General features: G+C 45.2%; 427 protein-coding genes, 6 pseudogenes and 1 riboswitch (2 of these 434 cut by a window edge). Of the genes and pseudogenes, 265 read left to right on the top strand and 168 right to left on the bottom strand.

Features of this window, described 5'->3' with window-relative positions; genetic code table 11:
- Positions 1-387, bottom strand: partial view of a nucleoside recognition domain-containing protein gene (locus FGT79_RS04875; RefSeq protein WP_138751628.1) — the start only. The gene continues 873 nt to the left of window position 1, outside the view; 387 of the gene's 1,260 nt are visible here — the first part of the coding sequence; its start codon is at positions 385-387; its stop codon lies off the left edge, out of view.
- A gap of 173 nt (positions 388-560) precedes the next feature.
- On the opposite strand from FGT79_RS04875, the gene FGT79_RS04870 reads away from it, so the two are divergent.
- Positions 561-1,616, top strand: coding sequence for a S16 family serine protease (locus tag FGT79_RS04870; RefSeq protein ID WP_171056075.1), 1,056 nt, complete (start codon positions 561-563; stop codon positions 1,614-1,616).
- Between the two features lie 120 nt (positions 1,617-1,736).
- Here FGT79_RS04870 and FGT79_RS04865 read toward each other — a convergent pair whose 3' ends face one another.
- Positions 1,737-2,990 (bottom strand): nucleotidyltransferase, encoded by a 1,254-nt coding sequence (locus tag FGT79_RS04865; RefSeq protein ID WP_138751626.1) that lies wholly within the window; start codon positions 2,988-2,990, stop codon positions 1,737-1,739.
- Between the two features lie 161 nt (positions 2,991-3,151).
- On the opposite strand from FGT79_RS04865, the gene FGT79_RS04860 reads away from it, so the two are divergent.
- The 18 genes from FGT79_RS04860 (at position 3,152) to trmD (ending at position 19,920) form a co-directional block, all read left to right on the top strand.
- Positions 3,152-3,673: a YceD family protein gene (locus FGT79_RS04860; protein WP_138751625.1), complete on the top strand. Its 522-nt coding sequence runs from the start codon at positions 3,152-3,154 to the stop codon at positions 3,671-3,673.
- Positions 3,674-3,711: 38 nt separating this feature from the next.
- A complete protein-coding gene (gene rpmF / locus FGT79_RS04855) occupies positions 3,712-3,885 on the top strand; it encodes a 50S ribosomal protein L32 (RefSeq protein ID WP_006036546.1) in 174 nt (57 codons plus the stop codon).
- A 368-nt stretch (positions 3,886-4,253) separates the two neighbouring features.
- Complete coding sequence (gene fapR / locus FGT79_RS04850) at positions 4,254-4,850, top strand: transcription factor FapR (protein WP_171056192.1); 597 nt, start codon at positions 4,254-4,256, stop codon at positions 4,848-4,850.
- The gene (gene plsX / locus FGT79_RS04845; protein ID WP_138751623.1) at positions 4,834-5,823 is read left to right on the top strand and encodes a phosphate acyltransferase PlsX; all 990 of its coding nucleotides are present in this window, start codon (positions 4,834-4,836) and stop codon (positions 5,821-5,823) included. Before fapR ends, plsX begins: the two co-directional genes overlap by 17 nt.
- Positions 5,824-5,832: 9 nt before the next feature.
- A complete protein-coding gene (locus tag FGT79_RS04840) occupies positions 5,833-6,819 on the top strand; it encodes a beta-ketoacyl-ACP synthase III (RefSeq protein WP_138751622.1) in 987 nt (328 codons plus the stop codon).
- Positions 6,820-6,842: 23 nt separating this feature from the next.
- The gene (gene fabD / locus FGT79_RS04835) at positions 6,843-7,781 is read left to right on the top strand and encodes an ACP S-malonyltransferase (protein ID WP_138751621.1); all 939 of its coding nucleotides are present in this window, start codon (positions 6,843-6,845) and stop codon (positions 7,779-7,781) included.
- 15 nt (positions 7,782-7,796) lie between these two features.
- Entirely contained in the window at positions 7,797-8,546 is a 750-nt protein-coding gene (gene fabG, locus FGT79_RS04830) for a 3-oxoacyl-[acyl-carrier-protein] reductase (protein ID WP_138751620.1), read from the top strand.
- Positions 8,547-8,637: 91 nt separating this feature from the next.
- Complete coding sequence (locus FGT79_RS04825; RefSeq protein ID WP_053375686.1) at positions 8,638-8,871, top strand: acyl carrier protein; 234 nt, start codon at positions 8,638-8,640, stop codon at positions 8,869-8,871.
- 295 nt (positions 8,872-9,166) lie between these two features.
- A complete protein-coding gene (fabF, locus tag FGT79_RS04820; protein WP_138751619.1) occupies positions 9,167-10,408 on the top strand; it encodes a beta-ketoacyl-ACP synthase II in 1,242 nt (413 codons plus the stop codon).
- Complete coding sequence (gene rnc, locus FGT79_RS04815; RefSeq protein WP_138751618.1) at positions 10,398-11,102, top strand: ribonuclease III; 705 nt, start codon at positions 10,398-10,400, stop codon at positions 11,100-11,102. The genes fabF and rnc overlap by 11 nt, the downstream gene beginning before the upstream one ends.
- A gap of 256 nt (positions 11,103-11,358) precedes the next feature.
- On the top strand, positions 11,359-14,934 hold the full coding sequence (gene smc, locus FGT79_RS04810) for a chromosome segregation protein SMC (protein ID WP_138751617.1): 3,576 nt from the start codon (positions 11,359-11,361) through the stop codon (positions 14,932-14,934).
- 42 nt (positions 14,935-14,976) lie between these two features.
- Positions 14,977-15,984 (top strand): signal recognition particle-docking protein FtsY, encoded by a 1,008-nt coding sequence (gene ftsY / locus FGT79_RS04805; RefSeq protein WP_138751616.1) that lies wholly within the window; start codon positions 14,977-14,979, stop codon positions 15,982-15,984.
- Between the two features lie 165 nt (positions 15,985-16,149).
- The gene (locus FGT79_RS04800) at positions 16,150-16,512 is read left to right on the top strand and encodes a putative DNA-binding protein (protein ID WP_138751615.1); all 363 of its coding nucleotides are present in this window, start codon (positions 16,150-16,152) and stop codon (positions 16,510-16,512) included.
- A gap of 26 nt (positions 16,513-16,538) precedes the next feature.
- Positions 16,539-17,906, top strand: coding sequence for a signal recognition particle protein (gene ffh / locus FGT79_RS04795; RefSeq protein ID WP_138751614.1), 1,368 nt, complete (start codon positions 16,539-16,541; stop codon positions 17,904-17,906).
- 33 nt (positions 17,907-17,939) lie between these two features.
- Positions 17,940-18,212, top strand: coding sequence for a 30S ribosomal protein S16 (gene rpsP, locus FGT79_RS04790; RefSeq protein ID WP_138751613.1), 273 nt, complete (start codon positions 17,940-17,942; stop codon positions 18,210-18,212).
- A gap of 25 nt (positions 18,213-18,237) precedes the next feature.
- A complete protein-coding gene (locus tag FGT79_RS04785) occupies positions 18,238-18,468 on the top strand; it encodes a KH domain-containing protein (protein WP_138751612.1) in 231 nt (76 codons plus the stop codon).
- A gap of 174 nt (positions 18,469-18,642) precedes the next feature.
- Positions 18,643-19,167, top strand: a complete 525-nt coding sequence (rimM, locus tag FGT79_RS04780; protein WP_138751611.1) for a ribosome maturation factor RimM — start codon at positions 18,643-18,645, stop codon at positions 19,165-19,167.
- A 3-nt stretch (positions 19,168-19,170) separates the two neighbouring features.
- Positions 19,171-19,920, top strand: a complete 750-nt coding sequence (gene trmD, locus FGT79_RS04775; protein WP_138751610.1) for a tRNA (guanosine(37)-N1)-methyltransferase TrmD — start codon at positions 19,171-19,173, stop codon at positions 19,918-19,920.
- Between the two features lie 79 nt (positions 19,921-19,999).
- Here trmD and FGT79_RS04770 read toward each other — a convergent pair whose 3' ends face one another.
- A complete protein-coding gene (locus FGT79_RS04770; RefSeq protein ID WP_171056074.1) occupies positions 20,000-21,415 on the bottom strand; it encodes a CAP-associated domain-containing protein in 1,416 nt (471 codons plus the stop codon).
- Positions 21,416-21,616: 201 nt separating this feature from the next.
- Here FGT79_RS04770 and rplS point away from each other — a divergent pair, with 201 nt between their 5' ends.
- From rplS to FGT79_RS04735, 7 genes are all read left to right on the top strand, one after another.
- Positions 21,617-21,958, top strand: coding sequence for a 50S ribosomal protein L19 (gene rplS / locus FGT79_RS04765; protein WP_053375699.1), 342 nt, complete (start codon positions 21,617-21,619; stop codon positions 21,956-21,958).
- Positions 21,959-22,137: 179 nt separating this feature from the next.
- On the top strand, positions 22,138-22,749 hold the full coding sequence (lepB, locus tag FGT79_RS04760) for a signal peptidase I (RefSeq protein WP_246096308.1): 612 nt from the start codon (positions 22,138-22,140) through the stop codon (positions 22,747-22,749).
- Between the two features lie 9 nt (positions 22,750-22,758).
- Positions 22,759-23,625 carry a ribosome biogenesis GTPase YlqF gene (ylqF, locus tag FGT79_RS04755; protein WP_138751608.1) on the top strand — a complete coding sequence of 289 codons (867 nt, stop codon included), beginning with the start codon at positions 22,759-22,761 and terminating at the stop codon, positions 23,623-23,625.
- Between the two features lie 21 nt (positions 23,626-23,646).
- Positions 23,647-24,261 (top strand): ribonuclease HII, encoded by a 615-nt coding sequence (locus tag FGT79_RS04750; protein WP_138751607.1) that lies wholly within the window; start codon positions 23,647-23,649, stop codon positions 24,259-24,261.
- A 203-nt stretch (positions 24,262-24,464) separates the two neighbouring features.
- Entirely contained in the window at positions 24,465-26,342 is a 1,878-nt protein-coding gene (locus FGT79_RS04745) for a hypothetical protein (RefSeq protein ID WP_138751606.1), read from the top strand.
- The gene (locus FGT79_RS04740; RefSeq protein ID WP_138751605.1) at positions 26,339-26,647 is read left to right on the top strand and encodes an EscU/YscU/HrcU family type III secretion system export apparatus switch protein; all 309 of its coding nucleotides are present in this window, start codon (positions 26,339-26,341) and stop codon (positions 26,645-26,647) included. Before FGT79_RS04745 ends, FGT79_RS04740 begins: the two co-directional genes overlap by 4 nt.
- Positions 26,640-27,044 carry a YraN family protein gene (locus tag FGT79_RS04735; protein ID WP_138751604.1) on the top strand — a complete coding sequence of 135 codons (405 nt, stop codon included), beginning with the start codon at positions 26,640-26,642 and terminating at the stop codon, positions 27,042-27,044. The genes FGT79_RS04740 and FGT79_RS04735 overlap by 8 nt, the downstream gene beginning before the upstream one ends.
- A gap of 66 nt (positions 27,045-27,110) precedes the next feature.
- On the opposite strand, the gene FGT79_RS04730 is transcribed toward FGT79_RS04735, so the two are convergent.
- Positions 27,111-28,685, bottom strand: a complete 1,575-nt coding sequence (locus FGT79_RS04730) for a YifB family Mg chelatase-like AAA ATPase (protein ID WP_138751603.1) — start codon at positions 28,683-28,685, stop codon at positions 27,111-27,113.
- A gap of 348 nt (positions 28,686-29,033) precedes the next feature.
- Here FGT79_RS04730 and sucC point away from each other — a divergent pair, with 348 nt between their 5' ends.
- The 98 genes and pseudogenes from sucC (at position 29,034) to pduL (ending at position 126,958) form a co-directional block, all read left to right on the top strand.
- Positions 29,034-30,194 carry an ADP-forming succinate--CoA ligase subunit beta gene (sucC, locus tag FGT79_RS04725; RefSeq protein WP_138751602.1) on the top strand — a complete coding sequence of 387 codons (1,161 nt, stop codon included), beginning with the start codon at positions 29,034-29,036 and terminating at the stop codon, positions 30,192-30,194.
- A 59-nt stretch (positions 30,195-30,253) separates the two neighbouring features.
- Complete coding sequence (sucD, locus tag FGT79_RS04720) at positions 30,254-31,186, top strand: succinate--CoA ligase subunit alpha (RefSeq protein ID WP_138751601.1); 933 nt, start codon at positions 30,254-30,256, stop codon at positions 31,184-31,186.
- A gap of 272 nt (positions 31,187-31,458) precedes the next feature.
- Entirely contained in the window at positions 31,459-32,592 is a 1,134-nt protein-coding gene (gene dprA / locus FGT79_RS04715; protein WP_138751600.1) for a DNA-processing protein DprA, read from the top strand.
- Between the two features lie 28 nt (positions 32,593-32,620).
- Positions 32,621-34,729 (top strand): type I DNA topoisomerase, encoded by a 2,109-nt coding sequence (gene topA / locus FGT79_RS04710; protein ID WP_138751599.1) that lies wholly within the window; start codon positions 32,621-32,623, stop codon positions 34,727-34,729.
- 218 nt (positions 34,730-34,947) lie between these two features.
- Positions 34,948-36,267 carry an FADH(2)-oxidizing methylenetetrahydrofolate--tRNA-(uracil(54)-C(5))-methyltransferase TrmFO gene (gene trmFO, locus FGT79_RS04705; RefSeq protein WP_138751598.1) on the top strand — a complete coding sequence of 440 codons (1,320 nt, stop codon included), beginning with the start codon at positions 34,948-34,950 and terminating at the stop codon, positions 36,265-36,267.
- A 60-nt stretch (positions 36,268-36,327) separates the two neighbouring features.
- Entirely contained in the window at positions 36,328-36,873 is a 546-nt protein-coding gene (gene hslV, locus FGT79_RS04700; protein WP_138751597.1) for an ATP-dependent protease subunit HslV, read from the top strand.
- Between the two features lie 77 nt (positions 36,874-36,950).
- Positions 36,951-38,354 carry an ATP-dependent protease ATPase subunit HslU gene (gene hslU / locus FGT79_RS04695; protein ID WP_138751596.1) on the top strand — a complete coding sequence of 468 codons (1,404 nt, stop codon included), beginning with the start codon at positions 36,951-36,953 and terminating at the stop codon, positions 38,352-38,354.
- A 27-nt stretch (positions 38,355-38,381) separates the two neighbouring features.
- Positions 38,382-39,152: a GTP-sensing pleiotropic transcriptional regulator CodY gene (codY, locus tag FGT79_RS04690; protein WP_138751595.1), complete on the top strand. Its 771-nt coding sequence runs from the start codon at positions 38,382-38,384 to the stop codon at positions 39,150-39,152.
- A 216-nt stretch (positions 39,153-39,368) separates the two neighbouring features.
- Positions 39,369-39,776: a flagellar basal body rod protein FlgB gene (gene flgB / locus FGT79_RS04685; RefSeq protein ID WP_138751594.1), complete on the top strand. Its 408-nt coding sequence runs from the start codon at positions 39,369-39,371 to the stop codon at positions 39,774-39,776.
- A 2-nt stretch (positions 39,777-39,778) separates the two neighbouring features.
- Positions 39,779-40,228 (top strand): flagellar basal body rod protein FlgC, encoded by a 450-nt coding sequence (gene flgC / locus FGT79_RS04680; protein ID WP_138751593.1) that lies wholly within the window; start codon positions 39,779-39,781, stop codon positions 40,226-40,228.
- A 37-nt stretch (positions 40,229-40,265) separates the two neighbouring features.
- Positions 40,266-40,571 carry a flagellar hook-basal body complex protein FliE gene (gene fliE, locus FGT79_RS04675; protein ID WP_138751592.1) on the top strand — a complete coding sequence of 102 codons (306 nt, stop codon included), beginning with the start codon at positions 40,266-40,268 and terminating at the stop codon, positions 40,569-40,571.
- Between the two features lie 42 nt (positions 40,572-40,613).
- Positions 40,614-42,185, top strand: coding sequence for a flagellar basal-body MS-ring/collar protein FliF (fliF, locus tag FGT79_RS04670; RefSeq protein ID WP_138751591.1), 1,572 nt, complete (start codon positions 40,614-40,616; stop codon positions 42,183-42,185).
- 11 nt (positions 42,186-42,196) lie between these two features.
- Entirely contained in the window at positions 42,197-43,210 is a 1,014-nt protein-coding gene (gene fliG, locus FGT79_RS04665; RefSeq protein ID WP_138751590.1) for a flagellar motor switch protein FliG, read from the top strand.
- Entirely contained in the window at positions 43,203-44,042 is an 840-nt protein-coding gene (locus FGT79_RS04660) for a FliH/SctL family protein (RefSeq protein WP_138751589.1), read from the top strand. The genes fliG and FGT79_RS04660 overlap by 8 nt, the downstream gene beginning before the upstream one ends.
- Positions 44,029-45,354 (top strand): flagellar protein export ATPase FliI, encoded by a 1,326-nt coding sequence (gene fliI / locus FGT79_RS04655; protein WP_138751588.1) that lies wholly within the window; start codon positions 44,029-44,031, stop codon positions 45,352-45,354. The genes FGT79_RS04660 and fliI overlap by 14 nt, the downstream gene beginning before the upstream one ends.
- Before the next feature lie 8 nt (positions 45,355-45,362).
- Positions 45,363-45,809, top strand: a complete 447-nt coding sequence (gene fliJ, locus FGT79_RS04650) for a flagellar export protein FliJ (RefSeq protein WP_138751587.1) — start codon at positions 45,363-45,365, stop codon at positions 45,807-45,809.
- Between the two features lie 37 nt (positions 45,810-45,846).
- On the top strand, positions 45,847-46,752 hold the full coding sequence (locus tag FGT79_RS04645; RefSeq protein WP_138751586.1) for a MotE family protein: 906 nt from the start codon (positions 45,847-45,849) through the stop codon (positions 46,750-46,752).
- Positions 46,753-46,797: 45 nt separating this feature from the next.
- The gene (locus FGT79_RS04640; RefSeq protein ID WP_138751585.1) at positions 46,798-48,168 is read left to right on the top strand and encodes a flagellar hook-length control protein FliK; all 1,371 of its coding nucleotides are present in this window, start codon (positions 46,798-46,800) and stop codon (positions 48,166-48,168) included.
- A 35-nt stretch (positions 48,169-48,203) separates the two neighbouring features.
- Positions 48,204-48,731, top strand: coding sequence for a flagellar hook capping FlgD N-terminal domain-containing protein (locus FGT79_RS04635; protein WP_138751584.1), 528 nt, complete (start codon positions 48,204-48,206; stop codon positions 48,729-48,731).
- Positions 48,731-49,108: a TIGR02530 family flagellar biosynthesis protein gene (locus FGT79_RS04630; RefSeq protein ID WP_138751583.1), complete on the top strand. Its 378-nt coding sequence runs from the start codon at positions 48,731-48,733 to the stop codon at positions 49,106-49,108. Before FGT79_RS04635 ends, FGT79_RS04630 begins: the two co-directional genes overlap by 1 nt.
- Before the next feature lie 120 nt (positions 49,109-49,228).
- On the top strand, positions 49,229-50,047 hold the full coding sequence (gene flgG, locus FGT79_RS04625) for a flagellar basal body rod protein FlgG (protein ID WP_138751582.1): 819 nt from the start codon (positions 49,229-49,231) through the stop codon (positions 50,045-50,047).
- A 57-nt stretch (positions 50,048-50,104) separates the two neighbouring features.
- On the top strand, positions 50,105-50,332 hold the full coding sequence (locus FGT79_RS04620; RefSeq protein ID WP_138751581.1) for a flagellar FlbD family protein: 228 nt from the start codon (positions 50,105-50,107) through the stop codon (positions 50,330-50,332).
- Positions 50,329-50,793 carry a flagellar basal body-associated FliL family protein gene (locus tag FGT79_RS04615; RefSeq protein WP_138751580.1) on the top strand — a complete coding sequence of 155 codons (465 nt, stop codon included), beginning with the start codon at positions 50,329-50,331 and terminating at the stop codon, positions 50,791-50,793. Before FGT79_RS04620 ends, FGT79_RS04615 begins: the two co-directional genes overlap by 4 nt.
- A gap of 37 nt (positions 50,794-50,830) precedes the next feature.
- Complete coding sequence (fliM, locus tag FGT79_RS04610) at positions 50,831-51,832, top strand: flagellar motor switch protein FliM (protein ID WP_138751579.1); 1,002 nt, start codon at positions 50,831-50,833, stop codon at positions 51,830-51,832.
- Positions 51,822-53,081, top strand: a complete 1,260-nt coding sequence (gene fliY / locus FGT79_RS04605) for a flagellar motor switch phosphatase FliY (RefSeq protein WP_138751578.1) — start codon at positions 51,822-51,824, stop codon at positions 53,079-53,081. Before fliM ends, fliY begins: the two co-directional genes overlap by 11 nt.
- Positions 53,082-53,101: 20 nt before the next feature.
- The gene (locus tag FGT79_RS04600; RefSeq protein ID WP_028611027.1) at positions 53,102-53,464 is read left to right on the top strand and encodes a response regulator; all 363 of its coding nucleotides are present in this window, start codon (positions 53,102-53,104) and stop codon (positions 53,462-53,464) included.
- Positions 53,465-53,521: 57 nt separating this feature from the next.
- On the top strand, positions 53,522-54,121 hold the full coding sequence (locus FGT79_RS04595; RefSeq protein ID WP_171056073.1) for a flagellar biosynthetic protein FliO: 600 nt from the start codon (positions 53,522-53,524) through the stop codon (positions 54,119-54,121).
- 37 nt (positions 54,122-54,158) lie between these two features.
- Positions 54,159-54,866: a flagellar type III secretion system pore protein FliP gene (gene fliP / locus FGT79_RS04590; protein WP_246096306.1), complete on the top strand. Its 708-nt coding sequence runs from the start codon at positions 54,159-54,161 to the stop codon at positions 54,864-54,866.
- Between the two features lie 22 nt (positions 54,867-54,888).
- Positions 54,889-55,158 carry a flagellar biosynthesis protein FliQ gene (gene fliQ / locus FGT79_RS04585; RefSeq protein ID WP_138751576.1) on the top strand — a complete coding sequence of 90 codons (270 nt, stop codon included), beginning with the start codon at positions 54,889-54,891 and terminating at the stop codon, positions 55,156-55,158.
- Positions 55,159-55,169: 11 nt separating this feature from the next.
- Positions 55,170-55,967, top strand: coding sequence for a flagellar biosynthetic protein FliR (gene fliR / locus FGT79_RS04580; protein ID WP_138751575.1), 798 nt, complete (start codon positions 55,170-55,172; stop codon positions 55,965-55,967).
- A gap of 13 nt (positions 55,968-55,980) precedes the next feature.
- Positions 55,981-57,078: a flagellar biosynthesis protein FlhB gene (gene flhB, locus FGT79_RS04575; RefSeq protein ID WP_138751574.1), complete on the top strand. Its 1,098-nt coding sequence runs from the start codon at positions 55,981-55,983 to the stop codon at positions 57,076-57,078.
- A gap of 22 nt (positions 57,079-57,100) precedes the next feature.
- Positions 57,101-59,131, top strand: a complete 2,031-nt coding sequence (gene flhA, locus FGT79_RS04570; RefSeq protein WP_138751573.1) for a flagellar biosynthesis protein FlhA — start codon at positions 57,101-57,103, stop codon at positions 59,129-59,131.
- Entirely contained in the window at positions 59,128-60,333 is a 1,206-nt protein-coding gene (gene flhF / locus FGT79_RS04565; protein WP_138751572.1) for a flagellar biosynthesis GTPase FlhF, read from the top strand. Before flhA ends, flhF begins: the two co-directional genes overlap by 4 nt.
- The gene (locus FGT79_RS04560) at positions 60,330-61,199 is read left to right on the top strand and encodes a MinD/ParA family protein (RefSeq protein WP_138751571.1); all 870 of its coding nucleotides are present in this window, start codon (positions 60,330-60,332) and stop codon (positions 61,197-61,199) included. The genes flhF and FGT79_RS04560 overlap by 4 nt, the downstream gene beginning before the upstream one ends.
- A 26-nt stretch (positions 61,200-61,225) precedes the next feature.
- Positions 61,226-62,590, top strand: coding sequence for a protein-glutamate methylesterase/protein-glutamine glutaminase (locus FGT79_RS04555; protein ID WP_138751570.1), 1,365 nt, complete (start codon positions 61,226-61,228; stop codon positions 62,588-62,590).
- A 44-nt stretch (positions 62,591-62,634) separates the two neighbouring features.
- On the top strand, positions 62,635-64,701 hold the full coding sequence (locus FGT79_RS04550) for a chemotaxis protein CheA (protein WP_138751569.1): 2,067 nt from the start codon (positions 62,635-62,637) through the stop codon (positions 64,699-64,701).
- A gap of 13 nt (positions 64,702-64,714) precedes the next feature.
- A complete protein-coding gene (locus FGT79_RS04545; RefSeq protein ID WP_138751568.1) occupies positions 64,715-65,176 on the top strand; it encodes a chemotaxis protein CheW in 462 nt (153 codons plus the stop codon).
- Between the two features lie 3 nt (positions 65,177-65,179).
- The gene (locus FGT79_RS04540; RefSeq protein WP_138751567.1) at positions 65,180-65,800 is read left to right on the top strand and encodes a chemotaxis protein CheC; all 621 of its coding nucleotides are present in this window, start codon (positions 65,180-65,182) and stop codon (positions 65,798-65,800) included.
- Complete coding sequence (locus FGT79_RS04535; protein ID WP_138751566.1) at positions 65,797-66,291, top strand: chemotaxis protein CheD; 495 nt, start codon at positions 65,797-65,799, stop codon at positions 66,289-66,291. The genes FGT79_RS04540 and FGT79_RS04535 overlap by 4 nt, the downstream gene beginning before the upstream one ends.
- Position 66,292: 1 nt before the next feature.
- Positions 66,293-66,730, top strand: coding sequence for a hypothetical protein (locus tag FGT79_RS04530; protein WP_138751565.1), 438 nt, complete (start codon positions 66,293-66,295; stop codon positions 66,728-66,730).
- Positions 66,731-66,734: 4 nt separating this feature from the next.
- Positions 66,735-67,520, top strand: coding sequence for a FliA/WhiG family RNA polymerase sigma factor (locus FGT79_RS04525; RefSeq protein WP_138751564.1), 786 nt, complete (start codon positions 66,735-66,737; stop codon positions 67,518-67,520).
- Between the two features lie 15 nt (positions 67,521-67,535).
- Positions 67,536-68,942 (top strand): flagellar assembly protein A, encoded by a 1,407-nt coding sequence (locus FGT79_RS04520; protein ID WP_138751563.1) that lies wholly within the window; start codon positions 67,536-67,538, stop codon positions 68,940-68,942.
- Between the two features lie 37 nt (positions 68,943-68,979).
- Positions 68,980-69,303, top strand: a complete 324-nt coding sequence (locus FGT79_RS04515) for a hypothetical protein (protein ID WP_138751562.1) — start codon at positions 68,980-68,982, stop codon at positions 69,301-69,303.
- Positions 69,304-69,339: 36 nt separating this feature from the next.
- Positions 69,340-69,894 (top strand): DUF6115 domain-containing protein, encoded by a 555-nt coding sequence (locus tag FGT79_RS04510; protein WP_138751561.1) that lies wholly within the window; start codon positions 69,340-69,342, stop codon positions 69,892-69,894.
- Positions 69,887-70,453 carry a hypothetical protein gene (locus tag FGT79_RS04505; protein WP_138751560.1) on the top strand — a complete coding sequence of 189 codons (567 nt, stop codon included), beginning with the start codon at positions 69,887-69,889 and terminating at the stop codon, positions 70,451-70,453. The genes FGT79_RS04510 and FGT79_RS04505 overlap by 8 nt, the downstream gene beginning before the upstream one ends.
- Before the next feature lie 181 nt (positions 70,454-70,634).
- On the top strand, positions 70,635-71,333 hold the full coding sequence (gene rpsB / locus FGT79_RS04500) for a 30S ribosomal protein S2 (RefSeq protein WP_054028957.1): 699 nt from the start codon (positions 70,635-70,637) through the stop codon (positions 71,331-71,333).
- A gap of 143 nt (positions 71,334-71,476) precedes the next feature.
- Complete coding sequence (gene tsf, locus FGT79_RS04495; protein ID WP_138751559.1) at positions 71,477-72,127, top strand: translation elongation factor Ts; 651 nt, start codon at positions 71,477-71,479, stop codon at positions 72,125-72,127.
- A 103-nt stretch (positions 72,128-72,230) separates the two neighbouring features.
- Positions 72,231-72,959 carry a UMP kinase gene (pyrH, locus tag FGT79_RS04490; protein WP_138752926.1) on the top strand — a complete coding sequence of 243 codons (729 nt, stop codon included), beginning with the start codon at positions 72,231-72,233 and terminating at the stop codon, positions 72,957-72,959.
- Positions 72,959-73,513, top strand: coding sequence for a ribosome recycling factor (gene frr, locus FGT79_RS04485; RefSeq protein WP_138751558.1), 555 nt, complete (start codon positions 72,959-72,961; stop codon positions 73,511-73,513). The genes pyrH and frr overlap by 1 nt, the downstream gene beginning before the upstream one ends.
- A gap of 61 nt (positions 73,514-73,574) precedes the next feature.
- Positions 73,575-74,339: an undecaprenyl pyrophosphate synthase gene (locus FGT79_RS04480; protein WP_138751557.1), complete on the top strand. Its 765-nt coding sequence runs from the start codon at positions 73,575-73,577 to the stop codon at positions 74,337-74,339.
- A gap of 27 nt (positions 74,340-74,366) precedes the next feature.
- Complete coding sequence (locus tag FGT79_RS04475) at positions 74,367-75,161, top strand: phosphatidate cytidylyltransferase (RefSeq protein ID WP_138751556.1); 795 nt, start codon at positions 74,367-74,369, stop codon at positions 75,159-75,161.
- 15 nt (positions 75,162-75,176) lie between these two features.
- Positions 75,177-76,316 carry a 1-deoxy-D-xylulose-5-phosphate reductoisomerase gene (locus FGT79_RS04470; protein WP_138751555.1) on the top strand — a complete coding sequence of 380 codons (1,140 nt, stop codon included), beginning with the start codon at positions 75,177-75,179 and terminating at the stop codon, positions 76,314-76,316.
- An 87-nt stretch (positions 76,317-76,403) separates the two neighbouring features.
- Positions 76,404-77,678, top strand: a complete 1,275-nt coding sequence (rseP, locus tag FGT79_RS04465; protein WP_138751554.1) for an RIP metalloprotease RseP — start codon at positions 76,404-76,406, stop codon at positions 77,676-77,678.
- A gap of 10 nt (positions 77,679-77,688) precedes the next feature.
- Complete coding sequence (proS, locus tag FGT79_RS04460; RefSeq protein ID WP_138751553.1) at positions 77,689-79,137, top strand: proline--tRNA ligase; 1,449 nt, start codon at positions 77,689-77,691, stop codon at positions 79,135-79,137.
- Between the two features lie 43 nt (positions 79,138-79,180).
- On the top strand, positions 79,181-83,488 hold the full coding sequence (locus FGT79_RS04455) for a PolC-type DNA polymerase III (RefSeq protein WP_138751552.1): 4,308 nt from the start codon (positions 79,181-79,183) through the stop codon (positions 83,486-83,488).
- A 169-nt stretch (positions 83,489-83,657) separates the two neighbouring features.
- Positions 83,658-84,119 carry a ribosome maturation factor RimP gene (gene rimP, locus FGT79_RS04450; RefSeq protein WP_138751551.1) on the top strand — a complete coding sequence of 154 codons (462 nt, stop codon included), beginning with the start codon at positions 83,658-83,660 and terminating at the stop codon, positions 84,117-84,119.
- 39 nt (positions 84,120-84,158) lie between these two features.
- Positions 84,159-85,256, top strand: a complete 1,098-nt coding sequence (nusA, locus tag FGT79_RS04445) for a transcription termination factor NusA (protein ID WP_138751550.1) — start codon at positions 84,159-84,161, stop codon at positions 85,254-85,256.
- A 55-nt stretch (positions 85,257-85,311) separates the two neighbouring features.
- Positions 85,312-85,626: an RNase P modulator RnpM gene (gene rnpM / locus FGT79_RS04440; RefSeq protein WP_138751549.1), complete on the top strand. Its 315-nt coding sequence runs from the start codon at positions 85,312-85,314 to the stop codon at positions 85,624-85,626.
- A complete protein-coding gene (locus FGT79_RS04435; protein ID WP_138751548.1) occupies positions 85,613-85,945 on the top strand; it encodes a L7Ae/L30e/S12e/Gadd45 family ribosomal protein in 333 nt (110 codons plus the stop codon). Before rnpM ends, FGT79_RS04435 begins: the two co-directional genes overlap by 14 nt.
- Before the next feature lie 61 nt (positions 85,946-86,006).
- Positions 86,007-88,583, top strand: coding sequence for a translation initiation factor IF-2 (gene infB / locus FGT79_RS04430; RefSeq protein WP_425465005.1), 2,577 nt, complete (start codon positions 86,007-86,009; stop codon positions 88,581-88,583).
- Positions 88,584-88,590: 7 nt separating this feature from the next.
- On the top strand, positions 88,591-88,947 hold the full coding sequence (gene rbfA, locus FGT79_RS04425) for a 30S ribosome-binding factor RbfA (RefSeq protein ID WP_054028943.1): 357 nt from the start codon (positions 88,591-88,593) through the stop codon (positions 88,945-88,947).
- Positions 88,944-89,933, top strand: a complete 990-nt coding sequence (locus tag FGT79_RS04420) for a DHH family phosphoesterase (protein ID WP_138751546.1) — start codon at positions 88,944-88,946, stop codon at positions 89,931-89,933. Before rbfA ends, FGT79_RS04420 begins: the two co-directional genes overlap by 4 nt.
- 2 nt (positions 89,934-89,935) lie before the next feature.
- Entirely contained in the window at positions 89,936-90,850 is a 915-nt protein-coding gene (truB, locus tag FGT79_RS04415) for a tRNA pseudouridine(55) synthase TruB (protein ID WP_138751545.1), read from the top strand.
- Between the two features lie 44 nt (positions 90,851-90,894).
- Complete coding sequence (locus FGT79_RS04410; RefSeq protein WP_138751544.1) at positions 90,895-91,845, top strand: bifunctional riboflavin kinase/FAD synthetase; 951 nt, start codon at positions 90,895-90,897, stop codon at positions 91,843-91,845.
- Between the two features lie 203 nt (positions 91,846-92,048).
- On the top strand, positions 92,049-92,318 hold the full coding sequence (gene rpsO / locus FGT79_RS04405) for a 30S ribosomal protein S15 (protein ID WP_053375765.1): 270 nt from the start codon (positions 92,049-92,051) through the stop codon (positions 92,316-92,318).
- 150 nt (positions 92,319-92,468) lie between these two features.
- Positions 92,469-94,568 carry a polyribonucleotide nucleotidyltransferase gene (gene pnp / locus FGT79_RS04400; protein ID WP_138751543.1) on the top strand — a complete coding sequence of 700 codons (2,100 nt, stop codon included), beginning with the start codon at positions 92,469-92,471 and terminating at the stop codon, positions 94,566-94,568.
- A gap of 210 nt (positions 94,569-94,778) precedes the next feature.
- Positions 94,779-95,777, top strand: coding sequence for a polysaccharide deacetylase family protein (locus FGT79_RS04395; protein ID WP_138751542.1), 999 nt, complete (start codon positions 94,779-94,781; stop codon positions 95,775-95,777).
- A 125-nt stretch (positions 95,778-95,902) separates the two neighbouring features.
- Positions 95,903-97,171 carry a M16 family metallopeptidase gene (locus tag FGT79_RS04390; RefSeq protein WP_138751541.1) on the top strand — a complete coding sequence of 423 codons (1,269 nt, stop codon included), beginning with the start codon at positions 95,903-95,905 and terminating at the stop codon, positions 97,169-97,171.
- A complete protein-coding gene (dut, locus tag FGT79_RS04385) occupies positions 97,152-97,595 on the top strand; it encodes a dUTP diphosphatase (protein WP_138751540.1) in 444 nt (147 codons plus the stop codon). Before FGT79_RS04390 ends, dut begins: the two co-directional genes overlap by 20 nt.
- A gap of 134 nt (positions 97,596-97,729) precedes the next feature.
- Entirely contained in the window at positions 97,730-98,629 is a 900-nt protein-coding gene (dpsA, locus tag FGT79_RS04380) for a dipicolinate synthase subunit DpsA (RefSeq protein ID WP_138751539.1), read from the top strand.
- Positions 98,626-99,213 (top strand): dipicolinate synthase subunit B, encoded by a 588-nt coding sequence (locus tag FGT79_RS04375; protein WP_138751538.1) that lies wholly within the window; start codon positions 98,626-98,628, stop codon positions 99,211-99,213. The genes dpsA and FGT79_RS04375 overlap by 4 nt, the downstream gene beginning before the upstream one ends.
- Positions 99,214-99,227: 14 nt before the next feature.
- Positions 99,228-99,613 (top strand): annotated as a pseudogene (locus FGT79_RS04370) (Asd/ArgC dimerization domain-containing protein); the annotation flags it as partial.
- 59 nt (positions 99,614-99,672) lie between these two features.
- Positions 99,673-100,887 carry an aspartate kinase gene (gene dapG / locus FGT79_RS04365; protein ID WP_138751537.1) on the top strand — a complete coding sequence of 405 codons (1,215 nt, stop codon included), beginning with the start codon at positions 99,673-99,675 and terminating at the stop codon, positions 100,885-100,887.
- Positions 100,888-100,915: 28 nt separating this feature from the next.
- Complete coding sequence (gene dapA, locus FGT79_RS04360) at positions 100,916-101,791, top strand: 4-hydroxy-tetrahydrodipicolinate synthase (RefSeq protein WP_138751536.1); 876 nt, start codon at positions 100,916-100,918, stop codon at positions 101,789-101,791.
- 400 nt (positions 101,792-102,191) lie between these two features.
- Positions 102,192-103,871, top strand: coding sequence for a ribonuclease J (locus FGT79_RS04355; protein WP_138751535.1), 1,680 nt, complete (start codon positions 102,192-102,194; stop codon positions 103,869-103,871).
- 239 nt (positions 103,872-104,110) lie between these two features.
- Positions 104,111-104,860: a ClpP family protease gene (locus FGT79_RS04350; RefSeq protein ID WP_281285898.1), complete on the top strand. Its 750-nt coding sequence runs from the start codon at positions 104,111-104,113 to the stop codon at positions 104,858-104,860.
- A complete protein-coding gene (locus FGT79_RS04345) occupies positions 104,857-105,069 on the top strand; it encodes a YlzJ-like family protein (RefSeq protein ID WP_138751534.1) in 213 nt (70 codons plus the stop codon). The genes FGT79_RS04350 and FGT79_RS04345 overlap by 4 nt, the downstream gene beginning before the upstream one ends.
- 80 nt (positions 105,070-105,149) lie before the next feature.
- Positions 105,150-107,828 carry an FtsK/SpoIIIE family DNA translocase gene (locus FGT79_RS04340; protein WP_138751533.1) on the top strand — a complete coding sequence of 893 codons (2,679 nt, stop codon included), beginning with the start codon at positions 105,150-105,152 and terminating at the stop codon, positions 107,826-107,828.
- 118 nt (positions 107,829-107,946) lie between these two features.
- A complete protein-coding gene (gene sleB, locus FGT79_RS04335) occupies positions 107,947-108,732 on the top strand; it encodes a spore cortex-lytic enzyme (RefSeq protein ID WP_138751532.1) in 786 nt (261 codons plus the stop codon).
- A gap of 148 nt (positions 108,733-108,880) precedes the next feature.
- Positions 108,881-110,155, top strand: coding sequence for an EF-P 5-aminopentanol modification-associated protein YfmF (gene yfmF, locus FGT79_RS04330; protein ID WP_138751531.1), 1,275 nt, complete (start codon positions 108,881-108,883; stop codon positions 110,153-110,155).
- A gap of 2 nt (positions 110,156-110,157) precedes the next feature.
- Positions 110,158-111,444, top strand: a complete 1,287-nt coding sequence (gene yfmH / locus FGT79_RS04325) for an EF-P 5-aminopentanol modification-associated protein YfmH (protein WP_138752924.1) — start codon at positions 110,158-110,160, stop codon at positions 111,442-111,444.
- Positions 111,441-112,187, top strand: coding sequence for an elongation factor P 5-aminopentanone reductase (ymfI, locus tag FGT79_RS04320; RefSeq protein ID WP_138751530.1), 747 nt, complete (start codon positions 111,441-111,443; stop codon positions 112,185-112,187). The genes yfmH and ymfI overlap by 4 nt, the downstream gene beginning before the upstream one ends.
- 108 nt (positions 112,188-112,295) lie before the next feature.
- The gene (locus FGT79_RS04315; protein ID WP_138751529.1) at positions 112,296-112,547 is read left to right on the top strand and encodes a DUF3243 domain-containing protein; all 252 of its coding nucleotides are present in this window, start codon (positions 112,296-112,298) and stop codon (positions 112,545-112,547) included.
- 191 nt (positions 112,548-112,738) lie between these two features.
- Positions 112,739-113,506, top strand: a complete 768-nt coding sequence (locus FGT79_RS04310; RefSeq protein WP_138751528.1) for a DUF3388 domain-containing protein — start codon at positions 112,739-112,741, stop codon at positions 113,504-113,506.
- An 18-nt stretch (positions 113,507-113,524) separates the two neighbouring features.
- Entirely contained in the window at positions 113,525-114,424 is a 900-nt protein-coding gene (locus FGT79_RS04305) for a helix-turn-helix domain-containing protein (protein WP_138751527.1), read from the top strand.
- Between the two features lie 39 nt (positions 114,425-114,463).
- Positions 114,464-114,958 (top strand): YajQ family cyclic di-GMP-binding protein, encoded by a 495-nt coding sequence (locus FGT79_RS04300; RefSeq protein WP_053375785.1) that lies wholly within the window; start codon positions 114,464-114,466, stop codon positions 114,956-114,958.
- 241 nt (positions 114,959-115,199) lie between these two features.
- Entirely contained in the window at positions 115,200-115,343 is a 144-nt protein-coding gene (locus tag FGT79_RS30940) for a hypothetical protein (protein ID WP_171056072.1), read from the top strand.
- The gene (gene pgsA, locus FGT79_RS04295; RefSeq protein ID WP_138751526.1) at positions 115,340-115,915 is read left to right on the top strand and encodes a CDP-diacylglycerol--glycerol-3-phosphate 3-phosphatidyltransferase; all 576 of its coding nucleotides are present in this window, start codon (positions 115,340-115,342) and stop codon (positions 115,913-115,915) included. Before FGT79_RS30940 ends, pgsA begins: the two co-directional genes overlap by 4 nt.
- 92 nt (positions 115,916-116,007) lie before the next feature.
- Entirely contained in the window at positions 116,008-117,258 is a 1,251-nt protein-coding gene (locus tag FGT79_RS04290; protein WP_138751525.1) for a competence/damage-inducible protein A, read from the top strand.
- Positions 117,259-117,507: 249 nt separating this feature from the next.
- Positions 117,508-118,560, top strand: coding sequence for a recombinase RecA (recA, locus tag FGT79_RS04285; protein ID WP_138751524.1), 1,053 nt, complete (start codon positions 117,508-117,510; stop codon positions 118,558-118,560).
- Positions 118,561-118,639: 79 nt separating this feature from the next.
- Positions 118,640-119,344: a regulatory protein RecX gene (locus FGT79_RS04280; protein ID WP_246096147.1), complete on the top strand. Its 705-nt coding sequence runs from the start codon at positions 118,640-118,642 to the stop codon at positions 119,342-119,344.
- Positions 119,345-119,525: 181 nt separating this feature from the next.
- Complete coding sequence (gene rny / locus FGT79_RS04275) at positions 119,526-121,067, top strand: ribonuclease Y (RefSeq protein ID WP_138751523.1); 1,542 nt, start codon at positions 119,526-119,528, stop codon at positions 121,065-121,067.
- 90 nt (positions 121,068-121,157) lie between these two features.
- Positions 121,158-121,952 (top strand): TIGR00282 family metallophosphoesterase, encoded by a 795-nt coding sequence (locus tag FGT79_RS04270; protein WP_138751522.1) that lies wholly within the window; start codon positions 121,158-121,160, stop codon positions 121,950-121,952.
- A 137-nt stretch (positions 121,953-122,089) separates the two neighbouring features.
- Positions 122,090-122,350, top strand: coding sequence for a stage V sporulation protein S (locus tag FGT79_RS04265; RefSeq protein WP_006036664.1), 261 nt, complete (start codon positions 122,090-122,092; stop codon positions 122,348-122,350).
- 211 nt (positions 122,351-122,561) lie between these two features.
- Positions 122,562-123,503, top strand: coding sequence for a dipeptidase (locus FGT79_RS04260; protein ID WP_138751521.1), 942 nt, complete (start codon positions 122,562-122,564; stop codon positions 123,501-123,503).
- Positions 123,504-123,686: 183 nt separating this feature from the next.
- On the top strand, positions 123,687-125,444 hold the full coding sequence (locus FGT79_RS04255; RefSeq protein ID WP_138751520.1) for a 2-oxoacid:acceptor oxidoreductase subunit alpha: 1,758 nt from the start codon (positions 123,687-123,689) through the stop codon (positions 125,442-125,444).
- On the top strand, positions 125,422-126,288 hold the full coding sequence (locus FGT79_RS04250) for a 2-oxoacid:ferredoxin oxidoreductase subunit beta (RefSeq protein ID WP_138751519.1): 867 nt from the start codon (positions 125,422-125,424) through the stop codon (positions 126,286-126,288). The genes FGT79_RS04255 and FGT79_RS04250 overlap by 23 nt, the downstream gene beginning before the upstream one ends.
- 94 nt (positions 126,289-126,382) lie before the next feature.
- The gene (pduL, locus tag FGT79_RS04245) at positions 126,383-126,958 is read left to right on the top strand and encodes a phosphate propanoyltransferase (protein WP_138751518.1); all 576 of its coding nucleotides are present in this window, start codon (positions 126,383-126,385) and stop codon (positions 126,956-126,958) included.
- A gap of 157 nt (positions 126,959-127,115) precedes the next feature.
- Here pduL and FGT79_RS04240 read toward each other — a convergent pair whose 3' ends face one another.
- Complete coding sequence (locus tag FGT79_RS04240) at positions 127,116-128,609, bottom strand: MDR family MFS transporter (protein WP_138751517.1); 1,494 nt, start codon at positions 128,607-128,609, stop codon at positions 127,116-127,118.
- A gap of 186 nt (positions 128,610-128,795) precedes the next feature.
- Between FGT79_RS04240 and FGT79_RS04235 the strand changes: the two genes are divergently transcribed.
- The 5 genes from FGT79_RS04235 to FGT79_RS04215 all read left to right on the top strand — a co-directional run bounded on the left by FGT79_RS04235 (position 128,796) and on the right by FGT79_RS04215 (position 133,384).
- Positions 128,796-129,398, top strand: a complete 603-nt coding sequence (locus FGT79_RS04235; RefSeq protein WP_138751516.1) for a TetR/AcrR family transcriptional regulator — start codon at positions 128,796-128,798, stop codon at positions 129,396-129,398.
- 73 nt (positions 129,399-129,471) lie between these two features.
- Positions 129,472-131,064, top strand: coding sequence for a tRNA (N6-isopentenyl adenosine(37)-C2)-methylthiotransferase MiaB (gene miaB / locus FGT79_RS04230; RefSeq protein WP_138751515.1), 1,593 nt, complete (start codon positions 129,472-129,474; stop codon positions 131,062-131,064).
- A gap of 23 nt (positions 131,065-131,087) precedes the next feature.
- On the top strand, positions 131,088-131,582 hold the full coding sequence (locus FGT79_RS04225; protein ID WP_138751514.1) for a YlbF/YmcA family competence regulator: 495 nt from the start codon (positions 131,088-131,090) through the stop codon (positions 131,580-131,582).
- A 367-nt stretch (positions 131,583-131,949) separates the two neighbouring features.
- Positions 131,950-132,312, top strand: a complete 363-nt coding sequence (locus tag FGT79_RS04220; RefSeq protein WP_246096146.1) for an RNA polymerase sigma factor — start codon at positions 131,950-131,952, stop codon at positions 132,310-132,312.
- On the top strand, positions 132,293-133,384 hold the full coding sequence (locus tag FGT79_RS04215) for an anti-sigma factor (protein ID WP_171056071.1): 1,092 nt from the start codon (positions 132,293-132,295) through the stop codon (positions 133,382-133,384). The genes FGT79_RS04220 and FGT79_RS04215 overlap by 20 nt, the downstream gene beginning before the upstream one ends.
- Before the next feature lie 67 nt (positions 133,385-133,451).
- Here the strand turns inward: FGT79_RS04215 and FGT79_RS04210 are convergent, their stop codons facing one another.
- On the bottom strand, positions 133,452-134,066 hold the full coding sequence (locus FGT79_RS04210) for a biotin transporter BioY (protein ID WP_138751512.1): 615 nt from the start codon (positions 134,064-134,066) through the stop codon (positions 133,452-133,454).
- 122 nt (positions 134,067-134,188) lie between these two features.
- Between FGT79_RS04210 and FGT79_RS04205 the strand changes: the two genes are divergently transcribed.
- Both FGT79_RS04205 and FGT79_RS04200 read left to right on the top strand, forming a co-directional pair.
- A complete protein-coding gene (locus FGT79_RS04205) occupies positions 134,189-135,040 on the top strand; it encodes an ATP-binding cassette domain-containing protein (protein ID WP_138751511.1) in 852 nt (283 codons plus the stop codon).
- Positions 135,030-136,784 (top strand): ATP-binding cassette domain-containing protein, encoded by a 1,755-nt coding sequence (locus FGT79_RS04200; protein WP_138751510.1) that lies wholly within the window; start codon positions 135,030-135,032, stop codon positions 136,782-136,784. The genes FGT79_RS04205 and FGT79_RS04200 overlap by 11 nt, the downstream gene beginning before the upstream one ends.
- Here FGT79_RS04200 and FGT79_RS04195 read toward each other — a convergent pair.
- On the bottom strand, positions 136,761-137,357 hold the full coding sequence (locus FGT79_RS04195; protein ID WP_138751509.1) for an HAD family hydrolase: 597 nt from the start codon (positions 137,355-137,357) through the stop codon (positions 136,761-136,763). The genes FGT79_RS04200 and FGT79_RS04195 overlap by 24 nt on opposite strands.
- Positions 137,354-138,565: an MFS transporter gene (locus FGT79_RS04190; RefSeq protein WP_138751508.1), complete on the bottom strand. Its 1,212-nt coding sequence runs from the start codon at positions 138,563-138,565 to the stop codon at positions 137,354-137,356. The genes FGT79_RS04195 and FGT79_RS04190 overlap by 4 nt, the downstream gene beginning before the upstream one ends.
- A 171-nt stretch (positions 138,566-138,736) precedes the next feature.
- Here FGT79_RS04190 and lepB (FGT79_RS04185) point away from each other — a divergent pair, with 171 nt between their 5' ends.
- The 16 genes from lepB (FGT79_RS04185) to map all read left to right on the top strand — a co-directional run bounded on the left by lepB (FGT79_RS04185) (position 138,737) and on the right by map (position 160,335).
- A complete protein-coding gene (gene lepB, locus FGT79_RS04185) occupies positions 138,737-139,282 on the top strand; it encodes a signal peptidase I (protein WP_138751507.1) in 546 nt (181 codons plus the stop codon).
- A 207-nt stretch (positions 139,283-139,489) separates the two neighbouring features.
- On the top strand, positions 139,490-140,968 hold the full coding sequence (locus tag FGT79_RS04180; RefSeq protein WP_138751506.1) for a sensor histidine kinase: 1,479 nt from the start codon (positions 139,490-139,492) through the stop codon (positions 140,966-140,968).
- On the top strand, positions 140,946-141,635 hold the full coding sequence (locus tag FGT79_RS04175; RefSeq protein WP_138751505.1) for a response regulator transcription factor: 690 nt from the start codon (positions 140,946-140,948) through the stop codon (positions 141,633-141,635). The genes FGT79_RS04180 and FGT79_RS04175 overlap by 23 nt, the downstream gene beginning before the upstream one ends.
- Positions 141,636-141,660: 25 nt before the next feature.
- Positions 141,661-144,690: an efflux RND transporter permease subunit gene (locus tag FGT79_RS04170; protein ID WP_138751504.1), complete on the top strand. Its 3,030-nt coding sequence runs from the start codon at positions 141,661-141,663 to the stop codon at positions 144,688-144,690.
- A 271-nt stretch (positions 144,691-144,961) separates the two neighbouring features.
- Positions 144,962-145,300, top strand: coding sequence for a DUF3889 domain-containing protein (locus tag FGT79_RS04165; protein ID WP_138751503.1), 339 nt, complete (start codon positions 144,962-144,964; stop codon positions 145,298-145,300).
- A gap of 80 nt (positions 145,301-145,380) precedes the next feature.
- Complete coding sequence (locus tag FGT79_RS04160) at positions 145,381-145,692, top strand: heavy metal-binding domain-containing protein (RefSeq protein WP_138751502.1); 312 nt, start codon at positions 145,381-145,383, stop codon at positions 145,690-145,692.
- A 182-nt stretch (positions 145,693-145,874) separates the two neighbouring features.
- A complete protein-coding gene (locus FGT79_RS04155; protein WP_138751501.1) occupies positions 145,875-148,247 on the top strand; it encodes a hypothetical protein in 2,373 nt (790 codons plus the stop codon).
- 98 nt (positions 148,248-148,345) lie between these two features.
- Positions 148,346-149,278, top strand: coding sequence for an ABC transporter ATP-binding protein (locus FGT79_RS04150; RefSeq protein ID WP_138752922.1), 933 nt, complete (start codon positions 148,346-148,348; stop codon positions 149,276-149,278).
- The gene (locus tag FGT79_RS04145; protein WP_138751500.1) at positions 149,275-150,180 is read left to right on the top strand and encodes an ABC transporter permease; all 906 of its coding nucleotides are present in this window, start codon (positions 149,275-149,277) and stop codon (positions 150,178-150,180) included. The genes FGT79_RS04150 and FGT79_RS04145 overlap by 4 nt, the downstream gene beginning before the upstream one ends.
- 64 nt (positions 150,181-150,244) lie before the next feature.
- Entirely contained in the window at positions 150,245-151,984 is a 1,740-nt protein-coding gene (locus FGT79_RS30935; RefSeq protein WP_171056070.1) for a hypothetical protein, read from the top strand.
- A 14-nt stretch (positions 151,985-151,998) separates the two neighbouring features.
- A complete protein-coding gene (locus FGT79_RS04135) occupies positions 151,999-152,988 on the top strand; it encodes an AAA family ATPase (RefSeq protein ID WP_138751499.1) in 990 nt (329 codons plus the stop codon).
- Positions 152,985-153,992, top strand: coding sequence for a DUF58 domain-containing protein (locus FGT79_RS04130; RefSeq protein WP_246096144.1), 1,008 nt, complete (start codon positions 152,985-152,987; stop codon positions 153,990-153,992). The genes FGT79_RS04135 and FGT79_RS04130 overlap by 4 nt, the downstream gene beginning before the upstream one ends.
- 76 nt (positions 153,993-154,068) lie before the next feature.
- On the top strand, positions 154,069-156,051 hold the full coding sequence (locus FGT79_RS04125) for a vWA domain-containing protein (RefSeq protein ID WP_138751498.1): 1,983 nt from the start codon (positions 154,069-154,071) through the stop codon (positions 156,049-156,051).
- Entirely contained in the window at positions 156,035-158,923 is a 2,889-nt protein-coding gene (locus FGT79_RS04120) for a VWA domain-containing protein (protein ID WP_138751497.1), read from the top strand. Before FGT79_RS04125 ends, FGT79_RS04120 begins: the two co-directional genes overlap by 17 nt.
- A gap of 103 nt (positions 158,924-159,026) precedes the next feature.
- A complete protein-coding gene (locus tag FGT79_RS04115) occupies positions 159,027-159,338 on the top strand; it encodes a rhodanese-like domain-containing protein (RefSeq protein ID WP_138751496.1) in 312 nt (103 codons plus the stop codon).
- 250 nt (positions 159,339-159,588) lie between these two features.
- Positions 159,589-160,335, top strand: a complete 747-nt coding sequence (gene map / locus FGT79_RS04110) for a type I methionyl aminopeptidase (RefSeq protein WP_138751495.1) — start codon at positions 159,589-159,591, stop codon at positions 160,333-160,335.
- 99 nt (positions 160,336-160,434) lie between these two features.
- On the opposite strand, the gene FGT79_RS04105 is transcribed toward map, so the two are convergent.
- Both FGT79_RS04105 and FGT79_RS04100 read right to left on the bottom strand, forming a co-directional pair.
- Positions 160,435-160,875: a hypothetical protein gene (locus FGT79_RS04105; protein WP_138751494.1), complete on the bottom strand. Its 441-nt coding sequence runs from the start codon at positions 160,873-160,875 to the stop codon at positions 160,435-160,437.
- Positions 160,875-161,081 carry a helix-turn-helix transcriptional regulator gene (locus FGT79_RS04100; protein WP_138751493.1) on the bottom strand — a complete coding sequence of 69 codons (207 nt, stop codon included), beginning with the start codon at positions 161,079-161,081 and terminating at the stop codon, positions 160,875-160,877. Before FGT79_RS04100 ends, FGT79_RS04105 begins: the two co-directional genes overlap by 1 nt.
- 263 nt (positions 161,082-161,344) lie before the next feature.
- Between FGT79_RS04100 and FGT79_RS04095 the strand changes: the two genes are divergently transcribed.
- The 3 genes from FGT79_RS04095 (at position 161,345) to FGT79_RS04085 (ending at position 164,846) form a co-directional block, all read left to right on the top strand.
- Positions 161,345-161,749 carry a hypothetical protein gene (locus tag FGT79_RS04095; RefSeq protein ID WP_138751492.1) on the top strand — a complete coding sequence of 135 codons (405 nt, stop codon included), beginning with the start codon at positions 161,345-161,347 and terminating at the stop codon, positions 161,747-161,749.
- Positions 161,750-161,892: 143 nt separating this feature from the next.
- Complete coding sequence (locus FGT79_RS04090) at positions 161,893-164,157, top strand: heavy metal translocating P-type ATPase (protein WP_138751491.1); 2,265 nt, start codon at positions 161,893-161,895, stop codon at positions 164,155-164,157.
- Positions 164,154-164,846, top strand: coding sequence for a sulfite exporter TauE/SafE family protein (locus FGT79_RS04085; protein ID WP_138751490.1), 693 nt, complete (start codon positions 164,154-164,156; stop codon positions 164,844-164,846). The genes FGT79_RS04090 and FGT79_RS04085 overlap by 4 nt, the downstream gene beginning before the upstream one ends.
- A gap of 2 nt (positions 164,847-164,848) precedes the next feature.
- Here FGT79_RS04085 and FGT79_RS04080 read toward each other — a convergent pair whose 3' ends face one another.
- Positions 164,849-165,292: a hypothetical protein gene (locus FGT79_RS04080; RefSeq protein WP_138751489.1), complete on the bottom strand. Its 444-nt coding sequence runs from the start codon at positions 165,290-165,292 to the stop codon at positions 164,849-164,851.
- Positions 165,293-165,754: 462 nt separating this feature from the next.
- Here FGT79_RS04080 and FGT79_RS04075 point away from each other — a divergent pair, with 462 nt between their 5' ends.
- The 8 genes from FGT79_RS04075 to FGT79_RS04040 all read left to right on the top strand — a co-directional run bounded on the left by FGT79_RS04075 (position 165,755) and on the right by FGT79_RS04040 (position 175,991).
- Positions 165,755-166,855: a pyridoxal phosphate-dependent aminotransferase gene (locus FGT79_RS04075; RefSeq protein WP_138751488.1), complete on the top strand. Its 1,101-nt coding sequence runs from the start codon at positions 165,755-165,757 to the stop codon at positions 166,853-166,855.
- A gap of 142 nt (positions 166,856-166,997) precedes the next feature.
- On the top strand, positions 166,998-167,948 hold the full coding sequence (gene corA, locus FGT79_RS04070; RefSeq protein ID WP_138751487.1) for a magnesium/cobalt transporter CorA: 951 nt from the start codon (positions 166,998-167,000) through the stop codon (positions 167,946-167,948).
- A gap of 25 nt (positions 167,949-167,973) precedes the next feature.
- Positions 167,974-168,798: a hypothetical protein gene (locus FGT79_RS04065; RefSeq protein WP_138751486.1), complete on the top strand. Its 825-nt coding sequence runs from the start codon at positions 167,974-167,976 to the stop codon at positions 168,796-168,798.
- A 24-nt stretch (positions 168,799-168,822) separates the two neighbouring features.
- On the top strand, positions 168,823-171,351 hold the full coding sequence (hrpB, locus tag FGT79_RS04060) for an ATP-dependent helicase HrpB (RefSeq protein ID WP_138751485.1): 2,529 nt from the start codon (positions 168,823-168,825) through the stop codon (positions 171,349-171,351).
- Positions 171,352-171,408: 57 nt separating this feature from the next.
- Positions 171,409-171,699: a DUF1294 domain-containing protein gene (locus tag FGT79_RS04055; protein WP_138751484.1), complete on the top strand. Its 291-nt coding sequence runs from the start codon at positions 171,409-171,411 to the stop codon at positions 171,697-171,699.
- Between the two features lie 78 nt (positions 171,700-171,777).
- A complete protein-coding gene (locus FGT79_RS04050) occupies positions 171,778-173,853 on the top strand; it encodes a HelD family protein (RefSeq protein WP_138751483.1) in 2,076 nt (691 codons plus the stop codon).
- Between the two features lie 192 nt (positions 173,854-174,045).
- Positions 174,046-174,900, top strand: coding sequence for an EcsC family protein (locus FGT79_RS04045; protein WP_138751482.1), 855 nt, complete (start codon positions 174,046-174,048; stop codon positions 174,898-174,900).
- A gap of 8 nt (positions 174,901-174,908) precedes the next feature.
- On the top strand, positions 174,909-175,991 hold the full coding sequence (locus FGT79_RS04040; protein ID WP_138752920.1) for a nitric oxide synthase oxygenase: 1,083 nt from the start codon (positions 174,909-174,911) through the stop codon (positions 175,989-175,991).
- Positions 175,992-175,994: 3 nt separating this feature from the next.
- On the opposite strand, the gene FGT79_RS04035 is transcribed toward FGT79_RS04040, so the two are convergent.
- Positions 175,995-177,491 (bottom strand): phytoene desaturase family protein, encoded by a 1,497-nt coding sequence (locus FGT79_RS04035; RefSeq protein ID WP_138751481.1) that lies wholly within the window; start codon positions 177,489-177,491, stop codon positions 175,995-175,997.
- Positions 177,492-177,649: 158 nt separating this feature from the next.
- Here FGT79_RS04035 and FGT79_RS04030 point away from each other — a divergent pair, with 158 nt between their 5' ends.
- The 8 genes from FGT79_RS04030 to cysI all read left to right on the top strand — a co-directional run bounded on the left by FGT79_RS04030 (position 177,650) and on the right by cysI (position 187,163).
- Positions 177,650-178,777, top strand: a complete 1,128-nt coding sequence (locus FGT79_RS04030) for a glycosyltransferase family 2 protein (RefSeq protein ID WP_138751480.1) — start codon at positions 177,650-177,652, stop codon at positions 178,775-178,777.
- Positions 178,767-179,294, top strand: a complete 528-nt coding sequence (locus tag FGT79_RS04025) for a glycosyl-4,4'-diaponeurosporenoate acyltransferase CrtO family protein (RefSeq protein ID WP_138751479.1) — start codon at positions 178,767-178,769, stop codon at positions 179,292-179,294. The genes FGT79_RS04030 and FGT79_RS04025 overlap by 11 nt, the downstream gene beginning before the upstream one ends.
- 2 nt (positions 179,295-179,296) lie before the next feature.
- Positions 179,297-180,445, top strand: coding sequence for a DUF3900 domain-containing protein (locus FGT79_RS04020; RefSeq protein ID WP_138751478.1), 1,149 nt, complete (start codon positions 179,297-179,299; stop codon positions 180,443-180,445).
- A gap of 46 nt (positions 180,446-180,491) precedes the next feature.
- A complete protein-coding gene (locus FGT79_RS04015) occupies positions 180,492-180,851 on the top strand; it encodes a Lin0512 family protein (protein ID WP_138751477.1) in 360 nt (119 codons plus the stop codon).
- A 33-nt stretch (positions 180,852-180,884) separates the two neighbouring features.
- Positions 180,885-182,198: a hemolysin family protein gene (locus tag FGT79_RS04010; protein ID WP_138751476.1), complete on the top strand. Its 1,314-nt coding sequence runs from the start codon at positions 180,885-180,887 to the stop codon at positions 182,196-182,198.
- 52 nt (positions 182,199-182,250) lie between these two features.
- On the top strand, positions 182,251-183,039 hold the full coding sequence (locus FGT79_RS04005) for an undecaprenyl-diphosphate phosphatase (RefSeq protein WP_138751475.1): 789 nt from the start codon (positions 182,251-182,253) through the stop codon (positions 183,037-183,039).
- Positions 183,040-183,517: 478 nt separating this feature from the next.
- Positions 183,518-185,383 (top strand): assimilatory sulfite reductase (NADPH) flavoprotein subunit, encoded by a 1,866-nt coding sequence (locus tag FGT79_RS04000; RefSeq protein WP_138751474.1) that lies wholly within the window; start codon positions 183,518-183,520, stop codon positions 185,381-185,383.
- Between the two features lie 55 nt (positions 185,384-185,438).
- A complete protein-coding gene (gene cysI / locus FGT79_RS03995; protein ID WP_138751473.1) occupies positions 185,439-187,163 on the top strand; it encodes an assimilatory sulfite reductase (NADPH) hemoprotein subunit in 1,725 nt (574 codons plus the stop codon).
- Between the two features lie 145 nt (positions 187,164-187,308).
- On the opposite strand, the gene FGT79_RS03990 is transcribed toward cysI, so the two are convergent.
- Entirely contained in the window at positions 187,309-187,596 is a 288-nt protein-coding gene (locus tag FGT79_RS03990; protein WP_138751472.1) for a DUF3817 domain-containing protein, read from the bottom strand.
- 17 nt (positions 187,597-187,613) lie between these two features.
- Entirely contained in the window at positions 187,614-188,237 is a 624-nt protein-coding gene (locus FGT79_RS03985) for a TetR/AcrR family transcriptional regulator (protein ID WP_171056069.1), read from the bottom strand.
- A gap of 133 nt (positions 188,238-188,370) precedes the next feature.
- Between FGT79_RS03985 and FGT79_RS03980 the strand changes: the two genes are divergently transcribed.
- Both FGT79_RS03980 and FGT79_RS03975 read left to right on the top strand, forming a co-directional pair.
- Positions 188,371-190,593 (top strand): MMPL family transporter, encoded by a 2,223-nt coding sequence (locus tag FGT79_RS03980; RefSeq protein ID WP_138751470.1) that lies wholly within the window; start codon positions 188,371-188,373, stop codon positions 190,591-190,593.
- A gap of 344 nt (positions 190,594-190,937) precedes the next feature.
- Entirely contained in the window at positions 190,938-191,525 is a 588-nt protein-coding gene (locus FGT79_RS03975; protein ID WP_171056068.1) for a hypothetical protein, read from the top strand.
- Here FGT79_RS03975 and FGT79_RS03970 read toward each other — a convergent pair.
- Positions 191,509-192,921, bottom strand: coding sequence for a hypothetical protein (locus FGT79_RS03970; protein ID WP_138751468.1), 1,413 nt, complete (start codon positions 192,919-192,921; stop codon positions 191,509-191,511). The two genes, FGT79_RS03975 and FGT79_RS03970, sit on opposite strands and share 17 nt — an antisense overlap.
- 121 nt (positions 192,922-193,042) lie before the next feature.
- Here FGT79_RS03970 and FGT79_RS03965 point away from each other — a divergent pair, with 121 nt between their 5' ends.
- From FGT79_RS03965 to FGT79_RS03935, 7 genes are all read left to right on the top strand, one after another.
- Positions 193,043-193,483, top strand: a complete 441-nt coding sequence (locus tag FGT79_RS03965) for a DUF6376 family protein (protein ID WP_138751467.1) — start codon at positions 193,043-193,045, stop codon at positions 193,481-193,483.
- 31 nt (positions 193,484-193,514) lie between these two features.
- On the top strand, positions 193,515-193,781 hold the full coding sequence (locus FGT79_RS03960; protein WP_342778476.1) for a hypothetical protein: 267 nt from the start codon (positions 193,515-193,517) through the stop codon (positions 193,779-193,781).
- A gap of 162 nt (positions 193,782-193,943) precedes the next feature.
- Positions 193,944-195,494 carry a response regulator transcription factor gene (locus FGT79_RS03955; RefSeq protein ID WP_138751466.1) on the top strand — a complete coding sequence of 517 codons (1,551 nt, stop codon included), beginning with the start codon at positions 193,944-193,946 and terminating at the stop codon, positions 195,492-195,494.
- Entirely contained in the window at positions 195,491-197,227 is a 1,737-nt protein-coding gene (locus FGT79_RS03950) for a cache domain-containing sensor histidine kinase (protein WP_138751465.1), read from the top strand. The genes FGT79_RS03955 and FGT79_RS03950 overlap by 4 nt, the downstream gene beginning before the upstream one ends.
- A 162-nt stretch (positions 197,228-197,389) precedes the next feature.
- On the top strand, positions 197,390-198,730 hold the full coding sequence (locus FGT79_RS03945) for an ABC transporter substrate-binding protein (RefSeq protein WP_138751464.1): 1,341 nt from the start codon (positions 197,390-197,392) through the stop codon (positions 198,728-198,730).
- A 75-nt stretch (positions 198,731-198,805) separates the two neighbouring features.
- Positions 198,806-199,735 (top strand): carbohydrate ABC transporter permease, encoded by a 930-nt coding sequence (locus FGT79_RS03940; RefSeq protein ID WP_138751463.1) that lies wholly within the window; start codon positions 198,806-198,808, stop codon positions 199,733-199,735.
- Positions 199,732-200,544, top strand: coding sequence for a carbohydrate ABC transporter permease (locus tag FGT79_RS03935; RefSeq protein WP_138751462.1), 813 nt, complete (start codon positions 199,732-199,734; stop codon positions 200,542-200,544). Before FGT79_RS03940 ends, FGT79_RS03935 begins: the two co-directional genes overlap by 4 nt.
- A gap of 83 nt (positions 200,545-200,627) precedes the next feature.
- On the opposite strand, the gene FGT79_RS03930 is transcribed toward FGT79_RS03935, so the two are convergent.
- Complete coding sequence (locus FGT79_RS03930) at positions 200,628-202,097, bottom strand: SulP family inorganic anion transporter (RefSeq protein ID WP_138751461.1); 1,470 nt, start codon at positions 202,095-202,097, stop codon at positions 200,628-200,630.
- 268 nt (positions 202,098-202,365) lie between these two features.
- Positions 202,366-202,983 (bottom strand): DedA family protein, encoded by a 618-nt coding sequence (locus FGT79_RS03925; RefSeq protein WP_138751460.1) that lies wholly within the window; start codon positions 202,981-202,983, stop codon positions 202,366-202,368.
- A gap of 554 nt (positions 202,984-203,537) precedes the next feature.
- On the opposite strand from FGT79_RS03925, the gene FGT79_RS03920 reads away from it, so the two are divergent.
- From FGT79_RS03920 to fabI, 20 genes are all read left to right on the top strand, one after another.
- Entirely contained in the window at positions 203,538-204,944 is a 1,407-nt protein-coding gene (locus tag FGT79_RS03920; RefSeq protein ID WP_138751459.1) for an MDR family MFS transporter, read from the top strand.
- Positions 204,945-205,399: 455 nt separating this feature from the next.
- Positions 205,400-206,725 carry a 5'-deoxyadenosine deaminase gene (locus FGT79_RS03915; protein ID WP_138751458.1) on the top strand — a complete coding sequence of 442 codons (1,326 nt, stop codon included), beginning with the start codon at positions 205,400-205,402 and terminating at the stop codon, positions 206,723-206,725.
- A gap of 68 nt (positions 206,726-206,793) precedes the next feature.
- A complete protein-coding gene (locus FGT79_RS03910) occupies positions 206,794-207,894 on the top strand; it encodes an XdhC family protein (protein ID WP_171056067.1) in 1,101 nt (366 codons plus the stop codon).
- The gene (locus FGT79_RS03905) at positions 207,806-208,426 is read left to right on the top strand and encodes a nucleotidyltransferase family protein (protein WP_171056066.1); all 621 of its coding nucleotides are present in this window, start codon (positions 207,806-207,808) and stop codon (positions 208,424-208,426) included. Before FGT79_RS03910 ends, FGT79_RS03905 begins: the two co-directional genes overlap by 89 nt.
- A gap of 282 nt (positions 208,427-208,708) precedes the next feature.
- Complete coding sequence (locus tag FGT79_RS03900; RefSeq protein ID WP_138751455.1) at positions 208,709-209,866, top strand: BMP family ABC transporter substrate-binding protein; 1,158 nt, start codon at positions 208,709-208,711, stop codon at positions 209,864-209,866.
- 137 nt (positions 209,867-210,003) lie between these two features.
- Positions 210,004-211,539 (top strand): ABC transporter ATP-binding protein, encoded by a 1,536-nt coding sequence (locus FGT79_RS03895; RefSeq protein WP_138751454.1) that lies wholly within the window; start codon positions 210,004-210,006, stop codon positions 211,537-211,539.
- Entirely contained in the window at positions 211,536-212,666 is a 1,131-nt protein-coding gene (locus FGT79_RS03890) for an ABC transporter permease (RefSeq protein ID WP_138751453.1), read from the top strand. Before FGT79_RS03895 ends, FGT79_RS03890 begins: the two co-directional genes overlap by 4 nt.
- Positions 212,667-212,683: 17 nt before the next feature.
- Positions 212,684-213,613, top strand: coding sequence for an ABC transporter permease (locus FGT79_RS03885; RefSeq protein WP_138751452.1), 930 nt, complete (start codon positions 212,684-212,686; stop codon positions 213,611-213,613).
- Between the two features lie 21 nt (positions 213,614-213,634).
- A complete protein-coding gene (locus FGT79_RS03880; RefSeq protein ID WP_171056065.1) occupies positions 213,635-214,564 on the top strand; it encodes an FAD binding domain-containing protein in 930 nt (309 codons plus the stop codon).
- 24 nt (positions 214,565-214,588) lie between these two features.
- On the top strand, positions 214,589-216,868 hold the full coding sequence (gene pucD / locus FGT79_RS03875) for a xanthine dehydrogenase subunit D (RefSeq protein ID WP_138751450.1): 2,280 nt from the start codon (positions 214,589-214,591) through the stop codon (positions 216,866-216,868).
- A gap of 5 nt (positions 216,869-216,873) precedes the next feature.
- Positions 216,874-217,374, top strand: coding sequence for a (2Fe-2S)-binding protein (locus FGT79_RS03870; protein ID WP_138751449.1), 501 nt, complete (start codon positions 216,874-216,876; stop codon positions 217,372-217,374).
- Between the two features lie 79 nt (positions 217,375-217,453).
- Complete coding sequence (uraD, locus tag FGT79_RS03865) at positions 217,454-217,951, top strand: 2-oxo-4-hydroxy-4-carboxy-5-ureidoimidazoline decarboxylase (RefSeq protein WP_171056064.1); 498 nt, start codon at positions 217,454-217,456, stop codon at positions 217,949-217,951.
- 17 nt (positions 217,952-217,968) lie between these two features.
- Positions 217,969-218,922 carry a factor-independent urate hydroxylase gene (gene pucL / locus FGT79_RS03860; RefSeq protein ID WP_138751448.1) on the top strand — a complete coding sequence of 318 codons (954 nt, stop codon included), beginning with the start codon at positions 217,969-217,971 and terminating at the stop codon, positions 218,920-218,922.
- Between the two features lie 2 nt (positions 218,923-218,924).
- Positions 218,925-219,311, top strand: a complete 387-nt coding sequence (gene uraH, locus FGT79_RS03855) for a hydroxyisourate hydrolase (RefSeq protein ID WP_138751447.1) — start codon at positions 218,925-218,927, stop codon at positions 219,309-219,311.
- Positions 219,312-219,377: 66 nt separating this feature from the next.
- The gene (gene add, locus FGT79_RS03850) at positions 219,378-220,439 is read left to right on the top strand and encodes an adenosine deaminase (RefSeq protein WP_138751446.1); all 1,062 of its coding nucleotides are present in this window, start codon (positions 219,378-219,380) and stop codon (positions 220,437-220,439) included.
- A gap of 151 nt (positions 220,440-220,590) precedes the next feature.
- On the top strand, positions 220,591-221,535 hold the full coding sequence (locus tag FGT79_RS03845; RefSeq protein WP_138751445.1) for an ADP-ribosylglycohydrolase family protein: 945 nt from the start codon (positions 220,591-220,593) through the stop codon (positions 221,533-221,535).
- A 12-nt stretch (positions 221,536-221,547) separates the two neighbouring features.
- On the top strand, positions 221,548-222,084 hold the full coding sequence (locus tag FGT79_RS03840) for a hypothetical protein (RefSeq protein ID WP_138751444.1): 537 nt from the start codon (positions 221,548-221,550) through the stop codon (positions 222,082-222,084).
- Positions 222,085-222,150: 66 nt separating this feature from the next.
- Positions 222,151-222,609, top strand: a complete 459-nt coding sequence (locus tag FGT79_RS03835; protein WP_138751443.1) for a GNAT family N-acetyltransferase — start codon at positions 222,151-222,153, stop codon at positions 222,607-222,609.
- A gap of 130 nt (positions 222,610-222,739) precedes the next feature.
- Positions 222,740-223,807, top strand: a complete 1,068-nt coding sequence (locus tag FGT79_RS03830; RefSeq protein WP_138751442.1) for an ankyrin repeat domain-containing protein — start codon at positions 222,740-222,742, stop codon at positions 223,805-223,807.
- A 107-nt stretch (positions 223,808-223,914) separates the two neighbouring features.
- A complete protein-coding gene (gene fabI / locus FGT79_RS03825) occupies positions 223,915-224,691 on the top strand; it encodes an enoyl-ACP reductase FabI (RefSeq protein ID WP_138751441.1) in 777 nt (258 codons plus the stop codon).
- Between the two features lie 83 nt (positions 224,692-224,774).
- On the opposite strand, the gene nagZ is transcribed toward fabI, so the two are convergent.
- The gene (gene nagZ, locus FGT79_RS03820; RefSeq protein WP_138751440.1) at positions 224,775-226,037 is read right to left on the bottom strand and encodes a beta-N-acetylhexosaminidase; all 1,263 of its coding nucleotides are present in this window, start codon (positions 226,035-226,037) and stop codon (positions 224,775-224,777) included.
- Positions 226,038-226,252: 215 nt separating this feature from the next.
- On the opposite strand from nagZ, the gene FGT79_RS03815 reads away from it, so the two are divergent.
- Positions 226,253-227,449, top strand: a complete 1,197-nt coding sequence (locus FGT79_RS03815; RefSeq protein ID WP_138751439.1) for an oxalate decarboxylase family bicupin — start codon at positions 226,253-226,255, stop codon at positions 227,447-227,449.
- 50 nt (positions 227,450-227,499) lie between these two features.
- Here the strand turns inward: FGT79_RS03815 and FGT79_RS03810 are convergent, their stop codons facing one another.
- On the bottom strand, positions 227,500-227,862 hold the full coding sequence (locus tag FGT79_RS03810) for a winged helix-turn-helix transcriptional regulator (protein WP_138751438.1): 363 nt from the start codon (positions 227,860-227,862) through the stop codon (positions 227,500-227,502).
- A gap of 161 nt (positions 227,863-228,023) precedes the next feature.
- On the opposite strand from FGT79_RS03810, the gene FGT79_RS03805 reads away from it, so the two are divergent.
- The 5 genes from FGT79_RS03805 (at position 228,024) to FGT79_RS03785 (ending at position 231,732) form a co-directional block, all read left to right on the top strand.
- Positions 228,024-229,220 carry an MFS transporter gene (locus FGT79_RS03805; protein ID WP_138751437.1) on the top strand — a complete coding sequence of 399 codons (1,197 nt, stop codon included), beginning with the start codon at positions 228,024-228,026 and terminating at the stop codon, positions 229,218-229,220.
- A gap of 295 nt (positions 229,221-229,515) precedes the next feature.
- Positions 229,516-229,899, top strand: coding sequence for a zinc ribbon domain-containing protein (locus FGT79_RS03800; RefSeq protein ID WP_246096141.1), 384 nt, complete (start codon positions 229,516-229,518; stop codon positions 229,897-229,899).
- Between the two features lie 116 nt (positions 229,900-230,015).
- Positions 230,016-230,432 (top strand): MmcQ/YjbR family DNA-binding protein, encoded by a 417-nt coding sequence (locus tag FGT79_RS03795; RefSeq protein ID WP_246096139.1) that lies wholly within the window; start codon positions 230,016-230,018, stop codon positions 230,430-230,432.
- A 37-nt stretch (positions 230,433-230,469) separates the two neighbouring features.
- Positions 230,470-231,225, top strand: coding sequence for a phosphoribosylformimino-5-aminoimidazole carboxamide ribotide isomerase (gene hisA, locus FGT79_RS03790; RefSeq protein WP_138751434.1), 756 nt, complete (start codon positions 230,470-230,472; stop codon positions 231,223-231,225).
- A 60-nt stretch (positions 231,226-231,285) separates the two neighbouring features.
- Positions 231,286-231,732: a hypothetical protein gene (locus tag FGT79_RS03785; RefSeq protein WP_138751433.1), complete on the top strand. Its 447-nt coding sequence runs from the start codon at positions 231,286-231,288 to the stop codon at positions 231,730-231,732.
- Positions 231,733-231,783: 51 nt separating this feature from the next.
- Here the strand turns inward: FGT79_RS03785 and FGT79_RS03780 are convergent, their stop codons facing one another.
- From FGT79_RS03780 to FGT79_RS32205, 3 genes are read right to left on the bottom strand one after another with little or no spacing between them, the layout of a single operon-like run.
- Positions 231,784-232,005, bottom strand: a complete 222-nt coding sequence (locus FGT79_RS03780) for a hypothetical protein (protein WP_138751432.1) — start codon at positions 232,003-232,005, stop codon at positions 231,784-231,786.
- A gap of 27 nt (positions 232,006-232,032) precedes the next feature.
- Positions 232,033-232,248, bottom strand: coding sequence for a hypothetical protein (locus FGT79_RS03775; RefSeq protein WP_138751431.1), 216 nt, complete (start codon positions 232,246-232,248; stop codon positions 232,033-232,035).
- 17 nt (positions 232,249-232,265) lie between these two features.
- On the bottom strand, positions 232,266-232,817 hold the full coding sequence (locus FGT79_RS32205; RefSeq protein ID WP_281285897.1) for a hypothetical protein: 552 nt from the start codon (positions 232,815-232,817) through the stop codon (positions 232,266-232,268).
- A 150-nt stretch (positions 232,818-232,967) separates the two neighbouring features.
- On the opposite strand from FGT79_RS32205, the gene FGT79_RS03765 reads away from it, so the two are divergent.
- The 18 genes from FGT79_RS03765 (at position 232,968) to FGT79_RS03680 (ending at position 246,752) form a co-directional block, all read left to right on the top strand.
- Positions 232,968-233,363, top strand: coding sequence for a GNAT family N-acetyltransferase (locus tag FGT79_RS03765; RefSeq protein WP_138751429.1), 396 nt, complete (start codon positions 232,968-232,970; stop codon positions 233,361-233,363).
- 21 nt (positions 233,364-233,384) lie between these two features.
- Positions 233,385-233,750 (top strand): glyoxalase superfamily protein, encoded by a 366-nt coding sequence (locus tag FGT79_RS03760; RefSeq protein ID WP_425464984.1) that lies wholly within the window; start codon positions 233,385-233,387, stop codon positions 233,748-233,750.
- Between the two features lie 48 nt (positions 233,751-233,798).
- Entirely contained in the window at positions 233,799-234,260 is a 462-nt protein-coding gene (locus tag FGT79_RS03755) for an SRPBCC family protein (protein ID WP_138751428.1), read from the top strand.
- 50 nt (positions 234,261-234,310) lie between these two features.
- Entirely contained in the window at positions 234,311-235,042 is a 732-nt protein-coding gene (locus FGT79_RS03750; protein ID WP_138751427.1) for a ZIP family metal transporter, read from the top strand.
- A 113-nt stretch (positions 235,043-235,155) separates the two neighbouring features.
- Complete coding sequence (locus tag FGT79_RS03745) at positions 235,156-236,121, top strand: nucleoside hydrolase (RefSeq protein WP_138751426.1); 966 nt, start codon at positions 235,156-235,158, stop codon at positions 236,119-236,121.
- Between the two features lie 3 nt (positions 236,122-236,124).
- On the top strand, positions 236,125-236,637 hold the full coding sequence (locus tag FGT79_RS03740; RefSeq protein ID WP_138751425.1) for an acyl-CoA thioesterase: 513 nt from the start codon (positions 236,125-236,127) through the stop codon (positions 236,635-236,637).
- 323 nt (positions 236,638-236,960) lie between these two features.
- On the top strand, positions 236,961-237,380 hold the full coding sequence (locus FGT79_RS03735) for a BlaI/MecI/CopY family transcriptional regulator (RefSeq protein WP_138751424.1): 420 nt from the start codon (positions 236,961-236,963) through the stop codon (positions 237,378-237,380).
- Positions 237,377-238,234: a M56 family metallopeptidase gene (locus FGT79_RS03730; protein ID WP_138751423.1), complete on the top strand. Its 858-nt coding sequence runs from the start codon at positions 237,377-237,379 to the stop codon at positions 238,232-238,234. Before FGT79_RS03735 ends, FGT79_RS03730 begins: the two co-directional genes overlap by 4 nt.
- 58 nt (positions 238,235-238,292) lie before the next feature.
- Positions 238,293-239,027, top strand: a complete 735-nt coding sequence (locus FGT79_RS03725; protein WP_138751422.1) for a thioredoxin-like domain-containing protein — start codon at positions 238,293-238,295, stop codon at positions 239,025-239,027.
- Between the two features lie 155 nt (positions 239,028-239,182).
- Entirely contained in the window at positions 239,183-239,689 is a 507-nt protein-coding gene (locus FGT79_RS03720; RefSeq protein WP_138751421.1) for a MarR family transcriptional regulator, read from the top strand.
- Positions 239,686-240,255, top strand: coding sequence for a nitroreductase family protein (locus FGT79_RS03715; RefSeq protein ID WP_138751420.1), 570 nt, complete (start codon positions 239,686-239,688; stop codon positions 240,253-240,255). The genes FGT79_RS03720 and FGT79_RS03715 overlap by 4 nt, the downstream gene beginning before the upstream one ends.
- A gap of 35 nt (positions 240,256-240,290) precedes the next feature.
- On the top strand, positions 240,291-240,773 hold the full coding sequence (locus FGT79_RS03710) for a nitroreductase family protein (protein ID WP_171056063.1): 483 nt from the start codon (positions 240,291-240,293) through the stop codon (positions 240,771-240,773).
- 259 nt (positions 240,774-241,032) lie between these two features.
- Positions 241,033-241,707 carry a response regulator transcription factor gene (locus FGT79_RS03705; protein ID WP_138751418.1) on the top strand — a complete coding sequence of 225 codons (675 nt, stop codon included), beginning with the start codon at positions 241,033-241,035 and terminating at the stop codon, positions 241,705-241,707.
- Complete coding sequence (locus tag FGT79_RS03700; RefSeq protein WP_138751417.1) at positions 241,704-243,071, top strand: sensor histidine kinase; 1,368 nt, start codon at positions 241,704-241,706, stop codon at positions 243,069-243,071. Before FGT79_RS03705 ends, FGT79_RS03700 begins: the two co-directional genes overlap by 4 nt.
- Positions 243,072-243,321: 250 nt before the next feature.
- The gene (locus tag FGT79_RS03695) at positions 243,322-244,293 is read left to right on the top strand and encodes an alpha/beta hydrolase (RefSeq protein WP_425465004.1); all 972 of its coding nucleotides are present in this window, start codon (positions 243,322-243,324) and stop codon (positions 244,291-244,293) included.
- Positions 244,294-244,350: 57 nt separating this feature from the next.
- The gene (locus FGT79_RS03690; RefSeq protein ID WP_138751416.1) at positions 244,351-245,295 is read left to right on the top strand and encodes an alpha/beta hydrolase; all 945 of its coding nucleotides are present in this window, start codon (positions 244,351-244,353) and stop codon (positions 245,293-245,295) included.
- 398 nt (positions 245,296-245,693) lie between these two features.
- On the top strand, positions 245,694-246,344 hold the full coding sequence (locus FGT79_RS03685; RefSeq protein ID WP_138751415.1) for a response regulator: 651 nt from the start codon (positions 245,694-245,696) through the stop codon (positions 246,342-246,344).
- Between the two features lie 54 nt (positions 246,345-246,398).
- Positions 246,399-246,752, top strand: coding sequence for a c-type cytochrome (locus tag FGT79_RS03680; protein WP_138751414.1), 354 nt, complete (start codon positions 246,399-246,401; stop codon positions 246,750-246,752).
- Positions 246,753-246,822: 70 nt separating this feature from the next.
- On the opposite strand, the gene FGT79_RS32200 is transcribed toward FGT79_RS03680, so the two are convergent.
- Positions 246,823-246,945 carry a hypothetical protein gene (locus tag FGT79_RS32200; RefSeq protein ID WP_281285896.1) on the bottom strand — a complete coding sequence of 41 codons (123 nt, stop codon included), beginning with the start codon at positions 246,943-246,945 and terminating at the stop codon, positions 246,823-246,825.
- Between the two features lie 191 nt (positions 246,946-247,136).
- Here FGT79_RS32200 and FGT79_RS03675 point away from each other — a divergent pair, with 191 nt between their 5' ends.
- Genes FGT79_RS03675 through FGT79_RS03655 form a run of 5 tightly spaced genes read left to right on the top strand, consistent with a single transcriptional unit; the run spans position 247,137 to position 250,962 of the window.
- Positions 247,137-247,514 (top strand): hypothetical protein, encoded by a 378-nt coding sequence (locus FGT79_RS03675; protein WP_138751413.1) that lies wholly within the window; start codon positions 247,137-247,139, stop codon positions 247,512-247,514.
- Entirely contained in the window at positions 247,511-248,848 is a 1,338-nt protein-coding gene (locus FGT79_RS03670) for a right-handed parallel beta-helix repeat-containing protein (protein ID WP_138751412.1), read from the top strand. Before FGT79_RS03675 ends, FGT79_RS03670 begins: the two co-directional genes overlap by 4 nt.
- A complete protein-coding gene (locus FGT79_RS03665; protein WP_138751411.1) occupies positions 248,845-249,414 on the top strand; it encodes a nitrous oxide reductase accessory protein NosL in 570 nt (189 codons plus the stop codon). The genes FGT79_RS03670 and FGT79_RS03665 overlap by 4 nt, the downstream gene beginning before the upstream one ends.
- Positions 249,411-250,232 carry an ABC transporter permease gene (locus FGT79_RS03660; RefSeq protein WP_171056062.1) on the top strand — a complete coding sequence of 274 codons (822 nt, stop codon included), beginning with the start codon at positions 249,411-249,413 and terminating at the stop codon, positions 250,230-250,232. Before FGT79_RS03665 ends, FGT79_RS03660 begins: the two co-directional genes overlap by 4 nt.
- Positions 250,225-250,962, top strand: a complete 738-nt coding sequence (locus FGT79_RS03655) for an ABC transporter ATP-binding protein (protein WP_138751410.1) — start codon at positions 250,225-250,227, stop codon at positions 250,960-250,962. The genes FGT79_RS03660 and FGT79_RS03655 overlap by 8 nt, the downstream gene beginning before the upstream one ends.
- Positions 250,963-251,024: 62 nt before the next feature.
- Here the strand turns inward: FGT79_RS03655 and FGT79_RS03650 are convergent, their stop codons facing one another.
- Together FGT79_RS03650 and FGT79_RS03645 are read right to left on the bottom strand one after the other, a co-directional pair.
- Positions 251,025-251,513 (bottom strand): FixH family protein, encoded by a 489-nt coding sequence (locus FGT79_RS03650; RefSeq protein ID WP_138751409.1) that lies wholly within the window; start codon positions 251,511-251,513, stop codon positions 251,025-251,027.
- Between the two features lie 19 nt (positions 251,514-251,532).
- Entirely contained in the window at positions 251,533-252,948 is a 1,416-nt protein-coding gene (locus FGT79_RS03645) for a PepSY-associated TM helix domain-containing protein (protein ID WP_246096137.1), read from the bottom strand.
- Positions 252,949-253,174: 226 nt separating this feature from the next.
- Here FGT79_RS03645 and FGT79_RS03640 point away from each other — a divergent pair, with 226 nt between their 5' ends.
- Positions 253,175-253,735 (top strand): NADPH-dependent FMN reductase, encoded by a 561-nt coding sequence (locus tag FGT79_RS03640; protein WP_138751408.1) that lies wholly within the window; start codon positions 253,175-253,177, stop codon positions 253,733-253,735.
- Positions 253,736-254,600: 865 nt separating this feature from the next.
- Here the strand turns inward: FGT79_RS03640 and FGT79_RS03635 are convergent.
- The gene (locus FGT79_RS03635) at positions 254,601-255,143 is read right to left on the bottom strand and encodes a TetR/AcrR family transcriptional regulator (RefSeq protein WP_138751407.1); all 543 of its coding nucleotides are present in this window, start codon (positions 255,141-255,143) and stop codon (positions 254,601-254,603) included.
- A 164-nt stretch (positions 255,144-255,307) separates the two neighbouring features.
- Between FGT79_RS03635 and FGT79_RS03630 the strand changes: the two genes are divergently transcribed.
- Both FGT79_RS03630 and FGT79_RS32370 read left to right on the top strand, forming a co-directional pair.
- The gene (locus tag FGT79_RS03630) at positions 255,308-256,225 is read left to right on the top strand and encodes an alpha/beta hydrolase (protein ID WP_138751406.1); all 918 of its coding nucleotides are present in this window, start codon (positions 255,308-255,310) and stop codon (positions 256,223-256,225) included.
- Positions 256,226-256,594: 369 nt separating this feature from the next.
- On the top strand, positions 256,595-257,023 hold the full coding sequence (locus FGT79_RS32370) for an HTH domain-containing protein (protein WP_342778475.1): 429 nt from the start codon (positions 256,595-256,597) through the stop codon (positions 257,021-257,023).
- A gap of 305 nt (positions 257,024-257,328) precedes the next feature.
- Here the strand turns inward: FGT79_RS32370 and FGT79_RS03625 are convergent, their stop codons facing one another.
- The 11 genes and pseudogenes from FGT79_RS03625 to FGT79_RS03575 all read right to left on the bottom strand — a co-directional run bounded on the left by FGT79_RS03625 (position 257,329) and on the right by FGT79_RS03575 (position 270,223).
- Positions 257,329-257,589 (bottom strand): hypothetical protein, encoded by a 261-nt coding sequence (locus FGT79_RS03625; protein ID WP_138751405.1) that lies wholly within the window; start codon positions 257,587-257,589, stop codon positions 257,329-257,331.
- Positions 257,590-258,272: 683 nt separating this feature from the next.
- Positions 258,273-258,467 carry a helix-turn-helix domain-containing protein gene (locus tag FGT79_RS32480; RefSeq protein WP_138752913.1) on the bottom strand — a complete coding sequence of 65 codons (195 nt, stop codon included), beginning with the start codon at positions 258,465-258,467 and terminating at the stop codon, positions 258,273-258,275.
- Between the two features lie 546 nt (positions 258,468-259,013).
- On the bottom strand, positions 259,014-260,315 hold the full coding sequence (locus FGT79_RS03615; protein WP_138751404.1) for an IS1380 family transposase: 1,302 nt from the start codon (positions 260,313-260,315) through the stop codon (positions 259,014-259,016).
- Positions 260,316-260,890: 575 nt separating this feature from the next.
- Positions 260,891-262,174, bottom strand: a complete 1,284-nt coding sequence (locus tag FGT79_RS03610) for a hypothetical protein (RefSeq protein WP_138751403.1) — start codon at positions 262,172-262,174, stop codon at positions 260,891-260,893.
- A 190-nt stretch (positions 262,175-262,364) separates the two neighbouring features.
- Positions 262,365-262,746 (bottom strand): annotated as a pseudogene (locus tag FGT79_RS31775) (DUF6262 family protein).
- Positions 262,739-262,945, bottom strand: coding sequence for a hypothetical protein (locus tag FGT79_RS03600; protein WP_246096135.1), 207 nt, complete (start codon positions 262,943-262,945; stop codon positions 262,739-262,741). The pseudogene FGT79_RS31775 and the gene FGT79_RS03600 overlap by 8 nt, the downstream one beginning before the upstream one ends.
- Positions 262,946-263,155: 210 nt before the next feature.
- Complete coding sequence (locus FGT79_RS03595; protein WP_138751401.1) at positions 263,156-264,010, bottom strand: restriction endonuclease; 855 nt, start codon at positions 264,008-264,010, stop codon at positions 263,156-263,158.
- Positions 264,011-265,242: 1,232 nt separating this feature from the next.
- Positions 265,243-265,710, bottom strand: a complete 468-nt coding sequence (locus tag FGT79_RS03590) for a hypothetical protein (RefSeq protein WP_138751400.1) — start codon at positions 265,708-265,710, stop codon at positions 265,243-265,245.
- Positions 265,670-267,757 (bottom strand): tyrosine-type recombinase/integrase, encoded by a 2,088-nt coding sequence (locus tag FGT79_RS03585; protein ID WP_138751399.1) that lies wholly within the window; start codon positions 267,755-267,757, stop codon positions 265,670-265,672. Before FGT79_RS03585 ends, FGT79_RS03590 begins: the two co-directional genes overlap by 41 nt.
- Positions 267,758-269,044: a tyrosine-type recombinase/integrase gene (locus FGT79_RS03580; protein ID WP_246096133.1), complete on the bottom strand. Its 1,287-nt coding sequence runs from the start codon at positions 269,042-269,044 to the stop codon at positions 267,758-267,760.
- Between the two features lie 186 nt (positions 269,045-269,230).
- The gene (locus tag FGT79_RS03575; RefSeq protein WP_138751397.1) at positions 269,231-270,223 is read right to left on the bottom strand and encodes a DGQHR domain-containing protein; all 993 of its coding nucleotides are present in this window, start codon (positions 270,221-270,223) and stop codon (positions 269,231-269,233) included.
- Positions 270,224-270,352: 129 nt separating this feature from the next.
- Between FGT79_RS03575 and FGT79_RS03570 the strand changes: the two genes are divergently transcribed.
- A complete protein-coding gene (locus FGT79_RS03570) occupies positions 270,353-270,694 on the top strand; it encodes a helix-turn-helix domain-containing protein (protein WP_138751396.1) in 342 nt (113 codons plus the stop codon).
- Positions 270,695-270,728: 34 nt separating this feature from the next.
- On the opposite strand, the gene FGT79_RS03565 is transcribed toward FGT79_RS03570, so the two are convergent.
- From FGT79_RS03565 to FGT79_RS03505, 14 genes and pseudogenes are all read right to left on the bottom strand, one after another.
- Positions 270,729-272,633, bottom strand: coding sequence for a UvrD-helicase domain-containing protein (locus FGT79_RS03565; protein ID WP_138751395.1), 1,905 nt, complete (start codon positions 272,631-272,633; stop codon positions 270,729-270,731).
- The gene (locus FGT79_RS03560; protein ID WP_138751394.1) at positions 272,626-274,716 is read right to left on the bottom strand and encodes an ATP-dependent nuclease; all 2,091 of its coding nucleotides are present in this window, start codon (positions 274,714-274,716) and stop codon (positions 272,626-272,628) included. The genes FGT79_RS03565 and FGT79_RS03560 overlap by 8 nt, the downstream gene beginning before the upstream one ends.
- A gap of 1,970 nt (positions 274,717-276,686) precedes the next feature.
- Positions 276,687-278,105, bottom strand: coding sequence for a diadenylate cyclase (locus FGT79_RS03555; protein WP_171056060.1), 1,419 nt, complete (start codon positions 278,103-278,105; stop codon positions 276,687-276,689).
- A 580-nt stretch (positions 278,106-278,685) separates the two neighbouring features.
- The gene (locus FGT79_RS03550; protein ID WP_138751392.1) at positions 278,686-280,491 is read right to left on the bottom strand and encodes a hypothetical protein; all 1,806 of its coding nucleotides are present in this window, start codon (positions 280,489-280,491) and stop codon (positions 278,686-278,688) included.
- Positions 280,492-281,167: 676 nt separating this feature from the next.
- Positions 281,168-281,338: pseudogene (locus FGT79_RS03545) on the bottom strand (IclR family transcriptional regulator domain-containing protein); the annotation flags it as partial.
- 33 nt (positions 281,339-281,371) lie between these two features.
- Positions 281,372-282,204, bottom strand: a pseudogene (locus FGT79_RS03540) (radical SAM protein).
- A 4-nt stretch (positions 282,205-282,208) separates the two neighbouring features.
- Positions 282,209-282,496 (bottom strand): macro domain-containing protein, encoded by a 288-nt coding sequence (locus tag FGT79_RS32195; RefSeq protein ID WP_281285895.1) that lies wholly within the window; start codon positions 282,494-282,496, stop codon positions 282,209-282,211.
- Positions 282,497-282,500: 4 nt separating this feature from the next.
- Positions 282,501-283,127, bottom strand: coding sequence for a macro domain-containing protein (locus tag FGT79_RS32190; RefSeq protein WP_281285894.1), 627 nt, complete (start codon positions 283,125-283,127; stop codon positions 282,501-282,503).
- Between the two features lie 253 nt (positions 283,128-283,380).
- The gene (locus FGT79_RS03530) at positions 283,381-283,551 is read right to left on the bottom strand and encodes a hypothetical protein (RefSeq protein ID WP_212758501.1); all 171 of its coding nucleotides are present in this window, start codon (positions 283,549-283,551) and stop codon (positions 283,381-283,383) included.
- A gap of 43 nt (positions 283,552-283,594) precedes the next feature.
- The gene (locus FGT79_RS03525; RefSeq protein ID WP_246096132.1) at positions 283,595-284,566 is read right to left on the bottom strand and encodes a zinc-binding alcohol dehydrogenase family protein; all 972 of its coding nucleotides are present in this window, start codon (positions 284,564-284,566) and stop codon (positions 283,595-283,597) included.
- A gap of 13 nt (positions 284,567-284,579) precedes the next feature.
- Positions 284,580-285,206, bottom strand: a complete 627-nt coding sequence (locus FGT79_RS03520; RefSeq protein WP_138751390.1) for an ABC transporter permease — start codon at positions 285,204-285,206, stop codon at positions 284,580-284,582.
- Positions 285,203-285,973, bottom strand: coding sequence for an ABC transporter ATP-binding protein (locus tag FGT79_RS03515; RefSeq protein ID WP_138751389.1), 771 nt, complete (start codon positions 285,971-285,973; stop codon positions 285,203-285,205). Before FGT79_RS03515 ends, FGT79_RS03520 begins: the two co-directional genes overlap by 4 nt.
- A gap of 20 nt (positions 285,974-285,993) precedes the next feature.
- Positions 285,994-286,905 carry a glycine betaine ABC transporter substrate-binding protein gene (locus FGT79_RS03510; protein WP_138751388.1) on the bottom strand — a complete coding sequence of 304 codons (912 nt, stop codon included), beginning with the start codon at positions 286,903-286,905 and terminating at the stop codon, positions 285,994-285,996.
- Positions 286,906-286,914: 9 nt separating this feature from the next.
- Complete coding sequence (locus FGT79_RS03505; protein ID WP_138751387.1) at positions 286,915-287,559, bottom strand: ABC transporter permease; 645 nt, start codon at positions 287,557-287,559, stop codon at positions 286,915-286,917.
- A gap of 171 nt (positions 287,560-287,730) precedes the next feature.
- Between FGT79_RS03505 and FGT79_RS03500 the strand changes: the two genes are divergently transcribed.
- Positions 287,731-288,090: a winged helix-turn-helix transcriptional regulator gene (locus FGT79_RS03500; protein ID WP_246096130.1), complete on the top strand. Its 360-nt coding sequence runs from the start codon at positions 287,731-287,733 to the stop codon at positions 288,088-288,090.
- Between the two features lie 673 nt (positions 288,091-288,763).
- Here the strand turns inward: FGT79_RS03500 and FGT79_RS03495 are convergent.
- From FGT79_RS03495 to FGT79_RS03470, 6 genes are all read right to left on the bottom strand, one after another.
- Complete coding sequence (locus FGT79_RS03495) at positions 288,764-289,867, bottom strand: Gfo/Idh/MocA family protein (RefSeq protein WP_138751386.1); 1,104 nt, start codon at positions 289,865-289,867, stop codon at positions 288,764-288,766.
- Entirely contained in the window at positions 289,864-290,646 is a 783-nt protein-coding gene (locus tag FGT79_RS03490) for a sugar phosphate isomerase/epimerase family protein (protein ID WP_138751385.1), read from the bottom strand. Before FGT79_RS03490 ends, FGT79_RS03495 begins: the two co-directional genes overlap by 4 nt.
- 680 nt (positions 290,647-291,326) lie before the next feature.
- Complete coding sequence (locus tag FGT79_RS03485; RefSeq protein ID WP_138751384.1) at positions 291,327-294,974, bottom strand: fibronectin type III domain-containing protein; 3,648 nt, start codon at positions 294,972-294,974, stop codon at positions 291,327-291,329.
- A 101-nt stretch (positions 294,975-295,075) separates the two neighbouring features.
- Positions 295,076-296,719, bottom strand: coding sequence for a type 2 periplasmic-binding domain-containing protein (locus FGT79_RS03480; RefSeq protein WP_138751383.1), 1,644 nt, complete (start codon positions 296,717-296,719; stop codon positions 295,076-295,078).
- Between the two features lie 87 nt (positions 296,720-296,806).
- Complete coding sequence (locus FGT79_RS03475; protein ID WP_138751382.1) at positions 296,807-297,697, bottom strand: carbohydrate ABC transporter permease; 891 nt, start codon at positions 297,695-297,697, stop codon at positions 296,807-296,809.
- 24 nt (positions 297,698-297,721) lie between these two features.
- A complete protein-coding gene (locus tag FGT79_RS03470; RefSeq protein WP_246096128.1) occupies positions 297,722-298,684 on the bottom strand; it encodes an ABC transporter permease in 963 nt (320 codons plus the stop codon).
- A 248-nt stretch (positions 298,685-298,932) separates the two neighbouring features.
- On the opposite strand from FGT79_RS03470, the gene FGT79_RS03465 reads away from it, so the two are divergent.
- Positions 298,933-300,693 (top strand): cache domain-containing sensor histidine kinase, encoded by a 1,761-nt coding sequence (locus FGT79_RS03465; protein ID WP_138751381.1) that lies wholly within the window; start codon positions 298,933-298,935, stop codon positions 300,691-300,693.
- Positions 300,668-302,242 (top strand): helix-turn-helix domain-containing protein, encoded by a 1,575-nt coding sequence (locus FGT79_RS03460; protein ID WP_171056059.1) that lies wholly within the window; start codon positions 300,668-300,670, stop codon positions 302,240-302,242. The genes FGT79_RS03465 and FGT79_RS03460 overlap by 26 nt, the downstream gene beginning before the upstream one ends.
- Positions 302,243-302,299: 57 nt before the next feature.
- Here the strand turns inward: FGT79_RS03460 and FGT79_RS03455 are convergent, their stop codons facing one another.
- From FGT79_RS03455 to FGT79_RS03445, 3 genes are all read right to left on the bottom strand, one after another.
- Positions 302,300-304,669: an FAD-dependent oxidoreductase gene (locus FGT79_RS03455; RefSeq protein ID WP_246096126.1), complete on the bottom strand. Its 2,370-nt coding sequence runs from the start codon at positions 304,667-304,669 to the stop codon at positions 302,300-302,302.
- 651 nt (positions 304,670-305,320) lie between these two features.
- Positions 305,321-306,013 carry a hypothetical protein gene (locus FGT79_RS03450; RefSeq protein ID WP_138751379.1) on the bottom strand — a complete coding sequence of 231 codons (693 nt, stop codon included), beginning with the start codon at positions 306,011-306,013 and terminating at the stop codon, positions 305,321-305,323.
- Entirely contained in the window at positions 305,994-306,557 is a 564-nt protein-coding gene (locus FGT79_RS03445) for a sigma-70 family RNA polymerase sigma factor (protein WP_138751370.1), read from the bottom strand. Before FGT79_RS03445 ends, FGT79_RS03450 begins: the two co-directional genes overlap by 20 nt.
- Positions 306,558-306,931: 374 nt before the next feature.
- Between FGT79_RS03445 and FGT79_RS03440 the strand changes: the two genes are divergently transcribed.
- Both FGT79_RS03440 and FGT79_RS03435 read left to right on the top strand, forming a co-directional pair.
- Positions 306,932-307,528, top strand: a complete 597-nt coding sequence (locus tag FGT79_RS03440; protein WP_138751378.1) for an S-layer homology domain-containing protein — start codon at positions 306,932-306,934, stop codon at positions 307,526-307,528.
- Between the two features lie 153 nt (positions 307,529-307,681).
- Positions 307,682-309,793, top strand: a complete 2,112-nt coding sequence (locus tag FGT79_RS03435) for a heavy metal translocating P-type ATPase (RefSeq protein ID WP_138751377.1) — start codon at positions 307,682-307,684, stop codon at positions 309,791-309,793.
- Positions 309,794-309,888: 95 nt separating this feature from the next.
- On the opposite strand, the gene FGT79_RS03430 is transcribed toward FGT79_RS03435, so the two are convergent.
- The 8 genes from FGT79_RS03430 to FGT79_RS03395 all read right to left on the bottom strand — a co-directional run bounded on the left by FGT79_RS03430 (position 309,889) and on the right by FGT79_RS03395 (position 320,040).
- The gene (locus FGT79_RS03430) at positions 309,889-311,460 is read right to left on the bottom strand and encodes a glycoside hydrolase family 43 protein (RefSeq protein WP_246096124.1); all 1,572 of its coding nucleotides are present in this window, start codon (positions 311,458-311,460) and stop codon (positions 309,889-309,891) included.
- A complete protein-coding gene (locus FGT79_RS03425) occupies positions 311,444-313,045 on the bottom strand; it encodes a response regulator transcription factor (RefSeq protein WP_138751376.1) in 1,602 nt (533 codons plus the stop codon). The genes FGT79_RS03430 and FGT79_RS03425 overlap by 17 nt, the downstream gene beginning before the upstream one ends.
- Positions 313,017-314,789, bottom strand: coding sequence for a sensor histidine kinase (locus FGT79_RS03420; protein WP_171056058.1), 1,773 nt, complete (start codon positions 314,787-314,789; stop codon positions 313,017-313,019). The genes FGT79_RS03425 and FGT79_RS03420 overlap by 29 nt, the downstream gene beginning before the upstream one ends.
- Before the next feature lie 101 nt (positions 314,790-314,890).
- Entirely contained in the window at positions 314,891-316,237 is a 1,347-nt protein-coding gene (locus FGT79_RS03415; protein ID WP_138751374.1) for an ABC transporter substrate-binding protein, read from the bottom strand.
- A 77-nt stretch (positions 316,238-316,314) separates the two neighbouring features.
- Positions 316,315-317,151: a carbohydrate ABC transporter permease gene (locus FGT79_RS03410; protein ID WP_138751373.1), complete on the bottom strand. Its 837-nt coding sequence runs from the start codon at positions 317,149-317,151 to the stop codon at positions 316,315-316,317.
- 16 nt (positions 317,152-317,167) lie between these two features.
- The gene (locus FGT79_RS03405) at positions 317,168-318,100 is read right to left on the bottom strand and encodes a carbohydrate ABC transporter permease (RefSeq protein ID WP_138751372.1); all 933 of its coding nucleotides are present in this window, start codon (positions 318,098-318,100) and stop codon (positions 317,168-317,170) included.
- Positions 318,101-318,803: 703 nt separating this feature from the next.
- Entirely contained in the window at positions 318,804-319,496 is a 693-nt protein-coding gene (locus FGT79_RS03400) for a hypothetical protein (protein ID WP_138751371.1), read from the bottom strand.
- Positions 319,477-320,040 (bottom strand): sigma-70 family RNA polymerase sigma factor, encoded by a 564-nt coding sequence (locus FGT79_RS03395; RefSeq protein ID WP_138751370.1) that lies wholly within the window; start codon positions 320,038-320,040, stop codon positions 319,477-319,479. Before FGT79_RS03395 ends, FGT79_RS03400 begins: the two co-directional genes overlap by 20 nt.
- Before the next feature lie 1,107 nt (positions 320,041-321,147).
- Here FGT79_RS03395 and FGT79_RS03390 point away from each other — a divergent pair.
- Positions 321,148-321,537: a hypothetical protein gene (locus FGT79_RS03390; RefSeq protein ID WP_138751369.1), complete on the top strand. Its 390-nt coding sequence runs from the start codon at positions 321,148-321,150 to the stop codon at positions 321,535-321,537.
- 244 nt (positions 321,538-321,781) lie between these two features.
- Positions 321,782-322,429: an SIMPL domain-containing protein gene (locus FGT79_RS03385; RefSeq protein WP_171056057.1), complete on the top strand. Its 648-nt coding sequence runs from the start codon at positions 321,782-321,784 to the stop codon at positions 322,427-322,429.
- Positions 322,430-322,689: 260 nt separating this feature from the next.
- On the opposite strand, the gene FGT79_RS03380 is transcribed toward FGT79_RS03385, so the two are convergent.
- From FGT79_RS03380 to FGT79_RS32185, 13 genes are all read right to left on the bottom strand, one after another.
- On the bottom strand, positions 322,690-323,163 hold the full coding sequence (locus FGT79_RS03380; protein WP_138751367.1) for a hypothetical protein: 474 nt from the start codon (positions 323,161-323,163) through the stop codon (positions 322,690-322,692).
- 106 nt (positions 323,164-323,269) lie between these two features.
- Positions 323,270-323,713: an SMI1/KNR4 family protein gene (locus FGT79_RS03375; protein ID WP_138751366.1), complete on the bottom strand. Its 444-nt coding sequence runs from the start codon at positions 323,711-323,713 to the stop codon at positions 323,270-323,272.
- A gap of 88 nt (positions 323,714-323,801) precedes the next feature.
- Complete coding sequence (locus FGT79_RS03370) at positions 323,802-324,461, bottom strand: hypothetical protein (RefSeq protein WP_138751365.1); 660 nt, start codon at positions 324,459-324,461, stop codon at positions 323,802-323,804.
- Positions 324,413-325,744, bottom strand: a complete 1,332-nt coding sequence (locus FGT79_RS03365; protein ID WP_138751364.1) for a hypothetical protein — start codon at positions 325,742-325,744, stop codon at positions 324,413-324,415. The genes FGT79_RS03370 and FGT79_RS03365 overlap by 49 nt, the downstream gene beginning before the upstream one ends.
- A 67-nt stretch (positions 325,745-325,811) precedes the next feature.
- Positions 325,812-327,020, bottom strand: coding sequence for a leucine-rich repeat domain-containing protein (locus tag FGT79_RS03360; protein ID WP_425465003.1), 1,209 nt, complete (start codon positions 327,018-327,020; stop codon positions 325,812-325,814).
- 215 nt (positions 327,021-327,235) lie between these two features.
- Positions 327,236-328,003: an Imm51 family immunity protein gene (locus FGT79_RS03355; protein ID WP_138751363.1), complete on the bottom strand. Its 768-nt coding sequence runs from the start codon at positions 328,001-328,003 to the stop codon at positions 327,236-327,238.
- Between the two features lie 24 nt (positions 328,004-328,027).
- A complete protein-coding gene (locus tag FGT79_RS32475) occupies positions 328,028-328,846 on the bottom strand; it encodes a DUF5713 family protein (protein WP_425464983.1) in 819 nt (272 codons plus the stop codon).
- Positions 328,847-328,949: 103 nt separating this feature from the next.
- Positions 328,950-329,450, bottom strand: a complete 501-nt coding sequence (locus FGT79_RS03345) for an imm68 putative immunity domain-containing protein (RefSeq protein ID WP_138751362.1) — start codon at positions 329,448-329,450, stop codon at positions 328,950-328,952.
- A 148-nt stretch (positions 329,451-329,598) separates the two neighbouring features.
- Positions 329,599-330,315, bottom strand: a complete 717-nt coding sequence (locus FGT79_RS03340; protein WP_138751361.1) for a WGR domain-containing protein — start codon at positions 330,313-330,315, stop codon at positions 329,599-329,601.
- 44 nt (positions 330,316-330,359) lie between these two features.
- Positions 330,360-331,196: a hypothetical protein gene (locus tag FGT79_RS03335; RefSeq protein ID WP_138751360.1), complete on the bottom strand. Its 837-nt coding sequence runs from the start codon at positions 331,194-331,196 to the stop codon at positions 330,360-330,362.
- Positions 331,197-331,319: 123 nt separating this feature from the next.
- Complete coding sequence (locus FGT79_RS03330) at positions 331,320-332,312, bottom strand: hypothetical protein (protein ID WP_212758499.1); 993 nt, start codon at positions 332,310-332,312, stop codon at positions 331,320-331,322.
- 215 nt (positions 332,313-332,527) lie between these two features.
- On the bottom strand, positions 332,528-333,577 hold the full coding sequence (locus tag FGT79_RS03325; protein ID WP_138751359.1) for a hypothetical protein: 1,050 nt from the start codon (positions 333,575-333,577) through the stop codon (positions 332,528-332,530).
- Between the two features lie 194 nt (positions 333,578-333,771).
- The gene (locus FGT79_RS32185; protein ID WP_281285893.1) at positions 333,772-333,906 is read right to left on the bottom strand and encodes a hypothetical protein; all 135 of its coding nucleotides are present in this window, start codon (positions 333,904-333,906) and stop codon (positions 333,772-333,774) included.
- A gap of 235 nt (positions 333,907-334,141) precedes the next feature.
- Here FGT79_RS32185 and FGT79_RS32470 point away from each other — a divergent pair, with 235 nt between their 5' ends.
- Entirely contained in the window at positions 334,142-334,357 is a 216-nt protein-coding gene (locus tag FGT79_RS32470) for a transposase (RefSeq protein WP_425465002.1), read from the top strand.
- A 234-nt stretch (positions 334,358-334,591) separates the two neighbouring features.
- Here the strand turns inward: FGT79_RS32470 and FGT79_RS03315 are convergent, their stop codons facing one another.
- From FGT79_RS03315 to FGT79_RS31760, 11 genes and pseudogenes are all read right to left on the bottom strand, one after another.
- The gene (locus tag FGT79_RS03315) at positions 334,592-335,515 is read right to left on the bottom strand and encodes a hypothetical protein (RefSeq protein ID WP_138751357.1); all 924 of its coding nucleotides are present in this window, start codon (positions 335,513-335,515) and stop codon (positions 334,592-334,594) included.
- 164 nt (positions 335,516-335,679) lie between these two features.
- Positions 335,680-335,844, bottom strand: coding sequence for an Imm51 family immunity protein (locus tag FGT79_RS31765; protein ID WP_246096122.1), 165 nt, complete (start codon positions 335,842-335,844; stop codon positions 335,680-335,682).
- A gap of 210 nt (positions 335,845-336,054) precedes the next feature.
- Positions 336,055-336,267, bottom strand: coding sequence for a tetratricopeptide repeat protein (locus tag FGT79_RS03305; protein WP_138751356.1), 213 nt, complete (start codon positions 336,265-336,267; stop codon positions 336,055-336,057).
- A gap of 152 nt (positions 336,268-336,419) precedes the next feature.
- Positions 336,420-336,917 carry a DUF1854 domain-containing protein gene (locus FGT79_RS03300; RefSeq protein ID WP_171056056.1) on the bottom strand — a complete coding sequence of 166 codons (498 nt, stop codon included), beginning with the start codon at positions 336,915-336,917 and terminating at the stop codon, positions 336,420-336,422.
- A 1-nt stretch (position 336,918) separates the two neighbouring features.
- Positions 336,919-339,153, bottom strand: a complete 2,235-nt coding sequence (locus tag FGT79_RS03295) for an ABC transporter ATP-binding protein (RefSeq protein ID WP_246096121.1) — start codon at positions 339,151-339,153, stop codon at positions 336,919-336,921.
- A 37-nt stretch (positions 339,154-339,190) separates the two neighbouring features.
- Positions 339,191-339,634, bottom strand: a complete 444-nt coding sequence (locus tag FGT79_RS03290; RefSeq protein ID WP_138751354.1) for a S24/S26 family peptidase — start codon at positions 339,632-339,634, stop codon at positions 339,191-339,193.
- The gene (locus FGT79_RS03285; protein ID WP_138751353.1) at positions 339,627-339,905 is read right to left on the bottom strand and encodes a PqqD family protein; all 279 of its coding nucleotides are present in this window, start codon (positions 339,903-339,905) and stop codon (positions 339,627-339,629) included. The genes FGT79_RS03290 and FGT79_RS03285 overlap by 8 nt, the downstream gene beginning before the upstream one ends.
- The gene (locus FGT79_RS03280; RefSeq protein ID WP_246096119.1) at positions 339,902-340,696 is read right to left on the bottom strand and encodes a hypothetical protein; all 795 of its coding nucleotides are present in this window, start codon (positions 340,694-340,696) and stop codon (positions 339,902-339,904) included. Before FGT79_RS03280 ends, FGT79_RS03285 begins: the two co-directional genes overlap by 4 nt.
- Positions 340,697-340,796: 100 nt before the next feature.
- Complete coding sequence (locus FGT79_RS30925; RefSeq protein WP_171056014.1) at positions 340,797-340,943, bottom strand: hypothetical protein; 147 nt, start codon at positions 340,941-340,943, stop codon at positions 340,797-340,799.
- Positions 340,944-341,079: 136 nt separating this feature from the next.
- Positions 341,080-342,237 (bottom strand): nucleotidyltransferase domain-containing protein, encoded by a 1,158-nt coding sequence (locus tag FGT79_RS03275; RefSeq protein WP_138751352.1) that lies wholly within the window; start codon positions 342,235-342,237, stop codon positions 341,080-341,082.
- Between the two features lie 395 nt (positions 342,238-342,632).
- Positions 342,633-343,033: pseudogene (locus FGT79_RS31760) on the bottom strand (flavoprotein); the annotation flags it as partial.
- 117 nt (positions 343,034-343,150) lie between these two features.
- Here FGT79_RS31760 and FGT79_RS03265 point away from each other — a divergent pair.
- The 3 genes from FGT79_RS03265 to arsC are packed head-to-tail and all read left to right on the top strand — an operon-like array spanning position 343,151 to position 345,256.
- Positions 343,151-343,465 carry an ArsR/SmtB family transcription factor gene (locus FGT79_RS03265; RefSeq protein WP_138752902.1) on the top strand — a complete coding sequence of 105 codons (315 nt, stop codon included), beginning with the start codon at positions 343,151-343,153 and terminating at the stop codon, positions 343,463-343,465.
- Between the two features lie 50 nt (positions 343,466-343,515).
- Complete coding sequence (locus tag FGT79_RS03260; RefSeq protein WP_138751351.1) at positions 343,516-344,808, top strand: arsenic transporter; 1,293 nt, start codon at positions 343,516-343,518, stop codon at positions 344,806-344,808.
- Between the two features lie 25 nt (positions 344,809-344,833).
- Positions 344,834-345,256, top strand: coding sequence for an arsenate reductase (thioredoxin) (gene arsC / locus FGT79_RS03255; RefSeq protein WP_138751350.1), 423 nt, complete (start codon positions 344,834-344,836; stop codon positions 345,254-345,256).
- Between the two features lie 251 nt (positions 345,257-345,507).
- On the opposite strand, the gene FGT79_RS03250 is transcribed toward arsC, so the two are convergent.
- From FGT79_RS03250 to FGT79_RS03240, 3 genes are read right to left on the bottom strand one after another with little or no spacing between them, the layout of a single operon-like run.
- Entirely contained in the window at positions 345,508-347,535 is a 2,028-nt protein-coding gene (locus FGT79_RS03250; RefSeq protein WP_138751349.1) for a carbohydrate-binding domain-containing protein, read from the bottom strand.
- 36 nt (positions 347,536-347,571) lie between these two features.
- Positions 347,572-348,264, bottom strand: coding sequence for a DUF4956 domain-containing protein (locus FGT79_RS03245; protein ID WP_138751348.1), 693 nt, complete (start codon positions 348,262-348,264; stop codon positions 347,572-347,574).
- Complete coding sequence (locus tag FGT79_RS03240; protein WP_138751347.1) at positions 348,257-349,063, bottom strand: polyphosphate polymerase domain-containing protein; 807 nt, start codon at positions 349,061-349,063, stop codon at positions 348,257-348,259. Before FGT79_RS03240 ends, FGT79_RS03245 begins: the two co-directional genes overlap by 8 nt.
- 219 nt (positions 349,064-349,282) lie before the next feature.
- On the opposite strand from FGT79_RS03240, the gene FGT79_RS03235 reads away from it, so the two are divergent.
- Both FGT79_RS03235 and FGT79_RS03230 read left to right on the top strand, forming a co-directional pair.
- Positions 349,283-349,960 (top strand): response regulator transcription factor, encoded by a 678-nt coding sequence (locus tag FGT79_RS03235; RefSeq protein WP_138751346.1) that lies wholly within the window; start codon positions 349,283-349,285, stop codon positions 349,958-349,960.
- Between the two features lies 1 nt (position 349,961).
- On the top strand, positions 349,962-351,251 hold the full coding sequence (locus FGT79_RS03230) for a sensor histidine kinase (RefSeq protein ID WP_138751345.1): 1,290 nt from the start codon (positions 349,962-349,964) through the stop codon (positions 351,249-351,251).
- A 116-nt stretch (positions 351,252-351,367) separates the two neighbouring features.
- On the opposite strand, the gene FGT79_RS03225 is transcribed toward FGT79_RS03230, so the two are convergent.
- The 10 genes from FGT79_RS03225 to FGT79_RS03180 form a co-directional block, all read right to left on the bottom strand.
- The gene (locus tag FGT79_RS03225) at positions 351,368-352,135 is read right to left on the bottom strand and encodes an ABC transporter permease (RefSeq protein ID WP_138751344.1); all 768 of its coding nucleotides are present in this window, start codon (positions 352,133-352,135) and stop codon (positions 351,368-351,370) included.
- A complete protein-coding gene (locus FGT79_RS03220; protein ID WP_138751343.1) occupies positions 352,136-352,897 on the bottom strand; it encodes an ABC transporter ATP-binding protein in 762 nt (253 codons plus the stop codon). It lies immediately after the preceding gene.
- Positions 352,894-353,247 (bottom strand): DUF1048 domain-containing protein, encoded by a 354-nt coding sequence (locus tag FGT79_RS03215; protein ID WP_138751342.1) that lies wholly within the window; start codon positions 353,245-353,247, stop codon positions 352,894-352,896. The genes FGT79_RS03220 and FGT79_RS03215 overlap by 4 nt, the downstream gene beginning before the upstream one ends.
- Before the next feature lie 2 nt (positions 353,248-353,249).
- The gene (locus tag FGT79_RS03210) at positions 353,250-353,621 is read right to left on the bottom strand and encodes a DUF1048 domain-containing protein (RefSeq protein WP_138751341.1); all 372 of its coding nucleotides are present in this window, start codon (positions 353,619-353,621) and stop codon (positions 353,250-353,252) included.
- A 2-nt stretch (positions 353,622-353,623) separates the two neighbouring features.
- Positions 353,624-353,929: a PadR family transcriptional regulator gene (locus FGT79_RS03205; RefSeq protein ID WP_171056191.1), complete on the bottom strand. Its 306-nt coding sequence runs from the start codon at positions 353,927-353,929 to the stop codon at positions 353,624-353,626.
- A 330-nt stretch (positions 353,930-354,259) separates the two neighbouring features.
- A complete protein-coding gene (locus FGT79_RS03200; protein WP_138751339.1) occupies positions 354,260-355,477 on the bottom strand; it encodes a M20 metallopeptidase family protein in 1,218 nt (405 codons plus the stop codon).
- 318 nt (positions 355,478-355,795) lie between these two features.
- Positions 355,796-356,899, bottom strand: coding sequence for a Gfo/Idh/MocA family protein (locus tag FGT79_RS03195; protein WP_138751338.1), 1,104 nt, complete (start codon positions 356,897-356,899; stop codon positions 355,796-355,798).
- 90 nt (positions 356,900-356,989) lie between these two features.
- Positions 356,990-358,132 (bottom strand): NtaA/DmoA family FMN-dependent monooxygenase, encoded by a 1,143-nt coding sequence (locus FGT79_RS03190; RefSeq protein ID WP_171056055.1) that lies wholly within the window; start codon positions 358,130-358,132, stop codon positions 356,990-356,992.
- The gene (locus FGT79_RS31755) at positions 358,125-358,439 is read right to left on the bottom strand and encodes a hypothetical protein (RefSeq protein WP_246096117.1); all 315 of its coding nucleotides are present in this window, start codon (positions 358,437-358,439) and stop codon (positions 358,125-358,127) included. The genes FGT79_RS03190 and FGT79_RS31755 overlap by 8 nt, the downstream gene beginning before the upstream one ends.
- Positions 358,440-358,971: 532 nt before the next feature.
- Positions 358,972-359,397: a MarR family winged helix-turn-helix transcriptional regulator gene (locus FGT79_RS03180; protein WP_138751336.1), complete on the bottom strand. Its 426-nt coding sequence runs from the start codon at positions 359,395-359,397 to the stop codon at positions 358,972-358,974.
- Between the two features lie 267 nt (positions 359,398-359,664).
- Here FGT79_RS03180 and FGT79_RS03175 point away from each other — a divergent pair, with 267 nt between their 5' ends.
- Positions 359,665-360,018: a winged helix-turn-helix transcriptional regulator gene (locus FGT79_RS03175; protein ID WP_138751335.1), complete on the top strand. Its 354-nt coding sequence runs from the start codon at positions 359,665-359,667 to the stop codon at positions 360,016-360,018.
- Positions 360,019-360,115: 97 nt separating this feature from the next.
- On the opposite strand, the gene FGT79_RS03170 is transcribed toward FGT79_RS03175, so the two are convergent.
- From FGT79_RS03170 to FGT79_RS03160, 3 genes are all read right to left on the bottom strand, one after another.
- Positions 360,116-360,772, bottom strand: coding sequence for a TetR/AcrR family transcriptional regulator (locus tag FGT79_RS03170; protein WP_138751334.1), 657 nt, complete (start codon positions 360,770-360,772; stop codon positions 360,116-360,118).
- A gap of 123 nt (positions 360,773-360,895) precedes the next feature.
- Complete coding sequence (locus FGT79_RS03165) at positions 360,896-361,336, bottom strand: nuclear transport factor 2 family protein (RefSeq protein ID WP_138751333.1); 441 nt, start codon at positions 361,334-361,336, stop codon at positions 360,896-360,898.
- A gap of 82 nt (positions 361,337-361,418) precedes the next feature.
- On the bottom strand, positions 361,419-361,847 hold the full coding sequence (locus FGT79_RS03160; RefSeq protein ID WP_171056054.1) for an Rrf2 family transcriptional regulator: 429 nt from the start codon (positions 361,845-361,847) through the stop codon (positions 361,419-361,421).
- Between the two features lie 262 nt (positions 361,848-362,109).
- On the opposite strand from FGT79_RS03160, the gene FGT79_RS03155 reads away from it, so the two are divergent.
- Positions 362,110-362,679: a TetR/AcrR family transcriptional regulator gene (locus FGT79_RS03155; RefSeq protein ID WP_138751331.1), complete on the top strand. Its 570-nt coding sequence runs from the start codon at positions 362,110-362,112 to the stop codon at positions 362,677-362,679.
- Positions 362,680-362,783: 104 nt separating this feature from the next.
- On the opposite strand, the gene FGT79_RS03150 is transcribed toward FGT79_RS03155, so the two are convergent.
- Positions 362,784-363,335 (bottom strand): TetR/AcrR family transcriptional regulator, encoded by a 552-nt coding sequence (locus tag FGT79_RS03150; protein WP_138751330.1) that lies wholly within the window; start codon positions 363,333-363,335, stop codon positions 362,784-362,786.
- Between the two features lie 188 nt (positions 363,336-363,523).
- Between FGT79_RS03150 and FGT79_RS03145 the strand changes: the two genes are divergently transcribed.
- The 3 genes from FGT79_RS03145 to FGT79_RS03135 are packed head-to-tail and all read left to right on the top strand — an operon-like array spanning position 363,524 to position 365,820.
- Complete coding sequence (locus FGT79_RS03145) at positions 363,524-364,384, top strand: SDR family oxidoreductase (protein WP_138751329.1); 861 nt, start codon at positions 363,524-363,526, stop codon at positions 364,382-364,384.
- A gap of 35 nt (positions 364,385-364,419) precedes the next feature.
- Positions 364,420-364,764, top strand: a complete 345-nt coding sequence (locus tag FGT79_RS03140; protein ID WP_138751328.1) for a DoxX family protein — start codon at positions 364,420-364,422, stop codon at positions 364,762-364,764.
- Positions 364,765-364,776: 12 nt separating this feature from the next.
- Positions 364,777-365,820 carry an LLM class flavin-dependent oxidoreductase gene (locus FGT79_RS03135; protein ID WP_138751327.1) on the top strand — a complete coding sequence of 348 codons (1,044 nt, stop codon included), beginning with the start codon at positions 364,777-364,779 and terminating at the stop codon, positions 365,818-365,820.
- A gap of 119 nt (positions 365,821-365,939) precedes the next feature.
- Here FGT79_RS03135 and FGT79_RS03130 read toward each other — a convergent pair whose 3' ends face one another.
- Entirely contained in the window at positions 365,940-369,122 is a 3,183-nt protein-coding gene (locus FGT79_RS03130; RefSeq protein ID WP_138751326.1) for a galactose-binding domain-containing protein, read from the bottom strand.
- A 95-nt stretch (positions 369,123-369,217) separates the two neighbouring features.
- Between FGT79_RS03130 and FGT79_RS03125 the strand changes: the two genes are divergently transcribed.
- Positions 369,218-370,066 carry a helix-turn-helix domain-containing protein gene (locus FGT79_RS03125; RefSeq protein WP_138751325.1) on the top strand — a complete coding sequence of 283 codons (849 nt, stop codon included), beginning with the start codon at positions 369,218-369,220 and terminating at the stop codon, positions 370,064-370,066.
- A gap of 83 nt (positions 370,067-370,149) precedes the next feature.
- Here the strand turns inward: FGT79_RS03125 and FGT79_RS03120 are convergent, their stop codons facing one another.
- The 15 genes and pseudogenes from FGT79_RS03120 to FGT79_RS03050 all read right to left on the bottom strand — a co-directional run bounded on the left by FGT79_RS03120 (position 370,150) and on the right by FGT79_RS03050 (position 387,977).
- Complete coding sequence (locus tag FGT79_RS03120; RefSeq protein ID WP_138751324.1) at positions 370,150-370,893, bottom strand: sensor domain-containing protein; 744 nt, start codon at positions 370,891-370,893, stop codon at positions 370,150-370,152.
- 88 nt (positions 370,894-370,981) lie between these two features.
- On the bottom strand, positions 370,982-371,542 hold the full coding sequence (locus FGT79_RS03115; protein WP_138751323.1) for a hypothetical protein: 561 nt from the start codon (positions 371,540-371,542) through the stop codon (positions 370,982-370,984).
- A 149-nt stretch (positions 371,543-371,691) separates the two neighbouring features.
- The gene (locus FGT79_RS03110) at positions 371,692-373,947 is read right to left on the bottom strand and encodes an ATP-binding cassette domain-containing protein (protein ID WP_138751322.1); all 2,256 of its coding nucleotides are present in this window, start codon (positions 373,945-373,947) and stop codon (positions 371,692-371,694) included.
- 227 nt (positions 373,948-374,174) lie between these two features.
- Positions 374,175-374,573 (bottom strand): SRPBCC family protein, encoded by a 399-nt coding sequence (locus FGT79_RS03105; RefSeq protein WP_138751321.1) that lies wholly within the window; start codon positions 374,571-374,573, stop codon positions 374,175-374,177.
- A complete protein-coding gene (locus FGT79_RS03100) occupies positions 374,570-374,899 on the bottom strand; it encodes an ArsR/SmtB family transcription factor (protein WP_138751320.1) in 330 nt (109 codons plus the stop codon). The genes FGT79_RS03105 and FGT79_RS03100 overlap by 4 nt, the downstream gene beginning before the upstream one ends.
- Before the next feature lie 95 nt (positions 374,900-374,994).
- Positions 374,995-375,579, bottom strand: a pseudogene (locus FGT79_RS31750) (protein kinase family protein); the annotation flags it as partial.
- A gap of 229 nt (positions 375,580-375,808) precedes the next feature.
- Entirely contained in the window at positions 375,809-376,951 is a 1,143-nt protein-coding gene (locus FGT79_RS03090; RefSeq protein WP_138751318.1) for a Gfo/Idh/MocA family protein, read from the bottom strand.
- An 83-nt stretch (positions 376,952-377,034) separates the two neighbouring features.
- The gene (locus FGT79_RS03085) at positions 377,035-377,916 is read right to left on the bottom strand and encodes a TolB family protein (protein ID WP_138751317.1); all 882 of its coding nucleotides are present in this window, start codon (positions 377,914-377,916) and stop codon (positions 377,035-377,037) included.
- 53 nt (positions 377,917-377,969) lie between these two features.
- On the bottom strand, positions 377,970-378,488 hold the full coding sequence (locus tag FGT79_RS03080; RefSeq protein ID WP_138751316.1) for a VOC family protein: 519 nt from the start codon (positions 378,486-378,488) through the stop codon (positions 377,970-377,972).
- A 193-nt stretch (positions 378,489-378,681) separates the two neighbouring features.
- Positions 378,682-379,695 carry a LacI family DNA-binding transcriptional regulator gene (locus tag FGT79_RS03075; protein ID WP_138751315.1) on the bottom strand — a complete coding sequence of 338 codons (1,014 nt, stop codon included), beginning with the start codon at positions 379,693-379,695 and terminating at the stop codon, positions 378,682-378,684.
- A gap of 293 nt (positions 379,696-379,988) precedes the next feature.
- Positions 379,989-381,308 carry a DUF4179 domain-containing protein gene (locus FGT79_RS03070; RefSeq protein WP_138751314.1) on the bottom strand — a complete coding sequence of 440 codons (1,320 nt, stop codon included), beginning with the start codon at positions 381,306-381,308 and terminating at the stop codon, positions 379,989-379,991.
- A complete protein-coding gene (locus FGT79_RS03065; protein WP_138751313.1) occupies positions 381,235-381,837 on the bottom strand; it encodes an RNA polymerase sigma factor in 603 nt (200 codons plus the stop codon). The genes FGT79_RS03070 and FGT79_RS03065 overlap by 74 nt, the downstream gene beginning before the upstream one ends.
- Before the next feature lie 168 nt (positions 381,838-382,005).
- Positions 382,006-383,220, bottom strand: coding sequence for a chromate transporter (locus FGT79_RS03060; RefSeq protein ID WP_138751312.1), 1,215 nt, complete (start codon positions 383,218-383,220; stop codon positions 382,006-382,008).
- Between the two features lie 99 nt (positions 383,221-383,319).
- Entirely contained in the window at positions 383,320-383,874 is a 555-nt protein-coding gene (locus tag FGT79_RS03055; protein WP_138751311.1) for a DUF1697 domain-containing protein, read from the bottom strand.
- Between the two features lie 206 nt (positions 383,875-384,080).
- The gene (locus FGT79_RS03050; RefSeq protein ID WP_138751310.1) at positions 384,081-387,977 is read right to left on the bottom strand and encodes a galactose-binding domain-containing protein; all 3,897 of its coding nucleotides are present in this window, start codon (positions 387,975-387,977) and stop codon (positions 384,081-384,083) included.
- A 478-nt stretch (positions 387,978-388,455) separates the two neighbouring features.
- Here FGT79_RS03050 and nikA point away from each other — a divergent pair, with 478 nt between their 5' ends.
- The 6 genes from nikA to FGT79_RS03020 are packed head-to-tail and all read left to right on the top strand — an operon-like array spanning position 388,456 to position 394,685.
- Complete coding sequence (nikA, locus tag FGT79_RS03045; RefSeq protein ID WP_138751309.1) at positions 388,456-389,988, top strand: nickel ABC transporter substrate-binding protein; 1,533 nt, start codon at positions 388,456-388,458, stop codon at positions 389,986-389,988.
- A gap of 1 nt (position 389,989) precedes the next feature.
- The gene (gene nikB / locus FGT79_RS03040; protein WP_138751308.1) at positions 389,990-390,934 is read left to right on the top strand and encodes a nickel ABC transporter permease; all 945 of its coding nucleotides are present in this window, start codon (positions 389,990-389,992) and stop codon (positions 390,932-390,934) included.
- Positions 390,931-391,776 (top strand): nickel transporter permease, encoded by an 846-nt coding sequence (nikC, locus tag FGT79_RS03035; protein ID WP_138751307.1) that lies wholly within the window; start codon positions 390,931-390,933, stop codon positions 391,774-391,776. Before nikB ends, nikC begins: the two co-directional genes overlap by 4 nt.
- 4 nt (positions 391,777-391,780) lie before the next feature.
- The gene (locus FGT79_RS03030; RefSeq protein ID WP_138751306.1) at positions 391,781-392,590 is read left to right on the top strand and encodes an ABC transporter ATP-binding protein; all 810 of its coding nucleotides are present in this window, start codon (positions 391,781-391,783) and stop codon (positions 392,588-392,590) included.
- Positions 392,587-393,369 carry an ABC transporter ATP-binding protein gene (locus FGT79_RS03025; protein WP_138751305.1) on the top strand — a complete coding sequence of 261 codons (783 nt, stop codon included), beginning with the start codon at positions 392,587-392,589 and terminating at the stop codon, positions 393,367-393,369. Before FGT79_RS03030 ends, FGT79_RS03025 begins: the two co-directional genes overlap by 4 nt.
- Positions 393,366-394,685: an MATE family efflux transporter gene (locus FGT79_RS03020; protein ID WP_138751304.1), complete on the top strand. Its 1,320-nt coding sequence runs from the start codon at positions 393,366-393,368 to the stop codon at positions 394,683-394,685. The genes FGT79_RS03025 and FGT79_RS03020 overlap by 4 nt, the downstream gene beginning before the upstream one ends.
- A 202-nt stretch (positions 394,686-394,887) precedes the next feature.
- On the opposite strand, the gene FGT79_RS03015 is transcribed toward FGT79_RS03020, so the two are convergent.
- The 3 genes from FGT79_RS03015 to modA form a co-directional block, all read right to left on the bottom strand.
- Positions 394,888-396,387 carry a malate:quinone oxidoreductase gene (locus FGT79_RS03015; protein WP_138751303.1) on the bottom strand — a complete coding sequence of 500 codons (1,500 nt, stop codon included), beginning with the start codon at positions 396,385-396,387 and terminating at the stop codon, positions 394,888-394,890.
- A gap of 274 nt (positions 396,388-396,661) precedes the next feature.
- Positions 396,662-397,330 carry a molybdate ABC transporter permease subunit gene (gene modB / locus FGT79_RS03010; RefSeq protein ID WP_138751302.1) on the bottom strand — a complete coding sequence of 223 codons (669 nt, stop codon included), beginning with the start codon at positions 397,328-397,330 and terminating at the stop codon, positions 396,662-396,664.
- 2 nt (positions 397,331-397,332) lie between these two features.
- On the bottom strand, positions 397,333-398,196 hold the full coding sequence (gene modA / locus FGT79_RS03005; protein ID WP_138751301.1) for a molybdate ABC transporter substrate-binding protein: 864 nt from the start codon (positions 398,194-398,196) through the stop codon (positions 397,333-397,335).
- A gap of 163 nt (positions 398,197-398,359) precedes the next feature.
- Between modA and FGT79_RS03000 the strand changes: the two genes are divergently transcribed.
- Positions 398,360-399,310 carry a helix-turn-helix transcriptional regulator gene (locus FGT79_RS03000; protein ID WP_138751300.1) on the top strand — a complete coding sequence of 317 codons (951 nt, stop codon included), beginning with the start codon at positions 398,360-398,362 and terminating at the stop codon, positions 399,308-399,310.
- Positions 399,311-399,399: 89 nt separating this feature from the next.
- Here FGT79_RS03000 and FGT79_RS02995 read toward each other — a convergent pair whose 3' ends face one another.
- Positions 399,400-400,095 (bottom strand): type 1 glutamine amidotransferase, encoded by a 696-nt coding sequence (locus FGT79_RS02995; protein ID WP_138751299.1) that lies wholly within the window; start codon positions 400,093-400,095, stop codon positions 399,400-399,402.
- A 223-nt stretch (positions 400,096-400,318) separates the two neighbouring features.
- Positions 400,319-400,732, bottom strand: a complete 414-nt coding sequence (locus FGT79_RS02990) for a MarR family winged helix-turn-helix transcriptional regulator (protein WP_138751298.1) — start codon at positions 400,730-400,732, stop codon at positions 400,319-400,321.
- Between the two features lie 315 nt (positions 400,733-401,047).
- On the opposite strand from FGT79_RS02990, the gene FGT79_RS02985 reads away from it, so the two are divergent.
- Entirely contained in the window at positions 401,048-405,286 is a 4,239-nt protein-coding gene (locus FGT79_RS02985; protein WP_138751297.1) for a sulfite reductase subunit alpha, read from the top strand.
- A gap of 109 nt (positions 405,287-405,395) precedes the next feature.
- Here FGT79_RS02985 and FGT79_RS02980 read toward each other — a convergent pair whose 3' ends face one another.
- Both FGT79_RS02980 and FGT79_RS02975 read right to left on the bottom strand, forming a co-directional pair.
- A complete protein-coding gene (locus FGT79_RS02980; protein ID WP_138751296.1) occupies positions 405,396-405,644 on the bottom strand; it encodes a hypothetical protein in 249 nt (82 codons plus the stop codon).
- Between the two features lie 239 nt (positions 405,645-405,883).
- Complete coding sequence (locus FGT79_RS02975; RefSeq protein ID WP_138751295.1) at positions 405,884-406,825, bottom strand: ketopantoate reductase family protein; 942 nt, start codon at positions 406,823-406,825, stop codon at positions 405,884-405,886.
- Positions 406,826-406,989: 164 nt separating this feature from the next.
- Here FGT79_RS02975 and FGT79_RS02970 point away from each other — a divergent pair, with 164 nt between their 5' ends.
- Entirely contained in the window at positions 406,990-407,556 is a 567-nt protein-coding gene (locus tag FGT79_RS02970; RefSeq protein ID WP_138751294.1) for a TetR/AcrR family transcriptional regulator, read from the top strand.
- 117 nt (positions 407,557-407,673) lie between these two features.
- Here the strand turns inward: FGT79_RS02970 and FGT79_RS02965 are convergent, their stop codons facing one another.
- The 6 genes from FGT79_RS02965 to FGT79_RS02940 all read right to left on the bottom strand — a co-directional run bounded on the left by FGT79_RS02965 (position 407,674) and on the right by FGT79_RS02940 (position 416,547).
- Positions 407,674-408,804 carry a beta propeller repeat protein gene (locus FGT79_RS02965; RefSeq protein WP_138751293.1) on the bottom strand — a complete coding sequence of 377 codons (1,131 nt, stop codon included), beginning with the start codon at positions 408,802-408,804 and terminating at the stop codon, positions 407,674-407,676.
- 156 nt (positions 408,805-408,960) lie between these two features.
- The gene (gene metE, locus FGT79_RS02960; RefSeq protein WP_138751292.1) at positions 408,961-411,249 is read right to left on the bottom strand and encodes a 5-methyltetrahydropteroyltriglutamate--homocysteine S-methyltransferase; all 2,289 of its coding nucleotides are present in this window, start codon (positions 411,247-411,249) and stop codon (positions 408,961-408,963) included.
- 109 nt (positions 411,250-411,358) lie between these two features.
- Entirely contained in the window at positions 411,359-412,261 is a 903-nt protein-coding gene (locus FGT79_RS02955) for a LysR family transcriptional regulator (RefSeq protein WP_138751291.1), read from the bottom strand.
- Positions 412,262-412,411: 150 nt separating this feature from the next.
- A complete protein-coding gene (locus FGT79_RS02950; protein ID WP_425464982.1) occupies positions 412,412-415,264 on the bottom strand; it encodes a family 14 glycosylhydrolase in 2,853 nt (950 codons plus the stop codon).
- A gap of 168 nt (positions 415,265-415,432) precedes the next feature.
- On the bottom strand, positions 415,433-416,074 hold the full coding sequence (locus FGT79_RS02945) for a Bax inhibitor-1/YccA family protein (protein ID WP_138751289.1): 642 nt from the start codon (positions 416,072-416,074) through the stop codon (positions 415,433-415,435).
- A gap of 65 nt (positions 416,075-416,139) precedes the next feature.
- Positions 416,140-416,547 carry a TerB family tellurite resistance protein gene (locus FGT79_RS02940; protein WP_138751288.1) on the bottom strand — a complete coding sequence of 136 codons (408 nt, stop codon included), beginning with the start codon at positions 416,545-416,547 and terminating at the stop codon, positions 416,140-416,142.
- Positions 416,548-416,703: 156 nt separating this feature from the next.
- Between FGT79_RS02940 and FGT79_RS02935 the strand changes: the two genes are divergently transcribed.
- Positions 416,704-417,603, top strand: a complete 900-nt coding sequence (locus FGT79_RS02935; RefSeq protein ID WP_138751287.1) for a YihY/virulence factor BrkB family protein — start codon at positions 416,704-416,706, stop codon at positions 417,601-417,603.
- Between the two features lie 108 nt (positions 417,604-417,711).
- Entirely contained in the window at positions 417,712-418,551 is an 840-nt protein-coding gene (locus tag FGT79_RS02930; RefSeq protein ID WP_138751286.1) for an alpha/beta fold hydrolase, read from the top strand.
- A gap of 70 nt (positions 418,552-418,621) precedes the next feature.
- Here the strand turns inward: FGT79_RS02930 and FGT79_RS02925 are convergent, their stop codons facing one another.
- From FGT79_RS02925 to FGT79_RS02855, 15 genes are all read right to left on the bottom strand, one after another.
- A complete protein-coding gene (locus FGT79_RS02925; RefSeq protein ID WP_138751285.1) occupies positions 418,622-419,134 on the bottom strand; it encodes a hypothetical protein in 513 nt (170 codons plus the stop codon).
- A 145-nt stretch (positions 419,135-419,279) separates the two neighbouring features.
- A complete protein-coding gene (locus FGT79_RS02920) occupies positions 419,280-420,722 on the bottom strand; it encodes a bifunctional 2-methylcitrate dehydratase/aconitate hydratase (RefSeq protein WP_138751284.1) in 1,443 nt (480 codons plus the stop codon).
- Between the two features lie 23 nt (positions 420,723-420,745).
- Entirely contained in the window at positions 420,746-421,867 is a 1,122-nt protein-coding gene (locus FGT79_RS02915; RefSeq protein WP_138751283.1) for a citrate/2-methylcitrate synthase, read from the bottom strand.
- Positions 421,857-422,756 (bottom strand): methylisocitrate lyase, encoded by a 900-nt coding sequence (gene prpB / locus FGT79_RS02910; protein ID WP_138751282.1) that lies wholly within the window; start codon positions 422,754-422,756, stop codon positions 421,857-421,859. The genes FGT79_RS02915 and prpB overlap by 11 nt, the downstream gene beginning before the upstream one ends.
- Positions 422,757-422,784: 28 nt before the next feature.
- A complete protein-coding gene (locus FGT79_RS02905) occupies positions 422,785-423,927 on the bottom strand; it encodes an acyl-CoA dehydrogenase family protein (RefSeq protein WP_138751281.1) in 1,143 nt (380 codons plus the stop codon).
- A gap of 32 nt (positions 423,928-423,959) precedes the next feature.
- Complete coding sequence (locus FGT79_RS02900) at positions 423,960-424,823, bottom strand: 3-hydroxybutyryl-CoA dehydrogenase (protein ID WP_138751280.1); 864 nt, start codon at positions 424,821-424,823, stop codon at positions 423,960-423,962.
- A 4-nt stretch (positions 424,824-424,827) separates the two neighbouring features.
- On the bottom strand, positions 424,828-426,000 hold the full coding sequence (locus FGT79_RS02895; protein WP_138751279.1) for an acetyl-CoA C-acetyltransferase: 1,173 nt from the start codon (positions 425,998-426,000) through the stop codon (positions 424,828-424,830).
- 13 nt (positions 426,001-426,013) lie between these two features.
- Positions 426,014-427,153: an acyl-CoA dehydrogenase family protein gene (locus FGT79_RS02890; protein WP_171056052.1), complete on the bottom strand. Its 1,140-nt coding sequence runs from the start codon at positions 427,151-427,153 to the stop codon at positions 426,014-426,016.
- Positions 427,154-427,344: 191 nt separating this feature from the next.
- A complete protein-coding gene (locus tag FGT79_RS02885; RefSeq protein WP_138751277.1) occupies positions 427,345-427,971 on the bottom strand; it encodes a class I SAM-dependent methyltransferase in 627 nt (208 codons plus the stop codon).
- A 30-nt stretch (positions 427,972-428,001) separates the two neighbouring features.
- Positions 428,002-428,949, bottom strand: coding sequence for a TIGR03943 family putative permease subunit (locus FGT79_RS02880; RefSeq protein WP_138751276.1), 948 nt, complete (start codon positions 428,947-428,949; stop codon positions 428,002-428,004).
- Positions 428,946-429,854: a permease gene (locus FGT79_RS02875; protein ID WP_138752901.1), complete on the bottom strand. Its 909-nt coding sequence runs from the start codon at positions 429,852-429,854 to the stop codon at positions 428,946-428,948. Before FGT79_RS02875 ends, FGT79_RS02880 begins: the two co-directional genes overlap by 4 nt.
- A 67-nt stretch (positions 429,855-429,921) precedes the next feature.
- A complete protein-coding gene (locus FGT79_RS02870) occupies positions 429,922-431,493 on the bottom strand; it encodes an ABC-F family ATP-binding cassette domain-containing protein (protein WP_138751275.1) in 1,572 nt (523 codons plus the stop codon).
- A gap of 143 nt (positions 431,494-431,636) precedes the next feature.
- Complete coding sequence (gene nasC, locus FGT79_RS02865; RefSeq protein WP_138751274.1) at positions 431,637-433,787, bottom strand: assimilatory nitrate reductase catalytic subunit NasC; 2,151 nt, start codon at positions 433,785-433,787, stop codon at positions 431,637-431,639.
- Positions 433,772-435,922 (bottom strand): nitrite reductase large subunit NirB, encoded by a 2,151-nt coding sequence (gene nirB / locus FGT79_RS02860; protein ID WP_138751273.1) that lies wholly within the window; start codon positions 435,920-435,922, stop codon positions 433,772-433,774. Before nirB ends, nasC begins: the two co-directional genes overlap by 16 nt.
- A gap of 29 nt (positions 435,923-435,951) precedes the next feature.
- Positions 435,952-437,217, bottom strand: coding sequence for a molybdopterin molybdotransferase MoeA (locus tag FGT79_RS02855; protein ID WP_171056051.1), 1,266 nt, complete (start codon positions 437,215-437,217; stop codon positions 435,952-435,954).
- Between the two features lie 487 nt (positions 437,218-437,704).
- Between FGT79_RS02855 and FGT79_RS02850 the strand changes: the two genes are divergently transcribed.
- Positions 437,705-438,946: a nitrate/nitrite transporter gene (locus FGT79_RS02850; protein ID WP_138751271.1), complete on the top strand. Its 1,242-nt coding sequence runs from the start codon at positions 437,705-437,707 to the stop codon at positions 438,944-438,946.
- 46 nt (positions 438,947-438,992) lie between these two features.
- Here the strand turns inward: FGT79_RS02850 and nfsA are convergent, their stop codons facing one another.
- The 3 genes from nfsA to FGT79_RS02835 all read right to left on the bottom strand — a co-directional run bounded on the left by nfsA (position 438,993) and on the right by FGT79_RS02835 (position 441,522).
- Positions 438,993-439,751: an oxygen-insensitive NADPH nitroreductase gene (gene nfsA / locus FGT79_RS02845; RefSeq protein ID WP_138751270.1), complete on the bottom strand. Its 759-nt coding sequence runs from the start codon at positions 439,749-439,751 to the stop codon at positions 438,993-438,995.
- 161 nt (positions 439,752-439,912) lie between these two features.
- Positions 439,913-440,581: a ribose-5-phosphate isomerase RpiA gene (gene rpiA, locus FGT79_RS02840; protein ID WP_138751269.1), complete on the bottom strand. Its 669-nt coding sequence runs from the start codon at positions 440,579-440,581 to the stop codon at positions 439,913-439,915.
- Positions 440,582-440,631: 50 nt separating this feature from the next.
- A complete protein-coding gene (locus FGT79_RS02835; protein ID WP_138751268.1) occupies positions 440,632-441,522 on the bottom strand; it encodes a LysR family transcriptional regulator in 891 nt (296 codons plus the stop codon).
- 115 nt (positions 441,523-441,637) lie between these two features.
- Here FGT79_RS02835 and FGT79_RS02830 point away from each other — a divergent pair, with 115 nt between their 5' ends.
- The gene (locus FGT79_RS02830; protein ID WP_138751267.1) at positions 441,638-443,029 is read left to right on the top strand and encodes an MFS transporter; all 1,392 of its coding nucleotides are present in this window, start codon (positions 441,638-441,640) and stop codon (positions 443,027-443,029) included.
- Positions 443,030-443,199: 170 nt separating this feature from the next.
- Positions 443,200-443,493 (top strand): hypothetical protein, encoded by a 294-nt coding sequence (locus FGT79_RS02825; protein WP_138751266.1) that lies wholly within the window; start codon positions 443,200-443,202, stop codon positions 443,491-443,493.
- 52 nt (positions 443,494-443,545) lie between these two features.
- Here FGT79_RS02825 and FGT79_RS02820 read toward each other — a convergent pair whose 3' ends face one another.
- The 4 genes from FGT79_RS02820 to FGT79_RS02805 all read right to left on the bottom strand — a co-directional run bounded on the left by FGT79_RS02820 (position 443,546) and on the right by FGT79_RS02805 (position 448,877).
- On the bottom strand, positions 443,546-445,198 hold the full coding sequence (locus FGT79_RS02820; protein ID WP_138751265.1) for a GGDEF domain-containing response regulator: 1,653 nt from the start codon (positions 445,196-445,198) through the stop codon (positions 443,546-443,548).
- An 18-nt stretch (positions 445,199-445,216) separates the two neighbouring features.
- Positions 445,217-448,057 carry an ATP-binding protein gene (locus FGT79_RS02815; protein WP_138751264.1) on the bottom strand — a complete coding sequence of 947 codons (2,841 nt, stop codon included), beginning with the start codon at positions 448,055-448,057 and terminating at the stop codon, positions 445,217-445,219.
- The gene (locus FGT79_RS02810) at positions 448,050-448,415 is read right to left on the bottom strand and encodes a response regulator transcription factor (RefSeq protein WP_138751263.1); all 366 of its coding nucleotides are present in this window, start codon (positions 448,413-448,415) and stop codon (positions 448,050-448,052) included. Before FGT79_RS02810 ends, FGT79_RS02815 begins: the two co-directional genes overlap by 8 nt.
- Positions 448,416-448,610: 195 nt before the next feature.
- Entirely contained in the window at positions 448,611-448,877 is a 267-nt protein-coding gene (locus FGT79_RS02805) for a CD3324 family protein (protein ID WP_138751262.1), read from the bottom strand.
- A 600-nt stretch (positions 448,878-449,477) separates the two neighbouring features.
- Between FGT79_RS02805 and FGT79_RS02800 the strand changes: the two genes are divergently transcribed.
- Complete coding sequence (locus tag FGT79_RS02800) at positions 449,478-449,981, top strand: C40 family peptidase (RefSeq protein WP_138751261.1); 504 nt, start codon at positions 449,478-449,480, stop codon at positions 449,979-449,981.
- 44 nt (positions 449,982-450,025) lie between these two features.
- Here FGT79_RS02800 and FGT79_RS02795 read toward each other — a convergent pair whose 3' ends face one another.
- Together FGT79_RS02795 and FGT79_RS02790 are read right to left on the bottom strand one after the other, a co-directional pair.
- Positions 450,026-450,802 carry a Cof-type HAD-IIB family hydrolase gene (locus FGT79_RS02795; RefSeq protein ID WP_138751260.1) on the bottom strand — a complete coding sequence of 259 codons (777 nt, stop codon included), beginning with the start codon at positions 450,800-450,802 and terminating at the stop codon, positions 450,026-450,028.
- A 121-nt stretch (positions 450,803-450,923) separates the two neighbouring features.
- Positions 450,924-451,658 carry an RNA polymerase sigma factor gene (locus FGT79_RS02790; protein ID WP_138751259.1) on the bottom strand — a complete coding sequence of 245 codons (735 nt, stop codon included), beginning with the start codon at positions 451,656-451,658 and terminating at the stop codon, positions 450,924-450,926.
- Between the two features lie 164 nt (positions 451,659-451,822).
- On the opposite strand from FGT79_RS02790, the gene clpP reads away from it, so the two are divergent.
- Positions 451,823-452,407 (top strand): ATP-dependent Clp endopeptidase proteolytic subunit ClpP, encoded by a 585-nt coding sequence (gene clpP / locus FGT79_RS02785; protein WP_138751258.1) that lies wholly within the window; start codon positions 451,823-451,825, stop codon positions 452,405-452,407.
- On the opposite strand, the gene FGT79_RS02780 is transcribed toward clpP, so the two are convergent.
- Together FGT79_RS02780 and FGT79_RS02775 are read right to left on the bottom strand one after the other, a co-directional pair.
- Entirely contained in the window at positions 452,394-453,296 is a 903-nt protein-coding gene (locus tag FGT79_RS02780; protein WP_138751257.1) for an NAD(P)/FAD-dependent oxidoreductase, read from the bottom strand. The genes clpP and FGT79_RS02780 overlap by 14 nt on opposite strands.
- A 106-nt stretch (positions 453,297-453,402) precedes the next feature.
- Entirely contained in the window at positions 453,403-454,359 is a 957-nt protein-coding gene (locus FGT79_RS02775) for an EamA family transporter (protein WP_138751256.1), read from the bottom strand.
- Positions 454,360-454,633: 274 nt separating this feature from the next.
- Positions 454,634-454,744: riboswitch (purine riboswitch) on the bottom strand.
- Between the two features lie 168 nt (positions 454,745-454,912).
- Here FGT79_RS02775 and FGT79_RS02770 point away from each other — a divergent pair.
- Complete coding sequence (locus FGT79_RS02770) at positions 454,913-456,964, top strand: molybdopterin-containing oxidoreductase family protein (protein WP_138751255.1); 2,052 nt, start codon at positions 454,913-454,915, stop codon at positions 456,962-456,964.
- A gap of 48 nt (positions 456,965-457,012) precedes the next feature.
- Here FGT79_RS02770 and FGT79_RS02765 read toward each other — a convergent pair whose 3' ends face one another.
- The 4 genes from FGT79_RS02765 to aroC form a co-directional block, all read right to left on the bottom strand.
- Positions 457,013-457,618 (bottom strand): NAD(P)-dependent oxidoreductase, encoded by a 606-nt coding sequence (locus tag FGT79_RS02765; protein WP_246096112.1) that lies wholly within the window; start codon positions 457,616-457,618, stop codon positions 457,013-457,015.
- 154 nt (positions 457,619-457,772) lie between these two features.
- Positions 457,773-458,300, bottom strand: a complete 528-nt coding sequence (locus tag FGT79_RS02760) for a GNAT family N-acetyltransferase (RefSeq protein WP_138751253.1) — start codon at positions 458,298-458,300, stop codon at positions 457,773-457,775.
- A 151-nt stretch (positions 458,301-458,451) separates the two neighbouring features.
- Positions 458,452-459,420, bottom strand: coding sequence for a 2-hydroxyacid dehydrogenase (locus FGT79_RS02755; protein ID WP_138751252.1), 969 nt, complete (start codon positions 459,418-459,420; stop codon positions 458,452-458,454).
- Between the two features lie 113 nt (positions 459,421-459,533).
- Entirely contained in the window at positions 459,534-460,589 is a 1,056-nt protein-coding gene (gene aroC / locus FGT79_RS02750; RefSeq protein WP_138751251.1) for a chorismate synthase, read from the bottom strand.
- Positions 460,590-460,704: 115 nt separating this feature from the next.
- On the opposite strand from aroC, the gene FGT79_RS02745 reads away from it, so the two are divergent.
- Positions 460,705-461,373: the 5' portion of a LysR family transcriptional regulator gene (locus FGT79_RS02745; RefSeq protein WP_138751250.1), read on the top strand. Its footprint extends 213 nt past the window's final position; the window shows 669 of its 882 coding nt (coding positions 1-669); the start codon lies at positions 460,705-460,707; the stop codon falls past the right edge of the window.

Raw genomic sequence — 461,373 nt, 5'->3', positions numbered from 1 at the left:
CATAAATAAAGGATTCGGCATATGGGCTAGGGCTAGCAGCCGCTGGCCCTGTTGTTTTGTAACGAGCTTTCTTTTGCGCAGCGATGCCGTTGCCTCAGCACCTGATGGGTACCCGCCCATCCAGCCTAGAATGACTGCGTGAGAAGCTTCGCCTGGAAGCTTGAACAGACGGTTCATCACAGGCTGAGTGAGCGAGCTGACCGCATGTGCGAGGCCGAATGCAGAGATGAGCTCAAATAAGATGAGAAACGGCAGTAGGCCAGGGAACACAATGTTCCACCAGACAGTAAGTCCTTGCAACGAAGATTGAAAGGAAGCGTCCGGCTGGAGAATGATGGTACTGACAAGCAGAATGGACAGAAACGCGAGCATGACCGTTTTAGCCAAGGCGATACAACTCCTTTATTTGCATAAAACATGCATATGTGGCTGGGACAATCCTATACGTTCATTAGTACGCCTATTCGTCCTGTGATAGACCAATGACGTGCCCGGTAGACGGTTTGAACAACTACAAGGGAATTGAACTTGTAGAGGCTGAATGGATTGGAGAGTGGAGAATGCAGAGAAAAAAGTCGGATCAGCGCAGAATAGCTATTATTGCGGTTGCAACGGCGGCGTTTATGTGGCTATTGCTTTATGCACCGACACCCTATGTCGTATATGAGCCGGGAATAGCGGTTTCGGTTAAGCCGATGATTACAATTGAAACGGGGGATAGGCCGGGAAACGGTGATTTTTTGCTTACGGCCGTGAAGCTGACAGAGCCGAATATGCTTCGAACAATAGCATCTATGTGGGATGCGGATAAAGAAGTTCATCTGAGGCGAGATGTATTCCGTGGATATACGGAAAAGCAGTACGTAGAGCGTCAGCAGGTTATTATGCAAGGGTCCCAGAATAATGCGATAGAAGCCGCCTATCATTATGCGGGCTTGTCTTACGCGATAAAAGCAGACGGTTTACTGATCGCTGATGTTATGGCAAGCAATGATGGAAAACCAAGCGTATTCCAGACCGGTGATTTGTTGCTTGGTGTGCATGGCGAAGCAGGAGCTGAATCCGCTGAACAGTTGCTAGGCTCCGTGCAAAGCATGAATACATCAAAAGACGCAGCATTTGACGTGGCTAGAAAAGGAGAGCATGTGCAGGTCAACCTGCCAAAGGGAGCCCTAGATGACGTCGAGACGTCGGAGCAGCTGTTGAATGCGCTTGGTATAAAAAGTCTAATGGAGCTGCACAGTCTCGAACCTGATGATCCAGACAATAGGATTACGATTACAGCAGGAGATATTGGAGGCCCATCCGCGGGACTTGTGTTTGCATTGCAAGCTTTGGAATTGTTAACGGAAGGTGATCTGGCTGGAGGCAGCCGAATCGCAGCAACGGGTACCATCACGGTAGACGGTAAGGTTGGGGCGATCGGCGGCATCAAGCAGAAGATCGTTATTGCCAGCGAGAAAGGGGCAGCGTTGTTTCTTGTGCCTGCGGACAATTTCAAGGAGGCGGAAGCGAAAGCGATAGAGCTTGGCGGTTCGATAAAAGTTATCAGTGTTAGCACTCTAGAAGAAGCGATAGAGCAAATTAAAGTATTCAACGCATCAAGCGCCAAATAAGGTGAAACGGCTACCTCCGTCCTTTAGACGCTGAAGGAGCTTTGACGGTGAAATATAAGCCCTTTTTAAGCTAGCAAACTTATAAATTGTTATCTTTTAAAGACAAGTAGTCCCTTGCCACTAAAGTTCTTCCGCGAACATCGGTTTTTCGGTGAAATCGCGAAACATGGATGAGGCAGAAGTCTGACCAGGAACACCAAGCATATAGACGCTGCTTGCTTGCGTATCCAGTTCCAAATAACGATAAGGCTTAGTCGGCCTAGCAGCGCTGAGTAAGACGGGCAGCTTAGCTGATTTGCGCATGCGGCGCAATAAAAGCTTGCCTTTTTCAGAAAAACCGAGCACTCTTATATATTCAACGCCTGAAGCGAGCTTGTCTGAGGAGAAATCCTCCTTGCGATGTCCGAGCAGAATCGCAAGAAGTGATCGCTGCAGCTTCGTTCGGGTGTAGCGCTTGGTTTTCAATGCGCCAAGCAGGTCGTCGAAGCTTCTTGATGGAAGACTCGGCAAGGCATTGCGGATTCGGTATTCCAAGCCCTCCGTTATTTCATGCAGCGCAGACAGCTCCTGAGGGGAGCGGGTTACGATTGCGTGAAGTAAGGCGTTCGTGAAGGGCTCCCAGCTAATGGGGCAGCGACCCGCTGACCATTCCTCCTGAAGGACGTCTAGTGACGATTGAGGCATGTATGGCCGGGTTTCTTCAAGTGATTTCTGTTCAAGGAGAAGCTTGCGAATGGCCGTGGCGCTTGCGATTTGACTATCAGTCACCGTCTCCTGATTGTAAGCTGCTTTTTCTCGCGCTATGGTGAACGGCTCCATTTTTGCTTGCAATCGGCTGCGAGCAAGCAGATAATGGAGTCCTAAGGTATGATTCGGGAGTGCGAATGGAAAGGCAGCGTCTGAAGCATGTCCGAGCTCGGCCAAGTAGCTGCTAATTGCGCTGCTGTATGCACTCGGGTAGCTTATACCGGTCTGTAGCTGCTGCTTTAAGAGTGCTTTGAAGGCAGGCGGCTCCTCTGCAACGATGTCAGCGGCACGAAGCAGCGGGTCAAGCTCGCCGTTCTCTGTGCCGAAGCAGAAGCTGTCTACGACGCCGGTTGCTTCAAGCAGCGCTACGGCACCGTAAGCGAACCATTCGGCAGCTTGCGTGGCGTATGCGACCGGCAGCTCGATGACAAGGTCGCAGCCGCCCGCAAGCGCCATACGCGTTCGTGCCCATTTGTCGAGCAGTGCAGGCTCGCCGCGCTGAAGGAAATGACCGCTCATTACGGCAACGACCGCGCCTGCTTGCGTTATTTTTCGTGATTGTTGCAAATGATACAAATGTCCGTTGTGAAACGGATTGTATTCGACAATAAGCCCGACGGTACGCATTTTCTTAAACCTCTCCCTGTTAAATGTTGGTTGTTTAACTATAGCATAGAGGACAAGCTCAATCACGGCCTGCATGATGCAATATTGAAAAACAGTGTGAAAATGTTGACAAAACGGTAGTCTGATAGATATAATAATCTTTGTTTGTTTGGGGTGATCTGATGCAGTTTCATATTCAAGAAACAATGTCCAAAGGGTTGAAAACGACGATCGATGAACAACTCGATGTCAGTGACCTTTTTAAAGGACGCCAGGATGTTTATCGTACGGGACCACTTCATGTATCGCTTCAGGTTACAGGGCACGAAGGTTTTATCGAAGTCGACGGCAAGCTAGCCATCGACCTAGAACTAGCCTGCTCACGTTGCTTGGAACCGGTGAAGGAACATACGATCATTCGATTCTCGGAAGTGTTCAAGCGGGCGGATTCAAAGGAAGAGCGCGATGAAGACATGGAAGAAGAAGACAGTGATTTCATTGAAGTAGATGGGGATAGACTGAATTTGAGGCCTTATGTGGAAGAAGCGCTTCAGCTGTTCATGCCTTTCGCACCGCTCTGCAGCAATGATTGTAAGGGTCTCTGTCAGACTTGCGGACAGAACTTAAATGAGCACAAATGCAACTGCTCAACGGATAAGATCGACGTTCGTTTTGCAGCGCTAAAGGATCTATTTAAGGAATAAGCGAAGTATTGATTGATTTTTTGAAGGAGGTGTTAAATATGGCAGTACCTCAGCGTAGAACATCCAAGACTCGCCGTGATAAACGTCGTACGCATTTCAAACTTGCAGTACCGGGCATGGTGAAATGTGAGCAATGCGGCGAGCTGAAATTGGCTCACCACGTATGCAAAGTTTGTGGATATTACAAAACAAAAGAGATCATTTCCCAATAGTGAATTGATGTCAGAGATAGCACTTCATCATTTGATGAGGTGCTATTTTTATTAAAATAGAGGAAAGGATATGAGTTTGCTAATCCTTTCTCTATACATTTTGTCGAAACGATGGTGTTTATAGCAAGGTCGCCGTCAGGCGTTTCTTCTTAGGCGACAAGCTAGAATTACAGGATTATGTACGCTGGTTTTACTAACTTTTGATGCCGCATTGCGCTCGGGCGCAATTTTTTATATACTTTATTAGTACCAGGTGATAATATCAAGCAACATACATATACTAATCGTGCGAAAGTCTTGCGGGGCTGCGGTGCGGAAATGAAACAATCGTTACTAAATGGTAGAAGGTGGTGCCGGACATCGAACGAATGCCCAAACGGCAGCGTCATCAGCAGCTTGCAAGGTACATTGACGAAAATCCTTTTATAAACGATCGGGAGCTCACAAGACTGCTCAAAGTAAGCATCCAGACGATTCGGCTGGACCGCATGGAGCTTGGCATACCTGAGCTGCGCGAGAGACTCAAGCTGATGGCTGAGCGCTCTTACGATTCAGTCAGGTCGCTTCCTCTGCATGAGGTGATCGGCGATATCGTCGATCTGGAACTGGACAAGAGTGGTATCTCGGTATTTGAGATTCGCGAAGAGCATGTATTCTCGAGAACAGGCATTGCGCGTGGGCATCACGTGTTCGCGCAAGCGAACTCACTTGCCGTGGCAATTATAGATGATGAAATTGCGCTTACCGTGACAGCGGACATCCGCTTTATCCGTCCTGTAAAGCTTGGGGAGAAATGTATTGCGAAAGCATACGTGAGGTCCATATCGGGAGAGCGAAACAAAGCGAAGGTTGAGCTGTTCACCTATGTAGGCGATGAAATGGTATTTCAAGGTAATTTTGTGATTTATCGGTCCGCGGGAGACACAGATACTGAAGGAGGAGACACACGTGCGGATCGCTATTGATGCTATGGGCGGCGATAATGCTCCAGGATTAATCGTACAGGGAGCGCTGGAAGCAGCAGCACAATGGCCGGATACGGAATTGCTGCTTGTTGGCGACACGTCTGTGATTGAACCGTTGATAAAAGGGCAGAAGCCATCGAATATAACGATATGCCATGCTGACGAGATTATCGGCCCTGATGATGAGCCTGTGAAAGCGGTACGCCGCAAGAAAGGCGCATCTATGGTCGTAGCTGGACAGCTCGTTCGGGAGAAGCAAGCGGATGCGATGCTCTCCGCTGGCAATACTGGCGCACTGATGGCGACAGGCTTGCTAGTGGTGGGAAGAATGGACGGCATTGAAAGGCCGGCGCTCGCACCTATGATGCCAACGATGGATGATGTAGGCATTCTTACTTTGGATTTGGGCGCGAATATGGATGCGAAGCCCGAGCATCTGGTGCAATACGCCATAATGGGCAGCATTTATCGGACAAAGGTTCACGGTCTTGAGAATCCGAGAGTAGGACTGCTGAACGTAGGAACAGAAGCGATGAAGGGCAATGAGATGGCTAAGGCGGCATACGCGCTGCTTGAGCAGGCACCAGTTAATTTCATCGGCAACGTTGAAGCTAGAGATGTTCTCAACCGCAATTGCGATGTGCTTGTGTGCGACGGCTTTGCAGGCAATATTATGCTGAAAGCAATGGAAGGCGCAGCAGGTACCATCTTCACTTCGCTCAAAGAAGCGTTCAGCCAAACACTGCTGACGAAGCTCGCAGCAGCAGTCATGCTGCCTAAGCTAAGGCCGCTCAAGAAGCGAATGGATTACAAGGAGCATGGCGGCGCACCACTTCTAGGCTTGAATGGGCTGGTCGTCAAGTGTCATGGCTCGTCTGATGCTCTTGCAGTAAAGAATGCGGTTAGGCAAGCTAGAACCGCTCTCCAAGGTCAACTGATCGAAACAATTGCAGCAGAAATAAACGGGAAGTGAGTGTGCGAAATGGGTTTACATCCTGTAGGAATTATCGGTACAGGCAAATACGTTCCTGAACGTATTTTGTCGAACAAAGAGCTAGAAGCAATGGTTGAGACGAATGATGAATGGATCGTCACGCGTACAGGTATTAAAGAACGTCGTATTGCAGCTACTGAAGAAGCAACGTCCGATCTCGCTCTTCATGCATCGCGTGCGGCAATTGCAGCAGCAGGTCTTACAGCTGAGGATATTGATCTGATTATCGTTGCAACCATCACGCCAGACATGTTCTTTCCTTCGACAGCTTGTTTGCTTCAGGATAAGCTGGGAGCTAAGAAAGCTGCAGCATTCGATTTATCTGCTGCTTGCTCCGGCTTTATATATGGACTTGCAACTGGTTCGAGTATGATCGCAAGCGGCATGTACAAGCATGTGCTCGTCGTAGGGGCGGAGACGCTGTCACGCATAACGGATTACACAGACCGTAATACCTGTATTCTATTCGGTGATGGTGCGGGCGCTGTTGTTCTAGGCCATGTAGAAGAGGGACGCGGGTTCCGCTCCTTCGAGCTTGGTGCGGATGGCAGCGGCGGTGAGCTTCTCAAAGTAAGCGGCGGCGGGTCACGCATCCCTGCTACGGAAGAGAGCATTCAGACTAAGCAGCATTATATTTATATGGCAGGCAATGATGTATTCAAATTCGCAGTTAGAATTATGGGAAGCGTGGCTGAGGATGCGCTGCAGAAGGCTGGTATAGCCAAAGAAGATGTCGATCTTCTCGTTCCCCATCAAGCGAATATCCGAATCATTCAATCCGCACTGAACAGGCTGAATCTGTCTGAAGACAAAGCGATGATAAATTTGGACAAATACGGTAATATGTCATCCGCATCCATACCTGTAGCACTTGCGGAAGCAGTTGAGCAGGGACGGGTGAAGGAAGGCGACCGTATTGTGCTCGTTGGCTTCGGCGGCGGGTTGACTTGGGGCGCTTCTGTCCTAGTGTGGTAATAACAATTTAGGAGGAACCACTCTTGAGTAAAATAGCATTTGTTTTTCCAGGTCAAGGTGCTCAGTCCGTTGGAATGGGTAAGGATGCATTCGATACTTTCGACCAATCACGTGTGGTTTTTGAACAAGCAGATGAAGCACTCGGCTTCTCCCTTAGCAGCATTATATTTGAAGGGCCGGAGGACCATCTGAAACAGACTGCCAATACGCAGCCTGCACTGCTTACGGTGAGTGTGGCTTTGCTCGCAGCTTTGGAAGGGCGCGGCTTGAAGCCTGATTATGTAGCGGGACACAGCTTGGGCGAATACAGCGCTCTTGTTGCAGCGGGCGTGCTTTCATTCGAGGATGCTGTCCGCACTGTACGTGCGCGTGGACAATTCATGGAGCAAGCTGTTCCAAGTGGACAAGGTGCTATGGCTGCCGTGCTTGGCGCAGAGCGTGAAACGCTGGCTGCGCTTTGCGCGTCCATTACAGCGGCAGGTACGGCAGTTGAGCTTGCGAATGTGAACTGCCCTGGACAAATCGTTGTATCCGGCTCAGCAGCAGGCGTAGAAGCGGTCGTTCAGCGCGGCAAAGAAGAAGCTGGCGCTAAGCGGGTTATTCCGCTCGAAGTGAGCGGTCCTTTCCATTCCTCCCTTATGAAGCCTGCGGCGGATAAACTTCATACGCAGCTTGCAGATGTTCGTATGAACGATGCAGCTATACCTGTCATCGCGAATGTAACGGCCAAGTCGGTTGTTGCAGCCGATGAGATTCGCGGGCTGCTCGCTCGGCAGGTGTACTCACCAGTGCTATGGGAAGACAGCGTTCGTTATTTGATTGAGCAGGGCGTTGAAACTTTTGTTGAGATTGGGTCGGGAACGGTACTAGCTGGCTTGATCAAAAAGATCGATAAAAATGTACGCGTCATTTCGATCAACAGTGTAGCTGCTCTTGAAGCGCTGCAGGTGCATGAACTTTAGGATGGAGGCGATTGGATGTTTGCAAGCTTAGAAGGCAAGAAAGCACTCGTAACGGGCGCTTCACGAGGAATCGGAAGATCGATTGCTGTCGCGCTGGCAGAGGCGGGAGCAGACGTAGCCATCAATTATTCAGGCAGTGAGGCGGCGGCCGCAGAAACAGCTCAAGCTGTTGAAGCGCTTGGCAGACGCGCTATTATTATTAAAGCGAATGTCGGGAAGTCGGATGAGTTCGATGCAATGGTTAAAGAAGTTATCGAGCAATTTGGCGCCGTTGACATTCTAGTGAATAATGCGGGCATTACAAGAGATAATCTAATCATGCGAATGAAGGAAGACGAATTTGATCAAGTTATTGAGACGAACCTCAAGGGCGTATTCAATGGTATCAAAGCTGTCACGCGTCCCATGATGAAGCAGCGCTTTGGCCGCATCATCAACATCTCGTCTGTTGTTGGTGTGCTCGGAAACCCTGGACAAGCTAACTATGTGGCAGCGAAAGCTGGCGTAATTGGTTTGACTAAGGCTAGCGCACGCGAGCTTGCTTCCCGGGGCATCACTGTCAACTGTGTTGCCCCAGGATTTATTCAAACCGAAATGACGGATAAACTTCCGGAAGAAATGCGTCAGTCTCTTGCTGGCCAAATTCCGCTTGCCCGTCTCGGTGACCCGAGCGACATCGCAAATGCGGTTCGTTTTCTCGCTTCGGATGCTTCAGCCTACATGACTGGACAGACGATTCACGTAGACGGCGGCATGTATATGTAATGCTGATTTAATCCTTTAAGCGGAATTAAAACGGTTACGTATGGCATTTTATCTTTAATTCTCGTATAATACCATGGAGGAGGTGAACCGGATGTCCGAAGTAGTAGATCGCGTGAAACGCATTGTCATCGACCGACTTGGCGTTGACGAAGCTGAAGTTACACTAGAAGCTTCATTTAAAGATGACCTCGGCGCTGACTCTCTTGATGTCGTTGAATTGGTCATGGAGCTGGAAGACGAGTTTGATATGGAAATCTCTGATGAAGATGCAGAGACTATCACCACTGTGGGAGAAGTAGTTAAATACATACAATCTCATACGTAAGAAGGACAAGTCCCGTTTTTAATAAACGGGACTTCTCTCCATCTTGGCCATTTTATTATGACTAATAATGGAAGCGTTACAGCTTTTACATAAACAAGCATTTACAAGTGGCTTTAATCGCAGGGCATGTATACCTCCTTATATTTCAAGCGTAAAGGCGCTGCCGTACTTGAACGGAAATGTCTCTGATTTACCGAGAAATATAAGCAGGGTATACGCAAGAGGCATCATGGGCTTAGCGGTATGAGGCAAAGCCATATGCAAATAAAAAATGCTGGATATAGAGGTGAATCGAATGAAACAACGAGTTGTGGTTACAGGTATGGGCGTTATTACTTCGCTAGGTTCTGATTTGGAGCAATTCTGGGGAAACCTGTTGGAAGGAAAGTCAGGCGTATCGGTTGTTGAGGCTTTCGATTTCTCCGAATACCCTACTTATATAGCGGCTGAAGTTAAAAACTTCGTACCCGAGGAATATGGTTTAGACAAAAAGGAAGCGCGCAGAATGGATCGTTTCGTTCAGTTCGCAGCAGTGGCAAGTCAATTGGCCGTTAAAGATGCAGATTTGCAAATTGGTCAGAATGCCGATCCAGAACGTGTAGGGGTAATGGTAGGCTCAGGAATTGGCGGTCTTGGTACATGGGAAGATCAGCATAACATATTGCTGGAGAAGGGCCCTAAGCGCGTAAGCCCGTTCTTCATCCCGATGATGATCGCGAACATGGCTTCCGGCCAGGTCTCGATGCTTACAGGTGCTAAAGGTCCGAATAGTACAGCGGTTACCGCATGTGCGACAGGCACACATTCCATCGGTGATTCCTTCAAATTGATTCAACGTGGAGATGCTGATGTTATGATAGCAGGCGGCGCTGAAGCGACAATCAGACCGACTGGCATGGCTGGTTTCTGTTCTATGCGTGCAATGTCCGTGCGGAATAATGAGCCCGAGAAAGCAAGCCGCCCGTTCGATGTTGATCGTGATGGCTTCGTAATGGGTGAAGGTGCTGGCGTACTGGTACTTGAATCACTGGAACACGCGCAAGCGCGCGGCGCGAAGATCTATGCTGAGGTTATTGGCTATGGTATGAGCGGCGACGCTCACCACATGACCGAGCCTGATCCCGACGGTGCTGCACGCTGTATGGTGAAAGCGTTGAAGGATGCTGGAATCGAAGCATCTGACATTGATTACATTAATGCTCACGGTACTTCTACACCAGTAGGAGATCGCTCAGAGACGAAGGCAATCAAGAAAGCGCTTGGCGACCATGCGTATAAAGTAGCTGTCAGCTCGACGAAGTCGATGACGGGCCACTTGCTTGGTGCTGCTGGCGGCGTTGAAGCTGTTATTCTTGGCTTGACACTCAAAAACGGCATTATTGCACCAACCATCAACTTGGACAATCCGGATCCAGAATGCGATCTTGATTATGTGCCGAATAAACCGCGTGAAGCGAATGTGAGAACGGCATTGTCTAACTCATTCGGCTTTGGTGGCCATAATGCATCGATCGTGATGAAAGTTTATGAAGCGTGATTCCTTCTACGAGCTGCAGCAACGACTGCAGCTTAGCTTTAAGCGGACGAAGCTGCTGAAGCAGGCCTTCACTCATACTTCTTATGTGAATGAGCATAAGCGCGGCTCTGCCCAAGATAATGAACGTTTGGAATTTTTGGGCGATGCCGTGCTGCAGCTTCTTGTATCGGAATACTTGTTCGCTACTTATCCACAGAGGCCGGAAGGCGAGCTTACGAGAATGCGTGCTTCCATCGTATGCGAGCCATCGCTTGCACAGTTCGCGGAACGCTTGGAGCTTGGCTCACATGTGTTGCTTGGTCGGGGCGAGGAACAGCTAGGAGGCCGGCAACGGCAAGCGTTGCTGGCGGATTTATTCGAGTCCTTTGTCGGTGCGATATTTCTGGATGCAGGAATTGAGCAGACGAGGGCTTTCCTTAACGAGCACATGTTTCCTTTCGTCGAATCCAATGATTACGGCCTCCTAGTGAAGGATTCCAAGTCCAAGCTTCAGGAACGCTCTCAGCATCACGGTCTCGGCGCAGTCGAATATCGGATCATTGAGGAGCGGGGACCTGCACATGATCGTGAATTTGTTGTGGAGGTCTACCTCGGCGAGGAACGATTCGGCGTCGGCAGCGGAAGGACGAAGAAGGAAGCAGAGCAGCGCGCCGCAGCAGAAGCATGGCGCACGCTGTCACAGGAGCAAGCGTAAATCAGATCAGAGAGCATTCCACAGGTCATGCGACTTGCTGGGTGCTCTCTTTTTTGACTTACAGGAAAGGATATGATTTTACTCATCTTTCTCTATCCGTCTAAGCCAAACGTAAGCACAGCCGCCAGAGGACGGCTTTATCTGTTTACGCTTGCTAGAGAGAAGATGGGAAAGGCTGGGGTTGTAATTAGCGGCCGAAATGGTTATCAAGGCCCATAAGTTGTGGTACAATGAGGGGTGAGGTGAAAACCAAGACATGTTTCTGAAACGGATTGAATTATCAGGCTTTAAGTCTTTCGCTGATCGGACCGAAATGGAATTTGTAACCGGGATCACTGCGGTTGTAGGACCGAACGGCAGCGGTAAAAGTAATATTTCTGACGGCATTCGCTGGGTTCTTGGTGAACAAAGCGCTAAGAGTCTGCGCGGCGGCAAGATGGAGGATATTATTTTTGCTGGAAGCGATGCCCGCAAGGCGGTCAACTACAGCGAGGTTTCGCTTACGCTTGACAATTCCGATGGCGCACTGCCTCTTGAATACAACGAGGTTACCGTCACGCGCCGCGTGCACCGAAGCGGAGATAGTGAATATTTGATTAATAAACAGCCGTGCAGGCTGAAAGATATTACCGAGCTGTTCATGGATACCGGTATCGGTAAAGAGGCTTATTCCATTATTGGACAAGGTCGAATTGAAGAAATATTGAGTACCCGCTCAGAGGATCGGCGCGGAATATTCGAGGAAGCATCAGGCATTGTCAAATATAAGTCCCGCAAACGCGAGGCGCAGCGCAAGCTGGACGAAACCGAACAAAATCTGCTCCGTATTCATGATCTTGTGACTGAGCTTGAGGATCAGGTTACTCCGCTGCGCAAGCAGTCTGAGAAGGCAATCGCGTTCAAGGCGCTTAAGGAGCAGCTGAAGACGAAAGAAATTTCAATGTATGTACATAACATTGAACAGATTCACGGGTCGTGGACCGAAGCAAACGGTAAGCTGGAGCGATTGCAGCAGGAGCAGCTTCAGCTGTCAACCGTTGTCAGCAAGCATGACGCGCATTTGGAGAAGGATCGGCAGCAGCTGCGAGATCTCGAGTTAGAGCTTGACCAGTTGCATGAGTCAATGCTGCAAATTAGCGAGGACTTCGAGAAATGCGAGGGTTACGGCGAGGTCTTGAAGGAACGCAAACGTAATTTGGAGCAAAACAAGCAGAAGCTTGAGGAATCGATTGCAGGACAGGATGCCCGAATCGTTGCGATGTCGCAAGAGGAAGCGGAGTTCCGCAGCCGGGCCGCGGCATTGCAGCTGCAGCTAGCAGATCTGCGCTCCAAAATAGCAGACGAGGAGGCTCGTTTGCTCGGCGTGGCTGGAGGAGCTGTCGCGGATGCGGAGGAAACGCTGAAGAGCGAGCTGCTTGAAGTGCTTAGCGCCATGGCTCAGCACCGCAACGAGATCCGTTACGCTTCGCAGCAGCAGGAAACGCTGCAACGCCGGATGGAGCGTATTAGCGAGGATGAAACCAAATGGCTTGATCAACAGGCGAAATTGGATGAGAGACGATCGGCGCTAGCTGCATCACTTGAAGCGACGCTGGCACGCCTGGAGCAGGCAAGAAGCAAAACCTTGACGGAGTCGGAGCAGACAAGGACGATCTCACAGAGCCTGGAGGATGTCACGCAGGCGATTCGTAAGTGGGATCAGAAGCTGGACAGCCATATTTCTCGCCGCGATACGATGAAGGAAATGCAAGACGCGTTGGATGGATTCATGCAAGGCGTCAAAGAGGTATTGAAGGCTTCTAGACGCAGCAATGGCGGGATCAGCGGCGTACATGGCGCCGTCGCCGAGCTCATTCGCGTACCTGAGCGTATTGAAACGGCTGTGGAGACAGCGCTTGGCGGCGCTTTGCAGCATATCGTCATGGAGGATGAGAAAACGGCTCGTACTGCGATTGCTTTCCTGAAACAGCGGCAGCTTGGCAGAGCCACTTTCCTGCCGCTTGACGTCATTCGCGGCAGGCAGGTGCCTGAGCATGACAAGCGAACCGCCCAATCCATCGACGGATTTGTAGGTGTCGCAGCGGACCTGGTAAGCTCGGATGAGCGTTATTCAGCAATCGTTAACAGTTTGCTTGGCAATGTCTTGCTCGCTGAGACTTTGGAGCAGGCGAACCGTATCGCTTCGAAATGTCAATATCGATATCGTGTAGTTACTCTTGAGGGGGATGTCGTGAATGCCGGCGGCTCTATGACGGGAGGAAGCTTGCAGAAGAAAGGCGCAAGCCTGCTTGGACGCCAGCGTCAGATCGAAGCGCTTGATCAAGAGATCAATGATGCGCGCAGAACGGTGGAGCAGCTTCGCGATAAGCTTAGCGACCTGCGCAAGGAGCATTCCATTCGCTCGCATAACATTGAAGAGCTGCGTGCCGAAGGAGAGAAAAGCCGAATTGAGGAGCAGCAAATTCGTGCAGAGCTCCAGCAGCTTCATAATGAAGCGAAGCACTTGGAGGAGCAGAAGCAGTTGTATTCGGCTGATCGAAACACACATTTGTCTGAGCAGAAGGATGTTCAAGCATCGGCAGCGGCAGCGGAGCTACGGTTAGCGCAGCTTGTTATTGACGAAGCGCGCTTGCAGGAAGCGATTCGATTGGCTGAGGAGCGGCGCAAAGCAAATGAATTCGCGAAGGAAGAGCTGCAAGGTCAGCTTACCGACATTAAGATTGCCGCAGCGAAAACGGATCAAGAAAAGCTAAGCTTCGAGGATCAATCAGCGCGTGTTCGCTCTGATATTCAACGAGCGAAGCAGGAGCTCGAGAACTTGCGCCTGTTATCGGTGCAGCAGAATGAAGAGCTTGCTAGGCATGCGAATGAATCGGTTCAGCAGATTGAGCAGCTTAATGATCTGCGCATTAAGAAGCAGCAATGTGCGGAGCAAACCGACTTCAAGCGAGCAGCACGGGCGGAGCGCATCGCCGAGCTTGATCAAGGCGAGAGTGAAACCAAGGAGCAGCGTGCGCAGCTTAGGCAGGTCGAGGAGCAGATGAGGCAAACCGAAATTGCTGCGAACCGACTCGACGTGGAGCTTGATAATCTGCTGCGTAAGCTTAGTGAAGAGTACGAACTGAGCTATGAGCTCGCTAAGGAACAATACAAGGTACCCGAGGATGTGCTTGGCACTCAGAACGAGGTCAGAGACATTAAACGTCAAATTACATCGCTTGGCGACGTAAACTTAGGCGCAATTGAGGAATATGAGCGAGTCAGCGAACGCTTCGAGTTTCTGTCCGAGCAGAAGAATGATTTAATTGAGGCGAAAACAACGCTTTATCAGGTCATTCGCGAGATGGACGATGAGATGTCTAAGCGGTTTAGAACGACCTTTGAAGCCATCCGCGGTCACTTTGTTGTAGTCTTCGCTAAGCTATTCGGCGGAGGACGCGCGGATTTGGTACTTGTTGATCCAGAGCGTGTCTTGGATACGGGCATTGATATCGTTGCACAGCCGCCAGGCAAGAAGCTGCAAAACCTGCAGTTGCTCTCCGGCGGTGAGCGCGCATTGACGGCGATTGCACTGCTGTTCGCGATATTGCAGGTAAAGCCTGTTCCGTTCTGCGTACTGGATGAAGTTGAGGCCGCGCTTGATGAAGCAAACGTTTCGCGATTCGCACAATATTTGCGTGAATTCTCAGAACTAACGCAATTTATCGTCGTAACGCACCGCAAAGGCACGATGGAGGAAGCGGATGTGCTTTACGGCGTGACGATGGAGGAAGGCGGCGTATCGAAGCTAGTTTCTGTACGCTTAGAGGATGAAGAGCCGGTATCCGCATAAAGAAAAGGAATGCCTGCAACGTGAGGATGGGGAGTGGAAACGATGAGTTTTTTTAAGAAGCTGAAGGAAAGCATCGCGACGAAAACGGAAGCGGTAACGAATATTTTCAAGGAAGGTTTGGCCAAAACCCGCACCGCGTTTGTAGAGAAGGTAGAAGAGCTCATTACGCGCCGCAAAAAGATTGACGAGCAGTTTTACGAAGAATTAGAGGAAATACTGATCGGCGCGGATGTGGGCGTTAACACCGTTATGCAGCTAATTGATGATCTTCGCGTAGAAGTGAAGAAACGGAAGATAGAGGATGCTGCTGATTTGCAGCCTGTACTGTCGGAGAAGCTCATTAACCTCATGAAGGGCGATGATCAATCTGATCTGCGCATGGCACCGAGCGGCATTACGGTTATCCTATTCGTTGGTGTGAATGGTGTTGGCAAAACGACGACGATAGGCAAGCTTGCACATAAATTTAAAAGCGAAGGAAAAAGCGTGCTTATGGCGGCGGGAGATACGTTCCGTGCGGGTGCGATTGAGCAGCTAGAAGTATGGGGACAGCGCGTTGGCGTAGATGTCATTAAGCAGCAATCCGGTGCAGATCCGGCTGCCGTCATGTTCGATGCTGTTCAGGCTGCTAAGCAGCGCGGCGTAGATGTCCTTCTTTGTGATACGGCTGGACGACTGCAGAACAAAACGAATCTAATGGAAGAATTGAACAAAATATTCCGCGTCATTCAGCGTGAATTGCCGGACGCCCCGCATGAGGTACTACTCGTGCTGGATGCAACGACGGGTCAAAACGCGCTTAGTCAAGCGAAGCTGTTCGGCGAGAAAAGCGGTGTTACAGGACTTGTTCTGACAAAGCTGGATGGTACTGCGAAAGGCGGTATCGTAATTGCAATTCGTAACGAGCTAAGTTTGCCGGTTAAACTAGTTGGGCTTGGCGAGAAGATGGGCGACCTTCAGCAATTTGATTCGGAGCAATTCATCCATGCACTGTTTGCGGGCTTAATCCAGCGCGAGGATGCGGAAGAGGCAGAGAAGTCAGCAGAATAATACTTGTTAAATCGACCATTTCCCATCACGTGGGCGGCTTTATAAGGTGACAAGGGGAAAAGCTTGACAGGGGCCTATGCGTCATGTATGATAAAAGACGTTGTCAGGTGTAAAGGTGTTTACCTTGTCGGTATAACAAGCGACATAACAGGAGGGGCTGAGGGGATGAAAGCAAATGAACCAGATGCCTTGTCCAAGACAACCCGAATAAACTTGTTGTTCGACTTTTACGAGCCGCTCTTGACTGAGAAGCAGCGGACGTTTCTCAAATATTATTTCCATGATGATTTCTCCCTTGGTGAAATATCAGCGGAGTTCGGAATTAGCAGACAGGCTGTATACGAGCATATCAAACGTGCCGAGCAGGTACTGGAGAGCTATGAGAGCAAGCTGAGCCTGCTGGTGAGACATGAATCGCTTCAACAATTAACACTGCAGCTGGTAAACAGTGTGAATGAGCTTGCCATTGCCGAACAGGACAGGCAGTCGCTTATCCATACTATTGCCCAACTGAAGCTGAATGAATAATACATAATGAATGGAGGTGACGGTACATGGCAGCATTCGAGAGCTTATCGAGTCGACTTCAAAATGTGTTCAGCAAGCTGAGAGGCAAAGGTAAGGTTTCCGAGGAAGATGTTAGCGAAGCGATGCGTGAGGTGCGACTGGCTCTACTAGAGGCAGACGTTAACTTTAAAGTCGTGAAGGACTTTATCGCGAAGGTGAAGGAACGAGCTATCGGCTTGGATGTGTCCAAGAGCTTCACGCCCGGCATGGTCGTCATCGATATCGTAAACAAAGAGTTGACTGAGCTTATGGGCGGTACGCAGAGCAAGCTGGCGAAGGCGAACAAGCCTCCAACCGTCATTATGATGGCAGGCTTGCAAGGTGCTGGTAAAACAACGACGTCCGGAAAGCTGGCCAAGCTGCTTCAGAAGAGCAACAATAAACCGCTTTTGATTGCCTGTGATATTTACCGACCAGCTGCCATTAAGCAGCTTCAAGTGCTCGGCGAACAAATTAATGCGCCAGTATTCTCCTTAGGTGACCAGACATCACCTGTCGAAATTGCGCGTGCAGGACTACAGCATGCGAGAGAGAATGGCAATGATTATGTCATTATCGATACAGCGGGCCGTTTGCACATCGACGAAGAGCTGATGGAAGAGCTGAAGCAGATTCATCAGATTACGAAGCCGGATGAAGTGTTGCTCGTTGTGGATGCAATGACCGGTCAAGATGCGGTAAATGTAGCTCAAAGCTTCCATGAACAGCTTGCTTTAACAGGCGTTGTATTGACGAAGCTTGACGGAGATACGCGCGGCGGTGCTGCGTTATCGGTCAAGGCTGTTACCGGCTGTCCGATTAAATTCGCGGCAATGGGTGAGAAGATTGACTCCTTGGAGCCATTCCATCCGGAGCGTATGGCTTCTCGTATTCTCGGCATGGGCGACATGCTCTCTTTGATCGAGAAAGCGCAGATGAACATTGATGCAGACAAAGCGAAGGAAATGGAACGTAAAATGCGTACAGCAGAATTTACGTTTGATGATTTCCTAGAGCAGATGGAGCAGGTTCGCAATCTTGGACCGCTTGATCAAATTATGGATATGCTGCCCGGCATGAACAAGATGAAGGGCATGAAGGATATGAAGGTCGATGAGAAGCAAATCGGCCGGGTCGAGGCGATTGTTCGCTCCATGACGAAAGAGGAGAAACAGAAGCCGGAGCTGCTTAACCACAGCAGACGCAAGCGCGTTGCTGCTGGCAGCGGTACATCGATTGTCGAAGTTAACCGCTTGATTAAGCAGTTCGACGACATGAAGAAAATGATGAAGCAATTTTCATCCATGATGGGTCCGAAGGGCGGCAAGAAAGGCCTGAAGGGCTTGCTCGGAAAAAATATGAAATTCCCGTTTTAACGGCAGTTTACTCTTTGAAGGAGGTGAATTTTCATGGCAGTACGTATTCGTTTGAAAAGAATTGGTGCTCACAAAGCTCCATTTTACCGCGTAGTCGTTTCGGATTCCCGTTCGCCGCGTGACGGACGTTTTATCGAAGAAATCGGTACTTACAACCCGGTTACACAACCGGCTCAAGTTAAGATTGACGAAGAGAAAGCGTTGAAATGGTTGCAAACTGGAGCGCAAGCTTCTGATACCGTTCGCGACTTGCTTTCCAAAGCAGGTGTTCTTAAAAAGTTCCATGAGCTTAGGCAACAGAAATAACTGTTGAACAGCGGAGGGCCTTGAGATGAAAGAATTGATTCTTGTCATAGCGAAGGCATTGGTTGATCATCCTGATCAGGTGCAAATCAATGTGAAGGATGATGACCGTGGCACGATATACGAGCTCTCGGTTCACCCCGAGGATATCGGTAAAATCATCGGTAAACAAGGACGCATAGCGAAAGCGATGCGTACGGTAGTGACTTCTGCTTCCGTCAAATCGCAAAAGCGCGTCATCGTTGACATTTTGTCATGATGCACGAAAGGGAAGAAGGTTAGGATCAACGTCCTAGCCTTTTTCTTATGCAAGGGCGAATCAAGTTTATTCTACTTAACAAAGTACTTAACAAAGCGGCTTCGTCCCTTGTCATGGAACGAAGCCGTTTTTGCATGTATAATAAAGCTATATATGAATGAAGGGCTGGTTGTTATGAACGAGAAATGGTTTACGGTTGGCAAGGTAGTAAACACGCACGGTATTCGCGGAGAGCTGAAAATTTTATCACAAACGGATTTTGCGGAGACGCGTTTCGCAGCAGGCAACAAGCTGCTTATGAAAAGCGAAGAATCCGGAGCTTCGCTGGAAGTGAAAATTATAAGCTCACGGGCGAATAAAAATGTATACATATTGAAATTGGAAGGCTTCACTGATATTAATCAAGTCGAGAAATATAAAGGCTGGGTGCTGAAGATATCACAGGACAAGCAAGAAGCGCTTGACGAGGGCGAGTATTACTATCACGAAATTATCGGATGCCGTGTCGTTTCCGATGAGGGCGAGGAACTTGGCGTGATCTCAGAAATATTGAGTCCAGGTGCCAATGACGTATGGGTTGTAGACCGTCCTAAAGGCTCAGGCAAGCAGCTTCTGCTGCCTGTCATTGATGATGTGCTTCTGAAGGTAGACAAGAAAGAGAAAGTTGTGACGGTCCATTTGATGGAAGGATTGATTTAGTCGATGAAAATAGATGTGCTAACGCTGTTTCCTGAAATGTTCGATGGCGTATTTAACGCCAGCATTCTGGGGAAAGCGAAGGATAAAGGACTTGTCACACCGCAAGCAATTAATTTCAGAGCGTACTCCGGCAATAAACATAATACGGTGGATGACTACCCCTATGGCGGCGGCGGCGGCATGGTGTTGAAGCCAGAGCCTGTGTTCGCAGCTGTTGAGGATCTCAAGATTGACGGGGATATTAAGCCCCGTGTTATCCTGTTATGCCCGCAAGGTGCACAGTTTACCCAGCAGATTGCGGAAGAGCTTGCCAAAGAGGAGCATCTGGTGCTCATATGCGGTCATTATGAGGGTTATGATGAGCGTATTCGAGAGCATCTCGTTACGGATGAGCTGTCAATCGGTGATTATGTGCTGACAGGCGGAGAAATCCCTGCCATGGTGCTTATTGATAGTGTTGTACGTCTGCTGCCGGGGGTTCTGGGAAATGAGACGTCTGCTGTTACCGATTCATACAGTACAGGGCTGCTGGAGCATCCTCACTATACGCGGCCGTCTGAGTTTCGCGGCTGGGCGGTACCTGACGTGCTGATTTCAGGTCATCATGCCAACATTGAGGTATGGCGCCGTGAACAATCGCTGGTAAGAACGCAGGAGCGTCGTCCTGATCTTCTGGAAACTGCAGAGCTTACAGATAAGGAACGAAGATGGCTTTCCGATCGTCGGAAGCGAGCGGCGCAGCAAGCTGATTAATACTAAACCGAATAAGAACATAGAAAGCCGCAGCGGTTGCCCGCAGCGGCTTTCTATTGTTCATGATTATGAAGGTAAATTATGGCGTATAGAAGTTCTGGGTATAATAGACTTGATAGCTCCCGCCAACGGCAACGCCAGTCCCAAGCTTCTTTAGCTTGCTGTCTAGCAGCGTCTCACGATGGCCTGATTTGGAGTTTAACCATCCGTAATGTGCATGAATGCTTCCTTGATAGCCGGCTGCGATGTTCTCAGCTGCGGAATGATATTTAACCCCCTTTGCCTTCATACGGGCGAAAGGAGAGGTACCGTCGGGATTGATATGGTCGAAAAAGTCTCGTTTGCTCATATCTGCGCTATGTCCATGGGCCGCCGCTGCTGCCAGCTTGTCCCATTGTAAGAGCGGGATGTCGCGAACTGCGCGCTCTGCATTCGCCAGATCAAAGAGCTGCTGCTCGAATGCAGACTCAAGCTTGGTTGTATAAGCTGATTTGGTTGGCTTAGCTATAGTCTGATGCATCGTCAGCATTCCTGCGACTCTGTCAGCGTCATGTTTGTCAAAAAATAAAGTGACCCGCTCAGTACCTGAAGTATATGTATAGTAGTCATCTTTCTTTTCAGCACTAGAGGTGTTTTTGGCGAGCTTCTTCGCTGCTGCGAGGGTTTGTCCGATCGTTATGCCAGAAGAGCTTGTCCAGTCACTGCCGGAGTTCGAGAAGAGAGCGACTACGCGAGCATTATGTACACCGAACATCATGTAATGACGGTAGTCGTCATCGTAATAGACATGCCAAGAGAAGCTGTATTCGCTTGGGTCAATGCGTTTAGGCTTGCCCTGCGTCTTCTGAAGCTTGTCTAAGGTGTCGTTTAATACGATATTGCCGAGGGAGTCTGCCGATCTCACGATTTTTTTGTCTGACAGCTCATTCGAGTGTTGTTTGAGATTATAGAAGAAGGTCAACGCTTCAGCACGTGTCAACTTACCGTTTGGAACGAAGCCGGCAACGGTCGGGGAAGTACGTCCACTTGATATTTTCTCGTTAAGCAGCCATCCGATGGCACTAGTTTCTGTGAAAGAGCTGCCGGTTGCAGCCGATGCAAGCAGCAATGCCGCTTGACCACGTCTGAGGTCTTGATTGGACTGACCTGAGATGAGCGGCCAGCCGTGGCTGTTTGCGTAATCATAGTAAGGCTTCGACCAGACATCACTAGCAGAGGGAGATTCGTTAGCCAAACGATAAGTGCGAAGGAGCATGGCCAAAAATTCAGCTTCGTTGACGAGGTTATTCGGCTTAAAAGATCCATCACTATAGCCTTTTGCTAGCTTCTGATCAATCGCCCAGGATATGTAGGAGCCTGCCCAGTGTCCGTTAGTATCCTTAAAGGTCTGCGCTTCACCAAATATGCGAGTCGGTGCTGATAACACGATTAATAGAAGAACTACAAGTGTGCCCCCTTTTCTGATTGCTCTAGTGAAATGGGAATGATGCTGCAATTTAGTCACCTCTTCTGTCGGTGTTTGTCATATTTCAGTATACATGAAAAAGGAATAAAAAATCGTCTTGTATTATTGGGCTGTGTATGGTAAAATTTCTAATGTTGTTCGTAAAGTCGGACGGTCCGCTATCAGCGATGATCCGGTTCAGAGGAATTCGGTGAGCTTATAAGAACGTCTATGGTGGAAGGAGTGAATCAAATGAATCTTTTGCAAACAATTGCGCAAGAAAACCTGCGCCAAGGTCTACCGAACTTTCGTCCTGGTGACACGCTAAAAGTTCATGTAAAAGTTATCGAGGGAACACGTGAGCGTATCCAATTGTTCGAGGGCGTTGTTATTAAACGTCGCGGCGGTGGAATCAGCGAAACTTTTACAGTGCGTAAAATTTCCTACGGTGTTGGTGTGGAAAGAACTTTCCCGCTTAACTCGCCTAAAATCGAAAAAATCGAAGTGGCTCGCCGTGGTAAAGTACGTCGCGCGAAATTGTACTACCTACGTAGTCTTCGCGGAAAAGCTGCTCGTATTAAAGAAATTCGTTAAGAACAAACGACAAGAGGGGCTTGCGCAAACAAGCTCCTTTTCGTTATTTCTAAAGGTCGTTACATATTACAGCATATGGGAAGAAGGCGAGCAGAGTGGACTCTCAACAGCGTAATGACGAGCTGGTCAATGACCAGGATGTGAAGGATACGCAGAACCTTGCGAATAACGAGCAAACTATACCTAATCGCTCAGCAGTTCACGCTTCTGGGACTAAAAAGCAGGGCGGAGCTTATAAGGAAATCGTAGAATGGATTAAAGCATTAGTCATTGCGGTTGTTCTCGTTTTTCTTATACGTCAATTTTTGTTCTCGCCGTTTATCGTTGATGGACCTTCCATGCAACCAAACTTTGAGACGGGCGAACGTCTGATCGTGAACAAAATTTTGTATTCTATTCGTGAGCCTAAGTTTGGTGAAGTCGTCGTATTCGACGTGCCTGAGCAAGGACGGAAATTTATTAAGCGTGTTATCGGCGTACCGGGCGACAAAATTAAGCTTGATGGTGACGACTTGTATATTAATGATAAGAAAATTGAAGAGCCTTACATTAAAGAAGCCGTTGAAGCCGCGCATGCGAATGGCGAGCTTTATAATGAAAAGGGTTCGACTTCTGACGTAGCGGATCTAGTCGTTCCAGAAGATACGATTTTTGCGCTTGGCGATAATCGCAGTGATAGTACGGATAGCCGAGTAATCGGTTTTGTATCCGACAAAGAAATTGTAGGCCGTGCGGATATTATATTCTGGCCGCTGAATAAGCTGGAATTCATTAAGCACTGGACTAAATGAGGTGAGTAAATGACCATTCAATGGTTCCCGGGTCATATGACACGGGCGAAACGGCAAATACAAGACAAGCTGAAACTAATCGATCTTGCCATCGAACTGTTGGATGCTCGAGTTCCGTTATCAAGCCGCAATCCGATGATTGAAGAAATATTAAACGGCAAGCCTAGACTGATTGTTCTGAACAAATCAGATTTGGCAGATCCAAAAACAACTGAGCAATGGATGGCGTACTTCCGCAATGAAGGACATGAGTCCATCGCTATCGATTCTTCAACAGGGACGAAAGTAAGCGAGGTTCCGCTGAAGGCCAAACAGATTCTTCATGAGAAGATTACGCGTCAAATTAACAAAGGAATCAATCCGCGAGCGATTCGCGGTCTAATTGTCGGCATACCGAATGTTGGTAAATCAACGCTGATCAACAAGCTTGCCGGTCGAGCCATCGCCTTAACAGGTGACCGTCCAGGTGTTACAAAGGGCCAGCAATGGATTAAGGTTGGTACGGAGATGGAGCTTCTGGATACGCCAGGTATTCTCTGGCCGAAGTTTGAGGATGAGCTGGTCGGTTATCGTCTTGCGATGACTGGTGCAATCAGAGAGCAAATTCTAAATGTGGACGACATTGCGTTTTTCGCCATGCGCGAATTGGTGGATCGCTACTGGCCGAATATGAAAGAACGCTACGAGCTTGAGACACCTCCTAAGGATGCCAGCGATTCGGATGAGATTGTCCGTGTCATGGAAGATATCGGACGTCGGAGAGGCTGCCTCATTAGCGGTGGACACGTTGATTTGGAGAAAACATCGGGAATTATCTTACGTGATTTGCGTTCGGGCAAGCTCGGCCGAATCACGCTGGAAGCACCACCTTATTGATGTGAAACGGGGGAACGTAACGTGCTGCAGTACGAACAGTCGTTATGGCAAGAAGGCTATACTGCGTTAGCTGGCGTTGATGAAGTTGGTCGTGGTTGTTTGTTCGGTGATGTCGTAGCGGCGGCTGTCATTCTACCGCCAGGCTTGATTATCGAAGGTGTAAACGACTCGAAGAAGCTATCGGAGAAAAAGCGCGATCAATTATATGATGTGATATTGAAAGAATGCGTCGCTTGGTCGGCCGCACGGGTAGATGCTGAGACGATTGATCGGATCAATATTAAGCAAGCGGCTAGGCTCGCTATGAAGATCGCTGTAGAATCTTTAGAAGTGCCTTCCGATTATTTGCTAATTGATGCAGAGAAAGTTGATGTACAGCTGCCTCAGCAGTCGATTATCAAAGGTGATGCAACCAGCCAAACTATTGCGGCAGCATCCATTGTTGCCAAGGTTACACGGGACAGGCTTTGCAAGGAAGAGTGGGAGCTGGAGTATCCCGCCTATGGCATTGCGATTCACAAGGGTTATGCAACTAAGCTGCATAGGGAGCGATTGCTTGAGAACGGTCCCAGCCGCCTGCATCGAAAATCGTTTCTGGGCAACCTGTTCAGTGAGGAGCAGCTTTCCCTTTTTTAACATGGAGATGGAATAAAATAACGTTCAATCGATTGTGCGAGGCAAAGGTTGCCTAGTGTAATGGTTGAACGTTATTTTTTATCGCAAATTTATGGAGTAAATCGCTTCATGCTTTGGTTACAATGACCGATATAAGCGTTATGGACTTACGCAGTCGGTAAATAGATCAGATTGACGCTGTAGCAGCGGAGGCGGATAAATAGATGAATATTAGTCAAATGATGCGAAGCTTCTTAGGAGAGGCTTCTAGTGCAGATACAAGAGCGGTAGAGCTCAAGGTTGGACAAGTTGTTCGCGGTGTGGTCTTGCAAGTGTCGGATAACAACGAAGCGCTTGTTCAAATTAATGGTGTACAAGTACGTGCAAAGCTGGAGGCGCCACTTCAACCAGGTCAAACAGCAATGCTGCAGGTTCAGCCACAATCGAGTGGTGCACTTGTTATGCTGAAGCCCGTTGAGCCTGGTCAAGTAGGCTTGCCGGAGGATACTTTCAAGGAATGGGCTAAGCAGCTTGCCTTGCCAGAACAGAAATGGGCGGCTCAGATCGTTAAAGAGTTGCGCAAGGACGGTGTTATCTTAAACCGAGATGTAGCACAGGCCTTCCAGCAGGCAGCAGCAGCGATGCCATCTGGTGGTGACGCGGAGCAGTGGATGCAGGCTAGCGCGGCAACGTTTAAGCGAGGTTTGCCTATGACAGGAGCAACTGTAGGCGCAATGCAGCAGGTAATGTTCGGTCGGAGTACGCACGACCTGCTGGATACCCTTCAGCAGCAGCTTACAGCATTCGCAAGTGAACCTGCTCATGATACGAACGAAAGCAGAAGTGTCCAGCAAACTGCTGCTCGCATTCAAGCCCTGCTGAACGAAGGGATGGAGCTGCTGCGTGGAGCAACGACTGCCGCTTCAGCACCGAATAATTTAAATGAAGCGGGCTCGGAGTTGCCTGTTGGCAAAGCCCAAGCAGCTCCTGTTGGAAAACTGGACATCCAAAACCAAACGGCTCCAGCCGTCGTTAATACGTCCGGAGATGCGCAGTCTGGTGACGATGGACAGCCCCCAGTGTTGAAAGCAAACGTTAATCAGCCAAATTGGCTTGGTCAAATGATGAAATGGATGGGCGTTGACCATGAGTTTCAACTTGCCAAAGCAGCTGCGAGTGATCCGCAGACGAGTCAACCAGCACCAGCTGCGCCACAGGCGTCAGCTCCTTCGACAGCGACAGGTGCAACTGCTCCGCCGCCATTATCAGCGGAGCAAGCGAAGCCAGCTACAGCCGCACAAAGTACGGCGGCTTCGTCTGTCGTCACGCCACTAGTGGCGAGTGAAGATAAGCTGGAAACAACGCATACAGCTGCTAAGTCTGCTGCTTTGTCGGATGAAACGCCAGAGCAGCTGGCTGCCAGAGCCCCCGATGGAAGGCAAGGGATTGAGCGGGCTTCCGCCGCAGTTGTGTCTGTTATTGCGGACAGCTTGCAATCATCGGACGGATCGCAGCCTGTACAGCATGAATCTTTAAAAAGCGCGCTTCTGTCGCTTGTATCATCAGAGCACACACCTCCTGCTATTAAGGAAACTGCGCAGCAGCTGGTTCAGCAAATTACCGGACAGCAGCTTTTATTAACGCCAGAGCGCAACAATTCGGTGCTTACGCATGTGACCATGTTTATTCCGCTTAATAGCCAAGATGGACAACAAACCGCGTCGGTTCACATTCAGACGAGGCGGGGCCGCAAGGGAGAGCTCGACTCGTCTAATTGCAGGCTGCTATTTAACTTGTCGATGAGCACGCTTGGGGACACGATGGTTGACGTGAATGTAATGGACAAAATTGTAAGCCTTAATCTATGGAATGATCATCCTGCTATATCGACACTGGCAGAGTCTTCAAAGGCAGAAATCACAAACAGCCTGCAGGCTGCAGGCTACCAACTGCTATCGCTTCGGACAACACCGCTGCCTAAGTCAAATGATATGCAGCAGGATGAACCAACTGGGGCGGCAATAGCCGCGAAGAATCATGCGAGATCTGAATTATCAGCATTCTCCACGAACCGTTACAAGGGAGTGGATTATCGCATATGAGCAATGAAGAAGACAAAAAACCGCAGCAAGGAGTAATGAAAAAAGCTGTAGCACTCAAGTACCAGCCTGGGGAACGGTCAGCTCCGGTTATGGTTGCCAAAGGAAAAGGTCATCTGGCTGACCTCATATTGGAGCAGGCGAAGAAGAATGGCATCCCTGTCCAAGAGGACTCTTCCTTAGTTGAGGTACTCTCTAAGCTGGATGTGGATCAGGAGATTCCACCAGAGCTGTATACACTAGTTGCAGAAATATTAAGCTTCGTTTACCGATCAGATCGTAAAGCGAGGGATATGCTTAATGGCTGATCAAACCGCTCCTTCAGACGCACTTCGCATAAAGATTAATAGAAAGCTGACGGGTGAGCTTGGTGAAAAGGCGGCATGCGACTATTTGCTTGCTGCTGATTACGCGATATTGGAGCGCAATTGGCGTTGCCGCAGCGGAGAACTAGACGTTATTGCAGAGCTAGATGGCAGGTTTATATTTGTGGAGGTGCGCGCAAGAACAGCGGGGGGGAAATTCGGCACAGCAGCTGAGTCCGTTGATTATCGCAAGCAGCAAAAAGTACGGAATACAGCTCAAGTTTATTTGAAAAGCATTGGACGAATAGATGCGCCGCAGCGATTCGATGTCGTTGCAGTAACTATTAATCGCTTGGATGGCGGCATCGCCGAATGCCGCCATTACGAGGGAGCATTCTAGTCTATGAACAATAGAAGGCTTTCACTGTATGTCAGTAACAACAGTGAAAGCCCATTTGCTGTTTATCTAATGAATAATCTGATCTAATCCGCGAAATTGAATGGCTTCTGCAACATGCTCGGCTTCGACGGATTCGCTGGTTTCCAGATCGGCAATGGTACGAGCCAGTTTAAGTATTCGATCATAGGCGCGCATACTGATGCCGAGTACTTCAAAGGCATGATCAAGCAGGTGCAGCGCTTCTGGTTTTAAGCTTATCGCTTTGCGCAGGGCAGCTCCAGTCGTCGGATCACCGGCAGTTTGGATGCTGTTCTTTTCTGTAGTCCGGGCAAGTCGGAAGCTTCTAGCTTGTAAGACCAGCTCTTTCATTTGCTGTGTAGTTAGAGTGGGACTTGATGCTTGCTGCTCCAGCGAGATTGGACGCGGAACCTGCAGCTGCAGATCAATCCGATCGAGCAGAGGGCCTGAGATCTTGGAGCGGTAACGACTGATCAGAGAGGCACTGCAAGTACAATGTTTATCTCCATACTCGTAGCCATAGTAACCGCAGGGGCAGGGGTTATATGAAGCGGCTAACATGATATCGGCAGGAAATTGGAATACCGCTTTGGAGCGGGATATGGTTACGATACGATCCTCAAGGGGTTGCCGCAGCACTTCAAGCACTTGTCTCGGGAATTCCGGCAGCTCATCTAGAAACAGAACGCCGCGGTGAGCAAGAGTAACTTCACCGGGCTTCGGAATCGAACCTCCTCCGATCAAGCCCCCTGTTGAGATGGTATGGTGAGGAGCGCGAAAGGGAGCTTGAGCAATCAAGCCTTGTGAGCCGTCGAGCAGCTTGCCTGCTACGCTGTATATTTTGGTAACTTCCAGCGCTTCCTGCTCAGTTAATGGAGGTAGTATGCCTGGAAGGCGGCGAATCATCATGGTCTTGCCGGTGCCGGGAGGACCGCTCAGAAGAATGTTTTGCTTGCCTGCAGCTGCTATGAGCATGGCACGCTTGGCTTGGTGCTGACCAATCACATCGCCATAATCGCCGATTGACTCAAGCGCCGCAACGGATAATGGGCTATTCGTACTGCCATAAGCAGACATGTTCCCTAGTGGCACGCGAATATGCGTCCAATCTGCTTGCTTCTTCTTGTTCAAATCGAGCTCGTTCAAATGATTAAGGGCATACAGTTCCATACCCGATATCCAGACAGCTTCTTTGACATTGCCGCTTGGCAGCAGGATACGCTCAATGCCGCTGCGTTTTGCTTGCTCAATCATGGCTAATACACCGGGAACGGGACGGACGCTTCCGTTCAGTGATAGTTCTCCAATCAGCAGTGTACGCTCGAATGGAGCATCGTTTATTTGACCGCTGGCTGTTAGAATTCCAGCTGCAATAGCCAGATCGAAAGCGGTGCCTTCTTTGCGTAGATCAGCAGGAGCAAGATTAACAGTGATGCGGTCTAGAGGGAAGGTGAAGCCGCTGTTTTTCAGCGCTGCTCGAACGCGCTCGACTGATTCTCGTACAGCGGGGTCAGGCAGCCCAACAATGCTAATCTGGGGAAGGCCGCTTGAAATATCGACCTCGACTGAAATGCTTTTGCCATCTACGCCATATACGCTTGCACCTTGAATAACGCTGAACATAACAAATAGCCCCTCCATGTATGAGAATGAAGGTGCTTCCTAACCATTCTGATCCGTATTTATGAATTTGCCAATATCATAGATTAGAATGGATTCCATTGTCAATATTTAAAATAATCGGGTATGCAGCTTCTGTTTGGGTCATACTAGAGGGCGTAGTTTCCGTACCCATAAATGCCCGCAACAACAGGTTTAATTTATTTAATCTCAAATTGAGATGAAACCCATATCAAAAAAGCCGTATTAATTATGTATGAAAATAAGGTAACGAGTGGGGAAAGGTGCTACAATAATAGAGGTTTGTGTACATATGACTGATCTCAGTCTGTGAAATGGAGGATTTCAACAATGAATATCCATGAGTATCAAGGGAAAGCGGTCCTGAAACAGTATGGTGTCGTCGTGCCAGAAGGTAAAGTAGCCTTCTCCGTAGACGAGGCTGTTGAAGCGGCTAAAGCGCTCGGAACACCGGTTGTTGTCGTGAAGGCACAAATTCATGCAGGCGGCCGTGGTAAAGCGGGCGGAGTTAAAGTAGCAAAAAGCATCGACGAAGTTCGCACGTATGCCAGCGAAATACTGGGCAAAGTGCTTGTTACTCACCAAACAGGTCCGGAAGGCAAAGAAGTGAAGCGTCTTCTGATCGAGCAAGGCTGTGACATCAAGAAAGAATATTATATCGGCGTAGTATTGGACCGTGGTACAGGTCGGGTCGTTATAATGGCTTCGGAAGAGGGCGGCACGGAGATTGAAGAAGTTGCTGAGCATTCCCCGGAGAAAATTTTCAAAGAAATCGTTGATCCAGCAGTAGGCTTGCAAGCGTTTCAAGCTCGTAAATTGGCTTATGCCATTAACATTCCGAATGAGCTTGTTAACAAAACAGTTAAGTTCATGATCTCCCTCTACACAGCATTTGTAGAGAAAGATGCTTCCATTGCAGAAATTAATCCGCTTGTCGTTACTGGCGACGGACAAGTTATTGCACTTGATGCGAAACTTAATTTCGACTCCAATGCACTATATCGTCACAAAGATATCGTTGAGCTGCGCGACTTGGAAGAGGAAGATGCGAAAGAAATCGAAGCTTCCAAATACGACCTTAGCTATATAGCACTTGATGGCAACATCGGCTGTTTGGTTAATGGAGCGGGTCTTGCAATGGCGACAATGGATATTATTAAATATTACGGCGGCGACCCTGCCAACTTCCTAGACGTAGGGGGCGGTGCGACAGCTGAGAAGGTTACTGAAGCATTCAAAATCATTTTGTCCGATGAGAAGGTTAAAGGGATTTTCGTTAACATCTTCGGCGGAATCATGCGTTGCGATGTTATTGCTAACGGCGTTGTTGAAGCAGCGAAGCAAGTTGGCTTGGATCGTCCGCTCGTTGTACGTCTTGAGGGCACGAATGTAGAACTCGGTAAAAACATTTTGAAAGAATCGGGATTGAACATCGTGGCTGCGGATTCCATGGCGGACGGCGCGCAGAAGATTGTCGCTCTCGTGAAATAAGATAACTTGCTGTGTGGCAATGGCCGCATACGAATTCATTCAGGGGATGTGAGTTAAGAGTGAGCATTTTGGTTAATAAAGATACAAAAGTCATTACCCAAGGGATTACAGGCGCAACTGGCTTGTTCCATACAAAAGGCGGACTGGAATACGGTACGCAAATGGTTGGCGGCGTAACACCTGGCAAAGGCGGTACGAACGTTGACATTACACTTGAAAACGGCACACTCGTATCATTGCCTGTATTTAATACAGTAGCACAAGCAAAAGCAGCTACAGGCGCTAATGCTTCTGTTATTTATGTTCCGCCTGCTTTCGCAGCAGACGCGATCATGGAAGCTGTTGACGCTGAGCTTGATCTTGTCATCTGTATTACAGAAGGTATTCCAGTTCTGGATATGGTTAAAGTTAAACGTTACATGGATGGCAGCAAAACTGTTCTAATCGGGCCTAACTGCCCGGGCGTAATTACACCGGATGAATGCAAAATCGGCATTATGCCGGGATACATTCATACGGCTGGTCACGTTGGCGTTATTTCCCGCTCGGGTACGCTTACGTATGAAGCTGTTCATCAGTTGACGACTCGCGGCATTGGTCAATCCTCTGCAGTAGGAATCGGCGGCGACCCGGTTAAAGGTTCTGAGTTCATCGATATTCTGAATCTTTTCAACGAAGATCCAGATACCTATGCAGTAATCATGATTGGTGAGATCGGCGGAACGGCTGAGGAAGAAGCGGCTGAGTGGATCAAAGCAAACATGAAAAAACCAGTTGTCGGCTTCATTGGCGGCGCTACGGCTCCTCCAGGGAAACGTATGGGACATGCTGGTGCAATCATCTCAGGCGGAAAAGGAACGGCTGCTGAGAAAATCGCAACGCTTGAAGCTTGCGGTATTAAAGTAGCTCCAACTCCATCCGAGATGGGCTCGACACTTGTAAGTGTACTTGAAGAGCAAGGCTTGCTTGAAAAGTGCATTACACGCAAATAATTAAATCATAGCTATGAGGTAAGCAACCTCTCAACGACCCGAAAACGGGAGTTGGGAGGTTGCTTTTTTGTTTTAAATATAGAAAATGATAGGATTTCGCGATCCTTTCTCTTCATTTTTCGGGATGAAACGCGCCGCGCCGCCAAAGGTCGGAGCTGCCGTTTCTTCTTACATATTTCCATTATTTCATCGGCTGACTTGCATTCTTATGTCGTGTAACGCACAATAGATAAGAATGCAGGCCAGCCCAAGCAAAGAAAGGGTTGGTTGCTATGGTGCAAAATCAACATATTCGCAGACAAATGATTATCGCTTTTCACGAAATTCCGGGGATTGGATGGCATGCGATTCAGAAAGCCGTCCTGCATCAATTATGGAATAAACCATTATGGAGTATTGAGGATTTACTTGCCATAGGCTTGCAGCGCAATCAGGCGAAAGCTGCTGCTGAGCGTTATGCAGAGCGGCCGTGGATGCTGACTAAGGAACCGTCTGAAGCGATTGCGAAAGTAAATGCAGTCACATTGACGCCCTACGACGCAGCTTATCCCCAAATATTGAAAGAAATTGCGCAGCCGCCATGGGTTCTGTATGCAAGAGGTAGATTAGAGCTTCTGCATAGGCCGTCAATTGCAATTGTAGGAACTAGAGTGCCAACCGCATATGGCAGACAGACGACATCGTCGCTTGCGAGAGCGCTGTCTCAAACGGGCTTGACGGTTGTAAGCGGGCTGGCCAAAGGCGTGGACAGCAAAGCTCACGAGGCTGCGCTTGAAGAGGCCGGAGGGACGATTGCTGTGCTGCCTACACCGATAGACAGATGTTATCCGCCAGAGAATCTATCATTGTTTCATAGGATCGCAGAACAAGGACTGCTCATCTCTGAGACGCCGATCGGCACATCGCTGCATCCAGGTCAGTTTCATCAGCGAAATCGCATTATAGCCGCGTTGTCAGTCGGGACAGTTGTTGTTGAAGGCGCTACGAGAAGCGGCTCGCTTATTACGGCGCGGCATGCTTCAGACATGTCCAGAGAGCTGTTCGCCATACCAGGCCCGCTATCATCGCCTAAGAGTGAAGGGCCGAATGAACTGATTAAACGTGGTGAAGCGAAGCTTATAACAAATGCTCAAGATATTATCGATGAATTGAATTGGCTGCCGGCTGCTTTACTAGCATATAAGGAAGCAGAGAAAAAGAATGTTTCTGCGCCGAATACAAAGGGGAACCAATTATGTGTAGAAGAGAGCAAATTGATCGCTTTATTGCGAGATCAACCGTTATCGATTAACGAATTGCACGAGCTTTCTGCTATCCCGTTTGGACATTTGAGCGCACTTCTGCTAAATTTATGTATAAAACGAAAAATTGAATTGCAGCCCGGATCAATATATATTGCTTTATAGCTTGCAATGGAGAGAGGAGGCGCCTTACATGGCAGATTCTTTAGTTATCGTCGAATCACCCGCAAAAGCCAAAACGATAGGGAAATACCTTGGCAGCAAATATATCGTTAAAGCATCCATGGGACATATTCGCGATTTGCCCAAAAGCCAGATCGGCGTCGAAGTTGATAATGATTTTAATCCCAAATACATAACGATACGCGGTAAAGGCAGTGTCCTCAAAGAGTTGAAGGATGCCAGCAAAAAAGTAAAACATGTCTTTCTGGCAGCCGATCCGGATCGCGAAGGGGAAGCAATTGCTTGGCATTTGGCCCATTACCTGGAGCTGGATGAGACAGATACTTGTCGTGTTGTATTTAATGAAATAACGAAGCAGGCCGTAAAGGACGCATTCAAGACACCGCGCAAAATCAATATGGATCTGGTAAACGCGCAGCAAGCAAGGCGGATACTCGATCGACTAGTCGGGTACAAGATTAGTCCGCTACTATGGAAAAAAGTGAAAAAGGGCTTGTCTGCCGGTCGTGTCCAATCGGTTGCGGTTAAGCTGATCATTGATCGTGAGAATGAAATTGATGCGTTCACTCCGGAAGAGTACTGGTCAATTACCGCAAAGCTGAACCATTCGGGTATTGCGTTCGACGCCAAGTATCATTCCATTAATGGAGATAAAAGCGAGCTAGGCACGGAAGCGGAAGTGCAGAAGGTACTTCGCGCGATGAACGGCAGTCAGTTCTCTGTTTCTGATGTACGTGAGAAAGAAAGACTGCGTAATCCTTCGCCGCCGTTTATTACCAGCTCCTTGCAGCAAGAGGCAGCTAGAAAGCTAGGCTACCGTGCATCTAAGACGATGTCCGTCGCCCAACAGCTTTATGAGGGTGTAGAGCTTGGCAAAGAGGGAACGGTTGGTTTGATCACGTATATGAGAACCGATTCAACGCGTATATCGCCAATTGCGCAAGAGGAAGCAAAAGAATATATGACGCAAAAGTATGGTGCGGAATATGTTCCGGAGCAGCCAAGAGTGTACACAAAGAAAAACAGTAATGCGCAGGATGCGCACGAAGCGATTCGTCCGACTTCTGTTCTACGGGAACCTGAAATGATGAAACCGTTTTTAAGCCGCGATCAGTTTCGTTTATACAAGCTTGTATGGGAACGCTTCGTTGCGAGCCAAATGCAATCGGCAGTGCTTGATACAATGACGGTTGATTTGCAAGCAGGAGAAACGGTGTTTAGAGCAACTGGCTCCAAAATTAAATTTGCCGGCTTCATGAAAATTTATGTCGAAGGCAATGATGATGGAACCGTGGAAGAGCATAAGTTTCTGCCGCCACTCGCGTCTGGCGATGTGATGAGCTCCGAATCCATAGATCCCAAACAGCATTTCACACAGCCACCACCAAGATTTACGGAAGCGAGACTTGTGAAGACGCTGGAAGAGCTGGGTATAGGACGTCCTAGTACGTATGCACCAACGCTCGAAACGATTCAAAAACGCGGATACATTGCAATGGAAGAGAAAAAATTTATGCCGACTGAGCTGGGCGATTTGGTTATCCAGCTTATGGAGGAGTTTTTCCCCGAAATTCTGGATGCCGAGTTTACAGCTAACATGGAAGGCAATCTTGACCATGTAGAAGAAGGCACGGAGGACTGGGTGAAGGTTCTGGCTAATTTCTACGAATCTTTCGAGAAGCGATTGGAAGTAGCCGAAGAAGAGATGAAGGAAATCGAAATTCAGGATGAGGTTTCTGACGAAATATGTGAGAAGTGTGGACGTCATCTGGTTTACAAAATGGGACGCTTCGGTAAGTTTCTAGCCTGTTCCGGATTTCCTGAATGCCGCAATACGAAGCCGATCGTTAAGGATATTGGAGTCACTTGTCCCAAGTGCGCAGAAGGAAAGATTATTGAACGGCGCAGTAAAAAAGGAAGAATCTTCTACGGCTGCGATCAATATCCGGGCTGTGATTACGTCTCATGGGATAAACCGACGAATAAGCCGTGTCCGCAATGTGAAGATTCCAAGCTGGTTGAAAAGCGGAATCGCAGCGGAGTAAAGCTCATATGCGCAACTTGTGATTACTCGGAAGAGGTTCTTGATGAAGATGATCAAGGCACAGACATGGATTAAGAACGAGGTTATTGCGAAGTCATTGTTCTTAACCAATAAATGAAAAATCCTTATATCTAATCTCATTAAGCACACCGCCGCCGTCCTCCCTTGCATTAGGGAGGACACCGTTGTTCAACGGGCTGTTTATTCGCAGTCGTATGTTGCTGTACCATTTAGCATTAGACAAATGTTTATTAAATGTTAGGCGAATTATATCATGGAAGGATTGAAAGATTTTGTCACAACCACAAAAAGTAACCGTTATCGGAGCTGGCTTGGCTGGCAGTGAAGCAGCTTGGCAAATCGCATCACAAGGAGTACCCGTTGTCTTATATGAAATGCGTCCGGTCACGAAAACACCGGCTCACCATACGAATCAATTCGCAGAGCTGGTATGCAGCAATAGCTTGCGTGCAAATGGACTTGCAAACGCAGTTGGTGTATTGAAGGAAGAAATGCGCCAGCTTGATTCCTTAATCCTGAGTTGTGCAGATCAGCACGCTGTACCAGCAGGTGGCGCATTGGCAGTTGACCGCGACGGATTCTCCGGAGAGGTAACACGCCGTCTGCATGACCATCCCCTTGTCGAAGTTCGCAATGAGGAAGTAACCGAGATTCCAACTGACGGTATTGTTGTTATTGCTACAGGTCCACTGACTGCACCTGGACTATCTGCGCAAATTCAAGCTCTGCTTGGCGAGGAATACTTTTATTTCTACGATGCGGCTGCTCCAATCGTGGAGAAAGATTCCATCGATATGAACAAAGTTTATTTGGCTTCACGTTACGATAAAGGGGAAGCCGCATACTTGAACTGCCCCATGACGGAGGAAGAATATGATATTTTCCACGAAGCACTTATAACGGCCGAGAAAGCGGAAGTTAAAGATTTTGAAAAGGAAATCTATTTCGAAGGCTGTATGCCAATCGAGATTATGGCCAGCAGAGGTAAGCAAACTGCGTTGTTCGGACCGATGAAGCCAGTAGGCTTGATTAACCCACATACGGGTAAGCTTCCCCATGCGGTTATTCAACTACGCCAAGATAATGCAGCAGGCACTCTTTATAATTTGGTCGGATTCCAAACCCATCTGAAATGGGGAGAGCAGAAGCGGGTATTCTCATTGATTCCTGGCCTAGAGAATGCAGAATTCGTGCGGTTCGGCGTCATGCATCGCAATACGTTCATTAATTCGCCGCGATTGCTTAAACCGACTTATCAGTTGAACAACCGTGAAACGTTATTTTTCGCGGGTCAAATGACCGGTGTGGAAGGTTATGTGGAATCAGCAGCTTCGGGTCTGATTGCAGGCTTTAATGCAGCGAGGTTGGCTCGTGGGCTGGAGCCTGTTGTGCTGCCAGAACATACGACTCTTGGAAGCATGGCTAACTATATCACGACAGCAGATTTCAAACATTTCCAGCCGATGAATGCCAATTTCGGTCTATTCCCGCCGCTTGAAAAAAGAATGAAGAGCAAGAAGGAAAAAAATGAAATGATCGCGAATCGGGCGCTTGCAGGGATAGAGCAATTTAAAAAGGAACATTTGCAGTAATGGCTCGTAATGTAAGCATGGAAGCTGATTTCATATACGGAACTTTGAGGAGGCAATGCAATGGAAATGCAATTTCACGCTACTACGATTTGCGCCGTTCGCCATGAAGGCAAAGGGGCAATTGCTGGGGATGGTCAAGTCACATTCGGCAATAGCATGGTTATGAAAAACTCGGCCAAAAAAGTAAGAAGACTTTATCGTGGTCAAGTAATCGCAGGGTTTGCAGGCTCTGTTGCAGACGCAATTACCTTATTTGAGAAGTTCGAAGCGAAGCTAGAAGAGCATCACGGCAATTTGCAAAGATCAGCTGTTGAGCTGGCGAAGGAATGGCGCTCAGACCGCGTTCTTCGAAGACTTGAAGCGATGATGCTCGTAATGGACAAAACAGGCTTGCTCCTCATATCGGGGAATGGCGAGATTATTGAACCGGATGACGGTATATTGGCAATTGGTTCTGGCGGCAGCTTCGCCTTATCAGCTGCTCGTGCACTTCAACGGCATGCACCACAAATGAGTGCTAGTGATATTGCAAAGTCATCGCTTGAAATTGCAGCGGAGATTTGTGTATTCACGAATCACAACATCATTGTAGAAGAGATCGAGTAAACGCAATTCGTTTTCTGTATAGATGACCAAGCTTCGGAAAGCCATAGTGATGATCTAAAAATCGGAGGGATTTTATAATGGGAAATGATGCACTGACACCACGTCAGATTGTAGCGGAGCTTGATAAGTATATCGTTGGACAAAAGCCGGCGAAACGTTCAGTAGCCATAGCGCTGCGCAATCGTTACCGCAGAAGCTTGCTTGATGAGACGCTGCGCGATGAAATCGTTCCGAAAAATATTTTGATGATCGGACCAACCGGAGTAGGTAAAACAGAAATTGCACGGCGGCTGGCAAAGCTGGTTAAGGCACCTTTCGTTAAGCTTGAAGCTACGAAGTTTACCGAAGTAGGCTATGTAGGCAGGGATGTTGAATCAATGGTGCGTGATTTGGTGGAAACGGCGATTCGAATGGTCAAGACGGAGAAAACAGAAAAAGTAAAGGATCGGGCTGAGATGCTCGCTAATGAGCGTATCGTATCGTTGCTCGCTCCTTCTGCAGCGAAAGCCAAGTCCTCTAAAAATCCATTCGAAATGCTATTCGGTAACCAACAGCAATCGGATGATGAGCCTAAGGAAGAGCCAGAAATTGAGAACGCCCTTCATCAGAAACGCTCAAGTGTGAGAGAACAGCTTGCAGCAGGCAAGCTTGAGAATGAGGTAATCGAAATTGAAGTAGAGGACTCTTCTCCGAACATGATGGATATGCTCTCCGGTCAAGGTCCTGAAGGCATGGGAATGAATATGCAAGAGCTGTTCGGTCAACTCATGCCTAAGAAGCCCAAGAAGCGCAAGCTTCCTGTGAAGGAAGCACGGAAGGTGCTGACCCAGGAAGAAGCGAACAAGATCATTGATATGGACGATGTCATTACTGAATCCATTACAAGGGCGGAGCAATCCGGTATTATTTTCATAGATGAAATCGACAAAATTGCAAGCCCATCTCGCGGCTCTGGACCAGATGTATCGCGTGAGGGTGTGCAGCGTGATATTCTTCCTATTGTCGAAGGTTCAACCGTAATGACAAAGTATGGACCAGTTAAAACAGATTATGTGTTATTTATTGCTGCTGGCGCATTCCATGTGGCCAAACCTTCGGATTTGATCCCTGAGCTTCAAGGACGTTTTCCGATTCGGGTGGAGTTAACCAGCTTGAGCTTGGAGGATTTCGTTAGCATCCTTAAGGAACCGAAAAACGCATTGACCAAACAATATTCGGCTTTACTCGAGACTGAAGGGATTGAAATATCCTTCTCAGATGAGGCGATTCACGAGCTTGCTTCAATTGCAGCAGACGTAAACCGTAATACAGAAAACATTGGAGCTCGTCGTTTGCATACCATACTAGAGAAGCTGCTCGAGGATTTATCGTTTGAAGCGCCTGAGTTATCACTCGAGAAGATGACGATTACACCAGAATATGTGAGAGAAAAACTCGGAAGCATTGCACAAAATCGCGATTTGAGTCAATATATACTGTAGTTGCTATGAGTTTTGGGAGGCATTAGAATGACTTTACTTACAAAAACAAGAACGTTGAATCGATTGCTGCAGCGCGCGGCCGGCAAAGCGCTCAGCTTCCGAGAAATGGCGGAGGTGCTATGCACCACGATTCAGACGAACGTGTTCGTAGTCAGCCGTAGAGGAAAGATACTTGGCTGTTCAGCAGTGGACGCATACGATCATGATTTCATGCGTGCATTATCAGCAGAGGAGCTGCGGTTCCCTCAGGAGAGCAATGTTCGTTTTCTGGATATGCAGGAATCAATGACGAATGTGAAGCCGGATGCGGGGATTTACGAGACGTTCCCGCGTCTGGGTGATCAAGAAATTATGACGGTTGTACCTATAATTGGCGGAGGAGATCGTCTAGGAACGCTTGTGTTAACGCGTTTGTCAGGTGCATTCGATGATGATGACCTTATTCTAGCAGAATACGGTTCGACCATAGTTGGCATGGAGATTTTGCGTGAACGGACAGAGGAGATCGAGCAGGAGGTTCGCAGTCGTGCAGTCGTGGCGGTTGCTGTAGGATCATTGTCCTTTAGTGAGCTTGAGGCAGTTGAGCATATCTTTGAAGAGCTTGACGGCAAGGAAGGCTTACTTGTCGCTTCGAAAATTGCGGATCGAGTAGGGATTACAAGATCGGTTATCGTAAACGCATTAAGAAAGCTTGAAAGTGCCGGAGTGATCGAAACAAGGTCGTTAGGGATGAAAGGCACATATATCAAAATCCTAAATCATCAATTATTGCAAGAATTAGACAAAATGAAGTCATGAACATAGGTCAATACGATCAATTTAGCCCTATCTTATAAAAAAGATAGGGCTTTTTTCTTATTGTAATAAATTAGGAAATTGTTGAATATTATCATGTCGGCAAAAATCGACACTTCAATCTCATTTTTTTAATTTTTACTGTCGAACAAAGAAGGAATGAGCAGTAATCTGTTGAATAGGTAAAAGAGATCTCCTAGGTGAAAGTGGTGAAACTACGTGAATTTGTTGAATGGCGCTTCCTTTAAAAGAATGGAAGGCGCGCTTCAGGCATCAGAAATGCGGCAACGCGTCATTTCAAACAATGTGGCAAACGGTGATACGCCGCATTTCAAACGGTCAGAAGTTCTGTTTGAGGAGTTACTAGAGCAATCGATGGGCAATCAGCAATTGTCTGGTAAACGAACCGATCAAAGGCATATTGCGATTGGATCAGCTTCTTCTACTCTACCTGTACCCAAATTAATAACCGATGAAACAACTTCGATGAACAACAATGAAAATAATGTTGATATCGATCGAGAAATGTCTTTGCTGGCCAAAAATCAACTCAGCTATAATTTTTATGTCCAACAAATTAATCATGAGGTTAGAATGATGCGTACAGCAATTGAAGGGAGAGCTTAAAGATGAAGTTGTCAACAGGGTTTGATATAAGCGCCTCAGCATTGTCAGCGCAGCGTTTGCGAATGGATGTCATTTCATCTAACATAGCAAATGCTGAAACGACAAGGGGCAGTTTTGTTAACGGACAATTTCAGCCTTATAAGCGGAAGATGGTTGTTATGGAGCCGTTGCAGCAATCCTTTTCAAGTGTGCTTTCTCAGCAAATGAGTGGTAGTTCTAATTTACAAGGCGTTAAAGTTACAAGAATTAAGGAAGATCAATCGCCAAATAAGCTCATATATAATCCGACTCATCCTGACGCAGACGCTAATGGTTATGTAAATATGCCAAATGTCGATGTTACGAAAGAGATGGTCGATATGATAGCAGCGACTCGTTCATACGAAGCAAACGTAACTGCTCTGAATGCAACGAAATCGATGTTCGTGAAGGCACTTGAGATTGGCAAATAAATCGTACTACCATCTTTGAAGCATAGGAGGAATATTGATGATCCAATCGATGTCACTAGGCCCGGTTCAACCAGTCAAACTAATAGAAGCAAATCCCATCCAAGAAGCGACGCCGGCACAGCTGACACAATCTTTCGGCCAATATCTACAAACGGCTATTGAAAATGTAAGCAACCAAGAACAAAACGTCCATAAGCTTAATGATAAATACTTACTAGGCCAAGTAGATGTTACAAAGGTTCTTATCGCTACTGAGCAGGCGCAGCTGAGTTTACAGCTTACCTCACAAGTCCGCAACAAAGTGGTTGAAGCATATCAAGAAATCATGCGGATGCAAATCTAAACGTATTTTTGATCTAGCATAGTATTTGGGTGAGGTGACAACGTGAACGAGAGAATCGCCCAATATAGAGGAAGGCTCACTCAATTCTGGGGCCAAATGGGCAGAAAACAAAAAATTTGGTTGGGGGCTTCTATTAGTGGATTGTTGTTAGCAATAATATTGTTAACAATCGTATTTACGAGAACCGAATATGAAATTGCATTTCAAAATTTAGACACAACAGACGCCGCTGCAATTATGACTTACTTGGATGGGAGCGGGATCCCTTACGAGCTGAGCAATAACGGGAAGAGTATCTCAGTACCTAGCAAATCAGCTGCAAAAATTAAGGTCGCTGTTGGATCAGAAGGAATGGTTCAAAACGGGTCAATTGGTTTTGAAGCATTCACCTCCAGCTCGAGCCAATTTGGCACGACCGAAAATGAATTCAATGTCAAATATTTAAATGCACTAAATGGGGAAATTCAACAGCTGCTTAACGCAATGCAGGGAGTTGACAGCACGAAGGTGCTCGTGAATTTGCCTGAAGAAAGTGTGTTTCTCACACCTGAAGATGCAGAACAAGCTTCTGTTTCGGTCATGATGAAGTTTATGTCTGGATACCGTCCTAGTCAAAAGGAAATTGACGGCTATTACAATTTAGTGAAAACCGCTGTTCCAAAACTAGCAATCAAAGACATCACAATTATGAGCCCACAAGGAGAATTAACTTATTCTGAGGTTGATGGTGGACTTGCGAATAGCACGGATGCTGTAGATTCTCAATTCAGTATTCAAAGGAAGTATGAGACAGAGCTCAAAAATAACATCCAGAAGTTTCTAGGGCCTATTGTCGGAGCTGACAATCTAGTTATTCAAGTTTCAAGCAGCATGAACTTCGATAAAAAAACGTCGCAGGAAGCTGTAGTTGTACCTTTGGATAACAACGATAACAACGGAATTGTTGTGAGTGAAGAGATCACGAACAATACTTCAACTGGAAGTTCTGGGGACGCTGGCGGCGTTGCAGGTACCGGTGAAACAGATGTGCCTGGTTATGAAGCATCTACAACTGGCGAGAACTCATCGGAGTCAAATTCTCAAATCAGAAATTATGACTTTACGAGAATTAATAGCAATATCGTATCGGCACCTTTTGTGTTAAAAGACCTTTCTATTAGTATCGGCATCGAAGCAACACAAATTGAGGATGAAGCTACTAGAACGGCAATTATGGCTTCATTGACTGCACTGGTGCGCGCTCAGCTTGCTAATTCTGGTCAAGATCTTACGAATGATCAACTGATTGAGAAAAAAGTTTCACTTATCGCAAGTACTTTCTCAGGCAACACGTCGAACAATCAAACGAATCTATTGAGTACACCTTGGTTAATCGGAATCGGTGTTGCAGCGCTGGCTATCATCGGCGGGCTTATCTTCATTCTGGCGCGTAGACGTAAAAAGGCTGTAGAGGAAGAAGTTGAGTTGGCTGCTCCATCTAAATTGGAATATCCAACACTTGACTTGGAAAGTGTGAACAATGACAGTCAGGCTCGCAAAAATCTTGAAACACTTGCCAAAAAGAAACCGGATGAGTTCGTTAATCTTCTTCGTACATGGCTTGCGGATGAATAGAGGTGGTTCATATGTCAAAATCGATGCAGGGCTTGTCGGGTCGTCAAAAAGCGGCTATTTTACTAATTACCCTTGGACCTGAAGTATCCGCTCAAATCTTTAAGCACTTGCGCGATGAAGAAATTGAACAGCTAACGCTGGAGATTGCCAACGTCCGCAAAGTAGACAGCTCGGATCGTGAAACGATTCTTAGTGAGTTTCACCAAATATGTATGGCACAGGAATACATTACACAAGGTGGTATTTCTTATGCCAAGGATATTTTGGAGAAGGCACTCGGTGAACAAAAAGCACTTGAGGTCATAAATCGATTAACAGCTACACTGCAAGTTAGACCTTTTGACTTTGCTAGAAAAGCTGAGCCAACTCAAATTCTGAACTTTATTCAGAATGAGAATTCACAAACTATTGCGTTAGTATTGTCATATTTGCAATCAGAGCAATCATCACATATTCTTTCATCGCTTCCTCAGGAGAAGCAAGCCGAGGTGGCAAGAAGAATCGCTTTGATGGATAGTACATCTCCAGAGGTTATCTCTCAGGTTGAGCGTGTGCTAGAACAAAAACTTTCAGCTACGGTTACTCAGGATTACACAAATGCAGGCGGTATCGATTCTATCGTGCAAATTCTGAACGGCGTCGATCGCGGAACAGAGAGAACGATTCTGGATGCACTCGAAATTCAAGATCCAGAGTTGGCAGAAGAAATCAAAAAGCGGATGTTCGTATTCGAAGATATTGTCAACATCGACAACCGTTCAATCCAACGTATTATTCGCGATATCGAGAATGCAGATCTGCAGCTTGCTCTTAAAGTTGCGAGCGAAGAAGTGCGGGAAGCAATCTTCCGCAATATGTCAAAGCGTATGGCCGAGACTTTCAAGGAAGAAATGGAATTTATGGGTCCCGTGCGGTTGCGTGACGTGGAAGAAGCTCAAACTCGTATCGTAGCTACAATACGCAGATTAGAAGAGTCTGGTGAAATCATCATCGCTCGTGGCGGAGGAGACGATATCATTGTCTAATTTGATCAAATCATCGAGTGTGATTACTCTTGATCAATTGAAGCAGCTTGAATGGCTGCATCAGCGGAATTTTGAAATCGACGAAGCACTTGTTCAGGGAGAGAATATCGAGCCTGAGCCTGATGAAGAGACCATTACGTTGCGAGACCAAATCTTGAATGACGCTCAGCTGTATGCGGAAGAAAGATTGCAAGAGGCTGTGGCAGAGAGCGAAAGACTTCTCACTGAAACCGGGCAGCAAATTGAAGTATGGTGGCTTCAAAAACGAACAGAAGACGAAACGGCTTCTGAGCAATCCAGAAAAGCGGGATTTGAGCTCGGTTACGGCGAAGGTTCAGCACAATCTGAAGCTGAACTCAGAGGCGTATGGGAGCATAAGATTGCAGAAGCATCCGAGGTGCTTAAAACGGCATTTGACATGCGAGAACAAATCATCCAAGAGGCAGAGCCGTTTTTAGTTGAACTGAGCTGTGCAATTGCAGAGAAGATCATTGGGCAGCAGTTGACTTTAGCGCCTGACATGGCACTTGAGCTCATTCGCAAATCGTTGTCACGCAGGAGAGAACAAGGCGTCATTACTCTTTGTGTTGCTCCGAGTCAGCTTGCTTTCGTGCAAGCAGCAAGAGAAGAGCTTCACTTCGCAATTGATTCACAGGCTGAGCTGCAAATACTTCCAGATTCGACTGTGAAGGACAATGGATGTGTTATCCGCTCTTCATTCGGGAGCATTGATGCACGGATTGACACGCAGCTCTCTGAGATTAAGCGTGAGCTGATTCATCTTGCTCACCATAGCAGCGAAGAGAAAGGTCAAACCGATGATAGTGAATAATTTGGATGTTCTGAAATACATAGAGCATTTGCATCCGCTCGATCCTGTCAGAGTGAATGGGAAAGTGACACAGGTTATTGGACTTACAGTTGAATCAGAGGGCCCGGATGCTAGCATCGGAGATGTCTGTTTTATCTATCCGTCCAAAGGTGTAAAGCCGATCAAAGCGGAGGTCGTCGGCTTTCGGGAGAATAAGGTCATTCTGATGCCACTAGGTGATTTGCATGCGATTAGTCCAGGCTGTGATGTCGTTGGCACTGGAAAACCGCTTACCGTTCAAGTAGGCTCAGAGCTGCTTGGAAAAGTGCTTGATGGCTTAGGGAACCCACTCGACGGTTCATTCCTGCCTAGAAGAATGCCTCATTATTCCACACATAATGAGCCAAGCAATCCACTTAAACGACCAAGGGTAGTGGAACCGCTAGGTATTGGCGTTAGAGCGATTGATGGGCTGCTTACTGTTGGACGAGGCCAGCGTGTCGGTATATTTGCTGGATCCGGTGTTGGTAAAAGTACCCTGCTCGGTATGATTGCGCGTAACACCTCTGCGGATGTCAACGTCATTGCACTTATCGGTGAGCGTGGCCGTGAGGTTCTGGAGTTTATTGAGAAAGATCTCGGTCCAGAAGGCTTAGCACGATCTGTTGTCATCGTAGCCACATCTGATCAGCCGGCGCTTATTCGTATGAAAGGTGCTCTTATTGCAACATCCATTGCTGAGTATTTCAGGGATCGCGGCTTGAACGTTATGCTGATGATGGATTCGGTTACGCGTTATGCAATGGCTCTTCGTGAGGTGGGTCTTGCAATAGGCGAGCCTCCGGCTACTCGAGGTTATACGCCATCGGTTTTTGCTGCATTGCCGAAGCTGCTTGAGCGTGCTGGAACTGGACCAAGCGGTTCGATTACAGCCTTCTATACTGTACTGGTAGACGGTGATGATATGAATGAGCCAATCGCAGATGCTGTTCGGGGAATTCTGGATGGTCATATCGTATTAAGCCGTCAGCTCGCACATAAAGGTCATTTCCCTGCAATCGATATTCTCGCTTCTGTTAGTCGGGTTATGAAGGAAATCGTCACGGAAGAGCAACAGGATGCTGCGAACGAACTAAAAAAATTATTGGCTATTTATAGAGATTCGGAAGACTTGATCAATATTGGGGCGTACCAACGAGGTTCAAATGCAGAAATTGATACTGCCATGGAATTTATTGAGTCTATTCAGAGCTATACGAAGCAGAAAACCAATGAAAAGGTTAGCTTAGAGGAAGCGCAGACTCATTTAATTAATCATTTTCATAGGAGTTGAACCTTTAAATGGCATCGTTTCGGTATACATTTCAGAGGGTTGTCGATTTAAAGGGAAGTGAGAAGACTCAAGCAGAGTGGATTCTATCGGCTGCGATCGGCGCATTGGCTGCTGAAGAGCTGTCACTTGAGCAATTACGAGCTAAGCAGCAGGAATGGGAAATGAAATTACATGACGCTGCTCGTATTGCAGTCCCGCTTTCTGAATTGCAAGTCATTCAGCAATACTTGGATTTCTTGGTAACCTGTATTACGAACAAATTGAAAGACGTATTGCATGCACAAAAAGCGGTGGAGCAAAGCAGACTTAACCTTTCAGACAAAATGAAAGATGAAAAAGTGTGGCTTAAAGCAAAAGATCATGCGCGTGACCGATTCCAGTATGCACTTCAAATTAAAGAGCAGAACGAGCTGGATGAGATGGCAAGCGTCCGTTTCATGATACCAACCCCATAAAGTGATGCGTCATACCGGCTAGAGGGAGTGAGTGGAATTGGCGGGTACGGATAATGAGAAGCAAGGCTACAGCACGCTTGAAAGAATGATGTTTTTTATGACGCCGGTTTTATTTGCAATTGTACTCATTGGCGTATTGTTTACATTGTTCAACAATGACTTCCGTAATAAGATGTTAACGGCTGGAAACTCAATTCCTATATTAAAAGACGTATTGCCGGAACCAAAGGTTGCAGGCGGTACAATTAACGATGATGAATTGAAAGCTTCGAACATGTCTGCTAAAATTGCAGATTTGCAAGCTCAATTAACTACGATTGAAAATGAATTGGCTTCGGCTAATCAAGCAAAGACAACACTTGAGCAGGAAGTCAAAGATTTGGAAGTCGACAATACGCAGCTCAAAAGTTCGAATGAAGCTGATGCGCTTGATGACGAGCAGTATCAGGCTAAGATTAAAGAGCTTGCAAGCATGATTGCCAAAATAACACCAAGCAAGGCTGCTCCGATTATTCAAAGCATGACGCTTGATGAAATGGTGTTAGTATTTGCGAATATGCGCGCGGAAGACCGTGTCCGTATCATGGAGAAAATGAATCCGCAGACAGCGGCAAATGTAGCGATGAAGCTCAAGGATAATGTTAGTGCGAAGGATCTGCAGATTGCTGCCCTTCAAGCAAGACTAGAATCCGAGAAAACGACAACTGCCAAGCCTGCTTCATCTGTTCTGGATCAAGACCAGCTGAGTGCAACCTTTACAGCGATGGATGCCAAAAGCGCCGGCGAGCTGCTGATCAAAATGGTAGATGTCAGTGCAAGTAAAGTACTTCGCATTCTTAATGCGGTCGACAATGAAACCAGATCTGCGATTATCTCTGAAATGTCTGGCATTAATGAACAGGTAACCGCACAGCTTGTCACGAAGCTAATGTCTGGAAGCTAGCCTCTTTTGGATTAGGAGTTTATTATCAGAAAGGAGGTGAAAACAATGGAAATGGCAATATCACAAACCGCAGCTGTACAGCCGCAAGCGCAAGTAGTTTCGCAAGCACAAGCAAGCAAATCCACACAAGGCGCTGGTTTTCAGAAGACGCTGGTACAGCAAATCAACAGTGAGTCTACAAGTAGTTCAGGCCAAGCACAGGCAGCACCACTGGTTGCCCCTGTGAACAAGGCTGCAGTGATTGAGGGAGAAGTAGGAGCAGTAGCACCTTCACTAACAGATCTTATGTTGATCATTGATGAATTGCTGAACAAACTGGATACATTGGAGACGGATGAGGCTGATGTAACGGTCGAAGATGAAGAGCAATTGCAGCAATTAACGGACTTGCTTGATCAAATGAATGCTTTGCTTGCTTTGCTCGGATTACCGCTTCCGGTGATGAGCCAAGTAACGAGTGAAGAACAATTGGGAGAGTCAGGCTTTGCAATCACGCAGCTATCGAATCAATCGGGCGTTGTTAAAAGTAAACTTCAAGATACACTTGTTCAGATGCAAATTATGTTGAATCAAGGTTCTTTGAAGCTTATTGGACAGCAAGAGCCGTCAACAATGATTGCACAACAGCTACAAGCGTTAACAGCGATTCTGGAAGGCGAGCCGGTGGATACGACGAAATCACAAACGAAATCGACGGCCTTTGCACAACAACTTTTTTCCGCACAAGCAGCACCGCAAGCTGATTCAGGAACAATGCTGCAACGTTTATCACAGCAGACAGCTCATCCAGCCTTTTTGACAACAGTCGCGCAAGCGATGGGTCAAAGCGTTGATTCAGATGTTGTAGTTTCTGACTTTGATGTTAATCAACCCGTTCATCTGAACACGACTCATTCGGAAACGACGCGAAGCTTAGCGCCTTTAGTTGCTAACGCCACTGCTACGACTTCTTTCGTAGTAGCAGAACAATTCGCGCAATCAATGACTGGAATGATCGTTCAGAAATTTGATTTAACGACTGTCAATGGCATTTCAGAAGCTAAGATCATGCTTTTCCCAGAGCATTTGGGACAGGTTGATGTACGCATAACGATGCAAAACGGATTATTGACGGCTATTTTCCAGACAGATACCGCTATGGCCAAAGATATGCTTGACAATCAAATGGCGCAATTGCGTTCGGCACTTCAAGCACAGGGACTAATGGTTGATAAACTAGAAGTTTCGCAAGGTCAATCTGCTACGCAGCTGTCTCAGCAGCAACAAGGACAAGGAAGCAGTCAGCAGCAAGCTTCGAATCGTCAAAACTTTAGTCATGATGAGGCTGCAAATGAAGGTCAATTCGAGACAGAGATGGTTCAGCAAGCTACAATCCAAGGTCTTGGTTTCGGAAGAGGCATTAATGTGAAAGCATAACGATGTTCAAGTACCGTCCAATTGAACGGAGGTGATTGGAAATGACAGATAGCGTTTCAACTCGCGCCGTTTGGCCAAATTACAGCCAAGCAAATGTACAAGCTGCTGCCAACAAAAAAAGCTCTGATACGTTAGGTAAAGATCAGTTTTTAAGTATTCTGGTCACACAGCTAAGGAATCAAGATCCGATGCAGCCGTTGCAGGACAAGGACTTTATTGCGCAGATGGCACAATTTACTTCTGTCGAACAACTCATGAATATGTCAACGGAGCTTTCCTTAATGCGTCAGAACATCGGTTCAGCGTCAAGCTTAATCGGTAAATCGATTGAATGGAACGAATATAACGATGCTGGTGAGGTTCAAACCGTTAAAGGTGTAGTTGATTCCATTATTTCGAAGGATGGTATTCTTTATGCGAGAGTTGGCGGAGCTGAGGTTGCACTTGATTATGTAACTTCGATTTCGGAAACGAAAAGCAGTGAAGAATCTACGAACAGTGAAAGCGGAGCTAGCAGCGATTCTTCTGAATCAGTGAATGCTGAGGAAGGAGCTGGTAGCTGATGAATGACGGCGTCAAAATCGGCCATATTTTCCCAGTGAAGACCACACCTCTTCAAGCGAGCAAAACGGCATCCAGTCGTAGTCAGCAGTCGACAGATTTCCAAGATATGCTGAATGCCAAAGTGCTTAAATTCAGCCATCATGCTGAGGTGCGAATGCAGCAGAGGGGCATTAACTTGCAGCCTGAGTCACTGACCAAAATTATGAATGCGGTAGAAGAAGCAGCCTCCAAAGGTGCACAGGATTCCTTAATTGTATTTCGTGATATTGCAATGATCGTAAACGTGCCAAGTCGCACAGTTGTTACTGCAATGGATGGCGGACAAATGAAGAGCAATGTATTCACTCAGATCGATAGTGCTATTATTTTATCGTAAACAGGCTGGACCTATCAGGAAGCCTCAAGCTGTGGACCGATTGAAGCAGCTGAAATGATAGTGCATACATCTTTTTCAAGTAAGAGGATTTCAATCCATATTCCAGGAGGAATAACTAACATGCTAAGATCGATGTATTCGGGCGTTTCCGGTATGCGTGGCTTTCAAACAAAACTTGATGTAATTGGTAACAATATCGCGAACGTAAATACGGTTGGTTTCAAAGCAGGCCGAGTAATGTTCAAAGATATTCTAAGCCAAACAGTTGCTGGAGTCACAGCACCAGAAGAAGGCGTCCGAGGCGGTGTCAATGCCAAACAAATCGGCTTAGGTGTATCCATCGGTTCAATCGATACGGTACATACAGCGGGAAGTGCCATGACAACAAACCAAGCAACGGATCTTCGTATTGATGGAGATGGATTCTTTGTTGTCAGAGCAAGCGACGATTCCGAAATGCTGCTTACGCGTGCCGGAAACTTCACACTTGATGCCAATAGACAGTTGGTTACGGCAGACGGCTACTTTGTTCTCAGCGTCGATCAGGAGCCAATCGTGCTTGATGAAGCCATTACTGCGTTCTCTATTGGTCAAGATGGTACGATTATGGGTGTTACTGCTGATGGTACTGAAGCTGTTGCACAGCTTGGAGTAGCAAAAGTAGTCAATCCGAGTGGTTTAGAGAAACTTGGCGGCAATATGTACCGCGTAACGGCGAATGCTAACCCTGACGCTTCGATTGAGGATTTCATCACATTCGCAGGCGATCCGGAGATTGGTACAGGAGCTATTATTGCTGGGCAGCTTGAAATGTCCAACGTAGATCTAACAGCTGAATTCACTGAAATGATTGTGGCTCAGCGTGGTTTCCAAGCGAACTCGCGAATCATCACAACTTCAGATGAGATTCTGCAAGAGGTTGTAAACTTAAAACGATAGGTAATTCATAACGAGCGGGAGGCTTAGTGCCTCCCCTAGGTGTGAGGGGGGTAACTAATGATTACCGTAACGCGTTTAAATGGAACCAAAGTAACAATAAATGCCTTACTAATTGAAGTGATTGAAGAAGCAGCAGACACGGTTGTAACACTTACAACTGGTAAGAAATTAGTCGTTACGGAGAAAACAGCGGAGATACTGTTGCTTAATCAACATTACCTTAGCACAATTGGCCTCATTGCGGCGGCCCAAAAGAGTGAGCAAACGGAGGGTCCCTCATCATGAAAAAAATGCTTCCTTGGTTAATTACCATTCTGCTTTCTATCACATTGATAGCGGTTGTTGCTATCATATTATTTAAATCATTTTTTGCAGATCCAAAAGAACAGGCTACAGAAACAAAAACGATTGAGGTTAAGGTTTTATCCGCAGACGAGCGGGTTGAAGTTACTTCAGAATTAAAAGATTTCAGAAGAAATCTTAAAGATCCAGAATATGTTGTAGTGCTTAGCTTTGCATTCCAGCTAGATGGGAAGAAAGCAAAGGAAGAGTTCGATAAGATTATGGAAATTGAAGTAAGGCCTATTATTAATCGGGCTTTGGCTGATATGACCGCTGATGATCTGAAAGGCTCTCAAGGAGAAGATGCGCTTGAATCTAAGCTGCTGAATCTCATTACACCAATCGTGCCGAAAGGGAAATTGGTTAAAGTAGAAATCACAAACTTTATTATTACTGAAATTTAACTGACTACGCAGACATTCCTCGAAGGAGGTGAGATATTTGGTTGATGTTCTATCGCAAAATGAAATAGATGCGCTGTTAGCAGCTTTAGATTCCGGCGAAATGGACGCAGAAGATCTGAAAAAAGAAGAGACAACACGCAAAGTCAGCTTATACGATTTCAAGCGTGCCGTTCGTTTCTCTAAGGATCATATTAGAAGCTTAACAAGGATTCATGAGAACTTCGCGCGATATTTGACAACCTATTTCTCAGCGCAACTTCGCACATTTGTTCAAATCAATGTCGTGCAAGTCGAACAATTGCCGTATGATGAATTCATTCGTTCGATTCCTAAGATGACGATTTTGAATATATTTGAAGCGGAGCCGCTCGAAGGACGAATGGTGCTGGAGGTTCATCCGAACGTAGCTTACGCAATGCTCGATCGCATGCTTGGCGGACAGGGGGTAGCACCCTCCAAAATCAACAATTTAACGGAGATTGAGACCATTATCATGGAACGGATCTTCAGTAGAACGTTTGAAAGTCTGCAAGAAGCATGGAAAACGATTATCGACATTTCGCCAAGGCTTGAAGCACTGGAGACAAATCCGCAGTTTATGCAGATAGTTTCTCCGAATGAAACGATAGCGCTAATATCCTTCAGTACCAAGATTGGCGATACGACAGGCATGATTAATCTCTGTATCCCCCATGTTGTTATTGAACCGATTATGTCAAGGTTATCCGTTCACCATTGGTTTGTTTCTCAGAAGAAGGCTCGGGCACCAGAGGAAGTCGAGATTCTCGAGCAGCGTGTTAATAAAGCTAAGCTGCCTATCGTTGCTGAGCTTGGTGAATCCTCACTTACGATTAAAGAGTTCTTAGGTCTGAACATCGGTGATGTCATATCACTGAATAAGTCAGTAGATGACGGTCTGAGCATTAAAGTAGGGGACAAGCTGAAGTTTATCGGAAGTCCTGGCTCAGTGAAGGGTCGGATAGCTGTTCAAGTAGATGAGATTGTCGTTGAGGGAGTGGAAGAAGATTATGACGAGTAAGGACTATTTGTCACAAGAGGAAATTGATGCGTTGCTCCGTCAGTCCTCCAATGATCCGGAAGCTGAGCAGTCTTCTGAGGTCGGTGCACAGCTTTCGGATTTCTTATCTGAAATGGAACAATCTGCACTTGGCGAGATAGGAAACATTACATTCGGCAGTGCAGCAACAGCGTTATCCACCTTGCTGGGCAAGAAAGTGGATATAACGACTCCACAAGTAACGATTGTGAGAAAAGATGAGCTGGCTGATATTTTCCCTAAACCGCATGTTGCTGTTAGTGTGCAATATGTGGATGGGTTTCAAGGCATTAACTCCTTGGTTATTAAAACAAAGGATGCTCAAATTATCGCGGATCTGATGCTTGGTGGTGAAGGTAACAATATTACCGTTGAAGAGCTTAATGAAATTCATATCAGTGCTGTGCAAGAAGCGATGAATCAAATGATGGGATCCTCGGCTACATCGATGTCGACGATTTTTAATCGGTTTGTTAATATCTCGCCTCCTGGCATTGATATTCTGGATGTGAACAATGGCGATGGGATGGAGCACTTGCCGCCTGTTGATCTGTTTATTAAAATTTCATTCCGTTTAACGATTGGTGATCTCATTGATTCTACTATTATGCAGTTGCTTCCAATACCGTTTGCGAAACAAATGGTTGATATTCTAATGGGTGTGGTTGATGAACCGGCAGTTGTAGCAGCACCAGCAGCTGTAGCTGCGCCGCCAGTTGCGCAGCAGCAAGCAATGATGCAGGAAACGGCAGCAACTGCGCATATGAACGCTGCGCCGCCGCAAATGCATGCAGCACCGCCTATGCAACAGCAAATGGCTCCTACACAGTACCAAACGCCTGCAGCGGGCTATGATATGTCAATGCAGCCGCCAGGGCCGCATACATATGGTCATGCTGCTAATCGAAACGTAAATGTACAGCCCGTCCAATTTGCTAATTTTGGCAATGCGCCATATATTCAGCCAGATGAGACAAACCTCAATTTACTTCTCGACATACCGCTAAAGGTCACTGTAGAATTAGGAAGGACCCAAAAGCAGATAAAAGATATTTTGGAGCTGTCGCAAGGTTCTATTATTGAGCTGGACAAGCTAGCTGGTGAACCAGTGGACATCTTGGTAAACAACAAGTTGATCGCTAAAGGCGAGGTTGTTGTTATCGATGAAAACTTTGGTGTGCGAGTAACGGATATCGTAAGCCAATGGGACCGCATTCAAAAATTACAATAGCATCCTAGGAGGATAAAAAGATGGCAAACCGCATTCTTATCGTAGACGACGCAGCTTTCATGCGCATGATGATTCGTGACATTTTATCAAAGAACGGCTACGAAGTCGTCGGTGAAGCCCAAGATGGCGCTCAGGCGGTTGAGAAGTACAAGGAGTTAAAACCCGATCTAACAACAATGGATATTACGATGCCTGAAATGGACGGAATTTCCGCACTTAAAGAAATTAAAAAGCTCGATGGCAATGCAAAAGTAATTATGTGTTCAGCAATGGGTCAGCAAGCAATGGTTATTGATGCGATTCAAGCAGGCGCAAAGGACTTCATCGTCAAACCGTTTCAAGCTGATCGCGTAATTGAAGCGATTAAGAAAACACTCGGATAACGGTTAGATATTATGCTTAACTTAACTTCGCGCATTTCAATGGTGTCTGCTCTTGGGATGGCGATATGGCCTCGATTTGCGGCTGCTGCTGCCTTAGACGGCAGCAGCGCAAACAATGACGAGCAAATCGTGTTTACGGGATCTAATCATCTCGCAGGCAGTCTAGTATGGGTTATCGTGTCGCTAGCTATCGTTATCGTATTAATTATTTTTGTAATCAAATTTCTGTCTCAGCGCAACCGCATGTGGGGAACGAACCGATCGCTTCGTTCGCTCGGCGGCATTGCGCTCGGACAAAACAATTCTTTGCAAGTAGTCGAAATTGCTGGACGGATTTACATAGTTGGTGTAGGCGACAGTATTACACTTATTGATAAGGTTGACGATCCTGAGCAGGTTAGTGCAGTAATTGCTGCATTAGAGCGACAGAAGGATGCTGGATGGAGCAATGACCTTGTAGGGCAAGTCATTAGCAAGCTCAAAAACCGCAATCAAAAGAATGAATCAGAGCCAATAAACGAGCAATGGAACAAAACGTCCTCTTTTCAAGATTTATTGCAAAACAAACTTAGTCAGCAAGCTGATCGTAAACAGCAATTGGAATCGCTATTGCATGACTCAAAATCAAATGAACGGTTGATGGATGATGAAAAATAAGTGGTGGATATCAATCGTCGCTGTACAGCTGCTTGCGATGTTCGTTCATAATCAAGCATTTGCAGAGCCGTTACCCGATATATCCATCAATATTGGTGACGGGAATGGTGAAACACCCGATACAAGCGCATTATCCATTCTTCTTCTGATTACAGTGCTAAGCGTTGCTCCGGCTATCATGGTGATGATGACAAGCTTTACAAGAATTGTAATCGTACTGGGTTTTGTTAGAACTTCACTGGGTACACAGCAAATGCCGCCAAACCAGGTGCTTATCGGATTGGCGATGTTTTTAACTTTTTTCATAATGGCTCCAACTTTCTCACAAGTGAATGAGGTTGCACTTCAGCCTTATTTGAAAGGTGAGATTACACAAACGGAAGCCTTTAAAGAAGCTTCTGTGCCGATGAAAAAGTTTATGTTCTCGCATACGCGCGAGAAGGATCTTATGCTGTTCATGAATTATACAAAAACCGAGAAGCCTGCTTCATTCGAAGAGATTCCCATTACCGTATTAATACCAGCGTATGCGATAAGCGAATTGAAAACAGCGTTCCAAATGGGCTTTATGATATTCATTCCGTTCCTGGTCATTGACATGATCGTAGCCAGTACCTTGATGGCGATGGGGATGATGATGCTACCGCCGGTTATGATATCTCTGCCTTTCAAATTATTGCTTTTCGTACTAGTAGATGGCTGGTACTTGATCGTTAAATCATTATTGTTCAGCTTTAACTCGTGATAGCAGCAGGGAGGGACGTTCGATGAGTACTGATTTCATTATCGGGTTAGCCGGAGAGGCTGTATTCGTGGTTTTGAAAGCCAGTGCGCCAATGCTCGTTCTTGCTTTGGTCGTAGGTCTAATCGTAAGTATTTTTCAAGCTACAACTCAGATTCAAGAGCAGACGCTCGCATTTGTTCCGAAAATTGTAGCTGTTTTTGTTTCCATCATCATTTTTGGTCCATGGATTCTAAATACGGTTGTCGATTTCACATACAATCTGCTGAATAATCTTCATAATTACATCGGTTAGGTTGTGAGTGAATGAACGCGATCGTACAAGGTTTTCCTATTTTTTTGTTAATCTTTTGTCGAATTACTGCGTTTTTCGTCGTCGCGCCTGTCTTTTCTTCGCGAGGTGTGCCGAATGTTTTCAAAATAGGACTCGGTTTTTTCATTTCATTTATCGTTTTCCTAACGTATGGAATGAAACAATCGATTGTGCCTGATGCAGAATATGTACTCATTCTGTTTCGTGAAATTTTGACTGGTGTGTTAATGGGGTATGTGGTTTATTTATTTTTCACAGTGGTTCAAACGGCCGGAGCTTTCATGGATTTGCAGGTTGGATTCGCAATGGCTAACATTGTTGATCCTCATACAGGTACATCTGCACCGCTGCTTGGCTATTTTAAGTACATGCTGCTTATCACTATTTTCCTCATGATGAACGGTCACCATTTCTTGCTGACAGCACTTATGGACAGTTATCAATGGATGCCCTTGGATAATGAATTGTTCAGTCGATTCATGAGCGGCAGCGTTACGGACTACTTGAGCCGGGCAGTCGGCAATACCTTCTTACTTGCCATACAAGTAGCATCACCGCTTATCGTGGCTATGTTTCTAACAGATGTTGGGCTAGGCTTCTTAACGAAAACGGCACCGCAGTTCAACGTTTTTGTCATTGGAATTCCACTCAAGCTGATCATTGGCTTGTTTTTGATAGTGCTGTTAATGCCATCTCTGACAGCGATATTCGAAACCTTATTCTCAATTATGTTCGATTCATTAGAGCAATTATTCGGTGTCGTACAAGGACCGCCGTCTGAAGGGCAATAGGAGGGATGCTTCTGTGCGAAATTACCGTCTAGAGCTTGATCTCCAGCTTTTCAGTCAGGAAAAGACAGAACAGGCCACACCTAAGAAAAAAAGCGAAGCAAGAAAAAAAGGCCAAGTTGCCAAATCATCTGATTTGGCTGGTTCCTTAATATTGATGTTTGTGTTTATGGGTTTTATGATGCTGGGCGGTTATTTCAAAGAGCATATTATGATGTTGTTTGGGAATTTATTTGAAAATTGGATCACGATGGACATTACTACAGGCAATGTAATGACGTTATTTAATGAAATAGCGATCGAGTTGCTGCTCATTTTGATGCCAATATTTGCTATTACAGTGGTGATAGGCATTATGGGAAATGTTATACAGTTTGGATTTTTATTGACTGGTGAGCCACTAAAAATGCAGCTTAACAAAGTCAATCCGATTAACGGCTTTAAACAAATTTTTTCAGCTAAAACGTTAGTTGAGTTTTTGAAAAGTATACTGAAGCTGCTTATTATAGGCGTACTCGTATTTATGGCTATCTCCAAAGAATGGGAACGAATACTGTTGCTTGCAAGTCTACCGATTCAACAAATATTTACCTTTACTGCGGGATTGACTTTAAAGCTTGGGATTGAGATTGGAGCAGTATTGACTGCTCTCGCATTGGCTGATTATTTCTATCAGCGATATGAACATAGTAAAAGTTTGAAAATGTCCAAACAGGATATTAAGGATGAGCATAAAAAATCTGAAGGTGACCCGTTAATTAAAGGTAGAATTCGTGAGCGTCAAAGAAGGATGGCGTTTCAACGAATGATGCAGGAAGTACCTAATGCGGATGTCATCATTACCAACCCGACTCACTTTGCTATTGCATTGAAATATGATGCATCTAAGATGGAGGCTCCAAAGATCATTGCAAAAGGTATGGATCACGTAGCACTTCGAATTAGGGAGATAGCTAAAGAAAACGGCGTTGTTATGATGGAAAATAAACCACTTGCCAGGGCGCTATACGAACGAGCTGAAATAGGGGATGTTATTCCTCCAGATTTGTTCCAAGCTGTGGCTGAGGTGCTAGCATATGTATATAAAATGAAAGGGCGAGTAAAATCATCTTAACACTACGGGAGGAGACGGCGTCATGAAAGCAAGGGACTTTGTAGTACTATTTGGCGTAATTGGTATTGTACTCATGATGATAATCCCGATCCCAGTCCTACTACTTGATATACTCATTATTCTAAACATTTCTATTGCCTTGATGATTTTGCTGATTGCGATGAATACAAAGGAAGCATTGGATTTCTCCATCTTCCCTGCAATTCTATTAATTACTACCCTATTCCGTCTTGCTCTAAACGTTTCTACTACTAGAAATATATTATCCCATGCAGAGGCTGGGGAAGTAGTCGCAACGTTCGGAAGCTGGGTTGGCGGAGGACAGATTGCGATAGGGTTTATCGTCTTTCTTATCCTGGTTGTCGTTCAATTTATTGTTATTACAAAAGGTTCAGAGCGTGTAGCAGAGGTAGCGGCAAGATTTACACTCGACGCGATGCCTGGTAAACAAATGAGTATTGATGCAGATTTAAACGCTGGTTTGATCAATGAGCAGCAGGCCAGAACACGCCGTTCCAAAATCGAAAGAGAAGCTGATTTCTACGGAGCTATGGATGGTGCGAGCAAATTCGTAAAAGGGGATGCCATTGCTTCCATCATCATTCTTGTAATCAACCTTGTCGGTGGATTTATTATTGGTATGGCGATTCACGATTTAAGCTTTGGTGAGTCGTTGTCTACTTTCTCCATACTGACTATTGGTGACGGACTTGTGAGCCAGATCCCTGCCCTTCTTATTTCAACCGCTGCAGGCCTTATCGTTACTAGAGCAGCATCAGATGGCAACTTGGCAGAGGATGTAACCAATCAGCTGTTCAAATATCCGAAGTTGTTGTTTATAGCAGCTGGAACCATTGGCTTGCTCGGCCTTACGCCGATTGGTCCGATTAGGACTTGGCCATTTGCTATTATGCTTGCGGTTGGCGGCTGGTATATGCAGAAAGCGATCAACAAGCAGCACGAACAAGAGGAGATGCTCGTTGAAGAACAGCAGATTGAAGAGGTTCGGAGCCCAGAGAGCGTCATAAGTTTATTGCAAGTAGATCCTATTGAGTTTGAGTTCGGGTATGGTCTTATCCCGCTGGCAGATACCCAGCAGGGCGGAGATTTACTGGATCGGATTATTATGATACGGAGGCAGTGTGCATTAGAGCTTGGACTTGTCGTACCGGTCATTCGAATTCGGGATAACATTCAATTAAAACCAAATGAATATGTGATCAAAATCAAAGGAAATACGGTTGCTCGCGGCGATTTGTTGCTGAATCACTATTTGGCAATGAGCCCTGGTTTCGAAGATGAGTCCGTTATTGGAATTGAAACGATGGAGCCTGCGTTCGGATTGCCTGCCATATGGATTGATGAGCCGATGAAGGAGAGAGCAGAACTTTCCGGCTATACCGTTGTTGACCCACCTTCTGTTGTTGCAACACATCTTACAGAAGTGATTAAGCGTCATGCACATGAGCTTATTGGGCGCCAAGAAACGAAGCAACTGGTTGAGAACGTGAAAGAATCATATCCAGCACTTATCGACGAGCTTATTCCTTCTATTCTAACCATAGGTGAAGTCCAGAAGGTTTTGTCAAAGCTATTGCGTGAAAAAGTATCGATTCGCGATCTGGTAACGATTTTTGAAGCATTGGCTGACCATGGAAATTATACGAAGGATCCCGATATTTTGACAGAATATGTCAGACAGTCTTTATCTAGACAAATTACGCAGCAATTCTCTTCGGGAAGTGATACGCTAAGAGTAATTACAGTTGGGCCTCAGCTTGAGAAAAAAATTGCAGAGTCCGTTCAGCAATCTGATCAAGGCAGCTACATTGCTCTAGACCCTGTGTCCACACAACAGATTTATCAGAAGCTGAATGAGCACGTCAATCGTCAGATTCAGTCCGGACAGCAGCCTGTTGTACTCGCATCACCTACCATTCGGATGTATTTGAGGCAGATTGTAGAGAGAACGATGCAGGACGTACCGGTGCTTTCTTATAGTGAGCTTGAACCTAATATTGAGGTTCAAAGCGTCGGGGTGGTGAATTTATGAGAGTAAAGCGATACGTTGTGAATGCATTGCCTGAGGCTGTGTCGTTAATCAGAAGCGAGCTTGGCAAAGATGCCGTTATTCTGAACACGAAGGAAATCAAGGTCGGCGGATTTATGGGCATGTTTCGCAAAAAAAAGATGGAAGTCATTGCTGCCATTGAAACGAACCAAGCGAATGCACCTGTTCAACCACAGCGTGCAGTGAATTCACAGGTGGATGCTGCAGTTGAGCAGATCCTGCAGACGGTACAGCGAACGACGGCAACAGCAGTCATGGACCCGCCGCAGCCGACAGCTGTAGATAAGGAAAAGCTGCGTAATGAACGAGAACAATTTATTATTGATGAAATAAGAGATTTAAGAGAGTATATGGTTACTCTTACAAAGAAGCAAAAACAAGACTCAGGGATGACGGAGCATTTGCTCGCATTGAAAGAACATCTCACTGAACAGGAAATGGACATGCAGTGGATTGAACGCTTGCTTCAAGAACTCCTAGACAAACAAGAGGAGGAAGGAATTTCCTTTAATGAAGAGCAGGTTTGGGAGAGGGCCTTTATTCAACTGGAAGCATGGCTAAAGCCCTATAGTGGCAGCGGAATTAGCAATCATGTGAAGGTTGTACATTTCGTAGGACCTACAGGAGTCGGAAAAACAACAACGATTGCGAAGCTCGCAGCTGAGCAGACCATAAAGCATGGTAAAAAAGTTGGCTTCATTACATCCGATACTTATCGAATCGCCGCTGTGGATCAGCTTCGAACATATGCGAATATTTTGAACGTTCCGTTAGAGGTCGTTTTCTCACAAATGGATTTACCGCGTGCCTTCAAACAGCTTGAAGAGCGTGAACTCATTTATATGGATACAGCAGGCAGAAACTTCCGAAGTGAGCTGCATGTGTCCGAGGTGAATAGCTTGCTTCAAACGACTGAGCCAAGTGAAACGGTACTAGTGTTAAGCATGACAGGAAAAACACGTGATATGGCTGCTGTTGCTGATCATTTCTGCAAGTACGGCGTTCAGAAGGTGCTTTTCACTAAACTTGATGAGACATCGGTATATGGTGCAATCTTTAACCTTATTATGAATTTCGAACTGCTGCCAACTTATATGGCAAGCGGCCAAACTGTTCCCGATGATATTGAAAGCTTTAAGGTTGAATCTTATATTCGTCAGCTTCTAAGGAGTAATGCTTCATGATGGACCAAGCTGAAGCATTGCGTAATTTGGTTAAGCGGCAAGAGGATCAAACCGATGCGCTTACAACTCGGGTAGTAACGGTTACTAGTGGGAAAGGCGGTGTAGGGAAGTCGAATTTCAGCCTGAACTTCGCATTGTCTCTGCAGCGCTTGGGCAAGAAAGTACTTGTGTTTGATGCTGACATTGGTATGGCTAATATTGATGTGCTGATGGGTGTAACATCAACTTATAACTTATATCATCTGCTCAAGCAAGAAAAGACGATCTGGGAAATTGTACAGGAAGGGCCGGAAGGTCTTCATTTTATTGCAGGCGGTTCTGGTTTTCGCGACTTGATGGATTTGTCCACCGAGCAGTTGGATCGGTTCGCGGATGAAATTAGTAAGCTTCACGGCAGATATGACGTAATACTATTCGATACTGGGGCAGGATTATCGAAGGAAACGGTTAAGTTCATAACGGCTGCACAAGAAACAATTGTCGTTACGACTCCAGAACCGACATCGATTACAGATGCCTATGCTTTAATTAAGATGGTGAAAGGCATGGAAGTGGATGTTCACTTCAAATTAATCGTCAACCGAGCTTCTGATGCGAAGGAAGGGAAGCAAACCGCTGATAAAATCAGTATGGTATCACAGCGGTTTCTACAGTCTGAGCTTCCTCATCTCGGTATATTGCCTGATGATCCTAACGTATCAAAAGCGGTAAAACGTCAAGTGCCATTCACAGTTGCATATCCCGGAACTGAAGCTTCAATTGCTATTGAACGAATCGCAAAACGATTTCTTGAACTACCACAAACTGGAGCAGTTAGCGGCGGTGTCAAAGGATTTTTGCACAAAATGTTCAGACTCTCAAGATAATCCTTTGGAAGTGAGGAGGAAAAAATATGGTTCCTTATCGCGTGCTTGTTGTTGATGATTCCGGATTCATGCGGAAGATTATAAGTGATTTAATTATTCAAGATCCTAAGTTTACGATAGTCGCTACTGCGGTCAATGGCCAAGAAGCTATTGAGGCAGTGCGTGAGTTGAAACCGGACGCTGTTACATTAGATTTGGAAATGCCTTTAATGAACGGCATAGAAGCTTTGCAAGCCATTATGAGAGAAAATCCTACTCCTATCATCATGTTGTCGGGCATAAGCGAGGATAATACTAGAGAAACGATCAAAGCGCTTCAGTTCGGCGCCTTCGACTTTATTCGTAAGCCATCAAGTGCAGTCTCCAACGATATTCATCAGGTTGGTGAGGTATTGCTGGAGAAATTGCGAATTGCAGTATTAACGAAACGGCATCAGCCGGTAATAACCATTAACGAGAAATCCAAACCTATTACGATTGAGGTAGAGGTTGAAGAAGCGAAGAAGCAAGTTTCTTCAGATATGCCGAAGCCATTGCAGCCGGTGAAGCCAATCCTACCTGCTCAGGCTGCAGAACCTCCTAGCCGGGATAAGCCATTATCTCCGAAGCCTGTGGAGAAGCTAGGGACGCAGCGTTCGCCATCTTCAATACATACGAAAAAGTCAATGATTCCTGAGGCTGCCGCTCCAAGTAAAGATAAACCGGCCATTACTACACGATCTCCGGTAGATAAGACGTCCATAGCTGTAGTTAAACCGATTGTAACTGAGCCGCCAGTCGTCAAAAAAGGAAAAGTGAGCGGTACGACGGCTGCCTTCAAACATATCGTAGCCATCGGTACTTCGACAGGCGGACCGAGGGCGCTACACGAGGTTATCACCTCATTACCTGGTGATTTCCCTGCACCTGTTCTAATCGTACAGCATATGCCACCTAAGTTTACGAAGTCTTTGGCACAAAGGCTGGACAGCTTCAGCGAGCTTCATGTTGTAGAGGCAGAGCAGGGCGAGAGAGTGGTTGTTGGTAAGGTGTATATTGCACCAGGTGCTTTTCATATGGAACTTGCCAAAGATGCCTCAGGTTATTATATTGCACTGACGGAGCAGCCTCAGCGAAATGGTCATCGACCCTCCGTTGACGTTCTTTTTGAATCCTTACTGCCGATTCGCGATTTGAAGCGCCATGCTGTCATTATGACGGGAATGGGTAGCGATGGGGCGAAAGGAATGAAGCAATTGGTTCAGTCGGGAGTTGAAACGACCATCGCTGAAGCCGAAGAAACCTGCGTCGTCTACGGTATGCCGAGATCGGCAGTAGAAGCAGGCTGTGTCAGCCAAATCGTACCGCTGCAAAACATAGCTTCACAACTTGTGCAAGCTGTGCTGAAATAAATAGGCTTCAAACGCTAGAACATACTAACAGGAGGTGCTAGGAAATGGATATGAATGCCTATTTATCGATGTTTATCGATGAATCTAATGATCACCTGCAATCCCTGAATGAAAATTTGCTTCGTTTGGAAAGCGAGCCTGAAGAGCTTAGTATCGTTCAAAATATATTCCGTTCAGCTCATACGCTGAAAGGGATGTCTGCTACTATGGGGTTCGAAGATTTGGCTGCGCTCACGCATGAAATGGAGAACGTACTTGATCTTGTCCGTAACAGCAAGCTCAAAATGGACAGCTTTATATTTGATACTTTGTTTAAAGGGCTTGATGCTCTTGAAGCGATGGTTCAGGATATCGTTGGCGGTGGGACAGGGAAAGCTGATGTTACATCAATCGTTGCTTCCTTGCAGATCATTCTAAAGAGCGACTATAGCGCAAATAATGCTTCAGCTGCTCCAACTACAGCAGCAGATTCGAGTAACGTATCAAGCGCCTCAGGGGCGATGCTGCTTGATGAGTTCCAATCTTCAATTCTTCTTCAATCTATTGAAACTGGTTTAAATGTGTATCATGTTCAAATCACAATCCGTGATAATTGTATGCTCAAAGCAGTTCGTGCTTATATGGTCTTTGATCTACTTGAGCGTAATGGCGAGGTCATTAAATCAGATCCGTCCGTTCAAGATATTGAGCAGGAAAAATTCGATTTCACATTTACTGTTTTTACAATCTCTACACTAGCCCAAGAAGATCTACAGACGCAGTTGCTTAATATCTCAGAAATTGAATCTGCAGATGTGACATTGCTGGATGCCGAATCTTTAGCAGTGCTTAGCCAGTCCAGCGCGGCTGCAGCTATTGAGGTTGTAGAGGCAGCGCCAACTGCAGCACCAATCGTTGTAAAGACAGAGGCAGCACCGAACGAACGAGTTGCCAAGGCACCAGCTCCTGCATCACCACCAGGTGGTAGAACCATTCGAGTTGATATTGAAAGACTTGATACGCTGATGAATCTATTCAGCGAGCTGCTTATCGACCGTGTAAGATTAGAACAGCTTGCTAGTGAAATCAAGCGAAATGATCTGACTGAAACCGTTGAACATATGACACGAGTTAGCTCTGACTTGCAGAGCATCGTACTGAAGCTTCGAATGGTACCGGTAGATTCCGTATTCAACCGCTTCCCGCGGATGATTCGAGATCTGGCTAAATCATTGGACAAAAAGATTGACCTTGTTATTACAGGTGCAGAAACAGAGCTTGATCGTACGGTTATCGATGAGATTGGCGATCCGCTTGTACATTTGTTAAGAAACTCAGTCGATCACGGGATTGAAACGGTTGATGAGCGTATTGCCGCAGGAAAGTCTGAAACAGGAACGATTTACTTGCGTGCTTATCACAGTGGGAATCATGTATTCATTGAAGTTGAAGAGGATGGCCGTGGCATTCATCATGAGCGCGTGCTCAAAACAGCCATTAAAAATGGTGTAGTCACCGAGGAACAAGCGAAGCTGTTATCCGCTGATGAAATTAACATGCTTATATTCGCAGCAGGATTCAGTACAGCTGATAAAATATCCGATATATCTGGACGCGGGGTTGGTCTTGACGTTGTTCGCTCCAAAATCACTTCTCTCGGCGGCAACGTGACGATTGATTCTGTCTTTGGTAGGGGAACTAAGTTTTCCGTACAGCTGCCGTTGACTCTCTCTATTATTTCTGCCATGTTGATTAAGCTTGGCTCTGAGAAATATGCTATTCCTTTATCCTCCATTGTTGAGACTGGCATTATTCGCAAGGAACAAATCTTGCACGTACATGGTAACAAGATGATCGAGTTCAGAAACGTTATTATTCCACTCGTTTCGCTTAGCAAAGTGCTTGAATCTCCTGATTTTAATGAGGATGTTGAAGATGAGACCGAAATTGTAGTCGTGCGCAAAGGTGAGAAATGGGCTGCAATCACGGTCGATGAGTTTATTGGTCAAAGCGAAATCGTATTAAAAACGTTAGGTAAATACTTGACGAATATTGAAACGATTTCTGGAGCAACTATATTGGGCGACGGTTATGTCGCACTCATCATTGATCCAAATGCACTAATCAAATAGGGAGGTTTTTAGTATGGGAGAAGAATTAAAGGTAATCGTGTTTGCGCTGGGCAACGAAGAGTACGGTATCGAAGTAGATAAGGTTCGAACGATTGAAAGATTGTCTCCGATTACTCGCGTACCTAAAACGGCCGCTTTTATAAAAGGTGTTATTAATTTGCGCGGTATTGTTGTACCCGTAATCGATCTTCGAGGACGGTTTAATCTTATTGAAACAACACCTACTGAAAATTCAAGAATTATCGTAGTAGCCGTGGCAGATATGGAAGTTGGATTCATCGTTGACTCAGCAAACGATGTAATCGATATTGATACGGATGCAATCGACTTGCCGCCTGAGATCGTAGGCGGCATTAAAGCAAAATACTTGAGAGGCATTGCAAAGCTTGGTGAAGGTCGACTTCTCATCATGCTTAACTTGTCCGAAGTGCTGAATAAGAATGAAATCATTCATATTGAGCAGATCGAGGCCTAAAGCGTGAGTTTATTTAACCGTTTTGAAGCGTTTGAACTAGATGTATTGAAAGAAGTCGGCAATATTGGAGCAGGTAATGCTGCTACTGCGCTTTCACGTTTACTAGATAAACCGGTCGACATGGCCGTACCTAAAGTAAGCTTGCTCCCGTTCGAAGAAGTTGCTGAACGCGTGGGTGGTTCGGAGCAAATTGTTATTGCTGTTTTTCTCCGTGTTGAAGGAGAGGCACCAGGTAATATGTTCTTCATCATAGAGGAAGCTTCTGCCAAGCGGATACTACGTCAGCTAGTTTCTATAGATATTGAAGAGCAAGAGGGATACTCCGAAATGGAGCTGTCAGCGCTCTGCGAGATCGGCAACATTCTTGCAGGCTCATATTTGTCCTCTCTTGCTGATTTTACCCATCTCACGATGGCGCCATCTGTCCCTGCAATTGCAGTGGATATGGCTGGAGCCATTCTCAGCTATGGTTTAATGCAGTACGGTGAGATGGGAGACTCGGCCCTGCTAATTGAAACGACATTTCTAGAGGATCGACAATCACTGGAGGGACACTTCTTCCTTATACCAGATCCAGAGTCGTTTGAGAAAATTTTCAGGGCTTTGGGAGTCGTTAGCGAATGATACAACATAATTTGGTCAAAGTTGGCATGGCTGATTTAAATATTGCAACAGATGGAGCGATACTCAAAACAACCGGCTTAGGTTCTTGTGTGGGTCTTACTTTGTATGATCCCATACGAAAGGTAGCCGGAATGGCACATGTGATGCTGCCATCTTCAGAAATTGCCCGTGAGACCAAAATGAATGTGGCTAAGTATGCAGATACAGCCATCCCTGAGCTGCTTGACCGTATGTTGGCAGCAGGTGCCCAAATGATCAGCATGAAAGCAAAAATGGCAGGCGGTGCTCAAATGTTTGCTATGTCAGGTCACACCGATTCGTTAAGAATCGGTCCGCGTAATGTGGAATCCTGTACGGCGATGATGCTGAAATTTAAAATTCCGATTATTTCCCAAGATACAGGTGGAAGTTTTGGAAGAACGATTGAGTTTGACAGTATCAACGGAATGCTCTCAATAAGAAGTGTTCAGTTTGGAACAAAGGAGATTTGATATGCTGGGAACATGGCGATGGAATGTCGTATTTGGAATACTCGGCACCGTGCTGACAGCAGCTTTCTCTATCGGTAATAATCCGATTGTGGTCATGCTGCTAAGAAGTATGTATGCTTTCATCGCTTTTTTTGTTCTTGCGTATGGAGTAAGAGCCGTATTGGCCTACATTCTTCAGCCTCCTGCATTGGTAGGCGATACATCCGAGGATGAGGATGGAAAAGGAACACAATTTGATTTGAGAACCCCAGACGAGTCGGCGGATTTGAATGATTTGTTAAAATCACAGCAGCAGGATGGAGGAACACTTCCGACCACGGATTCCTCAAATCAGCCTGCTGCAGATTTCAAACCATTGACTCCGCCTCAATTGAGATCTACTAAAAATACACAACCTGAAGAATTGGTTAAAGCCATTCGTCACCTGACAGGAGAGTGAGTCGATGACTGAGCAGAAACCCCCTCATTTGACAAACTTGCAGATGTGGCAAGCCTGGAGAGAACAAGGCGATTTGGAAGCAAAGAAAAATCTGATTGAGCAATATTTGCCATTAGTAGATTATGTTACAAATCGAATGGCCATCGGTCTTCCCAAAAACGTCATTAAAGATGATCTTGCAAGCAATGGTGTTATGGGACTGATTGACGCCATTGAGAAGTTTGACTATTGTCGGGGCTTGCAGTTTGAAACCTATGCTTCATGGCGAATTCGTGGAGCAATTATCGATGGACTCCGTCAAGGGGATTGGGTACCGCGCTCTGTTAGGGAGAAGGCCAAAAAGGTAGAAGAAGCTTATCAGCATCTAGAACAGCAATACTTGCGCTCGGTCACCGATGCGGAAATTAGCCGCTATCTGGAGCTAACAGAGAAGGAATTTACAAATATGCTGCAGGATATTGCGGTTACAACTGTTTGCTCGCTAGAAGATCCAATAAGGGAAGAAGAGTCGGAGACAAGAATGTCATTGCTTGTTGATGACAAAGCCAAAAATCCTGACCATAAAGTACATGAGTTTTATATTAAAGAATCGTTGGTAAAAGGCATTGATCGATTAACGGAGAAAGAACGAACGGTCGTATCTTTGTTTTATTATGAAGAATTATCACTAAGTGAAATTGCTGAAGTAATGTCACTATCACCGTCGAGAATTTCCCAGCTCCATTCGAAAGCCATCCTACGGCTGCGAGGAGCATTGGCTAAGCATAAAGATCAACTCATGCAACATTAAGAGAGGAGGAGTCAGGTGGATAATCTACAATTAGAATCATACCTAAGCATCCAGACATCAGCCGATAAGCTGTCTGCCTTCATTACATTTAGCAGGATTACGGATGAATTCGAGTGTAACGGCGATGAGCTTGAACGGTTTCTAAGAAGCAAAGGAATCGTCTATGGTCTTCGAAAAGAAGTTCTTAATCAGATTGGCACTAATCCTCTCGCTTATTGTAAAGAACAAACGCTTGTTGCGCAGGGAGAGTCTCCCTCGCCAGGCAAGGATGGTTTCGTCAAGCTAGTCTACGATATGAAAGCAAGCAGTCATGCCCCGGCGGAGTTAGAAGGTGGCAAGGTTGATTTCAAAGAGGTTGTACAGTTGAAAAACGTTAAGCGGGGCCAGCTCATAGCTGAACGCTTTGATCCAGCACCAGGTCCCGTTGGGAAGACCGTCACAGGTGAAGATATACCGTCGAAGCTAGGGAAGCAAGTTCGATTCAAAGTAGGCAAAAACGTCGTGTTGAATGATCAACAAACGGCGATGTATGCCGCGATCGATGGTCTGATTTCATTGACGGATAAAGATAAAATTAATGTTTTTCCTGTATATGAAGTCAATGGTGACGTTGATTACAGCGTCGGAAACATTGATTTCGTGGGAACGGTTGTCATTAGAGGCAACGTTCTTAGCGGTTTCCGTATTAAAGCCTCGGGTGATATTCGAGTAATTGGTGGTGTTGAAGGAGCTGAGATCGAATCAGAAGGCTCCATAGAAATCACTGGCGGGATATTAGGCGGTAATAAAGGCTTTGTCAAAGCGGGACGGAATGTACGCAGCAGCTTCATTCAAGATAGTAATGTAATGGCTGGAGAAGAAGTACTGGTCTCGCAAAGCATCATGCATTCCCAAGTAAGGGCTGGGAAAAATGTTGTTTGTTCAGGCGCCAAAGGACTCATTGTTGGTGGTTTAGTCCAGGCAGGTGACCTAGTTAGTGCACGAACAGTAGGTAATTCCATGTCTACAGCTACAACGATTGAAGTTGGAGTCAATCCAGAATTCCGAACGGAGCTGCTCGATCTTAGAGCTAGAGTTAAGCAGTACATGGAAAATTTGGATAAAACAGATAAAGCGCTTACTATTCTAGATCAATTGGCAGCTTCCGGTCAGCTTTCTCCAGAGAAGCTTGCACTGCGAATAAAACTCACAGCTTCAAAACGGCAATTGGTGCTCGAGAATGACGCAGTGAGATCGCGAATTCTTGACATTGAACGCACCCTTGAAGATACGGACCGCTCTAGAGTAGATGTCAGCAACATCGTATTTGGAGGTACAAAAATTGTTATCGGCAGATACACCAAATTCGTAAAGGATTCTTCCCAGCGTGTTTCCTTTCGTTATGCCGATGGAGACATTGTATTGATCCCTTATAAGAGTTAGTTAAATGAAGTTCAATGACCCATGGGGGTGAGTTGATATGACTTTCAAAACAATTGACTTGCAGATGTCAGTGCCGCGGACGCAGGAGTTCAGTGGACAGCATGGACAAGCCATTCATAAGCCGGTAGCGGATCAGAATGCGCTTGCAGCCCAAACAACGAAAGAAACCGAGCTTCTGCGCGGTAAGAATACAGCAGTTGAACAATCGAATGGAGCTCACATTCACAGTGAAGAGGATAGTCAAGGCAATGCCTATCAGAAGGCGAAGCAAAAGCGCTTGAAGCAGAACTCCGATCAAGAAGAACAAGAGCATCCGCCCGTTCATCCATACAAAGGACATCGGTTGGATATTAAGCTTTAGCACAAGAGGTAATTTTAGAGAGGCAGGCTAAAAACGATGCAGCCTTACTTGCCATATATTCTTTTACTCGGAGCGGTTGTCATTGTAGGCGCCTTAGTGATGCCCCGCAAGAAGCAGGAGGCGGCAATGCCGCCGCAAACCATGGAAAACATGGAGAACGCGCTAGAGCAATTTATGGAGAATATGGAGAAGGACAATGAAGAGCTTGTCCTTCTTGTTAGAAACGCCCAGCAAGAATCGAAATCAGACGCTCTGCTTAAAGAACAGCGTATTGCACAATTGGAAGCGAAATGCGAGCAGCTGCAGGATACGCTTGATAAAGCTAGCCGAAGCACAGTTCCTCCTACTCCGGCTGCTTCTTCTATTCCAATCGTAATTAATCAGACACAGACACCTGTGTTTATGCCTGCCGAACTGCCAACTGAAGAAGTAACGAATGGAAATACGATACAGGCGCGTTATAAGGACCTCTTTTTGTTATATGAACAAGGCAAATCTATTGAGATCATTTCCAAAAAACTTGGCATGAATAAAGGTGAAGTGCAGCTCATCATACAGCTTGCTAAGCAAGAGGAGGCATCCCATGCTTAGAAATCGGCTTTTCTTAATCGGATTAGGTATGGGGATTATTATCGGTGCCTTATTGTTTCAATTAATGCTATCTGGTGAGCAGAGCAGAGCTCGGCTAGCTCAAAGGGATGCGGGACCGGATGAAAAGCAGTACACCCAAGTTGAGGTGGACGCTTTGATAAAGGCTGAACGTGATTCCGTACGGGATGATCAGAAGACGACTACAGAGCCGGAAACGTCGCCTGAAGTGAAGCCGACGCCTTCACCAGAGGTAGATGCTAACAAGGAAAATGAGGCTGCTGAAGCTGTGCCAGAAGAGGTAAAGCCAGCCGCTCAGCATGTTGTTAGAATTAAAGCAGGGCTTGGCTTATCCAAAACAGCTGAGCTTCTTGCATCTCATCAGATTATTAATAACGAAGCTGCATTTGTATCTTCCATGAAAAAGTCTAAAAAACTGGTTCGCGCCGGTTATTTTTTATTTTATGAAGGAAGTACCGTTGAACAAGCGATTACCATCGTGACAAGCCAACCGCTTACGGAACAGGAAGCCGCTTCCTGGACTGATGGGAATCAAGAGTAAAACGATCTTTTGTGAAACGAATGTTGCGCGGAGTTTGTATTTATGGTATATTAATTCACGGTGTTAAAAACGCACGCAGGTCAATTTTGTCAAACGGTGCTTCCGCCCGGCGGAAGTTTTGATGAAAGATGCGACTAGCGGAGGAGCACTAAAAAAACCATTATTAGGAGGTGTTGAAGAAATGGCGGTTATTTCCATGAAACAGCTACTAGAAGCTGGGGTACACTTCGGTCATCAGACTCGTCGTTGGAACCCGAAGATGGATCGTTATATCTTCACAGAAAGAAACGGGATTTACATTATCGATTTGCAAAAAACGGTTAAAAAAGTTGACGAAGCATACAACTTTGTTAAATCGATTGCTGCAGACGGCGGCACTATGCTGTTCGTAGGTACAAAAAAACAAGCACAAGATTCTGTTAAAGAAGAAGCAGAACGTTGCGGTAACTTCTACATCAACCAACGTTGGTTGGGTGGAACGCTTACTAACTTCCAAACGATTCAAAAACGTATCGACCGTTTGAAACAGCTTGAAAAATGGGCTGAGGATGGTACTTTCGAGGTTCTACCTAAGAAAGAAGTAATCATTCTTAACAAAGAAAAAGACCGTTTGGAAAAATTCCTTGGCGGTATCAAAGGTATGAAAGGTTTGCCAAGTGCGTTGTTCATTATTGATCCACGCAAAGAGCGTATTGCAGTTGCAGAAGCTCGCAAACTTGGAATTCCAATCGTTGGTATCGTTGATACGAACTGTGATCCGGATGAAATCGACTACGTGATTCCAGGTAATGATGATGCAATCCGTGCTGTTAAATTGTTGACGTCCAAAATGGCTGACGCAATTGTTGAAGCTAATCAAGGCGAACAAACAACAGCTTAATTTTAGACTTTAACTTTTCAACAAAGGGTGGTCAGATGGTGATAAACCTCTCACTGCCCTTTTTTCGAATGTAAATCATTAAAACCAACATTAATTATTTGCGAAGCTACATAGACTTCGCGAAACCTATAGGAGGGCTTACAATGGCAGTTAGTGCTAGCGCGGTAAAAGAGCTTAGAGAAAGAACTGGGGCTGGAATGCTTGATTGCAAGAAAGCTTTGGATGAAACAAACAACGATGTTGAAAAAGCGATCGCGGTACTTCGCGAAAAAGGTTTGGCGGCTGCAGCTAATAAAGCTGGTCGTATTGCAACTGAAGGTGTAGTAGAATCGTACATTCACGCAGGCGGCCGTATTGGCGTTATCGTTGAAGTAAACTGCGAGACTGACTTTGTTGCGAAAACAGATCAGTTCCGTGAGTTTGCTAGAGACGTAGCTATGCAAATCGCAGCAGCTAACCCGAAATTTGTTAGCCGTGAAGAAGTTTCTGCAGAAGAGCTTGATAAAGAGCGCGAAATTTTGAAAAATCAAGCACTTAACGAAGGCAAGCCTGAAAAAATCGTTGAAAAAATGGTTGAAGGCCGTATCTCGAAATACTATGAAGAGTTCTGTCTTCTTGAGCAATCGTTCATTAAAGACCCAGACAAAACGATCTCTGTATTGCTAAATGAAAAAATTAGCAAAATTGGTGAAAATATTTCCATCCGTCGCTTCGTTCGTTATGAGCTTGGTGAAGGTCTAGAGAAAAAAGTAGACAACTTCGTAGAAGAAGTTATGGCTCAAGTTAAACATTAATCCGAACGCACAGGCGGGGCGGGGCGTCCGCCCCGCCTGCTTGTATAAATAGAACATATTTGAAGGACCTCAGTTCATGAGGTGCATGATGGAGGTATTAACGTTGGAGCAGCCTGTGTATAAACGTATCGTTCTGAAAGTCAGCGGTGAATCATTGTCTGGTCAAGAGGGCTATGGAATTGAAGCAACAGTCATATCATCCATAGCAGATCAGGTGAAAGAAGTTGTAGCACTTGGAATAGAGGTAGCCATAGTAGTCGGTGGTGGCAACATTTGGCGCGGTATAGCTGGTTCAGCAAAAGGCATTGACCGTGCAACAGCTGATTATATGGGTATGTTGGCTACACTTATGAATTCACTAGCACTTCAAGATGCGCTTGAACAAATCGATGTACCGACTCGTGTACAAACATCGATCGCGATGCAACAGATCGCTGAACCATACATCAGACGTCGTGCCATCCGTCACTTAGAAAAGGGACGCGTCGTTATTTTTGCAGCTGGAACAGGCAATCCATTCTTCTCCACGGATACGACAGCAGCATTGCGTGCAGCTGAGATTGAAGCGGAAGTCATATTGATGGCGAAAAACAAAGTGGACGGTGTTTATTCTGCTGATCCATTTAAAGATAGTACGGCTGAGAAGTTTGAAGAGCTTACTTACTTGGATATGCTTAACCGTAATTTAGGTGTCATGGATTCAACCGCAGCATCGCTTTGCATGGATAATAATATTCCTCTTATCGTATTTGCGATTACAGAGAAAGGGAATATTAAACGCGTCGTGCTGGGTGAAAAAATCGGAACGATTGTGAGAGGAAGTGCAAAATAATGCCACAGGAATTGAAAAATAACGCTGAAGAACGTATGGATAAAGCGATTTCTGCGTTTAAACGTGATTTGTCTTCGTTGCGTGCAGGTAAAGCGAGTGCAGCTTTACTAGACCGTATTCAAGTTGAATATTATGGAGCTATGACCCCTGTTAATCAACTAGCTAATATCAGTACGCCTGATTCCCGCACGTTGTTTATTCAACCATGGGACAAATCATCGATGTCGGCTATTGAGAAAGCGATTATGAAATCAGACCTGGGTCTAACGCCATCTAATGACGGTGCGTCGATTCGTCTTTCAATTCCGCCGCTTACAGAAGAGCGCCGTGGAGAACTGGTGAAAACATCGAAAAAATTAGGTGAAGAAGCCAAGGTAGCGATTCGTAACATTCGCCGTGATGCCAATGATGGTATTAAAAAGCTGGAGAAAACGACCATTTCCGAAGATGAGTCTCGCGGACATCAAGAGGATATTCAAAAAGCAACGGACAAGTTCATTGCTGAAGTAGATAAAGTACTTGTTTCCAAGGAAAAGGAAATTATGGAAGTATAATAATCTCTAAGCCCCTCCGATAGGTGGGGTTTGGTTTTGATTTCGGTTGGGAGGAAGTAAGATGATTGAGCGACTTTGGGCCAAATTAGGCAAATCGTCCTTACAGCCGACTAATTCTGTGGCTTCAGAAAACGTGCCTGAACACGTTGCGATTATTATGGATGGGAACGGTCGCTGGGCTAAAGGTCGCGGGTTGCCAAGAATAGCAGGTCATCATACTGGGATGAAAGCGGTCAAGCGCATTACTATGGCAGCAGATCGGCTAGGCATCAAATATTTGACCCTATACGCGTTTTCCACAGAAAACTGGAAGAGACCGAAGGATGAAGTAGACTTTCTAATGAAGCTGCCCCAGCAATTTCTTGAGATTGAATTAGAGGAATTAATCGCAAATAACGTACAGGTTAGGATGATGGGGTATAAAGAAGGCCTACCTTCTTATACATTAAGCGCTCTCGAAGAAGCCATTGTGAAAACCGCAGACAATACGGGACTTGTTCTTAATTTTGCACTCAATTACGGAAGTCGAATGGAAATGCTAGAAGCAATAAAAACGATTGCCTCTGACGTACAGAATGGACAGCTCGCTATTGATGATATTGACGACAAGATCATGTCAGAACGCTTACTTACGAATGGCTTGCCGGACCCGGATTTGCTTATTCGAACAAGCGGAGAATTAAGATTAAGTAATTTCATGATGTGGCAGCTTGCCTATAGTGAATTATGGTTTACGGATGTGTATTGGCCGGAATTTACGGAAGCACATTTTCAAGAAGCGATTTTGGAGTATCAGCGCCGCGCGCGTAGATATGGTGGATTGTAGCTTCAAGCAACGGAGTGTGACTTTTCATTGAGACAACGAATTATTACGGGTGTAGTAGCAGGTGTAGGTTTCATAGGTTTAACCGTCGTTGGCGGCTGGTTGTATACCGCACTTCTGGTCTTGCTTGCCATTATAGGCTTTACTGAATATGCGCGCATGAATGGTGTAGCATGGTCGCATCCGTCTTCATTGCTCGGATATGCGGGTGTGCTACTGTTTGTGCTTCCGTGGTCGGAGTGGGGAATAAGTATTCCTTCCACTTTGACTATTCTTTGGTTATTAGCCTTCTTATTGCTGGCTCTCACCGTGATTACTAAAAATAGAACAACAATAGATGGCGCCGCACTTATGTTGCTAGGCGCTTTATATGTAGGTTACGGCTTTGCAGCTATGATTGAGGCGCGTCAAATCGACACTTATGGTTTATTATGGACGATTCTTTCCTTCAGCTGTATTTGGGCGTCGGATATTGGTGCTTATTTCACTGGACGAGCAATCGGTAAGACGAAACTCTGGCCATCCATCAGTCCCAATAAAACAATTGAAGGTGCTTTGGGAGGCGTTTTGCTGTCATTAGTGGTTTCAGCTGTATTTGCATTATGCTTGCCTGATTTCATTTCACTTCCGAAAGCTTTGCTGATTGGGTTCATTGCGGCAGTAGCAGGTCAATTTGGAGATTTAATTCAATCAGCATATAAACGAGTACGAGATATTAAGGATACGGGTACGCTGCTTCCTGGGCATGGCGGTGTCCTTGACCGCTGCGACAGCTGGCTTATCGTATTTCCGCTATTAGTGCTTACCGAGCTGCTACCTGTATAAGTCAGGAGGATTGGCATGAAAAAAATTAGTGTTTTAGGTTCTACTGGTTCTGTCGGAACGCAAACTTTAGATGTAGCCGCTCATGATCTAGAAGGGTATCAAATTGTGGGGTTGTCGGCGGGTTCGAACGTTGACTTGCTTATTGAACAAGCCAATCGATTCAAGCCGGAGATTGTAAGTTTGGCATCCAAGGCGGATGCTGACGCAGCACGCATCCATATGCCAGCAGGTACAAGAGTTGTGTATGGTGAAGAGGGGTTAATTGCTGTTGCTGCAGAGACGGACGCGGATGTTGTCGTTACGGCTATAATGGGCAGTCGAGGGCTTCCTGCTACATTAGCGGCAATCGATGCTGGCAAGACAATCGGCCTAGCCAACAAAGAAACGCTTGTAACTGCAGGTCATATCGTAATGGAGCGAGCGAGACAACGCGGTGTATCGGTATTGCCGATAGATAGCGAACATTCGGCTATATATCAGTGTTTGAATGGGGAGGAACGCAAATCCATTCAGCAAATTACATTGACTGCTTCAGGCGGATCGTTTCGCGATCGTACGAGAGAACAGCTTGAAGGTGTTACGGTAGCAGAAGCTCTTAATCACCCGAACTGGGCAATGGGAGCCAAAATTACGATTGATTCGGCAACGATGGTCAATAAAGGCTTAGAGGTAATAGAGGCGAAGTGGCTATTCGATGTTACATATGATCAAATTGATGTCCTGATTCATCCGGAAAGCATTATTCATTCCTATGTTGAGTTTATTGACAATAGTATAATTGCACAGCTGGGTATGCCTGACATGCGTGTCCCGATTCAGTATGCGTTATCCTATCCAGCGCGGAAGCCAACACCTACTGAACGGTTAAAGCTATCTCAGATCGGCAAGCTGCATTTCCGCGAGATGGATTTCAACAGATATCCATGCCTAAGACTGGCTTTCGATTGCGGAAGACTAGGACAATCTGCGCCAGCTGTATTTAATGCAGCGAACGAGATTGCGGTAGCGCGGTTTCTGAAAGGTGAGATTACGTTCCTCGATATCGAACGAATACTTGAAACGGTAGTGTCTGAGCATAAGGTAATCGATATGCTTGATGTGGAGACGATTGCGGAAGTAGATGCTTGGGCACGCAGAATGGCTGAATCCGTTTAAATTGGCCGAAAACCGGTTCTCTTGTATCGAACAGGAGAATAATGATAATCTATGTACAGGCCGTAATGAACAGGAGGCTTCAGCTTAATGCACATGATTCAGGTTGTGTTTTTAACGATACTCGTCTTTTTTGTCATCGTGACGATCCATGAATGGGGTCATTACTATTTCGCCAAGAGAGCAGGCATTTTGGTTCGCGAGTTTGCCATCGGCTTCGGGCCGAAGCTGTTTTCAGTCAAACGCGGTGAAACACGATATACGCTTCGATTAATCCCGGCGGGAGGTTTTGTCCGCATGGCAGGCGAGGATCCGGAAATTGTGGATGTTCAGCCAGGCCAGACTGTAGCGGTACGGGTGAAGGACGATAAAGTAACTCGAATCTATTTGGATCGCCTTGATGAACGCAGTGGTGTCATTCGGGGTGAAATTGTTACCATTGATTTGGAGCACCAGCTTTCAGTAACATTAGACGTTGAAGGCGATAACGAAACATTCAAGGTACACCCTGCCGCGTTGATGATAACAAAGGGCAAGGAAACCCAGATTGCGCCAATAGACAGGCAGTTCGGAAGCAAAACAGTTCCACAGCGTGCGCTTGCTATATTTGCTGGCCCGATGATGAACTTTATTCTTGCATTCGTTCTATTCGCAACCTACATTCAGATGGCTGGTGTTCCGGTTGATAATCCCGACAAGCTGCTCGTCAGCCAGATTGCGGAGGATATGCCGGCATCGAAGGTTGATCTGAAGGAAGGCGACGTAATCGATGCAATCAATGGCGTAAAGATTGGGGCAGATTTCGATAAAATGATTGAAATCATCGGGAAATCCCCGAATGTTCCAATGCGTATTGATATCATTCGTGACGGGAACCCGCAACAGGTCGTCATCACTCCTGTAGCAAATGAGGCAGGTGTAGGTAAAGTCGGCATTAGCGCAACAGTACCAAGCCGATCAGCAACTTTTGGAGAAACTTTCTCAGGGGCAGCTAGACTGATGAAAAGCATGACGATTAGCATTTTTGACGGCTTCAAAAAGCTGATATTCGGAGAATTCAAGCTTGACGATCTTGGAGGACCAGTTCGTACGATGCAGTTCACAAGCCAAATTGCACAACAAGGTATTGTGCAGTTGACATCTTGGACAGCACTGCTGAGCTTGTACTTAGGTATTTTCAATCTATTGCCGATACCGGCACTTGATGGCAGTCGGCTTATATTCCTTGGAATAGAAGCCATACGTCGTCGTCCAATTGATCCGAATCGCGAGAGCATGGTTCATTTTGTTGGTTTTGCGCTCATTATGGTGCTTATGCTCGTAGTAACCTATAATGATATTTTACGCTTGGTAAAAGGGGAGTAAGTGGTCGCATATGGCTAAAGATAAGCAATTCGTAACTGAAATCACGCCGCAGAGCGAGGATTTCTCAAGATGGTATATTGATGTCATTAAAAAAGCTGAGCTTATGGACTATTCGCCTGTAAGAGGCTGTATTATTTTTCGCCCAGAGGGCTATGAGCTATGGGAAAATATTCAGCGTGATCTAGATCGACGCTTCAAGGAAACAGGACACCGCAACGCTTATTTTCCATTGTTCATTCCGGAGAGCTTTTTCCAGAAAGAGAAAGAGCATGTAGAAGGTTTTAATCCTGAGCTGCCTTGGGTAACAGAAGCTGCAGGAGAGAAGCTTGAGGAACGTCTTGCTATTCGTCCTACGTCGGAGACGATGTTTGGCCACATGTATTCGAAATGGATTCAGTCCTACCGTGATCCTCCCCTGCTTATCAACCAATGGGCTAACGTAGTCCGCTGGGAAAAACGTACAATGCCTTTCCTGCGCACAAGCGAGTTTTTGTGGCAGGAAGGTCATACGGCGCATGAGAACGAAGAGGAAGCTCGTCAAGAAACAATGCAAATGTTGGATGTCTATACGCAATTCGTAGAAGAGTTTTTGGCTATTCCGGTCATCAAAGGGGAGAAAACGCCTTCTGAGAGATTTGCTGGAGCCGTGGATACGTATTCGATCGAAGCGATGATGAAGGATGGCAAGGCCGTACAGGCTGGAACATCCCATTACCTCGGAACAAAGTTTGCTGTCGCTTTCGATATCAAATATCTTGACCGCGAGAACACCTTGCAATTTGCACATACGACCTCGTGGGGCGTAAGTACAAGACTGATAGGTGCATTGATTATGGTTCATGGTGATGACAGAGGACTTGCTTTGCCGCCTAAGGTTGCGCCAACACAAGTTATTATGATTCCAATCGGCCCTGCCAAAATGCGCGAGCAAGTCGTTGGACGTGTGGACGAGCTTCATGCACAGCTTAAAAAAGCTGGCATAAGAGTTCGTGTTGACGATCGTGCCGATGTCAGTCCAGGCTGGAAGTTCAATGAATATGAAATGCGCGGTGTCCCGCTACGTCTAGAGCTTGGGCCTCGTGACATGGAGAATGGGCAAGTGGTGCTCGTTTCCCGCATTACAGGTGAAAAGCGTGTCGTACTCCAAGACAACCTCATTGCAGAGGTTGAAGCTATGTTGGAGGAAACACATCATGAGATGTTCAACCGAGCGAAGCAGTTCCGGGTTGATAATTCTCGGACGGTCGATACGCTTGATGAAATGAAGAGCTTCCTAGAAGAGCAGCGCGGCTTCGTAGAAGCAGGCTGGTGTGGATCTGCTGCTTGCGAGAAGCAGGTTAAGGAAGAAACCGGAGCGACTAGCCGGAACATTCCGTTCGAGCCTTCGGTTCACAAAGAAACCTGTTTGGTGTGCGGCGACTCCGCAAAACATACCGTCGTATTTGCTAGAGCTTATTAAGGACTGAAGCTAGTTCGGTTCGGATCTTAAGGGGTTGATTGATTTGGGCCAAACCGCGGATAACAGGCAGCGCTTCGAGATGCTCTTGCAGCAATCGGGGCTGCCGAAAGAACTTATACATTCTTATTTTCAAGATGGTTATATCGAGCAAGTAATCGTTAGCAACAGTAATCGTGAATGGACGTTTTGCATACGCAAAACGTCCATGGTTCCTTTACAGGCCTTTAATGGGCTATGCCAGGCAGCTCGCGTCAAGTTTGAGCATATTGCCGACGTCAAGTTTATTCTCATTTATGACGAGGTAGTAGAAACCGAATCGATCATCTCGCAATATTGGGGTATGTTCATGGAATGGGCTCAGCGTGAGATTGCATCCGTAAACGGCTGGCTGCAGAAGGCTACGATAGAGGTTGAAGGCGAGACCTTAATCTTGTCACTGCTCGATAACACGGGATTGGAACTCGCGAAGAAAAAGAAGCTGGATGAGGAAATCATCCGTTTCTACAATGAACATTTTCAACGTGCATGCAAGGTCAAAATGATTATTAGCGAGTCAAGGCAAGACATCCTTGATGAATACGCGCTCAAAATCGTACAAGAAGAACGTGAATACGTACAGGAGCTTATGGCGAACGCCCAAACGGAATCTGATCTAGTGGACGATGCCGAGATTAGATTAGCGGTTGGTTACGATATTCGCGAAGAGCCTGTTCCGATGATGAACATTGTTGAAGAAGAGAAGAAAGTGACGGTTCAAGGCTCTGTTTTTGGATTGGATGTGAAGGAGCTGCGTAACGGCAGCACGTTATTTACATTCAATCTCACTGACTTCAGCGATTCGATTGCGATGAAGATGTTCGCGAAGACGAAGGATGACGTTAAGATTCTAAATCAGCTTGCCAACGGGAAATGGGTAAAGGCTCGCGGTAGAATCGAATATGACCGTTTCATGCAGGAGCCTGAACTCGTCATGATGCCGAATGATCTGCATGAGGTGAAAGCTCCGCCTGAGCGCATGGACAAAGCGGAAGAAAAACGTGTGGAATTCCATCTTCATACGACAATGAGTGCAATGGATGCTGTTACGCCAGTGGATGTGTACATCAAGACAGCAGCCAAATGGGGACATCCAGCGATAGCGGTATCTGATCACAGCAATGTGCAGTGCTACCCCGATGCCAACAAGTCAGCGAAAAAGCACGGTATTAAAGTGTTGTTCGGCGTAGAGGCTAATGTCGTTAACGATGCAGTTCCAATGGTGCTGCATTCAAGGCCTGAGCCGCTGGCAACTGCGACTTATATTGTATTTGATATCGAGACGACGGGCTTGTCCGTTATTAATAACAAAATTATCGAGCTTGCTGGTGTCAAAATGCGTGAGGGAAAAGAAATCGATCGCTTCTCGACGCTGATCGATCCGCATGAAAAGATCCCCTACCATATTCAGCAGTTAACCAACATTAATGATGATATGGTTAAGGGACAGCCTGAAATTGAACCGATGCTTCGCGAATTTATACAGTTTATTGGCGATGATGTGCTAGTAGCGCATAATGCGAGATTCGATATTGGCTTTATTCAAGCTAACTGCAAAGCATTCGGGATGCCAGAAGTGAAAAATCCAGTGCTGGATACGCTGGAGCTAGCTAGATTTATTTTCCCAACGCTTAAAAATCACCGCTTGAACACGTTGTCGGATAAGTACAAAATCAGCTTGGAGAACCATCACCGCGCGGTCGATGACTCCTTGGCATTAGGCGGAGTACTGTACGGCTTGATTGCGGATGCAGCAGAGCGCAATATTACGAATCTGCATCAGCTTAATGATTATGTTGGAATTGACCTTTCGAACTCGCGTCCTTTCCATAGCAACGTTTATGCACTGAATGCCGTAGGCAAGAAAAATTTGTTTAAGCTCATCTCGTTGTCGCATACGCAGCACTTCAAACGTGTTGCGACGATGCCAAAAACGAAGCTTACGGAGCATCGCGAAGGCTTGCTAGTCATTTCGGGGTGTGAGAAGGGTGAGTTTTTCGAAACGGTTCTAAACAAGTCGTACGAAGAAGCGTTAGAGGTAGCGCGATTCTACGATGTGCTCGAAATCCAGCCAATCGATTTCTACATGCACCTCGTTGAAAAAGGGCTGGTCGGCAGTCGAGCAGAGATTGAGCAAGCCCATCGTCGTATATGTCAGATCGGAGATGAGCTGGGCAAACCGGTCATTGCGACAGGAAATGTTCACTACTTGAATCCAAGGGACAAAATGTATCGTGATATTACCATTCATGGTATTACGGGTTTTAGCCCACTGAAGAGCATACGCAGGCCGGATGCTCATTTCCGGACGACGGAGGAAATGCTGGAGGAGTTTGCTTTTCTGGGAGAAGCAAAAGCTCGCGAAGTTGTTATTACCAATACGGTAGAGCTTGCAGAGCGGTTTGAACCTTTTGACATGTTCCCTAAAAGCTTGTTTGCTCCAGATATCGAAGGTGCGGACGATGAAATTCGCAATACCTGTTACGATACAGCGAAGTCTATGTATGGAGAGAACTTGCCGCAGGTTGTAATTGACAGGTTGGAGAAAGAACTCATTCCGATTATCAAATTTAAATTTTCGGCGAACTACTTGATCTCAGAGAAGCTAGTTAAGAAATCCAATGCTGACGGTTATCTTGTTGGCTCGAGGGGCTCTGTCGGTTCATCGGTCGTAGCGACGTTTCTTGGTATCTCGGAGGTTAATCCGCTGCCTGCCCATTATTTGTGCAAAAACGCGGATTGCCGCCACAGTGAATGGTTTCTTGACGGAAGCATACCGAGCGGCTTTGACCTTCCTGACAAGCCTTGTCCGAATTGTGGAAAGCCATTGAAAGGCGAAGGCCAGGATATTCCATTCGAAACCTTTCTGGGATTCAAAGGCGATAAGGTTCCCGATATCGATCTTAACTTCTCAGGTGATTATCAGCCAATTGCCCATAACTATACGAAGGTATTATTCGGTGAGAAAGCGGTGTTCCGTGCAGGCACAATAGGTACAGTCGCTGAGAAGACGGCATATGGCTTCACTAAGAAGTACGAGGAAGAGCACAACAAGAAATGGCGGGGAGCGGAGCTTGCCAGACTAGCGAGTGGCTGCACCGGTGTGAAGCGAAGCACGGGCCAGCATCCCGGCGGTATTGTTGTCGTTCCGGATTATATTGAAGTTGAAGACATTACTCCGGTGCAGTTCCCCGCTGATGATGTGAATGCAGAGTGGAAAACAACTCACTTCGATTACCATGCATTCGATGAGAATCTGCTTAAACTCGATATACTTGGTCATGATGATCCGACTATGATGCGAATGCTGCAAGATTTGACAGGTGTCGACCCGTTATCGATTCCGATGAATGACCCTAAGGTGATGAGCATGTTCAACTCAACTGCCGCACTCAATATTCCTGGGGAAAAAATACGATCTTCAGTTGCTACCTACGGTGTACCGGAAATGGGTACCAAGTTCGTACGGCAAATGCTTCAGGAAACGCAGCCTTCGTCATTCGCGGATTTACTGCAAATTTCCGGATTATCGCATGGTACCGGTGTTTGGCTTGGCAATGCACAGGAGCTTATCAAAAACGGAACTTGTAATATTAAGACGGTGATTGGATGTAGGGATGACATCATGCTATTCCTTATCTACAAAGCGGGTATGGATGCGAGTCTTGCCTTCAAAATTACGGAAAGCGTTCGTAAGGGCAAGGGACTTACACCTGAGTGGATTGACGAAATGAAGCGCTGCAAAGTACCGCAATGGTATATTGATTCTTGCTTGCGTATCGAGTATATGTTCCCGAAGGCGCATGCTGCTGCTTATGTTATCTCAGCTGTACGTACGGCGTTCTTCAAGCTTTACTATCCGATTGCGTATTATGCAACTTACTTCACAGTTCGGGCAGATGATTTCGATCTAGAGCTACTTTGTCAAGGCTATGAAGCTATTCTTCGTAAGCTGGTTGAAATTGAAGCAAAAGGTTTCAATGCGCTTCCGAAAGAGAAGAACATGGTTTCTCAGCTTGAAATGTCATTAGAAATGACAGCTCGGGGCTTTTCGTTCAAGCCAATTGATCTATATCGTTCTGATGCAACAAAGTTCCAAGTAGACGGTGATTCACTTATTCCTCCTTTCGCTGCAATTGCTGGTATTGGCGATAATGCCGCTCGTAATATTGCGGCTTCCAGAGAAGATGGAGAGTACTTGTCCATTGAGGATTTCCAGATGAAATCCAAAGCGACCAAGACGATTATAGAGGTGCTTGGAAGCATGGGCTGCTTCCGTGGATTGCCTGAATCTAACCAGCTTTCGTTGTTCTAGAAATGGCTGCAATAGAAAAGATTTCTTGTCACTATAGTGCGGTTATGTTATAATTTTTGTGGCAATGATGATGATAAAGACTTTGATGCAGAAGAGTGGGGAAACCCACTCTTTACGTTTTGTAATTGGCAAAATGGCATAGTGCGTATAAACAGGAGGTCAACTGAATTTGAGTACATCCACAATCAAAGCCGCTGTCCAGGAACTGGCTCTGCCTTTCCTCAGCAGCAATGGATTTGAACTGGTTGATATTGAGTATGTGAAAGAAGGAAGCAACTACTTTCTTCGTATATTCGTGGATAAAGAAGGCGGCATCGATATAGATGATTGCGGCCGTATTAGCGAATTTATGAGTGAACAGCTGGACGCGAGCGATCCGATTACTGATGCTTATTTCCTTGAAGTATCTTCACCTGGAGCAGAAAGACCGCTTAAGAAAGAAGAAGATGTTCGTAAAGCTATCGGTAAACACGTTTACATAACGACATATGAACCGATCAGCGGCGCTAAAGAATTTGAGGGGCTGCTGCTTGCGTTTGACGGGGTAAATGCGGTTGTGCGTACTGGCAAGAAGGAATATACGATTCCTTATGATAAGGTGGCTGGAGCTAGACTGGCTATCGTATTCTAAATATTTGCTTTTATTATTGAAAGGGGGAAATTCAGTCCAATGAGCATGGATTTTATTGAAGCACTACAAGAAATAGAAAGAGACAAAGGGATTACGAAGGATGTACTCCTGGAAGCCATTGAGGCTGCACTTATCTCCAGCTACAAGAGAAATTTCAATACCGCACAAAATGTACGTGTAGACATTAACCGCCACACTGGCGTAATTAAAGTATATGCGCGCAAAACTGTTGTCGACGAAGTGCTTGATCCGCGCCTTGAAATTACGGTGGAGGCATCTCGTGAAATTAATCCGCATTACCAACTCGATGATATTGCGGATATCGAAGTTACACCGCGCGACTTCGGCCGTATCGCAGCACAAACGGCAAAGCAAGTTGTAACGCAGCGCATTCGCGAAGCAGAGCGCGGACTGATCTACAATGCATTTATCGACAAAGAAGAAGACATCGTTAATGGTATCGTGCAGCGTCAGGATGTTCGCAATTTATTCGTAGATTTAGGCAAGGTAGAAGCAGTACTGCCTCTAACTGAGCTTATGCCTACTGATAAATTCAAGCATGGCGACCGTGTGAAGTCCTACATCACGAAAGTAGAGAACACGACAAAAGGTCCTCAAATTATTTTATCCCGTACGCATCCTGGTTTGCTCAAACGCTTGTTCGAACTTGAAGTGCCGGAAATTTATGACGGCGTTGTTGAAATTCGTTCGGTAGCTCGTGAAGCAGGCTTCCGCTCCAAGATTGCGGTTCATTCTCGCAATACCGAAGTTGATCCGGTAGGATCTTGCGTCGGTCAAAAAGGACTACGCGTTCAGACGATCGTAAACGAGCTAAAAGGCGAAAAAATCGATATCGTTCGTTGGTCTGAAAGCGTGGATGAGTATGTTGCGAATGCACTCAGCCCATCTAAAGTGCTTGAGGTTATCGTATTCGAATCAGAGAAGATGGCTCGCGTTATCGTTCCTGATTATCAACTATCGCTTGCGATTGGTATTAAAGGTCAGAATGCTAGGCTTGCTGCTAAGCTGACAGGCTGGAAAATCGATATTAAGAGTGAGACGCAAGCAGAGCAAGAATATGGTCGGCCGAAATCTTTGACTACGATTATGCATCAGGATTCGGTATCCATCGATTAGTTCATGACCATTATTAATCATAGCGTCAATTCAGCTGGCAGAGGAGGGGTGTACAATGAGACCGAGAAAAGTACCGCTTCGCAAATGTGTCGCTTGTCAGGACATGTTGCCGAAGAAGGAACTCATCCGGGTTGTGCGGACACCGGCCGAAGAGGTGCAGATTGACCTGACTGGCAAAAAAGCTGGGCGCGGCGCTTATTTATGCGGCAAAGTGAGCTGCTTTAAACTGGCGAAAAAATCCAAGGCGCTTGACCGTGCATTGAAGCAGCATGTTGGCGAACATATATATGACCAGCTTGAACAGGATTTTGTAGCGGTAGAGGAGCAGTTTATCGCGAATAAGGAGTTGATAAGCGATGAATCAGAATAAAAGCTTATCACAGCTTGGCATGGCGATGCGTGCAGGAAAGCTGATTACAGGGGACGAAATCGTTCTTAAAGCCGTCAGAAACAAAAAAGTATTTCTTGTTATTATCGCAGGAGATGCTTCAGACAATACGAAGAAAAAATTTCGTGACAAATGCAACACCTACGGAATACAACTCGCCGAAGCATTCGACCGTGAGCAGCTAGGAAAGGCGATCGGTAAGCCGGAACGGGTTGTGCTTGCTGTAACCGATATGCAGTTCGGAAAAATGATTGCGAATCATCTGAGCCATAATACGGAGGTGGATCATATTGGACAATAAACAAGACAGCAAGGATAATAAAGATAAGCTGCGTGTTTACGAGTATGCCAAGTCACTTAATATGAGCAGCAAAGAAATTATTACGATTCTAAAACGACTGGATTTGCCAGTTAACAACCATATGAGTGTTATGGAAAACGAAATGGTAAACAAAGTCGAAGGCTTTTTCCGCAATATTAAGCAAAATGCTGCCGTCAAACGGGCGCAGGAAACGACGAGCGTTTCAGTTTCCTCTGCACAACCTACTGCCAACAAGCCGCAATCGCCGCAGCAGGACCGAAAGCCGCAGCCGGTTCAGGAAAACAAAAATACTATTCAAGACAGACAGGGGCCTATGAATTCTATTAATACGAAACCACAAACCACAGAGCAACAATCCGAACAACGACCAGCAGGACAACAATCGAGTCGTCCTGCGCAAGCATCCAGCAACAATCGCCCATCACAGGGAAGCAGCAATGCCAGCCGCCCTTCACAAGGCAGCAATAGTTCGAGCCGTCCAAGCCAAGGTGGACAAAGCAGTCGTCCTCCACAATCTGGAGGTAGCTCTAGCCGACCTGGACAAGGTCAAGGCGGGCAAGGAAGCCGCCCGGCATCATCTGGTCAGAATCGTCCTCCGCAAGGCGGACAAGGCAATACAGCTAGCCGTCCAAGCGCACCGCGTCAAGACGCTGCCAGCCGTCCTGCTTCATCGGGCCAAAGCCGGTTTGATTCCAAGCCAGCACAGGGTCAATCACGCGGGAACGATAACCGAAATGCAAGACCAGGTCAGAAACGCTTTGAAGATGGCAAACCAGGCGGCTTCAGAGGCAATAATGGCCGTGGTGGTCAAAAAGGACGCGGTGGCAAGTTCCAACAACAGCCGCCACGCGAGAAAATTGACAACACTCCGAAAAAAATTATTGTTCGCGGCACAATGACAGTCGGCGAGCTTGCTAAATTACTGCACAAGGATGCTTCTGAAGTTATCAAAAAATTGATTTTCCTTGGCGTAATGGCAACAATCAATCAAGAAATCGACATGGATGCAATTCATTTGATCGCAACTGACTATGGTGTTGAGGTTGAAGTAAAAATTCCTGTTGAGGAAGATTCCTTCGAGACAGTTGAAGAGACAGACGAAGACGAGAATTTGGTAACACGTCCACCGGTTGTTACGATCATGGGTCACGTTGATCACGGTAAAACGACGCTGCTTGATGCGATTCGCAAAACGAACGTTACTGGCGGAGAAGCTGGCGGTATCACGCAGCATATCGGTGCATACCAAGTCGAAATCAACCATAAGAAAATTACATTCCTAGATACACCGGGTCACGAAGCGTTTACGCTTATGCGTGCGCGCGGTGCACAGGTTACAGATATTACGATTATCGTTGTTGCAGCCGATGACGGCATCATGCCTCAAACGGTTGAAGCGATCAATCATGCGAAAGCTGCAGGCGTACCTATTATCGTTGCCGTTAACAAAATCGATAAGCCTGATGCAAACACAGAAAAAATTAAGCAAGAAATGACCGAATATGAATTGGTTCCGGAAGAGTGGGGCGGCGATACGATTTTCGTTGAGGTTTCCGCTAAGCAAAGAATCGGTCTTGAAGGTCTTCTTGAGATGATTCTTCTTGTCGCAGAAGTAAATGACTACAAAGCAAACCCTAACAAGCGTGCTCGTGCAACGGTTATCGAGGCTGAGCTTGATAAAGGTAAAGGACCGGTTGCACGTATACTCGTTCAACATGGTACTTTGAAAATCGGCGACGCGTTTGTAGCCGGCAATTGCTTCGGCCGTATCAGAGCGATGGTGAACGATAAAGGCCGTCGTTTAAAAGAAGTTGGCCCTTCAACTCCAGTAGAAATTACAGGATTAACAGAAGTACCGCAAGCTGGCGATCCTTTCATGGTATTCGAGGATGAGCGCAAAGCTCGTGCAATTGCTGACCGTCGTTCGATTAAACAACGTCAATCCGATATGGGTGCTAATACGCGTGTAACGCTTGATGATTTGTATAACCATATCAAAGATGGTGAAATTAAAGATCTGAACGTTATTATCAAGTCCGACGTTCAAGGTTCTTCCGAAGCGCTTAAAGGTTCATTGGCCAAAATCGACATCGAAGGCGTACGCGTTAAAATTATTCATAGCGGCGTTGGTGCGATTACGGAATCCGATATCATTCTGGCATCCGCTTCGAATGCGATTGTAATCGGTTTTAACGTAAGACCTGATCCGCAAGCAGAAGCAACAATCGCTCAAGAGAAAGTCGATGTTCGTATGCACCGCGTCATTTATAACGTGATCGATGAAATTGAGCAAGCGATGAAAGGCATGCTGGATCCAATCTTCAAAGAAGTTGTAATCGGTCAAGCCGAGGTTCGTAACGTATTTAAAGTAACAAAAGTCGGCGCAATTGCTGGTTGTATGATTACTTCTGGTAAAATTACACGTTCGGCAGAGGCTCGTCTGATTCGCGGAGGCATTGTGGTCTTTACAGGTAAGATTGAATCTTTGAAACGCTTCAAAGACGATGCCAAAGAGGTTGCTCAAGGCTACGAGTGCGGTATTACACTCGACCGTTACAACGATGTTCGTGAAGGCGATACAATTGAAGCATTTGTTATGGAAGTAGTAGAGAGGTGATTATAGTATGGCAAAAATCCGGGTAGGACGGGTAGGCGAGCAAATTAAAAAAGAGCTTAGCCAAATCATACAGACAGAACTTAAAGATCCAAGAATCGGTTTTATTACGGTTACAGGTGTTGAGACGTCCAGTGACCTTTCTCAAGCTAAAGTATATTTAAGTGTACTTGGCAGCGAAGAACAGAAGGAAGCTACGCTCAAAGCGCTTGCGAGCGGTACCGGATTTATCCGTACTGAGCTTGGCAAACGCATGCGCCTACGTCATACACCGGTGCTGTTGTTCAAATTTGACAGCAGTATCGAGTATGGCAGCAGAATTGAAGCTTTGCTTGAAAACATTAACAACGGGAATTCAGCTCGATGACGGAACAGAGCAGCTATTCAAAGCAGCTTGATGATGCGCTGGCATTCATGAAATCTAACGATGATTTTCTCGTTGTATCTCATGTTCAGCCTGATGGAGATGCGATAAGCTCTACAGTCGTTGTTGGCTGGCTTCTTCAAAAGCTCGGTAAAACGTTTGTACTGATCAATGAGAGTGAATTGCCCTCACGGCTAAGCTTCCTTGATCAGTATGAAACGATTGTTCATTACAAAACTTCTGTTCCTGATCGCAAATTTGATGCCGTTATTTCCATTGACTGTGCAGATTTCAAACGGATAGGAGAGGTAGCGGGCAGCTTTGCATCTGATGCAAAGCTGCTTAATATCGATCATCATCCGACCAATAATGGTTTCGGAACGGTGAATGTCATTCGTTCAGAAGCTGCGGCTACTGTTGAAATCCTGTTTGATTTATTGGAGAGAGCTGGCATTGCTTGTGATTTGGATTGCGGAACGGCCATCTATACAGGGTTGTTAACTGATACAGGTGGTTTTCGTTATTCCAATACAAGTCCACGTGTAATGGAGATTGCTTCACATCTGCTTGCATTAGGCGTATCTGGAAACGAATTAGCTGATCATTTGCTTGAAAAAATGACTAGAGCTAAGCTTAATTTGCTGCAGCTTGCGCTGAATCGCCTAACCTTTACGGATAACCTGGAGATTGGGTGGGTTTATATCGGCAAGGACGATTTGCGTGACACTGGCGCGATTCCTGAGGATCTTGAAGGTATTGTTAACTATGCGCTTAATGTCGACGGCGTAGAAGTGGGCATATTGTTCAAAGAAACGGAAGACGGTGCAGTTAAAGCGAGCATTCGTTCAGCTGGGAAAGCCAATGTTGCGGCGATTGCGCAGCAGTTCGGCGGCGGAGGTCATATTAGAGCGGCAGGCTGTCGTCTTGAGGGATCACTGACAGATTCCATTGCTGTTTTGGTGGAAGCCGTAAGAAAGGCGTTGATTTAACGATGGACGGTATTCTGGCCGTTTGGAAGCCTGAAGGCTGGACTTCCCACGATGTGGTCGCTAAAGTTCGCCGGTTGTTAAAGATGAAACGAATTGGACATGCTGGAACGCTTGATCCGATGGTAACAGGTGTATTGCCATTGTGTCTTGGTCGTGCCACGAGAGTTGTTGAGTATGTTCAGGAACGTCCAAAAGCATATGAAGCTGTATTGCAGCTAGGAATCGCTACTGATACGGAGGATATAACCGGAACGGTAATCGAACGCCAAGCATCAATTAAAGTATCGGAAGATGAAGTGCGCCAAGCTTTGGCAAGGTTCATTGGTGAAATCGAGCAGGTGCCGCCGATGTATTCTGCGGTTAAAATTGATGGAAAACGTTTATATGAGTTAGCTAGGGAAGGCAAGACGGTAGAGCGGAAGTCGCGGAAGGTCACGATTCACGAACTCAAGCTTCTCGACTTAAAGCTTGATCTGGATCAACCGACCATTTCATTCTCAGCCGTATGCTCCAAAGGTACATATATCCGTACGTTATGTGTGGACATTGGAAAAGCACTCGGGGTTCCTGCGACCATGGCGCATTTGACGAGAACGATGTCGGGCGGCATTACGAAGGAAAGCTGTCTAACCCTTGAGCAAATCGAGGAATTGCAGGCAGCAGGTGAGCTTAATGAGCATTTAATTGCCGCTGATGAAGCCATTACCCATTTGGAATGCGCGGTAGTTCCCGAATCAACAGGGAAACTTGCTTTGATGGGGCAGAAGATTAATCTTTCTCTCTCAGATCTTAACCTTACTTCTTCACACAATGAACAGCTTATTCGTCTTTATAATGAACATCGCTCATTTCTTGGTATTTTTCAGATTGATCTTGCAACAGCTGTATTTAAACCAATTAAAGTTTTTTCAGCATAGCGAAAAGATAGTGAAAGCTAAAAGGAAATGCAGGTGTTTCAGCGTTGGAAATAATTCCATTAAGTTTTCCTCTAAACGGTTTGTCCATGTTATCGCTGGACAAACCGCTTTCTATAGCAATCGGCCATTTTGACGGTGTCCATCGTGGTCATCAAAACGTCATTCGCCAAGCGGTTAATGAAGCAAAGGGCTCTGATATGCTATCAGCGGTACTAACATTTGATCCGCATCCGAAGGAAGTTCTCGGACAAGGAGAGCAGTATTATCGCTGTCTAACACCACTTGATGTCAAGACAGCATTATTTGCCGAACTAGGAGTCGATCTCGTCTTTATTATGAGATTTGATCAAGAGTTTTCAGCTGTTTCGCCAGAGCGGTTTGTTGATGAAGTGCTCCGTACACTGCAAGCCAAGCATGTTGTGGTTGGCTTTGACTTCAATTTCGGACATAAAGGTCTAGGCAACTCAGAAGCTTTAACACAACTCGGACAACCCGATATTTCTGTTGAGGTTATTGAGCCGTTGTTCGAAAATGGCGTTAAAGTAAGCAGCACATATATACGTGAGGCACTAGAGCAAGGAAATATCGAATTGGCTGATCGTCTGCTCGGTCGTCCTTATGAAGTGTGTGGACGAGTCGTTCATGGTGATAAAAGAGGGCGGACCATTGGATTTCCAACGGCGAATCTTCAAATCAACGCACCGTATATCACCCCACGTCTTGGCGTATATGCGATTACGGCTTGGGTAAACGACAAAGCTTATCCCGGCGTTCTTAATTTCGGACTGAAGCCAACTTTCAATAAAGAAGGGCTGCAGCCGATTATGGAGGCTCATTTGTTCGATTTCAATAGTGATATCTATGATGAGCAACTGCGCTTGCAATTTATTTCGTTTATACGACCTGAGAAGAAATTTGAATCGATTGCGGAGCTAATTGAACAAATTAGCACGGACTCCAGACAAGCGAAAGAAATTCTCGGTTACAGCAAGTAGAATTGCGGTAGATCATTCACACGTTATGGCGGTACATCGATAAGCTTCTCGACAATTGTCCCAAATCTATGTTATACTATAAAACGTTGTGAGTAGTCATACATTTCGTAGGACACATTCATAAACTTAACCTTAGCTTGGATGTCCGTTCTCACCGACGGCTTCGTGGCTAATGGCGATTATCAAGAAGGAGGTGAATTAGGATGGCAATTACACAAGTACGTAAAAACGAACTGATTGAGACGCATAAGACACATGCAACTGATACCGGTTCTCCGGAAGTTCAAGTGGCTATCCTGACTGAAAACATCGTTAACTTGACTCAACATTTGCGGGAGCACAAGAAAGATCATCATTCCCGTCGTGGTTTGCTCAAGATGGTAGGTCAGCGCCGTAAGCTGCTTGCATACCTTAAAAACAATGATGTTAGACGTTACAGCGCATTGATCGAAAAACTCGGCCTACGCCGCTAAACTATGCGTAATGAAAAGCAACCTGGTAGTCCTGCCGTCCGGGAATCACGGATAAGCGGATTCGGGTTGCTTTTTGTAATAGGGAGCCCCTAATAAAAACCTGCATTTTGCAGTGAAATAGACTACATAGAAACGTATAGGAGGGATATAATGGTACAACGAATTGAGATGGAAGTAGGCGGAAGACCGCTATCCATCGAAACAGGCCGCCTTGCTAAGCAAGCAAACGCTGCTGTAACTGTGCAATATGGTGATACTGTCGTATTGTGTACGGTGACCGCTTCTGCGGGTCCGAAGGATTTGGATTTCTTCCCGTTAACGGTTAACTACGAAGAGCGTTTGTATGCAGTAGGTAAAATTCCAGGCGGATTTATCAAACGTGAAGGCCGTCCAAGTGAGAAAGCGATTCTTTCAAGCCGACTTACAGATAGACCTATTCGTCCATTGTTCCCAGAAGGCTTCCGGAATGATGTACAGGTTATGAATATTGTAATGAGCGTTGATCAGGATTGTTCACCTGAGATCGCAGCTATGATTGGTACTTCTGCTGCATTGTCTATCTCTGATGTTCCTTTTGACGGACCGATTGGCGGCGTTAACGTTGGCCGGATTAATGGACAATTCATTATTAACCCAACCGTTGAACAAAGCCAAGAAACGGATATATTCGTCGTGGTAGCAGGTACAAAGGATGCAATCATGATGGTTGAAGCCGAGGCGAACGAGGTTACTGAAGCAGTTATGCTCGAAGCGATTATGTTCGGTCATGACGAAATTAAAAAAATTGTAGCCAAAATCGAAGAGCTGCAGGCGGTTGCCGGCAAACCTAAGATGGAAGTTAAATTACGCAAAGTAAACGAACAGGTTAACTCTGATGTCCGTGCATTTGCTTCTGCAGGTTTAGTCGATGCGATTAAGGTAGAAGAAAAGCATGCTCGTCAAGAAGCTATCGATGCGGTTAACAGTGAAGCTGTTGCTCACTTCGAAGAGCAATATATCGATACGCCGGAGCTTCTGTCCGATGTGAAAGAAGTGCTTTATGACATCGTGAAAGAAGAAGTCCGTCGTCTTATTTCTCATGACAAAATCCGTCCAGACGGCCGCTCGCTAGATGAGATTCGCCCGATCGATTGCGATGTTGCGATTCTTCCACGCACGCACGGAACGGGATTGTTCACACGTGGGCAAACACAGGCGCTTAGCATTTGTACGCTTGGAGCTATGGGTGACGTTCAAATTTTGGACGGTATTTCACCTGAAGAAACAAAACGCTTCATGCATCACTACAACTTCCCGCCATTTAGCGTAGGTGAGGCTCGTCCACTTCGTCCGCCAGGCCGTCGTGAAATTGGTCATGGTGCACTAGGCGAGCGCGCTTTGTCGAAGGTTATCCCTTCTGAAGCTGAATTCCCATACACCATTCGCCTTGTTTCCGAGGTGCTTGAATCGAACGGTTCTTCCTCACAAGCAAGTATCTGTGCAAGTACGCTTGCGATGATGGATGCAGGTGTTCCGATTAAAGCACCAGTAGCAGGTATTGCAATGGGTCTAATTAAAGACGGTGACCATTTCGCTATTCTTTCGGATATTCAAGGTATGGAAGATCACCTTGGCGATATGGACTTTAAGGTTGCAGGTACGGCTGAAGGCGTAACAGCTATTCAAATGGACATCAAAATTGCCGGTATTAATCGTGCGATTCTAGAGCAATCTCTTGAGCAAGCTCGTCAAGGACGTATTTTCATTCTTGGTAAAATGCTTGAAAGCCTGCCTACAACACGGACTAGCCTTTCCAAGTATGCACCGAAAATTTTGACGCTTCGTATTAATCCGGACAAAATCCGTGATGTTATTGGTGCTGGCGGCAAAATCATCAACAAGATCATCGAAGAAACAGGTGTCAAAATCGATATTGAGCAGGATGGTATGGTATTTATCGCTTCTTCCAATGAAGAGATGAACCAAAAAGCAAAATCGATTATCGAAGGCATCGTGAAAGAAGTTGTTGTTGGTGAGATTTACCTAGGTACAGTTAAGCGCGTTGAGAAATTCGGTGCTTTCGTTGAGATTCTACCGAACAAGGATGGACTCGTCCACATTTCCCAATTGTCAACTGAACGTGTTGCCAAAACAGAAGATGTCGTTAACGTTGGTGATCAAATCAAGGTTAAGGTAACGGAAATCGATCAACAGGGGCGAATCAATTTGTCTGCCAAAGTGTTGATGACGACTGAAGCTGCTCCGCAATAACGATTATTCGTTCTGTTGGGTTATATAAGTAAGAGAAGAAAGAGGCAGATTTGATCTGGCTCTTTTTTGATTTGTTGCTGCATACAACCTTTGCCCTCCCGATTGGCGCCTGCTGCATAAACTCGTCCATTGTTTCATACATATGAATGAACATGCTGAGGCGAGGTCAAGCTTAATAGGCATGCCAGCACTATTATGGGAGTGGGCATAATGATGGTAAGGAAAGCGGCGATAATTGCGGCAAGTATGCTATTCGTGCTTGTGCTAGTAAGCACGAATAATGAGGTTGCTCGATTTCTTGCTTCGACCAAATATAAAGACAGTGTGACAACAGCAACCAATGAGCAGGATAAGCATAGCGAGCGCATACGGCTTCTTTCTATTATTAATAATGAAGCACCTAAGCTTGCAATCCAACCTGTTAATGCGCGTATTGACCGAGTCTGGAGAGCAATTCCTGGATACAATGGCTTGGTAGTCGATATTGAGAAAACCTTGGAGGCGGCCTTGCTTGTACCACCTACTGATGCAATTCCGTTTGTTTTCAAGGAAGTAGAGCCGAACATTAAGCTGAATGATCTTGGACCGCATCCCATTTATCGCGGCAACCCCAATAAGAAAATGATTTCGCTTATGATTAATGTAGCTTGGGGCAATGAATATTTGGATTCCATACTTAACACATTGAAGACGGAACAAGTGAAGGCGACTTTTTTTCTAGATGGAAGCTGGCTGAATAAAAACAAAGAGCTGGCAGTTCGTATTCAATCGGAGGGGCATGAAATGTCTAACCATGCGTATACCCATCCGGATATGCGTACACTCAACAGGCAGTCGCAGTATAACCAAATTGCGAAGACTGAAGCTCTGTTGAAAACCTCCCTTCAGGTGGATAACCAATGGTTTGCTCCGCCATCAGGCTCCTTCAATCAAACGACTGTGCAAATCGCTGAGGAAATGGGATTAAAGACGGTGTTATGGACCATTGATACGATTGATTGGCAGAAGCCGCCGGCGGACTATGTTGTGCGTAAGATCGCAGCAAAACTTGAGCCAGGAGCGCTCATATTAATGCATCCTACAGCGACGACTCGGGATGCGCTTGCAGGTATGATCCGCGTTGCGAAAGCGAAAGGATATGCGATTGGAACAGTAAGCGAGACACTTTCATCCAATCGGATTCCGGCCGCTGTTGAGGGAGCCGACTGATTCTGCTATAGTAAAAACATTCATGTATATGGATACATACTGACGACAGCCGTTTTGTAAGGCGAGAATGATGAGATTTGACTGCGAGGCCTATTTTGCCGCACAAAACATTAGGGGGACTACTGATGAACAAATACACACTTAGCAACGGTTTGCGTGTCGTTGTTGAATACATACCGACGGTTAGATCGGTTTCGTTTGGCATATGGGTGAAAACGGGCTCAAGAAACGAGACACTCCAGAACAACGGCATCTCTCATTTTATTGAACATATGCTGTTCAAAGGCACAGAGAAACGTACATCAAAAGATATCGCCGATTTATTCGACGGCATTGGCGGTAATGTTAATGCTTTTACGTCCAAGGAATATACTTGTTATTTTGCTAAAGTATTGGATGAGCATTTGCCACTAGCTGTTGATGCGCTATCGGATATGTTTTTCAATTCGCAGCTTGACCCAGAAGAGCTAGCTAAAGAGAAAAACGTTATTCTTGAGGAAATTTCGATGTATGAGGATACGCCTGATGATAAAGTGCATGACGAAGCTTCGCGCGCTGCATTCGGTGATCATCCTTTAGCATATTCGATTTTAGGGCTTGAGGAACGTCTGACTGCGATGACATCGGACACGCTGCGTGGTTATATGGATGACACCTATACGCTTGAGAATGTCGTGATCAGTGTCGCGGGCAATGTCGAAGAGCAAAGTCTGCTAGCTTTGCTCGAAAAGCATTTCAGCGGATTCAAGAATAGCAAGCCGGCGAGCGCCATTGTGACGAAGCCAGACTTTCACGGTGATTATCTGTTCTATAAGAAAAAAACAGAACAAAACCACTTGTGTGTTTCGTTCCCAGGATGCTCCATCACAGATTCGCATCTGTATGCGATGATTTTACTCAATAATGCATTAGGTGGTGGAATGAGCTCAAGACTATTCCAGGAAATAAGAGAAAAACGAGGCCTAGCTTACTCGGTATACTCTTATCACACCTCCTACGCGGATACAGGCTTGTTCACCCTATACGCGGGAACAGCTCCGAAACAAACCAAAGAGGTGCTTGATTTGACAATGGAGCAGCTAAACGAGCTTTCGGTCAAAGGCTTAGGCGAGGATGAACTGCACCGTGGCAAGGAGCAACTAAAGGGCAGCTTGATATTAAGCTTAGAGAGCACGAGCAGCCGAATGAATCGACTTGGCAAAAACGAGTTAATGCTAGGTCATCACTACACACTAGATGAATTGCTGAAGCGGATCGATTCGGTTGATATGTCCCATGTGGTCGAGGTTACGAAGCGGATGCTTTCCGTTCCTTTCTCCGTTGCAATGGTTGGCAGTAATGATAAAGCAGCAGCGCAACTCGGGAGGGATCAATTTGTATCACGTACAGTTTAAACGGCTATCAGGAAATGAAGATATCGCAATACCGCAAAAAATGTCTGAGTGGGCTGCAGGTTTTGACCTGCAGGCTGCTGTAGGAGAGTCTATTGTGCTGGCGCCTGGTGAGAGGAAACTTATTCCTACCGGGTTTGCAATGGCAATGCCGGGTGAACTGGAAGCCCAAATTAGACCGCGAAGCGGTTTAGCTTACAAGCATGGCATTACTTGCTTGAATGCTCCAGGTACGATCGATGCGGATTATCGCGGAGAAGTTAAGGTGCTTCTTGTTAACTTAGGGCAGGAGCCATTCACGATTACGCGTGGTGAGCGTATTGCCCAAATGGTGTTCCAACTGGTGCCAGCCGTTACGATTGTGGAAGCGGATGAGCTTCCGGATACGGTAAGGGGTGCAGGCGGATTCGGTCATACGGGTGTATGAAAGAACAACGTGCATAAGGAAAACGGCTTAACCAAGGATCGGGTCATTTGCCCGATCTTTTTTTATTTTTCACCCCGCTCTGGGCGCAAGCATAAGATGATCTTGAGCTATTAGCAAGAAAGGAGTGAAGCTTAATGCTAACAGGCGTCCGAGTGCTGTTGCTTGGCGGTGATGCAAGGCAGCTAGAAGTCATTCGCAAGTTGACAGAGCTTGATGCTTCCGTCACGGTCTCAGGTTTTGATGGCTTACATTCGTCGCTAGATGGTGCCGTTCACGCGGAATTCGAGGAGCAGCTGTTTGAATCCATAGATGCGCTTCTATTGCCGGCAGTAGGCACCGATGACCAAGGCGTCATACACGCTGTATTCAGCGATCGCCCGATGCAGCTAACGGAGAACCACTTCGCGTTGCTGCCTAAGCATTGCACGGTATATACGGGTATGGCAAAACCATATTTGCGTCAGCTATGCGAGCAGTACGGTCTATCATTAGTTGAACTGTTTGACCGTGACGATGTTGCGATTTACAATTCAATTCCGACCGCCGAAGGCGCATTGATGATGGCGATCCAGAACACGGATATTACGATTCATGGCTCCGCTTCGATGGTACTTGGCTTCGGAAGAACAGGCTTCACGATGGCCCGTACATTACAAGGTTTGGGCTCTAAAGTGAAGGTCGGCGTACGTCGTTCGGAGCAGTTCGCAAGAGCGGCGGAGATGGGCTTTGAGCCTTTCTACATCAGTGGTTTGTTGCAGCATGTAAGCAATATTGACTTGCTTTTTAATACAATTCCGACTATGATAGTCACAGCACAAATTATCGCAAATTTACCTTCGCGGGCCGTTATAATTGACCTCGCATCAAGGCCTGGCGGAACTGATTTCCGCTTCGCTGAGAAGCGTGGTATTAAAGCGATGCTTGCACCCGGACTTCCCGGTATCGTCGCACCCAAAACAGCTGGACGTATCATGGCGGATTGCTTATCACAGTTGATTTTGGACGATACGATTAAGCGGGGGAATGGGATATGAATTGGTCTGGAATTACGGTGGGCTATGCTTTGTCAGGCTCACATTGTACGTTCGCTGAGGTTATGCCAGAAATTAAACGGTTCGTCGATGCAGGTGCGAATGTAGTACCGATTGTTTCGAATACGATTATGACTACGGATACGCGATTTGGCAAATCTGATGATTGGCAGTCACAGCTTAAAGCGATTACTGGCAATGATCTTATATCAACCATTGTGCAGGCAGAGCCGTTAGGACCATCGAAACTGCTCGATGTTCTCGTGATTGCCCCATGTACGGGAAATACGACAAGCAGATTAGCAAATGCGATAACGGACAGTGCCGTTCTTATGGCTGCCAAGGCGCAAATGCGAAATGGACGTCCGCTCGTGCTTGCCATATCAACAAATGATGGACTTGGTTTAAATGCTGCTAACATAGCGAAGCTATTAGTAGCTAAACATATTTATTTCGTACCGTTTGGCCAAGATAACCCTGTGCAGAAGCCTAACTCGCTTGTTGCCAGAATGGATTTGGTCTTGGAAGCTTGCGAGGCAGCCCTTCAAGGAAAACAGCTTCAGCCACTGCTTGTCGAGCGGCACTAGACACTCATACCAGCTTTACGATTAAAGAAATGAAAATAATTCGAGAAGCGAAAAGATTCTAAATGATGAATCTATTCAGGTTACCGCAACTTGTGTGCGTATTCCTGTTGTATATAATCATTCGGAATCCGTATATGCTGAGCTGAAAAACGACTACGATATGGAAGAGGTTAAACAGCTGTTTGCGGATGCTTCGGGTGCAACGCTCGTTGATGATCCTGCAAAACAGCTTTACCCGCTTGCGACTGATGCGGCCGGAAAGCCGGATGTTTTTGTTGGACGTTTGCGACGCGATCTCAGATTTGAGCGCGGACTTAATATGTGGATCGTATCCGATAACCTGCTCAAAGGCGCAGCAAGGAATGCCGTACAAATCGCTGAACATATCTCAAAGGGTTAATATATTAAGGATCGGGTAATGGTTTTCTTCTTCCTGGGATCGATCATGGAGGATTGTATATGCGTATCCTGATTCAGAAGTTCGGGGGCACTTCGCTATCCAGCAATCATGCCAGAGAACATGTCATTAAACATATTAACAGAGAACGCAGCAATGGATTTGCGGTTGTCGTTGTGGTATCTGCGATGGGGCGTAAGGGCGACCCTTATGCAACGGATACTTTATTGCAGGTTATACGTGATAACGGCGACAGTCTGCCGGCTCGTGAGCGAGATATGCTGCTTGGCTGCGGAGAGATTATTTCCGCAGCTGCTTTATGCAGCTTACTCCATAAAAACGGCATTCCTTCCGTTGTTTTAACTGGCGGACAGGCGGGTATGCTCACCGACGAGCAATTCGGCCATGCGCGTATTAAGGAAATCCGACCGGATAAGATATTTACCCATCTGCGTGCAGGAATTGTCGTTATCGTAACTGGCTTTCAAGGAAGCACTGTTCATGGAGATACGACAACGCTAGGTCGAGGCGGAAGCGATACTTCGGCTACCGCGCTCGGTGCAGCACTGCGCGCCGAGATGGTAGATATCTATACCGATGTGAATGGTATCTTAACGGCAGACCCACGTATTGTTGAGGAGGCTAAGCCTCTTGCTATCGTGAGCTACGCAGAAATTTGCAATATGGCAAGGCAAGGCGCGAAGGTTATTCACCCACGTGCAGTAGAGATTGCACAGCAAGCACGAATACCGCTTCGCGTAAGATCGACGTTCTCCTCTGAAACGGGCACGCTAGTCACGGATTCTGCTGAGTTGAAAGCTGAGCTTATGGTGAAGGACAGACATGTTACAGGTATTGCTCATGTAGCTGGAATTACCCAAATCTCGGTAAAAGCGATCGAAGGCAGGAGCGACGTACAGCTTCAGGTCTTTCAGTCCATGGCCAAACATCATATTAGTGTCGATTTTATTAATGTAACGCCTAGCGGTGCAGTTTATACTGTTTTTGATCATGATGCTGCACGTGCAGTCACTGTGCTGGAGGATGCAGGTTTCTCGCCTTCAGCGATAAATGGCTGTGCCAAAGTGTCTGTTATTGGCGGTGGCATGAATGGAGAACCGGGCGTTATGGCGCGAATTGTGGAAGCGCTGACGGAGCAAGGAATATCCATAATGCAATCAGCTGATTCTAATACAACGATATGGGTGCTCGTTCGTGAAGCGGACATGGCTGAGTCACTTCGTTCTCTCCATGCGAAGTTCGAGCTTCATCGATAGAGAGCAACATTTTTGGGAGGAATATCAGATGGAATTTGGAAGATTGATTACCGCAATGGTAACGCCATTCGATGCGGATGGTCATATTGATTGGCAAACGACTGGTCAATTGATTGATTATTTAATAGAGGAGCAGCAGAGCGATAGTCTTGTCGTTTCCGGCACTACTGGCGAGTCGCCGACGCTGTCCGATGAAGAGAAGCTTGAACTGTTCCGATTTGCTGTTAAGCATGCGAACGGACGTTGCAAAATTATTGCAGGTACGGGCAGCAATAATACAGCCCATTCCATCCATTTGACAAAGGATGCGGAAGCAGCCGGGGTTGATGGTATATTGTTGGTGGCTCCTTACTACAACCGTCCTAGTCAGGAAGGTCTATTCCAGCATTTCAAAGCGATTGCAGAAGCAACGACTTTACCTATCATTCTGTATAACGTGGAAGGACGTACCGGTGTTAACCTCTCCGCCGAAACAACGCTTCGCCTAGCTCAAATCGACAATGTTATTGCTACGAAGGATTGTGCCAATACAGATCAATTGACACAGATTATTAGCGGTGCTCCAGATGGCTTTAGAGTATATAGCGGCGACGACAGTGCCACGCTGCCAGCGCTAGCAATTGGTGGGTACGGCATCATTAGCGTAGCCAGCCATATTGTAGGCGAAGAGATGAAACAGCTGATTCAAGCGCATTTGAGTGGCAACGCTCAAGAGGCTGCTCGTATAAATGGAACGCTGCTGCCTGTTTTCAAAGGTCTTTTCTATTGTCCGCATCCTGTGCCAAACCCAGTTGCAGTAAAATATGCACTTGGCTTGAAAGGCCTATCCGTTGGCGGAGTTCGATTGCCGCTTGTTACGGTTAACGAGGCGGAAGCCGCATTCTTACGCAATTTATTGGCATAATTCATTATAATCATTTATCGCAGCCGGTGCGTCCAGCATCGGTTTTATTTTTTTGGGAAGCCTATTGCATAATAGCAATATCGTGTTTCACTTGTATTCCAGCTTTTTCTTCATGTATAATGATTTCAAGTGACTGGGTGCGGCAAATTTTTGGAATTGAACTTAACGTCAGAGCGGCATCTGACGATACACGTGCATAGGTAGCGACAAGTTCGGCATCACAACACCTATGGATAAGTAATGTTTAGCTTTGCTTTTCCATATAAACACAATACTTACGAGGCCATTCTAGCTTCGCAAAAATAATTAGATGCTTACGAAGTGCAATTGCTTCGACAAAATTAACAGATGCTTACGAGGCGAATATCGCTTCGCAAAATTTTAAGGAGGAAAGATACACTTGTCTAAGAAGAACAACCAGGATAAACTGCTCATTTTTGCACTAGGCGGAGTAGGAGAAATCGGAAAAAACATGTACGTAATCCAGTACAACAATGACATCGTTGTCGTTGACTCGGGCTTGAAGTTTCCAGAAGAGGACATGCTCGGAATCGATATTGTTATACCAGATATTTCTTACCTTACAGAAAATCGCGACAAAGTTCGCGGAATTATTATTACGCATGGTCATGAGGATCACATCGGCGGATTGCCATATGTATTGAAAAGCCTAAATGTTCCATTATATGCTACAAAACTTACCATGGGCCTAATTGAAGGGAAATTGAAGGAAGCCAGCCTGCTTGGTGAAACAAAACGTATTCTCATCAATGCTGACAGTGAAATTCAACTTGGAACGATTCGTGCTTCATTCTTTAGAACAAACCACAGTATTCCAGATTCCGTAGGTGTAAGCTTGGATACTCCGGAAGGTACTGTTGTCCATACAGGTGACTTTAAGTTTGACCACACTCCGGTTAACGAGCAATTTGCTGATTTACAGCGTATTGCAGAGATCGGTAAACGCGGCGTATTGGCACTGTTGTCAGACAGTACGAACGCAGAGCGTCCTGGCTACACGCCATCGGAAGCACAGGTTGGCGACAACCTTGAAGATATTTTCCGCAAATCGTCACAGCGCGTTGTTGTTGCGACATTCGCATCAAACGTACACCGTATTCAACAAATCATTAATGCTGCTATCGCAACGAAACGCAAAATTGCAGTTGTTGGCCGCAGTATGGTTAACGTTGTTGGTATTGCATCAGACCTCGGTTACTTGAACATTCCTGAAGGCATGATTATCGAGCCGGAGGAAGTAAACAAATTAGCCGCTGACCGTGTTGTTATTTTATGTACAGGCAGTCAAGGCGAGCCAATGTCGGCACTGACTCGCATGGCACGCTCTACGCACCGCAAGGTAGATATTCTGCCAGGCGATACCGTTATCATTGCAGCTACGCCTATTCCTGGTAACGAACGTTATGTTGGTCGTACGGTTGATGAATTATTCCGCCTTGGCGCAAATGTCATCTACGGCAATGGTTCTGTATCGGGCGTTCACGTTTCCGGTCACGGCAGCCAAGAAGAATTGAAATTGATGCTTAACTTGATTAAGCCCAAATATTTCATTCCGATTCACGGTGAATACCGGATGCTTCGACAACATGCGAAGCTTGGTGAGGCTATTGGTATCGAGCGTGAGAATATTTTCGTTATTGATAACGGAGATACTGTCGAATTCCAGAACGGAAATGGTCGTAAAGGCTCGAAAGTACAAGCAGGTAACGTACTGATTGACGGTCTAGGCGTAGGCGATGTAGGTAATATCGTATTGCGTGACCGTAAGCTTTTATCGCAGGATGGCATACTTGTTGTTGTCGTTACGCTCAGCAAGCAAGACGGTGCAATCTTGTCAGGTCCGGATATCATTTCTCGTGGTTTCGTGTATGTTCGTGAATCAGAAGGACTTCTAGACGAAGCAAACCGCATTGTTACATCAACATTGACTCGTCTAATGAATGATAAAGTTAATGAATGGGCTTCACTCAAAACGAATGTGAAGGACGCGCTTGGACGTTTCTTGTATGAGCAAACTCGCCGTCGTCCAATGATTCTGCCTATTATTATGGAAGTATAATACAATACATGTTTGATGAAGAGAATCGCTTGTCCATTCCGCAATTGCCGCGGCGGACACAAGTGATTCTTTTTTTGTAAAATATAGGAAAGGATCGGACTTTGCGATCCTATCTCTATATTTCTCAGAACGAAACGCGCCCCGCCGCCAAAGAACGGCGACAGCCGTTTCACCTTGGTATATAAATTCGCCAATAGACCCCATACTATGACAGCAATATCACAAGAGGGGGTTTGTACATGTATTGGCAATCAAAGATGGATATTATCGCAGAGCAGCCTGAACCTATTCCAGATGACAAAAAAAGAACGAATGCTGTATTGGAAACCATCCAGCAGCTAGGTCAAACGGCGACGCCGGCAATGACGGAATCCAACATCTTTTGCATGACCATTATTGGGCAAGTGGAGGGACATCTTGTATTGCCTCCGCAGAATAAGACAACGAAGTATGAGCATCTTATTCCGCAACTGGTTGCGGCAGAACAGAATCATAAAATTGAGGGCATATTTATCGTACTCAATACAGTGGGTGGCGATGTGGAAGCGGGACTTGCCATAGCCGAAATGATCTCATCCTTAACGAAGCCGACAGTAACGCTTGTTCTTGGAGGCGGGCATTCCATTGGCGTTCCGATTGCAGTAGCAGGAGACATGTCGTTTATTGCCGCAACGGCAACGATGACGATCCATCCGATTCGATTGAACGGATTAGTGATCGGAGTGCCGCAAACCTTTGAATATTTGGATAAAATGCAGGAGCGTGTCGTACGTTTTGTCACTTCCCACTCCAACGTGACAGAGTCCGTATTCAAGGAGCTTATGTTTAAAACAGGCGAGCTTACCCGCGATATCGGTACAACAGTCATCGGCTCGGATGCAGTAAAGCATGGGCTTATTGATGCGGTAGGCGGATTAGGCGAAGCGCTTAAAGAGCTGAACAGACGAATAGAAGCTTCGAAGTCAAGCAGGGAGGTGCCGCTGCAATGACAATTTATACGAATATGCCGCTTGAGGTTGTATTAGAGGGCTTCCATGATGATAGGGAGAGCATGCAGGAGGTTTGGTCAAGCGGTGTTAAGATGCAGGTCATACCGATTGCACCGGGAATGGGGAAAATTGTTCGGTTGTTGGAGTGCGGCTTGGACGACTACTTGAATCCGAAATTTACGCCAGGTACGATCGTGCAGTATCATTAAATCCAAACGGATGTTCGTACGAATGTCTCATAGGCACATTTGTCCACCTATGGTATAATCTTTTACCAGAGGTGACGGATTTGGCAAAGAAAAAGAGAAGAAAAAAAACCATTGGCTCTAACTTAAAATACGAAGTATATGGCATTTTGTTAATTACCATTTCAATCATTGCACTATCAGGGGAAGCGGCAGTCGGGCGCTCGTTATCCAAGCTATTTGGACTTGTGCTCGGCAAGTTTTATTTCGTACTCGCATTAATTGGCATTGTAGTCGGACTGACTGTCATGATTAAGCGGGCTTGGCCAAGGGGCTGGACGAACAAACGTACAGGACTATTCATATTAGTGCTCGCCTTTACACTTATGAGTTCTATCTCGGAAATCGAGCAGAAATTAAGTCCTAGTGTCGATCTTACAGGCACTTCGATTTTCCGGCAGCTAAGCAGTGATTTGCAATTATCGTTAATCAGCGTGCCTGCGGAGAACGATCTGCCCATTCGTGATAAGGAAATAAGCGGAGGATATGTAGGCGCTATTCAATATTCATTGTTTTTCTCGTTATTTGGCTATTATGGCGCGAAGCTTATTATGTTCGTCATGTTTGCTATCTCGGTAATGCTTATGACAGGTAAGTCGTATGTTGAGCTAGGCAGAATCGTGACTACACGAGGGACACGCATGTTTAAGCTGCTGGCGGCCAAATGGGCAAAGAGAGCCGCTGTGCGGGCAACTGCTTCTGCAGGTGCGAGTACAGGAGCTGGAGATTTCGATGACGATGATACGATTGATGATGATCACGAAGGTTACATAGCAGCACCACCTAAGAAAAGAAGATCTTTGTTTTTCTCCTGGAGACAGAATCATACGGACGAGCAATCAGAAGGACAAGCAGAGAGTCATGATGAGTGGGTATTTGAACCGAATGGCGGCACGGATCCTCTAACAGGCAATAAGCCTGCATGGCATAATGAAATCGATCAGCCATGGGAGAAGTCTGGGACAGACTCGCTTACGGAGAACATCCAGGACGGGCTTGTGAACAATCAGAATGAGTCTTGGGTCAATACAGAGGAAGGGTATGGGACTACTCCTGAAATACCTTTAACGGAGTCTCAGGCTTCTTGGCCAGACGCTGAGCAACTGCCCGTACAAGACGACTCGGAGCTGCATTCGGATCATTCGAATGATGTGGGGGAAGATCATGTTGACGATCTCGCTTCTCTGGAATTACAACCAAATGATGTTCTGACAAATTCTGAAGCTCTCGTGGTGGAGGAAAACGTTGTACCTTCCGTACCCAAGCGCCCAATATCGGAAATGGAAGAGCCAGCAGTTAAGCCTTATTTGCTCCCACCGTTTTCTTTGCTTAATAAACCAAACCTGATGAGCAAGAACGCAGACGCAACTGATATGTATGACTCTCGCAGAAAACTAGAGGCGACTTTGGAGAGCTTTGGCGTACGCGCGAAGGTTCTTGATGTAGTAAGAGGCCCTGCTGTCACCAGATATGAGGTCCAGCCAGCTACAGGTGTAAAAGTAAGCCGTATTGTTGGGTTAACGGATGATATTGCCTTAGCTCTCGCGGCGAAGGATATTCGAATGGAAGCGCCGATCCCAGGCAAATCTGCGATTGGTATAGAAGTACCGAATATGGAAGTATCAGTCGTAACGATGCGCGAGGTTATGGAGACGGCTACGTTCCAGAATGCCGCATCCAAGCTGTCCATCGCATTCGGTCGCGATATATCTGGTCAGACGATCGTCGGAAATTTGGCTAAAATGCCACATTTGCTAGTAGCAGGTGCTACTGGATCGGGTAAATCCGTCTGCATCAACGGCATTATTACGAGCATTCTGTATAAGGCTGCTCCGGACGAAGTGAAATTTCTGATGATCGATCCCAAAATGGTTGAGCTGAACGTCTACAACGGCATTCCACATTTGCTGGCTCCTGTTGTGACTAATCCGAAGAGAGCGTCGCTCGCACTCAAAAAAATCGTTGTAGAGATGGAGAGCCGCTATGAGCTCTTCTCGAAATCTGCAACGCGGAATATTGAAGGCTATAATACTTTAATGGCCGATAATCCGGCAGCCGTACTGCCTTATATCGTCGTTATTGTGGACGAGCTTGCCGACTTGATGATGGTTGCCGCCAATGACGTTGAGGATTCGATTGCTCGGCTTGCACAAATGGCACGTGCTGCAGGCATTCATCTCATTATTGCAACGCAGCGGCCGTCTGTTGATGTTATTACGGGTGTCATTAAGGCAAATATTCCGTCAAGAATTGCGTTCGGGGTGTCCTCTCAAGTGGATTCCCGTACGATTCTAGATATGGTTGGTGCCGAGAAACTTCTCGGCCGTGGAGATATGCTGTTTTTACCGGTGGGCATGTCCAAGCCGATAAGGGTGCAGGGTGCATTCTTATCCGATCAGGAAGTTGAGACGCTGGTCAACTACGCACGGGGCCAAGCAGAAGCAGAATATAAAGAAGATCTTGTACCGGAGGTTGAGGAGGATTCGACAGAAGGCAATGAGATGCTGGATGAGCTTTACGATCAAGCGGTACAAATTATTATTGAAGCGAAGCAAGCCTCCGTTTCCCTATTACAGCGCCGAATGCGGATCGGATATACGAGGGCGGCAAGATTAATCGATCAGATGGAAGCCCGGTCAATCGTCGGACCTTACGAAGGCAGTAAGCCGCGGGAAGTATTGATTACGATGGATCAGTTCCAAGCTGGAAAAGTTAGCTCTTAGTCACTGTTATTTGGCGAAGACGGAATAATGTGCATAGAAGCGGATTGAATTTCTCATACTAAAGTTAGGTAACGCTACCTGAAGCGAACTAACTTGCAAGAGAAAGGCAGATCCCACCATGAGAAATCGTTTAATTCTGGCAACCTCGATAATCCTGCTGTTGTTGTTTGGCTCTTTCACGCTTCTGCACGGAGATCGAGAGAAGGCAACGGAGACGTTTAGCAACGCTACCTTAACCGTAGGTACCTCTGGAGCGGACGTTAACGAGCTTCAAGGTCGCTTGAAGCACCTCGGATATTTCAAAGGCGAGATAGACGGGAAATTCGGTGCTAGCACGAAAAATGCAGTGACTTGGTTTCAATGGAAGTTTGGTCTTAAATCTGACGGTGTTGTCGGTGCCAAAACGAAACTGAAGCTTTGGGAAGCTACAAAAAGCTGGAAGCCTACCGCAGCAGCACCGCCGGCTGCAAACTCCGGAGGAAGCGGCAAGGAAACGGCAAGCTCTGTGGACAAAGATTCGACAATTGCCAAATCCAACCGATTAGGCTTGACGGAGAATGACCTGCAAATGATGGCAAATGCCGTTTATGGTGAATCACGCGGTGAGCCGTATGAAGGCCAGGTGGCTGTCGCTGCCGTAATCATTAACCGCCTGAAATCACAAAGCTTTCCGAATACGATATACGGCGTAATATTCCAGCCTGGTGCATTCACTGCGGTTGCTGACGGACAAATATGGCTTACCCCGAATGCGAAAGCAAGGGAGGCCGTTGAAGATGCAATCAATGGCTGGGACCCGACAGGCGGCTGTATTTATTACTTTAACCCGGATACGGCAACGTCGAAGTGGATATGGACGAGGACACAAATCAAGACAATCGGGAAACATATTTTTTGTATGTAACTATAGGACGTGTGCGAGAGGAAGCAGCCGTTACTGCCATGTGCAGCAGTGGTTGCTTCTTCCATTTCCTATAGGTTAGAATGGGTATAGTGATTGGTTTAATGGAATAGATTTACTCTATAACGCGCGAGTGAAAGGAGCAAACCGAGTGTCCACATTTGAAAGAGGGCAGTTGCAGCGCATTCGTCTGCATGTACTGCCTACGAAACGATTCAAAACGTTTGCGATTTCCTTATTTGCTGGACTTACACTTGACGAAGCAACGGTAACGCCGGTTGCTCTCATTCCGTTTGTACTGAGACGAGGCACAGCTAATTTGCCTGAAACCATTAGCTTTCGTGAGAAGCTTGACGATTTATATGGAGCGGGTTTCGGATTTGATGTATATAAAAGAGGCGATGCCCAAATCGTCCAATTCCGCATGGATGTTATTAATGACGATTTTGTCTCTTCGAGCACACCTCTGCTAGCCGAATCGCTGCAATTTCTAGGGGATGTCGTGACAGATCCTTTGCTTGATAAGAACGCTTTTAACTCCAAATATGTAGATGCTGAGAAAACAACGTTAAAAAAACGCTTAGAAGCTATTGTGAATGATAAAATTCGCTACGCTGCCGAGCGCTGCCTTGAAGAAATGTGTGCGGATGAGCCATACCGACTGCATCCACTCGGCAAGCTTGCTGAGATTGATTCCATTACACCATCGACACTATACGAGCAGTATGAGCAATGGCTGGATCAAGCTGCGCTTGATCTGTATGTTGTCGGCGATACAACGCTTGCAGAAGTAACGGAGCTTGTAACGCAGGCATTCAAGCTCAAGGAAGGAACGCCGTCCACGTATGCAACACCAAACGTTCAGCATTCTGTAACAAAGGTGAAGCACGTAACGGAGCGTATGGAGGTTAGCCAAGGTAAGCTGAATTTAGGTCTTCGTACAGGTGTTGGCTATGTAGATGACGAATACCCTGCGGCTTTATTGTATAACGGCATATTGGGAGGTTACCCGCACTCGAAGCTGTTTCTTAATGTGAGGGAGAAGGAAAGCCTGGCTTATTACGCAGCATCGCGTCTAGACGGTCATAAAGGGCTTTGCACAATACAATCAGGTATCGAGTTTGATAACTACGATCGAGCTGTAGCGATCATCAAAGAGCAGTTACAGAGCATGCGCGAAGGTAATCTGTCGGAACTGGAGCTAAACCAGACGAAAGCGATGATATCCAATCACCTTCGTGAGCTGCAGGATTCAGCCTATGAGATGATTGCTTATGATTTCAATGGCGTACTTACAGGCAAGCATAGAAGTGCGGAGCAGCTGCTAGCGCAGGTACAGGCTGTAACACCAGCTGATATTGTGAAGGTGGCTGAGCGGGTTCAGCTAGATACGATTTACTTTTTGCGTGACCGGAAGGAGGCATAATGATGCAAACCCTTAACTATCCTAACGTCCAGGAAACGCTATATCGCGAGGTGCTTGAGAACGGACTTGAGGTCATCGTTATGCCCAAAGAGGGCTTCAATAAAACGTATGCGACATTCTCAACGAAATATGGTTCTGTCGATAATCATTTCGCAGTTGGCGATCAATCGCCAGTGAAAGTGCCGGATGGCATTGCACACTTTTTGGAGCACAAAATGTTCGAAGAGCCGACTGGCGACATTTTCGCGGTTTTTGCATCCCAAGGAGCTTCCGCTAACGCGTTCACAAGTTTTGATCGGACGGTATATTTGTTCTCAGCGACAGAGCAAATCCATGCCAATTTGGAGACGTTGATCAACTTTGTACAGAATCCTTATTTCACCGACACGAATGTAGAAAAGGAAAAAGGAATTATTGAACAAGAAATCAATATGTACCGCGACAATCCCGATTGGAGAGTGTATTTCGGGTTGATCGATGCCTTGTACCACAAGCATCCTGTTCATATCGACATTGCCGGCACGGTAGACTCGATAAGGCAGATTGATAAGGAAATGCTGTATCAATGCTATGAAACCTTCTACCATCCATCCAACATGCTTCTGTTTGTGGTTGGCGGCGTGAAGGCGGAGGAAGTGTTTCAGTTAGTGCGGGACAATCAAAGAGCGAAAAAATTCGAGAAGCAGGGAGCGATTTCTCGCTACTTCGATGATGAGCCGCAATCGGTCAAAATTACCCGCAAAGTAACGGAACTTCCAGTGTCATTGCCCAAATGCATGCTCGGTTTCAAAGAAAAGCAAACAGGTTTGAACGGAGAGGAGCTTCTTCGCCTTGAGGTTACGACCAAGCTGATGCTGGAGGCGCTGATCGGTCCTAGTTCGAAGCTGTATCAACAGCTGTATGAGAGTGATCTTATTTCAGATTCATTCGGACATGAATTCAATTCAAGTACAGGTTATGCATTCTCTGTAATCGGTGGAGACACGCGCAGCCCGGATGAACTTGTTGAGCAGTTCCGTACAGCAGTAGAAGCAGCATTAGAGAACGGCATTGAGCCAACGGCTTTTGAGAGAGCCAAACGAAAGAAAATCGGCGGATATTTGCGGATGCTCAATTCCCCAGAAGCAATCGCCGGTGAATTTACGAGATACCGGTTCCGTGACAGCGATATGTTCGACGTACTGGCATTTTATGAGAAAACTACGCTTGCGGATGTGAATGATCGTCTTCGTGCACATTTCGACTTCGATCAATTGGCCGTATCTATTGTGGAACAGCCTGCCCAATGAAGACGCTCCAGCAAATGACAGTATTGATAACTGGGGGAAGCCGCGGGATTGGAGCTGCCATTGCGAAGCGATTCGCGGCAGAAGGAGTCAATATTGTCATTCATTATTTGCAGTCTCATGAGACCGCTAATGAAACAGCAAGAACCTGTATGGCGTTAGGAGCCAATGTCCTCACTATCTCAGCTGATTTGCGTTCGAAGGAGCAGCTTGAGCGGATGCGTGATAAACTGGCGAGTCATCAGATGCTTCCAGATATATTGGTCAACAATGGCGGTATATCGCATTACGGCATGCTGATGGATGTATCAGAGGAAGAGTGGGATAACGTCATGTCCGTTAATCTCAAGGGCATGTTTCTTTGCTCTCAGCTGTTTATGCCGCATATGGTTGCACAGCGATATGGGCGCATCGTTAATGTCTCCTCGATATGGGGGATGTCAGGTGCGTCCTGCGAGGTGCTTTATTCGACAACGAAAGGCGGCATGAACGCATTCACCAAAGCACTGGCTAAGGAACTTGCTCCTACAGGTGTTACGGTTAATGCTGTGGCTCCAGGTGCTGTAGAAACAGAGATGATGGATGGATTCGATGCAGAGGAGAAAGCTGCGATTCAGCAGGAAATTCCTGTCGGACGCTTTGGTTCCACAGAGGAAATTGCTTCGCTTGTTTATTTTCTTGCTTTGCCTGAATCCTCCTACATCACAGGTCAAGTCATCAGCCCGAATGGCGGCTGGCATACATAAGTCTTTCGCGTTTCAAATTGGGACGAGCAGGATGCATAACCTTAGTTGCTTTTACACATGATAAGACTGTTGATGATTCTTTTCTATACCTTTAGGAGGCGAAGAAAAATGTCAACTGTCCTTTCTAATTTTGCTACATGGAAGCATTTTTTGGCAGACCGTGTGTCACAAGCGAAAAAGATTGGAATGACTGAAGAAACGATTTCAAGCCTAGCTTACGAAATCGGTACCTTTCTCGATGAGAAGGTAGACCCGAAAAACGAGGAAGAGCGCGTATTGAAGCAGCTATGGGATGCGGGCGATGAGGCGGAACGCAAAACGCTGGCTTGTCTTATGGTCAAGCTCGTCCAAAAATCGTAGTTGTTTTTCTACCACGTCGTCATTCTCCTCACGTAGAAGCAGAAGCAGGAAAGCCTCCCACTGGAGGCTTTTCTGCAATGTTTCTTTTTGGGTTGCAGGATTGTGACGAAAATTGTAGAATTATGTTTCATGACGTACATATCCATCATTTACATACTTCTATAAGAAACAGGTTTAGGACGGTGAAAGAATTGGAGTCAAAACAATGGTATATGGAATACAAAATACATAAAAATAGGCCTGGTTTGCTTGGTGATATCGCTTCTCTTCTCGGTATGCTTGAAGTCAATATTATGACGATTAATGGCGTTGAGGATCGCACAAGGGGTATGTTGCTGCAAACGGATGATGATGAGAAGATTGAATTGCTGGGGAAAATGCTTCAAAAGGTTGATAATATTACTGTTAATAAACTGAGAACGCCTACAATCGTTGATATATTGGCGGTACGCCATGGCCGTTATATCGAGCGCGATTCAGATGATCGCAAGACGTTTCGTTTTACGCGGGATGAGCTCGGTATTTTGGTGGATTTCTTGGGTGAAGTGTTTAAACGCGACGGCAATCAGGTTATAGGATTAAGAGGAATGCCACGCGTAGGCAAGACGGAATCCATCATTGCCGGAAGTGTGTGTTCGAATAAGCGCTGGACCTTCGTTTCATCGACCTTACTTCGCCAAACGGTGAGAAGTCAGCTGTCTGAGGATGAAATGCAGCCGAACAATATTTTTATTATTGACGGGATTGTAAGCACCATTCGTTCCAATGAGAAGCATTACGGATTGCTGCAAGAAATTATGGCGATGCCTTCAACTAAAGTGATTGAGCATCCGGATATTTTCATTAAGGAATCTAATTTCGATTACAGCCATTTTGATATTATTGTTGAATTGCGCAATACGCCGGATGAAGAAATATCATATGAGTCTTTTACAGCTAACTATACAGACGATTTCTAATCGAAAGGAGGCCGTCTCATGTCTGATTTGGGAGAATTACTTCGCAAGGCGAGAGACCAACATGGATTAACACTTGATGATATTCAAGAAACGACAAAAATCAGAAAACGGTATTTGGAAGCGATTGAAAGTGGTGACCATACGGTTTTACCGGGCCCATTCTACGTGCGGGCATTTGTGAAAAATTACTCAGAGGCTGTTGGACTTGATCCCGACGAAGTGCTTCGTTTGTATCAGCATGAGGTGCCAGCAGCTGTAGAGCAAATCGCTGAGCCTCTTGTCGTGAGATCACCACGCAAGGTGAAGTCGCAATCCTCAGAGAGACTAGGCAAAATTGGTTTTAGTGTCGTGATGTGGTCTTTCCTTATTCTTATCGTTGTTGTCATTTGGGTCTATGTGATTAATAAAGATACGGATGGACCTAAGCAAGTGGACAACAGTACGAATATAACCGAGGCATCGGAGCCACCAGTCAAGAATGAAGGCGGCAGCGCTGTAACGCCTACTAAGGAGCCAGTCACTCCAACTCCTACTGAGGCACCGACTACGGTTGTCTTTGGAAGCAAGGTCGGCAAGTCCGATCAATATAATATTGGTCCTGCTGGGAAGGTACATAAGGTTGAAGTGAAAGTGACCGGTGGAAGAAGCTGGTTGGAAGTTCGAGTTGGAAGCAATCAGGGCGAGAAGTTATTCTCGGCCAATGCCGAGGATGGGACGACAGAAACATTTGATCTAAACGGCACGCTTTACATTAATGTAGGCAGAGCCGATCTGATTGAAATAAAGGTAGATGGTGTTTTGGTGCCGGACGGCGATCGTGCTACATCCAAAAAACTTTTGCTTCAGCCTATTACAAATGATGCATCAACGTCGGGAGCTACGGTTACACCTAGCAATGATGCGAATCAAACCGAATAATGATGTGCGTATGAAGAGCGTACCAAAGGAGAGATTTTTATGGCTTCAGAAAATGCATTTGATATTGTATCTAAAGTAGATATGCAGGAATTGGCTAACGCAATCAAGCAAGCGGAGCGGGAGATTGAAACACGTTTCGATTTCAAAGGAAGCAAGAGCTCCATCGCACTTGAGAAAGAAGAGCTTGTTGTTGCCTCCGAGGACGATTACAAGCTTAAAAACGTGCTGGATATTTTGTTGTCCAAAATGGTCAAACGAGGCGTTCCGATCAAAAATTTGGATTATGGTAAAATCGAGGGCGCTTCCGGCAATACGGTTCGCCAGCGCATCAAGCTGAGACAGGGCATTGAGCAGGACGTGTCCAAAAAGATCAATATTCTGATCCGTGATTCTAAGCTTAAAGTGAAAAGCCTTATTCAAGGCGATCAAATAAGAGTTTCAGGAAAAAGTCTTGACGACTTGCAAGCCGTGATGAAGCTGCTTCGCGAAGCGGATCTTCCGGTAGAACTGCAATTTACCAATTATCGTTCATAATAACGAAGCTTCGTTTCTTCGGATATCGAGAAACGGGGCTTTTCGTTTGAAATATAGGAAAGTATATGATTTCGCTAACCTTTCTCTATATTTCTCGCAATGGAACGTGCCGCTCCGCCAGAGGACGGCGTCAGCCGTTTCTTCTTAATCGCAGATGAGGCTTTCGCCCTTTTTGACACGTGAATTTTCATGTATTATACTTGTTGAGACAGCTTCAAAGTAGGATCTGGGGGATACATAAATGAGAGAAAGCACGCAGGCCGACGCTCAAGACTGCAGGGCATTCGCCTCGTATTCAGAGCCGAAAGCTGATCATTTCCATGAACAACAGATTCGCGTAACGTACACCTATGAGTTAGATCGATCCGAGGAGGGAATAGCGTGAATCTGGCGAACCGCATAACGCTTGCCAGAATATTTTTGGTGCCGGTTATTATGTTTTTTCTGCTTATCAAAGTGGATTTGGGGTCGTTTACTATTTCAGACTTCTCCATTACATACAATCAAATCGCAGCGGCACTCATTTTTATTGTGGCGGCAAGTACGGACGGGCTGGACGGTTACATTGCCCGCAAGAACAAAATCGTAACCAATCTAGGCAAGCTGCTTGATCCTCTTGCAGATAAGTTGCTCGTTGCAGCCGTTCTTATTTCTCTCGTTGAAATGGATAAGCTGAACGCTCTGATAGCGATTGTGATCATCAGCCGCGAGTTTGCTGTGACGGGTCTTCGCCAAATCGCTCTTCTAGAAGGCTCTGTTATGGCTGCCAGTACTTGGGGCAAATGGAAGACGGCGATTCAAATCACGATGATTATCGCGTTATTGATCAACAACTTCCCATTCAATTTCATTGATTTTCCATTTGATGTTATTGCGAGCTGGGTGGCAGCGGCCATTACAGTCTACTCAGGCATCGATTATTTCTTGAAGAACAAGCATTTGATTCCGGTAGAATAAGGCCAAAGCATCTTTCCGTTTAAACGGAGGGATGCTTTTGCATATATGGCGATAATTCTACCTATAACGAAACATGGAGGAGATCTCAAATTATGAAAGCAGAAATTATAGCTGTCGGTACGGAGCTGCTGCTCGGTCAAATTGTGAATACGAATGCGCAGTTTTTATCTCAGAAGTTGGCAGGTCTAGGTGTAGATGTTTATTTCCAAACGGTGGTAGGCGACAATGCGAAGCGGCTCAGAGAAGCCATTGAGATTGGACGGAGCAGAGCCGATTTGCTTGTGTTTACTGGTGGGCTAGGCCCCACACAGGATGACCTTACTAAGGATGTGTTAGCGGAATACTTGGATCGCAAGCTTGTAATTCATGAGCCATCCATGGCTCAAATCGAGCAGATGTTCCAATCACGGGGCATCCATATGGTGGAGAGCAACCGTCGACAGGCATTGATGATCGAGGGTGGCGAGCCGCTTGAGAATACAACGGGCCTCGCGGTCGGTAACGGGCTGTCGGTTGACGGAACGCACTACTTACTGCTTCCCGGACCCCCGCGTGAAATGAAGCCGATGATGGACGGTGCGGGTGAATTGTGGCTGCGGACGATGCTCGGAGCTGCAGACCCGCTCTATTCACGAATTCTGAAGTTCGCTGGCATCGGAGAATCAAACTTGGAAGCAAAGCTGCTTGATCTCATTGACGGGCAGGTCGATCCAACTATCGCTCCTTATGCGAAGGAAGGCGAGGTTTCTATTCGGGTTTCCACCAAAGCAAGCTCGGCTATCGACGCGGATCTAAAAATTGACGAAACTGTTGCAAAAATTAAAGCCTTGGTAGGCGAGTTTCTTTATGCACAGGAAGACATTCCGCTTGAAGTAGAGATTGTACACCTTCTAAGGGCCTCAAACCGCAAGCTGGCGAGTGCAGAAAGCTGCAGCGGGGGTTTATTCGCCGAGCTCATTACAAACGTTCCAGGGAGCAGTGGAGAGTACGTAGGCGGGGTTGTCACTTACACGAATATAATGAAACATCATCTGCTCAGCATTCCGATGGTTCAGCTCGAAGGCGAAGGTTCTCCTGGTGCGATCAGCGACACGACTGCTGCATTAATGGCAGAGCGCGTCAGAGAGGTCGCAGGTGCAGACTTCGGTGTTTCCTTGACCGGTGTAGCTGGACCTGCTGAGTCAGAGGGCAAGCCGGTGGGACTTGTGTATGTCGGCATATCAGAGCGCGGGAGGGCAACTGAGGTATTTACGTTGAATCTGAGCGGTGGAAGAAGCATGATCAGGCTTCGGGCGGTGAAAGCGGCTCTGTATCGTTTATGGCAGGCGCTTCAAAGCAAATAATCATCCCTAATGAAGATTGACATATCTGATTCGTTTCTTACAGCAAATAATGTTTGTCAATTGTGGATGAGCCCGTTATAATAAAAGACAGTTACCGGAAGAACCGTGGCGAAGAATACTTTGCTGCGGTTTTTTTATGCCCATAACTAGGGAGGAAGCAAAAATACGAATGTATGTTCGAAAAAATGCTTGTCATCCCGAACGAAACAAGGTATCATAACATTATAAATAAAGAAGGATGTGAGTTTCTTGTCGGATCGTCGCGCTGCACTGGAAATGGCTTTGCGTCAAATTGAGAAACAATTTGGTAAAGGCTCCATCATGAAATTAGGAGAATCTACACACATGCAAGTTGAGACCGTTCCTAGCGGTTCACTTGCTCTTGATATTGCATTGGGAATAGGCGGCTTGCCGCGTGGACGTGTTATTGAAATATACGGACCGGAATCTTCCGGTAAAACAACAGTCGCGCTGCACGCGATTGCAGAAGTTCAACGGATTGGCGGACAAGCTGCCTTTATCGATGCGGAGCATGCGCTTGACCCGCTTTATGCGAGTAAGCTTGGTGTCAACATTGATGAGCTATTGCTGTCTCAGCCGGATACGGGTGAGCAGGCTTTGGAAATTGCTGAAGCACTTGTTCGCAGCGGCGCTGTTGACATCGTTGTTATCGACTCCGTTGCTGCACTCGTGCCTAAGGCAGAGATCGAAGGAGATATGGGTGATTCTCACGTAGGTCTGCAAGCTCGTTTAATGTCGCAAGCACTTCGTAAGCTATCAGGTGCGATTAGTAAATCGAAGACCATTGCGATCTTTATCAATCAGCTTCGTGAGAAGGTTGGCGTTATGTTCGGTAACCCTGAGACTACGCCAGGTGGTCGAGCTTTGAAGTTCTACTCGAGCGTGCGTCTTGACGTTCGCCGTATTGAGACATTGAAGCAAGGTAACGACATGGTAGGTAACCGGACTCGTATTAAGGTTGTTAAGAACAAAGTCGCACCTCCGTTCAAACAAGCAGAAATCGATATCATGTATGGCGAGGGTATCTCGAGAGAAGGAACTCTTGTGGATCTCGGCGTTGAGATGGATATCGTGCAGAAGAGCGGCGCATGGTTCTCTTATAACGGCGAGCGTCTTGGACAGGGCCGTGAGAATGCGAAGCAGTATTTGAAAGATCATAAGGATGTTGCCGAAGTAATTGAGAAGCAGATTCGCGATGCGAGCAATCTCTCGGCTACAGCTACTCAGGCTAATTTCAAAGCTGAGGAAGAGGATGACGAAGAGTTCGAAGATCTGGAATAAATCGAATTAACATTATACGTGCCCATGCTTCGCCGCCCCTGAAGGGGCGGCGAAGCTGTGTTTAGAGAGGAAGTACGGCGTGACTTCAACCATTGTCCACAATGAAGAAGAATGGATGATCTTGTCTGTTCGCCTTGATAAAAAGGAACGAAGATTGTACCATCTTTTTGCTGAAGCAGAGGAGCCGTTGCTGTCTGTTCATGAGGATATACTGATTCGCTTCCGGTTGACGAAGGGTCAGCTGTTGACGGAGGTCCAGATCGAAGAAATACGATCCGAAGACGAACGTTATCGTTCCTACGTGCTTGCAATAGGCTATCTGGGAGCTAAGCCGCGAACAAGAAAGCAGATCGAGCAATATTTGAGCCGCAAGCTGTTCGAGCATGACAACATTCAATATGCATTAGACCGTTTAGAAAGGGAGCATATTGTGGATGATGAACAATATGCACGCCAATTTGCCGCTGGACGGTTGAAGAACGGCTTAAAGGGCCGACGATTCATTAAGCAGGAGCTGCAGCAGCGAGGCGTGTCGAAAGAAGCCGCAGCGGAAGCAATCGATGCATTAGATGATGAAGCTGAATTAGCGTCTGCGAAGAAAGCTGCCGAGAAGAAATGGCGCTCCTTAAAAGGAGAGACATTCGAGAGAAAGCGCAAGCTTATGGGCTATTTAATGCGCAGAGGCTTTCCTGGCGATGTCGTGAAGAAAGCAATAAAGTGGATAGATGTAGATGGGGCAGAAGAAGCATTCGAGGAAGATGATGGGCTTTTGCTTGACAATTGATTTTACGAAAAGATAAAATGAGGTTGTATTCCTTCAGTATTGAATCAATTTTCCTTCCAAAAGTTGATTCAAAACGATTATTTTCGTCAAATTAGTAATTGTTGAAACGGTTTGAAGCCGGTTGAAAACCTAATATCATCCCAAGCAGTGCCTTGGTGTATGCAACAAGGAGGTGAACAAGATGCCTGAAGTCATTTGGATCTTGATCTGTCTCTTTGTTGGCGCAATTTTCTTTGGGATTGGTTTTTTTACTCGAAAGTCGATTGCCGAAGCCAAAATTTCCAGTGCTGAGCAAGCTGCTGTCGTCATCGTAGAAAATGCGAAGAAAGAAGCGGAAGCTCAGAAGAAGGAAACGGTGCTGGAGGCAAAAGATGAAGTCCACAAACTTCGTTCCGAAGCCGAGAGAGACATTCGCGAACGTCGCAACGAGGCTCAACGTCAGGAAAGACGTTTACTCCAAAAAGAGGAGTCGCTGGATAAAAAGTTAGAAGCGCTGGAACGCAAAGAAGAAACTGTAGCCAACAAAGAAAAACGGATCGAAGAAACGCAAGAGCAGATCGATTCCATTTACAAGCAGCAGCTTAGTGAATTGGAACGTATATCGAGTCTGACAACGGAAGACGCGAAATCGATCATTTTATCTAATGTTGAGCAGGAAGTCCGACATGAAACAGCACAAATGATTAAAGAGATCGAGCAGCAAGCGAAAGAAGAGGCCGATAAGAAAGCCCGTGATATTATTTCACTAGCTATTCAGCGCTGTGCGGCTGATCATGTGGCTGAGACGACGGTATCCGTCGTAACATTGCCTAATGAAGAGATGAAAGGCCGTATAATTGGGCGTGAAGGCCGTAATATCCGTGCTTTGGAAACATTGACTGGTATCGATCTTATCATCGACGATACACCGGAAGCGGTCATTTTATCTGGTTTCGACCCGATAAGACGCGAAATTGCCCGCACTTCTTTGGAAAAGCTTGTGGCTGACGGTCGTATCCATCCTGCCCGCATTGAAGAAATGGTTGAAAAATCTCGCAAAGAAGTGGACGAGCGTATCCGTGAATACGGTGAGCAGGCTACTTTCGAGGTTGGCGTTCATAGCTTGCACCCGGATTTAATCAAGATTTTGGGACGATTGAAGTATCGGACAAGTTATGGTCAGAACGTGTTGAAGCATTCTATGGAGGTCGCTTACTTAACTGGTTTGATGGCAGCAGAGCTTGGCCAAGATGTTACTTTGGCGAAGCGTGCAGGATTGCTGCATGATATCGGTAAAGCTTTGGATCACGAAGTGGAAGGCTCGCATGTCGAGATCGGCGTTGAACTTGCTAAGAAATACAAGGAGCATCCTGTCGTAATAAACAGTATTGCTTCTCATCACGGAGATACGGAAGCAACTTCCGTTATCGCGATGCTCGTAGGCGCGGCTGACGCATTGTCTGCTGCACGTCCTGGAGCACGACGTGAAACGCTAGAAACGTATATCAAACGACTGGAGAAGCTTGAAGATATCTCTGAATCGTTTGAAGGCGTGGAGAAATCGTACGCGATTCAAGCTGGCCGCGAAGTACGTGTTATGGTTCAGCCAGAGAAAATCGACGATACGGAAGCATTCCGCCTAGCACGTGATATTACGAAAAAAATCGAGAGCGAGCTTGATTATCCGGGACATATTAAGGTTACGGTCATTCGAGAAACACGCGCGGTTGAATATGCGAAGTAAGCAACAATAAAATATCGGCTTTTCAGAAAAGTGGCTGCTAGTTAGCCACTTTTCTGTTTGCAGGCGTACAAAAAAAGGAAGTGTATTCACATGAACGTATTATTTATCGGAGATATTGTAGGCAATGTAGGCAGAAGCGCTTTAAAGCGTGTGCTTCCGGCTCTTAAAAGCAAATATAATCCTCATATCATCATTGCTAACGGCGAGAATGCTGCTGCAGGACGCGGCATAACGGCAACTATAGCTAAGGAATTTTTCGAATGGGGCATCCATGGCATCACAATGGGCAACCATACGTGGGATAATAAAGATATTTTTGAATGGATAGACGATGAGCCTCGTATTGTTAGACCTGCCAACTATGCAGAAGGCGCGCCTGGACAAGGCATGGCCTTCATCAAAGCAGGCGGGAAGCAGCTGGCGATCATTAATCTGCAAGGCAGAACCTTCTTACCGCCGATCGATTGCCCCTTCCGCAAGGCGGATGAGTTAGTTGAAGCGGCTAGGGAAAAAACGAACAATATATTGGTCGATTTCCACGCAGAGGCAACGTCCGAGAAAATTGCGATGGGCTGGCATCTAGATGGCAGAGCTTCTATTGTGCTTGGAACACACACACATGTGCAGACGAATGATGATACGATTCTTCCTGGCGGAACTGCCTATATTACAGACGTTGGCATGGTAGGTCCTAAGGAAGGCGTGCTCGGCATGGAACGGAATGCTGTACTACATAAATTTATAACGCAGTTGCCGGTCCGCTTCGTAGTGGATGAAGGGAAATGGCATTTGCATGCTATTTCTGTACAAATTGACGATGCGACAGGAGAAGCACGCAAAATCGAAAAAATACGCTTAACTGAAGATGAATGGCTGCTAATGTAACGCTTTAAATCTTCGAAAAGTTCTGACAATTCAGAACAGTTTGTGAATAGACGGAATAAAAGCAGGAATTTTTTAATCTCCCTCGAATACTATTTAAAAGTGGAATCCATCCAACAGTCCAAGGGGAGGTTCTTTTTATGGATGTATTAAAAGTTTCAGCAAAATCCAATCCTAATTCCGTTGCAGGCGCTCTAGCTGGCGTTCTCCGCGAACGAGGCGGTGCGGAGCTGCAAGCCATTGGGGCTGGTGCGCTAAACCAAGCAATCAAAGCGGTTGCCATTGCTAGAGGATTTGTCGCTCCCAGTGGGGTGGATCTGATTTGTATTCCGGCTTTTACTGACATTGTTATTGACGGGGAGGACCGAACAGCAATCAAATTGATTGTTGAACCTCGGTAGCAAGTCCAAGCGGCGTTATAAGTAGCAAGCCAATTGGATCAAATGAAACGATTCGCCTGTTTACGACGTAGACAGGTTTTTTTGACGTATTGGAAAGTATACGAATTTGCTCATACTTTCTCTGTACGTTTCGCTGAAACGGTGGCGTCTACAGAAAGGATGCCATTAGGTGTTTCTTCTTACTGTGAGCCTAACGAATGGTGGTGCGACTATGAAAGTGGTTGATTTTCATTGTGATGTGCTCTGCAAGCTGTTGCTAGACGAGCATTTAACGTTTCAAGACAGCAAGCCGGGCAGCTTGGATGTAACATACGAGCGCTTGAAGGCGGCAGGGACGGTTTTGCAGACCTTTGCGATCTACATTCCCGAATCGTTAAATGGTCGTTTAGAGCCCATTCTAGAGAGCGTGGACCGCTTCCATCAACGAGTGCTGATATGCAAGGACATGATGTGGGTGCGAACAGCTGAAGATTTGGACTTATGCTTAAAAACAGGAAAAATAGGTGCATTGTTATCTCTTGAAGGTGTGGATGGGCTGCAAGGACAGCTGCCCATGCTTCGTATTTTGCATCAGTTGGGCATTCGTGCGGCCGGCATTACGTGGAATCATGCCAATTGGGCTGCAGATGGGGTGATGGAGCCTCGCGGCGGCGGATTAACAACGGCCGGAAGGCAGCTAGTAGCAGAATGTAATAAGCTTGATATGATTGTAGATGTATCCCATTTGTCAGAGCGCTCTTTCTGGGATGTCGCAGAGCTGTCGCAGAAGCCGTTTATTGCCTCGCATTCGAATGCGAGGGCGATCTGTGACCATCCTCGCAATTTAAACGATAGACAAATTGAAGCCATTATTAAGCAGAATGGCATGCTTGGCATTACGTATGTGCCTTGGTTTGTGACTCAAGCTGATCAAGTAGTCGTGGAGGATATGCTTAGGCATATCGAACATATGTGCGAACTGGGTGGTGAGGCTCACATTATGATGGGCTCGGACTTTGATGGCATAGACAAATATGTGAGCGGACTGACGCATCCTGGCGAGCTTGTCACATTACAAGAAGCGCTGCTGAGGCGTTACTCAGAAGAGCAAACCAAGAGGTTCATGTCTGGAAATGCGCTGCGATATCTGCGAAGTAATCTGCCTCCTGCCTAAAAATGGTTCATTCTGTTTGCGGTATCGTAACAATCGCAAACAACTATGTTTCAGTTAAACGTTTACAACTTGATTTTTGCGGGTATGCGCTTTAAAATTGTTGTGACTGCCATCATGTTTACGATATAATTACAAGATGATATTTTATAATTGCACGTTCTAGAAAAAGAGGAGTTGGGCATTTTGATTAGTCAATTGTCTTGGAAGATCGGGGGCCAGCAAGGAGAAGGGGTCGAGAGTACGGACCGAATCTTTTCCACGGCGCTTAATCGCTTGGGCTATTATTTATATGGGTATCGGCATTTCTCTTCACGGATCAAAGGTGGCCATACCAACAATAAAATTCGTATAAGCACGAAGCCAATTCGTGCTATTTCTGATGATCTGGACATTCTTGTTGCATTTGACCAGGAGAGCATTGACTTGAATGCGAAGGAGCTGCGTCTTGGCGGCGTAATCGTAGCCGATGCGAAATTCAAACCAACCATTCCAGAGGGTATAGATGCTAGATTGTTCGCGGTTCCGATTACAGCTATGGCTGAGGAGCTAGGTACATCCTTGATGAAGAATATGGTTGCTTCTGGGGCATCTTGGGCGCTGCTTGGGCTGCCGATTGAAGTGTTCAATAAAGCGGTTGAAGAAGAATTTGGCCGTAAAGGCGCAGCTATCGTAGAGAAGAATATAGAAGCAGTTAAACGTGGAGCTGAATTCGTGCTTGAGCAAGCAGGCGGTCCACTTGATGCGTTCAAGCTTGATGAGGCCGACGGACAGCAGAAGCTGTTCATGATTGGGAACGAAGCGATTGGACTAGGCTCGCTAGCGGCAGGCTGTCGTTTGATGGCTGCTTATCCGATCACGCCAGCTACCGAAATTATGGAGTACCTTACGAAGAAGCTTTCGAAATTCGGCGGAACAGTCGTTCAAACCGAGGATGAAATTGCAGCAGTAACGATGGCGATTGGCGCTAACTATGCAGGTGTTCGTACGATGACAGCTTCGGCGGGGCCCGGCTTATCCTTAATGATGGAAGCTATTGGTTTGGCAGGCATGACAGAAACACCGCTTGTCATCGTAAATACACAGCGGGGCGGCCCATCAACCGGTCTTCCTACAAAGCAAGAGCAATCCGATCTTAATGCTATGGTGTACGGCACGCATGGTGAAATTCCCAAAATCGTAATCGCTCCTGCATCTATCGAGGACTGCTTCTACGATACGATAGAAGCGTTCAACCTGGCTGAAGAATACCAGGTACCGGTTATTCTCATGACGGATCTACAGCTGTCACTAGGTAAGCAATCTTGTGAGCCGCTTGATTATAAGAAGATTGAAATTAAACGAGGCAAGCTGGTGGAGAATGTGCCAGCGCTTGAAGGACATGAACTTTTCAAACGGTATGAGCTTACGGAGGATGGCGTTTCACCTCGCGTATTGCCAGGCGAGAAGGGTGGACTTCACCATGTAACAGGTGTTGAGCATGACGAGACAGGACGCCCATCTGAGAATTCATTGAATCGCCTGAATATGATGGATAAACGGTTGAATAAACTGAATTACATGTATATTCGTGATGCGATTCGCATCGATGCTCCTCACGAGACGCCTGAGCTTCTCATAATCGGAATGGGCTCAACATGCGGTACTATAGATGAGGCTAGAAGCTTGCTTGCGGGAGATAGCGTGACGACGAATCATATTACGATTCGCCAAATTCACCCATTCCCAACGAAACCGCTCCTTCCTTATTTGCAAAGTGCCAAAAAAGTCATTGTCCTCGAAAACAATGCTACAGGACAACTGGCAGCACAAATTAAAATGAATGCTGGCTTCGCTGAAAAAATAGAGAGCCTGCTCAAGTACGATGGCAATCCATTCCTGCCTTCAGACATTCATAAAGCATGTAAGGAGTTGAGTCTAGATGGCAACGTTCAAAGAGTTTAGAAACAATGTGAAGCCTAACTGGTGCCCAGGCTGCGGAGACTTTTCCATACAAGCGGCTATTCAGCGTGCTGCTGCCAACGTAGGCTTGGAGCCTGAAAATTTGGCCGTTATCTCCGGTATCGGCTGTTCGGGCCGGATCTCTGGTTATATTAACGCTTATGGCTTCCACGGTATTCATGGACGGGTGCTGCCTATTGCGCAAGGCGTAAAGCTTGCTAACCGGGAGCTTACCGTCATCGCTTCAGGAGGCGACGGTGATGGCTTCGCAATCGGTATGGGGCATACGGTACACGCAATCCGCAGAAACTTGAACGTCACGTACATCGTAATGGACAATCAAATATACGGGCTGACTAAAGGTCAAACGTCACCGCGAAGCGCTGAAGGATTCAAAACAAAATCGACGCCTGAAGGCTCCATCGAGTCAACGCTGTCTCCGCTTGAAATTGCAATGTCGGCAGGTGCAACCTTTGTTGCCCAGTCGTTCTCCAGCGATTTGAAGCAATTGACAAGATTGATTGAAGAAGGCATCAACCATGAAGGTTTCTCATTAATCAACGTTTTCAGCCCATGCGTAACGTTCAACAAAATCAATACCTATGATTGGTTTAAAGAAAATATTATCAATCTGGAGCAATTCCCAGACTATGATCCTTCTGACCGTGTGAACGCGATGAATAAGATTATGGAAACGAATGGTTTGCTAACGGGTCTTATTTATCAGAATAAAACACGTAAATCTTATGAGAACCTCGTTACAGGCTTCAAGCAAGAGGGTCTATCCAAGCAAAACATTAAAATAACAGAAGAAGAATTCGACAAGCTTGTTGCCGAATTTAAATAAGTGTTATGATAAGCATACGGCTATGCAGCCGTATGCTTCTTCATTCATGCGAGGCATTCAATCAAATATATAGAGATAACAGGAGAGTGACATCATGGTACATAGAGAAGTTACAATAGGCGTATCGGCAAGGCACATTCATTTGTCCCAAGAGCATGTGGAGCTATTATTCGGGAAAGGCTACGAGCTGACAGCGATGAAGCCACTATCCCAGCCAGAACAATATGCCGCAAACGAAACAGTAGCTGTCGTTGGACCTAAGGGAAGTTTCGGTAAAGTTAGAATTCTAGGGCCGGCTCGCAAGCAGACACAGCTTGAAGTATCACGTACAGATGCTTTCGCATTGGGCGTTAACCCGCCAGTCAGAGAATCGGGAGACGTTAAAGGCTCAGCGGGAATTAAGCTTCAGGGACCTGCTGGAGAGGTTGAAATAGAAGAAGGTGTCATTGTTGCAGCTAGACATATCCATTTCCATACAAGCGATGCAGAGAAGTATGGCGTTGCCGACAAACAGCAGCTACGTGTACGTTTCGCAGGTGAGCGCGGCGTCGTGTTCGAGCAAGTGGTAGCACGCGTATCAGATCAATATGCACTGGACATGCATATTGATACAGATGAAGCGAATGCAGCAGGCGTCAAGAATGGGGACAAGGCTGAAATTATTGATTAATACAGTCCAACTATAGAAACAACAGCGATCGGAATAACCATTCACTCGGAGGACTTCAACCGAAAAATATGAGTTGAACTTATATATAAAGACAGCTTCCTTGTCGTCTATGACGATGCGGAAGCTGTCTTTTGTAATATAGACTAAGTAGTAGCTATTAATGGCCCATCATCATGGAAACCTCTGGTTTCTCATCTTTACTGGTGCCTTCGTGTTGCGTCGGTCTGCGAAGCAGCAAAGCTGTAAGAGCACCGACGATCGCAATAATGGCGAGAATGAAAAACGTGTCTCCATAGGAGGAATAAATAACATTCAGACCTGGGTTCGTCGCGTTATAATGTTCGACTCTGCTAGCTAGAATCGTGGACAGACCGGCAATTGCAAACGAAGTCATGACCTGCTGAGCAGCAGCTGTCAGCGAGGTAACACGGCTAACGAGCTCTCTAGGAGCGGACTGCATGATGTGCGTGTTAAGCGGCATCATCGACAAGCCCATACCTGCGCCAAGCATAGCAAGTGGAATCATAATGGTGATCAGTGACGTGTCGGAAGATATTTGACTCAATATAAAGCCGGCACCTGTAACAATGATCAGACCTGTGAGAACGACAGGACGTGCTCCGAAACGGTCAAACAGCTTACCGCCAATCGGCATGAAAATACCAGCTGCAAGAGCTTGTGGCAGCAAGATAAGACCTGTGTCGAAAGCCGAGTAACCTTTTGCAAGCTGTAAGAAGATCGGTGCTAGGAACAACGTTCCGAACAATGCAATCTGGACGATCCATTGTAGAATGATACCGCGAGTGAAGTTGCTGGATTTGAAAACCCGAAGTTCCAGCAGCGGTTCTTTGCGGTTAAGTTCAACAATAATGAAAATGATGAGCGCCACCGCACCTACAATCATACCGATTAATGCTTCTGGTGATGTCCAGCCGCTTCCAGTGCCGCCTTCGCCGCCGCCAGCAGAGCTTACACCGTAAGCTAGCATAGCAAATGCAAGCGGAGCAAAGAGCATGCCGAGGAAGTCCAGGGATGGTACGCGCTTGCGCTCAATATTCGGCAAAGTGCGAAGACCGATAATGACGGCAATAATGCCGATTGGAAGATTAATAATGAAAATCCAGTGCCAGGATACATAATCAACGAGGTAGCCTGCTACTACAGGACCAAGAGCGGGTGCGAGCAGCATCGGAATACCGATCATACCCATAACAGCACCTTGCTTGCCTGGAGGGCTCAGTCTAAACGTGAAGGCCATTGCAATTGGAGCGACCATTCCGCCGCCAAGACCTTGAATGATACGGAAGACGATAAGCTGTTCAGCTGTCGTTGCGAGTGCGCAAAGTGCTGAGCCTAGAGTAAACATAATAATGGAGAACAAGAATACTTGCTTGGCTCCAAAACGATCCGACATCCATCCTGCAAGCGGAATTACAGCGGCTTGCGCAAGCGCATAGCCCGTAATCGTCCATTGGACGATAGACATCGAGCTCTTGAAATCATCCATTAATCCTGGCATAGCAACATTCATTGCCGTACCATCCAAAATAACCATAAACATGCCGACGATAATAGCGATTAGCGGAGCGATAATATTGCGAATCGACATGGGATCGCCGGTAGGTGCTGCTTTCGATGAAGCAGAAGCCATTTCTTTTCCTCCTATCTAAATATAGGGGTCTATTCTTCCTATTGTTGACCTGTTGTAACAAATCAGGCTACAATAAATGATGACCGCATCTATGTGCGGACAATTGTCCGCACTTCTGAATAATAAAGACGAATTGGGCAATTGTCAACCGTTTCATTCGTAAATGCGGAAAAGGAGATAGGAACGATGACTGCACCAGAAAACGCCAGATCGAAACAAGCATTGAGTAAAGCCATACTGCATACGGCCAATCACTTGTTTGCGGAGCATGGAGTAGAATCGGTCAGCATGCATCAGATCGCAAAATCGGCAGGTATTGGACAAGGCACTCTCTATCGGCGCTATTCAAATAAAGGCGATTTGTGTATGGAACTGATGAAGGACAACTTTGATACGTTTATCGCCGAAATCGGACAATATTTGGAATCGGCTGCACAGCTTACTGTGCATGAACGCCTCTGTGGTGTAATGCGCAGAATCATAGCCTTTCTAGAGAAGAAGCTGCCATGGATTGGCGTCATGCAGTCCTTCAATAAGGTTGAGGAACAAAAGTCGGATTTTTTCCAATCGCCTCCCTATTTATACTTACATGGTGTGTTAAGTGAACTGTTTATTGAAGCTCTAGAGAAAAAAGAAGTGAATCATATTGATCCTTACTATGCGGCTCATTCCTTTATTTCCATCCAATCGCCGCATACAATCAAGCAGCTAAGAGTTGTAATGGGCTATTCTTGCGAAGAAATTCAGGATCGATTTTGTTTGACCTTTATTGACCCTTTATTCCGTTAACTGGTATAATACTGAATTGGACTATACAAGCATGATAAGCATCTATTAGTACCCATAAGGAAGTGAATCAGCATTGACGAAGGATAGTAACCAGCTCGCTACGGATAAGAAGCAAGGGCAGCTAAAGGATTACTCCAAGTATTTCGATTTTAGCGATGCAAAAGTGATTGATCAGGACGAGAATTCAACGACCTACCGCATTAAAGGAAGGATCGTCAACATAAATGCTGCACCAAGCCATAAAGACGAGAAGAAGCGCGGCAAAGAGGATATCGAGGTTCATTATGACTTTTCGATTCCAGATGAGCTGCGGACAATGGGTGCGGGCAAGCATTATTTGATCCAAACCTACGGCTGCCAAATGAACGAGCATGATACGGAAGTCATGAAGGGCATGTTCGAGGAGATGGGCTATACAGCTACGGAGGATCGAAATCTTGCAGATGTTATCTTGTTGAATACTTGTGCCATACGCGAGAATGCGGAGGATAAAGTGTTCGGCGAGCTTGGTCATCTCAAGACGCTCAAAACCGAAAAGCCTGACTTGCTGCTTGGCGTTTGCGGCTGTATGTCTCAAGAGGAATCGGTAGTCGGCCGTATCCTGCAGAAGCATGCTTTTGTCGATATGATCTTTGGAACGCATAATATCCATCGCCTGCCTTACCTGCTTCAGAATGCATACTTCAGTAAAGAGCTCGTTGTGGAAGTATGGTCCAAGGAAGGCGATATTATAGAGAACATGCCTAAGAAACGTGAAGGCATGCGTGCTTGGGTTAATATTATGTACGGCTGCGATAAGTTCTGTACCTATTGCATTGTACCGTATACAAGAGGCAAGGAGCGCAGCAGACGTCCTGAGGATGTCATCGCTGAAGTGCGAGAGCTGGCAAGGCAAGGCTTCAAAGAGATAACGCTACTCGGACAGAACGTAAACGCATACGGCAAGGACTTCGAGGATATCCGCTATCGTTTCGGCGATCTTATGCATGACATGTCGAAGATCGATATTCCGCGTATCCGCTTCATGACAAGTCACCCGAGAGATTTCGACGATCATCTGATTGAAGTACTTGGAACGGGTGGTAACCTAGTCGAGCATATCCATCTGCCTGTCCAGTCCGGCAGCACGGAAATCTTGAAGCGGATGAGTAGGAAGTACTCTCGTGAGATGTACTTGGAGCTTGTATCCAAAATTAAGAAAGCGATCCCGAATGCGATGCTGACTTCAGATATTATCGTTGGTTTCCCTGGGGAAACGGATGAGCAGTTCGAAGACACGATGACACTAGTGAAAGAAGTAGGCTTCGATTCGGCTTATACCTTCCTCTATTCTCCTCGTGAGGGCACGCCTGCTGCGGGTATGGAAGACAACGTACCTTTAGAAGTGAAGAAAGCAAGACTTCAAAGGCTGAACGCTCAGCTTGCAGCTAATGCGAGAGAAAAGAACGAGCAGCTCTGTGGTCAGATCGTCGAGGTGCTTATTGAAGGCGAAAGCAAAAACAACGCAGCGATATTGTCAGGCCGTACGCGTACGAATAAATTAGTTCATTTGGAAGGTCCTAAGGAATGGATCGGACAATTTATTATGGCTAGAGTAACAGAAGCGCAAACCTGGTATATTAAAGCAGAATCGTTGGAACGGAATGGACAAGAAGCCGTAAGTTAACGGCAAAACAGGAGAGATGACAAATGGCAGAGCAGCAAACAGCAGAAAATCAAGGAGCGCATTGCGACCATGATCACGAGCATGGAGAAGGCTGTGGTATCCCCAGCTTTCACACGCGCGACTTGCTAGTACGCGATGATATTTCCACAAAGGCGAAGGAGCTTGCAGAACTAATCTTTACATCTGAAGAGGTTCAGCACTATCGCCGTGCGGAGCAGCAAATCAACGGCAATGAGCGTGTTCAGCAGTTGATTACGAAGATTAAGAAGAAACAAAAAGAAGTCGTGGCATTCGAGACGACCTTCAAAAATGCGGACATGGTTAAAAAAATTGAAGGTGAGATGGAAACGCTGCAGGACGAGCTGGACGGTATTCCAATCGTTACGGAATTTCAACAAAGCCAAACCGATATTAATTATTTGCTGCAGCTTGTTATTTCCATCGTACGTGATACTGTTTCTGAGAAAATTAACGTTGAAGATGCTTCAGAGCCTGCTCCAGAAGAATGCAGCGATTAATCGGACACTAACTAGAATCGAATAGACTAAGATGAAGAAGCGCTTGCCGAACAGGGCAGGCGTTTTTTGTGCTTCATATATGAAACACAAAAAGTAGCGGCATAAGTGGAGAGAACAAAGTCGTTCTGGAGAAATGGATGAATTCTCTCTTGGTTTGTAACTTTTTCCAGATGCTAAACGTGTATAGCATAAGGGAATGCTGAAGAGCCATTCGGCAGGCAAGGGGGAGATTGCAGCGCCGAACAGTATTGATGATTTATATATGCTTTATATGAAAGATGTTTATCGTTATTTATTGTTCCTCTGTCAGGACCGCCATACGGCTGAGGATATAGTATAAGAAACGTTCTATAGGGCGTACTTGTATTTGGATAGCTACAAGGGCGAGCGAGTGAAGCCGTTGCCTCATCATGCACTCATTGATTATAAACGGAAAGAGAAGCGTTCGAGTCCTCAGGAGGCACCTTATTTCGAGAAATTGCAAAGCAAGGTTACTCCAGAAATGTTGTTTCTAGTCAAGGAGCGGCTATACGAGCTAGGCAAATTTATTGGCAGACTGCCAGATAAACAGAAGCAAGCTCTGCTCCTGCATGATTGGCATGAGCTTTCCTATGCAGAGTCGTCAGACATTATGGGTATTGGATTATCTCATTATAAAGTGGTTTTATATCAGGCAAGACAGACGCTCAGGCAGCTGCAGAGGGAGGTCAATGATGACGGAACGCTTTAAACAATTATTGAGAGACTATGAGGAAGGCAAGCTATCAGCAGAAGAACGGTTGGAAGTTGAACAGGAATTGCAAAAGCTTGAGGTTTATCAAGCCTACATGGATGAAATGCTCGAGAGTGGAAAAAATCAGGTTTATGCAGGAGCACAACTCAATTCCATGGAGTTAAACTCTAATCAAGAAAGAAAATGGATGAAGCGGGGTAAAAGGAATGCACGATTCTGGAGCGTGGGTATGGTATTTGTCATATTGATGCTGCTAATTATAATGAATTCGATTCTGACATCCCTCTATTACACGACAGGCAACCCCGTACGCCAGATCGTTTATAGTGATGTTTTGGGGTCAGCGCTATCGGTGTCGCGTCCTAATATTAGGGTATCACTTAGCAGCACGCCGACTAATATTTTGGCAACCCGTTTTTTTGGCACAATAAGCAAGCAGATCGGCAGCGAGAGTGAAACGGTTGGCACTTATTCCCAGACATTCAGACTTAATCAATGGATAGGTTCAAGGGTTGATACATATAGTGATATACAAAATCGCTCGAATTTGTTTTTCTATTTGCCAGGTGCAACGGAAACAGCACGAAGCAGCAACGAATGGTCGCGTTTAGAAAAGCTGCCCGAAGGGACGGTTGCCGAAGCGTATGTGTCACTGGATAATTATTACGAGCAGAGCGACGTGCTATCCAAATTCAGTGGGAATGTGTTGAATCTCGTGTGGTATGCGGTTAGAACGGCGACTGAGGGTTTTGAAATGGGAGAGCAAGCGGTTTGGAATCCGTTGGGATTCCCGAGCATACCATTGCATCATCATGTAAAAACCGGTTTGCAAACAGATGATTACAAGCAAACCCTGCAACTATTACTCGAATACAAATCCATAACAAGGTCTGTCGTCTCAACAAATCTGATTAAAGAGGCTCTGGATTATGCGAATGAGCATGGTGTTCAGATTTATGGTGTCGTCGTGACAGGACCTGTAAAGGAGTTGCTTAAACTGCAGGAGGTTAGCTTTGTAAAGGCTATTCGGATCGGCGAGGTACGATTATGGAATTGGAATAACGAATAACAAAACGCGTATTCTCGTTGATGGATTTCAACAGGAATACGCGTTTTTTCGGATTGTGAGTTAAATATTAGCCTTGAATTTCGACATCCTGTTTGTTGCTTCTGATAGTTGACGAGCGAATATAGACGATGTAAGGTGTTAAAGAGATGGCGAGAATAGTGCCCACGATCGACTTTAATGCATCGCCAATGATGAATGGATAGAAGCCAACTGTCATCGCTTTCTGGAATGAGAGTCCGGTCATATGCATCAACCATGGAATGCCTGGTATGTATGCGGCAAGGGAGCTGAATAGCTCAAAGATAAGGAAAAAGATGATAATAGCAAGCCATTTATTTTCTTTTGAGCTGTGTGTTTTTAGAAACAAACCTACTGCGAGGCTAACCAGAAGGGCGCAAAACGGAAATGCAAAGATGAAGCCGCCCGTTGGTCCGGTAAGTTGGGCGATGCCGCCTCCACCGCTGAATAATGGCAGACCGATTGCTGTAAGTACGATAACGATGAAGATGCTAAGAAAGGCGTTGCGCGGCGATAGGAATAAACCAGCTAGAACAACTCCTAATGTTTGTAGGGTAATCGGTACAAGCGAGCCTCCCAGTTTAATCGTAAGTGAGCTCATGATAATAAATAAGGCTGCGAATAAAGCGATGAACACAAGTGAGCGAATGTTGTTTCTTTGCATGCGATTGAACGACTCCTTTATGTAGTTGCGTTATTATTGTTAACCATTTATATTAAAATAAGGTTAACAATTCGAATTGTAGCATAGCGAATCGTTTTGGGGAAGAGGTTGGGTGAAATTTTTTGAAGACGGATAAGCAAGTGGAAATAAAACAGATCAGTGTTACACCACCATCCATGCGAATAGGAAATGAACCGCTTCCGATATTGAAGAATGTATCGCTTACCACTCGGCAAGGCGAATGGATAACGCTGCTTGGCCGTAATGGCAGCGGGAAGAGTACGCTGGCAAAGATAGCGGCGGGGTTTCGGGTATCCGGGCAATCCGGGCAGATAACTCGCACAATTAAGACAGCAGCCGAAGGCAAGCCGGTTCCGATTGTGATGCAGCAGCCTGAGGCCGCAATGGTAGGGGCGACGCCGTGGGAGGATGTTGTTTTGTTGCTTGAGCAGAATGAGCTTGCGGGCATTAACATCCCTTATGAAGCGGAGAAAGCACTCGAGCGTGTAGGTTTGGGTGAGCGGCTTCATCAGCCGATTGAGACACTGTCGGGGGGACAGAAGCAGCTTGTTGCCATTGCAGGCTGCCTAGCCTCCCAATCACCTATGCTTGTACTCGATGAGATTACGGCAATGCTCGATCCGGAAGCGTCGAGCTTCGTCCTGAAGCAGGTAAGAGCACTTCACGATACGGGTATTACGGTTATATGGATTACACAGAAGTTGGATGAGCTGCGCTCAGGTGATCGATTGATTGCGATGGAGGATGGGGCTATTCGATTCGATGGACAACCAGAAGCTTGGTTCAAGCGATCTCAAGCGGGTACATGCGACAGCTTGTGCGAGCAGTTCGGCCTCGAGGCGCCTTATGCGGTTCAAGTTGCTTGGGAGCTGGACGTACTCGGTATTTCCTTATCGCCCCTTCCATTGACAGCAGACATGTTGGCGGAGGCGGTGAAGCGCCATGCAAGCTGATTGGAAGTTAAGTGGCTTGTCTGTTACTACAGAAGGCAAAGATCGTACTTATTTGCTTCATGATGTAAATATGGCTTTCAAAGCTGGAGAGATTACATTGCTCATTGGTCGTAATGGAGCGGGAAAGTCGACGCTGCTAGAGACGATGGCAGGCCTGCGTCCCATTGCCGAAGGCGAGGCGATGCTAGGTGATGAACCGCTGTGGATAGATGGAAAACGTAAGAAGCGATTGAATCGCAGTGCTGCGCTCCGACTAGGCATAGCGATGCAGAACTCGGAATCACAATGGTTTGCTGCTACTGTTCGTGAAGAGCTGCTGTATTCCTTGAAGCCGTATGCTGTAGAGGAAGCAGTATCGATTCAGAGAATCGAGCAAGCCATTAATCGAGCGGGGCTGCCACAGGAGCTGCTTGAGCGTGACCCTTGGACGCTCAGCGGTGGTCAGCAGCGACGGCTCTCGCTCGCCTGCTTGCTGGCGTGCGAGCCGGAATGGCTGCTGCTCGATGAGCCGACGGCGGGGCTCGATGCCGTCGGTATTCGCCGCCTGTGCGCAGTGCTGGAAGCGCACAGGGCGGCAGGGCGCGGAGCGGTCGTTGCCACGCACGACCTCGACGCGCTGCTGCCGCTGGCGGACGCGGTCGCCGTGGTCAGCGGCGGCACGGTCCGCGCAGCGGCGCCTGCGGCGGCGATCGCGCACGCGGCAGATGCGCCGCAGGCGCTTCGCGCGCTGGCAGCGCTGCGCGCGGGGGCGGCTTTGCCGCCGGGGCTTCCGGCGCCGGTAAGCGGGGCGCCGTGGCCAGCGCCGCGTGAAACGGCGCTGGCCATTGCCGCGGAGCTGAAGCGCCGAGCAGCGGATGAGCGCAGCCCTGCAATAGCGCTGAGCAGCTCAAGCGAGCGCTCAGCGCCATTAAGCTTCTCGGCATCCAATGAAAAGCTAACTGCTCACAAGGAAGTCGGCACGGTCCAACAGCCCCTATCGAGTGCGGCATCGGGCAATAAAAGAATGGTGCTGCGCAATGATACTTTCGACCCTCGTGCCCTTGTGCTTGTCTATTTGTTTCTGGCGGCATGTCTCTTAGCGCAAAAAACAGCCGTGGGTCTTCTTTTATCTGCAATGATTACTTGTCTATTGGCGTTTCCGTTACGAGCCTTTATACGGCCGTGGGTTCGCGTTATTCGTGCCTATATCATCATGATTATCATTTTCTGCATAGTTGCTGGCATTGCCTTTAATCCATTGACTTTCGATGCAGCGAAGGCATGGCCGATCGCGCTTAGGTTCGGAGAACTGCTGCTAGTGATGATTCTAGGCATGCCTATGCTAAAACTGATGACGCCTTATCGGCTGCAGCGTGCGATTGAACAAACGTTTGGCTGGCTTGAGCGATTGAAGCTTCCTATTCACAGCTTCGCCCTAATCGTTACGCTAATATTCAGGTTTATCCCGCTGCTAACCGGTGAATGGGAGAGATTTGCGAAGCTTGCACATGCGAGGGGGAAGTCAGCTTCAATAGCTAAATCGGTTCCGTTTAATAGAATCGTTCCAACACTTATCCCCTATGTTCGTTCTATTCTACGATTAGCGGAGCAGATGGCAGATGCGCTTGAAGCGAGGGGATTCGGCTACGCAAGACGTAAGCCGGTATATGCCTTCCGATTGCAATTTGGACGTGCCGACGCCAAGTTAGCAGGAACTGGCCTTATAAGCGGACTACTTCTGTTAGGTTTTGCACATATGCTTTAACTGCGGAATAACTTGTTTCGTCCAATCTCCTTCTTCATCAGCAAGCAGCGTTCGCCAACCATGCGAGGCTGCTTGCTTTAGATTGCGCGGATGATCATCAACGAATAAAATGCTGCACTCCGGCGGTAAAAGCCCCATTACAGATTCAAAAACGTCAGGATGAGGTTTCTTCAAACCAATCTGATTCGATATGGTTACCGATTGCAAATAAGGCTTGATCATTGAGATGATGGGATCAACCCAAGCTGCTATATGATTGCTAAGTAGATGAATATCTGCGAGCGTATGCCATTCCGGGATGAGTGCCATAGCTGGGAGAGGCTGCAGGCATTGGCTTAAGGTTGCATATGCTTGTTCCCGGCTAAGCAGCGGTGTGTAGGTTATGACCCAATCCCAGAACTGTTCCTCCGAAACATGTCCTGTCCACAATTGCTCGCTTATTTCCTGTTTGTATAACGCATATAGTTCACTTGCTGGAAGCGTGGTTTCAGCCGCTAATAGCTGCCACAGCGAAGGGGTTAAATTAGTCGCAAGCACCCCTCCGATATCAAGAACTAATTGTGGTCGTGTCATTTGAGCAGCTCCTTTGCAGTTGTCTTCGGTTTAATAATTGAAAACTTACGTTCGGATCTTGCCCAGACGACAACGAGGATGAGGGCAACAGCACCAAGCATAGAGCCAAACAAGAAACCGCCGTTCAATCCCCATAACTCATTCAACCAGCCAGCTAGGAAAGGGCCTGAGAACATGCCGATGGCGTATAAGGCTTGGTATAAGCCCATCGCGGTCGCTCTGCCAGGCAAGGCGACGTCGCGGATAGCCATCCCAAGCAGCAGCGGCAGGTGGAGTCCTTGTGCGAATCCGTTAATCGCCTGTGTAATAATCAGCATAGTGAAAGAATCCCCCAGCACCATTGCTGCAGTACATATAGCGCTTATCAGAAAGCCGGCTCCGATCGTCCCCCAATCTCCGAACTTAGGCGTGAACCATCTGGCCGTCACAAGAGATGCGAAAGCATGTGGCAGCATAAAAGCGAATACGAGCAAGGTCAGCTTGAGACCGTCTGCGCCGATTTCCTCTGCCTTGAGCGGTGTGAAGCCAAACATTGTAATAAAAAGCACGCCATGTGCGAGAATTGACAATATGGAAACTTGCAGCAAGGTTTTTGTTCGAACGACGTTTTTGATCATTGCAAAGGACATACCTGGCTTGCCATTCTGCTGAGTAGGAGGCTCCTTGATAAACCATACAAGTGCCAAACCTAATACGCCGATCACAGCCCCCAGTATAAAAGGAGCATAAGGGCTAAATCCATCCGTAAGCCAGCCGCTGAGCAGCATGCCAGTCATTTGACCAGAAACGATCATGACGCTAATATTGCCCATCGCTTTGCCTGTCTGCTCCGTACTGAAATAGCTAGCGTACAGAACGGTATAAGCAACCCAAGTAGAAGCACATATTCCTGCCATCAATCTTCCTGCGAGCGGCCAGAGCCAAGAACCGGGGATAAGAAAGAAGAGGCAGCTGATAGCAGCAGTCAGCATCCCGAGCATAATAAATGGCTTTCGTTTGCCTAAGCGATCAGACACAATGCCAAGTGGAAACCGTACGAACATTTGAACAAAGCCATAACTGCCGAGTACAATACCTATATAAGGCAAGGATAGCCCACGATCGCTAAGGTAGGGGGATAGGGTTGGGACATATACGTACATCGAGGTCCAGTATAAAATAGTAATAATCGTAAAGAGCATGCGCTGTGCAGTTGATATTTGATTCATAGCAGCAGTAGTCCCCTCTCTTTTTTTACTTTAGCGTATTACACTCGCCGTTGTCACTCCTCATTTTTCAAGGGCATTTGGGAACTTATCCCTAATGTGAAGCGTATAAAGCAGAGGTATTGTAATCGGACAGCTAAATTTTGCCGTTAATAAACGAAGAGGTGAACAATAATGAATAGCGAAAATCGTGGTTCAAAAAGCGTATGGAAAGAAATAAGGGAATGGACAGTATCCCTAGGTATTGCTGTAGTAGTCGCACTGTTGTTTCAGAACTATGTATATGCGCAATCTGAGGTTCAAAATGTTTCCATGCAGAATACGCTCGTAGCCGGTCAGCGGCTAATAGAAGACAAATGGTCTTATCATTTCCATGAGCCGCGTCATGGTGATATCGTCATCATTAGCGGACCTGAGAGCGAGCTTAGGTTGATTAAACGTGTTGTAGGACTACCGGGTGATGTCATTGATATTCGTGAAGGTGAAGTCTATTTGAACGATGAAAAAATCGAGGAGCAATACGTCAAAGGACAAACAAATGCAGGCAGTGTCGCTGTTCCTTATACGGTAGAAGAAGGACAGTTATTTGTTATGGGAGACAACCGCGAACATAGTATGGACAGTCGATCAATCGGAACCATTGCCCGATCCAGCATTGAAGGCAAAGCTGTACTGCGTATTTGGCCTCTGCCTAAATTTGGTACATTAAGTAACGAATAGACACCTAATTTCAGTCGGTCAGGTATGCTCATTCATTTAATTAACAACATAATAATTTAACGTAGTTAAATAAATGCATATTCAGTTATTACGGCTCTGGCGGCCAAACGTAATAGTTTTGTAAGAAATGGTTACAAGTTCGTTTAGAAATAGACATTATGATAAACATTAGTTGGGAAGATATTGTTGAGCGAGGCGTGAGCGGAATTGTCGATTCGAGTAAAGCTTTACATGTCTTACTTAGCGATGGTGGTTTTGCCCCTCATTATGATGTGCGCATTTATGTTATTCGTTTTTTATGCTCGCGGAGTTGAGGATGTAAGACAATACTTTGAACATGAGAATAAAGAGCCTTACCTACAGGCGCTAGTGTACGGCGAGCTTTCTTACGTGCTTCGCAAAGATGCAGGCGAGCTTGAGAAGGAAGAGTATGTTGCAGAAATCCAAAACAGGCTCGGTGAGCAGTGGGCAGGGCTCGTTATTTTTAGAGATCGGCAAATGACATCTGTTGCGCCGTTTCTGGCTGAGACCGCCCCAAATCAGGATTGGGGACGATTCTTGGACGAGCAGCCATCCACCGTCAGCTTTAATTCATATCCTTTCGAAGTAGACGTCATAGACTTCGAGTACCCGGACGGAGGGATCGGTAACGCGCTTTTGTTTAGAAGAAATGATACGGTTCCTATATATTGGCGACCAATAGGGACGATTTTCAGCCTGGCATTTATCGGATTGAGCAGTTTGCTGCTAACGTATTTCGTTTCGAGAAGCATTATTCGCCCCATTAAGAAGCTAGAGTCAGCTGTTCTGCATATTAAGGATGGCGATCTTTCCCATAAGGTTGAATCAACAACGAAGGGAGAGATCGGACAGTTGAGTAATGCTTTCGAGGATATGAGGGTTAGGCTGAAGCAATCGATCGACCAAAGTCTGCAGTACGAAGAAAATCGAAAGATGCTGCTTTCTCATATATCACATGACTTAAAAACACCGATATCAGCCATCAAAGGTTATGTAGAAGGAATCATGGACGGCATCGCCAATACGGATGAGAAACGAATTCGGTACATGGAAACGATCTATCGAAAAGCAACCGACATGGATCAATTGATTGATGAGCTGTTTCTCTTCTCAAAGCTCGATCTTCAGACCGTAGCCTTTGATTTCAAAGGACTGGACATTCGACGTTATTTGGAGCATTTCTTGGACGAGCAACGCTTCGATCTAGAGAAGTCTGATGTAGAGCTGATCTATCCAAGTCTGGTGACTGAGCCGCTCATCATCGCTGCCGATCCGGATAAGCTGAGCCGTGTTCTGACAAACATATTAAACAATTGCGTTAAATTTATGGGTCAGGACAATGAACTAGAGAATAAACGGATTTTTGTGAGGGTGAGAGAGCTTCAGCATCATGCTTTAATTGTCATTGAAGATTCAGGGCCAGGTATTGAAGAGGCCGATTTGCCGTTTATATTTGACCGCTTCTATCGCGCTGAGCAATCACGCAACTTAGAAACAGGAGGAAGCGGGCTTGGACTCGCCATTGTTAAACAAATAATTGAAGGGCATGGCGGTTCGGTTTGGGCTGAGAACGCTGAGCAGGGCGGTGCAAGGTTTTGCTTGAAGCTGCCGAAATCAACAACCGTCAAAACGGTGGGCGATTATGAAGAACATACTAATCATTGAGGACGAGAAAGCCATTGCCGAGCTTGAACGTGATTATTTGGAAAGCTACGGCTTCACTGTACACATCGAGGGCAGGGGCGATATCGGACTTCAGAAAGCATTAGATGGAGGGTATGATCTTATTATATTGGATGTTATGCTCCCCAAAATGGACGGCTTCGAGATTTGCCGTCAAATTAGACAATCTACAAATATTCCAGTGCTAATGGTTACCGCCAAAAAAGAGGATATCGACAAAATACGCGGTCTCGGACTTGGCGCAGACGATTATATGACGAAGCCCTTTAGTCCAAGCGAGCTTGTGGCAAGGGTGAAGGCGCATTTGGCAAGATATGAGCGCTTAACGGCAAATAACAACGAGCGAGGCGAGCATATCCGCATTCGCGGCTTGTTTATTGACAAGCTCTCGCGCCGAGTCATGATTCACGAGAAAGAAGCGATGCTGACTTCCAAGGAATATGAGCTCGTACTTCTACTTGCCTCACATCCCAATCGTGTGTTTGAGAAGGAAGAGCTATTTGAGAGGATTTGGGGATTGGAATCCAATGGCGACGCAGCTACGGTCACGGTTCATATTCGGAGGCTGCGCGAGAAAATAGAGCATGATCCGTCTAAACCCCAATATATCGAGACAATATGGGGAGTCGGCTATCGATTCAAAGTGTAGATAGAAAACAAGGGAGTGGAACAGGTTGAAGAGTATGATTAAGTTTTCGCTGAATAACAAATTTGCTTTATGGATTCTGACATTGCTTGTTTTATTCGCAGGACTGTATTCTGGATTGAACATGAAAATGGAAACTTTGCCTGACATTACAGTTCCGATCGTTAGTGTCACGACGGTTTACCCAGGTGCAGCTCCAGAAGAAATTATGGAGAAGATTACGAAGCCGATTGAACAGAGAACTCGCAATCTAAAGGGTGTTAAGCTCATCAGCTCAACCTCTTATGAGAATGCCTCATCCGTTGTTGTTGAGTATTCCTATGAGACGGATATGGACAAAGCAGAGTCGGAGGTGAAAAACCTTCTCTCGGAGCTGACGCTTCCTGAAGGTGCTCAGCAGCCATCCGTGTCTCGAATTAGCTTGAATGCATTCCCTGTTGTATCGTTAAGCGTATCTAACGAAAGCGTTGACCTAGAGCAGCTTACGAAAGCTGTGCAGGATAATGTGCTGCCGCGCTTACAGGGTATTGAAGGTGTAGCAAGTGTTCAAATTTCCGGACAGAATGTGAAAGAAGGCGAGCTTGCCTTCAAACAAGAAAAGCTTAAGGAAATCGGTTTGACTGAGGATATGGTGAAGGGCATCGTCCAAGCATCTGTCTTGTCGGTTCCACTCGGCATTTATGAGTTCGGCGATTCCGAGAAAGCATTGTTTGTGGATGGCAACATTACTACCGAAGATGATTTGAAAAACATGGTCATTGTGCCGGGCGTTAAGCTTAGTGATGTTGCTGATATTAGCATCATCGGCAAAGCAGAGTCTATCTCAAGAACGAACGGTGAAGACGCAATAGGACTTAATATCGTCAAATCTGCTGATTCGAATACAGTAGATGTCGTAAATAACGTCAAAGATGAGATCAAAGAGCTTGAGAGTAAAAACGATGGCTTATCATTCGTGATGACGCTTGATCAAGGCAAGCCAATAGAGGATTCCGTGCATACGATGATCAGCAAAGCGATTATTGGAGCATTGTTCGCAGTCATCATCATTATGATTTTCTTGCGCGATATTCGATCGACGATTATTGCAGTAGTATCGATACCATTATCGATTCTGATTGCATTGCTCATTCTAAGTCAAATGGATATTACGTTGAATATTATGACGCTTGGCGCAATGACGGTTGCGATAGGCCGGGTTATCGATGACTCTATTGTTGTCATTGAGAACGTATATAGACGATTGGCTCTTCCGACTGAAAAAATGAAGGGCAAGGAATTGATTCTGGATGCAACAAGGGAAATGTTCGTACCGATTCTTGCATCAACAATCGTTACAATTGCCGTCTTCCTGCCGCTTGGACTTGTTTCTGGCATGATCGGCGAAATCTTCCTTCCGTTTGCACTAACAATCGTATTTGCCTTGCTAGCGTCGCTCCTCGTTGCGATTACGGTTGTACCGATGCTTGCGCATATGATGTTCCGTAAGGGCATGAAAGCAGGAAAAGTAAACCATGATAAGCCAGGTCGTCTTGCTGAATGGTATAAAGGTGTACTCCGCTGGTCGCTAAACCATAAAGGTATCGCATTCGGCTTAGCTGTACTCCTACTTGTCGGCAGCTTGTTCCTATTGCCTATCATCGGTACTAGCTTTATAGCTGGCGATGAACAGAAAATGATCGTTGTTTCCTATAATCCAGCACCAGGCGAAACTCGTGAGCAAGTAGAAGAAATGGCGCTAGTTGCGGAGAAGCAACTGCTTGAGCGCGATGGCATTTCAGTTGTGCAATACGCGGTCGGGGGGCAAAACCCGTTTAGTCCAGGTGCGTCGAAACAAGCGCTGTTCAACCTAAGCTATAACGAGGATTATGCTGATTTCACTGCAGAGAAAGCAAAAATCGTTCCACTTCTTCAAGAATTGGGTGGAAAAGGAGAGTGGAAGGAGCAGGACTTCACAGGCGGCGGTTTGGGTGGTTCTGGTGTCTCCATGCTCGTATTTGGACCAGATATGAAGACGCTCCAACCGATCGTCGAGGATTTAACGAAGAAGCTTGCTGATAATAAAGACTTGAAAGGCATTGATTCCAGCTTGTCGGCAACGTATGAGCAATACCGACTTGTAGCGAACCAAGAAAAGCTGAGCGCAAATGGCTTAACTACGGGTCAAATCGCAATGGCACTTAGTCCGGTACGTGAACGTCCGGTATTGACTACCATTGAAGTGGATGGCGAACAATTCAACGTTTATGTGAAGGTTGAAACCAAAACCTACAAGAGTAAGGCAGATCTCGAGAACGTGACGTTGACTTCGCAAACAGGTGCTGAAGTTGCGCTTAAGGATGTTGTCACAATTGAAGAGGGTGAATCGCCTAATACGATTACAAGGCGAGATGATCGGATCTATGCAGAGGTATCCGCAGATGTAACTGCATCTAATGTGGGCAAGGTTTCTACAGACTTGCAAAAAATGATTGATGAGTTGGATCTTCCAGCAGGTGTTGATATTGAGATGGGTGGCGTAACCGAACAAATCAATGAATCGTTTACGCAGCTTGGACTGGCTATGCTAGCTGCAATTGCGGTCGTATATCTCGTACTTGTTATTACATTCGGCGGTGCTGTAACGCCATTTGCTATCCTGTTCTCCTTGCCGTTCACGATTATTGGTGCGCTTGTCGCACTGCTTATCGCTGGAGAGACGCTTAGCGTAACGGCGATGATTGGAGCGCTGATGCTGATCGGAATTGTCGTTACGAACGCGATCGTACTCGTAGACCGAGTGATTCAGAAAGAAAAAGAAGGTCTATCTGTACGTGAATCGTTGATTGAAGCGGCTGGTACGCGTCTTCGTCCGATCTTGATGACGGCGATTGCTACCGTTGGCGCATTACTCCCACTTGCATTCGGGTTTGAATCAGGCGGTCTTATTTCGAAAGGGATGGCGGTGACGGTTATCGGCGGCTTAACAAGCTCAACGCTGCTCACACTCATCATCGTACCGGTCGTTTATGAATTCTTGAATCGCAAACGGAAGCATCGTGTAGCTGAAGAAGTATAAGCTTTGAAGACTGTCACTCGGTTAATCCCAGTGGCAGTTTTTTTATGACGTATAGGAATGGATATGAGTTTGTTCATCCTTACTCTATATGTTTCGTTGAAACGATGGCGTCTGCAGTAAGGACGCAGTGAGGCGTTTCTTCTTAAATATGGCTGTTTTGCATCAGATCATCTAGTCGAACGGTTCTTAGATATTCAAATTGCAGGAATAAGAAAAACGTGACGAGGCTATCCTATGAATTATTCTATTTATATGGGTAGGTGGTTTTCACATGCTGCGTCATATTGTCATGAAGGCTGTATTGGTATTGCTTAGTCTTACTCATTCGGACCTAACACCCGCGGAGGAGTCTGCCATCTTGGCTGAGCCTACCTACGCGAAGTGGGGTAAGCTTGCAGTTGAAGAGACGTCAAAAACGTATCGGAATGCTTCGATCATTGATTATAAATACGAAGGAAGAAAACTGCTTCCAAGCGGTAAAGCGTCAGAAAGCTTCGTGCTTTGGCTGCGTAAGGATACGAGGGAGTTTGGTGTTCGCGTAACGATGACGATTGATTCTTATTCGGATAAGCTCGTAAAACTAACCATTACAGAGTTGGATGTACAATAATTGGAACATTGCTGCATCATCAACGTACTACAGAAGACTAAATAACTTAGGCTTCAATGAGAAGCGGGAGGAGCTTGATCATGCTAGTATCAACTACACCAACAATTGAAGGACGTCCCATTCAAGAGTATGTAGGAGTGGTAACTGGGGAAGCCATTATGGGTGCTAATGTTGTACGGGATTTCTTCGCATCAATTACCGACATAGTAGGCGGCAGATCAGGAGCATATGAGAGCAAGCTGAAGGAAGCGCGCGATGTCGCATTCGGAGAAATGAAAAATCAAGCGGCTGTTCTGGGAGCAAATGCAGTTGTAGCGATCGATATTGATTATGAAGTCATTCGCGACGGAATGCTTATGGTCGCTGTCAGTGGAACGGCCGTTCGTCTCTAAAATAACCGTTTAAACGAAAACGGCAAAGTTCTGATTAGCATAAGCTGTGCTTATGCAATCGAGCTTTGTCGTTTTTTGTTTTGGGGAAATTACTAAATTGGGAATTATTGCAACCTTTCGATTGTAAAAAACGTTAAAATAAGGATGTACATGATTTCGAAAATAAAGAGAGGGGTCGGAGGGTGAAACAATTGAGAAAAAATGGGAAACGGACTGCTGCGCTGGTAGTCTTATTTAGCATGCTTGCCTTAATGCTTGTCTCAACAGGAGGGGCACAAGCCGCAACTTCAGAAAACGGGATCATCTTGAACGCAATAGCCGGCTTTAAAGGCTCCGTGAAGCAAGATGAATGGTATCCAGTGAAGTTATCGTTAACGAATTCGACGGATGAGGATTTGAAAGGTGAGCTTGTCATTTCTTATATGATGCAGAGTACACAAGCGACAAGCGACATTATTATACCGGTTGACCTGCCTATGGGATCAGTTATTACATTATCAGCATCCATCCCTGGTGACATGTTAAATGCAAACAATAACAAAATCCGCTATTTTCAAGGCTCCTTCAAATCAGGAAAAAGCATTAGAATGATCGGAAATGACTTCATATCGACTAATGGAATGAGCAGTAGCACGATTGGAATCGTATCACGTGATTCGAATACGCTGAATTTCATGCCGTCATTGAATCAAACGGGCTATGATATATCGATTATTCCAGTCGTAGAATCAGAGCTTCCAACGGATGCGGCCCTTTTGAATGCGTTGGATGTGCTTGTCATTAACGACACCTCAACAAGTGATTGGAACGAGCAGAAGCTTAAAGCGATTGAGGACTGGGTCAGGCAAGGAGGGACACTCGTACTCTCAGGTGGTGCCGGATATGCGAAGACAGCTGCGGGCTTTGCAGAGATTACTCCGTTCACAGCAACAGGTACGACACAGATCACGAATCAAATATCGGTCAATGATGGCAACAAAACGGTAATCAAACTACCTACACCTGTTACTGTTTCCACTGGCATAATTACTGAAGGGAACATCGATCAAGCAGAAGGCGGCATTCCGCTTGCCATTTCGAGAACAGTCGGATTTGGAAGTGTCAAATATGTTGCTTTCGACCCATCACTTGAACCGCTGGCTACGGCAGCAGGCAGCGCGTTGTTTTTTGCAACCTTGCTGAATGACAGCATCCTGCCGTTGCAGCCTGGAAGCATTATCAATAATTCTGATTTGTATTGGAGCTTGAATAACCTAGTAGACCGTTTTCCATCAATTAAGCCTCCTAATATGACATTGCTCATTATGATGTTTATTGGCTACATGGTTATCGTGGCGCCTGTACTCTATTTCCTATTGTCAAAAACGGATCGGCGGGAATGGTCTTGGTGGCTCATACCTTGTTTGGCTGTCATTACTGGCATTTCAATTTTCTACATAGGAGCAGAGGATAAGCGAGCGAAGTCTGCTCATACGATTGAGATTATCGAGCTCACTGGACAAGGTGATGCCGTTCGATCAGGTGCGACAGCCGTCTTCATACCGACAGGTGGAACAGTGAAAGCTGAGTTTGAAGAGAAACTAAACATAAAGCCGTATTCGGAAAATAATTTTCAGAACAGTGGGCTTGTACTAGACGGTAATACGCAAGTTGTAATCGGAGATGAAAAAACATCGATGGTTTGGCGATCTGTTCCTTACTGGTCAACTCGCAAGCTGTGGATGGATCGCAGAATGATGGAAACCGATCCGGGTCAACTGACGCTTGGGTATAAGCGTTTGAATAATGATTTGGAAGTAACCGTGAAAAACGATACCATTGCTGATCTTACCCATGTCGCTGTTCTGATGAATGGTACGGTTTCGATGATTGGCGACCTGAAACAGGGAGAAAGCGGCGCAGTTAAGGTTAACAAAGGAAGTTTCCAACAATCAGGCTTTTATTCCTACGGAAATATGATATTCCAGTATCCGTCAAATCACATGAATGATGAATTCAGCCGCCATCGTGAACTAGTAGATACCTACTTTAATAACAATAATGGAGGAATTGTATCTCCTGTTCCGATGATCGTTGGTTTCCGTACGAAGCATGACAAAACGTTCAAAGTAAATGGCGATCGTGTTGAAACAGATGAACTTGAGCTCTGGTCACAACGCCTTGAAACGACTTTTTTGGACGATAAACGCTTGCTCATACCATCGGGCTTTATTCGTCCGATTATTATACAAAATAACTTACAGAGTTTAAATAGCCATGGAAATAATATGTATTCCTTTAATGATGGAGAACTTGTATTCGAATATCAATTGCCTAATGCCAGCTCCGTTACTTACGATAAGCTTGATATTACGATATTGAACGGAATGCAGAATGTGAGCAAGATCATTTCAATTTGGAATGACACGACTGGCAAGTGGACGGATATTCAGGCTGCGATGGCTGCTCCAAGCGAACACCTGATTCATAATGAATTCCTTCGTATGAAAGTTACAGCCGTGGGATCATTCGAGATGAGCATGCCATTAATTGCAGTCGAAGGAGAGGTGAAATAATCGAGATGTTACAAAACAATGATGTCGAAATTATAAGTGTAGAACGATTAAAGCCCACTTCCTTGGAACCGGCACCAACAGAGAAAATAGAAGTTCCGATGATTGAAATTAGGCAGCTTACCAAAACATTTGGAAGCTTCCAAGCGCTCAAATCAATCGATTTGACGATACCTAAAGGAACAGTATTCGGCTTTGTAGGGCCGAATGGAGCGGGCAAGTCGACAACGATGTCGATTCTAGCCACTTTGATGTTTCCAACTTCCGGCACAGCGAAGGTCGATGGCCTAGATGTGACCAAATATCCGAACGAGGTAAGGAAGCGAATCGGATATATGCCTGACTTCTTCGGTGTGTATGACCAGTTCAAGACGGTTGAGTATTTGCATTTCTACGGAGCGAGCTATGGTATTCCGAAATCAGAACGTGAGCAGCTTATTCCGCAGTTGCTTGAGCTTGTTAATTTAAGCGACAAGAAGGATGCATATGTGGATACCCTCTCCCGTGGAATGAAGCAGCGGCTCTGCTTGGCAAGATGCCTCGTCCATGATCCGGAGCTGCTCATTCTCGATGAGCCTGCTTCTGGTCTTGATCCTCGCGCGCGAATTGAGATGAGAGAAATATTGCGCGAGCTGAAGGCAATGGGGAAAACGATTATTATTTCCTCGCATATTTTACCCGAACTCGCCGAAATGGTAGATGAAATCGGTGTGATCGAGCATGGTCAAATGATCGCTATTGGTAATGTGGCAGATATTCAAAACCGTTTGCGTGTGAAACGTTTTCTGCATATCAGGCTGCTTGGACGGGAGGATGAAGCCGAACATTTTTTACGGGATCGTCCGTTAGTTAACCGGCTATTGCGTGATGAAAGAGGCATCCAAATTCATTTCGGCGGACAGGATGCCGAGCAAGCAGCGTTGCTGAATGAGCTGGTTGCTGCTGGTTTTCAGCTTGTATCGTTCAGTGAAGCGCAGACGAATTTGGAAGATGTATTTCTTGAGATCACCAAGGGAGGCGACGGCTTCGAATGAGAGAGCAGACGAGTGTGAAGCAATCATCAACCAGTTGGCGGAATAAATTAATAAACCCTGTACTAAACAAAGAATTCAAGCTGCGGATGCGAACGCCAAAAGCCATGTGGACGTTGTTCTTCTATTTATTCGCTATCGGTTTAATGGCATTCAGTGCGATTTATATTGTGGAAATCAATACGGGCGGCTCGCGGTCGTTCAACCCTGAGCAAAGCAAGGTGTTATTCTATTTCCTGAGCTTCGCGCAGCTAGGACTGATTGCATTCATGGCACCAGGGCTTACTGCCGGCGTCATTAGCGGTGAGCGAGAGAAGCAGACATTGAATCTGCTCCTTACCACACAGCAAAGCTCGGCGACGATCGTGCTAAGTAAACTGGTGTCGTCACTAGGCTTTATGGTTTTAATCGTAGTGAGCACGATTCCCGTTTACAGCATGGTTTTTCTATACGGGGGCATTTCTCCAAAGCAGCTTATTCTTGTTTTTCTGTTTTATTTGTTTGTTATGCTTGTACTCGGTTCGTTCGGAATCTTGTTTTCTTCGATGTTCAAGCGGACGATGGTATCCGTTATTGTCAGTTACGGCGTAACGTTGTTTATATTCGGAGGGACGGCTTTGATATACGTTGTGCTCATGAGTACGACGGATCGGTTTTACACCTACAATGCGAATACGTATAGCTGGATTGGACATGTTCTAGCTTGGAATCCCGCTGGTGCGCTATATAGCATCCTTGATCCAGAATTTACGGATCAGGCTTATCGAATATATGGGCAGCCAATTGCTACAAATAAGCAGCCTCTCGCATTGTGGAAGGAATTCATGATGATCTATACCTGTTTGTCTATCCTTGCGTTGTGGCTGGGCATTCGGTCGCTTCGTCCAAGGATGAAAAAAAATTAAAGCGTATAAGCCTTCAGGGATAAATGGATTGATTTCAATTTTTAAACGCTAAGGAGGCTCGCCCATGCAAAAAGAGTCATTGCTGTCGCTGCTTCAACCCGTTAGGCATCGCTTGACGTTATTTACGGTAAGCAGACATGCGCTGGCTGGCCTGTTGTTCGGAAGCATCTGCAGTCTGCTTGTGCTTGGTGCGAGCTGGTTATGGCCGATTCGATATGCTCAAACTTTGATTGTGGTATTAACAGCTGCCGGGTTAGTGGCTGGAGCAGGGATCGGCGTATGGAGAAGAGCGACTGTTCGGGAAGCAGCACGGGTGATGGACCGCGTAGCAACTGAGGATGCGATTTCAACCGCTCTTGACGGCTTGCAGCGAGAAGGAGATGACGAGCTGCCAATCGTTAGGCTGCAGCGCGAGGAAGCGGAGCTGGCTGCCGAGCGTTTCGTCAGCATGCTGCGCGCAAGGCTGCCTTGGCCGGCTTGGCGAAGCTGGCGGCGTATGGTGTACGGCGCGGCAGCGGTATGGGTGGTGTCGACAGCGCTGCTCGTCATGCCTAATCCGCTCGATGAGCGGGCACAGGCGCTTGCCGAGGCGAAGGATCGGCTGGCGGAGCTTGAGCTCAAGGCGGAGAAGCTCGTCGAGGAGGCTGCTGCAGCGGAGCTTCCAGAGGAAGCGAAGCGGGAGCTGTTGCAGCCGCTCGAGGAGCTGCGAAGCAAGCTTGATGCGCTGAGCGGCGACGGGGCAGAAGCGTTGGAGCAGTTGGAAGCGGCGATCAACGAGCTGAAGCTGGCAGCCGAGGAAGCAAAACAGGCTGCTGAGCGAATGGGAGCTATGGCGGATGCGATGAGTGCAGAGCCAAACCTTAGGCAGCTCGGTCAAGCGTTGCAAGACCGAGATGCCGCAGGCATGCAGCAAGCGATCGACGATATGCGATCGCAGCTGCAAAGATTGACGCCAGCGCAGCGTGAAGCACTGGCGGAAGCACTGGAGCGGCTGGCAGCACAGCAGCCGCAGCAAGAAGGCGCCGCGGCGCTTGAACAGGCCGCGCAGCAAGCTCGCGCCGCAAGCGATGCCGCCTCTGGCGGCGAGAGCGACGGCGATGCGCTCGCCGCTCTGGAGCAAGCGCTCGCCAGCGAATTATCGCAAGGCGAGCTGGAGCAGCTGGCCCGATCGCTGGCGGACCAGCTAGATCGATCCGCGCAGCAACTAGCCGCCTCTGACGGTGGTTCGCCTGGCTCGTCCTCAAGTGGTGCTGGTACATCACCTCATGGAGGATCGAACCCGAGCTCTGGCTCTGGTTCCGGTTCTAGCTCTGGCTCTGGCTCTAGCCCTAGCCCTAGCCCTAGCCCTAGCTCTGGTACTGGCTCCGGCTCCGGTTCCGGTTCTAGCTCTAGCTCTAGCTCTGGCTCTGGCTCTGGCTCTGGCTCTGGCTCTGGCTCTAGCACTGGCACTGGCACTGGCACTGGCTCTGGCTCTGGTACTGGCACTGGCTCCGGTTCTAGCTCTAGCTCTGGCACTGGCTCCGGAAGTGGAGAAGGTACGGGTATGGGCGTTAGAAACTTAGTTACGACGCCTCGCCATATGGAGGGTTCGGGTAACGTGCAGCAGGATGGCGGGCCATCGAGCGGTGGACAAACGGAAACAGGCGGGCAATCGCCGATGATAGATGGTACAACACGGCCATATGAGGATGTCTATAACGAATATGCGACCGAAGCTAAGCAGTCGCTTGGTCGATCACAGCTACCGAGCAGCATGCAAGAGAAGGTTAAGGAATACTTTGACCAAATACAACCAAACCGTTAAGGAGGCCGTCTGATTTGATCGAATCGAAAGCACAGGTAGAAGAAGCTGCCGCGAGGATTGCTGCACTTCGAGATGAAATTGGCCGCGTCATCGTTGGTCAGCATCATGTGGTAGAGCAGCTGTTATGGTGTTTGCTTGCTGGTGGTCATGCGCTGCTGGAAGGCATTCCGGGTCTTGGCAAAACAATGCTAATTCGCACGCTTGCAGACTGCGTAGCCTTGCAATTCTCAAGAATTCAATTTACACCTGATCTTATGCCTTCAGATATAACGGGTACCACGTTGATTGACTTCAGTACACAAGGAAACGCAGCGCAGCGCTTCCAGCCTGGGCCGCTGTTTGGCAACCTTGTGCTTGCTGATGAAATAAACCGTGCCACGCCAAAAACACAAAGTGCACTGCTTGAGGCTATGCAAGAAGGAACGGTAACGGCAGGTGGAGAAACACATCGCTTGCCTAAGCCTTTTTTTGTACTGGCTACACAGAATCCCATTGAGCAGGAAGGAACCTATCCACTTCCTGAGGCACAGCTCGATCGATTTCTGTTGAAGATAGGGGTTGAGTTTCCAACTCGTGAGGAGCTCAAGCAAATCGTGCTTAGAACAACCTCAGCATCTCAAGCCAATGCAAACGCTATCATGTCTGCTGCGGAGCTTACAGAGCTTCAGATGGTAGCAAAGCAGATTCTCGTTGCGGAGGAAATGCTGGATTGGGCGGTTAAGACCGTTATGATGTCTCATCCGCAGGAGTCTGATGCGCCTGACGAGGTCAAGCGTTTCGTTCGATATGGTGCTGGACCAAGGGCGCTTCAAGCGATCATCTCCGTCAGCAAGGTCAGAGCTTTGGCTTCCGGAAGACTGCATGTAACCTGGCAGGATATTCGGCATACTGCCATGCCTGTATTACGTCATCGTATCGTGCTCAGTTATGAAGCGCAGGCAATGGGGCTGACCACAGATCGAATGACGGAAGCTATATTGGCGGTTCTAGAGGCTGAACGATGAGCAAAAGTAAGCTGTACGGTTCGAGTTCGCATTCCGGAATTTCTGGTCAAGCTTCGTTAACAGCACAAGAAGTGCTTGAGCACTTGTTTCCGAATCAAAGCTTGCTCTCCGAGCTTGACCGAATGAGCATCCGTTCGGGGAATCGGGTCAAAGGCATGTTGGCTGGTAAGCGCCGTTCCAGTTCACTAGGCGGTTCTCAAGAATTTGCGGATTACCGGCCATATTCGCCTGGCGATGATGTTAGAAGAATCGATTGGAATGTGTACGGACGCACCGGGAAAGCGTACATGAGGCAGTATTGGGACGAGCAGGAGCTGCAAGTGAGCTTATATGTAGATGTATCACGTTCAATGCACTTCGGGGAACGAAACGGGAAAAAACTTCCGTATGCGCTAAGGCTGGCTGCTTGTCTTGGCTATATGGCGCTAGGCGGCGATGACCGTGTATCCATCAAGCTGTTTCGGGAGCGAATCGTAAATGAGCTTCAGCCACTTCACGGCAGAGCTGCGGTGCCTAAGCTATTTCAATTTCTCGGGGAAGCGCTGAGCCTGTCCGATTCCGAACAGAAAACGGAGCAAGCGTCGGATGCCGACTTTACAAATATATCCATGCCCTTTAACTCTGGTACTGCTTTGCCTAGGAGGCCAGGCTCTGCTTGGGTTCTGACAGATGCGATGTTCGATAGCGGGGTTGAGGAGACCATTGTTTCTTTGCTGGCTGCTGGTCAAAAGGTAGTGCTCGTTCATCTCCTATCCCAAGAAGAGATTGATCCTGAATTAAGTGGAGAGCTCAAGCTGGTCGACAGCGAGCTTGGCACGGACAAAGATGTAGCCATTGGTCACAAAGTTCTAAAGGATTACAAGGCAGCTGTTACCGAGTTCCAGCTCAAGCTAAAGCGCATCTGCGCTGAACGAGGTGCGGTTTATGTTTTTGTTAACACATCTACTCCTCTGGAAGAGACCATCAGACATACATTGTTATCCTCCCAGCTGTTGAACAACTGAATCACATGAGGCGATTAGAAAGCACATTCCTTTCACATTTTTTTTAGACAAAATAGAGCGGAGGGGAGGGAAGCGAATGCAGTTTTTATCCTTGGCATCTGCTTGGTTTATAGCTGCTCTGCCCATCATTGCTGCGATGTATCTGCTCAAGCGAACCTATGAGCGGAAAGAAATGGCAAGCAACTTGTTGTGGCGACGCGTGCTGAATGAGCAGGAGGCCAATCGTCCTTGGCAAAAGCTGAGAGCACGCTGGCTGCTGCTGTTGCAGTTGTTGATTGGAATGCTGCTCGTGGTTGCTCTCATGCAGCCTGTATTGACCAGGCAAGCAGCGCCGACAGGGCATGCGGTTATCGTTATTGATCGCTCGGTTGGAATGGCTACCAAACCCAGCGAAGCGAACGATTCCAGCGCGGCGAGCAGACTTGAACTGGCGACTATGCAGGCAGTCGATTGGGTCGATCAGCAGTCTGGCAAAAGACCAGTTACATTAATCTCCACTGGTCCTCATCCAGAAGTGCTGGCTAATCAAGTAAGAGATAAAAGCGAACTGAAAAGGATGCTGTTCGGCATCGTTCCGAATTATGGGAAGTCGGACCGGATAGCTGCGTTATCGCTCGCGGATTCGATTATACAGGATGATCCTTCTGGCGAAATAATCATCTATACGGATGGGCAATGGGCAGATGCAGAGGAAGCCAATCAATTGCGTTTTCAATCACCTGTAAGTCTTGTATTTGTTGATGAGAACACGCCAAACAACAATTTGTCGATCATGTATTTCGGGATAAAAGCAGCATCAAACGGAATGGATGTCAATAACGGTGTAATAACTGTACGTAATGAAAGCAAGCAGGCAGAACGGCTGCGACTTGATGTATACGCAGTCACTTCAGAGGATGAGCGGAAGCTGGTTGCAAGACCGGAGATTGATGTTCCAGCTGGGGAGTGGACGAGTGTAGAGGTACCTAATCTGCCGCCGGCACACTACTACAAGGCTCAGATTCATGGGAGCAATGATCGTTTTACAGCTGACAATACATCCTATCAATTCCTAGCTAATCCAAAAGAAAGACAGGCTTTACTTGTGACAGAAGGGAATATGTTTCTGGAGAAAGCATTGCGGCTTGCAGGTGTTCAAGCTGTCAAAATCAATCCAGAACAGCCTGCACCTGAAGAAGAGCAAACGAGTCAAGTAGATTGGATTGTGCTCGATGGCATTCACGCAGCTATGTTGGAAGATACGAATTGGTCAAAGCTGCTGGAACAGAAGCCATTGTGGATGATCGACCACCCCAATCCATTGGATGAAGGAGCGGCAGTGCCGCCAAATAACAGGGTGGAAACGAAGGAGCATGTTGTGACCTCTTATTTAACCTTCTCTGATACGCATATCGGCAGAATTGCCAAGCCTGATTCGGCTGATGTGTCATGGGGGGAAGCGATTCTCAGCTATGGAGGCATACCTGTTATTTATGCAGGAATGTACGATGGCAACCCTAGGCTTAGATTCACGTTTAACTTTCAAGATACGGATCTTCCGCTGAGGCCTGAATTTCCAGTGCTAGTTGTACAAGCGGCAGAGTGGATGAGTGGTACCAATCAGCTTGAGCTGGGCACCGCTGTTTCAGGGCAACAGGTAGATGTCTCCTTTCATTCTGAAACAGTGCAAGCCGAGTGGGTGATGGTTGAGAGCAGCATCGAAAGAGTAGAAGCCGATAAGCAAGCTGCAACGCTTGATCTTTCAGCTCCCGGCTTGTATTCCGTCCCTGTTCTTCCAGGCTTGTATCGACTGCTGGAATCGAGTAAAGATAATAAGGTTGTGGGTGACCGGCTGCTAGCAGTTACCAACGATTTCACAGAACTGTCTACAGCACTTGCCCGGGCAGAGAGCAAGCCGCAATTGGAATTGCAGTGGTCGAACGATAAAGCTGGTGGTCTGCAAGCGGATGACAGTCGCATGCCAGAGCAGCAGATATCGCTTCAATTTTTTGCAGCCCTATTATTGTTGCTCGTTATGGGATTAGAGTGGGAGGTGTATCGACGTGGGCTTTCAGGCTAACAGCCCGTGGGCGCTTCTATTGCTTCTGCCACTAACCATGTATGTATGGTGGATGGCCAATCGGACAATACGTCTGCAAGGTAGTCGGAAATGGATGTCTATTGCTATTCGTTCGCTCATTCTTTTACTACTTATTGCAATCGTTGCGAATGTTCACCCATATAAGGAAAAGGAACAGCGTAAAGTGATGGTTGTTGCTGATCGATCTGCTAGTGTAGACGCTGATGAAACGATTAGTACGTGGATCAAGGATGCTTGGAGTGCAACAAAACAAGATGATTACAGCGGTATTATATCCTCGGGCTTAAATGCAGCTGTAGAGCGGCCTTTGTCGAAGCTTGCTAATGGAGAAGTGAACAGCTTTTCATTCCGAGCAAATGTGAATCAGCAATATACAGACCTCTCGCAGGGTCTGCAGCTTGCGGCATCCATGCTTCAAAAAGAAGGAGGCGGTCACATCGTTCTGCTTTCTGATGGTGCAGAAAACACTGGCGATGCGCACAGACAAGCCCGGCTATTGAAGGACGGTGGCATTCCTGTTGATATTGTAGAACTGAAGCCTGAGCAGAGAACAGATGTGTCGGTTGAAGCCTTGCATGTGCCTGCGGCGCTTAAGCAGGGAGAGACATTCAGCTTTGAAATCGTTCTTGCAAGTACGACGGCAGTTCCGGCAGAGCTGCGCCTCTTTGCAGACAATAAGGAAATATCGATTTCAAGCATTCAGCTTGAAGAGGGCGAGAATCGATTTGTTCTGCAAAGCATTGCGGTTGATCCTGGTTTTCACCGATTTCGTGCGGAGATATATGCTCAAGGGGACGAGCAAGCAGCAAATAACACTGCTCATGCTTTCAGCCGTGTAAGCGGTCCTCCCGCTGTACTAATCGTAGAGGGAGCAAGCGGAACATCTGCGAATATTGAAGCTGCACTGCAAGCTTCGCTCATTCGCTACAAAACGATTATTCCCGAACAACTGTCTAATGAGCTGGCAGATTATGCTGCATACGACAGCATGATTCTTAACAATGTTTCAGCAGCGCGAATCGCGGAGAAACCGATGGAATGGATAGCAAAAGCGGTCAGCGATTATGGTGTTGGACTCGTCATGCTGGGCGGAGATGAGAGCTATGGGCTTGGGGGCTACTTCAAAACACCCATTGAGCGGGCGTTGCCAGTCCAAATGGACTTGCAAGGCAAGAAACAAATACCGTCCTTAGGGCTTATTCTTGTTATTGATCGATCAGGCAGCATGTCCGGCGGCAGCCTGGAGCTTGCGAAGGAAGCAGCGATGCGAACGGTAGAACTATTGCGGGATACCGATACGGTTGGGGTACTCGCTTTCGACTCATCGCCATGGTGGGTTGTTGAGCCTACACAGCTGACAGACCGAGACACGGTAATGTCTCAGATTCAAGGGATTCAGCCAGATGGCGGTACTGAAATTTTTCCGGCACTGAATGAGGGCTACGAAGGCTTGAAGGCGCTGGATGCTCAGCGAAAGCACATGATTCTGCTAACGGATGGACAGTCCGCATTTCATTCGGATTATAAGACAATCACCGATGCGATGAATGATCAGAATATGACATTATCTACTGTTGCGGTGGGTGAAGGGGCAGATCAACAATTGCTTGAACGCTTGGCAAAGGACGCGAAAGGGCGCTATTATTTCACCAAAGATCAAAGTACACTTCCCGCTATATTCAGCAGAGAGACTGTGATGATGTCCCGAACCTACATCGTAGAGCAGACGTTTACGCCGAGTATTGGTCAAGCAGGGGATTGGTCGGCTCGATGGGGAAGAGGACTGCCAGCTATTCATGCTTACGTTGCAACAATGCCGAAACAAACGGCAGAGATTGCATTATGGACGCCAGCTGGAGATCCGCTCCTCGCTCGCTGGACTTATGGCTCGGGCAGAACGGTCGCTTGGACGAGTGATTTGCTTGGCAAATGGGCAGGAGATTGGGTGAAGTGGCCAGAGCTGCCGAATGTGTTCGTGGATTGGGTCAAATGGACGTTTCCACAGTTCGAGAGCATGCCATATTCCATCATTGCGGAAAGGATTGGCAACGAAGTGTTGCTAAACGTACAATCTCTTGCAGGTGAAGACGGGTCAATCGGCGAGTTGTCAGTAGGCATTCAAGATCAGAATGGTCAATTTGAATTGAAACGGTTGATGCCGAAAGCACCGGGAGAGTACGAGACGAAGCTGTCCATTTCGGAGCCAGGCGTATATTTAGCACAAATTGGGCAGCAATCAGGCGATTCCTCAATTCAGGATGGCATTACATCAGGTTTCGTTATCCCGTATTCGCCAGAATACCGAATTGCGAATGAGACGGGTTCAGATTTACTACAGAAGATAGCAGCAACGACTGGTGGAAGGGTTCTTACACGGTCTGACCCGAAGCAGCTGTTTGCATTTGAACCTACACCTTCAAGGCTGCAATACGATTGGACGCAAGAGCTGCTAACAACAGCACTTCTATTGTGGCTGATGGATATTGCGGTACGGAGACTAGGGGTACCTTGGAGCCGTTTGTATAGCCTTTTTGGAAAAAGATTTCGAATGCCTACCCTTGTCGAATCACAAAAAAACCGTAATCGTGCAGACCTTATGGCCTCCGCCCGTAGTATGTCGCGCTTGCAGAATCGCAAAGCGGAAGCGGGACGGTTCTACGGCAGCAGCACGAATAGTGAGCTCTATGCGGAATCGAAAGCCAGCATAAGCGACGAGTCCATTTCGACTGCTAAGCCAACTTACAAAAAAGACGAAATTGCGGCTGGACATGTGATGGATGAGTCTGCTGTAGTAAAGACAGACGCTACCATCAATAGACTTTTAGCTGCTAAGAATAAAAAAAGACGTTAGTTATAAGTACTCTAATAGAAGCAAGATAGACACGGGTAGGCTTGCAAGGTACAATGCATGTATAGGACTAAAACATACTAATGGCTTGAAGGGAATGGGAAATATGTATCCTGAAATAACAGCAGCAGAGCTTGAAATCCAATTGAACGAAGGAAAAACTATAAATCTTGTTGACGTACGTGAGCCGGACGAGTGGCAAGAAGGACATATTGAAGCTGCACGCAGCATTCCGTTGTCGCAGCTGCAAGAGCGTATCAGCGAGCTGCAGCAGGGCGATCAAGAAATCGTCCTTATATGCCGCAGCGGCGGTCGCAGTGGTAAGGCATGTGATTATTTGCAAGCACAAGGCTACAAGGTGGTCAATGTAGCCGGCGGCATGCTGCAGTGGCCTGGTGAGATTGCAACAGGCAACTAAAAACAACAATTAGATTTAATGATGGAAGGAAAAGCCTCTATTTGGGGCTTTTTTATTTAAATATAGGAATGGATATGATTTGATTTCACGGTCCTTTCTCTATATTTCTCGGAATGAAACGCGCCGCGCCGGCGAAGGACGGCGAAAGCGGGTTCACCTTGTTGGAGCCATTTGAGGTATTCTTAATATTATAGGAATACATCTATATATTCGTATCGACAGCTAAGAAGCAAAGGATTGGGTGAGTGAGATGATCGTTATAAAAACGAATGAAGAAATTATGAAAATGAAAAATGCTGGCGAAATATTAGCTGCGTGCCACCGAGAGCTGCGGACATTCATTCGTCCAGGTCTGACAACATCAGAAATCGACCAGTTTGTTGAGCGGTTTCTCATTGAGCAGGGCGCAACACCGGAGCAAAAAGGCTACCATGGTTATCCTTATGCAACGTGCACATCGGTTAATGATGTCATTTGCCATGGTTTTCCTGGTCAAACCGTATTGGTCGAAGGAGATATTGTAACGGTGGATATGGTTGTCAATTTGGAAGGCTGGTTGGCTGACTCTGCATGGTCCTACGCTGTTGGCAACATTTCCGCAGCTTCGCAGAGGCTGCTTGATGTAACGAAGGAATCACTATATAAAGGAATTGAGCAGGCTGTTGTTGGCAACCGGATCGGCGATATTTCACATGCCATTCAAGCCTATGCGGAGGCCGAGGGCTTCTCGGTGGTGAGGGATTTTATCGGGCACGGGATCGGGCAGAAAATGCATGAGGAGCCGCAAGTTCCCCATTATGGGCCGCCAAACAGAGGAACACGATTGAAGGCAGGCATGGTGCTGACCATTGAGCCGATGCTTAATACAGGCAAGTATCATAGCAAGATCGATCAGGATGGCTGGACAGCTAGAACGGTTGACGGCGGATGGTCGGCGCAATATGAGCATACGCTCGCGATCACCGAGGATGGCCCTATTATTTTAACTGCACAGTAAGATTAGGGAGAAACAGGCTGGCGTTGTTGACGCAGGCCTGTTTTTTAAAATATGGGAAGATATATCTTAATGAAAGCAAATCGTAACAAACCTTAAATCTTATAGCTTTCTGGCATAGTAGATCAACAGGGTATAGAATACGATCAAAACAAAAATCAAGCTGCCCATTAAGGTAAAGAAAACGTTGGCATTAAAGAAGCCGGAGACGATCGCGGCTACGCCAAGCCCGATGAGGACAATGCTCATCCCGAGCGTGCTCGCATTTCGAAAAATCAGTCCGGTTCGCTCATCGTTCTCCGCAATGTACAATTTTTTCATTTCCGTATCGTTTTTCCTGGCTCTCATGCATTTGCCCAAGTACCATGCTGCAACCACTTCAAATCCGATGAACGCTCCGATGTGAAAGCCTTTGATAAAGCTGGGTAGAACAGGCAGATGATCGCGATAGAGCATCAAGCCTGCGAAAATGAGCGCAGCTCCAGCTGCAGCGAACGACACTAGGTTCATGCGCGTTCGCATCTTTTCCTTATAAGCATTCATTACAATTCCTCCATATCGCTGAAATCGAATACTTCTTCAATTGTCAGCCCAAAATATTTGGCGATTTTGTAGGCAAGCTGCAAAGACGCCATGTACTTTCCGATCTCGAGCGACGTGATCGTCTGCCGGGTCACGCCAACGGCAAGTCCCAGTTCTTCTTGAGAAAGCTTTTGCTGTTTGCGTAATTCGGCAATTCGTGTTTTCAAGTCATCACACCTTTGCAAGGTTTACTTTGCAATTTTAGTATAGTTTGCTTTGCATTAAATGTAAAGTAAACTTTGCAATTTTAAAATTCCTGCCTTACAGCCCCTGAAAGATGATAATCATGTGAGACGGGAGGTGGTATCCGTTTTACATGGTATTACGTGTTACATTTTTGCTAAACAAAGCGTCTATATTCATATGAGAGCGTTTAAGCGGTAATTCACAGAATGAGTAAACATTCCCTAATTGGAAAGGGGGAGTCGTCTTGACCAGAAAAAGTGGATTCATTATTATGGCCGTACTAGCTTTGATGACGATCGGACTTGCCCTTGATGCTGTGCGAGTGAACACAGACAATTTCGGTTATTTTCTACCGTTAAAGGTGACGCTTCATAACGAATCTGATTTCGATGTAGTTTCGATTGAAACAGGTATCCAATCAGGCAGTGAGAAGCAAGTCATAACCAAAACGGTCAAACCAGGAGCCAAGGCAATCATTAAACCGAATTTTCATGTAAAAGGTGAAGGTGCCGTGTACTTGAAGTACACGGATTCGCGCGGCAATATTACTGAAACAAGCGCTTGCGGCTATACGGAATCTATGTCCGGTCGCACGTCTATAACCATTGATAACGATGGCGTATTAGAAAACGAGCAAAAATGCTATTAAAGCTACCCCATCAGCTGATGAGATTAAGGCGGGGATTGTAGCAGCTTTGCTAAGGTTCCATTCATGCAATTGGAATGCGTGTCATATAGTTAAATGCAAAGGTACAGGCATGACTTGGCGATGAATGGAAGGCGGTGCTTGGCTTGGCAACTGACGCAACCAATCATGAAGCGGAATATACGATAGATTTCACTGTACAAGGTATGAGTTGTACTGCATGTGCGGCTAGAATTGAGAAGGCAGTGGGCAAAATGGAAGGCGTTGAACTGGCCGCTGTAAGCTTTCCTCTTCGCACAGCATGGGTGCAATTCAAGCCTGCACGAATTGAAGCAAAGCAAATTGCCGAGAGAGTCAAGCAGCTCGGCTTTGTTGCCATGCTGAATGAAAGTGCAAAGGAAGGGCTGCATAAGGAACATCGGGCGTTAAAGCTGCGGCTAATGATAGCCGTCATGCTTACTTTGCCGCTGTTAACCAGCATGCTCGGCCATATCCCATTGCTTGTTCCATGGATAAATCAGCTGCCTCAGTGGCTTGTTCTTCCTTGGCTTCAGCTTGCGCTTGCGACGATTATTCAGTTCGCGATTGGCATGCCTTTCTATTTCGGCGCTTATCATGCGCTACGAGAGCGAAGTGCCAATATGGACGTGCTTGTTGTGATCGGCACGTCGGCGGCTTATCTTTATAGTCATTATGTTGTTTTCCAGAATGGCTTGCTCCAGCCGCTTGCTGCGTCTAGTGCACATTCTCTGCCATTGTACTTCGAGACCTCCGCTGTCGTGATGACTGCTGTACTGCTTGGCAAATATATCGAAACATCTGCTTCACTGAAGGCACTGAGCGGATCAGATGGATATGGCAAGCTGCAAAGCCAAACTGCCGTTGTAGAGAGAGCTGGCGAGCGTATTCATATACAGACGGAGTTCGTAAGAGCAGGGGATATCGTCATCGTTGAGATGGGGGAAATCATTCCTGTCGATGGGATCATTACAGCTGGACAATCTGAGGCGAATGAAGCTCTGTTAACTGGCGAGAGCCTGCCTGTTGCGAAGGGTGAAGGCGATCCGGCATGGGCTGGAACGCGCAATGAAACGGGACCGCTTCGTATCCGAACAGAAGCTGCAGGACATGATACGATGCTGAATCGTATACAGGAGCTTGTCCGGCAAGCTCAACGTTCGAAGTCTGCGATACAGCGCAATGTAGATGCGGCTGCTAGCTGGTTTGTTCCTGTTATGCTTGCATTTGCACTAATTACTGTGTTGCTGTGGGTCGTTCTATTGGATCCAGGCAATTGGAGTAAAGCGTTGATATGCGGAATAGCGGTGCTGTTGGCAGCATGTCCGTGTGCCCTTGGTTTGGCAGCTCCTATTTCATTGGTGATTGCCTCAGGAAGACTCGCTAAGCAAGGGATCATAGCTAAGGAAGCGGGGGCATTAGAGCGGCTTGCAAGCATTCAAACGGTTATTTTCGATAAAACAGGCACTTTGACTGAAGGGAAACCGAAAGTAAATGCCATATTTGCAAGGACTGGCAGCCGCTCAGCTCTACTGCGAATGGCAGCTGCTGTTGAGTCGGAGTCGACGCATCCGCTTGCGACTGCGATAGTGAAAGAATCCGTGAAGCAGGGACTTATTATTCCTTCTGTCAGCGAATATGCATTCACACCAGGTGGAGGCGTTGAAGCTGTCATTGAAAAGCAGCACGTTTCAGTAGGTAACGCAGCCTTCACGATAAGACACAAATGGATAATGGACGATTCAATTATTTCGTTCGCCGAGCATCGTGAAGAGCTTGGTGAAACGGTGCTTTATGCTGCGGTAGATCGGAGTGCGATAGGTGCTCTTGCTTTTAGCGATAGCGTGAAAGAAAATGCTAGAGATACAGTAAAGCAGCTCAAGGCACAGGGCGTGACGTCAGTACTCGCTACTGGTGATCATATAGCGCCCGCGCTAGCCGCCGCCAAGGCTGTAGGCATTACAGAGGTTTATTCCTCCATGATGCCGGAGGGAAAGCTTGATCTCATTGCGCTTAAGCAGCGGAAGGGAACACGTGTAGCCATGGCAGGCGATGGCTGGAACGATGCACCTGCGCTGGCAGCGGCAGATGTAGGGCTTGCCATGGGAGAAGGTGCGGATGCTGCATTAAGCGCAGGTCACATGACTTTGTTGTTCTCACGGCTCAAAGCGATTCCAGAAGCGATTAGTATCAGCAGGCTGACGATTCGGAATGTGAGACAGAACTTAACCTTTGCTTTTCTTTATAATGTAATTGTGATTCCCTTTGCAGCTCTAGGATTACTTGAACCTTGGATGGCTGGAACAGCTATGGCGCTAAGCTCGGTATCGGTCGTAGGGAATGCTCTACGGCTTAAAGGGCAACTGAGAAGAAAAGCGGGCGTATATCCATGATGCTCACTTGGCAGCTCATAGGCTTTATCATTCTGACAGGCTTGTTCAGTGCTCCTCATTGCATGGGGATGTGTGGAGGGATCGTTTCTGCTGTTTCTTTGAATACAACGGCTTCAGTTCGGAGGTCGATGCTGTTATACAATGCTGGTCGCATCCTATCCTACAGCCTGCTAGGTGCAGCAATGGGTACCGTAGGATCGTTTGTTGATGTTGCTGGCAAATTCGCCGGTATGCAGGGGCTTGCTTCAATTATCGGGGGCTGCTTCTTGCTGTTGTGGCTGTGGCGGCGATTCCAGCTACCTTTTATGTATAGACTTTCGACAATCCTATATAAAAGACTGGCTCAGAATACGAATGCGAATGAAACCAGACGGAAAGAAACGCTGCATCTGCTTGCGACAGGCATTGCTTTCGGATTCCTTCCATGCGGTCTAACCTATGCGATGCAAATGACAGCAGCCTCTACTGGCTCAGGGCCGGCAGGTGCTGCTGTTATGGCTTTGTTCGGTTTGTCTACGTTCCCGGCCTTGGCCTTGGCAGCTTCCTTTGCTTCGTTTGCGAACAAAAGGTGGCGCCGGTTCATGCATAAAGCAAGCTTTGCCACAGCTTTTGCAGTAGGCGTGATATCCATACTGCGCGGACTCGCAGCGAGCGGCATCATTCCGACGATTAATCCATGGTTGTGGTAGGATCAATGAACAGCCTTCAGCAATCGGCTAATTGTGTAAGACTGCTGGTTCGTTTCTAGCGTCAGAGTTGCACTCCAAGTGCCCGCCATGAGCGGAACACCTTCACCTTCATAGTTCCCGGGGGATGATTCAATCATCTCGAAATCATAATCTCCGCATACCATACTGAGCATCTCTAGTTTTACCCTTATGACAGCATCTTTAATGGGTAATCCTTGCAGGTCCTTGATATCTACTGTGAAAAGGTTTGCATGCAGAACCTTGGCTGGATATTCGCTGATCATCCAGCTTGCTGTACCGATGTCGAAAGTATGCTCTGTTATTTGCGGCGGATCAGCGTCGTCTGAGCTAAACCACCATATGGCTGATCCAGCCAATAATGAAACCAGAATGACTATATATATGTACTTAGGTTTGGTATGCGGATCTTTTAGCGGCTTCTGCATAATCGTAATGAACCTCCTGTATACTTCCAGTTATGAATGTTTCTTCTTTCATTTACCTATGCGGCGACGAACGGAAGCAGAACAGGGGGAACAAGCGAAGCCTATATTGCCAAATTTGATATTTTAGGTCATATTAGGAATAAAAGATCTGTTACGGTTTATATTCGACTGTCATATGCGGCTAATCACGAAACAAATGACGAATACAATAAAAACAACCAAATGTATGCAGTGACGGAGGAGCAGCCATGCTCCTTCTTGCTGTTTCTGACTTCGTAAAGACTAAACGATTCGTTTGTTTGGCAAATCGCTGTTAAGTGGATAAGTTCTGCTACTGAATAGCTATTTCGGCATGTTCAGGAGGCGTAATGTTTACGATCTTTGCAAGGTTAGCTGATAAGGTGGGCATAGGAAACGGACGCTTAGACCGAATATGCAAGAACAAAGGAGCTGACAGGTAAGATGTTGGAAAGATACGGTCACGGGGGAGATTTAAGGACCGCTGAGGAAGTTTTTGATAGGCCCGCGCATCAGTTTGTTGATTTCAGCTCAAATATGAATCCGCTTGGACCGCCCCCAAGTGTTAAGGAAGTATTGAATCGCTACATCGATACGATTGGATATTATCCGGACCCTGCTGTTAGAGGGCTAAGACGCAAGCTGGGCAATAAGTATAATATCAATGAGCAGTCGATTGTAGTAGGGAATGGGACTGCTGAGCTTATTGATTTAATTGTTCGCGCACTACAACCCAAATTAACAACGCTTGTAATCCCCTCATTCGATGAATACGGGGATTCTATTCGAAAAATTGGCGGAGCCGTGTATGAGATCAAGCTTTCACAACACAATCAATTCGAATTGAGCACTGATTCCGAACATCTTTGTGAAGCAGCAGCCACCGGCTCCTTATTTATACTTGGTTCGCCGAATAATCCGACAGGGCAGCTCGTTGATCCTGAATTGATCCGTACGCTGCTCAGTCGTGGAGCATATGTCGTTTTAGACGAATCCTTTATGGATTTCGTTCCTAATGAATCTGCTTTTAGCCTTATTCAAGAGGCAACGAAACATGAAAGACTTTTTGTTATTCGATCCATGACCAAGTTCTATTCCGTGCCAGGTATTCGATTGGGTTACATTGTTGGAATGCCAAGAACGTTAAGCGGTTTAAAGCGCCTGCAAATCTCATGGAGTGTGAATTCACTAGCCCAACAGATTGGAGAATCTGTCATTGATGAATCCAACTATGCTGAACAAACCCACGTATGGCTGCAAGAGGAACGGCCTTGGCTTGCCTCGGGGCTGCGAGCACTAGGATTCGAGGTGAATCCTAGTGCTGCCAACTTTTTGTTAGTCAAGCTGCCGAGAGATTGTCGATTAAGTGCAAGCATGATGCAGCTGCAGATGGGCAAGCAAGGAGTGCTTATTCGCGATGCGTCTCGATTCCCAGGGCTCGATCATTCCTACATTCGTGTTGCGGTCAAGCTTCGACAGCAGAATGAAATATTGTTAACAGCATTAAGTAAATGTTTGTCCGATTATAGCGAATCAAGTCATTAGTTTGATTAATTGTTAATGTCATTAAATAATTGTTCATACGGTGGACTCCAGACGGGAAAGAGGAATTGCATCCATATAGTAGTTACATAACGGGTCATTCATGTAAAATAGGGAGTGAAACGTAGAATGGAGGATTTATTCTTTGATACGCATTGTAGGCTATACCAAACAAAAAGAATGGTTAACAGATCTGACTATTGATGATCTGAAGTCAACCGAACTCGAATGGTACTGGGTTGATTTCCACAAGCCATTGGAAGAAGAATGTCGACTGCTTGATACATACTTTCATTTCCACCCGCTTGCCATCGAGGACTGTTACCATTTGCTGCAGCGCCCTAAGATCGATCATTATGAGGATGTACATTTTTTTGTGCTGCATGAGGTGGAGCGCAAGACATTAACAGTGAATGAAATCAACATGTTTCTCGGCCCGAATTTCATCGTCACGTTCCATTATGAGCATTCACCTGAAATTGAGGAAGCACGGACGAAGTTATTAGCGAGCAAGAAGATTGGTGAGAAAGGACAGCTCTATGCTGCCTATTTGGTCATGGACAAGCTGGTAGATCAATATTTTCCAGCGGTTCATGAACTGGAGGACCAACTGCTGGATATGGAAATTGGAACGGATGATGGGCAAAGTCAGACATTGATGTCGGACATATTCAACATTCGATCCAGGCTGCTTCGGCTGCGCAAAACGATCTTACCGATGCGGGATTTGTTATACAGACTAACGAATTCCGACCGCATCGAGGGAATGGAACCCTATTTAGCATTTTATCATGACATCTATGACCACCTGCTTAAGCTGTCCGAGATGATGGACTCAAGTCGTGAAATGACAGCAGATCTGCGCGATAACTATATCTCGTACAACTCTAATCGAATGAACGCCATCATGAAGACGTTGACGGTTATTACGACGATCTTCATGCCGTTGACGTTTCTGGCCGGTATATATGGAATGAATTTCAAGAACATGCCTGAGCTTGAATGGAGCGGCGGATACTTTGCCGTCATTACCGTTATGCTTGTCATTGGGCTGGGGATGTACGCTTGGTTTCGCAGTAAAGGCTGGTTTAAATGATTTTGCTTAAGGAGATTGGATAGCTATGGAGATGAAAGAGTCTGCTCAGATGAGCACGAGGAAGAAGCTGGCGATTGCCGGTATTTTAACAGGAATTCTGCTTGCCTTGGTCATTATGCTATATCTCATGATCATCGCGCTTGGACACCGAAACGATGCTAATTTGTTGAAGTCGGATCAGGTGCTGCACTATGCCTATCACACGAAAACTTCTCCGAACGGAATGAAGCTGCATGTGCTGCAGACGAAGCCTGCCTTTGTGACCTTAGAAACGATAAATAATAACGTTACGCTGACTGGGAAGGTTGGTATTAACGGTGGTTTTTTCTACGGCGATCAACTGCTCAGCATTGGCGTAGTCAACAGTATTCCCGTTAACAAAGATATTGGCAGCTTCGGAACGGGTAGTGAAAACGTGAAGTATGCCCGCGGTACGCTCGTATGGGACGGCGCTTCGGATCAACTTAGCGTACAAATTGCAAGCAAAGCTTCTGAGCTGAAAGTGAAGGACCATACGCGGTTCTGGGCGCAGGGGGGCATCAGCATGAGTCTAGGTGATGATGCGGGATGGGTGAAGCAAACGGAGAATGAGCATGCACCGTTTCCAGCTGATGACAGGCTGCGTTCAGCAGCGGTCTACGATAGCAGCGGATCTCTTTATTTAATTGTAAGCGAAACGAAAGGATCATTGGCTTTATTCAGAGAAGCGACCATTCAGACAGTTGGAGATGGAAAGCTTGTTGACGGGATCTTTCTTGACGGCGACGGTTCGTCACAGCTGCTAAGCAGCGATGCCGCGATACCTGGCGACAATCGTCCTGTTGTGCAGATGCTGCGCATCGTGAAATAAGGGTAAGGATGAGGAGTTATGAATATGGGTCAATTGCATTTGCCGATTGATTCGGTATTGCCGCAGCTGCTGGCTGCTCTGAGCAGTGGAACGAATGCTGTACTGGTGGCGGAGCCCGGTGCAGGCAAGACAACGCGAGTACCGCTAGCTATTCTGAATGAGCCATGGCTGTCAGGCAGAAAAATAGTCATGTTGGAGCCGAGAAGATTAGCAGCACGCTCTGCTGCCGCCTTCATGGCGGGAACACTTGGTGAGGAGGTTGGCCAAACGGTAGGCTACCGCGTGAGGATGGATACACGTATAAGCCGTCATACACGCATCGAAGTGGTGACGGAAGGCGTATTAACGCGAATGCTGCAGGAAGACCCGGCATTGGAGCAGATTGGTGCTGTGTTGTTTGATGAATTTCATGAGAGACATTTGAATGGTGATCTAGGGCTAGCGCTTTGCTTGCAGTCGCAAGCGCTTCTCCGTGAGGATTTGCGAATAATGGTAATGTCGGCAACGCTGGATGCAGCTCCCATTGCTGAGCTTCTTGGAGAAGCACCGATTATTCGAAGTGAAGGGCGAGTATTTCCAGTGGCAACAAATTATGCTTCTCAGAAGCAGGCTGGACCCATTGAGCCGCGAATGGCAGCGGTCATACTGGAAGCTTTGCGTTCTCAGGAAGGGGACTTGCTTGCTTTCTTGCCCGGCGTAGCCGAAATCAGACGTACAGCTCGAAAGCTATTGGAACTAGGTTTTCCTGCTGGCATTCGAATGGAAGAGCTGCATGGCAGCCTTCCGCTTGAGCAGCAGGATGCGGCTATTGCTCGCTGCAAACCTGGGGAGCGAAAAGTCGTGCTTGCCACTTCCATTGCGGAATCAAGCTTGACGGTGGAAGGCATTACGATCGTAGTTGACAGCGGTTTAATGCGTATACCGCGTTTCTCACCGCGCACAGGAATGAGCCGTCTAGAGACTGTTCCCGTCTCAGCCGCCTCTGCGGATCAGCGGCGGGGAAGAGCGGGGCGTTTGGCGGCAGGAACCTGCTATCGGTTATGGACAGAGCAGGAGCATCCTTATTTGCTTGATCATAACACGCCAGAGCTGCTCGAAGCTGACCTTTCATCCCTTGCACTTGAGCTTTCCATTTGGGGGGTTCAGGATGCAGCAGAGCTAGATTGGGTTACGCCGCCGCCTGCTGCTTCCTACGAGCAAGCTGTTTCGCTTCTGAAGCAGCTTGGTGCAGTTGATGCTGCAGGCAAGCCGACTGCAAGCGGCCTTCAGATGGCGAAATTCGGCCTGCATCCGCGACTAGGTGCGATGATTCTGAAAGCATCCGAGTTCGGTGCCGTACGATTAGCTTGCGAAGCTGCAGCTTTACTCAATGAACGCGACTTGCTTACACAAGAACGCAATGTCGATATTCAGCTGAGACTGGAGCTGCTGCATGCCTATTCGGGATCTGGCCGAATCACGCACAATGAAGGCAGAGGGGAGAATCCTGCGAGCGGAGCTGCGCGCCGAATCGCCTTGCAAGCAGCTCAATGGGAAAAGCTTGTTGTTTCGGACGTTAAAGATCATTTGAAGCTAAGCACTATTGCTGGCATACCGATTGGTATTCTTCTTGCGTTTGCTTATCCGGATCGTCTTGCGCAGCGGCGAAGCGATGGACGTTATTTATTGGCGAACGGGAGGGGTGCCGTGCTGCCAGAGCAGCAGCCTCTTTCCCTTTTTTCCTATCTTGCTGCTTGTGAAATGGATGATGCTGGAACAGAGAGCCGTATCCGACTTGCAGCAGAACTGCAGCAAGCTGATTTGGAGAAATATTTGCATGATCAGTTCATACATGAAGAAATTATAGAATGGGATGCGGGGGCACAGGCCGTTAGGGCCCGCAAGCGAGTTCGGATAGGCGTTCTTATTCTGAAAGAAACGATCACACAGAAGCCGGACGATGAGAAGGTAGCAGACGTCTTGCTTGCCGCCATCAGGCAGGCTGGATTTGCGATGCTGCCCATGAGCAAGCAAGCGCAGCAGCTAAAAGCTAGAATGCTGCTTATGTCGCGTGCGGGTACCGACTGGCCTGATGGCAACGATGAAGCACTTCTGGAGACAGCTGGCGAGTGGCTGAGACCTCATATACTCGGTATGAAAAGCCGATCGGATATGCAACGGCTGCCGATGCTGCAACTGCTTGAGAGCAAGCTGACATGGCAGCAGAAGCAGGAGCTGGATGAACAGATTCCGACACATATTGTAGTACCAAGCGGTTCTCGCATACCCGTTGATTATAGTGATCCCGAACAGCCGGTACTTGCGGTACGTCTACAAGAGCTGTTCGGCTTGAAGGAAACGCCGAGACTGGCAAGAGGCAGACTTGCCGTAACGCTGCATTTACTCTCGCCTTCTCAGCGGCCTGTGCAAGTCACTCGAGATTTGAAAAGCTTTTGGGAAAATGCTTATTTTGAAGTGAAGAAGGACTTGAAAGGCCGCTATCCTAAGCATTATTGGCCTGACGATCCCTATGCGGCAGCACCGACTAATCGGACGAAGCCGAGACCGCGTTGATGCGCTCGGCTCTCGTTGCCTGCTGCTTGTTCATATGAAAGGAAGCGATCTGCGAATATGATTTATTACCTTTTAGCTGTCTATTTATTGGTCATTAACTGTTATACCTTTTTATTAATGGGGTTGGATAAAAAAAGTGCACGAAAACAACGAAGGCGGGTGCCTGAAAAAAGACTGTTTCTACTGAGCGCTGTGGGCGGAGCAGGAGGCACATGGCTTGCCATGAAGACATGGCGCCATAAGACTAAACATCGTTCGTTCACCGTAGGCATTCCCTTTTTATTCGGACTAAATATATTGCTCATTCTTGGTATTGTATGGCTGAATGGAATTGGATTGAATACCTGATTGCGTAAAGAAGCTGACCTATGGTATATTGGGGCTTCTCTTTTTATATTGAACACCAAAACTTAGGAGGTAACTGACTTGACCGTTCAAAGTGCCTATCAAGAAGAGCAGGAACGATTAACGAAATCACTGGAGGACATCCTGACTCAGCTGCAGGCCATTGGCCCGCGCTACAAAGGGGATGACTTCACCGAGCAAATGCTCGATCTGCAGCAAGAGGAACGCCGGCTGAGACTGGAAATATCGAAACGAGAGCCGTATTTCGGCCGCATTGACTTCGAAGAGCTTCCAGGAAATGAAGCGAAGCCCTTATATATTGGCAAAGCAGGAGTAGCGAAAAAAGATAGCAATGAGCTGCTCGTGATCGATTGGCGTGCACCAGCTGCCAGCGTATTCTACTCCTTTACAGGTGGCGAGGCTCCGGCATCCTATGAATCGCCCGATGGGCAGATTGAAGGACATGTCCACTTGAAGCGGAACTTTATGATTCGCCAAGGCGAAATTGTACGGCTGGTTGACAGCTACGTACGAGGTCAAGATGAGGGCTCAGTAACAGATGAGTTCCTTCTCTACCGTCTAGGTGAGAACAAAGATAATAAGCTGCGTGACATCGTATCAACGATTCAAGGCGAGCAGGACCTTATTATTAGAGCGGACCGGAGCAAAGCGTTGTTTATCCAAGGCGTAGCAGGAAGTGGAAAGACGACCGTTGCCTTGCACAGGCTGGCATTTCTCCTTTATCAATATGCAGATAAAATGCGCGCAGAGCGGATGATTATATTCGCACCGAACCGCATGTTTCTCGACTATATATCCGGTGTATTGCCGGAGCTTGGTGTAGGCGATATTCAGCAGACGACGTTCAGTGACTGGACCGTTGAGCTGCTGGAGAAGACGATAACCGTCAGTGATCCTTCGGATGCGATGTCCTATTGGTTCGAAGAGCGCCGGACGGCAGAGGAAATTGAGCATGCTTCTGGCCGTTTCAAAGGGAATTTGGCGTTTAAAAAAATCGTAGATGAGCGAATTGCTGATTTCGAGAACCGGATCGTTCCCGTTATTCCATTCATACCTATTGACAGATTAGAACTGTCTCCCGCGCAGATGCGCGAATGGTATGATACGGACTACGGTGAAGAAACGTTAATGAAAAAGCGCGATCGTTTAGTTAGCCGCATTCGTCGTTGGTTCGAATCAGAGCTCAAGATGAAGGGGATTGCAGACAAAAAGGTAAGAGCAAAGGCGCTTGCCAAATTCAATAGCTTTACGAAAAAAATACCTTCATACACGGCTTTGCAGCTATATGCCTCGTTGTTTAGCGGCAAGCAGCAGGTTGACGACATTCCGAAACAGCTTTCAAAAGCTACTGCAGCGCGCTTGAAAAACGAGGTTGCCGCCGCGGAGGATTTAGCTCCGCTTGCATACATCCAGCTTCAGCTGTTCGGCCTGTCTAAGCAAGCGTTCGACCATATCGTTATCGATGAAGCGCAAGACTATTCGCCGTTTCAGCTTGAAGTGCTTCGTCTATGCCAGCGTACGGCTTCGATGACCGTATTGGGCGATTTGCAGCAGGGTATACATGCTTATGCAGGTGTACAAAGCTGGGGCCAGCTTACAGAGCTGTTCACGGAGGAGCAGATAGGCTACTATGAGCTCAACCGTTCTTATCGCTCAACTACGGAAATTATAGAATTTGCGAATAAGATTCTGGGCAGCATGACTGGCGGCGTTAAGCCTGCCGTACCCGTATTCCGCAGCGGCGATGCGGTAATTGTGGAGTCGATATCGGATGAAGCATGGCTTCCCGCTCTAGAGGCAACCGTTAGGGAGTGGCAAGCGCAGGGCGAATATGAGACCATATCCGTCATCGGCCGAACAGCGTCAGAGTGCGAGGTTATTTACAATTATTTGCAAGAAAAGGAACTGCCCGCGTCATTAGTTCAGAGCAAACAGCCGGCTTATGGTGGCGGTCTGTCAGTAGTACCCGTGTATTTGTCGAAAGGGCTAGAGTTTGATGCGGTGCTGATCGCTGATGCGGGAGAGGAAGCTTATGCACCGCTTGATGCCAAGCTGCTCTATGTAGGCTGCACGCGCGCACTGCATAAGCTCAAGCTATATTCACGAGGGAAGCTGACCTCATTACTTGGTGAATAAACCTTCTAGTGCAGCGTTAATTTGTATCAGGGATGAATGGGAACGCAATCTATTAGGCCGTCGCAGCGCTTGCGGCGGTCCTTATTGTTGTTCAGCGTGCAGAGCCATTGTTTATAGGATGCCAAATAGATCAATAATGTGAACAACGAATCCGATTACCACCTAACGGCGTATAAATGGCGATAGAGGAGAGTGGGCGAATTGGCACTGGTCTATGAAACACATGAGCAATTGAAAGCAACTTTGCAGGAAATCGAAGCATGGGAGAAGGAGCAGAAGAATTTATGGTTCTGGGAGAAGATAGGGCGCCTTCCTTTCATGCTGCTAGATAAATTAACGCCTAAATTCATACAAGAAAAGATTGGACAAGCAGTGAATGAAATGGGCAGCTATATTCAAAATGGAGGTAAATATCTCATCTCAGAGCGTTCCATATTAGAACAGCTGCAGCGTAATGCTTCGCAGGCTGGAATGAAGCAGTTGAATGACGATGCAGAGAATGAGTTCGAACAGGCAACGCAATTACCTTTGTCAGTTATGAATACTACAGCCGCCCAGCTTGCCTCAAGCCGCTCGACGATGGCAACCCTTCAAGGAGCTACTACAGGGATAGGCGGCATCTTTACACTGGCGGTAGATATTCCAGCTGTGCTGGGCTTATCGCTCAAGATTATTCAAGAAATTGCAATCTGTTACGGCTTCGATCCTAAGTGCAAGGAGGAACGCGTATTTGCCGTGAAAGTGATGCAATTCGCTTCATCCGATATTGTGGGCAAAAAGGCGATTATTGAGGAACTTGCTGCTTATGAGAAAGGAAGCAGAAATAGCCAAATGATGTCGCAGTTGCAAGGGTGGAGAGAGGTCGTTACGATGTATCGCGATAATTTCGGCTGGAAGAAACTGTTTCAGATGATTCCAATCGCGGGTATGCTGTTCGGTGCATTCATCAACCGCGGTATGCTTAACGATGTGGCAGAGGCCGCAACGATGTTATATAGAAAACGCAGAGTATTAATCAAGCTTGAGGAGAATGAGGCGAAGGCGTAATGACAGTGATGACACGAGAGCAATTAGCACAGAAGGCAGCTGTTTTCATCGGGGAAGCCTATTATGAGCTTGACAAAACTGAAGCGGAGGCAAAGCGCCGAATTGAGGCAGTCACAGAGCAAATAGAGAGAACAGGCAGCTATGAGCATACCTATGAAGAGCTAAAGCATGGTGCCAAAATGGCTTGGCGCAACAACAATCGGTGTATCGGACGCTTGTTCTGGCAGACGCTGGAGGTATTCGATGCACGTGACGTAGAAGATGAGCTTCAAGCAGCCGAACGGATATTCGCTCATATGGCGTTCGCAACGAATAAAGGAAAGGTTCGTCCTGCTATTACAATCTTGCCTGCACGCAGCTCGAAAAACAGCATGCGATTATGGAATCATCAGCTCGTGCGCTATGCGGGCTATTCAACAATGGACACAGTCGTTGGTGACTCGTCCTCCTTGGCATTCACTGCAGCTTGTGAGAAGCTGGGCTGGAAGGGCGAAGGCACGCGGTTTGATTTATTGCCGCTCGTGATACAGAAAGGCGATGACCAGCCTAAATGGTTCACATTGCCAGCGAATGCAGTGCTAGAGGTACCGTTATCACATCCGACCTGTAATGAATTCGAGCAATTAGGCTTACAATGGTACGGCGTTCCGTTCGTAGCCGATATGGAGCTTGAGATCGGCGGAATATGTTATGCAGCAGCACCATTTAACGGCTGGTATATGGGTACAGAAATCGGTGCTAGAAACTTGTCCGATACGGATCGTTATAACGAGCTGCCAAACGTAGCAAAGCTGTTCGGCTTCGATACATCGACGAATACTTCGCTATGGAAGGATCGCGCATTAGTTGAATTAAATATAGCCGTGCTTCATTCCTATAAGAAGCACGGCGTGAGCATCGTCGATCATCATACGGCAGCAGAGCAATTTCTACGATTCGAGAAGCAGGAGCAGGAGAAAGGCAGGCTCGTAACGGGACGCTGGTCATGGCTCATACCGCCAATGTCACCAGCAACGACTGGCATATGGCATCGCAGCTACAAGGATATTGAACGAACGCCGATCTATCGCTCACAACCCGTTCCGTATTAATCGCTAAATAGCGGCTTGCTTGGAGAGATCCTCCTTAATGAGATCAGCGGTTAATTGCCCGCTTAACGTAACCATAGGGACACCGCCGCCTGGATGCGTTGAGCCGCCAACGAAATACAAATTTCCGATTATGGCACTACGGGAAGGGATTTTGAAGCCCCCATTCAACTTGCGATCTGTGACAATGCCATAGATGGAGCCGCCGTTCGCGCCGTATAGCGCTTGTATGTCATCAGGCAGAAATTGATGCTCCCACTCAATGTGCTGACGCAAATGCTCGGCTCCCATGCGTTCCAGCTTATCCAGCACCAGCTCCCGGTACGCTTCTTGATAAGTTGCCCAGCTCTCCCCTTCGCGAAGCGGCGGGACATGGGTAAGGACGAACCAGTTCTCCTTGCCAGAGGGTGCTTGCGATGGATCGCTTTTGGACGAAATCCCGACATACACCGTCGGATCGGAAGTAGGCTTTTTACTCACGAACATATCGTGGAACTCTCGTTCTGGCTGCTTCGAGAACAGGAAGTTATGATGCTTGAAGCTGTCATAGCTCCGATTGACTCCGAGCAGCATGACATGACCTGAGACAGTTGGTGCATATTTGGCAAGCTTCGTGAGCTGAACCGCGCTTTGGGGATGATGGCTTAGGATGCTTCTATGTGCAGGCAACGCTTCTAGGTTGCTAACCACTAGATCACAGCTAATCGTTTCTCCGTCTAGTCTTACTCCGGTTGCCATTCCGTTCTCCGTTATAACCTCCAGCACTTCACTGTTCGTTCGCACCTCAACGCCAAGCTCGATAAGCAGCCGCAGCATGCCGCGCGCTATATTGTACATGCCTCCCTCGACATAATAGATGCCAAGACCCATCTGCACGTAAATAAGCTGGGACAGCACAGCTGGTGCTGCGTATGGTGATGAACCGATATACATAATCATAAAGTTGAATAGCTGCTTTAGATGCGGATGGCGCAAATAGTGCTCGGTTTTCTGTGCCATTGTCTTCAGAGGGTCCATGGCCAGCAATTCCTTCAGAGAATGCTGCTGCCGCATATCCGAGATACCGGTTATCGAACGACTATAGAAGCTTTTCAGACTAAGTTCATATTGCTTGCGGCAATAGTCCACATAGCGCATAAATCGTTCTTTATCCTCGGCCGAAAGAGCATCAATCTGGGCAAGCATATTTGGAAGATCGCCTAGCACGTCAAGCTCGGTTCCGTCCTCATATTTGGCCCGCCACTGTGGCTCTACTCGTTTTAATGTCATGTAATCTTCCAGATTCTTGCCGGCAGAAGCGAATAACTGCTCCAGCACCCAAGGCATCGTAAGAATGGAAGGTCCCGTATCGAATCGGTAGCCTTCGCCCTCGCGTATATTCAGTTTGCCGCCTGCTCGCTCGTTCTTCTCAAGCACTAGCACATCATGTCCGTCCGCACGCAGTCTAATTGCTGCTGAAAGTCCTCCAAGGCCGCCTCCGATTACGATCACTTTTTTATTCATCAATTATAATCCTCCTGATTTGAAATCACTCATATGGTTGATAATAGATTCATACCCACATCAATTGTCTTATAATCCCAGTCTGTACGCTTTCCTTGAAGGAAATACAGGGTATTCAAAACTTTTACTATTAAATTTGATAGAAGGAGATATGAAAAATGTTGCATATGATTTGGGACGCGTTGTGCGTTCTGTTAGGCTTTGTACTCTTTCAACCTATTTGGTGGAAGAAACAGAGTTTGTCACCCGCTCATAGAGAGGATTCTCAGAGATCGACTGTCATCAGTGATAGACAAGTTAATCTTTCGGTTATTATTCCTGCACGCAATGAAGCGGCTAACTTACAGGTATTGCTTCCGATGCTGGATCAACAGAATCTGAAGCCGATGCAAATCATAGTTGTCGATGACGGATCAGAGGATGCTACTGAAGAAACAGCAGAAGCATTAGGAGCGATTGTCGTGAAGGCACCTCCGCTACCGGCAGGATGGATAGGGAAGTCTTGGGCTTGCTGGAGCGGAGCGCATGCTTCAAGCGGCGAATGGCTGTTGTTTCTAGATGCCGATACAAAGCCGTCTCCTGCATTTATTGACGCTATGTATAGCCAATTGCTTATATTTGGCGGTATGGTTTCCGTTCAGCCTGTACATGAGGTGCCGACGTTTCGTGAGCAATGCTCAGCTTTCTTCAATTTAGTTATTACGGCAGGCTCTGGCGCGAGTGCTTGGCTGCCCTTGCGAACGGACGGCTTTGGGCCATGTGCCGCATGCCGACGCACTGCTTATTTTGATGTTGGAGGACATGAACGAGTACGGGGTGACATTCTGGAGCATTTGACTCTAGGGAAACGATTCAAGGAAGCCGGGCATCGATCGACCTTGCTGCTTGGGCAGCAACTGCTGCAATTTCGGATGTACCCTGAAGGCTGGCGGTCGCTCGTGCAGGGCTGGTCCAAAAGCATTGGCAAAGGAGCGGGAGCAACCCCTGCATTGTTGCTTGCGATTGTCATTATTTGGATGTCTGGTCTAGCTTCTGCAGCTATTCGAGTCATTTCGTGTCTACAAGGGGAGCCACTTAATGAATGGCTATTCGCAATTCTGCTGTATATTGCGGGAATAGTTACGGTTTCACATGGACTCAAGGCGAGCGGAACCTTCAAGTGGTATACGAGTATTTGTTATCCTGCTTATCTGTTTTTTTTCGCAGCCTTATTCAGTTACTCGCTCATTCTCTCCTTCATCGTACGCAAGGTTTCTTGGAAAGGAAGGCAAATTGATGTTCCTTGACCTGCCGAGTCCGTTCATATGGGTGCTGAACACAGTTGGTTTAGCGGGATTGCCACTGATGATCAGCTGGTTGTTTATTCGCCTTCCTCACCAATTGTTCGCGAGCGACAAAGGGATTACTAAGCTGCTTCCTTTCGAGAAGAATGGCACACGATTTACTCGCATTCTGCGTATTAAGCGTTGGAAACGGTGGCTGCCTGACGGAGGTGCGTGGATGAAGAACGGTTTTGCCAAAAAAAAGCTGGCTGCAGTCAATCCTGTCTACATCGAACAATTCATGCGGGAAACGCGCCGCGGGGAATGGGCTCATTGGTGTATGCTGCTTTCAACTCCTTTATTCAGTCTTTGGAATGAAGGATGGAGCTTGGTTATCGTTCTAACCTATGCGTTTGCGGTTAATGTACCCTGTATTCTCGTACAACGCTACAATCGTTCAAGGTTCTCTCGGCTGATGTTAAGGAGGGACGAGATATGCTATCCTAAGAAGATGACATCAGCTCGCTTGGAGGAATTTTAAACGTGGATTTTAATATGCAATATTTGTCCTTTTTTGTGATACATACCGATGGAGAGGAGAGCGCAACTTCATCAGGAAAACGATTCAAGCATTACCAGACCTTAGAAGAAGATACTTATGAGGATAGTGAAATTCAAAGGTTTCTGGATGACGAGTTTAAGCGGATCGTAAAACGCAAGGTCGAACGAAATCCGAATTCGGCAGGCGCGCCTACGAAGATCGGCCGATTTATGGTTGAACCTGGTTATGAGCTTGGCAGCAATCAGAACTATAATCTGTTCCAACGACTTCGCGATGCGGATTCGAAGGAACGTTTCATAGGCATTGCGGATGAGCTTGTCCGAATCTATATGGACACGAGCGCTGTTCGCGGAGGTGCGTTTATTATTGCCCTCTCGAAGCTTAACACTTATTTCGACGAGCCTTTTTTGTTTTTGCTGAAATGTGATTTTGAACCCAAAATTGCTAGAATCTCCGATGAGAAGAACTTGATTTCGCAGGTCGAAATGGCCATTAGCGCACGAAGCATCAAGTCCATTCAGTATCCACATATGCCAGAGGAAGGGATGCTGGAGCATTGGGAGCTTAAGATTCATCAAGCCTCGCATGCTCGGTATTTCGAAGACTTCCTGAAATATGTTTCCTATGAAAAGCCACTACCCGAGGTGATGGGTGAGCAGGTAGTCGAAATGGTTCACCAGTACATTGCTGATAAGTGGCAGGAGGATGAGAGCTCCGAGAGGCGAGAGGAAGAAAATGCGGTTGAAGTATGGGCAGCCAGCGAGAAACGAGATTTGCAGGAATGGTGGACACCTGAACAGGTTGAGGTTGCCGCTGCTGCACTCGTCGAGCAGAAGCCGGATTTGCCCTTTACGTTCAAGCTGGGCGATGTGACTGTGAAAGGGCTGTTAGCTGATTTCGGGGACAGTATTCATTTCGCAAAGCATAACGGTCGTTATGTCGTCATTATCGAAGGAGATTCCTTCCAATTCGATAAAGGGATGTCACCCGTTGAGCTCGTTCAGCCGCTTGATCTCATTGATGTTATGCCCAAAATCGGCAGCCGACAGCCAGATGAGGACGCAGATTCGGGTTATAGCTATACCCCTGCCGGCGAAGCGCCTGACAACAAAGAAGATGTACCGTGGTAGTGTGACATGAGGTATGAATGAAAAGGGAGAAGGAGAGGATAGTTAAGTGGAAAACTTATTCTTTATAGAAATTGGCATGGGATGCGATCTGCATGGTCAGAACATTACGAAGGCATCGGTGCGTGCGGTTCAAAACGCCATTCATCATAACTCTATGCCTGGACTGCGGTCTGTGCTGCCTGGAGGTACACTCGATAGCATGAAAGTGCGGGTTAGACTCGCGCTGCCATGTGATCATGAGCTGCTCGATGTTGAGCAGGTGAAGGCTGTGCTGCCCTACGGCCAAGTGACGGTCGAAGTGGTACAGGGCGGCATGCTCACGACAAGCGGCATCGTACTGTCTGATAAAGATGATAAAAATGACTTGATTTATATCGTCAATGCATCGGTAGAAGTAGGCTACTAATCGCGTCTCCACATGCCCAAAAGGGAGAAAAGTATGGTTTTGAAGCTTGGTTTATTCGCTTTGCTGCTCGTATTTACCGCGTTCTTCGTTGCAACTGAATTTGCGATCATTCGCATGCGCGCAAGCCGGGTCAATCAAATGGTTGCTGAAGGCGTCAAAAATGCAAAAGCGGTCGAACATGTGACGAACAAGCTGGATGGATATTTATCCGCTTGCCAGCTAGGCATCACGATTACAGCACTAGGTCTCGGCTGGCTAGGTGAGCCAACCGTTGAGCTTATCCTGCATCCGCTCTTCGACCGTTTACATATCGAGGGCGATGTTAGCAATGTGTTGTCTTTTATCGTTTCGTTTGTCATCGTGACCTATTTGCATGTAGTGCTTGGCGAGCTTGCCCCTAAGACGCTGGCCATCATTAAATCGGAGGAAGTCAGTCAATGGGCTTCGCCGATCATCATTGTGTTCTACAAGGTGATGTTCCCCTTTATTTGGCTGCTTAACGGCTCTGCGAATGCATTGGTTCGGTTGTTTGGACTAAAGCCTGCGAGCGAGCATGAGGCGCATTCGGAAGAGGAGATCCGCATTATTTTGTCCGAGAGCTATGAAAGCGGCAAAATCAATAAGAGTGAATATGGCTATGTGAGTCGCATTTTTGCTTTCGATGAACGTCTGGCTCGCGAAATTATGGTGCCGCGCACGGATATGGTTTGCTTATACGCCAACCATACCCGCGAGGAAAACCTAGCGACCATCAAGCGGGAGCAATATACGCGTTTTCCCGTTGCAAAAGGCAGCAAAGATAATATTATCGGTGTTTTGAACACGAAGCAGTTCTTCCTTGCTTATGAGGATGATCGGAATGTAGAAGTGTCCTCGCTGCTGCAAACAGTCATGTCTGTACCCGAAGTCATGCCCATCAACAAGCTTCTGCGTAGAATGCAGTTGGAGCGCGTCCATATTGCTGTGCTGCTGGATGAATATGGAGGTACGGCAGGTTTAATTACAATAGAGGATATTATCGAGGAAATCGTGGGGGAGATCCGTGACGAATTCGATGAGGATGAAGTGAAGGAAATCGAAATTTTGGAGCAGCAGCGGTATATGGTTAACGGCAAGGCGCTCATCACCGATGTGAATGAAGCTGTTGGAACTGAGCTTTCATGCGAAGAAGTGGATTCCATCGGCGGCTGGTTGTTTAATTTAAAACCGGAGCTTCCTGTTGGCGAGCCATGGGTATTCGATCATGTTACTTTTACGATTCGCGAGCGCGACGACAATCGTATCCGTAAAATAGAAATTCAGACCGATTTTCACGAAAGTGAGATGGGCACCTATGGACATGCATAAGCTAATGAATAGCAGGCTTTAAGCATGATAAAACCGAGGGGGAGATCGGGCGTTGGGAGATATCATTACTGCGATTATTATGGGAATAGTTGAAGGATTGACGGAGTTTCTGCCTGTATCCTCAACCGGTCACTTGATTCTTACAGCAGAGCTGCTTAACTTTACAGATGACCGTGCCAAAACGTTTGAAGTCGTTATTCAGTTTGGCGCAGTACTTGCAGTGCTGGTGCTCTATCGCCAGCGGTTCGCAAGCTTGCTCAATTTCCGAATCAGTAAAGGCTCAGGGCTGAACGCACTGCATATTATTCTTGCAATGGCGCCTGCTGGCGCGTGTGCGGTATTGCTCCATTCCTTTATCAAGGGAGAGCTGTTCGTTGCCGAGAAGGTGTTGGTCGGACTAGTTGCCGGTGGTGTCCTCATGATTATCGCTGATCGCGTGCGAAAGAAGCCGACTGCCGAGGAGCTTGACGATATGACGTACAAGCAGGCTTTCGCGGTTGGCTGCTTCCAAGTGCTTGCGCTATGGCCAGGCTTCTCCCGTTCAGGCTCTACGATCTCGGGTGGCATGCTGTTCGGTGTAAGTCAGAAAGCGGCAGCAGAATTTACGTTTCTTGTTTCGGTTCCAATCATGGCAGGAGCAAGCGGAATCGATCTTCTCAAAAGCCGGGAGTTTCTCACGACTGCAGATTTGCCTTTATTTCTGATTGGATTAATTGCAGCTTTCATCGTGGGTATGATCGCCGTCGTCACCTTTATCAATATGATGAAAAAAATTAAGCTTTCATGGTTCGCGTATTATCGATTTGCATTAGCGGCACTTTTTTATTTCATCATATTATGAGTAACCGAATGCGTAAGGAGAAACGGCTGTCGTCGTCCTTTTTCAGATCGTTTCATTCCGAGAAATATAGAAAAATGTTGGCGGAATTATTTGCTTTTCTGTATTTTAAAAAGCAGTCAGAACGGGCTAATTGATACCCGTTATCAGTGGGAATTGTGATTAGTCGAGAACCGTTTTCAATTAGCAAAAAACGAGCAAAAAACTTGCAAAAACACCTATCATTAATTTATATCCAAGCTATTAATTTTTCTGATAAACCATCTGAAATCAGAGCATTTTGCTCTGATTTTTTTATTTTCCAAGTAATTTCAGGTTAATTGCATAAAAATGGATTTATTGGTGGGGGATAGGGTCGTTGAACGTTTAGTCTGATTATGTTAGCTTTAGTAATATCGAAATATGACGAAATACAAACGAACAAATTTTAAATGACGATGAAACGTAATGATGAACTTATGTTTATGAGAGGTGGATATTGTTGCAACTTCAAGTAACGAACAGTCCTTTTAATCAGGAGCAAGTTGAGCTATTGAACCGATTGCTTCCAACACTGACCGAGTCTCAGCAAATTTGGCTGACCGGCTACATGTTTGCTCGTCAAGCATCCGCTGGCACGCCAACTATTGGAGACGCCATTCTGGCCGCTTCTGAAGCGCCAAGCACGCAAGTAATTGAGGCCGTGAACCAAGCGCCAGCAGCATCGCGCGAGGTTACGATTCTGTTCGGCTCACAAACTGGAAATTGCCAGAGGCTGGCTGCAGGTGTTGCACGCAAGCTCGAAGAGCAAGGCATGCAGGTTACCGTTGCTGCAATGAACAAATTCAAAATGAACGGTTTGAAAAAAGTCGAAAATTTATTGGTCATTGCAAGCACGCACGGCGAAGGCGAGCCGCCTGATAATGCACGCGCTCTCCATGAACTTCTATACAGCAAACGCGCGCCGCAATTCGATAATCTGTTCTTCTCGGTTCTCGGACTTGGTGATACGTCTTATGAGTTTTTCTGCCAAACAGGCAAAGATTTCGATCAGCGTCTTGAGGAGTTGGGCGGCAAGCGTCTTAGTCCTCGTGTAGACTGCGATCTTGATTATGATGAGTCAGTTGCAGCATGGACCGCACAGGTTATTAGCGCCTTGAATGAGCGACTTAGCGGTGCTTCCAGCACAGGAGCGGCTACAGTACAGGGTGCAGGCGTGGAGGCAGTTGTCGCGCAATCCGCGTACTCACGTTCCAACCCGTTTAAAGCCGAGGTGCTGGCTAACCTGAACTTGAACGGCCGCGGCTCCGATCGAGAAACACGTCATTTGGAGCTGTCACTCGAAGGCTCTGATTTATCGTATGAGCCTGGTGACAGCCTAGGTATATACCCGGAGAATCATCCTGAATTAGTGGATGCGATTATTAAAGAGCTTAACTTCAATCCCGATGAAAACGTTGCAATAAATAAGAACGGCGATCAAGGTACGCTGCGGGACGCTCTTCTGAAGCACTATGAAATTTCAGTCCTGACGAAGCCGCTGCTTACGCAAGCAGCAGAACTGTCCGCTAATCCAGCACTAAGTGAACTACTCGCGCCAGGCAAAGAGCAAGAACTCAAGGCGTATGCGAGTGGCCGTGATCTGCTTGATCTGGTACAAGACTTCGCACCATGGAAAGCGACTGCCAGCAGTTTGACATCGATTCTGCGTAAGCTGCCTGCAAGGCTATATTCCATCGCCAGCAGCTTCAAGGCTAATGAGGACGAAGTGCATCTGACTATTCGTGCTGTCCGTTATGAAGCGCATGGCCGTGACCGTTATGGTGTATGCTCTATTCATTGCGCAGACCGCATTCAACCAGGTGACAGCTTGCCGATTTACATTCAACAGAATCCGAACTTCAAGCTGCCTTCGAACCCTGACGTGCCTGTTATCATGATTGGACCGGGAACAGGCGTTGCTCCATTCCGTTCGTTCCTTGAAGAGCGTGAGGAGCTTGGAGCAGAAGGTAAAACATGGTTGTTCTATGGCGATCGCCATTTCGTTACTGATTTCTTGTATCAAACCGATTGGCAAAGAATGCTCAAGGATGGCGTATTAACGAAGCTTGACGTAGCATTCTCCCGCGATATGGAAGAGAAGGTTTATGTGCAGCAGCGCGTACTTGAGAATAGTAAAGAACTCTATACATGGCTGCAAGAAGGCGCTCATGTATATATCTGCGGCGACGAGAAGCATATGGCACATGATGTGCATTCCGCATTGTTGACAGTGATCCAGCAAGAGGGTTCATTAAGCGGAGAAGAAGCTGCTGCTTATTTGGATAATATGCAAGAGCAGCAGCGCTACCAGCGTGACGTATATTAATAAATAATGAACAACAAGATAAGTTCGCGAATGATTGCGAGAGGAGACAGCAATAATGGCAAAAGAGCAATTGGTTAAACCGATCGGCGGGCCTCCAAGTGAAGTCGAACATATTAAAATCGAAAGCAACTACCTGCGCGGAGCGTTGGTAGAAACGCTGAAAAATCCGATTACAGGCGGATTGCCTGAGGATGACAATCGGCTGTTGAAGTTTCACGGGAGCTATATGCAGGATGACAGAGATCTGCGCAACGAACGCGAGCGTCAGAAGCTTGAACCTGCATTTCAATTCATGCTTCGTGTTGTGCTGCCTAGCGGTGTAGCGACATCTCAGCAATGGCTTGCCATGGATGGACTTGCGCATAAATACGGCAACGGCACGCTGCGGCTGACAACTAGACAAACCTTTCAAATGCACGGGATTCTAAAGTGGAATCTGAAGCCTACGCTCAAAAAAATTAATGACGAGCTGATGACGACCCTAGCTGCTTGTGGCGACGTTAACCGCAACGTCATGTGCAGTCCTAATCCGTTTCAATCCGATCATCATGGCGAGGTTAGCCACTGGGCGCGTCAGGTCAACGATCATTTGGCACCGCGCACTCGGGCATACCATGAAATTTGGCTGGATGGCGAGAAGGTTGTGGACGGTCAGCAGGACGGAGCAGAGGTTGAACCGATCTATGGTCCCGTTTATTTGCCTCGTAAGTTCAAAATCGGCTTTGCTATTCCGCCTTACAATGATGTTGACGTATTCTCTCAGGATATCGGTTATATCGCTGTCATTGAGGAAGGCAAGCTGAAAGGCTTTAATATCTCGGTAGGCGGCGGCATGGGCATGTCCCATGGCGATACGACAACTTACCCTCAGCTTGGCAAGGTCATAGGCTTCTGCCCGCCTGAACGCATTGTGGCCCTTGCAGAGAAAACGATTATGATCCAGCGTGATTACGGAAACCGCTCGATCCGCAAAAACGCAAGATTCAAATATACGATTGATCGTCACGGTATTGAATGGTTCAAGGAGGAGCTGCAGAATCGTTTGGGTTGGCAGCTTGAGGATGTACGCCCTTATCAATTCGAGAATAACGGCGATCGTTATGGCTGGTTGAAGGGTAGCAACGGCAAATGGAATTTGACGTTGTACATTCAAAGCGGACGTATTGATGATCAAGAAGGATACCCGCTAATGACCGGACTTAGAGAAATTGCCAAGGTACACACCGGCGATTTCCGCATTACACCAAACCAGAACTTGATTATCGGCAACGTGACTAGCCAGAAGAAACGTAAAATTACGGAGCTGGCTGAGCAATACGGATTGACGGATGGAGCACATCTTTCTGCACTTCGCAGAAGCTCATTGTCCTGTGTATCATTGCCTACATGCGGACTGGCAATGGCAGAAGCAGAACGTTACTTGCCGTCACTCATTGACAAGCTAGAGCCGATTATTAACGAAGCTGGCCTGCGCGACAAAGAAATTAATATACGGATGACAGGCTGCCCGAACGGCTGTGCAAGACCTGCTCTGGGTGAAATTTCGTTTATTGGTAAGGCACTTGGGAAATACAATATGTATATGGGTGCCGGCCATGCTGGTGAAAGACTTAACAAGCTTTACCGCGAGAACATTGATGAAACCGAAATTTTGGACACTCTTCGCCCAATTATTAGTCAATATGCGAAGGAACGTGATGCAGGAGAGCATTTCGGTGATTTTGTTATCCGTGCTGGTTATGTGAAAGCTGTTCATGATGGACAGGAATTCCACAACTAGAAGCGATCATAATTCAGGTAGCCATACAAGAAGGGCAGTCACAATGTCATCACAGATGACGATGGGACTGCCCTTCTTGTATTTCTCGGAATGAAACGCGCCGCGCCGCAAAAGGACGGCGACAGCCGTTTCACCTTGTTTGTTATTATTCGCGAAGCAGTTTCTTATCAAGCACGAATGTGCCGAATGGCAAGAATGCTGCAATGAACGCGGCTGCTGCTTTAAAGATCGACCAGCGGTGAACGATCCATACATGGAGTACCGCGAGCATATAAAGAACAAATAATAGTCCGTGCAATCCGCCGACAACGGTTACAGCTTGGGGAATATCTGCCCAATACTTAAGTGGCATAGCGATGAGCAGCAGTACAAGAAAAGAAATACCTTCATAAAACCCGACGACACGCAGTCGGCCCATGGCCGTTTTGAACATGTGATTACCTCCGATTATTAGTCTTTCAAACGCGGTTCTAAACCAGCCCACAGTAGTTCTACGATTTCGAACGCAGCTTGTTCCACTGTTTTTTCGTCATTAATAATTTCTTTGCGATTACGTACGGTCAGCATGGCTGTAAAAAGGTGGGCAAGCAGCAACGGATCACTCACAGCAATTTCACCTTCATCCATCGCTTTCTTAAATACAGAGCAAATAAGGACATGCAGCGCATTCTCGCTTGCACGAATGCTATCGATCTGCTCCAATGATAAGCCTGAAGATGCTTCACGCATCATCGTTTCGAATTCAACATGTGCGTTTTTCATATGGCGAACGGCAACGCTAAGCAAACGTTCTTTGAGCGTACCGTCAACAAGGAGAAGGATAGCCGTATTGTCATAAGCCATTTTCAACACAAATTGAAGACAGTCTGTGAAGAGATGGCTTTTGTTATTGAAATAATAGTAGACGCTGGCTTTGGTAACGCCACAAGCCTTCGCAACACCTTCCAAGGATACCTTCTCAAAGCCTTGATCCATAAATAGAAAGGCTGCTGTACGTAAAATTTGCTGCATCGTTTGAATCGAACCTGTGCCTTTTGGGCGGCCTGGCTTGCGTTTTACCTGCTCGTCGCTCATGGCCATGACCTCCATTCATCAAATTGTAATAAATTTAGATTGATTAATTAACCTTCGGGTATATATAATTAAATCATCGCCTGGTTTTATTTTAAACGATAACAGGTAAAATGTGAAATGGAGGATTTGTCAAATGATCGAAAAATTAGCAGGGGTAATTGCAGGACCTCGTACGCGATGGGTTACACTAATCGCATGGATCATACTTGCTGCAGTTCTGAGCGTGTTTCTTCCTGCTGTTGGAGAAAAGGAGCAGAGCAATGCTCCGAATCTTGAGGTTGACAGTCCGTCAGTGCTTGCGGATCAGCTCATTAAAGAGAAATTCCCTAGTTCATCAGGTATTCCGGCATTAATCGTCTGGCATCGTGAAGGTGGATTATCGGATGATGACTATAGCCTTATTCAGAAAACGACTCAGCATATCGTAGAAAACCCCTTGAAGGAGCAAGGTGAAGTCGTACCACTTCATCAATTGCCGCTACCAGCACTAGAAGCATTCGCTTCTGAAGATGGTACGACGCTGGTACAGCCCATCGCATTTGGTGAGAATGCAGAAACCGAAGTTCTTAAAGAAAATATCGAGGAGATAAAATCGATCATCGGTGATGCTTCAGGCAAGAAACCGTTCGAGGTTGCTGTAGATGATGCTTCCGAACTAAGCGTGCGGGTAAGTGGACCAGCAGGGATTTCAGTAGATGCTACTGACCTGTTCAAGGGAGCAGACGTATCGCTTCTTATTGCAACCGTGCTTATCGTGCTTGTGCTGCTGCTGCTCATTTACAGATCGCCGATTCTGGCTATCATTCCTTTGATCGGAGTTGGCTTTGCTTACGCTGTCACGAGCCCGCTGCTCGGCTGGATGGCTGGAGAAGGCTGGATTACGGTCGATGCACAGGCTATATCGATCATGACGGTACTGTTGTTCGGAGCGGGCACTGATTATTGCTTATTTTTCATCTCGCATTTCCGTCAGGAATTAACGCGTGAGAACGATAAGATGAAAGCACTGAAACGCTCCTTCAAGGATGCTTCAGGTGCGATCGCAATGAGTGGATTTACAGTTGTCTTGTCATTGCTTGCATTGCTTGCGGCAAAATACGGCGCTTATGAACGCTTTGCCGTACCATTCAGCTTGTCGATCCTTATTATGGGTATTGCAAGCTTAACACTTGTGCCAGCCTTGCTATCGATTATTGGCAGAGCTTCATTCTTCCCATTCATTCCTCGCACGGAATTTATGGAGCAGGTACGTGCCGGCAAGAAAGGAAAAACCTACCGCAAGCCGAACCCGGACAAAAAACTGGGCTCCAAAATCGGCAGTCTTGTTATTGCGAAACCTTGGATGGTTGTCATTTCATCCGTTGTCATATTAGGTATTCTGGCAAGCTTCTCAAGTCAAATTAAGTTTACGTACGATCTGCTGTCCTCTTTCCCTAAGGATATGCCGTCAAGAGAAGGGTTTGAGGTTATTTCCAAAACCTTCACGCCTGGTGATTTAGCACCTATTACTGTAGTTGTGCAGACGGATGGTTCGAATGCAAATGTGGCAGACAAACTGGCTAAAGTTGCCCTTGTTGATCACGTTCAAGAGCCAAAACAAAGCATTGATGATCCGAATATGCTGTCGTATTCCGTCATTCTGAATACGAACCCCTATTCGCAGGAGGCGATGGATACCATTCCACTTCTCAGAGTGGCGGCGGAGACGGAGCTTGCAGGAGCACAGGTTGCGGATCCAGACCAGAAGGTATGGATTGGCGGGCAGACAGCGACGCAGTACGATTCCAAAGAGCTGACTGACCGAGATAATTCTGTGATCATTCCGTTAGTCATCGGCCTCATTATGGTATTGCTGTTAGCATATCTGAGATCAATAACGGCCACATTGTATCTCATTGGAACGGTATTGCTCTCATATGCAGCAGCGCTAGGCTTAGGCTGGATCATCTTGCATTACTTTATGGGTGTTGATGCCATTCAAGGTGCGATTCCGTTATACGCGTTCGTATTCTTAATTGCACTAGGCGAGGATTACAACATCTTTATGATCTCTAGCATCTGGCAGAAGAAAAAGACCATGCCTTTGAAGCAGGCAATTAAGGAAGGCGTGAGCGAAACAGGTGGCGTTATCACTTCCGCAGGTTTGATTCTAGCGGCTACGTTCGCAGTACTCGCATCACTGCCGATTCAAGTGCTTGTCCAATTCGGACTTATAACGGCAATAGGCGTCCTGATGGATACGTTTATCGTGCGTCCGTTCCTCGTGCCAGCGATTACGACCTTGCTTGGCAAAAAAGCATTTTGGCCGGCAAAGGTTGAGCTCGTAGAAGAATCCAAACAAACATCGAATCATTAGTACAGCTCACTACCGAAATGAATGCTTGAACTTCAAAATTGAAATATCGCTGCGAGAAAGCTAATTTAAGCTGTAAAGTACTCATAAGTTAGTTAAGCTGTTCATACACAAAAAAATGCTTCTCACGTAGCCTAAGCTATGCGAGGAGCATTTTTTATTCCCAACAATGCAACATATTTCCAGTGAAATGCGTCTTAGTTTAAAGGCCTTTTTTGACGTATAGGATAGTATATGATTTTACATATGCTTTCCCTATAGGTTTCGCAGAAACGATGGCGTCTATAGAAAGGACGCTATCAGACGTTTCTTTTTACCTAATACATAGAGATATTCGGGGGTATCTAATGTTTAACAAAAAAAGTAGCATGATTGTGGGGGCACTTGTACTTATCTTATTCGCCAGTTTATTGTATTCACCAAAAACGGCGCTGGCTTGCTCATGTGTAGAACGGGGTACTATACAGGATACAATGAACAAAAGCGACGCGGTGTTCGAAGGTACCGCGGTTTCTGTGAAACCATCTGCTGCAGCGTGGTTACGATCTAACGGGACTTCTGTGAAAACAAGCTTCCAGGTTTCAGAAGTATGGAAGGGACATGTAGCGCCTAAGATAGAAGTGCTTACGGCAGGCAGTGAGGACAGCTGCGGCTATACTTTCAAAGAAGGAGAACGCTATTTGGTTTATGCCAGAGCTACAGGTGCTGCGCTTGAAGTGAACTTATGCAGCGGAACTTTACTTCGTAGCGATGCTGATTCGCATATTGCACAGCTAGGCAGCGGCTCGTTGCCGCCGCAGCCCCTCAGCGCTGAAGAGCAGGAGGGAGAGTCTTTCCCGCGCAGCCTTGTTATATTCATTCTAATAGTCGTGCTAGGTTCCTCGTTCTTAATCTTGTTCATGATGAAGAGTAAACAGCTTAAATCAAGAACATAGCAACGATGGTTGTCACACTCAATCCAATTAGTACGGGCTTCAAGTTGCGACGAGCTAGCTCGAAGGGATCAACTCCGCAAATAGCGGCAGCAGGAATGAGTGCCCACGGTATAATCGTGCCGCCGCCAACCCAAATGGCAGCAACCTGGCCAAGCGCTGTCAATGTCGCAATGCCAGAGCCGATCGCTTGGCCGAACAGCTGGGCGACGGAGCCTGCGAGCGAAATGCCAGAGAAGCCAGAGCCGTCAAGACCAGTAACCGCGCCTACAACCGTCAGTGTAATCGAGCCGACAACTCCGTTCACAGGAACGATGTGCGCAAGTGCGATACCTAAGTCGTTGACGATTCCGAGGGAGCCGCCTGGAAGCTTCTCACCGAACATCGATAGAAAGCCAGAGTCGCCCAGATAGAAGAAAGCCGCAATCGGAATGACCGGGCCGAATACCTTGAACCCGAATACAAATCCTTCAATTAAATAGCTGGTTGTTTTCTCGAAGCCTTTTCCGCGATGCGTAAGCATTGTAATGAACAGCATAATGAGGATTGCAGTGCCGCCAATAAGGGCGGTAGCATCTCCTCCTTGCAAATTAAGCATATACATGGCAAGGACATCGACCGCGAAGAGTATAGGGATGGCTATCGCTAAGATTCGTTTCGTACGGAGCGAGAGTGCATTGCGGTCGGCTATATTTTTAGGATCATGGTCCGAAGCAGATGACGAAGAGGAAGCAATTAATCCGTCTCTCCATTTGCCTGACTTCTGGTCCCGCTTCATCATCCAGAAGGCTGCTACAGTAGTTACGGCGCCCATAACGATGACGAGCGGGATACTCGCTTGCATGACTGCGCTTACGGGAATGCCTGCTGCATCCGCAGTTAGCTTAGGCGCTCCTTGAATGATATAGTCGCCTGATAATGCAATGCCATGACCGAATAAATTCATGGCAACAGCGGCACCCAGTGCCGGTAAACCAACTCGAATTGCGACAGGAAGTAGTACTGCACCGATTAGAGCGACAGCAGGGGACGGCCAGAAAAACCATGAGGTTACCATCATTATAATGCCTATGCCCCAGAATGCCAGAGACGGGGTTCTTAGGAACCTTGTAAAAGGTGAGATCATGATTTCGTTTATACCTGTTCGGATGAGTATACGGCTCATAGCTACGATAATGGAAATGATGAGAATCGTACCGAGGAGTTCCTTGATCGCATAAATAAAGCTGTTAAATATCCCGCTTACCGAGCCGCTTGCTGAAGCTGTTGCAAGAATGCCAATGCCTAGAATGCCTGCAATACAGATTAAAGTCGTATCTCGCCGCATAATCATGAAACCAATAATGGCAAGGACGAATACCAAATATAACCAGTGCAGAGCTGTTAATTGAATGACCATTTCAATCATCTCCTTGTGACATACACGAAACCAGCATCTGCTGAACTCGTATAGTAATGTATGCAGGATCAAAGATAGGCGTTCATCACGTAACAGGACGTTTATAACGAGGAGGAGTTCGATGATTAAGCGGAGTGTAGCGATGTTAATGATCGCGGTAATGCTTATGACCGCTGGCTGTGGTATTATTGAAGAAGTAGGTCAAACGGTAAATTTTGCAACGGAAACGACGGATTACTTACAATCGCTTACAGACTTTGGACAAAATATGAATGGACTTGCAGAGCAGGCAATGAATGATCTTGATGCTAGAACGAACCTGAAGCAGCAGTTGGTAGCGCTGAAGGATCAGGTCATTCAGTATGAAGGTCTGCAAGTGCCGGATTATGCCAAGGATCTCCATCAGTCGATTGCGGATTATAACGCGACGCTGCAGAAGGGAATCGATCAAGCTCTCACTAATATTGAACAGGGAAGAGCGGTATTCGATTCTACGGGAATTCCGGATACGATCAACAAAATCAATGAGCTGCTTAATCAGATTAACCAGCTCACACCGTAACGAGTAGGAAGGAAGAACGAAATTGATTAATGTGAATGTTTTGGAAGCAACTATGACCTATTCGAAGGAAGACGGTTATGTAGGTAAGGTGCACTTCGGAGTAGAAGGACATAAGAATGAATACGAAATCGCACTTCATAGCAAACGAGGGAAAGAATGGGGCTACGGCTTGTTCTTTCTTCATGAATCGGGTAAAGAAGAGGAATTGCTTGCCCTTGAGGATTTATTGGAAGAGGACGATGAGCTGTTCGATTTCCTAATCGAAACCGCCAAGGAAAAGTTGGAGAAACAAGAATAATTGCATAGTTGAGTAGTTAAGGCCCCGTATTTATACGGGGTCTTTTTCTGTATGGATACAAGCTGACAAAAACGGTTTTTAGATATACGTATTGACTTGACCTGTATAAATAAGCTATACCTCATATAGATTAAACACAAGTTGGAACGAGGGTGTTGACCTATGAATGATTTGATCAAAATAATGCTTGTGGATGATGAGCCGCTAGCTTTGGAAAACGTAGAAGAGATGGTACCATGGCTGGAATACGGCTTCGAAATATCAGCACGAGCTACAAGTGGGAAGATGGCACTGAGGCTCTTCGAGCAGTATCGGCCGGATATCGTCATTACAGATATATCAATGTCCCCGATGGACGGACTTGAGCTTGGCAAGCGCATATATGCAATTAGCCCGGCAACGCGAATTGTATTTCTGACTGCTTACCGTGATTTTGATTACGCTAGGCAGGCTATTGAGATGCGAGCCGCTTATTATCTGCTCAAGCATGAAATTAGCCGTAATCGACTGCTTGAACAATTACTAATATTGCGCAGCGAGATCGAGGTAGATAAGCAGGAGAAGCGCTCCATCAACAGGCAGCAGATTAAAGCACTCCTTTCCGGAAACAGACTGGAGGGAGGTTATGGAGCAGATGGATTTCCTGCAGATTCAGCTGCTGCCGAGCAGTTGGTGACCGGCGGACAAGCCGCCATTCTTTATTTCGAGAAGAAGCCAGTCATGCAGATGGAAGGTTCCCGGAGCGCAGGGAGAAGCGGCGAACCAGAATGGTGGGAAGCGTTGGGAGGTCTATTGCAGAAGGAGTTCGAGCAGCTTCAGCAGGTATTTGTCATGGAAATGGATAACGCCGGCTACGTTGCTATGCTTAAGCTTACTTCGCCTAACAGCGCACTCATTCTACAGTACACGCTTCAGCAAATCTCGCTGTCACTTCACCGGATTATTCAGCATGAGCTGGGGTGGACGACCAAAATAATGATCGCTACGATTTCATCAAGAGAGCAGATTCATCAGCAATATACGTCGATGCTTCAGGCTTATGATTATTCGTTCTTTCTACCGGATCGGACGACATTTCTGTTCGACCATGTGCAGGCGGCAGCCAAAACGCGACAAGCACAGCCTGTGGATCTTGCAATTGCAGAAGCTGACGGGTATGAGCTTGAACAATTCTCGTCCTTAAAGCGCAATCTACTCGTAATTGTAGAACGTTCTGACTTGAGTGCCCTCCGAGCAACAGTTAGGATGGCTGCAGAACGATGGATTGTAAAGGATAGTGCCATTACAGGACAAATCGTATTAGGCGATAACGCGCGCGACATCGTTCTGGAACTTTACCGGTTAGCAGAAGAGAGGCATGATGAGAGACGCCGCAATGATTGTTATTCCAGATGGGTGCTGAAAGCGATGGATTATGTGAAGCAGCATTATGCCGATCCTGATCTAGCTCTGGAAATGGTAGCCGAGCATTTGCAGATTAGCGCTGTCCATCTGCGGACGACGTTCAAGAAGGAGACTGGACAGTCGCTGCTCGACTTCACAACAGCGCTGCGTATGATGGAAGCGAAAAAGCTGCTTGCAGTAGGTGAATTGAAAATTTATGAAGTATCGCAGCGAGTAGGCTACAATACAAGCCAATATTTCAGCCAAGTGTTCAAAAAAAATACGGGGCTCCATCCTAAGGAGTTCACAGGATCAGAGGCAAATCGATGAAAGTGCGTCGAATACGAAACAAAATCATGGGCAGTGTCATTCTTATTGTCACCTTCTCAATTACGTTGATTAGCGTTCTTGCGCTGGAGCGGTTTTCTTCTATTCTGGAAGCACAGGCGATGAAGGAAAATGTTGTTCTACTCAATCAGACAGCTGACCGAATGGATCAGTTTATCGAGGACGTACAGCTATATTCCGCTAATATGGTCAACGATGAGGTGCTCCAGCAGTTTGTAAGAACGAAGCAGTATCATTCGGTGTTTGATGAAATTCAAGCTTATCACAACGTGGTTGTACAGCTTACGAAGTTTAATGTGCTGCGTAATTATTTGGCAAGCTCTGCCATTATCCGTCCCGATGGTAAGGTATTCTGGTCATCGCTTTACGTTGATCCATATTTTGAGCGTGAGCTTAGCAAGGGTTGGTTTCAGAATGCCATTAATACTGGCAAAAAAAGCGGATTTACCGAGCCGCATGTGCTTCTCGACAACAAGGCCCAGAAGGTTATTAGTTTTTTTATACGCTTTGACCCAGCGATTGGCGGCGTGCTGCTGCTCAACATTAAATTCGAGGCGATCAGTGGATTGCTTGACGCACTGCAGCCGTCCTTTGATCGATATGCGTGGAGCCGCAGCGACGGGGCATGGCTTCTTAATCATCAGATGCCGGAAGATTTGAATACAGAAGCTTCTTCGAGTGCATTGACTCATGCCGTTGTCCATAAAACGAGGGATGGCTATTATTTGACGCGTTCCTTCCACAAAACCGATTGGTCGGTGGTCACCTTCACTTCCAAAGGACGATTTTATCGTCTCCTCGTGTACGTTGTTCAATACTGGGCCATCTTTCTAGCACTCTGCCTTACCTTGTGTGCCCTAATGTTTTTACCGATTATTTCGAATATTACCCGGCCCATTTCTCAAATGTCCAAAGCAATGAAGCAGGTTTCGATGGGCAACTACAACATTCAATTAAAGTTTCGCAGTAATGACGAGCTTGAGGTGCTCAGAACTGGATTCCAGACGATGGTAAAAGATATTGAGACACAGATGGAGGAGCGGGTCGAACAGGAGAAGACCAAAAGAAGGATGTCAACGGAGCTGCTGTTCGCCCAAATGAATCCACATTTTATTTACAACACGCTAAACACGGTCGTATATTTATCGCGTAAAAATAACCAGCAAGCGGTGGAGGAAATGGTGGAGTCCTTTATCGGAATTTTGCATGATGCGGTGAAGCTGGGCGAGAAAGGGCTTTACGTCACGGTTTCGCAGGAGCGGGTGCTCATTGATCATTACACCAAAATCCAAAAGTATCGTTATGCAGATCGGTTTAATCTGGTATGGCGGACAGGGGCAGGACTGGAAGATCAGCTTATTCCTAAGAGCGTGCTTCAGCCGCTAATTGAAAACGCCATCTTTCACGGCTTTGCGGAGAGGGAGACGTCCGGCCTGATTGAAGTGAACATCGAAGAGCAGGACAGCCGAATCCTATTGACTGTCAAGGATGACGGGATGGGCATCGAGCCAGAGATTGTAGAGCAAATTAATACGGGTACATTGCCTAATACAAGTAGGCATTCCGGCGGAATGAAGCATATTGGGATGGCGAACATACGCGAACGGCTGACCTATTTGTATGGTGATTCGGCATGGTTCGAAGTTGATTCGCGTGAGGGAGAGGGAACGAGCATACGGATAACACTCCCGTTAAAGCCAGAGATTACAGATTGAAAGCGTATAAAAAACGCTATCCGATTTTTAACAAAACTATCGGATTGTCACATTGTTGTGTTTTTGTCGCGACGGTATAGTTCATATAGTACCAGCGAACGCTTTAAGGGCAACCCCGAGACGGTGTTCATAAGTACGACAATTGATAAGGGGGACTACTGAATGATGAAGAAAACGCGTACAAAGAAAACAGCGGGCGTAATGCTAAGTGTAATGATCTCGCTCGTTCTCGTTTTATCCGCCTGCTCGAGCGGTAACAACAAGCCTGCTGAACCAGGCGCAGGCAACAACGGTGAGAGCAGCAATGCGGCCGAGAACGGAAATTTGGTCATTTGGGGATGGGATAAGAGCAATCATGATACATTGATGGTCGAATTCAACAAAAATCACCCGAATGTGAAGGTTGAGTACGTTGAAGTTTCGGCTAAAGATTATTTGAAAAAAATCCAAACCTCACTGGCATCGGGCTCCGATTTGCCGGACATCATCTTCGCGGAAGCGGCGCAGCGCGGCGCGATTTACGCACTGAATGTGATGGAAGACATCGGCGCAGCGCCATACAGCTTCGACAGCAGTCTGCTGCTTGATTTCGAAATACCGCTGCTTTCGAACAGCAAAGGCCAGCTGGTTGCTCTTGATACTCAAGTGTCGCCAGGGGCATTAGCTTACAAGCGTGATCTGGCAAAGCAATATCTGGGTACGGATGATTCAGATACAATCTCGGCAATGTTCACCGATTGGGACGCATTCCTAGCTAAAGGCAAAGAAGTGTACGACAAGAGCGGGGGCAAGGTTACGATGTTCGCCAGTTTGATGGATGCTTACACGATATTCATTAATCAGCAGACGACTCCGCTTGTTGAAGGCACAACAATTAATAAAGAAGTTGTTACTAATCTGTTTACTCAGTTGCAGAAGGTACGCGATTTGAACAATGAAGGCAAGCTGAGCATGTGGTCGCCTTCATGGAGCGCTTCTTACTCGCAAAGCAACGTTATTTTCTATCCAGCAGCCAACTGGTCACCGCAGTTCGTGATCAAGCCTAACGACAAGAGCAGTGACGGCAATTGGGGCCTTGCTGTTCCACCGCTTGGAGGCTTCAGCTATGGTGGTACGTCAATGGGGATCTGGAAAGACAGCAAGCAGAAAGAGGCAGCATGGACGTATCTGAAGGGTACGTATGGTTCTGAGGAAGGTGCAGAAATTAGCTTTGCTTCATCTAAAGCCATTCTGCCGCTTAAAGCAAGCTTTGAAGATACATCTAAGCTGCTATCTGGAGCAGACTCCTTCTTCGGAGGCATGGATGTGAATCAGTTCTGGATTGAGAAGGTATTCCCTAGCATTAAAGCGGTGCCTGTAACGAAGTACGATCAGGACATCTATACGGCTTCCGAAATCGCGTTGCAAACAATGGCGCAAGATTCCAAATTTGATGCAGTTACAGCGGTACAGAAGTGGACAGAAGAGTTGCAAAAGAACCATTCCGAGCTTGAACTGAAATAGTCATGATTTGATAAAAAGAGACGGCGGTCGGTGACCAGTTCACGGACCGCCGTTTTGGATAGGAAGTGCATACTGATGGCAAAACTAGCCGGTCTTAACCGGAAAAATAAATGGCCGTATCTGTTTATTACCCCTTACTTTCTGTTTTATGCGGTATTTAGCCTATTCCCGATCGTATTCACGCTCTATTTGAGCTTTACCGATTGGGATTTGTTCGGCAACCGCAACTTTATCGGCTTAGATAATTATAAGCAATTATTTTTCAATGATAAATTTTTCTGGAAATCGATGTTTAATGTTATTCTCTTCATTGCCTGTTATTTGCCTGCACTTGTGTTGATTGGCATGCTGCTCGCGAGTCTGATTGAAAGCAAATTGATTAAGCGGAAAACATTTTTCAGGCTAAGCTTTTTCAGCGCTTATATGACAACTCCAGTCGCGATCGGTATTATTTTTGCTCTTCTGTTCGATTGGCAGGGCGGCTTTGTCAACAATCTCTTTATAGAGCTGGGCTGGATTTCGGAGAAAATCAACTGGCTGGGCGATTCGACATCAGCTCGCTGGATCGTCATTATGATGGTCTTCTGGAAAAACCTAGGTTATTTTCTCATGTTCTATTCGGCTGGAATGGCTAGTATTGATAATTCGGTGTATGAGGCTGCTCAGATAGACGGGGCTTCGCCGAAGGATGTATTCCTGCGCATTACGATTCCGCTGCTTAAACCGATTAACCTGTTTCTCATCGTGACGACTATTATCGGCGGTTTGCAGATGGTTGAGGAACCGATGCTGCTCTACAGCGGCTGGGCTTCCGGCACTTCAATGGTCGGTGGACCTGATGGCTCCGTATTCACACCAATCTGGTACATGTTCGATGCTTCCTTTAACGGCTCGTCATTCAAGTATGGCAAAGGCGCTGCCATCGCCTATTCGACGTTCCTGTTTATTGCGTTATTCTCACTTGTGGGTATGAAATGGCTGAACCGGGATGGTGATTCGAAATGAGGCTGCAAAAGCTGCTGCTCTACGTCGTACTTGTACTAGCATCGCTTGTTTTTCTATTCCCGTTCTACATGATGTTAACGATGGGAACTTATTATTCAGAGGATTTGTTCAAAACGCTTCCGATTCTGCCAAGCAGCTATTTGCTGGAAAATTTGAAAACAGTCGTAAGCCCATCGTTCCTGCTTAACTACTGGAACAGCTTCTACGTCGCCGTATTGTTTACTGCAGCATCCGTTGGCGTATGTGCCATGACAGGTTTTGCCTTCGCCAAATACGAGTTCCGTGGGAAAGGCTTTTTATACGGGTTCATCTTGCTGACGATGATGATTCCTGGACAGCTTGGCTTGATCGCATTCGTAATGGAGATGAAATGGTTTCATTTGAACAACACGCATGCACCGCTTATTATTTCGGGGCTTAACAATGCATTCGGTGTGTTCTTCATGACCCAGTTCATGCGTTCATCGGTACCGACAGAGGTCATCGAGAGTGCACGGATTGACGGCTGCACCGAGCCGCGCATCTTTGGTTCAATTGTCATACCGTTTCTGATGCCGGCGATAAGCACGCTTGGACTGATCTGCTTCTTGGGCTCATGGAACAACTATCTGCTGCCGCTTGTTACGATCAATCGCCCGGAGCTGTACACGCTCCCACTGGGTATTGCGAATTTATCAACTCAGTACCGAACAGATTATTCGGCCAGTATTCTAGGACTTACGCTCGGTACGCTGCCGCTTATCATTCTGTTTCTGTTCGGCTCCAAGACGCTGGTGCGCGGCTTGACTGGTGGGGCTGTCAAAGGCTGATCCAACTTCTACTCACAAATAAGAAGCCCCTTCCTTGCTCCCGATACGGGACGTAGGAAGGGGCTTCTTGTTAATCTAATTGGTTACTTTTTCGATGCAAACGCAGCTGTACTAGGTACAATTAAACCAAGATTACGAATAATGAGCTGGCTCTCATCATTGAGGCCAATGAAGGAAACCTGCTTGTTTAATTGTTCGTATTTGTTCTTTACTTTGATGATGGCTGTTACAGCCGATTGGTCCCAGACATGAGAATGACTGAAGTCGATTGTAATCTGTTCAGGATCATTCTGGTAATCAAATAAGGAAACAAAGCGGCTAGTCGTTCCGAAAAAAAGCTGTCCCGTGACATTGTACGTACGCGGTCCTATTATATCAGCCGACTTGGAGATACGTATTTTGGCCATTTTACCAACGAAGACGAAGGCGCTTAGGACAACCCCTGCAAACACGCCTTTCGATAAATCATGCGTCATTAAAACGATAATAACCGTTATGAGCATAATGGCAGCGTCCGCTCTAGGTACCTTATGGATTTCTACAACGGATTTCCAATCAAAGGTGCTGATGGAAACCATGATCATAACACCAACGAGTGCGGCCATCGGAATTTGATTGACGATATCGCTGAGCACCATAATCAGAAAAAACAAAAAAGCGCCGGCAGTGAAGGTGGACAACCTCGTGCGACCACCTGACTTCGTATTGATGACGGATTGTCCAATTAAGGCGCAGCCAGCCATACCACCGAAAAACCCTGTCGCAATATTAGCGATGCCTTGACCGCGTACTTCTTTATTTTTGTTGCTGGTTGTATCGGTCATCTCATCGAGTACGGAAGCCGTAAGCAGAGATTCCAGCAATCCAACGACAGCAAGCGAGAAGGAATAGGGTAATATAATCCATAATGTTTCTAAGGAGAACAACACATCAGGGATGTGAAAAATTGGCAGCGTGCTTTCGACCAAGCCACGATCACCTACGGTTTTGAGATCGGCTCCGATCGCCACGGCGATCAGCGAAACAATAATGATCGCAGCTAATGGCGAAGGGATCACTTTGGTGAATTTAGGCAGGACATAAATGATGACCAATGTTAGAGCAACCAAGGCATACATCATCCAGCTTGCACCGACGAAATGTACGAGTTGAGTGGTGAAGATGAGAATCCCAAGCGCATTAACGAAGCCGAGCATGACCGAATGCGGCACAAATTGAATAAGCTGTCCGAGCTTTAGCACACCCATTAAGTACTGTAATACTCCTGCGAGAATAGTTGCGGCGAACAAATATTCAATCCCGTGATCCTTCACGAGAGATACCATGAGCAGAGCCATTGCACCTGTTGCTGCGGAGATCATGCCAGGTCTGCCCCCTACGATCGAGATGATGACGGCAATACAGAATGAGGCGTACAGCCCAACCATAGGTCCCACACCTACCATCAGTGAAAAGGAGATGGATTCGGGTATCAGAGCGAGTGCGACGGTTATGCCAGCAAGAAGATCGCCGCGCACATTGGAGAACCAAGATTTTTTAATTGAAGTAAGCAAAACAAATAAACCTCCCATTCTAAAACGATTCCATGCATTTAATTTCAAGCATTCGCTTCATTGACTTTTCACTCTCAGAAAAGTCGGGCCGATGCACACTGAGCGTAATTATACAACAAACGAACATTGACAATCTAGATCCAACAAATGATTTAAGCGCTTACATCGAAGTGAATCGCGTGAATGCGCTAGAATTCTCTGTTATGCTACTCAATCAAAATAAAAACCCATCGCATCACTGCGACAGGTTATTTGATTGATAATGGTCCTACATTGGACGTTCTATTTGGTTTTTCTGCTGTTTGTTTTTCACATATTTATAAACAATAAATGCTAACAGAATAGCTGCCAAGCCATAGATGATCCATAGCCCGTATTTGTAAATGTGATCGGCAAGATCTTGTACTTGATCGCCAACAAAGGAGCCAATAACGAAATAAATGAGCGTCCATACGAATGCGGATGGATAAGCAAACAAGGCAAAGCGCTTGAAAGGCATTCTGTTCATTCCCATTACATATGGAGTCACATGTCTCAGAAACGGAAGACAAAGACTAAGGCCGATTGCATAGCCGCCATATCGTTCACTAAGCTGTTCGGCCTTCTCTACAAATTTGCCGATGTTTTTTTTGCTGCTGAACCAATTCGATAATTTGCTTCCGGCAAATCTAACGATGCTGTATCCGAAAGTCATAGCTGAGCATATGCCCAGACATGTCATGATGAAAGCGGGTATGGGCATTAAAAGACCGGAATCTGATAGTGCCCCGCCTGTCATCACTACGGCTTCATTCGGAATAGGTAAACCGATAAGGCCGAGGCACAAGACGAGAAACAGAGCGAAATATCCGATTTCATCAATAATAGTTAACAATAAATCATACATTTTACAACATCCTAACCTACCAAAAATTAGAATAATCTTTAAATCACTTCAAGTATGTTAACATATCTTCAGTCGATTGAATACCATTCATACGCAAGCCTAGTTGAAAGGATTCAAATTTAACCATTTCGTAACTAATTGCTTTTGTAGAGCGGATACAATAAGAGAATAGGTTTTACTTAGATGAAGGGGCTGCTATTCTCATGTTTGATTTCCAACAAAAGGTAGAGGCGTTAAGGCGATATGAATCTCATTGTTATACCTTATGCCTGACTATACTAATAGATGAACATGCAGCTTGTAAAGTTGCAGAGAGCGCATTATGCAAACTATTCGCAGCGGTTGATTTTTGGAGTAAACCAGAAGCGGAGCGAGTTGTGTATTTGCTGCGTCTTTGCACGCAAGAATGTTTGCAATGGAAAGGCATGGCGTTGACAAAAACTTCCTAATCGGAATAAAAGCGTTGATCTTTCTAGCCTGCAGTGATCATAATAGAAGTGATTCTATACTTAGAGTAACTCATTGCTTCTTGCGTATGAAGGAAAGGATGAATAATGAACGCTAATCAGACTCGTAAAAAAGTGACAATTGCCTTGTTTGTTGCGACCTTCCTCGCGGCGATTGAAGGAACGATTGTAAGTACGGCAATGCCCAGCATAACGGGAGAACTGGAAGGGATCCGGCAGTATAGCTGGATCATCTCGATTTATTTGCTCGCGACCGTCATTACAACCCCGATATACGGCAAGTTGTCTGATTTATATGGCCGCAAAAAAATGTTTATCGTAGGTGCATTGATATTTCTGGCAGGCTCCATGCTATCCGGTGTTGCCCAAACGATGAATCAGCTTATTTGGTTTCGCGCCCTGCAGGGTTTAGGAGCGGGAGCACTGACAACAATCCCTTATACGATTATAGCAGATCTTTACCCGTTCGAGCAGCGGGCTAAGGTGCAAGGCTGGATGTCGAGCATTTGGGGGATTGCAGGGATCTCGGGTCCGCTATTCGGAGGCTTGTTGGTCGATTACATTTCTTGGCGAGCGATATTTTATATGAATCTTCCGTTTGGCATCGCTGCTATTTACTTGCTGGCAACCTCTCTTATGGAAACGCTGGAGAAGAAGAAACGACACATTGATTATGCTGGTATTATAACCTTCACAATCGGGATGTTCAGCTTCCTCTATGTGATGACGCTTATTCGAGATGAGGAAGGCGGTGGTACAAGCGCAATCGGAATTATTATTGGATTGTTTGCTGTTTCTGTTCTATTCTTCGCATGGTTTGCTCGGATCGAAAGACATTCGCCTGAACCAATTATTCCATTCCAGCTCTTCCGGAACCGAGTAATCAGTATGGCGAATTTGGATAGTTTCTTATTATGTGTAATCAATGTTGTCGTTATTTTTTATTTGCCGCTATGGATTCAAGGAGTTTATGGTAAGCCTGCGACCTATTCAGGACTGGCAATGATTCCGCTATCTGTTGCATGGCCGCTTGGCTCAATATTAGCAGGCAATTGGATCACTCGAAAAGGCCTTCGCTTTATTGCAGTCGCAGGCTCTTGTTTCTTGCTTGCTGGCAGCATTGGGTTTGCGACGATGACGGCGACAACTCCCCTTGCTTTGTTTGTTCCTTACACGTTTCTTGCGGGTCTATCGTTCGGGCTGTCGCTCACATCGTTGACAGTAGCTGTATCATCGGCTGTAGGCTGGGAGCTGCGAGGCTCAGCTGTTGCAAGCAATAACTTTATCCGGACACTAGGTCAAACAATAGGCATTACGATATTCGGTTTATTGCTCCATACCGGGAGTGCAGGCCAAATCGAACCGAACGTTCTGGCAGAAAGCTTGCACACAATCTTTGTTGGAGTCGCTGCATTATCTGTGCTCGTCGTGATTGTGTCATTAAGTATGCCCGTGCTCAAGCATGCTGAACAGCAACAAAGAAATGTCTCATAAGGAAGTGTGGAAAGCCAGCGAATGAAAGTGATTCGCTGGCTTTTTTTTGAAACATAGGAAATAGTATGATTTCGCCATGCTTTCTCTATATTTCTCCGAATGAAGCGCGCCGCGCCGTTAAAGGACGGCGACAGCCCTTTCACCATGGGACAGAGTAAAGCACCTAAATAGTGATGTTATAGATTAGTTAGGTATAAGTGTAATTCGTGTCTATATTTCAATATACGTCTTGCTTAAAGGTCGTTTCTGCATTATGATGTTAGTTAATCTCACACCGTGAAAATAGAAGTCCATAAGTGTTATGGGTTGGTCAGAACGGAAATTCGCTGGAACTAAAGAAATCTGAATTTTTGCACTATTTATATTTTTATTGATTTTGGATTCGATCGTTCTTGCGAGCGTTGCTGAATAAACTAATCCGTAGCAGTGAAATGGGCTTTTAGGGGGAATAGAACATGACAACTATTTTAATTCAGAACGCCGTCGTAATGACCATGAACGAGCAAGGCGACATCTTCACTGGGGATGTATTAATAGAAGGAAATCGAATCGTTCAATTGAGAGATCGGATTAATGAGGTGCAAGCAGAACGTATTATCAACGCAGAAGGAAAAGTGCTGCTCCCAGGCTTCGTCCAAACGCATATCCATCTTTGCCAAACTTTATTTCGTGGGAGAGCGGATGATTTATCATTAATTGAGTGGTTGAAAGAGAAAATTTGGCCGCTTGAGGCTGCACACAGTGAGGATTCCGTTTATTACTCTGCCATGCTCGGCATAGGTGAGCTCATCCGCAGCGGCACCACAACGATTCTTGATATGGAAACCGTTCATCATACAGAAGCAGCTTTTCAAGCGATCAAAGAGAGCGGCATTCGAGCGTTATCGGGGAAGGTCATGATGGATCATGGTACGGAAGTACCGATTGCTCTCCAAGAAAACACGCAAAAGTCGCTGCAGGACAGCGTAGATCTTCTAGAGAAATGGCATGGTGCGGAAAATGGGAGAATCCAATATGCCTTCTGTCCACGATTCGTTGTTTCGTGCACAGAGGAGCTGCTCATTGGTGTTAGGGATCTTTCAGCAAAGTACGGTGTGATGGTGCATACACATGCTTCGGAGAATGCCGGCGAAATTGCGATGGTTGAAGCGGAGCGAGGCATGCGCAATGTTGTCTATTTGGATCATATCGGACTGGCAAAGTCTAACCTGATATTGGCTCACAGCATTTGGCTCGATGACGAAGAGAAACAAATCATTCGTGACAGAGGGGTGAAGGTTACACACTGCCCGGGCTCGAATATGAAGCTGGCTTCTGGAATCGCAGAGATCCCGCTCCTGCTGGAGCAAGGAATAGATGTCGGGATCGGCGCGGACGGCGCTGCTTGCAACAACAATTTGGATATGTTCCAAGAAATGCGGTTAACAGCATATATGCAGAAGGTTAAGCATGGTCCTACGATTATGAATGCCAAAACGGTACTCCGAATGGCAACGATGGGCGGGGCGAAGGTGCTGGGGCTGGAGAATAGCATCGGCAGCATTGAAGTGGGGAAGCTGGCTGACTTGCAGCTGCTTGATTTGGAAGATTTCCACGTTTATCCGTCATTCGATGCAGATTGGTATTCAAGAGTCGTCTATGCTGCTACAAGAGGCGATGTTGATACGGTGCTCATTGACGGGCAAATCGTGATGGAGAATAAGCTCGTTCGAACAGTGGATAAAAAGATTGTCTTGAAGGAAGCTGATCAAGCTTTGAAAAGATTAATTACACGCCTATAGGCATGGACGCTCGTATATCTCGTCTGCACTTCGTTGTAACAGGGTCAGGCGCTAAAGGGGGTACGCGTATGGATATGCACGATATATTAGAAGCTTTGCGAGAAGATGATGAGCATTATGTGCTTGCGACCATTCTTTGTGTGGAGGGGCATTCTTATCGCAAGGCCGGTGCATCAATGTTATTCAAGTCAAGCGGTGAGCAAATCGGAGCGGTAAGTCCTGGCTGCTTGGAGCATGATTTGCAAGCTATTGCGGAGATGGTCAGCGCTTCAGGTCAATTTGTGTGCATGAGCTATAACATGAATGCAGATGAGGATGCGATATGGGGAGAAGCAATAGGCTGCGGCGGAGAAATCCGTCTATTGCTTGAGCCTGTCAAGGGACGGCTGCTGACGCTGTTGCTTGAAGCCAAAACGAAACTCGAGGCAAGTATGTCTGTAAGGCTTGCGCGAAGCTGGAATGATTCAATTATAGAATACGAGCTGTATGATTTTGTAGATGACGTTGATGATGCGTTTTATTGGGAGGAGACAGCATCGCTCCACCATCTCGAACTTGTTCTTAGTCCAAGGCCGAGACTTATTGTATTCGGTGTCGGTAAAGATGCGGAAGCGATCTACGAGCTGGTCAAGAAGATCGGCTTCCATATGATTTTGGCGGATTGGCGACCCGCTTTATGCTCGGAGGAGAGGTTTCCAGAAGCGAAATGTGTTGTAGGCTCACCTGAAGAAATAGCTGATCAGCTTCATTTTCGTTCGAGTGATTATTTAATCGTATGCAGCCACAATCTACAGCGGGATAAGGACATGATCCGCTTAGCTTTGCCGTTGCAACTCGTATATATTGGCATACTAGGCTCTAAAAAAAGGATTCGCCATCTATTTGAAACCTTTTTGATTCCATCAAATGTAAGAGCGCCTATCGGATTATCTGTTGGAGCAGATGGTCCTTATGAAATTGCCGTTAGTATTGCTGCGGAGCTTATTGCTATACGTGCAGGGCGCAAAGAAAGGTTTCGGAAGGAGCGGGAGAAATATGAATATTTCAGCCCTTTATTTGGCAGCGGGACAAAGCAAGCGTATGGGTATCAGAAAGCAGTGTCTGGAGCTAGAGAAGAACAAGCCGCTGGCAAGGATGGGGCTGCATGCTCTCTTAACCGGTTCAATTAACCATATAACGATCGTTGTTCGTGCAGATGATCCGTTGGATTGGTTGAAGGACGATCATGCACTAGAAAAGCCAGCTTCTTCTCCTCGAATGAATCACTCCTTATCGATTGTGACATGCTCAGATGCGGAGCAAGGCATGTCTTTCTCTATACGCTCTGGGCTTCAGCACATGCTTAGCGAAACTCCGTCCGTCGATGCAGTCTTAATTGCACTGGCTGATCAGCCCTTTATTACGTCAGAGATGATCCATGCGCTTGTTCAAGAATGGCTAATGCGGCCAGAGTTGGATTTCGTGGCATCGTCTTCCTATGACGAGATGGAAGGGGGGATGGTTCTGACTCCCCCTGCGCTTTTAGCCAAATCGATGTTCCCTGCATTACTAGCGTTAGTGGGAGACAGTGGAGCGCGCAAATTATTTCATTCACCGGCATTTAAAGGATATGGGCTGGCTGTTGTAGACGAGTCAGCCTTATTTGACGTGGATTCACCGGCAGACTTTATGATTGCTCAAAAACGATATTCGGGCTTGTGACCGTAGTGCTAAAAACGATAAACGTTAATATATATAACATAAAAGATAGTGCTGTTGTGCGAACTATACAAAATTCAACCATTTCCGCGATTTATATGTTAAGTATATTGACATAAAATTAACGTGGTCATATATTGGAAATACGCTGTTGGTTATGCGAGCGATGCAGATGACAGCCGATGGTTAGGCTGCTCAAATGGAATTCGTGTGGAGTGTTGACCATGCATGGTCATGGCGTGCATGATGTCTGCTCTTAAAAAAAGAGAGTCGGGGTGGAACGGGATGAATCGTCGAAAACATGCATTTTCCGTAAGCTTGGCCTTGTTGTTAGCACTTTTATTGGTGATTAGCGGCTGTTCCAGCAACAAAACGAATGTGACGAATGAGAACACCACCAATTCTCCAACCGAGGCACCTACCGAAGGTGCTGCAACGGAAGAACCTGCGAAACTGCCGCGTGTTGCGTTTGTTTACATCGGACCGCCAGGTGATGGAGGATGGACCTTCGAGCATGACAAGGGTAGATTGTACATGGAAGAAAAGCTCGGTATTAAGGCGGATACGGTAGAGAATGTGCCGGAGAGCGCGGATGCTGAACGAATCATTACGGAGCTTGCTCAGAATCATGATGTAATCTTCACAACAAGCTTCGGTTACATGGATTACACGCTTAATGTCGCCAAGAAATTTCCAGATGTAAAATTTCTTCATACCTCTGGCTACAAAACAAATGACAATATGGGTACATTCTTCGGTAAAAACTTTGACGCTAGTTACTTGAGTGGAATTGCAGCCGGCAAAATGACGAAGAAAAACATCATCGGCTACGTTGGGGCATTCCCGATTCCAGAAGTTATTTATAACATAAACGCTTTTATGCTAGGTGTACAAAGCGTGAATGCGGACGCAAAGGTAAGTGTGGTTTGGACGAATACCTGGTACGACCCGACAACGGAACGGCAAGCTGCAGTAAGTTTGCTGGATAAAGGTGCGGATGTGCTGCTAGCCTATCAGGATTCACCGGCAACGCTGCAGGCTGCCGCCGAACGCGGGGCGATGGCAGGAGGAAACGATTCGGATATGACAAGGTTCGCGCCAGAAGCATACTTAACGAATCCGATTTGGAACTGGGGTCCTTATTATACGAAAACCGTACAATCGGTGATTGATGGCACTTGGAAAAGTGAGCAGTATTCGGGGTCGCTTGCTGATGGAATGGTCGATATCGCACCGTTTGGTCCAAGCGTGCCAGAGGATGTCAAAACGCTCGTAAACGATACGAAAGCTAAGCTTATAAGCGGAGATCTCAGTGTCTTCACTGGACCGATCAAGGACGCTTCCGGCGCTGTCAAAGTAGAGGAGGGCAAGACGCTCACGCTTGATGAAATTCTTATTATGGACTGGTTCGTCAGCGGAGTAGAGGGCACGATTCCCAAATAAGCCGTGATCGCTCGTATAGATAAATCAACAAATCCCTGAATGAAGGGATTTGTTGATTTATACACTGGTTTTGGAAGATGGGAGCATAAAGTGAGCAGAGCTGAAGCTTGATTGACGGCAATAGATGGAGGGATGGCATGCATGAGACATATTCAGTAGAGATGCGTCAGATTGTCAAGCATTTCGGATCGGTCATTGCCAATGATCATGTTGATTTCCATGCAAAGCGAGGTCAAATACATGCGCTGCTTGGCGAGAACGGTGCGGGGAAAAGCACGATGATGTGTATGCTCTCTGGCGTGTACAGGCCAACTAGCGGAGATATTCTGCTCCATGGTGAGCTCGCAAAAATCAAATCACCCAAGGATGCTATGCGGCATGGCATTGGGATGGTATTCCAAAACTTCAGACTCGTTCAGACGCTTACAGCTGCAGAGAATATTATTCTTGGCGAGAAGTCCTCGTTCTGGCGCGGTTCCAAATGGCTGAACAATAAGCAGCAGGAGATCGAAGCCCTAGCCCAACAATTCGGATTAACCTTTCCTGTCAATCGCAAGGTTTGGCAGTTGTCCGTGGGAGAGCAGCAGCGTGTAGAAATCGTAAAAACCCTTTATCGCGGAGCCAATATCATCATTCTGGATGAACCAACCTCCGTGCTCACTCCTGGTGAGGCAGAGCAGCTGTTTGAAACGCTGCGTCATATGAAATCAGAAGGCAAAACGGTCATTCTGACCACGCATAAGCTCAAGGAAGTGATGGCCGTCTCTGATCACATATCGGTAATGCGCAAAGGAAAGCTCATTCACAGTATTGAGAGCACGGCAACGGATGAACGTGAGCTTGCAAAGCTTATGGTAGGCAAAGTGATTAGCGAGAGCCATCCTCATCTTCCGAGGGAAAAAGGCGAAAGATTGCTTGATGTCCGAGAAGTTGATGTCTTCGCAGAGCAAGGAAGGAAGTCGCTTGACCGCATTTCTCTTCATGTGAATGAAGGTGAGATTGTAGGTGTAGCCGGCGTTGCAGGCAATGGACAGAAAGAGCTTGCTGAAATGCTCACGGGATCGAAAGTATGGAAGCGTGGTTCGATTACATTCAACGGCAATCCGCTGCGTAATGGCTCTGTCCGGGCAGCGATCGAGGCGGGAATTGCTCATGTTCCAGAAAATCGTATGAGGAGCGGACTCGCAGGCAGCCTAGGCATCGTAGATAATCTGTTGTTCAAATCCTATCGTCTGCCGGCACGCTCACGCCTGGGCATATTGCGGATTAGCAAAAACCGCGCTTGGTCGGAAGATCTGGTCAAGCAATTCGACGTCAGAACGTCTAGTCTGGATACGCCAGTTCAGCAATTGTCAGGCGGAAATCAGCAGAAACTGCTGTTTGCCAGAGAAATTAACCAGCAGCCGTTGTTGATGATAGCTGTTCATCCGACGCAAGGACTTGATGTGGGAGCAACGCAAGGTGTTCATCGATTGCTCGGTGATTTGCGGGATAACGGCAAGAGTGTATTGCTCATATCAGAGGATTTAGATGAAGTGATTCAGCTATCCGACCGGATTCTCGTCATCTTCAATGGACAGATCGTAGCCGAGTTGTCGCGGGAACAGGCCGATAGCGAGAAAATCGGGATGTATATGGCTGGTCTCCGTGCCGCGGAGGAGGTAGCGGGATGAGTGAACACGAGCCGGTGACTCAGAAAGATGGTGTAATCTCAATCCCGCCCCTGCGGGGGCAACGCAAGTGGAAGTGGCAATCTTATCGGATCGAAATCGACACTGCCAAAAATGGCGCTACTTGGTGGCTGCCGTTTGTTTCCGTTCTGCTAGCCCTTCTCGTATGTGGAATATTCATCGCAGCAAACGGAATGAATCCATTCCCGGTATACAAGAAGATGTTTACAGGAGCATTCGGGACGGCCTACGGCTTGACCGAAACGCTCGTCAAGACGATACCCCTGCTGCTGTGTGGACTTGGGGTTGCAATTGCTTATCGCATATCCGTGTGGAATATCGGTGCGGAAGGACAATTCGCCGCAGGTGCAATGGCTGCGACTGCGGTAACGATTTATTTTCCGAACATGCCTGGGATGCTCATCATTCCAACTATGATTGTGTTCAGTATCGCTGCGGGCGGCATATGGGGATTGCTAACTGCCATACCCCGAACCTATTTCCAAGTGAATGAGCTGGTCACCTCGCTTATGCTCAATTACGTTGCGCTGCTCGCGTTGGATTACTTCGTGTTCGGTCCGTGGAAAGACCCGGAGGGGATGAATTTCCCTGGAACTAAAGTGTTCACGGCTTCTCAGTCGCTGCCTGTCCTAGGCGATACGAGATTGCATCTCGGACTGATCTTCGGCTTAATCGCAATCGTGTTATATGGTTTCTTCATTAAATACACGCGAGCGGGCTATGAGCTTCGGCTTATTGGAGCGAGTCCAGAAGCAGCCAAGCAGGCAGGGATTCGAATCAGCCGACATATTCTACTGGTTATGCTGATCAGCGGTGGCTTGGCGGGACTTGCAGGTATGGCAGAGGTATCGGGTGTAACCCATCGGCTTATGTATGGCATATCCCCTGGATATGGTTATACGGCTATCATCGTGGCGTGGCTCGCGAAATTACATCCGGTCGGACTCATCGTATCTTCCTTCTTGTTCGGCGGATTAATCGTAGGCGGTTTTAGTGTACAAACGATCGGTTTGCCGTCCTCCATATCAGAAATGCTCCAAGGGGCTATTTTGTTTTTCTTGATCGCAGGCGGAACGTTAAGTAAATTTCGACTTCGTAAAATCCGGTGAAAAGGGGCGTCTGAACGATGGAAATCGTGTATCAAATGCTGCTTGCCGCTATTTCCTCCGGTACGCCGCTATTGTTCGCAACGCTTGGCGGCATTCTCATCGAACGCTCAGGGATTATCCAGCTTGGCGCAGAGGGTTTAATGCTAATGGGAGCCGTTACGGCATGTCTTACTTTCGTGCAGACAGGCAGCTTAACCGTTGCTTTACTCGCTGTCTGCGGAATCAGTATACTGCTAGGCTGCATTCATGCCTTCCTAAGCGTATCGCTTCGAGCAAACCAGATTGTATGCGGCTTGGCTATGACTTTGTTCGGTGCGGGGCTAAGTGCTTATCTGGGCAAGCCAGTCAGCGGCCTTCCTGTACCAAGAGCTGTCCCTAAGCTCGATATGCCTTGGCTTGAAGCTGTCCCATTTGTTGGCCGTATATTTGCTCATTTGGATGTCCTGACGTGGTTCAGCTTCGTTTTAGTAATCGCACTTCATTTGTTTATCCACAAAACTTCATGGGGGTTGCATCTGCGTGCGATGGGCGACAGCCCTGCAACTGCGGATGTCATGGGTATTCGAGTTCAAGCGTTTAGATATGGCTACATCGTCGCAGGCTCAATCTTAATTGGGATTGCTGGTGCGGATTTGCTTCTCGTCTATTCGCCAACCTGGACCGAGGGGATGACGACAGGGAGAGGCTGGATTGCTGTTGCTTTAATCATCTTCGCAAGATGGAATCCGATACGTGCGCTCTTCTGTGCGTATTTCTTCGGAGCATTGGATATGCTCGGCTTCCGCATTCAATTGATCGGGAGCGAGATTCCTTCTTATTTTTTGAAAATGATCCCTTATATCGTCACAATACTCGTACTCATGTTTCTCGGCTGGCGCAATCGCAATAAGCCTTCTGGTTCACCGGAAGCGCTCGGCATTCCCTATATTCGGGAGCAAAGATTCTAACACATGAGGGGGAGGAGCACGATGGGAATGAACGTACAGGAGACCATAGCGTCTCCTCAGGTGTGGCATCCTCAAACGGCGGCAGAGGCGTGGCATTTGAAGCAAAGCTTAGGGACAGACAGCATTTATGTATCCGGAGGGACGCTTCTTCGCACGCAATGGGAAGCAGGTATTGCCGCTATGCCCAAGCATTTTATTAATTTGAGCAGCATACGCGGATTGAGTGAAATTAGAGTAGGCGAATCAGGTCTCATTATCGGCGGTCAAGTAAAATTGCAAGCATGTCGTATGAATACAATGATCCAGCGCTATTTCCCAATGCTTACCGAAGCCTTGCGACTTACAGCAGCACCATCCATACGCCAATTGGCGACGTTAGGAGGGAATATCGCCTCCAGTATCGGAGATTCGCTGCCGGCGCTGCTTGGTTATGATGCTGAAGTAGTATGGTTTAACGGTATAGAAGAGCAGTTGATCTTGTTGAAGGACTGGCTGCAAATTGCTCGAAACCTGCATCCAGAACGGCTACTGCTTCGCGTACAGCTCCCCTTTCAGCAGAGGGAGGAAGCGGATGGTTTGGAACCGGGTCATGAGGAACTTGTTCACTCGAAAACAAAGCGTTTTTACGCTTACCATAAAGTGGGTCGACGGGAAGCCTTTACGCCGTCTGTTGTGACGGTATCCATTTCGGGCATCTTGACAGAGGCTCGGATTGTGAAAGACATTCGAATCGCGCTGGGCGGCGGACAGATGATTCCGATCAGGCTGGAGCAACTTGAAAGGGAGCTGATTGGGGAGACGGTTGACACTCAGACGATTAGGCATGCGTACGGCCGAGTGGTTCAGTTATACGAACCCCGCGAGGATATATTCGCCTCTTCAGCCTACAGACAGACAACGGCGGCGAATGTAATAGCTGCAGAGTTATGGAAAATCGCAGCGGAAGCATAATCGGCATACGGGAGGTGGAGGCTTATGCTCTTAAATCGCGTGAATAGCGGAGGGCGCTGGCGAATACGTCCTGATGGCATTGGGAAAGTAACAGGCAGCTTAACGTACCTAACAGATATGACGGCCGGATCGATGCTGTATGGACTTGTTCTGCGCAGTGAATATCCACATGCGTCTGTGATCTCTATTCAGACCGATAAAGCGGAGAAATTGCCAGGCGTTCATGCGGTGCTGACGTACAGAGATGTACCTGGTTTGAACGCCTTCGGCATTGCTCACCCGGATCAGCCCGTACTATGCGAGGATAGGGTGCGTTATGTGGGTGATGCGCTTGCGACAGTTGCGGCCGAATCTATTGTGATTGCTCAGCAAGCACTAGAGCTCATTGAAGTAGAATATGAGGTCCTCGGAGTGCTGGACGATCCCGAACGGGCGCTGCACGCAGATGCACCGCTGCTTCATCCGAAAGGAAATGCGATGCACCGTACCACATTCACAAGGGGGAATGTCGATGAGGCATTCAAGCAATGTGCTTATATCGCAGAAGAAATCTATTATACACCTCGCCAGATGCACACTTATATGGAAACGGAAGGCGGGTTGTTCGTACCAGAAGCGGATGGGCGATTAACGGTTTATTCGCCAACACAGCATGGCTTCATGGATCGCATGCAGCTAGCGCGCATATTATCGGTGCCCCAGGATCACATACGAATTATATCGAGTCCGATTGGCGGATCTTTCGGGGGGAAAGATGAGCTGAACGTACAGCCATATGGCGCTTTGTTAGCTACAAAGACGGGCAGGGCGATTAAGATGCACAATTCCCGTCAGGAATCGGTTCGAGCAGGCCTAAAACGGCATCCGATGAGAATTTCTATGAAGACTGGAGTGGATGAAGCCGGTCAATTGATCGCTCATCGAGTCAGCATTCTTGCAGATACTGGACCCTACTCCACTCTTGGGGCGGAAGTGCTTAATTTCGCAACGGAGCATGTGATTGGTCCTTATAAATACGAGCATCTAGACGTGGAAGGAATTTCGGTGTTTACGAATAACGGAATGTCTGGTGAGTTCCGCGGTTTCGGGGGTAATCAAGCGATCTTTGCTCTTGAAGGACAGATGGATCGCTTAGCCGAGCAGCTTGGATTATCCCCATGGGCATTTCGCAAGCTGAATATGCGCCAGAGTGATGATTTGGGTCCATTCGACCAGCCTATCGCAATGACGGAAGGTGCAGAGCTGGTATGGTCAGCGATTGAGAATAGTCGATTATGGCAGGAGCAGGTGAGAATGAAGGACAGAAGTGCACCTAAGCATTCGGAGCCATGGATTAAAACAGGAATAGGCGCAGCGTTGACCATGCACGGGGCAGGACTCGGCGTTGGTATACCTGATCCAGCTGGCGGGAGACTTGAGCTCGCTGCAGATGGGAAGATCGAAGCGGTATTCGGCTATGAGGAATTTGGCCAAGGTCTTCTTGCTGCACTCGAACAAATGCTGGTGGAGCAATTCGGATTCGGAGCATCAGACATTCGCATGGTTATCGGCGATACCGATGTTGTGCCGGATAGTGGTTCGACTACTGCTTCTAGGGCAACAGCTATGATGTGGAAGTCGCTGCAAAGAATGAGAAAACCATTCACAGATCAGCTGCTCAAGCAAGCGAGTACCATTCTACGTTGCCATCCAGGTGAGCTTCGGATATGGGAAGGTGGAATCAGCTTAATTACGGAGGCTCAATTACTTCTCACCTATGAAGACCTAGCCAAACAGACGGATGTGCCGATACGCAGTGAAACATCTTTTTCGTTCCCCGTGTCTGATACGAAGCGGGTCGGCGCACATTTCATGTACACCTATTCAGCCGTTGTAGTGAAAGTGGAGCTTAATTCGTTAACAGGCAGGGTCAAAGTGGTTGAGCAGCAGCATGCAGTTGCGGCGGGTCCCGTTATTAATCCGCAAGGTTATTTGGGGCAAATAGAAGGCGGAAGCAGTATGGCGTTAGGTTTTACGCTGCTCGAGGATGCGGTTATGGACAAAGGACACTATATGACCCGGAATCTGGATACGTATCTGGTGCCGACGATTGTTGATCAGCAAGGAATCGTTGAGGTAGAGCCGATTGAGCATTTGCCGGCTAGTGATGATTACGGCCCGCGGGGCATCGGAGAGGTAGGTTCTGTCACACTCGCCCCCGCCATCGCGGCAGCTGTAAGGCAGGCAAGCGGCAAATGGGTAACGAAGCTGCCGATTGATCCGGCATTTTTGCAGGAAAAGCCATTTTTTCTAACAGGGGAGTGAGGGTTATGAGCGATCATGAAGGGCAATCGTCAACGTCGTTTGCTCTCCACTGCTTCATTAACGGTGAAGAGCAAACACTTGAAACGACTGCAGCAACTAGAATGCTAAACCTCATTAGAGATGAGCTGGAGCTCACCGGTACGAAACGTTCTTGCGATATCGGTCGGTGTGGAGCGTGCATGGTGCTTATGGATGGCATAGCCGTAAACGCATGCTTGACAATGGCTTATCAATGCGCTGGCAAAAGCATTACCACAATCGAGGGCATCGCCAAAAACGGCATAGACCCGATCCAGCAGGCGTTTCTAGAGGAAGGCGGTTTCCAATGCGGGTATTGTACGCCGGGAATGATCGTTTCAGTTAAGGCGCTGCTCGAAAGCAATCCTGAGCCTTCTGATGATGAAATTGCAGAAGCATTATCAGGAAACATATGCCGATGTACGGGGTATGGAGGAATATGGAGAGCGGTAAAGAGTGCGATTAAAATGAGGGGGTCAAATAGATGAGCAAGGTTCGTTCACACATTGGCTCGTTTCCTGATGTTGAATTAGCGATAACAGCAATACTTGAGAGGTATGGGCTATCATGATCTCGCTAGAACAATTAAATGAAAGCAGTCGAGAGCTATTCGTAGAGCGGCTAGGCGCCATATTTGAGCATTCGCCTTGGGTTGCGGCTTCCGCTTATGGAGCAAAGCCTTTCGCATCCATAGACGAGCTGCAGACTGCTATGATGCATATCGTTCGAGAGTCCAGCAGGGAGACGATTATTGATCTATTCCGCGCCCATCCAGATCTGGGTACGAGGCTTGCTGTAGCGGAGAATTCTGCTAAGGAGCAGCAGGCTGCGGGACTGAATGAACTCTCACCAAGCGAATACGAGCATATTTATGGGCTAAACCAAACGTATATAAAAACCTTCGGTTATCCGTTCATTCTAGCCGTAAAGGGTAAGAACAAGGAGCAAATCATCGAGGCTATGGAAGGGAGAATATGGCATTCAAGCAGCGAAGAAAGGGAGCAGGCATTACTTGAGATAGGGAAAATAGCTGGATTTCGATTAAGAGATCTTATCATCGAGTAGAGAGAGGACGGACATTTATGCTAAAATTACGCAACGGACGCACGCTCTATTATGGAAAAGGGGATGTGCTTAGTTATCGCACCTATGCAGCCCCGCTTTCGGTTCATGCTATTCCTGACTCCCCATATACAGGTGACAGCAATGTGATATTTGCTCATAACATCACGTTCTCGGTCAGCAGCGAGGTGCTGCTCACCTCATTCACGGAAGGTGACAATACGCAGGTTGTCGCTACCGATTCGATGAAAAACTTCATTTTGCGCCAAACGGCACAATTCGCAGGCAGTACGACAGAGGGACTGCTTGCATTCATTAGTCAACGCTTCTTGGAACGTTATCCGCATATCGATGCAATCGAGATTCAAGCGGATCGATTGCCATTCCATGCGGTTACTGTTGCTGATGATGGTGGATGGAGCGACAGCAGCCTAGTGTTTCGGCGATCCCATAACGAGCATGCGAGCGCATCGTTGAAATGGACGCGTGAAGGCGAAGCAGGCGTATTGATCGAGCAAGAAAGTGCCTTGTCACGAATTCAGCTCATTAAAGTTAGTGGAAGCTCCTTCTATGGCTTTGTACGTGACGAATATACGACATTGCCAGAAAGCTTTGACCGCCCGTTGTTTATTTTCCTAACTATTTATTGGAAGTACTTAGATGCTGAGGATGCGTTCGACAGTACGCGTGGCAATTACGTTTCTTCCGAGCACATCCACGATCTTGCTCATACGCAATTCCATGCTGATCAATCACCGTCCATTCAATATTTAATCTATCGAATTGGTAAAACCATATTAACGAAATTCCCGCAGCTTGCTGAGGTGCGATTCGAATCCAACAATCGCACCTGGGAGACGATTGTTGAGCCCGAGAGTCCTACGTCTGCCGGCGTATATACGGAGCCTCGACCTCCTTACGGATTCCAAGGATTTACGCTTACGAGAGCTGATCTGGAGGATGGGAGCGAATAGGCATGAGTGGACGAATTACGACGCATGTTCTAGACCTCGCATGCGGGAAGCCTGTGGTCGGGATCGCGATCGAGCTCTGGTATTTAGGGCTGGGGACGAGCGGCGATACCAATAATAAGGAACTGCCTGAATTAATCGGATGTTATCAGACTAACGCTGATGGACGTGTTGATCAGCCGCTTTTAGAAGGAGACGCCGTGAAGGAAGGTATGTATGAGCTTCTATTCGCAGCAGGCGATTACTTCAGGAGGACAGCGCAATTGTCCACGATTCAAGATTACTTGTTTGATCATATTCCGATTCGATTCCGTATTCAAAATGTCCATACACACTACCATATCCCCTTACTAGTGGCTCCTGGAGGCTACAGTACGTACCGCGGGAGCTAGCTTTAAGGACATGATGTATACGATCGATATCGGATGTGTATGAATATACCGAGAGGGGACTTGGCAATGACGTTAATCAATGAACAAACGACAGCTGTGGGGACGTTATTGTCCCAGCTGCCAAAGGTCGATTTGCATGTGCATTTAGACGGAAGTGTAAAGCCAGAAACGCTGCTGCAGTTAGCGAAGGAGCAAGGGAATCCATTAAACATCAACTCAGATATTGAATTGTTGTCCCATATGCAAGTAAGCGAGGATTGCCAGAGCTTGAAAGAGTATCTAAGTAAATTCAGCTTCGTATTGCCATATTTGCAAACTGCTGCGGCGCTGGAACGTGTTGCCTATGAAGTAGTCGAACAGGCAGCCAAGCAGCGAGTGAAATATATAGAGGTTCGATTTGCGCCTCAACTGCATCGCCAGAAGGGTTTGTCAATCTATGAGGTCATTGAATTTGTGATTAAAGGTTTGAACCGCGGAGAGCGGCAATTCGGAACGACAGCCAGAGCAATCATTATTTGTATGAGAAACCAATCTTATGAGCTCAACAAGGAAGTCGTACAGGAAGCGGCGAGGTTCTATAAGAAAGGTGTCGTTGCCGTCGACTTGGCCGGAGATGAAGCTTCATTTCCTGCCGAGCTGTTTCTAAAGCTATTCGCTGATGCGAGGAAGCTTGGTTTGCCTATAACGATTCATGCGGGCGAAGCGGGCGGAGCTGAGAATGTAAAGGTGGCCGTTGCAAAATTAGGTGCTGTACGGATCGGGCATGGTGTCCGCATGCTTGAGGACCCTGAGGTCGTATCACTTATTAAGGAGCGCCAGATTCCACTCGAGATGTGTCCGCTTAGCAATATGCAGACCAAAGCTGTAGCGGGTTGGGCACAATATCCACTGCGACAGTATTTGGAGCAAGGCATCGTCGTGACGGTCAATACCGACAATATGACGGTATCGGATACGACAATCGAGAAAGAATATGAGCTGCTTGTTGCACACTGTGGCATTTCGATAAATGATGTAGGTACGCTGATTATGAATGGTGTGAAGGCGGCATTCTTGGAGGAGCAGGAAAAAGCGAAGTTAATGACGAGCTTTGAAACGGAGCTTAGAAGCTTTGGTTTACAAGTGTAGCAGCCTGAAAAAGGAAGAAACAGCAGCGCATCCAGTTGTGGAGGTGCTGCTGTTTTTTTCGCCATCGAATCTTATACTTTCAAAATGACATTATTGTTGTTATACTAATAGCAATGAAAAATCTACTATGGGAAAATAGGGGTTGTTTAAGATGTCAAAAGTTCACGATGGTATAATCGGATTGTGTGTAGGCGACGCGCTGGGCGTGCCTGTAGAGTTTCTTATGCGTCAAACGCTGCGAAATAAACCTTTAACAGATATGATAGGCTACGGCACGCATTCTCAGCCTGCCGGCACTTGGTCTGACGACAGCTCATTGGTGTTTTGCCTGATGGAGAGCGCTGTCGAATTCCCAGAGCTTGATCTGTATGACATTGCTGAGCGATTCGTGAATTGGATGGAGAAAAGTGTATGGACCCCGCATGGTGTCGTCTTTGATATCGGTAATGCTACTGCGTTTGCGATAGAAAGATATAAGGATATGATGATTCGTCCGGATCTGGCAGGTGGGACAAGCTTGCAAAGCAATGGCAATGGATCTTTAATGCGCATATTGCCGCTGGCATATTGGTTGAGAAGTAGAGCGGCTTCCGAGCGGATGGAGCTCGTCTCTAAGGTTTCTTCCATTACGCATGGACACCCCATATCTAAAATAGCTTGTGTCATTTACGTTGAGCTGGCTATACATCTCATTGACGGGTTACCTCTAGAGGATAGTTTGATTAAAATGCGCGAAACCGTTTTGGAGCTGTACAAAGACGAGAAAGAGCATAATCTGAATCCATTTAAACGTGTACTGAAAGGCAATCTAGCTGAAGTGCCGGAAGAAGAGATCGCATCATCCGGCTATGTTGTCGATACGCTTGAAGCGAGTTTATGGTGTTTGCTCACGACAAGCAGCTATAGCGAGGCTGTACTGCGCGCCGTCAATTTGGGCGAGGATACGGATACGACAGGTGCAGTGACCGGCGGACTTGCCGGGCTTATATATGGCGAGGATACGATTCCAGCTCATTGGATCAGTCAGCTTGTTAGACTGGGTGATATTCAAGAGCTATGCCAACGTTTCGAAGAGTCGATTGGCGTAACCGAGTAAGGTGGAGATTAGATGGAAGATTCATTGAATCAAGCAAAGCTATGGTTTCATACGTATTATGGTAACTATTTTCAGATGAGCCGTGCTGGGGTCTACGAGGCTTATAAGCTCTATGAAATTACGAAAGAAGAGGAAGCAGCATGGTACCAAGAGTTGATTAGCCAAAATGCTGCTGCCCTGTCTATTCGCAGCTGGGATGCTGTGCTAGAGCTCGCAGCTATTGCTAAAAACGATTCGGATAGCCAAATATTAGACCATGTGATTTCCTTCGCTGCCCGGCACGTCATGTCATCGGACAGTGTCGTTAAGCTGATGTTTGCGGAAAATATCGTTGCGATCGTCAAGCTGGTACGAGAGAATACAGAGACGGAGCTGCTTCACAGAGCGTATAAAACTGCCGCTGATCTTCTCAGTGACGTTATATCCAAGCCGCTTGTTATCGATCCTGGGCATGAGCTTGAAACGCTGGGTCTCAAGGATAAGCGTGCCTTGAACCAAAGAGCGGCCAATAGTATTGCCTTAATTAAAGAACTACTCGCTGCTGACTGACGCATAAATAAATGAACAGTATGAGTCTATTGTATGACTCCAAATGAACAACTAGGAGCAGAATAAATGGAGCATTTAACAATAATCGCGGTTACGCCAGACCATGAGGATTTGCATCAATTAATCCGTCAGCTCGATCTGGATTTGCTGGAGCGTTACCCCGCCGAAGAAATATTCATACTAGATTTCACAGATGAGAAAATCAATGATGTGCAGTTCCTAGTTGCTTATTGGGACGATGTTCCTGTAGGCTGCGGAGCCATCAAGCCGTATGACGCGGACTCTACTGAACTCAAACGTTTCTTTGTAGAAGCATCTTACCGAAATCGAGGAATTGCAAAACATCTATTGATGGAGCTGGAAGTGAAAGCGAAAACGATGCATTTCCATAGCATGAAGCTGGAAGCAGGCGATGCGCAGCCTGAGGCGTTAAGCTTTTATCGCAAACACGGCTATCTCTCTATCGACCGATTCGGTCCCTATCGGGATAATGAAAGCAGCGTTTGTTTGGAGAAGCAGCTATAGCAGTGCCCGCCAGCGATGTTGAATCTATCTAACAATTAGAAGTTGAATATCGCAGCATCAATCGTTAGTATAGAACAGTGGCACAATGCCTAGCATTTTGCCATGTGGATGAACGAGGAGGCAAGGATACATGTATAAAATCGGGGATTTGGGAAACTTTGAAACACTACCTGATATGTGCATGTTAATCTACGAAGGCAAGAGCGCAGAGCTTGAAGCGATGCTGAAGGCTGGTCGTGAGGTGAGTGAGCAGCTTGCTTTAGGCAGATATTCGATTGTAACACTGCTGGATATTGCACTAATATTAAATAAGCTGGATGCCGTCAAGATGTTAGTGGAGCACGGAGCAGAGCTTAACTCCAAACAGAGTCCTGCCATTCTGCTTGCCATTCGCTACGGTGATGAGCCGCTCGTGCGTTATATTCATGAAAAAGGGGCGAAGCTTACGCTAGTAAATGAGGTCAAGTCGAATGCTTACGATGAAGCGTATTATGGAAACAAACGAAACATCCCGCTCCTTCGTGAGCTAGGACTGGATATCGTGAAGTATGGTGGCAAGCTGCTGCGCAAAGCAGTAGCCGATCAGGACAAGAAGTTGATCGAATATTTGCTGGACCATGGTGTGGATATTAATTTTAATGAAGCTGATATGATTTATCCCTATAAGGCTACTCCTGTGACCGTGGCTGCGAGAATGAACAGTTTGGCAATGGTGAAATATTTGGTAGAGCGTGGTGCGGATGTTACGATTGCCGAAAAGGATGGGGAACGAGCCTATACGATTGCAATAACTGCGAAGAATATCGAAATGGCGGAATACTTGAAGGGCTTGGAGCACTCTGATTTCCACGACATAAGTAATAAGCTGTATACTTTAAAAGGGTACGGGCTCCCAAACGACCTAATTGCGTTTCTAACAAGCAACAACCTTCGAATAAAGCTGCCAGCTAATGAGTTGGATGTTCGTTATGTGGATTTTTTGACGCTTGTTGACACAGTAGAGCTGAAAGCGGGACGGCAGAAGCTGATCCGACTATCCGCGGAAGTCGATCAATATTCTCATTTACATGTCGTCTGGGACAAGAGTAAGAAAGGAATCGGCGTTTATGACGTTGAGCATAAGGAATATGGCTACTTGGGGAAATTCTCTGATTTTCAACATGAACCTTTACTCTTTCTTGAGAAAATGTTCGGTTAACAGTTAAAAGCAGGTTTTAGCCAAAAAAGGCATTGTATCCTATGATATCAATGCATGTTGGATTGGTTTACGATTTTTAAATGAGATAGCATTACAGGAGGAACAGCATGTCTAACTTAATGAATGACAAAGTAATTGTAGTGATGGGTGTAGCGAATGACCGCAGTATCGCTTGGGGGGTTGCCAAATCCCTGCATAAGCAAGGAGCAAAGCTGGTATTCACCTATCGTAAGGAAAGATCGCTCGATAAGCTGAATAAGCTGCTGGAGCAGCATCAGATTGAAGCATTGCTGAAGGTTTCTTGCGACGTGGTTGATGACAGCAGTGTCATCGCAGCATTTGAAGATATTCAGAAAAACATAGGCGTCATTCACGGCGTTGTACATTCTTTGGCTTTCGCCGATAAAGACGAGCTTCAAGGCGAATACGTGGATACTACGAGAGAAGGATATCTGCTTGCGCAAAATTCCAGCTCCTATTCCTTAGTTGCTGTAGCGCGCGAAGCGAAGAAGCTGATGACAGAGGGCGGAAGTATCGTTACCCAAACGTATATCGGCGCGGAGCGGGTCGTGAAAAACTATAACGTAATGGGTGTTGCCAAAGCTGCACTGGAAGCAAGTGTGATGTATTTGGCAGAGGATCTAGGGAAATACGGTATTCGGGTGAACGCTGTGTCGGCTGGTCCGATCCGTACACTTGCTGCCAAAGGCGTATCCGGCTTTAATGATATTATGTCTACAATTGAAGAGCGGGCCCCACTTCGCCGTAACATCGATCAAGATGAGGTGGGCGACGCAACGATGTTCCTGCTTAGCAGCCTATCCAGAGGTATAACAGGTGAAGTGCTTCATGTAGATGCAGGATATCATATTCTAGGGCTGTAAGCTCCGTTTATGAAGTAGGTAGTCCTTAGGGTGAGATTATGAAAGGCACAGACCACTCAGCGTTGAGGTCTGCGCCTTTCTGTTCATTTAGCCTGTAAAGCGCTTTGGATTTGTTGGTTGACGGCTTTGATGTCAACCGATGCTATCGATTCATCTTGCAGCTCGTATTTCTGCTTCAAGGATAGTATGCGATACACACTTTGCTCCAATGCGTCCTTCGTAATAACACCATCGCGAGCGGCGAGCTTCAGCGACTTGAGGACTGCTATTTGTGTATCGTAATCATGACCTATCAAGATGATGTCACTGCCTGCTTGAATAGATTTGACCGCAGCTTCTCCAACGTCGAAATGATCCGTAATCCCGCCCATCGTCATATCATCCGTGATCACGACGCCGTCGTAGCCTAATTTTTTGCGCAGAAGGTCGGTAATGACGGATTTGGACAAAGAGGAAGGGTAGGTTTTATCGATACTAGGAATGAGCAGGTGAGCGACCATAATGGCATCGGCATCTTGGCGAATCGCTTCCATGAATGGAAGGAGCTCGAATGTGGTTAGCTCTGCCAATGATTTGTTCACGACTGGCAAGTCGAGATGCGAATCAACGGATGTATCCCCATGCCCTGGAAAATGTTTCACGACCGCGGCTATTTTTTCCGATTGAATCGCCTTCATTGTCTCGATACCGTGTGTGATGACGGTTTCTGCGTGTGAACCGAAGGAACGATTGCCGATAACAGGGTTCGCAGGATTGCTATTAATATCAAGCACCGGGGCGAAATCCATATTGAAGCCCAGCGCACGTATCTCTGCTCCAAGTGCTTGTCCGATCCCGCGGGTGTAGCTCTGATTGTTTGCCTTGCCGATTGAGGCGGCTGTTGGAGTTTTCGTGAACTGCTCAGGCATGCGGCTTACTTTCCCGCCTTCTTGATCAATGCTGAGCCAGAGCGGAGCTTTGCTGGGCTTGTTTCGTTCCTTGAGCTGGTTGAGAAGCTTTAAGGTTTGCTCAGCATCGATAATATTATATTTGTATAGGATAAAACCGCCTACATGGAAGTTGTCAATCAAATCCGTCGTTGGTGCTTGCAGCTCGGTTCCTTCGACTCCAATTAGAACAAGCTGGCCTATTTTCTCATCTAATGTCATCGTCTTGATGGTTTCTTGGAGTGGATCAGTTACTGGAGGCGGCTCTATTGTAGGCTGCGCTGTAGGTGAATTCGTAGGCGCTGTTGTTGGACTTATGCTGGCAGCCGGAGATGTTGGAATGTTCTCAGCAGCAGGATTAGAGCTGCAGGCTGCTCCAAGCAGCAGTAATAAGGACAAAGCGATCGTTTGCTTCAGCATCGTAAAAACCTCCCTTTTTGCAATATCCCCTTGTTTCTACGATCACATACCAGCTGTTGTATTTTACTTTGACGTATAAACCATTCGAGAAGTTTCATAGCTGGCAGATTCGTAGATAAGCATTTGCATGTCCTGCATATTTGAATTTCCCCCATCATAAATTGTATAGGATAACCATGAATGGAAGCTTGTGCTTATCGTCAAGGAGGGGAAGTATGGAAGGAGATTTACGAAATCAGACAAGGAATGGACCTATTCCCGAGCCAATAAGACGGAGCGACGGGGCAGGCAACGTTGACCGCGGTCCGCGTGACATTATGCGAGATAGAGAGAATCCGAATATGTTCGTCCCGCCCGTTACCGATTCAGGGCTCTTGCCTAATTTAAAGTTTTCGTTCTCAGATACGCATATGCAGCTTAACAACGGTGGATGGTCAAGAGAAATTACCGTTCGCGACTTTCCTATCGCTACGACGCTGGCAGCAGTCAATATGAGCCTGACAGCCGGCGGCGTCAGAGAATTGCATTGGCATCAGCAAGCAGAATGGGCTTATATGCTGCTTGGCAGTGCTAGAATAACTTCGGTTGATCAGATGGGACGGAATTTCATTGCCGATATTAGTGAAGGCGATCTATGGTATTTCCCGCCAGGCATCCCTCATTCCATTCAAGGATTGGAAGATGGCTGCGAGTTTTTGCTCGTTTTTGATGATGGAAGCTTCTCGGATCTTAACACCTTGTCTATATCGGATTGGTTCGCACATACACCAAAGGAGGTGCTTTCAGCCAATTTCGGTGTACCAGAGACTGCTTTCTCGCAAATTCCTGATGATCAGGTGTACATCTATCAAGATCAAGTTCCGGGAACGATTGATGGCCAGAAGGTTCCCTCGCCATACGGGACAATACCTTTAAGCTTCAAGCATCGTCTGCTCGCACAGACACCGCTGCGCACATCTGGGGGCAGCGTAAGAATTGTAGACTCTTCAAACTTTCCAATCTCGAAGACGATTGCAGCTGCTTTGGTCGAAGTCGAGCCTGGCGGGATGAGAGAGCTGCATTGGCATCCGAACAATGATGAGTGGCAATATTATTTGGCTGGGCAAGGACGTATGACGGTATTTGCTGGTAATGGCGTTGCCCGTACCTTTGATTACCGAGCTGGAGATGTGGGATATGTTCCATTCGCGTACGGCCACTACATTCAAAATACAGGAGAGCAGTCCTTATGGCTTCTTGAGATGTTCAAGAGTGACCGATTCGTGGATGTTTCGTTGAACCAATGGATGGCATTGACAGCGCGCGAGCTCGTTCAAAGCAACTTAAATGTTGGCAGCGAGCTGCTGGATGCGCTACGTAAACAAAAATGGCCTGTCGTAAAGTATCCCGGGTACGGTTATGAACCTAAATAGTCGATAATAAAACCATTTTCAGCTGCCCTGCCGGCGTTCTGGAAATGGTTTTATTTATTGAAAATGTTTTCTTCGAGGACATCAGATTTGTTTCCGAATACTTTATCCAGATGATGCTCACCCCAAGCAGACAGCGAGTCTAAGATGCTCTTTAGACTTTGCCCATAGGGGGTAAGCTGGTACTCTACTTTAGGCGGTACCTGATTATACACGATTCTTTCAATAATGCTGTCGACTTCAAGCTCTCTTAGCTGCTGAGTCAGCATCTTCTGAGTGATATCAGGGAGCAGGCGCTTTAGCTCGCTCGTCCGTTTCTTGCCTTGTGTAAGATGGCAGAGAATGATGCATTTCCATTTCCCGCCGATCACCTCAAGGGTTGCTTCAACAGGTACATTATATTTTTTATGATTCATGGTCATTCTCCCTTATCTCTCTATACAGGTACTAAAAAGTACCTATCGTACTTATAAGTACGTACTAGTTAAATCCCTCGGTATAAACGATAATAACATTCATCGGCCGATCTAAGCTATAACGATTTCCAGCAGAAGAAGAGGGATTGGGGAGAAAAATCATGACAATAGAAAAAAGAAGAAGCACTTTAGCGCTGCTTGCTTTAGCGGTCAGTGCATTTGCTATAGGAACGACGGAATTTATAAGTGTCGGCTTGCTGCCGCTCATCTCGGAGGATTTGAATATATCGGTTACAACGGCAGGATTAACGGTTACTTTGTATGCGCTTGGCGTTACCTTCGGGGCACCAATCCTTACATCCTTATCGACTAAAATACCGAGGAAAGCGCTGCTGCTTTGGATTATGGTTGTCTTTATGATCGGCAACACGATGGCTGCTGCAGCAACGACGATTGAATGGCTTCTGATTGCCAGAATTATATCGGCCTTGTCGCATGGCGTGTTCATGTCAATCGGCTCCACGATCGCTGCTGATGTTGTACCTCAGAATCGTAGAGCTAGTGCAATTGCAATCATGTTCACAGGACTTACGGTTGCTACGATTACGGGCGTTCCCATTGGCACGTATATCGGACAGCAGCTAGGTTGGAGAGCCGCTTTTATCGCGATTGTAATTGTAGGCTTAATTGCCTTTGTTGCCAACATCATCCTTGTTCCATCTGATTTACACAAAGGAACACCGATTACAATGGGTGAGCAGTTAAAGTTGTTTACGAGCAGCAGATTGCTGCTTATGTTTTTCATTACTGCACTTGGTTATGGGGGGACGTTCGCTGTCTTTACTTATTTAGCCCCTTTGCTTCAAGAAATATCCGGGTTCAGGCAGAAGGATGTCACAGTGATTCTTTTGGTGTATGGTATAGCGATTGCGGTTGGAAACATGATTGGTGGCAAGCTTGCTAATCACAAGCCGCTTCAAACGCTGTTCTATATGTTTATCATTCAAGCTGCGGTGCTATTTGTGTTATCCTTCACGGTGTCTTTCAAAGTAGCAGCATTGCTCACGATTCTTGGCATGGGTTTTTTCCACTTCATGAACGTAGCAGGGCTTCAGGTTTATGTCGTTATGCTGGCTGAGCGCTTGATGCCTGGCGGGGTCGATGTCGCATCAGCGATCAACATTGCGGCCTTCAATGCCGGCATTGCCATTGGTGCCTATTTGGGCGGAGTCGTTACCGATTCAATCGGCCTCATTCATACCCCATGGTTCGGAGGCATTATGGTTACTATGGCTGTCGTACTAACGGGTATAAGCATGAAGCTTGAACAGAGGGACAAGCTTCAAATAGTGGCATAAATGGGAGTTGTAAATGAGCATCGACTACAAATTACAACATGATCGTTAGTTGAAAATCAAATGTGCAACTGGAATTGATTACGCAAACGGTCAGGTTAACTTGCAGCTTGAGGTTTCATTTCAATAAACTGGAAGGATATTGAAACACCGTAATCGAATGATTAGACGGAGAGCATTTCATGTTAATCAGCTATAGAGCAACTCATTAAAGCTATGGATGTGTCAGCACACCTATCCCGTCTGAATATTCGACGCTGTTTTGTATTAAGTACTTTACAGAAGGAGTGATAGTGAAGTGGAATGCCCATGGTGTAACCATGAAGTGGAGATTGTAAAGGGAAGATGCCCAAACTGTAGAAATAAACTATACGAGGTCACGGAAGAAGATTTTCCATCAGAGATACATGTGGGTAGCCATGCTAGTATGGAGGAAGTAACCGTTAATGAAGTAATCGAAAATAACTTCAAGTGTGCTAAATGTAACGAAACGGATTGTATGATTAAAGAAGTCGCAATGACTGGTGCAGGTTTGAGTAAGCTGCTTGATATCCAGCACAACCACTATTTGTTCGTATCTTGTAGGAATTGTGGCTCTGTGGAGGTATATGATCCGAATGTTCTAGAAGGTCATAAGGTAGGGAAACTGGGCTCCATAATCGATGTTTTGTTTGGGAGTTAATATTTGAGTATCAATTAACCGAAGCTACGTTATAACCCTTGCATGATTTAAGCAAAAGCATGCACCTTGTGGTAAAATACTTCCAAGATGTACAATTCGGACGGAGGCGCTGCTGCTTGGAACAGGATGAGAATGAACATTTTTTTGATTATAGTGAAATACTCGACCGAGTCAGAGCGTTATGTTTGTCTTTCCCCGGAACTAGCGAGCGTATTAGCCATGGAGCGCCGACTTTTTTTGTAGCTGAGAAGAAATCATTCGTGCAGTTCCATAACAATCATCATAACGATGGGAAGGTTGCTCTATGGTGCGCGGCACCAGAAGGTATGCAAGCCCAGCTAATCGAATCCGATTCAGCTGTCTATTTCCGTCCCGGCTACGTTGGGCACTTGGGCTGGATTGGAGTTCGATTGGATCGCGATGCGGAATGGCATGATCTTGTCGGGGTTATACAAGATGCCTATCTGACAAAAGCACCTAAGAAGCTTTTAGTTGATTTAAAGCGTTCATTAGGTTATTTTTTAAAGGAATAACTTGCTAGCAAAGAACTTAAAGAATAGAGGAATCACGTTGAAATTCAGACCTTGTATCGATTTGCATGATGGGAAAGTAAAACAAATCGTTGGAGAAACACTCAATACTGAAATTATAGAAAACTTTGTTTCGAAACAGGATTCTGCCTATTATGCAGAGCTATTCCAGAAGGATGCCTTAACTGGCGGGCATGTCATCATGCTTGGTGGCGGTAATGAAGAGGCGGCCATTCTTGCACTAGAGCATTATCCAGGCGGGCTTCAAATAGGAGGAGGCATCACAGCGGATAATGCTGCTTTCTATTTGGAAAAAGGTGCTTCGCATATTATCGTAACCTCTTACATATTCAAAGATGGACAGCTTAATGAGGACCATCTCTCGAGAATCGTATCTGTGGTGGGCAAAGACCGTCTCGTCATCGATCTTAGTTGCAAAGAAAAGGATGGCAAGTGGTTTGTAGTAACGAATCAATGGAAGCAATTCAGCGACTTTGAAGTGAATCAGGAAAATATTCGATTTCTTGAGCAATATTGCGACGAATTTCTGGTACATGCTGTAGATGTGGAAGGAAAGCAGCGCGGCATTCAGCAAAGTCTTGTCAGCGCACTTGCGGATTGGGTCAGCATTCCGACTACTTACGCGGGTGGAGCTAGATCGCTTGCGGATATGGATCAGTTCAATACGTTGTCGAAAGGGAAGCTTGATCTAACGATTGGGAGTGCCCTTGATATATTTGGTGGTCATTTATCCTATGAAGAGGTCGTGGCATATAGTAAGCAGAAACAGTTATAATCGGACGAGGCGAGCGGGATGTATGGCTTTATTGCTAGTTGTATAGAAGGGACATGACGAATGAGACCTGATCATTACAAGCTGATGTATGCATTCGTGGAATGGGCTGGCAAGCAGACCTATGTGGATGGAATTGCTCTTATTGGTCTCTGTGCAGACGATGAGAATGAGGAAGATTCCAACTTGAGTTTTTTACTGATTACCGACAAGAAGCAAAAGTTGGCCGAAGCTATTTTACATCAATTTTCGTTTGAGTCACTTGAGCAAGCTTCTGTGGAGGAATACAACAAGCTCACCTCGATAAAAGTGGTTTATGAAAGCGGCATTGAAGCTGATTATGGTATTGCTAATGAGGATTGGCTGCAAATGCCACTAGGAAATGAGCTTGGTGCCTCGCTGGCTATGGGTTTTAAAGTCATTTGGGAAACCGATGAATTATTCGATGGGCTGCAGAGAGCCATATCGAACTACATTGCCGATCAAACGAGGGAATCATTTATGGATTAAAAAGAGGCTGGCAGCTTGTCGAGTGAAATCGCAGCATAGCCAGCCTCTTTTTTAGACTAAGAACGTAAAGGAAACCATTTCTGAAGCGCGCACATAAACAGGGTTTCCTTCAGGCGAGACGAGTGTGATGAAATTCGTATTGAACGATAGCAATTTTCCTGAATGGACTCCGCTTGCTGTCGTAATATCCATTAAAGTACCTTGATTGTTTCTCAACAGCCCATATAGGGCAGAACCAGGCAGTATGAAATGATTATTGGATACAATCGCCATAATGATCCTTCCTTCCATAGGTGCTTGCTATAAGCTTGCAGGATTCTCATGCACATAAATAATGGTTGCATACAATATTCTTATCTCGTAAAGGAATTTATCCTGTTCGAAGGATACAAGTATGAAATCATTGCCGACCTGATCGAGTCTGCCGATAATGGCAACTTGGCCGTAGCCGTTTGTCATGACGAATACTTCTCTGCCGATCAAAGGAAGCAAATCGCCTGAAAGCGATGTTGACATAAGCCGATTCCTCTTTTCTATGTGGGCTGGGATAGCAGCTCAATATTCGTAATATGGCTTAACGGAACCGTCATAACGGAGCCTGTCAACGTTATGAGCTGAACGAGGGTCTCAAGTACAGCATTCACTGTACCTGCAAACCCATTCGGCTGTCCTGGTGTCATCACATTGATGACGAATCCGGCCGTTTCATACCCATTGAGCAGTATAATCAACTCGGTGTAGTCGGAAGAACTTGATGTACCCGGAGGTCCTTGAACACCCTGAATCCCTTGCGGACCTTGAGAGCCTGCTGCTCCAGGGAAACCTTGCAATCCCGGTGCACCTTGTGGTCCCGGAACTCCACTTGTACCCTGAGGGCCGGGAATTCCAGCTGGGCCGATGGCACCTTGCAAGCCGTTTCTACCTGCTGGACCTGGAGGTCCTTCTGCACCTCGCGAGCACTTAATGACTCTTCTAGGTTTCAAACAAGCTGCAGGTCTATGTTTCTTTTTCTGGCAAACGAATTTTCTCTTGGGATGCCCGTTTTTTCTTAACCGTTCCGCTGAAGCCTTGGATGAAGCTATCACTATCATATCCCTCCTAAACCGATTTTTTGCCTTCTATATATGTATCCTTCGGAGCCATGAAACGGACTGGGGATTCAACTAAATATGGTTGGAACGACGATAGTTAGGCGTGTTTTCATAGATTTTCAAGTTGAAAGGGGACGATTGATTATGATCAATTACGATACGAATAGAACGGTTACAGCCGAGCAATTATCCCAAGTGTTCGAGCAATCAGGTATTAAAAGACCTTTTCAGAACCTAGAGCGACTTCAGAAAATGATTGATCATGCTGACGAATTGGTTAGTGCATGGGACGGGGATAAGCTCGTCGGAATTGCCCGTGCTATAACCGATTATGTATATTGCTGCTATCTGTCTGATCTAGCCGTCAGCAAGGATTATCAGAAGCTAGGTATTGGCAAGCAGCTGGTTGAGCATCTGAGGGCAAAGCTTGGTCCCGAAGTTTCGCTTGTTCTTCTATCAGCGCCTACAGCATTGGATTATTATCCACGAATCGGATTTACAAATACCGATAAATGCTTTGTTATTCCGAGAGAGAGCTAATGAAAGTGGAGGTGTAAGTAAATGAAAACAGCCATGAAAAGTGCCGTTCCCATTCTACGTATATTTGATGAAAAGAAGGCGCGCGAGTTTTATCTCGATTTCTTAGCATTCACTTGTGATTGGGAACATCGTTATGAACCCGATATGCCTCTCTATATGCAGATCTCCAATGGAGAATGTATTATCCATCTCTCTGAGCATTACGGCGATGCTACGCCGGGCTCCGCAATCCGAATTGAAGTAGAAGATGCAGAAGCCCTTCAGAAGCATCTGTTAAGTAAATCGTACACCTACGCTAGACCAGGCTTTGATAAGGAATGGCATGCAGTAAAACTTACAGATCCATTTGGCAATCGGCTTCATTTCTATTCGAGCAAAGAGGCATGATTGAGAAGAACAATGGGATCATGCTGAATAAGAAAAGCGGTGTTTATAATGGTTGAAGTTGTAACTGAAATCTATATCGATGCACCAATTGAGATTTGTTTCGATCTAGCACGCGATATCGATATACATACAAAAACAGTGTGGAAACACACAAGAGAAAAAGCGGTGGAGGGAGTAACAAGTGGCCTAATCCAAAAAGGTGAGCTTGTTACGTTTGAAGCTACTCATTTTGGTGTACGCCAGCGATTGACCTCGAAGATTACGGAGATGGACATCCCATTCTTTTTCGTGGATGAGACGCAAAAAGGTGCTTTTAAAGCTCTTCGACATGAGCATCATTTCGAGAAGCGGGATAGTGGCACGTTAATGACTGATGTACTGCGTTTTGAAGCACCTCTAGGTATGCTAGGATGGATAACAGAGCGGCTCATATTAAAGAGATATATGAGAAAGTTTTTAGATCATCGCAACAAACAATTGAAACTATGGGCTGAACAGCCTGAAGGATAGTTGTTTGCAATATCTTCGGAGTAAAGCTCCGCCCAGTTAGGAGAAGCAGCATGGTAGAAGCGCTCGTCGGCAGTTTTATATCCGCAATGGCAACGGTACTCGGTGCTGTGCCGCTGCTCTTTGTCAAAAGCCTTTCGGAGAAGTGGAAGGATGTGCTTATCGCTTTCACAGCAGGCATTATGGTGTCGGCATCGACATTCGGCTTGCTGCCACAAGCGTTGAAGGAATCGGGTATTATTCCATTAACACTAGGCTTGCTTATTGGCGTAATTGCACTGGATCTGTTAGAGAAAAATTTACCGCATATCGATATTGAGCAAAAACGCGGGGTATCGTCGTTTGACAGCAAGTCATTGCTCGTTATTTTCGCTCTATTTATACATAATATTCCTGAAGGGTTAAGTACCGGATTCAGTTATGCAAGCTCGAATGGCGGACTCGGTCCAATGGTGGCTATTGCGATTGGGGCACAGAATATGCCGGAAGGGCTTGTCCTAGCGATCTTCCTCATCCACTCCAAGGTAAGCAAGCTGAAGCTCATGCTGATCGTCACGCTGACAGGACTTATGGAGGTCGTGTCCGCAATTGTTGGTTATTTTGCCGCAAGCTATATCGAAGGGCTTATTGGCTACGGACTAGCATTTGCATCAGGTGCGATGCTGTTTATCGTCTATAAGGAGCTCATTCCAGAAACGCATGGTCATGGCTATGAGCGGTCAGCGACCTATTCCTTTATTATCGGTTTGCTCATTATGATTTATATCAGTTTTTATTTTGGTTAATCTATACAAAAATATGTCTTTATTTCGTAAAATAAAACAAACTTTTTGATGATTTATCGTATTTTCTAGATGAATCGATTACAATATACGATAGTAGAAGGAGGTATCATGACATGTCGACGAAAAACAGATTGCTTCTTGATGTAGATACAGGCATTGATGATGCTTTGGCGATATTGTACGCATTACTATCACCTGACGTCAAGGTAGAGGGCATCACAACGGGTTTCGGCAATACAGACGTTGATCAAGCGACCGAGAATACACTGAGGGTAATTAAAGCAGCAAACTGCGGCTATGAGGTACCAGTGGCAAAGGGAGCAGCAGGACCCTTAAAGCGTTTGTTCCCTGGTGCTGTTCCTCATATTCATGGGCATAATGGAATTGGAGATGCTATTCTTCCTCCGTCTGAGGTACAGGCACTAGAAGAATCTGCAGCAGCATTCATCGTTCGCAAGGTAAATGAAGCGCCTGGCGAGCTCACGCTTGTAACCGTAGGCAGATTGACAAATTTAGCTTTGGCGCTGCAGCTTGATCCAAGCATAGTATCCAAGTTCAAGCAGGTAGTAGTTATGGGTGGCACCGTATTTGCTCCTGGCAACATTACCCCTGTGAGCGAAGCGAATCTGTATGGAGACCCGGAAGCCGCGGCAATCGTATTCGAATCCGAGCTTCCACTTTTGATCGTAGGATTAGATGTAACACAGCAGACACGCTTAACGAAGCGGCATTTATCCGAATTGTCACTTGTCGTTCCTCCAAGTAAGCGCGATGTATTTAACTTTATGAATTCGGCGCTGCAGATATATTTTGATTTCTATACGTTATCGAACGATTTCGACGGTGAATGTCCGATGCATGATCCTCTAGCTGTCATCGCAGCCGTTCATCCGTCCTTACTGCAAACACAGTCGATCCATGCAACTATTGATTGCGGCGTAGGCTATACTGCGGGCATGATCATAACCGATCGTCGTGTGAAAGCTGCAGTGGGTAGACCGATTAACTTCTGTTTAGAAGTCGATCAAGAAAAAGCGATTGAAGAGCTGTTATCCGTTTTTATTAGAGAGGATAGTTAAGCGATGGAACAACGATACTCGCGTGAATCAAAGTGTTACAAAACAGCTCGCGTATTTCCGCCTGATGTAAACAATCATAATACGCTGTTTGGCGGCAAGCTAATGGCTTATATCGACGACATCGCATCGATTGCGGCAACGAAGCATTGCAGACGATCGGTAGTAACAGCCTCTACGGACTCGGTCGATTTCTTGCATCCTATTCGTCCTTCCGATTCCGTATGTCTAGAATCGTTCGTAACGTGGACAGGCCGTACGTCCGTTGAAGTATTCGTGAAAGTTATCAAAGAAGACTTGCTGAGCGGGGAACGTAAAGTAGCTGCAACATCCTTTTTAACCTTTGTCGCACTCGACGAGAATCGTAAGCCTGTCCCAGTGCCACTAGTCGTTCCAGAAACGGAAGAAGAACTGAAATTGTACGAAACGGCACCGCAACGTGCGGAAATGCGTAAGATCAGACGCGACGAAAGTAAGAAATTTGCCGGTTTCTTAACGGTTAAGCATCCTTGGGACTAATCTATTCGATAAGCCTGTAGCAGCAATCGATGCTGTTGCAGGCTTTTTTATAAGGAAAACGATCATTATTCGTAAAATAGCTGCCAAAATATGCTGAAAACGCGGGTAGGGAACGTATGTTCTGATTGATGTGTTGTCATTATTTGATCGAATGCTTATATATGGGTTCAAATGGTTATTTCGTCGATATATATGGTTAAATGAGCGAAAATGCCGTTTTAATGGGTATAGAACATATGTTCTGTATGGTCCTATGAGTGCAAATGCCATCACTTGAAATGATCGTTTTGCTGCACTATAATATGTAGTGAAAGGAGATTGCCATGGACATTAAACATTTTAAATACGGTGAAGTTGGCTTGAATCGTTTTTTTGGTTCATTGGAATCTAAAATTATGGAGATCCTATGGGATGCAGATGAGCTAAGTATTAAAGAAGTACAGCTTCGTCTGGAGAAAGAAAAACAAACCAATTTCAATACAGTAATGACAGTAATGAACCGGCTTGTAGAAAAAGGAATTTTGCAAAAAAGATCAAAAGGCAGATCCTCTTTATTTTGCCCAACCGCCTCGAAGGAGTTGTTCATTGAAGAACAATCTAAGCGGCTAACGGAAAATTTGCTTGATGAATTCGGCGGAGTCGTCATTAATCATATGATTGATGCGATTAAAGATGTCGATCAGTCCTTGCTGGATAAATTAGAAAGTAAGCTTGCACAATTAAAGAAGGATAAGCCGTCATGAGATGGAAGCGCAAGTCCACATTTATTATGGCAATCAGCATAGGAATCGCAGTTGTGGTATGGGGACAGATGGGCATGTATTTGGCTAACCTCTTCTTCGGTGCTGATGTAAAGGTTAATTTTTTCAAATTTTGTGTGAGCTTATTTAGAGAGAAATCCTTGTATTATTTTTTAGTCATCACGTTTCTGAATGCATTAATCGCATATGCCCTACTAATTGTTTGTTTGAAGATCTATCAACAATTTGTACATTCCAAACGATTCAAACAAAGGCTTATGTCGCTTCGAAATATTGATTTGACAGCGCATGTCATTCAAATGTACAAACCACTGAATCAACACATTATCGTCATTGATCATGAGCAGGCGATGGCGTTTACAGTTGGCGTTAGAAGACCAATGGTGGTATTATCAAGTGGTCTGATTGATCTGCTGGACGAACAGGAGCTGGAGGCGGTTATCGCTCATGAAGCTTTCCATCAGTCCCATTATGATTCTTTGAAAATATTTATACTTCAGTTGATTTCACAATCACTTTGGTTTATACCACTTACAAGATGGTCATACCACAATTACAAATTAATTAGCGAGCTGCTCGCAGATGAGTCCGCGATCCGCCAGACTGGATCTGAGCTAGGTTTGGGAGGAGCGCTGCTGAAGCTGATCAAGAAAGGCTTTAGTGATCATCCAACGCCTGTTCTCGTCTATTTCTCTGATGGCGTTGTAAATTATAGGCTTCAGCAGTTGATTGATCCGAATGAAGCCATACCTGTGCGTTTAAATATGACAACTATCGTGATTTCTATCCCTGTTATGCTCTTATTTATGGGCATGATTGCATTAGCGATCACCTAGTTTTTTTTGAATATAAAAACTACATTATGTAGTGCAAAAAGGAGCGTTTTAATTACACATGGAATCACATCTTTTGCTACACGAGCAATCAGGCTCAACCTACTTTTTATTGTATACTGCCGCTGTTATTTTATTGCTTGCTCTCATTAGCTATTGGTATGCATCGAAATGGAATAAGGAAAACACAAGCAGCTTGAAAAAGGAACAGAAGGCAGCTATTCGGAAAAAGACGAAAAAAATGAAAGTAGCGGCACATCTTTTGTTAAGCTTATCGATTATTGTGGTCATTGTTCATTTTGGACGAGATTTGACTAAATCGTATAATGTGAATGATTTGAACATGAAAGCTGAAATCAACGTAAATGAGGATACGTATTATGGAGCGGATCACACGGATGATCCGGTTGAGTATGAAATGAAGATTCCTACTTCTGGTACACATAGTCCGCATGATTTGAAGTTTGGATTCTATACAGAAAAGCCAGCAAACGAAATGCTCGTTCATAACTTGGAGCATGGTGATATTATCATCTATTACCGTGCTGAGGCAGATGCGCAAGTGATCGAGCTGTTGAAATACCTGGTTAATTTCAGGGAAGCGGGAGCGGGAATTCTAGCGGTTCCAAGCGAGGATATTCCAGAAGGTCAAGAGGTCGTTGTCACTGCGTGGACGAAGACGATGGAGCTTCCAACATTTGACGAGGCTAAGATAGCTACATTTATTTATACGTACATTAATGAAGGTCCTGAGAAAATTCCTGCACAAATCCGTCGCGGCGGTGGCACGATGTAAGAACAGTTCAAGAAGCTTAACCTGTCCAGTAGTTGTGGAAGGGGTTAAGCTTTTTTTTAGCTACAGCGGAATTCGTTTGACATTGATAATAATTATCAGTTATATTGTTTACAAGTAAACAATATTCCGAAGCAGTTCCAGAAGAGAGGGTGGAAATGAACGAAAAGCATATCCATAAGCAGCTTCTATACAATCATTTTTTGCAGTTTGTTCACGCGATAGAGCGGTTTGCTGATACGGAGATTGACATATTTCTTGACTTTGTAATGAGTGAAGCTATTGAAACGTTTCCAAGACATATGACGAGTGTCCATGTTATTGACTGCATTGGTAAAAACGAGCCGATTAATAGTACTTCGATCGCAGAACGCATGAATTTGTCCAAAGCCAGCATTACGAAAATTGGCAGCAAGCTGTTGCTGGACGGGTTGGTCAAGCGCAAGCGGCAAAATGAGAATAAGAAAGAAATCTATTTCGTGCTTACAGAGAAAGGCAGGGCGATTTTTGAACTGCACTTGCAAATTCATCGCATAGAGGAAGAGAAGTTCCATCATTTTTTGGAGGCTTATCATTCAGAGGAGTTGCAGGTGATTAGTCGTTTTCTGAAAGATCTTAGCGGTTCACTGGAGGAACGTATAGTAGAGAAGGAGGATAAAGAATGAGTGTAGCGACTATTGTGAAAGAGAGAAGAAGCATTCGGAAATTTAAGGACCAGGATGTACCAGATCGTCTGATTTATGAACTGCTAGAGCAGGCTGGAAATCTATGCGATAGGCAGATACTGCAAGCCATGCGGATAATCGTTGCCAATCAACGAGAGTCCAAAGACCGTTTATCTCGCTATATGACGAATGCTTTTGCTCGCACGACTATGGGGAGATTCATGCCTAATCCAATTATTGAGACGTTTTATAAGCGATTTGCTGAGGTTCCAGGTCATTTGGCTGTCATTGTGGAAGATCACGAGTCTGCGGAACAGAAGGATGAGCAGTATGCTCAAGCCTGTTTCTTTTTGCAAAGTTTACAGTTGTTAGCTTGGGAGAAGGGGCTTGGCATGTACTGGCGTTCAGATGAGATATTGTATACGCCGGCGTTATTTGAGAAACTTGGACTTACAGATGGTGAGCGTCTAGTCGGTATTATACACTTTGGATTCATTGCCAAAACACCTCGTCCTCGCAATCGTACATCCGCTGCTAAGAAATCGCATTATTGGCCGAATATATAAATCATTGGACCATTGAAGAAAAGGAGATGAAAGACATGTCCGTAATAATCCCGTTGGAGAAAATCAGCGGTTATGCTCAGTTTGAACAAAAAACAATCACATTCGAGCCGATCCTGCACCTGTTGGAAACCGCTGTATGGGCACCGAATGATGGTTTGAGAGAGCCTTGGCGATTTCTCTTTGTGGAAGTGGAGCACCAAAGGAAGGCTTTGCCTCTTCATCATGAGGCCCCGGCACATCTTGTTGTTATTGCAACAGCAGCAGGAGAAGAGCACAAGCAGGCTGAGGATTTGGCAGCCGTTTACTGCTTGATCCAAAATTTGAAGCTGCTTTGTCTAGATCAACATATTGGAGTGAATGTTCACATAAAGGACTGGATGTATGAGCGTATTTTATGTGAAAGTTTAGGTATTCGAGATAATGAACGAATTGCAGCTATCCTTGACATCGGGTATATGGCAAGCCATGATGCCACTGATGCAGATCCATTCCCTACGCTTCGTATTAGCGAATGTTAGGTGCTAGTGGATAACTCTTTCAGCAATCTGATTTTCTTTCTGGTTATGAAACCCGTAGGAAATCATCGTCGCTCGAAAGAGTTTTTTTATTTTCAAGAAAACGTATAATCATTTCTTGTCCCCGGCTCATTTAACACTGAATTTCAGATGGGTTTAGCTGGCTGCTTATTCCTCTATCCATGTTATTCGGTGTTTCAAATCTTTATATAGTATAATGGTTAGGATTTAGTGGAATGGACAACAAGGAGTGAGGGAACGAATGCCTACAATACTAGTTACTGATGATGATGCGAACATTCGCGAACTTGTCTGTTTGTTTCTTCGCAACGATGGGTTCGAAACGGTGGAAGCAGCCGATGGCAAGGAAGCACTGGCTGTCTATGGCTCGATGCATATCGATCTTGTCGTGCTTGATATCATGATGCCGATTATGGATGGTTGGACATTATGCAAGGATCTTAGGAGAAGCAATCCAGATCTTCCGCTGCTTATGCTAACTGCAAGAGGCGAAACTTGGGAGAAAGTGAAAGGCTTCCAGTTAGGAACAGATGATTATTTGACAAAACCATTTGATCCGTTGGAGCTGACGGCGCGCGTTAGAGCGTTGCTGAAACGTTATCGTATCGGCTCCACTCAGACGATCCGTTTGGGAAATGTGATTCTAGATCGGCAGATTTATAAAGTAGTAAATGGCACGAATTCGCTCACTCTGCCGCTTAAGGAATTTGAATTGTTGTACAAGCTCGCTGGAACACCTGGTCAAATATATACGCGTGAACAGTTGATCGATCAAATTTGGGGCCTAGATTACGCTGGGGATGATCGGACAGTAGACGTACATGTTAAGCGATTGCGCGAACGATTCGTGACAACACCAGATTTTCATATCGAAACGGTTCGAGGGCTTGGCTATCGGCTTGAGGTGAAAGAGTGATCAAATCTTTATATACACGTGTAGTGTTGATATTTCTTGTATCTGTGATCGCTAGCACAGTTATTGCTTTTTTTGTAGCGGCGTGGGTTTTCGAAGAAAAGCTAAGAGAAAACTCCCAAATACTGTTGCATAATTTCGGACAAGATATTATTCAGATTTATAAAAAGATTCCGTATCGTGAAGCAGATTCTCTCGTCAGTGAAATGAAGCAGCTCAATTCCTATCATATTCGCATATACGAAGCAACGGACAAGTTCAAGACTTACGGAATAGTTATTGGACAAAGTACGGCCACAATATCGGAAGAACAAGTGAGAAAAGTCCTGAGTGGCGAAATAGTTGAAGACAATACGAAGGACTTTGCTGCGGTCCTCTTAGGTTTGCCGTTGGAAACGGAAATGGGAACAAGAGCTTTGTTTATCGAGCCGCTTGCACCTCCTTCAGCTTCTTTTGTCATAAAATGGGTATTGAGCTTTGTAGGCTATGCATTGATTATAGGGAGCATATTCATTCTAATCGCCTCTATATTCCTTATAAGACCAATCAAAAAGCTGACAATAGCGACTAGACGAATAGCTGCTGGAGATTTTAACGTCAAACTTAATATTAAGCAATCAGGAGAACTGGGAACTTTGGCACGCAGCTTTGAAGAAATGATGCATGATCTGCAGCAATTGGAGCAGATGCGAAGAGAATTCGTAACGAATGTATCGCACGAGGTTCAATCGCCACTCACTTCAATATCGGGTTATGCAATAGCACTTAAACGAGAGGACATCACACCGCTTGATCGAAGCCGTTACCTTGATATTATTGTTTCGGAAGCACAGCGAATGTCCAAGATGAGCGATAGTCTGTTAAAGCTGAGTTTGCTTGAGTCGCAGTCTCAGCAACTGCAGTTGACGTCGCTTAGACTTGATGAACAGATTAGGCGAGTAATTGTCGCAATCCAGCCGCAATGGTCGGCACGCAGTATTCAATTTGAGCTTCATTTGAAAGCGGTCACGCTAACTGCTGATCATGACCAGCTCAATCAGGTATGGACCAACATTCTCGGCAACAGCATCAAATTCTCGAAGGATGGCGGCAAGATTAACATCAGCGTGAAACAAGATTTGAAAAACGTGACCGTTCGAATCTCCGATACGGGAATTGGAATTTCATTAGAGGATCAGAAACGGATATTCGATCGATTTTTCAAGGCGGATCGTTCCCATAGTCGTAAGTATGACGGCAGCGGAATGGGACTAGCCATCGTTAAACAAATTATATCGCTTCATCAAGGTGATATTAGAGTGGAGAGCGAACTTGATCGAGGAACGACCTTCATCGTTACTTTCCCGATCACAATTCAGACGGAGTAACTAAATGAAATAGAATTGAGGGTACGCCATCATGTGCAAGGCTTCTTGCATGCGATGGCGTATTTTTCGCTTGTTCATATTCCGTTCATATTGTCGTCACGGAGGGTACATTTTCGTCGTGTAAGCTTGGCTTAGCTGCTCTTTCATGCAGCTCAACATAGAGAGACGACAGGAGAAGATGAGAGTGAGCATAAGTGAAGAAACAAAAATGGATTTGGGTAAAGAGGAAGCAAGAAAACCAGTTAGCAGGATGAGAAAAATAGTAAAGTTTATTCTTAAAGCATTAGCCGTGTTGGTTATAGCTATAGTCGTTTTCATTGCGGTCGTTTTTATTGTGAATAAGGTTAGTCTTAAATCGGAACAATCGAAAATTCAGACCTACGGGCAGTTAGTACCGGTAGATGGGAAACAGATGAATGTTCTGATTCAAGGAGAAGGAGAAGAAACTATTGTGCTTCTGCCTGGTTATGGCACTGCAGCTCCGGCGCTTGATTTTCAGATGCTAATCGATGAGCTGACACCATTCTACAAAGTAGTCGCTATTGAACCATTTGGTTATGGATTAAGTGATCGTACGAATAAGGAGCGAAGCACAGAAAATATAGTAAGTGAAATTCATGAAGCGCTGCAGAGTCTGGAAATCGATCGGTATATTCTAATGGGTCACTCTATTGCAGGTATCTATGGGATAGAGTACGTCGACAAATATCCAGACGAAGTGAGTGCGTTTGTTGGGATTGATAGCAGCGTTCCGACACAACCTGGTATGGATGCTAAATTACCTATAGGAACTTTCAATCTAGTCCAAAAAACAGGCTTCCTCAGATTGATGATGAAACTAGGCGGTGATCCTTATGCTGGACTGGCATTTAAAGAAGAGACTATAGAACAAATGAAATTGATTTCACTCAAAAATTCGTATAATCCTACGATGTTAAATGAAATGGAGCATATTTCTCCGAATTTTAAAGCATCAGAGCATTTGACATTCCCTAAAGAGCTGCCACTCATTTTCTTAATACAAGCGAATAACACAGGTGTTGCAGGATGGATACCGCTTCATGAAGAGCAAATAAAAAACTCGGTTCATGGAAAAGTGATGACCTTCGAAGGCGGACATTATCTGCACCATACCAAATCCAAAGAAATCGCTGAAAATGTTAGAAGTTTTTTGGAAGAAGCAAAAGTTACAGGCAATGATCTTAACAATAAGGATCAATAAGTGAACGGTTAGAAACATAAATGTGAAATGAAGTATTATGAATTTTGGGGGTGCTCGATGAAAAAACTACTCAGATTTTTACTTATATCGATTGCAGTTATTATACTCGCCATCGTCGCTTTTATCGCCATCGTATTTGTTGTGAATGTAGTCAGCAATAAATCGGAACAAAAGAAGATTGAATCCTACGGCCAAGCGGTAACTGTTAATGGGAAAAATATGAATGTTACCATTCAAGGGAATGGTGAAGAAACGGTCGTTCTAATCCCAGGTTATGGAACAGCAGCACCAGCCCTTGATTACATTCCGCTCATTGATGAGCTGATTCCCTATTACAAAGTAGCTGTAATTGAACCGTTTGGTTATGGCTTAAGTGATGTAACGGATAAAGAACGCAGCACAGCTAATATTGTAAGTGAGATTCATGAAGCGCTGCAGAGTCTGGAAATCGATCGGTATATTCTGATGGCCCACTCCATTGGAGGCATATACGGATTAGATTATGTAAACAAGTATGAAAACGAAGTGAGTGCATTTGTCGGAATCGACAGCAGTGTTCCAACACAAGGCGGCACAGATGATGAGGGTGAATCCCTAGAGGGCGTTTATACATTTCTCAAAAATTCAGGGTTCTCTAGATTGTTAGTCAAACTAGTCCCTGAGCAAATTATTGCACCAGAAGTGGATGATAAAACGAGAGAGCAGATTAGAATGCTATCGCTCAAAAACATGTTTAATGCGAGTATTCTGAATGAAGGGGAACATTTTAATGAAAACTTTAAAGCGGCTGAAAGCTTAGCATTCCCAACTAACCTACCTGTCATTTTCTTTCTGCAAGCGAATGATACCGAAACAGCAGGATGGATACCGCTTCATGAAGAGCAAATAAAAAACTTGGTTCATGGAAAAGTGATGACCTTCGAAGGCGGACATTATTTGCACCATACCAAATCCAAAGAAATCGTTAGCAGCTTTAAGGCGTTTATGGAGGAAATAAAGTAAGACAAATTAATTAAATCAAAACGCCAGTATCCAGGTTTATGACCTGTATACTGGCGTTTTGATTTAATTAGGCAACTATCCGATAGCTATGCGCTATTGCCTAGTTGTTTCTCCCGCTGCAGGCGCTGAAATGCTAGAGATGTTTCCTGCATGGGGTAGGAAGAATCTTCATCTGTACCATTAGATCCGCTAATGCTATATAACGATGACAGTGCTATAAAGTAAGGAATTATATTTGAAAAGTAGCTCTTATGAGTCATGTGTTACGAAGCAAAGATACGAGACAATAGACGTATATTGAAGAGCTAACAATATACATCTAAATGTAGATGTAAATACAGAGTATAAATGGCCGAGACAACGAATCAGCTATTAGCGAAAGGCAGGGGGAAGCATTGATGACCTATCAGCAAGTACGCGTACTCATTGTGGATGATCATCCGCATGCCAGAGAAGGAATGAAGGACATCCTTGGCGGAGATTCCTTGTTCGAAGTGATCGGGGAAGCGCAGAGCGGTGAAGAAGCGATAGAATCGACCGAGCAGCTTATGCCAGATATGATTCTAATGGACATAAATATGAAGAAGATGGGCGGACTTCATGCAACGAAAGAAATTAAATCGAAATTCCCATATGTAAAAATTGTGATGGTTACCGTATCAGATAATATTAGCGATCTGTTCGAAGCATTGAAGAAGGGTGCTCAGGGCTATTTGCTCAAAAACTTGAATCCGACTGCGTGGCTGGAATATTTGAGAGCGGTTGCCTTTGATGAGGCTCCAATGTCGCAGGAGTTAGCTCAACGAATACTAAGTGAATTCTCAAGAAATAAATTCCCTATGAAAGAGGAATCACCACTGACACCCAGAGAGAAAGAAATCTTAATGTTTGTTGCGAAAGGCTTGTTAAATAGGGATATTGCAGCTCAATTAATTATTTCAGAGCACACGGTAAAAAACCATTTGAAAAATATTTTGCAAAAGCTTCATTTGGAAAATCGAGTTCAATTAGCTAGATATGCTTACGAACGCGGTTTGCATCAGATATAATGGGTGGTTTTTATACCTTCTTTATATGACTTATCTAACGACGGGAGTTTTTGTATGATTAAGCGATTCCATTATGGCGCAGCAGCTTGTATGCTTCTAGCAGGATTATTATTAACAGCGTGTGGGAACTCATCAACCACGAATAAATCGAAAAACAATAGCGATGAGGGAAAACATGTACAAAATAGTGCTGCGGAAATCATTTACAAGAAGAAATGTATGTCTTGCCACGGTACGGACCTGCAAGGAAGAAGCGGACCAAGCTTACAGCATATAGGAAGTAAACTCTCGGAAGATGAGATTGTTCACATTGTTGCAAATGGTCAAAGAGGAATGCCAAAGTTCGAAAAAAGGATACCACCTGAGGATATTCAACGTATATCAAAATGGTTGTCGGAGCTCAAGTAGGCTATTGAGCACATAGGCGAAGAAATAGGCCGTTTCCAGTTGTGGCTAACTTGGAAACGGCTTTTTTTATTTAGTGTGACTTGTATGCTTTATCCAGCCGTTCATTGTCTTGTTGTACAAGCTTTGCGCCATTCAGCATGACATAGGCACCACCACCTAAAAATAATATACCTAATATAAACCAATACAGCATGTCTCGTTCTCCTTTCTCTATGAGGTATTCTTCCTATTATAGTAGGAAATGATGATTTACTATAATGACTCGTTGGAGCTATTTTTGCATGCATCACGTTTTATATTCGCTTAATAGCTCTTTTGAGTCATTGGATAAAAGACTGTATTTGTTAAACTGATAAAAGACAATGCTATAGGGTAGGTGAAAAATTGCAAACAATAGTGAAATGGTCATTCGTGCTAGGACTGATGTTCATGCTGCTCGCTGCTTGTTCTTCCACTGCTCCCACGCCGGTTGATCCGGCAGTGCTTGATGCGACTTTGACGACGGATCCCGATAATCCGATTGCTGGTACTAAAGTTAGGCTCAAGGCGGCGTTTACAGGAGCAGAATTATCGAACTCATCGGGCATGACGTTTGAAATTCGAGTGAATGAGAAACCAATTTTGATTGAAGCGATCAAAGAAGACAATAACACATTTGAAGGAGGGTACACATTCGTAGAATCTGGCACTTACGAGGTTTATTTGCATTTGTACACGGAAGATATTCATTTGACTAAAAAGAAGCAGGTAGTGGTTCAATGAAAATCATGCAGAAATGGATAATGGCTTTCATTTTGGCGGCTTTGTCTATTACGTGCTTGCCACACCTCATAAATGCTGAAGAACAGGCGCTTGATTTGCAGGCCATCATTAATGAAGCTCGGACAGGCTCTACGATTATCTTGCCTCATGGGATCTATGAAGGACCTATCCTTATCGAAAAGACTATTCATCTGAAGCCGAGGTCTGGGGAAGAGGTTGCGATCCTCAATACTTCCAATCAACCAGCGATCCTAATCATGGCAGACGATGTAGCTTTGACTGGGCTCATCATTAAAGATGAACAATTGAAGAAGCAGCCTACTGTGCTCATTCAAGGAGATGGCGTGCTGCTGGATCAGTTACATATACATACGGGTTCATTCGGTATTCAAATGAGGAAAGCTAATCACGGTCAAATCCAAAATACGAGTATTGCATGGGCTGGCCATGTTCCCGAGCGCCCTGTTAAGCTCTCAGACAAAGGAAATGGCATAGACTTGTATGAATCGAATGACAATACGTTTATCGGGAATACCATCACTTCGATGCATGATGGGATCTATATGGAAAACAGCGACAATAACTTAATTGAGGAAAATCATTTTGAGCTGCTCCGTTATGGTGTCCATTGTATGTATACGAAGGGGACTGTTATTCGGAATAACGTTGGGAATTTGAATATTACAGGTGCCATGATCATGGCCGCTCGCGATGTTGAGGTTTCCAATAACACATTTACTAAGCAGAGCGAGAACGTGAATTCACAAGGCATCCTGCTGTTTGATGCGCATGGAACGAGCATTGTTAATAATCATGTGGAAGGCAATCGTGTAGGTCTGTATGTGGAGCAATCCACAATGAATCATATAAAAGGAAATACGATGACCGCCAACTTTATTGGTATTCAGCTCCTTGATGCTGAGAATAATGCCATAAACAGCAATCAGTTTATTGGTAACGTAGCAAGTGCCGAAGCGAGGAATAGTGTCCATAATCAATTGGAAGGGAACTATTGGGATTCCTTTCAGGGCATTGATCTTGACGGAGATGGGCGTAGCGAAATTTCTTACGCTATCAATCCTTTTTTCCAAAGTCTTATTAAAGCAAAGCCAGGCTTTCAGCTGTTCTTCCAGTCGCCAGGAATGGTTTTCTTAGAAGGACTCTATCAATCGCAGAGGCAGCTATGGTCAGTAGATGCATCGCCATTAATGGAACCATCTGATCAAGTCCGTTTTATTGTACCAACACAGACGTTAAAGCACTCAGCCGCAGTAGGAGCTGGATTGCTGAGCTTGGCTATCTATCTAATTTATTTGGGGGTAAAACGAAGATGAGAATGAAAACAATTAACGTCATGATGCTAGTCATGCTTGTTCTGCTGCTAACTAGTGCCTGTGGAGCGAAGGAATATAAGCCTCAGGCCATTAATGAGGAAACGGATAAATGCGTCATTTGCAATATGGCGGTGAAAGACGATCCTTACGCAACTCAATTAATTACAACGGACGGACAGTCTTTGAAGTTTGACGATATTGGCTGCATGAATGAATGGAAGGTACAGAATGGAACGGAAACCGTTGGGGCTGAGTTTGTCCGAGACCATAGTAGCGGAGACTGGATTAAATATGAGAAGGCTTATTATGCCTATGACGCTGCATATGTAACCCCGATGGCTTATGGCGTTATTGCATTCGAGGATAAAGCTTCCGCGCAATCCTACATTGATCAGCAGGGCATGGGACAGCTGCTTAGTGCAGATGAGCTGGCTAGTCATAAGTGGGAAGTTAACCGTGACATGATGGACATGGAAACGATGGAGATGCACAATGAAAGCATGCACTCCGATGAAAGTAAAGAAGAGATGGAAATGGGGCATGAGTCCGAGGGACAAAACTCGTGATTCAGACTGTGCATATTGCCATAAGAGAAATTAAACTTGGTTTTCGCAATCCGTGGGCATATTCATTCATGGGGCTCTTTGCCTTGTTTATGCTATGTCTGCTTATGATAAACGCACAAGGCTATGTACAAGGCTACTCGGGAATCACAGGAACTACGTTAAATTTAATCTTATATTTATTACCTCTAATGTCCTTACTTCTCGGCTCCTTTTCTTTGACAGCCGAGAAGGAGGACGGAAGCTGGGAGCTCCTGTCCGTCTATCCGCTAAGTACGTTGTCCTTTATTATTGGCAAATATATTGGTCTTGCTATTGTGCTGCTAGTCATCGTATCGATTGGCTTCGGCGCTGCAGGCATTCTGGGGTATGTTGCAGGTTCTGGATTTGGTCTATCCACTTACGTGCAGCTGCTTACTTTTTCAAGCACAGTAGCATTGTTTTTTCTTGCAATCGCCATATTGCTAGGTACGATTGCCAAGAATCGTTGGCAGTCGTTGACCATCGCTGTTGCGATCTGGTTTTTTGCGATTATCGGGTGGCCGCCTTTACTCATCGCCACGCTAGGGTTTATGCCTTATCCGATGATCAAACCTGCGGTAACGCTGCTTACCTTTCTTAATCCGGCCGAGCTTTCCCGTCTTTTTACAGTGGTTAAGCTTGGAGGTGGAGCTATTCTAGGTCCTGAATATTACGAATGGATCAAATGGATCAGACAGCCTGGCGGCAGCTTTGGCTTTGCTGCGGTTGTGCTCGTGTGGATTGGCAGTGTAATAGCAGCAGCTCAGCTTGTATGGGAGAGGAGGCGCTTGCGTGGCTGATTCGATTGTAAAGCTTGAAGGGATTACAAAAGCGATTAAAAAACAAATCATTATTGAAGACCTCCATATGCAGATAGAGCCAGGCCAAATTGTGGCATTATGTGGAGGCAACGGTGCTGGCAAGAGCACCATTCTCAGAATGATTGCAGGAATATCGCAGCCTGACAGCGGCAGCATTACGGTTGGCGGCTTGCGATGGAAGGAAGATCGCAAGCGTTATGCCGAGCTTATTGGATACATGCCTGATGATTTTCGTTTCAGTCATGGTCTGACGGCTTATGAAACACTAGCTTTCTGGGCTGTCCTGAGGGGAATCGGGAAGGAAAGAGTAAAAGAATTATTGCATGTGGTTGGTCTTGAGGATACCGGGAATAAAGCAGTGTCCAGCTTCTCCAAGGGTATGAGACAACGCGTATTGTTTGCACAGGCATTACTAGCGAAGCCGCCAATTATATTGATGGATGAGCCTACGAATGGGCTTGATCCTTACTGGATCGAATCGTTTGTACGTATGGTCAAAGAAACGGCTGCAAATGGCCAGACTGTTATCTTCTCCACGCATCAGCTGCATATTGCTGAGGTGCTGGCAGATCGTATTGCACTGCTTAGAGGTGGACAAATTGAGCTTGAAGGGTCAGCTTCTGCCATCAGAAAACAGCTAGGTGCAAGCGGTGTGCAAGCAGCTTTCGCTGAATGGTTTGGTCTAACAGGAAAACTTGATGGCTACTAATTGAGTTGTCATTAGATGACAATAATCCCCTGGTCTATGACCAGGGGATTATTGCATTTAGGTTAATGGTGCCCGCCTGCTGCTGGAGCAGGTGCATCTGAATGCTGTGCGCTTTCCAATTGTATAAGGCGCTCTATCGCATGATCTCCGATTGCAAATCGTTTAGTTGGCATGACCTGCCCGTCTTCGAACTTCATTCGTGCCTGTACATAATACACGCCTTCTGTGTCAATGACATAGGAAACGGAATATAAGCCAGGGGATTGTTCATCTGCTGCTAGGGTTACAGCGGATTCCTTCTTGTCTTCCTGCCAGATCACAAATTCTGCTGCTTCTGCTTGCTCAAGCGGTTTATTGCTCTTAGAAACTTCAACAGAGAAAACTTGAGGGATGCCTATGTTCAGTTTGTTAGGTAAATGCAGGTTCACACTCAGATGAGGCGGCAATCCACTTTCATCTGTTTGTGTCGTGTTTGCGGTGCAGCCGCATAGCATTAGGGTTAGTAATAACGGTAATACCCAAGCAGGTCTACTTTTGATACTTCTATTCATTGTTATACTCTCCCAGCTATTAGATCGAGAACCAGTGCCGAAGCGACTTTATTCTACGGAGAATGACAAAATCAAGTGCAATAATAATAAGGATGGATAAGCCTGCAAGCGGCATGATTGCACCGCATACCAGCATGATGATTAAAACACCGATCGTTATTTTGTTGTTTTTTGGCTTCGCTGGCGCACCAAGCTTGCCCGATGGCTGGCGCTTGCGCCACATCATGTAAGAGCTAATGCAAACTAATATTAGACCTAAACAAGCAATTAGACCAAGTAACTGATTCGCAAGACCAAATAAAGTGCCTTCGTGGAAAGCTATTCCATATGAAATGGCTTTTGCCATAATACCATAATCAGCAAAGCGGACATCAGTTAGAACGGCTCCGCTATATTGATCGATATGAAGCGTTGCATTGTATACTGGCGTGGGATGAGAAGTGGACACGGTATATACTCCAGTTTCTCCTGAAGGCATTGTTAGGGTATAAGGCTTGATGACCTGCTGCTCATCGGCAATAAGAACAATATCATTAATGCCGAGTGGTACATATCCTCCTGCAATAGAGCCCGGTACCGAAAGATTCTCGGCAGCCCAAGGCAAATCCTCTGCAATATCCTTTGCTACTGTGACCGATTCCGGTTTAGCACCGAAGTTATAGGCGAATGGCGGTGTATTCGTATTCGTAGAATTCGCCAATTTGTCAATCTTTCCGCCCATGATGCTCGACCATGGTAGTCCACTTACAATGATGATTAATAATACAATTGAAATCCAGAAAGCAGGAACTGCATGCAAATCACGCCAAAAGAGTCGACTGCCAGGTTTGCTAAATCGAGGCATAATTGTTCCCCAAATGCCTGGTTTTTTGCGAGGCCACCATAAGTACAGTCCTGTTAGTATGAGAATGATAGCCCAGCATGCTGCGAGCTCTATAATCCGGTTCGCGAAAGTTCCACCAATAACAAGCTCGCTGTGCATTTTTTTGAAAAATGCAGTAAAGGTTTTGTTACTATCCAGCATCCCTAGCGCATGACCTGTGTAAGGATCAACATACATCGTCGTCGAAGCCCCATCACGATTTACCGAAAGTTTGTAGCTGGACTTTGGATTACTATCTAGTGTAATGGAGGAAATAGACGTACCGGGGTATGCTTTGATGACTTTTTCGGCTATGATCTCTGGCGCCAGTGGAGTCGATCCAACCTCACGAACGGTTAACATGTCCTTGTACAAGTAGCCTTCGATCTGAGGCTTAAATAAATAGACTGCACCGCTGAAAGCTAAAATAATTAAAAATGGCGCGAAAATAATACCCGCGTAAAAATGCCACCTCCATACTGACTGATATATGGACTGACGAATGCCGGCTGACATTTTACTTTTTGAATCCGTTGTAATCGAGTTTAACTTATCTGTTTGCAGCGTACTCATGATTTGACTCCATTCCTAAACGATTAAAAACCTCTTTCATTATAATCTAGCCTATGTATTACGCGGATGACTCGAAATAGCTATTTAATCAAACGAAAGGCATGGTTTAGGAGTGAGGCCGTGATAATGGAGCGACTTGTTCATAACTTTTATGATATAAATGAAGATGCAAGGTCAATAATGTATAATGCTAATTAAGATTTGAAATAAGAAAGGAGCAAGTTAAATGTCAAAAAAAATTGGTTTAATCGTAGGAAGCTTGCGGAAAGACTCTTATAATCGCATGGTGGCACAGAAGCTTGCTGAGCTTGATGCGTCGGTTTCATTCCAGTGGATTGAACTGAAGGACTTGCCTTTATTTAATGAGGATTTGGAAAAAGGGGAAGGCCCCGAGGCGGTTAGTGTATTTAAATCAGCGATTCAAGCGGTGGATGGAGTTATAATTGTATCTCCGGAGTATAACTCTGGCATTCCAGGTGTGCTTAAAAATGCGATTGACTGGGCTTCACGGCCATCGAGGACTTCTGTGCTACGCAGAAAACCGATTGGACTTATTGGTGCAACGCCTGGCGGTATGGGAACGATTAATGCCCAGCTTCAGACTCGTCACATTTTGGAGTCGGTGCAAGCACAGCTTTTACCTTTCCAAAAATTACATATTTCTCAAATCCACTTGAAGGTGGATGCAGAGCAGCATCGACTAACGGATGAAAAAACGAAGGAATACCTACAAGCTTATTTGCAAAAGTTTATTCACTGGATCGACCATATTCCAACGCTTGAATAGGGGGCTATGAGCTTAAAGGTATAGCAGGAGATCAGCCTAAACGAATAATTTGATTCGGACAGCATTGAATCAGTGAATCAAAAGTGTACGGGTAATATTTCTATAACCGTATATTGGGGAGTTATGGGGAAAGCTTTTTTTGTATGAAATTATTTAATGGTAAAAATTACGAATAATTAACTGTTGATGTAAGATACTAAAAAATGGCTTGTGTAACATTTGGAATTGTGATTTCTAAGGCTGCAGTAGTCTGAGGAAAAAGTTATAAATTCACTATCAAACGTTACCATTACCCCTAAGCTGCGCTTGGTTATATAGGTGCTTTGACACGTTCATAAGATAATTCTGGATAATCAAAAAAAGTTATAAATTTAGCTTGAAGCTGTTTGGTACCGCGCGTAAACGACATGAATGCTTTTTTTCTCCCATCTGATCGTCAGGTGGGGGCTATTTTACGTTTAAGCGCTCTTTAATCGCCTCGAATAAGGTAATGCCATCGTTCTCGAAAAGGCATTTTGTTGATGCGATCTTTGTCGTGAACAAGGTCATGCGGCAATTGCTTTCTCTCCATGAGTGGCTTCCGCCGTAGATCCTTCCCATGTCCCAAAACACCGCATGATTGAGCTACCGGACAGAGGCTAGCTAGTCAAATCTTGGCCGAATTGGATAGCCGGGAACGGTCCATGGCAGCATTATAATCAAAATCGGATGCGCCTAGCGGGATTCAAACAAGTTCACCGTCAAGTACCATACTAACGGAAGGGAAAAAAGCTTGCAGCAACTCCAGATCCTTATCCGTGCATTTGTTCTGATGTCGCGTCTAAAGCACTTCAGGAACGCGAATAATGTAATTTAACAGGTCAATTTAGATCATAAGTTTCTCATATAATTGCACTACTTGCGCTGCTAAACCTTCAATATCACTATCTATTTCATCCAGTACATAAGCCTCCAGTACTCCCATGGTTGCTGTTCCTAAAAACTTCAAGAAAACATTCTTATCAATAAGGGGCCGTGAATCCTTATGAAGCTTTTTGTCTATCTCATCTGTAGTAAACGACAACAGCTTCCCGCGAAATGATGAAGCGCTTTTACTTTTAAACAAAGAAGCGAAAAACAATTTATGCTGCTCAAAATAAGAGAACCATATTATCGAACCCTCTATAATCCCCATATCTTTTTTTTGGTCACATATTTGTCGCAATTGCACAATATGGTCATCTACAATCTTATCTAACAGATCATACTTATCAACATAATGAAGATAGAATGTCTTTCGGCCCATATTGGCTTGTTCCGTAATACTTCTGACTGTAATCTCGTCGAACCCTTCCTTAACTAACATTTGCAAAAAGGTCGATTGAATCGCTTGTTTAGACTTTACAATTCTTCGATCTATTTTATCCATACTGAAAGCCTCCTTCAGTTTGTACACACATAAAACATAATGTGTATTAACACCCATAACTCATAATGTGGTTATTGGATCAACTGATCATTTATTATAATATAAATATACACAAGGCACTTAACACGCACAAGTGTAATAAAAAACAAAGGTGGTATAAAAGTATGACAGTTATTCAAAAGAGAGTATCATTTACGGCGCATGGACTACAGTTAGCAGCGATATTAAATATACCAAAGTATGATGAAGAAAAGAAACAAAATCCAGCTATTGTCTGTGTTCATCCGGGTAGCAGTTGTAAAGATCAAACGGCAGGAATTTATGCACGGGAACTTGCTGAGCTAGGGTATGTTACCATTGTTTTCGATGCATCTTATCAAGGAGAAAGCGAAGGCGAGCCACGTTATGCCGAATACCCGGCTGCACGTGTTGAGGATATTCGGTCTGCGGTTGATTACTTAACTACACTGGATTATGTCGACGAAAATCGTATTGGCGTGCTAGGTGTTTGTGCAGGAGGCGGATATGCTGTTAATGCTGCAATGACAGAACGGCGTATCAAAGCAGTTGGTGCGGTTTCCGTCGCGAATATAGGTCGTGGATATCGTGAATTCGATCCAATCAAAATGTTGGAGCAAGTTGCCCAACAACGCACAGCTGAAGCACGCGGAGCCGATCCTCTTATTACACAATGGGTGCCTAGCAGTCACGCAGAAAGAGAAGCGGCTGGCATGACTGAACTCGACATAGTAGAAGCTGTTGATTACTACAGAACACCAAGGGGCCAGCACCCTAACTCTCCGAACAAATTGAAATTCACTACCGTAGACTCAATCATCGCCTTTGATGCCTTCCACTTGGCAGACATTTTACTGACTCAGCCTTTGCAAATCATTGTCGGTGGTGTACAAGGAGCATTTGGTTCATACAAGGATGGTCATGACCTTTATAACCGAGCTGCTTCTGAGAAAAAAGATCTGTTCATAGTAGAAGGGGCAGGCCACTATGACCTGTACGACAGACCAGAGCCAGTGAGTAAAGCCGTTGAAAAATTAGGTGTTTTCTTCAAAGAAAATCTTTAATATTCATGCAACACAGCCATAAAACTGTCTTGGACGTATCCGTGTTGAAACAACACCAGGTACGTCCGAGGCTTAACGACGACGCGGAAGCTCTTTTTGAATCTAGTAATACATTGACTCTTCAAAATAAACACAATCCGGTTTCTTTCACCGGATTGTGTTTATTGTTATCTGAGATTACTTCGTACGAAGGAGCCAGTTATCAGGTACACTCAGAAGCTAGTATACATCACTAACGGTTTTGGAATTGAAAAAAATGAAGGGGAGAGGTGAACTGTAACCCGAAAAATAGACACTTTAAGAAAAGTGCCCATCTTTCGGGTTTTTGTGTTTAAATAAACTTTACTAAATCGAACGAGGTATACTAACATCATTACTAAACGTAGCTGTTTCACACCTTCACAGATGAGATTACTTGAGTCTAATCCCAATGTCGTTCACGTATCGGAGAAATCCATTTCATATACACTCGAGTTTAAACTTCACGCAGTCCAATCTTACGAGAGTGGCAGCGCACCTATGCAAATTTTTCTTGATGCTGGATTTGACGTTGTTGTCATCGGTACAAATAACCCTCACAAGTGTCTAAATTGTTGGAGGAGTTCGTATAGAAGCTACGGAGAGGAGGGATTAATGGATCGCAGAGGCAGAGCTAGTACAGGCAGGCTAACTTCTAAGGAGCTGACTTCGGAAGAGAAGCTTAAACGTGCTGAAGCTAAGATTAAGTTATTGGAAGTGGAGAACGAATTCCTAAAAAAGCTCGAAGCTCTAGAAAGGCAGGTGAAGCGCGATCGCTAACACCTTCGGAGACCTTTGAGCACATCGAGGCTACTATTCGAAATTACAATATAAAAGGCTTAACCGGGTATTTATGCAGCCTTGCAGGGGTAAGCCGAAGTGGGTACGTTCATTTACGCTTTCGTTACATGATTGGACTGATCCGGTTGAGCGCGCGATAAAAGCGGCAAAAGAACGAAATGTCGCCATAACGACGCCGAAAATAGGAGAGCTCGTTGTCATTGATGCCCCTGTTCATCCTTCCGCCGCGTGGTGGCGGTGAGTCTTGCTTCAGCCTGCTTGAGAAATACCGGCAGGCTGTTTTTTTATGTGCAGCGAATGATCGTAGCGGTGCCTGCGTCCCAGCGCCAAATGCTGTCATTGCCTTCAAGATGGACGCCGCCATACCACTGGTTGATTCCATTCAAATGAATCCAGTCGGCTTTGCGGCTAGCTAATTGAGTGCCAAGAGCAGTTACGTGCACCCGCCGATGCAGGAAGCTTTCTGGAGAGTCATGCAGGCCAAGGAACATGCCGTCGCCCTCTATGGTAAGCAGTGGATGTGCGTCATTTTCTTTAATGTACATTGATATCATTTGTGGTTATAGAGGGTAGAAGCTGCCGCGGTCCAAGCGACAGCTTCTCTAGCTGTAGTAACATTGACTCCGAACTATTTGAGGGATTTGTAACATATAATTCCGAACTTAATCCAATATAGTTTGGGGGCAGATGTTATTAATGTCAGTATTTAGTTGTAACTGGACAGGTTTGATGATTGTGAGGTTGGCCCTTTTAGGGGTTCACATATACATATGCACAAAACTCGTATTTTATACATATGTCAGTGTATTGGCTTTGAGCCTTATGCTATATAGATTTACATGGTTTGTGTCACAATCTATCTTGTATTCTCAGCATTGTTATTTTGTCACTTCCTTTTCAGTTAGTGATTTTGGTATTTGATTAAACCTCTTCTAATAAAAAAGCTGAATCCATACCCTACCTGGACTCAGCTTTTTTAATACTTATTATATTTATTGGATCAGTTATTGATTTGTACTTCAAGAGATGTTTTGTTATTGAAAGTTAGAAACCAATTGATTCAGTTTTAGGATCGCTGGAACGATTCGAATTTCAAAAAATACCTACCAATGAAATGGATTTTTTTATCCGGCTGCCGTCGTGTTTTATTAAGTTAATGTTCCCCGTCGTTAGTTGAATAGTTTGTGCTAAAATTTCCATCTAATTACCTTGTTTAAATCGTTATTAGCTAAATCGAAGGCAACTGCGATTTTAGAAGCTTAAGTTCAGCAGAATAGGTGCGGTTGCCCTTTTGAACCTCTAACCCTTCGATTCCATAGACTTCATATCTGCGTCGCCACTTAACCAAGGTTGTTTTTGATATCCCATACGAATACGCAGCGGCCATGATGCCAAGTTCACCACTTTCAATCTCTTCGATAATGGCAAGTTTTTTATTATTTCACCTGTTATTACTGTGCTATCGTTTCCTATTAGTTTATTCGTTTATAGACTATAAATTCCGTCTCCTTTTCTCGACAATACCCGCTTTTCAGCAGGGAGCCTTGAACTAACATTGTTTTTCCCACCTCTTTCAGAGTGCACCATATCAGTCATTTCCGTATTACAGCTTTTCCACCGAGGTCCATACTTGTTTACAATCCAGTCATAGATCTCAGTGTAATGTCTTTCTCCGCCGAGAGTGTGCAAGGCATCTATTATTGCATCATACAAAGTTATCCGCATTTCGTATCACTCCTTTTTGCCTGTAGCATGCCTTCCGTATTTCATTAAATAACTACTTGATATTGAACCTAAATTACGAAAGCCTATAGAATCAGTCGTTTGAGAAAAATAGGCTTGGGCATCGCATCCAGTTATGCATGCGATATTTGCGATTCAATCCAGAGTGGATGAAACAAGCCGTCACCTTCCCCCTCCCCACATGAAGGGGCAACGGGATTTCCAAGACTAATTTTGGGATTATCGATCATTCCAATAAAATACTTTTTTTCTCCATGCGACGCCAGCCGCTTTGGTTTCGAAAAGACGTCGCCAGTTTTAACGTGGTCTGCCGACCATGGCGCACAAGCAGACCGGCGCGTCGGAAAACCTCTCGTCTAAACCGCTGTTTCGTATAGGATTGTCGAATAGGGTCACAGCAGTGATGCTTGAAACACTCAAACAGATTGTAGGCAAGCAGCTTCAAAAGCAGATCGATTTCATTGGCAGCAAAGGACTGCGTCGGAATGCGGTGAATGGAAAATCCGTTTTTGCCCTCTTTGATGTAGTTCTCCATGCAACAGCGCTGGTTGTAGAATCGCCACACATCGATGGATTCCCAAGCTTCCGTTGTGACCATGGCTTCGTACTGCCAGAGCAAGTCGAGTTCAAGCATAGACTGATCTCCATCAAAACGCTGCATCTTACGGATGACAGCGACACGGCGAGCCTTTTTCCAAGTCGTCGCTTGATAGCACAGGACGAGTCCTTCGATAACCCACTCGTCATCGACAAAGCGTGTCCAATGCTCACAGGCTTGTACCTGCTGCAGAAGACGTTCTGTCCATTTCATTTTGCCGACATATCCGATTTGTTGTGCCTCCCAAAAGGCGTAGAAATCTTCTCCGCCAAAGCCCTTGTCAAAACGCGCATAACAGACTTTGCGGTCACCAAGCACATCCAACGTTTGCTCCACAAAAGAAAGAACATCGGTGGAACTGCTCGTGTTACCTGGTCGGAGCGTGGCACCCAGGAGCATTCGCGACTGCCCTTCATACACGAGCAAGGGGTGGTAGCTTTTACGTCCGCGCTTTTGACTAATGAAGCCAACCTCCGCGCCCTGCTGGTTGCCGTACACCGTTTCTACAGTGGAGTCCAGATCGAGAATGAGCGAATCAGGCAACCGAGGTGCGATCATCTCTACATTCAGCTTTCGAAGTGCAGGGGCCAGTTCGTCGTGAGCCGCCCCGAGACGAAGCAACTCCTTGTTTAACAGGGTGTGATGAGGCAACCGTCCGCCAAGCGCATGTTTCACCAACGCATCCTCTTGTAGCCAAACGAAGTGAAAGAGACGTTCACAGCCCAGGAGCCAACCGATGATGAGATACTGAAAAATACGATGGGTAGGATAGATGGCGTTCGCTGCTTTGGCTAGTCCTAACGTCTGGAGGGCTTGATTCAAATGGATGGCTTCAAGGAATCCCAGGATCACCTTGCTTCCTGCAAAATTCGTGGCATTTCTCACAGAAAATTCCGTTTTTAAAGACTTGATTTTTGTGGTAGAATTCACCTTAAAGGTGCTCCTCTCTTTTGGGTGATGTGTTCTCGACAAACACTATTCTACCAAAAGATTAGGGCACTTTTTTATTTTCTTATGAGGTGATACTTTCGTAATTTAGGTTGAAGTATTCGCGAAACAAATAAATTTTCCTTTACAACAATTCAACTATCCTGCCAGTTCGTATTATGAGATCAACTAGTTTTTTCTGGTTGATCCTTTTTTCATTTACATGGAGGATAAAGGTAGCCTGTTCGAACTCACCTGCCAGTGGGACTCCGTATGGCTTATTAATTATAATTGGTTTAACCTTCCAAAACGTTGTGCGAATTAGAGGGTTATTTGGCTTGCCTATTTTCACTATAACATAAGATTTAGGTTCATCTTACTGGTAATCTTGACATGCTATTAGCTCGTATAGCTTAATGAAGCACCGTCAGTCTAATTCTTTATTTTTCTAGTTTATCAAGAGTTAACTTTTAGAAAGTCAGACAAAATAAAGGTTCCTACACATTAGTCATGACTAATATGTAGGAACCTTTATTTTTAACTAACGTATCCTGTGGGTTTATTCAATTCACTGAAAATTAATAATCATTGTGTTCCCACTGCATTTTACTATATTCATACTCTATATCTGCTTGAAGTTCATTTTGCTGAGACATCATTAAAACAACACCAAACAAAAAATGAACTAGTTCACCGAAAAAATCGGTTACAGTTATAAAATCAAGTTTCACAGGCTTTCCGAAATGAACTGAGAGATTTTTGTCAGTCGGATATCTAAATTTATCTGCTTCTGTGTCAAAATCATGTAGCTGGTAGACGTAGCGCCTTACATGATCAATTGTTTTATCATCCTCAGAAGGTCTTGCATGATTCAGAATATCACCCTCAATTATGTGCCAAATACCACGAAGCTTATGCTTTTTCTTATTTACCTTCCTAGCTGCTTCCTGAAAATCAAAAGAACATTCTTCGAACAGAATTTCTTTCATTGCTAATTCAATACCGTTTCTAAACAAGTAACCAATTGGCATGAACAGAGATTTCTTACAATTAGGATTTAATTTAGTGTGTCTTACTAAGACTTCAGCAGATTCCGTGTAACCCTTTACATAGGGACCGAACTTTTTTCTACTATATGAATATCCTAAGACACTTTGACCATAATAAGTGCCTCCCAATTCTAAAAAAATGGGTTTGTATTTCTTATAATGCTCGCTGTCTGTATGAGTATTTTTATAATAAGCATTAAGAATACTGAAAGCCACTTCCATTTTAGATGCCAAAGCAACTAAATTTATATGCGTCTGCTCTTCAAAAAATAGCCGAATAGCAAAAAACTTAGTTCCTTCACCAAAAGGATCCCCGTCTCGTTTAAGACTTAGACTGAATGGATACCTAAAAGAATCGGAATCCCGGTCAATTCTACTCATATCTTCAAATAGATCCTGAAGCCATACATATTCATCTATGTCATTTCCAATATTCTCACTTATAAAGGGATCAATCTTTGTAAGGATTTCTGATAAATTATGAAAAGTTTCCTTTACAAACAGTTGACCTTCCGCCAAGTCTGTAATGTTTTTTAAGGCAATAGCCTTGAGAATTAGCTCAAGGCTATGTCTATATAGGAACACAATTGGGAAAAAATATGTATCAAGCCTGTCTATCCGTGGATGGTCCAAGATATGTGTCGTTAAAATATTTGCTGCCTCTTTGAAGTCAAATGCATATTCAAAAAAGTCCTCATCCAATTTCGAATTACTCTTTAATATAATTCTATTTTCATCAATGCCTAGTTTAAATAAATCCGCATCAGGCTTAGGCCATTTAGTCTCTTTTTCGAATAGATTTGTTTCTTCCACTTTGTTTTTTCTCCTCACGTTTGCATATTGATTAACGATCATAACTAACTATCTTACACGTTAAAGAAAACTTATTAGTTGTGCAATTCTACTTTTTAATTAATATAAAACAATAGGGTACACAGAACCTAATCAATGTATGTGAAAGAGCTTCACGCCATTTTTTTTGAATGAGGAAACAGACATTCCCTCAAATTTTTTGATAGACCTCCGCATAGGAGAACTTAAGTTGTTCTCGTAATTTTTTATTTTCATCTTCAAGCTTCTTCATCTTTCGTTTTAACGAAGCAATTGATGGCATTCTTATTGCTCTCATCCATTTCTCGCTTGATTTGTTTTGGTGTCGGTACTTGAGCTTGCTGCTGACGAAGCAATTCAATCCGCACACGTATCTCAGGATTGTTATAGAGTGTTGCTTTACTTACGCCAGAATCAGTTGCTACACTATTAAAGTTGATGCCCTCTTTTACTTTTACGAGTCTTCAATTTGACTCATCCACTCTTAGTATGGTCTTTGCTTTACGAGCCTCATGAATCTGCTTTAAATGCGCTCTACGATCGTAATCAGACATGTTTTACACCTTGCTTTCCTTTGATACGCTCCATTCTTCCAAAGACGATATTGCCTTTCCTGATCGTCTCATAGATGCTGGTCAGACGATCAAGGTTCTTTTGATTTTTCTCCGCAATTTCGTCACGACCGTATTGTTTGGCAACTTCTATCATTTTTAAGGTAGATTGAATATGGATTTCGTATTTAGGTACGTCCATGTCAGAGAGACCTATAGCTAAGTCTTTACAAGGGCTGCCGCCGTTAGTTGATTTACCTTCTTCTGATACGTCGCGCTACCCGTCGATGTGTTGGTTCTAGCGGAACTGAGGAACTATCGATGTGACTTCTTGGATAATTAGGTCGATATATCATCCTTCAAAGAAATGTTTACTACCAAGAGTGACATCATTAATTCTTGTGTTATTTGACTAAAAAAGCTCACTGATATTTTTATAACAAGTACCTTCTTCAGCCAAACTCCTTATTTTCTTTTCTAATGCTAATTTCAAATCAATTTTCCTTTCTAATAAAATTGCTAACTCATGACCGTCCATCAAAACAATATGTACTGTCCTACCAGAATTAAACGTTTCAACTGCTTGAGGTGAATATCCAGCATGACTAATAAAACAACCTCTTGTAAAAGCTGATTTAGATTTTACTTTCTCGTTGAAAACTACTAAATCATTTTTATTAGTTGGCGATGATTGCCATTTTGCTTCTAACAAATAAACTTCATTATTGAGGCAAAAACTACCATCGATTTGTTCCCCTAGAATTCTAAAACTTCCTCGTGGTTCTAGATTATTCTGCTTGAACAAACTGAATAGATATTTTTCAAATTCATATCCTCTTTCTTGAGCATTTTTGATATTTAGTATTCTTGTATATGACCTATGACTTGTATCAAAATCAAAATCCACCTTCTGAACAATTGAAGCAGGTTTTACTTTCGGAACTGCACTTTTTCCAACCAAACCATTGCTGATTTCTACACATTTTAAAAATAACTCCTTTTCATCCTTTGTAATTACTAAATGTTCTCTTTTATACTCCAATAGTTGCAAAAATAACTTTCCAACTTGGATGTTATCGTATTCATCAATTATTCTTCTAAGAATTTTTGCTTTTGATAACTCACCATATTTTTTATAAATATCTACCTTTAATGAATCAAATATAAATCTTTGAAAAGTACTGTTTGTAAAATTTAGCACATACCCTCCACCCATTTCTAACATTTTCTCTATGTATTGCAGATCATTAAAGCTTATTTTTGACATTCATAGTCACCTCAATTTGTTTTCTGTTCCTCATCACTGCTAATTTTTTATACTAAAACACTTATTCGTTTATTGAATTGAATTATCTTATACCTTTTTATAAAAAAGGGCTAATTTATACGTTAGCGTAACAATTTCCCATTGTCTTTCCGTTCCATGAAAAATACACTTTTAGAATTATCTTTGGTTTAACCCAAAGGTTCTCTAAAGTCTTTTCTAAGAGGAGCACTTAAATAACCAAGTGGATATTTTTATATATATTATAAACTGACGTGTCATGTATAATGGGCTTCTAGTCTCAAGTTATTTCCTTTCGTATCAGTAATTTTTGCTCCGATTGCTACTAGATGTAAAAATAAAATAAATCCACTGTCTAGGGTGCTTTAAATCGCGTAAAAGATATAACAATGAATGCTGCAAATACACGTCACCAATACTCAACTGCTGATTTTGTATGATATTTACTTTCTCCAACCTATCTTACCATTGCTTGAGTCTTTTATTATTCTCCGGTATAGTCCCCTTAGATCGACTAGTCACATCCATCATACAATGATGAAAATTATACCATATTTTCCGGTTCTTGAGTCTAAGGTAATGACAGCAGAACTATATTGTAATTTCAGTCAATTTAGATTAAAACGATCCCATTTCGATTAACCTATGATTGAAGAAACTGTACCCTCATATGAAATTGTAATCATAGACTGGAGGGTTTCTCTTTGTATTAAATTATAGTACTGATTAACATTGGGACTACTATAATATAGACGCCTTTTTAGGCGCAATATTGATCCAGAACAATAACAGAAGGTCAGTTTGCTATAGCAAACTGACCTTCTGTTATTCAGCTATTGTTCCTCGTTTGAGTTCAGCAATCATCGTATCATCCCAAACTTGTACTACTTTGCACCTCACTGGCTCATTATTTCCTAGGGTATTCCACTACGGAGGTAATCTCAATTTTTTTTAATAACATCATTAATTGCAACTAGTGTATATATTTGATCATGATATTTTTTGGTCCTGGTAACTCATCGTTGCAAACAAACCTTCATAAATAGAGCTAATGGAAGAAGGATCGAATTCTTTAATTGTTAATTAAAGGTCTCAACTATTATCATATCAGTCCAAAAGCCATGCCATTTTGCTTTGATATGATTTGATTTGATGTGTCTAATTGATACATCAGAAGTCGCCGATTTAAAGTCAACGGCTTTATATATCCGTCCTCATGTGAAGTTCTCGAACTGAGTTTTAACCCAAGTCTGATTTTGCTCAGCAATGTATTGTTCAGCATTAATGAGTAGTTCCACGAGTTCCAACTTTGACAATTGCATATACCTCCCCTTTACCCTCTCTAGATTCCGATCTAACTTAATATTTTTAAAATCAAGTTCACCTACTTTAATTTTTGTCTTTTTTGTTGTTTTTGGTTTCTTTTTCGAATGTTTTAAATAGTATTCGTATAAATCTTTATTGTTTTTAACGCTATTTGGGTGAATCCCACGACCAGATATATCTATCTCTTTAGATCTTGTTGCAATATTTCTATAGGAAATTTCAATTGCTTCTTTAAGCAATGATTGAATTGCGTTAACACCAAGTTTGTATATCCTTTTTCTTGAGTCTTCATTTTTTGCTGTTAGCCATGGTTTGTCAGTTGTTGATTCGAATTTTCGGTTCAAATTGCTCATCATTTTGGTAACGCTCCATAAGTTCAATTTCCTTCAATTCATTTTTCGCCCTGTTCTTAGATATCTTCATTTTCTTGGCTTCTAAAAGCATACCTTTTTCATTAAACATGAATTCACTTTCCTCTGCCCACTTTAAGTACGTCTGTATTTCTTGTTTAAATTCTAGACGAGGCACCTTGGCTGCACAGCCCACACAGGCTAATTTGGTAGGACAAACCGAGTCAGTAGTGCAAATACCACCAACGACCTTGGATAGTGTTCCTACTTTTTCTTTATAATCATCGTATATCTCACGTAACTCTTCTGGACCTCTAAGAATTCCTTTTTGAATATCAATAAATGATGCCCAATTATCATGAAGAGAGTCTACGGTATCTGAGATTTGTTGATGAGTGGGTGCCGAATAATACTCGGTCACTGATATGTCTTTTTGATGTAATAGTGTTTTTACAATATCAATTGGAATCTTTTCTGTCTGAACAGCATGCGTTGCGAAAGCATGCCGAAGTAAATGAGCTTTAACAACTACCTGATTACCTTCACTTGTTTGAATAATGAGTCCATGTAATAAGAAACGAATGATTGCATTAATGGTGAATTCATTGATATGACGTCCATTGTATTGAAAAACATAACGCTTTTTACTCATCATATGTTTGCGCGCAGAAATGCTGTATTCCACTTCAGGAATTGAAGGTGAGTTATAAGATTCTTTTAACAGTCCAATAATATCGCTCATGAAACGGAATACTTCCTCAGGCAAATAGAAATTCTCCTCTTCTTCACGGCCTTTAGGTATTAGTCGATAAATATAATTTTTCCTTGCCGGAGTTACGCTATTATCTACAGTAACAACACAACAGCTCTTATCATAACTAATTTGTAGTAGTTCGTTCATTCTGGCGCCAGATGAGGTAATGATATCCAGGGCGAACCGTGCAAAGGTACATGCTACATAGATTGGTTCTAGGTTTATCAATATTTTGTTTAGTTTCCTTGAGTTCCGGACAATAAAAACACTTTGTGTTAATAAGCCTGGATTCCTATGAAAGAAAGGCGCTTGTCCTTTTTCAGCTTCTTCATAACCCCATTGTTCCAAAAACGCAACGATTGTTTTTCGTTCTTCATCGGATAAATATCCGCTATCCCATTTTCCAATTAACCTATGACTTAATATATCTAGAAACCAAAGCCCTTCACCTGGACTTCCATCATCAATCTTCTCAGCTTTTAGAAATTCAAGAAAAACCTCATTTTCTGTTGACGTTCCAACTTCGTAATAATCAGCAAAACTTTCTTTATCCCAGAGTATAAAATGCCATCGTTCATTAGTATATTCTGATTCTTCATAGTTAAATTCAATTGGTAATGATCTGCGATCTCGTTTAGCCTTCTCCAACACGTCTCTCATGGCTTTTCGAAGTCGATCAAGCTGATTCCACCTAAAGTGACTTTCGGCCCTTATTTCAGGCAGTAGAGGCGTGACAGCGAATGCTTCACTTTTTCTGTTATCTTTTGCAGCATCTAAGGCTTTTGTTCTTACTGAAAAATCACGATTATCGAACGGCAGTTTAGGGAAAAGATAACTGGAGAAATAAACCTGTTGTTCATTTGTGAATTGTGTTGTAACCCATTTGGAAACGTTGAAAACAAAACTACCATACGCACTGAGAAATGATTGTCTCTGCCTATCTGTGTGCTCAGAAAGTAAACTACCAGTCAGATACTTTTCTACGATCGGATAATTAAACTCTGTCATCTCATTGAGGCTTGCGGCATCGAAGAGATTTTTTAGTCGCGCATTAATATTACTCATTAGATTATAGATTGATTGCGGTGATAACTTTCTATCAGATACACATAGCAAACTTAATCCCATATGATTTTGCCATGAAGTGTCGACAACATTTGATACAAAGTATCTTAATGAATTTTGATCTACGTTATCCCAGTAATGCTCACCATCATAATTTTTCAGTGTTAATAAAGTTGAGTCGATTTTTCCTGTGAGTATTTGGTACCAGCTTTTCATTTCGAGTTCTTGTGTCATTTATTCCATTCCTTCATAGAAGTCATTTAACCAATCCTCATCAAATTGTTTATCTGGGGTTGTTATCACTTTTGTGGCAAAAGTTTCTTTGTTAGACTTTTTATTTTTCAGGTATTCTTTTTCCCTGCGCGTGTATGTTTGGATCATCTGCTCGTGAATATCTCGGAACTTCTCTTCATCGTATAAGTGTTCGTACACGTTAATTGTTTCTGAGTCTCGCCATTTCATATACCCAATCAATTGCTTTTTTTTATCCTCAATTTCAGCTTTTGACGTAGAGGTTTCATAGATTCCTCTAAGACGGGATGTGACAAACCAATGCCTTGCCTTATGGGGGTTCAGCTTCATACCAGCAGTAGAAATTATTTTAGACCAATTATTATAAAATGCTGTGTATTTATATTTGCCTCCCCTCTGTGAGATAAAAATGAATTCGTCATTAGACAAGTTTTCAAATTTCACTGGGTTATTAGTAAATTTCTTTCTTTCTAAATTGATGTAACGGATAAGTAATTTAAGTGTTTCTGGAGATATTCGAATGAACTTTGACCTCCTCTTAAAGCTTCCTTTGTTAAAGGCAGAAAACTCATGCTTATCCATTCGATTACGATAATCTCCGATGGTTAGTTCTAAAATTTCTGATATTCTAGCTCCTGTTTCAAACAGAAAACGGATGATTACCTCATCCCTTAGATTCCACTTGGATTTTTCACCCGCATTATAAACCTTATAAGGTAAATCCCACTCGCCAATGACCTCGGGTACCCATTCATCGTTCATAATTTTGAAATACGAATCAGTAACCTTCCTGTAATTCACCGGTTCTTCAGTACCAGCGATTTTTGGCATACGTTGTCGATCTTTTCTTTCACCTTTAACCTCATTAAGATCTTGATCTACAAGGTCTAAATTAACCAGAGGATTGTTATAGTTGTACATACCAATTTTTTTCATGGTTTTGTAAAATGCCTTAATTGCGGCCAAAAAATGATTAACTGTTCTTTTACTTTTATTAGTTAGGAACACTTTTTCGTACGAGTCTTGGTCTCGTACCTTACAACCTAATTCCTTTTGGAGGTACTGTTTGATGGCCGACTTGACAGCTAATGTTAAACTGTCCCATTTTACCTTTTCACCTTGATAGAGACTCTTGGTCTTTAACCAGTAAAAAAAAGATTCGAGAACATTCAAATATGAAAGAGCCGTTCCTTCGCTTACTCTTCCTATCTGGTAATGATAATACTCCGTCAGAGGGGGAAAATGGTTTTTCTCATCATCAAATACCATTAGAACATATCTGCTCTCGACATCTGCTGGACAAAAGTAATGCGTAAATCTTTTTGACACCAGAAAAAACCCACTTCCTAAAAGTGATTCACAAATATTATAATGGCTGAACGACCTTCACTTAACATGTAAATAATTCCATGTAAAAAGAGAACAATTCAAGTTTCTGAATGTCCTCTTTCGTTGTTAACCTATCATCAACTCTGTAATTTCTTGGGACAAAGCCTTCGAGCCTGTTAATCCTTTAATAAAGCGTAATGGACCGGTTGTGGACCAATCGATATCTTTTAGTTTCTTCACTGCCTTTATGAGGGATGAATAGTCAATTGATTTCTTATTACCACTCATGTGTTTACTTAATACGTTTCCTGCTGCAATTGAAAGAGCATCCATACAAACTATATGCGTTAATCTGTGCCCTGAATAATCGAGCCATTCAGATGGGAGTGTTTCTTTAATTGCGGTAAAGTACATCAATGCAATATTCAGTTTCTCTTCCTTTGATAACGCAGCTAATTCATCACTTTTAAATAGAAAATGCAAAGTGCGGTACAAATTCTGAAGTGTAATATGTCTACCCTTTACGCGTTTCCCAATTATGCTGCCAATAAGTAAAAATGGACTTTCCTTAAGCATCAATAGTTTCGTAGCAACCCAGCTAAGATCGTCCGTATCTCTTCTTAAGTACTTACTTAGTGATGGACCAATTCCCTTTGCTTTCGTGTTAATTGTGTCAAATAATTTAATTTCTTCATCGTCATCAAGTGCATGAAACGCGAGAAAAGGGATACTTATATCGGAGTTCGTTTCTCGAACGTACTTTCTAATTCCCCCAAGTCGATGTTGTCCATCCATAAGAGAAGCTTTTCCCTTACAAACTAGTCTCCCATAATTAGGCCTTGTCTGATCATAACAAGTAAACTCCCAATTACCACAGGCATTAAGTAATACAGGAGTAAATAATGCATCTTCTCCTTTAGACAAGTAAACAGCAAAATCATGGCAACGCTTAGGATCGACTGGCCGTTGATAACCTTTTCCGTTCGGATCATCATATGGTTTTACAAAAGTAATATTTAGTGCGATGGCTGCTGGTAAATGGCTTTGATATGCTACTTTGCCCCTCATTTTATATTGTAGGACATTTTCAATAACATAATTCACTGGCAAACTACTCATGATGTCATCTCCGTGATGTTTTATTTAAAATATAGTACTTATAAGTTCTTTTTACAATGGTATTTATAGTTAGATACTCTGTTTATCATACTTTGGCTTGCCTAATGTATAAATTAGGTGGTGATATGCATGGCAAGCCTTGCAAAATTAGTGGGGGAACGGATTAGACAAGTTCGTAAAGCCCAGAAGATGAGTCAAGAAGAGCTTGGAGAATTAGCACAATTACAAAGCTCGTACATCGGTGGCGTTGAGCGTGGAGAACGTAATGTATCGTTAGAAACATTGGAGAAAATTATAAAAGCGCTCGATATGTCTTTCTCTGAGTTTTTTAGGTTTGGAGAGATTGTTCCTTCAAATAAGCTTTCAAAAGAAGAATTGATTGAGGTTTTTAGTGGAGAGTTACTGACAAAGGATATTTCTGAGGTAAGAACGATCTTTGAGATATACAACATAATAAAAAGAGGCAAGTAGTCACTATTCGTGATCTACTGGCCTCTTTTTTTGACTAAATTGTTTCAGTAGCAGCAGCTACCTCGGATAGCAAAATTCCTCTATTAATCATAATCTCACTTACCTTTAAAACTTTCCAACCATGACTTTTTGCAGCAATTATTTCCTCCTGACTGATATGCTCCTCCTTGATCGCTATTCCTGCGAAATATGTAGGTCTACTCAATGCAACATAAGCTAACTTCAAACTATCTTTTATCTTAATATCCTGTGCAAGTTTTTCATCATACTTACCTATTAAAAATGGCATTATATCAAATAAATCAGAATACTCATCCCGATTAATATTTGATTCCAATAGCAGTGTAGCTAAATGTGTTTCACCTTTAACAGAATGTATAGTATTTAAATGAATAAGAACATCGTTATAAAGATAATTATTATTGTCTACATGCTCAGATCGAATTTCTGTTGTGAATATTTTCAAGACATACTTAATAATAATCTCAACATCTGACGCTATATCACCTCTCTCTATTACCAATCCGAAGTTCTCTGTCATGATTTTTTCATACAATAATCCGAATTGATTAAGCTCAGAGCTATGGTCTTTACAAAGATAAACTTTTCTAAATATCATAGAAAGAATACTTCTTAAATCATTGTGCTCTAAAGGAAATTCGCTTTTAAGTAAATCGTTTAATCTAACAGGAGAAAATTTCAATCGACTCCCAGCACTTTCATTTTTCTTCCGTAAAGTTTTTGACATTACCTTATAGACTTCATTTAAACACTCTGCAAAACTTGATTTTGTCTGACTCTCACTTTTTGACCTCTGATAATCTTTGTGGTAATGTGCAACAGCATCATGATGTTGAGCAATTGCGTATATTTTGTTTGTGTTTAACGGGAGATTATATGAAATTAGAAGCTTAGCATACGCTTCTAATAGCTGTGATTGATCTTTATAAAGTAATATATGGGGTTCCAAAGAAGGAACAAACTCACTGCCAACTAAATGGTCATATCTCTCGATACAAGTTGTCCTTAGTATCTTAGCTATTTTCTCTCCAAAGCGATTACTAGTAGCTATTTCTTTCCGTTCCTCTATTGGAGGTTCCCACGCATCAGGTTCACCGTAATACAAATTATACAGCGCCTGATATGGATCGCCATAACGCTGTATAATTGTTTCTTCATTACCTTCTATTAATTTTGAAAGAATATGGTATTGTTCTATGCTTGTATCTTGCGTTTCATCTATAAAAAGATATTTAAATCTAGCTTGGAATGCCTTTCTTAATTCGATTGCATTCTTTTCAATATAAAACTTTGATAGTGAAATAGTGTCACTATGCCGTAAATATCCTGAATGAAACATCTCTTTAAAAGTATTTAAAAGTGCGTTGCGGTAGTTTTTCTCTTCAAATCCAATTAGTGAAACCTCTTTATTAACATTTATTGATAATTTTGTTCTATCTACTGCAGAAAAAGGAGCTGAAAAAGACCACCAATTGGGTTTATGTTTTTCAAAAAAATTAGAGAAGTAACCTTTGTACTCATCATTTTCTATGAAAAAAAATTTCTCGCGAGAAGAAACTGTAGTATAGGCTCTGAGAGCAAAAAAAGTGTTTAAAAACTCATGAATAGTTCCAATAAAATGAGGATAAGCAACATCGTTAATTCCTAAAGTTTTTAATTTATTTAAAATTTCCTCAACACCAACATTTGTATGCGTGATAACGCATATACCGTAATCTAAGTTAGCTTCCTTTATTTTTCTAATTAATATAGCAATCTTCGCTATTAAAACAGTAGTTTTTCCACTTCCTGGGCAAGCTACAATATCACCAGATTTCTCATACATGATGATATTTTTTTGTTCGCTTGAAAAACTTATATACTGTCCCAGCAGTATTGATTCCACTTTTGTTATGTCCTCAGTAGTGATTTCAAACATTTGGCTGCCCTCCAGTTACATGAAAAATAGCATCCCGTAAGTATTTTAAGTATTCATCAGTTTTTACTTTTTCCTTAAAGTCCTCTTCACTTTGAAGTAATAACGCTAGTTGTTGAGCTACAGATGCCTTCGAAACTTTCTTCTCCAATAAAGGCTTATAAACCTCATACGCAGCCTCTTCATGATTTGTAATACCTTCTATCCTTATTTTCATGTCTGACAGTTTTATTAAGTTGGCCTCACTTGTAGGTTTCTTATATTTAACGTTATGGATCGCATCTAATAAATCATTTCTAAGAGTACTCATTGCTATTTCATATTCTAGTGTCCAGTTTGAAGCAACAAAAACCTTAATGTTTTCAGAACTATTACTATACTCAGTAATTAAAGATCTTGCTTTATTCTCTCTCAGAGAGTCTATAGTGGTCTGTGACAACGGTTCTTTTATTAATTCAGCTATTTCATTAATATCATTACTATTTAATCTAGCAGTAGTATACAGATCAATAGTATTAATTAGTTCCTTTTTCGTGCTATAAGCTTGATCTAGCAGATGAGAAATTTCTTCAACTTCGACTCCTATTTTGCCTGCGATAAAAGATAAATGCTCATTCCTAATAATTAAAATATCCCTTATTCTAACTTCTTGGGAATCATCATAAAAAGGCATTGGTTTTATATCAACATCTGTCACAACAGCAACGGGAACTCTCAATGGTGGAAACATATCTAACCATTCACTTGATCTAGAATATATTTTCACATATCGATTAAAGGCGGTATTTCCTATATTAACAATTGATACTCCAAATTTATGTAATGGTCTTCCGATTAGTTCAGCAATCGCAGGCACTAATAAATTTTCTGCGTCCCCTTCAACAAAAATTACGCCTTTAGCAAAAAATAAGTTAGCTTTTGTCGAGTCAAGAAAACGCTCAAGAAATTTATAATCTTCAATCTCAAGTTCCGTATTTTCTGCATTCATTGGATACGCTGTTCCATCGTGTATTAATATAATATGTTCTAGTTTTGTAGAAGCTGCTAATGTAGTACTGTGAGTAGTTAAAATGAATTGTCCTCCGGTTGATCCCTCTGTCTTATTTCTTTGTAAATATTTAATTAACCTTAGCTGCGCTTGAGGGTGAAGATGAGCTTCAATTTCCTCTATTAATGTAATGTTTGGTCCTATTGAAAGTGCATTATCATGAAGTAAAAGCTCAGCAGCTATAAATAACAAATTTAAGCTTCCTAAACCTGAAGGAACATCCTCTAGTAATAAGCTTAACTTTTTTAAAATCTCATTTAGTTTAACTGGAGTGATTTTAAAATTTGATTCGCGTTTGTTTTCTCCATTTATTGGCTCATGAAAAAAATTATCCAAATAGTCGGTTAATTCAGATTTTATAGTTTTTATTTTTCCATCTTCATAGGGTAGATCAAAAAAATCTTCGACTTTCTCATTAGCCTCTTGAAAAGTGATCTCTAAGGGATGTTTTTCAAAAGAATCATTTTTACGAAAGGCTTGATGATTTTTCAGGATCTGAGCAAGCCTAGATCTTACTCCTGGCTTTAGTTCAATTTCAGCATCTCTAAGAGGTTTCAGATATGTAGATTTCAACAACTCTCGTGCAAGTCCTTCTAATCTACTTGAAGCATTTTCTGGGCCAGCTTTGATTGTCCTCTCTATTCTTTCAATTGAAAGCAATTCATTTTTTTGTTTTTGCGCGGTCATTCTTACTTGCAACTCGTAGTTTCCCTTTTCATCGAACGTGAGCCATTCTAAGAATATTCCAGCCTCTTTTTCTGATAATCCAGAGAAAATACACTCTATTTTTATCTCTTTTGATGTATTTCCTTCTTTGTCAACAAAAAAGTCACTTTCAGAAATTCGAAAGGTATCTTCGCTTGAAGTTCCTAAAGAAAATTTTATAGCATCAATAATTGCTGTTTTTCCGGAGTCATTTTCACCTATAAGTAAATTAAAATTATCATTAAAGGTTACAATTAGGCCAGGCAAGTTACTATCTTGTTCAGATACTCCATACTTTCTAAAGTTCCAAATATTCAATTGTCTTAAAAACATAATTGTATCCTCCTTATGTCTAACATTAATTGTGCAAACATTTTCTAGGGAGTGTATGAAATCTATAACGGTCTAAAACATAGTACATTAAGGAATTGAAGAGTCGTTATGAAATACGAGACGATCAATGGGATCGAATTAATAATTTACTATCGGCAGAACGAATAACTCAAGGAGGAAGATCACCGAAAGATTATGAAAAAATGTTAAAATGAATCGTATTGGTTTCTGGAGCAGCATCGCCAATTGAACAAGGTTATTCAAAAAAACGACACTTGGTGGAATACTTCTTGAACTCCGCCGTTTAGAGACTGGTTTTGACAAACTAAGCTGTGGGGTCTAGGTTTTTGACGCTAGCCTCTAGTCTGACTGACTTTCTCATTAAGACCCTAAGAACCATACGAATAAACGACATATAACTACATAATTCCACACCGATATTCCTAATACCTTCCAAACACTTGTTTCATGATTTTAAAAACGCAATTTTCTTAATACAAATTGTAATTTCACTCGCTTATTTTATAAAAAAGATATATGTCATTATTTTGTCAGTCAAAATAAAAAAAAATACCACCCCGGTATCCTTCGACTTATTTCCTGTTTTTTCATTATTTTTCGGACGAGTCAACTTTGACGTCTCCTATGTTTAGCGGTGACAAATAAAGCAAATCCAACAAACTTTCGAGGAGTTTGGATTAAGAGGCATATTCTTGACGCTATTAAGAACAACCATCTGCTGACCACCTTCTTGATGACCAATTTCGGAATTAGCATTGAAATGAAAACCAGGCTGCAAGATCGACTCAACTGGGAAACACTATTACTGATGTCTGATTGCCATTTCTGCGATTTTACCTAAATATACGTGCTGTATTTGACTAGCGCCTCAAGTTGTTCATTCTCAAGTTAAGCGTAATTCTCTTCTCCGCTATATCTAGCATCTGCGATGATTGTCCCTGGCAGCTTTCCAAGTGCGGTTTTACGTTTTCAAGCACCGTGTGTCCATCGGGCGTAGGTAAAGGCTATAACCGACAATAATTTGTTTTATATTTCTAATTGTATAATTTATCCAGACTTAAGATGACCGATACGCATATGGTCTTCTTTCACCGCATGAATGTTGCATCTTTGTCGGACTTGCTATAACTTTTTCGTTCTCCATGTACAGTTTGGTGTTCTTCCTATCATTCAAGATGAGGCAACAAGTCTTTTAGTAGTGCGCGAACGGCTTTCTTAAGCGGCTTCTTCAAGCTCGCTTTGATCCTGCTGACCATGCTCCCGTTCTTCTTGTTTCTAGGTTTACTCGATAGTTGTGAACAACGTTTTTACTTTCTCTTGCAGATTAGCCTTGTGTTTTACCACCGCTTTTCACCAAACAAAGATATAGCAGTCGGCATCCGCTTCTATCTTCGTACCATCGACTAAGTGATGCTAGAGCTTTACATACTTCACTTCAACCAGAAACTGTAGAACAGCGCAGAATACCGTTTCGAGCACGGATTTTATACGTTCGGAGAGGAACCGATTGAGGGTATGGAAGTCTGGTCGTTGACGGCCTGCTTACACGTGAACAAGATGTTTCGCAAACCGCCTTAGCGATTTGACGGGAGGAGTAGTTGTGTTCCATATAGGCGTTGATGATGACATTCGTCAATATTTGAGATGATAGCTATTTCGACCGCACCAGGATAAGGCGGTAGTAAATATGTCGTCGTTCAGTCGATTGACAGCAGCATTAACGATACGTACTAGGTGATGTTGAGGAATATCTTCTTGTAAGTCCATTGTCAGACAAAGTTGATCAATGTTATATTGAATGTACAAATAAAGCTCTCTTTCGAATGGTTGCACAACACTTCTATTTTACCAAGGAAAGGCTTCTTTTTTGTTTTACAATTTTGAAAACAGGGCTGCCTTCAGTCATTTATCTGACTTTTGGGACAGCCCCTTCAAAGGAAATGAACATATTAATATAATAAGTCTAGGCCGTCATCGTATTCTTCCAAACTCATTTCAATTAACTGTTCGATGAAAGGTGTTATTATGTTTGAGTTAGTAATAATATCAATAGTTCTGTCTTCAGAAATAACAACTGCCATGTATCTTTCATTTTCTTTAATCCAAACATTTTCTGAGTTAAAATCCACATGATTTGCAATAAATGTATAGGCTGAATTGTAGCGTGCACCCCTTCCGATATTAGCGTGACTACAAGCAATTCCATCTAAAATCATTCCTATACCGAAACATATTCCATCATCATCTATAATCAAGGCACCATCAATGGATGTGAAATTATAAATAAGTTCCTTTTTTAAAGATAAGTCAATTGGTTCTATTGCTATTCCTCTTCCAAATTCACTTAAACGCTTCGTTAATTTTTCGGCTGTATTAGTAAATATAATTAGTGTCCCATGATTTTGATTTTTACTTTCACAAATTAGCTCGTATAATTTGTTGGACTTATGGTCTGATATTTCAACTTCTAGGTATTGAGAAATTTGATCCTTTAGGTTATTTTCGTCATTCATTAGACTTGGTATGGAATATTTTCCTTTGTCATAGCAAATTATTGATTTGTTCGATTTTTTTAGTATCCATCTCATATGCCCAATAAAACTTATTTCCATATCGTTAGTAGTACTTTTCACGGAAGTCAAACCGCATATTTCCCAGTTAAATTTATTCCTAGCATATAAGGAATAGTTTCCTTGTGATATTTGTAAAAGTTTTCTTATTTTTCTACACTCGTCAATAGATATAAGAGTATTTTTTTTGAAATTTACACGATCAACATTATTTTCAATATTCATAAAATTATTTTCGAAAATAATACTAGCATAGCAGTTTGAACTTTCATAAGTTAAACCAGATAGTGTGTTGAAAATTTGAACATCTGGAAGCCTAAAGTTATCAAATAGCGTCTCAACTGCTTCGTGAAGTAATTTATGTACTTCCCTTCTTACATCCCTTGTTGAAAAACTCCTCTGTTTACTATTATCATCTTTATGCTGTAAACATATAGATTTAACAAGTAAGCAGTCTAATAGCGGGCATTTTTCTACTAATCGAATATTATTGGTCTCCTCCACGAATTCTCCAATTGCTTCATAAATACACATGATATTCTTTATAGAATAACCATATAACTTCATATGACCATCCTTTATCGAACACGTAACAAAATTGAATAAATGACCATTGGTTTTATTTAAATAATTATTTATATCTTTAAAGTAACTAGAATTGTTATTGGAATTGAAAATTTTATCTCCAAATAGGAAAGGAACTGTAGATTTATTTTTAATGTCTCTAAGTATAGACTTGAGTTTTTCATCTGCATTTACTTTATATTCTACGGTTCCAATATTAATTTTTATCTCCATATCTTTAATTGTGTCATTTATATTAACTACATCGAGAATCATTATATTGATAAAATTTGAAATATCGATACCTATTTCTTTAAATTCATTTATCCAATGATTGTCACAATGCTGAAAATGGTTTTCTGAAATTTTATTTTCTAGGTCATCTAATGTATATATGTTAATACAACCTCCATTTTGATAGATATAAGTGGCCTCTATAAGCGATTATGCGGTAGTTTGATTACGACTCCATAAAAATCAGAAGAAATATTAATATATGTGAATACCGAATCATTGATTTACATTAGTCTACAATTGAGTTGCCTTCTTAAATCCTGAGAACTTGACCAGATACCCAATTTATCCTGTTATCATTTTCTAGTTAGTAGTTGGATTTACTGGTTATTATACTTTGATAATTATTTAATTAAGGAGGAAAAAAATCAATTGTCAATATCTTATTTTGATGATTCAAATTTATATCGTGAACTCTGGAATCCTGATGGTGAAACAAATAAAGATTGGTTGGGCATACACGACATTCACCTTATTCATTAGCCGCTACTTTCATATTCACATATACATCAATGAAAGCCTAAAGAAAAATTTGTCTAACACTAATTTGTCTAGGACCGTAGTTAGTTGGAACACCAGATGGCAGATTCCAAAAATAGTCGAAATACTTGATTTTCATTTTATGATAATCATCAATTTTAAAAATCCATAGGGAATCACTATTTAATGCGTTTAACGAGGAAGAAAGTGATGCGCCCCAATCATCCGAAAAGACATACCTATCATGCAGAGGATGTGAACTGTGACCCTTCTTACATGAAACTACCTTTATCTCCAATGTTCTTTTAATTCTCGATTTACGAATTGTAGTTAACAAAGAATTTAACCGAGTCGCCCCCACTGCGTCGTCGTCGGATACCAAGATTCGAATTGGGATAGATGTTGGGACTTTTTCAAGATATCGAATAGTCGATTTATCCAAGTACCTATCGATTATGTTAAGTTTGGTGCCAACTAACGACCATAGTTCAGATATATCTTTGCAATCCGAATGTGTTGTTCTTCCGAAACGCTGTTCTACTCCAATACATCCATCTATAAATTGCTGCCTTTCATAAATGGTTCTTAAATTTACTTGCCCAAAACTGGCGTCACAAAAACCACACCGCATTGGAACTAGGGTATCTACCTTTTTTTTCTTAACGAACATCTCGCCACAATTACAAATATTTATGAAACCATCTTCCTGAGTCTCAATTTTTGTTTCGACACACCACAACGCCTCACTTGGATGTTCTATCTCATCAAGTGTGATACTAGCAATTTTTGTCCCGGCTATGGCTAATGGGTTATACCAAACCTTATATTGCGTAGAAAGTGAACTCAGTAATGCATGATGTTCATCGGTTATTCTCTTATTCACGAAACAATTCTTAAAAGAATATACGCCAGGGTTACCTAATATTTTTGACAGCAGATCAACATCACGTTCTGACCAATTTGGTATCCCTATATTTTGGCATTTGTTTAGTTCATGCAGTTTACTCCAAGCCCTCCACTCGTTTTGTATAATCCTCAACGCATCAATTGTTCCTCCGAAAAGTTGATTCTCCTCCTCACTGCCAATTTTCATACCTTCATGCCATTGGTACAACCATAGGCACATATTGACTAGTTTAGAAAAACGACCCCCTAATGATGCTTCTGGACAATACCTAGATATCAAATTTTCAACCTCGAACCAAGATTGACCAAGCCTTTTTGTCCACTCACTTTTGGAAGTTAAGGTTTCATGAACCGAGCATGTTGGAATAGGTTCAATGCGAATAGAAATAGGCCAGCATACATTGCCCTTACCAGCATACATGTTGATTATCTCTATCGCATTGGTCAAATCACTTTCTTTACACAATAATTGGTCGGGACTTATCTTTAATAAATATGGTTCTTTTGCACATAAGGATAATGGTATATTGGGATGAATTTTTGTTTCAGATAACTCTGGTTTTATTTTGAGAATTTCTTTAATTTGCGCTGAAAATGTTAAATTAATATCATCATTCATATGAGGTCCGATGCTATTAAATTCGTATTCAGGGCTTACTCCAAACAATACACTCACATTTATAAAAGGAGGTAGATGCATTGCCAAATCCACATCTATTTCGTTAGTACAATCTACTCTTCTGGTATCTACATCGAGATGAAATCCTCTATATGGATAAATCTTTAACCCGTCCGACGAAACAACTAAGCTTGATAACCCACCTGAATCGTATGCATTTTTCCATTCATTCTCAATTCCATCTAACAATATTAACGAAGAAACCGTTTGTAATTTTAGTTGTTCCTCTGTTTCTGGGTTAAGATATGTTTGTATTGCCATTATGCCTTACCCCCTTATTAATAAAAAACACAATAATGGATTAATTAAACCACACCAATTTACCAGAAGCTGATTGAACATGAGAAGGAAATGATATTTCGGGGAGTTTTCAGCTTAATCTTTATCCGGGGAATTGAATAGCTTATCTTACGGGATATTATCTTCTCCCTTTAGGTTATCGCTATTTCAATTTTTAGTACCTAAAAGTAAATTCTATCATAATCCTTAAGACTTCATAGATCTATTATACGGCAAATAGGGACAGTAAGATGCTGCCCTTTATATATGACGAATGTATTGTGTCACAATCCAAAGAAAATTACGTAATTATTATAACTGTTCGTTTTTTTGTATATGTAGATTACATAGTATTTTGTACATATGTTATAATAGAAGCATCAAGCCGCTGTACTACTGTGTTTATATATGGATTGTGTCACATTCATACTGTTCATTTTGTGAAGTAAATTTTAGAAAGTCAGATGTTCACGATCTAGCTGATGATATCCGAAGGTACCTACTTCTTGAACAGATTCTTACCGCGAAATAGAATTATTAAAAGTCGACCAACGAGATGGTCGACCTCTTTTGGTACGTTATCTGTTTAGCTGCTTGTTTAATGGGTAGCTCGGTTATTCTACAATCCTATTCTGTTTTAAATATATAATCTTGATAATCAACAATTAATTAATCCATCTGTTATCCTTTGAGCAAAACGCTTAATTAGTCTACTATTTTCTCCATCCAACTCTTTCGAAACTCGAGCGGATGGTCCTGTTATTGCAATTCCGGCCACAACTAGTCCATCCTTCCATATTGGTGCAGCAACACACCGAACGCCTGCTTCTGTATGCTCATAGTGGTTTCCTCCTTAGATAAATTACATGGGGAATGCATCTTCTTTCGAAACATGTATCATTTCACAAGGAAATGTCTTCTTAAATACTTCTCAACTCTGACATGGATATCTCTTCGATACCATTCTGACAGCCCATGAGTAATAAATAATTGAGGCATTCCCAGACGTTCTGAACGCTTCCCCATTGATCCATCTCCGATATTCAGCGTATCGATCCAAATCCGATCGACAATGCCCTCCAGCAACTTGGGAAAGTCCGGCGTAAAGGGCAACACAGGCGAAATAGAAGCCTGCGTAGTTATACCTGCCTCATGTAATTCTCTTAATGCTTTTAGCCTCAACTTAATCCCAGGAGCAAATGGAGCAAAAATGCGCTTGATATCTTCCCGGTCCGTTTCAACCGTCATTGAAACCAAGACGTTACAACTCTTCTTTAACTGGATGAGCAATTCAAGATCCCTTATGATGAGCGGGCTTCGGGTCTGGATCTGCAGCAGATCTGGCGGTTTCTCGATCATAGCTTCCAAGATCCCCCGCGTTAGGTCTGTTTTCAATTCGATCGGTTGATAGGGATCTGTGGCTGAAGACATGAAGATGTTGATCGGCTTGTTCTTACTCCGGAGCTTAATTACCTCAGCCCGGTAATTTTCCGCCGCGTTTGTTTTGATGTCTACCCATTCTCCCCAAGCGACCTCTTTGAACTTTTGAATCGGCATCTCTCTTACGTAACAATAGCTGCAAGAAAAAGCGCAGCCGCTGTATGGATTCAAGGAATGAGTAAATCCAATATCCAAATATCCTTTGACTTCGCTTAGAATTTTCTTGGAGAAGATTTCTTTGATTTCAATAGCCATCTATCTACAACTTTCCTATAGGATTAAGGTCGAATACACGAAGGTACTCCCTGTAATCTTCGTCGCTGAAAACATTAAATATGATTTTATTAAAATGATTAGCATGGGTATTTAACCATTCGTTTACGGTCTGGATTGCAATATAGGCCGATTCCTGTTTTGGAAAGCCAAATACTCCTGTTGAAATCCCGCAAAAAGCGATCGTTTTGACTTCCGTGATTTTATGAGCAAGCTCCAAACAAGATCGGTAACAAGCAGCTAAATCCGAAGTATGCTGTTCTGTCAGTTCCATTCCTCTAGGAACAATAGGTCCTACAGTAGTGCAATACATACCTTGCAGGCAAATTATAGCCTCTTGTGATTTTTGCAGATCCGGTATTTTCAGGTTCTCCTTGCATAGACATGATGATTCTGCAATCTTCCCTTAACTGCGGTCCTGCCGCAGAGTGTATGGCGTTATCGATACAAGCATGGTTATACTGAAAGCAACCTAACATGTATTTATTGGCTGCATTTACAATTGCGTCCGCTCCTAAGCGGATAATGTCTCCTTGCCAAAGGATAAATTTATTAGAATGGTTATATGTGCAATGAGGAATCAGCTCTAAAATACTTTTCAGCTGATCAACTCGGACAATACCTTTGTCTAATAATTCGGACTGCAGGAGATTGTCAAGTTTAGTTAAAAAATCACTGGGTAGCGGTTTTGCTTTTCTGATATTTAGAAAACCTTTTAAAAAGTGCCGATTGCTCTTAATATCGTAAAGAACGGCTGCCTTTTGATCACGAGACTGTTCCTCGAGCAATAGCTCCAACAACTCAGTAACTATTTTCTCTTTACTCATAGTATTTAGTTGCAACGATGCGTACGGGCTCCTCAAATGAATGAGTGAAGAATACTCATCTAACGTAATCTGTGTCATTTTCGTTCTCCCCATAAAGGTTGCTTAACTTCATTAATTCAATAACAACCTCCTGCATATCTTCGGTGAAAGCAATCTTTTTATCTATGTTTTCCTTTATTCCCTTGGGATCGCTTTTGTTCATCCGAATCAAGATAGCATTGCTATTGTCATATGTCATTCGTTCAAATGGATAACGTATGATACCAGGTGTGTTAAATCCTACACCAAGCTCTAAATAAACGATATTTTTGCCTGTATTACGAATAAAGGTCTATAAATCCGTACTTCGCAATAAAAGGCGCGAAGGGTTCAGAAAAACGTTTCCCGCTGTATACGATGCCTGCTGCTGCGGATAAGCCAGCCCCCCTCCGCCTATCAGAATGGCGTCAGCTTCCGCCAGCGCGATATTCGCTTTATCTATTCTTGTTCGGAAATTATCCATCCTACCTCACTCCTCAGGTTGCTCTCCTCTAGCGACTGAATTGTTATCTTTTATTGACCACGACCATTTTGCCGCCTGACGTGTTGCTTTCCATGAGCTGATGCGCCTCACTAACTTGATCTAGTGTAAATACTCTGGCTATAGGCGGTTTTATCTTATGTTTTTCAATATATTGAAACAAAGCTGTAAGCAGATTCTCATTAATCACTTCACTTGTAAATGCTGTGAAATAAACGCCAGTCGGAATATCAACGAGCGGCTCAAATCGATCAATCTCCCATGCATTTCCTAATATGCCCGACATACACAAAATGCCACAGGGAGCCACAAGTGATAACGAATGTTTCAAGGTGACAGTGCCTATTAATTCCAGAACTTTGTCTACCCCTTGAGGTGCTATGGCTTGCAATTCATGGGTTAAATGTTCATTATCGAGCAGTACGACATCAGCCCCTGCCTGCATAACTGAATCTATTTTGCTGCTATCTCTGGTCGTCGATATAACGATAGCGCCAGCTGCTTTGGCTAGTTGCATGGCGGCCAGTCCTATAGAGCTGGTTCCTCCTCGAATCAGTATTGTTTCTCCCATTTTTAATTGGAGACAATCGAATAACGAAGCATATGCCGTATAATACATTTCTGGAATGGCAGCTAGTTCTACCCAATCCATTTCATAATGTACGGGATACACTTGGTCCGATGGGATAAGCGAGTATTCGGCATAACTGCCGTCAAATTCGCGTCCTAATCCTCCCATTAAAGAAATCACTCGATCTCCTTTTTTGAACGTACTGTCGGATGGTTCATCGATTTCACCCACGCATTCAATCCCCATAATTCGTGGTAACTGAACGGATGGTGAATAACCCTGCCTTGTATACATCTCTGACCGGTTAATGCCAAACGCTTTTATTTTAATGCGTACCCAGCCGGGTTTCACATGCGGTAACGCTACTTCACTCACAACCAAATCCTGTGGTGTGCACGCTTTTTCAAGAACAACTGCTTTCATCATGTTTTCTCCTGTCTTAACTTGGATTATGATTCTGTATTCTTTTCTCCATTTGTATTAATATCCCGTTAGTAACGATCGCGAGGCTAGCGGACAACAAGCTTCCCCACAATATTTTGTTTACATTCATAGTACGGAGTCCATCGAACAATAGACTGCCCAGCCCACCGGCATTAATCAATGCTGCAATTGTCGCCATTCCAATCGTCGATACGGATGCAAGCCTTAAACCCGAGAAGAGCGCCTTCGTAGATAATGGCACCCTGACCTGAAACAGTAACTGCATCCGGCTCATCCCCATCCCCGTTGCAGCTTCAATCATAGATGGATCCACATCATTTAAACCAGCAATGAAATTTCGTAGCAGCAAATACTGGTTGTAAATGACCAAAACGACAATAGCCGTTATTTTCCCTAATCCAGTAATCGGAATCAATAAGGCGAAGAGCGCGAGACTAGGAATGGAATAGATGATCGAGAACAAATGAAGCATTGTATTGGAAATCGGTTTCGAAGTCATCGCTGTTATCGTCAATAGTGCAGCCAGTATGAGAGAAACAATCATAACAACCAATAGCAATTCCAGATGTTGAAGCAACGGCTTCCATAGTTTATCGGGGTGCTTGAGCGCATATTCGATCAATCTAATCCCTCCCAGAACCGCTCTTGTTCTCTCGAGGAACGCATGAGTGATGAGACAAACGAATCGGCAGGATTTTTAACAATACTTTGTGGAGTATCAAACTGAGAGACTTTTCCATTATTCATAATCATTACCCTTGTACCGAGCTTAAAGGCTTCGTTAATGTCATGCGTGACAAACAAAAAGGTTTTTTTTAATCCCCCGTGCAGCCGCATTAGCTCATCTTGGAGATGCAATCTTGTAATCGCATCAATCGCACCAAAAGGCTCATCCAGCAGCATGATCTTGGGATCGATTGCCAAGGCACGCGCCAGTCCGATTCGCTGCTGCTGACCGCCAGACAGCTGTGAAGGATATCGGTTTTTAAATTCTTTCGGGTCAAGACCGACAAGGTTCAGCAATTCGTCTACTCTTTCTTTGATTTTAGGCTGCGGCCATTTGAGAAGCTTCGGTACGGTCGCAATGTTCTGGGCGATTGTCATGTGTGGGAACAAACCTACCTGCTGAATCACATAACCAATTTTCCTTCTAACCTTAACGGGATCAATGGTGGCAATGTCTTCACCAAACAGATTGATTGTTCCTTCACTCGGTTCATACAATCGGTTAATCATTTTGAGCAGTGTGGTTTTTCCGGAACCAGAGGAGCCCAATATGGTAATGAACTCCCCCTCATTAATGGACAAATTTACATGATCGACAACAAAGTCCCCGGACTGCGAGTATTGTTTACATACCTGATTGAACTCAATCGCTTTAAGTGACATGTTTTCCTCCAAGAACCACCTTATTTTATGGAATCGTAAAATTCCTTTGCGACGTCTTCGTACTCTTCTTTATCTACATCAACTTTAGCGTTCAACGCCGTAACGATAGATGTATCTAGTGCTGCACTAATTTTATTGATAATCTCTGTAACCTTAGGATTTGCGTTTATGATATTATTACGAACAACTGGTGCCAAGTTATATGGAGGCCACACCTGCTTATCATCCTCAAGCAAGGTGAATTCATCGGTATTCACGAGCTGCCCTTCTGTCGTATAAGCTGGCGCAACATCTGCTTCATTGTTTCGGAGTACTTCATATTTCAAACTATTATCGTATACCTTCGATGATTTCCAATTCAACTTACCATACACTTTCTCAAGTGCGGGGATACCGTCTTCACGCTGGTCAACCTCGCCCTGCGAGGCAAAACGGAGCTCTGTTGCGTGCTTTTGCATGTCTGTAATCGTCTTTATATTAAGCTTCTTAGAAACTTCCGTCCGGATAACGAGACCTGCTCCATCGTTGGCTTGCGAGTAGTTTAGCCATGTTACTTGAAATTGCTTTTCATACGCTTCCTTCACTGTCTTGTATACTTCTACCGGATTTGTAATTAGATCCATCTTCAGAACAGATAATAAACCGGTTCCTGTATATTCGGGATATAAATCGATTTCATTGTTCACAAGGGAGGAATGAATGACGGAGCCTGTAATGTTAGGAATACGATCAACTTTATAACCTGCATCTTCCAAGGCGAGGGCATATAACTCGCCCACGATTAAATTCTCTGTGAAGTCTTTTGTACCAACACGAATCGTTGTTTCATTACCTGTATTTGAATTCTTACCACCGCATGCTGATAACATAACTGCCAATCCCATTGTTATTGCAGCAACCTTAAACCATTTCTTCTTCACACTCATCTTCATGATTTCATCCTACTTTCTAACCATTTTATATTTGAACAAATAACGATCCGTCAAATCAAGCGATAAACCAGCTGCAATAGAAAGGACAGCAACAGATATCCCTCCAACTAACAGCAAATCCATTCGATTCAGACCTAATCCTGTGAAAATAATGCCCCCTAGCCCTCCAGCTCCGATTTTCGCAGCCAAGGTCGCGCTCGCAATAACTTCAATTGCAGCCGTTTTAACGCCAGTTAAAATTAGTGGTGCAGCTAATGGAAACTTAATCTTCCACCAGACTTGCCGATCTGACATGCCAACTCCGTAAGCAGCCTCTAACATTGATGAGGATACTCCCTCGATTCCAGCAACTGTATTCATCAGAATAGGTGGAATGGCAAGCAGGACAAGCGCGATCAACGCCGGCTCTACCCCTGTCCCCATAATGGGAATTAACAGAAGAATAATAGCCAAGCTCGGAACAATGCGGAGTACTTGAAAAATGGAAATGATCCATTTATCGTATTGCTTATGTTTTACGCAGAGATAACCACCTGCAATTCCAATTAGTGCAGAGAATACTAAAGCGACAAAGCTGATGACGATATGCTCTCCTAATGAATTTATAAAGTCATCGTGATTATGAACAAAATAATCCGACAGCTGCTTCCACACAAAAACACCTCCAAAATATCCCCTTTCTTCCTAACGACAAGGGTCATTGATGCTTTACTTTTATAGTTGCAATTCGTCTCTCTCCATTTATAATAAAAGCTATACAGCACATTTGAAAGTAGGCACCTTTTTATCATATAGGAACCTAAAAGTAACTAATGGAGGGATAATGTGATACCAACTAGCAAAGAGTTGCCCTTATGCCCTGTTGCGACAACAGTTGGCTTGATCGGTAACAAATGGAAGTTGCTTATATTACAAGGCTTACTTACAGGAGTGAAACGCTTTGGGGAACTTCGTAAAGGAATACCCGATATTAGTCAGAAAGTATTAACGCAGAATCTTCGCGCGATGGAGGAAGATGGAATCGTTATTCGAAAAGTATTCGCCGAGGTTCCGCCAAGAGTCGAGTATCAGCTTAGTGAATTGGGAGACTCATTACGACCGATAATCAGTGTGATGGAAGTATGGGGATTAAATTATCAGAAGAATGCGAATACACTTGAACATACTAAACAGGTGACTTCATAATGTAGAATACGATATGGATTCAACGGGTCCTCCCAGCAAAAATGAAATACATTTTTCGCGAAATAGTAATGAATGAAGACGAGAACACGTCAAGTTTGTGGCGTGTTCTCGTTTTAATTGCTTGGTTACTTTGCAATCATTACATTCTACTTCATAGGATTTCCTTTAATGAAATAATTAAGAATATAAGTAATCTATTTGTTAACTGACAATATGTTGAACGTTACCTTTTCAAGCTGACAAATTTCACAAATAAGTGCCCTTCTGAGAAAACAGAACTGTTCATCGGCAATCGGTATACATTCTTGGCCTTTACCTCCATTCGGTACATATTCTTGACATTGCACATTGCCAAGAATATGTACCTATAAAACAAAAAAACCGCGATTTACGCGGTAATTAATCGGTACATATTTTGTCATCCAACATTTGTCTCAGTTGTCTCGGAATACTCTTCTCGGTTCTGACCTATTGGTTAAATCCGTTCTCCTTACAACAAAGTCGCTGAGCTTCGATTTGCCGTTTAATACAATCATGTTTTTTTGCTTTGGCTGGAGTTCTGACTCAACACGGACGGCGGAACCGTAAGCTTACGATTCCGGCCGCCTTATCGTTCCATTCTTTGTAAGCAAGTTGAAAAGTCATTTCTGAAATTTGAATCCCTGCATTGCATTTATACTTCTAGTTCGGCGTCTGAAAGTCCCGTCGGGAACGGGACTGGTTTCTGGCAAGTGCTTTTCATCGTATAATGAACGCTTTGGGAAGAAGCGTCGAGAATGCCAAACATCGCTTCCAGTACGTGATAGGCTAAGTCGCCGCTCGCGCGGTGGCCGCGACCGGATATTATCGCCTGCGCCATATCCGCCGCGCCGACGCCTCGGGCGTTTTCGGTTTTGCCATGCGTCAGTGGAATATCCGACCATTCTTCTTCGCCCATCCGTCTCAGCTTCACGGGACCGGTAAACGTGTTAGGGTCCGGCACCAGCAGCGTCCCCTTGCTCCCGTACAGCTCGATCCGAGGCAGAATAGAACCGCCGTTGATATCGAAGCTTGTCAGCAGCATCGCCATCGGTCCGGATGCAAAATCGAGCACGCCACCAATGTGGGTAGGCGTCTCGACTTTGATCCTCTTCCCGTTAAGCTTTTCGCTTTTGGCAACCCTTTCCTGGAACGAGATCTTCGCTGATCCCGTCACGCGGGAGATGGGACCGAGCAGTGCAACCAGCGTGGTCAGATAATAGGGCCCCATATCGAACAGCGGCCCACCGCCAGGTTGATAAAAAAAGTCCGGGTTGGGGTGCCAGCTTTCCGGTCCACTACCCATCATGAAAGCGGTTGCGCCGATAGGCGTGCCTATCGCGTTCTCTTCGATCAGCTTGATACACGTCTGAATGCCGCCTCCTAAGAAGGTATCCGGCGCGCCGCCGACACGCAGACCTTTGCTTTTCGCCATCGCTAGTACGCGAATGCCTTCCTCACGCGTAGCGGCCAGCGGCTTCTCCGTGTAGACGTGCTTTCCTGCTTCCAGCACTTGCATCGCAACCGGCGCATGTGCCAGGGGAATGGTCAGGTTGATGACCATCTGAATATTCGGATCGGCGAGCAGCTCATCCACCGAACAGCCGCGCACGCCGTATTCTTCTCCCTTGGCCTTGGCGCGTTCCGCGTCCAAATCCGCGCATGCCACGATCTCCATCGATTCGAAGCGCTTTCCGTTTTCCAAGTAAATCCCGCTTATATTGCCGGCACCGATGATACCGACTTTCAATTTAGTCATGCCGCGCCTCCCCCCTTTTCCTTGATCTTCTTCATAAGCCGAACCAAATTGGAGTAACTCGTCTTGACGCATTCTAACGGATCCGTCCTACAGCTATCCTGCTCCACGACGTACCATTCGACGCCCGACTCCTCTCCCCAGCGAATAATCGCATCGAAATCGATCGTCCCCGTGCCGATCTCTGCATAGGCTTGTTCCTCGTCGTCCGTCATATCCTTCATGTGCAAAATCGGGACTCGTCCGGCATAAGGTGCGAGGAATTCGACCGGGTCGTGTCCGCCCTTCTTCAGCCAGTAGACGTCAGGTTCTGCAAGTATGATATTGTCCTCCTCAGGCGTGATCAGGTACGACAGCCCGTCCTTTCCGTCCACCGCCGTTTCGAATTCAAAGGCGTGGTTATGGTAGCTGATTCGTAACCCCTCGCTTTGCAGACGATCTGCCAACTCGTTGAACCGAAGTTTGAGCATCCGATATCCTGCTTCGTCCCGGTATTCTTCGCCGATCCCGGCACACACGATATCGGGCGTTCCGAAATACTTTGCTTCCGCAATCGCACGCTCCGGCTCGTTAAGCAGTTCATCCCCGCCGTAATGCAAGCCGGATACGCGAAGTCCCGTCTCCTTCAGCACGGTTCTCAGCACGGCTGGATCGTACCCGTAGAAATCGGCAAACTGGACGGCACTATAACCGATTCGAGCCAGTTCGCGAAGCACTCCGGGAAAGTCAGCGGCACACTGCTCGCGGAGCGTGTATAACTGAACGGATATTTTGTTCTTCACACCTATTTCCTCCCCATTCTCTCTATTCGTCATCAGCTTACACCCTTTAGGAGGTCTGTAGAATAGCCGTTCTGATAACTATTGATTTATTTGGAAAAATATGATTTCGATGAGTATTTTAAAATCCGTTGTATTTGAGCCAACTGCTGCAAGCGACCGTCCAACCTCGAACATGGACGTCGTCTTCCTCGAGGCCAATGCCGCGCCTGCCATGCGCGTAGTCAAGTAGATCGAACAGGACGCTATGCCCTTCGAGGCTCCGCAGCGAACTGCAAGCTATTCTCGGCCGCACCGCTCCGTAGTCAGAGGTATGTCAGAGAAAGGTCCGAGGCGTATTCGCCGATAGGCGTTCTTCGCTGCCGTGCAACGCTAGGTGCTCAGGGGTAACGTCCGGATCCTAACAAATTTGTTCGGGAGACTTGATGCGTATGCGGATCGCGCATCGTGATGACGGTACAGCACTGCATGTGAAGATCGGGCCGGCTAGATTGGCGTTTCGTCTCGTCCGCGGCACCTAGCCGGCCCTTGTCGTATTACGTGCCCGCCGCAGAAGCTAGATGTTCGCCCGCGGAGAAGGAGCTAGAAAGCTTCGGCGTCGTCGCACTGGCGCGTTGGAGTATACGCGTAGATATAACCTCCAGTATGCCGAGGCAACGGCAATTGAAATAGAAAAGGAGCGATTACAACAAAGCCTGGATTTTTACATCATCGAAATAAGCTTTCTCCAGATGAGAGAATACGCCCGCTTTGCCGGTACCGAAGGCGGAATCCGTCGCGCTGGCAAGTAATTGCCCGTCCAAGTATGCTTTAAGCGAGTTCCCTCTCACTTCCAACCGATAGGTATGGTAGACACCGGTCGTCGGATCCGAGAGAATGGGCGATGTCGTCAACGTCGTCTCCACGCCGTTCTGCAGCTTAACGAGGAACATTCTCTTGTAATAGCTTGCGTAATACATGTAGTAAAAATTGTTGTAGTCCACGAATCTCGCAACCAAGCCTACGCGGCCTTGCCAGGTGTCCACTTTCGTCTTGGCCTCGATGCTATAATCCGTCCATGTGCTAAGTCCCGTCACTGACTTGGTTCCGCCTTTATCCGCGTTGTCGGACAAATAGACTTTCGAATTCCCGTCAGTTACGACTGAGAAGTTCCCCCAATTGGAGACGACCGTCCAATCGCTCACAACTCCATCCTCGAAGTTGTCCTCGAATAGCAAGTTCGATGTAGTCGCAATTGCTTCGATGCTGGGATCCGATAGCCGGCCTCCCGGATCGTAAGCTTTAACCGCGTAATGATACGTCGTCACGGCATTCAGTCCCGTATCCTTGTAGTTATAGACCGAGCCGTTAACGGTGGCGATATCCGTTCCGTTCCGGTAGATCTTATAGCCCGCGACGTCCGTTTCGTCTGTGGATTCCTGCCAGGTTAAGTTAATCTCTGAAGAAGAGAGCACTGTAGTGGTTAAGTTTGCGGGAGGCGTAGGAGCCGAACGATCGTAATGTTGGACCAGAACGTTGTCGAATGCAACGGGCTTCTTCGAGTTTGACACAAGTCCCGCTTTTCCTTCGGCGATCGAAGAGTCGACGGCGGTAATAATTGTCTGGCCGTTCACCGATCCGATAAGCGACGTTCCTTCCGTTTCGAACCGCAGCTTATAGGTTGTGCCGGCTGCGATTGTCGTCAGCCCGGACACCGATTGAATAACGGAGGTCATCCCGCTCTCTCGTTTCTTGATTACAGCCTTACCCTTTTGCGCATTGTACTTGAATACATAATAATGGTCGTTGTCTGCGTATCTTGCCAGTAAGCCGACTTCTCCCTTAGCGGTCGTCGACTTGATGTCGGCTTCCACCGAGTAGTCGCTGCCGTATGTCGCATCGATCACTGTCTTGCCCTTTGCGGCGGAGCGATAAACGGTAGTCTCCCCGTCTTGGACCACGCTCCATTGTCCGTTTACCGTAGTCCAACCGCTCGCGTTCCCGTTCTCGAACGTATCCGCGAACAACGGGTCATAGATAAGCTCGAAGGCGAAGCCTTTGTCTGTAACGAGCTGAACGACAAGGTCGCTTCCTGAGATCGTCACGGGAATCTCTTCCAGCCTCACGCCGTTAAGCGACAGTTTATAGGCTTTGTATCCGTTCACAGGGCGTTCGACCGATAACCGGAATTGCGCGGTTTGTTCCTTGGCTAGCGTAGGCAGCTTGCCTTTAAAGTATTTGACTTCGCCCGAGGACAACTGTACCGTCTCTTCGTCCGTAGCTGCGACGTCCGTCGTATAAATAAGCAGCAGCCTGTCGCTGTCTTCCAACGATTTTTCGTCTAGGGAGGAAGCGAAGAAAGTGCCCTTGTACACATCGCCGGTCACGGTTGCCGGACCGAGCTGAAGGTCGTGATTGTCCATCGTGCCGGCCGCCGCGACGATCATTGGCGTCCGAACCATATAGGTGTTCAGATTAAGGTCGAACAGAAGCTCTCCCGTGTCGGACAGCAGCTTGTTCTCATTCAGAGCGTCAAGCATTGCCGTCTTCGTCGGGGAAGCGTCAAGCGAGTTGATCATCGCTTCGGCCACTTGCCGATCCGTCATGCCGCTCGTGATCGGGATTCGGTTCACAGCGGGGAATTGACCCGCCTCGATCTGCTGCGTGGTCAGCTCCGGCGTGATCCGGTAAACCGCGAAGGGTACGCTCGGGTTATCCGCATACACGGTTGCCGTGTTGAACAGATGCGGGATATACATCATGTTGGCGATATACGCCTCGATCTCGGAAGCGGCGCCTTTGTCACGAGCCCACATCTTATCCCATACGATGGCGAACTTCGGCACGCTGGCCTCTATGGCACCGGTTCGGAACAGTAGCGAACCCTCCGCCTCAGATAGAATCGCTAGCGGGTCATTCGCGATAGAGAACGACTCCGGCGTTCCGAGTCTTCCGTTCGTGTAGGCGTCGCCGATGTTTATGCCGAATGAATATCGATTTAACATATCCCAGCCTTGGAACGCTCCTGTCGCGCCGACGAAGATACCAGCTTCCTCGCGCCCCTTGGCCGGGAACGTGTCTTGGAATTCCGTCAGCAAGAAAGGAGTTTCGTACCCTTGCCTTAAAGACAAGGCCGGATAATAGTTTCCGAACAGCCGATCGCTCGCCCAATCCTTCGGGTAGTTCGCGTTCGTCGCGCTATCGAACGACATGCTGAGACGCGGGAATTTGAGAGGTCTGAATTGGAAGCCGTATTTACCGTTCTCGTCAATCCGGTTATCGACGAACTGGTGATACAAGTGTGTTTCGTAGACGTCCGAAGCTTGGTTCCGCCAGTAATTCACGTTCGGACTAATAATGTGATTCAATCCCCCGACCGGCACTTCGACCCCGAGCTCCTGCTTCAAGTAGTTGCGCATCTCGTTCGATGCCGAAATGGTCTTCTTCGAGTAATAGGCGCTTAGGCGATCCTTGATCGTACCGCTCGCATTCCAGTATTGATCGGGGATCGACGTGATCGGAGCTTCGCCGAACGTATCCGCTAGGAAGTCGTTGAAATCATCCAATAGAAAATCGCGGAACTTCACTTTCATCGAGCTGAGTTTCATGTTGAGCAGAAGCGACTCGTTCCAGGGACTGACGCCCGCGAGCACAGGATCGTCCTTCAGGGCAATCCCGGTATACGGATTGACATGGGAGAGCCACACACTAGCGATCGCCTTCCACATTTCCATCGCTTCTGGCAGCGTAGGCAGAAGATAGGCCGAATTATATCCTTCTGCATACTCGCCTAGAACCGGTACGTTTCTGAAGTCATACAACTGGAACAGATCGATCACGACATAGATGCCGTGAGCCTTGAGCCTGGAGATGAGATATTCGACTTGATCCAGCCTATTGGCATTCAACTGCGGGGTCGGAGAGTTCGGCTGGAAGATGCCTGGCGCCCAATCTGCCATGGAATCTAAAGAATGCAGCCTTACGACGTTATAGCCAAGTCGCGCCAAACGTTCCGCCGTACGATCGGCATCCTCATGAGAGCCATAGTACATATTCCAGGATAAATTGCCGCCATAAAGCTTTACCTTCCGCTGCGGTTGCTGCTCGAAGACGTAATCCCCGTCGGAATCGATCTGGATAAAACCGTGCTTCCCCGCTGGCGCATCATTCATCGCCGACAGATCCAAAGCGCTGCCTTGGGCAATCATCGGCTCCGTGTCGATCTGCTGCCAGCCCGCGGGCACGTCCGCCTTCGCCTCGGTTGCGCCGACGTTAAACAGCGGAATCGTGAGTATCAACACTAACCATCCGGTTAGACACTTGCGGCTTATCCATTTGGACTTTGCAATCAACGTAATCGTCCCCTTTGTTCCGATTCAGCCGTTCCTCTCGCTCCAATTGGATACGCGGATGCCAAGAATTGCATCCGCGTATTTTGTCTCTTCTCCAAAGCTTATTTCTTCTGATTCGCCGGCCAAGCGAAGGCCATACCAAGCGCCTTCTTCGCTTCTTGGAATTGTTTATTCTGGTAGTCGTACAGCTTCTGATAACCGAGCTTCTCTTCCCTCTGGATCTCTTCATTAAAAAACTTCTCGATATCAGCTTCTGACTTGGCGAGGATCATCTTGGCCCGCTGCTTCTTGCGTTGCTCCTCGATCTTCGCGTTGATACCGCCTTCCTCGGTGCCGCCAAGCGGAGTTATCGATTCGAACGGAAGCATATCATATGTGAAATCGGCGAAGTAAATGGTCGACTCTTCCTTGATCCTCGCATCCTCCGTGCTCGTTGCCGGCGTGGTTCTCTGGATCGGCAACCAATTGATCAACCATTGCAGCGTCCCGTTGCCGTATTTAAGCTTGGCTTTGTTCGCATCTTCGGCATTCAGCGTATTGAACTCGTCGGTCAACTTTACCTTGCCGTTCTCGTCGTAATTCCATGCCGCGCCTTTCGGACCGTAATTTACGTTTAAGCTCATTTCCTCCGTGGACAAGTAATTGAACAGCTTGATGATACGATCCGGGTATTTTGTCTTGCTGTTGATCATCGAAAGCGTCCAGCCTGACGAACTGACGGGATCGACATACTGTTTGCTGCCCGAGTCGCCTGCCACCGGTCCCACGTGAACGAAGACGGCTTTCGGGTCCGCCTGATAGAGCGCGCTCCAGTCGATCGTCCTATTCGTAAAGGCGAAGACAGCGCCGTTCGTGACCTTCTCTTGGATCTGGTTCTTGTCGAGCGTTTGGCTGTCTTCCGGCATCAAGCCTTCTCGGTACAGTCGATTCAGGAACTTGTAAGCTTCAAGCATCTCCGGCGTGCGTTCGCGATCGATCAGATTGCCTTGCGAGTCCTCTCGAGGAGCGCCGAAGAAGTTGCCGATAATCCAGCTCTCGAAATACGCGGGAGTTACCGTAAAGCCGTTGTATTTCGTCCCTGAATCCTTGACCTTACGCAGTGCTGACACCAGGCCTTCCTTCGTATTGAAGTCCTCCGCCTTAATGCCGAGTTGATCCATGATATCCTGCCTTGCGTATAATCCTTGATTGCTACGAATGCGGTCGCCCGGCTGGAACGATTCCTTCGCCCAGAAGAAGCTTGCGAAGCCATAGAAGTGTCCATCCGGATTGCGAAACCAGTCCTGCATCGACTTCGGAACCTGGAAGTCCGGGTCGTGCTGCTTAATCAGCTCGTCAAGCGGCGAGACGAGACCCGACTTCTCGAGCACACCGCGCTGCGGTGATCCTTTGTCGAGCGTAATAACATCGGGGATATCTCCGGAAGCGATGATGGCGCTAAGCTTGTCGGAGTTGCCTGAGGTGAAGTCGATTGAGATGCCGGTTTCGTCGGTAATCATTTTGTCGAGCAGGTTGTTTTCCGGATCCCAATTTTTCTTGTAGTAATCCTGGTCGACGAACCAAGTGATCTTGATCGGAGACTTGTCCTCCGGCTTCTCGCCCGGCGCCGCTGTTCCAGACGGAACGGCCGATTCCGAGGACTTCGCGTTGCTCGCGTTTTCGTTGCCTGATGAACAGCCCGCGAGAAGTCCACCCATCAGAACGGCTGCCATCGTGGCGCCGATCCATTTTTTGCTAAATTGCATGTCGTTTTGCCTCCCCTTTGTCTTGTAAGAGCTATATGTTGTTCATTCGCGTCAAGCAGACCCGTACGTGCCTGCTTGATGCGAAAATCAACCTTTGACGGAACCGATGAGAACGCCTTTGACGAAATACTTCTGCAGGAACGGGTAGATGACCAGGATCGGCGCTGTCGTCGCCATCATCATGGCAAGCTTGAGCGTCTCGGGGCTGATCTGCTTCGCTTCTTCCGGCATGACACTTGCTGCCTGCTCCCCGAACTTCGTCGCTACCGACGAATCCGTGACGATGCGCATGAGGAACAGTTGAACAGGCTCTAGCGCTTCCTTGGTCGTGAACAGCATCGCGTCGGTATACGCATTCCAGTGATATACCCCGTTGAACAGAGCTATAGCTGCCAAAACGGGCTTGGTGAGCGGCAGGATGAGTTGCAGGAAAATGCGGTATTCGCCTGCTCCGTCGATCTTCGCGGACTCGATGATCTGCTCGGGTATCGAACGGAAGAAAGACATGACGATAATCATGTCCCAGACGCTGAACATCGTAGGAATGATGTAGACAAGAAAGTTGTTAAGCAAGCCGAGATCCTTGTACAGCAAATAAGTCGGGACAAGGCCGCCGTAGAAGAACATCGTGAACATCATGACGACGATATAAACGTTGCGGCCGGCCAGCGCCCTGCGCGACATGCCGTAAGCGACGAGCGCGGTGAACGCCACGTGCAGCGCCGTGCCGGCGAGCGTTCGAGAAATCGTAACGAAATAAGCGTGAAAAATCGTTTGATCGGCAAAAACCGAAAAGTAATTGGAGAGCGTAAACGTGCGAGGCCAGAAATAGACCCCTCCCCGCATATAGTCAAGTCCCTGGTTAAACGAGCCGACCAGCGCGAACCAAAACGGGGCGATCGTAAGCACCATGATGGCCGTCATGACGATGATATTAAATGTGTCGAACCACTTATCTCCTTTGGAGCGGATATTCATTCTTAAATCCTCCTTCATCTTACCTTAGAACAGACTGTTATTGGTAAGCTTGCGTGATACGTAATTGGCCCCGAACAGCAGGACGAGCGCGACAAGCGATTTGGCCAAACCCACAGCTGTCGAGTAGGAATAGCGCATCTGCTGAAGTCCGACCTTGTACACGTAAGTATCGATCGTCTCGCTAACGTCGAGATTCAGCGGATTCTGCATCACCATGATTTGCTCGAAGCCAGTATTGAGAATCGAGCTGACAGCGAAAATGAGCATGATGACAATCGTCCCCATGATGCTAGGCACCGTAACGTAGCGCATGCGCTGGAACCTGCCGGCTCCGTCGATTGTAGCCGCCTCGTGAAGCTCTGGATCCACACCGGAAATCGCCGCGATATAGATGATTGCCCCCCAGCCGATACCCTTCAGCATCTCCGCCCCGACCATGATGATCCAAAACAGATCCGGATTACCCATGAAGTTAATCGGCTCATCCGATATATGCAGCTTGACGATTAGCAGATTGAGGATCCCGTTCGAAGGCGACAGTACGGTCAGGATCAACCCGCCGAAGATAACCCATGAGACGAAGTGCGGCAAATATGAAATCGTTTGCACGAATCGCTTGAAGCGTACTCCCGTCAACTCGTTTAAGAGGAGAGCGAACAGGATCGGCGCGGGAAACCCAAGAAAGAGCGCGAGCAGATTCATCGCCAGAGTATTGCGCAGCACGTTCATAAAGTTGGGGTCCGTGAGGAACTCCCTAAAGTGGCTAAATCCCGCCCATGGCGAGTCCATGACGCCTAAGAACAAATCGAAATTTTTAAAGGCAATCAGAATACCATACATGGGCACATACGAAAATACGATAAGGAAGAGCAGTCCAGGCCATACCATGCTCTGTAGCGCGAATTGGCTCTTCCATCTTGAGCGCCGGCCGCTCCCCTCCGTTCCCGAAGCAGGAGCGCTGTGTCTCGCTTCTAAGGTTCTTTCCACTTCTTGTCCACCCCCGTTCGTTACCGGACCGCCTCTCGTATGGCGATAGCGAGTAACGTTCTCTTTGTTTGAATTTGCTTCAGCGCCGGAAGCCTAATCCAACTATAAGTCTTGAAAGCGCTTATAAAAATAGCTCTGTTTTTGTTTTGATACCTTCATTTTGGATTATCCAGGAGTCGGGAAGGGTTAACTAGTAAATTGTCGAATACGTGAAGTAGGACTCATAACCATCGAGAGAAGGTACGACGATGCGCCGCCAATTAAACGCCATAAGCATCAAGAGCAAGGTAATGCTCGCGTTCGTGCTGCTGATTCTGCTTCCTTTTAGCGTACTCGGGCTCTATACCTACGATCAATCCCAGCAGTTCGTCCGCGCTCAATTGGTCGCCAATTCCGCTACGGCGCTGAAGCAGATGAAACACACGATCGAGAATAAGATTGATCTGATCGAGAGCGTAAGCGATTCCATCACTTTCAATTATCGCTTGCAGGAATTTCTGGAGAGCCCCTTCTCAGAGGATAACAATTCGCTGGATACCTACTTCAGTTACGCGGCGCCGCTCATCAACTATGCGATGCTGTTCCAGAAGGTCAATACCGAGAAGATATCCGTTTTCATGAACAACGAGACGATCCCCGAGGGCTTCGGTGCCTTCTACCATTCGTTCAAAGCCAAACGGGAGCCTTGGTACGATTCGTTCGTCCGTTCTGGATTGAAATCGGCATGGATCGTCCGGGATAACACGGTGAGCGGTCAAACCTTTGCCTTCGTGCAGAAGATGATCTCATTGGAAGGCAATGATCTCGGCTTCACGCTCGTCGAAGTTCGACCAAGCGATTTGCTGGCGACCGCGCAAGAACCGTCGGAGAGCGGTCAAGACATCGTCATCGCGGACGAACAAGGCCATATTCTATACCCGGAAGAAAGTGAGAACCCTCTCTCTTCCCTACTCTTGCAAACGCTGTCTACTGGCGACTATTCCATGCGCGACGGCAGGTTGTATATCGGAGAGAAGCTGAAGGGCGTCGGCTTGTCCATGCTGATGACCGTCTCTCAGCCGCGCAGGGCGAATTCCTTGCAAGCCGCAAGCAACCTCGTCTTCATCGCGACGATGGTTGTTCTGCTGTTCTCTTTCTATTCCGTGCTTAAGATGGTGCTGCGTAAAATGAGAACGAGCATCCGCCAGATGGATCAGGCGATCGAAGCCGATTTCAAGCCTATTCCGATCGACCGGCGAGACGAATTCGGGGTTATTACTGAGAAGTTCAATCTTCTGTTGAACAAGGTAACGATGCTGATGAAGGACATGATTCGCAAAGAGACGATGCAGAAGGACGCTCAGCTCGCAGCGCTGCAAGCTCAGATCAATCCCCATTTCATTTATAATACTCTCGATATGTTCAGCGCGAGGATGGAGCTAGCCGGTCAGTTCGAAGAGTCCGATGCGATGGCCGATTTCGGTAAAATGATGCGTTACAATATGGACGGAAAATCGAAATTCGCGACGCTGGAGTCCGAGATTCGCTATCTGGAGCAATACATGAACCTGCAGAAAATCAAATACGGCAGCGATATTGAACTAAGCGTTCAGGTGCCGGAGCGGCTCCTTCCGTTACGCGTGATTCGCTTCCTTCTACAGCCGGTCGTCGAGAACAGCATCCGACACGGCTTCCCGGCAAATGGATTGCTGCGCATCGGCCTCGTCGCTTCGCTTCAGTCCGACGACACCGTCCTGCTTTCGATTCGGGACAACGGTCCGGGAGTCGAACCGGCACGCCTTGCTTACCTTAACCAGCAGTTCAAGAAATCCGACTATACGCCGGCTAACGATCAAACAAGGGAAAGCATCGGGCTCGGCAACATCAACGAACGACTGAAGTTGTTCTACGGCGAGGAATACTCGATTCGGCTTATCAGTGTAGAAGGCGAATACGCAGAGACGGTCATCACCATCCCCTACGATGCAGGAGAGGAAGACAGCCATGTACAACGTGCTCATTATCGATGACGAGCAACTGATCGGCGACGGCGTCAAAGCGAAGCTCGAGCGCGCGGGTCTTGCCGAGATTTCGCAGATTCATGTCGCCTGCGGCGGAGAGGAGGGATTGCAAGCTGCCGCCGATTTGAAGCCGCATATCGTCATTACGGACATGCGCATGCCCGATATCGACGGCATTCAAGTGATCCGTAGGCTCTCGGCCGAGCTTCCGTCGTCCAAATTCATCCTGCTCAGCGGCTACGACGATTACGCTTACGTCCGCGAGGCTTTTAAATACGGCGCTCTCGACTATCTGCTGAAGCCGGCGGGGTCGGCCGAATTAGCTAAGCAGATCCGGACTGCGATCGCAGCTATCGCGGAGGACGACAAGAAGGCCGCACAAGCGGAACGAAGCCGCAAGGCCGAACGGATGATGCTCGCCTCGCGATTGAACGCGGTTCTGAACGGGGCCATTCATCCTCGAGGCAACGGCGATGCGGTCAACTCTCCCGATTTTGAGCTAACGGACTCTTATTTGATCCACAGTTCGGCTGCCGTTGCCTTGTTCCATATTAGCGGTGATCCTTATCACTCTGGAGATCTGGAGTTAGCACAATCGCTCTTGGAACGGAATGCCCGCGAAGTCGGGCATCCGGAGGAACTGCGGCTGTTGGCGTTCCATGACGGGGACGGGAGCGTCTGTGCGGTTATCAACTTCACGGATGACGTCTCGTTTGACGCTGCATCTTCCATGATTGGGGAGACGGTAAAGAGATTAAAGGAGGCCGGCGCAGAGCATGCGGTCGCGTCGGTCAGCGAGCCGTGTCGGCCGGCCGACCTGCCGAAGCAGTATAAGCAAGCTAAGCTTGCCATGTCGTACCGCATTCTGCGAGAGCCATGCGAAGTGCTGTCGACGAAATCGGACAATCGGTCCGGCGGAACCGATGGAAAGTTGCCTGCCCGCAAGGATATCGAGGAACTTCGCCACGCCGTCGAAACGTTGCAATTGAAGAGGATCTCTCAATGGATCGACCGTTGGCTGCCCGACAGCCTGATCGGAAGCGAGTCTCTCGACCGCATCAAGGCGGTTTACGAGCTGCTGCTGACGGAAATCCGGCGACGCTTCGACGGACGTCTGCCGTTCGAAGAGCGCGAGCAAATCCGCGCGCTTGCCTCCTTTCATACGCTAGGCGACCTTCGCCGGTATTTACTGGCGTACACGGACACTGCGAAGCGTTCTGCAAGCGATAATGCCGAACCGGCGGACACCGTTATCTCGTTCGCGGAAGCATTCGTCAGGGAGAACTTTAACCGCGAAGTGCAGCTTGCGGAGGTGGCGAACCGGGTGTCCATGAACTACTCTTACTTCAGCAAGCTGTTCAAGGAGCGGACCGGGCTGACATTTACCGCCTATTTAATCAAGGTACGGATGGAAGAAGCCAGCAAGCTGCTGCAGGATCCTACCTTGCGCATTAACGAAGTGTCCGAGAAGGTTGGTTACGGCAACCTGTATCACTTCTCTCGCGCTTTCAAAAATTACTTCGGCATCTCCCCGAAGGAGTATCGTCGATCCAGGTAAACGTCAAACAAGCCCCGATCAGAACTAGCCGAATCGGGGCTTGCTCGGTTATAATTGTCATTCTCCTTGCGGCGGATAGCAGCGAATCTCGTAAATGGCGGCGGAAGGGTCGCCGTTGGTTGCCTCGATGACGACACGCAACTTGGCTGTCTCGATCGGCCTCTCCAGCTTATGCCGGCAATGCCGTTGGTAGTTTCCTCGAACGACTTCAACTTCCGTCCATTCCCCGTCCGCCCATGCTTCGATCCGATAATCCTTCGGACATTGCGGGTCTCGGTAGAACGGCGCGTATCCACGGTACTCCCACAGCAGATGACCGGGGAACGACAGCTCCACGCAGCCGATCGACTGCGTCTGCTCCCACGTTAACTCAAGCCATTGCGACAGCGACTCCGCCGGATCCGAACGCCACAGATTCGTGTAGTGATGAGGGCGCGCCACGCCGCTTACCGCTTGCTCTGGACCGAAGCAATGCTGCGGCGGTTCGATGCGGAAGCTCCTCGTCGGTCCGTTCCAATCTCTGCGCATCTTCCCTCCGCCCATTTCGTACGCGCAAGTATGCGCAGGCACGACGCCCGACGCAACATGCCAATTAACGTTCGGATTCGAGAGCAGATCGAGTCGAACGTAGCTGCCCGGCTTGAGGCCCGATGCCGAAGTCAGACGAACGTCCCAATCGATCCAATCGAAGGCGGCGCCGGGCTTGACCTTGAGCTTGACTGCGGCGAGCGGTTGAAGCTCCGTCCGATAATCCCAGATGTGATCAACGGGTACGATACAAGCATCCACCGTTTGCTCTTCGTCCGTCAGATTGGACAAGCAGACCGATACGCAATCCAGCGCCTCTTCGGCGATCGCGAGCCATTGGCCCTTGCGCTGGCGCAAACACTCGCTCGACGGATCCCGCCGTGAGGTATCCGTCTCCGGGTTTATTCCAACGACAGCCGCCTCGCTGCTCGCGGAGAGTCGGGCCGTGCGGGCCAAGTCACGCTCATCCTCGTTCAGCGAGTTCGGCAGGAAGCAGCCGTCGCGGAGCAATATCTGCTGCACGTCCCGAACCGCTTCGGTCGGAAGGTCCTGGACCGCGATGCCACGCTTAAGTGCGATGGCTGCCGAGGTACCGACGGCCTGTCCGATGAGCGCGGTCGTCCCCATGACCCGCACCGTTCCGAGTGCGGCATGCGTAACGCTGATATTGCGGCCGGCCATCATCAGATTGTCGACGTCCCTGGCGATGGTCGAACGGAGCGGGATACCGTAAGGGCCGCAATAGCTCTTGACCATGTACGAGCTCGTCTCGTCATAGCCTTCCGAGCTCGCATGCTCGCTCGTCGGCGCCAGCAGTCCCCCCGGAGTGTGCAAGTCCAGAAACCAACCGCCGTAGGCGATCTCGTCTTCGAATACGGTTCTGTTCTGCGGATCATGTTCCGTCATTAGATAAAGGCCTTGAATTCTCCGACTCTCCCGCTTGCCGGGCACCTGCCCGATCCAATCGATAGCGTGGTTCGCAGCAAGCTCCTTCGTCTGCGGATCCTTGTTCTTGATCCAATCCCAGACGCCCAGCACGTATCGCGTCAATTGATGCCGAATGTCCTCGTTCTCGTGTATCGTATGCCAAGGCACGCCGATCTCGATCCACCAGTAGCCGCCCCGCATATCGTTAGGCCTGCGGCCTTGCTTGTAGAAGAAGTCCGGGTTATCCAGCTTAGCCGCCCATTCCGGCGCCTCGAACGGAGCTGGAGTGCCCGTATCCTTCGTCTTGAACAGCAGCGACGAGCCCATCACGTCGCCGCTCGCCTCTAGCGGCGCATGTGGTTCGTCATACTCCTCGCGTCCTTCCGAACCCATATGCCATTCGCAGCCGGCAAGATCCGCAACGAGCCCGTCGCCCGTGCAATCGATAAAGATATCGCCGGAGAGCTCCAACGTCGTCTCCGCGTTCGCCACAAGCCCGATGACCGCTTCGATGCGACGCTCCTCACTTTTGCGAACGTCGACGATGGACGTATTCAAATGGAAGGTTAGATTGGGCGTACGCATGGCCAGATCGTACATCGTCATGTCCCATACGCTGTTCGTCCATCCGTTCTCAAAGATGATCTCGTGATTGTGGGCGCGTTCTTCGATCAGAAGCTCCGAGATAATGCCCGTCTCCCGTGCGTACACGTGGAACGCGGCCGCCCCGTGTGGCGTCACTCTGACCTCGGATGAACTGTTGCCACCGAAGACGGGTCGATCTTGAACAAGACACGTTCTTGCCCCATGTCTTGCCGATGCCACCGCCGCGCAAAAACCGGCCAAGCCGCCGCCGCAAACGACGACGTCGTATCTCTCCTGGCGAATAGTGCCGAAAGGCCGACTTTCATGTGCCTTCTGTATGACGCGTTCCGTCTGCTTTCGTCTTTGCGCTTGCGCTCCATCTACCAATTCCTCTGCCCCCTTGCGCCGTCATTATACTGATAACAAACCCTATTGACAGCGTTTTCTTCTGATGCCACCTCACTATAACGCGGAACCGCCGTTGACAAAATAGCACTATTTTTGATTTGATACCTTGATTTTGGATGGCCAAATCAAATAGGATTGCTCCCAGCACCATCGGCATTAATGCAGGTCGAAGCGATTGAAAAATTCTAACTGCGGAGGCAATTGCCATCTCCTGCAGATTTTTTCCTGAATAAGGCCGGATATATTGGTGCTCGGCTTATAACTCGTTTCATTAAAGCTCAAGAATTGGAACCCAAAAACAACCAAGTCTATGTCTTGGAAAAGACAAAAAGCCCCAGAATGGGGCTTTTTGAGATCCGCATAGCTTTTATTCGGTTATCGTCCTCAAGGTCTTCGAGAAACATATAATGAAGATTTGATTCAAAGGCAAGCCGCAATGCCCTGTTATCGCCATAGGCTGTCGGATCAAAAGATATGACCTTGCTAGAGGGTTTCTTACTGTCTACTTATTTAAGGCAAGGTCAATATAATGTAATAGGTAAATTATGGACTACCTCGAAAAAGCAACTGGTCAGCATGGATGACACTTGCTCTTCGAGGTAAAAGCTTATCTCACTTAGCGTTTCTTACTTAAAGCGTTGCCGACAACGCCATCCTCATCGCTACATCTCCTGGAATTGGCCCGGTTATGCCAAAATGGACATTTTCAATCGTCCAGAACAATTCAGTCATGCTCGGTTGTTCAAATACGAATCCGTCCACTTCGCCCACCTTCGTCTTTGTAAATAGCTCCGTCGGATAGATGGAAGCCATGCGGCTGGCCGTGAACGTAACCGTATGTTCGCCCGACACATACGTTAAGATGATATCTCTAACTGGTTCATCTGGCATCCCCACCGCTGCAATATCTGTTAAGGTGTACCCTTCCGGTACAAAGGACGGCAGCAGCAAGTCTTCTCCAAAAGACGCCTTTGCTTCTTCGATGGAAGCAAGCGTCAATGTCGTCAATGAAGTCAATTCTGAACCGACTATGCCTCCGTTTGACTGTGGCGGAGACACATTTTCCGTCGTATTATCCACAGGCGCCGGAGCGCTCGGTGTACCTAACAGCGGGATGGCCACAACGATTGAGACCGCTGCTGCCAATCCCACCGCAGCCACCTTCCATGATTTCGCAAGTTTCCATTTACGCCCTGCCTTCTCTGCGGCCGCTTCTTGACGAATCTTCCGCTTCAGTTGCTCACTCATCTCCATACTCGAAAATAACATTTCATCAGACTCCTTTCGAAACTGTTTAGTCAGTTCATAATCCATATCCGTCATGAAGAATTCCCTCCTTACTGATCTCTCGGGCGAGCATTTCTCGCGCCCGATGCAGTTTGTTGCGTACTGTTCCTTCCGGGGAGCTAATTGCTTCTGATATCTCCCGCGTGTTGAGGTCTGCGTAGTAATACAAGTACAACGCTTCCTGATACGGCAACGGCAGGCGAAGCACATGCTGCAGCACTTCGCTCTTCTTTAGCCGTTCAAGCGCCTCATCTTCCAGGCTGATCGTTCGGCCAAGCTCCAACTTGCCTGGCTCGGTCGGCTGTTCCGTGAACATACGAACGCTCATTTTGTCGCGGCATATGTTGACTGTGATCGTCGTCAGCCACGTCTTGACGGTACTGTCGCCGCGGAAAGTGTTCCACTTTCGGTACGCGCGTAGGAACACCTCCTGGCTAATATCCTCGGCAAGATGAGCATCCCCCGTATAGAAAAACGCAGTCCGTATGACAATTGTGCCGAATTCGTTCATGAGCTGCTCAAGTGCTTGCGTGGGGTCTTTCGAAAAATCATTCTTATTTCGACTGCCGGTCGGCTTCATGTGATCACCACCTTCACCTTATTAGACGGTCCGAGCGGGAAATCCGCTGCAAATATAATCGTGGTTATGTAATTCGGAGTATGTTCTTGTCATTAGCCTTTGATAAGAATATACGATATATCAAAAAAAGCTGATTTCCGCGACTTATAGTCATATATGTTCTAGTCAACCGACAGCTAAGCTGCAAGCATGTTAAAAACCGTTCCTCCCATAAGGAACGGTTCATCTTTTGACGACGTTCCGCAACTAAATGTGCGCTTTGGTTCGACTGGCCGCTGGTACGCTTTACCGTTTGAATCATCATAGGTTTTACTAAAGTCGATTGTAGAAAAAATCTCACGAATACGACCTTGTTGGAGAATGGTAAGAGCTTTATGATCATTCACACTGTTTCAACCGGAACTGTTGTTCCAGTTTTAAATAATCCAGTAACTTTTTCTGACACAAATGGTCACTGGGCAGAAAAAGCTATCTCTAATCTTGCGAATCATGGCATACTATTCGGTGATGAGCTTAGGAATTTTAATGTTTCGAAATACGTATCTAGAGCAGAATTTGCATCCATTATAGCGCGCGGTTTGGGCTTAACGAGCGCTACGTCAGGATTACCCCCTTCCAGTTTCACAGATGTCAGTCAAGACAAATGGCACGAATCAGGAATCAGAGTAGCCAATTCATATGGCTTAATTCAAGGATTTACAGATCAAATATTTAACCCTGAGCAATTTCTTATACGTGAGCATGCCTTTGTAATTATTGCAAGAGCACTAAATATATCACAGCTAACAGCATTAGCTTCTGATTCAGTCAGTTTGCAACAATATGTGGATTATAACAATATCTCAGATTGGGCAAAAGATTCTGTTATAAACGTATTACAAGCAAATATTGTTGAAGGAGATAGTACTAAACACATTCAACCACGACAATTATTAACCCGTGGTGAATGTGCTCAACTAATAACATTATAGAACGATTAACGAACCATCGAACTGTTCCTTAGGAGCAGTCCGGTGGTTTTCACTTTTCTACGTCTAACTGGAGAGAATAAGTTTGACATATATAATGGAATTGCATATCATATGATCAAGTGTTCATATAATACTTTGAAAGAAGGATGTCTAATGAATGAATATCGGATAAAGGGGCTTTCTTGTAGTGGATGCGCCCTAAGAATGGAGGAAGAGATTCAACAATTAGAACATGGCGAGGATGCCAAACTTAGCTATAATTCTGGAATATTAACGTTAAATCCGTTGGTCTCAATGACTGATGTCAAGAAGATTTTGAGATCGGACCATGCATACATTGAGAAAAGTTCGGAAACGAATACTGGTCACGACCATAGTGACCATGATCACAGTCATTCTGAAGGAAATATGAAGATGCTTACATTGCTCATTACATCTGGTGTAATCTATGTTGCCGCATTATGGTTAGATGGTGTCCTCGACAAACAAACCGTCATTCTTTTATATGTATTCGCTACGATTATTAGTGGTTACACCACTTTCTTTAGAGGATTGAAAAACCTATTCAAATTAAAATTCAATATTGATACTTTAATGACCATAGCATTAGTAGGAGCTGTATCCATTGGTGAATGGAAAGAAGCTACGCTCGTCGCGATCCTGTTTGGTCTAAATGAGTTGCTTGAAGGCTATGGTATGGAAAAAGCTCGTCGTTCTATGGAAACTTTATTACAAGTTGCTCCTAAGGAAGCCTTAAAGGTAGAGAATGGTCAAGAAATAATTGTTCCGATTTCCTCTCTTCAAGTCGGTGATTTCGTAAAGATAAAGCCTGGTGAGAAAATCCCATCAGATGGTATCGTCTCCCAAGGTAAAAGTTCGGTGAATGAGGCTGCCATTACAGGTGAATCGCTTCCGATTGAGAAAGAATCAGGTGAGATTGTTTACGGTGGAAGCATTAATAATGAGGGTCTTCTACTCGTTCGTATAAATAAAGCTTATGAGGATTCATCCTTGGCAAAAATTCTTCATCTCGTTCAAGAAGCACAAGAAACAAAAACACCAACTGAACTTTTTATTAACAAGTTCGCGAAGTACTATACACCCCTCATCATGCTTGTTGCAGCTCTTGTTATGCTTATCCCCCCTCTCCTCTTTCAAGGAGATTGGATGACGTGGCTTTATCAAGGCTTATCTGTTTTAATTGTTGGTTGCCCTTGTGCGCTGATTCTTTCCTCCCCTATTGCGATTGTTTCAGGAATTACGAGAAATGCACGGAACGGTGTACTGGTTAAAGGTGGAGTGTTCCTTGAGCAGCTCGGTAAGATTGATTCACTTGCATTTGATAAAACAGGGACGTTGACTAAAGGGGAACCACATGTGGCTCAATTGGAGGTCTATGACGAAGAACGATTCTTTGTTGTTGCTGGAGCCATTGAAAGGTCATCATCTCACCCACTGGCGAAAGCGATTATGAAAGAAATGGACAGTAGAAACATCGTCGTTTCTGAACCGGATGAAATTCAAACGATTACTGGTCGAGGGATTAAAGCGAAAGTGAACGGTCAGATGTATTGGCTCGGGAATGAAAAAAGCATGGCGCACATTATTATACCTGACTCCATACAAACCCGCGTCGAACAATTAAAAGAAGAAGGTCTTACCCTCGTCTTGGTAGCAGATGAGGAAGAAGTACTTGGCATGTTCGGAATTGCTGACGAAATACGAGAAGAAAGCCGCTCTGTCATTGAATCCTTACACAAACTAGGGATTAAAAGAACGATCATGTTAACAGGCGATCATCAGAAGACAGCAGAGAAAGTGGCTTCAGCCGTCGGAGTTTCCGAATTTTATGGAAATCTTCTTCCAGAGGGTAAAGTAAAACGAATTAAAGAACTCTCAGTGAATCATCATGTAGCCATGATTGGCGATGGTATTAATGACGCTCCCGCCCTCGCTTCTGCGCAGCTAGGCATTGCGATGGGCAAAGGAACGGATAGTGCCATCGAGACAGCGGATATCGTCTTAATGCAGGATCATCTAGGCAAACTTCCAGAAGCCGTTTCGGTTGCCAAAAAGGTAAATCGTATTATTCGCTTCAATATTATCGTCTCACTCGGACTAAAAGTAATTGCTCTTTTGCTTACCATTCCCGGGTGGCTCACATTATGGATTGCCATCCTCTCCGATATGGGAGCAACCATATTTGTTACGCTCGTTAGTTTAACTATATTGATTGAAAGAAAAAAACATATGGACTCACAATAAGTAAATAAGCAAAAAGCCGTTAGAAGATTTCTACTGGCTTTTGCTTTCCTTATTCCTGTTGTTCCTTTAACTGACCCTGTTTTTAGAAATGACAACTACCGAGTAACGATGAAATCATCAAAATCAACATAACCTCCAGCCTCTTGATTGGCTTGAGCATATAGCCCTACTTTCGCTCCGACCCACTTACTGACTGTAGCTTGAAATGGTGTATGATCAATCCTCTCGAACCGTTCTCCGTCCGGGCTATATTGAAACCGACAAACAGCCCCTGCTTCGACTGAAACCTTAAACCACAACCTGCTTGAGCTGGCCATTGGAAGCTTCCAAATCATGCTCTCGCTATCCATATCCCCTTCAAGTAATTGAATTTGAGGACCTGCCTCAGCGTCTAACACATACGTTAATGCTGAATATTGATAACCAAAGATGATTAAACCCGTTCTGTCTCCTTGTTGGAAACCAGATACATCAAAGCTCGTCGTTACCTCGAACGCAAGTGCAGGAAATTTTTGCATGATAAGGCAAGGTGCCTGATACAACGAATGTTGTCCCTCTTGCCTTGTTTGTGTGTATAAACGAAGATATCCGCTTCTCTCTGAAAGAGAATACCAGTTATCCTGTGGATTAGCTTGCCACTGCCATTGTAAGCCTAGTTGAGGAGAATCGAATGTATCAGTGGAAGCTGGTGCTTCAATCGGATGAATGTTATCCCCCACATTCGGCTTTGGTGCACGCATGACAGGCTCACCGATCCCATCTCCATCCTGATCAATACCAATAATCGGCCAACCAGCCTTCCATTCCATTGGTTGTAAGTGAACGATTCGCCCATACGCATCCTTATGCTGGAAATGCACAAACCAAGATTCTCCGGATGCAAGCTCCACAAACGCACCTTGATGCGGACCATTCACAGGCGTCTCACCTTGTTGAAGAACAATACGGGCTTCGTAAGGACCTAGCGGATGCTCGGAACGCAGCACTGTTTGCCAGCCTGTCTCGACTCCCCCAGCTGGGGCAAACACATAATATATCCCCTCGCGCTTATACATCTTAGGACCTTCAATCGTTGGATGACGTGAAGGGTCGTCGACAATAATGACACCTTCATCGCGTATTTCTTTTCCGTCAGACGACATCCTTCGTATTTGCAATCGATGTTTAATACCGCTACGGCTATGTGCATAGGCATGAACCAAATACGCCTCGCCATCGTCATCCCAGAATGGGCAAGCATCAATAATACCTTGCCCTTCCATAACAAGATGCAGCTCACTCCATATACCTGCTGGATCTTGTGCTGTTGTCATAAATACACCAACATCCGGATCACCATAGAAGATCCAATATTGTCCGTTATGATAGCGGATGCTTGGTGCCCATACACCATTTCCATGCTGCGGCTGATTATAGGCCGTAATCGGCATACGTAAGATCGCATGATTGATTAATCGCCAATTCACAAGATCCTTCGAATGAAGAATAGGCAGTCCGGGAATATGACCAAAACTGGAAGCGGTCATGTAGAAGTCATCATTTACACGTACCACATCTGGATCGGAGTAATCGGCATGTAGGATCGGATTAACGAAAGTACCGTCACCTTGGTCGGCTATCCATGGGTAACTATTCTGAATATTTATACGATTATTGCTCTCCATCATTATTCTCCATTTCTGAATAGTATCGTTGTTTGTATTCGCTTAGACTTAAGGAAACATACTTTTTGAATACTCTTGAAAAATAACCGCGATCAGAATAGCCCAACATATAAGCAATGTTTTCTGCCGTTTCTCCTTTTTCCGTAAGCAGCAGCTTCGCTTCCTCCATTTTCAATAAATGTACGTGGTCTGTTACAGTTATACCCGTCATTTTCTTAAAGTAACGAGAGAAGTAGCTTGGATTTAGATGCAAGTGGCGAGCGATATCAATTGATGTTATATTTCGATAGATGTTTTCTCGAATAAACCGATTAATCGCTTTCAGATCTGGGTTCATCGTACTCTCGTCTTGAGAAAATGACCTAGCACTTGTTATGAGAGCCTTCATAAACCAACGAACGATTCGAAACGCTTCATTCAATCGAACGGACTTGCCGATATCCTCCTGAATATCTGCAGCTAATGAGCGACCACTCCGTACAGTTGCTTCCTGAACCCATCGCAGCAACAGTTCCTTCGCATCCGCAGGTGCTAATGCAACTACATACATGGATTTCTCTAGATTGAACAAATAGATATGCGCGGATGAATCGTTTGTAAGATGTAGAGCTTCCATCCATTTTACCGCCAATGTCTCCATTCGATTCTCTTCATGTTCTTTGCTGCTCAACAAGGCTCGTGGTTCATTCGTGTTTATATTATAAAAGTCATGTTCGAAATGCTTCTTAGTTGCAATGATCCGTTTCCCAAGTTCAGGCAAGACGCAATCCTCTTCTGTGGTTATGATATAACTTTCGACCTTTAAGTACTTGAGCAGCTTCTCACGAAGCTGAGTACCAAACTTGTCTAAGTCTGCCATCACATCCTCTTCTTTCGAGCAAGCAATGCACCAAAGGCGTCCGTCTTTCGAATAGAATATGGTCACAGTCGTATGCTCAGACAACTCCACAGCAATGTTATATGCAGCATATCGTACCAATTCCGTTCGATCACTTTGATAAACTTCAATAAGATCTCCTCTGTCCAAGTGACATAAACCTACGGCATATCGCGAATCTTCCGTCCATAATATACCTAATCTTGTCCCGTGCTCGAGCAGCGCTCTTAGATCTCCGCCATGAGAAAGCTCCTGAAAAAATTGTTGGGTAAGTACATCCTTATTTCGCGCCATTTCGCTCTTGTACGCCATTCTCTCCAACTGATCTTGCTCATCATCAAAGCGCGAGACTGCTTTTTTCAAACTTTCAGCAATCTTTTCTGGATTTAACTCATCTTTGACGATATAATCATCCGCTTCAATCCGAAGAGCCTCTTTGACATATTGAAAATCCTCGTGACAGGTTAGGAAGATGACACGAAGTTTGGGATTGAAAACACGAAGGCGTCGAGCCAATTCGATTCCATTGCCATCCGGAAGACCGATATCGGTAAGTAAGATGTCTGGCATGGTCGCTGTGAAAAGTTCCAGAGCTTCCTCAGCCGAGTAAGCTTCTGCACATATACGGATAGTTAGAGACTCCCATGGAATGAGTTTGCGCAAATATTCCACCACCGGTGCATCATCGTCGACCAGCATCGCTTTCAACATAGGGTTTGTCCTCTCTATCCTTATTCATGGGGATATATATTTTACTCACAAATCTATTCTCTTCGCTCAACTCAATGCTAAGTCGAGCTGAATTCCCAAACGTCAGCTTCAGTCGCCGATAAACGTTATACAAGCCAATTCCGCTATCACGGGCTTGTTCCACCTCATGCTCAAACTTTTGATTCAGTCTGGAAACCTGTTCCAAAGTAGTTCCTCGGCCATTGTCAGATACTCGAATTTCGATCCCTTGAAATGCTTCCCTAATCTTTACTTCAATTAATGGATGGGAAATGGATCGGTTAAAACCATGAATAATACTGTTCTCAACCAATGGTTGCAGGAGTAGACGTGGAATCATTACATCGCGAAAATGGTCTGGCAGTGAGATGTCCAGCTTAATATTTAGCCGATTTCGCATTCGAATTATCGATATATATTGTGAGAGTAACTTACATTCATCTGCAAGGGTTAATGGCTCGTGTACCTTCAAGTGAGCTCGCAATAACGCCATTAATGAATCGATAGTCTCGCTGTGCACCTGATCACCTTCAATGGCTAAATTACACTTGATGGAATTAAGCGTATTGAACAGGAAGTGCGGCTGGATCTGGGAGAACAAAGCATACAATTCAATCGTTCGTTTCTCTTCCTGTTCGTTTTCCAACTTGCTAATAAGCGCATTAATATTATCCAGCATGTCATTAATCGATTTACCAAGAAGTGAAATCTCATTTTGTCCTGTGACGAGGTAACGAACAGAGCTATTTCCTTCTCCGTATTGTGAAGCGACACGCATTAACTTATGGATAGGTCTGTTTAATCCTTTTGCGATGACGCTTGATATGAATAAAAACACGAACAGCACAATACAAACGGCAAGAAGCGTATACCAGAAGCGTTGCGTTATGTCGCCAAATACCGCAGTTGTGTCTAGGTCGTACACCAAGGTCCAAGTCGTTCCCGATACGGGTACCGTTTCTCTCTTTTTGCCTGAATCCGCCCCGTCTATTAAATAGGCTGGACTGCCTTCTACACCAGCTAATAAACTTCCATCCTGCTCATATAAGGAAAATACCCCTTGACCTGCATGATGGAACAATGAATCAAAATAGGAATGGGGAATGCCAACAAATAGTGTTCCCAGCACTTCGTGACGAATGGGATCATAAATAGATTTTTTCAAGAACAAATAATAGGATGATTGGAGGACATCATCGAAGCTACCCATTTGTTCTTCTCGAAACCACTGTACGATTCCCGTAGAAGCCTCGCTCTTTGGCAAATGCTCAAAACGTTCATCCTTGCGAAGCGATGCTATATCACTCGGTTTAGCAGAGCCGACAAGCGGATAATAGGCTTGATTGAGGTACAATACATGAACGTTCAACAATGATAATTTCCCAACGTAAAATGACATATTCTCTGCTATGCTCATATAGGACTGATAGTCCGCAAATGTTTCGAAACTCGTTATCGCTTTTAATTTTCTCAAATCCGAATGAGAATGATTCAACTGTGAAGCTGAGTACTGATTGACGGTATAGATGACATCGTTTGCCGTTTTGGAGATATCGTTGGCTAGCGTTCCGATAATGCCTTTCATGTTTGAACGGACATTTTCTTCGTTTGCCTGTTTATTGGTCATATAGGACATCACCGAGATCAGTAGCAACGGAATGGTAAGAAAGAGCAGAAGCGCTAATTGGATTTGACGATAGAACGAAATTCGGTACAACCAACGCATGAAGTATCCCCCCAATCCTACGATCCATTTTACACAATTATAATCGAACTCCATAATGAAAACAGGGAAATCGGCATATGCCGACCTCCCGATCCAAACGATTATTTATTGCTTTGGATGATCTTTTGTCCTTCATCCAGCATAAACGTGCGCGCTTCTTCGAACGGTACATCGTCAAGCAAGAACTTAGTGACTCCTCCTTCGGCAACCTTCTTCAACTGTTGCTGATAAGGAACGCTAATTACAGATGAACCAGCTGTCCGGACACGCTCATCAAAGAGTGTAGCAATCAAAGCATCCATGTCCACCAGATTCTTTTTATCACCAACAATTTCGGTCACGATCGCTTTTCCGTCAGCTTTTTTCCAGCCTGGGATTCTGCCCGATAATGTCGCTCCTTCCATCGTTGCGAACTTGATAAACTCAAAAGCAGCGTCTTTATGTTTCGAGTTTTTATGAATGGAAAGGTAACTTCCGCCTATACTTGTTAAACCTGGCTCCACATCTTTGGATGAACGAGGAAGCGGTGCAAACGTAATATTGAAATCTCTCGGATAACTTGTATCATTTAGAAACGCTTCATCAAGCGAATACATTGCAATCGGCATCATGCTCGTAGTGCCATTCATGAAATCAGTGGCCCAATGCTGTTTGGCAGCCAATACATCCGCAAGCGGCCTTACGGACTTATCTTCCACTTCCATTCCTCTGCGGAGATTGAACCAATATTCAAAGCTTGGATCATCAAACAACAAAGTGCCATCTTCTTTTAGCTGTGGATTCTTGAAATCGGTGTACGCAATTAGGTTGGCATACTCCCCAAAAGTATGGAAGTAAGCTCCGAATCGTCCTTCCTTGCTTTCCTTTAATTTTTTCGCATATTTTCTGAAATCATCCCAGGTCCAATCGAAAGAAGGCTTGTCCAAACCGGCGTCCTTCAAATGATTTTCGTTGATGGCTACATACCAGAAGCTTGCATCAGTCATTGCACCGTAATACTTTCCGTCATACTTCGGATTTCGATAGAATTCATCTTCCGCATTAATCTGGTTCGCTTCGTAGAATTCATCCAGCGGGTATAACATCCCGTTACCCGCACGTTCCAACACATAACCTTCGTTATTTAGAAGAACAATATCAACCGCTTCACCTGAAGAAGATAACACATCCAATTTTTGAAGCATTTCACGTGAATCATTATTTTGAACGAGTGCTACATGCTCGACCTTGACGTTCTTGCTTTGAGCGTTGAATGCTTCCACGATGTTCATCATGGGTTCACCCTTCTCACCCTTAGCGTTCGTATAAAATTTCAACGTAACGACTTCTTCCGCTGCCGAACCAGCATTGGATTCAACGGGTTTCCCCTGATTTCCATTGCCATTGTTGCTGCAAGCTGCCACGAATAACAATGAACATAATGTGAGTAATAGTATGATTTTTTTCATTTTGCATCCCCTTTTTATTAATTATGAATTACCTTCTAGTCGTTCGCTTACATTATTTTGACTTTGCGTTAACCAGATTATCCTTTTACTCCACCAACAGTAATTCCGTTAATCACCTCCTTTTGGAGAATGATAAAGACGATGATAAGCGGAATGATTGCAGATACTGCAGCCATCATCATTAACGAAACGTTGTTCGAGTATTCCTGCCGGAAAAATTGAATGCCCAGCGGTAGCGGAAATAGCTCCTTTTTGAACAAGAAAATCAACGGATTCTGATAGTCATTCCAAGTCCATATGAACTTAATAATTCCTGCTGTTGCCAGAATTGGCTTAGACAATGGCAGTAAAATTTGTGCGTACACCCTAAGATAGCCTGCTCCATCAATTTTCGCTGCTTCAATGAAGTCATTCGGAACTCCCATCATAAATTGCCTCATTAAGAAGGTGAAGTACATCGAGAATGCAAGCATCAACACTAGCCCTTCATGCGAATTATACAAGCCTAGCCATTTGATCATGATAAAACGGGGAACAAGTGTAGCCTGGTCCGGAATGATCATAAATGACATCATAAGCGCAAACATAATACCCTTTCCTGGAGCGCGAAGCTTGGAGAAAGCAAAAGCAGCCATTGACGAAAATAACAATGTTGCTATCGTAGAAATAATTGCAAGCTTGAAGGAATTCCAGTAGAACAAGGTGAAAGGGACATTTTCCAACCATACCTTATGGAAGTTTTCTATCCAATTCCACTGCTGTGGTATCCATTGAATGGGATAAGTCATGACATCTCGCTCTAGCTTGGCTGATGCGGAGAGCATCCACAATAATGGAACAATAAACAAAATTGAACACGCCGAGAGTATAACGGTTATAATCAATCGGTCAAGCTTTAAGTTCTTTAATGACATTTTCCTTCTGCCTCCTTTATGTCCGCTTCCCTCTGCCTTGTATAATCCAGGTTACTGACGATACAGCGATCACGAGAAGAAAGAGTACCCAAGACATCGCAGATGCGTAACCCATATTAAAATTAATAAAGCCCTCCTCATAAATTCGGTAGACAAGCACAGTCGATGCATCATTAGGACCACCGTCTGTCAAAAATTTAATAAGATCAAACACTTTAAAAGAACCGATGACTGTCGTAATGGTCAAAAATAGCGTTGTAGGAGCCAACATCGGCACTGTGATGGACCAGAACTGCTGCATACCTGATGCTCCATCGATTCTTGCTGACTCATAGATGTCTTCAGATATTTGCGTCAATCCAGCGAGAAATATGATCATCTGATAGCCGAGTGCCTGCCAAATGGCAATCACCATGATCGCGACGATCGCATATTCCGAATCAACAAGCCATTTCGGAGGGTGGTCGAAACCAATCCCCATAAGAAACTGATTGATTGGCCCGCTTGAAGGGTGATAGAGTGCGGCCCATACTGCTGCAATAGCAACCGTAGAACAGATATAAGGAATAAAAAACAAGATTTTGAACAATCCTTTTGCATAAACCTTCGTGTGCACAAGAACAGCCATAATCATCGCAATAATTAGACCCACAGGAACCGTAACGGAAGTAAAGAACAAATTGTTCTGTAAGCCCTTCCAGAATTTCGAATCTTCCCACATTCTTTCGAAATTCCCGAATCCGATCATATTCATTTCCTTAAATCCACCTATGAGATTCCAATCCGTAAAGCTTAGAAATAATGAGAATAGCAAAGGGAAAATAGCAAGCGTTATAATCCCTATAGCTTCTGGTGCTAGAAAAAGCCAACCCACTAAAGCTTCCTTTCGGTATTGGTTCCACCACCTTCCACTTTTCGTACGCTTTGCTTTGTCGATCGTCGTAGCCATAGCTGTTTACCTCCTGCAGTTGATCCCTTATGAATAACTTTATTATAGGTATACCCATTTGGATTTACAGGTCAGGATTTAGACGCATTTTGGTGTACGATTTTTACCTAATCATTCGAATTAAATAAATTCAATTTGATTTAAAATGAAATTTAATTTTATAAAAATAAAAAAATACACAAATTTTTCAAAAAACTAAAAAATATCTTCAAAGGCTGCTAACATTCATCTAGAGTGCAAAAGTATTGAGGAGTGTGGAGAATGTGCGAACTTGCTAATTGAACGAACTCCTGCAAACAATCGAGTATTCGTCAGAAAACGATATCGTACCAAGGGAGTTTAATGAAGTATAGGCAGGCTATAACGTTATGTTTTATTGACTTAGTACATTTAATAAAATGGCTAATCGGCATTCGGTACATTTTCTTGCCATGACATATTGCGAAGAATATGTACCGATAAAATAAAAAAAACCGCGATTTACGCGGTAATTAATCGGCTTATATTCTTGTCGTCCGACACATATCACAAACCCTATACATATACAATAAAAATCCTGATTCCTTAAGCTTTTACTCCATTAACAGATAAAATTGTGTCCCTAGACATCATAGATGTAAGGACTACATCGAAGAAGCAGATGCCGTCAATACTGGCATCTGCTTCTTCGAGGTAAAAGCTTATCTCACTTAGCGTTTCTTACTTAAAGCGTTGCCGACAACGCCATCTTCATCGCTGCATCTCCTGGAATTGGCCCGGTTATGCCAAAATGGACATTTTCAATCGTCCAGAACAATTCAGTCATGCTCGGTTGTTCAAATACGAATCCGTCCACTTCGCCCACCTTCGTCTTTGTAAATAGCTCCGTCGGATAGATGGAAGCCATGCGGCTGGCCGTGAACGTAACCGTATGTTCGCCCGACACATACGTTAAGATGATATCTCTAACTGGTTCATCTGGCATCCCCACCGCTGCAATATCTGTTAAGGTGTACCCTTCCGGTACAAAGGACGGCAGCAGCAAGTCTTCTCCAAAAGACGCCTTTGCTTCTTCGATGGAAGCAAGCGTCAATGTCGTCAATGAAGTCAATTCTGAACCGACTATGCCTCCGTTTGACTGTGGCGGAGACACATTTTCCGTCGTATTATCCACAGGCGCCGGAGCGCTCGGTGTACCTAACAGCGGGATGGCCACAACGATTGAGACCGCTGCTGCCAATCCCACCGCAGCCACCTTCCATGATTTCGCAAGTTTCCATTTACGCCCTGCCTTCTCTGCGGCCGCTTCTTGACGAATCTTCCGCTTCAGTTGCTCACTCATCTCCATACTCGAAAATAACATTTCATCAGACTCCTTTCGAAACTGTTTAGTCAGTTCATAATCCATATCCGTCATGAAGAATTCCCTCCTTACTGATCTCTCGGGCGAGCATTTCTCGCGCCCGATGCAGTTTGTTGCGTACTGTTCCTTCCGGGGAGCTAATTGCTTCTGATATCTCCCGCGTGTTGAGGTCTGCGTAGTAATACAAGTACAACGCTTCCTGATACGGCAACGGCAGGCGAAGCACATGCTGCAGCACTTCGCTCTTCTTTAGCCGTTCAAGCGCCTCATCTTCCAGGCTGATCGTTCGGCCAAGCTCCAACTTGCCTGGCTCGGTCGGCTGTTCCGTGAACATACGAACGCTCATTTTGTCGCGGCATATGTTGACTGTGATCGTCGTCAGCCACGTCTTGACGGTACTGTCGCCGCGGAAAGTGTTCCACTTTCGGTACGCGCGTAGGAACACCTCCTGGCTAATATCCTCGGCAAGATGAGCATCCCCCGTATAGAAAAACGCAGTCCGTATGACAATTGTGCCGAATTCGTTCATGAGCTGCTCAAGTGCTTGCGTGGGGTCTTTCGAAAAATCATTCTTATTTCGACTGCCGGTCGGCTTCATGTGATCACCACCTTCACCTTATTAGACGGTCCGAGCGGGAAATCCGCTGCAAATATAATCGTGGTTATGTAATTCGGAGTATGTTCTTGTCATTAGCCTTTGATAAGAATATACGATATATCAAAAAAAGCTGATTTCCGCGACTTATAGTCATATATGTTCTAGTCAACCGACAGCTAAGCTGCAAGCATGTTAAAAACCGTTCCTCTTATAAGGAACGTTTCATCTTTTGTCGTTGTTCCGCAACTAAATGTGCGCTTTGGTTCGACTGGCCGCTGGTACCCCTTACCGATTGGATCATCAAAAGGTTTTACTAAAGTGATATTCGACGCAGTAGCTACTTGTTAGTGGCTTTGATAAGCAACTTTGCCTCGCTTCATATATTGGACAACATATTCAATTACATAATTCACTGGCAAGTTAATTTCGATTAATCCTTCCATTATCTAAGCCCTGCTCAAGAGTCAAGATATATAGAGCCGAAGCAGCAACCTAAATCCATTAGGGAATTCTACCATAATCTTCAACTTAATTGATAGCTCCAAATAAGACGGAAATAGAAAGCTTAATGCTGTCCATTAGTACGAATAATAGTTAATTTGTCACAATCCATAAAAATTATCGTAAACATTAGCCTTTTCAATCGTATTAGTAAATGTAGACTACGCGGACACCCTACTCGCTGACGTCGATTCCGGATTATAAGGTCACCATTAGCGATAACATATCAGATCGACTGCTACTACTCGCAGGCGTTCTCGCTCAAGTATCAATCCAAGGGCGTAGTTGACGGGTTCAAGCAGGTCAATCCCGCCGTCAACGTCCAAAGCTACGACTTCTGGACAGACGTTTCGTTCTTTGATTACCTAAACGGCGAATCTTGTGAATCCTTGTAAAAAGGAGGTCGACCGCGATGAGCATCCGCCTTTTTGGTTCTTGCTCGGATGTACGCAATTTAATTTCAGTAGAAATAGACATACATTCATAAATTCTAAATATAGTTATTTCTACAATATGATGATATATTCATCGAGAGAGCTCTCGGTAAAGGTACATACCCTTTTCGGCCGGAATGGGTGCGACAACCCTTATGAGGAGGAATTATTAATGAAGAAGATGTTTTCACTCTTGATTGCTATTACCTTACTGTTCGGTATCTCTTCCCAAGCAAGCGCCGCTTATGGCGGAGTTTACGTGTTTAACCCGTATCCGAATAGCTACGGAGCGGTTCCGGATTATATCGGTATTACGAAGCCTAGCGGAGCTTACCAGTATGAAATCCATATTCTAGAGAAAAATAATGGAATATACGGATCATTAACCTACCATTCGGGCAAGCTCGACGTGCCTTCGAGCGGATATGACATTCATCATACACTATCGAGCTATACAAAGCTGATGCTTTTGCACGCCGGAACCTTTGTTATTATAGCAGAGGCTTATAACGGTTCTGGGGCTCTCATCGGCAGGGATGAGGTCAAGGTTACTTTCGTATAAGCTATAATAGGCTATCGAGCTTTAACTCAATCAAAGGCCGTCCCTTGTTTAATCGGGGACGGCCTTCTTTCATTTCAGCCATCGAAGAAAATAACGAATTATTTTTGAAGATTTGCGCTCTTCACCCGTACTGTAAATAACGCTTCCAAACTGAGCATGTAATAATGGTGGATACATTGAATTTCAAGCGATAAATGATCATAGTTTAATTATAGGTGCGATGATAAAGGAGGAATATGGAACTATGGCTCAGCATAAACAATTTTCATGTGATTTTACGCTAGAGGTTTGGGGAGAAGGTGTGGTAACAGCCGTTCCAGACCGTACATTGATTACACTGGGAACCGTTAGTGAAGGGGTAGATCTGGAATCGGTCCAGACTGAAAATGCTACAAAGGTGGCCGCGATTATTGAAGCGTTGGAGCATTCGGGCATTGCCCGTGAGCGCATCAAAACTACGCAATTTCAAATTGAGCCTCAATACGATTATATAGATGGAAAGCAAGAATTCCGGGGGTACAAAGTCACCCATCTGCTTCAAGTAATGCTAGATAATGTTACGGAGGCTGGACGTCTAATCGATATGGCCGTTGCGAATGGGGCCAACATTGTTACATCGATAGAGTTTGATTCTAGCGAGGCCGCTAAGACGAGACAAGAAGCATTGATTGCTGCTGTGCGAGATGCAGAGTCGAAGGCCACCTCCATCGCCCATGCACTCAGCGTTTCCTTGTCCGCGGTACCATGCAAAGTCGAGGAAGTAGCACAGCCTGGGGCTGAGCCTGTGTTATTCAAGGTGGCAGCTATGCCACAGCAAAGCGTCACAAGCCCCATCGAGCCAGGACAATTGACCTTCAGAGCTGCCGTGCGAATTTGGTATATGTATGGCTGAAAAAGCAGCAGCAGCTAAGGGGAGCATATCAGCTCTAGACTGCTGCTGTTTTCTTGAACTAACGGTTCCCAATCCCTATTAATACGAAATAGGAAATTCTTCGCGCATGCTAGAATGATATATTAAATTGCTTTTTTTTAGTTTCACTGGATATCTCTGATTAGGACGGGTATATGGAAAATGAGAGGTTATAAATACTCTTTCAAAAAGCTAGAACATGCTTATTTCGCGGTATTTGGTGAAAATAAAATAATGAATCTTTATTGGGACTTTATGCAAGTCATTTTAATTTGGGTGAGGTTTTCTAAGTTGATTTCAATTTGCAATTCAGTATGCTCATTAATCGCGATTAGGATATTATCTTTGATTTCTAAGCTTTTTATAGGGTTTGAATTTTCAAAAAATATTCCCCACACCAAACGGTCCTCAGCATCCGTACAGGCAATATATCCTTCATTTCCCATTTGACCATCGCCGCCATAGATTTTCCCGTTTTGATAATCAATACTGACCCATGCATCAACGATCGTCCAACATTCAACATTATACTTTGCAATGCTGTCAATGGTTGTGTCACACAAGGGAGAGCAAATTTTTTTTCTTTCCTTTGTGTTGGGGTCATATATACTGTAACAATTTAAAAGGGTTAAAACACCATCTGGAAAGATGATGCAATTAATACCGGGCAGTTCACGCTCTACAAGATTCCAATGTTCCGCAATGCTATTATTCATAATAAACTTCCCTTTTTATGCTATTTTAATATAATGTGATTCTGTACTTCGCAATACAAGTTCTTGGTCGCTTCATGTGACATTGGAACCATCGTAATACGAACAGTTACCATTCATCAAAATTTTTCTCAATTAATGCCTCGAATGAATCCGCTAATAACTCGATCTCCCCGTTATCATGGTAGCAAATGAGAACGTTGCCTGCCTTATTAATTATAATCGGATCGCCGGAACCATTCATAGAGATGACATAGCTAGTTTGTAGAACCTCTGCAAAGGGAGGCATCTTGAATTGCTCTCGGGACCATAGCGTCAAATCGACAACCGTTTCGTTTCCGAAACTGGAGCCATTTGAGAATGCATATACCGCAAGACCTGCATATGCCCCTCCAAACGTACGGATAAAATGCACATAATCCTCATGAAAGTCTACTTTCAGACGCTGCTCAGCATTAGCAATTTCCTCTTGGCTTGCCGGACTGCCTACTAAGGTAATGTTATCCTCCCGATGAAGGAAAATATTTAATCTCTTCATTAATGTAGCATTCATAAAATAATTTCCCTCCATGCCAATTAATTCGAATTAGCACCTGTCAAGTATACGCTATCGCATCCGGACTTTTTGATTATGTTCAGAGCTATTCAACATTCTCCATTTTTGAAAGATTAAAGTCTTCCCAAATATCTCTTGAGTTCTGTGAATGTGGATTAGCAGGAATTATAATCTTATTCGTTGGCAAGTAAAAATAATTCTTTTGCGGATGCTTTTGCAATCCTGAAATTTTCTTTAAGTCCTTTTGAAATTTTTGATAAAAAGAACGTATCTGTTTGTTAGGATTTTTTGATAGCATACGCATTTGTATAAGTTCTCGACTTTTATCGGTTTCTCTGCCGCCTGCTACTTCAATAGAATTGGAGCTTGGTGTATCGTAGAAGTATCCATTACTCTTGATTTGTGTTGCATCTTGTATAGGGTAGCAGGAAAAGAAAAAAGAGTTATATGCAGTGTCATTAAAATAACTGGCGAACAAATCGATTTTTTCACTTTCAAAAGCTGAATATTGACGTTCACCCTGTGCGTTAACAAATATTTCGGCATACAGTTTCACTCCATGATCCAGCATTGCATGATGGCTCTCAATAAGAAAATGCATAACCGGCATTGAAATATTAAAATAAATAGATATACGATTTCCCTCCTCATCCTTACATAAAAACCATGTTTTCTCACTGGTCTTATTTGCTATTGCTACTTGAGTAGCTTGTTCTTCAGCTCTTCGGCCGTGTCCGGCTTCCATGAGCTTATTTTTAATTTCTTCTCTTGAACCATTTCTCCTACCTTTTCAAAAAGCGATGCTCTCTTCTGGGCTGGCCAATGGGTAAAGGACTGTAAATCACTGAACACATTCCAAATCGAGGTTGCATTTTCTTTAGTGGACCATTTTTTCATAAGGATCGATTCAACGTCCTCATAACCTATCCGATACAAAATACCCACATATGTCGCACCAATTCCATCGTCTAGAATCGTTCTTCTAAGAAAATACGATTGAACCTTTTGGCTGCAAACTTTATTATTTAGCGGAAGTAGATCACCCAGCACATCATCAAATTCTCCTGTAACTTTTCCAACATAATAGCTCGTTTTAATAAGACCACTTGGTTTTTTCTGCTCAGGATCAGCAGCCATTCGTTCTATCCAGCGCACATCCAAATCCTCAAACAACAGCGGTGTAAGTGAAAAATATGTATCATCCCTCAGCATATGTCCCCAACCAAACCTAAACGTATACCGATTTTGCTTAGTATCAAACTTCACCGTACCTAGCACGTTCAAAATAAAACGCTGCGTAACCGAATCACTGTAATATGGGGAAAATGCCTCGAAAACTTCGCCAGCAGGCTTAGTTAGAAGCGCAGCAGCGAAGACAGGCGACAGCCAGGCTCCCCCATATTGTTCATATAACTTTCTAGCCAGCGCTTGCAGCCTAATATCTCCATCCATCAAAACAGAGCCAGCCAAAATCATAGGAAAGGCTTGCTCTAAAGTCATACAATCCAGCGTATCACTAATATTAAAGGAAGATGTATCTCTGTGAGTTAACTTTAATACCTCGCTATCGCATTTAAATGTTAAACTCCTCTGGATTTGCTCAGCTGCCAGCTCATACACCGCGCACATCTTCTCACTTGCTTTGCCTGGCATCATGCCAAGTAAGGCCAACAGTGTTTCGTGCTCTTCCCAGCTGATTTTGCTGCCAGGCTTCTTTTCCAAAAACGTCTGTAAAAAGGCTAGCAATTGGTCAGCAAGCAGATCCGACACTGTATTCGAGAATGTGTTGTTTAATATTTTTTCGCATTTTTGTGGCGACTTTAATAGCTTTTTCCAATAAGTTGAAGCAGGTTCATAATCAATTTTAGCCAGTGCCCTCTGAGCGGAAAGCTTAGTCTTACCACGCTCTGTACTAGCCAGATGCAACAGCTCAGGTGCCTCGTTAGCTCCGAGCTCCGAGATAGCCTTCTCTCTATTGATTCCTTTTGGCGGCAAGGTATCGATGACTGTCTGATTATAATCAGTCATTCATTTGCTCCTTTCATCCTGAATATTTCTAGTATAGTCACATGACAAATTTTCTTACTACGTTCTTTCAGTAATCTCTCACTGCATCGAACCAGCGTTGAGCCATCTCCTCTGTTATAGGCTGGCCAATTAAGTGGTCTGACTGGCTGAGCTGCCATACCGATTCACCTAGGTCTTCTCGTTCGGTGGTTTCAATCCCTTTGAGGTTATTAAAGCGTACGGTGAAAGCAGTAATGGCTGCCTCGGCTTCGGCAAAGCTGCGAGCCTGAGCCAAAGTAGCCAGTGCAATGTTATAAGCTTCGTTAGCCAGTTTTGCGAGACGTTTTGGCCAGGACGAGAACGGGCGGCCAAACTCGGTCGTCCACCACTCAGGCTTTCGCAATTGGCTCACTGAAGCATGGCCGGTCCATACGCGTGTTTTGGCGCGAGTTTTCATTTGCTGTTTTAGACGTTTGCCCGCGACCTCTTCCACATTGTAAGCGATAAATCTATCAAGCAGCGGCCATGTATGCAAGGGAGGCAAGTCCCCCAGATCTGGCATGAAGCGCAGCTCCAGATTCGTTAATCCGGCATGACGAGCCAGTAAGTCCACGTCACAGAAGTTCCCCCACAAACTCAGTGAGTTGAGGTTTGGGAACCGATTCAGACACTCAAGCGAAATGGGCTGTCCTAGCGGAGTGTTCTGTAGCGTCAGGCTCGTCACTTGATACAATTCACCCAAGTCAGGCAGCAAGGAAGAAATGTCATTCTTGCGTCGGCTAGTGCGCGGTGCAAGTATCAGAGAAGATGGTATTTCGCCAGTGGCCGAGAAGTGTGATAGATCTCCGGACACGCTTAGGCGGCAAGGCTGCTTTGGAAGTTGCAGGCTCAGACGCCCTCCGGACTTGTCCAGCTTGATATGCAAGCCATGCAAATCGGATTGTCTCGCGTCTGCCACTGTGTCTGCAATTAGGATCGGAGCCCACGTCATCTCTTCAATGGGACGTTTCTGCGCCCACTCAAAAAAGCCTGCGTCACTGCCTGTATAGTGCAGAAATCGCGGCCAGGGCGAGCCCGCCGGAGTGGCAAAGGTATTGAATACGGTCCAATCGATGATCGCATCAGTCGCAACGTGAAGGTCTGCCTTCTTCCCCAATTGTGATGGACCAATGGATATACTGCCCACACCGGGCTGAATGACAAGATTGTGACTGCGAGGGCCTGTCAGGTCGATGAGATAACGACCAGGCTCTCTAACAGAACCAGCAATAGAAGATGTTTGACTATCATTTGACATTTCTATCATCCTTTCTATAAACTCATCCAATAATTTCCGTAAGTCCAGAAATGGAGCCATACCATGCACGTTCTCCTTGACGACAGGCTTCGCATCTTAGAACGTTTTATACTCTTGTAGGGCTTAAATTGCTAATTTGTATAATTTCATATTTATAATTAAAGTTATGTCATTTCGATGAAACAAAACGTACGTTTTTACCATGATATTTCGAATCAATCTAATTCAGCTCGTGAAAATAGGTCATTTATTAGTGCATCATCTTCACATGCTTCCTTAAAGGCGATTGCAAAACTAAGTATTGCTTCTCTATTGTGTGTATAAGCAGCGAACATGTCGGCTTCAGGGTCAAATCGTACGGTATCAACGAGATGAGGCATTTTTTCTTCCAGAAACACGGCTGCTAATGAACCCCAATCATAGCCATTTCCCTCAAAGCCTTCTTCGGCTCGTGCTTGAAAAATATGATGCTTGTATTTGCCAACACTTAAAATCATCGATATGCTTCCATTATTATGTGCAACTAGCCCAAATGGGTTTATTTTTTTATTAACTTCTGACAAATCGGTATCATTCCCAATCTTAATCCCTTTTTCAACGTTAACTATAGGGCTGGTTTCATTTCCTGCTCTACCAGCGGCATTGCGGCTCATTTCTAAAAACCTCGAGCCAGCAGCAAATTCAGGGTCGAGTGCTACAGCTTGTCCAAAAGCAACGACCGCTTCCTTATACTGTTCAAGGTAATAATAAGCATATCCTAAACGGTAGTGCCAAAGAGGGTCGTGCTGACCTTGCTCTTGAACAGATATAAAATAATGGATCGCTTCATTATATTTTTCTTGATTATTCAATGCTCTTGCCAAATGGCATACTAAGTCATAGTCCCGATCTGCTTCGGGTATTTCTATAATTTTATTAATAATTTTCTCATACTTGTTTTTGTTATGCCAAAGTGTGAGCTGTTTCAGTAGATCCTTATCCATCTTTAAATCCTCTCCTCTAGGAAACTACCAATCACGTTCACGAATGGCTTCTTCTGTATCTATATGGATACCAAAATAGGCTAAAATCTGTTCAACCGTTTGTGCAATTGATTCTCTGGCAACTGTTTCAATTTCGCTGTCATGTTCGTCAAACTCTTCTGCAAGATCATTGATTGCATGAATGGCGATATCGAGTTTTGTTTGAATGTCTTCGATGTTTTGATTTCCTTGTTCCAAAAATTCAACAACGTTAACTAGTTCAGCTTTGATTTTATCCACAAGAAAATTAGGGAAATATCCATCAATATACATATCATTTAAATATTCGAATGACGCACTACCATTATCTTGCGCTCTTAGCACAGTTGGTTTAATTTTATCTACATCATGAACTAGATCGTCAATGGGAACTTCACTTGCTTCTTTAACTGTAGTTTGTTCGTTCATATCTTTCAATGCGGCAGATTGCTCAAGTTTCTTTTTCTTTCGATCGACGTTTCTTCGGCTCCAATCTAATAATGTCAAAGTAGCACTATCTTCTGGGTCAAGCTTATCTGTAATTTCAAATTCTCTTAATGCTTCCTCATATTGTTCAAGATAATAGTAGGAGTACCCCGCACGAAAATGCCAAAGAGGATCGTCCTCACCTAGCTTTGCAATAGTCAAAAGCAGTTGTAGTGCTTCATCGTATCGTTCCAGATTATTCATAGCTCTTGCCAATAAGCTCACCGTATCATAATCTCTTTCTGATTGGGGAATTTCCATAATGGTATCTACTATTTTTTCATGTTCATCTTCTTGATGCCAAATCATAAGTTGTACGAATAGATCTTTTTCCATCATTTTGCCTCTTTTCTTTTGTGAGATAGTGATTCATTTTGTTATACATTCGCTTTTCAAATCAATTACCAACATTATCATATCATCATTTAGCAAATTATGGATATTATTCAGTGATTGGGTTCAGCTCATCTGCGATCATTTTTGCTGATTCTGCAAGCTCCCTCATATCATCGCTTGGAACAAACTTGGCTAAATCGTAAGACAGCGGATTACGGGAGAACTTGTTGAGTTCATCCTGAAGCAGCTTTCTATCTTCTTCGGAGGCATCCATATAAAGTTTGCGCGGCTGCCTAGCCTCATCCAAATCATGCAAATCGACATAGCCTGATTTAAGACTCTCTAACACAATGGCTGAAAGATCGATTAGAGCACCGCAGGCAATATCAAGTTCTACCCGAAACATGCCGTTAGCGCTTTTACTATCAAATCCAATATTTCCGCCGTTTTTCAAGTCTCCCTCGGAAAGAAGAACAACAAAACCCAAGTCCTTTAAAATCTGATTGAGCGTCACTTCCGTTAAGTCCAATTGTTCCAAATAATCTATTAATGCCAGCGAATCATCGGAACCGCCAATTAAATCTCCCCACCATTTGCTTATATACATGTTCTTCTCCTCTTTCTTTTAGCAATTGAAATTTTTAACTAAATAATGAAATGAATTTCTCACCTTCGAGGTACGTAAAATGAACATATAGGGCTTGGAATCCAATTGTTTCATGAGAACGATTACGCTTCTTAAAGGGAGTACGTTGTCAAAATGAATATAAATCATCAATCATTTTATTGCTTATTTCTGAATTCGTTCCCCAATTCAAAATTTTTGCTGTTTGTTGAATTCTTTTCAAAGAATCAATAGCGCAATGCTTTAGCCCAGGATCAATTTCCCCAGTTATTTTTATCTGACCAAAAGCGACAGCATAAGTGACCATATCACTTTGGATCATATTCATCTCGTCAGTCACTACTACTCTTTTTACAACATCTTCCAACAAGCTGCTTACGGGAATATATTTCATTCCCCATACCTTTTCAATAATAAATTTAGGGAACTCAGCAAAATTCAATTGACGTTTCTTGCGTAGATTTTCTGTTAGTTCCGCCAATGTGTCCGAGCTTTCATCACTGCCGAAAGGTGCTTCTTCCTCACCGCAGTCATAATAAAAATCGTCTGTAAAATGTTTCACAAAATGAGGATGGGATGTCTTGGAATGCGGCCCTATTTCCTCATCATCAAAGTATAGATGGTTGATAAAATCAAAATTACTATCAATCTGATAGCCTTTTTTTAACTTTTGTTTCATTCGTTTTTCAGCTTGTCTGGTACATTCTTCTTCAGAGTCAAATTGTTTGATTTCATATTTTCCGGCAACGCCTGTCTTTCCATAATTCACAACAAAATCACACCCACTATAATCTATCCACCAAAATTTACTGGATTTTTCATCATGAAAGACGAATGATTGTTTCACTCTAACTCCTCCTAAACTATATTTTTGGAAGTTAGTGGATAATACTAAGACTTGTACATATTCGTCAACCCTGGCCAGATTAGACTCGAAGCACCACATGAAGGGCAGCTCACTTGTCCGGCCAAATAAGGGATATGGCGCATGAGCCTGCTTTCGCCAATATTGGAGCAAAGCTGTTGTAATACGGCTAATTCATTGTCCTTAATCGCCTCAGACGGCGTAATGACAACAGATTCCTGCTCGGTATGAAATACAGGATCATTGCGATAAGCTAGCAGCCTGTCGTCTTCAGGGGAAGGCCATATATAGATATCTTCGCCGCATGACAGACAGGAGGCCACATATTCATCGCCTTCATTGAACGTAGTTAGCACTCCAGCCGCTCCCCTCCAGCCTCGGTACGCTGCATCGGCCGCAATGACGTACCTTTTCTCTCCGTTGTCTTTGCCGATTTCAGCTGCAAAACGTATCATATCTGAGCTATTACCGGCCAGTTCTGCGATAGCGTTCACATAGCTGTTGTAGATATCCATACACACAACCATACCGACTCGATCCATTAGCGGCTGTAACTCTACAGGCAGCTCAAAGCCGGCTCCACTGTGTTCACTTCGATTGGCTTCAAACAGGCCGCAAGTCACGAAAATATCCAACTTGACCTCCAGACTCTGCGATCGATGGGCGATCTCTGCCAAATAAGGGACTGCGGCCAGTGTGCTTGAATAAATGGAGTTTTGATGAAACAACTGCTCCCAATATAGCTCATCTTTTACAGCTTCCTCATACTGCTGCTGCAACTGCTTGATTAACTGCGGTACACTCTCGGCAGAGCCGTAAGGACCATCCAGTTCGCTCCATACATGACTGGCCAAATCCAGCATGCTATCCACCTCGTTTTATGTTTGTGTAGAAACTCTATAAGAAACTCATTTAATGCTCTCATCCCAATACTCGGATAGCCCCGTGCATTGCGTCATATAATTCTGACTCATTCGAAATTCTCCTTATGTCTGTTGATGGAACAGGCACAACGTGCTGCAATCCATACAAATCTCAATATACAAGGTACCTTCTGAGCCATTCATCAATACATTCCATGGAAGCGCTGCGAGAAATTTCATGTTTTGACCGCAGTCCGGGCATGTCGAGAATTTGGCGTCCTGAACCCAATCCGGCCAGCCACCGATCGTGATGACCTCATCACCACCGCTTGCGTAATGCTTCGGTACTGCCTCAGCGCTAATTGTGAGCTGATTCCGGCTCATCTCCAGAAGCTCCGCCTCAGAACAATAATTTTCAGTGTCGAAAGGCGGCTCATAAGACACGATTTCACTTCGGCCATCTTTCCCATATCTCACGAACGTCTCTTCAGTGAATGTGCTGCAATTCGGGCAAACGGGAATGTTCAGCACGCCATCGATCCCCAGAAAGGAAAATCGCTCATCAAGACCATCCAACCGCAGGACATCAATCAACTGGCAACCGCAATGCGGACAGTGCTGCTCCAATAATTGGCCAGCTTTCGCCGCCTGATCGCCGCCATCCGCTGGCAGCATCGTGTAGCATTTCTCGAAGTACAATGAGCTGCAATTCCCCTGCTCGTCGAAATGCCAGCCACCATGATGGGCATAGACGGACGGATTCACATACAGCTTGCTGCGCCAGGGCAGCGGGTTTCTCTCCAGCTTCTGGAATGCTTCCTGAACGACTTCATCGCCTTGCAGGGCGAGGCAGAGAAGTAAATGATTTGCTTCTTCACATGCAGGATCAAAAAGACGCGTGAGCAGTTGATCCCTCACCTCGGGCGAAGCATTCCGATAGAGCTTAGCTGGAAAGAAGATTCCCTTGTCGAACGCTGCTTGTGCAATTCGCGCAGTGTTGATGTCGTGATAGCCAAGCAACCCATTGAAGTCTTGATAGACTTGATTCCACTCCCCGATCGTTTCAATATTCGAGATGATCGATTCGACCATTTTATCCACTTCTTCACTGCTCATAGCTTGGTAGGCTTCCCTTTGATTCTTTATCCGACAACGATAACAGATTCCTTTGAAACCAATAGAATTTCCGCATTCTTGGCATTGATTCGGCATCTGATCTCTCAACTTACTCACCTCTACTCTTTAGTCTTCACGCTAATGATAACTTTTCAATTGAACCTGATAAGCCTTGAAAAGCCAACCATTCAGGTTATAATGCAACGTTATTCGTATTAATCGAGAAAATTGTAGTTAATAATAGGTTCAATATGTTCTACATGTTCTTCACTTCTACGAAGTATATAAGTAGGAATTATTTCATTTCCGAGATTTCCAGAATAAGTATATAACGATAAAACTATTTTTTCACCGTCCCCTTCTAAACAAATTGTAGGCCATTCTTTTTCAAGACACTTCGGCCATGCAAGCAATTCATTCCCTGGAATAACAGATAATTTTTTGGTCTTATTTTTAATTTTGTAAGTTCCACTTACAGTACACTCATCGAATATAATTGAATTATTCATTGCCTGAATATAATAGTGCCATGGCTTTATCCCCCAAGTGATTATCAATAGCCCCTCTTCAAAACATTTTTCAACCAGATCAGTTGTTGTAAATAATTCCACAAGATTGACTACCCCGTCACCAACTTCACTTCTGATAAATTCATGAAACAAATCAAGATCAACCATAAAAAAACCTAGGTTCCCTAAGCTACCATAAACAGAGGCATTACTAAATTTACTATTTTTTTTCGGATCAATAGAGTCTTTAAAAATCAGTATATACACAGTAATTGTTTCAATTTTTTGTTCATAGTCTGTTAAAATGGGTGGTGCTTCCCCTGATAAAAAATCTGGTTGAGATATCTCTTTTCGAAAAACTTGAATATTTACATGATACTCACCGGACAATTCGATGTTTTCTCTTTGGTAAAGATTTTTTTGACGTAGTACACCATCGATAACAGCTTTTTGAATGGTTTTATTCTCACTATCCGTGAAAATATTCTCATGTGAATAATATAAAATTTCACTTTCTGAAAATGATACATTGTCATACTCTACTTCTGCTATTTTTTTACCTAACACATCAGAATCCAGCAATCGTTGTTTATCACTCTGCACTTCTTCAGCAATAAGTTTAAATCTACAAATTTCATAATCACTCTGTTTTTCACTAAAAGGTATTTTAAGCTCGAAGTTTCTAGTCTTCAAATATGCATCTTTTATTTGGTTGGAACAATAATCTTGTTCCAACCAAATAGCTGTATTAATCATTAGTTTCACCTCTTACAATTAATGGGGTGCCCATGCTGAGATGTCTATCTCTTCGTTTCCACCTAAGCTCGAGCAGGTGTAACATTTTTCTTTATTAATACCTCTGTTCTACCATTTGAATAAATACTATGCAGATCCCAAGTGAATATCTGGATAGCAGGGATGTTATAGAGATTTTGTAAACCATCTAACCATTAATGGTTCGTCAAACCTGATTTGGTTACAAGAGAATGTGGAACCATATGGTGACCTTGGTCTACTGGATTCGATAAAGGCATTAACCCAAAAACATCAACCGTTCTGATTGGATTCCCAACATACCCATACAACGTCGGATCTCCTCCTGCTAATTCAATAGGATCAACCTGCGTATACATCCCTGAAATAATACTATACGGGGTTCCGCCTAACATTTTAACCATAACATACTTTAATACAACTTATGGTAATAAAACACGTAGTTTCTATACGTTAAGTACTAGTGGATAACGATTTCAAGAGATTCCTATAACATTAGCGGTCATTTAAACTCAACGAGCTGACTTAGCGTATAAAATAGTGAAAATGTTGGTTGGATTGGGAAATCCTTTCGCTTGTCTTCTGATAGGTGGTAAAGTCCATGATTCCGTTTTAGCGAAAGATTTACTACAGGAATATGACAATACGGGAAGCCATATTCTTGGCGATAAAGCATATGGCTCAGAAGTAATTCGGCATTGTATTACTGCGAATCAGGCATCCTATATCATTCTGCCAAAAGCAAATAGTCGAAATTCATGAAAAGTGGATTGGTGTTTGTACAAAGAACGCCATTTAGTTGAGTGCTTTTTCAAAAAAAAATATTTTCGCCGTGTAGCTCCGTTACGAAAAATTAGTAAAGTCATTCTTGTCGTTTTATTACGTGGCTGCCATTTTCAAATTTAGGTCATTGCTTCATTATTTATTTTTATTCTGTTTTTGATTGATAAAGAATTACAGCATCGGCTGCATACCGTAACAAGAATCAACGCCGAGTTACTTGTTGAGAACTAATAAATTATTTAATTTAGCAATCGTTTCCTTAGAAATTTTTTTACTGTATAGGTCTTCATTTTGCTTCCAGTGTAGTAATGTCTTTTTCATAGAGATAGCGAACTCAGTATAAGCAAGATTGTAATGGACTCCAATGCCAACTGTAGATAGAAGGCATTGTGTGTATTTAGGGAGCGTACCCACAATTGTGAAGAACATATCGTTATACTCAAAATAAGAAACACGCTCTTTAGAATGATCATAACTCAACGGATAGGTAGAAATGCGGGCAGTCTTACCGTCAAAGGCGGCATACTTGTTTGCCTCTCCCCATACACCCTCCCAGTTGAAGTTGGTCAGGCTCGAGATTAGAAAATCGTTATAATGGGGTTCAGAGTGCTGCTCAATATCGGTGAATGCTATGCGCATTGAACCTCTGTTACTATAAAAGGCGCAGTCGATAACGATAATGCCGCCATATAAACCACTGGGATATTTAAAAGTAAGACAGCTGCCATTGTGATAATCACTTTCAACTTGCGTAGGTGGCTTGACCCTCTTTTTTGCTATACTTTTGGGTATACTAATTTTGGTGATAAATGTATGTAAATACTTTTTTCGTTTGTTAATGAATGTTACATTGGCTCCAAGCTGTTCACAGACAGTTAAGTCACTCCCACTCTCAATGATCTGAGTGATTTGCTCTAACAGCGAATCCTCTAAGGATTTGGTTTCCCAAAGACAGTAGGACAACGCAAATAATACATTGTTTCTATCATCTGTATTATTTAAGCTATAAGTGAATTTCTCTTCTATCTCGGTTACAATTTGAGTAACTTCAGATCCCCGATTGTACTGCTCATAGAAATATTCCTTGATCTCACACGAGGTGTCATTACCAAAAACCTCAGCACTCCATGTTCCCATACGCTCATCACCTCTAGAAAGTTTTATACTATTGTAAGGCTTCTACTTCTCATCGGTATAATTCCATATTTTCATTTGCTGAGAGATTTTTACATAGGGATATCTAATCATAGTCTGAATCAGTTGCAGTAATAGTCCTCATTATAAGATTAGTCTTCTCCGTCTTAGTCCAACTCAGCACGGGAAAATATATCGCGAATCAAGGTATCATCCTCACAAGCAGCATTAAAACCTAGAGCAAACCTCTCCAACGCTTCGCCGTTGGCTGAGTAAGCACACAACATACCCGCCTCAGGATCAAATTGGATCTTAGCTGCCAGCCCCGGCATGATTTCCTCGATGAAAACAAGAGCCAAAGAACCCAGTCATAGCCGTTCCCTTCAAATCCCTCGTCGATACGTTCCGCAAAAACCTCATTTTTGTAGCTCCCTTAACTTAAAATCAGTGACACCGAACTCGAGTGAACAACCCATTTGAATGGTAAAAGGTGTTATGCATTCTGAGTTTGAGCATATACTCGCGAGGATGTGATGACAGGATCAGGAGTCTCCTCCTTTACTAACTTGGCTTGCAAGGCTTGTCTTGGACTTCTGCGCGAAGTTGGCATCCTGCTTGTCCACTGGATACAGTTGGTTCGCTATCTCAAACTGTTGCAACGCTTCCTCATATTTTCCCGAATAGTAGTAAGCGTATCCAAAACGAAAATGGCAAAGAGAATCCTTCTTCCCCTGATCTCGTACGGATAATAGCATACTGATAGCCTCATCATAATCGTCCACGCACACCTAGAGCGCCGCTTTGTGGTTTCTTCTCGAAAAGTAGTTTACAAAAAAATCAGTGTTGTCATGAGTGGATGACCCTATGTATTTCAAACGAATACTTCCTGACCTTTACAAATCGTAAATCAGATCAGCTTCTTCCAATGTTCACGGCTTCGGGCATCCATCTGCTCCGGATCTGACAACTCGAAGCGGCGTCCTTCATTGTCCGTTACCATCCAGCGGCTTTCCGTTACAGGTTGGATATTTTCATGGAGGTTATCCATGACCAATGCTGCCGGGCCATAATTCGTATCGATCTGAAAATGCCACTTGCTGCCTTTTTTTCTAACGGTCAGAATTTGTGTAATGACTGGAATCATATAATTTCGGTCAAGCTCATATCGTACCGCCTGAAAGCTATCTTCCGCGAGAAGCTTCACGTCCTGTATCATTACAATTTCATGTCCTTCAGCAGAGCGAACCGAGATGAACCTGTCGGGCATTGTATACGGAAAACTGCGAATAAGCGTTACACGGGCAAAACCCTTACCTTCCTGCTCCAAATGCAAAATACCGTCAGAAGATCGGAACAAACGGATTTGACTCAGCTCCGAGTGGTTTAAAAAGAAATAAGGGTTCATCTTATCCGACCTCCGATGGTGTTTTCGCCGTTTGTTTTTGCGATTCGACCAAATGATAATAATGCGTTTGTTTCGCGTAAAGCTCATCATGCGTCCCCATTTCAACAATGCGGCCTTGGTCGAGGACTACAAGCCTGTCTGCATGGCGTAGAGTGGATAAGCGATGGGCTATCGCGATGGTGGTTCTTCCCCGAATTAAGCGGCTTAACGCTTCTTGAATTAGGCGCTCCGTCTCCGTATCTACAGATGCCGTTGCTTCGTCTAAGATCAAAATCTCCGGATCAAGCAGCAGCGCTCTCGCAATTGCGATACGCTGTTTCTCCCCGCCCGATAAGCGGTGTCCGCGTTCCCCGACGCGCGTATCGTAACCTTCCGGCAGACGACAAATAAAATCGTGGGCATTCGCGGCGTGTGCAGCTGCGATAATGGTCTCCGGCGGATTATCCGGACGGCCGTAGGCTATGTTCTCGGCTATCGTACCGTCGAACAAAAACGTTTCCTGAAGCACGACACCAATATGCTTCCGGAGACTCTCCTGCCGGATATCTTTCAAGTCGTGCCCGTCAAGCGCAATGCTTCCGGCATTCGGGTCATAAAACCGGCAAATCATGTTTATAAGAGTCGTTTTCCCAGCACCGGAGCGACCAACCAGCCCGATCATTTCACCGGGACGTATGGTGAGGTTAATATCTTTTAGCACCGGTCGTTCCACTTCATACCCGTACCGTACATCATGAAAGCGGATCTCGCCGGAAACGGAAGAAAGCTCCACCGCGTCCCGCTTATCAGGGACATCAACCTTGGCATCGATGATTTCGAGAATCCGTTCAGCCGAGCCAAGCGAGCGATTAAGCCAGCTTAATAGCTGCCCAGAAGCTTGAATAGGCCCGAAGAACATGAGCAAATAGGTCGTAAAGGCAGTCAATGTTCCAATAGACATAGTGCCGGACATAACCGATCGTCCTCCCAAATACCAAATAGCAATGCCGAATACAGCCGTCAGTACCGTGAAAATCGGAGTTACGCCAAGCCAAAGATTACCGAAGGAAATCGTGCGATTGATCCAATGATTATTCACCTTTTCAAAACGGTTTTTCTCGGCATTTTCCTGCGCAAAGGCTTTAATGACTCGAATGCCCTGCAGCGCTTCTCCAATCACATTGTTGACATGCATAGCGGATTGCCATTGCGAATACCAAAGTGAGCTAAGCCTATTCCACAGCCAATAGAATCCGGCAAACAAGAATGGGGTCGGGATAAGAATCATCGCTGCCAGCTGCCAATTCAGATGGAATAGCATAAACAGGATGCCTACGCCGAGCAGCATCTGCGTGACTAGATACACCATGCCGTTCGTCAAAAATTCTTTTAATTCATCGGTATCATCCTGTATGCGGCCGATAAACTGAGAAACCTGACGGTAATCGAAGAAGCGCATCGAAAGCTTCAGCAAAGCGCCGAACATATCCCGGCGGATCGCGCCTATCAGCTTCCCTCCTATTCGAACGCCAAGGTAGCTTCGAATGACTTGCATCGCAGCTGATAACACCTGTACAAGAGCCAAACCGCTTGCCAAGGCAAAAAGCACGTTCAAACTTCCGGACGGTTTGGCCACTTCATCCACAATCATTTTGATCAAATAGGGTGGGATCACTTCAATAAATACGGATAATACAAGCAGCAGCGCGCATACCAGCATGGGGCTTCGGTATGGGGTACAGTAAGCCGCTAACCTGCTCAGCATGGACCATCTGCTGCTGCAGGTTAAACACTTGCTTGTACTGGAAGATGAGGTTTTGTAGCATTTTGAGCATCTATCATTTTCCGAACTTTCTTCTAGAACTGGGAGCGCAAGAACTCCGGTTTCCTCCTTTTCCGCCAGCCAGTTCCTTATCGTGGGAACCGCCTGTCGGTAAGGCTCGATGTACGGAAACGAAAACCTCGCAGCTTCTATCTCGCCATCACCAGTTATAATAAAAAACGATGCTCCGCCGAAAGCCTCGCGAACGGATACATCGATCATGTTATTCTTATGGAAGGTCATGATGGTTTTCCCTTGTCTGTCCACCATTTCCATGGTCAAAGACTTGAAAATAACCTCGTAATGCCGAAATCGTCGTCGGGTGAAATCCACATCCGCTCTTAAACGGAGCCATGGATTCTCCGTATCCTGTTGTACAACTGCGACGCCATTAACAGGTTTACCGGCTTCCCGTTTCGCACTCTCCGTTTTCAATTTAAAATACTCCTTTGTCAATGTGACTCTCTTGCAGTTACATATAACGCTCGTTTCTTTCTGCACACCATCGAATTACTTTGTGCCATTTAGGTACACGCAAAGCCAGTAGAGCAAGCAGCCTGGATCTCCAATGATTCGCAGCTTGAAATCGGCTGTTACGGCGAACGCCGGACCATCGTCCCAGAATGCTTGTGAACGGTACGGGATCATCCGGCTCAAAGCATGTATCTCCCTTGAAGATAAACAATTCCTTTGAGCCGTCCTGCTTTACGGCATGCAGCCGGTGTCCGATCAACGCACCTAGGTCCGTAACGAATAAACATATATCGCCAAGTTTCAATTCTTCCCGTTGTACGGACAAGAAAGTACTTACGTTTCCTTCTTTGATCACGGGATACATGCTGATACCAGCAGAGGGCAGCTCGATCTTTCCGTTTCGCTGGATTGCTGCTGACATGACTGGCGTCAAATCATGCATGTATTATCAGTCCGGCCTCAATCAGCATCTCAACAAACGCCTGAACGTCATTGAGGACAACTTCCATCTCAACGCCGTATTCGCTATGTACTTTTTCGGCCAGCTCTGTGACAGTTGGATATTCGGGAAGAATCGACCAAATATAGCCTCCAAGCTCGTTCACTTTCGTGATGGCGTGGGTGTTGATGTTCAGCAGCAGCCACTCGCCATCCAGCTCAGCCGTCTCGATATTTTTCTGTTTCAGCAGTGTTTGGTCTGCTAGTATCGTCATGATATCACTCCCCAAAAGGCATCGTTTTTCTGAAAATATAGCTCATAAGCCGGTACGCTTTCTACCGCTTGCTTGCAAAGCGCAATCATCTTTGCTGTTTCCAGCTTGTTATGCTCCCAATAAAAAATCTTATCCAGCAATGAAATCAGCGCGTCGCCTTTGCGGATACCTACCCGCCTTACATCCTGAGATTGAATCAGAAAATGAATGCCTGCCAAGGGGCTGCTTGGAAGCTCGCATGCTTCTTCCATTTCGCTCCGAAATGGGGAATCATGGATTGTAATCGAACCATCTTGTTCGAACAGTAGAAGCGTAGCCTCATCTGAAAGAATAGGACGGGGATCGGAAAGATCAGCTACCGTCGATTTGCCTGCTCCCGAAGGCCCGGCAAACATCCAAGCGCGGTCATTCTCCACCACGCATGACGAATGGATGAGCAGCCCTGCGCACCGATGGATCAGCCAGGAGCTGTAGAGATTGATTAAGGCGTGCTTGAGTGCAAGGTCATCGTGAACATAAATTTTTGCCTGACTGTAATCAGATGATGTCTCCAGCTTATAGTCCGCACGGATATAGACATATTCGTCGCCGTTCTCTTGAATCTCGACAGGACCGTCGTCGAATGGTTTCCCGTAAAAGTCGTAGACCTCCACTTGAATGTCAGGCGCTTCAAGATTTTCACTTGCTTTAAAGGAACGAAAACGCGCGGTCAATTCATCATATAAAAAAGTAGTTTGAATATGAAAATCGATCGAACTTCTGCCGACTTGAGTTTGCAATATGTACGTCAATATGCACCGCCTGTTCTTCAGAACTTTTTCCTGAGAAGAAAAGGGAGCAAACTAGATGGTTAGCTCCACTTCTCAGATGAAATCTATCATTGCTTTCTAGTTAACCTCCGACATAATGCCTGCAAAACATAGGTTTGAAATTACGTTTTTGGCACCATTCGTAGCCACCGACTTTATCGCTTGGTCTTGCTGTTCCAAACTCGACAGTATGCTGTGAAAGTACTTTAGGTGCTTCATATTTTTTCATTTCATTCACCTCCTTTCAAGGAATTTATTTCATATTATATGGATAGTCAATGATATTTATAAAACTTAGTAAAATAATACTATGATAAAATGTATTAATACCTGCTTTTTGTATGTATAAAACGAGAATATTCGATTTAATTCTTTTTTTGTTTGGCACGAATGGTTCGAATCCAAAATTGTAGTCTTCTCTTGTAGATTTTGGCATAGATTTTGCTCATCGGCTCATTCGAATCTGGGACGTCAGATCTATTGGCATACTTTAATAGGTCCAAGGCATAATCTCTTGGCGGCAGCAGTAAATAACGCAGATGTGCCCACTGTTGTTTAACTGAATCATAGGCGACGAAGGCAGATAACAGATGGAAGCCATAAAAACGCCAGTTCCTGATCCCGAATTGGGCATTTCGCATCAGTTCGATATTCCAAAGCGGCCAGTGCCTCCGTAGGTTTAGCGGCTTGGTTTCATTCAGCTCTGGAAATAAGTCATAGACAATTGTCAGCGCAATTAGTACTTTGGCATAGTTTCCATCGCTCTTTGCTTGTGCAAAGAGCTGGCCGTAGTCTATTTCTGCGCTGCAGCATCTCAGGACGTGCAAAATATCGATAACGTACTTCAGTGATAACATATTATGGTTATAGCCATGAAGACATAGGTAGTAAAAGGTGTCCTTGGCCGAAAGCTCCTTCACCAACTGAAAGGGAGAAATCGGTTCTGCATCTTTCCAAAAGCTGCTCATATCCGTATCCGAGACATGTTCGCGCAAAATATTCCAATGCAGTTCCACCCCGAGCAGCGGGAAATCCTCATTCGCATAAAATTTATTCAATAGCATATGGAAATGATCCGCATCGTCTTCTATATACCGGATAAACTCATGGCGCTCCAATAGGGCAACCGCCTTTTCCAAATCTTCTGGACGTACAAGCAGATCGATATCGGATGTTCCCCTGCCCGAAAAATGTCCAAAAAAACGTTCAGACAACCGAATGCCTTTCAATATGATAACTTGAATTCCTGAACGCTCAAACGCTTCAAGAAGCTTGTTCATCTCGGAGCGGATCAGCATGTTTTGAAACAAAACAGCATCCACGCCTGATTTAAGCCTGGTTCGGTGCTCGGAAGGCACGGCTTCTAATAAGCCACTGCTCTTCAATAAATAATAAACTTGGGGAGAGACTTGGAAAATATCGATATCGTCAATTGCTGCTTTAGCCATCTCCTCGGAATCAAATAACGGATGTTGGTTTTGGTAGATCCGGCTTATAAGCGTTATCGCTTTCGAGTGTTTCATGAGCCGCTCCCTTCACTTTCGTTAATAAATTAATTTCGGATTAATAATGTCGTTTGTGGGGGCAAGCCCACGAAGCCAATTGTGAAAATTTTCTAATCTTCGAAGATAAATCGGCTATCCGGTGCAAAGATAAAGCGCCCTTCTTCACCGCGCAGTAATGGAATTTCACCACCTATATACGAAAAGACCCTCCAAAAAAGGCAATCAGCCCTTCTAGACAGTCTTCTTTTCTCTCTATCTGCTATTTCATAAAACTTGGATTTGCCTGCCCCGTAGACTCCCGAAAGAACAATGGCGATGATTATACCCGTTTTAATTTGATACATTGTATAAGACCAACCAATCAAACAGGAGTTATAGCTGAAACGAGTTTAACTTTTGCCTCTGTGTTTATTTTATTTGGTTTTATTCGCATCAACGGACGGTCCACAGCACGAAGAATTAGTAATTTTCAACGCTGTCTTTGGTCGAGAAACACTGCAAACGCCTGTTTCTGGCAAATGGAGCTTAACTTCACGTGCCGAGTCCCAATCCCCTGCTAAACCTGCTACAACACTTCTAACTTGCTCATAACCCGTAGCGAGTAAAAATGTTGGTGCACGTCCGTAACTCTTGCCCCTGTGATATAAAAACGATGCTCCGGCTGGCTAAGTTCAGCTTCTCCATGCGGCCGAACTGTACCACAACTGTGAATGTTAGGATCAATGAGATCTGCAAGCTTCGGAACGCACTCAATGGAAGAATCAGCTGCATATCGAAGCTCTCTGATGAATGAGAAATCCGGCCTTGCTCTCGTGACTATTTTGCTTCGTTTTCTATATGCGTTAACACTTATATAACACTTTACTTATATAATCAGCTGAGTATAATAATCATTGGAAGGTGTGAAACGATTTGAAGGAGTGATTACATGATTCATTCGATTGACAATCTTGCCGAGACAATGAAGCTATTGTCTGACAAGACTCGTCTTACTATCCTTGCACTGCTCAAGGAGCAAGAATTGTGCGTATGCGATATTGTAACGATACTTGAAACAACACAACCCAATATAAGCCAGCATTTAAAAAAATTAAAAGTTGGCAATTTGGTTAATGAGACAAGACGCGCACAATGGATCTATTATTCATTGAATACGGATGATAAACCTTATCTAAATGGCATCTTAAATGCGCTCCCTTCTATGAAAGAAGAACTTAAGAAGCTAAGTCCTGATTGTTGCAATTAAAGGCCATGTTTCTACAGTAGTTATTTTGAACAAGGTTTTTAGGAGGAATCATGTTAGCTATCGCATCCGTCATATTTCTTATCACCTTGATTTTCGTCATTTGGCAGCCTAAAGGTCTGAATATTGGATATTCTGCCGTTGGCGGTGCAATACTTGCCCTACTCTTTGGAATTGTAGATTTTAATGATGTGTGGGACGTAACCGGCATAGTCTGGAACGCTACATTAGCATTTGTCGCAGTTATCCTGATTTCACTCATTCTCGATGAAATCGGATTTTTTGAGTGGTCAGCACTCCATATGGCACGCTTTGCAAAAGGGAACGGTTATCTCATGTTCACCTTCGTCGTATTGCTAGGCGCTGCTGTTGCTGCATTTTTCGCAAATGATGGTGCTGCACTCATTCTTACACCGATTGTACTTGCCATGGTCAGAGCCTTGAAATTTGATGATCGTATGATTTTGCCTTTCATTATGGCAAGCGGATTTATATCCGATACGGCTTCCTTGCCGCTCGTGGTCAGTAACTTAGTCAACATCGTTTCTTCTGATTTCTTTGGCATTGGATTTGCCGAGTATGCAAGTCGTATGATTATTCCAAACTTCTTTGCTGTTGGTGCAAGCTTTCTAGTTCTATTCTTTTTTTTCAGAAGAAGCATTCCTAAGAGTTTTGATCTTAACCAGCTAAAACAGCCTCGTGAAACGATAAAGGATATGCGCATGTTTAAAATATCCTGGATTGTTTTATCTGTACTATTATTTGCTTACCTAGTAAGTGAGTTCATCTATATTCCTGTATCGATCGTTGCTTGTGTTGCAGCAATCGTCTTTATTTTTTCAGCACGCAGAAGTCCAGCTATCCATACGGGCGCAGTCATCAAAGGAGCACCATGGTCGGTTGTCGTCTTTTCCATCGGTATGTATGTCGTCGTTTATGGACTCCGAAATGTTGGACTCACTGATCAACTCGGCAAAGTGTTTCAATGGACAGCCGATCAGGGCTTATTTATCGCAACAATCGGTACAGGCTTCATCGCTGCTCTCCTCTCTTCGATTATGAATAACATGCCTACGGTTATGATCGACGCCTTGGCTATCCAGGGAACAAACACGGATGGTGTAATACGAGAGGCTCTGATTTATGCAAATGTTATTGGTTCTGATCTAGGTCCAAAAATTACGCCAATTGGATCATTAGCTACCTTATTATGGCTGCATGTGCTGTCCAAAAAAGGCGTGAAAATTACATGGGGCTATTATTTTAAAATTGGTATTGCACTGACCCTTCCCGTCTTGTTTATAACGTTAGTTGGCCTTTATTTATGGCTTAGTATTATTCACTAAATGAATATTAAAGGAGATAATTAAAATGGAAAAGAAATTGGTTTATTTCTTGTGTACGGGTAACTCTTGCCGGAGTCAAATGGCGGATGGTTTTCTTAATGCCCTCAGCAGTGAAAAATACGAAGTGAAAAGCGCAGGTCTCGAAGCACACGGACTGAACGCTAGAGCCGTTCAAGTGATGAAAGAAGCAGGCGTTGATATTAGTCAATATTCCTCTAATGTAATAGATCCAGAAATTTTAAATCGTGCATCCTATGTTATTACTCTTTGTGGCCATGCCGATGAGCATTGTCCTGTCATTTCTAATCCAAATGTGGTGAAATGGCATTGGGGCTTTGATGATCCCGCCAAAGCTTCAGGCACTGAAGTAGAAATCATGGATCAATTCAGAAACGTTCGGGATGCAATTAAGGCTCGAATCGAGAAGTTTGTGAAAGAAGGACAATAAGATGTCCATTATCAAAAGAATGCATGCGGGTACACTCCTCAATCGTGCTTATTAAACCACTACACCCTTTGTATTTAACGTTTATATTATCATAATTATCAAATTTCCCGGTAATTAGTTCAATGAAAACAGCGGCAGCCCAAGACTTTGTTTTTCAAGTCTCGGTCTGCCGCTGTTTGATTTTGGTCAAGTCCAACAATTCGATCTAGAGGGCTGACGGTTATCAATTAAGCTACATTAAATCAAGTCTTTCACTCAGTTAAGGCACCGTCAGCTGGAGGCTGACCACCTTCCTGGCCCCTCATTGGACGTCCACCACCGCCCATGCCTCCTCCCATACCCATGCCACTCTGAGCAGTCGTTATGCCGGACTCGTTCACCCAAGTTGCAACGCTCGTAATCTCAAAGCTCACGATCTTCGTACCTCCTGTGTACTCGCCGCCTTTATACAATCCATTCGTTTCTGTGCCGGTAGACGAGCCACCTGAGTAGATGGTATACGTGCTGCCTTGCTTCAGGTCAGGTGAGCTGATCATGATTGATTGGAATGTTTTGGTCGGAGCAACCGTCGCAATTTCGTTTCCTTCACTGTCTTCGAGACGAACCATCGTTCCAGCTTCCATTGTCGAAGGGAAGGTCATGAGTACCGATTGCTGCGTCGACGTATCGGAAGTCGATTGCACCATTCCCGAACTGCCTGCAGCGATCAGGTAGCCACCTGTCATTTCGAACGTGCCATCATAATCAAGAGAGCCGTTGCCCGCATTGGTTGGACCGCTAACGATCACTGTGCCGCCGCTCATCACGATCGAACCGTTGGAGTCGAGTCCGTCCCCGGTCGCGTTCACGTAATGGGTGCCTCCGCTTATCGTCATCAGGTGAGTTCCGTCGGTAATCGTGTTCTGTCCCGCACGTCCGTCCACTGATGACCCGTCGTTGCCGCCTCCCACGTTCACGCCATCATCGGACGCCGTAATCTTGGTCTCGCCACCTGCCAGGTTGATGATGGAGCCTTCGATACCTTCGTAGCTCTTCGTAATGTTGATCTTCCCGCCAGCTATCGTAACCGCGGTATCTGCATGGATACCGTCGTCGCCAGTTGTGAGTGTTAACTCGCCACCAGCAATCGTCAGATTGCCATTGCTGTGAACAGCGTCGTCCGCTGAATCGATCTCGAACGTGCCGCCTCCCACTTGAATATCAGTGCCTGCTTTCAAACCTTTCGCGCTTGTCGATTCAACTGCCGTTGCAGTCGAATCCGTACTGGTCTCCGTGCTTGCCGTATCAGGCGCTGCTTGCTGACCCCTGCCAAAGCCGCCGCGTTCTTCGACATGCGTCTCTCCGTTAACGCTGCCGCCGCCAGTTATGAGCGAGAATGTACCGCCATTTACAAGCATTGCTGTTTCCGCTTGAAGCGCGTCGTTGCCGGACGTAATGTTGAACGTCCCGCCGCCGATGGCGATAATGCCTTTGCCTTCTTCATCGGCGTTCGTCGATTTCACACCATCTCCGCCTGCTTCGACCGTCAGCTTTGCACCTTCCAGAGCAGCCACACGGTCTTTGCCGAGTACGCCATCATCGATTGCCTTAACCACAATCGTACCTGAAACCAGCTTCAAGTCATCTCTGCTATTGATGCCGTTATTGAAGTTCCCTTCCACTGTTAAATTGCCCGTTCCATTAATCGTCAGGTCCGCTTTACTATATAAGGCTGCATTCGGTTCATCGGTAGTCGCATCGGCATAGACGTAGTTCTTGCCGTCTGACAGCTTGTTTTCCGTGCCTTCTTGCAACGTTACAATAACCTTCCCTGCTTCTACGATATACAGTGGAGCACTGTCGTTATCATGCATCTCCACGCCGTTCAGGACAAGGTGTACCGTACCGTCCGGTGCGTCAACCGTTAACTGTCCGTCGTTCAGTGTACCGCTTAATACGTACGTACCAGCCTCCGTTATGCTAACCGAACCACTTTCGCCTACAGCAGCTCCGGCTCCGCTCACGCTAGCCGATGTGCCGTTATAAACAATCTTCGTCGAGCTGTCTTCGCTCCACTCCGTGTTGTAGTCTGCATCATCGAATTTCACGAGTTCGTCCATCGACAACTCGGTTGTCGTAACTGCTGTTTCACCTGTCTGCTCGCTTGTCGATGCCGTTTCCACAACTACCGTATTGCCAGATGCCGCCGTATTATTGCTACCATTGCTGCAGGCAGAAGTTAGCAGCACCGTGCATAAAGCAATTATGCCCAAAAAGTGTTTTATTTTCGTCTTTTTCATATTAATCTTCCTTCCATATTGTAAAATGTTGTTGTATTAATAATCGGCTGGGCCCGTAGGGACCATTGTTAGGGACAAATCCAAGTTGCCATTGCGACATCGGATTGCGTCGAGGAATTCCTTCTGGTTCGTCTTCTGATTCAAGGTAACGTTGTAAACGAGCTCATACAAACTGCCAAGCTCAGTCGTGCGAATTTTTTTCAGTTCATATGCAACACCAAACGTAGTGAATACTTCTACGAATGCTTCTTCGTAGCTTAAGCTTTCTGGAATCGTGACTTTCAACTGCTTCTGAGCCGACTTTCTCGCTCCGAAGTTGGTTTTGTTTAAAATAAACATCAAAGCACATAGGATTAAAGTGAACAATACTGCGTAACCGAAGGCGCCTACGCCGCAAGCTAGACCGGCAGCCATTGTGAACAGAACATATGCGATATCCTTCGGGTCGCCGGGTGCGCTTCGGAACCGGATGATAGAGAAGGCTCCTGCAAGGCTGAAAGCACGCGCAATATTGCTTCCGATTAGGAGAATAATAATGGCGACGATTGTGGGCAGAATGATCATCGTTAGTGTGAAATTTTGCGAATAGCTGGATGGGCTCGTCTTCATGTACGTGAAGCTGATAATAGCGCCAAGTGCAATGGCGACTAAGATTGTGATGATGGAGCTGCCTAGGGTCATTGTGGTGGTTGTAGTTGTGGGATTGAAAAAGGTTTCGAAATCAAACATAGAGTACACGCTCTCTTTCCATAAATGGTGTTGTTATTGTTGTTTGCGTATTCAGTGCGGTTTCCCTTGCTAACATGGGTCGCACGTTGCTCTGTCTTACCGTCTTCTTGTACTCGTTGCCATATTTGGAGTAGCTAGTACGGTATAATCCATGCGTTGATAATAGACGGGAAAGCCATAACGGAATTGTATTCTCCGCCTTAACTTCCATCAGCCACATGTTGGCCGGATCGAGAAGTTCGCCATGATCGCCATGCTCAAGCCCTAAGTCGCAGCGGCGATGGCGGATGTTCGTGTCGAAGGTGATGCGTAGGTCTCGGCTTACCTTACTAAACATCGCCTTCCGTTCATATGCCAGATACACCTTCGGCTCGAGCTTGTAGCGACAGAGAAAATATTTGATTTCCTCAATCACTTGCTTGTTCATGTAAGGCTTGAATTTGGGCTCAATTCCGGTTTGCACGAACTCGTATGCTTCGTTTAGCTTCAGACCCGTTCTTCGTTTGTTGACGAGACCGAACACCTTCTTCTTCATTTCCAGGTAAACCTTCGCGTCACCACTTGGTACGCCGTAAGCTCTTAACCGAAGCTTCTCCTTGTATTTCGGCTTCGATAGGCTCGCACGGATAAGCGAATCATGCGGTGTATCGAAGTAAAGATTGCTGATCGAATAAAACTCATGCTGCTTGTTATATTCATCAAGCTCCATATAATCATGCAGGTCGCTATAAAATCGAAGATATGCATCATGGTCCAGCAAGTATTTGTTCTCATATCGGTTGAACACTTCAATAGCCATAATTGTTTCATTCCTTTCTGCAGTTCGTTGTGGTCTCATTTCTTATATCTGTATCTTAATCCCCCAACCTTTAGTGAATCTTAAATCGATTTACAATTCCTTTAAAAAATTACGCTTCCTATATATAGCGATTACGCCAAAACAGTTAAGGTTGGCTAAAGGTTCAATTGATATAATAGGAATATGAAATTTAGATAAACAGCAAAGGATGAACAGCCAATGCGAATTCTAATCGCAGAAGATGAAATACATTTGGCGGAAGCCTTGTCCCAACTATTGAAGAAACAGAACTACTCTGTGGATGTCGTCCATGACGGCAGATCCGCTTACGATTTCGCGCTTAGTGGCATCTACGATCTTCTGCTGCTCGATGTCATGATGCCTGAGATGGATGGCTTCGCCGTGCTCCGCAAGCTGAGAAGTGTAGGCGCCGCAACACCAGTCATTCTGCTTACCGCCAAAGGTGAGATTACGGACAAAGTAATTGGACTCGATTATGGTGCCGATGATTATATCGCTAAACCGTTCTCGACAGAGGAGCTGATGGCCCGAATACGCGCTGCACTAAGGCGTAAAGGAGAGGTCGTCCCGGAGGATGCGTTGACTTTCGGGGATATTGAGCTGAATTCAGCCCTACTAAAGCTGACCGTTAAGGGTAAGGAATTAAAACTGAACCTGAAGGAAAGCGAGCTGCTCGAGCTGCTTGTGACGCGGAAGCTAGCTGTAACATCGAAGGAACAGATTATTGAAAAACTGTGGGGTTTTGACTCGAACGCAGAATACAACAATGTGGAGGTGTATATTTCGTTCCTACGGAAGAAGCTGACCTTTCTGCATTCGGCTGTGAAGATTACAACGATCAGAGGCGTTGGTTACAACCTGGAGGTGACAGAGTAGCATGTTCAAAAAGCTCAAAAACCGTTTTCTGCTACTGAACCTAATTACGATCACCATCATGATGTTGGCTACTTTCACGGCCATCTATGTCATCACTTATCAAAATGTGAAACGCGACATCGCAATGGAACTGCATCAAGTTTCGGAATTTTATCATAAACAGCAGGACGGTCCTAGAAGATTCGATCCCAATGATGACGGCGCATCACTTCCAGATGAGATTCAGGGCGAGCCCCCTGTGGGCATGGAAAACGATGGCTGGCGGCCCGAGCGTTCTATATCATTCAAACTAGAAACAGATAGCTCTGGCACGTTAACAAGCACAGACTCGCGGTTTGATATGGAGGATTCCTTCTACCAAGAGGCACTTCAAGAAGCACTAGCTACGGGCAAAACGACCGGCCAACTCAAGCTGGACGGAAACGAATGGGCGTTTATTGTTCAGACGACCACTGCTTCAGGCAGTATGTTCGTTTTCATGGATGTCACCGCGCAGCAAAGCATTTTGACAAATTTGATTTATACATTCGGTGCTGTCGCTCTCGTTATGCTCGTCGTCATTTATTTCATCAGCCGATATTTCGCCAGTCGATCTATTGCTCCGGTTATGGAGGCCTTCGAGAAGCAGAAGCAGTTTATAGCCAACGCTTCCCACGAGTTGAAGACGCCTCTTGCAGTTATACAGACTAATGCAGACGTGCTACTCGCTAATAGTGAGGATACGATTGTGAACCAAGCCAAGTGGTTGTATGTCATTAAGCAAGAAACGCTTCGTATGGCCCAGTTGACGGGTGATCTTCTCTATCTGACCGAGATGGAGGACTCACGTGCTATCATGATGCATGTTGAGTTCGATCTTAGCGATGCAGTGGAGACGATTATGCTGACGATGGAAGCTGTGATTTTCGAGAAGGAACTCCAACTTGACTATGATATTGAGCCTGGACTGACGGTGAATGGCAGCAGCGAGCAGATCAAGCAGGTCATCATGATCTTGCTCGACAATGCCATCAAATACGCGGGGCCGCGCGGATCAATCAATATTGCGCTGAAGAAACAACATCAGGATGTCGTTCTGTCGGTTACGAACACGGGCGAAGGCATTGCAGCAGAGCACTTGCACCGGATCTTCGATCGATTCTATCGCACAGACTCTTCCCGCTCTCGCACCCAAGGTGGACATGGACTGGGCCTTGCCATTGCCAAATCGATTGTTGATCAGCACAACGGCAGGCTTTACGCGAGGAGCGAGCTTGGCGAATCAACGACTTTCTATTTGCATCTGGACTAGATGACCTTGAAACTAAATGCACCCCTGTTAGGTCATCGATTCATCCAAGAAGCTTAGCCAATCTCTATTAGGGGGTGCACTTCAGGGAGCTGCGTATGGATCCTTCTTCCAGCATTTCATATCCGCTTCTTATACGCCTTCATTGCAAAGACATATGCGACGAGCATGATTCCGATGCACCATGCAAGAGCAACCCAGATATCATTGCCCATTGGCTGACCTGACATTAACGCACGAATAGCTTCCACGATTGACGTTACTGGCTGGTTTTCAGCAAAGACGCGAACGACAGTGGGCATCGAGTTGGTCGGCACAAACGCCGAACTGATAAACGGCAGGAAGATCAGTGGATAGGAAAACGCGCTGGCGCCTTCCACCGATTTGGCGGATAGTCCGGCAATCGCCGCGACCCAAGTCAAAGCTAGTGTAAACAGCACAAGTATACCGGCTACGGCTAGCCAAGGCAGCACTCCTGACGATGAACGAAAGCCCATCATGAGCGCTACGAGAATGATGACGATAATAGAAATAATGTTGGATACTACTGATGTTATAACATGTCCCCATAACACGGCAGAACGCGAAATCGGCATGGAATGGAACCGCTCAATTATACCCCGTTGCTTATCCAAAAACAGGCGGTAAGCCGTATAAGATATACTACTTGCAATTGCAATCAGCAAGATGCCAGGCAACAGGTAGTTCACATAGTTATCCGATCCGGTTTGGATCGCGCCACCAAATACATAGACAAACAGCAGCATCATCGCAATCGGAGTGATGCAGACCGTTATGATGGTATCCATGCTGCGGGAAATATGGCGCATAGAGCGCCCAAGCATAACAGCTAAATCGCTGAAAAAATGTTTTTTTACTGTCTCCATTTATATAGCCTCCTTCTTACCGATGATTGCGAGGAATATTTCCTCTAAAGATAGCTGTTTTTCAACATACTCAACCTTCGCTTGCGGGAATAGCTTTTTCAGCTCAGAGAGCGTTCCGCCCGCAATAATCCTGCCCTCATGCAGGATGGCAATACGGTCGGCAAGCTGTTCCGCCTCCTCCAAATACTGTGTAGTAAGAAATATCGTTGTACCTCCAGCGGCAAGTTCCTTTACCATCTTCCAAACCTCGATGCGCGCTTCGGGGTCAAGTCCTGTTGTCGGCTCGTCAAGGAAAACAATCTGCGGTTTTCCTACGAGACTAAGGGCGATGTCGAGCCTGCGGCGCATGCCACCAGAGTAAGTAGATGCTTTGCGATCAGCAGCTTCTGTCAAACCAAAACGCCTAAGCAAGTCATCTGCAACCTGACGCGGATTTTGAAGGTATCTTAGCTTTGCAATCATGATCAGATTTTCCCGTCCAGTTAAAATTTCATCCACGGCGGCAAATTGCCCGGTCAGACTGATGGCCTGCCGTACATGGTCGGGGCTTAATGTAACGTCGAATCCATTTACGGTAATGGATCCGCTGTCTGGTTGAAGCAGTGTGCTGAGGATTTTGACAACAGTTGTCTTGCCCGCGCCATTGGAGCCGAGCAGAGCAAAAATACTGCCCTTCTCTACCTCGAGATTTACGTCCTTGAGGACTTGATGCTGTTTGTAGGATTTTTGCAGAGCCTTTACTTGGATAGCGATTTCTTTCATTTAGAATCGCTCCCCTCTCCGAATTTATTCCTCAAGTCGCGGTTTAATCTATTGCGAAAGTTATCGGTCCACTTTCTTGTATCGCGTAAAAGCTCGTCGCAGAACCCAGCAACATCTTCGCCCGTTATGTCAAGAACGTGCTTGCCATCCGCGGCGCTAGCTTCAAACAGCTCAATTAATTCACTCTGAATTTTCAACATGTCAGAGCCGTCTCCTACCGCGAAACTCCAGATATACCCATGGATTTTTTCGAAAACAAACCGATAATCTTCAGGAAGTACTTCGATTCTTGTCATTTGCGCCTTATACTCTTTTTTATCCCCAATTATTTTTTTGATCTGCTCCAGCATCGTTATTGCCCCTTCTTATTAAATTTTTCCATTATATCTTTGTTTATTTTTTCTCGCAGTGATTCTGTGTTGATAACCGAAGCGAGCATAAACTCATCACTAAATTTGCCGACATCATTGCCTATAATATTAAGAATCGGTCTGCCCTCTGCTGCGCTTTCTTCAAATAAATCCACTAAGCTCGTAAACATCGTTAAGTCAGTAAATATTGTCATGTCACCGCCTGGGGGGCCAACGCTAAACATATAATGTTGAATTTTGCGAAACGCATACCGATAATCTTTCGGGAGGGTGTCAACTCGCTTCATAAATTGCTTATAGACTCGTTTTTCTTCTAAGTCACCAATAATTAATTTAATAATTGAATCCAGCATTATTATTGCTCCTCCTTTAGTTGGTTGAGTTTTGACGTGATGAACCCCCATTTCTCCCAAAATCTTTTCAGCTCCTCAAGCCCTGCGTCGTTGAGTGTGAAAAACTTTCGAGGTGGTCCCATGTCTGATGGCTTTTTGGTAATCTCTACAAGCCTGTTTTTTTCAAGCCGGATCAGAATGGTGTACACCGTCCCCTCTACGACATCAGCGAAACCAAGAGCGTTCAACTGCCGTGTAATTTCGTAGCCGTAGGTTTCTTTGCGGCTAATAATTTCAAGGACGCAGCCTTCAAGCACACCTTTTAGCATTTCAGTTAAATTTTCCAACCCACTCACTCCTAGCTATTCTGTATGACTGGTATCGCGTATTACTTACTACCACTACATAGTAAAACGTAGTAGCTTGTTTTGTCAATAGCGTTTGCTGTGATTATGGCACCTCTGTCAATTAGAATAGGGTATAAAAAAGGCATTGAATCTCTTCCCTCCTATAAATAGGAACTACTGGGTGTGGGACTCAATGCCTTTTTAGTTTTATCAGAGAATAAAAACAAGCATGATATGCCACCAGTCAAAATGGCCGTTTGATAAAAAATATTCAAAAATCTCTTCCAGTTTGAAGTGGCAAGTACTACAGAATTAGAATTTATATTCTTTAATAGCTTGTATCACCCATTGTACAAATAATTTGGAGCCCGCAGTTAAAGCTTCCTCATTTACATCAAACAATGGATGATGCAGTGGATAAACGTCTTTGTTATTTGCCTCTCTGATTCCAAGAAACGCAAAAGCCCCCGGGATCTTCTCGACAAACAATGCAAAATCTTCACCGGCTAAGCTAGGTTTGTCTAGATGAGCAATGCTTTCTTTACCTAATGCAATCTCTGCAGCCAGTACAGTAAGATTCACTGCTACCTCATGATTAATTAATGGAGTTCCTAATCGGTATTGCGAAGAATAACTCCCTCTGTATGTATCCGCAATAGCTGCGGCTCGACTTTCTAATAATTCTTGCAATTTTTGAACCATTGAAGAGCTTAAGACGCGATAAGTACCGCTCAGTTTGCTCTCTCCAGCGATTGCATTTATTGCTGTACCGGCATGCAAAGTACCAAAACATAATACGGAAGTTTCAAAAGGATCGAATTCTGTTGCCAATCCTATTTTGACATCAGCGATGAATTGAGTTGCCATAGTCAGTGCGTCAATCGCTAGATGAGGGGTACTGTGATGGCCGTTCAACCCTTGAAAAGTAACATGAAAATGTGTAGATGCGGCCATCGCATGATTTCTATGGATGCCAATCGTACCTAATGGAAGTTCTGGCCAAACGTGGAGGGCAAAGCAAAGTTCAGCATCATCTACGAATCCTGATTCCAGAATATCTCTACTGCCACTAATCATTCGTCCATCAATAGGACTCGGAAGCGCACTTTCTTCTGCAGCTTGAAATACAAATTTAATGACACCAGAAACGTGATCACGGAACTTTACAAGCGTTTTAGCAGCCCCAAGAAGCATCGCCATGTGAGCATCATGTCCGCAGGCATGCATATAACCTGCTCTTTCCGATCGATAAGCGTATGGATTCTCTTCCGAAATCGGAAGTGCATCCATATCGGCGCGAAGAAGAATCGTAGGGCCAGGTCTACCACTATCGAGTACACCTATTACACCCATTCCGAAATGTTTTCCAACTTGAGTATGTACGATCAGACCGATATTACTCAAGTATTCAGCAATACTGGCTGCTGTGCGTGGAACGTCAAATAAAGTCTCAGGGAAGCGGTGAAAATCTCTGCGAAGACCAACAATCTCGTCTTTTAGAGAATCGACGTATTTTAGAATGGTGTCCACTTATTATCTCCCTTACATATCGAATAATGTACGCTTGTTCTTACACAGGTTTATACCACAAGATTTGTTATAATGGCAATCATTCTTTCTACAATAATGTTACTCTATCTCAAGGTTCCACTTGTGGAGGAATGTTTACAACGTCAATAAAAAACAGCGGCATGTCTTGGACTGACTAGAAAATATCGTCCTAGATTGCCGCTGTTTGTTTTATCAACCAACTCTCGATTGCAATATACTGAGCCTTGAACAACTGCGTGTCCAGACCCTTTCTTCAATTATTTATTAAGCTTTTTTGTTTTTCTTAGTCAGTTCCATTCATAAATACTGCCGTTCTCCTGTATGTGCTGCTTTCTCTACGGTATCTAGTAACTGATGTAGTTTGACCGCATCCACAAAATTTGGTGTTAAGGATGTACCTTCCTGAATGTCTTGGGCGAACTTATGGTATGCCTGAGCTATATTCAGAACAAATCCTGAGTCCTGCTTAAGGGATTCTGGTACCGAGTAATAGGAATCGGGAATCGTTAATTCATGCAATTCTTGGTCTGCAGGTCCTGCTCCCCGTAATAGATGTGACCCGAATTGGATTGAAGCAGGTGCGCTCAACACGATTGTTCCTTTGTCTCCGAAAATTTCAAGTGTAAGTCCAGTTTCATGTTTGACTCCCCCTTGAATATGAACACTGGCTGCAGCACCGTTCGTCAATTTACCTGTAATCAGAATTTGATCATCCGTCGTCTTCTTAATGATTTTATTTATATCTACTAAATCGACTTCAGGAAACTGCTGTGCAGTGACGGCAGAAAGTTCTATAAAGTCACCAAGCATGTAGGTGAATGCATCCAGATTGTGCCCTCCTACAATGGTGAGCAAGTTCCCTCCTAATGTACGATCGAATAAATACGCAGTAGATGTATCACCCACGCCACCCATCCCAGCAATAAATACTTTTAGATTGGCTGACAATACTTTTCCAACATAACCTTCTGCCAATAGGTCTTTCACATACTGAACTGCCGGAGCCTGTCGAGCCTGTAGTCCAATTGCGTTGGGCAACTGTCCGGAAGCTGCCCATTCTTGCATTTCGATTGCTTCAGCAGTATTTGATCCGAGCGGCCATTCGCAATATATCGGTTTTCCAGCAGGAGCAATAGCTTTAACGGCACAATAATGGTCCTTAACGTTAATACTAACGACGACCATATCCACATCGGGATGTTGAGCCAAATCCTCCATTTGATCAAAGCTGTGAGCAGCCCCGAATGCCTGAGCGCTCTTCCTTGCACTATCCATATTACTCGTCCCGACTGCTGTAAGCTCATACTCATTCAGATGTTCAATAGCTGGAATATGTGTTCCTCTCGCCCATCCATTATTTATCGATCCGCCAATGATTCCTGTACGTATTTTTTTACTCATATCAAACAGCTCCTTATTATTACTTTTGGTCAAATACTACGGATATATGAATGTCTGCATTTTTCATAAAAGTTCTTACACATTCAGCATCTATATCTTTCTCTCTACGGCATGTCTATTCTCGGGATAAGGATGCTCCAGATTTCCACGTAATGTATGGGACTCATATTCTTCGCGGAACAGGCCTCTCTCTTGAAGAATCGGTAAAACCAGGTCAATAAAATCATCAATTCCAGAAGGATGATCCTGACGAATTAGCAGTAAATCCATGGCACCAGATGCATGCCATTGTTCAATCAACTTCGCGACATGTTCTGCTGAGCCGAAGAACAACGGCTTAGGCAGTTTATAACCTAGAGGTAAAGTCGCTTGCAACTCCTCTAATTTTTTAAGTGCTTCAGCTTCTGTTCTACCTACGATCGGATTTTGCGTCACCATAATCAATACATCATCTTGTGATCGCTCAGCCAGCACCGCTCTCCTTTTCAATTCTTTACCGAACAGCTTCGCATCATATTCATTCTCTCCGGGAATGAGTACGCCCTCTGCATGCTTTGCGGCAATATCCATTAAGGTATCTGACGTTCCCGCTTGAAAGATAACAGGTCTTCCTTGAGGTGAGCGACTAATGTTTAATGGCCCGTCGACTGAAAAATATTTACCACTATAATTCAAGGGATGCATCTTGTTAGGATTGAAGAAAATCCCACTATCCTTGTCACGAATGAATGCATCGTCTTCATAGGAATCCCACAATCCTCTCACAATTTCGAGGAATTCCTTGTTCATCGGGTATAAGTCTGCCTTGGTCAGATGCGACCGACTGTAATTAGCTAATCCTCCGGGATTGGATGTTATTGCGTTCCATCCTGCCCGTCCGTTGCTAATTTTATCGAGAGAGGCCATCTGTCTAGCTACTGTAAATGGATCGGCATAAGATGTTGCAATGGTGGCTACAAGTCCAATATGGGTCGTCACCATACTTAGCGCAGACAAGATTGTTACTCCTTCGAACATACTAAGGTAGTGTGGAATCATTCTGGGTCCGATATGGCTGACATCAGCCAAAAAGACCATGTCCAGCTTACCTTCTTCTGCCCGTTTGGCCTTTTCCACATAATAATGAAGGTTCTCACTTGCATTTGACGGCATTTCGGAATGACGCCAGCCTGTATGATTCCAGCCGACACCATCAACAATCGCTCCGATTTTAAGTTTTTTTCTTTTAATCATGCTGCACCTCATTTCGGTTCAAGCCGAACTCTGTAGCCAATAATTCATATGCTTTAACTCTTGCTGTCTGTTTCGGATAAAAGTCAGCTATCATGATTTCGTCAGTTGCTGACTCACTGGCTTTGGCTCTTAAAGTAATAGCTACATGGTTAATGCTTCCGATTACAAATCGTTCACGATTGTATTCCCTAGCTCTTTCTTCGTCAGGTGTGTACGTATGGGAGGCAGCTTCCTCAGGACTAGGAAAAGAAAGATTAGAAGATCCTGTTGCCATCCTTGCCCACATAAGTTCTAACGGACTGCTCAAGTATTTTGCCTCTTTATCCGTTTCAGCAGTGATAACGGGAATAGTCAAAATGCTCCTTGGTACCTTCAGATACGAAGATGGATTGAAATTTTTACGATAGAATTGTAAAATCGGTATTGCTAACCTCGGTGCGAGATGTGCAGCATATAGTCTGAGAGGCAGCGTGTAGACTAAGCAGGTCTGGTGATGTATTGATTTGACTTGTCGTATTGTGATGCTCCGTAAACCAATATCTTATATATCCCAACTGATCGGCTAATCGCACAACCTCAGTTGTATATTCCAGACTATCTATGGGATTAGCGTTTTATAGATGTGAACAAAATTCAAAATGGATAACTATAGATCATTCACTTTGTTGATTACGTTCATAGCAGATGCTCCTTTCTTCAATTTCAATCTACTTGTGCAATTTATTTAGCCTACTAAATAAATAATCGTATTAGAATCAGGGTCTGTTCCCCAGCTAAATAGGATATTAGTATCTCCAATATATATTTAGCTTACTAAATATATATTGGAGATAAGAGAGTTATAATAAATTACTCTCCATTTGTTGCAGAAATTGTTTTAATACCAGACGGTCTTCCGTAGAAATGGATTGAAGTAATTTCTCTTGATGCTGTCTCCATTTGATCTCGACCGGTGTCTCTAATGCTTTGCCTTTGTCTGTTAGAAAAATACGCATGATCCTTGCATCTTGGCCATCACGTTTGCGGTATATGAATCCGTTCTGTTCCAGTGATTTCACCATATTCGTTACCGTTGGCGGCTCGCATTTTAAGTGTTCACATAATTGCATTTGCGTTACCCCATCGCCCAACCATAATCGATACAATAGATTATCTTGCCCCACATAAAGATTAAGCTCACGCAGTGATTCACCATAATTTCGACGCATCTGCGAGGAGATCCGATCTAGCGACTGACGAATATCGCAATCCACTGCATCTGTCATGAACTCACCTCCCACTATCCGAATCTATTTAGCAGACTAAATGTATCATGGTGAAAAACAGGTGTCAATTTAGCTAATTCAAGGGAATAGTCACAGAGTAGATCCACTTTTTTTGTGGTACAATAATGCTTAGCCTGCTAACTAAATGTTGAAGCATGTTGTTCCGTTCTGTGACTTTATCTTAAGTTTATTTGCTGAATTTGCAAAGAGGGCAATATAAATGAACCAAGTACATTTTCTTGTACCTTTAGATTGGGAGCGATATTCATGAGGGTTTGTAATGATGGATTTGATAAAGCGTTTATCGATGAAAAAAGGGATATGTACGCGATTGCCTTTACCCAGAATGTGCTGTCAGGTCGTTGGAAATACTTTATATTATGGTATCTAAAAGGAGATACACGCCGTTATTCAGATATAAAAAATTTTCTTGGTGGTTTATCTCAAGGTTCTCTCACGAAGCAACTTAAGGAGCTCGAGAAAGATGGAGTAATTAAACGTGTGGTTTATTCGGAAGTTCCTCCGCGAGTAGAGTATTCATTAACAAATAAAGGAGTTAAATTACTACCGATCCTGGAGAAGATGGAGGATTTCGGTAAGGAATTTGGAGTAAACTCTTAATGGTTGAGTGTTTAAGGTATCCCTTTGAAAAACGGAGAACAGCTCAAGTATACAGAAAACCGCGTATACACGGTTTTCTGTGTCTTATACTACTTTGTCATTCAATTGCAATGGAATGTTCCAAGCCGTACATTAATGAGTAAAGTGAAGCAAGATAAGTTCTCTTGAAGTCAGGCGGTGTATAAATCGAACCGGATAACTTGATCGCTTCTAATTGCAAATCGCTTAATTTACACATAGGATACAAGCCAAAGGCCAATGTGAATGCTGCATATATAAAGTTAGTTATACGATCTACACTTGCTTTCGGGAAAAGTTGACTTACCAAGTTAAAAATTTCGGAATGATTGGCTATCGATTTTTTCTCGAATTCAGCAAGTACTTCCACCGAAACATTTTTTTCAATCATGGTGTAAAGAATAGTATGCAACTCGATTAGGCGTTCATGCTTCGCTAACGTATTGATCCAAATTTCTCCAATCTCGTGAATGGTATACAGCTTATTAATGTGAAAAGACTTGCTTAGTTCGATTATCCAAGACACTAGATCCTGATTCAGGATTAAGAGGATAATTTCTTCTTTTGTTTTAAAATGCTTATATAGATTTGGTCTTGTGAATTTTGTATATTCTGAAATCGTAGTGAAGTTCAATCCTTCGTAGCCTTCTGCGTCATAGATCGTGGATGCTGCTGCAACGATTTCTTGAATTCGATCTTGAATTTGTGCTTCAGATCTTGCGCGCTGGTACTTCATGTTTCAAACTCCCATAAGCCATGTAATGGCGAGTAACCTATCATGTGAACAAATGACATGAAAAAGGACGAGATCGTATGTTAAACGATCTCGCCCTTTCTATCTTTTGACTTGAAGCTTACATTACCCTTTCAATGGTCTTGCTTCGACAATGATGTAATGTGAAGCACGTTCTTTAATAAGCCATTTTCCGTTCTGACGTACATATACATCATGATATTGGACGCTATAATCTGTAATCATCTCGATGCCCTCTTCATCCCTCACCATCTTTATTTGAGAGAAGACAACTCCCGTTGCCGTATCACCATCTACTTTTACATTGTGTTGTGCGTTTGTAGAGAAATAACGTTTCACAAGGGCAACATGTCCGTTGAACTCCTGTTCCAGCTGTTCTGTCCCTGTAACATTGGATACCATGTGGTCACCAAAGTAAACTTTAAAGCTTGCATCAGACGTAAATACAAGCATTTGCTCCGACACTTTTTTTGCATCTGTAAGAGTGGCATAAGAATCTACTAATTCTTTTAATTCCAATTTTGCTTTTAACGTTTCTAGTGACATGACGATGTCCTCCTAAAATTTATAATTAACACTACGCAACTTATTTATTTTTTAAAATTACACCAAGTCAATTAAATTTGATTTATTGATTTTGGCAAGTTTCAAGAAATGAATTTTTTTGAAGCATACTGCCTAACGTTATCTTTTCTAATTGTTGTTTGAGCTGACTCTCACTCACAAGGAAAATATATTCAAGCTGCATGTCTATCTCATTAATAAAGTGTCCCTTATCGTGCATGGGTGATTTGGAATTCTGTAGCTGCTCAGATGACAGTACCGTATACAAATCATTTAAGGTTATTTCATTCGGCTCTATAGACAACGTATAGCCGCCGTCGATACCTTCTTTAGTTTTTACATACCCTGCGTTTTTTATCAAGCCAAGAAGACGACGTATTCTGGTGGGGTCTATCTTAATCTTTTCGGATATTTGAGCACTGGTAAGCTTCTTATTTTCATGTAAGCATAGGAGCACTAGAATATTAATGACAACACGTAACTTGTCGTTCATTACGGCCTCCAGTATGAGTAACGTATTGGTTGTATCGCCATCTTTCATTTGACATGTTCAGTTCGACATTCGAACGAACAAACTACGATTGTCCGCCTCCCTTCGCTGTTCCCATACAATCATCCAACACTTGTTGAATAAATTGGACTTATTGATTATTATAGTAGCTATACAAACAAGTTCAATCGCTATTTTAGCTGATTTTGTTCAATATCCAACAGAAAACATAAAACTGTTAGATATTTTCACGGAGGTTATTTAGATGGGCGTTAAGACCGACAGAAGAATTGCAAAAACGAGGGACACTATTTTACAATCGTTTATTTCTTTAATTTCCGAAAAGAACTTTGAGGACATTACGATAAATGAAATCGCTGATCGGGCGAATGTAAATAGAGGAACCGTGTATTTCCATTATCAAGATAAATACGATCTGCTGAATACGTGTATAGAATTGTATTTGAACAAAATGATTTCAGCAACGACGACTACGGATGCTAACGGGGAGACAATCGATTTAATTCAGTCTTCCTTTTTGCCTGTCATTCGCTATTTTGAAGAAAACCATCATTTTTATGTGTCCATGCTATCAAATAAAGGAATTCCTGCGTTTCGGGAACGGATGTTGGAGCTTGTTACCAGCCATATCAATGTTCATATTAATATGGAGGGAAATAACAAAGAGTATAGCAAAGAATTGATGACTCAATTTATCGGTTCCGCTTTTGTAGGAGTAATCGAGTGGTGGATTCTGAATAGCATGCCTCAATCTCCGGAAGAGGTGGCAGATCAATTATGGGGATTGTTTAAGCGGAATCAAGTCATCAATTAGAACGTACTTCATGTTGAACTTATCAGAATAATGAAGGGATTGTCCGACTGTGGAAGTCAGACAATCCCTTTTTTTTTTTAATAACGGTTATTTATTTGAAATCTTTATCTATTTAATAATGTATTGAAAATATCCTTCGTCAAATCTTCCGATGGCGTATGACCATTCTTGACATATTTAGTCGACATGCCAAAGATGCTCCAGCTTATCATCATGCTATGCAATTCCAGTTTTTCAGAAGTCCAAGCGGGATACTCTTGCTTTAACAAAGTTTTAAATGCTTTGCCGAGCTCTTCCTTCACGATGGTTTCAATTTTGGTTGTGAATGCCTCATAACTGCGTGAACATTGATTAGCTAACCCACTTTGTAATGAAATTAAGCTTAATAAAATATCATTGAGAGCTTCCGTCGTTAAAGATTCATGCGAGGTCACATCCTTTAATACACCTTGCAACACATCTTCACTGAGCATAGTATCCATTAAGTCGTATTTATCAAAAAAATGATAATAAAAGGTTGCACGATTAACAGTTGCTCTTTGAGTAATATCTTTTATCGTTATATCCTTAAACTCCTTCTCTACAACTAACTTCATAAAAGCGTCCATAATCAGTTTACGTGTTCTTAGGAACCTTGGATCTAATGATTTCTCCATATCATTCACTCCTGTTTTTCGACATTTGAAATGAAATGTCGTATATACAATCTTTCGCTTATATTGTTGATTGTTCAAATTTTAAATGAGATATAGACTAAATTATACAACAAGTGTTGTACATCCGGAAGGTGAATATGCTGCAAGTAACCGAGGATGAATCTATCCCGAATTGGAGGAAAAGAAAAATGAAAATTTTAGTAACCGGTGCATCGGGCAAATTGGGGTCCAAAATTGTAGAAAGCTTGGCAGAGAAAGTTCCAGCTTCATATATCCTTGCAGGTGTACGTGACACTCAATCAGAACGCGCAGCAGTTTTTGCTGGTCAAGGGATTGAGGTTCGCGAAACGGACTTTGACAAAAAAGATACATTGGTTCAGGCGTTCCAAGGTATAGATCGTGTATTTATAGTTTCGACATTCGGCGAAGCAGAAGCTTCAATTCGTCAACAAACTAATGCTGTAGAAGCGGCTTTAGAAGCTGGCGTTGCTCAAATCGTTTATTCAAGTGCACCACGTGCTGATGTGAGTGAATTCTTTCTTGCAGGTATACATCGTGTTCGTGAAGAGATTATTAAAGCATCTGGTATTTCGTATGTATTTGTTCGCAATAACTGGTACGTTGAGAATGAGTTAGGGACGATTCAGCAAAGTCTGAACGGTGCCCCTTGGGTTACTTCTGCAGGAATGGGTCAAGTTGGCTGGGTATACCGCCCAGACTTGGCGGAAGCAACAGCAAATGTGCTTATAGGTAAAGGACATGAACATACAGCATACGAATTATCTGGTCAGAACCTGACACAGCAACAATTTGTAGATGCATTAAACGAAGTTACGGGAAAGGATATTCCTCTATTGCCTGTTGATGATGCTACTTATGGTGAAATGCTATCAGGTGCGGGTTTACCAGAAGATCTAGTCACCATGCTTGTAATGACACAACAAGGAATCCGTGAAGGTGGACTTGAAAATGCTCATTCTGATTTAGAACTGCTCCTTGGTCGCAAACCAACCTCTGTCAAAGAAGCATTGCAACAATTATTAAGCTAATATTGTCCAATAATCGATTAATGTGGGGGATTACGATGGCTATTTTATCTTGGATTTTGCAAGGGCTTCTGGCAGTCATGTTCATAATGGCTGGCAGCGGAAAAACAATGGGTTCAAAAATGCATGTAGAAGCATTCACCAAGTGGGGATTACCGCAGTGGTTTAGAATCATAACCGGAGTCGTTGAGCTTGCTGCAGCCATATTATTGATTGCAGGTTTCTGGATCGAAGGAGCGGCAATCTTAGGGGCTGCTATTTCTATAGCGGTTGGCTTCGGGGGTGTTGTCACTCATATTCGAGTGAAAGATACATTTAAAGATACGGCCATGATTGCGATTTTAGGTATATTGTCAATCATATTACTAATCATTCTTTTGTAAGTAGGTGAAGAAATGAAATTTGAATTCGGCGTATATTCGTTAGGTGAACGCATTCCGGATGCTAATGCTAATGTGTTGTCTGCTAAGGAACGAGTTGAGAATATTATCCAAATGGCAAAGTGGGCTGATGAAGCAGGACTTGATGTATTCGGTATAGGTGAGCATCATCGTTTGGACTTTGTCACATCAAGCTATGCTGCTATACTGAGTGCCATCTCAAGAGAAACTAAAAAGATTAAGTTAACAAGTACGTTATCTGTTATAAGTACAGCAGATCCTGTAAGAGTGTATGAGGACTTTGCCACCCTAGATTTATTAAGCGGTGGACGAACCGAAATTATTTTGGGTCGTGGCGCCTTTTTAGAGAGCTTTTCCCTATTTGGGGCCAGCTTAGATGATTACGATCAATTGTTTGAAGAGAAGTTGGGTCTATTCATACAATTGCAAGAACAAGAAGTAGTCAACTGGAAAGGTGATTTCCGATCACCTCTTCATCATGCACAAATCGCTCCACGTCCCGTACAGCCCAAAATTCCAATGTGGATTGGTGTGGGAGGAACGCCTGCCAGTGCAGAACGTGCGGGAGCGCTTGGTGCAAATATGGTATTAGGGCTATTAGCTGGCGAGCCAGAGCGCGTTCAATATTTAGCGAAACTGTATTGGGAGTCAGCCGAAAAGGCAGGACATGATTTATCGAAATTACAAGTTTCAGTGACCGGACATAGCTACATTGCGGAAGATGGGAAACAAGCGATGCATGAGTTTACACCTCATTACAATCAATACATGGGACATTTTATGAAAGATCGCAGACAGTTCTTCCCCCCTGTCACTGCGGAGCAAATGATGTCACAGCGTGCCGCTAATCAAATATTGGCCGTTGGCAGTGCTGAAGAACTGGCGGAGAAAATTTTATATCAGCATGAGCTATTTGGCCATTCTCGTTTTATGGGGCAATTGGATATGGGTAATCAACCAACCGCTCGAGTAGAGAAAGCCATTGATTTATTAGCTAATAAAGTAGCTCCGATCGTTCGTAACGCATTAAATAAATAATCTCATTCAATCGATTGATGAGAAAAGCAGTCACCGCTTCCCAATCGCTTTTCACAATATCAGCGAGTGAGAGAGGTGACTGCCTCTTTTCTTAGCTTATCTGACCATAAACCTAGTAATTAAGTGCCGTAAACCTCGAATGTGATATGCCCTGCGTGAACGCTTGCCGGCAAGCCATTGTATACAATTCTGACATACCTTCCATTCGCGGCAAAATGATCGATACGGATCTGCTCCGTTGAAGTTTGTCCCGTTTGGTTCGCCGCTACGCTCCAGTCCATTCCATCGTTAGAAACTTGAATGACATATAGGAAATTGCCTTCCTCATGAAATTTCACCTTGGTTCCGATAATGGCTCTTTCCTCGCCTAAGTCAACCTGCCACCAGTGACCCACACTGTCGTCTGCTGCAAGCCACAAAGTATGCCCAATCCCGTCATTTCCTTTAAACGGCGCATAGTTGTCATCTTTCACGCTATCGCTTGAAGCTGGTTTGCCTATACCGAGTTCACGTCCCGCAATGGTTTGATTAGCTCCTTCATTTTCATGAGGTTCTCTCTTCTTCAGCAGCGACCGAAGCCCTTCCATCTCCAAAGCTACCTCAGGAGCAAACTGCCCCCCTGCCATATAAGCGATGAGACTTCTGCGAAGCTGTGCGGCCGCTGGCCTGCTATTCAAATCCTCATCAATGTTAATACCACAAATGAGTAGCTTACCCTTGCCGACCCTGTACTCCGTTAGGTTTGTAAGCTTGCGATTATGAAAAAAATTGGGTATGACTTGAACAATTGGGTTAAAAGGCAACTCGTCACTAATGGCGAGTGATACGGAACGATCAAGCAAATCCTTCCATTGATGCTCAGCATAGCTCTGGGTAGGGAAACCAGTCAGTGCAGGATGTCTATGATTTACGACAATACCGCACGGATTTTCAGTTGCAAAGTGGACAGGACTCCAGAATACAGGGTAAAACTTACCTGGAGCAGCATGTTCCAGCGTGTTGTTAGAAGCAAGGAAGAGAACATTCTGTCCCTCTGCGAGTATGCGCTCTGTCTCGTCGTCAAGATCGCTAGTGATCCAAATATTCTCCTCCGTAACCTGCTGCTCCGCTGTGGTCGTATATACCCAAATTGGCCATTCACTCCGAATATCGCTACCCATCCATTCCAGTGATATCGTAAGCCGATCGCTTTGCTTCATAGTCTTCAGCACATCCGAGGTAAATCGATCTATAGGTATGTCAGCGCCAAACGGTATGATACCTGCTTGCAGAAGTCCGCTGTCAATGACAAGTCCTTCTCCGTCGGCAATTGTCCATTTCACGTTGGAGGCAGGCATCTCGCTTGCTCCATAATTTGTAATCGTCACTTCTGCATGAAAGGTGTCATCGGTCGTATACATACGTTTCGGCATGCGAAGCAAAAGTACGGTTGGTGCGCAAAACTCACGGAATCGTTCGGGTTCAATTAGACCCTTCGATTCCCAGAACGCATTAAGAATACCTACTGTTGCCGTACTTTGACCCGGAAAATCATGCAAATCCAGCAATTGGAATCCGCCAAGCTCTGGTGTGCGAAGTGCAGCTTCAATCTCATCTCTATAAAGCTGCAGTGCCAGCATGCCTGAACCATGAACAAACTTACGGATATCGCCTAGCAAGCCGCGCTTCTTTAAATCCGCTCTAATGACTTCCAGATTAACCGGACGCAGTGCTCCGCTATAGGAATCAATCTCCTCTACATCCGGATATACAGTGTATTGGCCTACTTCATGGGTGACTACAGGAACAGCTCGCTTAGAAACTGCTACCCGAAAGTCGAGTTGAGTGGTATCGGATAATTGCTCTGGGAAGTACTGACCTCTGGCACCGACGCCATCCACCGTTTGCGAACAGAACAAATCATCTGTCGGGTCTAGCGGGCGATCCCAATTCGTCGTTAATGTATACAGGCGTCTGTTGTCGTTCGCTTTTAACGCGGCAACCATCTTGTGAAGTAGAGTGAAATCACCATTTAATTCATTCCCGTTGCTGTAAATGCAGAACGAAGGATGATTCCCGTAGGTATCCAGAATTCGACGTGCTTCTTCCGGCAAATACGTATAATGCTCCGGATGTGTCCCCACTGGCAAATTCCAAGTATCCATCCATATCGGGCTTTCAGCTTGTACATAGATGCCTAATTGGTCTGCAGCTTCGAAAGCCGCCTTCGGAGGACACCAAGAATGGAAACGGATATGGTTCAAGCCATAATCTCGTGCTGTCCCGAATAGATTGAGCCACGCATCTAGCTCCATCGGAGGATGACCTGTCAGCGGAAATATGCAGCACTCCAGCGTTCCTCTCAAAAAGGTTGGCCGGCCGTTAACCTCCAGTATCCTTCCGTTACTTTGAAAACTACGCAGGCCGAACGTCTGCGTTTCTGTTGATTCCACCCGCAAATCTCCGAGTATAAATCGATTTTCAAGCTTCATCTCATAGACGTTTGGTGAGAATTCGTCCCACTCAAGGGCCCCTTCCCCCATCTCGTACAACCATTCAAAGGTTTTTGACGAAGATGCGGCGATCTCTAGGTTTTTCGTTATCGAAGGAGCCTCATGTCGTGTTTGTCCATGCTTAATCCGAGCCGAAATCGTAATCTCGGCATGCGCTCCCTTAGATGACGAATTATGATACGTACCCAACACGGTCACGATGCGTTCCTTAGGGTCAGGGAAAAGCTGCACGCTGCTTAACCGTATTTGCTCCGAAGCTTGAAGCTCAATTCGCCCGACTATCCCGTTCCAAATCGATTGTGTTTCTTCTGTATAGGCGCTGGGATAACTTCCGAGATTCTGTATATCACGATTATCGATGCGAATCGTGAATCGATTCTTCTCTCCCGTTTTAATGAGTGCTGTTACGTCGTAACTATGAGGAATGGATAAGCTGTCCTGACTACCTGCCTGTTGACCGTTCACCCATAATGTCGATTGAAACATTACCCGTTCGAGAAAGATTTTGAAACATTTGCCTATCCATTCGGCCGATACCTCTGTCTCATATTCATACCATGCGGCTCCAATATAAGAATGACGCTGGCGCAGAGAACGAACCGATTCGCGATTCATCTCCTCGCTCCACTCCTGTATGTCTCCAACGCCATTCAGTGTTAGAGTTCCTGGGAGTGTTACAACGTCTTCCTGTCCAGCAAGCTGTGCTTGGTACCAGCGTTCACTCTCACCGATATCTTGAGGGTCCATAGCGTATCGCCATAGCCCCTTCATATTAAGTATTTCAGTATCATACTGCTGCAACTGTTCCATATGTTTAACTCCTTCAGCTGGTTGGTAAGCGTTCTCATATTGTGGATGACTTCTATTATATTGTAGAATAAAGGAGTTATGAAAGGAATGAACTTATGGCTGAAAATCCTACTTATCCTGCTATGCATTACAATCAAATGCAATATACGCATCCCCCTGGGATCCTCATATCTGATCACTATAACGAGCCTCATGGATACACCTGTTATCGGCCTCAAGGGACGAAGGATTGGCTAATTATGTACACATTATCTGGAAAAGGATTTATAAATAATGGCAGGAAAGACTATCTGTCATGTACTTCTGGGACGTTGACACTTGTATCGCCTGGAACCATTCAAGACTATTTCACTGCAGAAGGGCATACCTGGGAGAAGCTATGGGCACACTTCATGCCCCGTTTGTCATGGATGGACTGGATTCCAAGCAGTACTACGGGAGGGTCTGTTTTTCACCTCCATTTCAGTGACGAAAAGTCCCGCCGAGCAGTTGAGTCAGCTTTTCGGAGAGTGCTTTCCTATAGGTTCGATGGTTATGGGTTACTTCGTGACGAGTTAACCTTAAACGCGCTTGAAGAAATCATCTTGTTGATTGCGAGCCAGAATCAACAGAAGAAGCTGGATCCGCGAGTGAAGGAAGTACTCGACATCCTCTCTGAGCAATATACAGAAGATTTTCTAGTGGAGGACCTTGCCAATAAGGTGTGCTTGTCTCCATCGCGTCTCTCCCATCTGTTCAAGGAGCAGGTTGGAGACTCAATTATCGAAACACTGATGAAATACCGTCTAAAGCAAGCTGAGAAGCTGCTGCAATACACGATGCGCCCAATAACCGAGATCGCTCTCGGAGTTGGTTTCAATTCATCTGACTATTTCACAAGGCAATTTACCAGTTATTACGGAATTAATCCTTCACAATACCGGAAGCAACACCGAAACAACTGATCCTGATTGAAGCATTCATCAGAAAAACAGTAGGCCAGCCAGTGCGTCGTATTAGACGCTCTGGCTGGCCTACTGTCAGTTGGTTACGGGTTTTCCGTTGAGAAAGCAAAATCTCTTCCGATATACATTTCTTCATGGCTTGACACTCGCACAGGCTCCGGACCTGCGACGCTCAGAATCCATGCCGCATACAAGAGGCCGAGCCTTTTCAGTACTAGGGGGAGCAGCAATACGAATACTAGACCGACTCCACCAGCGATCCATGAGCGTTGGGCGGATGTCAAGCTCCAGTCGAATAGATAGCTTAGTCCCAACTCCCACTCACTCGAAAACAGATTGAAATCAAACATTCGCATGCTTACCTCGTATGCTACTGGAGAGAGAAGCACGGCAAAAGCTGTAACAGGAAGAACGATGGCTACGGTGAATGCTGCAATGGAAATCGGAAGCTGTATAATCCCGAATAAGATACCTCGGTACGATCGTCCATCCTTTAGAACGGACAACAGCCAAGAGCGCCATCCCTGTTGCTCGGCGTCAGTCGGTCTAATAAGGTCGGAGTCGGCAGGATGTTTCTGCCCCAATATCCAGCGTGTCGCAATCTTTGATTCTCCGACCATCAATGTTTTACTAAGAGACAATGTTGCGGCCAGCAGCGGCACACCGATTAGAAACACGGACAGCGGAAGGCTTACAGATAATCCAACTACGATGACAACGAATGCCATAATTCCTTTGGGAAGTGACAGGATGAGCATTTTCCAAGCCTGCAGGGCGCTTTTTTTCTTCATAAGGACAACCACACTTTCTTGTATTGTTGCTCTCATTGTAGCCCTTTTTTCTAGAGATCATCATCCTCCCGGCGGATGGAAACGGGCTTGGACTTTGGTCTAGTAAGCGACTAAAAAAACAACATTAATCGATGGTATAAATCACCCAATCGCTCTGATCGTTTTGTCCAATGGCGTACATCAGTTTAACATCTTCAATTGTCTGGGATGTAGCATCTAGACGTTGTCCGATAACGGTAATGTGAAGATGATTGTTGTTCGGATTTGGCTCAACGCTCTCAATATCTGTAAACCGATAGTGGAATTTTTCTCCGTAGTAATACTTCATCGCTTCCGCTAGCTTTTCAGTCACAAAACCTGCAGTATAATTCGTGTTATCATGTTCAATTAATGATATTAAATTGTTTTCGAGTACGATAAGTGCTGATACATCTTGTCCATTTAACTGATCTTCGTAGGATTTGAGGTCTATGTACAATCCCGGTTCGAATTGAGCTTTGTCGACCTGATCGGCTGTAGTATGATCATGTTTTTCTGGAGCGATTTTATCAGACTCTATCTGTATGAGATCATTTGTTGGAGTATTTGTGACTCTGCGTGATTCATTTGGAGACGTATTCCCTGCGCATGCAGTAAGAAGGATACAACCCGTTAATGTTATGGAAAGGGCAGTTATTTTAAGCATAATATCCCACCTTAATTGTAATATTGTCTTAAGACGAGAGTATGTAGAGGAAGGTTGCAATGAATGATATGGGTAAGTGTGAGTGAACATATTTTCCCATTGTGATCTTAATACAGACAAAAGGGAACCTGTTAAGGCTCCCCCGATGATTATTTCAAGTATTTTCCCGTAATCGATTGCTCCGCATGGATGATCTGCTGAGGTGTTCCCTCGAACACCAACTGACCGCCGTTGCTGCCTCCATCCGGTCCCATGTCGATGATCCAATCCGCTTGACTGATCACATCGAGGTTGTGTTCAATGACGATAACCGTATTACCGGTATCTACGAGCCGGTTCATAATGGCCAGAAGGTGACCAATATCAGACATATGCAGGCCGGTTGTCGGCTCGTCCATGACGTAGATACTGCCCTTCTTATGAAGCTCGCTTGCCAGCTTAATTCGTTGGCATTCCCCGCCCGAGAGGGTACTTAGCGGCTGGCCGAGTGTAATATAATTCAGCCCCACATCACTCATCGCCTGGAGCTTGCGAACAACCTCTTTCAGCTGGAAAAATTCCAATGCTTGCTCGACTGTCATCTCAAGCACTTCTGCAATTGACTTGTCATGGAACTTATATGCGAGTACCTCTTCCTTAAACCGTCTGCCTCCGCATACTTCACATGGCAGCTTCACACTATCAAGGAAGGCAAGGTCTGTATAGATGACGCCAAGCCCTTGGCAGTTCTCACAAGCTCCTTTCGAGTTGAAGCTGAACAAACCTTGGTTAACCTTATTCGCAGAAGCAAATGCTTTTCGGATATCATCCATAATGCCGGTATAGGTCGCAGGATTCGAACGTGTTGACACGCCTACCGAAGATTGGTCGATTACAATGGCGTCCGGATGATCGCGGAGGAATACTTCGTTAATTAGTGTACTCTTGCCCGATCCGGCGACACCTGTAACGACTGTCAGCACTCCAGTAGGAATGTCTACATTCAAGTTCTGAAGATTGTGCAGAGTTGCATCGGTGATGGAAAGCTTGCCTGATGGCTCCCTACTATCTGGCTTCAGTAGAAGAGGTCGCTTCATATGGCTGCCAGTTAATGTGCCAGATTCCAACAGACCTTGGTAGCTACCTTCGAACATGATCGTACCGCCGCGGCTGCCAGCGTGAGGCCCGACGTCAACGATATGATCGGCCACCTTGATTACATCCGGATCATGTTCAACGACAATGACCGTATTTCCCTTGTCGCGCAGCTTCTGAAGCAATTCATTTAACCGATGTACATCTCGAGGATGCAGGCCAACACTTGGCTCATCGAAGATATAGGTAACATCCACCAGGCTGCCACTCAGATGCTTCACCATCTTGACGCGCTGCGATTCTCCCCCCGACAAGGTATCCGTCTCACGATCCAGCGTCAAATAATCAAGTCCGATATCCACCAGATGCTGAAGTCGCTCTGTAAGTGACTTGACGACTGGCGCAGCAACAGGATCGTCAATCTCCTTAATGACACGGATAAGTTTCCCGACCTCCATGGAGGACAGCTCCGCAATATTAAGTCCATTAATTCTGCAGCTTAGCGCAGCCTGACTAAGTCTCGCTCCGCGGCAGCTAGAGCAAGGTCCCTCGGAGATGAACGGCGCAACAGCTCGTTGTGTGCGCTCGGACATCGTCTTCACATCTCGCTTGATGTACTTGTTGGAGAATTTCTCGATGATGCCTTCTACTGTAATATTCATCGCTTTCCCGGCGAATTGCACCTCTATTTTCTTCGCTTTGCCATATAGAAGTTGATCCAATTCATCTTCCGAATAGTCATTTAGCTTCTTGTCGGGATCGTAGGACCCTGACTGCATGAGTATGTTCCAATCCCAGCTATTCACCGAGTAGTCTCCCAGTAAGATTGCTCCTTCATTTAGCGACCTGGATTTGTCCACAGCTTTGCTCATATCGACGCCCAGTCTGCGACCAAGCCCATTGCACTCGAGACACATGCCTTGCGGATCATTAAATGAAAATAGGTTAGCTTGTCCAATATAGGGCTGACCTGCGCGGGAGAATAGGAGTCGTAGAATCGGCGAGATGTCGGTTATCGTGCCCATTGTGGAATGTGAACCGCCACCCAGCCGTTTCTGATCCACAATAACAGCCATGCTCAGATTCTCAATCGCGTCCGTATCCGGCTGCGGATAACGAGGCAGAAAATTGCGCACGAACAAGCTGAAATTTTCATTCAACAATCGTGTGGATTCAGCTGCAATCGTATCAAAGACGATAGATGACTTGCCCGATCCGGACACTCCAGTGAAGATTGTGATCTTTCGCTTGGGAATGCTTAAGGATACGTTCTTGAGATTATTTTCCCTCGCACCTGAGATTACGATATACTCCTGACTAGACTCGCTCATGATTAACATCCTTCCGATTCCATTCATTTTATGCCCATATTGCTATGTAACCTTATTACTTGTGTCGAAACTTAGGCAGCTCGATCATTTATCAGAAAGTCTGAATGAGACACAAACCGGCTGCACACAATATGCAGCCGGTTTGTATTCATTGGGTTTACGTAGCTATCGACTATCGTATTTACTTCATTTTCAAGCAAGCGGTGCTGTTTACATAATGAAGGGGCTTATTGTGCCAACAGCTTCTCAAGCTCGCCGGACCAGTTACCCCAGCCATGCTTAGCGCCTGCGAATCCATGTTCATTTGTAATTCCCGTTTGTTCAAGATGAAGGTTAACGACTCCATTCCCGAAATCCTGCAGCGTCCAAGTGACCGTATGCTTCTCATCTCCGACGGCCCAAGTATACGATAAGCGGTTTGGTGCATCTACGATAAGCACTTCCCCGTTAATAATACCATCCCACCACTCGCTTGGCTTATTGCGGAATTGAAATTGATGTCCGACAACGGGCTCAAAATCATTTTCAGTGATCCATTTTGCAAGCTTGTTTGAATCGGTTATCGCAGACCATACTTTCTCAATGGAAGACTTATATTCGAAATCTAAGGATAGGGTTAAACTCATTCTTCTTCCTCCTCTAATAATTGACTCAAGCGCAACATATTCGTGCTCCAAAACTTTCTGTAGAAAGAGATCCAATCTTGAACTTCTCTAAGTGGAGAAGCATTTAGCCTAAATCTTGTTTCTCTTCCGACTTTCCGATCCAGTACCAGTCCTGCTTCTTTAAGTATGGTCAAATGCTTCGATACCGCTGTGCGCCCCATTTGAAACTGCGCTGTTAATTCATGGAGCGGTAACTCCTGTGCCTCAGCTAACAGACGAATCAGTTGGCGCCTAGTTGGATCTGCAATCGCGTCAAATGGATCTCGCAACTGGTTGTTATCACTCACAGCACCATCTCCTACAAATTAATGCCATGGGATTGCAGGTTTTATCTAGTTTCATGTTGATTATACGACACCATTTGGTGTCGTGTCAAACCTCGTTATGTCGTGGCTATGGAATCCCAAGCACTTTTAAATTCATTGATTGAGCTATACCGTTGATCTCGTTTTTCATTAACGGCTCGTAATGCGACTTCGTAGAGGGATCGACTGGCTTCCCATTTTGAGAATGAATGATCCATCTCGCCACCAAGCAACCCAAATGCAATAGCACCCATTGTGAATACATTTGTTCTTCCGTCAATCGGGGCATCTAGTATAAACTCTTCCGGTGCTTTCGACCGAGTAGATCCCCAGAAACTCTCCCCCATGTCATTCACAGAAGGAGCTGCTCTATAAAAGTCGATGTCACAAATCTTGGTTACATCCATTGCGAAATCATAAAGAATACTGCCATCATAAAAATCAAGAGCCACATATCCATTTGACTCCACGTATTTATGGAATTCATATATGGTATCAAGTGACTGCAATCTGTTCTGAATAGATAACTGTTTGTACTTGTAGAAAGGTGAAAACAACCAATGTGAATGTAAGCATAGGCCATCAAACCATTCGAATATGACGGCATAGCCATTATTTGTTTCAAAATGATTAATAATCTTAATTAAATTCGGGTGCTCTAAATATAATACATTACCGGTTGTTGATTCATCTAAACGTCCCCGTAGTTGCGAGGATTCACGTAGTTTAGAGGGCTAGGCATACGATATCCTCTTATTTTTATTGGCCATATTTTCAATTGAATGTCTCATCATAAGACATCACTCCTCTCCATATTCATATTACAATTAGACCAATGGTTCAGCTTGACATTCTTCTAAAGTTCTTCAATAAATGAGACTCTGTCATAGGTTAATACGCGAGTCCAGACTCTTCCTGTGAGTTGAAATACGTGCTGTCCAAATAGCCTCTTGGAATCGGCGGCGTATTGGCAAATGTGGATTTCAAGGCAATGTGCTGCTTCTTCTCCCCACTGAGAACGATACTGTGTAAAACCTCTAGAGCATGATACGCCATTTCCTTACTTGCACGGTTTACTCTTCCCTTGCGCATGGACCACGCCATTTCGGCGACGCCAAGTCCTCTGCTCTCACCAGTGAAAGCATGGGATTGCTGTATGACCATAGGTTCTGTGTTTCCTTTCAAAATAATGCTAACCTCGCCGCCAAAAAGATTGGGATCGGACATATACATGATACCATTTGTTCCATATAGTACAAGCATCGGCCTTTCTGGGATAATGAGTATAGAATTAGAGTCGAACAACATACTGCCAATCGCTCCGCATTCAAACTCCAATGTACTGGACATCAGATTTTCACATTGCAATTCATAGGGCTCACCGAGCTTTTCAATGAAATAATGCTGCCTATCCTTGTTCAGAGTCTTCGTTATACCGGATACCTCTTTGACTGGTCCTAATATGCTCAACATAGCAGTAAGATAATATATACCGACATCGAAACCAATGCCTGCTCCAGGTTTAGATGCAAATGGTGAATGCTCTGCAAAGAGAGAAATATCCCGGTTTAGAGCACAGTGAAAGGAAGTAACCTTACCGATCATCCCACTTTCCACGACGTATCTGGCTGTCTGTATGCTTGCTCCAAGAAAAGTATCTGGAGCGACACCGAGATATAGATTGTTTTCATTTGCGATTCGAACCAATTCGGCAGCTTCCTCCAGCTCGTTAGCTAATACTTTTTCTGTATACACGTGCTTTCCGGCTTCTAGCAGCTGTTTCACGACACTGTAATGTGCAGTCGGAGCGGTCAGATTGACTACGATTTCAATCGTATTGTCCGCGATAATTTCTTCCATGGAGAGTACTTTAATATTATATCTCTCAGCGGTTCGTTCTGCTTTGGAGGGGTTACGATCACAGCAGCCGACCACCTCTAATATGTGAAAGCGGTTAACCATTGTGTTCAAATAAGCATCGCTAATCATGCCACATCCTATTACAGCTACTTTAATGGGTTGTACAGATGACATACAATCATTCCCTTCAATTTTTTGTAATCTTGGTCCTTGACAAGACAATTCTATTAACTCAGGCTTGTATCAAGCGTTGAAAGCTACTCCTTCAGTCGATAGGAAACGAATGCAAGTCTGCGACTATCTGGTGCCCATGAATTGACATTCATCGTTCCCTGTCCACCGAACAACTGAGCAATAGTACGAGTTGCTCCTCCCGCCGAAGGCATGAGCCGTAGTTCCACATGCTTGTTAGCTGGGTGGTCAGCAGGGTCTACATCTCCCATACGGTAAGCGACATAGGACACCCATTCGCCATCTGGTGAAACATGTGGGAACCAACAGTTGGCCTCATCAAAAGTCATTTGCTCTGGGTTGCTCCCGTCATAGTCCATACGCCAAATCTGCATTAAATCGCTTCGCGTTGAATTAAACCAGATCGAACGGCCGCAAGGTGAAAACTCAGGTCCATCATCCAAGCCGTGAAGGTTTGTGAGCTTAGTTTCCTCACCACCGTTAAGTGGAATGGTATAAATATCATATTGTCCGTTTCTTTCCGCACAGTAGGCAAGGGTTGAGCCGTCTGGAGACCATCCATGCAAGTAACTAGGAGCGTTCGGCGTTATCAACTTCGGTATCCCTCCTGCTAGGGGCAGCACATAAATTCTTGACTGTGCATCTCCTTCCGTAAAATGGCTGATTGCAAGTTGAGCGGAATCAGGTGAAAGCACATGATCATTATTGCAATCCACAGCAAATCCAGTCTCAATCTGCCTGATTACGCTCGTTTCCAATTCGTAGGCATACATAAGCCCATTGCTGTTATAAATAAGGAATTGTCCGTCTTTGGTCCAGTTAGGGGCTTCAATGACCTCGTTAAATTCATGCAAAACAGTCCGTTCACCTGTAAAAACATCCAACGTTTCCAGCATACTGAAGGAATCTCTTTCCTTCATTAAAGCCCTAAGAGTAATAATATCCATATATCGTGTGCTCCTTTGCTGTTTATAAAGTTATTTTCTGAGGATATAATAGCTTACCTGAGTAATTTAACCTCGTCCAAAGGTTTTGCAGTCCCTTGAGCAAGGAGCTCCATCAAGTGACTATTGTCAGCCACATTGTTAACACTGAGCTCTAACCCAAGCTGAGCTTTTGAGTTCACGTAGCTATACGAACCGTTAGCCGCATAACCAACATGGTAAGGAAGTTCCACCCCGATGGCACCTAGCTTGCTATACATCGACTTGCGGTCATCGACGAACATGCAGAAATGAAAAACACCTTGTCCATGATGGTCTAGAAAGGTTCTCCAAGGGCTTGGAGATTCGGCAGGCTGCATAAGTTCCAAGATGAGATGCTCTAGCTCATACTTGGCTACCTTACAATTGTTGTATTCTGCAAGATTTCCATACGTGTAGTGAAGCAGTCCCTCCATCGTAATGGTCTCTGCAGGTGCTTGTTGAACGCCTAGAACATTAGCCCAATTAGCACTGGCTTGTTCCGCATCATGCACGACAATGCAAATTTGGGTAATCATAGGCAATGGTTTAGTCATTTTTTTCTCTCCTTGTATGCTTGATTGGAATAGCCATTTTTCGTGATTCTTTGCAGAGCTCCGCTTATTACACAAGTTATTTATTGTGGTAACGTTAACATATTGCTCAAAAAAATGTTAACGTTACCACATTGGATATAAAGCTAAGGAGTGTATACTCAATTCATAAGAATGATGTATTCCACTTCCTTAATTACTCGCTATGCCAATTCCGTACCGTATGTCGATCCATTAGAAACGGGTCTATTCTAATCGTACGGGATAGCGCTGAATTGTCGTTCATTCGACGTATTAGCAAATCCAAAGCGTGCTCTCCAATTTCTTTAAAAGGTAAACCGACTGATGTTATCGGGGGCGAAAGTAAAGCCGAAAGCGTATTGTCGTACCCGATAAGCGATAGATCATCTGGAACCCGTAGTCCACGTTCATACAAAATCTGCATCACACCACATGCATAGATGTCGGAGGTCATAAAAATGGCTGTTGGAGGCTGCTTGGCATTGAGCAGAATACCAATTGCCTTTCTGCCCTCCTCTACCGAATACTCGGACATTACGTTTACCCACTCCTCATGAGGTACAATTCCTGCTTCATTCAAAGCATCAATGTAACCCGTGAATCGGTCGGTTTCTACCTGGTGTTCCAGCGCGGCGCCGATGAAAGCAATACGCCGGTGCCCTTTATGCACGATATGACGTACAGCGTTTAATGAAATAGCGTGATCATTAACGACAATTCGATCTACCATTGGGATTTCATAGGTCCGTTCAATCATAACAACCGGAATATTTTGTTCGATCAAGCGTCCGATCAACTCCATTGATATGGAATGATAGGAGGTAATAATTATACCGTCTACTCGATGGCCGATTAGGTCGTTAAGCTGTTGCTCTTCATCCCCCATACCATAGTGGCTAGTCATAGTCAGCACATGATACCCGCTATTCGAAGCAGCCATATTGATTGCAGAACTGATTTCCTTGAATTGCATGTTGTTGTTAAACAGTGTCAGATGCCCAATGATTTTACTGCGACTTTTTTTTAGTCCTTGTGCGATCTTATTGGGAATATACCCCGTCTCTTTGATAATCTGTTCGATTTCCTTGCGTTTCGCCTCAGAAACATAGCCGTTATTATGCAGAACCCTGCCGACGGTTGCGAGCGAAACACCTGCCGCTTTTGCCACATCCGACATTTTAATTTTCATATACTGTCTCCATACTCTAATATGTTATCGTTAACATATTAACATGCGTCATTGGATATGGCAATGAGATGATATACATAAGCAACTTTATTCATCTTCGTTGTTAGTATGGTATTCTATTAAGTTGGAAGATAACTTATCAGCATTAATTCGGCCAATAGGCTTAACGAGGCTGTCGATTTTTTCAGCAAACTCGTTAAGCCTAATTGTTTAGACCGAATTCCTGTTATCTGAATGATAGTAACACTATTATCACTATGGGTATGTTCTGCACTGCGATGCTTCTTTCCTCTTTACTGCTTTTTACCTAACGGAATAGATATGGTCTGGTCATATTTTTTATAATAGTGAAATCCGTCCAGCATTAGGTATTCCGGTTCGTCCTTCGTTTCAACAGAAAACGTCTGCTCCCATAGGATATTGCCGTTTTTCAGATCCCATGGCTCGGGTGTGGTAACAGAAGATACAGGGACTTGTATACCGCCAGCTTGAACCAATAATTTTTCAGGTTCCAAAATGGTGAATTGTTTTCTAGCGATAACGATATCATAGCCTGCATCGGTTTTGGTGACGCTTCGAATCCAAAGCTTCTCATTGCCAATAACGATAGATAGATCTGATGGTGTAGCTAGGGAGATGGGGGCATCAACCTTCTGATATCCGACAAAGTTGTTGAGTACAAGCTCAATCGTTTCCAGCTTGTCCGTCGGCAGCACATCGAATTCAATTTCAAATTCAGGGAAGCCCTTTCCATTGAAATGATTGGACCTCATACTCCATGTGTTCACTTCAGTTCCATTCACAAGAAGTTTAGTATCGGCTTGAAATCTCGGATATTCTCCGTTTGCCATTTCATAATGTCCCTTTACGATGGTTGAAGTTGGCGAAGCCGTGATGGAGTCATAGTGAACGATTCCTTCATCGACAGAAACGGATTTGGAGATGTCCTCTTTAAGCAGATTTTTCATTGCTTTGTTTGCTTGAAACTTAAAGGAGATCGGATAGGAAGCCAACTCTCCATTATCCAGCCATTCAGTGAATGTAACCGTTAAATTTTTTGCGAATGGACTAACCTCCCCGAATTTATATACGCCTTGGAAATGTGTCTCGTCTTTGCTATGATTGCCGCTTCCTTCTTTCATCTCTGTATCTGTCATAAATCCTTCCAGTTTACTCACATTGTAACGAAAGGATTCGTTCTCATTGAATATCGAGCCTGTAGGTCGATCAATCGTGTAAAACATGAGCAGCCCAGTATCGTCCGCTATCACTCCGTTTATAGTAATGATGGTGCCGTCATCAAGCCTTTTGCTTTTGTTGACGGTCTGTCCATATCCTTGCTCCGCAACTTCAGTGAAGCTTAATGTGTTCAGCTCGGTCTTATTGAATATCTTCCCTCCGTAGTAAGCAAAGGCAGGATATTGATAACTCCCCACAACGAGAAGCATTGCTGCAACTGCAGAAGTAGCCCATATCTTCGCTCGATTTGTGTTTCTTTTTTTAGTTGGAACTTGTGCAAGAGCGCTGCGGAGTTTGTCCTCAAGTTCTAACGGTGCCTGTACGATGGTCATGTTCTGTTTGTGATTTTGTAGCCTCTCCTCGATCGTTTCCAAAATGATTACCTCCAATCATAGCTTTCAATTTTTGTATGCCTTGCGAAATTCTTGATTTAATCGTTCCGAGTGGTGCACCGGTCATATCCGCGATGGTCTGATAGGGCAGATCATGTATATACCGAAGCTCGATCGCTTCTCGCTGCTGTGCATTCAGATGAGTGAGCAGCGTCTGCATGTCCATCTCAGATTCCATATTGTGATAGGAGTTATCCTCGGTTAATCCATCAGCAAGAGATGCATCCTCGTCTTCGAATGAAACAAATCGTTCTTGTTTGCGCAGTAATGTTTTGCAGCGGTTGACGAGAATCGTTTTACTCCAGCTGTAGAAGGCTTCGCTTTTGTGCAACTGATCGAGTTTTTCGTAAAGCGTTACAATCATATCTGCCATGGCATCCATCGCGTCATGTTCATTCCGCATGTAGCTGTAGGCAAGACGATAATAAGCGTCCTGATCAGCTTTGATAAGTTGTAATAGAGCTTCTTTGCTGCCTTTTTGAGCTTGTTTGACAAGACGCCTTACATTCACAGGTTTTCCCCCTTTATATAGATAAGAGATCGCAGAGGTTCATAAAGTTCATTATGTACCAAAAATTTTTCATATCCAAATGATAGGAGAGTATCCTAGGCGGTTGAAACTGGTTATTATCTTGTGGAAATTAAAATGGGAAATGAACTAAAATCGTTCATTTCCCATTTATAAGTAACCAAGCAGCATGCCTCCCCATGCACCTGTAACCACAATGATCCAGGGTGGAAGTTTCCAAAAGACAAGCATGATAAACAAGATAGCGGCTAAACCGAAATCAATCGGTTTCGTAATAGCGGAAGTCCACAAGGGATCATACAAGGCAGCCAGCAATATTCCAACTACAGCGGCATTAATACCTACCAAGGCACCTTGAATTTTCGGACTATTCCGCAAACCATTCCAGAAAGGTAATGTGCCGGCAACAAGAAGAAAAGCCGGTAAAAAAATCGCAGCAGTTGCAATGATTACACCAGTCAAACCTCCAGCCATTGCACCGAGATAACTACCGAATGTGAACAATGGTCCGGGTACAGCCTGAGCAGCTCCATATCCAGCCAGAAAATCCTCTTCGCTTACCCATCCGGTGGTAACAACTTCCCGTTCAAGCAATGGTAAAACAACATGACCGCCACCAAACACCAATGATCCTGAACGGTAGAAGCTGTCGAACATCGCCAGCCACTCATAATCTGTCCATTGTCTTAGCACCGGAAGCATAATAAGAAGAATGAAAAATACAGCCAAACAAATGATTCCAATAGAACGGCTCAATCGAATCTGCAATTCAGGAGCCCGTTTCTCCACTCTGTTACGATAGAACCATAGTCCGACAAGTCCAGCTATTACAATGATGAGGATTTGAGCATACGTCGCTTGCCAATATAAGGTTAGCATTGCAGCGATTACCGCTATCGTTACCCTTCCGCGGTCCGGCGCAAGCTTCTGCCCCATTCCAAGTATGGCATGAGCGACGATTGCAACAGCTACTATCTTCAACCCATGAATCCAACTCGTATTTCCAATGTCGAAACCTTGCAGCAAAAACCCAAAGGTTACTAATGCTAGGATGGATGGCAAAGTGAAGCCTAACCACGCCACTAGACCGCCTAATAATCCGGCTCGAATGATGCCTAGCCCAATCCCGACTTGACTGCTGGCGGGACCGGGTAGAAACTGGCATAGCGCAACGAGGTCTGCATAGCTTCGCTCGTCCATCCATTTCCGACGACGTATGTACTCTTCATGGAAATAGCCCAAATGTGCAATCGGACCTCCGAATGAGGTGAAGCCGAGCTTGGTAGCTACGCTAAATATTTCAAATAAGGTGCCGAGCCTTTCTTTCGTTTCTGCCTGTGGGATTGCTTTGTGATGGGGTTCCATACAGGTTGATGGCTCCTTCTTTTATTACATTTACTGATTATATTGTAAGCTGTTCAATAAATGAGATACAACCGATTAACAAATTCTTAACAGTCTATCTCAGTCTTTTTGATTTCCCGAAGCCTTCATGAGCTCGTAAATTTTACGAGCTGTATTTACATTTCGAACGGTTACTCTCTGATAGAGCTTAGTACCAACAATTTTGTTCATGCCGCTTTTTCCCGCATTTTCTTTGTCATACGACCAAAGAATTGCACCGTTCACGTAAATAATACGGTCGATTTCCGGTTTTATGGTCAGCTTCTCGAGCACGGACTGCTCATTGACATCATCCCATAAATATAGAACGTCGCTTTTCATATTCGAGTCGTTTATCCAGTTTTCTGGAAGGGCATCCATAATCGTTTTAATTTTTTCTATTGAACGAATCATTACCTTAATAGCTAAACCGAAATCTCGCAAAATAGCTGCCTCCAGCAGCTCGGATAGCTGTTCGGCAGTACGAGTATCCTCTGTAAATATGATGTTTCCCGTATTAATATAAGTCACTACGTTTTTCAAGTCGCTTCCTTCGAAAGTTCCCTTAAGCAGCTTCATATCTATTTTATTGTTGCCGCCAACATTAATCCCTCTTAATAGTGCTACAAAAACCATCGTTATCCCCCCAAATTTCCAAATCATGAATGAAAGATATGAAATCATTATACGGCGGTGAAGGAAAGTAAACAACCAGTCACTAAGCCTTTTCGAACTACCTGTGAAAGGGTTGTCGGGACGATCAGAAGCATTTTTTTCGATAAAATACGGCAGACAAAAAAACAGCCCACTCGTTAATCGAGTAAGCTGTTTCTTCGATCCTCTTACCAGTTATTTCCGGATACTCTGACGACAGTGAAATTAGGGCTTTTGTCTTCGCCGTAAATCGCCGCAACGCCAGCATTATTCACTTTCACATTCGTAAAGCTTGCTTGACCGATAACCGGCCCCTGCCCTTGCTCACCTCTGGCTACAAGCTTGATTCCGTAGCGAGTCGGGTTGTTAATATTGACGTTCTCTACGCGAACGTTCTGCATGGCGAGGTTCTCTGGCGATTTGGTTTGGAACATAAGACCAAAGTATACCGGGTTATTGATATCTACATTTTTCACCAAAATGTTCTTGAACGTTCTATCTCCACCGAAGAACCAAATAGCTCCAAAGTTCTGGTAGTCATTGATTTTGTCATCCGCACCTACGCTGGTCCAGAAATCTCCGCCTGTACGATCTAATGTTACTCCGTCAATTACAGTATCCACATCGCCAAAGCCTAATGTGTTGTAGCCGAAGCTTAAACTGCTAATTGTAATACCCGGATATGTGAGCGTATCTGCTGCATAAAGGTTCTGATAGAGGTTATCCGATCCGCCATAGACGGCAAAAGCGGCTGCGCGTCTGACGCATGTAGCAGTTAGATTAATATATCGGTTGCCAACGTTATAGGAGCCGCCGGAATCTACTGCACTGAATAAAGCAAACGCATCATCCCCTGCGCCTCGTGAATAGTTGTTATCGATGACATTGTACGATGAACCATTCGTCATATTAATCCCATCTGCAAATGTGTTTTTGATGCGATTGTCTTTGAACGTATTGTAGGAAGAATTGACGCCCCAGTACAAGCAGACGAAATGCTCGACCCAAATATTCTGAACCGTTACATTCTGCATACCGTTGCCGTCGATGAATTTGCCAGGACCGTCTGTCCGATAAATGTAGTTGCCCCATGCCGACAAATCCTTGATCGTAGAGCCGTTTGCGGTAGCACCGATATTGAAACCGACATCCGTATTGGATTGATCCTGAGGAGCTACCAATTTGGTATGCCAAGGACCAGCACCGATAATTTCGGTTGCACGCCCGTAGAGGAAGATTTTACTGTTAATTGTCCATTGACCTGCTGGGATAAAGATTCCTTTTTTCGTAGCATCCTGTCTAAATTCGTTGAGCGCTTGCTCAATCGATTTGGAACTGGAAACCTCAACGTATTTGCTCGGATCAGGGTTTGATGCTGGAGCTGCTACATTTTCCGTTTCAATCATGTCGACGTATATCCATGGAACGTCTCCTGTATCCTTTTGAATTTTGATTTTTGTACCGGCTGGATACACTTGATCGAGCATGAGCTGAGCGTCTTCATAGAGCCAATAAGCGGTTAAACCTGCTCCGGGGGCATTGTCATAACCGAGTCGACCAAGCGTGCTAGGTGTTGCATACAAGTAAGAAAATTTGGATGAAACGGTGAATTTGCCTTTGCTTACGCCATTCGCATAAATGCTAATGGTGCCCGTTGTATTCTCCGCTACGGCATTACGAAGAACAAAGGCGTTAGCAGAGGAGCCCAATGTAAACTCTACATATTCACCTGTAGCATCAAGATGTACAGCGGAACGACCGGAAGCTTCGCCTGCAAAGTCGCCAGGTGTGAAGTTTGGAGTCAGCTTCGTGCCATTTGTTGGGTTAGAGGACGACTCCGCTTCAATAATAGAGAAAGGCATGTTGGCTCCGCGGCCGACATACAGGTTCGCTGCACTCGTATTATTCGCTTGCTTGATGCTTATTTCGTTAGCATCGGCTGCCACCGTTGTGGTTAGCGTATAGCTTCCATTCGCTGCTGTCCAAGTTCCGAGCGTGACATTGGCTGATTGGCCAGCGGCTAGCGTGCCGCTATACGAGCCGTTCAACGTTTGAATGGTCGTTCCGGCAGCATTTTTTAGAATAGCTGTTATCGGATGAGATCCGCCGGCAGAGGCGGTGTTTCCTTGGTTCTTAACATTGACTACAAATGTAACGGTATTGCCTGCACTTGGGTTGCTTGGGTTCCATGCAGCAGCAGCTATTAAGTCTGAGCTTGATACTGGAGCTACGATCAGTGCAGCTGCGCTGCTGTAAGCATTATTGTTTTCATTCTGCTCAACAACGGCATTGCTTTCGTCAACCTTAGAACTAAGCGTGTACGTACCGGCATTTTTTGTTCCTGCATTCAGTGATACGGTAGCAGAAGCACCAGCCGCAAGTGCACTAACAGGAGCAGAGCCGGCAAGCTCGTTGCCTAGATAGAAGTTAACCGTTGTTGCAGAGGAACCGAGGCTGCCGTTGTTTTTAACCGTTGCGTTCAATGTAATTGCATTTGTCTCGACAGGAGCCGTAGGCGTCCAGGACATACCTGTAATCGTGAGATCTGGATTCGGAGCGGGCGTTCCGTAAATTTCGAATTCGGCTACTTGGCCAGCAGATGAGCCAGTATTCGCCGTAATATTCAATCGTACTTGTTTCACTGTAGCCGAAACCGGGATCGTCACCGTGTTGCCGCTAGCAGGGTTGAAAGTGTACGTGGCTGAGGCAACAAGGTTATTGAAGGCTGCGTTGTCTTGATTGTTAGCTAATACTTGAATGGTTTGCGTGCGGGTACTCCATTCATTAGCTGGATTCAGTTTCAATACAATGGAGGTAATCGTATGATTGGAGCCAAGATCAACTGTAAGCTGGCTTGGATTGCTGCCACCCTCCCAGTATGTAGCCGTATTGCCGTCATTTCCATTCGTTGCGACAAATGTGTGTATCGTAGAGGATGAAGTGATGCTTTTGCCCAAAGCTAGGTTGCCGCCTGTAGGTGGTGTTGGTGTAGCGGTTGGAGTCGATGTAGCCGTCGGCGTGGCCGTAGGTGATGCTGTTGGCGTTACTGTAGGCGTTGCTGTAGGTGCGACAGTCGGAGTTACGGTTGGTACTGGCGTTGGTGTAGGTACTGTTGTAGATGATGCTACTGCGATTTGGTCTAGGTTGACGTTGCCGGAGTCGCTCGAATCGTACTTGTATGCAATGCTATTATTGCCGGCATTAAGCGTGAGCGTCTCCACTTTTGTACCCCAAGTATCCCAGTTCGCAAGGTTACTGAGAGATGTTTGACGAATTTTTGTGCCATTGACATAAATACTCAGAGTACGGGCAGCGCCTTGAGCGTTTCCGTATTTCAGTGTTACATCGTAGTTTCCTGCGGTCGCTGCGTTAACCGTGAAGGTTGTCGTAGCGCCTTGTATCCAGTAACCATCTACAAAGCCGGTTCCCGAGAAACCAGTGTGATCATTATTGACTTTAGCGCCGGATGCAAGAGCTGCATTCTCTGCTTGATAAGTGCCGGACGGTGCTGGTGTTGGTGATGGTGATACAGTCGGTGTAGGAGAAGGCGTTGTTGTAGAGCCATAGATTTCGAATTCAGATAGTTGTCCGGCCTGCCAGCTTGTGTTAGATGTAATGTTCAAGCGCACATATCGTGTGCTGGCTGCAGCAAAGTTGATGGTCACCGTGTTGTTGTTGACCGATGGATCGAAAGTGTAGCTCGATGAGCCGACAATATTCGAAAAGGTTGAGCCGTTCGTGCTGCCTTGGATGGCAAGTGTTTGTGTACGTGTGCCCCATCCAGCCGGAAGCTTCAGTATCAACTGATCGATGCTCGTGCTAGCACCCAGGTCGATCTGAATCCATTGCGGAAAGGCATTATTCGTACTCTCCCAATAAGTGCTTTGACTGTTGTCATTGACATTACTAGCAACATAAACATCGGCATGTCCACTGGCTGTCACCGTCTTGCCAAGAGCAAGGTTAGGTCCTCCAGCGGCTGAGGCTGCGAATGGATAGAACGTGATCTGCGAAAGCAGTACAACAATGGCGAGAAATAAGATGATGATTGGGTTCTTGCTTAGCCTTTTTCTCAATGGATACATAAAAAACCTCCTGTTAAAATGTTGTTCTAGCCCGAAATAATGCGCTTACATTTCTGTGCAGATTAATCCCCTATGCAACCACCTCCCTTAATGTCGCGATTAAGAACGCAAAGAAAACCGATATTTATCCAATATTGGTTTTCTTAATCGATAAAGAGCATGGATGATGATGTATTTTTGAATGATCGGATAACCTTAGCATAAGTCAGTTGCACGGTCTCCTGAAGATGTATTCCTACGCTTTTCATGTGTAATTTTATGGTAAGAGTTAAATCCTCGATGGGATAACACTGCTGTACATGACTCGAAAAAGGTATTTCATACTCCACTCACCTAATGATTGCGGCACAAGCATTTCTTCAGATTATTATTAATAGTAATGTTTACATTTAAGACAACACTCGTTATACTATAAAAATGTCGATTTAATAGTAATGAATACTATTAAAACATTTAAATGATTTAGGGGGATTTAGTTATGATACGATTTGTTAAAAAAACCAGTCTTCTGCCACTGTTAGCTCTGTTAGTACTCGTCGCCTGTTCTACCCAAGAGAAAGCTACACCAAATGCCACAACGCCAACGGAATCAAAGCATATTACTCTCTTATTTAATGTGCAGAGCAATACTATTGATCCCCATACGGATACGAACTACACGGCAGTACGTGCTGGTATAGCTGAAACGCTTGTTAAGATTGACAATGACTTGAAGCTGCAGCCCGCTATCGCTGAATCATGGACCAGTGAAGACGGGCAGCATTGGACATTTAAGATTAGAGACGATCTTACCTTTCATAACGGAGAGTCTGTAGACGCTGCGGCCGTCCAAGATTCCTTGGAACATGCACAGAAGCAGAATCCATCCGTCAAAAATGCTCTACACATCCGAGAACTCAAATCTGACGGACAGCAGCTGACGATAACAACCGATCAGCCTTTCCCTGAGCTTCCATCCTATCTGGTACATCCGAATACAGCTATCATTGCTGAGGCTTCTACCTCACAAGCACCAATTGGAACAGGCCCATTTCTACTCACTTCCTTCTCACCGGGCAGTGAACTGAATGTTGCTCGATATGCCCATTACTGGGGTGGTGCAGTGAAATTGGACACAGCTACAATGGTATTCAATGAAGATGCTAACGCACGCCATCTAGCCATTCAGGCGAGTAGCGCACATATTATTTTCCGCCCGCCAATTGAATCCATGGAGCAGCTATCAGCTGACTCTTCAATCACACTTGACTCGTTAACCAGTCTTAGGACGCATCAACTCCTATACAATATGAATAATTCTGATCTACAGAAAGAAGAAGTTCGGAGAGCGTTTGATGCATTAATTGATCGTAATTCTATTACAAGTAGTATGATGTCTGGACAAGCTACTGCAGCAGCAGGTCCTTTTCTAGCAGAGGCTCCTTTTTCGCCAGCCTATACGAAAAAAACATTTGATCCTGAAGCTGCTCGCCAATCTTTTCAAGCTGCAGGTTACGAATTGGAGAACGGAATGATATCTAGCGCTGGGAAGCCGCTTGCCTTTACGTTGTTGACCTATCAATCTAGAGCCGAGCTTCCGCTGATCGCTCAGCTTTTACAAGCAAATGCCAGTGAGCTCGGTATTCAACTAGATATTCGTCAGGTAGATAACATTGATGAATATTTGGCTATTAATGATGATTGGGATATGGCTTTATACAGTATGATTACGGCACCGCGCGGTGATGCTAGTTATTTCCTGAATGCTGCTTATACGCCAGAGGGAGCACTGAATTACGGAGGCTATCAAGAGCCGGAGCTAACCTCTATTATTACGAAGCTTAATCGCACAATTGTGGAAGAAGATCGCTATGCACTCGCCAAAGAAGCGGTTAGCTATATTGATGAGCATTACTTGAACTCTTTTATCATTCATCCCAATAACGTGGTCGTAATCAGTAAACAGGTGAAAAATTGGGTAACAAGTAAAAGTGAATATTATTTTCTGACAAAAGATTTGGATATCGAATAAGATGCTGCGTTCTATTGTCCGAAAGCTGCTGGAACTTCTACTTTTCATCCTGCTGTTGTCTTTCATTAGCTTCTGTTTGCTGAAGCTGCTTCCCGGGGATCCCGTCCGAAGTATACTTAGAGTAGATGATGTAGCTGTATCCAATGTTCAAATAGAAGCTATGCGTACGGAGCTTGGTTTGAATGAGTCATTAATTGTACAGTACGGAATATGGCTGAGGCAGATGCTTCAGCTTAACTTAGGGGATTCCTATATAACCAGCAGGCCGGTTATCACTGAATTTATCGAAAAACTGCCGTATACGCTAATGCTTACTCTTGGTTCATTACTTGTTATGCTGATAATCGCGATTCCGTTCGGAACGTTGTCTGCCATATATGCTAATCGCTGGATTGACAAGCTGAGCCGCTTATTCTCCCTGCTTGGCTCTGCCATGCCTAGCTTCTGGCTAGGCTTACTGCTTATTCAGCTCTTTGCTGTTAAGCTTCAGATCCTGCCGCCTATGGGGGAAGGAAGCATCCTTCATCTCATTATTCCCTCTCTCACGCTGGGGATTGCGATGTCAGCTGTTTATGTAAGAATGATTCGCGCTAGTCTGATTGAAAGTGCCGGTCAAGATTTCGTCGCTTCCGCAAGAGCAAGAGGCATACATCCCATACGCTTGTTCATTTTTCACACATTTAGGCATAGCCTAGTCCCTTTGGTCACGATTTTAAGTGAGAGTATCGGCAGTCTGCTTGGGGGAACTGTTGTGATAGAGGTGTTATTTGCTTATCCAGGTTTAGGACAATGGGTCGTGAATGCCATAACAGCACGGGATTATCCCGTTATTCAAGGGTATACCTTGCTAATGAGCTGTTTCGTAATTAGCATCAATATGGCTGTGGAAGTATCCTACCGCTGGATAAACCCGCAAATTGCGAGGAGAGGAAAGTTGAAATCATGAGATCCACAGCTGCGTTGAAGCAGCAGTCTGGGAAACGACGAATAAAATACACCACTCTTCTATTATTTGTTCTAGTTATTATGGTCATTATTATGACACCTGAAATAACTCCGCAAGATGCTAACAAGCTGATTATAGGCAATCGTCTGCTAGGCCCAAGCAGTGAACACTTACTCGGTACGGATCATTTAGGTCGTGATTTATTGTCAAGAATGATAGCAGGCGTTCGTACTACTGTAGGAACCAGCCTGCTGATTTTATCTATTTCCATGGTGATCGGTGTTACGCTTGGCTTGCTTACCGGATTTTTGGGAGGCTTATACGATCGTATGTTCAAACGTATCGTTGACGCCTTTATGACGCTTCCTGATTATATATTTGCTATCGTTCTTAGTGGGTTGCTCGGACCAGGATTTCTCAATCTCCTCTTTGCCGTGATAGCGGTCAAGTGGGTTGGGTATGCCAGGCTTGTGAGAAGCACCGTACTCCAGGAAAAAGAAAAAGATTATATCAAACTAGCTGAATTGGCAGGCGTCCCTGCTCTGAGGATTGTAAAGAAGCATTTGCTTCCACGTGTGATGGGCAATGTCTTCGTACTTGCAGCTCTCGATCTTGGTAAAATTATTCTTATTATCGCCTCTCTCTCTTATCTTGGACTTGGTCCACAGCCTCCCACAGCGGAATGGGGCTCCATGTTGAATGAAGGAAGAGTTTATTTCAATACTGCTCCACACCTTATGCTTGCCCCAGGAATAGCAATAATGATTACGGTCCTTATTGCTAATATCTGTGGAGATCGGCTCCGTGACAAATTGGATGTGAGGATGAAGAAAGGAGCGTAATCACATGCTAAGTATTCATAATCTCATCGTCGACTCTAGCCGCGATAAGTTAGTAAGAGGTATTAGCTTGGAGCTACAAGCAGGTGGATGGCTCGCCTTGGCTGGCGAAAGCGGCAGCGGCAAAAGCTTAACAGCTGCTTCCATAGGCGGATTACTATCAAAAGAACTTAAACAAAGCGGGATCATCAGTTGGCAAGGTACGGATCTAGCTGATCTATCTCCATCACGTAAGCGGCAATTTCTTGGGAAGGAAATCAGTTATATTTTCCAAGATTATCAGGGAGCTTTCACGCCCTTCATGACGATTGGGAAGCAGCTTGATGAGCAGCTTCTTACGCATACTGCACTCAATCGTACGCAAAGACGAGTATTGTCCATTGAAGCATTAGTTAACGTCAGTCTATCTGGTGAACGGGTTTATGGAAGCTACCCCTCTGAGCTAAGCGGAGGGCAATTACAGCGAGCGGCAATTGCTTCCGCACTCATCTTGAATCCAGCATTAATGATTGCCGATGAGCCAACGACTGCGCTTGATAGTCTAACCGCACATAAGGTTTTAACCTATATTTCAAAGGCGAGAGCAAGACGTGACATGTCAGTCTTATGGATCACGCATGATCTGAGACATGTGCGGCGATACGCAGATCATGTGGCTATTATGCTCAAAGGTGAGATTGTGGAACAAGGAGCTGTCGATCAAGTGTTGAACGCCCCTGCCCATTCGTACACACAGCAATTGATTGCGGCGATTCCTCCGCTCTCTCCGCATGTTCCAAGAAGGCTCGGACTACCAGAAGGAGTACATGAAACATGACACACAACACGATCGTCCATGTGATGAACTTGCATAAATGTTATTCCACTGAGCAACCCGTTCTTCATCATATATCTTTCGATCTCAAGAAGGGCGAATGTCTTGGTATTGTAGGAGAAAGCGGCAGCGGCAAGAGTACGCTGGCACGCTGTCTTCTTTCGCTTATAGAATGGCAGCAAGGACAGATTTACTTTGAAGGCCTTGGGCTGAAGAACCTTGCGCCTAAACAGCTACGGAAGGTGCGAGCACGTATGGGTGCTGTCTTCCAGAATGCTTCAACTGCATTGAATCCAAGCGTACGCATAATAGATTCTTTGATGGAGCCGCTTGATGAACATAAAGGATATACGCCTTCCTTCCTCGCACAGGACAGCTGGCTTGGTAGGATAGGCATTGCGGAGAAACTTCTTGCGCTTGTTGGATTGCCAGAAAAGTATTTGTTCAAATACCCGCATGAGCTTAGCGGTGGTGAGAAGCAACGCGTTACGATTGCTAGGGCCATCAGTACAGAGCCTGCTTTCATCGTGCTTGATGAACCTACAGCAAGTTTGGATGTGACGACTCAAGCCATCATCCTTAATCTGCTAAAGGATCTGAAGGAAAGTCTTAGCCTATCGTATCTATTTATTTCCCACGACCTTGCGGCTGTCCATTTCATGAGTGATCGCATCATCGTCATGAAGAATGGTCATATTGTCGATCAGTTCGGAGTAGAACAAATCTTTAGCGATGAGCGTCATTCCTATACGAAGCAATTGCTGCAGGTATTCGCAGGATGAGAGAAATTTCACACAAAGCTTATCTGATGCTGAGTATTCCTTTAATCATCTCCACGATTACAACACCACTGCTTGGTGCTGTGGATACAGCGGTCGTCGGCCATTTGTTTGATCCTGCTTATTTGGGAGGAACGGCAATTGCCATATTAATATTTAACACGATCTATTGGCTATTCGGATTTCTTCGCGTCAGCACTTCTGGCTTCGCAGCTCAAGCACGAGGAAAAGAAAATCTTTCAGAAGGAGTATCCGAGTTAGTTCGTCCTCTGCTTGTTGCAGGACTTATCGGAATCGTCCTAATCGCTCTTCAGATGCCTATCCTGGAATCTTCACTTTCTCTAATAAAACCTGACGCTGATGTAGCGAAATGGGCAGCTGTCTATTTCTACGTCCGGATCTGGGGAGCTCCACTTACGCTCATGAATTATGTATTGCTTGGCTGGTTGATGGGAATGAAACATATTAAATATACACTCATCACACAGATCTCCATGAATGTACTGAATATCATTTTCTGTTTGTTGCTTGTGCAGTTCTTCCACTTAGGAGTTGGCGGAGTTGCTGTGGCTACTCTTCTTGCTGAAGCTATCGCCTTTTTGCTAGGCGTTCTGCTTGTTATGCGTTCACCGTATATGAGCTTAACTTCTCTGCGTTTGAGAGGACAATTCAAAATTGTAGATATGCAGGGAATGTTTCGTGCCAATGGGGATTTGTTCATTAGAACGCTTTGCTTACTGGCTATGTTTAATCTTTTTACTGCACGCAGCACTTCGTTCGGTACGGAAGTATTGGCCGCGAATACGATACTGCTGCAAGTTCATTATTTAATGGCTTATTGCTTCGATGGCTTGGCTAATGCGAGCAGTATATATGCCGGGCAAGCAAAAGGATCAGGAAGCCGCAAGCAGCTATCACGAACCATCTATTTATCCTTCATCTGGGGAGGAATTGCTTCTATTGTATTGGCAGTCGTGTACCTGTTGACAAAAGGAGCATTACTCTCGTTATTCACTGACAACGAATTGATCAAACAACTGGCTGTTCAATTCGATGGATGGCTTACGCTATTCCCGATTGTCACTGGATTTGGTCTCGTATTCTATGGTGTTTTCACGGGAATTACGAAAACGGCCCCTATCCGCAATTCGATGCTGCTCTCGCTTGCTGCCTTCTTCATTAGTCTGCCGATCTTGGTTCCCGCCTATGGGAACAATGGTCTGTGGATTGCTTTTCTTATATTTGGTTTGGGTCGTACGATTTTTCTGCTGATGTACATTCCTACGTTGATCAGAGACCCTGTCCTGAAGCAAAAGTAATGAGTCCCTCCGGTCACTTCATACTGAAAAGCGTTTGTTCCAATTATGATTGATGGAGCGACGCTTTTTTATGTCCAGCAAATCAAATAAGAAGACAACAAAAAGAACCTTTAATCTATAGCTAGATCAAAGATTCTATTATTTAATATGAATAATTGAGTATAAATTACGGATTAATCAGGTTCATTCCTTCAATGAATAGCTAAGTGTAAGCAAGCTCTTTCTTGCTTAGACCAAGTGATGCTGCTGTTGAAGCATGAATTTCTTGCAGTAGCTCAGGGTTTTCCATCAATGACAAGCCATATGAAGGAATCATTTCCTTGATTTTCGGCTCCCATTCTTTAATATGCTGCGGGAAGCATTTGTTCATCACGTCAAGCATGACATGAACGGCAGTAGAAGCACCTGGAGATGCGCCCAGTAGTGCGGCAATCGAACCATCAGAGGCACTGATTACTTCCGTTCCGAATTGGAGCGTTCCTTTGCCGCCAGCTACCGTATCTTTTATGACTTGAACACGCTGGCCTGCTGCTACAAGATCCCAATCCTCGATTCGGGCATTCGGGATAAATTCACGTAGTTCTTCAATACGCTTCTCTTTGGATAACAGAACTTGCTCAATCAGATATTTCGTTAATGACATGTTTTTTGCACCTGCTGAGAGCATCGTAACGAGATTATCCGGTTTCACGGAAGTAATTAAATCAAACATAGATCCTGTCTTCAAAAACTTCGGAGAGAATCCGGCAAACGGACCGAATAACAATGATTTTTTATTATCAATGAATCGGGTGTCCAGATGCGGAACCGACATAGGCGGAGCTCCGACCTTCGCTTTTCCATATACCTTTGCATGGTGCTGAGCTACAACCTCTGGATTATTACATACCATGAAGATTCCGCTTACTGGGAAGCCGCCAATATGTTTTCCTTCAGGAATTCCGGATTTTTGCAGCAAGTGCAGGCTTCCGCCTCCGCCTCCGATAAAGACGAATTTCGCAGTGTGGCGTTCAACGTTTCCGCTGCCGTTCCGAACTTTTAATTCCCAAGCGCCATCGCTGGTACGGTTCATATTATCAACGCTGTGTTTGTATTGGATGTTGACGTTTTTTCTTTTTAAGTGATCAAATAAAACGCGCGTCAAAGCTCCAAAATTAACATCCGTGCCGGTGTCAATTTTGGTTGCCGCTATTGGATCATTCGATGAACGATCTTGAATAATAAGTGGAATCCATTCTTTCAGCTTCTCGAGATTATCGGAAAACTCCATCCCTTGAAACAATGGGTTACTCGTCATCGCTTCGAAACGCTTCTTCAGAAACGAAACATTTTGCTTTCCTTGAACCATACTCATATGCGGCAATGGCATAATAAAATCCTGCGGATTACGAATCAGCTTGCTGTCGACAAGATAAGACCAAAACTGCATGGAAAGCTGAAATTGTTCATTGATTTGGATTGCTTTGCTAATATCCACCGATCCGTCTGGTTTTTCGGTTGTGTAGTTAAGCTCGCATAATGCAGCATGCCCTGTCCCTGCATTATTCCATTCGTTAGAGCTTTCCTCTCCCGCACTATCAAGCTTCTCGAACACTTTAATTTCCCATTCCGGTACTAATTCCTTCAAGAGTGTCCCTAAAGTCGCACTCATGATTCCGGCACCAATTAAGATGACGTCTGTCTTCGTTTCACTGTTGCTCATTATTACCATCCTTATACCCTGATATTTGCAGATAGCATGCAGGCGTTCATGCTTAGGCATTACCTAAGCTCAGGCGTGGACGTATCACACACCTATTCTGTTTTGTCACAACGATTCAATTGTACATGTCAATTATTTCTAGAATGAATCAGCTTCTTTTATCAGATAATTATAAGCTATTTACATGCTGGTGAAAAGTGAGAAATCCGCCCACAGTAATCATCGTATAGTGATGTGAAAAAAACCGCCAAATTGGCGGTTTTCTACTAGCAGATCATAATGATCTGCTTCGGCTAATAAAGAGCAATGCAAAGGAAATGACGACAATAGCGATTGTCCATGCCCAAGCCATCGAGGCATTGCCTGAATCAACCGCAACATAGATGGCAGTAGGAATCGTCTGTGTTCTTCCAGGTATATTACCGGCAATCATAAGTGTTGCTCCGAACTCCCCTAGGCCTCTCGCAAAGCCTAGAATGTAAGCGGTAGTTAAGGAGCGGAAAGCGAGCGGCAAAGTGATGTAGCGGAATACCGCCCACTCACTTGCTCCCATCGAACGTCCTGCATCTTCCAAATTCCGGTCAACAGAAGCGAAACCGACCTTCATGGTTTGATATACGAGTGGGAACGATACCACTATCGCTGCAATGACGGCAGCCCACCAGGAGAAGACGATTGGTGCATGGAATAACCATTCTATCCATTCCCCAATCCAGCTTCTCCTCCCCAGCAGCACGAGCAATAGAAAACCAACAACCGTTGGCGGCAGTACTAACGGCAGCATGAAAAGTGTTTCAAGTGCTGTTTTGCCTTTGAAGCTTCGCTTTGCCATCCACCATGCGGCCGCTACACCAATGATAAGAACAACGATGCTGGATAATAACGCTACCTGTAAGGAAAGTCGGATTGGCAACGAAAAGTCTTGCCAGTTTATAGCTGCCACGATTAGTTAGGAACAGTGAAGCCGTATTTCACAAATACGTCCAGCGCTTCTTGCGTTTGCAGATAGGTATAGAATTGCTCGGCTTCTTGACTATGTTTAGTTGCTTTCACAATTCCGATTGGATACTGAATCGCTTTGTAACTCGCTTGGTCAACGGTAAAAGCGATTTTGACTTTATCAGAAGTTAGCGCATCCGTCTTGTAGACGAAGCCTGCATCGGCATTGCCGGTTTCAACATATTGCAATACTTGTCTTACATCTTTGCCTTGTACGGATTTGGTTTGCAAGGAGTCCCATAGGTTGGCGCTTGTCAATGCTTCCTTGGCATAATTGCCTGCTGGTACACTCTCTGGTATACCGATTGCGACTGTTTTCACTTCCGCTTTCGATAGGTCAGCTATTGCACCGATTGCTGCAGCAGAATCTGCTGGTACAACGACAACAAGTTCATTATTCAACAGATTAACTTGCTGAGCAGAATCAATAAGCTGCTTGTCCACAAGTGCAGTCATGTTCTTAACAGCTGCTGAGAGGAACAAATCGGCAGGTGCCCCTTGTTCAATCTGCTGCTGAAGCGCTCCGGATGCACCGAAGTTAAAGCTCAGCTTTATGTTTGTGTTAGCCGCTTCATACGTTTTCTGCAACTCGGTCAAGGCATCCTTCATGCTTGCTGCTGCAGAAATGATAAGCTCAACCGTTTCGGCCGGTTGTTCTGTCGGCTGCTCGGTCGGTGCAGCTGTGCTTTCAACCGGTGCATTTGTGCTTGCGTTTGTTTTCGTATTTTCTGCTGTACCGCAACCTGCGAATACGAGCATCATAGCTAACGCAATAGATAAGAACATATAACCTTTAATCTTCTTGAACATCAAATAGCCTCCTAGTTTAATATTAAATATATTCAAATATATCTAAATCATATTATATGGAATATAACCTCAATGTAAATGCAATTAACAAAACGTACACATCCTACTATGGTACAATGAAAAGGTTAGCCCTACTGAAATTCAGCATAAAAGGAGGAGCATCATGACCGGCGATGTCTCGTACACGACTGAAGATATTGCAAGGCTTCTACAAATTTCAAAACTTACGGTGTATGATCTTATAAAAAAAGGTGAATTGCCCTCATACCGAGTTGGTAAGCAAATGCGTGTCGACCCTGCGGATCTCGAAGCTTATAAACAAAAAGCCAAAGGCGTGCATGTAACGGAGAACAAGGTGATTATGGAACAGCCTCTGCGTACAAGCTCTCCGACTCAAGGTACAGGTCTAAAGCCAATCGTTATAACAGGACAAGATCTTAGTCTTGACATTCTAGCGAAATATTTGGAGCTGAATACCGATGGCATTCGTCCGCTGCGAGCCTATGTGGGAAGTCTTGACAGTTTGATCTCCATGTATCGCGGAGAATCTGATATTGTAAGTACACATTTGCTAGATGGTGATACTGGTGAATACAATCTGCCATATATCAAAGCACTTCTCGTAGGTTCCTCCTACATCGTCGTCAACTTGCTCTCTAGAAATGCAGGAATGTACGTACAGAAAGGCAATCCCCTGTCGATGAAAGGCTGGTCGGATTTAAGCACCCAAGGCTTGCGAATCGTTAACCGTGAGAAAGGCGCTGGTGCGCGCGTATTACTCGATGAGCAGCTGCGGCTGCACGGAATCAAAGCCAGTGCGCTAGTAGGCTATGATTTCATACAAAGCAACCATCTAGGTGTAGCTTCGAAAGTCGCGTCGGGTGCTGCAGACGTTGGCATAGGCGTTGAGAAAGCAGCATCAATCGTTGGGAATGTAGACTTTATACCCTTAATTGAAGAACGCTATGATCTCGTCATGCTCAAAACCGAAACCAACCAGGCATGGATCACTTCACTGCTGCAAATTCTACGTTCAGACGCTTTTAGAAATGAGCTGCAATCCATTACAGGCTATGATTTAACCCGAACGGGAGAAATCTTAATGGAAACCTAGCATATGGCTGGACGATAAGATTAAAGAGTAGTTTACGAATTGTTTTATTCCGGAAGCTGCTCTTTATTGTCTCCTTAACCTTATCTGCTTCAAGCTCTTGCTTCCAGGCGGTCCAGAAACTGCTCCAACAACGCCTGTGTATTCTCGCACTCTGAAAGTGCAAGCATAGATGATTCAACTTGCTGAACAAAGGGTGATTGTTCCAAATCATCCCTGCAATGCTCCACAATACTTCTAATATTGTCCTCCCTCATTTCAAGGTGGAACTGAAAGCCAAACACATTATCGCCATAGCTAAATGCTTGATTCTTACAGGCAATACTTGAAGCCAGCAGCTTAGCACCAGCGGGCAAATCGAAGGTCTCTCCGTGCCAGTGAAATACAACAGCTTCGTCTGGGAATGCTTGAAAAAGTGAATTTTCCTTATCATCGTGAAACCAACGAATAGGAAACCAACCAATTTCTTTATGCTCATTCGGATAAACGCTAGCTCCAAGTGTTTCAGCAAGCAATTGTGCTCCCAAGCATATGCCAATAATCGGTTTGCCGTTTCGAATAGCGGATGCCAAGTATTCTTTTTCCGCTTTTAGCCAGGAATGCTCCTTCTCATCGTTAACACTCATCGGCCCTCCTAGCAGCACGAGCCAGTCCCAAGTATCTGCTGTTGGAAGAGCATCACTTGCAAATAACTGTGATACCTCGAAAATATGTCCGCGCGTTTGTGCCCAAGCTGCAATACTTCCTGCGTTCTCAAATGCGGCATGTTGGAAACAGCGTATTCGCATTTCACCCTCCCTTCTTTTCTAAAACATACTAAAAACGTCTAAACCACATCATCCTTCATCAATATATATCGTTTAACGATACAAATCAATATAAATATGTTAGTTTATATGACATTATATTTTCCCGTATCTCTCTTTCTCAATAAAAAAAGTCCTCTTCTCCATGAGAAAAGAACTTTTTACGATGAAGATTTAACAAATCAGTAATGCTTTTCGTCAGCCTTCAGTTTAAACGCGTCATATCATGCTGGAAATCGAGCAGGCCTGCCCTCTTCAGCTCTTCAGCATGAATCTCAGATAATTCCTCCAGCAGCTCCATTCCGTAAGCTGTCACCTGTATAAACACACTTCGCTTATCCAGAGGATTAGGCATTCGTTCTACTAGTTTAAATTCTTCACAACGTTTAATAAGTTCTCCACATGCATGAGGAGTAAGCTGCAGTCGCTCTGCCAGCTCTTTCGGCGTAGCATGCTCCCTGCCAGGAAATCCCATAATCGCTAGCATTAGCTGATGATATTGAGGTGTAAGTCCTTTACTTCTGGCTGCGTCCTCACTAAAACGAATAAATTTTCGAATCCGATATCGAAAGGAAGCAAGCTCTTCATAAATGTGTTTGGGTAATCGTCTGTTTGCCATATCCTGCTCCTTGTCTACCATGTTTGATTCTAGTTTAAAGGATTGATGCTTGCGTCACAATGGAAACATCTCTAAGAATTTATTTAGCGCAAGCTATATTTGTTAGGATATATAACGTATCATCTGATTTTTTTAAAATAATTAAAAATGCAAGCGCTTCTATGTAATTAAACCTTACATTCATGTATTGACTTAGATCGTTTCGCGATATATATTTGAGCATATCCAGTTATAACTAGTGTTTAAAACCTGTTAAGAATAGTTGTTTTTCGGAATAATGCCTTGCATATACAACGATGTTGGTGGTGAATCTTTATGACAACCAGAACTGTAAAAAGCGTCTGCCCTTATTGCGGAGTAGGATGCGGCATCGTACTCGAAGTAGCTGACAATCGTGTTGTCAAAGTAACGGGGGATAAAGAGCATCCAACCAATCACGGCAGATTGTGTACGAAGGGAAATACTTGTGCCGAAGCGATTACGGAGTCAGGTCGAATGGAATATGCCTACATGCGTCCCATTCGCAAAGGAATTGCGGAACAAATGCCCATCGATAAAGCGATCAGCCGGGCAGCTAAGCAGCTCCGCTCGATTCTGGATAAGCATGGTCCAGATGCTCTCTCCTTTTATGTATCAGGGCAGATGTCGCTCGAATCGCAGTACCTCATTAACAAATTAGCCAAGGGTTACGTAGGAACCAACAATATTGAATCCAATTCTCGTCTATGTATGGCAAGCGCAGGAAGCGGCTATAAGCTATCTCTCGGCGCCGATGGTCCTCCCGGCTCCTATAAGGATTTGGATCAATGTGATCTATTCTTTGTAATAGGTGCCAATATGGCTGATTGCCACCCTATCCTGTTTCTAAGGTTAATGGACCGAATAAAGGCAGGTGCAAAGCTAATTGTTGTAGATCCTCGTAGAAATGCAACGGCAGATAAAGCTTCGCTTTTCATGCAGATTAAGCCAGGTACCGATCTAGCGCTTCTAAACGGTCTGCTCTATCTGTTGCTGAAGAATAAGGATGTCGATGATGCATTTATTCAAGAGTTCACTTCCGGCTGGGAAGCTATGCCTGAATTTCTGGAAGACTATTCACCTGACAAAATGTCTGAGATTACAGGCATCCCTGAGGCGGATATTAGGCAAACTGCAGAATGGATTGGAGCAGCTCCCAATTGGATGAGCTGCTGGACGATGGGATTGAACCAAAGCACGCACGGAACATGGCATACGAATGCGATCTGCAACCTTCATCTTGCAACGGGAAAAATATGCAAGCCAGGCAGCGGCCCCTTCTCCCTTACTGGTCAACCCAATGCAATGGGCGGGCGCGAGATGGGCTATATGGGCCCAGGCTTGCCTGGTCAACGTTCGGTTTTCATAGAGAAGGAAAGGTTTTTTATAGAAGATATGTGGAAGCTGCCACGGGGCACACTCCGAACAGAAGTAGGGACAGGTACGGTAACGATGTTTGAGAGCATGATGGCCGGCGACATTAAAGCTTGCTGGATCATTTGTACAAACCCGGTAGCGACGGTTCCCAATCGGAGGAATGTTATTGCAGGTCTAGAAGCTGCTGAACTCGTTATTACCCAAGATGCCTTCTTCCAGACCGAAACGAACGAGTACGCGGACATTATGCTTCCGGGGGCGTTATGGTCAGAGGCTGAAGGCGTTATGATCAACTCCGAACGGAACTTAACCTTAATGCAGCAAGCTGTAAGTCCTCCAGGCGAGGTGCTTCCTGATTGGCAGATCATTGCTCGCGTTGCTTGTGAAATGGGCTATTCCGAAGCGTTCACCTATAGCTCTGCCGAGGAGATATATCGAGAGATCCAACAGGCGTGGAATCCTAAGACCGGATACGATATTCGCGGCGCTTCCTATGAGCGGCTTCGCAACACCTCAATGCAGTGGCCCTGTGCACCTGAGCAAACAGACGATCGTAATCCTATTCGTTATTTGAACAATGGAATCAGCCAAACATTGAAAGTGAATGAAGATGGCAGCCGTCCACGTATCGTTTTCCCTACGGAGAGCGGCAAAGGTATATTTCTTGCAAGACCTGATATGCCTCCTGCTGAGCTGCCTGATAAGGACTATCCTCTTATCTTGAATACAGGGCGTCTGCAGCATCAGTGGCACACCATGACGAAAACAGGGAAAATTGCTAAGCTGAACAAGCTCAATCCTGGTCCATTTATTGAAATACATCCAGAAGATGCTTTTATCCTCGGCATTAAACAAGATAATCAGGTGGAAATTCATTCTAGACGTGGTCTTGCGATATTGCCGGCAGTCGTCACGGACCGGGTTCGTCCTGGCAATTGCTTTGCACCTTTTCATTGGAATGATGTGTTCGGCAAAAACTTAGTGATTAACGATGTAACGAATGACGCTATTGATCCAATTTCCTTTCAGCCTGAATTTAAGTTTTGTGCCGTGTCACTTATTCGTGTTGCCGCCCCAATAGAGGAACTTGACAAACATCCCGTCTATAACGGCACTAATACATTTGATTCCATGTCAGATTACGCAAGAGACGAAGTTAAGGAGGAAGTTTATATGGCCAAAGTTGATACACTTGCCAGCATGCTCGGTATCGAATCAGCTTCAACAATGACACTGGACACGCATGAGAAAATTTATATTACAGGTTTCATAGCTAGCTTGCGAACGGATGAATTAAGACCAGTAGCTACTGTGCCAGTTCTTCCGCCTTCTGCGCCGCTTGAGATGTCGAAACGCTACTGGCTTGACGGCATGCTTGCAGGTATGTTCTCCCGGACATATTTGCCAGAATCACACGGATTGCTTTCTTCTGTCTCTACTTCAATTGCGACACTCGAGCCTCCTTCTTCATCGGATATAGAAGACAGTTCAAGCACGCAGCGTGTAACTGTTCTTTGGGCTTCGCAAACGGGCAATGCGGAGGATGCCGCTCTTCTATTTGCCAAAAAACTAGAAACATCTGGTTACGAAGTGCATTTATCTAATATGGACAGCTATTCGATTAAAGGACTTGCTTCAGAGAAGCTTGTTATATGTATAGCAAGCACTTTCGGTGCTGGTGATCCGCCTGATAATGGCTCCAGCTTCTGGCAAGCCTTGTCAGCGGGAAGCTTCCCTCTACTGCCAGAGCTCCAGTTTTCTGTTCTTGGTTTCGGTGACTCTAATTACGATCTATTCTGCGGATTCGGTCAAATTCTTGATGCTCGACTTGAAGAGCTCGGTGGCAAACGGCTTGTCGCGCGCGCAGATTGCGATACCGATTCCGAAGAAACTTTAGATAAGTGGTCCACTTCAATTGAGAAAGCGTTAGATGATTATAAACAAGCTGGTGCTGTCAAGGAAGCATCCTCTGGCACAAACGAGCTTGCTTATGCTGCTCAAACATCGGCTGCCGCGAAGGAAGCTGTCGTAGTGCCTGGTTCAGATCGGAACCATCCTCTCGCTGTGAGTCTCATTTCTAATAAACGACTCAGTAAAGACAGCTCCGAGAAAGAAACGCGGCATTATATATTCGATCTAAAAAATTCCGGGCTAAAGTATGAGGTTGGAGATGCATTGGGGGTATGGCCATCCAATTGTCCGTCGCTTGTAGAGGAAATGATAAATGCGACGAGCTTGAAGGCATCTGACATGGTCACCGTAAAGGATAAAGGTGAAATAACCCTTATTGAGGCACTAACCAAACATTATGATATTACTAGAATATCACCTGCCTTCCTGCAGACATTTCAAGAACGATCAAATAATGAAATGCTTCTTCGTCTTCTCCAAAGCGAGATTAGCGCAGAACTCAAAAATTGGCTATGGGGTCGCCAAATTATTGATGTACTTGAGGAATTTCCAATTGCTATTAGTCCAAATGATTTCCTTTCCATGTTAAAACCTATGCAGCCACGACTGTATTCCATCTCCTCCAGCTCAAAGGCTAATTCAAATGAGGTTCATATTACGGTATCCACCATACGTTATCAATTCAATGGCAAAGATCGAAAAGGTGTTTGCTCCGTCTTTCTTGCTGATCGTGCCGAGCAAGCATTGGAGGTTCCTGTATTTGTTCAAAGAACATCACACTTCCATCTTCCTACAAACCCTGATGCGCCATTGATTATGGTAGGTCCTGGAACAGGAGTCGGGCCGTTCAGAGGTTTTCTACAAGAGCGGAGATCAACAGGATCCCTTGGGAAAAATTGGCTCATATTCGGAGAGCAGAGATCTGAATCTGATTTTTATTTCCAAGAGGAGCTGGAGGATATGCAAAAAGATGGTGTCCTTCATCGCTTCGACACAGCCTTCTCTCGTGATCAGACATATAAAATATACGTTCAGCACCGCATGCTGGAAAACGGAGCAGAGCTATGGGCTTGGCTTCAGGAGGGCGCTCACTTCTATGTATGCGGAGATGCCAATCGCATGGCAAAGGATGTCGATGCCGCATTAAAGCAAGTCATCCAGCAGCACGGAGGAAAAAGCAGCGAAGAAGCTGATCAGTTTGTGAAGGAAATGTCACAAAACAAACGATATGCACGAGATGTATACTGAAGCTTAACGGGTCTTTAGAATCGATGTGTGGAAAATGAAAACAACCGACTATATTAGCTTAATCTGCTTATAGTTGGTTGTTCCTCTTTATCTGCTGAAATCACAGTATTCAAGTAATTCTAGCACCTTCGAATCGTGTAGCAAACCCGCTTACGATATCGCCATTCTCCCCATTGGCTCGTGCGAACACTTCAACTTCATCATAAGATTGCAATTGCACAATTCCTGCCGCATCGATAACGCCTATGCGAGGTGTGAAGTTTTCACGATCTGATATGCGAGGAATGCCATTAATTCGAATAACTACGTCTACTGCTACAGGAGTAAGTGTGATCGTCTCGATCATAAAGATAGCCATTATTGAATTAATACCGTTTTGTTTGGGACGAAACGTCGAAGTGGATGGGCTGTATTCATTGTTCATTTAATAGATACGATAGTGGCCTACACCGAATGAAAAAGGCTTAACCCAAGTTATCTTCATATCCATGCATCAAAAAAGAGACCAGGTTGTCCTGATCTCCCGCCTATTCACTAGACTCCTTCTCTTCTATTCAATTCATTCCTATACTGCAGTTTAATCGATCTATCGTTCATTTAATGTTTATTTGAATAAAACTTTGAAATCGCCTTATTTTCAAGTTCGTCCCAATGAGGTGTCGCGATGTTTAAAGGCTGCTTCAACTTACCAAACGAATCAAACAAAGCTGCAATTTCACTGAAGGAACCATCCACCCATTTCATAAACGGTAATTTATGAACGATTTTAAGAGCATAGTATACAGCTTTTTTGTGCTTTCGTATACTATTAACTTGACTTGCAGGAGTGATCGTATATCCTGATTTTTCGAGGATTTCAAACCCCTCATCCATAACGGATATGGCTTGCTTTAACAGCCTCTTGTCCTTGGATACTTTTTTTACATCACCGTTATGAAGAAAACCAATAGAGTTTAATGCGACTATAGGGACAATATGACTTTTCAGCCAAGCGTCCATATCTTCATGATAAGATAATTTATACTTCGCTTCCTTGAACACATGATCTAATAAAGGCTTGAATGGGATCTCTCCGTCTATACTGCCTAGCAGCATTTGTCCGCCTCCGCGTATGCAGATTACGCGGCCGCTCTCTTCTCGCGTTCCAGCGCTAATTTGAAATCCGAAGCCGACATTTTTTTTCACAATGCTTTTTTCCTGCAAAATACTTAGCATCCCATGGGCATCAGCATTATTGCCGACAAGAACAATGTTCTGACTCTGATTCTCAGCTAGAATAGGCAGCACGGCGGAGAAGTCATTGTATTTCATCACAACAAATATGAGATCATAATGATCATCTACTTGAAGCTCATGAATAACCTTTACTTGATCGATCGTGTTTTTAAGCTGAAAATAATGGCGAATAACAAGTCCATCTTGCTTCAATTGTTCGGCTCGCTTCCCTCTGGCAAGTACAGTGACATCATTTCCTCCGCGAATTAGCGCATGAGCCAAATAACTGCCTAATACTCCCATCCCGTACACTAATACTCTCATTAACATTCCCCTTAATCATTTTTTTGCACGATTGTTGAATTTTAATCACTTGTTGAATAAAATTAGGTTATCAGCATCACCAACTTGGTTCAATCGTTAGATGTGCCGGTTTTGTTGGTTTTTCAACAAAATGTAAAGTATTGATTAAAAAAAGGGGCGTCTCTATGGATAGAAGATCAAGAAAAAACCAAACAGCCATTATGAATGCATTAATTCAATTAATCGGAGAAAAAGATTTCGAAAAAATAACGATAAATGAAATCGCAGATCGAGCGGATGTTAATCGAGGCACCGTTTATTCGCATTACACAGACAAATATGATTTATTGGATAAGTGCCTCGAGACGGAGTTGTATCAATTGGTTGAAAGTTGCTCTGCAGTTGATGAAGAAGAGCCGTATCCAACTGAAAATTCTTTGCTCCGTACGCTTGAACAAATGGAGAAAAATGCTGTCTTTTATAAAAACTTATTAAGCAACAAAGGTATTCCTTCCTTTCGAAACCACATACAAGAAATGATGAATAAACAAATATTGGAACAACTCGTCGAAAACAATGCATGCATGGACGAGATGAGTAAAGAGATCGCGGTGCAATTTTTAAGTTCAGCGCTTGTCGGCGTAATTGAATGGTGGTTTACTCAAACCATGCCCTGTCCTGCAAAAGTAATAACTGAAAAATTATGGACAATGATAGAACTTAATCAGATGATTCTTCGCTCTCGAGCTTGAGAGATTGATAAAACGAACGGTTTGGGATCGGATTTCCGGGATCAAGCGGCTTCAAATAAAAGCCAAGCACGGAGGTCCAATCGGATCTCCGTGCTTGGCTTTTTCTCAAGTAGTCGGTTAGTTCTTAACCGGTATACTTACTTTTTTAGACCAGCTCTTACCTCCATCCGTCGTAGCATACACGGCTGGACTAGAAATGCTGGTATCGGCCATCCAGCCCTGATTGGGACTTGTGAATGAAATGATGCTCTCAAAGCCCTTAATCGGTTTTAGATTAGCCCACGTTTTACCTATATCTAGCGTGCGACCTACACCGATCTGCTCACCGGCTGGTGAGAAGCCGCCAAGAATAGCTGCGCCATCAACGAGTACTAAATTACTTGCATGACCGCCTGGTGATGCTGGCCCTTCTTTCACGATGCCTGCTGCACCGCCTGGCGCAGGTCCACCTCCTGCTGTAGCTTGGCTAATCACTTTCCGCCAGCTTGTACCGTTATCTGGAGAAGCATATAAGGAATAGGATTGTTGAGACATGCCAACTCCTCCATAAAATTTTGCCCATACCTGATTTCCGCTCGTATAAAGCTCACCACCGCTAACCTCACTTGATTTGACATTCAGCTTCGTCGTCCAGCTGTTTCCTCCATCTGTTGTACGCGAGAGCGTGTAGCCAAAGCCCGGGACAACGATTAATGCCCACCCCTGTTTCGTGTTTGCAAACTCTGCATAACGCGTGTTCGCCGGGGTATTAATTTGAGTCCAGTTCTTCCCGCCATTTGACGTTTTGTAAGCAAAAGCACGAGTATAACCAAATCCGTTCTTCGTATTAAGGAAGCGGATTCGCTCTAAGGCTATATTTCCAGTAGGCAGCTTCGTAAAAGTACTTCCGCCGTCAGTCGTTTGAATAAGGGCATTTGTGCCTCCAGCCTTTGATTTGGCGAGTGCCCACCCCGTCGTGTTCGATATGAAATCTAGCTGTGTGAATTGCCACGTTCCTTTATAGATGGATTGCCAAGTTGTGCCTGCATCAGAGGTACCGATCAGAAATCCATTGCCTGCAGCTCTCCCAGTCTTTTCGTTTAGAAATTCAATTTCACTGAAATGGAAGCTTGAGTCGCCTGCAGGCGTTCCACTGAACAAATCGGCGACAGCATCACTGCTTGCTGCTTGCGATACAGGAAGTGCCGCTGTTAAACCAATTACAAGAGCGGCGGCGGCGATTCCTGATTTCATTTTCCTATTTTTCATAAGCTATTCCTCCAAACTCTATGTTGTTTGTAAATCATATCTACCATAACTTACCCCGTAATGTCCTGATCGAATCCTATGGTTGGAAGCGCGCTTCTCTAGACAAAAAAAGCTGCCCAGCATCATAAATGACACTGAACAGCTCGTTAATTCTATTTATACCGATTGTGCATGTTTCGCGCGAGCAAGCTCAGTCGCTTCAACCATGTTTTTCAAGGAAGCAACCGTCTCCTCATAACCGCGAGTTTTAAGACCACAGTCTGGGTTGATCCAGAACAGCTTAGGATCAAGGACGCGTAGTGCACGATCAATCATGCTCGTCATTTCGTCTACATGTGGAACACGCGGACTATGAATATCGTAAACGCCTAGGCCTATGCCAAGCTTATACGTATTAAGCTCAAAGCTGTGGATCAGCTCGCCATGACTCCGTGATGTTTCGATTGAAATCACATCCGCATCCATATCTTCGATCGATCCGATCATGTCATGGAATTCACAATAGCACATATGCGTGTGGATTTGTGTTGTATCTTGAACGGTGCAAGTCGTCATGCGGAATGCTTTCACTGCCCATGCCAGGTAGTTCGCTTGATCTTCTTCTTTCAGTGGCAATCCTTCGCGAACAGCCGGCTCATCGACTTGAATCATGCCGATTCCTGCTTGCTCCAGCGCCTCTACCTCTTGACGAAGTGCATACGCCAGTTGATAAGCAATCTGCTCACGCGAAATATCATCTCGAACGAATGACCAGTTCATTATCGTAATCGGGCCAGTAAGCATACCTTTAACTGGGCGATTCGTTTTGGTTTGCGCATATTTCGTTTCTTCTACTGTCATAGCTTCTTCGAAAGCTACATCACCATAGATGATTGGCGGTTTCACGCAGCGTGATCCGTAAGATTGTACCCAGCCGAATTGTGTGAAAGCAAAGCCAGCAAGCTTCTCACCGAAAAACTCAACCATATCCGTACGCTCGAATTCGCCGTGCACAAGCACGTCCAATCCGATTTCTTCCTGAAGCTTGATCCAGATATCGATTTGGTCACGAATGAATTGATTGTATTGCTCATTATTCCATTCGCCTTTACGCCATTGTTGACGGGCTTTACGCACCTCTGCGGATTGTGGGAAGCTTCCGATTGTCGTAGTCGGGAAGATCGGCAACTGCCACTTCTGCTCTTGAACTGCATGACGCTTCTCGAATGGCAGGCTGCGAACAGGCTCTTGAACGCTAATGCCAGCTACTGCTTGTTGAATGTCATTGCGGTTGCGCTCGCCGGATTGCTTCAATGCTTGAACAGAACGTTCATTTGCCGCAAGTTCCTCTGCATATGTGTCAACGCCTTGAACGGCTGCTTTCGTAAGAAGTACAAGTTCATCGAGCTTCTCATCAGCAAAGGCAAGAGCATTCTTTAGCTCATCAGACAGCTTCTGCTCGTTGTTCACTGTTACTGGAACATGCAGCAGGCTGCTCGAAGATTGAATGATTAGCCGATCAGCAGCTACGACTTGAGTAATCTCGTTGATAAGTGCCAGCTTCTCGTTAAGCGAAGCTTTCCAGATGCCGCGTCCGTCAATAACGCCAGCGCCAAGCACCTTATCAGCTGGGAAGCCGGCATTTTGAAGGGAAGCTAGATTGGCGGACAAACCGTGTACGAAATCAAGGCCGATCCCTTTCACTGGCAACGCAACAATGCTCTTATAATCTTCTACAGATTCAAAGTACGTTTGCAGCATGATATTCAATGTCGGTACAGCTTCTGCAAAAGCAGCATAGATTCGGTTCAACCGCTGCAGATCCTCATCTGTTGTTTTCGTAACGAGAATAGGCTCATCGATTTGTACCCAAGCCACACCTTCAGCAGCAAGTTCCTTCAGAACTTGAACATAAAGCGGAACCAAACGATCAAGCCAAGAATCCGTCTCAGCTTTGTCATAGCCTTTGGAAAGCTTAAGGAAAGTAAGCGGTCCAACGAGAACCGGCTTTCCTTCAATGCCGAGTTTCTCTTTCGCTTCGCGGTAAGCTTGCAGCGGCTTGTTCTCCGTAAGCGCTGGAGCCGCTCCATCAAGCTCAGGAACGATATAATGGTAATTCGTATTGAACCATTTGGTCATTTCGCTAGCAGTTGCATCCTTCGTGCCGCGTGCAATGCCATAATACAGAGATAAAGGTACTACGCCGCCTTCATAGGCAAAGCGTTTCGGAATGATTCCGAACATGGTTGCTGTATCTAGAACATGATCGTAATAGCTGAAATCGTTCACTGCGATAAGGTCAATTCCCTTTTCTTGCTGCTTGCGCAGATGATTCAGACGAATGTCCTGCAACTGCTGAACAAAGTCCGCTTCTGCTAGTTTGCCTGCCCAGAATGCCTCCAACGCCTTTTTCCATTCTCTATCTGCACCAATACGCGGGTATCCTAATACACTACTTTTTGTCATATGGTAAGCTCCTCTGCAACTTGTTACTAAGAAGATAACACGGTTCCACTGATATAGTGTAACTGTATTAAACTATAGCTAGTTATAGCTGTTAGCTATATCAAGTTGTTTATGGAGATGTAGCTGTTATAAGCGCTTCGATATAAGCTGTTCCTAGCTTAGAGAGCGTCGCATGCTTCTGCGAAATCCAACCGACGTTAATCGTTTCTTCGCAATCCAGAGGTACAGGAATGATTTCGTTGCCGTTCAAATCCTTGCTTAGTACGCCTGTTGATATCGTATAGCCATTTAAGCCAATTAATAGATTGAATAGTGTTGCCCGATCATTCACACGAATACTTTTTTTATGCGACATCGTACTCAGAATTTCTTCTGAGAAATGAAAGGAGTTATATTCGCCTTGGTCAAAGGAAAGATAAGGATAATCCTGGAGTTGTTCAATCGATACGATGGATTGTTTAGCTAACGGGTTATTTATGCTGATAAAAATATGAGGTTTTGCCGTAAACAAGCTATTGAACTGTAAATTTGCTGTTTTGAGCAGCTTGTTGATGACCTTGCCATTGAATTCATTTAGATACAAAATGCCAATTTCACTGCGCATGCTTTTCACATCTTCAATGATTTCATAGGTTTTTGTCTCACGCAGCGTCAATTCATACTCATCATGGCCATATTCCCGTATTAAGCTAACGAATGCATTAACAGCGAACGCATAATGCTGTGTCGATACAGAGAAATGCTGAGGAGACGGCTTCGCATTCAAATACCGGCTCTCCAGCAGCTCTGCTTGCTCGACTACCTGCCTTGCATAGCTTAGAAATTCTACGCCTTCCTTCGATAAGGAAATTCCTTTATTGGAACGGTCGAAGATAGCTAGCTGCAGTTCCTCCTCCAGATCCTTTATAGCATTGGAGAGGCTTGGCTGCGAGATAAACAGCCGCTTCGCGGCTTCATTAATCGAGCCGCGATTGGCGACCTCAATTACATATTTCAATTGCTGTAGAGTCAATGCTTTGCTCCCTCCGTCTCTTTGGGTATAACGAATCTTCAGCTTCACCAGCGCATGGATACGTGATTAAAGCTTCAACATAACAGACTCTATTATTGTACCACGCGAGAACAAGGGAGCAAGGTTGAGTGTACGCTGATTCCTTAAGAACTAGGCAGCAGGAAATTGGGCTGGCTGTGTGATCGTACCTGGTGATCCGTTCGTGCTCGGCGTAAATACACTAAGTCCTGTGTTGAATTTATAGTTTTGCGAGTTGTTGTTATCCCATGTACCGCTGCCATTGTTAAAGACCGCTTCTAGCTGAGTAGCGGTACCCAGTGCAATGACGATCTTAGCATAACCGCTCACTTCAGAATCTGCCATTGGTGTACCCGGAACGGTTGTCCATGTTCCGCCACCAGGACGATAATGAATATAGGGTGTCGCATAGCCTTTTTTGTAGTAGAGGGTTACACTGTTCCCTGCTGGTGCTGGGTTGGTCGTAACCGTAATCGACGTGCTCGCATCCGATACATTGCCAGCCGCATCGTATGCTTTAACTGCGAAGCTGTATGCTGTATTAGCAGTCAAGCCGGTATGAGTGATGCTATTCGTGGACGTTGTTGCTACCTTGCTTCCATTCCGCCAGAGCTCATAGCCGCTAACGCCAACGGTATCGGTCGATGCACTCCAGCTTAACGAGACGGATGTATCTGTTTTGCCAGTGGAGCTTAGATTGGTTGGTATTGTAGGGGCTGTTGTATCCGTACTTTGCGATGGTCCCTGTGAAATGACGCCTGCTCCGCCGTTCGTTGCTGGTGTATACGTCCAAGTGCCTGTGCCGAAGAGATAATTTTGTGAATTATTGCTATCCCATGAACCACTGCCGTTGTTGAAGCATGCTTCTAGCTGGGTTGCGGTCCCGATATTAATCGTTAGCTTCGCATAACCGTTAATTTCGGAATTTGGCATCGGTGTCCCAGGAACGGTCGTCCAAGCTCCACCAACTGGCCGATAATGAATATAAGGAGTCGCAAATCCTTTCTTATAATATACGGTAACACTGTTCGAGCTTGGTGCTGTATTTGTTGTCACGCTGATCTCGTTGCTTGCCTGCGAAATATTACCTGCCGCATCATACGCCTTAACGGAGAAGTTATATGAGGTAGAAGGCGTTAATCCGGTTTGAGTATAGCTTGTACCAGTGGTGGTCCCTGATTTGACCCCGCCGCGCCAAATTTCATAGCCAGTTACACCATTGCTGTCTGTTGATGGCGACCAGCTCAGCGTAACGGATGTGTCTGTTTTGCTTGTTGAAACGAGTTGACTTGGCGTACTTGGCGCAGTCGTATCTATGCCTGTTGGAGCACCATTTGTGATGGTACCACCAGTACCGTTCGTGCCAGGAGTAAAAGTGGAAGTCCCTTCATTAAAGATATAATTCTGCATATTGTTGCTGTCCCAAGTACCGCTGCCATTGTTGAATGCTGCTTCTAATTGAACCGATGAACCGATATCTATCGTAATTTTGGAATAACCGCTGATCTCCGAGTTCGGAATTGGCATGCCCGGTGCTGTCGTCCACGTTCCTCCAACTGGTCGGTAATGAACATAAGGGCTTGCATATCCCTTCTTGTAATAAATCGTTACTTGATTATCGCCCGGTTCTACTACAGTGCCCGCATGATTAATAACATACTGCTTGAAGCTCGCCAAATTGCTTGTTGGGGAACCGTCGTTATTGACCACATTCGCTAGCCTAAGGAGTGTAAACCCATTGTAGCTCCATTTCATAATTTGCTCTTCAATCTTCTGGAAGCTGCCTGTCGGCAATGCATTCTCTCCATTCAAACGAACGCCTTTGGCATTCGCTATAGAGGATACCGTATCCACCAGTGTAGATGGCTGTGAATAAGCAGGCGCTGTTCCGCTGTCATACATCTCAAGCGCTGTGAACGTTAAATCCAAATCGCTGTCTTTGAATTTTTGGATGATGCCATTGTAATTATAGTAACCGGCAGCATGTTCAGCGCTATGTGGTGCAGTTGGGTTATTCATCTGCCAGTGAATACCTGAGATTTTGGCTCCAATCCGTACTCCGAATGCAGTATCGAACTGATTATGTGCAGCCGCTGCGACAACGCCTAGATGATTCTCGAGTACACTTTGGTTCCATGCTAGAAAATCTTTCCCATAATTGGAGCTGTAGCCGCCAGTAGAATAGAATGAATCGCCATCGGATGGCGGATTAATTTGACTTGAGCTCGTTAGCTGCAGCCCCCATGCTTGGTTCACCCCGTTCAGAGAGCCGTATTTCGTAATCATTGCTGTTCGGAAAGCATTTTTGGCAGTATCTGTGTAGACTTGGAACTTGCCTCTAGACGGATAGCTCCAACCCGCCGCGTTGAAATAGGACGGATACCGCAGCTCGCCTGACGGCCCTGCGCTTAAATAGATTTTTGAGATGATCGGCTTGTAGGTGGCGAAGTTTTGGGCAAAAGAAGCGTAAAGCTCATTGTACTGAGTTGAAATTCCGCCCCATAGCGGTGACAGAGCTTCATTATTCACATAGCCGCTCTCGCTTTTAAATTTCATTTCATCGGCTGTCCCTTGGCTCCATAACCATGAAGGAATCGGGATATTGCAATCATCTCCTGGGTTTCCTCCGCATGTATGCGTAGAGAGGATCGGAACCCATTTCAGCCCTGATTCAATGACCACATTTGCATAGGTTTTATAGTAGCTCCAATCGAATTGGTTATCTCCTGCTGCTTCTACGTCCCCCCACCATACATCGGTCGTAAGGGCATAGACGCCGTTGTTTTTAAGGGTTGTGAGTTGATTCTTAAACGCATTCCAATCGGTTATTTTCGTCAATGGAGCCATAACCGACGTTTGGAAATCATTCGCGACGTTTGCACTGACCGCACCGGTAAACGAACCGAAAAAGGTTGAAACAAAAACTGCTGCGCTTAATAAAAATAAACTAGCCTTCTTCCAAATCGTTTTTCTTGCATGCAACATAATCATCCTCCTGTTATTCTAATTTGGTAAACGCTTACAGGATTATCTTAAAAGGATTAGCTTCTTTTGAACACGCAATTCCTTGCACTATAAGGTGGAATATTTTGTCTACTCTTCAAACGAAAAAAGGCCAACCTCCAAAGTGGAGATCAGCCTTCTTCTTGTTCATTAGTCATCGAGTAACGATTTAACGAACCTGAGCGCGAATAGAATGATATTAACGAGATCGAGATAAATATTAACGACCATTAACGGAATATCACTGTCATCGAAGCCTTCCTTGGACATTCTGCTGAAATCATACAGCGTATAACCGATGAAGATCAGCAAGCCAAAGCCTGCATATACCGTCTCCATCACGCCAACGAACGGAACAAAAAATTGAATAAGTCCAAGTACGACTAATCCGATTAGCGATGCAAACAGAAACCCGCCGAGAAACCGGAAATCTTCTTTCGAATATGTCGCGTAGATGGCGAGACCTGCATATACGAGAATAGCAACTCCGACGGTTTCGAGTACAACTGCTGTGCCGATCGTCGATATGTAGTAGCCAATCGCGAATTGAAGCGTAGCTCCGGATACGGCCATAAAGGCGTACATCAACGAATAGCCGATCGCTTTGCTTTTCCGCAGAAACATAATACTAATAATGAGCACTAGCTCCAGTATAAACAACGGTATTCTTGCAGCAGGCGGCAGCAAAGTTCCTATCATCATCCCGCCAATGGATACTAATAAAGCAAAGAAAAACGTCAGCATCAGCTTTTGCATTGGTTTGCCATATCCGCTTGATTGACTATAGCCCATCTTCTCTTTCTCCTCGTCCCTAAAAACCCTCTATTCTCCAGCAGGAAAATAAAGGGCCTCGCGGTTTATGTGTTCAAAATAAGCTTCAAGCCTTCGATCTTAAGCTGATCCAGGCGTGTAACCCAGTCTTTGATCGTTTCAAACGTTTCGTCTGACAGTTCGAATAGCTGCTGCAGGTCTGCCGTCAGTTTCTTCTCATCATCATTGTAGTCACCATCAGCGAAAATCAATAGAAGAATTTCAGCAAAAAAGATATGTTTCAGATGCTGATCCTTCAGGCCGCCAACAATATCTTTCAACGACTTTCCAGTCGTTAACTGAAGCTCTGAAGGCTGAATATCCATCTCATTCATATAAGATTGCAAAACGTTTTGTTCCTTCTTATGTACGTAACCATCTGCGTTCGCTACAACATGTGCGAGCTCTAGAAATGCCAGTTTATGTTCCTTGGATTGTATGAAATGCAAAAACAAATGATTCACTCCCTTTAATCAAATATGTTGCTTGATACACGTATTCGACATCATTTGCACATTTCCTACCGAGTTATAAGTTCTTTTCAATAATGTTGCCTGTTTGATTCATCCGTTAAGCTGTTTAATTGAATATCAAAAGGAAGGTGACCACCCATGACAAACCTATCTCATACGTTTCAATTTATCAAATGCCTTTATACTCGTTTTCGTGAGGATGACGTTCCAGCAATTGGAGCACAGCTCACCTATTATTTGATATTGGCATTCTTCCCCTTCCTGATCTTCACGGTCAGCCTGCTTGGTTTTATCGAGCTATCCGGCGATAGCGTAATTGCGGAGTTAATTAGAGTTCTGCCTTCGGAAGCAAGCCATACAATCAGCAGCATTATTGGAGAAGTTGTTGACAACAGCAGCGGAACACTGCTTTCATTCGGGATGATCGCAACGATATGGTCTGCCTCCAATGGTATTAATGCCATTGTGAAGGGACTTAACAAGGCGTATGACGTGGAGGAGCAGCGTCCTTTCTGGAAAGTGCGGGGCATATCCGTGCTTGCAACGATATCCCTAGTCATCGTAATTGGATTAGTCATGATCATGCTTGTCTTCGGCCAAGCGATTGGGCAGTACTTATTTGAATGGCTGAGCTACCCAGACGGGTTTCATTGGATATGGAATGTATTGAAATATATGATTCCTATCGCAGCGATGGCTTGCGCCTTCACCCTGCTTTATTGGATTATGCCAAGCAGACGTATGAGCTGGCGAGAAGTGATGCCCGGTGCTTTGTTTGCAACCTTCGGCTGGATTATTACTTCGATTGGCTTCCAGTTCTATATGAATAATTTCGGAAACTATACGAAAACCTATGGCAGCCTTGGCGGTATGATTATACTTTTAATTTGGCTTTATATCAGCTCTATTCTGATTATGCTTGGCGGTGAAATCAATGCTACTCTTGCATCAGCGAGGACTAAACTCCCACGTAATAACAAGGCAAGGCATAGCTTTCGTTTACCTGCGAACAAAAGCAATGATATTACTCTCACTTAGCCTAAGGACGAATGAGTGATGTATTTGTGGGAATTGTGGAATGGGAATGTTACCACTGCATGCCATTGGGCATATGCTGATGTATCTGAACACGAGGGGTTATCCAACATGTATCACTATTATCGACAAGACGGGGTGAGATGGGCCTATCCACTTCCTTATGCAAATGTTTATTCTCCGTACTACCGGCTACTCCCAAGGCTAAGCGAGCAATCCTTGACGTTCGTGCTTGTTCATGGTGCTTGGGCAGATACGAGCTTCTGGGATGGAATCGCTGCTGAGCTGCGTCAAATGGGGCATACCGTCTACGTTCCTGAATATCCTGGTCATGGAACAGATCCGAACAAAAATGTGACCCATGCCATGCTTACGAAATCGATCGTTGATTATATGACTGCCAGAGACCTGCAGGATGTTGTGCTAGTAGGACATAGCTTTGGTGGTACACTCGTGCAGACTACCGCGCAGCAAATACCTGATCGTCTGAAAAGGTTAGTATTTTGGAACGCTTTTGTGTTGAATGACGGCGAGATGGTAGCGGATGAATTCCCTCCGGCTTCTCAGGCATTGTTCCAGCAGCTAAGAGAACATTCGCCGGATGATACGATCATGCTGCCATTCTCTGTATTTCGGGAAACATTCGTCAATTTAGCAAGCTTGGGTATGGCTGAATATATTTACAGCCAAATCAGCCCAGAACCAGCAAAGCCTTCTTATGAGAAGCTGGATCTTAAAAAGTTTTACACTCTCGCCACACCGAGAAGCTATATTTACTTGACGGAGGATAACGTGATGCCGCAATTTAACAGTCAATATGGCTGGCATCCTCATATGTCCAATCGACTTGGCTTATTTCGATATATTGAAGGTACGGGCGACCATATGACAACGGCCAAAACCAATCCAGCCATGTTGGCGCACAAAATTTACGAAGCAGGCAGAGATTAATTGCATCCAGCAGCAAAAGAACAGCCCGCCGTCTTGCAGACGGCAGGCTGTTCTTTATCTTCATCACTATTTAAGGAACAAATTGCTGAACGATGCGTATGATTTCACCATTTTTGACGGTCATATGGTAAGGGAAGCTCTTGATATCAAGATCATCATCTTGCGTACGAAGAAGCTCAATAAACTTCTCTACCGTAATTCGCTCATTCCAAATGATATCTGCATCGACAACATTACCGGTACGATTGTAAATTTGCATGACTACGGCCGCATCTGATGCAATTGGAAGCTCCTGTAAGCTGTGCTCGTCGTCTAGTATGTAATAGCCATCCGGCGGTCCATCCAGCTCCGAATCCCCTTCTCGCTCAAGAAATTTCGTTATCGCCGCATCACCTTCATACCAATCGATTCGATCAATGGACAAGAAGTATTGCTGATCTTTTTGTGAAACATGATCGATATATCCGCTTTCCATATCTGGCGCTTGCTCTACCGGTGTATATTCACGGCCTCCCGCCGGCGCAGAGCTAAAAGCCGTTAGACAAACTATCGCAACAACTGCGATCATTGCATATTTTTTCATAGCGCTGACGCTCCTTTAGGCTTGGATTATATGTTTATTCGGCTTACTTATACAATATAACGAAACAGGGTCTGAATAAGTTACAGAAAGGCTACAAATTTAATATGGGCAAAAAGAAAAACCTGCGACGCTCGCAGGCTGCTGCTTATATCGTCCATAAATCCATAAACTGAGGAACCGAAACGCTCTCTAATTCAGACTGATTCTGGCAAAGCTCAAGGATTGCTTCTGATTGCTCAGATGAGAAATGGCTTTTTAGACTGGACTCGAATTTGTGCTGAAGCAGAGGAATGCCTTCATGCCGTCTTCTTCTGTGACCAACGGGATAAGCGATTTCTATTCGTTCTGATGAGGTTCCATCAACGAAGAACAGCTGAACAGCATTAGCTATTGAGCGTTTATCAGGGTTTAAGTAATCTGCCGAGAATGATGGTTCGTGAGCCGTAATCATCTTACTGCGAAGCTCGTCGATTCGCGGGTCAAGTGAAACGTCATCCTCATAATGGTCGGCAGTCAAGCTGCCGTAGAGCAGCCCGATTGCGACCATATACTGCAGACAATGATCACGATCAGCGGGATTATACAGCGGGCCTTTCTTATCAATAATCCGCAAAGCAGATTCATGTGTTGTGAGGATGATGTGATCAATCTCTTCTAATCTGCCGATAGTCTCGGGATACAGTCTGATCGCTGCCTCTACCGCCGTCTGACCATGAAATTCAGCGGGATACGACAGCTTGAACAAAATGTTCTCCATGACATAACTGCCGAATTCTCTTTGTTGCGACACGGTATTGCCATTAAACAACACATCGTTAAAGCCCCAACCAGGTGTTGTCAGTACGGACGGATAGCCCATCTCACCGCTAAGCGTCATCAATGCAAGCCTAACGGCACGGCTAGTTGCATCTCCAGCTGCCCATGATTTTCGCGTCCCTGTGTTTGGAGAATGCCGGTACGTACGGAGCGGATGGCCATCTAGCCATGCATGTGACACGGCATTAATAATATCCGACTGTGAGCCTCCAAGCAACGCGGTTACAACAGCAGTTGAAGCCACTTTGACAAGGATGACATGATCCAGTCCTACGCGGTTAAAGCTATTCTCAAGCGCTAGAATGCCTTGAATCTCATGCGCTTTTATCATAGCATCCAGCACATCTCGCATCACAAGCGGCGGTTTTCCTTCTGCTATGTTTAACCTGCTCTTATAGTCGGCAACCGCAAGAATGCCTCCTAGATTATCGGATGGATGCCCCCATTCTGCCGCAAGCCACGTATCATTGTAGTCAAGCCAGCGGATGATACAACCAATGTTAAAGGCAGCTGTGACAGGGTCCAGCACATAGGAGGTACCTGGAACACGTGCTCCGCTCGGCACAATCGTACCAGGAACAATGGGGCCAAGAAGTTTCGTACATGCTGGATAATGAAGGGCTAGCAAGCCGCATCCGAGCGTATCCATTAAACAGTAACGAGCCGTCTCGTATGCTTCAGAACTCGCATTCGAATAATTTGCGGTATAGTGAGCAATATCGACTAGCAATTGATCGGGCATTGGCCTCTCGTTGTGATTAGGTGTTGACATCCCGGCTTCACCCTCCCTTTCTTTCAGGCTCGCTCCTCGATGGCCCGCCATACGGCGGGCTCGGGACCGATATACGCTGCATTCGGACGGATAAGGCGATTGCTGCTGCGTTGTTCAATAAGGTGAGCCATCCAGCCGCTCATGCGTGCAAGGACGAAAATCGGCGTAAACAGAGAAGTAGGAATACCTAATAAACGATAAACAGACGCACTATAGAAATCCAGGTTCGGAAACAACTGCTTCTCTTTGCGCATCAACTGCTCTATTCGCTCAGATACATCATATAAAACCCAATCCTGCGTTTCATCCGAAAGCCGTTTCGACCAGCTCTTGATCATGTCTGATCTTGGATCCTTTATCGAATAAACGCGATGGCCAAACCCCATTATAAGTTTCTTCTCTTGAAGTAACTGCACAATACCGGCTTCGGCTTTCGTTGGATTAGGGAATGCTTCAATGAGAGCCATGGCAGCCTCGTTGGCCCCTCCGTGGAGATTGCCCCTTAGTGTACCAATTGCTGTTGTAACAGCTGAATAAGCATCAGATAACGTAGATGCGGTAACTCTGGCGGCGAAGGTTGATGCATTGAATTCATGCTCTGCGTATAGTGTGAATGATGCATCAAGTGCTTGGAGATGAAGATCGCTCGGGCGGCTTCCATGCAGCAATTGGAGGAAATGACCGGCTATGCTTTCATGTTCCGATTCCGTATCCAGCCTAACTCCCTTCGTATGGAAATGATGCCAATAGAGCAGAATCGAAGTACAACAGGCTAACAAACGATCGGAAACTGCATACTGATCACGCTCTTCATTCTCAGGCTCTAATGCACCAAGCGCGGAAACACCCGTGCGCAGTACATCCATCGGGTGCGAGCTGCTGGGGAGCTGTTCCAAAATAATAAGCAGACTTGCAGGCAGCTTTCTCAGCTTCTGCAGCTTGGTTATATAAGCATGCAGTTCCAATTGGTTCGGCAGTCTTCCGTAGATAAGCAAATACGCTGTTTCCTCAAAAACAGCGTGAGCAGCAAGATCTTCTATCGAGAAACCGCGATAGGTAAGACCGATTCCTTCTTTCCCGACAGTTGAGATGGCCGTCTGTCCAGCAATTACATCAGCGAGCCCTCCGCTTTTTTTAGCCATCATCGCCTTTCCCCTCCTCTTTTGCCCCATAAAGCCGATCTAGCTTCTCCTCATAGCTGTGATAGTGAAGGAGTTCATAAAGCTCGGCTCTCGTCTGCATTCGTCCGATGACAGTTTTTTGTGACCCTTCGCTTCTTATCGTTTCGTACACGGCAAGTGCAGCTTTATTCATAGCGCGAAATGCGGATAACGGGTAGAGCGCGAGTGCTACATTTGCGTTATTAAGCTCCTCTAAGGTGAATAATGGCGTTAGGCCGAATTCAGTGAGATTAGCGAGAACAGGCACTTTAACCGCATTTGTGATTGCACGATAGTCCGCAAGCGAGGTAACTGCTTCTGGAAAAATCATATCCGCACCTGCTTCCACGCAAGCGCAGGATCGTTCAATGACTGCCGACAAGCCCTCAACCGCCAGCGCATCTGTCCGCGCCATGATGACGAACTGCTCGTCGGATCTTGCATCCGCGGCCGCTTTAATCCGATCTGTCATTTCATTCATCGTGACGATTCGCTTACCTGGACGATGACCGCATCGTTTGGCCGATATTTGATCCTCGATATGCACACCGGCTGCCCCTGCTCGGTTCATTTCCTTCATCATGCGTGCAATCTGAAAAGCTCCCCCGAAGCCGGTATCCGCATCAACGAGCAGCGGCAGCTCCGTCACGCTAGTTAAGCGCCTCGTATCCTCTAGACAATCCTGAAGCGTGGTCATCCCTAGATCTGGAAGCCCGAATGAAGCATTAGCGACACCTGCTCCAGACAAATACAATGCTTTGAAGCCTGCTCGCTCTGCCATTATCGCTGAATAGGCATGGATAGCGCCCGCGACCTGAAGCGGCTTCTCAACTTGAACGGCTTCGCGCAGCCGCTGGCCAGGTGTTGCAGCCATTCCGCCACCGCCTTTCATGTGGAATGCACTATCTCAATAGTTGCCCGCTTATGACGATCCGATGAATCTCATTTGTTCCTTCATAAATTTGTGTTGCCTTCGCATCGCGGAATAAGCGCTCCATTACACATCCAGACAAGCAGCTGTCCATGCCTTGCAGCTGCATGACTGCATTTGTGACCTTGACCGCAGTATCAGATGCATAAAGCTTGGCTGCTGAGGCTTCTTTTGTGCAGCGTACGCCTTGCTGACGCATATAGGCTGCGCGATACACGAGCAATTTGGCTGCTTCAACCTGCATGACGAGCTCGGCAATCTTTGCCTGCGTATATGGCAGTGCAACGCGCTGATTCCTAATCACTATACGTTCCTTATTCCATACATCTTCCGTCAACTGGAGAGCGCGCTCCGCAATGCCGAGCGCTTGCGCTGCTATGCCGATTCTACCTCCGTCGAGCGATCCCTTAGCAATCGTAAAGCCGTCTCCTTCGGCACCAAGCCTTTGAGATATATGAAGCTTTAACTGATCAAAGAATAATTCACAAGTACTTGAGCCATGGAGTCCCAGCTTTCTCTCATTCCTGCCGACGAGAAAACCAGGCATATCTCGTTCGATAATAAAAGCACTAATGCCGTAGGAACCTTTCGCAGGATTAGTGACAGCGAAGGTAATATAAGTGCTTGCTGCCCCTGCATTCGTAATAAAGAGCTTGCTTCCATTCAGAACGTAATAATCTCCTTCTCGCACGGCTGTCGTGCGAATGGCAGCTGCATCCGAGCCTGCCTGCGGCTCCGTTAAGGCGAATGCGCCGAGGTATTGACCCGTCGCAAGCTGAGGAACATATTTCGAAATTTGTTCTACGGTTCCATATTGCACGATCGGCAAAGTTCCTACGGAGGTATGAACTGAGAGGATAACACCTGCCGCTGCACTGATGCGTGATATCTCATTGATAGCAAGGACATAGGATATGAAGTCCATGCCGGCGCCTTGGTTCTGCTTAGGGATGGGGATTCCCATGAGGCCTGCTTGTGCCATTGATGCAATAAGAGAGACGGGAAACTGATCGCTCTCTTCCATAGGTAAGACGACAGGGGCGACGACTTGCTCTGCGAACTGCCGTACCGCTCGGCGTAGTTCTTCCTGTTCCTGTGTAAAGCGGAGATCCATCGCTTCGCACCCCCTTAGGCAGTATGCACACCCTATTGATAGCTATAGAAGCCGTGTCCTGTTTTCCGTCCGAGCCGCCCTGCCTTCACATATTGGCGCAGGAGCGGGCACGGTCTGTATTTGGAGTCGCCGAAGCCAGTATAGAGTGTCTCCATAATGGCTAAGCATGTATCTAGCCCAATAAAGTCGGCGAGTGTGATAGGTCCCATCGGGTGACTCATTCCTAGCTTCATAACCGAATCAACTGCCTCCTTCGATGCCACCCCTTCATAAACGGTGAAAATCGCTTCGTTAATCATGGGCATTAGGATACGATTAGAGACAAAACCAGGAAAATCCAGCACTTCGACAGGTGTTTTATGAATCGCTATAGTAAGCTGTCTTACACGTTCATAAGTATTTGCCGAGGTTTCAAGTCCGCGGATTATTTCAACTAGCGGCATAATCGGTACAGGGTTCATAAAGTGCATGCCAATAACGAGTGAAGGTCTTTCGGTCGCGGATGCCAGCTCCGTTACCGACAAAGAGGAGGTGTTTGTAGCTAGGATCGTCTGAGGGGAGCAGATGCGGTCGAGTGCAGCGAGTATATCTTTTTTTGTATCCATACGTTCTGGCGCCGCCTCAATAATGATTTCAGCTTGCTGCATATCATTTAACTGTGTTGAGCATGTAATGCGGGTTAGCAGTTGCTCCCTCTGCTCGTCAGTGAGCTTACCCTTGGCGGCAAGGCGCTGGAGCGATTCAAGGATTCGCTGCATTCCTCGACCGACAGCCGACTGATCTATGTCGTACAGTGTAACCTCTATGCCGCTGTGAGCAAGCGTCTGCGCGATTCCACTGCCCATTTGACCGGCACCAATTACAGCTGCAAACCGAATGCCGATACAGCCTTCCATATCATCACTCCTTCACCTCGATAAGAACGGCATCTCCCTGTGCACCGCCGCTGCAAATCGCAGCAATGCCGATACCGCCTCCACGGCGGCGCAGCTGATTAATGAGCGTAAGCACGATTCTTGCCCCGCTTGCGCCAATGGGATGGCCGAACGCGATAGCCCCTCCATTCATATTGACCTTTTTATCATCCCAACCGAGAATATCGCCACAGATGAGCGGTACCGCAGCGAACGCCTCGTTAACCTCGAACACATCAATGTCCTTCAGCGCTAATCCAGTTTGATGCAGCAGCTTCTGTATTGCTAATGCTGGAGCCGCAGCTAGATTCGGAGCACGAGTGCCGATCATCGCCTGTGCAACTAATTTAGCCAGCGGCGTATACCCTCCTCGCTCTGCAGCCTCTGTAGACATTATTACAAGAGCCGCAGCCCCATCATTCACGCCTGGCGAATTGCCAGCTGTTATGGTTCCAGTTGCTCCTGCAATGGATGTGAGTTTATCGAGCTTGCTTATGCTCGTATCACTGCGAGGCGCTTCATCCTTATCGATGATAACGCTGCCAAGTGTAGTAAAGCTTTCGATCTCTTCAGCCAATAATCCATCGTCCATAGCGGAGCATGCTCGGCTATGGCTTCTTAGTGCCCATTCATCCTGCTCCGCCCGGCTGATCCCGTATTCTGCAGCTGCTTGATTACCGTGGGCTGCCATTAAGACATGATGAAACGGGCAGAGAAGCCCATCATGAATCAATAAATCGGTTAATTCAGTATTTCCCAACTTGTTTCCCCACCGCGCTGTACGCGCAGCAAAAGGAGCTTCGCTCATGCTCTCCATACCGCCGGCTACGATGATTTCCGCATCGCCAGCACGTATCCATTGGTTCGCCAGTGTAATGGCACGCATACCAGATGCACATACTTTATTAATTGTTTCTGCTGATGCCTCCCAATCAAGACCAGCCCGAATGGCTGCCTGGCGCGCTGGATTCTGTCCGCAACCGGCTTGCAGCACCATTCCCATTAAGATACCGTCTACCAATTGTGGAGAAACGCCACATTGTCTCATTGCACCCCGAACAGCTGTGGCACCAAGCTGAATGGCATCCGTTTGTTTAAACATGCCACCCAGCTTCCCGAAGGCGGTTCGTTTCCCTCCTACAATGACTGCTTGGCGCATGTGAAATCACTCCTTATGCCAAAGTGATTGAGGCTAAGCTATCCCATTCTGCTCCTCCGGTTCCAATGGCAGACTCCAAGCATTTGGCATCACGCAAAAACCGTTCCAAGCGGTATTCCTCCATGTACCCATATCCTCCGAAAATTTGAATCGCTTCAATGGAAACAGCTACAGCACATGCCGCTGAATACTTTCTTGCGATGGCAGCTTCTCGGCTGCAGCTAAGGCCCATGTCTCGGCGCCAAGCCGCTTGATACGTAAGCAGTCGCGCAGCTTCAAGCTGCGTCCACATATCAGCGAGCTTGAAGGAAATACCCTGCTGCTTGCCGATCAATACGCCGAATTGCTTGCGCTGCACGGCATATGCAGCTGCCGCCTCATATGCGCCTTGAGCTATACCGACGGCTTGCGCTGCTGCACTGATTTGAGCTATGACGGATAAGGATCGAAGCAAGTCATCACCGTTTTTTTCTTTGACTACTCTGTTGTACGAAGAAACGAGGCAATGATCTAGCTGAATAGCTGACATTGCGATAGAACGATGACCTATCTTGGGAATTCCCTTCCCTATAAGAACACCAGAGGATTGAGCTTCAATTAGAAATGCTGAACAGTTGCCCTTGCGCTGCCGCTTGCCGGACTGGGCAAATACGAGCAGGAGATCTGCAGGCTCTGCTTGCAGAACAAAGTCGTGACTGCCGTTTAGTTCCGATTCATCCGATTCGTCAGTATACGTAATATTATGTTGGCTGACTTTACCACCATGAATAATGCTAGGCAATACGCTTGCACCTAGCAGTTGCCCGCTCGATAGCCCACCTAGATAAGCTTCTTTCAACCGTTTGTTCCCGTAAGCATAGACTGGCCAGGCTGCAAATACGGTATGAGCTGCCAATCCCGCCGCCGATGAGGCGCACACCCGAGCAAGCTCCTCCACTGCAACCGCAAACGTCAGCCAGTCTCCCCCTGCACCGCCATATTCATCGTTAATGGGAATCGCTGCTAATCCTAGACTAGCCATCTGATTAAACAGGAATCGATCGAATTTCTGTTGTTCGTCCCTCTCAGCTGCGCGCGGGGCGACTTCACTTTCCGAGAACTCGCGTACGAAAGCGCGCGTCATCTCCAGCTCCTTGCTTAACGCAAATTGCATCGATCTCCCCCTTTGCAGGCACAGAATGGCGTGTGGACAAAGTTCGACGTTATCCGCATGTGTTGTATTATATGAACGGTCCATTAGGAAAAATGCCTGAGCTGCATGGTTTATAACTGCTCATTCGGGAGCACGATGTGTATTAAAAAAAGAGCTTGCCTCACGGCAGCTCCCTTACGTTTCCCTATCTCTTATGATTTTTTGAAATCCAGTCTAATGAATGTTTTACCATTAGGTAGAGTATATGCTTGAGTTTTTAGACAACTAAAATTTTCATTAGCAAATAGATGGATTAATTTTTCTGCATTTATAGTATGCGAAATTGAAAGTAATGGATCAAAAGCTGATTTATAATCCGATTGGCTTACAAAGCCGTCAGCTTGACTATTCTGAATCGTGCAAGAGACAACTCCCACATGATTTCTGTTCTGATTGATAAAAGAAACAAATGACGCATCTCCAACATACTCAATAATTAAATTTGCAAGGAGTAAATCTGTTTTGGGAAGTGTAAAAGAATGATCACGAATATCACATTGTACTAACTCAAGAGTATTACCCATATAAGCATATCTAGATTGACATACAGCTAAATAATCTTCGTTTATGTCAAAGCCATATATTTTATTTGTAGTATGCAGATCGATCCCATCTAGTCCGTTTCCCCCAGCTACTCCAAGAATGCCAACAATCTCATGACCATAACCTTCGCATTGCTCTTTAGTTATTTGATTTAACGTTTGTAATTGAAATACAGCCTCAGACTTCATATGGTTTTCATAGGTATCCAAATTAATTTCTTGCCACGGATTGTTCATTATGCAGCCTCCTTATCATACGAAACTTGTTTAGGTTGAGCGATATACATACGGATCTTTAGGCGCTTCAATTGCCTTCCACTCGCTTACCTTCAAGACAGGAATCGTTTGCTTAAAGGGCTGATAGAGCTCCCAAGTCAGCTTTCCAGATACATGAACCCAATCATCATCTTTAATTTCGGTGTTTTTAGGAAATTCGACCAGCATGCCGAATACGCCGGAATCCGCTACACAATGGATGAATCCAAAGCGGAAGACGAAGAAATGATTGCCGTCTACCTGCTCGCCTTTATAGGCGAATCCATCAAATCCAATGGTCTTCCCCATGAACGCCTCAGGCGTATTATAGATGACTTCCATCCCTTTCAAATAATTCTGATCGTTCAGAACCATACTTGGGAGATTGATGAATTCCTCCAGCTCTTTGTTTTTCACATTGTCATAGTCGTCTTTGCGATAAAACACGCTGGAATCCGGCTTCAAAAACTGGTGGGCGCCTGGATTATTCGCTATATTCTCCTCGAAGCTTGGAAAGGAAAAGCCTTTTGCTTTCACAAAGCTGGAGTCCAGTGCATAGGCGGGTAGAAAAAGACCTGTCATGATTGGGACAAACAGAATAAAATAACTGACAAAACGTTTCAATCGCGTATCATTGCCGTGTGAGTGGTCATGTCCATGCGAATGATCATGATGGATAGTATGTACATGATCATGCTCGTGGTGATCGCGTAGCTTGCCATGCTGATGCTCATCGCTTTGACAATCGTGGCTGCTCTCGGCTGTCGCTTGCTTTTTCTCCTCAGCGATTTGCAGCCTTGAAACGCGGACAAACTCAAAAATACTGAGCAGACCCATTATAACAACAGCACTGATCGACAAGTAGGCATATTTCATATTGATATATTTGTTGATGTCTCCTGTGTAGTGAAGCATAAAAAACATAAAGGAAAACCCAAACAATATGAAAAATCGCGTCATCCGAATAACCTCCCTACGAGCAAAGAACCCAATAAAGTGAATACCGTTACTAAACCAATTAGCGTAAAAACAAATTTGCTGCGATACGTACCTAGCAGCATCAGCGTATTTTTAATATCAATCATAGGGCCGAATACGAGAAACGCAGACAAGGATCCGACAGTAAATGTACTTCTAAACGATGCTGCTATGAAAGCATCCGCTTCTGAGCACAAGGAAATAAGAAACGCCAAGGCGATCATGACCAATGAGGACGTTACCGGATTACTGCCGAGATGCAGCAAATAAGATGTAGGAACGAAAGTCTGCATACAGGCCGCGATGAAAGCACCTAGAACCAAATATTTGCCGACGGAGAAAAACTCTTCAATGGCATGAACGATAACTTCATACAGCCGTTTGCGTGTGGTGATGCGAATCGCTTTCGATTCGATGCCATGCTCGCTTGCAGCCGCCGCCTGACCATCTTGTACCCGGAAAGGGAGATCCTTGAATAGAAATGAAATAATGATCGATACGGAGAAAGCAACGACAACAGCAAGACCTGCGCGTATGCCAACCATTTCCCAATCGTTCCCGAAAGCAATGTAAGTTGAGAACAACACGATTGGATTAATAATCGGGCCAGTCAGCATGAATGCGATGCCAGCATGCAAAGGCATTCCCTTGTTGATTAGCCGCTTCGTTATCGGGACGATTCCACATTCACAGGATGGGAAAAAAATACCGATCCCGCAGCCGAAAATCGTAGCTAGGAAACGATTTCGCGGCATGATTCGGGCAATCCAATGATCTTTGACGAAGGTCTGAATCAATCCGGAAATAAGCACACCAACGAGAACAAACGGTATGGCCTCCATGACCATACTTATAAAAATCGTATTTAATTGATACAGTGTGGTCATCGTCAACCTGTTCATCTCCAACATATAATCTGGTATTTCATTATAATCATACTAAGCTTGAATGCCCCTAAACACTTTGCTGGCTAATCTGTCCGCCTGATTCATAGGTAAGCAGCTTGGTAGCAATTTTATCAATGAAGAATCGATCATGGCTTACGGTCACGACTGCGCCTGGGAAATGGATCAACGCTTGCTCCATCACTTGAATGCTTGTCAAATCAAGATGATTCGTCGGTTCATCAAGGATAATAATTTCTGCGCCGGACAATAAGCACTTTGCCAAAGCTACCCTTGCCTGCTGTCCCCCGGACAAGGTTCCGATAACCTTCTGAAGATCGGCTTCTGAGAATTGAAGCATGGACAGAAATTTATTGACCTTTTTGCGCGGTGCTTCTAGGCCGAGACCGAATACATTCACTGCATGGCTAACCGTATCCTTCTGATCGAGCTCATCCCACATCCGGTTGAAATAGGCATAGCTGACGCCTTTGCTGAAGCGAATCGCGCCTGCGTCCGGCTCTTCTTGTCCAGTGAGCACCTTAATCAAGGTTGACTTACCACTGCCATTCGGTCCGATAATCACAATTCGGTCTTCCTTCTGAATATCGAAGCTGACATTGTGGAAGATTTGTCTGTCATCGTAACTTTTGGAGATCGCATCAACGATACATAATTGATCGGGGAAGCGCAGGTTCTCATAGATATCTGTAATGAGGACATTCACTGGGTGGGGCTCAACCCTCTTTTTCAAATCGGCAAGCTTCCGAGACATACGGTCTTTGCCTGATTTTCTTTTGGAGCGATTATCAAGCTCCTCCGACTCCATAAGAAGAAGCTCCTCTTCCCATTCGAATTGGCGATCGAGCTCTTTCTTACGCAGCTTCTTCTTCCGAATATAATCGGTGTAATTGCCTTCGTATTCTTGGAAATGATAATTCTCAATTTCAATGGTGCGCGTAACGACCCTGTCAATAAACTGTCGATCATGGGATACGAGCAGCATCGTTCCGCCGAATCGGTTCAGCCATTGCTCCAGCCATGCGAGCCCGTCCAAGTCCAAGAAGTTAGTAGGCTCATCCAGAAGCACGACATCAGGCATCTCAATTAACAGCTTCGCTAGCGCTGCGCGGTTTCTCCAGCCACCAGACAACTGATCTACCGGCTGCTGACGTGAATGTTCATTGAAACCAAGCTTCGTAAGAACGGTATCGATCTCCACCGCTGCATTCCAGCCGTTGTGATGCTCCATCTCCTCGAATAGCTCAGCCTGACGATTCAGCAGCTTCTCCATCTCTTGGTCATCTGTTACAACGCCGAGCTTTTCTCCGACCTCGTTTAGTTCACGTTCAATCTTCCACACATGCTCATAACAAAGTTCGAGTTCCTCACGGACTGAACGGTTGCCGCTGAGCTCAGAGAATTGGGAGAAATAGCTCACCTTAACCTTCGGGTCGACTTCGACTTTCCCGGATGTCGGCTCCTCTCTACCGAGTATGAGCTTGAATACAGTAGACTTGCCTGCGCCATTTCTTCCAATAAGACCGATCCGTTCTCCCTTGCTTATGCGAAAATAAATATCTCGAAAAATCAATGTATCCTCGTATTTCTTCGTCACGTTCTCTAGTCGAATAATGCTCATGTCCTTCACCTCTGTATATGGTTGTAAACCACTTGCTGCCCTCATGTCAAGCCGAGATAGCAAGAGAGGACCGCCCAACGCCGCAGATGCGGCTATGAACGATCCTCGTGATAAGCAGAGTTCGGCGTGTGACACGTATTAGCTTACCGTGCTTGTTGGGCAACCGGCTTGAGCCGCAAAGGAGTAATGGAAACAGTCGACGTCTTGAAGCCGGGCATTTTGCAATTCGGGTCGAGCTCTGGACTTGTCGCTTTGTTAACGTTTTGTATGCCTCCCCAATGCATGGGCACAAACAACGTATCCTCCCTGATCTTCTCAGTGAAGCGGCTGCGAACGCTGAAGCTGCCTCTGCGTGAAGTAACCTCTACCCATTCGCCTTCTATAATATGATGCTTCTTCGCCGTTCTCGGATGAATCTCGACGAAATTTTCAACGTTTCTTGCTGCCAATGAGGGGCTCTTCCGAGTCTGAACGCCGCTCAGATAATGAGACAATATGCGGCCATTCGTTAGCGTTAACGGGAAATCGTCATTCGGCAGCTCCTGAGGCAATCTGCTCGCAACCGGGAATAATATCGCTTTGCCATCACGATGGGCGAAACCATGCTCGAACATCATACCTTGATTGCCTTCTTCTTCTGTTGACGGGCAAGGCCAGTAAATACCGCCTGTTCTTCTCAGCCTGTCATAGGTTATGCCATAGTAATCGGCTAATCCGCCTTTGCTAGCTAGACGCAGCTCCTCGAAGATCTGCTCTGCGCTTTCGAACGGAAAGAAGCGCTTCTTCCCTAATCTTTCGGCAATTTGGCATAAGATTTGCCAATCATGCCTGGTATCACCTGGCGTTTCAAGCTTTGATTCACGCAATAAGACGCGGCCTTCCAGATTCGTAAGCGTCCCGTCATTCTCTAGATAAGCGGTGACTGGCAGCACGACATCGGCCATTAAAGCTGTCTCAGACACGAACATGTCTGCTACGACTAGGAAGTCCAAATTTTTAAGTCCTTCTTCCACCAGATCTGCATTCGGATTCGATACAACCGGATTCGAGCCCATTACGAGCAGCGAACGGATGGATTTTTGGTGTACAAGCTCCATCATCTCATAAGCAGACACTCCTTTACGGGGAAGCTCATCAGGGTGGATTCCCCATACGCCTGACACATACTCACGGTCTTGGTCGTCCTCAATGCTGCGATAACCAGGTAACTGGTCAGCTTTCTGTCCATGCTCGCGACCGCCCTGTCCATTGCCTTGTCCGGTGACGGCACCGTAGCCGCAGCCTGGTTTTCCGATCTTGCCCGTTAGAAGCACCATGTTCAGAAAATTACGAACGGCTACATGACCGTCTGTCTGCTGTTCAACTCCTCTTGCAGTAAGGACGATGCCCGTTCCTGCGCTTCCATAAGCTTGTGCTGCGTCACGAATCTTCGCCACATCAACGCCAGTTAATTCGGCTACTTCACTGAGGTCTACTCCAGCTAAATGATCACATAGCTCTGCGTAACCATTCGTTTTTTGAGCAACGAATGCTTCATCCACCAGTTTCTCTTCGATAAGCACTTTCAGCAGGCCGTTCGCAAGCGCGGCATCCGTACCGGTTTTGAGCTGCAAATGAATGTCTGCTATAGCTGCTGTCGCTGTGGCACGAGGGTCAATGACTATAATGATGGCACCATTTTCCTTCGCTTTATTGAAATATGGCATTAAGGTTGGCTGGCATTCGGCTATGTTCGTCCCTGCCATAATAATACAGCGAGCCAGTGGTATGTCAGCTAACCGACAGGTAAGCCCGCGATCAATGCCGAACGTCTTACTGCCTGCCGAAGCGGCTGCGGACATGCAGAATCTGCCGTTGTAATCAATATATTTGGTGCCAAGCGCCACTCTTGCAAACTTGCCGAGTAGATAAGAAGATTCATTCGTCAGCGAACCGCCGCCATATAATCCAATTGAATCCGCCCCAAATTCCGCTATGCCAGCTTTGAAACGTTCTTCAATGGTAGACAAAGCTTCTTCCCATGTGGAAGGGACAAGCTCGCCATTCTTCCTTATTAATGGCTGAAGCAGACGTTCCTTGCTGGTAGCGTGCTGATGTGCATTCATCCCCTTGATGCATAACCTGCCTTCGGAAGCTGCGTTCGGAATGCCTTCTACCATATAGGTAAAGCGGCGGGAGCCTGGGACAGGCAGCTCCTTCGTAATCCGTATTTTACATTGAACGCTGCAGAATGGGCATTGTGTATCCGTCGCGAACCCCGAATCAATAGAAATTGGATCTAGCAGTTGCCGCATATTTCTTCACCTTGCCTTTCGTCATTTTTGTGCAGCATAACAGACGCTTCTGCACGTTCGACAAGCTCTAATCGGTATTCAGGGTCGAGAACCATTTCTCTAATTTCAACGATGCCTTCTCGTTCCACCCATTTCCATATGGCTTCACCATACTCCGCTTTTTCCCGATAAAGCTGTAGAATAGCGAGGGAGAGTGAGACGGCAATCGTATCAGAATCGACAATTCCGATTAATTGTCCCTGCTTGACCGGATGCTCGGAATGACCTCCAGCATAGATTTCCCAGCCTGCCGGCGCACCAGTGATGCCTATGTCATGAACAAGCACGCCAGCCGCTTGATGAAGACTCGAAGCGACGGCCGTTCTCACGACAGAAGGAAATTGCAAGTTGTGGCTTAGTGCCTGAAGCTCGGCACCCACTGACCGTGAATTGTAGAGCTGGCTAATAGGATCCCTAGACTCGAAATGTATTTTCATTTCCAACTGATTAGTAGAGCTCAGAACCAAGCTTTCATTATCGTCCGCGAACGTTTGCTTATGATAGAGGCCAGCATAATAATGAATAGCAGCTTGACATATTGTACAGCCTAATGGACGCTTCCAACCTAGACGAGCCATCAAATCTACCGTTGCGATTGGCGAGCTGGACGCGATAGCGGCTTTCAAACTCTCATGACTCGTTTCCGTACAACCGCAAATGGGTTCAGCCGCAGCTGATTGACCTGCTTTGCCATGGGTAAGCGCATATTGCACGATGGCATCAACCATTGGCCGACAGCCGCCGCAAGAGCTTGATGCTTTCGTACAATCTCTAACCTCGTCGGTCGTTTGCATGCCTTCTTCAAGAACGGCACACATGATGGCTCCTTTGCTCACGGCATTGCATGCGCATACCGTTTCGCGGTCCGGCATATTGGCTGCCAGCTCTTCCTTTGCATGACTACCGCTTGAACTTGTATTCGCAGCGAGCTGACTAATGGGAGCCTGGTTCTTCACCAAGTTCAATAGCTGCGTACCTTCTGAGGCATCCCCGAACAAAATGGCTCCTCGCACGACACCATCCTTCATCGTGACCTTCTTATAGGTTCCACGAATACCGTCATAGATCTGAACAGCCGTATCGGCTTGATCGGGCTGAATATCTCCTGCAGAGAACACTTCGACACCGGATACTTTCAGCTGCGCATAAGGAACAGAACCTTTATAAGGTGCGGGGGACTCTCCGCACAGCATACTCGCCAGCACTTTTCCCTGTTCATATAGCGGCGCTACAAGCCCGTAGGCTACACCGCGATGCTCTGCACACTCACCTACCGCGTAAATATTAGGTTTACTTGTACGCATATAATCATCCACGACGATAGCGCGGTTTATATCTATTCCACTTTTTTTGGCGAGCTCTATATTCGGACGAATGCCTACGGAAATAACGATTAAATCAGCCTCAAGCGTATTTCCATTGGTGAATCGAATCCCTTTGGCACGGTTCAGGCCGGTAATGCTTTCGGTTTCCTTGCTAAGCCAAAATCGCATACCTTGATCTTCCAATTCTTTGCGAAGCAGATCCGCCGACATGCGGTCAAGCTGTCTATTCATTAAATAAGGAGCATTGTGAATGACATCTGTTTCCATACCTAGATTCAATAAGCCTCTTGCTGCTTCTAAACCTAGAAGACCGCCGCCAATGACGGCTGCCTTTTTATATTTCTTGGCATAAGCCATCATTGTCTGACAATCATTAATGTTGCGGAACGAAATGACACCTTGCTTGTGTACGCCAGCGATCGGCGGGATGAATGCGGAGGAGCCAGTCGCTATGATCAGGCAATCGTAATCGGTACGGATGCCTGATACTGTTTTGACAAATTGAGATTCCGTATTAATCTGGGTAACTGTCTCATTCGTGTAGAGCCGTATTCCCCTTTCCTCATACCATGACCAGTCATTAATGACGATACTTTCAATAGAAGAATCACCTTGTAGTACTTTGGATAGCAATATTCGATTGTAATTCGGGTGCGGTTCATTCCCGAATACCGTAATTTGATATTTCTGCGGAGCAAGCTTAATCACTTCTTCTATACACTTGATTCCTGCCATTCCGTTTCCAATGACGACTAATCTTTCTCTACTCATGTATGTTCACATCCACTCGCATGTTTTTGCTATATTGTTAGAGAAACAAAACGGACTTCCTGTCCTGCGTCAGCCCCGGCACCTCCGGCCGGAATTAGAACGAGCGCATTTGCCCGAGCAAACGCGGCAACATTGCCTGACTTGTCGTTTCGCAGCGGCTCTATCAACCATTCTTTCTCCCCGCGGTATACGAATGCACGTACATATCTAGGATAAGGCGAAGGCTTCTGAACGGCTTCGATCAGTTTCCCGTCCTGCCAATCGGAGCGGTATTCGTTCCTGCCTGCCGCTTTGAGAACGACTGGCCGAAGGAGCAGCTCCAAGCCAGCGAAACAAGCTGAGGGATTCCCCGAGAGGCATACAATCAATTTGGAACCGATTTGATATGCCGATGTTGGAGTACCCGGCCGCATAACTACCTTTGTGAATAGTGGGACGCAGCCTATGCTTTCTGCAGCAGCCTTCACATAATCATACTCTCCAACGGAAACTCCGCCTGTCGTTACAACAATATCTGCTTGCTGTAATGCTGATGTTAGAGTATCTGCTAGCGTTCGGGGGCAGTCCGGAACCGGTGCGTTTCGAATGACATGCGCACCAAGCTCACGCAGTCTCGCGCTCACCATGAACCCATTTGCATCATAGATCTGCCCAGAACCAAGCTGCTCCCCTGGCAGTCTAAGCTCGTCGCCTACCGGCACGATTGCAATCGTCGGTCGTTTATATACGTAAACTTCCGTTTGCCCGAATGAGGCAAGCACAGCAATTTCCTTCGCTTTAATAGAAACTCCTCTATACAGCACCTTCATGCCTAGCGGAACATCCTCGCCTTTCTCGGCGATATGTTGACCTCTTGGGTAGGTTCGATCAATCTGAACAGAAGGCTCGCCCATTATACTGTTGCGCGGAACGGCCGTTTCCTGCATAACAATACAATCATAGCTGGCTGGTACAGGTGCACCTGTGAATATACGGACCGCATTCATGATGCCTTCGTCCATTGTATAATCTGCTTCGATCGATCCAGCACGGATCTCGTCCCTAACCTGCAGCAGCGCGGGCTTCTCCTTGCTTACTCCTGCTGATGCAGAAGCGCAAATCGCGTAACCATCCATCGCTGCACGCCGGAATGGGGGCAGAGGGAACGGACTCTCGAAATCACATGCGAGCACTCTAGATAGTGCTTCTTCTAATGGTACTTTTTCAAAGGATGGCTCTTGCCAATCCCGTGTCATCTTCATGACGGCTATGGAAACAGATGCTGTAAGCGGGTTTTGCACGCTAATGACCGACATTTTATCAACCCCCAGCACGTTATTTGAGCAAAATGAACAGAAAAAGCCCTTTCCCATGTTCAAGGAAAAGGCATCGTTGCCGTTTGAGATCGCACGCCACTGTGCGTTATTCGTTCTAATATGTATAGATTAGTTGATGACAGAATATATGTCAATATACATAACACCGTATTTTGATTATTTTACGATATAAAAAATATTTGTGTAAGGTATATTGACATGCACATTACGTGATCTTATAATTCGAGTTGGGATTACAAATTTGTTATCCGTTAATAGCAAGGTCGCACAATGACGTGCAACCAATGGCAATGAGGCCGCATTTCGTTCCTATTTAAGGACGGGTTGCGGCTTTTTTTAATATAGGAATGTATATCCTCAGGCTATACATTCTCTATATTTCTTGGAATGAAACGCGCTGCACCGTCAAAGTACGGGACAGCCGTTTCACCTTGGGTTTACTACAGATGTTAAGGGAGAGATTAGGATGGAGAGAAAAGGATTTTGGCAAAGCGGGCACAAACCCACACTATTCAGTGCATTTCTTTATTTTGACATGAGCTTCATGATTTGGGTACTAATTGGTCCCTTAGCTGTTATTATTGCAGCCGACTATCCGATGGATCCTGTGCAAAAAGCTAACCTTGTTGCTCTTCCTATATTAGGAGGTTCGATTCTACGATTAGTGTTAGGATTCATGACAGACTACATCGGGCCGAAGCGCACCGCACAGTTCGGTATGCTCTTTACCCTCGTTCCCTTGATTATGGGTTGGAAATTTGTTGATTCATTGGATCAACTGTACGTTGTAGCGTTATTGCTTGGTGTTGCTGGAGCTTCATTTGCCGCAGCCTTGCCACTCGCCAGTCAATGGTATTCGAAGGAGCACCAAGGTCTGGCGATGGGTATCGCTGGAGCCGGCAATAGTGGTACGGTTATCTCCACGCTGTTCGCCAACCGTATTGCTCAGCATTATGGCAGTTGGGAAGTTGTGTTCGGACTTGCTATCATTCCAATTGTTCTCGTCTTTATTATCTTTACGATCTTTGCGAAAAACAGTCCGAATCGTCCAGCTCCTAAGAAGCTGTCTCAATATGCACAGGTGCTGAAGCAAGGTGATGCCTGGATATTCTGCGCATTCTATTGTGTAACTTTCGGGGGATTTGTTGGACTATCAAATTACTTAACGATCTTTTTCAATACGCAATACGGCCTCTCGCCAGTTAGAGCAGCAGACTTTACAACCTTTTGCGTCATCGCAGGCAGCTTCTTCCGACCTGTTGGCGGATATTTATCGGATAAAATCGGCGGCGCAAAAATGTTAACCATTCTGTACGGCGGAGCCGGCCTAATGCTTGCAGCTGTTTCTTCACTGCCTTCGCTTCCTATCGTGATTACGATGTTGTTTATCGGTATGATGTGCTTAGGAGCAGGTAATGGCTCCGTATTCCAACTCGTACCGCAACGCTTCGGCGGCGAGCTTGGTCTTATGACAGGCATTATCGGTGCAGCAGGCGGACTTGGCGGTTATGCCTTACCACTCATTCTTGGAAAACTGTACCAATCAACTGGTTCTTATACATCAGGGTTCCTGATCCTGAGTGCAGTGACGCTTGCCGCGCTTGTCCTGCTAACCGTCATGCAAGCCAAATGGAAAACTAAATGGATGGCTAAAGGTGGAAAAGCAAATATCGAGCATTTGTCAGATACCGCTCAAGTGAACGTGTAAATAAATAATTCAAGTTATTTCAAGCGCCCTTAGACTGTGTTCGCTATCAGTCTAAGGGTATTTTGTTTTCCTTTAAAAACTGCTTCAAATAAAGTCTCTTCGGACGCTGGAGCTGCTTAGACATCGATTCGGTCCATCGGTCATTACGCGCTCCATTCGTTCTAGCAGAGTAATAATCAGATATGGTCCGATCATACTGATGAAGCTGCTCCTTCAACTGATCAGGATTCGGATTGTAACGATCTTCATGATAAACGTTAGCAATAGGCAAGCGCGGCTTCGTATCAGACAGGTTGGTTGGGTATCCAACGCTTAATCCGAATAAAGGAATGACTCGGTTAGGCGTTCCCAGCAACGATGAAACCTCATGCAGCTTGTTCCTCAAGCCCCCGATATAACATATGCCAAGTCCCATGGACTCTGCCGCAACTGCTGCGTTCTGTGCAGCCAGTCCGGTATCGATCAATCCAATCATGAACATTTCGGTAGAGTTTAAAGACTGCTCGATCTCAGCGGTAAGTTCTCCTTCGATCTCGGCTGCAAGCTCTAGCCTATGAAGATCCATGCAGAACACGAAGAAATGTCCGTTCTTTGCGACATAGGCCTGATCACCAGAAAGTTCTGCAAGCTTGTCCTTGATCTCTTGGTCCTTAATGCCGATGATGCTATAAGCTTGAACATAGCTGGATGTAGCAGCAGCTTGCGCGCTTTGTACGATGATGCTGATTTGCTCTTCAGTCAGTGGCTTGTCCAGGTAAGAGCGAATGGAGCGATGGTTAAGCAGCAAATTGATCGTGTCATTCATTTGGTCACGTCCTTTTAAATAGTATGATTACTAGCCTTTTCACTTCGCGAGAAAATGTTTCCCATAATCCGTACTCGCCAGCTGTATACTAAAATATCCTGTGAGACCGTTTATACGGTCATACAGGACGCATTGCAGTATATTATCATACCTATGATAAATTATTTGCTCAAAACGCGAACAGAGCCATCTGTACTGCCGACAATGACTTGACCAGCCATACCAATAAATAATCCATGATCCACGATGCCTGGAATCAAATTCAACATCGTATGAAGCTTCTCCGGCTCTGGTATGCTCTCAAAGTGACAATCAGCTATATAATTCCCGTTGTCCGTTACAAATATCTGATGATCTTCTCTTCTTATCACCGGCTCAGCACCCAGCTTCTTTAGCTTTCGCACGGTCATCTCGAACCCGAACGGTACAATCTCAACAGGCAGCGGGAATCGACCAAGTACAGGGACTACCTTACTCTCATCAACGACGACAATCAGCAGCTTGCTTGCTGCCGCAACGATCTTCTCCCTCAGCAGTGCTCCACCACCACCCTTAATTAGATTCCACTCCCCATCAACCTCGTCCGCACCGTCTATCGTCACATCGATCTCTTCCAGCTCCGTGAATGAAATCATCGGTATATTTAGATCAATCGCGAGCTCTTCGGATTGTTTCGAAGTCGCGATCGCCTTCACCGAAAGTCCGTCCTTTACCCGTTGTCCGATTTTTTGAATGGCATAATATGCAGTTGATCCTGTTCCTAATCCGACAATCATACCATCCTTAATCGATTCCACAGCTTTCTCAGCTGCTATCCGCTTCGACTCCATCTGTTAAACTCTCCTCTTCCATTTGAAATCAGTTCTAGTAGCGAGTGTGATCAAGTTCCCTGCTTGGCTATCGTCTCAAAATAACGTATGACTACATCGCGGAATTCCTCGGCAGCCCGTGAAATGTAGCGACTCCGATGCCATAACAAAGCGATTTCCCGAACTAATTCACAATTCTCTATTCGGAGATAATGAATATTCTCCCTTGGATTCCTTGCTGTACTTGGTATGAAGGCTAGGCCAATCTCGGCCTCCACAAGAGTGCTTAGCCGTGCGGGCTCATCCCCCTCATACACATATTTAGGTACGAATCCAGCCGCAGATTTGCACACAGAGTCAATGAGATCTCGAGTACCGTAGCCTCTCTTTACACCTACAAACCATTCGTCTCTCAGCTCAATTAAGGATACACTGCTTCGCTCTGCTAGCCGATGCCCTTTTGGAACAGCTACAAGAATGGGGTCAATGAACACGATTTGACTTTCAATGTCATCCCGTTTAATTGGAGGTGAAGATAAACCAAAATCAACTTCTCCTCGATCAAGAAGGGTTACCATTTCATTCATGGTCAGCATTTGCACATGAAATTGAATGTTGGGACGTTTTTTCCGAAATTCGCGAAGGATATTGGGCAATGTGCTTGCGGTGGTCACTGCTAATTCGAGTGTACTATGTTCAGGGCTAGTTAATTCGCGAAGCTCCTGTTTGCCCTGTTCCAACTCGAACAAAGCCCTTTCTGCACGACGGAGGAATCTGCTTCCGAACTCATTCAATCGCAGCTTTCTCCCCATTCGATCGAATAAAGGAACACCTAGATCCTCCTCCAAGCGTTGAATGGTTTTGCTAAGTGACGATTGCGTAACATGCAGATTTCGCGCTGCTTCGGTCACATGTTCCAGACGTGCGACTGCGATAAAATATTGCAGCTGCAGTAGTTCCATCTCGCACCTCCACTCATTCCTTTCAGTCCATGAGATTATAACATGAAATGCGTTGGAATGAATAATCGTTTTCAAGTAAGATATCATTAAAATACGCTAGAGGGGAACTCAAAAAATGAATGCACACAGCAGGCGGTTAATGGTTTCAGTCGGTCTAGGAATACTGTTGAATCCATTAAACTCTTCAATGGTTTCTGTTGCGCTTCCGGATCTGCAGCATAAGTTCCAACTTGACTTCACAGGTGTTTCCTGGATTATTTTCTCATTCTATATCGCAAGCAGCATCGCTCAGCCTGTGATGGGAAAAGCAAGTGATTTATTCGGCCGTAGAAACATCTTTCTAATCGGGCTTGTAGTAGCCTTCATTGCATCACTATTAGCTCCACTATCGTCAACCTTCGGATGGCTCATCGTGTTCCGTATTGTACAAGCAATTGGAACAAGTATGATGGTTGCCGTTGGGATGGCCATTGTCCGCATTCACATTACAGAGAAACAAGCGACTGCGCTGTCTGTTTTGTCCATATTTTTATCCGGTGCGGCAGCCATTGGCCCCTTTATTGGAGGTGTAATCATAAGCGGGTGGGGCTGGCCAGCCATCTTTTTCGTCAATATTCCATTCGTAGTGATAAGCTTCCTGTTATCTTGGCGAAATATTCCAAAAGACGAGCCTAGAGAATCCTCTTCAACGGGCATGTCCACTCGCAAATGGTTACAAGTCATTGATGCGCCTGGGATTCTACTCTTCACATTGGGGCTAACTGCTTTGCTCTTTGGCGTACTCTCGGCAAAATCATCTGGGCATGTCACATTTGAAAATGCTATGGTCATGCTGACTGGCCTCACTGCTATTGGGGTATTTGTTCGACATGAGTTAAAAGTTGCATCCCCTTTTATTCCATTGCGCACGTTCGCCAAATACCCAGCAATTACTAAGGTTAATGTCGAATTCATGCTCGTTAATGTCCTTTATTATTCACTCTTTTTCGGACTTCCCTCCTACTTGCAAGTGGTTCGGCATGTCAGCGAATTCCAAACAGGTATGCTCATGCTAAGCTTAGGCTTGTGTTCATTAGTTACTTCTCCAATAGCTGGACGATGGATTGATAAATCTGGGCCAAGGCCTGCATTAGTGGTATCGGCAATTCTGATGACACTAGGATCGTTATGGCTTGCGACTTTGAATCAAACGTCACCTGTGATCAGCGTATGCTTGGCATTGGCTGCATTCGGAATTAGCAATGGGCTCAACAATGTCGGTATGCAAGCTGCTTTGTTCCAAAGCTCTCCGAAAGAAATAATCGGTGTGGCATCTGGATTATTCAATACATCCAGATATCTAGGAACGATCCTGTCTTCCTTGCTAATCAGTATCGTAATGGGAGACAAATTTAATTTCGATGGGTTTCAATTGCTAGCAATTATTCTTACGATCATTTCATTATCTTTAGTATGGATGAGCCTACGGTACCGAAAGTCCGAGCATGTGAGCTTAACTAATCATTAAGTCACTGTTGCTCAGCTAAGCAGTCCTACTAAAGGACGAATATGATCAATTAGCGTACGCTATTTATGTCGTTAATTATTAGCGATATGCAAACAATAACCGACAAACATTACAGCAACCATCTGTTACTATTTTCAATAGGTTGTCCAACACAGATAGGAGCGCTGATTATGAACACAATAGCGAATGAGCATTTCCAGAACGAAACGATTGCATTTGACGGTTTTAGCTTTATTGGATGTACCTTTACGAACTGCGTTATTATTATAACGACACTCGACTTTAACTTCGAGCATTGTTCGTTTTTCGAGTCCTCCTTGCATGTTAATCCGAAGCTGTCCATTTTTTCTATCTCACATAAGCTTTCGCAATCGACTTACGATTCAGAAACGACATGCTTCCGGAATGACTTCAAATACCCGCAAACCGTTGTCGAACTGCCTGCCGCGATTACTAGGCCATAGTGATACAACAAAAATCGCACTTCCATTTGGAAGTGCGATTTTTGCTGTGCGCTTATTCACTTACGATTCGACTGGCCAATCGTTCAATTCGCAGCATGAGCTCCTGCATATGGAACGGTTTAATGACATAATCGTCAGCGCCGATCTCCAATGCTTGTATAATGTCCTCCGGCTGATTACGTGCCGTCAGCATGACGATAAGCAGCTGCTGTTCAGGAAAGCTTCTTCGAAGCTCTCTAAGCACGTCCAACCCATCGAGCTCGGGCATCGAACCATCCAGCAAAATAATATATTTCTCACCCTCGCGGTACCAATCAGAGGATAAGAATGTTTTGCCGTCCTCAAACCCATACGCTTTAACCGTTGTTTGGCTTGTAGGCTTCCAATCGGCGAAGCGGCTGATTAGAATATCTCTAATCAACGGATCATCATCTACCACTATAAGATTAAGTGAGCTTTCCGTTTTGTGCTCCGATATGTCCATGGAATAAACAATGGTTTGGTTTCTTCCACCGCGTTTCGCAGCGTAAAGAGCTTGGTCTGCTTGATCCACAAGCTTCTCCGCTTGAGTTACGCTGCCCGAGATCTGGGTAATGCCTGATGAGAATGTCACCTGGAAGGTTTCATCTTTCGAAACAAAGTTAATGGCATTAAATTGTCGCCTCAGTTGATCAAGCAGATTTGCCGCTTGCACGCTGTCCAGATGAGGAAGAACTAATGCAAACTCCTCCCCGCCATATCTGCAAAATATGCCTTTGTTCTGGAAGATATTGCGTGCAGAAGCCGCGAAGGCTTGCAGCACTTCATCTCCTTTCAGATGACCATATGAATCATTCACATGCTTGAAGTGGTCTAGATCGAGCATAACCAAGGAAAAAACATCCTGCCTTTGTTCATAGGCCTGAATCTGATGTCTCATCACATCATTGAAATGTTTGCGATTGTAAGCGCCAGTTAATTCGTCTAGAGTGATCGATCTCTCCCAATCAACCTTCATCATAAATCGATTATCGATAAGTGCAGTCAGCAATGCTACATCAAAAGGTTTTGCAAGAAAATCCATTGCACCAGAACGATAAGCACTAATTTGATTTTCTACAGAGAAGTTGCCGCTAACCATAATAATCGGAATATGTTCTAGTTTTGCTTTCTCCACAATTTGGTTAAGAACTTCCATTCCACTTTGATCAGGAAGAACGATATCCAGTAGAAGAAGACATGGCTTCCATTGATAAAATAACTTTAATCCGCGTTCCGCTGTCAGCCCGATTGATACCTGGTAATCGTTCTTTTCGAGCACTTCTTTAACATAGGTAACGAAATCCACATCATCATCAATAACGAGCACCCGTTTTTGATCAAGCGAGCTGTCTTGTGATGACTTGGGCTTAAGCGCTGCTGCTTTTACCGTTTCAGCAGGAGGCTCGTTGTGGATCATCTCAGAATTGAACATATTCGTTAGAGGTACCACATGCTCAGACCATTCAGAGCATGTGAGCGTTCTGACGCTTTTCTCTACAAACAGACTTTCTTTGGACGCGGAGAATCTCTCCATCTCCATTAAACCAATCGTTCCGCTTGTGCCTTTGAGATTGTGGAAAAAACGATGCAGCTCATGCTCCTCTACGATTTCTTGCAAGGTCCATTCTTCAATGGTTTGTAAAATACGTTGTTGAATGAGCAGTTTGTATTTTTCAGTTTTCATTGCAATAAGCTCCTTCAATTAACGCAGCATGCGTGAAATAGCAGCACTTAATTTGCCTGGCAAATAGGGCTTAACAAGAAATTCGGTAATTCCCCACTGTGATGCTTTTTCTTTCTCTTCAAATGCGCTTGATATAATAATCGGAATATTTAGTAGAAGATCTGTTTTTTTGATTTTGCTAACAATATCCCAACCGGTTACGCCAGCTTCAAGCATCAGATCAACCACAACGATGTCTGGATTCAGCTTTTCGATGGCATTAATCGCCAAGGTGCCTTCTTTGAAGAGGTGAACCTGAAAACCACTGGCAAGCAGCTCATCACTTAAAAGTGTTGCTAGATTATGATCATTCTCAACGAGCATGACTTGGATTGAAGCTTCATTCCACACTGTGCTGCTCGTAGTTTCACTCTCGGCTTGTGTGGATTGCTCAGCAATTGGCAATGATACTGTGAAGATACTGCCTTGTCCAAATTCAGATTGCACGTCGATTTTCCCTTCATGCTTCGTCACAATTTCTTTAACGATAGCTAAACCTAATCCGGTTCCGCCAATTTCCCGGCGATCGGTATTATCCACTCTGTAAAATTTATTAAACAGGTTTTTCATCGCTTCTGGAGGAATACCAAGTCCATGATCCTCAATCCGAATGAAATATTGACCGTTGTTCATACCGCTAACAATATCAATATTACCGCCATTAGGTGAATATTTAATCGCATTGCTGAGTAGATTGATGATGACTTGATGAAGCTTGTCTCGGTCGGCAAGCACGATGGCGTTAGCCGCATCGTCCTGCCACGTTATTTGATGATTAGAAGCTGAGAGCTGCTGCACTTCAATCGCCTCTGTAATTAACGAGGTTAAAGATATAAGCTTCATCTCATACGTCTGTTTTCCCGATTCCATTCTTTGCAAATCCAGGAAGTCATTAATTAACGTCGTTAATCGTCTGGCCTCCTGATGGATGGTCATCATATACTTACGCTGGCGCTCTGGTTTAAGCTCTCGGTGCAGCAGCAGCTCAGCGAATCCAAGGACGCTTGCAAGAGGTGTTCGCAGCTCGTGGCTTACCGTACTTACGAACTCCGATTTCATACGATCAACCTCGTATTCCTTCGTGATATCCCGGTGGACAAGCAGCAAGCCGAATTTCACACCATTGCGATAGAGAGGCTCGCAATAAATCTGAATGAACCTTCTGTCTGGCTCGGTAATTTCATAGGTAATGTTGCGCATGCCTTGATAATGCCCATATTGGACAAGCCCTTCCATAAAGGGAATGAGCGCTTCCGGCTGAGCAACGACGGAGCGGATATGCGCATTGAAATGTTCGAATGGCATTTTGGCCGCATGTGTGTCATCCAAGAAGAATGGTAAAATATCGGACATCTTGCGATTGATTTGCAGCGTCGTGCCATCCAAATCAAGCAATTGAATGCCTTCTTGAATAGTATCAAGCATATCGCTGGTCATCAGCCTCTGCTTCTCCGATATCTCGTATAGCTCAAGCTTGTCGAAAGCTAAGGAAACCTGAATCATCATTCCAGCAATTTCATCTTCCTCTTGTTTGGAGATAACCCGATTAACTTTCGTTATCATCATACATGCAACCATTTCTTGGCTTGCGTTAAGTATGGGCATAATCAGATCCGTCGCTTGCATAGGTGACTCATGGTAGCCTTGTTCGCCAATCGAGCAATCCCGAACGATGCTGTATGCTTTTTTACTTTGTGCTGCTCTGAGCATGACGCCGTCATTCAAGCTGTTTATGAACTGATGAGCCGCTTGTTCGGAAACGCCTACTGATGCAAAGTCGTGATTTTTATCCAGCATTACGATTAAACCTTTATCGCTCTGCGTTATGGAAACGATATTCGTAATAATACTCTCGAGCAATTCTGTTTGATCCAGCGTATTAGAGAGAGATTGGACAAGATTGTTTCGTTTCTCCAAATAGTTCTCGTTCTGCTCCATGACTCCAACAGCCAATTGCAATTCCTCTTGTTGAGCGTGGAGTTCGTCTTGCTGCGCCATAAGCTCCTCATTCTGCGCGACTAGCTCTTCTTCCTTGTTCTGAATCTGAATCATCATCATACGGAAGGTACGAGCTAATTCTCCTAACTCATCTTCTCGATCCTTGAGCTCAAGCTCACTATAATCACCGTTCGCAAAGTTTCTGGCTTGGCTTGTAAGTGACAATAAAGGTATGCCTATAGACTTGGCAACCCTTCTTGTAAGTAAGGTGGATACAATTAAAATAAATAGGATATACACAATAAAAATGATAGCAAGATAAGAAAGTTTTTGAATCAACTGGTCGTTTTTCTGCTCCGAGATGTGCCTAACTTGTGATTCCAGATCATGCGAGTATGTAATCAGCTTATTAACCGGATTATCTTCGCCAGCAGATACGAGAATACGAAGTGCCGCATAATTCTCAGTCTTTGCGTATTCAATGGCTTTTGGCAATAATTCATCAAAATAATCGGTGAAAAAGCTCTCGATGTTCTGCATGACTTCTTTTTCCGACGCGCTTAATGACATTTTTTTGATTTCAATGAGATTTTGATCTAAAGCAGCTTTCTCAACAAATAGTTGCTTATATTCATAATCTGACAAATAAACATAATAGCCTCTTGCTCGTAAAATAACTTCCTTTGAGTGGTCTGCGATTGCCGATACAAGCTCCTGCTTCTCACGCAGCAGTGTCGTTTCGGCGGAGTAGTTTCGCAAGGCCGTGACGGTGCTTACCACTACCAACACAGCTCCAATCAAAATTAAACTCAAGGAAAGCATCATCATGGCTACAAATTGTCTTGTTATTCGCTTATTCAAATAGCGGCGCAGCTTACCCACGAAGCATCTCCTCTACCTTGCCTATTAGCTCTATCGGACTAAAGGGCTTCGACATGAAGCCGTCAGCACCGGCTATCAGTACTTTCTCTTGCTCGGCCTGCTGACTTTTAGCAGATAACATTAATATTTTGGCATGCTGCCTGTTTTCAAGCTGCCTCGTTTGTTCTATAACCTCGATACCCGTCATTTTCGGCATCATATAATCCAAAATAATGAGATCAAACATCGTTTCTTTAATTTTTTGCAACGCTTCTTCCCCATCTGCCGCTTCTTCCAGCGTATACCCTTCATCCTCAAGCGTGTCTGCGATAAGCATACGCAAGATCGGTTCATCCTCAGCAATCAATAGTGTTTTCAAGTAATAATCCTCCGCTGTCATTAAAATTAGACTATTTCGACATCACACGCCAAAATACTACAATCTTATTAACGATTCGACATTATCATCAGAAATCCTCCGTCCATTGTTCATACAATTTAACAAATTGATGTACCTTTGGAAAATATAAAAAAGCAGACCTCGTCTATGGCCTGCTTTCCTTATAAGTCTGCGCTATCGCGATTTTACAATAATTTTACGAATGCTCTCGCTTGAAAGATGGTATTTCTGTTCCAAGTCTGACACTGTCCATCCGTTCGAATAATAAAGGTAAATCTCCTTGTTGCGCTCGGCCAGTAACTTACGGGTCCCGCTCACCTCGCCCCAATTGGCCCTTTTCTCCGCAAGCTTTGGTACATAAATTAAATCGCCTTGAATGTATTTTTGAAGCTCCTGCAATAAACTAGGGGGAAGCACATCTCTCCCATTTTTGTAGTTCACTATAAACGTCCTCCTCGAACGAGCTCATCTTTTTAAGTTGATTGGATTCCGCAGTCATAAACATTTTTTTTCCTCCTTTCGAATTTTGGTGTACCTGATCTAAATTGAAAACAAAAAAAGCCATGGATACCATTACCTCCAAATCAGCTTCTTTCATACTGCACTCTGTCATTATATTGTAAGCCTTTTCGGTTGACAAGAAATGTTTGCCAATATTTCCATCTGTAATAACAGTAAGGATAAATAAAAGGAGACCTCGCGGTCTCCTTCATATGGGTGATCTCCGCCTAAACGGAGATCACCTCCATATTGTTAATCAATTCGATCAGCTCCTTTCCTATTCATTCGTCGGCCCGACTTCATCAGTATAGATGAGAATACATCACTTCCGAAAGTGAAAAAACAGCTATAAATAATCTTTACCAGCGTTCCCGCTGTCAAGTTAAAAATTGCCGTTTAATTATCATCACTTTTTAATAATTGGGCGTTTTACCAGTCATACCAAGGCTTTGTTTCCTCATAGGTAATTGTTGGATATTTAATATATGTTATGGTATTTCTAGTTGATTTAACGAGTTTCATATTCTAAGGAGGAACAACATGATACACACAAAAAATAACCGTTTAAGCAAGGCGATTGCTGGTATAGGAATCAGCCTATCGATTGCCATCTCCGCAGGAGCAGTCGCCATGCCTCAACCTGTACAGGCCGCATCAAGCTCCTCAAAAGTAAGCAGCGTCATTTCAATCGGGAAAAAATACGTAGGTGTTCCATATAAATTTGGTGCCAAATCTGGCATAACGAGTTCATTTGATTGTTCTTCCTTTACACAATATGTGTATAAGAAAGTAGGTATCAGCCTGCCAAGATCGTCCAAAGATCAATCAAAATCGGGATCTTATGTGTCTAAAAGCAATCTAAAGGCTGGTGACTTGATATTCTCTGATACGAATCGCGATGGCATCATTAATCACGTCAGCATATATATCGGCAATGGAAAATTGCTTCATACTTACAGAGTTGGCGTTGGTGTAACGATATCCAATTTCTCAGGCAGTACATGGGACAAGACCTACGTCACTGCAAGACGTGTCATTAAATAGACAGAAGAGGGTGATCTCATTCAGAGATCACCCTCTTCTGTCTATTACTCAAGCAGACCCAGCATTCGAAGTCCATACATAATGCCATCCTCTGTTACATCCTTCGTAACATAGCGTGCAGCTTGCTTGACTTCATCAGGTGCATTGCCCATCGCTACACTATGATGAACATGCTGCAGCATCTCCAGGTCATTAATTCCATCTCCGAAAGCATATACATCCTCTCTCTTGAACCCTGCTATTTCAATCAACGCCTGTATCCCAATTGCTTTGGAGCCTCCAGGCGGAAGAATATCGCTTCCGAACAGATGCCAGCGTATGAAACCGAGCTCGGAGAAGCTTTCTTTGTAGCAGGCTTCGTCCCCCTCTTTGCAATAAAGCAAGCATTGGTAAATCGACCTGTCTACATGATAGTCCGGCTCTAGAGGTGGGAGTCTTTTTCTTAACGGTTCTTCGTCATCCTCCGGATAAGCGATTTCGTGAGTGCTAGACCGCATTCCCTCAGGAGTCATATAAATAAGTGGATGCTTGTTCTGCAATGTCATTTCGGTAAGTTCTGAAATTTTATTGGGATCAATGGGATGACTATAAACAACCTCGCCATGATAGACAGCATAGGAGCCGTTAAAGCTTACGTACGACTCAATTTGCAGCTCATCAGAGACTGGTTTAAGCATAAATGGGCCTCTGCCCGTGGCGATAACCAATTCATGCCCAGCGACCTGCAGCTGCTCAATGGCTTGTTTAGTCGATGCCGGGATCTTCTTCTCATGATCAACTAACGTACCATCTATATCAAAAAATATGAGCTTCCTAGCCATCGTATTTGCCTCAATCCTCGTTTGCTTTTGCTTTATTATAGCTTATTCGAGTGCTCTGGGGAAATTTAAACAACAAAAAAGCCAATGCCGAGCGGCATCAGCTACATGACGGCGAGTGTTATTAGGCTGCGAATTGCATACTGAAAACGTCTCGCAAATTTGTATTTCTTGTAGGCTGGCTGGCTTTTTTTAGCTTAGTGGTTGTAGCGATGCTAATGCATAACGGAGCCTCAGCGATATCCCTTTGGGCCAGCTCAAGCAATAACGACACGTTGCCGGATTGATATGCGGCAGATATTGCTCTGAGCCATTCCTTCGAATCCTCTTCATTCGGAAGCTGAATTGCACCGGATTTCAGCTCTTCTCTGGCTGGGATAAGTGCTGTACGAGCCCGATGAAGGGCAGCTTTAACAGCTCCTTCTGTTGTTTCCAATCGCTTGGCTGTCTCTGCAATGGAGTATTCGAACACATCTCGCAGAAAAAACACCTTTCTTTGCAAAGGCGACAAACGTCGCAAGATGACATACAGAGCTTCTTCACAATCCAGAACTTCGAAGTCTTCTGTCTTTTTTAGATCCTGCATGCGCTGTGTGATAAGTTTATATTGATGATGTCTGCGCAGATGATCGATCCAAGTGTTCTTGGCAATGCGGAGCAGCAGCGCTTCTGGATTCGCATGCCCTGCATGATAGGCTGCCCGAAGACCCTTCACCCATGTATCCTGAACGAGATCCTCAGCATCCCAGCTCGAATTCGTGAGCGACAAGCAATAGCGGTACAAAACAGCATGAAGAGTCTCCCTTTCCATTTGCTGCTGATCCTCATCGACGGTTGACACTATTCTCGCTCTTTTCATTCGACGGCCTCCTATAGCAAATTAAGCTCATATCGTTATCTCTATTGGGTAAACGAACGAAGCCTCCAAAAGGATACGCAGTAAACATAAAAAAGTACCGTATCTTAATCTGTCTGTTATTCGTTTACCATTCGCATGCAAACAAAAACCAGGAGGTTAATTCCATGAACCATTTTATTCCTTACGTAGTCGAACAATCAAGCCAAGGTGAGCGATCGTATGATATCTATTCTAGACTACTGCGTGACCGCATTGTTTTCTTGGGCTCTGCCATTGATGATCAAGTCGCTAACAGCATGATAGCCCAGTTGTTATTTCTAGCTGCAGAAGATCCTGAGAAAGAAATATCAATGTACATCAACAGCCCTGGAGGCTCCACTTCAGCTGGATTTGCCATACTCGATACGATGCAGTTCGTTAAACCGCCCGTTCATACGATTTGTATGGGGCTTGCCGCTTCTTTCGCAGCGATACTGCTGCTCGCTGGCGAGAAGGGATATCGATCAGCTCTGCCTAATAGCGAAATTATGATCCATCAGCCTCATGGCGGTGTTCAAGGACAAGCGAGCGATATTATCATAAACGCTGCCCGCATTGTCAAAATCCGCTCCAAGCTGAACCAAATCAGCTCAGAACGCACAGGTCAGCCGCTTGAAAAAATCGAAAAAGATATGGATCGTGATTATTTTATGTCATCGGAGGAGGCGATGGAATATGGCATTATAGATCGAATCATTACTTCTCTATAGTGGATAAACTTTTATGAATCCATACCGCAGCCTGGCTGCCGTCACCCATCGCTATTGTGACCATTTCGGAGTGAGCAGTCACATCGCCTGCAGCCCATAAATGGTTTACACTCGTTAGCTTCGTGCGGGGATCAACCTTAATATGATTGTTCTCCGTAAGATCAGCTCCGAGCTGTCTCGCAAGGCTCGATCGCACTTCGTTTCCTCCGAATGCGACGAAGCAGTGAGATCGGTTAATAACGGAACCATCATCAAGGATGATACCTTTGAATTGCTCGCCCGCGGCCAGAATTTCACTTATAGGAAGCTGGATGCAGGAAATTTCTTTTGCTTCCAACTCGGCCCTCACGTGAGGTTCTATAGATGTGCCATCATGATTCACATAGATGATATCGCCCGTCCAATGTGTGAGTGTAAGCGCCATACGCGCGCCAGCATTTCCTGCTCCAATCACTAAGGCTGGTTTATTCATTATCTCATATCCATCGCAATCCGGGCATACAAAAACACTGATCCCCATGCAGGGTATCAGCATGGGGAAGTTAGGTATGCGATCTTTTACTCCTGTGGCAAGCAGCATTGTTCTTCCTTGCAGCTGCCGATCATTAGCGATGGTAATTGACCAATTATTATCTATGCGAGCTGCATCTGTGACCCAGCCTTTTATAAAAGTGACGCCAAGCCGTTTAGCTTGCTCCTTGCCTGAAGCAAGCAGCTCCGCCCCGCTGACGCCATCTGGAAACCCGATTAAGTTATGATAACTTTTGCATAGGGTGGACCTTCCTTCACCTGCATCAATCACAGCAATTTGGTAGCCGTATCTTCCTAATTGAATTGCTGCTTGCAGACCAGCAATGCCACCGCCCACAATGACACAATCAAATTGCATCGGTATCCTCCCATTCCATAGCAACCCATTGTTTCCAATACTGCTCGCTCATATGGGTAGTATCCTTGGAGAATTCATTCCTTATTCATAGACACTCTGATAACCTTTAAACCGATATCCCGGTACGTCGATTAATAATGACCTTTCTTCTTTTCATCAGCTCTGGGAGCGCGACTCCTGCCAATACAATGATAACGCCGACCCATTGCAAAGCGCTGACATGCTCATTGAGCACGAATGAAGAGAGGAGCACGGCTACCGGAAGCTCTGAGGCTCCAAGAATGCCTGCCATGCCTTCTCCAATATGCGGCACGCCAATTGCGAATAAGACTGGCGGGATGAATGCGCCAAACGTACCGAGCAACAAGCCAAACAACAGTAAATCTCCCCATAGCTGTCCGTTAAACAGAAACGTTGGCGGGAATATAATAAATACGAGTATCATTCCGCCAGTTATCATCCATGCGCTGCGAGTTGCGGGATGTACAGATGGGACAGCTCTGCCGCTAAACAAAATAAACATCGAATAACTTACCGCGGACAATAGGCCTAAGGTGACACCCATTAGGTTAAAGCTCCCCGTTCCCTGCTCGATAATGCCGGCAGCGAGCAAAGTACCGCCAAACAAAACAACAATGGTTAACAGCATGATGCCAGTAGGCCGCTTCCGTTGACCTATCGCTTGAATGAACACGCCAATCCATGTGAATTGGAATAATAAAATAATGGCAAGTGAGGCAGGAATGTAACGAAGCGATTGATAATAAAGCAATCCCGTAATGGCCGTTGGCGCTCCCGCAGCCATCAATAGCAGACGTTGCTTCCAGTTCAGCCCTGCAGATCTAGTTCTTGATGCTTTAGTCAAGCCAGCAACGGTGCTTTTGTTTCTTCTCTCCCGCCATTTCATCATAAATGTAAGCAGCCATGCAAGTATGAATCCGGTCAGCAATTGACTCCCTACAACTTCTCCCAGCTGATAACCTTTGCCATAGGCAAGGACTACAAAAGTAGATAAGATACCGTAACTTGCCGCACCTAAAAATACAGATAAAATATATTTCATCTTGATGTAAACTCCTCTCATGCTCCCTTTTAGTGAAATATAGGAAAGTGTATGATTGCGTAATCCTTTCTCTACATTTCTCAGAATGAAACGCGCCGCGCGTCAAAAGACGGCGACAGCCGTTTCACCTTGAAATATAAGAATTTATAAGTTTGTTAGCCTATAAAGGACTTGTATTTCACCGTCAAAGCTGCTTCAGCGTCTTAAAGGACGCCGAAGGCGTTTTTGCTTGGCTGTGAACGCAAAAAATCCTAACCATGAATATAGAATCATTGTGGAATGATTACATATTCGTAGTTAGGAAGTTAAGGCTCCCCGTAGAAACCCTCACCCTGTTCGAGCGGTAAATCCGTGAGGTTATACGAAAATATTTAGTTGTAATTCCATTTGATCAGCATGTTGAATATTACATGACAAGTAAGGTGTTGTCAATAGGCTATTGCTGGGGTCATCCCTCTAATCTCATTTCCAGCAGGGTATCGGTGTGCTTGCAAATTGTCTTATGCTATGATAATAAAACATATTCGAGGTTATGGATTGGAGTGATACGTCAATGAGTACAACAATTGTAAATGGAGTCGTTCGATCCGTTTGTCCTTTTGATTGCCCGGATACCTGCGGACTCAGCGTTACGTTCGAGGAAGGCAAAATCGTAAAAATAAATGGCGATGTCGACCATCCGGTCACTCGCGGAGCTATATGCAATAAGGTTAGACATCTTCATGAACGCGTCTACCATCCAGAGCGCCTGCTCTACCCCATGCGGCGTATTGGAGCCAAAGGAAGCCTTGCATTCGAGCAAATCACATGGGAAGAAGCGTATAACGAAATCGCCCAGCGAATGAGAAGTATCATCCAGAAGGAAGGCGCACAGGCTATACTCCCCTATAGCTTCTATGGAAATATGGGCGTCCTCAATGCAGAGGGCATGGATCGCAGATTTTTCAACAGGCTTGGTGCAAGCCAGCTTGACCGGACAATATGCAATGCAGCGGGTTCTACCGGGTATGGTTATACGATGGGCGGTTCAATCGGAATCGATCCTGAGGATACTGTGCATACGAAGCTCTTTCTAATCTGGGGCTGTAATTTAGTTTCAACGAATATGCATCAAACCATGCTTGCGACAGAGGCAAGGAAAAATGGAGCGACCATTATCCATATCGACGTTCACCGTAATCGTACATCTGCATGGGCAGATCAATTCATCCATCTGCGGCCAGGAACAGATGCTGCTTTGGCTCTCGGCATGATGCATGTCATTATTCGCGATGGGCTAGCCAATCAGCATTTTCTCGATCAGCATACGCTAGGCTTCGATGAGCTTGCTGCGGAAGCTGAACGTTACACGCCTGATTATGTTGCAGATATTACCGGTGTACCTGCTGCTGAGATAGAGGAACTCGCCCGCCTATACGGAACAGCTTCTCCCTCCTTTATTCGCATTGGAAACGGACTACAGCATCATGATAATGGTGGCATGACAGTGAGAACGATCGCCTGCTTACCTGCTTTGACAGGTCAATGGGGCATTCGCGGCGGCGGCGCCATGAAGGGCAATAGCTGGTATTCCCGCCTCAATGGCAAGCAAATCGAGAGGCCGGATCTCATGCTTGATCCTGACGTCAGAACGATCAACATGAATCAACTAGGCGACGCTCTTCTCGACTTGGAGCCAGCGGTGAAGATGTTATTTGTCTATAATAGCAATCCCGCAGTTGTAGCGCCTGACCAGAACCGAGTCCGTGCGGGACTTCTTCGGGAAGATCTCTTCACGGTTGCACATGATTTGTTTCTAACAGATACTTGCAAATATGCAGATATCGTATTACCGGCGACCTCACATTTCGAGAACTTGGATCTATATACCTCTTATTGGCATTTGTATATTCAGCTTCACGAACCAATTATGAAGCCGATCGGCGAATGCAAATCCAATTTCACGGTATTTAAAGAGCTGGGTCTGCTACTTGGCTTCGAGCGCGAAGCATTTGATATTACGGAGGAACAAATGATCGACGAGGCGCTGGACAGCCGCAACAATCCGCTTCTCTCAGGTATTACATTGAAGGAGCTAAGCTCACAAACGTGGATGAAGTCTGGTGGACAGACGCTGCCTCCAGTCACTTCCATTCTTCCAACGGATTCAGGCAAAATTGAGCTTTATTCGGAACGGATGCTGCGGGACGGATATTCTCCTGTCCCGACTTACACAGGATTAAGTGAGCCTGAGACGTTTCCGTTTCTGCTGATGACCGGACCGAATCACAGCTTTATCAACTCCACCTTTGCTAACCAAGATCGGATGCAGAAGCTGGAAAAGGAGCCGCTGCTTCACATGAATGCTGAAGATGCAGCAGCTTTAGATTTCCGGAACGGTGAACGGGTGAACGTACGCAATGACCGCGGCGAGGTTGAAATCAAGCTTCGCGTTAGCCATGATGTACTCCCTGGTGTATTGGTAACGCAAGGTCTTTGGTGGGATGATCAGAACAAAGGTCATCAAGCTGTCAACACACTTACCCCTCAGCGTCTTGCTGACATGGGCGGCGGAGCGACATTCTTCTCTAATCGCGTTGAAGTTACGAAACTGGCATCATCCTGAAATTAAAAACAACCTTTATGCGCTTGCTGCGACATAAAGGTTGTTTTGTTAATAGGCAATGCCCACACGCTCTCCGATATGCAAGTCCAGCAAATAAGCAGATACAGCAAACGCAGCCGTATCAGCGAAAGAAATAGCAGAACCGCCGCTTGGCAATATATCCTTGCGTATGCGGTACTCCCCTCTTGCTTCCTCTTGAACAAGTCTAGTTGGACAAACAATCGTCCAATCGAGCTGCTTCGCTTGGTGCAGCAGTTGATAAACATGCTCATGCTCTTTTGCTGCATCATGATGAATTCGTTTGTTCTCGGAGGATTGATATCTTAGCAAATGAGGTTCGGTCTCACTTTGCAGAATACCCGCCGTTCCAATAGTAACGAGTCTTCTCACTTGCTGCTTCTCCATAGCCTTAATGATATTACCCAATCCAGCAGCCAGCGTTCCATTTCCTTCCGTATTGAGAGCACATATGACTCCACTGACGCCAATTAGTGCTTGGACAACGTCCTGCGGGTTGCGAACATCGCCAAGATAGCTGCCAGGTCGCATTTGTTCCTCAGAACGTACGAATCTCCTAAACGGTGTCTGCTTCTCAATAAGACCGCGCTCGATAAATTGTCCGGTTTTCCCTGTAGCGCCTACTAACAACAGCATAATGAAACCAATCCTCTTTCCTAACTGTAGTGTCCATGATGATTATCCTGTAATCATTAACTACCTGAGTGGAAAAGTAAAGCTTGTATCCCATGTCAGCGTATCTAAAGCAAAGAGCCCTCTTTTAGAATAAGGGCTCTTTGCACATGTGTATTTATATTGCATTCAAGGTTGCCGCGTTCTCATACTCTGCCGGGTTTACGATCTTTCTTAATAAATGCATTGGGCCGTCTCCATTGTCAAAGTCAAACACATGAAGCCTTTCGTAGCCGCGCCGCTCATACATAGCTAGCAGCCATGGATGTTTCTCGGCAGTGGCTAACGTGACGGCAGCAGCACCGACCTTCTCCTTAATGACGGTTTGTTCCAGCCAGTTCAACAGCTTATTTCCAATGCCTTGTCCTTGATAGGCGGGGTCAACCGCGAACCATTTGATGAACGGAAACGGCGTAATGGCTTTAACCTCATCCCCCTTGGACAAGGTAACTGTGCCTGCAATTTCCCCATCTACCTCAAGGACATAACATTCATTCGAAGTAATATTATCTTGAATTAAAGCCAAGTCAGCATGGGCAGCAGGCCAATGAAGCTCGAGCTCTCTGATTGTAACATAAGCCTCGTAAACAACATGAAGGAGCCGTTCTGCATCTTCTAGTTGAGCCAAACGATAGATCTCGCTCATAGTCTCCACCTCTTTTGTAGGAATGAAAGAAATAAATACCGATTCGAATAATCGGAATATAATTTCATTCACTTTATCATTTAGGTGGTATTGTGGCAAATAGAGATCTTCTATACCTTAATTAAAAACTTTGATGATGCAGCGACAACTGCTACTGAAGCTCCGCTACTGTGTGGGTTGGTGATTGTCCTGTTAAGGCATTTACAAGATTACGCGCTGCAAGCATCGCCATATTCGTTCTTGTAGATTCGGTTGCAGATCCAATATGCGGGAGTGTAAGTACGTTGTTCATGTTCAAAAATGGATGATCGTCAGGAATTGGCTCCTGTTCGAATACGTCGAGTCCCGCCGCCGCAATCGTTCCGGCCTGCAACGCCTCGATTAAAGCAGCCTCATCGACCGTTTGACCGCGTGAAATATTAATAAAAATGGCATTTGGCTTCATAAGCTTGAACTGCTCGCGCCCGATTAGCTTTGTCGTCTCCAGCGTTAATGGCGCAAGCATCACTACAAAATCCGATTCTGCAAGCAGTTCATTCAGAGCGGAATAATGCACACCTAGATTTGCTTCCGCTTCAGGCTTGCGACTGCGATTGAAATACGAAACTTCCATATCGAAGCCGAATCTGCCTCTGCGGGCTACAGCTTCACCTATTCGGCCCATGCCGATAATGCCTAGCTTGGCATGGTGCACATCTTGTCCGAACCATTTATTACCCATCCCAGACTTCCATTTGCCTTCCTTCACATAACGATCCAGCTCAGCAACACGCCTCGCTGTTCCAAGGATGAGTGCAAATGCTAAATCAGCAACGGTATCGTCAAGCACATGGGGAGTATGCGTACCAATGATACTATGTCTCTTCATCGCTTCAAGATCGAAATGATTGTAGCCTACGCTGATGCTGCTTACAGCTCTAAGCTTAGGAGCATTCGCTATTAATTCGGTATCGACTTGGGCTCCTGCCGTTAGCAGACCCTCCGCCTGCGCAACCTTTGTAAGTAAAGTCCGACGAGGAATCGGGGATGACTCCTCCCATTTGTCTACCGTACAATGTTCGGCAAGAAAGGCTTCCACCTCCGTCGGAACACTGCGATCAATAAAAACGTATGGTTTCATGAATAGTCTCCTCTCGCTAATGGTCAAGGATAAGCATAGCATAATTGGAGGTGGATGTGCCTCTCTTCTAGCCTGCAATCGGTGCTTGCTTGCATATGCTGCATGCAGCTTATCTAGCCATGCATAGCGGCTTGCCGCTTCCATAAATCCTCTACCACTATGCATGCCATAGCTTCAACGACCGGAATAATACGAGGACATATACACGGATCATGCCTTCCGATCGTCTCAATCATTTTCTCGTCGCCATGGATGTCAACTGTATGTTGAGGCAAGGATATCGATGAGGTGGGCTTAACTGCTATACGGAATACAATTTCTTCACCTGTGCTGATGCCGCCTATAATGCCACCAGCATGATTGCTTAGAAACCCATCCTTGCTCATCTCATCATTATGCTCGCTGCCCAGCATGTCGGCAGCAGCAAAGCCTGCACCGAATTCAATGCCTTTAACGGCTCCGATCGACAGCATAGCTTTAGCCAGCTCTGCATCGAGTTTATCGAATACGGGTTCTCCGATGCCCGGCTTCATGCCTCTAATCCGACATTCCACAATACCGCCGCAGCTGTCGCCAATTGAAGCCAAATGCTCGATTTTTTTAATCATGCGGACGGCTGCTTCTGGATCGCACGCTCGAACCGCGTTTTGTTCAATGGACTCCTCCACAAACGTTTCGCATTTTATGCCGCCAATTTCTTTCGTGTAGGCCACGATACTAATCCCTTTATTTTCAAGCAGCTTGCGGGCAACGGCTCCCCCAGCAACACGGCCTGCTGTTTCTCTGCCGGATGCACGCCCGCTTCCGCGATGATCCCTAATGCCATATTTCTGCAAATAAGTGAAATCCGCATGTCCAGGACGGAATGAATATTGAATATCGCTGTAAGCATCCGGTCTCATATCTTTATTATGCAGCATAATAAATAAGGGAGTTCCTGTCGTTTTCCCTTCGAACATCCCAGAGAGTATGCTGATGATGTCATACTCTTTGCGCGGTGAAGTAACCGAGGATTGTCCGGGCTTGCGTCTGTCCATTTGCAATTGAATGTATTGTTCATCTAGCTCAACGCCAGGCGTAACGCCATCGACGATGACACCAACAGCCTCACCATGCGATTCACCAAAGGTAGTAATCTTGAAGCTTTCTCCATATGTGTTTCCTGCCATCCTAATTCCTCCCGATTGAATGCGTTGACGCATTCGTTATCTGTCTATTATAATTTCGAAAGTGAAATAAATGAAATCAAAATATAATGCCTTTGCCATAGAGAGAGGTTATATCATGCAAGCTAATATGGAATGGTATCGTATCTTTATCCATACCGCCAAGCTGGGCAATTTGACAAAAGCTGCTCAAGAGCTTCATATTACGCAGCCTTCTGTCAGCTATGCGATCAAACAATTAGAGACTCAGCTTGATGTCAAGCTGTTCGATCGTCTCTCCAAAGGGGTTAGACTGACACCAGAGGGTGCATCTGTTCTTGAATATGCGGAGAAATCTTTCGCCGTCATGCAGCTCGGAGAGACGAAATTGCAAGCGCTCAAAACGCTAAATGCGGGTGAACTGCGAATCGGTGCCAGTGGACCTATCATTAAGCATTTGCTTCTGCCTCTGCTTGATTCTTTTCATGCACAATTTCCAGATGTCCGCATCCGTCTGTTGCAAGGTAAAACGGCGGATATACGGTCTAGGCTTAAAGCTGGTCTGATCGACATCGGACTCGTTCATCTGCCGTTCGCTGATCCATCGTTATCGGTACAGCCTCTAACAGACATTCAGGATTGCTTCGTTGTAGGTGCCGCCTACCGTCATTTGACTGCTCACACGATTACTCCAGCTCAACTAGCTGAGCTCCCTCTTCTTCTACTCTCTGAGGGAAGCAGTACGAGGGTTTTTATTGATCATTGGTTTACCATGCAAGGCCTTACAGCTGAGGCTGACATGGAACTG

The organism is Paenibacillus sinopodophylli (genome assembly GCF_005930355.1).
Taxonomy (GTDB): Bacteria; Bacillota; Bacilli; order Paenibacillales; family Paenibacillaceae; genus Pristimantibacillus; species Pristimantibacillus sinopodophylli.
The sequence above is the reverse complement of the archived record's forward strand: the minus strand, read 5'-3'. Positions and strand labels throughout refer to the sequence as shown.

What these genes read in the sequence shown, in the direction of transcription:
- FGT79_RS03555 (WP_171056060.1), bottom strand. Translation starts at nt 278,105, where the DNA reads ATGGAGATAAAAATTAATATTGGAACCGTAGAATATAAAGTAAATGCA.
- FGT79_RS04730 (WP_138751603.1), bottom strand. Translation starts at nt 28,685, where the DNA reads ATGTTCAGCGTTATTCAAGGTGCAAGCGTATATGGCGTAGATGGCAAA.
- FGT79_RS03965 (WP_138751467.1), top strand. Translation starts at nt 193,043, where the DNA reads ATGATTAAGCGGAGTGTAGCGATGTTAATGATCGCGGTAATGCTTATG.
- FGT79_RS03910 (WP_171056067.1), top strand. Translation starts at nt 206,794, where the DNA reads ATGGATATGCACGATATATTAGAAGCTTTGCGAGAAGATGATGAGCAT.
- FGT79_RS03400 (WP_138751371.1), bottom strand. Translation starts at nt 319,496, where the DNA reads ATGACGGATATGGATTATGAACTGACTAAACAGTTTCGAAAGGAGTCT.
- FGT79_RS04290 (WP_138751525.1), top strand. Translation starts at nt 116,008, where the DNA reads ATGAAAGCAGAAATTATAGCTGTCGGTACGGAGCTGCTGCTCGGTCAA.
- FGT79_RS03220 (WP_138751343.1), bottom strand. Translation starts at nt 352,897, where the DNA reads ATGAAAGAAATCGCTATCCAAGTAAAGGCTCTGCAAAAATCCTACAAA.
- rpiA (WP_138751269.1), bottom strand. Translation starts at nt 440,581, where the DNA reads ATGGAGTCGAAGCGGATAGCAGCTGAGAAAGCTGTGGAATCGATTAAG.
- rbfA (WP_054028943.1), top strand. Translation starts at nt 88,591, where the DNA reads ATGGCAAAAATCCGGGTAGGACGGGTAGGCGAGCAAATTAAAAAAGAG.
- FGT79_RS02990 (WP_138751298.1), bottom strand. Translation starts at nt 400,732, where the DNA reads ATGGCAAACAGACGATTACCCAAACACATTTATGAAGAGCTTGCTTCC.
- FGT79_RS04115 (WP_138751496.1), top strand. Translation starts at nt 159,027, where the DNA reads ATGTATCCTGAAATAACAGCAGCAGAGCTTGAAATCCAATTGAACGAA.
- FGT79_RS03395 (WP_138751370.1), bottom strand. Translation starts at nt 320,040, where the DNA reads ATGAAGCCGACCGGCAGTCGAAATAAGAATGATTTTTCGAAAGACCCC.
- FGT79_RS02790 (WP_138751259.1), bottom strand. Translation starts at nt 451,658, where the DNA reads ATGAAAAGAGCGAGAATAGTGTCAACCGTCGATGAGGATCAGCAGCAA.
- FGT79_RS03595 (WP_138751401.1), bottom strand. Translation starts at nt 264,010, where the DNA reads ATGTCAAAAATAAGCTTTAATGATCTGCAATACATAGAGAAAATGTTA.
- modA (WP_138751301.1), bottom strand. Translation starts at nt 398,196, where the DNA reads ATGTTCAAGAAGATTAAAGGTTATATGTTCTTATCTATTGCGTTAGCT.
- rpsO (WP_053375765.1), top strand. Translation starts at nt 92,049, where the DNA reads ATGGCAATTACACAAGTACGTAAAAACGAACTGATTGAGACGCATAAG.
- dapG (WP_138751537.1), top strand. Translation starts at nt 99,673, where the DNA reads ATGCGTATCCTGATTCAGAAGTTCGGGGGCACTTCGCTATCCAGCAAT.
- fliI (WP_138751588.1), top strand. Translation starts at nt 44,029, where the DNA reads ATGATAGTGAATAATTTGGATGTTCTGAAATACATAGAGCATTTGCAT.
- FGT79_RS04785 (WP_138751612.1), top strand. Translation starts at nt 18,238, where the DNA reads ATGAAAGAATTGATTCTTGTCATAGCGAAGGCATTGGTTGATCATCCT.
- FGT79_RS03475 (WP_138751382.1), bottom strand. Translation starts at nt 297,697, where the DNA reads ATGAATATCCGCTCCAAAGGAGATAAGTGGTTCGACACATTTAATATC.
- FGT79_RS04130 (WP_246096144.1), top strand. Translation starts at nt 152,985, where the DNA reads ATGAGCAAAAGTAAGCTGTACGGTTCGAGTTCGCATTCCGGAATTTCT.
- hslU (WP_138751596.1), top strand. Translation starts at nt 36,951, where the DNA reads ATGGGAAATGATGCACTGACACCACGTCAGATTGTAGCGGAGCTTGAT.
- FGT79_RS02835 (WP_138751268.1), bottom strand. Translation starts at nt 441,522, where the DNA reads ATGGAACTACTGCAGCTGCAATATTTTATCGCAGTCGCACGTCTGGAA.
- FGT79_RS03575 (WP_138751397.1), bottom strand. Translation starts at nt 270,223, where the DNA reads ATGAGTAGTTTGCCAGTGAATTATGTTATTGAAAATGTCCTACAATAT.
- FGT79_RS03125 (WP_138751325.1), top strand. Translation starts at nt 369,218, where the DNA reads ATGGCTGAAAATCCTACTTATCCTGCTATGCATTACAATCAAATGCAA.
- FGT79_RS30940 (WP_171056072.1), top strand. Translation starts at nt 115,200, where the DNA reads ATGAGAGAAAGCACGCAGGCCGACGCTCAAGACTGCAGGGCATTCGCC.
- FGT79_RS04200 (WP_138751510.1), top strand. Translation starts at nt 135,030, where the DNA reads ATGCAAGCTGATTGGAAGTTAAGTGGCTTGTCTGTTACTACAGAAGGC.
- FGT79_RS04025 (WP_138751479.1), top strand. Translation starts at nt 178,767, where the DNA reads ATGTTCCTTGACCTGCCGAGTCCGTTCATATGGGTGCTGAACACAGTT.
- FGT79_RS03785 (WP_138751433.1), top strand. Translation starts at nt 231,286, where the DNA reads ATGAGACCTGATCATTACAAGCTGATGTATGCATTCGTGGAATGGGCT.
- FGT79_RS03165 (WP_138751333.1), bottom strand. Translation starts at nt 361,336, where the DNA reads ATGTCACTAGAAACGTTAAAAGCAAAATTGGAATTAAAAGAATTAGTA.
- arsC (WP_138751350.1), top strand. Translation starts at nt 344,834, where the DNA reads ATGGAAAAGAAATTGGTTTATTTCTTGTGTACGGGTAACTCTTGCCGG.
- FGT79_RS03160 (WP_171056054.1), bottom strand. Translation starts at nt 361,847, where the DNA reads ATGAACGACAAGTTACGTGTTGTCATTAATATTCTAGTGCTCCTATGC.
- nfsA (WP_138751270.1), bottom strand. Translation starts at nt 439,751, where the DNA reads ATGAATGACACGATCAATTTGCTGCTTAACCATCGCTCCATTCGCTCT.
- FGT79_RS03460 (WP_171056059.1), top strand. Translation starts at nt 300,668, where the DNA reads ATGTACAACGTGCTCATTATCGATGACGAGCAACTGATCGGCGACGGC.
- FGT79_RS03985 (WP_171056069.1), bottom strand. Translation starts at nt 188,237, where the DNA reads ATGAGCGACGAGCAGGTAAAACGCAAGCCAGGCCGCCCAAAAGGCACA.
- FGT79_RS04470 (WP_138751555.1), top strand. Translation starts at nt 75,177, where the DNA reads ATGAAAAAAATTAGTGTTTTAGGTTCTACTGGTTCTGTCGGAACGCAA.
- FGT79_RS04555 (WP_138751570.1), top strand. Translation starts at nt 61,226, where the DNA reads ATGGTTCCTTATCGCGTGCTTGTTGTTGATGATTCCGGATTCATGCGG.
- fliE (WP_138751592.1), top strand. Translation starts at nt 40,266, where the DNA reads ATGATCCAATCGATGTCACTAGGCCCGGTTCAACCAGTCAAACTAATA.
- FGT79_RS03510 (WP_138751388.1), bottom strand. Translation starts at nt 286,905, where the DNA reads ATGAAGATGAGTGTGAAGAAGAAATGGTTTAAGGTTGCTGCAATAACA.
- FGT79_RS03590 (WP_138751400.1), bottom strand. Translation starts at nt 265,710, where the DNA reads ATGATGAGCAATTTGAACCGAAAATTCGAATCAACAACTGACAAACCA.
- FGT79_RS03300 (WP_171056056.1), bottom strand. Translation starts at nt 336,917, where the DNA reads ATGAACCCTTATTTCTTTTTAAACCACTCGGAGCTGAGTCAAATCCGT.
- FGT79_RS03345 (WP_138751362.1), bottom strand. Translation starts at nt 329,450, where the DNA reads ATGTATATAAGCAAATGGTGGGGAGATTTAATTGGCGGTTCCGATGAT.
- FGT79_RS04175 (WP_138751505.1), top strand. Translation starts at nt 140,946, where the DNA reads ATGAAGAACATACTAATCATTGAGGACGAGAAAGCCATTGCCGAGCTT.
- FGT79_RS03365 (WP_138751364.1), bottom strand. Translation starts at nt 325,744, where the DNA reads ATGACTGATTATAATCAGACAGTCATCGATACCTTGCCGCCAAAAGGA.
- FGT79_RS03750 (WP_138751427.1), top strand. Translation starts at nt 234,311, where the DNA reads ATGGTAGAAGCGCTCGTCGGCAGTTTTATATCCGCAATGGCAACGGTA.
- FGT79_RS03465 (WP_138751381.1), top strand. Translation starts at nt 298,933, where the DNA reads ATGCGCCGCCAATTAAACGCCATAAGCATCAAGAGCAAGGTAATGCTC.
- FGT79_RS03495 (WP_138751386.1), bottom strand. Translation starts at nt 289,867, where the DNA reads ATGACTAAATTGAAAGTCGGTATCATCGGTGCCGGCAATATAAGCGGG.
- FGT79_RS04550 (WP_138751569.1), top strand. Translation starts at nt 62,635, where the DNA reads ATGGATATGAATGCCTATTTATCGATGTTTATCGATGAATCTAATGAT.
- FGT79_RS03275 (WP_138751352.1), bottom strand. Translation starts at nt 342,237, where the DNA reads ATGAAACACTCGAAAGCGATAACGCTTATAAGCCGGATCTACCAAAAC.
- FGT79_RS04215 (WP_171056071.1), top strand. Translation starts at nt 132,293, where the DNA reads ATGATGACGGAACGCTTTAAACAATTATTGAGAGACTATGAGGAAGGC.
- FGT79_RS30935 (WP_171056070.1), top strand. Translation starts at nt 150,245, where the DNA reads ATGCAAAAAGAGTCATTGCTGTCGCTGCTTCAACCCGTTAGGCATCGC.
- FGT79_RS02775 (WP_138751256.1), bottom strand. Translation starts at nt 454,359, where the DNA reads ATGAAATATATTTTATCTGTATTTTTAGGTGCGGCAAGTTACGGTATC.
- FGT79_RS03195 (WP_138751338.1), bottom strand. Translation starts at nt 356,899, where the DNA reads ATGAGTAAAAAAATACGTACAGGAATCATTGGCGGATCGATAAATAAT.
- rpsP (WP_138751613.1), top strand. Translation starts at nt 17,940, where the DNA reads ATGGCAGTACGTATTCGTTTGAAAAGAATTGGTGCTCACAAAGCTCCA.
- FGT79_RS04535 (WP_138751566.1), top strand. Translation starts at nt 65,797, where the DNA reads ATGATACAACATAATTTGGTCAAAGTTGGCATGGCTGATTTAAATATT.
- FGT79_RS04035 (WP_138751481.1), bottom strand. Translation starts at nt 177,491, where the DNA reads ATGAATAAAAAAGTGATCGTAATCGGAGGCGGCCTTGGAGGACTTTCA.
- FGT79_RS03980 (WP_138751470.1), top strand. Translation starts at nt 188,371, where the DNA reads ATGATCGAAAAATTAGCAGGGGTAATTGCAGGACCTCGTACGCGATGG.
- FGT79_RS03585 (WP_138751399.1), bottom strand. Translation starts at nt 267,757, where the DNA reads ATGACACAAGAACTCGAAATGAAAAGCTGGTACCAAATACTCACAGGA.
- FGT79_RS03060 (WP_138751312.1), bottom strand. Translation starts at nt 383,220, where the DNA reads ATGGAACCCCATCACAAAGCAATCCCACAGGCAGAAACGAAAGAAAGG.
- FGT79_RS03285 (WP_138751353.1), bottom strand. Translation starts at nt 339,905, where the DNA reads ATGACGATACTAGCAGACCAAACACTGCTGAAACAGAAAAATATCGAG.
- FGT79_RS03690 (WP_138751416.1), top strand. Translation starts at nt 244,351, where the DNA reads ATGAAAAAACTACTCAGATTTTTACTTATATCGATTGCAGTTATTATA.
- proS (WP_138751553.1), top strand. Translation starts at nt 77,689, where the DNA reads ATGGCTAAAGATAAGCAATTCGTAACTGAAATCACGCCGCAGAGCGAG.
- FGT79_RS04510 (WP_138751561.1), top strand. Translation starts at nt 69,340, where the DNA reads ATGCAGCCTTACTTGCCATATATTCTTTTACTCGGAGCGGTTGTCATT.
- FGT79_RS03935 (WP_138751462.1), top strand. Translation starts at nt 199,732, where the DNA reads ATGAGGCTGCAAAAGCTGCTGCTCTACGTCGTACTTGTACTAGCATCG.
- FGT79_RS03975 (WP_171056068.1), top strand. Translation starts at nt 190,938, where the DNA reads ATGTTTAACAAAAAAAGTAGCATGATTGTGGGGGCACTTGTACTTATC.
- FGT79_RS04735 (WP_138751604.1), top strand. Translation starts at nt 26,640, where the DNA reads ATGGCTGATCAAACCGCTCCTTCAGACGCACTTCGCATAAAGATTAAT.
- ftsY (WP_138751616.1), top strand. Translation starts at nt 14,977, where the DNA reads ATGAGTTTTTTTAAGAAGCTGAAGGAAAGCATCGCGACGAAAACGGAA.
- FGT79_RS03670 (WP_138751412.1), top strand. Translation starts at nt 247,511, where the DNA reads ATGAAAATCATGCAGAAATGGATAATGGCTTTCATTTTGGCGGCTTTG.
- FGT79_RS04630 (WP_138751583.1), top strand. Translation starts at nt 48,731, where the DNA reads ATGAATGACGGCGTCAAAATCGGCCATATTTTCCCAGTGAAGACCACA.
- FGT79_RS03015 (WP_138751303.1), bottom strand. Translation starts at nt 396,387, where the DNA reads ATGAGCAACAGTGAAACGAAGACAGACGTCATCTTAATTGGTGCCGGA.
- FGT79_RS03360 (WP_425465003.1), bottom strand. Translation starts at nt 327,020, where the DNA reads ATGTCAAATGATAGTCAAACATCTTCTATTGCTGGTTCTGTTAGAGAG.
- FGT79_RS04250 (WP_138751519.1), top strand. Translation starts at nt 125,422, where the DNA reads ATGGCAACGTTCAAAGAGTTTAGAAACAATGTGAAGCCTAACTGGTGC.
- uraD (WP_171056064.1), top strand. Translation starts at nt 217,454, where the DNA reads ATGATCTCGCTAGAACAATTAAATGAAAGCAGTCGAGAGCTATTCGTA.
- rimM (WP_138751611.1), top strand. Translation starts at nt 18,643, where the DNA reads ATGAACGAGAAATGGTTTACGGTTGGCAAGGTAGTAAACACGCACGGT.
- FGT79_RS32470 (WP_425465002.1), top strand. Translation starts at nt 334,142, where the DNA reads ATGTTGGTTGGATTGGGAAATCCTTTCGCTTGTCTTCTGATAGGTGGT.
- rseP (WP_138751554.1), top strand. Translation starts at nt 76,404, where the DNA reads ATGCACATGATTCAGGTTGTGTTTTTAACGATACTCGTCTTTTTTGTC.
- FGT79_RS02970 (WP_138751294.1), top strand. Translation starts at nt 406,990, where the DNA reads ATGGATAGAAGATCAAGAAAAAACCAAACAGCCATTATGAATGCATTA.
- FGT79_RS03420 (WP_171056058.1), bottom strand. Translation starts at nt 314,789, where the DNA reads ATGCGTTGGTTGTACCGAATTTCGTTCTATCGTCAAATCCAATTAGCG.
- truB (WP_138751545.1), top strand. Translation starts at nt 89,936, where the DNA reads ATGGACGGTATTCTGGCCGTTTGGAAGCCTGAAGGCTGGACTTCCCAC.
- FGT79_RS03085 (WP_138751317.1), bottom strand. Translation starts at nt 377,916, where the DNA reads ATGGATATTATTACTCTTAGGGCTTTAATGAAGGAAAGAGATTCCTTC.
- FGT79_RS02935 (WP_138751287.1), top strand. Translation starts at nt 416,704, where the DNA reads ATGACAAACCTATCTCATACGTTTCAATTTATCAAATGCCTTTATACT.
- fapR (WP_171056192.1), top strand. Translation starts at nt 4,254, where the DNA reads ATGCCCAAACGGCAGCGTCATCAGCAGCTTGCAAGGTACATTGACGAA.
- FGT79_RS04420 (WP_138751546.1), top strand. Translation starts at nt 88,944, where the DNA reads ATGACGGAACAGAGCAGCTATTCAAAGCAGCTTGATGATGCGCTGGCA.
- FGT79_RS03225 (WP_138751344.1), bottom strand. Translation starts at nt 352,135, where the DNA reads ATGGAGACAGTAAAAAAACATTTTTTCAGCGATTTAGCTGTTATGCTT.
- FGT79_RS03765 (WP_138751429.1), top strand. Translation starts at nt 232,968, where the DNA reads ATGATCAATTACGATACGAATAGAACGGTTACAGCCGAGCAATTATCC.
- FGT79_RS02855 (WP_171056051.1), bottom strand. Translation starts at nt 437,217, where the DNA reads ATGTCGGTCATTAGCGTGCAAAACCCGCTTACAGCATCTGTTTCCATA.
- FGT79_RS04525 (WP_138751564.1), top strand. Translation starts at nt 66,735, where the DNA reads ATGACTGAGCAGAAACCCCCTCATTTGACAAACTTGCAGATGTGGCAA.
- FGT79_RS04080 (WP_138751489.1), bottom strand. Translation starts at nt 165,292, where the DNA reads ATGCAGAAGCCGCTAAAAGATCCGCATACCAAACCTAAGTACATATAT.
- FGT79_RS03715 (WP_138751420.1), top strand. Translation starts at nt 239,686, where the DNA reads ATGAGTGTAGCGACTATTGTGAAAGAGAGAAGAAGCATTCGGAAATTT.
- FGT79_RS03530 (WP_212758501.1), bottom strand. Translation starts at nt 283,551, where the DNA reads ATGGATAATTTCCGAACAAGAATAGATAAAGCGAATATCGCGCTGGCG.
- FGT79_RS03630 (WP_138751406.1), top strand. Translation starts at nt 255,308, where the DNA reads ATGACAGTTATTCAAAAGAGAGTATCATTTACGGCGCATGGACTACAG.
- FGT79_RS03430 (WP_246096124.1), bottom strand. Translation starts at nt 311,460, where the DNA reads ATGATGGAGAGCAATAATCGTATAAATATTCAGAATAGTTACCCATGG.
- hrpB (WP_138751485.1), top strand. Translation starts at nt 168,823, where the DNA reads ATGGGTCAATTGCATTTGCCGATTGATTCGGTATTGCCGCAGCTGCTG.
- FGT79_RS32190 (WP_281285894.1), bottom strand. Translation starts at nt 283,127, where the DNA reads ATGACACAGATTACGTTAGATGAGTATTCTTCACTCATTCATTTGAGG.
- FGT79_RS03725 (WP_138751422.1), top strand. Translation starts at nt 238,293, where the DNA reads ATGGAATCACATCTTTTGCTACACGAGCAATCAGGCTCAACCTACTTT.
- rpmF (WP_006036546.1), top strand. Translation starts at nt 3,712, where the DNA reads ATGGCAGTACCTCAGCGTAGAACATCCAAGACTCGCCGTGATAAACGT.
- FGT79_RS04125 (WP_138751498.1), top strand. Translation starts at nt 154,069, where the DNA reads ATGCAGTTTTTATCCTTGGCATCTGCTTGGTTTATAGCTGCTCTGCCC.
- FGT79_RS03905 (WP_171056066.1), top strand. Translation starts at nt 207,806, where the DNA reads ATGGGTATCAGAAAGCAGTGTCTGGAGCTAGAGAAGAACAAGCCGCTG.
- rplS (WP_053375699.1), top strand. Translation starts at nt 21,617, where the DNA reads ATGAATCTTTTGCAAACAATTGCGCAAGAAAACCTGCGCCAAGGTCTA.
- fliR (WP_138751575.1), top strand. Translation starts at nt 55,170, where the DNA reads ATGAACGCGATCGTACAAGGTTTTCCTATTTTTTTGTTAATCTTTTGT.
- FGT79_RS03190 (WP_171056055.1), bottom strand. Translation starts at nt 358,132, where the DNA reads ATGATTAAAAGAAAAAAACTTAAAATCGGAGCGATTGTTGATGGTGTC.
- FGT79_RS03990 (WP_138751472.1), bottom strand. Translation starts at nt 187,596, where the DNA reads ATGTTCAAAACGGCCATGGGCCGACTGCGTGTCGTCGGGTTTTATGAA.
- FGT79_RS02995 (WP_138751299.1), bottom strand. Translation starts at nt 400,095, where the DNA reads ATGCGAATACGCTGTTTCCAACATGCCGCATTTGAGAACGCAGGAAGT.
- FGT79_RS03410 (WP_138751373.1), bottom strand. Translation starts at nt 317,151, where the DNA reads ATGTCATTAAAGAACTTAAAGCTTGACCGATTGATTATAACCGTTATA.
- FGT79_RS03145 (WP_138751329.1), top strand. Translation starts at nt 363,524, where the DNA reads ATGAAAATTTTAGTAACCGGTGCATCGGGCAAATTGGGGTCCAAAATT.
- FGT79_RS03635 (WP_138751407.1), bottom strand. Translation starts at nt 255,143, where the DNA reads ATGGATAAAATAGATCGAAGAATTGTAAAGTCTAAACAAGCGATTCAA.
- FGT79_RS03180 (WP_138751336.1), bottom strand. Translation starts at nt 359,397, where the DNA reads ATGACAGATGCAGTGGATTGCGATATTCGTCAGTCGCTAGATCGGATC.
- FGT79_RS04065 (WP_138751486.1), top strand. Translation starts at nt 167,974, where the DNA reads ATGGAGATGAAAGAGTCTGCTCAGATGAGCACGAGGAAGAAGCTGGCG.
- uraH (WP_138751447.1), top strand. Translation starts at nt 218,925, where the DNA reads ATGAGTGGACGAATTACGACGCATGTTCTAGACCTCGCATGCGGGAAG.
- FGT79_RS04530 (WP_138751565.1), top strand. Translation starts at nt 66,293, where the DNA reads ATGCTGGGAACATGGCGATGGAATGTCGTATTTGGAATACTCGGCACC.
- FGT79_RS03260 (WP_138751351.1), top strand. Translation starts at nt 343,516, where the DNA reads ATGTTAGCTATCGCATCCGTCATATTTCTTATCACCTTGATTTTCGTC.
- FGT79_RS02895 (WP_138751279.1), bottom strand. Translation starts at nt 426,000, where the DNA reads ATGCGCCAAGCAGTCATTGTAGGAGGGAAACGAACCGCCTTCGGGAAG.
- FGT79_RS03755 (WP_138751428.1), top strand. Translation starts at nt 233,799, where the DNA reads ATGGTTGAAGTTGTAACTGAAATCTATATCGATGCACCAATTGAGATT.
- FGT79_RS04240 (WP_138751517.1), bottom strand. Translation starts at nt 128,609, where the DNA reads ATGGCTTCTGCTTCATCGAAAGCAGCACCTACCGGCGATCCCATGTCG.
- sucC (WP_138751602.1), top strand. Translation starts at nt 29,034, where the DNA reads ATGAATATCCATGAGTATCAAGGGAAAGCGGTCCTGAAACAGTATGGT.
- aroC (WP_138751251.1), bottom strand. Translation starts at nt 460,589, where the DNA reads ATGGCAGGAAACACATATGGAGAAAGCTTCAAGATTACTACCTTTGGT.
- FGT79_RS04825 (WP_053375686.1), top strand. Translation starts at nt 8,638, where the DNA reads ATGTCCGAAGTAGTAGATCGCGTGAAACGCATTGTCATCGACCGACTT.
- FGT79_RS03205 (WP_171056191.1), bottom strand. Translation starts at nt 353,929, where the DNA reads ATGCTAAAAGGTGTGCTTGAAGGCTGCGTCCTTGAAATTATTAGCCGC.
- FGT79_RS30925 (WP_171056014.1), bottom strand. Translation starts at nt 340,943, where the DNA reads ATGAAAAAATATGAAGCACCTAAAGTACTTTCACAGCATACTGTCGAG.
- FGT79_RS03890 (WP_138751453.1), top strand. Translation starts at nt 211,536, where the DNA reads ATGAGTGAACACGAGCCGGTGACTCAGAAAGATGGTGTAATCTCAATC.
- FGT79_RS03130 (WP_138751326.1), bottom strand. Translation starts at nt 369,122, where the DNA reads ATGGAACAGTTGCAGCAGTATGATACTGAAATACTTAATATGAAGGGG.
- FGT79_RS03215 (WP_138751342.1), bottom strand. Translation starts at nt 353,247, where the DNA reads ATGCTGGAGCAGATCAAAAAAATAATTGGGGATAAAAAAGAGTATAAG.
- FGT79_RS03565 (WP_138751395.1), bottom strand. Translation starts at nt 272,633, where the DNA reads ATGTTTGAAATCACTACTGAGGACATAACAAAAGTGGAATCAATACTG.
- FGT79_RS03445 (WP_138751370.1), bottom strand. Translation starts at nt 306,557, where the DNA reads ATGAAGCCGACCGGCAGTCGAAATAAGAATGATTTTTCGAAAGACCCC.
- FGT79_RS03020 (WP_138751304.1), top strand. Translation starts at nt 393,366, where the DNA reads ATGAGAGAAATTTCACACAAAGCTTATCTGATGCTGAGTATTCCTTTA.
- FGT79_RS03120 (WP_138751324.1), bottom strand. Translation starts at nt 370,893, where the DNA reads ATGAGAGCAACAATACAAGAAAGTGTGGTTGTCCTTATGAAGAAAAAA.
- FGT79_RS02905 (WP_138751281.1), bottom strand. Translation starts at nt 423,927, where the DNA reads ATGGATCTCCGCTTTACACAGGAACAGGAAGAACTACGCCGAGCGGTA.
- ffh (WP_138751614.1), top strand. Translation starts at nt 16,539, where the DNA reads ATGGCAGCATTCGAGAGCTTATCGAGTCGACTTCAAAATGTGTTCAGC.
- FGT79_RS02825 (WP_138751266.1), top strand. Translation starts at nt 443,200, where the DNA reads ATGAACACAATAGCGAATGAGCATTTCCAGAACGAAACGATTGCATTT.
- FGT79_RS32475 (WP_425464983.1), bottom strand. Translation starts at nt 328,846, where the DNA reads ATGATGGAAAAAGATCTATTCGTACAACTTATGATTTGGCATCAAGAA.
- FGT79_RS02880 (WP_138751276.1), bottom strand. Translation starts at nt 428,949, where the DNA reads ATGACGCGATTTTTCATATTGTTTGGGTTTTCCTTTATGTTTTTTATG.
- FGT79_RS03080 (WP_138751316.1), bottom strand. Translation starts at nt 378,488, where the DNA reads ATGACTAAACCATTGCCTATGATTACCCAAATTTGCATTGTCGTGCAT.
- FGT79_RS02780 (WP_138751257.1), bottom strand. Translation starts at nt 453,296, where the DNA reads ATGCAATTTGATTGTGTCATTGTGGGCGGTGGCATTGCTGGTCTGCAA.
- FGT79_RS03835 (WP_138751443.1), top strand. Translation starts at nt 222,151, where the DNA reads ATGGAGCATTTAACAATAATCGCGGTTACGCCAGACCATGAGGATTTG.
- fliP (WP_246096306.1), top strand. Translation starts at nt 54,159, where the DNA reads ATGTTCGTTCATAATCAAGCATTTGCAGAGCCGTTACCCGATATATCC.
- FGT79_RS04315 (WP_138751529.1), top strand. Translation starts at nt 112,296, where the DNA reads ATGTCAACTGTCCTTTCTAATTTTGCTACATGGAAGCATTTTTTGGCA.
- FGT79_RS02945 (WP_138751289.1), bottom strand. Translation starts at nt 416,074, where the DNA reads ATGGGCTATAGTCAATCAAGCGGATATGGCAAACCAATGCAAAAGCTG.
- FGT79_RS03480 (WP_138751383.1), bottom strand. Translation starts at nt 296,719, where the DNA reads ATGCAATTTAGCAAAAAATGGATCGGCGCCACGATGGCAGCCGTTCTG.
- rnc (WP_138751618.1), top strand. Translation starts at nt 10,398, where the DNA reads ATGAAGCGTGATTCCTTCTACGAGCTGCAGCAACGACTGCAGCTTAGC.
- FGT79_RS03805 (WP_138751437.1), top strand. Translation starts at nt 228,024, where the DNA reads ATGACAATAGAAAAAAGAAGAAGCACTTTAGCGCTGCTTGCTTTAGCG.
- FGT79_RS03970 (WP_138751468.1), bottom strand. Translation starts at nt 192,921, where the DNA reads ATGGTCATTCAATTAACAGCTCTGCACTGGTTATATTTGGTATTCGTC.
- FGT79_RS03440 (WP_138751378.1), top strand. Translation starts at nt 306,932, where the DNA reads ATGATCATTCACACTGTTTCAACCGGAACTGTTGTTCCAGTTTTAAAT.
- hslV (WP_138751597.1), top strand. Translation starts at nt 36,328, where the DNA reads ATGGAAATGCAATTTCACGCTACTACGATTTGCGCCGTTCGCCATGAA.
- FGT79_RS04640 (WP_138751585.1), top strand. Translation starts at nt 46,798, where the DNA reads ATGGAAATGGCAATATCACAAACCGCAGCTGTACAGCCGCAAGCGCAA.
- FGT79_RS03050 (WP_138751310.1), bottom strand. Translation starts at nt 387,977, where the DNA reads ATGTATCCATTGAGAAAAAGGCTAAGCAAGAACCCAATCATCATCTTA.
- FGT79_RS03405 (WP_138751372.1), bottom strand. Translation starts at nt 318,100, where the DNA reads ATGGCTACGACGATCGACAAAGCAAAGCGTACGAAAAGTGGAAGGTGG.
- FGT79_RS04300 (WP_053375785.1), top strand. Translation starts at nt 114,464, where the DNA reads ATGGCTTCAGAAAATGCATTTGATATTGTATCTAAAGTAGATATGCAG.
- FGT79_RS03920 (WP_138751459.1), top strand. Translation starts at nt 203,538, where the DNA reads ATGAACGCTAATCAGACTCGTAAAAAAGTGACAATTGCCTTGTTTGTT.
- fliQ (WP_138751576.1), top strand. Translation starts at nt 54,889, where the DNA reads ATGAGTACTGATTTCATTATCGGGTTAGCCGGAGAGGCTGTATTCGTG.
- lepB (WP_138751507.1), top strand. Translation starts at nt 138,737, where the DNA reads ATGAATAGCGAAAATCGTGGTTCAAAAAGCGTATGGAAAGAAATAAGG.
- FGT79_RS04160 (WP_138751502.1), top strand. Translation starts at nt 145,381, where the DNA reads ATGCTAGTATCAACTACACCAACAATTGAAGGACGTCCCATTCAAGAG.
- FGT79_RS02975 (WP_138751295.1), bottom strand. Translation starts at nt 406,825, where the DNA reads ATGAGAGTATTAGTGTACGGGATGGGAGTATTAGGCAGTTATTTGGCT.
- FGT79_RS03810 (WP_138751438.1), bottom strand. Translation starts at nt 227,862, where the DNA reads ATGAATCATAAAAAATATAATGTACCTGTTGAAGCAACCCTTGAGGTG.
- trmD (WP_138751610.1), top strand. Translation starts at nt 19,171, where the DNA reads ATGAAAATAGATGTGCTAACGCTGTTTCCTGAAATGTTCGATGGCGTA.
- FGT79_RS03830 (WP_138751442.1), top strand. Translation starts at nt 222,740, where the DNA reads ATGTATAAAATCGGGGATTTGGGAAACTTTGAAACACTACCTGATATG.
- FGT79_RS03170 (WP_138751334.1), bottom strand. Translation starts at nt 360,772, where the DNA reads ATGAAGTACCAGCGCGCAAGATCTGAAGCACAAATTCAAGATCGAATT.
- nikA (WP_138751309.1), top strand. Translation starts at nt 388,456, where the DNA reads ATGATACGATTTGTTAAAAAAACCAGTCTTCTGCCACTGTTAGCTCTG.
- FGT79_RS04305 (WP_138751527.1), top strand. Translation starts at nt 113,525, where the DNA reads ATGTCTGATTTGGGAGAATTACTTCGCAAGGCGAGAGACCAACATGGA.
- FGT79_RS04345 (WP_138751534.1), top strand. Translation starts at nt 104,857, where the DNA reads ATGACAATTTATACGAATATGCCGCTTGAGGTTGTATTAGAGGGCTTC.
- FGT79_RS02890 (WP_171056052.1), bottom strand. Translation starts at nt 427,153, where the DNA reads ATGCAATTTGCGTTAAGCAAGGAGCTGGAGATGACGCGCGCTTTCGTA.
- FGT79_RS04055 (WP_138751484.1), top strand. Translation starts at nt 171,409, where the DNA reads ATGATTTATTACCTTTTAGCTGTCTATTTATTGGTCATTAACTGTTAT.
- FGT79_RS04350 (WP_281285898.1), top strand. Translation starts at nt 104,111, where the DNA reads ATGTATTGGCAATCAAAGATGGATATTATCGCAGAGCAGCCTGAACCT.
- FGT79_RS03760 (WP_425464984.1), top strand. Translation starts at nt 233,385, where the DNA reads ATGAAAACAGCCATGAAAAGTGCCGTTCCCATTCTACGTATATTTGAT.
- FGT79_RS02915 (WP_138751283.1), bottom strand. Translation starts at nt 421,867, where the DNA reads ATGATGGCTAAAAAAAGCGGAGGGCTCGCTGATGTAATTGCTGGACAG.
- FGT79_RS02830 (WP_138751267.1), top strand. Translation starts at nt 441,638, where the DNA reads ATGAATGCACACAGCAGGCGGTTAATGGTTTCAGTCGGTCTAGGAATA.
- FGT79_RS04480 (WP_138751557.1), top strand. Translation starts at nt 73,575, where the DNA reads ATGATTGAGCGACTTTGGGCCAAATTAGGCAAATCGTCCTTACAGCCG.
- FGT79_RS04010 (WP_138751476.1), top strand. Translation starts at nt 180,885, where the DNA reads ATGGTTTTGAAGCTTGGTTTATTCGCTTTGCTGCTCGTATTTACCGCG.
- flhA (WP_138751573.1), top strand. Translation starts at nt 57,101, where the DNA reads ATGAAAGCAAGGGACTTTGTAGTACTATTTGGCGTAATTGGTATTGTA.
- FGT79_RS03665 (WP_138751411.1), top strand. Translation starts at nt 248,845, where the DNA reads ATGAGAATGAAAACAATTAACGTCATGATGCTAGTCATGCTTGTTCTG.
- pucD (WP_138751450.1), top strand. Translation starts at nt 214,589, where the DNA reads ATGCTCTTAAATCGCGTGAATAGCGGAGGGCGCTGGCGAATACGTCCT.
- FGT79_RS03570 (WP_138751396.1), top strand. Translation starts at nt 270,353, where the DNA reads ATGGCAAGCCTTGCAAAATTAGTGGGGGAACGGATTAGACAAGTTCGT.
- FGT79_RS03550 (WP_138751392.1), bottom strand. Translation starts at nt 280,491, where the DNA reads ATGGCAATACAAACATATCTTAACCCAGAAACAGAGGAACAACTAAAA.
- FGT79_RS03380 (WP_138751367.1), bottom strand. Translation starts at nt 323,163, where the DNA reads ATGAATAATAGCATTGCGGAACATTGGAATCTTGTAGAGCGTGAACTG.
- infB (WP_425465005.1), top strand. Translation starts at nt 86,007, where the DNA reads ATGAGCAGCAAAGAAATTATTACGATTCTAAAACGACTGGATTTGCCA.
- FGT79_RS03845 (WP_138751445.1), top strand. Translation starts at nt 220,591, where the DNA reads ATGTCAAAAGTTCACGATGGTATAATCGGATTGTGTGTAGGCGACGCG.
- FGT79_RS04375 (WP_138751538.1), top strand. Translation starts at nt 98,626, where the DNA reads ATGAATTGGTCTGGAATTACGGTGGGCTATGCTTTGTCAGGCTCACAT.
- FGT79_RS03625 (WP_138751405.1), bottom strand. Translation starts at nt 257,589, where the DNA reads ATGTACATTAAAGAAAATGACGCACATCCACTGCTTACCATAGAGGGC.
- FGT79_RS03895 (WP_138751454.1), top strand. Translation starts at nt 210,004, where the DNA reads ATGCATGAGACATATTCAGTAGAGATGCGTCAGATTGTCAAGCATTTC.
- FGT79_RS04545 (WP_138751568.1), top strand. Translation starts at nt 64,715, where the DNA reads ATGGGAGAAGAATTAAAGGTAATCGTGTTTGCGCTGGGCAACGAAGAG.
- FGT79_RS03055 (WP_138751311.1), bottom strand. Translation starts at nt 383,874, where the DNA reads ATGGTTTTTGTAGCACTATTAAGAGGGATTAATGTTGGCGGCAACAAT.
- FGT79_RS04040 (WP_138752920.1), top strand. Translation starts at nt 174,909, where the DNA reads ATGACACGAGAGCAATTAGCACAGAAGGCAGCTGTTTTCATCGGGGAA.
- nasC (WP_138751274.1), bottom strand. Translation starts at nt 433,787, where the DNA reads ATGCGGCAACTGCTAGATCCAATTTCTATTGATTCGGGGTTCGCGACG.
- FGT79_RS03840 (WP_138751444.1), top strand. Translation starts at nt 221,548, where the DNA reads ATGGAAGATTCATTGAATCAAGCAAAGCTATGGTTTCATACGTATTAT.
- clpP (WP_138751258.1), top strand. Translation starts at nt 451,823, where the DNA reads ATGAACCATTTTATTCCTTACGTAGTCGAACAATCAAGCCAAGGTGAG.
- FGT79_RS03695 (WP_425465004.1), top strand. Translation starts at nt 243,322, where the DNA reads ATGAGAAAAATAGTAAAGTTTATTCTTAAAGCATTAGCCGTGTTGGTT.
- flgG (WP_138751582.1), top strand. Translation starts at nt 49,229, where the DNA reads ATGCTAAGATCGATGTATTCGGGCGTTTCCGGTATGCGTGGCTTTCAA.
- ymfI (WP_138751530.1), top strand. Translation starts at nt 111,441, where the DNA reads ATGAAGACGCTCCAGCAAATGACAGTATTGATAACTGGGGGAAGCCGC.
- FGT79_RS31765 (WP_246096122.1), bottom strand. Translation starts at nt 335,844, where the DNA reads ATGCCGGGGCTGGCAGCTAAGATCCAATTTGATCCTGAGGCGGGTATG.
- FGT79_RS03780 (WP_138751432.1), bottom strand. Translation starts at nt 232,005, where the DNA reads ATGGCGATTGTATCCAATAATCATTTCATACTGCCTGGTTCTGCCCTA.
- FGT79_RS04435 (WP_138751548.1), top strand. Translation starts at nt 85,613, where the DNA reads ATGAATCAGAATAAAAGCTTATCACAGCTTGGCATGGCGATGCGTGCA.
- FGT79_RS32195 (WP_281285895.1), bottom strand. Translation starts at nt 282,496, where the DNA reads ATGGAACTGACAGAACAGCATACTTCGGATTTAGCTGCTTGTTACCGA.
- nirB (WP_138751273.1), bottom strand. Translation starts at nt 435,922, where the DNA reads ATGAGTAGAGAAAGATTAGTCGTCATTGGAAACGGAATGGCAGGAATC.
- FGT79_RS03685 (WP_138751415.1), top strand. Translation starts at nt 245,694, where the DNA reads ATGACCTATCAGCAAGTACGCGTACTCATTGTGGATGATCATCCGCAT.
- cysI (WP_138751473.1), top strand. Translation starts at nt 185,439, where the DNA reads ATGGCAAAAGAGCAATTGGTTAAACCGATCGGCGGGCCTCCAAGTGAA.
- FGT79_RS04515 (WP_138751562.1), top strand. Translation starts at nt 68,980, where the DNA reads ATGACTTTCAAAACAATTGACTTGCAGATGTCAGTGCCGCGGACGCAG.
- FGT79_RS03880 (WP_171056065.1), top strand. Translation starts at nt 213,635, where the DNA reads ATGGGAATGAACGTACAGGAGACCATAGCGTCTCCTCAGGTGTGGCAT.
- FGT79_RS03720 (WP_138751421.1), top strand. Translation starts at nt 239,183, where the DNA reads ATGAACGAAAAGCATATCCATAAGCAGCTTCTATACAATCATTTTTTG.
- FGT79_RS04195 (WP_138751509.1), bottom strand. Translation starts at nt 137,357, where the DNA reads ATGACACGACCACAATTAGTTCTTGATATCGGAGGGGTGCTTGCGACT.
- FGT79_RS03375 (WP_138751366.1), bottom strand. Translation starts at nt 323,713, where the DNA reads ATGAATGCTACATTAATGAAGAGATTAAATATTTTCCTTCATCGGGAG.
- FGT79_RS03140 (WP_138751328.1), top strand. Translation starts at nt 364,420, where the DNA reads ATGGCTATTTTATCTTGGATTTTGCAAGGGCTTCTGGCAGTCATGTTC.
- nagZ (WP_138751440.1), bottom strand. Translation starts at nt 226,037, where the DNA reads ATGCTGAAGCAAACGATCGCTTTGTCCTTATTACTGCTGCTTGGAGCA.
- FGT79_RS02765 (WP_246096112.1), bottom strand. Translation starts at nt 457,618, where the DNA reads ATGCTGTTGTTAGTAGGCGCTACAGGGAAAACCGGACAATTTATCGAG.
- FGT79_RS02795 (WP_138751260.1), bottom strand. Translation starts at nt 450,802, where the DNA reads ATGGCTAGGAAGCTCATATTTTTTGATATAGATGGTACGTTAGTTGAT.
- FGT79_RS03415 (WP_138751374.1), bottom strand. Translation starts at nt 316,237, where the DNA reads ATGAAAAAAATCATACTATTACTCACATTATGTTCATTGTTATTCGTG.
- FGT79_RS32200 (WP_281285896.1), bottom strand. Translation starts at nt 246,945, where the DNA reads ATGCTGTATTGGTTTATATTAGGTATATTATTTTTAGGTGGTGGTGCC.
- FGT79_RS02875 (WP_138752901.1), bottom strand. Translation starts at nt 429,854, where the DNA reads ATGACCACACTGTATCAATTAAATACGATTTTTATAAGTATGGTCATG.
- FGT79_RS03305 (WP_138751356.1), bottom strand. Translation starts at nt 336,267, where the DNA reads ATGCTATTATCCGTACGAGATCAGGGGAAGAAGGATTCTCTTTGCCAT.
- FGT79_RS03705 (WP_138751418.1), top strand. Translation starts at nt 241,033, where the DNA reads ATGCCTACAATACTAGTTACTGATGATGATGCGAACATTCGCGAACTT.
- FGT79_RS03940 (WP_138751463.1), top strand. Translation starts at nt 198,806, where the DNA reads ATGGCAAAACTAGCCGGTCTTAACCGGAAAAATAAATGGCCGTATCTG.
- ylqF (WP_138751608.1), top strand. Translation starts at nt 22,759, where the DNA reads ATGACCATTCAATGGTTCCCGGGTCATATGACACGGGCGAAACGGCAA.
- FGT79_RS03325 (WP_138751359.1), bottom strand. Translation starts at nt 333,577, where the DNA reads ATGATTAATACAGCTATTTGGTTGGAACAAGATTATTGTTCCAACCAA.
- FGT79_RS03435 (WP_138751377.1), top strand. Translation starts at nt 307,682, where the DNA reads ATGAATGAATATCGGATAAAGGGGCTTTCTTGTAGTGGATGCGCCCTA.
- FGT79_RS03000 (WP_138751300.1), top strand. Translation starts at nt 398,360, where the DNA reads ATGACCGGCGATGTCTCGTACACGACTGAAGATATTGCAAGGCTTCTA.
- dprA (WP_138751600.1), top strand. Translation starts at nt 31,459, where the DNA reads ATGGTGCAAAATCAACATATTCGCAGACAAATGATTATCGCTTTTCAC.
- FGT79_RS02800 (WP_138751261.1), top strand. Translation starts at nt 449,478, where the DNA reads ATGATACACACAAAAAATAACCGTTTAAGCAAGGCGATTGCTGGTATA.
- FGT79_RS03745 (WP_138751426.1), top strand. Translation starts at nt 235,156, where the DNA reads ATGTCGACGAAAAACAGATTGCTTCTTGATGTAGATACAGGCATTGAT.
- FGT79_RS03915 (WP_138751458.1), top strand. Translation starts at nt 205,400, where the DNA reads ATGACAACTATTTTAATTCAGAACGCCGTCGTAATGACCATGAACGAG.
- FGT79_RS04075 (WP_138751488.1), top strand. Translation starts at nt 165,755, where the DNA reads ATGTTGGAAAGATACGGTCACGGGGGAGATTTAAGGACCGCTGAGGAA.
- FGT79_RS04030 (WP_138751480.1), top strand. Translation starts at nt 177,650, where the DNA reads ATGTTGCATATGATTTGGGACGCGTTGTGCGTTCTGTTAGGCTTTGTA.
- FGT79_RS03870 (WP_138751449.1), top strand. Translation starts at nt 216,874, where the DNA reads ATGAGCGATCATGAAGGGCAATCGTCAACGTCGTTTGCTCTCCACTGC.
- FGT79_RS03945 (WP_138751464.1), top strand. Translation starts at nt 197,390, where the DNA reads ATGATGAAGAAAACGCGTACAAAGAAAACAGCGGGCGTAATGCTAAGT.
- FGT79_RS04270 (WP_138751522.1), top strand. Translation starts at nt 121,158, where the DNA reads ATGAACGTATTATTTATCGGAGATATTGTAGGCAATGTAGGCAGAAGC.
- FGT79_RS04860 (WP_138751625.1), top strand. Translation starts at nt 3,152, where the DNA reads ATGCAGTTTCATATTCAAGAAACAATGTCCAAAGGGTTGAAAACGACG.
- fabI (WP_138751441.1), top strand. Translation starts at nt 223,915, where the DNA reads ATGTCTAACTTAATGAATGACAAAGTAATTGTAGTGATGGGTGTAGCG.
- FGT79_RS03355 (WP_138751363.1), bottom strand. Translation starts at nt 328,003, where the DNA reads ATGGATAAGGATCTACTGAAACAGCTCACACTTTGGCATAACAAAAAC.
- FGT79_RS03580 (WP_246096133.1), bottom strand. Translation starts at nt 269,044, where the DNA reads ATGGTATTTGATGATGAGAAAAACCATTTTCCCCCTCTGACGGAGTAT.
- pduL (WP_138751518.1), top strand. Translation starts at nt 126,383, where the DNA reads ATGGTACATAGAGAAGTTACAATAGGCGTATCGGCAAGGCACATTCAT.
- FGT79_RS04800 (WP_138751615.1), top strand. Translation starts at nt 16,150, where the DNA reads ATGAAAGCAAATGAACCAGATGCCTTGTCCAAGACAACCCGAATAAAC.
- FGT79_RS03925 (WP_138751460.1), bottom strand. Translation starts at nt 202,983, where the DNA reads ATGTATGATTTATTGTTAACTATTATTGATGAAATCGGATATTTCGCT.
- FGT79_RS04620 (WP_138751581.1), top strand. Translation starts at nt 50,105, where the DNA reads ATGATTACCGTAACGCGTTTAAATGGAACCAAAGTAACAATAAATGCC.
- FGT79_RS02850 (WP_138751271.1), top strand. Translation starts at nt 437,705, where the DNA reads ATGGAGAGAAAAGGATTTTGGCAAAGCGGGCACAAACCCACACTATTC.
- FGT79_RS03335 (WP_138751360.1), bottom strand. Translation starts at nt 331,196, where the DNA reads ATGCTGGATTTGGCCAGTCATGTATGGAGCGAACTGGATGGTCCTTAC.
- FGT79_RS03155 (WP_138751331.1), top strand. Translation starts at nt 362,110, where the DNA reads ATGGGCGTTAAGACCGACAGAAGAATTGCAAAAACGAGGGACACTATT.
- FGT79_RS04560 (WP_138751571.1), top strand. Translation starts at nt 60,330, where the DNA reads ATGATGGACCAAGCTGAAGCATTGCGTAATTTGGTTAAGCGGCAAGAG.
- FGT79_RS02870 (WP_138751275.1), bottom strand. Translation starts at nt 431,493, where the DNA reads ATGAGCATTATTCGACTAGAGAACGTGACGAAGAAATACGAGGATACA.
- FGT79_RS03105 (WP_138751321.1), bottom strand. Translation starts at nt 374,573, where the DNA reads ATGAGTTTAACCCTATCCTTAGATTTCGAATATAAGTCTTCCATTGAG.
- FGT79_RS03650 (WP_138751409.1), bottom strand. Translation starts at nt 251,513, where the DNA reads ATGAATAGAAGTATCAAAAGTAGACCTGCTTGGGTATTACCGTTATTA.
- fabF (WP_138751619.1), top strand. Translation starts at nt 9,167, where the DNA reads ATGAAACAACGAGTTGTGGTTACAGGTATGGGCGTTATTACTTCGCTA.
- FGT79_RS04260 (WP_138751521.1), top strand. Translation starts at nt 122,562, where the DNA reads ATGAAAGTGGTTGATTTTCATTGTGATGTGCTCTGCAAGCTGTTGCTA.
- yfmH (WP_138752924.1), top strand. Translation starts at nt 110,158, where the DNA reads ATGCAAACCCTTAACTATCCTAACGTCCAGGAAACGCTATATCGCGAG.
- nikC (WP_138751307.1), top strand. Translation starts at nt 390,931, where the DNA reads ATGAGATCCACAGCTGCGTTGAAGCAGCAGTCTGGGAAACGACGAATA.
- FGT79_RS04165 (WP_138751503.1), top strand. Translation starts at nt 144,962, where the DNA reads ATGCTGCGTCATATTGTCATGAAGGCTGTATTGGTATTGCTTAGTCTT.
- FGT79_RS03370 (WP_138751365.1), bottom strand. Translation starts at nt 324,461, where the DNA reads ATGGAAGCCGGACACGGCCGAAGAGCTGAAGAACAAGCTACTCAAGTA.
- FGT79_RS02820 (WP_138751265.1), bottom strand. Translation starts at nt 445,198, where the DNA reads ATGAAAACTGAAAAATACAAACTGCTCATTCAACAACGTATTTTACAA.
- FGT79_RS02920 (WP_138751284.1), bottom strand. Translation starts at nt 420,722, where the DNA reads ATGTCAACACCTAATCACAACGAGAGGCCAATGCCCGATCAATTGCTA.
- FGT79_RS03210 (WP_138751341.1), bottom strand. Translation starts at nt 353,621, where the DNA reads ATGCTGGATTCAATTATTAAATTAATTATTGGTGACTTAGAAGAAAAA.
- FGT79_RS02925 (WP_138751285.1), bottom strand. Translation starts at nt 419,134, where the DNA reads ATGAAAAAATATGCAATGATCGCAGTTGTTGCGATAGTTTGTCTAACG.
- FGT79_RS04150 (WP_138752922.1), top strand. Translation starts at nt 148,346, where the DNA reads ATGATTGAAATTAGGCAGCTTACCAAAACATTTGGAAGCTTCCAAGCG.
- FGT79_RS04745 (WP_138751606.1), top strand. Translation starts at nt 24,465, where the DNA reads ATGAATATTAGTCAAATGATGCGAAGCTTCTTAGGAGAGGCTTCTAGT.
- FGT79_RS03740 (WP_138751425.1), top strand. Translation starts at nt 236,125, where the DNA reads ATGGAACAACGATACTCGCGTGAATCAAAGTGTTACAAAACAGCTCGC.
- FGT79_RS03425 (WP_138751376.1), bottom strand. Translation starts at nt 313,045, where the DNA reads ATGTTGAAAGCGATGCTGGTCGACGATGATGCACCGGTGGTGGAATAT.
- FGT79_RS03030 (WP_138751306.1), top strand. Translation starts at nt 391,781, where the DNA reads ATGCTAAGTATTCATAATCTCATCGTCGACTCTAGCCGCGATAAGTTA.
- FGT79_RS03955 (WP_138751466.1), top strand. Translation starts at nt 193,944, where the DNA reads ATGAATGATTTGATCAAAATAATGCTTGTGGATGATGAGCCGCTAGCT.
- FGT79_RS03950 (WP_138751465.1), top strand. Translation starts at nt 195,491, where the DNA reads ATGAAAGTGCGTCGAATACGAAACAAAATCATGGGCAGTGTCATTCTT.
- nikB (WP_138751308.1), top strand. Translation starts at nt 389,990, where the DNA reads ATGCTGCGTTCTATTGTCCGAAAGCTGCTGGAACTTCTACTTTTCATC.
- rpsB (WP_054028957.1), top strand. Translation starts at nt 70,635, where the DNA reads ATGGCGGTTATTTCCATGAAACAGCTACTAGAAGCTGGGGTACACTTC.
- FGT79_RS03290 (WP_138751354.1), bottom strand. Translation starts at nt 339,634, where the DNA reads ATGCATGATTTGACGCCAGTCATGTCAGCAGCAATCCAGCGAAACGGA.
- FGT79_RS02930 (WP_138751286.1), top strand. Translation starts at nt 417,712, where the DNA reads ATGTATCACTATTATCGACAAGACGGGGTGAGATGGGCCTATCCACTT.
- FGT79_RS03645 (WP_246096137.1), bottom strand. Translation starts at nt 252,948, where the DNA reads ATGAGTACGCTGCAAACAGATAAGTTAAACTCGATTACAACGGATTCA.
- FGT79_RS03390 (WP_138751369.1), top strand. Translation starts at nt 321,148, where the DNA reads ATGAAGAAGATGTTTTCACTCTTGATTGCTATTACCTTACTGTTCGGT.
- FGT79_RS03450 (WP_138751379.1), bottom strand. Translation starts at nt 306,013, where the DNA reads ATGACGGATATGGATTATGAACTGACTAAACAGTTTCGAAAGGAGTCT.
- frr (WP_138751558.1), top strand. Translation starts at nt 72,959, where the DNA reads ATGCCACAGGAATTGAAAAATAACGCTGAAGAACGTATGGATAAAGCG.
- FGT79_RS03560 (WP_138751394.1), bottom strand. Translation starts at nt 274,716, where the DNA reads ATGTTTTTAAGACAATTGAATATTTGGAACTTTAGAAAGTATGGAGTA.
- fabG (WP_138751620.1), top strand. Translation starts at nt 7,797, where the DNA reads ATGTTTGCAAGCTTAGAAGGCAAGAAAGCACTCGTAACGGGCGCTTCA.
- FGT79_RS04600 (WP_028611027.1), top strand. Translation starts at nt 53,102, where the DNA reads ATGGCAAACCGCATTCTTATCGTAGACGACGCAGCTTTCATGCGCATG.
- pnp (WP_138751543.1), top strand. Translation starts at nt 92,469, where the DNA reads ATGGTACAACGAATTGAGATGGAAGTAGGCGGAAGACCGCTATCCATC.
- FGT79_RS03150 (WP_138751330.1), bottom strand. Translation starts at nt 363,335, where the DNA reads ATGGAGAAATCATTAGATCCAAGGTTCCTAAGAACACGTAAACTGATT.
- FGT79_RS04210 (WP_138751512.1), bottom strand. Translation starts at nt 134,066, where the DNA reads ATGCAAAGAAACAACATTCGCTCACTTGTGTTCATCGCTTTATTCGCA.
- FGT79_RS04190 (WP_138751508.1), bottom strand. Translation starts at nt 138,565, where the DNA reads ATGAATCAAATATCAACTGCACAGCGCATGCTCTTTACGATTATTACT.
- pucL (WP_138751448.1), top strand. Translation starts at nt 217,969, where the DNA reads ATGCTAAAATTACGCAACGGACGCACGCTCTATTATGGAAAAGGGGAT.
- FGT79_RS03235 (WP_138751346.1), top strand. Translation starts at nt 349,283, where the DNA reads ATGCGAATTCTAATCGCAGAAGATGAAATACATTTGGCGGAAGCCTTG.
- fliG (WP_138751590.1), top strand. Translation starts at nt 42,197, where the DNA reads ATGTCAAAATCGATGCAGGGCTTGTCGGGTCGTCAAAAAGCGGCTATT.
- FGT79_RS03115 (WP_138751323.1), bottom strand. Translation starts at nt 371,542, where the DNA reads ATGCTTAAAATAACTGCCCTTTCCATAACATTAACGGGTTGTATCCTT.
- codY (WP_138751595.1), top strand. Translation starts at nt 38,382, where the DNA reads ATGACTTTACTTACAAAAACAAGAACGTTGAATCGATTGCTGCAGCGC.
- FGT79_RS03710 (WP_171056063.1), top strand. Translation starts at nt 240,291, where the DNA reads ATGTCCGTAATAATCCCGTTGGAGAAAATCAGCGGTTATGCTCAGTTT.
- FGT79_RS03175 (WP_138751335.1), top strand. Translation starts at nt 359,665, where the DNA reads ATGAGGGTTTGTAATGATGGATTTGATAAAGCGTTTATCGATGAAAAA.
- FGT79_RS03315 (WP_138751357.1), bottom strand. Translation starts at nt 335,515, where the DNA reads ATGGGAACATGGAGTGCTGAGGTTTTTGGTAATGACACCTCGTGTGAG.
- metE (WP_138751292.1), bottom strand. Translation starts at nt 411,249, where the DNA reads ATGACAAAAAGTAGTGTATTAGGATACCCGCGTATTGGTGCAGATAGA.
- sleB (WP_138751532.1), top strand. Translation starts at nt 107,947, where the DNA reads ATGAGAAATCGTTTAATTCTGGCAACCTCGATAATCCTGCTGTTGTTG.
- FGT79_RS03735 (WP_138751424.1), top strand. Translation starts at nt 236,961, where the DNA reads ATGGACATTAAACATTTTAAATACGGTGAAGTTGGCTTGAATCGTTTT.
- flgC (WP_138751593.1), top strand. Translation starts at nt 39,779, where the DNA reads ATGAAGTTGTCAACAGGGTTTGATATAAGCGCCTCAGCATTGTCAGCG.
- FGT79_RS04595 (WP_171056073.1), top strand. Translation starts at nt 53,522, where the DNA reads ATGGCGATATGGCCTCGATTTGCGGCTGCTGCTGCCTTAGACGGCAGC.
- rnpM (WP_138751549.1), top strand. Translation starts at nt 85,312, where the DNA reads ATGAGACCGAGAAAAGTACCGCTTCGCAAATGTGTCGCTTGTCAGGAC.
- FGT79_RS02755 (WP_138751252.1), bottom strand. Translation starts at nt 459,420, where the DNA reads ATGAAACCATACGTTTTTATTGATCGCAGTGTTCCGACGGAGGTGGAA.
- FGT79_RS04615 (WP_138751580.1), top strand. Translation starts at nt 50,329, where the DNA reads ATGAAAAAAATGCTTCCTTGGTTAATTACCATTCTGCTTTCTATCACA.
- nusA (WP_138751550.1), top strand. Translation starts at nt 84,159, where the DNA reads ATGAGCATGGATTTTATTGAAGCACTACAAGAAATAGAAAGAGACAAA.
- FGT79_RS03775 (WP_138751431.1), bottom strand. Translation starts at nt 232,248, where the DNA reads ATGTCAACATCGCTTTCAGGCGATTTGCTTCCTTTGATCGGCAGAGAA.
- FGT79_RS04870 (WP_171056075.1), top strand. Translation starts at nt 561, where the DNA reads ATGCAGAGAAAAAAGTCGGATCAGCGCAGAATAGCTATTATTGCGGTT.
- FGT79_RS03900 (WP_138751455.1), top strand. Translation starts at nt 208,709, where the DNA reads ATGAATCGTCGAAAACATGCATTTTCCGTAAGCTTGGCCTTGTTGTTA.
- fliJ (WP_138751587.1), top strand. Translation starts at nt 45,363, where the DNA reads ATGGCATCGTTTCGGTATACATTTCAGAGGGTTGTCGATTTAAAGGGA.
- FGT79_RS03680 (WP_138751414.1), top strand. Translation starts at nt 246,399, where the DNA reads ATGATTAAGCGATTCCATTATGGCGCAGCAGCTTGTATGCTTCTAGCA.
- FGT79_RS04225 (WP_138751514.1), top strand. Translation starts at nt 131,088, where the DNA reads ATGGCAGAGCAGCAAACAGCAGAAAATCAAGGAGCGCATTGCGACCAT.
- tsf (WP_138751559.1), top strand. Translation starts at nt 71,477, where the DNA reads ATGGCAGTTAGTGCTAGCGCGGTAAAAGAGCTTAGAGAAAGAACTGGG.
- topA (WP_138751599.1), top strand. Translation starts at nt 32,621, where the DNA reads ATGGCAGATTCTTTAGTTATCGTCGAATCACCCGCAAAAGCCAAAACG.
- prpB (WP_138751282.1), bottom strand. Translation starts at nt 422,756, where the DNA reads ATGGCTGCAACACCTGGCCAGCGGCTGCGCGAAGCCGTTCAAGTTGAG.
- FGT79_RS04390 (WP_138751541.1), top strand. Translation starts at nt 95,903, where the DNA reads ATGAACAAATACACACTTAGCAACGGTTTGCGTGTCGTTGTTGAATAC.
- FGT79_RS03090 (WP_138751318.1), bottom strand. Translation starts at nt 376,951, where the DNA reads ATGTCATCTGTACAACCCATTAAAGTAGCTGTAATAGGATGTGGCATG.
- FGT79_RS03245 (WP_138751348.1), bottom strand. Translation starts at nt 348,264, where the DNA reads ATGTTTGATTTCGAAACCTTTTTCAATCCCACAACTACAACCACCACA.
- FGT79_RS03240 (WP_138751347.1), bottom strand. Translation starts at nt 349,063, where the DNA reads ATGGCTATTGAAGTGTTCAACCGATATGAGAACAAATACTTGCTGGAC.
- FGT79_RS02885 (WP_138751277.1), bottom strand. Translation starts at nt 427,971, where the DNA reads ATGAACAATCCGTGGCAAGAAATTAATTTGGATACCTATGAAAACCAT.
- FGT79_RS03815 (WP_138751439.1), top strand. Translation starts at nt 226,253, where the DNA reads ATGGAAGGAGATTTACGAAATCAGACAAGGAATGGACCTATTCCCGAG.
- FGT79_RS04865 (WP_138751626.1), bottom strand. Translation starts at nt 2,990, where the DNA reads ATGCGTACCGTCGGGCTTATTGTCGAATACAATCCGTTTCACAACGGA.
- FGT79_RS02760 (WP_138751253.1), bottom strand. Translation starts at nt 458,300, where the DNA reads ATGAGCGAGATCTATCGTTTGGCTCAACTAGAAGATGCAGAACGGCTC.
- FGT79_RS03515 (WP_138751389.1), bottom strand. Translation starts at nt 285,973, where the DNA reads ATGTCACTTAAAGCGATTGAGTTCAATCAGGTATGTAAACAATACTCG.
- FGT79_RS03730 (WP_138751423.1), top strand. Translation starts at nt 237,377, where the DNA reads ATGAGATGGAAGCGCAAGTCCACATTTATTATGGCAATCAGCATAGGA.
- FGT79_RS02965 (WP_138751293.1), bottom strand. Translation starts at nt 408,804, where the DNA reads ATGAAAAATAGGAAAATGAAATCAGGAATCGCCGCCGCCGCTCTTGTA.
- dapA (WP_138751536.1), top strand. Translation starts at nt 100,916, where the DNA reads ATGGAATTTGGAAGATTGATTACCGCAATGGTAACGCCATTCGATGCG.
- FGT79_RS04265 (WP_006036664.1), top strand. Translation starts at nt 122,090, where the DNA reads ATGGATGTATTAAAAGTTTCAGCAAAATCCAATCCTAATTCCGTTGCA.
- FGT79_RS03075 (WP_138751315.1), bottom strand. Translation starts at nt 379,695, where the DNA reads ATGAAAATTAAAATGTCGGATGTGGCAAAAGCGGCAGGTGTTTCGCTC.
- FGT79_RS04105 (WP_138751494.1), bottom strand. Translation starts at nt 160,875, where the DNA reads ATGAATGCTTATAAGGAAAAGATGCGAACGCGCATGAACCTAGTGTCG.
- FGT79_RS03110 (WP_138751322.1), bottom strand. Translation starts at nt 373,947, where the DNA reads ATGAGCGAGTCTAGTCAGGAGTATATCGTAATCTCAGGTGCGAGGGAA.
- map (WP_138751495.1), top strand. Translation starts at nt 159,589, where the DNA reads ATGATCGTTATAAAAACGAATGAAGAAATTATGAAAATGAAAAATGCT.
- FGT79_RS02985 (WP_138751297.1), top strand. Translation starts at nt 401,048, where the DNA reads ATGACAACCAGAACTGTAAAAAGCGTCTGCCCTTATTGCGGAGTAGGA.
- smc (WP_138751617.1), top strand. Translation starts at nt 11,359, where the DNA reads ATGTTTCTGAAACGGATTGAATTATCAGGCTTTAAGTCTTTCGCTGAT.
- FGT79_RS03025 (WP_138751305.1), top strand. Translation starts at nt 392,587, where the DNA reads ATGACACACAACACGATCGTCCATGTGATGAACTTGCATAAATGTTAT.
- FGT79_RS03250 (WP_138751349.1), bottom strand. Translation starts at nt 347,535, where the DNA reads ATGAAAAAGACGAAAATAAAACACTTTTTGGGCATAATTGCTTTATGC.
- FGT79_RS04740 (WP_138751605.1), top strand. Translation starts at nt 26,339, where the DNA reads ATGAGCAATGAAGAAGACAAAAAACCGCAGCAAGGAGTAATGAAAAAA.
- add (WP_138751446.1), top strand. Translation starts at nt 219,378, where the DNA reads ATGACGTTAATCAATGAACAAACGACAGCTGTGGGGACGTTATTGTCC.
- FGT79_RS03385 (WP_171056057.1), top strand. Translation starts at nt 321,782, where the DNA reads ATGGCTCAGCATAAACAATTTTCATGTGATTTTACGCTAGAGGTTTGG.
- flhF (WP_138751572.1), top strand. Translation starts at nt 59,128, where the DNA reads ATGAGAGTAAAGCGATACGTTGTGAATGCATTGCCTGAGGCTGTGTCG.
- FGT79_RS03640 (WP_138751408.1), top strand. Translation starts at nt 253,175, where the DNA reads ATGTCAAAAAAAATTGGTTTAATCGTAGGAAGCTTGCGGAAAGACTCT.
- FGT79_RS02950 (WP_425464982.1), bottom strand. Translation starts at nt 415,264, where the DNA reads ATGTTGCATGCAAGAAAAACGATTTGGAAGAAGGCTAGTTTATTTTTA.
- fliY (WP_138751578.1), top strand. Translation starts at nt 51,822, where the DNA reads ATGACGAGTAAGGACTATTTGTCACAAGAGGAAATTGATGCGTTGCTC.
- FGT79_RS04235 (WP_138751516.1), top strand. Translation starts at nt 128,796, where the DNA reads ATGACTGCACCAGAAAACGCCAGATCGAAACAAGCATTGAGTAAAGCC.
- rny (WP_138751523.1), top strand. Translation starts at nt 119,526, where the DNA reads ATGCCTGAAGTCATTTGGATCTTGATCTGTCTCTTTGTTGGCGCAATT.
- FGT79_RS02770 (WP_138751255.1), top strand. Translation starts at nt 454,913, where the DNA reads ATGAGTACAACAATTGTAAATGGAGTCGTTCGATCCGTTTGTCCTTTT.
- FGT79_RS04840 (WP_138751622.1), top strand. Translation starts at nt 5,833, where the DNA reads ATGGGTTTACATCCTGTAGGAATTATCGGTACAGGCAAATACGTTCCT.
- FGT79_RS04145 (WP_138751500.1), top strand. Translation starts at nt 149,275, where the DNA reads ATGAGAGAGCAGACGAGTGTGAAGCAATCATCAACCAGTTGGCGGAAT.
- FGT79_RS03885 (WP_138751452.1), top strand. Translation starts at nt 212,684, where the DNA reads ATGGAAATCGTGTATCAAATGCTGCTTGCCGCTATTTCCTCCGGTACG.
- FGT79_RS03525 (WP_246096132.1), bottom strand. Translation starts at nt 284,566, where the DNA reads ATGATGAAAGCAGTTGTTCTTGAAAAAGCGTGCACACCACAGGATTTG.
- FGT79_RS03135 (WP_138751327.1), top strand. Translation starts at nt 364,777, where the DNA reads ATGAAATTTGAATTCGGCGTATATTCGTTAGGTGAACGCATTCCGGAT.
- FGT79_RS02900 (WP_138751280.1), bottom strand. Translation starts at nt 424,823, where the DNA reads ATGGAAGGCTGTATCGGCATTCGGTTTGCAGCTGTAATTGGTGCCGGT.
- FGT79_RS02980 (WP_138751296.1), bottom strand. Translation starts at nt 405,644, where the DNA reads ATGGCTATCTTTATGATCGAGACGATCACACTTACTCCTGTAGCAGTA.
- FGT79_RS03600 (WP_246096135.1), bottom strand. Translation starts at nt 262,945, where the DNA reads ATGGACGTACCTAAATACGAAATCCATATTCAATCTACCTTAAAAATG.
- FGT79_RS03330 (WP_212758499.1), bottom strand. Translation starts at nt 332,312, where the DNA reads ATGAGCAGTGAAGAAGTGGATAAAATGGTCGAATCGATCATCTCGAAT.
- FGT79_RS03230 (WP_138751345.1), top strand. Translation starts at nt 349,962, where the DNA reads ATGTTCAAAAAGCTCAAAAACCGTTTTCTGCTACTGAACCTAATTACG.
- FGT79_RS04395 (WP_138751542.1), top strand. Translation starts at nt 94,779, where the DNA reads ATGATGGTAAGGAAAGCGGCGATAATTGCGGCAAGTATGCTATTCGTG.
- FGT79_RS04085 (WP_138751490.1), top strand. Translation starts at nt 164,154, where the DNA reads ATGATGCTCACTTGGCAGCTCATAGGCTTTATCATTCTGACAGGCTTG.
- FGT79_RS04505 (WP_138751560.1), top strand. Translation starts at nt 69,887, where the DNA reads ATGCTTAGAAATCGGCTTTTCTTAATCGGATTAGGTATGGGGATTATT.
- dpsA (WP_138751539.1), top strand. Translation starts at nt 97,730, where the DNA reads ATGCTAACAGGCGTCCGAGTGCTGTTGCTTGGCGGTGATGCAAGGCAG.